Annotated in this window: 414 protein-coding genes, 8 tRNA genes, 3 pseudogenes and 3 riboswitches (1 of these 428 only partly in view); of the genes and pseudogenes, 190 read left to right on the top strand and 235 right to left on the bottom strand. The window is 63.6% G+C overall.

Annotated elements, in window-relative coordinates:
• The 10 genes from MGMSRV2_RS02200 to MGMSRV2_RS02155 form a co-directional block, all read left to right on the top strand.
• Positions 1-645, top strand: partial view of an ABC transporter substrate-binding protein gene (locus tag MGMSRV2_RS02200; protein ID WP_024078683.1) — the 3' portion only. The gene continues 480 nt to the left of window position 1, outside the view; 645 of the gene's 1,125 nt are visible here — the last part of the coding sequence; the start codon falls outside the window, past its left edge; its stop codon occupies positions 643-645.
• Complete coding sequence (locus tag MGMSRV2_RS02195) at positions 642-1,670, top strand: FecCD family ABC transporter permease (protein WP_024078682.1); 1,029 nt, start codon at positions 642-644, stop codon at positions 1,668-1,670. Before MGMSRV2_RS02200 ends, MGMSRV2_RS02195 begins: the two co-directional genes overlap by 4 nt.
• Entirely contained in the window at positions 1,667-2,452 is a 786-nt protein-coding gene (locus MGMSRV2_RS02190) for an ABC transporter ATP-binding protein (RefSeq protein WP_024078681.1), read from the top strand. Before MGMSRV2_RS02195 ends, MGMSRV2_RS02190 begins: the two co-directional genes overlap by 4 nt.
• Positions 2,449-2,739 (top strand): DUF2218 domain-containing protein, encoded by a 291-nt coding sequence (locus tag MGMSRV2_RS02185; RefSeq protein ID WP_024078680.1) that lies wholly within the window; start codon positions 2,449-2,451, stop codon positions 2,737-2,739. Before MGMSRV2_RS02190 ends, MGMSRV2_RS02185 begins: the two co-directional genes overlap by 4 nt.
• Positions 2,739-3,428, top strand: a complete 690-nt coding sequence (exbB, locus tag MGMSRV2_RS02180) for a tonB-system energizer ExbB (protein WP_024078679.1) — start codon at positions 2,739-2,741, stop codon at positions 3,426-3,428. The genes MGMSRV2_RS02185 and exbB overlap by 1 nt, the downstream gene beginning before the upstream one ends.
• Positions 3,425-3,841: a TonB system transport protein ExbD gene (gene exbD, locus MGMSRV2_RS02175; protein WP_024078678.1), complete on the top strand. Its 417-nt coding sequence runs from the start codon at positions 3,425-3,427 to the stop codon at positions 3,839-3,841. The genes exbB and exbD overlap by 4 nt, the downstream gene beginning before the upstream one ends.
• Positions 3,838-4,494 (top strand): energy transducer TonB, encoded by a 657-nt coding sequence (locus tag MGMSRV2_RS02170; RefSeq protein ID WP_024078677.1) that lies wholly within the window; start codon positions 3,838-3,840, stop codon positions 4,492-4,494. The genes exbD and MGMSRV2_RS02170 overlap by 4 nt, the downstream gene beginning before the upstream one ends.
• Positions 4,495-4,579: 85 nt before the next feature.
• Complete coding sequence (locus tag MGMSRV2_RS02165; protein WP_024078676.1) at positions 4,580-4,960, top strand: MarR family winged helix-turn-helix transcriptional regulator; 381 nt, start codon at positions 4,580-4,582, stop codon at positions 4,958-4,960.
• A 139-nt stretch (positions 4,961-5,099) separates the two neighbouring features.
• A complete protein-coding gene (locus MGMSRV2_RS02160) occupies positions 5,100-5,636 on the top strand; it encodes a VOC family protein (protein ID WP_024078675.1) in 537 nt (178 codons plus the stop codon).
• A 158-nt stretch (positions 5,637-5,794) separates the two neighbouring features.
• Positions 5,795-7,018, top strand: coding sequence for an ABC transporter substrate-binding protein (locus MGMSRV2_RS02155; protein ID WP_024078674.1), 1,224 nt, complete (start codon positions 5,795-5,797; stop codon positions 7,016-7,018).
• Here MGMSRV2_RS02155 and MGMSRV2_RS02150 read toward each other — a convergent pair whose 3' ends face one another.
• Positions 7,019-7,951 (bottom strand): LysR family transcriptional regulator, encoded by a 933-nt coding sequence (locus MGMSRV2_RS02150; protein WP_024078673.1) that lies wholly within the window; start codon positions 7,949-7,951, stop codon positions 7,019-7,021. It abuts the gene before it with no gap.
• Between the two features lie 186 nt (positions 7,952-8,137).
• Here MGMSRV2_RS02150 and MGMSRV2_RS02145 point away from each other — a divergent pair, with 186 nt between their 5' ends.
• The gene (locus MGMSRV2_RS02145; RefSeq protein ID WP_041633393.1) at positions 8,138-8,827 is read left to right on the top strand and encodes a porin family protein; all 690 of its coding nucleotides are present in this window, start codon (positions 8,138-8,140) and stop codon (positions 8,825-8,827) included.
• Here MGMSRV2_RS02145 and MGMSRV2_RS02140 read toward each other — a convergent pair.
• Positions 8,824-10,830, bottom strand: a complete 2,007-nt coding sequence (locus MGMSRV2_RS02140) for a YgiQ family radical SAM protein (protein ID WP_024078671.1) — start codon at positions 10,828-10,830, stop codon at positions 8,824-8,826. The genes MGMSRV2_RS02145 and MGMSRV2_RS02140 overlap by 4 nt on opposite strands.
• Positions 10,831-10,879: 49 nt before the next feature.
• The gene (locus MGMSRV2_RS02135; protein WP_024078670.1) at positions 10,880-12,058 is read right to left on the bottom strand and encodes a GGDEF domain-containing protein; all 1,179 of its coding nucleotides are present in this window, start codon (positions 12,056-12,058) and stop codon (positions 10,880-10,882) included.
• A gap of 163 nt (positions 12,059-12,221) precedes the next feature.
• Here MGMSRV2_RS02135 and MGMSRV2_RS02130 point away from each other — a divergent pair, with 163 nt between their 5' ends.
• From MGMSRV2_RS02130 to MGMSRV2_RS02095, 8 genes are all read left to right on the top strand, one after another.
• Complete coding sequence (locus MGMSRV2_RS02130; protein WP_024078669.1) at positions 12,222-12,851, top strand: TetR/AcrR family transcriptional regulator; 630 nt, start codon at positions 12,222-12,224, stop codon at positions 12,849-12,851.
• A gap of 93 nt (positions 12,852-12,944) precedes the next feature.
• On the top strand, positions 12,945-15,032 hold the full coding sequence (locus MGMSRV2_RS02125) for an adenylate/guanylate cyclase domain-containing protein (RefSeq protein WP_024078668.1): 2,088 nt from the start codon (positions 12,945-12,947) through the stop codon (positions 15,030-15,032).
• A 10-nt stretch (positions 15,033-15,042) separates the two neighbouring features.
• Positions 15,043-16,062, top strand: coding sequence for a TRAP transporter substrate-binding protein (locus MGMSRV2_RS02120; RefSeq protein WP_158497718.1), 1,020 nt, complete (start codon positions 15,043-15,045; stop codon positions 16,060-16,062).
• A 97-nt stretch (positions 16,063-16,159) separates the two neighbouring features.
• Positions 16,160-17,323, top strand: coding sequence for an isovaleryl-CoA dehydrogenase (locus tag MGMSRV2_RS02115; RefSeq protein ID WP_024078666.1), 1,164 nt, complete (start codon positions 16,160-16,162; stop codon positions 17,321-17,323).
• Positions 17,323-18,930: a carboxyl transferase domain-containing protein gene (locus tag MGMSRV2_RS02110; protein WP_024078665.1), complete on the top strand. Its 1,608-nt coding sequence runs from the start codon at positions 17,323-17,325 to the stop codon at positions 18,928-18,930. Before MGMSRV2_RS02115 ends, MGMSRV2_RS02110 begins: the two co-directional genes overlap by 1 nt.
• A gap of 4 nt (positions 18,931-18,934) precedes the next feature.
• Entirely contained in the window at positions 18,935-19,720 is a 786-nt protein-coding gene (locus MGMSRV2_RS02105) for an enoyl-CoA hydratase/isomerase family protein (protein ID WP_024078664.1), read from the top strand.
• A 3-nt stretch (positions 19,721-19,723) separates the two neighbouring features.
• Positions 19,724-21,718, top strand: coding sequence for an acetyl-CoA carboxylase biotin carboxylase subunit (locus MGMSRV2_RS02100; protein ID WP_024078663.1), 1,995 nt, complete (start codon positions 19,724-19,726; stop codon positions 21,716-21,718).
• Positions 21,715-22,608, top strand: a complete 894-nt coding sequence (locus tag MGMSRV2_RS02095) for a hydroxymethylglutaryl-CoA lyase (RefSeq protein WP_024078662.1) — start codon at positions 21,715-21,717, stop codon at positions 22,606-22,608. The genes MGMSRV2_RS02100 and MGMSRV2_RS02095 overlap by 4 nt, the downstream gene beginning before the upstream one ends.
• 116 nt (positions 22,609-22,724) lie before the next feature.
• Here MGMSRV2_RS02095 and MGMSRV2_RS02090 read toward each other — a convergent pair whose 3' ends face one another.
• The 3 genes from MGMSRV2_RS02090 to MGMSRV2_RS02080 all read right to left on the bottom strand — a co-directional run bounded on the left by MGMSRV2_RS02090 (position 22,725) and on the right by MGMSRV2_RS02080 (position 27,793).
• On the bottom strand, positions 22,725-24,803 hold the full coding sequence (locus MGMSRV2_RS02090) for a bacteriohemerythrin (protein WP_144084361.1): 2,079 nt from the start codon (positions 24,801-24,803) through the stop codon (positions 22,725-22,727).
• 262 nt (positions 24,804-25,065) lie between these two features.
• Positions 25,066-26,853, bottom strand: a complete 1,788-nt coding sequence (gene aspS / locus MGMSRV2_RS02085; RefSeq protein WP_041633392.1) for an aspartate--tRNA ligase — start codon at positions 26,851-26,853, stop codon at positions 25,066-25,068.
• Positions 26,854-26,935: 82 nt separating this feature from the next.
• Positions 26,936-27,793, bottom strand: a complete 858-nt coding sequence (locus MGMSRV2_RS02080; RefSeq protein WP_144084259.1) for a hypothetical protein — start codon at positions 27,791-27,793, stop codon at positions 26,936-26,938.
• A 225-nt stretch (positions 27,794-28,018) separates the two neighbouring features.
• Between MGMSRV2_RS02080 and rnd the strand changes: the two genes are divergently transcribed.
• Positions 28,019-29,218, top strand: a complete 1,200-nt coding sequence (rnd, locus tag MGMSRV2_RS02075) for a ribonuclease D (RefSeq protein WP_024078657.1) — start codon at positions 28,019-28,021, stop codon at positions 29,216-29,218.
• Between the two features lie 29 nt (positions 29,219-29,247).
• The gene (locus MGMSRV2_RS02070) at positions 29,248-30,885 is read left to right on the top strand and encodes a sensor histidine kinase (protein ID WP_024078656.1); all 1,638 of its coding nucleotides are present in this window, start codon (positions 29,248-29,250) and stop codon (positions 30,883-30,885) included.
• Here MGMSRV2_RS02070 and MGMSRV2_RS02065 read toward each other — a convergent pair whose 3' ends face one another.
• Both MGMSRV2_RS02065 and MGMSRV2_RS02060 read right to left on the bottom strand, forming a co-directional pair.
• The gene (locus MGMSRV2_RS02065; protein ID WP_024078655.1) at positions 30,886-32,367 is read right to left on the bottom strand and encodes a Ppx/GppA family phosphatase; all 1,482 of its coding nucleotides are present in this window, start codon (positions 32,365-32,367) and stop codon (positions 30,886-30,888) included.
• Between the two features lie 3 nt (positions 32,368-32,370).
• Positions 32,371-34,467 (bottom strand): RNA degradosome polyphosphate kinase, encoded by a 2,097-nt coding sequence (locus tag MGMSRV2_RS02060; protein WP_052589073.1) that lies wholly within the window; start codon positions 34,465-34,467, stop codon positions 32,371-32,373.
• 191 nt (positions 34,468-34,658) lie between these two features.
• On the opposite strand from MGMSRV2_RS02060, the gene MGMSRV2_RS02055 reads away from it, so the two are divergent.
• Entirely contained in the window at positions 34,659-35,189 is a 531-nt protein-coding gene (locus MGMSRV2_RS02055) for a SixA phosphatase family protein (protein WP_024078653.1), read from the top strand.
• Positions 35,190-35,352: 163 nt separating this feature from the next.
• Here the strand turns inward: MGMSRV2_RS02055 and MGMSRV2_RS02050 are convergent, their stop codons facing one another.
• Both MGMSRV2_RS02050 and MGMSRV2_RS02045 read right to left on the bottom strand, forming a co-directional pair.
• Positions 35,353-36,630: a hypothetical protein gene (locus MGMSRV2_RS02050; protein WP_024078652.1), complete on the bottom strand. Its 1,278-nt coding sequence runs from the start codon at positions 36,628-36,630 to the stop codon at positions 35,353-35,355.
• 4 nt (positions 36,631-36,634) lie between these two features.
• Complete coding sequence (locus MGMSRV2_RS02045; RefSeq protein ID WP_024078651.1) at positions 36,635-38,485, bottom strand: ABC transporter ATP-binding protein/permease; 1,851 nt, start codon at positions 38,483-38,485, stop codon at positions 36,635-36,637.
• A 152-nt stretch (positions 38,486-38,637) separates the two neighbouring features.
• Between MGMSRV2_RS02045 and MGMSRV2_RS02040 the strand changes: the two genes are divergently transcribed.
• Positions 38,638-40,437 carry an O-acetylhomoserine aminocarboxypropyltransferase gene (locus tag MGMSRV2_RS02040; RefSeq protein WP_024078650.1) on the top strand — a complete coding sequence of 600 codons (1,800 nt, stop codon included), beginning with the start codon at positions 38,638-38,640 and terminating at the stop codon, positions 40,435-40,437.
• 22 nt (positions 40,438-40,459) lie between these two features.
• Positions 40,460-41,443, top strand: a complete 984-nt coding sequence (locus MGMSRV2_RS02035; RefSeq protein WP_024078649.1) for an MBL fold metallo-hydrolase — start codon at positions 40,460-40,462, stop codon at positions 41,441-41,443.
• 52 nt (positions 41,444-41,495) lie between these two features.
• On the opposite strand, the gene MGMSRV2_RS02030 is transcribed toward MGMSRV2_RS02035, so the two are convergent.
• The 3 genes from MGMSRV2_RS02030 to purM all read right to left on the bottom strand — a co-directional run bounded on the left by MGMSRV2_RS02030 (position 41,496) and on the right by purM (position 45,067).
• On the bottom strand, positions 41,496-43,115 hold the full coding sequence (locus MGMSRV2_RS02030; protein ID WP_024078648.1) for a methyl-accepting chemotaxis protein: 1,620 nt from the start codon (positions 43,113-43,115) through the stop codon (positions 41,496-41,498).
• A gap of 72 nt (positions 43,116-43,187) precedes the next feature.
• Complete coding sequence (gene purN / locus MGMSRV2_RS02025; RefSeq protein ID WP_024078647.1) at positions 43,188-43,835, bottom strand: phosphoribosylglycinamide formyltransferase; 648 nt, start codon at positions 43,833-43,835, stop codon at positions 43,188-43,190.
• Positions 43,835-45,067 (bottom strand): phosphoribosylformylglycinamidine cyclo-ligase, encoded by a 1,233-nt coding sequence (purM, locus tag MGMSRV2_RS02020; RefSeq protein WP_024078646.1) that lies wholly within the window; start codon positions 45,065-45,067, stop codon positions 43,835-43,837. The genes purN and purM overlap by 1 nt, the downstream gene beginning before the upstream one ends.
• Between purM and MGMSRV2_RS02015 the strand changes: the two genes are divergently transcribed.
• From MGMSRV2_RS02015 to MGMSRV2_RS02000, 4 genes are read left to right on the top strand one after another with little or no spacing between them, the layout of a single operon-like run.
• Positions 45,018-46,097: a DUF2066 domain-containing protein gene (locus tag MGMSRV2_RS02015; RefSeq protein WP_024078645.1), complete on the top strand. Its 1,080-nt coding sequence runs from the start codon at positions 45,018-45,020 to the stop codon at positions 46,095-46,097. The two genes, purM and MGMSRV2_RS02015, sit on opposite strands and share 50 nt — an antisense overlap.
• Positions 46,098-46,099: 2 nt before the next feature.
• Positions 46,100-47,161 (top strand): AI-2E family transporter, encoded by a 1,062-nt coding sequence (locus MGMSRV2_RS02010; protein ID WP_024078644.1) that lies wholly within the window; start codon positions 46,100-46,102, stop codon positions 47,159-47,161.
• Entirely contained in the window at positions 47,158-47,856 is a 699-nt protein-coding gene (locus tag MGMSRV2_RS02005; protein WP_024078643.1) for an HdaA/DnaA family protein, read from the top strand. The genes MGMSRV2_RS02010 and MGMSRV2_RS02005 overlap by 4 nt, the downstream gene beginning before the upstream one ends.
• Entirely contained in the window at positions 47,847-48,626 is a 780-nt protein-coding gene (locus tag MGMSRV2_RS02000) for an SDR family oxidoreductase (RefSeq protein WP_024078642.1), read from the top strand. Before MGMSRV2_RS02005 ends, MGMSRV2_RS02000 begins: the two co-directional genes overlap by 10 nt.
• Here MGMSRV2_RS02000 and MGMSRV2_RS01995 read toward each other — a convergent pair.
• From MGMSRV2_RS01995 to MGMSRV2_RS01925, 15 genes are all read right to left on the bottom strand, one after another.
• On the bottom strand, positions 48,555-48,908 hold the full coding sequence (locus MGMSRV2_RS01995; protein WP_242410708.1) for a GIY-YIG nuclease family protein: 354 nt from the start codon (positions 48,906-48,908) through the stop codon (positions 48,555-48,557). The genes MGMSRV2_RS02000 and MGMSRV2_RS01995 overlap by 72 nt on opposite strands.
• A complete protein-coding gene (locus MGMSRV2_RS01990) occupies positions 48,895-49,365 on the bottom strand; it encodes a GNAT family N-acetyltransferase (protein WP_024078641.1) in 471 nt (156 codons plus the stop codon). Before MGMSRV2_RS01990 ends, MGMSRV2_RS01995 begins: the two co-directional genes overlap by 14 nt.
• A gap of 60 nt (positions 49,366-49,425) precedes the next feature.
• Positions 49,426-49,501 (bottom strand) — tRNA-Phe (locus tag MGMSRV2_RS01985).
• Between the two features lie 97 nt (positions 49,502-49,598).
• Complete coding sequence (locus MGMSRV2_RS01980; RefSeq protein ID WP_024078640.1) at positions 49,599-49,940, bottom strand: AzlD domain-containing protein; 342 nt, start codon at positions 49,938-49,940, stop codon at positions 49,599-49,601.
• Entirely contained in the window at positions 49,937-50,656 is a 720-nt protein-coding gene (locus tag MGMSRV2_RS01975; protein ID WP_024078639.1) for an AzlC family ABC transporter permease, read from the bottom strand. The genes MGMSRV2_RS01980 and MGMSRV2_RS01975 overlap by 4 nt, the downstream gene beginning before the upstream one ends.
• A complete protein-coding gene (gene yacG / locus MGMSRV2_RS01970) occupies positions 50,628-50,813 on the bottom strand; it encodes a DNA gyrase inhibitor YacG (protein WP_024078638.1) in 186 nt (61 codons plus the stop codon). Before yacG ends, MGMSRV2_RS01975 begins: the two co-directional genes overlap by 29 nt.
• Before the next feature lie 4 nt (positions 50,814-50,817).
• Positions 50,818-52,125 (bottom strand): ribonuclease E/G, encoded by a 1,308-nt coding sequence (locus tag MGMSRV2_RS01965; protein ID WP_024078637.1) that lies wholly within the window; start codon positions 52,123-52,125, stop codon positions 50,818-50,820.
• Entirely contained in the window at positions 52,115-52,708 is a 594-nt protein-coding gene (locus MGMSRV2_RS01960; protein ID WP_024078636.1) for a Maf family protein, read from the bottom strand. The genes MGMSRV2_RS01965 and MGMSRV2_RS01960 overlap by 11 nt, the downstream gene beginning before the upstream one ends.
• Positions 52,709-52,719: 11 nt before the next feature.
• Complete coding sequence (infA, locus tag MGMSRV2_RS01955; protein WP_024078635.1) at positions 52,720-52,938, bottom strand: translation initiation factor IF-1; 219 nt, start codon at positions 52,936-52,938, stop codon at positions 52,720-52,722.
• Between the two features lie 94 nt (positions 52,939-53,032).
• Positions 53,033-53,476: an arsenate reductase ArsC gene (locus MGMSRV2_RS01950; RefSeq protein WP_024078634.1), complete on the bottom strand. Its 444-nt coding sequence runs from the start codon at positions 53,474-53,476 to the stop codon at positions 53,033-53,035.
• A 3-nt stretch (positions 53,477-53,479) separates the two neighbouring features.
• Positions 53,480-53,956: a UPF0262 family protein gene (locus MGMSRV2_RS01945; RefSeq protein ID WP_024078633.1), complete on the bottom strand. Its 477-nt coding sequence runs from the start codon at positions 53,954-53,956 to the stop codon at positions 53,480-53,482.
• On the bottom strand, positions 53,956-55,257 hold the full coding sequence (hisD, locus tag MGMSRV2_RS01940; protein WP_024078632.1) for a histidinol dehydrogenase: 1,302 nt from the start codon (positions 55,255-55,257) through the stop codon (positions 53,956-53,958). The genes MGMSRV2_RS01945 and hisD overlap by 1 nt, the downstream gene beginning before the upstream one ends.
• The gene (gene hisG / locus MGMSRV2_RS01935; protein WP_024078631.1) at positions 55,244-55,912 is read right to left on the bottom strand and encodes an ATP phosphoribosyltransferase; all 669 of its coding nucleotides are present in this window, start codon (positions 55,910-55,912) and stop codon (positions 55,244-55,246) included. The genes hisD and hisG overlap by 14 nt, the downstream gene beginning before the upstream one ends.
• 58 nt (positions 55,913-55,970) lie before the next feature.
• The gene (locus MGMSRV2_RS01930) at positions 55,971-57,002 is read right to left on the bottom strand and encodes an SGNH/GDSL hydrolase family protein (RefSeq protein WP_024078630.1); all 1,032 of its coding nucleotides are present in this window, start codon (positions 57,000-57,002) and stop codon (positions 55,971-55,973) included.
• A gap of 72 nt (positions 57,003-57,074) precedes the next feature.
• Positions 57,075-57,428 (bottom strand): hypothetical protein, encoded by a 354-nt coding sequence (locus MGMSRV2_RS01925; protein WP_024078629.1) that lies wholly within the window; start codon positions 57,426-57,428, stop codon positions 57,075-57,077.
• A gap of 169 nt (positions 57,429-57,597) precedes the next feature.
• On the opposite strand from MGMSRV2_RS01925, the gene MGMSRV2_RS01920 reads away from it, so the two are divergent.
• The 6 genes from MGMSRV2_RS01920 (at position 57,598) to MGMSRV2_RS01905 (ending at position 61,218) form a co-directional block, all read left to right on the top strand.
• Positions 57,598-58,329 (top strand): response regulator, encoded by a 732-nt coding sequence (locus MGMSRV2_RS01920; RefSeq protein WP_041633388.1) that lies wholly within the window; start codon positions 57,598-57,600, stop codon positions 58,327-58,329.
• Positions 58,326-59,705, top strand: coding sequence for an ATP-binding protein (locus MGMSRV2_RS01915; protein WP_024078627.1), 1,380 nt, complete (start codon positions 58,326-58,328; stop codon positions 59,703-59,705). The genes MGMSRV2_RS01920 and MGMSRV2_RS01915 overlap by 4 nt, the downstream gene beginning before the upstream one ends.
• Positions 59,706-59,745: 40 nt before the next feature.
• A complete protein-coding gene (locus tag MGMSRV2_RS01910; protein WP_024078626.1) occupies positions 59,746-60,297 on the top strand; it encodes a hypothetical protein in 552 nt (183 codons plus the stop codon).
• A 166-nt stretch (positions 60,298-60,463) separates the two neighbouring features.
• On the top strand, positions 60,464-60,634 hold the full coding sequence (locus MGMSRV2_RS21320) for a hypothetical protein (RefSeq protein ID WP_024078625.1): 171 nt from the start codon (positions 60,464-60,466) through the stop codon (positions 60,632-60,634).
• A gap of 18 nt (positions 60,635-60,652) precedes the next feature.
• Complete coding sequence (locus tag MGMSRV2_RS21315; protein ID WP_024078624.1) at positions 60,653-60,823, top strand: hypothetical protein; 171 nt, start codon at positions 60,653-60,655, stop codon at positions 60,821-60,823.
• A 77-nt stretch (positions 60,824-60,900) separates the two neighbouring features.
• A complete protein-coding gene (locus tag MGMSRV2_RS01905) occupies positions 60,901-61,218 on the top strand; it encodes a hypothetical protein (RefSeq protein ID WP_024078623.1) in 318 nt (105 codons plus the stop codon).
• A gap of 57 nt (positions 61,219-61,275) precedes the next feature.
• On the opposite strand, the gene MGMSRV2_RS01900 is transcribed toward MGMSRV2_RS01905, so the two are convergent.
• Together MGMSRV2_RS01900 and MGMSRV2_RS01895 are read right to left on the bottom strand one after the other, a co-directional pair.
• Positions 61,276-62,592, bottom strand: a complete 1,317-nt coding sequence (locus MGMSRV2_RS01900; protein WP_024078622.1) for an ammonium transporter — start codon at positions 62,590-62,592, stop codon at positions 61,276-61,278.
• Positions 62,593-62,617: 25 nt separating this feature from the next.
• On the bottom strand, positions 62,618-62,956 hold the full coding sequence (locus MGMSRV2_RS01895; protein ID WP_024078621.1) for a P-II family nitrogen regulator: 339 nt from the start codon (positions 62,954-62,956) through the stop codon (positions 62,618-62,620).
• A gap of 288 nt (positions 62,957-63,244) precedes the next feature.
• Between MGMSRV2_RS01895 and nifW the strand changes: the two genes are divergently transcribed.
• The 16 genes from nifW to MGMSRV2_RS01815 all read left to right on the top strand — a co-directional run bounded on the left by nifW (position 63,245) and on the right by MGMSRV2_RS01815 (position 76,929).
• On the top strand, positions 63,245-63,571 hold the full coding sequence (nifW, locus tag MGMSRV2_RS01890) for a nitrogenase stabilizing/protective protein NifW (protein ID WP_024078620.1): 327 nt from the start codon (positions 63,245-63,247) through the stop codon (positions 63,569-63,571).
• A 126-nt stretch (positions 63,572-63,697) separates the two neighbouring features.
• A complete protein-coding gene (locus tag MGMSRV2_RS01885; RefSeq protein ID WP_024078619.1) occupies positions 63,698-64,552 on the top strand; it encodes an electron transfer flavoprotein subunit beta/FixA family protein in 855 nt (284 codons plus the stop codon).
• A gap of 13 nt (positions 64,553-64,565) precedes the next feature.
• Entirely contained in the window at positions 64,566-65,672 is a 1,107-nt protein-coding gene (locus tag MGMSRV2_RS01880; RefSeq protein WP_024078618.1) for an electron transfer flavoprotein subunit alpha/FixB family protein, read from the top strand.
• A 14-nt stretch (positions 65,673-65,686) separates the two neighbouring features.
• A complete protein-coding gene (locus MGMSRV2_RS01875; protein ID WP_024078617.1) occupies positions 65,687-66,988 on the top strand; it encodes an FAD-dependent monooxygenase in 1,302 nt (433 codons plus the stop codon).
• Between the two features lie 54 nt (positions 66,989-67,042).
• Positions 67,043-67,336, top strand: coding sequence for a ferredoxin family protein (locus MGMSRV2_RS01870; RefSeq protein WP_024078616.1), 294 nt, complete (start codon positions 67,043-67,045; stop codon positions 67,334-67,336).
• Between the two features lie 8 nt (positions 67,337-67,344).
• Positions 67,345-67,803, top strand: coding sequence for a ferritin-like domain-containing protein (locus MGMSRV2_RS01865; protein ID WP_024078615.1), 459 nt, complete (start codon positions 67,345-67,347; stop codon positions 67,801-67,803).
• A 259-nt stretch (positions 67,804-68,062) separates the two neighbouring features.
• A complete protein-coding gene (nifA, locus tag MGMSRV2_RS01860) occupies positions 68,063-69,754 on the top strand; it encodes a nif-specific transcriptional activator NifA (RefSeq protein ID WP_024078614.1) in 1,692 nt (563 codons plus the stop codon).
• 235 nt (positions 69,755-69,989) lie between these two features.
• On the top strand, positions 69,990-71,462 hold the full coding sequence (gene nifB / locus MGMSRV2_RS01855) for a nitrogenase cofactor biosynthesis protein NifB (protein WP_024078613.1): 1,473 nt from the start codon (positions 69,990-69,992) through the stop codon (positions 71,460-71,462).
• 24 nt (positions 71,463-71,486) lie between these two features.
• Positions 71,487-71,675, top strand: coding sequence for a 4Fe-4S dicluster domain-containing protein (locus MGMSRV2_RS01850; RefSeq protein WP_024078612.1), 189 nt, complete (start codon positions 71,487-71,489; stop codon positions 71,673-71,675).
• 44 nt (positions 71,676-71,719) lie between these two features.
• Positions 71,720-71,989, top strand: coding sequence for a nitrogen fixation protein NifZ (locus MGMSRV2_RS01845; RefSeq protein ID WP_024078611.1), 270 nt, complete (start codon positions 71,720-71,722; stop codon positions 71,987-71,989).
• Positions 71,986-72,201 (top strand): putative nitrogen fixation protein NifT, encoded by a 216-nt coding sequence (gene nifT / locus MGMSRV2_RS01840; protein WP_024078610.1) that lies wholly within the window; start codon positions 71,986-71,988, stop codon positions 72,199-72,201. The genes MGMSRV2_RS01845 and nifT overlap by 4 nt, the downstream gene beginning before the upstream one ends.
• Positions 72,202-72,205: 4 nt before the next feature.
• Positions 72,206-73,072: an SIR2 family protein gene (locus tag MGMSRV2_RS01835; protein ID WP_024078609.1), complete on the top strand. Its 867-nt coding sequence runs from the start codon at positions 72,206-72,208 to the stop codon at positions 73,070-73,072.
• A gap of 31 nt (positions 73,073-73,103) precedes the next feature.
• Positions 73,104-73,487, top strand: coding sequence for a 2Fe-2S iron-sulfur cluster-binding protein (locus MGMSRV2_RS01830; RefSeq protein ID WP_024078608.1), 384 nt, complete (start codon positions 73,104-73,106; stop codon positions 73,485-73,487).
• Between the two features lie 144 nt (positions 73,488-73,631).
• Positions 73,632-75,893, top strand: a complete 2,262-nt coding sequence (locus MGMSRV2_RS01825) for an ATP-binding protein (RefSeq protein ID WP_024078607.1) — start codon at positions 73,632-73,634, stop codon at positions 75,891-75,893.
• Positions 75,890-76,483 (top strand): biliverdin-producing heme oxygenase, encoded by a 594-nt coding sequence (locus MGMSRV2_RS01820; protein WP_024078606.1) that lies wholly within the window; start codon positions 75,890-75,892, stop codon positions 76,481-76,483. Before MGMSRV2_RS01825 ends, MGMSRV2_RS01820 begins: the two co-directional genes overlap by 4 nt.
• Before the next feature lie 23 nt (positions 76,484-76,506).
• Positions 76,507-76,929 (top strand): thioredoxin domain-containing protein, encoded by a 423-nt coding sequence (locus tag MGMSRV2_RS01815; RefSeq protein WP_024078605.1) that lies wholly within the window; start codon positions 76,507-76,509, stop codon positions 76,927-76,929.
• Between the two features lie 2 nt (positions 76,930-76,931).
• Here MGMSRV2_RS01815 and draG read toward each other — a convergent pair whose 3' ends face one another.
• Together draG and MGMSRV2_RS01805 are read right to left on the bottom strand one after the other, a co-directional pair.
• Complete coding sequence (draG, locus tag MGMSRV2_RS01810; protein WP_024078604.1) at positions 76,932-77,813, bottom strand: ADP-ribosyl-[dinitrogen reductase] hydrolase; 882 nt, start codon at positions 77,811-77,813, stop codon at positions 76,932-76,934.
• Positions 77,814-77,827: 14 nt separating this feature from the next.
• Positions 77,828-78,655, bottom strand: a complete 828-nt coding sequence (locus MGMSRV2_RS01805) for an NAD(+)--dinitrogen-reductase ADP-D-ribosyltransferase (RefSeq protein WP_024078603.1) — start codon at positions 78,653-78,655, stop codon at positions 77,828-77,830.
• A gap of 266 nt (positions 78,656-78,921) precedes the next feature.
• Between MGMSRV2_RS01805 and nifH the strand changes: the two genes are divergently transcribed.
• From nifH to nifK, 3 genes are all read left to right on the top strand, one after another.
• On the top strand, positions 78,922-79,809 hold the full coding sequence (gene nifH, locus MGMSRV2_RS01800; RefSeq protein WP_041633387.1) for a nitrogenase iron protein: 888 nt from the start codon (positions 78,922-78,924) through the stop codon (positions 79,807-79,809).
• Positions 79,810-79,898: 89 nt separating this feature from the next.
• Complete coding sequence (gene nifD / locus MGMSRV2_RS01795; protein WP_024078601.1) at positions 79,899-81,353, top strand: nitrogenase molybdenum-iron protein alpha chain; 1,455 nt, start codon at positions 79,899-79,901, stop codon at positions 81,351-81,353.
• A 100-nt stretch (positions 81,354-81,453) separates the two neighbouring features.
• Positions 81,454-82,980, top strand: a complete 1,527-nt coding sequence (gene nifK / locus MGMSRV2_RS01790) for a nitrogenase molybdenum-iron protein subunit beta (RefSeq protein ID WP_024078600.1) — start codon at positions 81,454-81,456, stop codon at positions 82,978-82,980.
• A gap of 117 nt (positions 82,981-83,097) precedes the next feature.
• Here nifK and MGMSRV2_RS01785 read toward each other — a convergent pair whose 3' ends face one another.
• From MGMSRV2_RS01785 to MGMSRV2_RS01770, 4 genes are all read right to left on the bottom strand, one after another.
• On the bottom strand, positions 83,098-83,943 hold the full coding sequence (locus MGMSRV2_RS01785) for an ABC transporter permease (RefSeq protein ID WP_024078599.1): 846 nt from the start codon (positions 83,941-83,943) through the stop codon (positions 83,098-83,100).
• Positions 83,940-84,899, bottom strand: coding sequence for an ABC transporter permease (locus MGMSRV2_RS01780; RefSeq protein WP_024078598.1), 960 nt, complete (start codon positions 84,897-84,899; stop codon positions 83,940-83,942). Before MGMSRV2_RS01780 ends, MGMSRV2_RS01785 begins: the two co-directional genes overlap by 4 nt.
• Positions 84,896-86,551 (bottom strand): peptide ABC transporter substrate-binding protein, encoded by a 1,656-nt coding sequence (locus tag MGMSRV2_RS01775; RefSeq protein ID WP_024078597.1) that lies wholly within the window; start codon positions 86,549-86,551, stop codon positions 84,896-84,898. The genes MGMSRV2_RS01780 and MGMSRV2_RS01775 overlap by 4 nt, the downstream gene beginning before the upstream one ends.
• A gap of 98 nt (positions 86,552-86,649) precedes the next feature.
• Positions 86,650-86,964, bottom strand: coding sequence for a hypothetical protein (locus MGMSRV2_RS01770; RefSeq protein WP_024078596.1), 315 nt, complete (start codon positions 86,962-86,964; stop codon positions 86,650-86,652).
• Positions 86,965-87,070: 106 nt separating this feature from the next.
• Between MGMSRV2_RS01770 and MGMSRV2_RS01765 the strand changes: the two genes are divergently transcribed.
• Positions 87,071-87,802: a formylglycine-generating enzyme family protein gene (locus MGMSRV2_RS01765; RefSeq protein WP_024078595.1), complete on the top strand. Its 732-nt coding sequence runs from the start codon at positions 87,071-87,073 to the stop codon at positions 87,800-87,802.
• 57 nt (positions 87,803-87,859) lie between these two features.
• Here MGMSRV2_RS01765 and murA read toward each other — a convergent pair whose 3' ends face one another.
• The 3 genes from murA to MGMSRV2_RS20920 form a co-directional block, all read right to left on the bottom strand.
• Positions 87,860-89,158: a UDP-N-acetylglucosamine 1-carboxyvinyltransferase gene (gene murA / locus MGMSRV2_RS01760; protein ID WP_024078594.1), complete on the bottom strand. Its 1,299-nt coding sequence runs from the start codon at positions 89,156-89,158 to the stop codon at positions 87,860-87,862.
• 71 nt (positions 89,159-89,229) lie between these two features.
• Positions 89,230-89,784 carry a dCTP deaminase gene (gene dcd / locus MGMSRV2_RS01755; RefSeq protein WP_024078593.1) on the bottom strand — a complete coding sequence of 185 codons (555 nt, stop codon included), beginning with the start codon at positions 89,782-89,784 and terminating at the stop codon, positions 89,230-89,232.
• Between the two features lie 19 nt (positions 89,785-89,803).
• Positions 89,804-90,016 (bottom strand): hypothetical protein, encoded by a 213-nt coding sequence (locus tag MGMSRV2_RS20920; RefSeq protein ID WP_144084258.1) that lies wholly within the window; start codon positions 90,014-90,016, stop codon positions 89,804-89,806.
• A gap of 121 nt (positions 90,017-90,137) precedes the next feature.
• On the opposite strand from MGMSRV2_RS20920, the gene MGMSRV2_RS01745 reads away from it, so the two are divergent.
• Positions 90,138-90,213, top strand: a tRNA-Thr gene (locus MGMSRV2_RS01745).
• Positions 90,214-90,887: 674 nt separating this feature from the next.
• On the top strand, positions 90,888-92,492 hold the full coding sequence (locus MGMSRV2_RS01740) for a hypothetical protein (RefSeq protein ID WP_024078591.1): 1,605 nt from the start codon (positions 90,888-90,890) through the stop codon (positions 92,490-92,492).
• A 274-nt stretch (positions 92,493-92,766) separates the two neighbouring features.
• Here the strand turns inward: MGMSRV2_RS01740 and MGMSRV2_RS01735 are convergent, their stop codons facing one another.
• Complete coding sequence (locus MGMSRV2_RS01735) at positions 92,767-93,840, bottom strand: IS5 family transposase (protein ID WP_024078589.1); 1,074 nt, start codon at positions 93,838-93,840, stop codon at positions 92,767-92,769.
• 192 nt (positions 93,841-94,032) lie between these two features.
• On the opposite strand from MGMSRV2_RS01735, the pseudogene MGMSRV2_RS01730 reads away from it, so the two are divergent.
• Both MGMSRV2_RS01730 and MGMSRV2_RS01725 read left to right on the top strand, forming a co-directional pair.
• A pseudogene (locus tag MGMSRV2_RS01730) lies at positions 94,033-94,182 on the top strand (electron transfer flavoprotein subunit beta/FixA family protein); the annotation flags it as partial.
• 63 nt (positions 94,183-94,245) lie between these two features.
• On the top strand, positions 94,246-94,731 hold the full coding sequence (locus MGMSRV2_RS01725) for a hypothetical protein (RefSeq protein WP_024078587.1): 486 nt from the start codon (positions 94,246-94,248) through the stop codon (positions 94,729-94,731).
• Positions 94,732-95,072: 341 nt separating this feature from the next.
• On the opposite strand, the pseudogene MGMSRV2_RS01720 reads toward MGMSRV2_RS01725, so the two are convergent.
• The 6 genes and pseudogenes from MGMSRV2_RS01720 to tnpA (MGMSRV2_RS22350) form a co-directional block, all read right to left on the bottom strand.
• A pseudogene (locus MGMSRV2_RS01720) lies at positions 95,073-95,723 on the bottom strand (transposase); the annotation flags it as partial.
• 230 nt (positions 95,724-95,953) lie between these two features.
• Positions 95,954-96,460: a hypothetical protein gene (locus tag MGMSRV2_RS01715; protein WP_144084257.1), complete on the bottom strand. Its 507-nt coding sequence runs from the start codon at positions 96,458-96,460 to the stop codon at positions 95,954-95,956.
• A gap of 280 nt (positions 96,461-96,740) precedes the next feature.
• Positions 96,741-97,702, bottom strand: a protein-coding gene (locus MGMSRV2_RS01710) for an IS630 family transposase (protein ID WP_144084247.1) whose coding sequence is annotated in 2 segments (ribosomal slippage) — positions 96,741-97,354 and positions 97,354-97,702 — 963 coding nt in all. Because the reading frame shifts where the segments join, the coding sequence is not laid out codon by codon here.
• Between the two features lie 260 nt (positions 97,703-97,962).
• Positions 97,963-99,570 carry an IS66 family transposase gene (gene tnpC, locus MGMSRV2_RS01705; RefSeq protein ID WP_024078583.1) on the bottom strand — a complete coding sequence of 536 codons (1,608 nt, stop codon included), beginning with the start codon at positions 99,568-99,570 and terminating at the stop codon, positions 97,963-97,965.
• Between the two features lie 57 nt (positions 99,571-99,627).
• On the bottom strand, positions 99,628-99,975 hold the full coding sequence (gene tnpB / locus MGMSRV2_RS01700) for an IS66 family insertion sequence element accessory protein TnpB (protein ID WP_024078582.1): 348 nt from the start codon (positions 99,973-99,975) through the stop codon (positions 99,628-99,630).
• Positions 99,972-100,337 (bottom strand): IS66-like element accessory protein TnpA, encoded by a 366-nt coding sequence (gene tnpA, locus MGMSRV2_RS22350; RefSeq protein WP_024079338.1) that lies wholly within the window; start codon positions 100,335-100,337, stop codon positions 99,972-99,974. Before tnpA (MGMSRV2_RS22350) ends, tnpB begins: the two co-directional genes overlap by 4 nt.
• A 187-nt stretch (positions 100,338-100,524) precedes the next feature.
• Between tnpA (MGMSRV2_RS22350) and MGMSRV2_RS01690 the strand changes: the two genes are divergently transcribed.
• A complete protein-coding gene (locus MGMSRV2_RS01690; protein WP_024078580.1) occupies positions 100,525-100,788 on the top strand; it encodes a helix-turn-helix domain-containing protein in 264 nt (87 codons plus the stop codon).
• Positions 100,789-100,810: 22 nt separating this feature from the next.
• Here the strand turns inward: MGMSRV2_RS01690 and MGMSRV2_RS01685 are convergent, their stop codons facing one another.
• The 18 genes from MGMSRV2_RS01685 to MGMSRV2_RS01600 form a co-directional block, all read right to left on the bottom strand.
• Positions 100,811-101,803, bottom strand: coding sequence for a tyrosine-type recombinase/integrase (locus tag MGMSRV2_RS01685; protein WP_024078579.1), 993 nt, complete (start codon positions 101,801-101,803; stop codon positions 100,811-100,813).
• A gap of 117 nt (positions 101,804-101,920) precedes the next feature.
• Positions 101,921-102,322 (bottom strand): membrane protein of unknown function, encoded by a 402-nt coding sequence (locus MGMSRV2_RS01680; protein ID WP_024078578.1) that lies wholly within the window; start codon positions 102,320-102,322, stop codon positions 101,921-101,923.
• Positions 102,323-102,423: 101 nt separating this feature from the next.
• A complete protein-coding gene (locus MGMSRV2_RS01675) occupies positions 102,424-103,101 on the bottom strand; it encodes an HAD-IA family hydrolase (RefSeq protein WP_024078577.1) in 678 nt (225 codons plus the stop codon).
• Positions 103,102-103,164: 63 nt separating this feature from the next.
• Entirely contained in the window at positions 103,165-103,587 is a 423-nt protein-coding gene (locus tag MGMSRV2_RS01670; RefSeq protein WP_024078576.1) for a cupin domain-containing protein, read from the bottom strand.
• A 46-nt stretch (positions 103,588-103,633) separates the two neighbouring features.
• Positions 103,634-103,873, bottom strand: a complete 240-nt coding sequence (locus tag MGMSRV2_RS01665) for a FeoC-like transcriptional regulator (protein ID WP_024078575.1) — start codon at positions 103,871-103,873, stop codon at positions 103,634-103,636.
• 9 nt (positions 103,874-103,882) lie between these two features.
• Entirely contained in the window at positions 103,883-106,243 is a 2,361-nt protein-coding gene (feoB, locus tag MGMSRV2_RS01660; protein WP_041633382.1) for a Fe(2+) transporter permease subunit FeoB, read from the bottom strand.
• Positions 106,244-106,245: 2 nt separating this feature from the next.
• Positions 106,246-106,482: a FeoA family protein gene (locus tag MGMSRV2_RS01655; RefSeq protein ID WP_024078573.1), complete on the bottom strand. Its 237-nt coding sequence runs from the start codon at positions 106,480-106,482 to the stop codon at positions 106,246-106,248.
• 126 nt (positions 106,483-106,608) lie between these two features.
• Positions 106,609-107,742 carry a homocitrate synthase gene (gene nifV, locus MGMSRV2_RS01650; RefSeq protein ID WP_041633913.1) on the bottom strand — a complete coding sequence of 378 codons (1,134 nt, stop codon included), beginning with the start codon at positions 107,740-107,742 and terminating at the stop codon, positions 106,609-106,611.
• A 5-nt stretch (positions 107,743-107,747) separates the two neighbouring features.
• Positions 107,748-108,059, bottom strand: coding sequence for a HesB/IscA family protein (locus MGMSRV2_RS01645; protein WP_024078571.1), 312 nt, complete (start codon positions 108,057-108,059; stop codon positions 107,748-107,750).
• A gap of 294 nt (positions 108,060-108,353) precedes the next feature.
• Positions 108,354-108,962 carry a nitrogen fixation protein NifQ gene (locus MGMSRV2_RS01640; RefSeq protein ID WP_024078570.1) on the bottom strand — a complete coding sequence of 203 codons (609 nt, stop codon included), beginning with the start codon at positions 108,960-108,962 and terminating at the stop codon, positions 108,354-108,356.
• Between the two features lie 2 nt (positions 108,963-108,964).
• The gene (fdxB, locus tag MGMSRV2_RS01635) at positions 108,965-109,255 is read right to left on the bottom strand and encodes a ferredoxin III, nif-specific (RefSeq protein WP_024078569.1); all 291 of its coding nucleotides are present in this window, start codon (positions 109,253-109,255) and stop codon (positions 108,965-108,967) included.
• Between the two features lie 80 nt (positions 109,256-109,335).
• On the bottom strand, positions 109,336-109,782 hold the full coding sequence (locus tag MGMSRV2_RS01630; protein WP_024078568.1) for a NifX-associated nitrogen fixation protein: 447 nt from the start codon (positions 109,780-109,782) through the stop codon (positions 109,336-109,338).
• A 5-nt stretch (positions 109,783-109,787) separates the two neighbouring features.
• Positions 109,788-110,204: a nitrogen fixation protein NifX gene (nifX, locus tag MGMSRV2_RS01625; protein ID WP_052589071.1), complete on the bottom strand. Its 417-nt coding sequence runs from the start codon at positions 110,202-110,204 to the stop codon at positions 109,788-109,790.
• A gap of 34 nt (positions 110,205-110,238) precedes the next feature.
• Positions 110,239-111,618 (bottom strand): nitrogenase iron-molybdenum cofactor biosynthesis protein NifN, encoded by a 1,380-nt coding sequence (gene nifN, locus MGMSRV2_RS01620; protein WP_024078566.1) that lies wholly within the window; start codon positions 111,616-111,618, stop codon positions 110,239-110,241.
• Between the two features lie 5 nt (positions 111,619-111,623).
• A complete protein-coding gene (gene nifE / locus MGMSRV2_RS01615) occupies positions 111,624-113,012 on the bottom strand; it encodes a nitrogenase iron-molybdenum cofactor biosynthesis protein NifE (protein ID WP_024078565.1) in 1,389 nt (462 codons plus the stop codon).
• An 82-nt stretch (positions 113,013-113,094) separates the two neighbouring features.
• The gene (locus MGMSRV2_RS01610; protein WP_024078564.1) at positions 113,095-113,700 is read right to left on the bottom strand and encodes a LysE family translocator; all 606 of its coding nucleotides are present in this window, start codon (positions 113,698-113,700) and stop codon (positions 113,095-113,097) included.
• Between the two features lie 128 nt (positions 113,701-113,828).
• Positions 113,829-114,656 carry a universal stress protein gene (locus MGMSRV2_RS01605; RefSeq protein ID WP_024078563.1) on the bottom strand — a complete coding sequence of 276 codons (828 nt, stop codon included), beginning with the start codon at positions 114,654-114,656 and terminating at the stop codon, positions 113,829-113,831.
• Positions 114,657-114,725: 69 nt separating this feature from the next.
• Positions 114,726-117,044 carry a sensor histidine kinase gene (locus MGMSRV2_RS01600; protein ID WP_144084256.1) on the bottom strand — a complete coding sequence of 773 codons (2,319 nt, stop codon included), beginning with the start codon at positions 117,042-117,044 and terminating at the stop codon, positions 114,726-114,728.
• Positions 117,045-117,208: 164 nt separating this feature from the next.
• Here MGMSRV2_RS01600 and MGMSRV2_RS01595 point away from each other — a divergent pair, with 164 nt between their 5' ends.
• The 5 genes from MGMSRV2_RS01595 to MGMSRV2_RS01575 all read left to right on the top strand — a co-directional run bounded on the left by MGMSRV2_RS01595 (position 117,209) and on the right by MGMSRV2_RS01575 (position 122,217).
• The gene (locus MGMSRV2_RS01595; protein ID WP_024078561.1) at positions 117,209-118,636 is read left to right on the top strand and encodes a thioredoxin-like domain-containing protein; all 1,428 of its coding nucleotides are present in this window, start codon (positions 117,209-117,211) and stop codon (positions 118,634-118,636) included.
• 69 nt (positions 118,637-118,705) lie between these two features.
• Positions 118,706-119,011 (top strand): hypothetical protein, encoded by a 306-nt coding sequence (locus MGMSRV2_RS01590; RefSeq protein WP_024078560.1) that lies wholly within the window; start codon positions 118,706-118,708, stop codon positions 119,009-119,011.
• A 56-nt stretch (positions 119,012-119,067) separates the two neighbouring features.
• Positions 119,068-120,438: an aspartate aminotransferase family protein gene (locus tag MGMSRV2_RS01585; protein ID WP_024078559.1), complete on the top strand. Its 1,371-nt coding sequence runs from the start codon at positions 119,068-119,070 to the stop codon at positions 120,436-120,438.
• A gap of 139 nt (positions 120,439-120,577) precedes the next feature.
• The gene (gene hemA, locus MGMSRV2_RS01580; protein ID WP_024078558.1) at positions 120,578-121,813 is read left to right on the top strand and encodes a 5-aminolevulinate synthase; all 1,236 of its coding nucleotides are present in this window, start codon (positions 120,578-120,580) and stop codon (positions 121,811-121,813) included.
• A gap of 26 nt (positions 121,814-121,839) precedes the next feature.
• A complete protein-coding gene (locus MGMSRV2_RS01575) occupies positions 121,840-122,217 on the top strand; it encodes a hypothetical protein (RefSeq protein WP_144084255.1) in 378 nt (125 codons plus the stop codon).
• Positions 122,218-122,244: 27 nt separating this feature from the next.
• Here MGMSRV2_RS01575 and MGMSRV2_RS01570 read toward each other — a convergent pair whose 3' ends face one another.
• Both MGMSRV2_RS01570 and MGMSRV2_RS01565 read right to left on the bottom strand, forming a co-directional pair.
• The gene (locus MGMSRV2_RS01570; protein ID WP_024078556.1) at positions 122,245-123,267 is read right to left on the bottom strand and encodes an HD domain-containing phosphohydrolase; all 1,023 of its coding nucleotides are present in this window, start codon (positions 123,265-123,267) and stop codon (positions 122,245-122,247) included.
• Positions 123,268-123,355: 88 nt separating this feature from the next.
• Positions 123,356-124,216: a LysR family transcriptional regulator gene (locus MGMSRV2_RS01565; RefSeq protein ID WP_024078555.1), complete on the bottom strand. Its 861-nt coding sequence runs from the start codon at positions 124,214-124,216 to the stop codon at positions 123,356-123,358.
• Between the two features lie 98 nt (positions 124,217-124,314).
• On the opposite strand from MGMSRV2_RS01565, the gene MGMSRV2_RS01560 reads away from it, so the two are divergent.
• Complete coding sequence (locus MGMSRV2_RS01560; protein WP_024078554.1) at positions 124,315-125,463, top strand: YbfB/YjiJ family MFS transporter; 1,149 nt, start codon at positions 124,315-124,317, stop codon at positions 125,461-125,463.
• On the opposite strand, the gene plsY is transcribed toward MGMSRV2_RS01560, so the two are convergent.
• From plsY to MGMSRV2_RS01545, 3 genes are read right to left on the bottom strand one after another with little or no spacing between them, the layout of a single operon-like run.
• Positions 125,429-126,046: a glycerol-3-phosphate 1-O-acyltransferase PlsY gene (gene plsY / locus MGMSRV2_RS01555; RefSeq protein ID WP_024078553.1), complete on the bottom strand. Its 618-nt coding sequence runs from the start codon at positions 126,044-126,046 to the stop codon at positions 125,429-125,431. The genes MGMSRV2_RS01560 and plsY overlap by 35 nt on opposite strands.
• Entirely contained in the window at positions 126,021-127,325 is a 1,305-nt protein-coding gene (gene pyrC, locus MGMSRV2_RS01550) for a dihydroorotase (protein ID WP_024078552.1), read from the bottom strand. Before pyrC ends, plsY begins: the two co-directional genes overlap by 26 nt.
• Positions 127,325-128,275 (bottom strand): aspartate carbamoyltransferase catalytic subunit, encoded by a 951-nt coding sequence (locus MGMSRV2_RS01545; protein WP_024078551.1) that lies wholly within the window; start codon positions 128,273-128,275, stop codon positions 127,325-127,327. Before MGMSRV2_RS01545 ends, pyrC begins: the two co-directional genes overlap by 1 nt.
• A 163-nt stretch (positions 128,276-128,438) precedes the next feature.
• Here MGMSRV2_RS01545 and MGMSRV2_RS01540 point away from each other — a divergent pair, with 163 nt between their 5' ends.
• A complete protein-coding gene (locus tag MGMSRV2_RS01540; protein WP_024078550.1) occupies positions 128,439-129,347 on the top strand; it encodes an ANTAR domain-containing protein in 909 nt (302 codons plus the stop codon).
• A 279-nt stretch (positions 129,348-129,626) separates the two neighbouring features.
• Here MGMSRV2_RS01540 and topA read toward each other — a convergent pair whose 3' ends face one another.
• The 3 genes from topA to MGMSRV2_RS01525 are packed head-to-tail and all read right to left on the bottom strand — an operon-like array spanning position 129,627 to position 134,611.
• Complete coding sequence (topA, locus tag MGMSRV2_RS01535) at positions 129,627-132,287, bottom strand: type I DNA topoisomerase (protein ID WP_024078549.1); 2,661 nt, start codon at positions 132,285-132,287, stop codon at positions 129,627-129,629.
• Between the two features lie 44 nt (positions 132,288-132,331).
• Entirely contained in the window at positions 132,332-133,465 is a 1,134-nt protein-coding gene (gene dprA / locus MGMSRV2_RS01530; RefSeq protein WP_024078548.1) for a DNA-processing protein DprA, read from the bottom strand.
• 42 nt (positions 133,466-133,507) lie between these two features.
• The gene (locus tag MGMSRV2_RS01525; protein ID WP_024078547.1) at positions 133,508-134,611 is read right to left on the bottom strand and encodes a patatin-like phospholipase family protein; all 1,104 of its coding nucleotides are present in this window, start codon (positions 134,609-134,611) and stop codon (positions 133,508-133,510) included.
• Positions 134,612-134,743: 132 nt separating this feature from the next.
• On the opposite strand from MGMSRV2_RS01525, the gene MGMSRV2_RS01520 reads away from it, so the two are divergent.
• The 7 genes from MGMSRV2_RS01520 (at position 134,744) to rpmG (ending at position 141,967) form a co-directional block, all read left to right on the top strand.
• Positions 134,744-135,130 carry a Crp/Fnr family transcriptional regulator gene (locus MGMSRV2_RS01520; protein ID WP_024078546.1) on the top strand — a complete coding sequence of 129 codons (387 nt, stop codon included), beginning with the start codon at positions 134,744-134,746 and terminating at the stop codon, positions 135,128-135,130.
• 86 nt (positions 135,131-135,216) lie between these two features.
• Positions 135,217-135,732 carry an HPP family protein gene (locus MGMSRV2_RS01515; protein WP_024078545.1) on the top strand — a complete coding sequence of 172 codons (516 nt, stop codon included), beginning with the start codon at positions 135,217-135,219 and terminating at the stop codon, positions 135,730-135,732.
• A 49-nt stretch (positions 135,733-135,781) separates the two neighbouring features.
• Complete coding sequence (locus MGMSRV2_RS01510; RefSeq protein WP_024078544.1) at positions 135,782-136,720, top strand: AEC family transporter; 939 nt, start codon at positions 135,782-135,784, stop codon at positions 136,718-136,720.
• A gap of 25 nt (positions 136,721-136,745) precedes the next feature.
• A complete protein-coding gene (gene rnr / locus MGMSRV2_RS01505) occupies positions 136,746-138,962 on the top strand; it encodes a ribonuclease R (protein ID WP_024078543.1) in 2,217 nt (738 codons plus the stop codon).
• A 116-nt stretch (positions 138,963-139,078) separates the two neighbouring features.
• Complete coding sequence (locus tag MGMSRV2_RS01500) at positions 139,079-140,644, top strand: S41 family peptidase (protein ID WP_242410738.1); 1,566 nt, start codon at positions 139,079-139,081, stop codon at positions 140,642-140,644.
• A complete protein-coding gene (locus tag MGMSRV2_RS01495; protein WP_024078541.1) occupies positions 140,641-141,702 on the top strand; it encodes a diguanylate cyclase in 1,062 nt (353 codons plus the stop codon). Before MGMSRV2_RS01500 ends, MGMSRV2_RS01495 begins: the two co-directional genes overlap by 4 nt.
• 97 nt (positions 141,703-141,799) lie before the next feature.
• Entirely contained in the window at positions 141,800-141,967 is a 168-nt protein-coding gene (gene rpmG / locus MGMSRV2_RS01490; protein ID WP_024078540.1) for a 50S ribosomal protein L33, read from the top strand.
• 139 nt (positions 141,968-142,106) lie between these two features.
• On the opposite strand, the gene MGMSRV2_RS01485 is transcribed toward rpmG, so the two are convergent.
• The gene (locus MGMSRV2_RS01485) at positions 142,107-142,472 is read right to left on the bottom strand and encodes a response regulator (protein ID WP_024078539.1); all 366 of its coding nucleotides are present in this window, start codon (positions 142,470-142,472) and stop codon (positions 142,107-142,109) included.
• A gap of 132 nt (positions 142,473-142,604) precedes the next feature.
• Positions 142,605-142,976 (bottom strand): DUF423 domain-containing protein, encoded by a 372-nt coding sequence (locus MGMSRV2_RS01480; RefSeq protein WP_024078538.1) that lies wholly within the window; start codon positions 142,974-142,976, stop codon positions 142,605-142,607.
• Positions 142,977-143,038: 62 nt separating this feature from the next.
• On the opposite strand from MGMSRV2_RS01480, the gene MGMSRV2_RS01475 reads away from it, so the two are divergent.
• Positions 143,039-143,647: a FecR family protein gene (locus MGMSRV2_RS01475; RefSeq protein ID WP_024078537.1), complete on the top strand. Its 609-nt coding sequence runs from the start codon at positions 143,039-143,041 to the stop codon at positions 143,645-143,647.
• Here MGMSRV2_RS01475 and MGMSRV2_RS01470 read toward each other — a convergent pair whose 3' ends face one another.
• Positions 143,648-144,208, bottom strand: coding sequence for a hypothetical protein (locus MGMSRV2_RS01470; RefSeq protein ID WP_024078536.1), 561 nt, complete (start codon positions 144,206-144,208; stop codon positions 143,648-143,650).
• Between the two features lie 23 nt (positions 144,209-144,231).
• Positions 144,232-145,092 carry a formyltetrahydrofolate deformylase gene (purU, locus tag MGMSRV2_RS01465; RefSeq protein WP_024078535.1) on the bottom strand — a complete coding sequence of 287 codons (861 nt, stop codon included), beginning with the start codon at positions 145,090-145,092 and terminating at the stop codon, positions 144,232-144,234.
• Between the two features lie 142 nt (positions 145,093-145,234).
• Between purU and MGMSRV2_RS01460 the strand changes: the two genes are divergently transcribed.
• On the top strand, positions 145,235-145,585 hold the full coding sequence (locus MGMSRV2_RS01460; RefSeq protein WP_024078534.1) for a hypothetical protein: 351 nt from the start codon (positions 145,235-145,237) through the stop codon (positions 145,583-145,585).
• A 3-nt stretch (positions 145,586-145,588) separates the two neighbouring features.
• Here MGMSRV2_RS01460 and MGMSRV2_RS01455 read toward each other — a convergent pair whose 3' ends face one another.
• The 5 genes from MGMSRV2_RS01455 to MGMSRV2_RS01435 form a co-directional block, all read right to left on the bottom strand.
• Positions 145,589-146,086, bottom strand: a complete 498-nt coding sequence (locus tag MGMSRV2_RS01455; RefSeq protein WP_024078533.1) for a hemerythrin domain-containing protein — start codon at positions 146,084-146,086, stop codon at positions 145,589-145,591.
• A 16-nt stretch (positions 146,087-146,102) separates the two neighbouring features.
• Positions 146,103-147,377, bottom strand: a complete 1,275-nt coding sequence (locus tag MGMSRV2_RS01450; protein ID WP_024078532.1) for a hypothetical protein — start codon at positions 147,375-147,377, stop codon at positions 146,103-146,105.
• Positions 147,377-147,952: a DUF2249 domain-containing protein gene (locus tag MGMSRV2_RS01445; RefSeq protein ID WP_024078531.1), complete on the bottom strand. Its 576-nt coding sequence runs from the start codon at positions 147,950-147,952 to the stop codon at positions 147,377-147,379. Before MGMSRV2_RS01445 ends, MGMSRV2_RS01450 begins: the two co-directional genes overlap by 1 nt.
• Before the next feature lie 82 nt (positions 147,953-148,034).
• Positions 148,035-148,730, bottom strand: coding sequence for a Crp/Fnr family transcriptional regulator (locus MGMSRV2_RS01440; RefSeq protein ID WP_024078530.1), 696 nt, complete (start codon positions 148,728-148,730; stop codon positions 148,035-148,037).
• 5 nt (positions 148,731-148,735) lie between these two features.
• Complete coding sequence (locus MGMSRV2_RS01435; RefSeq protein ID WP_024078529.1) at positions 148,736-149,446, bottom strand: Crp/Fnr family transcriptional regulator; 711 nt, start codon at positions 149,444-149,446, stop codon at positions 148,736-148,738.
• A 106-nt stretch (positions 149,447-149,552) separates the two neighbouring features.
• Between MGMSRV2_RS01435 and murI the strand changes: the two genes are divergently transcribed.
• Entirely contained in the window at positions 149,553-150,389 is an 837-nt protein-coding gene (murI, locus tag MGMSRV2_RS01430) for a glutamate racemase (protein ID WP_024078528.1), read from the top strand.
• Between the two features lie 14 nt (positions 150,390-150,403).
• Here the strand turns inward: murI and MGMSRV2_RS01425 are convergent, their stop codons facing one another.
• The 3 genes from MGMSRV2_RS01425 to MGMSRV2_RS01415 are packed head-to-tail and all read right to left on the bottom strand — an operon-like array spanning position 150,404 to position 156,480.
• The gene (locus MGMSRV2_RS01425; protein ID WP_024078527.1) at positions 150,404-151,123 is read right to left on the bottom strand and encodes an efflux RND transporter periplasmic adaptor subunit; all 720 of its coding nucleotides are present in this window, start codon (positions 151,121-151,123) and stop codon (positions 150,404-150,406) included.
• Positions 151,120-152,721 (bottom strand): TolC family protein, encoded by a 1,602-nt coding sequence (locus tag MGMSRV2_RS01420; RefSeq protein ID WP_024078526.1) that lies wholly within the window; start codon positions 152,719-152,721, stop codon positions 151,120-151,122. Before MGMSRV2_RS01420 ends, MGMSRV2_RS01425 begins: the two co-directional genes overlap by 4 nt.
• Positions 152,722-152,745: 24 nt before the next feature.
• A complete protein-coding gene (locus tag MGMSRV2_RS01415; protein WP_024078525.1) occupies positions 152,746-156,480 on the bottom strand; it encodes a DUF4347 domain-containing protein in 3,735 nt (1,244 codons plus the stop codon).
• 508 nt (positions 156,481-156,988) lie between these two features.
• On the opposite strand from MGMSRV2_RS01415, the gene MGMSRV2_RS01410 reads away from it, so the two are divergent.
• The 3 genes from MGMSRV2_RS01410 to MGMSRV2_RS01400 are packed head-to-tail and all read left to right on the top strand — an operon-like array spanning position 156,989 to position 158,705.
• Positions 156,989-157,243: a helix-turn-helix transcriptional regulator gene (locus MGMSRV2_RS01410; RefSeq protein ID WP_084027869.1), complete on the top strand. Its 255-nt coding sequence runs from the start codon at positions 156,989-156,991 to the stop codon at positions 157,241-157,243.
• A gap of 59 nt (positions 157,244-157,302) precedes the next feature.
• On the top strand, positions 157,303-158,139 hold the full coding sequence (locus MGMSRV2_RS01405) for a DMT family transporter (RefSeq protein ID WP_041633378.1): 837 nt from the start codon (positions 157,303-157,305) through the stop codon (positions 158,137-158,139).
• Complete coding sequence (locus MGMSRV2_RS01400; protein WP_024078523.1) at positions 158,136-158,705, top strand: helix-turn-helix domain-containing protein; 570 nt, start codon at positions 158,136-158,138, stop codon at positions 158,703-158,705. The genes MGMSRV2_RS01405 and MGMSRV2_RS01400 overlap by 4 nt, the downstream gene beginning before the upstream one ends.
• Before the next feature lie 63 nt (positions 158,706-158,768).
• Here the strand turns inward: MGMSRV2_RS01400 and MGMSRV2_RS01395 are convergent, their stop codons facing one another.
• The 21 genes from MGMSRV2_RS01395 to MGMSRV2_RS01295 all read right to left on the bottom strand — a co-directional run bounded on the left by MGMSRV2_RS01395 (position 158,769) and on the right by MGMSRV2_RS01295 (position 174,554).
• A complete protein-coding gene (locus tag MGMSRV2_RS01395; protein WP_024078522.1) occupies positions 158,769-159,596 on the bottom strand; it encodes an alpha/beta hydrolase family protein in 828 nt (275 codons plus the stop codon).
• Positions 159,597-159,830: 234 nt separating this feature from the next.
• The gene (locus tag MGMSRV2_RS01390) at positions 159,831-160,538 is read right to left on the bottom strand and encodes an energy transducer TonB (RefSeq protein WP_024078521.1); all 708 of its coding nucleotides are present in this window, start codon (positions 160,536-160,538) and stop codon (positions 159,831-159,833) included.
• Complete coding sequence (locus MGMSRV2_RS01385; RefSeq protein ID WP_024078520.1) at positions 160,528-161,583, bottom strand: hypothetical protein; 1,056 nt, start codon at positions 161,581-161,583, stop codon at positions 160,528-160,530. Before MGMSRV2_RS01385 ends, MGMSRV2_RS01390 begins: the two co-directional genes overlap by 11 nt.
• On the bottom strand, positions 161,580-162,074 hold the full coding sequence (locus MGMSRV2_RS01380; RefSeq protein ID WP_024078519.1) for a nitrous oxide reductase accessory protein NosL: 495 nt from the start codon (positions 162,072-162,074) through the stop codon (positions 161,580-161,582). The genes MGMSRV2_RS01385 and MGMSRV2_RS01380 overlap by 4 nt, the downstream gene beginning before the upstream one ends.
• Before the next feature lie 2 nt (positions 162,075-162,076).
• Entirely contained in the window at positions 162,077-162,688 is a 612-nt protein-coding gene (locus MGMSRV2_RS01375; RefSeq protein WP_024078518.1) for a nitrous oxide reductase accessory protein NosL, read from the bottom strand.
• 15 nt (positions 162,689-162,703) lie between these two features.
• On the bottom strand, positions 162,704-163,393 hold the full coding sequence (locus tag MGMSRV2_RS01370) for a sulfite exporter TauE/SafE family protein (protein WP_024078517.1): 690 nt from the start codon (positions 163,391-163,393) through the stop codon (positions 162,704-162,706).
• On the bottom strand, positions 163,393-165,804 hold the full coding sequence (locus MGMSRV2_RS01365; RefSeq protein ID WP_024078516.1) for a heavy metal translocating P-type ATPase: 2,412 nt from the start codon (positions 165,802-165,804) through the stop codon (positions 163,393-163,395). The genes MGMSRV2_RS01370 and MGMSRV2_RS01365 overlap by 1 nt, the downstream gene beginning before the upstream one ends.
• Positions 165,801-166,445, bottom strand: a complete 645-nt coding sequence (locus MGMSRV2_RS01360) for a hypothetical protein (protein WP_024078515.1) — start codon at positions 166,443-166,445, stop codon at positions 165,801-165,803. Before MGMSRV2_RS01360 ends, MGMSRV2_RS01365 begins: the two co-directional genes overlap by 4 nt.
• Positions 166,446-166,461: 16 nt before the next feature.
• Complete coding sequence (locus MGMSRV2_RS01355; protein ID WP_024078514.1) at positions 166,462-166,791, bottom strand: hypothetical protein; 330 nt, start codon at positions 166,789-166,791, stop codon at positions 166,462-166,464.
• Complete coding sequence (locus MGMSRV2_RS01350; RefSeq protein ID WP_024078513.1) at positions 166,763-166,948, bottom strand: hypothetical protein; 186 nt, start codon at positions 166,946-166,948, stop codon at positions 166,763-166,765. Before MGMSRV2_RS01350 ends, MGMSRV2_RS01355 begins: the two co-directional genes overlap by 29 nt.
• Complete coding sequence (locus tag MGMSRV2_RS01345) at positions 166,945-167,436, bottom strand: TlpA disulfide reductase family protein (protein WP_024078512.1); 492 nt, start codon at positions 167,434-167,436, stop codon at positions 166,945-166,947. The genes MGMSRV2_RS01350 and MGMSRV2_RS01345 overlap by 4 nt, the downstream gene beginning before the upstream one ends.
• A complete protein-coding gene (locus MGMSRV2_RS01340) occupies positions 167,427-168,443 on the bottom strand; it encodes a hypothetical protein (protein ID WP_024078511.1) in 1,017 nt (338 codons plus the stop codon). Before MGMSRV2_RS01340 ends, MGMSRV2_RS01345 begins: the two co-directional genes overlap by 10 nt.
• Complete coding sequence (locus tag MGMSRV2_RS01335) at positions 168,443-169,120, bottom strand: ABC transporter ATP-binding protein (protein WP_024078510.1); 678 nt, start codon at positions 169,118-169,120, stop codon at positions 168,443-168,445. Before MGMSRV2_RS01335 ends, MGMSRV2_RS01340 begins: the two co-directional genes overlap by 1 nt.
• Positions 169,117-170,250, bottom strand: coding sequence for an ABC transporter permease (locus MGMSRV2_RS01330; RefSeq protein WP_024078509.1), 1,134 nt, complete (start codon positions 170,248-170,250; stop codon positions 169,117-169,119). The genes MGMSRV2_RS01335 and MGMSRV2_RS01330 overlap by 4 nt, the downstream gene beginning before the upstream one ends.
• Positions 170,247-170,531: a hypothetical protein gene (locus MGMSRV2_RS01325; protein WP_197538548.1), complete on the bottom strand. Its 285-nt coding sequence runs from the start codon at positions 170,529-170,531 to the stop codon at positions 170,247-170,249. Before MGMSRV2_RS01325 ends, MGMSRV2_RS01330 begins: the two co-directional genes overlap by 4 nt.
• Positions 170,532-170,533: 2 nt before the next feature.
• Positions 170,534-170,716 (bottom strand): hypothetical protein, encoded by a 183-nt coding sequence (locus MGMSRV2_RS01320; protein ID WP_024078507.1) that lies wholly within the window; start codon positions 170,714-170,716, stop codon positions 170,534-170,536.
• A gap of 53 nt (positions 170,717-170,769) precedes the next feature.
• A complete protein-coding gene (locus tag MGMSRV2_RS01315; protein WP_024078506.1) occupies positions 170,770-171,168 on the bottom strand; it encodes a DUF2946 family protein in 399 nt (132 codons plus the stop codon).
• Positions 171,169-171,270: 102 nt separating this feature from the next.
• Positions 171,271-171,714, bottom strand: a complete 444-nt coding sequence (locus MGMSRV2_RS01310; RefSeq protein ID WP_024078505.1) for a copper chaperone PCu(A)C — start codon at positions 171,712-171,714, stop codon at positions 171,271-171,273.
• A 107-nt stretch (positions 171,715-171,821) separates the two neighbouring features.
• Positions 171,822-172,781 carry a peptidoglycan -binding protein gene (locus tag MGMSRV2_RS01305; protein WP_024078504.1) on the bottom strand — a complete coding sequence of 320 codons (960 nt, stop codon included), beginning with the start codon at positions 172,779-172,781 and terminating at the stop codon, positions 171,822-171,824.
• 2 nt (positions 172,782-172,783) lie between these two features.
• The gene (locus MGMSRV2_RS01300; RefSeq protein WP_041633375.1) at positions 172,784-173,938 is read right to left on the bottom strand and encodes a hypothetical protein; all 1,155 of its coding nucleotides are present in this window, start codon (positions 173,936-173,938) and stop codon (positions 172,784-172,786) included.
• Between the two features lie 91 nt (positions 173,939-174,029).
• On the bottom strand, positions 174,030-174,554 hold the full coding sequence (locus MGMSRV2_RS01295; RefSeq protein ID WP_242410706.1) for an OmpA family protein: 525 nt from the start codon (positions 174,552-174,554) through the stop codon (positions 174,030-174,032).
• A gap of 58 nt (positions 174,555-174,612) precedes the next feature.
• Between MGMSRV2_RS01295 and MGMSRV2_RS01290 the strand changes: the two genes are divergently transcribed.
• Positions 174,613-175,376 (top strand): IS5 family transposase gene (locus MGMSRV2_RS01290; RefSeq protein WP_106001305.1). Its coding sequence is split into 2 segments (ribosomal slippage): positions 174,613-174,940 and positions 174,940-175,376, totalling 765 coding nucleotides; the frame shifts between segments, so codons are not numbered across the junction.
• A gap of 11 nt (positions 175,377-175,387) precedes the next feature.
• Here MGMSRV2_RS01290 and MGMSRV2_RS01285 read toward each other — a convergent pair.
• The 5 genes from MGMSRV2_RS01285 to MGMSRV2_RS01265 form a co-directional block, all read right to left on the bottom strand.
• Complete coding sequence (locus MGMSRV2_RS01285; RefSeq protein ID WP_024078499.1) at positions 175,388-176,002, bottom strand: hypothetical protein; 615 nt, start codon at positions 176,000-176,002, stop codon at positions 175,388-175,390.
• A 151-nt stretch (positions 176,003-176,153) separates the two neighbouring features.
• On the bottom strand, positions 176,154-176,951 hold the full coding sequence (locus MGMSRV2_RS01280; RefSeq protein WP_024078498.1) for an inositol monophosphatase family protein: 798 nt from the start codon (positions 176,949-176,951) through the stop codon (positions 176,154-176,156).
• Positions 176,952-177,030: 79 nt separating this feature from the next.
• The gene (gene efp, locus MGMSRV2_RS01275) at positions 177,031-177,594 is read right to left on the bottom strand and encodes an elongation factor P (protein WP_024078497.1); all 564 of its coding nucleotides are present in this window, start codon (positions 177,592-177,594) and stop codon (positions 177,031-177,033) included.
• Between the two features lie 93 nt (positions 177,595-177,687).
• Positions 177,688-179,376, bottom strand: coding sequence for a methyl-accepting chemotaxis protein (locus MGMSRV2_RS01270; protein WP_024078496.1), 1,689 nt, complete (start codon positions 179,374-179,376; stop codon positions 177,688-177,690).
• Positions 179,351-179,872: a PAS domain-containing protein gene (locus tag MGMSRV2_RS01265; protein WP_024078495.1), complete on the bottom strand. Its 522-nt coding sequence runs from the start codon at positions 179,870-179,872 to the stop codon at positions 179,351-179,353. Before MGMSRV2_RS01265 ends, MGMSRV2_RS01270 begins: the two co-directional genes overlap by 26 nt.
• A 241-nt stretch (positions 179,873-180,113) precedes the next feature.
• On the opposite strand from MGMSRV2_RS01265, the gene MGMSRV2_RS01260 reads away from it, so the two are divergent.
• Positions 180,114-180,578 carry a hypothetical protein gene (locus tag MGMSRV2_RS01260; RefSeq protein WP_106002324.1) on the top strand — a complete coding sequence of 155 codons (465 nt, stop codon included), beginning with the start codon at positions 180,114-180,116 and terminating at the stop codon, positions 180,576-180,578.
• A gap of 7 nt (positions 180,579-180,585) precedes the next feature.
• Here the strand turns inward: MGMSRV2_RS01260 and MGMSRV2_RS01255 are convergent, their stop codons facing one another.
• Positions 180,586-181,647 carry a lysine-2,3-aminomutase-like protein gene (locus tag MGMSRV2_RS01255; protein WP_024078493.1) on the bottom strand — a complete coding sequence of 354 codons (1,062 nt, stop codon included), beginning with the start codon at positions 181,645-181,647 and terminating at the stop codon, positions 180,586-180,588.
• Between the two features lie 57 nt (positions 181,648-181,704).
• On the opposite strand from MGMSRV2_RS01255, the gene epmA reads away from it, so the two are divergent.
• A complete protein-coding gene (gene epmA, locus MGMSRV2_RS01250) occupies positions 181,705-182,751 on the top strand; it encodes an EF-P lysine aminoacylase EpmA (protein WP_024078492.1) in 1,047 nt (348 codons plus the stop codon).
• On the opposite strand, the gene MGMSRV2_RS01245 is transcribed toward epmA, so the two are convergent.
• The 5 genes from MGMSRV2_RS01245 to MGMSRV2_RS01225 all read right to left on the bottom strand — a co-directional run bounded on the left by MGMSRV2_RS01245 (position 182,731) and on the right by MGMSRV2_RS01225 (position 190,213).
• The gene (locus MGMSRV2_RS01245; RefSeq protein WP_024078491.1) at positions 182,731-183,153 is read right to left on the bottom strand and encodes an RrF2 family transcriptional regulator; all 423 of its coding nucleotides are present in this window, start codon (positions 183,151-183,153) and stop codon (positions 182,731-182,733) included. The genes epmA and MGMSRV2_RS01245 overlap by 21 nt on opposite strands.
• Positions 183,154-183,172: 19 nt before the next feature.
• The gene (locus tag MGMSRV2_RS01240; RefSeq protein WP_041633373.1) at positions 183,173-185,767 is read right to left on the bottom strand and encodes a response regulator; all 2,595 of its coding nucleotides are present in this window, start codon (positions 185,765-185,767) and stop codon (positions 183,173-183,175) included.
• A 76-nt stretch (positions 185,768-185,843) separates the two neighbouring features.
• Complete coding sequence (locus MGMSRV2_RS01235; RefSeq protein ID WP_024078489.1) at positions 185,844-187,559, bottom strand: putative bifunctional diguanylate cyclase/phosphodiesterase; 1,716 nt, start codon at positions 187,557-187,559, stop codon at positions 185,844-185,846.
• 297 nt (positions 187,560-187,856) lie between these two features.
• Positions 187,857-189,503 carry a putative transporter gene (locus MGMSRV2_RS01230; protein ID WP_052588816.1) on the bottom strand — a complete coding sequence of 549 codons (1,647 nt, stop codon included), beginning with the start codon at positions 189,501-189,503 and terminating at the stop codon, positions 187,857-187,859.
• A 71-nt stretch (positions 189,504-189,574) separates the two neighbouring features.
• Complete coding sequence (locus MGMSRV2_RS01225) at positions 189,575-190,213, bottom strand: ribonuclease T2 family protein (protein ID WP_024078487.1); 639 nt, start codon at positions 190,211-190,213, stop codon at positions 189,575-189,577.
• Between the two features lie 104 nt (positions 190,214-190,317).
• Between MGMSRV2_RS01225 and MGMSRV2_RS01220 the strand changes: the two genes are divergently transcribed.
• The gene (locus MGMSRV2_RS01220; protein ID WP_024078486.1) at positions 190,318-191,517 is read left to right on the top strand and encodes a pyridoxal-phosphate-dependent aminotransferase family protein; all 1,200 of its coding nucleotides are present in this window, start codon (positions 190,318-190,320) and stop codon (positions 191,515-191,517) included.
• A 4-nt stretch (positions 191,518-191,521) separates the two neighbouring features.
• On the opposite strand, the gene MGMSRV2_RS01215 is transcribed toward MGMSRV2_RS01220, so the two are convergent.
• The 4 genes from MGMSRV2_RS01215 to MGMSRV2_RS01200 form a co-directional block, all read right to left on the bottom strand.
• Positions 191,522-192,607 carry a GGDEF domain-containing protein gene (locus MGMSRV2_RS01215; protein ID WP_024078485.1) on the bottom strand — a complete coding sequence of 362 codons (1,086 nt, stop codon included), beginning with the start codon at positions 192,605-192,607 and terminating at the stop codon, positions 191,522-191,524.
• 87 nt (positions 192,608-192,694) lie between these two features.
• A complete protein-coding gene (locus tag MGMSRV2_RS01210) occupies positions 192,695-193,240 on the bottom strand; it encodes a septation protein A (RefSeq protein WP_024078484.1) in 546 nt (181 codons plus the stop codon).
• Positions 193,241-193,260: 20 nt separating this feature from the next.
• On the bottom strand, positions 193,261-194,367 hold the full coding sequence (locus MGMSRV2_RS01205; RefSeq protein ID WP_024078483.1) for a hypothetical protein: 1,107 nt from the start codon (positions 194,365-194,367) through the stop codon (positions 193,261-193,263).
• A gap of 75 nt (positions 194,368-194,442) precedes the next feature.
• Positions 194,443-195,210, bottom strand: a complete 768-nt coding sequence (locus MGMSRV2_RS01200; protein ID WP_024078482.1) for a sulfite exporter TauE/SafE family protein — start codon at positions 195,208-195,210, stop codon at positions 194,443-194,445.
• A gap of 97 nt (positions 195,211-195,307) precedes the next feature.
• Between MGMSRV2_RS01200 and MGMSRV2_RS01195 the strand changes: the two genes are divergently transcribed.
• From MGMSRV2_RS01195 to MGMSRV2_RS01135, 13 genes are all read left to right on the top strand, one after another.
• Entirely contained in the window at positions 195,308-196,216 is a 909-nt protein-coding gene (locus tag MGMSRV2_RS01195; protein WP_024078481.1) for a LysR family transcriptional regulator, read from the top strand.
• Positions 196,217-196,570: 354 nt separating this feature from the next.
• A complete protein-coding gene (locus tag MGMSRV2_RS01190) occupies positions 196,571-198,025 on the top strand; it encodes a vWA domain-containing protein (protein ID WP_024078480.1) in 1,455 nt (484 codons plus the stop codon).
• Positions 198,026-198,059: 34 nt separating this feature from the next.
• Positions 198,060-199,412, top strand: a complete 1,353-nt coding sequence (locus tag MGMSRV2_RS01185) for an SrfA family protein (RefSeq protein WP_024078479.1) — start codon at positions 198,060-198,062, stop codon at positions 199,410-199,412.
• A 31-nt stretch (positions 199,413-199,443) separates the two neighbouring features.
• On the top strand, positions 199,444-202,416 hold the full coding sequence (locus tag MGMSRV2_RS01180) for a virulence factor SrfB (protein WP_024078478.1): 2,973 nt from the start codon (positions 199,444-199,446) through the stop codon (positions 202,414-202,416).
• Between the two features lie 11 nt (positions 202,417-202,427).
• On the top strand, positions 202,428-205,121 hold the full coding sequence (locus tag MGMSRV2_RS01175) for a putative virulence factor (protein ID WP_024078477.1): 2,694 nt from the start codon (positions 202,428-202,430) through the stop codon (positions 205,119-205,121).
• Position 205,122: 1 nt separating this feature from the next.
• Complete coding sequence (locus tag MGMSRV2_RS01170) at positions 205,123-206,172, top strand: SEL1-like repeat protein (protein ID WP_024078476.1); 1,050 nt, start codon at positions 205,123-205,125, stop codon at positions 206,170-206,172.
• A complete protein-coding gene (locus MGMSRV2_RS01165) occupies positions 206,169-208,160 on the top strand; it encodes a vWA domain-containing protein (RefSeq protein WP_024078475.1) in 1,992 nt (663 codons plus the stop codon). Before MGMSRV2_RS01170 ends, MGMSRV2_RS01165 begins: the two co-directional genes overlap by 4 nt.
• Before the next feature lie 4 nt (positions 208,161-208,164).
• A complete protein-coding gene (locus MGMSRV2_RS01160) occupies positions 208,165-208,860 on the top strand; it encodes an ABC transporter ATP-binding protein (RefSeq protein WP_024078474.1) in 696 nt (231 codons plus the stop codon).
• 19 nt (positions 208,861-208,879) lie between these two features.
• The gene (locus MGMSRV2_RS01155; protein WP_024078473.1) at positions 208,880-210,076 is read left to right on the top strand and encodes an ABC transporter permease; all 1,197 of its coding nucleotides are present in this window, start codon (positions 208,880-208,882) and stop codon (positions 210,074-210,076) included.
• Positions 210,069-211,628, top strand: coding sequence for a formylglycine-generating enzyme family protein (locus MGMSRV2_RS01150; RefSeq protein ID WP_041633370.1), 1,560 nt, complete (start codon positions 210,069-210,071; stop codon positions 211,626-211,628). The genes MGMSRV2_RS01155 and MGMSRV2_RS01150 overlap by 8 nt, the downstream gene beginning before the upstream one ends.
• A gap of 17 nt (positions 211,629-211,645) precedes the next feature.
• Entirely contained in the window at positions 211,646-212,374 is a 729-nt protein-coding gene (locus MGMSRV2_RS01145) for a hypothetical protein (protein ID WP_024078471.1), read from the top strand.
• A gap of 14 nt (positions 212,375-212,388) precedes the next feature.
• Entirely contained in the window at positions 212,389-212,895 is a 507-nt protein-coding gene (locus tag MGMSRV2_RS01140) for a hypothetical protein (RefSeq protein ID WP_024078470.1), read from the top strand.
• Between the two features lie 35 nt (positions 212,896-212,930).
• Entirely contained in the window at positions 212,931-213,884 is a 954-nt protein-coding gene (locus MGMSRV2_RS01135) for a S1 family peptidase (RefSeq protein WP_024078469.1), read from the top strand.
• Positions 213,885-213,890: 6 nt separating this feature from the next.
• On the opposite strand, the gene MGMSRV2_RS01130 is transcribed toward MGMSRV2_RS01135, so the two are convergent.
• The 5 genes from MGMSRV2_RS01130 to MGMSRV2_RS01110 form a co-directional block, all read right to left on the bottom strand.
• On the bottom strand, positions 213,891-214,670 hold the full coding sequence (locus MGMSRV2_RS01130) for an enoyl-CoA hydratase (protein ID WP_024078468.1): 780 nt from the start codon (positions 214,668-214,670) through the stop codon (positions 213,891-213,893).
• A 112-nt stretch (positions 214,671-214,782) separates the two neighbouring features.
• Positions 214,783-215,544 carry an SDR family NAD(P)-dependent oxidoreductase gene (locus MGMSRV2_RS01125; RefSeq protein WP_024078467.1) on the bottom strand — a complete coding sequence of 254 codons (762 nt, stop codon included), beginning with the start codon at positions 215,542-215,544 and terminating at the stop codon, positions 214,783-214,785.
• 26 nt (positions 215,545-215,570) lie between these two features.
• On the bottom strand, positions 215,571-216,599 hold the full coding sequence (locus MGMSRV2_RS01120) for an enoyl-CoA hydratase/isomerase family protein (RefSeq protein ID WP_024078466.1): 1,029 nt from the start codon (positions 216,597-216,599) through the stop codon (positions 215,571-215,573).
• Positions 216,596-218,134: a malonate--CoA ligase gene (locus MGMSRV2_RS01115; protein ID WP_024078465.1), complete on the bottom strand. Its 1,539-nt coding sequence runs from the start codon at positions 218,132-218,134 to the stop codon at positions 216,596-216,598. The genes MGMSRV2_RS01120 and MGMSRV2_RS01115 overlap by 4 nt, the downstream gene beginning before the upstream one ends.
• Positions 218,135-218,261: 127 nt before the next feature.
• Positions 218,262-218,927, bottom strand: coding sequence for a GntR family transcriptional regulator (locus MGMSRV2_RS01110; RefSeq protein WP_024078464.1), 666 nt, complete (start codon positions 218,925-218,927; stop codon positions 218,262-218,264).
• A 272-nt stretch (positions 218,928-219,199) separates the two neighbouring features.
• Here MGMSRV2_RS01110 and MGMSRV2_RS01105 point away from each other — a divergent pair, with 272 nt between their 5' ends.
• From MGMSRV2_RS01105 to MGMSRV2_RS01040, 14 genes are all read left to right on the top strand, one after another.
• Positions 219,200-220,339 carry an acyl-CoA dehydrogenase family protein gene (locus tag MGMSRV2_RS01105; RefSeq protein ID WP_024078463.1) on the top strand — a complete coding sequence of 380 codons (1,140 nt, stop codon included), beginning with the start codon at positions 219,200-219,202 and terminating at the stop codon, positions 220,337-220,339.
• Between the two features lie 36 nt (positions 220,340-220,375).
• Positions 220,376-221,266, top strand: coding sequence for a 3-hydroxyisobutyrate dehydrogenase (gene mmsB, locus MGMSRV2_RS01100; protein WP_024078462.1), 891 nt, complete (start codon positions 220,376-220,378; stop codon positions 221,264-221,266).
• The gene (locus MGMSRV2_RS01095; RefSeq protein WP_024078461.1) at positions 221,263-222,069 is read left to right on the top strand and encodes an ABC transporter ATP-binding protein; all 807 of its coding nucleotides are present in this window, start codon (positions 221,263-221,265) and stop codon (positions 222,067-222,069) included. Before mmsB ends, MGMSRV2_RS01095 begins: the two co-directional genes overlap by 4 nt.
• A gap of 13 nt (positions 222,070-222,082) precedes the next feature.
• On the top strand, positions 222,083-224,017 hold the full coding sequence (locus MGMSRV2_RS01090; RefSeq protein ID WP_024078460.1) for a long-chain fatty acid--CoA ligase: 1,935 nt from the start codon (positions 222,083-222,085) through the stop codon (positions 224,015-224,017).
• A gap of 11 nt (positions 224,018-224,028) precedes the next feature.
• A complete protein-coding gene (locus MGMSRV2_RS01085) occupies positions 224,029-224,922 on the top strand; it encodes a branched-chain amino acid ABC transporter permease (protein ID WP_024078459.1) in 894 nt (297 codons plus the stop codon).
• A 4-nt stretch (positions 224,923-224,926) separates the two neighbouring features.
• Positions 224,927-226,000 carry a branched-chain amino acid ABC transporter permease gene (locus tag MGMSRV2_RS01080; protein ID WP_024078458.1) on the top strand — a complete coding sequence of 358 codons (1,074 nt, stop codon included), beginning with the start codon at positions 224,927-224,929 and terminating at the stop codon, positions 225,998-226,000.
• Between the two features lie 57 nt (positions 226,001-226,057).
• Positions 226,058-227,290, top strand: a complete 1,233-nt coding sequence (locus MGMSRV2_RS01075; protein WP_024078457.1) for an ABC transporter substrate-binding protein — start codon at positions 226,058-226,060, stop codon at positions 227,288-227,290.
• A gap of 71 nt (positions 227,291-227,361) precedes the next feature.
• Positions 227,362-228,186 carry an ABC transporter ATP-binding protein gene (locus MGMSRV2_RS01070; RefSeq protein ID WP_024078456.1) on the top strand — a complete coding sequence of 275 codons (825 nt, stop codon included), beginning with the start codon at positions 227,362-227,364 and terminating at the stop codon, positions 228,184-228,186.
• 13 nt (positions 228,187-228,199) lie between these two features.
• A complete protein-coding gene (locus tag MGMSRV2_RS01065; protein WP_024078455.1) occupies positions 228,200-229,426 on the top strand; it encodes a phenylacetate--CoA ligase family protein in 1,227 nt (408 codons plus the stop codon).
• 17 nt (positions 229,427-229,443) lie between these two features.
• Entirely contained in the window at positions 229,444-230,940 is a 1,497-nt protein-coding gene (locus MGMSRV2_RS01060) for an aldehyde dehydrogenase family protein (RefSeq protein ID WP_024078454.1), read from the top strand.
• A 13-nt stretch (positions 230,941-230,953) separates the two neighbouring features.
• Positions 230,954-232,132 carry an acetyl-CoA C-acyltransferase gene (locus tag MGMSRV2_RS01055; protein WP_024078453.1) on the top strand — a complete coding sequence of 393 codons (1,179 nt, stop codon included), beginning with the start codon at positions 230,954-230,956 and terminating at the stop codon, positions 232,130-232,132.
• The gene (locus MGMSRV2_RS01050; RefSeq protein ID WP_024078452.1) at positions 232,129-233,271 is read left to right on the top strand and encodes an acyl-CoA dehydrogenase family protein; all 1,143 of its coding nucleotides are present in this window, start codon (positions 232,129-232,131) and stop codon (positions 233,269-233,271) included. Before MGMSRV2_RS01055 ends, MGMSRV2_RS01050 begins: the two co-directional genes overlap by 4 nt.
• Positions 233,272-233,284: 13 nt before the next feature.
• The gene (locus MGMSRV2_RS01045; RefSeq protein ID WP_024078451.1) at positions 233,285-234,088 is read left to right on the top strand and encodes a universal stress protein; all 804 of its coding nucleotides are present in this window, start codon (positions 233,285-233,287) and stop codon (positions 234,086-234,088) included.
• 134 nt (positions 234,089-234,222) lie between these two features.
• Entirely contained in the window at positions 234,223-234,678 is a 456-nt protein-coding gene (locus MGMSRV2_RS01040) for a PaaI family thioesterase (RefSeq protein WP_024078450.1), read from the top strand.
• On the opposite strand, the gene MGMSRV2_RS01035 is transcribed toward MGMSRV2_RS01040, so the two are convergent.
• Positions 234,660-237,140 carry a hybrid sensor histidine kinase/response regulator gene (locus tag MGMSRV2_RS01035; RefSeq protein WP_024078449.1) on the bottom strand — a complete coding sequence of 827 codons (2,481 nt, stop codon included), beginning with the start codon at positions 237,138-237,140 and terminating at the stop codon, positions 234,660-234,662. The genes MGMSRV2_RS01040 and MGMSRV2_RS01035 overlap by 19 nt on opposite strands.
• 154 nt (positions 237,141-237,294) lie before the next feature.
• On the opposite strand from MGMSRV2_RS01035, the gene MGMSRV2_RS01030 reads away from it, so the two are divergent.
• A complete protein-coding gene (locus MGMSRV2_RS01030; RefSeq protein ID WP_024078448.1) occupies positions 237,295-239,763 on the top strand; it encodes an ATP-binding protein in 2,469 nt (822 codons plus the stop codon).
• On the opposite strand, the gene MGMSRV2_RS01025 is transcribed toward MGMSRV2_RS01030, so the two are convergent.
• Complete coding sequence (locus tag MGMSRV2_RS01025) at positions 239,760-240,377, bottom strand: STAS domain-containing protein (protein WP_024078447.1); 618 nt, start codon at positions 240,375-240,377, stop codon at positions 239,760-239,762. The genes MGMSRV2_RS01030 and MGMSRV2_RS01025 overlap by 4 nt on opposite strands.
• Positions 240,378-240,509: 132 nt before the next feature.
• On the opposite strand from MGMSRV2_RS01025, the gene MGMSRV2_RS01020 reads away from it, so the two are divergent.
• From MGMSRV2_RS01020 to modD, 10 genes are all read left to right on the top strand, one after another.
• A complete protein-coding gene (locus MGMSRV2_RS01020; RefSeq protein ID WP_024078446.1) occupies positions 240,510-240,998 on the top strand; it encodes a YajQ family cyclic di-GMP-binding protein in 489 nt (162 codons plus the stop codon).
• A 118-nt stretch (positions 240,999-241,116) separates the two neighbouring features.
• The gene (locus MGMSRV2_RS01015) at positions 241,117-241,695 is read left to right on the top strand and encodes an ANTAR domain-containing response regulator (protein ID WP_024078445.1); all 579 of its coding nucleotides are present in this window, start codon (positions 241,117-241,119) and stop codon (positions 241,693-241,695) included.
• Positions 241,696-242,028: 333 nt separating this feature from the next.
• A complete protein-coding gene (locus MGMSRV2_RS01010) occupies positions 242,029-243,309 on the top strand; it encodes a CmpA/NrtA family ABC transporter substrate-binding protein (RefSeq protein WP_024078444.1) in 1,281 nt (426 codons plus the stop codon).
• 12 nt (positions 243,310-243,321) lie between these two features.
• The gene (gene ntrB / locus MGMSRV2_RS01005; protein WP_024078443.1) at positions 243,322-244,179 is read left to right on the top strand and encodes a nitrate ABC transporter permease; all 858 of its coding nucleotides are present in this window, start codon (positions 243,322-243,324) and stop codon (positions 244,177-244,179) included.
• Between the two features lie 28 nt (positions 244,180-244,207).
• A complete protein-coding gene (locus MGMSRV2_RS01000) occupies positions 244,208-245,380 on the top strand; it encodes a CmpA/NrtA family ABC transporter substrate-binding protein (protein ID WP_084027861.1) in 1,173 nt (390 codons plus the stop codon).
• Positions 245,377-246,171 carry an ABC transporter ATP-binding protein gene (locus MGMSRV2_RS00995; RefSeq protein WP_024078441.1) on the top strand — a complete coding sequence of 265 codons (795 nt, stop codon included), beginning with the start codon at positions 245,377-245,379 and terminating at the stop codon, positions 246,169-246,171. The genes MGMSRV2_RS01000 and MGMSRV2_RS00995 overlap by 4 nt, the downstream gene beginning before the upstream one ends.
• 17 nt (positions 246,172-246,188) lie before the next feature.
• Positions 246,189-248,642, top strand: coding sequence for a nitrite reductase large subunit NirB (nirB, locus tag MGMSRV2_RS00990; RefSeq protein ID WP_041633369.1), 2,454 nt, complete (start codon positions 246,189-246,191; stop codon positions 248,640-248,642).
• Position 248,643: 1 nt separating this feature from the next.
• On the top strand, positions 248,644-248,979 hold the full coding sequence (gene nirD, locus MGMSRV2_RS00985; protein WP_024078439.1) for a nitrite reductase small subunit NirD: 336 nt from the start codon (positions 248,644-248,646) through the stop codon (positions 248,977-248,979).
• Positions 248,972-251,569 (top strand): nitrate reductase, encoded by a 2,598-nt coding sequence (locus tag MGMSRV2_RS00980; protein ID WP_024078438.1) that lies wholly within the window; start codon positions 248,972-248,974, stop codon positions 251,567-251,569. Before nirD ends, MGMSRV2_RS00980 begins: the two co-directional genes overlap by 8 nt.
• A 62-nt stretch (positions 251,570-251,631) precedes the next feature.
• Positions 251,632-252,462: a ModD protein gene (gene modD / locus MGMSRV2_RS00975; protein ID WP_024078437.1), complete on the top strand. Its 831-nt coding sequence runs from the start codon at positions 251,632-251,634 to the stop codon at positions 252,460-252,462.
• A 49-nt stretch (positions 252,463-252,511) separates the two neighbouring features.
• Here the strand turns inward: modD and MGMSRV2_RS00970 are convergent, their stop codons facing one another.
• Complete coding sequence (locus tag MGMSRV2_RS00970) at positions 252,512-253,153, bottom strand: 3-oxoacid CoA-transferase subunit B (protein WP_024078436.1); 642 nt, start codon at positions 253,151-253,153, stop codon at positions 252,512-252,514.
• 13 nt (positions 253,154-253,166) lie between these two features.
• Positions 253,167-253,868, bottom strand: a complete 702-nt coding sequence (locus MGMSRV2_RS00965) for a CoA transferase subunit A (RefSeq protein ID WP_041633368.1) — start codon at positions 253,866-253,868, stop codon at positions 253,167-253,169.
• A gap of 209 nt (positions 253,869-254,077) precedes the next feature.
• On the opposite strand from MGMSRV2_RS00965, the gene MGMSRV2_RS00955 reads away from it, so the two are divergent.
• Positions 254,078-254,365 carry an FmdB family zinc ribbon protein gene (locus MGMSRV2_RS00955; RefSeq protein WP_024078434.1) on the top strand — a complete coding sequence of 96 codons (288 nt, stop codon included), beginning with the start codon at positions 254,078-254,080 and terminating at the stop codon, positions 254,363-254,365.
• On the opposite strand, the gene MGMSRV2_RS00950 is transcribed toward MGMSRV2_RS00955, so the two are convergent.
• Complete coding sequence (locus MGMSRV2_RS00950; protein WP_158497715.1) at positions 254,355-257,009, bottom strand: EAL domain-containing protein; 2,655 nt, start codon at positions 257,007-257,009, stop codon at positions 254,355-254,357. The two genes, MGMSRV2_RS00955 and MGMSRV2_RS00950, sit on opposite strands and share 11 nt — an antisense overlap.
• A 132-nt stretch (positions 257,010-257,141) precedes the next feature.
• Here MGMSRV2_RS00950 and MGMSRV2_RS00945 point away from each other — a divergent pair, with 132 nt between their 5' ends.
• Genes MGMSRV2_RS00945 through MGMSRV2_RS00935 form a run of 3 tightly spaced genes read left to right on the top strand, consistent with a single transcriptional unit; the run spans position 257,142 to position 263,910 of the window.
• A complete protein-coding gene (locus tag MGMSRV2_RS00945) occupies positions 257,142-260,483 on the top strand; it encodes a transglutaminase family protein (protein ID WP_024078432.1) in 3,342 nt (1,113 codons plus the stop codon).
• Between the two features lie 56 nt (positions 260,484-260,539).
• Positions 260,540-263,038, top strand: a complete 2,499-nt coding sequence (locus MGMSRV2_RS00940) for a circularly permuted type 2 ATP-grasp protein (protein WP_024078431.1) — start codon at positions 260,540-260,542, stop codon at positions 263,036-263,038.
• Positions 263,035-263,910, top strand: a complete 876-nt coding sequence (locus MGMSRV2_RS00935) for a transglutaminase family protein (protein ID WP_024078430.1) — start codon at positions 263,035-263,037, stop codon at positions 263,908-263,910. The genes MGMSRV2_RS00940 and MGMSRV2_RS00935 overlap by 4 nt, the downstream gene beginning before the upstream one ends.
• Positions 263,911-264,102: 192 nt before the next feature.
• Here the strand turns inward: MGMSRV2_RS00935 and MGMSRV2_RS00930 are convergent, their stop codons facing one another.
• Positions 264,103-267,132, bottom strand: coding sequence for an HD domain-containing phosphohydrolase (locus MGMSRV2_RS00930; protein ID WP_024078429.1), 3,030 nt, complete (start codon positions 267,130-267,132; stop codon positions 264,103-264,105).
• 238 nt (positions 267,133-267,370) lie between these two features.
• Between MGMSRV2_RS00930 and MGMSRV2_RS00925 the strand changes: the two genes are divergently transcribed.
• Positions 267,371-269,230, top strand: coding sequence for a diguanylate cyclase (locus tag MGMSRV2_RS00925; RefSeq protein WP_024078427.1), 1,860 nt, complete (start codon positions 267,371-267,373; stop codon positions 269,228-269,230).
• Between the two features lie 52 nt (positions 269,231-269,282).
• Here MGMSRV2_RS00925 and MGMSRV2_RS00920 read toward each other — a convergent pair whose 3' ends face one another.
• The 3 genes from MGMSRV2_RS00920 to MGMSRV2_RS00910 all read right to left on the bottom strand — a co-directional run bounded on the left by MGMSRV2_RS00920 (position 269,283) and on the right by MGMSRV2_RS00910 (position 271,002).
• The gene (locus tag MGMSRV2_RS00920; protein WP_024078426.1) at positions 269,283-269,945 is read right to left on the bottom strand and encodes a flagellin; all 663 of its coding nucleotides are present in this window, start codon (positions 269,943-269,945) and stop codon (positions 269,283-269,285) included.
• Positions 269,946-269,952: 7 nt separating this feature from the next.
• Positions 269,953-270,513, bottom strand: coding sequence for a flagellin (locus MGMSRV2_RS00915; RefSeq protein ID WP_024078425.1), 561 nt, complete (start codon positions 270,511-270,513; stop codon positions 269,953-269,955).
• A 225-nt stretch (positions 270,514-270,738) separates the two neighbouring features.
• Positions 270,739-271,002 carry a hypothetical protein gene (locus tag MGMSRV2_RS00910; RefSeq protein ID WP_024078424.1) on the bottom strand — a complete coding sequence of 88 codons (264 nt, stop codon included), beginning with the start codon at positions 271,000-271,002 and terminating at the stop codon, positions 270,739-270,741.
• A gap of 281 nt (positions 271,003-271,283) precedes the next feature.
• On the opposite strand from MGMSRV2_RS00910, the gene arfB reads away from it, so the two are divergent.
• From arfB to ybaK, 3 genes are all read left to right on the top strand, one after another.
• Positions 271,284-271,709, top strand: coding sequence for an alternative ribosome rescue aminoacyl-tRNA hydrolase ArfB (gene arfB, locus MGMSRV2_RS00905; protein WP_024078423.1), 426 nt, complete (start codon positions 271,284-271,286; stop codon positions 271,707-271,709).
• A gap of 131 nt (positions 271,710-271,840) precedes the next feature.
• Positions 271,841-272,344 (top strand): DUF1842 domain-containing protein, encoded by a 504-nt coding sequence (locus tag MGMSRV2_RS00900; protein WP_024078422.1) that lies wholly within the window; start codon positions 271,841-271,843, stop codon positions 272,342-272,344.
• A 72-nt stretch (positions 272,345-272,416) separates the two neighbouring features.
• Positions 272,417-272,896 carry a Cys-tRNA(Pro) deacylase gene (gene ybaK, locus MGMSRV2_RS00895; RefSeq protein WP_024078421.1) on the top strand — a complete coding sequence of 160 codons (480 nt, stop codon included), beginning with the start codon at positions 272,417-272,419 and terminating at the stop codon, positions 272,894-272,896.
• Here ybaK and MGMSRV2_RS00890 read toward each other — a convergent pair.
• Together MGMSRV2_RS00890 and MGMSRV2_RS00885 are read right to left on the bottom strand one after the other, a co-directional pair.
• Positions 272,893-274,401, bottom strand: coding sequence for a helicase HerA domain-containing protein (locus MGMSRV2_RS00890; RefSeq protein ID WP_024078420.1), 1,509 nt, complete (start codon positions 274,399-274,401; stop codon positions 272,893-272,895). The genes ybaK and MGMSRV2_RS00890 overlap by 4 nt on opposite strands.
• A 38-nt stretch (positions 274,402-274,439) precedes the next feature.
• Complete coding sequence (locus tag MGMSRV2_RS00885) at positions 274,440-275,627, bottom strand: class I SAM-dependent methyltransferase (RefSeq protein ID WP_024078419.1); 1,188 nt, start codon at positions 275,625-275,627, stop codon at positions 274,440-274,442.
• Positions 275,628-275,730: 103 nt separating this feature from the next.
• On the opposite strand from MGMSRV2_RS00885, the gene MGMSRV2_RS00880 reads away from it, so the two are divergent.
• From MGMSRV2_RS00880 to MGMSRV2_RS00870, 3 genes are all read left to right on the top strand, one after another.
• Positions 275,731-276,855, top strand: a complete 1,125-nt coding sequence (locus tag MGMSRV2_RS00880) for a hypothetical protein (protein WP_024078418.1) — start codon at positions 275,731-275,733, stop codon at positions 276,853-276,855.
• Positions 276,852-277,544 (top strand): RluA family pseudouridine synthase, encoded by a 693-nt coding sequence (locus MGMSRV2_RS00875; RefSeq protein WP_024078417.1) that lies wholly within the window; start codon positions 276,852-276,854, stop codon positions 277,542-277,544. The genes MGMSRV2_RS00880 and MGMSRV2_RS00875 overlap by 4 nt, the downstream gene beginning before the upstream one ends.
• A 76-nt stretch (positions 277,545-277,620) precedes the next feature.
• Positions 277,621-278,070: a helix-turn-helix domain-containing protein gene (locus MGMSRV2_RS00870; protein WP_024078416.1), complete on the top strand. Its 450-nt coding sequence runs from the start codon at positions 277,621-277,623 to the stop codon at positions 278,068-278,070.
• Between the two features lie 35 nt (positions 278,071-278,105).
• Here the strand turns inward: MGMSRV2_RS00870 and MGMSRV2_RS00865 are convergent, their stop codons facing one another.
• The 4 genes from MGMSRV2_RS00865 to MGMSRV2_RS00850 all read right to left on the bottom strand — a co-directional run bounded on the left by MGMSRV2_RS00865 (position 278,106) and on the right by MGMSRV2_RS00850 (position 284,110).
• Entirely contained in the window at positions 278,106-279,074 is a 969-nt protein-coding gene (locus MGMSRV2_RS00865; protein WP_024078415.1) for a dimethyl sulfoxide reductase anchor subunit family protein, read from the bottom strand.
• 17 nt (positions 279,075-279,091) lie between these two features.
• Complete coding sequence (locus MGMSRV2_RS00860; protein ID WP_024078414.1) at positions 279,092-279,826, bottom strand: 4Fe-4S dicluster domain-containing protein; 735 nt, start codon at positions 279,824-279,826, stop codon at positions 279,092-279,094.
• Between the two features lie 15 nt (positions 279,827-279,841).
• Positions 279,842-282,736 carry a molybdopterin oxidoreductase family protein gene (locus MGMSRV2_RS00855; protein ID WP_024078413.1) on the bottom strand — a complete coding sequence of 965 codons (2,895 nt, stop codon included), beginning with the start codon at positions 282,734-282,736 and terminating at the stop codon, positions 279,842-279,844.
• Positions 282,737-282,910: 174 nt separating this feature from the next.
• Complete coding sequence (locus MGMSRV2_RS00850; RefSeq protein WP_242410704.1) at positions 282,911-284,110, bottom strand: MFS transporter; 1,200 nt, start codon at positions 284,108-284,110, stop codon at positions 282,911-282,913.
• Positions 284,111-284,200: 90 nt separating this feature from the next.
• Here MGMSRV2_RS00850 and MGMSRV2_RS00845 point away from each other — a divergent pair, with 90 nt between their 5' ends.
• The 4 genes from MGMSRV2_RS00845 (at position 284,201) to MGMSRV2_RS20915 (ending at position 318,210) form a co-directional block, all read left to right on the top strand.
• Positions 284,201-286,522 (top strand): methyl-accepting chemotaxis protein, encoded by a 2,322-nt coding sequence (locus MGMSRV2_RS00845; protein ID WP_041633363.1) that lies wholly within the window; start codon positions 284,201-284,203, stop codon positions 286,520-286,522.
• 66 nt (positions 286,523-286,588) lie between these two features.
• Complete coding sequence (locus MGMSRV2_RS22120; RefSeq protein WP_024078410.1) at positions 286,589-286,720, top strand: DUF411 domain-containing protein; 132 nt, start codon at positions 286,589-286,591, stop codon at positions 286,718-286,720.
• A 66-nt stretch (positions 286,721-286,786) separates the two neighbouring features.
• Positions 286,787-287,002: a DUF411 domain-containing protein gene (locus tag MGMSRV2_RS00840; protein ID WP_024078409.1), complete on the top strand. Its 216-nt coding sequence runs from the start codon at positions 286,787-286,789 to the stop codon at positions 287,000-287,002.
• A gap of 254 nt (positions 287,003-287,256) precedes the next feature.
• Positions 287,257-318,210 (top strand): LamG-like jellyroll fold domain-containing protein, encoded by a 30,954-nt coding sequence (locus MGMSRV2_RS20915; RefSeq protein WP_144084250.1) that lies wholly within the window; start codon positions 287,257-287,259, stop codon positions 318,208-318,210.
• 57 nt (positions 318,211-318,267) lie between these two features.
• Here the strand turns inward: MGMSRV2_RS20915 and ppc are convergent, their stop codons facing one another.
• The 5 genes from ppc to MGMSRV2_RS00730 form a co-directional block, all read right to left on the bottom strand.
• The gene (ppc, locus tag MGMSRV2_RS00750; protein WP_024078407.1) at positions 318,268-321,069 is read right to left on the bottom strand and encodes a phosphoenolpyruvate carboxylase; all 2,802 of its coding nucleotides are present in this window, start codon (positions 321,067-321,069) and stop codon (positions 318,268-318,270) included.
• A 100-nt stretch (positions 321,070-321,169) separates the two neighbouring features.
• Positions 321,170-321,246, bottom strand: a tRNA-Pro gene (locus MGMSRV2_RS00745).
• Between the two features lie 77 nt (positions 321,247-321,323).
• Positions 321,324-321,902 (bottom strand): TMEM165/GDT1 family protein, encoded by a 579-nt coding sequence (locus tag MGMSRV2_RS00740; protein WP_024078406.1) that lies wholly within the window; start codon positions 321,900-321,902, stop codon positions 321,324-321,326.
• A 2-nt stretch (positions 321,903-321,904) separates the two neighbouring features.
• Positions 321,905-322,078: riboswitch (yybP-ykoY riboswitch) on the bottom strand.
• 103 nt (positions 322,079-322,181) lie between these two features.
• Positions 322,182-323,594, bottom strand: a complete 1,413-nt coding sequence (glnA, locus tag MGMSRV2_RS00735) for a type I glutamate--ammonia ligase (RefSeq protein ID WP_024078405.1) — start codon at positions 323,592-323,594, stop codon at positions 322,182-322,184.
• 72 nt (positions 323,595-323,666) lie between these two features.
• The gene (locus tag MGMSRV2_RS00730; protein WP_024078404.1) at positions 323,667-324,005 is read right to left on the bottom strand and encodes a P-II family nitrogen regulator; all 339 of its coding nucleotides are present in this window, start codon (positions 324,003-324,005) and stop codon (positions 323,667-323,669) included.
• A 221-nt stretch (positions 324,006-324,226) separates the two neighbouring features.
• Here MGMSRV2_RS00730 and MGMSRV2_RS00725 point away from each other — a divergent pair, with 221 nt between their 5' ends.
• Positions 324,227-325,381: an aminotransferase gene (locus MGMSRV2_RS00725; protein WP_024078403.1), complete on the top strand. Its 1,155-nt coding sequence runs from the start codon at positions 324,227-324,229 to the stop codon at positions 325,379-325,381.
• On the opposite strand, the gene MGMSRV2_RS00720 is transcribed toward MGMSRV2_RS00725, so the two are convergent.
• Positions 325,362-326,153 carry an alpha/beta hydrolase gene (locus tag MGMSRV2_RS00720; protein ID WP_024078402.1) on the bottom strand — a complete coding sequence of 264 codons (792 nt, stop codon included), beginning with the start codon at positions 326,151-326,153 and terminating at the stop codon, positions 325,362-325,364. The genes MGMSRV2_RS00725 and MGMSRV2_RS00720 overlap by 20 nt on opposite strands.
• Before the next feature lie 48 nt (positions 326,154-326,201).
• On the bottom strand, positions 326,202-328,106 hold the full coding sequence (locus MGMSRV2_RS00715) for a PhoX family protein (protein ID WP_024078401.1): 1,905 nt from the start codon (positions 328,104-328,106) through the stop codon (positions 326,202-326,204).
• Positions 328,107-328,251: 145 nt separating this feature from the next.
• Between MGMSRV2_RS00715 and MGMSRV2_RS00710 the strand changes: the two genes are divergently transcribed.
• Together MGMSRV2_RS00710 and MGMSRV2_RS00705 are read left to right on the top strand one after the other, a co-directional pair.
• Positions 328,252-328,328: transfer RNA gene (locus MGMSRV2_RS00710), tRNA-His, on the top strand.
• A gap of 187 nt (positions 328,329-328,515) precedes the next feature.
• Positions 328,516-328,716, top strand: coding sequence for a hypothetical protein (locus MGMSRV2_RS00705; protein ID WP_024078400.1), 201 nt, complete (start codon positions 328,516-328,518; stop codon positions 328,714-328,716).
• Here MGMSRV2_RS00705 and MGMSRV2_RS00700 read toward each other — a convergent pair.
• The 7 genes from MGMSRV2_RS00700 to MGMSRV2_RS00670 form a co-directional block, all read right to left on the bottom strand.
• Positions 328,705-329,397, bottom strand: a complete 693-nt coding sequence (locus MGMSRV2_RS00700) for an HAD family hydrolase (RefSeq protein ID WP_024078399.1) — start codon at positions 329,395-329,397, stop codon at positions 328,705-328,707. The two genes, MGMSRV2_RS00705 and MGMSRV2_RS00700, sit on opposite strands and share 12 nt — an antisense overlap.
• Positions 329,394-330,368 carry a threonine-phosphate decarboxylase CobD gene (gene cobD, locus MGMSRV2_RS00695; RefSeq protein ID WP_024078398.1) on the bottom strand — a complete coding sequence of 325 codons (975 nt, stop codon included), beginning with the start codon at positions 330,366-330,368 and terminating at the stop codon, positions 329,394-329,396. The genes MGMSRV2_RS00700 and cobD overlap by 4 nt, the downstream gene beginning before the upstream one ends.
• Positions 330,359-331,471 (bottom strand): CoA transferase, encoded by a 1,113-nt coding sequence (locus MGMSRV2_RS00690; protein ID WP_024078397.1) that lies wholly within the window; start codon positions 331,469-331,471, stop codon positions 330,359-330,361. Before MGMSRV2_RS00690 ends, cobD begins: the two co-directional genes overlap by 10 nt.
• Positions 331,472-331,522: 51 nt before the next feature.
• Positions 331,523-332,305 carry an enoyl-CoA hydratase-related protein gene (locus MGMSRV2_RS00685; protein ID WP_024078396.1) on the bottom strand — a complete coding sequence of 261 codons (783 nt, stop codon included), beginning with the start codon at positions 332,303-332,305 and terminating at the stop codon, positions 331,523-331,525.
• A 59-nt stretch (positions 332,306-332,364) separates the two neighbouring features.
• On the bottom strand, positions 332,365-333,141 hold the full coding sequence (locus MGMSRV2_RS00680; protein WP_024078395.1) for a DUF2189 domain-containing protein: 777 nt from the start codon (positions 333,139-333,141) through the stop codon (positions 332,365-332,367).
• Positions 333,142-333,216: 75 nt separating this feature from the next.
• Positions 333,217-333,501, bottom strand: coding sequence for a hypothetical protein (locus MGMSRV2_RS00675; RefSeq protein ID WP_024078394.1), 285 nt, complete (start codon positions 333,499-333,501; stop codon positions 333,217-333,219).
• A gap of 51 nt (positions 333,502-333,552) precedes the next feature.
• On the bottom strand, positions 333,553-334,284 hold the full coding sequence (locus MGMSRV2_RS00670) for a hypothetical protein (RefSeq protein WP_024078393.1): 732 nt from the start codon (positions 334,282-334,284) through the stop codon (positions 333,553-333,555).
• 240 nt (positions 334,285-334,524) lie between these two features.
• Here MGMSRV2_RS00670 and MGMSRV2_RS00665 point away from each other — a divergent pair, with 240 nt between their 5' ends.
• From MGMSRV2_RS00665 to MGMSRV2_RS00650, 4 genes are all read left to right on the top strand, one after another.
• Positions 334,525-335,565, top strand: coding sequence for a hypothetical protein (locus MGMSRV2_RS00665; protein WP_024078392.1), 1,041 nt, complete (start codon positions 334,525-334,527; stop codon positions 335,563-335,565).
• 76 nt (positions 335,566-335,641) lie between these two features.
• Complete coding sequence (gene pseB, locus MGMSRV2_RS00660; protein WP_024078391.1) at positions 335,642-336,679, top strand: UDP-N-acetylglucosamine 4,6-dehydratase (inverting); 1,038 nt, start codon at positions 335,642-335,644, stop codon at positions 336,677-336,679.
• Positions 336,680-336,689: 10 nt separating this feature from the next.
• On the top strand, positions 336,690-337,646 hold the full coding sequence (locus MGMSRV2_RS00655) for a Gfo/Idh/MocA family protein (RefSeq protein WP_024078390.1): 957 nt from the start codon (positions 336,690-336,692) through the stop codon (positions 337,644-337,646).
• Positions 337,643-339,688 carry an aminotransferase class III-fold pyridoxal phosphate-dependent enzyme gene (locus MGMSRV2_RS00650; protein ID WP_024078389.1) on the top strand — a complete coding sequence of 682 codons (2,046 nt, stop codon included), beginning with the start codon at positions 337,643-337,645 and terminating at the stop codon, positions 339,686-339,688. Before MGMSRV2_RS00655 ends, MGMSRV2_RS00650 begins: the two co-directional genes overlap by 4 nt.
• Before the next feature lie 77 nt (positions 339,689-339,765).
• Here MGMSRV2_RS00650 and MGMSRV2_RS00645 read toward each other — a convergent pair whose 3' ends face one another.
• The 7 genes from MGMSRV2_RS00645 to MGMSRV2_RS00615 all read right to left on the bottom strand — a co-directional run bounded on the left by MGMSRV2_RS00645 (position 339,766) and on the right by MGMSRV2_RS00615 (position 346,144).
• On the bottom strand, positions 339,766-340,638 hold the full coding sequence (locus MGMSRV2_RS00645; RefSeq protein ID WP_024078388.1) for a lysophospholipid acyltransferase family protein: 873 nt from the start codon (positions 340,636-340,638) through the stop codon (positions 339,766-339,768).
• Positions 340,635-341,603, bottom strand: a complete 969-nt coding sequence (gene lpxK, locus MGMSRV2_RS00640; RefSeq protein WP_024078387.1) for a tetraacyldisaccharide 4'-kinase — start codon at positions 341,601-341,603, stop codon at positions 340,635-340,637. Before lpxK ends, MGMSRV2_RS00645 begins: the two co-directional genes overlap by 4 nt.
• Complete coding sequence (locus MGMSRV2_RS00635; RefSeq protein WP_024078386.1) at positions 341,590-342,855, bottom strand: 3-deoxy-D-manno-octulosonic acid transferase; 1,266 nt, start codon at positions 342,853-342,855, stop codon at positions 341,590-341,592. The genes lpxK and MGMSRV2_RS00635 overlap by 14 nt, the downstream gene beginning before the upstream one ends.
• The gene (locus MGMSRV2_RS00630) at positions 342,852-343,544 is read right to left on the bottom strand and encodes a lysophospholipid acyltransferase family protein (RefSeq protein ID WP_024078385.1); all 693 of its coding nucleotides are present in this window, start codon (positions 343,542-343,544) and stop codon (positions 342,852-342,854) included. Before MGMSRV2_RS00630 ends, MGMSRV2_RS00635 begins: the two co-directional genes overlap by 4 nt.
• 16 nt (positions 343,545-343,560) lie before the next feature.
• Positions 343,561-345,366, bottom strand: coding sequence for an ABC transporter ATP-binding protein (locus tag MGMSRV2_RS00625; protein ID WP_024078384.1), 1,806 nt, complete (start codon positions 345,364-345,366; stop codon positions 343,561-343,563).
• A 71-nt stretch (positions 345,367-345,437) separates the two neighbouring features.
• On the bottom strand, positions 345,438-345,986 hold the full coding sequence (locus MGMSRV2_RS00620) for a DUF924 family protein (protein WP_024078383.1): 549 nt from the start codon (positions 345,984-345,986) through the stop codon (positions 345,438-345,440).
• Entirely contained in the window at positions 345,983-346,144 is a 162-nt protein-coding gene (locus MGMSRV2_RS00615; protein ID WP_234016403.1) for a DUF1289 domain-containing protein, read from the bottom strand. The genes MGMSRV2_RS00620 and MGMSRV2_RS00615 overlap by 4 nt, the downstream gene beginning before the upstream one ends.
• A gap of 148 nt (positions 346,145-346,292) precedes the next feature.
• On the opposite strand from MGMSRV2_RS00615, the gene MGMSRV2_RS00610 reads away from it, so the two are divergent.
• Positions 346,293-347,507: a 6-phosphofructokinase gene (locus MGMSRV2_RS00610; protein ID WP_024078381.1), complete on the top strand. Its 1,215-nt coding sequence runs from the start codon at positions 346,293-346,295 to the stop codon at positions 347,505-347,507.
• 51 nt (positions 347,508-347,558) lie between these two features.
• On the opposite strand, the gene MGMSRV2_RS00605 is transcribed toward MGMSRV2_RS00610, so the two are convergent.
• Positions 347,559-350,024 carry an ATP-binding protein gene (locus MGMSRV2_RS00605; RefSeq protein ID WP_024078380.1) on the bottom strand — a complete coding sequence of 822 codons (2,466 nt, stop codon included), beginning with the start codon at positions 350,022-350,024 and terminating at the stop codon, positions 347,559-347,561.
• Between the two features lie 117 nt (positions 350,025-350,141).
• On the opposite strand from MGMSRV2_RS00605, the gene MGMSRV2_RS00600 reads away from it, so the two are divergent.
• Entirely contained in the window at positions 350,142-350,720 is a 579-nt protein-coding gene (locus MGMSRV2_RS00600; protein WP_024078379.1) for a YqaA family protein, read from the top strand.
• Here the strand turns inward: MGMSRV2_RS00600 and MGMSRV2_RS00595 are convergent.
• Genes MGMSRV2_RS00595 through MGMSRV2_RS00580 form a run of 4 tightly spaced genes read right to left on the bottom strand, consistent with a single transcriptional unit; the run spans position 350,717 to position 354,284 of the window.
• On the bottom strand, positions 350,717-351,964 hold the full coding sequence (locus tag MGMSRV2_RS00595; RefSeq protein WP_024078378.1) for a sodium ion-translocating decarboxylase subunit beta: 1,248 nt from the start codon (positions 351,962-351,964) through the stop codon (positions 350,717-350,719). The two genes, MGMSRV2_RS00600 and MGMSRV2_RS00595, sit on opposite strands and share 4 nt — an antisense overlap.
• Before the next feature lie 10 nt (positions 351,965-351,974).
• Positions 351,975-352,376, bottom strand: coding sequence for a biotin/lipoyl-containing protein (locus MGMSRV2_RS00590; RefSeq protein ID WP_024078377.1), 402 nt, complete (start codon positions 352,374-352,376; stop codon positions 351,975-351,977).
• 13 nt (positions 352,377-352,389) lie between these two features.
• Positions 352,390-352,719 (bottom strand): hypothetical protein, encoded by a 330-nt coding sequence (locus tag MGMSRV2_RS00585; RefSeq protein WP_024078376.1) that lies wholly within the window; start codon positions 352,717-352,719, stop codon positions 352,390-352,392.
• Between the two features lie 11 nt (positions 352,720-352,730).
• Positions 352,731-354,284 carry an acyl-CoA carboxylase subunit beta gene (locus tag MGMSRV2_RS00580; protein ID WP_024078375.1) on the bottom strand — a complete coding sequence of 518 codons (1,554 nt, stop codon included), beginning with the start codon at positions 354,282-354,284 and terminating at the stop codon, positions 352,731-352,733.
• 186 nt (positions 354,285-354,470) lie between these two features.
• Positions 354,471-354,580, top strand: a riboswitch (guanidine-I (ykkC/yxkD leader).
• 127 nt (positions 354,581-354,707) lie between these two features.
• Here MGMSRV2_RS00580 and MGMSRV2_RS00575 point away from each other — a divergent pair.
• The 7 genes from MGMSRV2_RS00575 (at position 354,708) to atzF (ending at position 364,167) form a co-directional block, all read left to right on the top strand.
• Complete coding sequence (locus MGMSRV2_RS00575) at positions 354,708-355,778, top strand: putative urea ABC transporter substrate-binding protein (protein ID WP_024078374.1); 1,071 nt, start codon at positions 354,708-354,710, stop codon at positions 355,776-355,778.
• A 2-nt stretch (positions 355,779-355,780) separates the two neighbouring features.
• On the top strand, positions 355,781-356,602 hold the full coding sequence (locus MGMSRV2_RS00570; RefSeq protein ID WP_024078373.1) for an ABC transporter permease: 822 nt from the start codon (positions 355,781-355,783) through the stop codon (positions 356,600-356,602).
• Entirely contained in the window at positions 356,599-357,348 is a 750-nt protein-coding gene (locus tag MGMSRV2_RS00565; protein WP_024078372.1) for an ABC transporter ATP-binding protein, read from the top strand. The genes MGMSRV2_RS00570 and MGMSRV2_RS00565 overlap by 4 nt, the downstream gene beginning before the upstream one ends.
• A gap of 73 nt (positions 357,349-357,421) precedes the next feature.
• Positions 357,422-358,138: an urea amidolyase associated protein UAAP1 gene (locus MGMSRV2_RS00560; RefSeq protein WP_024078371.1), complete on the top strand. Its 717-nt coding sequence runs from the start codon at positions 357,422-357,424 to the stop codon at positions 358,136-358,138.
• Positions 358,139-358,148: 10 nt separating this feature from the next.
• The gene (locus MGMSRV2_RS00555) at positions 358,149-358,793 is read left to right on the top strand and encodes an urea amidolyase associated protein UAAP2 (RefSeq protein WP_024078370.1); all 645 of its coding nucleotides are present in this window, start codon (positions 358,149-358,151) and stop codon (positions 358,791-358,793) included.
• Positions 358,793-362,404, top strand: a complete 3,612-nt coding sequence (uca, locus tag MGMSRV2_RS00550; RefSeq protein ID WP_024078369.1) for an urea carboxylase — start codon at positions 358,793-358,795, stop codon at positions 362,402-362,404. The genes MGMSRV2_RS00555 and uca overlap by 1 nt, the downstream gene beginning before the upstream one ends.
• Positions 362,404-364,167, top strand: coding sequence for an allophanate hydrolase (gene atzF, locus MGMSRV2_RS00545; RefSeq protein ID WP_024078368.1), 1,764 nt, complete (start codon positions 362,404-362,406; stop codon positions 364,165-364,167). Before uca ends, atzF begins: the two co-directional genes overlap by 1 nt.
• Here the strand turns inward: atzF and MGMSRV2_RS00540 are convergent.
• Positions 364,127-364,492: a hypothetical protein gene (locus MGMSRV2_RS00540; RefSeq protein WP_024078367.1), complete on the bottom strand. Its 366-nt coding sequence runs from the start codon at positions 364,490-364,492 to the stop codon at positions 364,127-364,129. The two genes, atzF and MGMSRV2_RS00540, sit on opposite strands and share 41 nt — an antisense overlap.
• A gap of 188 nt (positions 364,493-364,680) precedes the next feature.
• Here MGMSRV2_RS00540 and MGMSRV2_RS00535 point away from each other — a divergent pair, with 188 nt between their 5' ends.
• The 15 genes from MGMSRV2_RS00535 to MGMSRV2_RS00460 all read left to right on the top strand — a co-directional run bounded on the left by MGMSRV2_RS00535 (position 364,681) and on the right by MGMSRV2_RS00460 (position 377,464).
• A complete protein-coding gene (locus MGMSRV2_RS00535; RefSeq protein WP_041633875.1) occupies positions 364,681-365,250 on the top strand; it encodes an RNA polymerase sigma factor in 570 nt (189 codons plus the stop codon).
• Complete coding sequence (locus MGMSRV2_RS00530) at positions 365,247-365,567, top strand: hypothetical protein (protein ID WP_024078365.1); 321 nt, start codon at positions 365,247-365,249, stop codon at positions 365,565-365,567. The genes MGMSRV2_RS00535 and MGMSRV2_RS00530 overlap by 4 nt, the downstream gene beginning before the upstream one ends.
• A 2-nt stretch (positions 365,568-365,569) precedes the next feature.
• Positions 365,570-366,001 carry a periplasmic heavy metal sensor gene (locus MGMSRV2_RS00525; RefSeq protein ID WP_024078364.1) on the top strand — a complete coding sequence of 144 codons (432 nt, stop codon included), beginning with the start codon at positions 365,570-365,572 and terminating at the stop codon, positions 365,999-366,001.
• Positions 366,002-366,134: 133 nt separating this feature from the next.
• Positions 366,135-366,746 (top strand): sigma-70 family RNA polymerase sigma factor, encoded by a 612-nt coding sequence (locus MGMSRV2_RS00520; protein WP_024078363.1) that lies wholly within the window; start codon positions 366,135-366,137, stop codon positions 366,744-366,746.
• A 91-nt stretch (positions 366,747-366,837) separates the two neighbouring features.
• Positions 366,838-368,055, top strand: coding sequence for a flagellin N-terminal helical domain-containing protein (locus MGMSRV2_RS21775; protein ID WP_024078362.1), 1,218 nt, complete (start codon positions 366,838-366,840; stop codon positions 368,053-368,055).
• A gap of 133 nt (positions 368,056-368,188) precedes the next feature.
• On the top strand, positions 368,189-369,850 hold the full coding sequence (gene fliD / locus MGMSRV2_RS00505) for a flagellar filament capping protein FliD (RefSeq protein ID WP_024078361.1): 1,662 nt from the start codon (positions 368,189-368,191) through the stop codon (positions 369,848-369,850).
• A 1-nt stretch (position 369,851) separates the two neighbouring features.
• Positions 369,852-370,232: a flagellar export chaperone FliS gene (gene fliS / locus MGMSRV2_RS00500; protein ID WP_024078360.1), complete on the top strand. Its 381-nt coding sequence runs from the start codon at positions 369,852-369,854 to the stop codon at positions 370,230-370,232.
• A 90-nt stretch (positions 370,233-370,322) separates the two neighbouring features.
• Positions 370,323-370,574, top strand: a complete 252-nt coding sequence (locus MGMSRV2_RS00495; RefSeq protein ID WP_024078359.1) for a hypothetical protein — start codon at positions 370,323-370,325, stop codon at positions 370,572-370,574.
• Between the two features lie 241 nt (positions 370,575-370,815).
• Positions 370,816-371,667, top strand: a complete 852-nt coding sequence (locus tag MGMSRV2_RS00490; protein WP_024078358.1) for a YoaK family protein — start codon at positions 370,816-370,818, stop codon at positions 371,665-371,667.
• Positions 371,668-372,065: 398 nt separating this feature from the next.
• Positions 372,066-372,728, top strand: a complete 663-nt coding sequence (locus MGMSRV2_RS00485) for a flagellar hook assembly protein FlgD (RefSeq protein WP_024078355.1) — start codon at positions 372,066-372,068, stop codon at positions 372,726-372,728.
• A 14-nt stretch (positions 372,729-372,742) separates the two neighbouring features.
• Positions 372,743-374,035 (top strand): flagellar hook protein FlgE, encoded by a 1,293-nt coding sequence (gene flgE, locus MGMSRV2_RS00480; RefSeq protein ID WP_024078354.1) that lies wholly within the window; start codon positions 372,743-372,745, stop codon positions 374,033-374,035.
• 20 nt (positions 374,036-374,055) lie between these two features.
• The gene (locus tag MGMSRV2_RS00475) at positions 374,056-374,388 is read left to right on the top strand and encodes a hypothetical protein (RefSeq protein ID WP_024078353.1); all 333 of its coding nucleotides are present in this window, start codon (positions 374,056-374,058) and stop codon (positions 374,386-374,388) included.
• Between the two features lie 17 nt (positions 374,389-374,405).
• The gene (locus tag MGMSRV2_RS00470) at positions 374,406-374,873 is read left to right on the top strand and encodes a flagellar protein FlgN (protein WP_024078352.1); all 468 of its coding nucleotides are present in this window, start codon (positions 374,406-374,408) and stop codon (positions 374,871-374,873) included.
• A gap of 21 nt (positions 374,874-374,894) precedes the next feature.
• Positions 374,895-376,559 carry a flagellar hook-associated protein FlgK gene (flgK, locus tag MGMSRV2_RS00465; protein ID WP_024078351.1) on the top strand — a complete coding sequence of 555 codons (1,665 nt, stop codon included), beginning with the start codon at positions 374,895-374,897 and terminating at the stop codon, positions 376,557-376,559.
• 2 nt (positions 376,560-376,561) lie between these two features.
• A complete protein-coding gene (locus MGMSRV2_RS00460) occupies positions 376,562-377,464 on the top strand; it encodes a flagellin (protein WP_024078350.1) in 903 nt (300 codons plus the stop codon).
• On the opposite strand, the gene MGMSRV2_RS00455 is transcribed toward MGMSRV2_RS00460, so the two are convergent.
• Positions 377,459-378,151 (bottom strand): pseudouridine synthase, encoded by a 693-nt coding sequence (locus MGMSRV2_RS00455; protein WP_024078349.1) that lies wholly within the window; start codon positions 378,149-378,151, stop codon positions 377,459-377,461. The two genes, MGMSRV2_RS00460 and MGMSRV2_RS00455, sit on opposite strands and share 6 nt — an antisense overlap.
• Positions 378,152-378,159: 8 nt before the next feature.
• A complete protein-coding gene (locus MGMSRV2_RS00450; protein ID WP_024078348.1) occupies positions 378,160-379,170 on the bottom strand; it encodes a class I SAM-dependent methyltransferase in 1,011 nt (336 codons plus the stop codon).
• A gap of 139 nt (positions 379,171-379,309) precedes the next feature.
• Between MGMSRV2_RS00450 and MGMSRV2_RS00445 the strand changes: the two genes are divergently transcribed.
• From MGMSRV2_RS00445 to MGMSRV2_RS00420, 6 genes are all read left to right on the top strand, one after another.
• Positions 379,310-379,921 carry a DapH/DapD/GlmU-related protein gene (locus MGMSRV2_RS00445; protein ID WP_024078347.1) on the top strand — a complete coding sequence of 204 codons (612 nt, stop codon included), beginning with the start codon at positions 379,310-379,312 and terminating at the stop codon, positions 379,919-379,921.
• Positions 379,922-380,066: 145 nt separating this feature from the next.
• Complete coding sequence (gene phnC, locus MGMSRV2_RS00440; RefSeq protein ID WP_024078346.1) at positions 380,067-380,930, top strand: phosphonate ABC transporter ATP-binding protein; 864 nt, start codon at positions 380,067-380,069, stop codon at positions 380,928-380,930.
• Between the two features lie 43 nt (positions 380,931-380,973).
• Positions 380,974-381,975 carry a phosphonate ABC transporter substrate-binding protein gene (gene phnD, locus MGMSRV2_RS00435; protein WP_024078345.1) on the top strand — a complete coding sequence of 334 codons (1,002 nt, stop codon included), beginning with the start codon at positions 380,974-380,976 and terminating at the stop codon, positions 381,973-381,975.
• Between the two features lie 73 nt (positions 381,976-382,048).
• On the top strand, positions 382,049-382,843 hold the full coding sequence (gene phnE / locus MGMSRV2_RS00430) for a phosphonate ABC transporter, permease protein PhnE (protein ID WP_024078344.1): 795 nt from the start codon (positions 382,049-382,051) through the stop codon (positions 382,841-382,843).
• Between the two features lie 105 nt (positions 382,844-382,948).
• A complete protein-coding gene (locus tag MGMSRV2_RS00425) occupies positions 382,949-383,689 on the top strand; it encodes a hypothetical protein (protein WP_024078343.1) in 741 nt (246 codons plus the stop codon).
• Positions 383,690-383,801: 112 nt separating this feature from the next.
• Positions 383,802-384,227, top strand: a complete 426-nt coding sequence (locus MGMSRV2_RS00420) for a hypothetical protein (RefSeq protein WP_024078342.1) — start codon at positions 383,802-383,804, stop codon at positions 384,225-384,227.
• Between the two features lie 77 nt (positions 384,228-384,304).
• On the opposite strand, the gene MGMSRV2_RS00415 is transcribed toward MGMSRV2_RS00420, so the two are convergent.
• The 9 genes from MGMSRV2_RS00415 to phnG all read right to left on the bottom strand — a co-directional run bounded on the left by MGMSRV2_RS00415 (position 384,305) and on the right by phnG (position 392,755).
• The gene (locus MGMSRV2_RS00415) at positions 384,305-385,369 is read right to left on the bottom strand and encodes a helix-turn-helix transcriptional regulator (RefSeq protein ID WP_024078341.1); all 1,065 of its coding nucleotides are present in this window, start codon (positions 385,367-385,369) and stop codon (positions 384,305-384,307) included.
• Positions 385,370-385,493: 124 nt separating this feature from the next.
• On the bottom strand, positions 385,494-386,984 hold the full coding sequence (locus MGMSRV2_RS00410) for a GGDEF domain-containing protein (RefSeq protein ID WP_052588810.1): 1,491 nt from the start codon (positions 386,982-386,984) through the stop codon (positions 385,494-385,496).
• A gap of 192 nt (positions 386,985-387,176) precedes the next feature.
• Positions 387,177-388,322 (bottom strand): alpha-D-ribose 1-methylphosphonate 5-triphosphate diphosphatase, encoded by a 1,146-nt coding sequence (locus tag MGMSRV2_RS00405; protein ID WP_024078339.1) that lies wholly within the window; start codon positions 388,320-388,322, stop codon positions 387,177-387,179.
• A complete protein-coding gene (gene phnL, locus MGMSRV2_RS00400) occupies positions 388,319-389,005 on the bottom strand; it encodes a phosphonate C-P lyase system protein PhnL (RefSeq protein WP_024078338.1) in 687 nt (228 codons plus the stop codon). Before phnL ends, MGMSRV2_RS00405 begins: the two co-directional genes overlap by 4 nt.
• Positions 389,002-389,778, bottom strand: a complete 777-nt coding sequence (gene phnK, locus MGMSRV2_RS00395; RefSeq protein WP_024078337.1) for a phosphonate C-P lyase system protein PhnK — start codon at positions 389,776-389,778, stop codon at positions 389,002-389,004. Before phnK ends, phnL begins: the two co-directional genes overlap by 4 nt.
• A complete protein-coding gene (locus MGMSRV2_RS00390; protein ID WP_024078336.1) occupies positions 389,775-390,614 on the bottom strand; it encodes an alpha-D-ribose 1-methylphosphonate 5-phosphate C-P-lyase PhnJ in 840 nt (279 codons plus the stop codon). The genes phnK and MGMSRV2_RS00390 overlap by 4 nt, the downstream gene beginning before the upstream one ends.
• Positions 390,598-391,683, bottom strand: coding sequence for a carbon-phosphorus lyase complex subunit (locus MGMSRV2_RS00385; protein WP_024078335.1), 1,086 nt, complete (start codon positions 391,681-391,683; stop codon positions 390,598-390,600). Before MGMSRV2_RS00385 ends, MGMSRV2_RS00390 begins: the two co-directional genes overlap by 17 nt.
• A 3-nt stretch (positions 391,684-391,686) precedes the next feature.
• The gene (gene phnH, locus MGMSRV2_RS00380; RefSeq protein WP_024078334.1) at positions 391,687-392,292 is read right to left on the bottom strand and encodes a phosphonate C-P lyase system protein PhnH; all 606 of its coding nucleotides are present in this window, start codon (positions 392,290-392,292) and stop codon (positions 391,687-391,689) included.
• 4 nt (positions 392,293-392,296) lie between these two features.
• Positions 392,297-392,755: a phosphonate C-P lyase system protein PhnG gene (phnG, locus tag MGMSRV2_RS00375; RefSeq protein WP_024078333.1), complete on the bottom strand. Its 459-nt coding sequence runs from the start codon at positions 392,753-392,755 to the stop codon at positions 392,297-392,299.
• Between the two features lie 95 nt (positions 392,756-392,850).
• Here phnG and phnF point away from each other — a divergent pair, with 95 nt between their 5' ends.
• The 3 genes from phnF to MGMSRV2_RS00360 all read left to right on the top strand — a co-directional run bounded on the left by phnF (position 392,851) and on the right by MGMSRV2_RS00360 (position 395,070).
• Complete coding sequence (gene phnF, locus MGMSRV2_RS00370; protein WP_024078332.1) at positions 392,851-393,588, top strand: phosphonate metabolism transcriptional regulator PhnF; 738 nt, start codon at positions 392,851-392,853, stop codon at positions 393,586-393,588.
• Between the two features lie 121 nt (positions 393,589-393,709).
• Positions 393,710-394,360 carry a DUF1045 domain-containing protein gene (locus tag MGMSRV2_RS00365; protein ID WP_024078331.1) on the top strand — a complete coding sequence of 217 codons (651 nt, stop codon included), beginning with the start codon at positions 393,710-393,712 and terminating at the stop codon, positions 394,358-394,360.
• Positions 394,342-395,070 carry an endonuclease/exonuclease/phosphatase family protein gene (locus MGMSRV2_RS00360; RefSeq protein WP_024078330.1) on the top strand — a complete coding sequence of 243 codons (729 nt, stop codon included), beginning with the start codon at positions 394,342-394,344 and terminating at the stop codon, positions 395,068-395,070. The genes MGMSRV2_RS00365 and MGMSRV2_RS00360 overlap by 19 nt, the downstream gene beginning before the upstream one ends.
• Here the strand turns inward: MGMSRV2_RS00360 and MGMSRV2_RS00355 are convergent.
• Genes MGMSRV2_RS00355 through acuR form a run of 3 tightly spaced genes read right to left on the bottom strand, consistent with a single transcriptional unit; the run spans position 395,067 to position 397,283 of the window.
• Positions 395,067-395,651, bottom strand: coding sequence for a peroxidase-related enzyme (locus tag MGMSRV2_RS00355; RefSeq protein WP_024078329.1), 585 nt, complete (start codon positions 395,649-395,651; stop codon positions 395,067-395,069). The genes MGMSRV2_RS00360 and MGMSRV2_RS00355 overlap by 4 nt on opposite strands.
• Before the next feature lie 14 nt (positions 395,652-395,665).
• A complete protein-coding gene (gene acuI / locus MGMSRV2_RS00350) occupies positions 395,666-396,649 on the bottom strand; it encodes an acrylyl-CoA reductase (NADPH) (protein WP_024078328.1) in 984 nt (327 codons plus the stop codon).
• Positions 396,650-396,653: 4 nt separating this feature from the next.
• The gene (gene acuR, locus MGMSRV2_RS00345; protein ID WP_024078327.1) at positions 396,654-397,283 is read right to left on the bottom strand and encodes an acrylate utilization transcriptional regulator AcuR; all 630 of its coding nucleotides are present in this window, start codon (positions 397,281-397,283) and stop codon (positions 396,654-396,656) included.
• A gap of 180 nt (positions 397,284-397,463) precedes the next feature.
• On the opposite strand from acuR, the gene MGMSRV2_RS00340 reads away from it, so the two are divergent.
• Together MGMSRV2_RS00340 and MGMSRV2_RS00335 are read left to right on the top strand one after the other, a co-directional pair.
• The gene (locus MGMSRV2_RS00340) at positions 397,464-399,095 is read left to right on the top strand and encodes a diguanylate cyclase domain-containing protein (RefSeq protein WP_024078326.1); all 1,632 of its coding nucleotides are present in this window, start codon (positions 397,464-397,466) and stop codon (positions 399,093-399,095) included.
• A gap of 48 nt (positions 399,096-399,143) precedes the next feature.
• Positions 399,144-399,626, top strand: a complete 483-nt coding sequence (locus tag MGMSRV2_RS00335) for a hypothetical protein (protein ID WP_024078325.1) — start codon at positions 399,144-399,146, stop codon at positions 399,624-399,626.
• Positions 399,627-399,632: 6 nt separating this feature from the next.
• Here the strand turns inward: MGMSRV2_RS00335 and thiC are convergent, their stop codons facing one another.
• The gene (gene thiC, locus MGMSRV2_RS00330) at positions 399,633-401,450 is read right to left on the bottom strand and encodes a phosphomethylpyrimidine synthase ThiC (RefSeq protein WP_024078324.1); all 1,818 of its coding nucleotides are present in this window, start codon (positions 401,448-401,450) and stop codon (positions 399,633-399,635) included.
• 41 nt (positions 401,451-401,491) lie between these two features.
• Positions 401,492-401,604: riboswitch (TPP riboswitch) on the bottom strand.
• A gap of 176 nt (positions 401,605-401,780) precedes the next feature.
• Between thiC and MGMSRV2_RS00325 the strand changes: the two genes are divergently transcribed.
• Complete coding sequence (locus tag MGMSRV2_RS00325; RefSeq protein WP_052588808.1) at positions 401,781-402,818, top strand: hypothetical protein; 1,038 nt, start codon at positions 401,781-401,783, stop codon at positions 402,816-402,818.
• An 81-nt stretch (positions 402,819-402,899) separates the two neighbouring features.
• On the opposite strand, the gene rplQ is transcribed toward MGMSRV2_RS00325, so the two are convergent.
• From rplQ to rpsL, 31 genes are all read right to left on the bottom strand, one after another.
• Positions 402,900-403,319, bottom strand: coding sequence for a 50S ribosomal protein L17 (rplQ, locus tag MGMSRV2_RS00320; protein ID WP_024078322.1), 420 nt, complete (start codon positions 403,317-403,319; stop codon positions 402,900-402,902).
• Positions 403,320-403,473: 154 nt separating this feature from the next.
• Complete coding sequence (locus MGMSRV2_RS00315; protein WP_024078321.1) at positions 403,474-404,490, bottom strand: DNA-directed RNA polymerase subunit alpha; 1,017 nt, start codon at positions 404,488-404,490, stop codon at positions 403,474-403,476.
• Positions 404,491-404,592: 102 nt separating this feature from the next.
• Positions 404,593-404,985 carry a 30S ribosomal protein S11 gene (gene rpsK / locus MGMSRV2_RS00310; RefSeq protein ID WP_024078320.1) on the bottom strand — a complete coding sequence of 131 codons (393 nt, stop codon included), beginning with the start codon at positions 404,983-404,985 and terminating at the stop codon, positions 404,593-404,595.
• A 32-nt stretch (positions 404,986-405,017) separates the two neighbouring features.
• A complete protein-coding gene (gene rpsM, locus MGMSRV2_RS00305) occupies positions 405,018-405,395 on the bottom strand; it encodes a 30S ribosomal protein S13 (RefSeq protein ID WP_024078319.1) in 378 nt (125 codons plus the stop codon).
• A gap of 209 nt (positions 405,396-405,604) precedes the next feature.
• On the bottom strand, positions 405,605-406,258 hold the full coding sequence (locus MGMSRV2_RS00300; protein ID WP_024078318.1) for an adenylate kinase: 654 nt from the start codon (positions 406,256-406,258) through the stop codon (positions 405,605-405,607).
• A gap of 31 nt (positions 406,259-406,289) precedes the next feature.
• Positions 406,290-407,639, bottom strand: a complete 1,350-nt coding sequence (gene secY, locus MGMSRV2_RS00295; RefSeq protein WP_024078317.1) for a preprotein translocase subunit SecY — start codon at positions 407,637-407,639, stop codon at positions 406,290-406,292.
• A gap of 166 nt (positions 407,640-407,805) precedes the next feature.
• Positions 407,806-408,285 (bottom strand): 50S ribosomal protein L15, encoded by a 480-nt coding sequence (gene rplO, locus MGMSRV2_RS00290; RefSeq protein WP_024078316.1) that lies wholly within the window; start codon positions 408,283-408,285, stop codon positions 407,806-407,808.
• 51 nt (positions 408,286-408,336) lie between these two features.
• Positions 408,337-408,522 (bottom strand): 50S ribosomal protein L30, encoded by a 186-nt coding sequence (gene rpmD, locus MGMSRV2_RS00285; protein ID WP_024078315.1) that lies wholly within the window; start codon positions 408,520-408,522, stop codon positions 408,337-408,339.
• Between the two features lie 11 nt (positions 408,523-408,533).
• A complete protein-coding gene (gene rpsE, locus MGMSRV2_RS00280; protein ID WP_024078314.1) occupies positions 408,534-409,178 on the bottom strand; it encodes a 30S ribosomal protein S5 in 645 nt (214 codons plus the stop codon).
• Between the two features lie 12 nt (positions 409,179-409,190).
• Positions 409,191-409,553 (bottom strand): 50S ribosomal protein L18, encoded by a 363-nt coding sequence (gene rplR / locus MGMSRV2_RS00275; RefSeq protein ID WP_024078313.1) that lies wholly within the window; start codon positions 409,551-409,553, stop codon positions 409,191-409,193.
• Positions 409,554-409,564: 11 nt separating this feature from the next.
• Positions 409,565-410,098, bottom strand: a complete 534-nt coding sequence (gene rplF / locus MGMSRV2_RS00270; protein ID WP_024078312.1) for a 50S ribosomal protein L6 — start codon at positions 410,096-410,098, stop codon at positions 409,565-409,567.
• 14 nt (positions 410,099-410,112) lie between these two features.
• Positions 410,113-410,511, bottom strand: coding sequence for a 30S ribosomal protein S8 (gene rpsH / locus MGMSRV2_RS00265; protein WP_024078311.1), 399 nt, complete (start codon positions 410,509-410,511; stop codon positions 410,113-410,115).
• A gap of 13 nt (positions 410,512-410,524) precedes the next feature.
• On the bottom strand, positions 410,525-410,830 hold the full coding sequence (gene rpsN, locus MGMSRV2_RS00260) for a 30S ribosomal protein S14 (RefSeq protein WP_024078310.1): 306 nt from the start codon (positions 410,828-410,830) through the stop codon (positions 410,525-410,527).
• 15 nt (positions 410,831-410,845) lie between these two features.
• Positions 410,846-411,388, bottom strand: coding sequence for a 50S ribosomal protein L5 (gene rplE / locus MGMSRV2_RS00255; RefSeq protein WP_197538547.1), 543 nt, complete (start codon positions 411,386-411,388; stop codon positions 410,846-410,848).
• Between the two features lie 17 nt (positions 411,389-411,405).
• On the bottom strand, positions 411,406-411,726 hold the full coding sequence (gene rplX, locus MGMSRV2_RS00250) for a 50S ribosomal protein L24 (protein WP_024078308.1): 321 nt from the start codon (positions 411,724-411,726) through the stop codon (positions 411,406-411,408).
• The gene (gene rplN / locus MGMSRV2_RS00245) at positions 411,726-412,094 is read right to left on the bottom strand and encodes a 50S ribosomal protein L14 (protein ID WP_024078307.1); all 369 of its coding nucleotides are present in this window, start codon (positions 412,092-412,094) and stop codon (positions 411,726-411,728) included. The genes rplX and rplN overlap by 1 nt, the downstream gene beginning before the upstream one ends.
• A gap of 45 nt (positions 412,095-412,139) precedes the next feature.
• Positions 412,140-412,376 (bottom strand): 30S ribosomal protein S17, encoded by a 237-nt coding sequence (gene rpsQ / locus MGMSRV2_RS00240; protein WP_024078306.1) that lies wholly within the window; start codon positions 412,374-412,376, stop codon positions 412,140-412,142.
• Positions 412,377-412,388: 12 nt separating this feature from the next.
• Positions 412,389-412,598, bottom strand: a complete 210-nt coding sequence (rpmC, locus tag MGMSRV2_RS00235) for a 50S ribosomal protein L29 (RefSeq protein WP_024078305.1) — start codon at positions 412,596-412,598, stop codon at positions 412,389-412,391.
• Between the two features lie 4 nt (positions 412,599-412,602).
• Entirely contained in the window at positions 412,603-413,016 is a 414-nt protein-coding gene (gene rplP / locus MGMSRV2_RS00230; RefSeq protein WP_024078304.1) for a 50S ribosomal protein L16, read from the bottom strand.
• 17 nt (positions 413,017-413,033) lie between these two features.
• On the bottom strand, positions 413,034-413,720 hold the full coding sequence (gene rpsC, locus MGMSRV2_RS00225) for a 30S ribosomal protein S3 (protein WP_024078303.1): 687 nt from the start codon (positions 413,718-413,720) through the stop codon (positions 413,034-413,036).
• A 4-nt stretch (positions 413,721-413,724) separates the two neighbouring features.
• Positions 413,725-414,111 carry a 50S ribosomal protein L22 gene (rplV, locus tag MGMSRV2_RS00220; RefSeq protein ID WP_024078302.1) on the bottom strand — a complete coding sequence of 129 codons (387 nt, stop codon included), beginning with the start codon at positions 414,109-414,111 and terminating at the stop codon, positions 413,725-413,727.
• 3 nt (positions 414,112-414,114) lie between these two features.
• Positions 414,115-414,393, bottom strand: a complete 279-nt coding sequence (rpsS, locus tag MGMSRV2_RS00215) for a 30S ribosomal protein S19 (protein ID WP_024078301.1) — start codon at positions 414,391-414,393, stop codon at positions 414,115-414,117.
• Between the two features lie 12 nt (positions 414,394-414,405).
• The gene (rplB, locus tag MGMSRV2_RS00210; protein WP_024078300.1) at positions 414,406-415,233 is read right to left on the bottom strand and encodes a 50S ribosomal protein L2; all 828 of its coding nucleotides are present in this window, start codon (positions 415,231-415,233) and stop codon (positions 414,406-414,408) included.
• A gap of 4 nt (positions 415,234-415,237) precedes the next feature.
• Positions 415,238-415,546: a 50S ribosomal protein L23 gene (locus tag MGMSRV2_RS00205; RefSeq protein WP_024078299.1), complete on the bottom strand. Its 309-nt coding sequence runs from the start codon at positions 415,544-415,546 to the stop codon at positions 415,238-415,240.
• A complete protein-coding gene (rplD, locus tag MGMSRV2_RS00200; RefSeq protein ID WP_024078298.1) occupies positions 415,543-416,160 on the bottom strand; it encodes a 50S ribosomal protein L4 in 618 nt (205 codons plus the stop codon). Before rplD ends, MGMSRV2_RS00205 begins: the two co-directional genes overlap by 4 nt.
• 12 nt (positions 416,161-416,172) lie before the next feature.
• Positions 416,173-416,865 (bottom strand): 50S ribosomal protein L3, encoded by a 693-nt coding sequence (gene rplC / locus MGMSRV2_RS00195; RefSeq protein ID WP_041633864.1) that lies wholly within the window; start codon positions 416,863-416,865, stop codon positions 416,173-416,175.
• Positions 416,866-416,875: 10 nt separating this feature from the next.
• The gene (gene rpsJ, locus MGMSRV2_RS00190) at positions 416,876-417,184 is read right to left on the bottom strand and encodes a 30S ribosomal protein S10 (RefSeq protein ID WP_002725423.1); all 309 of its coding nucleotides are present in this window, start codon (positions 417,182-417,184) and stop codon (positions 416,876-416,878) included.
• Positions 417,185-417,431: 247 nt separating this feature from the next.
• Positions 417,432-418,622, bottom strand: coding sequence for an elongation factor Tu (tuf, locus tag MGMSRV2_RS00185; RefSeq protein WP_024078283.1), 1,191 nt, complete (start codon positions 418,620-418,622; stop codon positions 417,432-417,434).
• A 152-nt stretch (positions 418,623-418,774) separates the two neighbouring features.
• The gene (gene fusA / locus MGMSRV2_RS00180) at positions 418,775-420,859 is read right to left on the bottom strand and encodes an elongation factor G (RefSeq protein WP_024078296.1); all 2,085 of its coding nucleotides are present in this window, start codon (positions 420,857-420,859) and stop codon (positions 418,775-418,777) included.
• 13 nt (positions 420,860-420,872) lie between these two features.
• The gene (rpsG, locus tag MGMSRV2_RS00175) at positions 420,873-421,343 is read right to left on the bottom strand and encodes a 30S ribosomal protein S7 (protein ID WP_024078295.1); all 471 of its coding nucleotides are present in this window, start codon (positions 421,341-421,343) and stop codon (positions 420,873-420,875) included.
• A 12-nt stretch (positions 421,344-421,355) separates the two neighbouring features.
• Positions 421,356-421,727, bottom strand: a complete 372-nt coding sequence (rpsL, locus tag MGMSRV2_RS00170) for a 30S ribosomal protein S12 (protein WP_024078294.1) — start codon at positions 421,725-421,727, stop codon at positions 421,356-421,358.
• A 320-nt stretch (positions 421,728-422,047) separates the two neighbouring features.
• On the opposite strand from rpsL, the gene MGMSRV2_RS00160 reads away from it, so the two are divergent.
• Positions 422,048-423,004: a transglycosylase SLT domain-containing protein gene (locus tag MGMSRV2_RS00160; RefSeq protein WP_024078293.1), complete on the top strand. Its 957-nt coding sequence runs from the start codon at positions 422,048-422,050 to the stop codon at positions 423,002-423,004.
• 4 nt (positions 423,005-423,008) lie between these two features.
• Here MGMSRV2_RS00160 and MGMSRV2_RS00155 read toward each other — a convergent pair whose 3' ends face one another.
• From MGMSRV2_RS00155 to MGMSRV2_RS00095, 13 genes are all read right to left on the bottom strand, one after another.
• Positions 423,009-424,682, bottom strand: coding sequence for a sensor histidine kinase (locus MGMSRV2_RS00155; RefSeq protein WP_106001169.1), 1,674 nt, complete (start codon positions 424,680-424,682; stop codon positions 423,009-423,011).
• A 131-nt stretch (positions 424,683-424,813) separates the two neighbouring features.
• Positions 424,814-429,301, bottom strand: coding sequence for a DNA-directed RNA polymerase subunit beta' (gene rpoC, locus MGMSRV2_RS00150; RefSeq protein WP_024078291.1), 4,488 nt, complete (start codon positions 429,299-429,301; stop codon positions 424,814-424,816).
• Between the two features lie 63 nt (positions 429,302-429,364).
• Complete coding sequence (gene rpoB / locus MGMSRV2_RS00145) at positions 429,365-433,546, bottom strand: DNA-directed RNA polymerase subunit beta (RefSeq protein ID WP_024078290.1); 4,182 nt, start codon at positions 433,544-433,546, stop codon at positions 429,365-429,367.
• 266 nt (positions 433,547-433,812) lie between these two features.
• Positions 433,813-434,187, bottom strand: coding sequence for a 50S ribosomal protein L7/L12 (gene rplL / locus MGMSRV2_RS00140; protein WP_024078289.1), 375 nt, complete (start codon positions 434,185-434,187; stop codon positions 433,813-433,815).
• A gap of 51 nt (positions 434,188-434,238) precedes the next feature.
• Positions 434,239-434,754, bottom strand: a complete 516-nt coding sequence (rplJ, locus tag MGMSRV2_RS00135) for a 50S ribosomal protein L10 (RefSeq protein ID WP_024078288.1) — start codon at positions 434,752-434,754, stop codon at positions 434,239-434,241.
• A 297-nt stretch (positions 434,755-435,051) separates the two neighbouring features.
• On the bottom strand, positions 435,052-435,747 hold the full coding sequence (rplA, locus tag MGMSRV2_RS00130; RefSeq protein ID WP_024078287.1) for a 50S ribosomal protein L1: 696 nt from the start codon (positions 435,745-435,747) through the stop codon (positions 435,052-435,054).
• A 4-nt stretch (positions 435,748-435,751) separates the two neighbouring features.
• On the bottom strand, positions 435,752-436,180 hold the full coding sequence (gene rplK, locus MGMSRV2_RS00125) for a 50S ribosomal protein L11 (protein WP_024078286.1): 429 nt from the start codon (positions 436,178-436,180) through the stop codon (positions 435,752-435,754).
• Between the two features lie 152 nt (positions 436,181-436,332).
• Complete coding sequence (gene nusG, locus MGMSRV2_RS00120; protein WP_024078285.1) at positions 436,333-436,866, bottom strand: transcription termination/antitermination protein NusG; 534 nt, start codon at positions 436,864-436,866, stop codon at positions 436,333-436,335.
• A gap of 2 nt (positions 436,867-436,868) precedes the next feature.
• Positions 436,869-437,066, bottom strand: a complete 198-nt coding sequence (secE, locus tag MGMSRV2_RS00115) for a preprotein translocase subunit SecE (protein WP_041633861.1) — start codon at positions 437,064-437,066, stop codon at positions 436,869-436,871.
• Positions 437,067-437,118: 52 nt separating this feature from the next.
• A tRNA-Trp gene (locus tag MGMSRV2_RS00110) sits at positions 437,119-437,194 on the bottom strand.
• A gap of 119 nt (positions 437,195-437,313) precedes the next feature.
• On the bottom strand, positions 437,314-438,504 hold the full coding sequence (tuf, locus tag MGMSRV2_RS00105) for an elongation factor Tu (RefSeq protein WP_024078283.1): 1,191 nt from the start codon (positions 438,502-438,504) through the stop codon (positions 437,314-437,316).
• Positions 438,505-438,577: 73 nt separating this feature from the next.
• Positions 438,578-438,651: transfer RNA gene (locus MGMSRV2_RS00100), tRNA-Gly, on the bottom strand.
• Positions 438,652-438,712: 61 nt separating this feature from the next.
• Positions 438,713-438,798 (bottom strand) — tRNA-Tyr (locus tag MGMSRV2_RS00095).
• A gap of 112 nt (positions 438,799-438,910) precedes the next feature.
• Here MGMSRV2_RS00095 and rlmB point away from each other — a divergent pair.
• The 7 genes from rlmB to MGMSRV2_RS00060 all read left to right on the top strand — a co-directional run bounded on the left by rlmB (position 438,911) and on the right by MGMSRV2_RS00060 (position 445,461).
• Positions 438,911-439,756: a 23S rRNA (guanosine(2251)-2'-O)-methyltransferase RlmB gene (rlmB, locus tag MGMSRV2_RS00090; protein ID WP_024078282.1), complete on the top strand. Its 846-nt coding sequence runs from the start codon at positions 438,911-438,913 to the stop codon at positions 439,754-439,756.
• A 34-nt stretch (positions 439,757-439,790) separates the two neighbouring features.
• A tRNA-Thr gene (locus tag MGMSRV2_RS00085) sits at positions 439,791-439,866 on the top strand.
• A 418-nt stretch (positions 439,867-440,284) separates the two neighbouring features.
• Positions 440,285-440,890 (top strand): biliverdin-producing heme oxygenase, encoded by a 606-nt coding sequence (locus MGMSRV2_RS00080; protein ID WP_024078281.1) that lies wholly within the window; start codon positions 440,285-440,287, stop codon positions 440,888-440,890.
• Positions 440,887-444,033: an ATP-binding protein gene (locus MGMSRV2_RS00075; RefSeq protein WP_024078280.1), complete on the top strand. Its 3,147-nt coding sequence runs from the start codon at positions 440,887-440,889 to the stop codon at positions 444,031-444,033. The genes MGMSRV2_RS00080 and MGMSRV2_RS00075 overlap by 4 nt, the downstream gene beginning before the upstream one ends.
• A 14-nt stretch (positions 444,034-444,047) precedes the next feature.
• Positions 444,048-444,440 carry a response regulator gene (locus MGMSRV2_RS00070; RefSeq protein WP_144084248.1) on the top strand — a complete coding sequence of 131 codons (393 nt, stop codon included), beginning with the start codon at positions 444,048-444,050 and terminating at the stop codon, positions 444,438-444,440.
• Between the two features lie 2 nt (positions 444,441-444,442).
• Positions 444,443-444,844 carry a response regulator gene (locus tag MGMSRV2_RS00065; protein ID WP_041633353.1) on the top strand — a complete coding sequence of 134 codons (402 nt, stop codon included), beginning with the start codon at positions 444,443-444,445 and terminating at the stop codon, positions 444,842-444,844.
• A 173-nt stretch (positions 444,845-445,017) separates the two neighbouring features.
• Positions 445,018-445,461 carry a hypothetical protein gene (locus MGMSRV2_RS00060; protein ID WP_041633351.1) on the top strand — a complete coding sequence of 148 codons (444 nt, stop codon included), beginning with the start codon at positions 445,018-445,020 and terminating at the stop codon, positions 445,459-445,461.
• A 122-nt stretch (positions 445,462-445,583) separates the two neighbouring features.
• Here MGMSRV2_RS00060 and MGMSRV2_RS00055 read toward each other — a convergent pair.
• The 5 genes and pseudogenes from MGMSRV2_RS00055 to MGMSRV2_RS22110 form a co-directional block, all read right to left on the bottom strand.
• Positions 445,584-446,545, bottom strand: a protein-coding gene (locus MGMSRV2_RS00055; RefSeq protein WP_144084247.1) for an IS630 family transposase whose coding sequence is annotated in 2 segments (ribosomal slippage) — positions 445,584-446,197 and positions 446,197-446,545 — 963 coding nt in all. Because the reading frame shifts where the segments join, the coding sequence is not laid out codon by codon here.
• Between the two features lie 281 nt (positions 446,546-446,826).
• Positions 446,827-448,626 (bottom strand): DUF927 domain-containing protein, encoded by a 1,800-nt coding sequence (locus MGMSRV2_RS00050; protein WP_024078274.1) that lies wholly within the window; start codon positions 448,624-448,626, stop codon positions 446,827-446,829.
• Between the two features lie 622 nt (positions 448,627-449,248).
• Entirely contained in the window at positions 449,249-449,629 is a 381-nt protein-coding gene (gene tnpA / locus MGMSRV2_RS22115) for an IS66-like element accessory protein TnpA (RefSeq protein ID WP_277911722.1), read from the bottom strand.
• 102 nt (positions 449,630-449,731) lie between these two features.
• Positions 449,732-450,031 (bottom strand): annotated as a pseudogene (locus MGMSRV2_RS00040) (transposase); the annotation flags it as partial.
• 117 nt (positions 450,032-450,148) lie between these two features.
• Positions 450,149-450,283: a hypothetical protein gene (locus MGMSRV2_RS22110; RefSeq protein WP_277911489.1), complete on the bottom strand. Its 135-nt coding sequence runs from the start codon at positions 450,281-450,283 to the stop codon at positions 450,149-450,151.
• A 494-nt stretch (positions 450,284-450,777) separates the two neighbouring features.
• Here MGMSRV2_RS22110 and fusA (MGMSRV2_RS00035) point away from each other — a divergent pair, with 494 nt between their 5' ends.
• The 3 genes from fusA (MGMSRV2_RS00035) (at position 450,778) to MGMSRV2_RS00025 (ending at position 455,135) form a co-directional block, all read left to right on the top strand.
• Positions 450,778-452,925, top strand: a complete 2,148-nt coding sequence (gene fusA, locus MGMSRV2_RS00035) for an elongation factor G (RefSeq protein WP_024078269.1) — start codon at positions 450,778-450,780, stop codon at positions 452,923-452,925.
• 375 nt (positions 452,926-453,300) lie between these two features.
• Positions 453,301-453,582: a hypothetical protein gene (locus tag MGMSRV2_RS00030; protein WP_024078267.1), complete on the top strand. Its 282-nt coding sequence runs from the start codon at positions 453,301-453,303 to the stop codon at positions 453,580-453,582.
• 212 nt (positions 453,583-453,794) lie between these two features.
• Positions 453,795-455,135 (top strand): ferredoxin reductase family protein, encoded by a 1,341-nt coding sequence (locus tag MGMSRV2_RS00025; RefSeq protein WP_024078266.1) that lies wholly within the window; start codon positions 453,795-453,797, stop codon positions 455,133-455,135.
• A 53-nt stretch (positions 455,136-455,188) separates the two neighbouring features.
• Here the strand turns inward: MGMSRV2_RS00025 and gyrB are convergent, their stop codons facing one another.
• The 4 genes from gyrB to dnaA form a co-directional block, all read right to left on the bottom strand.
• Positions 455,189-457,618: a DNA topoisomerase (ATP-hydrolyzing) subunit B gene (gene gyrB / locus MGMSRV2_RS00020; protein WP_024078265.1), complete on the bottom strand. Its 2,430-nt coding sequence runs from the start codon at positions 457,616-457,618 to the stop codon at positions 455,189-455,191.
• 9 nt (positions 457,619-457,627) lie between these two features.
• Complete coding sequence (recF, locus tag MGMSRV2_RS00015) at positions 457,628-458,764, bottom strand: DNA replication/repair protein RecF (protein WP_041633857.1); 1,137 nt, start codon at positions 458,762-458,764, stop codon at positions 457,628-457,630.
• Positions 458,765-458,775: 11 nt separating this feature from the next.
• A complete protein-coding gene (dnaN, locus tag MGMSRV2_RS00010) occupies positions 458,776-459,894 on the bottom strand; it encodes a DNA polymerase III subunit beta (RefSeq protein ID WP_024078263.1) in 1,119 nt (372 codons plus the stop codon).
• Between the two features lie 67 nt (positions 459,895-459,961).
• Positions 459,962-461,344 carry a chromosomal replication initiator protein DnaA gene (gene dnaA / locus MGMSRV2_RS00005; RefSeq protein ID WP_024078262.1) on the bottom strand — a complete coding sequence of 461 codons (1,383 nt, stop codon included), beginning with the start codon at positions 461,342-461,344 and terminating at the stop codon, positions 459,962-459,964.
• Positions 461,345-461,373 lie beyond the last annotated feature (29 nt).

The raw sequence follows: 461,373 nt of genomic DNA, 5'->3' as shown, positions 1-461,373 counted from the left end.
CCGAAAAGCATGGAACTGCTGGGCACTTTGCTGGGCCGTCAGGCCGAGGCGGCGGAGTTCAACGCGGTCTATGGCCGCGAACTGGCCAAGGTCACCGACCGGGTGGCGGCCCTCAAGGATCGCCCGCTGGTGTTCATCGAAAACCGTGTCGGTTTGCAGGCGGAATGCTGCGCCAGCATCGGCAACGGCATCTTGGGCACCATGGTCGCCGCCGCCGGCGGGCGCAATCTGGCGTCTGGCCTGATCCCCGGCTATGCCGGCACCATCAGCCTGGAATATCTGATGACCCATCAGCCCGATATCTACCTGGGCACGGCGGTGGGCAATATCGACAGTGCCGCCAAGGCGCCGGAACGCATCGTCCTGGGCCACGACACCCCGGTCGAACTGGCCAAATCCAGCTTCGCCCGTGCCCTCGCCCGCCCCGGCATCGGTCAGTTGCAGGCGGTGCGCCAGGGCCGCGCCTATGCCCTGTGGCACCATTTCGTCCATTCCCCCTTCAACGTCGTCGCCGTCCAGGTGCTGGCCCAGTGGATTCACCCCGAGCATTTCGCCGATCTCGACCCCGCCGCCACCTTGCGGGAACTCACCACCCGTTTTCAGCCGCTGCCGCTGGACGGCGTGTTCTGGACCCAATATCCATGACCGCGCTCAGTCTGGCCTGCGGCTATCGCCGCTTCATCATCGGGCGGCTGGCGACCATGGCCGCCCTGGCCCTGGCCTTGGTCGCCGCCTTTGTCTTCGACGTCGCCACCGGCCCGTCCGGGCTGCGTCTGGCCGATCTGCTGGCGGCTGAACAGGATTCCACCCTGGCGGTGATCTTGTGGGACATCCGCCTGCCGCAAGCGGTAACGGCAGTGCTGGTGGGCGCCGCCCTGGCCCTGGCCGGGGCGGAAATGCAGACCACCCTCAACAATGCCCTGGCCAGTCCGTTCACCCTGGGGGTAACCAACGCCGCCACCTTGGGCGCCGCCTCGGCCATCGTCTTCGACCTGTCGGTGCCGGGGCTGGCCGCCATGCACATTGTGCCGCTGTTCGCCTTCGCCGCCGCCTTGGCCGCCACCCTTCTAGTCAATTTCCTCGCCCGCAGCCAAGGGGCCGGGGCCGATACGGTGGTGCTGTTCGGCATCGCCATGGTCTTCGTCATGAACGCGCTGTTGTGGCTGGTGCAATATGTCGCCAGCGCCGACGCCGTGCAGCAGATCGTGTTTTGGACCATGGGCAGCCTGACCCGGTCGAGCTGGGATAAGGCCGCCATCATCGCCACCGCCCTGGCCCTGTGCCTGCCGCTATCACTGCGTCAGGTATGGGCCATGACCACCTTGCGCGGCGGCGAGGATCACGCCCGCTCCTTCGGCATCCAGGTCGAGCGGTTGCGTCTGGTGGTGCTGGTCCGGGTCAGCCTGTTGGCGGCGGTGGCGGTGGCGTTCGTCGGCACCATCGGCTTCATCGGTCTGGTCGGTCCGCATCTGGCCCGCCTGACCTTGGGCGAGGATCACCGTTTCTATCTGCCCGGCGCCGCCCTGGCCGGCGCCCTGGTGATGTCGCTGGCCTCGACGGCCAGCAAGGCCATCGTGCCCGGATTGGTGCTGCCGGTGGGCATCGTCACCGCCTTGGTCGGCATCCCGCTGTTCATGGCCCTGTTGCTGGGTCAGCGGAGGCGGCCATGAGCCTGTCCCTGGCAGATATTTCCGTCGCCTATGGCCGCAAGCCGGTACTGGACGGCATCGATCTGGCCCCTGTGGCGCCGGGCAGCGTCGTCGGCCTGCTGGGCGCCAACGGTGCCGGCAAATCGACGCTGCTGCGCGCCCTGGCCGGGTTGCTGCCCGCCAGCGGACGAGCCGAACTGGACGGTCTCGACCTGCTGCGCGCCCCGGCACTGCATCGCTTGCGCCAGGTGGGCTATCTGCCGCAGACCTTGCCGCAAGCCTCGCCCTTGCTGGCCTACGAAGCGGTTTTGGGCGCCTTACGCGCCACCCGCCCCGATCTGGGCGCCGCCGCCGCCGAAGCGGCGATCGAGACGGTCTTCGCCGAACTGGGCTTGCACGGGCTGGCGCTGTCGCGCATGAGCCAATTGTCCGGCGGCCAGCGGCAAATGGTCGGGCTGGCCCAGGTGCTGGTGCGCCAACCCCGCCTGCTGTTGCTGGACGAGCCGACCAGCGCCCTGGACCTGCGCTGGCAATTGGCGGTGCTGGGCAATGTGGTGCATCTGGCCCGGCGCCAGGGGGCCATCGCCTTGATCGCCATCCACGACATCAATCTGGCCGCCCGCTTCTGCACCCGGCTGGTCATCCTGGGCGAAGGCAGCATCATCGCCGACGGCAGTCCCAACAAGGCTCTCAGTCCCGACATCCTGCACCGCGCCTATGGCATCCAGGGCCGGGTCGAGACCTGCTCGCTCGGCTTTCCCATGGTTCTCGCCGACCGCGCCGCCGAAAGGAGGTTCATGTGAACCGTCTCATCACCCGCGGAGCCGTGACCACCCCCACGGCCAGCCGCTATCTGACCCAATTGTGCAAGCATTTCGCTCACAAAATTCCGGTGGAATACGGCGCCAACAGCGGTCGGGCCGACTTTCCCGGCGGCTCGTGCCATTTCGACGCCGACGACGCGACCTTGTCGTTGCGGCTGGAAGCCGACAGCGAGCAATCGCTGCAACACATCAAGGCGGTGGTCGAGGACCATCTGGTCCGCTTCGGCTGGCGCGAATCACTCAACATCACCTGGGAGTCCCGCTGATGGACCACGATCTTTCCCCCTGGGGCATGTTCCTGGCCGCCGATCTGGTGGTCCGGCTGGTGATGATCGGCCTAGCCCTGGCCTCGGTCGCCACCTGGACGGTTTTGGTGGCCAAATCCTGGGAATTGCGCCAGACCAAGCGCCGCATCGCCGTCGGTCAGGCCATTCTCGCCCGGGCCACCAGCCTGTACGAAGCCAAGCGCGATCTGAGCCACCCCCAACACGCCCCGGTCAGCACCATGCTGGAGGCGGCGGCGACGGAACTGCGCCTGTCCACCGGCTTGGGCCCCGACGGCATCAAGGACCGCGTTGCCAGCCGCCTGGAGGGCGAATTGGCGCAATTGGGCCGCCGCCTCAGCGCCGGCACCGGTATTTTGGCCACCATCGGCTCCACCGGTCCGTTCATCGGCCTGTTCGGCACGGTGTGGGGGATCATGAACAGCTTCATCGGCATCGCCCACAGCCAGACCACCAATCTGGCGGTGGTGGCGCCGGGCATCGCCGAGGCTCTGCTCGCCACCGGCATGGGGTTGGTGGCGGCCATACCGGCGGTGGTGGTCTATAACGCCTTCGCCCGCGCCATCGCCGGCCAGCGCGCCCAGGCCGGACTGGCGGCGGCAGAAATCCTGCGGCTGGCCGGGCGCGAGTTGGACCGCGACGCCAATTCCTTTCGCCGGGCCGCCGAATGAGCGCCCGGCTGTCTGACGGCGGCGGCGATATCGCCGAAACCCACGAGATCAACGTCACCCCGTTCATCGACGTGATCCTGGTGCTGCTGATCATCTTCATGGTCGCCGCCCCCCTGGCCACCGTCGACGTCCCCGTCGATCTGCCCGATTCGTCGGCGCAGCCCCTGCCCAAGCCGGACCAGCCGGTCTTCGTCACCATCCGCGCCGATCAATCGCTGGCGGTGGGGGAAAACAGCGTCGCCCAGGATCAGTTGCCGGCGGCGCTCGACATTGCCGCCCATGCCGACAAGGAAACCCGCGTTTTCCTGCGTGCCGACAAGGCCATCGCCTATGGCCGGCTTATGGAGGTGATGGATGCGCTGCGCCACGCCGGCTATCTGAAAGTGGCGCTGGTGGGGCTGGAGGCGGGATGATCACGCGTCCCTGGAGCATCGGTCTGGCCATCGCCATCGCCGCCCACGGGGTGATTGCCGCCGCCTTGATCGTCACCCATACCCTGGTGCCGCCACCCAAGCCCGCCGGGGCGGCCATCTTGCTGGACTTGCCGCCGGCGGCGCCCCCGCCCTCGGCCAAGGCGCCGGAACCGGAACCGCAGCCAAGGCCGCAACCGGTGACGAAAAAGCCCAGGCCCGCCGTTCCCAAACCGGCACCACGTCAGGCGGTGGCCCTGCCCCAGGCCGCCCCTGAACCGCCTGCCGCCGAAAGCGCCGCCGCCGTCCCGGCGGAACCGGCCCCGGCCAGCACGCACCAGACGGCGCCCCCGCCCCCTGACCCGCATGCCGTATCGTCGTGGCAAAGCCGGCTGCTGGCTCATCTGGAGCGGCATAAACGTTTCCCGTCCCAGGCGCAGGCACGCCGCCTGCGCGGCACCGTGCTGGTGGCCTTCAGCCTGGACCGCTCGGGTCGGGTTTTGACGCAAGCAATCAACACCTCGTCCGGCCATGCATCTTTGGATGCCGCCGCCCTCGACATGCTGGTCCGCGCCCAGCCCCTGCCACCGCCGCCACCGGAAACTCACGGCGCCGTGCTGCAATTGACCGTGCCGGTACGATTCTTCCTCAACTGATAGGCACGGCTCGGCTATGATCGGTCGGTAACCCGGAGGTGCGGCCATTTTCAAGCTGGAACAATTCTTCCCCTATCGCCTGTCGGTGCTGAACGAACAGGTCAGCCGCTCGCTGGCCGCGCTTTATTCCGACCGTTTCGGCCTGACGCCGCCGGAATGGCGGGCCATGGCGGTGCTGGCCGGCTTCCAGCCGCTGTCCGCCAACGGCATCTGCCAACGCACCAATATGGACAAGGTGCGCGTCACCCGCGCCATCGCCCGCATGATCGAGGCCGGTCTGGTGTCGCGGCAAGAGGACGAGACCGACCGCCGCTATGTCAGCCTGCGCCTGACCGCCAAGGGCGCCGAGGTCTACGGCCAGATCCTGCCGCTGGTGCAGGCGCGCGAGGCGGAAATCCTGTCCACTCTCTCCGCCGACGAAATCACCGCCCTGGATACCATCCTGCGCAAACTGACCAACGACTGATTCCTGCAAATCGGCAAGGGCATGCGTCTTTTCTTGACAACGGTTACAAATGAAACTAATTTCATCCCATCAACGCTGCCCAAGCGGCGACGCCAGATAAAACGTCGCCGTCAAGCGGCGACAGGGAGTAAGAAACGTCATGAAGATCGAGCAGATTCACCACGTGGCCTATCGCTGCAACGACGCCAAGGAAACCGTGGAATTTTACCGCCGGGTGCTGAAAATGGATTTCCTGGTGGCCATTTCCGAAGACAAGGTGCCGTCGACCAAGGAACCCGACCCGTACATGCACCTGTTCCTCGATGCCGGCAACGGCAACATCCTGGCGTTTTTCGAGATCCCCAACTCGCCGCCCATGGGCTTCGACCCCAATACCCCGCGCTGGGTCCAGCACATCGCCTTCCGGGTCGCCGACGAAGCGGCGCTGCTGGAGGCCAAGGCGGAAGTCGAGGCGCAAGGCCTGGAAGTGGTCGGCCCCACCGATCACGGCATCATTAAATCCATCTATTTCTTCGACCCCAACGGCCACCGGCTGGAACTGACCTGCGTCACCGGCACTGCTGCGCAGATGCAGGAGTTGAAGGAACTGGCCCCGGTGATGCTGGAGGAATGGTCCAAGCACAAGAAGGTGGTCACCCACGCCTCGTGGCTGCACGAAAAAGAATTCAACGGCTGATCATGCCAACAATGCCCCCCGGTTCGCCGGGGGGCATTGTTTTAGCCACGACATTGCATTTTTGCAAACCAACACCGACTTTCGCGCCATTGCTAAGGCAGTTTCGTTTCCTCCATTATCGACGGACAAATAAAAGTCAATTCGGGAGGAATGACACCATGAGCAAACGGACGCTCGTTTCCCTGGGCGTGGCCGCCACCACGGCCATGCTGGCGGCCTTACCGGCCCAGGCGCAATTTGCCGATGGCGGCGTCAAGATCGGCGTGCTGACCGACATGTCCGGCCCCTATTCCGGCATGGGCGGCCCCGGCTCGGTGGTTGCCGCGCAGATGGCCATCGACGATTGCCTGGCCGCCGAATGCAAGGGCATGAAGATCGAGCTGATCCAGGCCGACCACCAGAACAAAGCCGATATCGGCGCCGCCACCGCGCGGCAATGGCTGGAACAGGACAAGGTCGACGCCATGGTCGACCTGACCAATTCGTCGGTGTCGCTGGCGGTGCAGAAGCTGATCAAGGAAAAGGGCGGCATCGCCATGTATTCCGGCCCGGCCACCACCCGGCTGACCAACGACGATTGCGCCGCCAACGGCTTCCACTGGATGTTCGACACCTATTCGCAGGCGGCGGTGGGGGCGGCGGCCCTGACCAAGCTGGGGCTGAAGAACTGGTATTTCATCACCGTCGATTACGCCTTCGGCCATTCCCTGGAAAAGGACGCCGGCGATCAGGTCACCGCCAATGGCGGCACCGTTCTGGGCGCGGTGCGCCACCCCTTGAACAACAGCGACTTCTCGTCCTTCCTGTTGCAGGCCCAGGGCTCCAAGGCCCAGGTCATCGGTCTGGCCAATGGCGGCCAGGACACCGTCAACGCCATCAAGCAGGCCAAGGAATTCGGCATCGGCGGCAAGGACCAGAAGCTGGCGGCGCTGTTGGTCTTCCTGTCCGACGTCCATGCCTTGGGCCTGCCCACCGCCCAAGGCCTGTCTTACGCCGACGGCTTTTATTGGGATGCCGATGACGACACCCGCGCCCTGGCCACCCGTTTCGAGGCCAAGGTCAAGGGCGCCAAGCCGACCATGGTGCAGGCCGGCGTCTATTCCAGCACGCTGCATTATCTGCGCTCGGTCGCGGCCAGCGGTACCGACGATTGGCAGAAGGTATCGGCGACCATGCGCAAGCTGCCGATCAAGGATGCGGTGATGAAGAATGCGTCCATCCGTCCCGATGGCCGCGTCATCCACGACATGTATGTGTATGAAGTGAAGGCGCCGCAGGAGTCCAAATATCCGTGGGATTACCTGAAGAAGGTCGGCACCGTGCCGGCGGCCGAGGCCTTCCAGCCGCTGGCCAAGTCCACCTGTCCCTTGGTCAAGGGCTGATTATTGTGGTGACGCCGGCCTATCCGGCGTCACCATTTCCCGGCTTTCACCCAGCAGGAAAGCGCGGTTACGCTCGGCCACGTCCTTGACGAACTGGCGCAGGGCCTTGATGCGGGCCAGATTGTGCCGCTCTTCCGGCGTCACCAGCCAGAACGAGCGTTTGAACAACACCTGATCCTCCAGCACCGGCACCAGATCGGCATGGGGCGAGGCCAGAAAGCACGGCAGCACCGCCAGCCCCGTCCCCTGGCGCACCGCCGAGCATTGGGCGACGACGTTGGTGGAGCGATAGCTGACCCGGTCCGCCGGTACGATCTGCTCCAGGTAGCGCAGTTCCTCCGAGAACACCAGATCGTCCACATAGCCGATGAAATTGTGATTTTGCAAATCACTGGCCGCTATGATCGGGCCATGTGCCGCCAGATAGGCCGGGCTGGCATAAAGCTTGAGGTGATAATCACATAGCTTGGCGATGGCGTAATTGCCGCTCTCGGGCCGTTCAATGGAAATGGCCATGTCGGCCTCGCGCTTGGGCAGGTTGACGAAGCGCGACAACGGCAGGAAATCCAGGGTGATATGCGGGTGACGGGCGCAGAAATGGGCCAGTTGCGCCGCCAGGAAATGGGTGCCGAAGCCTTCGGTGCAGGCCAGCCTGATCTGCCCCGACAGGGCCGAATTGTGCCCGGTCAGTTTTTCCTGGGCCAGATGCACAATGGCTTCCACCTTTTCGGCGTATTCCACCAAGTGCAGGCCCTGGGCGGTCAGGGTGTAGCCCTGGTTGTTACGGTCGAACAACTGGGTACCCAGTTCCTGCTCGAACCGGCGGATGCGCCGCGACACGGTGGAATAATCGATGCCCAGGCGCTCGGCGGCATCCATCAAACGCCGCCCGCGCGCCAGTTCCAGAAAGATGCGCAGATTATCCCAATCCATGGCCTCTCCATCCTCCGGTGACGACCGTTCCTACCATGATTTCCATCCATCCCGATCGTTCTTCTTCCGGCTCGACGACAATGGCGAAATCGGAAAACATCCGTTAAATGATCAACTTGTAATTATTTGTTAAACCATTGAGGGCAGAACCGCATGAGCAATGGTTGTCCTGAATGGAGAGAAAACATGCATAAACTGCTGTCCGGCCTCGCCGTCCTCGCCGTTCTGGGGGCAAATGCGGCCATGGCCCAGGATGCGGGTAGCGCCAGCAAGGGCAAGTTCTACCTGGGCGCTCAGGCCGGAATAGTCCTGCCCGAAGACGTCAGCTTTTCCGGTACGTCCAGCAGCGGCGGCATTACCACCACCGCCGCCGGCACCTACCAGTTCAAGGACGGTTATTCGGTGTCGGGCTTGGCCGGCTATCACCTCAACGATTATGTGCGGGGCGAGGCGGAACTGGGATACAGCCGCTTTGAATACGACAACATCAGCCTGAACGGCAATGTCACCAGCAACGGCACTACCACTGCCGTCAACGGCAGCGCCAGCATGGAAGGCACGGTTTCTTCGGCCATCGGCATGGTGCATGGCATCGTTTCGCCCTTGGGCAAGACCAAGGTGTCGCCGCTGCTGGGGGCCGGCATCGGCTTCGCCGCCACCGAGGAAAAGATCACCCGCATCGGCACCTTGGCCACCAATTTTGAATCCACCCATACCGATCTGGCCGTGGCCGGCATGGTCGGGGCGGAAACCAATCTGACCGATCAGATGAGCATGGGCCTGCGTTATCGCTATATGTGGATCGACAGCGGTACCGAGGGACGCGACGATTTCACCGCCCATAACTTCGTCGCCAATGCCGCCTGGAAGTTCTAGCGCATTTTCGGCGGTCGCGGGCCTCGCGCATTTCCCTTGAATTCGACCCGGCTGTGCTGGGTGCGAAACGGTGTGCCGACAGCCTTGCCCACCGGAGCATAATTACCCGACGGCACCAATTGATGCTGGCCCGGCCCGATCAGGTCGGCGCGGCCCATGCGCTTCAGCGCCTCGCGCAGGACCGGCCAGTTTTCCGGGTCGTGATAGCGCAGGAAGGCCTTGTGCAGGCGGCGCTGCTTCAGCCCCTTGGCCGAGACCACGTCCTCGGTGCCGGTGTGACGCACCGGGGCCAGCGGGTTCTTGCCCGAATGGTACATGGCGGTGGCCAACGACATGGGCGACGGCAGGAAGGTTTGCACCTGATCGGCCTTGAAGCCGTTCTTCTTCAGCCACAGGGCCAAATTCATCATGTCTTCGTCGCTGGTGCCGGGATGGGCGGCGATGAAATAGGGGATGAGATAGTATTTCTTACCCGCTGCCTGCGCCGCCTTGTCGAACATCTGCTTGAAGCGGTCGTAGGCGCCCATGCCCGGCTTCATCATCTTGGACAACGGCCCGGTTTCGGTGTGTTCGGGAGCGATCTTCAGATAGCCGCCCACATGGTGGGTGACCAGCTCCTTGACGTATTCCGGGCTTTTCACCGCCAGATCGTAACGCAGGCCCGAGCCGATGGTGATGCGCTTGACCCCCTTGATGGCACGGGCCTTGCGGTAAATCTGGATCAGCGGCCCGTGATCGGTGCCCAGATTCTTGCAGATATCCGGGTAGACGCAGGACAGCCGCCGGCACACCGCCTGGATCTTGTCGTCGTTGCAGGCGAGGCGATACATGTTGGCGGTGGGGCCGCCCAAATCGGAAATGGTGCCGGTGAAGCCCTTGGTCTTGTCGCGGATGGCCTCGATCTCGCGCAGGATCGAGCCTTCCGAGCGGCTTTGGATCACCCGGCCCTCGTGTTCGGTGATGGAACAGAACGAACAGCCGCCGAAGCAGCCGCGCATGATGTTGACGGAAAAACGGATCATCTCCCACGCTGGCAGCTTGGCATCGCCGTAGGACGGATGCGGCGCCCGCGCATAGGTCAGGTCGTAGACCGCGTCCATTTCCATCATGGACAGCGGAATGGGCGGCGGGTTGATCCACACCTCGCGCTCGCCGTGGCGCTGAACCAGGGCATGGGCGTTGGAGGCGTTGCTTTCCAGATGCAGCGCGCGCGAGGCATGGGCGTAAAGCGGCGGGTCGGCGGCCACCGCTTCATAGGAGGGCAGCCGCACCACCACCTTGTCGCCCTTGGGCACGCGTGGCGTATCGTCCATGTCCGACCAATCGGCCACCACCCAGCCCTCGGGCACAGCGGGCAGCATGATGGCGGTCCCGCGGATGTCGGTCATGCTTTTGACCGCCTCGCCCTGATCGGCGCGGCGGGCGATGTCGATGATGGCGCGCTCGGCGTTGCCATAGACCAGGATGTCGGCCTTGGCATCCAGCAGCAGCGAGCGACGGACCTTGTCGGACCAGTAATCGTAATGGGCGATGCGGCGCAGACTGGCCTCGATGCCGCCGAGGACGACGGGCACATCCTTGAATGCCTCGCGGCAGCGTTGGGCATAGACCAGGGCGGCGCGGTCGGGCCGCTTGCCGCCCTCGCCGCCCGGCGTATAGGCATCGTCGGAGCGGATGCGCCGGTCCGAGGTATAGCGGTTGACCATGGAATCCATGTTGCCGGCGGTCACGCCGAAGAACAGCCGCGGCTTGCCCAGCACCTTGAACGGCTCGGCCGAATTCCAGTCGGGCTGGGCGATGATGCCGACGCGCCAGCCCTGAGCCTCCAGCAGCCGGCCGATGATGGCGGCACCGAAGCTGGGGTGATCCACATAGGCGTCACCGGAAACGACGATGATGTCGCACTGGTCCCAGCCCAGCCGGTCCATCTCGGCGCGCGACATGGGCAGGAAGGGAACGGCGTGGCGCCGGGCCGGGGCGGAAACGGGAAGGAGTGCAGTCATGCCCCCTTACATAGTCGTTGCCGCCGCCTCTGACGAGGGGCTAAGTCGTTTAAGCTGCCTGTTCGACCATGACCACCCGATTGCGCCCCTGATCCTTGGCCTGATAAAGGGCGGCATCCGCCCGTTTCATCAAATCATCCAAAGAGGTGGCGCCATCGCCCAGAGCCAGGCCGATGCTGACCGTCAACCGCACGCGGAAGCCGTCATCGGACAGCACCTCCACCGCTTCGCTGGCGGCGCGGATGCGTTCGGCGACTTCCAGGGCTTGCGCCGTCGCCACGCCGGGCAGGATGATGGCGAATTCCTCGCCGCCCATACGGCCCAAAAGATCGTCGTGGCGCATGGCGTCACGCAGCAGGCGGGCAAAGGCGACGATCACCCGGTCGCCGGTGGGGTGGCCGTGGCGATCATTGATGGCCTTGAAGCGGTCCAAATCCAGCATCAGCACCGAAAACGGGCGCCCGTCGCTTTGATGCGACTGCCACAATCCTTGGGCTTTGGCAAAGAACGAGCGGCGGTTCAGTACCTCGGTCAGCGGGTCGACCGAGGCCAGATGCTCAAGCGTGCGTTCACTGCGGGTGAATTCCTGCAAGGGCAGGCCGTAAATCTGCGCCGACAGGCAAAACAGCGCGATCATCAGCGTATAGGACAGCCACACCGCCACCGCCGGCGCCGCCTGCGGGTTCTCGTACATCACCCACGCCACCCCGGCGCGCCCGAACAAAACCACCGCCAACAGCAGGTTGGACACCAGGGTCATGCGCATGCTGGGCTCGTTCAGCGGCAAGCGGCGGGCAACGAAAGCGGCGATGAACAGATAGAACGCCCCGTTGATGGCGGAAGCGACGACCACCACCAAAAGATTGTCGCGCAGATAAAGCACGGCCACCACCAACAGCACGATGATGCCGGGCAGCCCCCACCACAGCGCCCGGATCGGTCGGGCGATGCCATGGCACTGCATCAAGGTGGCCAGCAGGAAAACCGGATAGGCCAGGATCAGCAGATTGGCGACCACCACGGTCAACCAGTTGAGGCCAAGATAGGGGCGCAGGAAATAACCGACGAAGCCAGCCGAAAACACCGCGCAGCCGCAGGCCAGCAGGGCGAAGGCCGGGCGGCGCTTGATGCGGTAAAGCTGCCACAGAAAAAAGCCCTGGATGGCGAAAACGAAGATCGTCATCACCAGGATGGTACGCAAATCCGGGATAAAAAACGGTTCGGCCATCGTAATCCTCGGCGGGCTTGCCGCACCCTAGCGCCACACCTAAAGGCTGGTCAACATATGGCTTTCCGCCACCCCTTATACGCACAAGCCAATATGGCGCTTGCGCTGTTGCCCTCATCGGCGGATATACGAGGGCTTGTTTGTTTGATCGGACCTTGAAAGCATGGCGCGCACCGTCGGTTCCCATGGCCCCAAGACCATGGAGGCCATCCGCAAGGCTGGCCTGAAGCTTATTCATGAACACGGCTACGAGGCCATGACCCTGCGCCAGCTGGCCGCCGAGGTGGGCGTGCAGGTAGGGTCGCTTTACAACCACATCAGCACCAAGCAGGATTTGCTTTACGACCTGATCAAGACCCACATGGACGCTTTGTTCGCCGAATTGGCCAAGGTCGAGGCCAAGACCGCCGGACAAGGCCCGGTGGAACGCCTGAAGGCGTTCATCTTCTTCCACGTCACCTATCACATCCTGAGAAAGCGCGAGGTGTTCATCGGCGCCTCGGAGCTGCGCAGCCTGGACCCCAATCATTACGAAGACATCGTCGGTCTGCGCCGCCAGTACGAAAAACGGCTGATGGCCATCCTGGACGACGGTCGCGCGCAAGGTCTGTTCCAGATTCCCGACATCGCCGTCGCCGCCTATGGCATCCTGGCCATGCTGACCGGCGTATGCACGTGGTTCCGCCCATCGGGCCGCCTGAGCCGCGAGGACGTGGCCCAGGTCTATTGCGACATGGTTCTGCGCGGTTTGGTTCCAGACAGCCAGCTATCGGACACCTGTAGCTTGCGTTGATGCGCAAAAGTTTATTTTGCCAACACCTTTGGATTACCCCATTCTGCATAGGGTCTTCCGCCTGACAGGGAGACGATAGGGCGGAAGGTAACCATGGATCGTGTTCGCATTCGTCTGCGCGTGGGCATCACGGTGATGTTCCTGCTGATCGTCGTGCCGCTGTCGGCGGCAATGATCGGCTTCATTTACCGCAGCAACACCACCTTGGCCCGACAAGTGGCCGAGCAATCCATGGAACTGGCCACCAATCAGGTCACCTTCAAGGTCAGCAATGTCATGGACGGCATGGCCCGTGCCCTGGACATGGCGGTGGCCTTCGGCAAAAGCCAGCAAAGCGAACTGCGCCGCCCCGAGGCGCTGCGCCCCATGCTGGAACAGTTGCAACAGATGCCCGGCGTCCTCAGCCTGTATTTCGGCATGCACGAGGATGGCGCCTTCTATCAGGTGGTGCACCTGCCCCAGGATGGCAGCTACACCACCACCACCGGCGGCAAGCTGCCCAAGGACGCCAATTGGCTGATCCGGATCATCGACAACAGTTCCGGCCAATGGCGCGACAGCGTGCTGTATCTGTCATCGTGGGGCAAGGTTGTCGGGCTGGAACGCGCCCCCACTGAGTACGACCCGCGCGAACGGCCCTGGTATCGGGCCGCCCTGCCCTTCGACGACATCGCCGGCTCACCGGTCTACATGTTCGCCGGTCCGGTGCAGCCCGGCCTGACCTTGTCGCGTCGCCTGACCACCTCGGACGGGGCACGGCTGGCGGTATTCGGCGCCGACATGACCATCGCCGCCCTGTCCGCCTTCCTGCGCGAACAGAAGGTGGGGGTGACCGGCAGGGTGTTCATCCTGGACAGTGCCGGACGCATGATCGGCCATCCCGATGAAACCAAGGTCAGCCGTTCGGATGGCACCAACCTGCACTTGGTCGACGGCGCCCAGGTGGATGATTCGGTGGTGGCCGAGGCCGTGCGCGGCTGGCGCGCCGGCAAGGGCGACAATTTCGTCGTGCAATCAGCCGAGGACGGCACCGACTGGATGGTCCGCTTCAGCCCCTTCACCAATAAATTCGGCAGTACCTGGACCATCGGCGTGGTCGTCGCCGAAGATGAGTTCGTCGGCCCGATCAAGAAGGCCAGCCTGCTGATCCTGCTGGCCGGCGGCCTGTTCCTGGGCATCGCCGCCCTGGCCATCCAGCGCGCTGCCCGCATGCTGGTCAAGCCCATGGAAACCCTGATCGCCGAAACCGACCGCATCAGCCGCCTGGAATTGGGCCAGCCGGTCAAGGTGATCTCGCCGGTGGTGGAAATCGACAAGCTGGCCAAGGCCATCGCCTCGATGAAGACCGGGCTTGCCAGTTTTGGCACCTATGTGCCGAAAAGCCTGGTGCACAACATCATCCAATCGGGCATCGGCACCTCGGTCGGCGGACAGCGCCGACCGCTGACGGTGATGTTCACCGATCTGCAAGGTTTTACCGCCGCCACCGAGGCCATGCCGCCGGAACAGGTGCTGCCCTGGCTGTCCGCCTATTTCGATGCCATGTCCACCGCCATTCACCGCCATCACGGCACCATCGACAAGTATATCGGTGATGCCATCATGGCCCTGTGGAACGCGCCTTTGGACGATGACGATCATGTGGCCCACGCCTGCCGCGCCATGTTGGCCTGCCGAGACGCGGCGACCTTGGGCGGAGCGGATGGCGGGCAGTTGAAGACCCGCATGGGCTTGCACACCGGCATGGCGGTGGTCGGCAATGTGGGGGCCAGCGACCGCATGCAATACACCGCCCTGGGCGCCATGGTCAATTTGGCCTCGCGGGTGGAAAGCCTGAACAAGCAATTGGACACCCAATTGCTGGTCACCGGCGACGTCGCCCAGGCGGTGGCCGGGCGCTTCACCCTGCGGCCCATGGGCCGGGTGTTGGCGGTGGGGACCAGCCTGCCCATCGACGTGCACGAATTGCTGGGCGAAGGCAGCGACCCGGCCACCGACGTATTGCTGTGGGGGGAAGCCATGGCCCTGATCGAACGTCGTCAATGGCGCGACGCCGCCCGCGCCTTCACCGATTTCACCGAGATGCGCCCGCACGACAAGGCCGCCGCCTTGTACCTGAAGGCGTTGGCACAAGCAGAAACCGCCGATTGGGACGGTATCTTGCGTTTCGACAGCAAATAGGGCGATGGACATGCTCAAGCGCAGCCTTCTCGGTCTAGCCTTCATGGTGTTGGCCGCCTTGCCCGTCCGGGCCGAACCGGTCCAGATCTTCCTGGCCCATGCCCAACCGCAAGTGTCGGCCTCGGACCCGGTGGCGGCGGTGGCGGCGGAATTCCGCCGCCTGCTGGCGGAACGAAGCCAGGGCCGGCTGGCGGTGGAAATCTTCCCCGACGGCGTACTGGGCGGCAACCGCGACATGGCCAGCCTGACCAGCAAAGGGGTCATCCAATCCGCCCTGGTCACCGTCGGCGGCGTCACCGCGCTTTATCCGCCGCTGATGGCGACACAACTGCCTTTCGCCTTCGACACCATCGCCCAAGCCCGTGAGGTGATGGCCGGCCCCTTCGTCCGCGACATGGCCACCGACATGGCGGCACGGACCAAGCTGACCTTGCTGGGCTTCGCCGATCCCGGCGGCTTTCACGTCCTCACCAACCTGGACCGCCCGATCACCGACCCCGACGACATGTGGGGATTGCGCCTGCGCGCCATTCCCGGTTTCGCCCCCCTGGATGCCATGATCACCGCCGTCAACGCTCGCCCGGTCCAGGTATCGTCGCGCGACGAATTGTCCATGCTGGCCATGGGCGCCATCGATGGTCAGATGAGTCCCCCCGCCGTGATCATGGCCCGCAATTTCGACACGGTGCAGCGCTACGCCACCTTCATCGACGCCATTTATTCGCCCTATGTCTGGCTGTTCAACACCGCCGCCCTGAACGCCATGACCGCCGAGGATGCCGCCTTGGTGCGCCAAGCGGCCAGCGATGCCCTGGCCTTTGGCCGCCACACGGTGGATGCCGTCGACAAGACCGAACGCGGCCGCGTCGGTCTGGCCAAACGCTTGACGGTGCTGACCCCGTCGCCGCAGGAACGTCAGCAATTCAAGGAAACCATGCAGCCGCCGGTCGAGGAAGCCATCGTCGAAGCCCTGGGCAAGGATGCGGCGTGGCTGGAAAAATTCCGGACCGCGATTTCCACCAGTCACTGATATCCGCACTTGGGGACACAAATCCCTCTTGCGCGCCGATTAAAAAAACGTATGTTCGTTTTTAGACAATAAGACCCTGACACCGGGAGCCGTCCGAATGTTCAACGCCACCATGAATTTCGACCTGGGTGAAACCGCCGACATGATGCGCGATCAGGTCGCCGCCTTCGCCGCCGCCGAGATCGCGCCCCTGGCCGCCGAGATCGATCACAGCAACGAATTTCCCAACCAGTTGTGGAAGAAGTTCGGCGACATGGGCCTGCTGGGCCTGACGGTCGAGGAAGAATACGGCGGCGCCGGCATGTCGTATCTGGAACACGTCATCGCCATGGAGGAGATCAGCCGCGCCTCGGCTTCCGTCGGCCTGTCCTATGGGGCGCATTCCAATCTGTGCGTCAACCAAATCCGTCGTAACGGCACCGAGGCGCAAAAGCGCAAATACCTGCCCAAGCTGATTTCCGGCGACCATATCGGCGCGCTGGCCATGAGCGAGCCCAATGCCGGCTCGGACGTGGTGTCGATGAAGTTGCGGGCCGAGAAAAAGGGCGACCGCTACATCCTGAACGGCACCAAGATGTGGATCACCAACGGCCCCGACGCCGACACCCTGGTGGTCTATGCCAAGACCGACGTCAATGCCGGCTCCAAGGGCATCACCACCTTCATCATCGAAAAGGATTTCAAGGGCTTTTCGGTAGCGCAGAAGCTGGACAAGCTGGGCATGCGCGGCTCCAACACCGGTGAGCTGGTGTTCCAGGATTGCGAAGTGCCGGAAGAAAACGTACTGGGCAACGTCGGCAAGGGCGTCAACGTGCTGATGAGCGGCCTGGATTACGAACGCGCGGTCCTCGCCGGCGGTCCCCTGGGCATCATGCGTGCCTGCATGGACGTGGTGGTCCCCTATATCCACGAACGCACCCAGTTCGGTCAGGCCATCGGCACCTTCCAGCTGATGCAGGGCAAGATCGCCGACATGTACACCACCATGAACGCCTGCCGCGCCTATGCCTATGCGGTGGCCAAGGCCTGCACGCGCGGCGAAACCACCCGCAAGGACGCCGCCGGCGTCATCCTTTACACCGCCGAAAAGGCCACCTGGATGGCGCTGGAGGCGATCCAGACCCTGGGCGGCAACGGCTACATCAACGAATATTCCACCGGGCGGCTGCTGCGCGACGCCAAGCTTTATGAAATCGGCGCCGGTACCTCGGAAATCCGCCGCATGCTGATCGGTCGTGAACTGTTCGAAGAGACCAAGTGATGTCCGTCATCAAAAGCGCCATCAACCCCCGCTCGGACGAGTTCCGTGCCAATGCCGAAGCCACCGGGCGCGTCATCGATGACATGCGCAAGGTGGTGGCGGAAATCAAGCAAGGCGGCGGCAAGGTGGCCAGCGACCGCCACGAATCGCGCGGCAAGCTGCTGGCGCGCGAACGCATCCGCCGTCTGCTCGACGTCGGCTCGCCCTTCCTTGAGCTGTCGCAACTGGCCGCTTACGGCATGTATTCCGGCGACATCGCCGCTGCCGGCATCATCACCGGCATCGGCGCCATCCAGGGCCAGGAATGCATGATCGTCGCCAACGATCCCACCGTGAAGGGTGGATCGTATTATCCGGTGACGGTGAAAAAGCATCTGCGGGCCCAGGAAATCGCCCGCGAAAACAACCTGCCTTGCGTCTATCTGGTGGAATCGGGCGGCGCCAACCTGCCGCAGCAGGACGAGGTTTTTCCCGACAAAGAGCATTTCGGCCGCATTTTCTATAACCAGGCGCAGATGTCGGCGGACGGCATCCCGCAAATCTCGGTGGTGCACGGCTCGTGCACGGCGGGCGGCGCCTACATCCCGGCCATGAGCGACGAATCCATCATCGTCAAGAACCAGGGCACCATCTTCCTGGGCGGACCGCCCTTGGTCAAGGCCGCCACCGGCGAGATCGTCACCGCCGAGGATTTGGGCGGCGCCGACGTGCATTGCCGGGTGTCGGGCGTCACCGACCATTACGCGCTGGACGACGGCCACGCTTTGGCCATCGCCCGGCGCGTCATCGGCAACCTCAACCGCACCAAGCCGGTCAGCCTCGACATCGCCACGCCGGAAGAGCCGCGTTACGACCCCAAGGAAATCTACGGCATCATCCCCGCCGACCCGCGCAAGCCCTATGACGTGCGCGAAATCATCGCCCGCATCGTCGACGGTTCGCGCTTCGACGAGTTCAAGCAATTCTACGGCCAGACCCTGGTCTGCGGCTTCGCCCGCATCTGGGGCTATCCGGTGGGCATCGTCGCCAATAACGGCATTTTGTTCTCGGAATCCGCCGTCAAGGGCGCCCATTTCGTCGAATTGTGCGCCCAGCGCGGTATTCCTTTGGTGTTCTTGCAGAACATCACCGGCTTCATGGTCGGCAAGAAGTACGAATCGGGCGGCATCGCCAAGGATGGCGCCAAGATGGTCACCGCCGTGGCCTGCGCCAACGTGCCCAAATTCACCGTCCTCATCGGCGGCTCGTTCGGCGCCGGCAATTACGGCATGTGCGGGCGCGCCTTCCAACCGCGCATGCTGTGGATGTGGCCCACGGGCCGCATCTCGGTGATGGGCGGCGAACAGGCGGCGGGCGTCCTGGCCCAGATCAAGAAGGATTCCATGGCGGCCAAGGGCGAGGATTGGGCCAGTGCGGACATGGAGGCGTTCAAGGCCCCCATCCGCGCCCAGTACGAAACCCAGGGCCACCCCTATTATGCCGGGGCACGGCTGTGGGATGACGGCCTGATCGACCCCGCCGACACCCGCATGGTGCTGGGACTGGGGATTTCCGCTTCGCTCAACGCCCCCATCAAACCGACCAAGTTCGGCGTGTTCAGGATGTAAGGAAATGAGCGAGTCCCTGATCATCGTCCAACGGGGCCCGACCCGCTTCATCACCATGAACCGGGCCGACCGCCACAACGCCTTCGACGACCTGCTGATCGCCGAGTTGACCGAGGCCTTCCAGGCAGCCATCGATGACGCCGACAGTCGCATCATCGTGCTGGACGCCACCGGCAAAAGCTTTTCCGCCGGCGCCGACCTTAACTGGATGAAGCGCATGGCCGAATACGACCACGCGCAGAATCTGGCCGATTCGCGGGCCTTGGCCAAGTTGATGCAAACCATCGACAGCGCGCCCAAGCCGGTCATCGGCGTCGTCCAGGGCTCGGCCTATGGCGGCGGTGTCGGCCTCGCCGCCTGCTGCGACATGGTGGTGTGCGCCGACAGCGCCAGTTTCTGCCTGTCGGAAGTCAAGCTGGGCCTGATCCCCGCCGTCATCTCGCCTTACGTGGTCCGCGCCATCGGTGGCCGCGCGGCAAGGCGCTATTTCCAGACCGCCGAGACCTTCAGCGCCGCCAAGGCGGCGGAACTGGGTCTGGTGTCGGAAGTGGTGCCCCTGGACCAGTTGACAGAGGTGCGCGACCGCTGGATCAAGGCACTGTCGGCCAACGGCCCCAAGGCCATGGAAGCGGCCAAGGAACTGGCCGTGCGCGCCGCCGAGCAGGAATTGAACGACGATTTACGCGACTGGACCGCCGGACGCATCGCCACCATCCGCGCCTCGGACGAGGGGCGCGAGGGGGTGCGGGCCTTTCTGGAAAAGCGCAAAGCCGGCTGGATCGGGGGATAACCCATGTTTGACAAAATTCTGATCGCCAATCGCGGCGAAATCGCCTGCCGGGTCATGCGCACCGCCAAGCGCTTAGGCATTCGCACCGTCGCCGTCTATTCCGAGGCTGACGCCAATGCCATGCATGTGGCCATGGCCGACGAAGCGGTGTTGATCGGCCCGGCCCCGGCCAGCGAAAGCTACCTGAAGGCCGACCGCATCATCGACGCGGCGAAACGCACCGGTGCCCAGGCCATTCACCCCGGCTACGGCTTTTTGTCGGAAAACGCGGGCTTCGCCGAAGCCTGCGCCGACAACGGCATCGTCTTCATGGGGCCGCCGGCCTCGGCCATCCGCGCCATGGGCTCGAAAGCCGAATCCAAGCGACTGATGGAAGACGCCGGGGTGCCGCTGGTCCCCGGTTATCACGGCCAGGGCCAGGAACAGGCCGAACTGGTCGCCGCCGCCAACAAGATGGGCTATCCGGTGCTGGTCAAGGCATCGGCGGGCGGCGGTGGCAAGGGCATGCGGGTGGTGCGCCAGGAAAGCGAACTGGTCGACGCCATCAACGGCGCCAAGCGCGAGGCCAAGGCGGCATTCGGCGACGATTCCCTGCTGCTAGAACGTTACCTCGACCATCCCCGCCACGTGGAAATCCAGATTTTCTGCGATTCCCTTGGCAACGGCATCTATCTGTTCGAGCGTGATTGCTCGGTCCAGCGCCGTCACCAGAAGGTGATCGAGGAAGCCCCCGCCCCGCTGCTGGCCGAGGAAGTGCGCCAAGCCATGGGCGAGGCGGCGGTGGCCGCCGCCAAGGCGGTCAATTATGTCGGCGCCGGCACGGTGGAGTTCCTCTATCAGGACGGCCAATTCTTCTTCATCGAGATGAACACCCGCTTGCAGGTGGAGCATCCGGTGACCGAGATGATCACCGGTCAGGATCTGGTGGAATGGCAATTGCTGGTGGCCTCGGGCCGTCCGCTGCCTTTGGGCCAGCATGAACTGGTGCGCAGGGGCCACGCCTTCGAGGCCCGCATCTACGCCGAGGACACCGACCGCGACTTCCTGCCGGCCACCGGCACCTTGGTGCATCTGGCGCCGCCGGCCACCAACGCCCATGTGCGCGTCGATACCGGCGTACGCCAGGGCGATGCCGTCACCGCCTTCTACGACCCGATGATCGCCAAGCTGATCGTCTGGGACGAGGACCGCGACCGCGCCCTGCGCCGGTTGCGCCGGGCCTTGGCCGATTATGAAATCGCCGGCATGACCACCAATGTGGGCTTTCTGGCGGCCATCGCCGGCCATCCCGCCTTCGCTGCCTTCCAGGTCGATACCGGCTTCATCAACCGCCATCGCGACGATCTGCTGAAAAGCGCCCAGGCCGTGCCCAGCACCGCCCTGGCCTTCGCCGCCGCCGCCATGCTGATGGAACGCGAAGCCGCGCCCACCCGCCGCGACGACCCGCATTCGCCCTGGCGGCTGACCAATGGCTGGCGCATGAATGACGACAATCATCATGATTTCCGCCTGATCGACAACGAGACGGCGCGTCTCGTCACCGTCCATTTCCGCAGCCTTGGCTGGGACATGGACATGCCCGAGGGCAAGTGCGTGGTCAGGGGCGCCAGTCGCCAGGGCCGCACCGTCACCGCCGAAATCAACGGCGAGCGCAAATCGGCCACCGTGGTCATCCAAGGCTTCGACATCACCGTGCTGGAAGCCGGCAATGCCTGGAAGCTGAAGTTGGACGACCCCTCGGCCAAGGCCGCCGACCAGGACGCCGATGCCGGCGGCAGCTTGACCGCGCCGATGACCGGCACCGTGGTGCAGGCCTTGGTCAAGGCCGGCGAGGTGGTGGAAAAGGGTCAGGTCTTGATGGTGGTCGAGGCCATGAAGATGGAACATACCATCAAGGCCCCCACCGACGGCACGGTGAAGGAAGTGCTGTACGGCGCCGGTGATCAGGTTGCCGACGGTGCCCAATTGGTGACCTTCGAGGTGACGGAGGCGAAATGACCATCCCGCCCGCCGTAAAAATCGTCGAGGTCGGCCCCCGCGACGGCTTGCAGAACGAGGCCAGCCCGGTATCGGTGCAAACCAAGATCGGCCTGATCGACCGCCTGACGGCGGCGGGGCTGCCGGTGATCGAATCGGGCAGCTTCGTCAGCCCCAAATGGGTGCCGCAAATGGCCGCCAGCGCCGAGGTCCTGGCCGGCATCGGCCAAAAACCCGGCGTGGTCTATCCGGTGCTGACCCCCAACATGCAGGGACTGGAAGCGGCCTTGGCGGCGGGGGCGCTTGAGGTGGCGGTGTTCGGCGCCGCCTCGGAAAGCTTTTCGCAAAAAAACATCAATTGCTCCATTGACGAAAGCCTGGACCGTTTCGCCCCCGTCATCACCCGTGCGCGGGACCAGGGCGTCAAGGTGCGCGGTTATGTCTCTTGCGTGCTGGGCTGCCCCTATGAAGGCGACATCACCCCCGCCGCCGTCGCCGGGGTGGCGCGCAAGCTGGCGGCGATGGGCTGTTATGAAATCTCGTTGGGCGACACCGTCGGTGTCGGCACGCCGTTGAAGGCGCAAGCCATGATCGACGCCGTCACCGCCCATCTGCCGGTAACCATGCTGGCGGCGCATTTCCACGACACTTACGGCCAAGCCTTGGCCAATATCCTGGCGGTGCTGGAACGTGGCGTGGCGGTGGTCGATTCCTCGGTCGCCGGCCTGGGCGGCTGCCCCTATGCCAAGGGCGCCGCCGGCAACGTCGCCAGCGAGGATGTGGTCTACATGCTGCACGGCATGGGCATCCACACCGGCGTCGACCTGGGAAAATTGATCGAGGCCGGCACCTTCATTTGCGATCGCCTGGGGCGGCCCAACGGATCGAAGGTGGCCCGCGCGCTGAACTGACCCCGTGGCAAAGTGGTTCGTTGCAGCGGGCTTTTCCCTGGGAACGGGGAAGGATGTCTCCCAAGAACCGTAAACTGAAAGGGCCGGACGAGTGATCGTCCGGCCCCTTTTTTCGTTTACGCCGCCTGGGTTTTAAGGGCGGTGAACAGGGCCTTGTCTTCCTTGCCGATATGTTCGGCCAACCAGGTCGAGACATAATCGAAGAAATTGGCCATGGCATTGGGCTTTTGCCCCTCGATGTCCTGACGCATCAACGCCACCTTGGCCAGGAAGTCGCGATGGTGGCCGCGATGGGTATCGGCGGCGCCATAGCGGTGTTTGGTCATCAGCGCTTCTTCCTCGGCGAAATGGGTGGACATGCTGCGTTCAATGGCCGCCAACATGGTCAACGCCCCCTTGCCGCTGTCGCCGGCCATCATCTCGCCGTAGAAGGCATTCAACTGGGCGAACATTTCCTGATGATGAGCGTCGATGCTGGCGACGCCACTGGCCAGATTGTCGGTCCAGGTCAACAGAACCATTTTCGTCTTGTCGGCCCGCACCTGGGACAGGAACTGCCCGACTTCATGCCGCAGATATTCCGCCTGCTTCGACAGATCGGTGGCGGAAATGCTGATCTGTTCCGCCGCCGATCCGGTTTCCCGCGCCGCCTGCTCGACCGAGACGATATTTTCCGTCACCTGCTGGGTGCCGTCGGCGGCCTGCTCGACATTGCGGGCGATTTCGTTGGTGGCGCCGCTTTGCTGTTCGACGGCGGCGGCGACCGCCGCACTGATGGCGGCCATTTCCGCGATGACCGAAGATACGTCGCCGATGGCATGGACGGCGGCGGCGGTCCCTTGCTGCACCGCCTGGATCTGAGTGGCGATCTCGCTGGTGGCCTTGGCGGTCTGGTTGGCCAGCCCCTTGACCTCGTTGGCCACCACGGCGAAGCCTTTACCGGCATCACCGGCGCGAGCCGCCTCAATCGTCGCATTCAGCGCCAGCAAATTGGTCTGGCTGGCGATATGATCGATCAGACTGACGATTTCGCCGATCTTGCCGACATTTTCCGACAGGGCTTCCACCTGAAGAGTGGCCTTGTCCATCTCGGTCCCGGCCCGACCGGATACCGTCTGCGCCCGTTCCACCTGATGGGTGATTTCCTCGATGGAGGCGGCCAGTTCATCGGTGGCCGAGGCCACCGTCTGCACATTGGCCGAGGCCTGTTGCGCCGAAGACGCCACCGTGGTCGCCTGAGCGCTGGTTTCGGTGGCGGTGCCGGCCATCTGGCTGGACGCCGCCTGCAACTCGGTCGCCGCCGAGGTCACGGTATTGATCACCGCACCGACGCTGCCTTCAAAAGTGTCGGCCATCTTGCGCATGGCCGTCATACGATCGACCTCGGCCCGGCGCTTCTGCTCTTCCTGCTCTTGTTCAAGCTGGTGCACCCGCACCAACTGATCCTTGAAGTGGCGCACCGACTTGGCCATGCGACCGATTTCGTCGCCACGGCCAGCATAGGGGACGTCAACTTGCAGCTTGTTCTGCGACAGTTGATCCATCACACCGGTCATGGCGTTGATGGGCCGGCTGATGCCGCGGGTGATCCACCAAGCTACGGTCACGCCCAAAATCAGAGCGCCGCCCAAACACAGGCGGGTGATCATGGTCATACGGTCCTTGGTCGCCTGGGCATTGACCATGAAGGCCTCGGCCTTGTCGAAGGCAAAGACCATCACCTTGTCCAAGGTGGCATTGATGGAGGCGACCTGAACCGCCCCCTTGGTCTTGGTGATTTCAGCGGCGTCCTCGCGCCGATTGTCGCGGATGGCGACGATCACCTGATCGCGGATTGGCTTCCAATCGGCGAAGGCCTTGGCCGCCGCCTCGACGTCGGATTTGTCGCCCAGGAAGCGTTCGCGCACCAGATTGAACTTGTCGTAGACCCGCTTTTCCCGCGCATCCACGTCGGCCACAGCCTTGGCTAGGTCCTCGGGTGTCTGCGACAGCGCCACGTCTTTCATCGACCGATGCATGGCGATGATGTTGGCATTGGCGTCGGACAGCGCATTGGTGACGGCAAAGGGATGCCGATACAGCTTGGCCGTCAATTCCGACAATTGCGCCGAAGAAATTTCGGCGATGATGCCAATAGCCAAGGTCAAAACCAGGACGAGGAAAAACCCAAGGGACATGCGCGCCCCAATGTTCATGTTAGAAAACATGACAGCCTCACATTCGCGCAGATTATTGAAGAAGCATACAAAATAAAATAAGAATACCGTAATATATTAATATCAATAGCACGTAACCATAACGGTCAATTCATTACTGACAATAAAGGCATACGCACAATAAGTTAATTCCTTCATTTAGCATGGACGCCTCATCCTTAAGACGCAGAAACAAAAAGCCGGACGATCTCTCGTCCGGCTTTTTTGATTTTGCACCTCGTTGCAGGAAAAGCTGGGCTGATCAGCCTTCCTTTTTCGGCTTGGGCAGATCCGGCTTGATGTGCAGTTCCTTCCAGCGCATGGCATCGACCTCGGCCGGCGCCCCCATCAGCAGATCCTGGGCCTGCTGGTTCATGGGGAACAAGATGACCTCGCGGATGTTGGGCTGATCAGCCAGCAACATGACGATGCGATCGACGCCCGGGGCCGAGCCACCGTGCGGCGGCGCGCCATAGCGGAACGCGTTCAACATGCCGCCGAACTTTTCCTCGACCACTTCCGGACCATAGCCGGCGATGCCGAAGGCCTTGATCATGATGTCGGCACGGTGGTTGCGGATGGCCCCCGACGACAATTCGACGCCGTTACAGACGATGTCGTACTGATAGGCGTTGATGGTCAGCGGGTCCTGGTTTTCCAGCGCGTCCATGCCGCCCTGGGGCATGGAGAACGGGTTGTGGCTGAAATCGATCTGGCCGGTTTCCTCGTTCAACTCGTACATGGGGAAGTCCACGGTCCAGCAGAACTTGAACACGTCCTTTTCCAACAGGTCCAGATCGTTGCCGATCTTGGTGCGGACCAGTCCCGCGAACTTGGCCGCCGGCAATTCCTTGTCGCAGGCGAAGAACACGGCATCGCCGTCGTTCAACTTGGCGGCTTGCTTGATGGCGTTGATGCGTTCCGGTTCCAGGTTCTTGGCGATGGGGCCCTTGGCGCCATCGGCGGCGAATTGGATATAGCCCAGACCGCCGGCACCGTTTTCACGCGCCCATTCATTCAACTTATCGAACCACGAGCGCGGCTGGTTGGCGGCGCCGGGGGCGGGAATGGCACGGACCACCGCGCCCTTGTCCACCAGCTTGGCGAACAGGCCGAAACCGGAGCCGCGGAACGGCTCGGTGACGTCGGCGATCTCGATGGGGTTACGCAGATCGGGCTTGTCCGAGCCGTATTTCAGCATGGATTCAGCGTAAGGGATGCGCGGGAACGGCGCCGGGGTGACCTTGCGGCCCTTGCCGAACTGCTTGAACACGCCTTCCAGCACCGGCTCGATGGCGGCGAAGACGTCGTCTTGCGTCACGTAGCTCATCTCGAAATCGAGCTGGTAGAACTCGCCCGGGGAACGGTCGGCACGACCGGCCTCGTCACGGAAGCACGGCGCGATCTGGAAATACTTGTCGAAGCCAGCCACCATCAGCAATTGCTTGAACTGCTGCGGCGCCTGCGGCAGCGCATAGAACTTGCCGGGATGCAGACGGGCGGGGACCAGATAATCGCGCGCGCCTTCCGGGCTGCTGGCGGTCAGGATCGGGGTCTGGAACTCGGTGAAGCCCTGGTCCAGCATGGCCTTGCGCAAATAGGCGATGACCTCTGAGCGCAGCATCATGTTGGCGTGCACGTCTTCACGGCGCAGATCGAGGAAGCGGTACTTGAGCCGCATGTCCTCGGGATATTCCTGGTCGCCGGCCACCTGGATGGGGAGCACGTCGGCGATGGACTGAATCTCGATCTCGGCCACCTGCAATTCGATCTCGCCGGTGGGCAGGCGCGGATTGATGGTGTCGCTGGTGCGGCTGACCACCTTGCCGGTGACGGTGATGACGCTTTCCGGCCGGGCCTTTTCCAAGGTGGCGAAAACGGCGCTGGAAATATCCAAGACGCACTGGGTCAGACCGTAATGGTCGCGCAAATCGACGAACAGAAGGTTGCCATGGTCACGCTTGCGGTGGACCCAACCGGACAGGCGGGCAATGGTGCCGGCATCGCTGGCGCGAAGCTGGCCGCAGGTGTGCGTGCGATATTGATGCATGGTCAAAACGATCCCCGGTGGGTGCGCGAGAAACGGGAAAAGACACACGCCACCGGGGGATTGTCAAGATGGAAAGGAATTATCATTGGCTGGTGGCGGGCGCCGCACCAAGACCGGAGCCGGCCCGGGTTTCCAGCACCCCCAACTGGGTGGTGAGGAAATTAAGGGTGTTGACCCTGGTCGCCAACAGGCGCTGCAACGCCGCCAAGGCTTTGGGATCGGTGGTGGTGGCGATCTGCTGCTCCAGGGCGGCAACGTCCTTTTGTGCCATCTCCACTCGCCCGCGCACGCTTTCCACGGTGTCGGGCAGCGCCGCATTCTGGGTCATGCTGCTCAGCGCCGAATAGAACGAGCAGGCCTCGTGGAAGCGATAAATCCCGGCCAACATGGCCTCGGTGGTGAACACCTTGCCGCTGTTGGGCTCGGACGCGCTTTCCCGGGCGGTGCGTAGTTCGTTCAAGATGGCGGCCCGGTTGGCATCAATGCGGGCAACGATGGCCGTGGCCACCTTGTTCATGTAGACGCTTTCGTTCCAGTCGGCATGCACGCCGCTGACCATGCCGGCACTGCCCGCCAGAACCCGGGCAGTGGTGGCGCCGGTGGCGATGGCGCCAACCCCGCCCAGCACGGTGGTCACCGAGGAAAAGCCGAAATCGCTGACCGCCGCGCTGCTTTCAATCCTGGCCTTGTGATCGGAGCAACGTTGCTCCGACAGGCCGATCAGGAAATCCATCAGACGCCAACGGCAGGCCATGTCGTCGACGGCTTGCTTGTAACCACAGCCGCCGACCAGACTGTCATTGTCCAGGTCGAATACCTTGAAGGTACCATCGGGCTTGCCGCTCGCCGTGACGCCGGGACCGGCCAAGCGGGTCTTGGATACCGGATCGACCTGATAGGAATCGGCAAGCCGAGTACATGCACTTGCAACGGTTGCCATCAGCATGACACACGAAATTTGGATGAGTGAATGCATGCGCATAATGCACTCCATATGAAGTATGGATGCTATTTTTTACTACCTATGAGGTACTTAATAAACCCAAATATCGCGTTTGATTGATGATTGTTGCGCGATAACCACGGTCGCAATTAAACTCGCCGGATCAGACTTCTCCATGCCCGCCCTTGCCGACAAAGGCCGATGGGTGTATCACTTGACCCCATGCCCATGATCGCCGATACCGCCGAACTCGCCGCTTTTTGCCAGCGTCTTTCTTCGGCCCCCTACATCACCGTCGACACCGAATTCATGCGGGAAAAGACCTATTACCCGCAGCTGTGTCTGGTGCAACTGGCCGGACCGGACGAGGCGCGCGCCGTCGATCCGCTGGCGCCCGGCATGGACCTGGCGCCGTTGTTCGAACTGATGGCCAATCCCAATGTCCTGAAGGTGTTCCACGCCGCCCGCCAGGACGTGGAAATCTTCCTGCACCTCTCAGGCGCGGTGCCGGCGCCCTTGTTCGACACCCAGGTCGCCGCCATGGTCTGTGGCTTCGGCGATTCGGTCGGCTACGAGACCCTGGCCAGCCAATTGGCCAAGGCCCGCATCGACAAATCCCAGCGCTTCACCGATTGGGCGCTGCGTCCCTTGACGGAAAAGCAGATTCAATACGCCCTGGCCGACGTCACCCATCTGCGGGTGGCCTATGAAAAGCTGGTGCGCAAGCTGGAACGTAACGGTCGCCTTGACTGGCTGGTGGACGAAATGGCCGAGTTGGCCAGCCCCGACACCTATCGCACCGATCCGGAAAATGCCTGGAAGCGGTTGAAGCCCCGGTCCAGCAGCCCGAAATTCCTGGCGGTGCTGAAGGAACTGGCGGCTTGGCGCGAGCGCGAGGCGCAGGAACGCGACATTCCGCGCCAGCGCATGCTGCGCGACGAAACGCTGATGGAGATCGCCGCCCACCACCCCGCCAACGTGGATGAACTGGCCCGTACCCGCGGCATGGGCAAGGGCATGGTCGAAGGCCGCATGGGTACCGCCCTTCTGGAGGCGGTCAAACGCGGACTGGCCCTGCCGGAAGACCAGATTCCCAAGCCGCCGGAACGGGTGGAACTGCCACGCGGCCTGGGGCCGGTGGTCGATCTGTTGAAGGTTCTGCTGAAGATGAAATGCGACGCCCACGGCGTCGCCAGCAAGCTGGTGGCCAATTCCGCCGATATCGAAGCCATCGCCGCCGACGACCATGCCGAAATCCCGGCCCTGCACGGCTGGCGCCGCGACCTGTTCGGCGAAGACGCCCTGGCGCTGAAGCATGGCCGTCTAGCCCTGGGCTTTTGCACCGACGGACGCAAGCTGCGGCTGGTGCCCATGGACCCGGTCGAGCCCCAATGCGCCCCCGCCCTGGTGGAAGTGGACTGAGTCACCCCAAGCACAAGGGGAAACACCCCATGCGTCTTGTCACCTCGGCTCCGGTGGCCGGCTTCCTGCTGATGGGGCTCTATATCCTGTTGGCTGTCGGTGCCGCCAGTCTGGCCAGACTGCCGCCCGGCAACCTGACCGTCTTCTGGCTGCCCGCCGGCATCGGCGTCGCCCTGGTTGCCCGGCTGGGGCCGCGCCTGGGTGTGCCTGCGGTTTTCGCCGCCAGCCTTGTCGCCAATTTTCTGTCCATGAACCCGAGCAATTCGCTAGCGGCCATGGTCGGCGCCACCGCTCTGTCGGCCCTGGTCGACAGCTGTCAATCCTGGCTGGCCTGGTGGCTCTGGCGACGGACCGAGGACAAGCACCACCTGCCCTTGCTTCAGGGGCCGCGCCACCTGACCTGCCTGTGGCGCCTGCTGCGCATATCGGTGCTGCCCCCGGTGTTGACCGTGTGGATTTTGCCACTGATCCATTTCGCCCTGGGCACCGCCGAACTGAATCTGGCCAGTTATGTCAGCCGGGTGGCCATGCTGGTCAGCGCCGACACCTGCGGCCTGTTCCTGATCTTGCCTTTGGTCATGGCCATTCGCGACCACACCTCGTCGGCGGACACCACCGCGCTGGTGATGACGACTCTGATTCTGGGCGCCGCCCAGGCGATCTTGTCGGCCATCGATCCATTGCTGGCGCCCTTGTCGTTGTTCGGGCTGACGCTTCTCGCCTTTCGCTTTCATCTGGCCGGGGCCGCCTTGGGCAATCTGGTCTGTGCCACGATCATGGTCGCCCAGGCGTCCCTGGGCATCGGCCCCCTGGGCCATGGGGCGGCGGCGCACACGGTCTTCACCCTCAACCTGACCATCCTGGGGGTGGGGGTCACCGTCTTGTACATGGGCATGTTGCAGGCGCAGCAACGGCGCATGCAGGAAAATCTGGAAGCCGAAGTGTTGCGCCGCACCGAGCAATTGGAGGAACACAGTCGCGCCCTGGCGGTTTCCAACACCGATCTGGAAAACTTCGCCTATGTGGCCAGCCATGACTTGCGCGAGCCCTTGCGCATGATCAGCAGTTATCTAAGCTTGCTGGAGCGGCGGCTGACCGCATCGCTGGACGACGAAACCCGGACCTTCCTGGGCTTCGCCCGCGACGGCGCCAAGCGCATGGACCGGTTGATCCTGGATTTGCTGGATTACTCGCGCCTGGGTCGCGGCGACACCAAGGCGCAACCGGTGGATTTGAATGAAATCCTGGCCCAGGTCCAGGCTGATCTGGCCCTGGTGGTGCAGCGAACCGGCGCAATCATCCAGGCAGGCCCCTTGCCGGTGGTCGCCGGCAATCACAGCGAGATCACCCGCCTGTTCCAGAACCTGATCGGCAATGCGTTGAAATTCGCCGCCGCCGACCGCCCCCCCTCTATCCGCATCGACGCCCAGCCCCATGGGCCGCTATGGCGCATCACCATCGCCGATAATGGCATCGGCATCCCCGACGACCAGCGTGAACGGGTGTTCGGCATTTTCCAACGCCTGCACGGCATCAGCCAATACGAAGGCACCGGCATCGGTCTGGCCGCCTGCAAGCGTATCGTCGAACTGCATGGCGGCCTGATCCAAGTGCAGTCCCCCTCGGGTGAGGGCTGCACCATCAGCTTCACCTTGCCGGCAGCGTGATCACACCTTTCTGAACACCAGATTGACGCAGCCCAAGGCCTTGGCCAGCTTGTCGAAGGTGCGGTCGTTCTCGATGGCGAAAGCCGGGTTGCCGCCCGGCACTTCGATGATGACGTCGCCACCGTCGAACAAAAGCCGGGTCTGCTTCAACAGATTGGGGGCGCCACCCGATAGGGTGTGGGCAAGACGCAGGGCGGTACCAGTGACCCGGCAGCGCTTAAGATCGAACTCGTCCAGCAATTGGATGGCCATCTGGGCATGGGCGGTATCGTCGTCGCCCTGGTAGCGTTGATAGACCGTATAGGCGATGGCGGCACGGTCGCGGTGCGGCACCCCCATGAACGGCAGCCGCAGCAAGCGGTGAAACGCCTGTTCGGCCCGATAATCGGGGTGTTCGTTCCAGAAGATATCCGACACCAGACAGGCGGCGTGACGCAAGCGGGCATCATGGGCGGTTTCGCCCGGAAACAGGGGCGCCATCCACGCCATCAATTCATCGCCATGCTCGGGAAAGCGCGAATTCATCTGCGCCATCTGCCGGCACACCGACAACAACGGATCCTGCTGGCGCAGCCGTTCCGGCAGACGGCGATAGAACTGGCCCTCGCGCATGCCGTAAATGGAAAACACCAGATTGGACGGATTGGTGGCGCGGATCACCCGGTCCAGCAACAGCGCCGCCAACGGCAGATTGCCCACCCGCTTTTTTGACACGCCCGGCACTTTTTCCAGCGACTTCTTACTTTGGCCGGCGATCAGGTCGATGATGCGCAAAGCCTCTTTCGGGTCGATGGCGAAATTGTCCAACACGGTGAGCGGATGATGGGTCTGGCTGATGCAGATCCGCGCGATGGCGCGCCAGGCGCCCCCCACCGCATAAAGCGCGCGGCCCTGGCCCTGTTCCAGGAACGGCACCTTCTTCAGGTATTTGGTGATGACTTCGTCGGCCTTGGCACGATCATCGCCGGCGGCCTCGGCCAGCCGCAACACCCCCAGCGGCATGGTCACGTGATCGCCGAAATCGCCGTTTTGCACGGTGACCAGTTCCAGTGAGCCGCCGCCCAGATCGGCGACGATGCCGTCGGCATCGGGGGTGCCGCACAGCACGCCCATGGCCGCTGCCTTGGCTTCCTGGCCGCCGGACAAGACCTTGACCTCGACGGCGTAACGGTGTTCCAGCTGGCTGACGAAATCCGGGCCATCGGTCGCATCGCGCACGGCGGCGGTGGCCAGGATATCGAGACGCTCCACCTCCATGGCCCGCGACAGGGCGACGAAACGCCCCACCGCCGCCATGGCCTGTTCCATGCCCTCGGGGTTCAACATCCCGCTTTTGCCCATGCCCAGGCCCAAGGCGCACACCGCCTTTTCGTTGAACAGGGGCACCGGCACGCGGGCAGCGCCGTCATAGACGCACAGACGGATGGAATTGGAACCGATATCGATGATACCGACCGGTTCTTGCCGGCGCTTGATCTTCATGGCCTAGTCCAGCACCAGCTTGGGGGTGCGGGCCTTGTCGCCGGCACTGCCGCGCCCCGACAGGCTGGGATTGGTCATGAAATAAGTGTGGGCGGAAAAACCCGAGCCATCGGGCGACACCCGGCGATAGACGCCATCGGCACCCAGCACCCAGCTTTGCGCCATGTCCTTGAGGTTGGCGACCATGATCTGTTCCAAAATCTGGCGATGCACGGTGGGGTTTTCGATGGGAACCAGGGTTTCCACCCGCCAATCCATGTTGCGCTGCATCCAGTCGGCGGAAGAAATGTAAATCTTGGCCTGCCGACTGGGCAGACGACTACCGTTGCCGAACACCATCACCCGGGTGTGTTCGAGGAAACGACCGACGATGGACTTGACCCGGATGTTATCGGACAGGCCGGGCACGCTGGGACGCAGGCAGCAGATGCCGCGGATGACCAGATCGATCTGCACCCCGGCCTGACTGGCGCGATAAAGCGCGTCGATCAGCTTGGGATCGACCAGAGAATTCATCTTGGCCCAAATGGCCGCCGGCTTGCCGGTCTTGGCGAATTCGATTTCCTTGTCGATCAGGTTAAGCAGCGACTTCTTCAGCGACAACGGCGCGATGGCCAGCTTTTCCATCTTTTCCGGCACCGCATAGCCGGTCATGTAATTGAAGGCCTTGCTGGCGTCGCGGGTCAGATCCTCGTCGCAGGTGAAGAACGACAGGTCGGTGTAAACCTTGGCGGTGATCGGGTGGTAATTGCCGGTGCCGAAGTGCACATAGGACACCAGCCCACCGCCTTCACGCCGCACCACCAGCGAAATCTTGGCGTGGGTCTTCAGTTCCATGAAGCCGAACACCACGTTGGCCCCTGCCGCTTCCAGATCGCGGGCCCAACGGATATTGGCTTCCTCGTCGAAACGGGCCTTCAACTCGACCATGCAGGTGACCGACTTGCCGGCCTCGGCCGCCTCGATCAGCGCCTTGACGATGGGGCTGTCTTTCGAGGTGCGGTACAGCGTCTGCTTGATCGCCACCACATTGGGGTCACGCGCCGCCTGACGCAGGAACTGCACCACCACGTCGAAGCTTTCAAACGGATGGTGGACGACAATGTCCTTTTTGCGGATGGCGGCGAAGCAATCACCGCCGAAATCGCGCACCCGCTCGGGGAAGCGGGCGTTGTAGGGAGGGAACAACAGATCGGGACGTTCATCGACGATGATCTGCTTGGTGTCGACCAGCCCGATCATTTCGTCGAATTCGTAGACGTCGCCTTCCACCGCGTGCATTTCGGCGACCACCAGCGACTTCAACTCCTCGGGGATGCCGGAGGAGAAGGTCAGACGGATGACAAGGCCGCGACGGCGGCGCTTGAGCGCGCTTTCGAACACGCGCACCAAATCCTCGGCCTCTTCATCGATCTCCATTTCCGAATCACGGATGACCCGGAACAGGCCGCTGGCCTCCATGCGGAAACCGGGGAACAGGCGGTCCAGGAACAGCAGCACCAAGCGTTCCAGCGGCAGGAAGCGGATGGCCTCGCCCGGCAGACGGATGAAGCGTTCCAATTGCGGCGGCAGCGGCACCAAAGCGCGCAGCACCTCGCCGTCATCCAGGCGGAACAGGTGCAGCACCAGGGCGATGCCGGCATTGGGCAGGAACGGGAACGGATGCGCCGGGTCAATGGCCAGGGGCGTCAGCACCGGGAAGACGTGTTCCATGAAACGGCTGTCCAGCCACTTCATTTCCGCCTTGGTCAGTTCGCTCTGGTCGACGACGCTGATGCCGGCGGCACGCAGTTCCACTTGCAGACTGCGCCAGCAATCCTTTTGCGCCCGCAGCAGATCGGACGCCATGCCGTTGATGGCGTTCAATTGCTGCGCCGGGGTCAGACCGTCTTCCGAGGTGGTCATCACACCGGCTTCCACCTGGCCCTTCAGGCCGGCGACGCGCACCATGTAGAATTCGTCCAGGTTGGAGGCGGAAATGGACAAAAAGCGCAGGCGCTCCAAGAGCGGGTGATGGTGGTTCACCGCTTCTTCGATGACACGCAGGTTGAACGCCAGCCACGAAAGCTCGCGGTTGATGAAGCGGTCCTTGGAATCCATGGCGATCGCCGGAAGTTCGGTGGCCTGCTGGGTGGTCAAAGGGCTCTCCTGCCTGCGGGAATGACGTAACCTTTATATATCCTCAACCGCCCCCTGTCATGATGCCTGGGCGCGCTGTCACAGATGCTTCATGCTGGAAAACGCCGCATGAGGACATATTTGCTGGACCACACGGTAACAGGGTCACGGAAATGAAACGGATTTATCTGCTGCGCCACGCCAAATCCAGTTGGGACGAGGCCGGATTGGACGATTTCCAACGCCCGCTCAACCCGCGTGGCCGCAAGGCGGCCAAGGCCATGGGCAAGTACCTGAAACAGCACGGCATCCGCCCCAATCTGATCTTGTGCTCGGCCGCCGCCCGCACCCGGGCCACCTATGACATCCTGGAACCACGCCTGGAAGGGGTGCCGGTCAGTTTCGAGGACCGGCTGTACGAAGCCACGCGCGGCGATTTGCTGCACCGGCTGCAAGCCCTGGACGGGCATCTGCACTCGGTGCTGCTGATCGGCCACAATCCCGGCCTGGAAAAGCTGGCCCTGGGCTTGAGCGCCGGTAACGGCGATGCCGAGGCGGTGAAGCGGCTGGAACAGAAATACCCCACCGGCACCTTGGCGGTGCTGGAAACCAATGTGCCCCATTGGCCGGAACTGGATGCCGGCACCTGCCGCCTGTTGGACTTCATCCGCCCGCGCGACCTCGACGCCGACGACGAGGATTAAAGCCGGGAACTTTTAATGGGAAATATTTCCATCGCGACACCCGTCACTCCCGCGAAGGCGGGAGTCCAGAAAAGGTGCACCAACATCATCCCCACGACTCCTGGATACCCGCTTTCGCGGGTATGACGGCGTGGGTGGAGGGCAGGTGGTATTTAGCTCGATATTATTCCCCCTGCCCGGCCTGACGAATCAGCGCGGCCTTGTCGTCCTCATCGCCGCGACATTCCAGCCAAGGGGTGAAGGACTGTCCCAACAGGCTGTTCATCTCGGCCAGGGCCGCCTGGGGATGATGACGGCGCAGCCAGCGCCGCGCCGTCATCAGCGCCGCCTGATCCAGCATCCAATTATGCGGCCAAGGGATATCCAGCTTGGACAAAATGCTGTGTGACAAGACCCGCAGCATGGCTTGCCCATGGTCACCGGCAAACCACGTCCACACCGCCGGCAGCCGCGAGGCCGGCCCCACCCCGTCGTGGACAAACGAGGCGAAGGCGTAAGGCCCGGCCGCTTCGGCCAATTCCGCCGGCGGGCGCAAAAAGCGCACATCGATGTCGGTGATCATCACCGGCCTGCCGCAATGGCGTTCCACCACCCAGGGGGCGGCAAGGAAACGGGCGGAGGCGAAATAGGCGCCGCCGCGCCACGCGCTGGCTGGTTCGCAGGTGATGGTCACCGGCATGGCGGCGGCGGCGGCCAGGGCGGCTACAGGGGCCAGCCCCTCCGCCACCGGCTCAATCACGTGCAGATGCAGCATCGCGCCTTGGCCCAAGGGCATCAGTGACTTCAGGTAATCGGCGCCGAAGCGGTTCAGATACTGGCCGTCGCAAGCGGCGAGGAGCACGAAATCACCGCCCGCCTCCTGGTTCCACTGCCCGTACGTTTCCACCGCCGGCAACGCTGCCGCCAGGGCGGACAGGCGGTTATCGTCCAATCGGTCGGGATAGTCGCCGTCCTCGACCAGACTGGCCTGACGATAGGCGATATTGAAACGGTCACCCGGGCCGATGGGCAGATGGTCGCGGCGTTCGGCCAATAACGGCTTCAGGCGGGCCAGCAGGGCGAAGGCCGCATCCTCGTCACCGGCCAGCAGGCGGGCACAGACCGCATAATAAAGCGACGACGGCGCATAAGTCGACGTGTCGGGCAGATGGGTGGCCATGGCCTCGAGCAGTTCATAAAAGCCATAGCCCGAGATTACCGTCAGCACGTCATGGAAATAGGCGAAGCCGTCGCCGCCCAATTGCTGGCGACGGTCGGCCACCTGCACCAGCAATTCCCAATTGCGTTGCAACAGCGCCGTCATCCCCAGCCCCAGCCAAGCCTGGGCATTGCCGGGCTCGGCCTGGATCGCCGCCAGATAGAGGTTCCAGGCGCTACCCAGATCGCCGGCATTGACCTGGGCCGCCGCCGCCTGCATCAGGGACTCGACGGAAGCGGCCATGGCCCTAGTCCCGCGGCTTTTCGCCGGCGCGGCGCAACGGGTGGATCAGCCAGTGGCGCAAATCCAACGGCGTCATGCGACGGCGGCGATCTTCCGGCTTCAGACTGGTTTCCCGCAGGAAGGCGGGGCCGTTGGCGCTGGTTTCCAAGGTCAGCTTGCGCTGATGGAAGGCATCCAGCGACGGGTTGTGCCCGATGGTCATGACGGTGGCGTGGGGCAGTTCCAGCTCCACCAGATGCATCATTTCCTCTTCCGCCTGGGGCGACAACGACGAGGTGGCGTGCTCCAGGAAAATCCAGTCGGGACGACGCAGCAACAGGCGGGCAAAGCCCATCACCTGCTGCTCGGCGGCGGTCAAAATCTGTTCCCACGCCGTTTGCTGGCGCAGCCTTGCCTCCAGATGGCCCAAGCCTACCCGGCGCAGCACGGCGCCATATTCCTCGACCGTATAGGTTTCAGGGTCGGAGGGATAGCTGAGCACGCCGCGCAGCGAACCGATGGGGATATAGGGCCGTTCCGGCAGGAAGGCGATGGCGCCGTCGCCGGGCAGATCGATGCGTCCCGCCCCCCACGGCCATAGCCCGGAGACCACCTTGAACAACTTGACCGAGCCGCCGGGATCGCCGGCAATCAGCACCTTTTCCCCTTGAACGATCTCGGCCTCGAGTCCGCTGACCACCACGGTACCGTCAGGATTGGCGATACACAGATTGCGGAAGGCCAGCACGGGCAAATCGGTCTTGGACAGACAGATACGCCCATCCTCCATGCAGGTCAGATCCTGGTCCAGATCTTCCAGGGCGTTTTGCAGGGACAGCACGCGTTCCACCGACGCCTTCCATTCCGCTGCCCTGGACAGATTGTCCACCGGCCACGACAGGGCGGCGGTCATCTGCTGGAAGGCCTGGGCGATCTGCATCAATTCGCCCAGGGTGATGGAGCCGGTGATATAGCGCGGCGCCGTGATCAGGATGGGAAAGCCGGTGGCCAGCACCGAATAGCCGCTGGAGAACAGAAACACCCGGGCCAGGGCCGAGGTCTGGCGGTCCCAGGCGGTGATCACCCCGGTGAACAGATTGCGCAGGCGGCGGCGCTCGTCGGTTTCGCCATGCATCAGGGCGATGGATTCCGAATTCTCGCGCACCCGGACCAGACCGAAGCGGAAATTGGCTTCATTGGTCTGGCGCTTGTTGGCGGCCTTGACCAGCGGACGCCCGATCAGCAAGGCGGCGGTGGTCCCCGCCCCGGCATAGACGAAGGAGATGAACACCATATGGCCGGGAACGTCCCATTGGTCGCCCAGCACGGTGACTTGCAACACCCCCGACAGCGTCCACAAAATCTGGGTGAAACTGGCCAGCAGCAAAAAGCTGTAGAGCAGAGAATGGGCCAGATCGATGGCCGCTTCGGTGGCCAGACGGATGTCTTCGGCAATGCGGCCATCGGGGTTGTCGTGCTCGCCCGGCAGATAGGCCAACTGATAATGGCGGCCCTCGCTCATCCAATTATCCAACAGACGCTTGGTCAGCCATTGCCGCCAGCCCACCTGGATGCGCCGCTTGACCACCATATGGGTGGCGGTCACCGCCATGGCGAAGGAGAGAATGCCGGCCAGGGCCAGGATCATGGCCAGGAACTGGTCGAGATTGCGCTGCTCCAGCGCATTGAACAGCTGCTTGCTCCACAGATTGATCAGAATGGGCGACGCCACCTGGGCCACGGTCAAAACCACCAGCAGCACGGTCATCCCGCGCACTTTCAGCTTTTCTTCCGAATTCCAATAAGGTGACGACAGTTCGATGAACTGACGGAAGAAATTCCCCCCCGACGGGGATGATGGCGGGACCGCATTCATGGAAACAGCAAAAACCCGAACAGCCGTAATGCCAATCACTTAAGCATGCTTTCGCATGGGGTTCCAGTGACCTTATGCGCAGGGCTTTCGCTTGACCGCGCTGTCCTCTGCCGCCACCATTCCCCCCCACGCGACCAGCAGGAGTTAGCCCCGTGTCCGCCGCCAGCCTCGACTATACCGACGACTTCCTGCGCCAGATCTTGCGCTCCGTGCGCACCATCGCCGTGGTCGGCGCCAGTTCCAACTGGAACCGGCCCAGCTATTTCGTCACCAAGTATCTGCAAGAAAAGGGTTATCGGGTCATTCCGGTCAATCCTGGCCTGGCTGGCCAGCAATTGCTGGGGGAAACCGTCTATGCCGATCTGGCCTCGATCCCCGAGCCGGTGGACATGGTCGACATCTTCCGCAATTCCGCCGCCGCCGGGCCGATCGCCGATCAGGCCGTCGCCATCGGCGCCAAGGTGGTGTGGATGCAGCTTTCCGTCCGCAACGACGAGGCCGCCGCCCGCGCCCAGGCCGCCGGCCTCAAGGTGGTGATGGATCGTTGCCCCAAGATCGAATTCGGTCGCCTGGGCGGCGAGTTGGGCTGGTACGGCGTCAATTCCGGCATCATCACCAACAAGGCCAAGGAAGCGCCGCGCCCCAAGCGCGACAAGGGAACCGGCGAGGAGAACCAGGAAAAGCAGGAATTCGGCTTCGCCACCAAGGCGGTGCACGCGGGCGCCGCCCCCGACGCGGCGACGGGCGCGCGCACCACCCCCATCTACCAGACCGCGTCCTACGTGTTCGAGGACACCGACCACGCCGCCAGCCTGTTCAACCTGCACAGCTTCGGCTACATCTATTCGCGCCTGACCAACCCCACCGTCAGCGTCTTGGAGGAACGCGTCGCCAGCCTGGAAGGCGGGCGCGCGGCGGTCGCCGCCGCCTCCGGCCACGCCGCCCAGTTCCTCACCTTCTTCACCCTGCTGGAGCCGGGCGACCATTTCGTCGCCTCGCGCAATCTCTATGGCGGTTCGTTGACCCAGTTCGGCCTGTCGTTCAAGAAGCTGGGCTGGCACTGCACCTTCGTCGATCCGCACGACGCGGACAATTTCAAGGCGGCCATCGGCGACACTACCAAGGCCATCTTCATCGAAAGCCTGGCCAATCCCGGCGGCATCGTCGTCGACATCGAGGCGGTGGCCAAGGTCGCCCACGATGCCGGTATCCCGCTTATCGTCGACAACACCTTGGCGACGCCCTTCCTCTGCCGTCCGTTCGAATGGGGGGCGGACATCATCGTCCATTCCACCACCAAATTCCTGGCCGGGCACGGCAATTCCCTGGGCGGCTGCGTCATCGAATCGGGCAAGTTCGACTGGTCGGCCAACGGCAAGTTCCCCAGCCTGTCGGCGCCGGAACCGGCCTATCACGGCCTGACCTTCCACGAAACCTTCGGCGATTTCGCCTTCACCACCAAGGCCCGCGCCGTGGCGTTGCGCGATTTCGGCCCGGCCATGGCGCCCATGAACGCCTTTTTCACCATCACCGGCATCGAGACCCTGCATGTGCGCATGGAACGCCACTGCGCCAATGCCATGAAAGTGGCCGAGTTCCTGGTCGCCCATCCGGCGGTGGAGTGGGTGTCCTATGCTGGCTTGCCGGGCAGCAAATATGCGGCCTTGCGCGACAAATACCTGCCCTTGGGCGCCGGGGCGGTGTTCACCTTCGGCCTCAAGGGCGGCTTCGAGGCCGGCAAGAAGCTGGTGGAAAAGGTCCGCCTGTTCAGTCATCTGGCCAATATCGGCGATACCCGCTCGCTGATCCTGCACCCGGCCAGCACCACCCACCGGCAATTGACCGAGGAACAGCAGATCACCGCCGGCGCCGGCCCCGAGGTCATCCGCCTGTCGGTGGGCCTCGAGGACGCAGCCGACCTGATCCGCGATCTCGACCGGGCCTTGTCCTGATCCCACCCCCTGGAGACACACCATGTTCGGACGCAACCGCCTTTCCGCCTGCCTGCTGGCCGCCACCGTCACCTTGGCCGGGATTCACGCCGGCCCGGCCCTGGCTGCGCCAGCCCAGGTGACCACTCAGGTGCCCGGTTTTTATCGCCAGGCCTTGGGCGATTATGAGGTCACCGCCCTTTACGACGGCTATGTCGATCTGCACCTGCAATTGATGAAGGGGATGACCGAGGACAAGCTGCAAAAGCTGGTCGCCCGCATGTTCCTGGACCACAGCAAGGGCGTGCAGACGGCGGTCAACGCCTATCTGGTCCATACCGGCGACAGCCTGATCCTGGTCGATGCCGGCTCCGCCGCCTGCTTCGGCCCGACCCTGGGCAACATCGTCACCAACATCAAGGCCGCCGGCTATCGCCCGGAAGACGTGGACACCGTGCTGCTGACCCACATGCATGCCGACCATCTGTGCGGCCTGCTGGACGGCCAGGGCAAGCCCGCCTTCGCCAAGGCCCAGGTGCTGGCGGCCCAGCAAGACGCCGATTTCTGGTTGAGTGAACAGATCGCCGCCGCCGCCCCCAAGGAGGCCCAAGGCTTCTTCAAGATGGCCCGCGATTCCGTCGCCCCCTATCAGGCCGAAGGCCGCTTCAGCACCTTCAAGACCGGGGAAAGCGTGGTCAGCGGCGCCCAGATCGTCGAGACCCACGGCCACACGCCCGGCCACACCTCTTTCCTGTTCCAATCCAAGGGGAAAAAGCTGTTGGTGTGGGGCGACATCGTCCACAACCACGCCGTCCAGTTCAGCCACCCGGAAGTGTCGTTTGAATTCGACGTCGATCAGAAGCAGGCGATCAAGACCCGCAAGACGGTGATCGAACAGGCGGTGAAGAACGATTGGGCCATCGCCGGCGCCCACCTGCCCTTCCCCGGCCTGGGTCATATCCGCAAGGAAAAATCCGGCTATGCCTGGGTGCCGGTGGAATTCGGCCCCATCCGCAAGGATCGCTGACAGGGCACAAAGCCCCCGTCCCGCACCTGGGACGGGGGCTTTCGTTTTACCCCTAAGCCGCCTTCACATCGGCCAGGAAGCGATCCACCGTCTGGCGCAAGGCTTCGGCCTGGGCCGACAATTGACGGGCAGAGTCCAGCACCGTGCCGGCGGCTTGGCCGGTATCGGCGGCGGCTTGCTGCACCCCGCTGATGGTGGCGTTGACCTCGGCGGTGCCGGCGGCGGCCTGTTCGACGTTGCGGGCGATTTCGGCGGTGGCCGCCGCCTGCTGCTCGACCGCGGCGGCGATGGAGCCGGCGATCTGGCTGACTTCCTCGATCACCTGACCGATGGACTTGATGGCACTGACCACGGCGCGGGTCTGGTCCTGCACCGCCGTGATCTGGGTACCGATTTCCTCGGTCGCCCGCGTGGTCTGGTTGGCCAGGCTTTTCACCTCGCCCGCCACCACGGCGAACCCCTTGCCGGCGTCGCCCGCCCGCGCCGCCTCGATGGTGGCGTTGAGCGCCAAAAGATTGGTCTGACTGGCGATATCGTTGATCAGGCTGACCACCTCGCTGATGCGCGACGCCGCCTCCGACAATTGCCGCACTTCGCCATCGGTGCGCTGGGCTTCTTCCGCCGCCCGGCGTGAGATGGCGTTGGAATGGGCCACCTGCCGGGAAATCTCGGTGATCGACGCCGCCAGTTCCTCGGCCGCCGCCGCCACCGTCTCGACATTGGTCGCCGCCTGGGTCGAAGCGGCAGCCACGGCGGTGGCCTGACCCGAGGTCTGATTCGCCGCCGCCGACATACCCGAGGCGGTATCCGACAAGATGCCCGAGGCCCCGGCCACGGCACGCACCAGTTCCGCCGCCTTGGCGTCGAAGCCGGCGGTCAGTTCCTCGACCCGGCGCTGACGGGCCAGGCGCTGCTCGGTCTCGGCCTTGGCCTGCTGCTCAAGGCGCTGGCGCTCCTGCCCATTACTTTTGAACACCGCCAAGGCCTGGGCCATGGCCGCGATCTCGTCACGGCCATCGGCGGCGGGGATAATGGTTTGCAGATCGCCATGGGCCAATTTGTCCATGGCCGCAGTCATGGCGGTCAGCGGGCGGGCGATACCGGTCGCGATGACCAGCGCGGCGGTGATGCCGACCAGCAAGGCCACGGCGGACAAGATGGCGTCCTCCCATTGATGCAATTGGGCATCGTCCTTGGCTTTTTGTTCAAGCTTGCGCAAGGCGCTGATCTGGTGATCTCCCATCACCTGTAAATGGCGGGTGACCTTGTCGCCCACCTCGGCCAATTGCTCGCGGCTGGTGGTCTGGGTCAGATAGGCCCGCGCCACCTGATCGTATTGACCGAACAACACGGTCAACTGATCCATGTCGGCCTTGACCTCGGCATCCGCCGACCCGGTACGGGCCTTGTCGAGGATGGTCTTGATGTCGCCCAACACGCGGCTGATATTTTCGCTTTCGCCGACGGTGACGTGCCGGCGCAAAGCTTCAAAGCGGGAATCGGCCTGCTGGATCAGGATGGCGCTTTCCGCCTGATCCGAATAGACGTCCATGGAGGTGCGCCCCGAGCCGATGCCGACAAAACCGGTGACGGCGACGGCCAGCAGCAACACCAGGACCAGGGCGAAACCGCCGCCGATCCGGGTGGGAATGGACAGATTGTTCAGCTTCATCTGGGGCTCCGCTATGCCAGGACATTCCGTCTTAAGTATGAGACGTAATGCTGCGGAGCAAAAACGACAAGATTAAGGCACAGGATTCACCAATGCGCCAAAGCCGGGCGCTTCTACCTTGGCGCGATTACCATCCACCGCCACCTTACCTTCGGCGATCAGACGCAGAGCCAGGGGATAGGCCTTGTGCTCCTGCTCCAGCACGCGGGCGGCCAGACTTTCCTCGCTGTCGTCGGCCAGTACCGGCACGGCGGCCTGGACGAGGATGGGGCCGTCATCCAGGTCTGGAGTGACCAGATGGACGGTACAGCCGTGCAGCTTGACCCCGGCGGCCAGGGCCTGGGCATGGGTATGCAGCCCCTTGAAGCTGGGCAGCAACGACGGGTGGATATTGATCATCCGCCCGGCCCAGGACTGGACGAAGCCCGGCGACAGCAGACGCATGAACCCGGCCAGACAGACGATGTCCACCCCGGCTTTCCTGAGTTCGACGTCCATGGCCGCGTCAAAGGCCTCGCGCCCGCCGGGAAAACCCTTGTGCGAAATGGTGACGGTCGCCACCTTGGCCCGCTCCGCCCGCTCCAGGGCATAAGCCCCAGGGACGTTGCTGAGCACCAGCACGATTTCAGCCGGAAAAGCCGGGTCGGCGCAGGCATCAAGCAGGGCCTGAAGATTGGACCCCCGGCCCGACACCAAAACACCAACCCGCTTTTTCACCATCAGAGCCAGCCTTCGTTACCGACAACCTGGCTTTGCTCCTCGTCACCCTGGCGGGCCCGCAAGCTGCCGATGGTGTACACGGTCTCGCCGTTCTCGCGCAGGATGCGGGCGGCTTCGTCCGCCTTGTCGGCAGCGACCACCACCACCATGCCGATGCCGCAATTGAAGGTACGGGCCATTTCGCGGGCGGCGACGCCGCCTTCCTTGGCCAACCACTGGAACACCGGCGGCAAGGTCCAGGTTTTGGCATCGATATGGGCGACGACACCGTCGGGCAGCACCCGCGGCACGTTCTCGATCAGACCGCCGCCGGTGATGTGGGCCATGGCCTTGACGGTGCCGGCCTTGACCGCCGCCATGCACGACTTGACATAGATGCGGGTGGGGGTCAGCAAGGCGTCGCCCAGGGATTGCGACGGATCGAACGGCGCCGGGGCGTCATAGCTGACATTGCCCTTGGCGACGATGCGGCGCACCAGCGAATAGCCGTTGGAATGCACGCCGGTGGACGCCAGACCCAGCAATACGTCGCCGGGGCCGACATCCGATGCCGGCAACAGGCTGCCGCGTTCGGCGGCGCCGACCGAGAAACCGGCCAGATCGTAATCGCCATGGCTGTACATGCCGGGCATCTCGGCGGTTTCACCGCCGATCAGGGCGCAACCGGCCTGTCGGCAACCCTCGGCGATGCCGGAAATGATCGCCGTGCCGGCGGCCACGTCCAGCTTGCCGGTGGCGAAATAATCCAGGAAGAACAAGGGCTCGGCCCCTTGCACCACCAGATCGTTGACGCACATGGCAACCAGATCGATGCCGACACCGTCGTGACGGCCGGAATCGATGGCCACCTTCAACTTGGTGCCGACGCCGTCGGTGGTGGCGACCAGAATGGGGTCCTTGAACCCGGCAGCCTTGGGGTCGAACAACGCGCCAAACCCGCCCAATCCGGCAGTGGTGCCGGAGCGCACGGTGGATTTAGCCAGCGGCTTGATGGCCTCGACCAAAGCTTCGCCGGCATCGATATCGACGCCCGCGTCGCGGTAGGTCAGGCCCTGCTTTTCATCATGAGCGGGAATGGTCTTCCTCGTCGGCTTGCCTGTGGTATGTTTGCGGCGCTTGGGAACGGCTTTCCCGTGGCTGCCGCCATGCGGGCCGAAGATACTCCAACCCGGACGGTTTGCAATGCCTTCTCTTCGCCTTGCCGGCGCCGTGGCCGTACTGGTGGCGGTCATCGGACTTTTCACCCCCACCGCCGCCCACGCCCAGACGGTTTTCGACCCCTTCACCGTGCAGGGCGTCGATGTCGACGTCAGCGCTGTCAATGCCCAGGCGGCCAAGGATCAGGCGGTAACCGAGGCCCAGCGCCAGGGTTTCGCCACCTTGCTCGAGCGGCTGGCCGGGACCGAGGACCGCGCCCGCCTGCCCAAGGCCGATGGCCTGGAATACGTGCGCGACTTCACCGTCGATCAGGAACGCAGCACCGGCAACCGTTATATCGCCACGCTGACCGTCCGTTATAACGGCGCGGCGGTCAAACGGCTGCTACAAGGCGCCGGTATCGCCGTGACCGAGGCCCGGGCCCGCCCGCTGGTGCTGGTGCCGGTCTTCACCGGCGGCGATGGCCGCACCGTGTTGTGGGACGACCCCAATCCCTGGCGCACCGCCTGGGGCAATCTGCATGGCGGCGGCTTGGTGCCGCTGGTGCTACCCTTGGGCGATCTGGGCGACGTCCAGGCCATCACCGCCGCCCAAGCCGTGGCCGGCGACCCGCTGGCCATGCAAAACCTGGGGGCACGCTGGCGCAGCCCCGACGTGCTGGTGCTGGCCGGCGCGTTGCGCGGCAAGGTTCTGGACATCACCTTGCATGCCGGGCCAACCACGCCCAAGCCGTTCGACGCCCTGTCCTATAAGCAAAACGACGGCGAAAGCGTCGATGCCCTGATGGCCCGCGCCGCCAAGGATATCGCCCGCGCCATCGACACCGCCCATCGCCAAGCCGGCGCCCAAGGCGGTGAAGCCGGCACGGTATCCGCCCTGGTGCCGTTGTCGGGACTGCCCCAGTGGCTGGCCGTGCGCGAACGGCTGGGCCGGGTGCCGGCGGTCAAGCGCTGGGAACTGGTGTCGCTGTCACGGGCCGAGGCGGCGGTGATCCTGCACGTGGCCGGCGATTCCCAGCAGGTGACCGAAGCCCTGGCCAAGGGCGGCCTAAGCCTGACCTGGGCCGAATCGTTCTGGCGCCTTGCTCCGGTGGGAGTGAACTGAGCATGACCCAGGGGCAACGTTACAAGGTATGGCTGGCCGGGCTGGCGGTGACGCTGGTCCTACTCTACTTGCTGCGCGGCGTCATGCTGCCCTTCGTCGCCGGCATGGCCCTGGCCTTCTTTCTCGATCCCCTGGCCGATCGGCTGGAAAAAGCCGGGCTGTCGCGCACCACTGCCACCGCCACCATTACCGGCATCTTCTTTCTGCTGGTGGTAACGCTGGCGGTGCTGCTGTTGCCGATCATTCAAGAACAGGTGGTCGCCTTCGCCGAGCGCATCCCCAGCTATGTGGAGACCCTGAACGACCGCCTGCATCCGCTGATCGTCGAGTTGAAACGCAAGCTGTCCAAAGGCGACATGGACAAGCTGCGCACCTCGGTGGGCGAACATGCCGGCGAGGCGGTGACCTGGGCACTGGGGGTGGTCAAGCAGGTGCTGACCGGCGGTCTGGCCATCATCAACGTGCTGTCGCTGCTGTTCATCACCCCCATCGTCACCTTTTACATGCTGCGCGACTGGGACCTGATGGTCGCCAAGGTGGATTCCTGGCTGCCGCGCGAGCACGCCGACACCATCCGCGAGCAGGTGGCCGAGATCAACCGCACCCTAGCCGGCTTTATTCGCGGCCAGGCATCGGTCTGCCTGGCCCTGGGCGCGTTCTACGGCGTCGGCCTGTCCCTGGTCGGCCTCGATCTGGGGTTGGTCATCGGCTTGGGGTCGGGCCTGATTTCCTTCGTCCCGTACTTGGGCACCATTGCCGGCTTCATTACCGGTATCGGTCTGGCCCTGGCGCAAACTCAAAGCTGGGAATTGCCCGCCATGGTCGCCGGCATCTTCGTCGCCGGCCAAATGCTGGAAGGCAATGTGCTGACCCCCAAACTGGTCGGCGACAAGGTCGGCCTGCACCCGGTGTGGATCATGTTCGCCCTACTGGCCGGCGGTGGTCTGTTCGGCTTTGTCGGCCTGCTGCTGGCGGTGCCGGTGGCGGCAGTCATCGGTGTGTTGTCGCGCTCGGCCCTGCGCCGCTACCTGCGCTCGTCGCTGTATCACGGACCGATCCCGTGACCGAGGGCCAGTTGACCCTGGATCTCGGCCACCGGCCGGCTTTGGGACGCGACGACTTTCTGGTGGCACCATGCAATGCCGAGGCGGTGGCCTGGCTGGAACGCTGGCCCCACTGGCCTCACCACGCCTTGGCCCTGTTCGGCCCACAAGGCTGCGGCAAGACCCATTTGCTGGCGGTTTTCGCCCAACATCACGATCTGGCAACGATTATCATTCCGGCATCGCAACTGACTGCCGACGACTCTCTGCACATGCAGTTACCGCCGGTGACCATGATCGACAACCTTGATGATCTGGTCGATGAGACCGCCTTGTTTCATCTGTGGAACCGGACCAAGGAAGCCGGCACTCATCTGCTGCTGGCCGGGCGGACGGCGCCGGCGCGGCTGCCGGTGCACCTGCCCGATCTGCGCTCGCGCCTGGCCAGCCTGCACGCGGTGGGGATCGGCGCCCCGGATGAAAGCCTGCTGGCCGCCGTGTTGATCAAGCTTTTTTCCGACCGCCAATTGCGGGTGGGCGAGGATGTGGTCACCTATATCCTGGGCCGGGCCGAGCGTAGTTTCGCCGCCATGGGCGAACTGGTGGCGCGGCTGGACCGCGAATCGCTGTCGCGCCACAAGGCGGTCAGCATCCGCATGGTGCGCGACGCCTTGGCCGGCCCCGACGACAGACAGGGAGAACTGACATGGATCTAGGCATTTCCGGCAAGAAGGCATTGGTCTGCGCCGCCAGCCGCGGCCTTGGCCTGGCCTGCGCCACCGCCCTGGCCCAGGCCGGCTGCCAAGTGGTGATGGTGGCCCGACGCCCCGACGTGCTGGCCCAGGCCGCCGATGACGTGCGACTGGCCAGCGGCGCCCGGGTGATCACCGTCGCCGCCGACATTACGACACCCGAGGGCCGCGCCGCCGCCCTGGCCGCCCTGCCGGAACCGGATATCCTGGTCAACAATGCCGGCGGCCCGCCGCCCGGCGATTTCCGCGACTGGGACCGGGAAGCGTGGATCAAGGCCCTGGACGCCAACATGCTGACCCCCATCGAGCTGATCAAGGCGACCATCGACCCGATGATCGGGCGGCGCTGGGGACGCATCGTCAACATCACCTCGGGCGCGGTCAAGGCGCCTATCGACGTGCTGGGCCTATCCAACGGGGCACGGTCGGGGCTGACCGGGTTCGTCGCCGGACTGGCCCGCAACGTCGCCCGCCACGGGGTAACCCTCAACAACCTGCTGCCCGGCCTGTTCGACACCGATCGCATTGCTCAGGTGGTCGGCGCCCAAGCCAAGAACCAGGGCATCAGCTTCGACGAGGCCAAGGCCCTGCGGGAAAAATCCATTCCCGCCGGACGCCTGGGCAACCCCGCCGAATTCGGCGCCATGTGCGCGTTTCTGTGCTCAAACCACGCCGGCTATATCACCGGCCAGAACATCCTGCTCGATGGCGGCGCCTTCCCCGGCACGTTCTGACGACGATATGGCGGGAGGTGACTCGGCCTTCAGGCGCCGCTTGAAGGCCGCATCGCCCTTGATAGCCAATTCCCGTCGCAAGGCGTCACCATGCTCCATCGGCCCCTCTTGATGGATAAGGCGCCATGGCCCGCGACCACGGGTGAAACGCGCCCCCTTGCCGGTATTGTGTTGCCGCAGACGAGCATCGACATCCTTGGCGATGCCGGTATAGGCGAGATCGGCTGGGCTGATCAGGACATAGACGAACCATTCCATCCCGCCGCCCTTACAGATCAACATGCATCAGGGCAGCATCCCGCATGGCGCCTGGACCGTCTATACGTTCGAAGGTCCGCCACCCCTGGGCCGCATAAACCGCCTCCGAGTGCTGGGTCATCAGGTACAGGCGTGCGATCCCCAGGCGGCGGGCCTCATGGTGAATACGGATGAAAAGCCGTGACCCCACGCCACGTCCCCGCCAGTCGGGAGGCACATAGAGCGACGCCGCCCACGGTGTCAAATCTGGCCGCAGCGGACAATCGCTGTCCCACAGGCTCACCATGCCCACGACCTCGTCGGCGGGCGTACAGGCGACCAAGGTCAAGGGCAGAGCGTGCCGGTTGCTGTGGGCATAACAGGCAACGGCCTGTTCCAGGGTCTTGCCGCCATGTCGGCCCCATTCCTGATGCTCCCAAAGGGCGCAAGTGTGAATGTGGGCGGGTTTATCCGCCAGATAATGGATGCTGGTGTCGGTCATCGGCGGATCATAGGGCAAAATGGAAAGCCCCCGAAACCGTTAGGTTCCAGGGGCTTAGAATGGTGCCCAGGGGCGGAATCGAACCACCGACACTGCGATTTTCAGTCGCATGCTCTACCAACTGAGCTACCTGGGCACTGACCGGCGGGCTTGGTGTTCACCGCCATCCTCGTGAAGAGGAGGCGCTTATAACGGGTTTCATCGGACCTGTCAAAGGGGGGAATGCGTTTTTTTTACATCCCCGCCAAAGCCGCTGCCAAGCCATAGGCAAGGGTTCCGACAAGGGTCGCCCAGGCTGCGTTTCCGCTCCACCAATGGATCAGCCAGACAGCAGCCAACCCCGCCACCACTGGCGGCAGCGTCGTCAGCAGATGATCCGTCGGCAACAGCTCCATCACCGACAAAGCCAGCATGGCGGCAATCGCCGTCGGCCCCAGTGCCTGCAGAAAGCGCCGTAGCCGGGACGGCAAGGGTCTGTCTTGCAGACGGTCCGACACCAGCATCGGCAGCAGGCGGATGGCAAAGGTGGCCATGCCGCCGGCCAATGTCACCCAAGCCAAGGTGGTGGCGTTCATGCCGCCTCCTCACCGGCGGGAAGCACCGCCGCCAGGGCCGCCCCCACGATCATCGCCGCCAGCAAGGCGGCATGACCGGGGATGAAGCGCGACAAAACCACCGCCGCTCCGGCGGCAACCATCAGCGGAGCCAGGGCGTTTCGGCGCAGCAGCGGCAGCAATAGAGCCAGGAACAAGGCGGGCAGGACGAAGGCCAAGGCCGCCTGCCCCTGCGGCCAGCCGGAACCGGCGATACGGGCGGCGACAGCGCCGGTGACCGTGCCCGCCAACCAGGCGCCATAGGCGCCCATCTGCACCCCAAACAGCCAGGTTTCACCGTGACGCGGGGTGATGCTGGCCGAGGCCAGGGCGAACACCTCGTCGGTCAGGCCAAAAGCCAAAAGCGGGCGCGGCAGCCGCCGCCCATGCCGGGACAATTGCGCCAGCAGCACCGGACCATAGAACAGATGACGCAAATTCATGGCCGCCACGGCGCCGATCACCGACAGGGGCGATGCCCCCGCCGCCACCAGCGATACCAGGGTGAACTGGCTGGCCCCGGCATAGACCACCGCCGACACCAGCAGGGCTTGCCAGGGCGACAGCCCCTGCCCCACCGCCAGCAGGCCGAAGGAAACAGCGATGGGAAAATAACCCAGCATCAGCGACACGCTGTCGCCAAGCCCCCGACCGAAGCCGAAGGGGCGGTCAGAAGCGGTCGTCGCCGTCTGGCTCATGCTGGTGTTCGGTTTCGTTGGTTTCCACCCGATAGACCCCGCCCAGCCAGCGGTTCAAATCCACATCGGCGCAGCGGCTGCAACAGAACGGCAGAAATTTCGGCTGCGGCGGCTTGCCGCAGACCGGACACGGCTTGTTGGAATTGGCCGGCTTCATGCGATCACGCCTCGGTCACGGCGATGTCGTCGCGGGCGCGGCCCTCTTCCGCCCGGATCAGCGGCTTACGGCCCAACCGGGCTTCGATCTCGGCCAACGCTCCGGTTTGGCCATGCAAGATGGCGGCGACATCGGGGGCAACGGTCAGGGTCAGGGCACGACCCGGATGATGGGCGGCCTCGGCCAACACCAGACGTAAAGCCCGCAAGGCGGCGGCCTGGGGCGACAACAGGGCGACGTTTTCCACCATCAGATCGGACAGGGACGGCCCGCGCCGTTCGCGGGTCATTTCCACCAACCCCAGAGCGGTGGCGCCGATGACATGGGTGGCGGTGGGATCGCTGGAAATGGATTGCTTCAAGGCGGCGATCAGCTTGATCAGCGCCCCCTTGCCGCCGGCCGAGACAAAATCGACGATGATCTGGCCGGCAATGTTGCGCAGGCGCAATTGGCGGGCGATGACCGACACCGCCTGCTGGTTGGCCTCGATGGGCTGGGCCGGGCCGGAATCCACATCAATGGCGGTCAATGCCGCCGTCCCCTGAAAGGTGACGCGTCCGCCGCAGGGCAAGGGCACCACCGGGGCCAGACAGGCGGCCACCGCGTCCTCGGTGTCGTAAAGGTCGAAGACCGGGCCGCCGCGATGGCGTTCCACCAAGCCGCCGAAACGGGCCTGTGCCTGGGCGAAGGCCAGATCGTCGTCCACCAGCACCCGCGACACGCCGGGATGATCCGACAGCATGCGATCCAACGGATCGGGCCGCCACAAAACGGCGGGGGCGCGGGCATCGCGCTGGCCTTGCTGCATCTGTTGCCATTGGCCGCGCAAGGCGGTGAGATCGGCTTCCAGGGCCGGTTCGTCGGCATTGACCGCATGCAGGCGGGCGACGATGCCTTCGTCGTCGTGCATCATGCAGGCAAGGCGCTCTTGCAGAATGGCGCGGCGGTCATCGGACAATTTGCGCGGCACCGACAGGCCGGGGCGCATGGGGGTATAGGCGATGAAGCGGCCCGACAGCACCACCTCGGTGGTGAGGACGGCGCCTTTCAGGCCCTGGGCATCGGCCTTGACCTGAACCAGCACCGAAGCGCCCTGGTTCAGCTTGACCCCTTGCAGGAAGCCAGGCTTGTCCTGGCCGATATCGACAAAGACGGCGCCCATCTTGGGGGCCAGTTCCACCACCCGGCCCAGCACCACGGCACCGGCCAGCAAGGAGGGACGGATCACCGCCAGATCGACCAGACGACCGTCGCGGACCAGGGCCAAGCGGCTTTCGCCCGGCCCCCAGGAATACAGGATTTCAGAAGCCATGGAGTCCGACGCCCTTCAGCAATTGGGCGGTTTCATGCAAGGGCAGGCCCACCACGTTGGAATAAGAGCCGCCCAGATAGCGCACGTAAGCCGCCGCCAAACCCTGGATGGCATAGCCGCCGGCCTTGCCGTGCCACTCGCCCGAGGCGAGGTAGCCGGCTTCCTCGGCCTTGTCCAGGCACTTGAAGGTGACGATGGTGGTGACCAGCCGGGTATGGGCGGTGCCGTCGGGGGTCAACAAGGCGACACCGCCATGCACGCGATGACGGCGTCCGGACAGCAGCGACAGGCATTTGCGGGCGGTGCGTTCGTCTTCGGCCTTGGGCAGAATACGGCGACCACAGCCGACCACCGTATCGGCGGCCAGGATGAAGCAGCCGGGATGGCGCTGGGCGACCATGCGCGCCTTGGCTTCCGCCAGACGTGCCGCATGAGGGGCAGGAAGCTCACCCTTCAGCGGCGATTCGTCCATGTCGGCGGGGTCGATCTTGGCCGGGATGATGCCGATCTGGCGTAACAAATCCAGCCGACGCGGCGACGCGGAAGCCAGAACCAGACCGGAAATCTCGACAGGTTCGCCCACGCGCGCGGAACTTACTTGAAGCGGAATGTGATGCGACCCTTGGTCAGGTCGTAGGGGGTCATTTCCACGTTGACGCGATCGCCGGCCAGTACGCGGATACGGTTTTTACGCATCTTGCCCGAGGTGTGGGCAAGAATTTCGTGTTCATTATCCAGCTTCACCCGAAACATTGCGTTAGGCAGCAATTCGGTCACGTTACCGGAAAATTCGATGACATCCTCTTTCGCCATATGTCCTTCCAGGCGTTTGGGTCTTGGGCAGATGGAATAAGTGAGCGTTTGCACAGTCAAGGTCAAGCTGTTTTAAGCACGCCCCCCCATAAGCCTATTCCCGCGCCAGACCGGAGACGGGGAAACGCTTGCGGATTCGCCGTTCCAATTCGTCGCGCACCTGGCGATAAGCGTCTAGGCGGGCCTCGCGGCTGCCTTCCACCAAGGTGGGGTCGAAGGTGTTCCAGAACTCGACCTCGCAGGCATTGGTGCGGGTCAGGTCCACCGCCTTGTGCTGGGCCTCGGGACTGAGACTGATGATGACGTCGAAGCTGTCGTCTTCCAACTCGTCGAAGGTGCGAGGCTTATGGCGCGAGATGTCGATGCCGATCTCGTCCATGACGGCGACGGCGAAGGGGTCAAGCTCGTCGGTCTTGATACCGACCGAAGCCACATAGGCCCGCGTGCCATACATGCGGCGAAACAGCCCCTCAGCCATGGGCGAACGAATGGCGTTGAACGTACAGCAGAACAGAACGGCCGACGGCAACTCCCCCACGCCCTACCCCCTTATGTGCAGGACGCAAACCAGGGTGAACAGGCGCCGCGCGGTGTCGAAATCGATGTCCACCTTGCCGGCCAGACGTTCGCGCAGCAGTTCCGAGCCCTCGTTGTGCAGGCCGCGCCGGCCCATGTCGATGGCCTCGATCTGCGACGGCGTCGACTTCTTGATGGCGGAATAATAGCTTTCGCACAGGATGAAATAATCTTTGACGATAGCCTGGAACGGCTTCAACGGCAGCGGCACCTGCACCAGTTCATCACCGGCCTCGGCGCGGACGTCGAAGATCAGGCGATTGTCTTCCAGCCGCAGATGCAGATTGTAGGGGCCGACGAAATCGCCGCCTTGCAGGGCGAAATAGTTTTCTTCCAGCAGGTCGTAGATGGCGATGTTGCGCTCGTGCTCGACCTCCGGCTTGCGCCGGACCATGGTCTTTTCATCAAGCTGCACATGGATGATGCGTTGACGATGCGGCATCAGGGCGCCGCCATGTTCAGGCGCAGCGCCACCGACAATCCATGGGCGCCCAGGCCCTCGGCCCCGGCCAGGGCCACCGCCGCCGGGCCGATGGCGCGCAAGGCGTTGGCGTCGCAGCCCAGAAGCGTGGTCCGCTTCATGAAGTCGTGCACCCCCAGGCCCGAGGAGAAACGGGCCGAGCGCGCCGTCGGCAACACGTGGTTGGGGCCGCCGATATAATCGCCCACCGCTTCCGGGGTATAGCGGCCCAGGAAGATGGCGCCGGCATTGCGGACCTTGGCGGCCAGGGCATCGGGATTTTCCACCGCCAGTTCCAGGTGCTCGGGGGCGATGCGATCGACCAGGGCGACGCAATCGTCCAGATGGGGGACGACGACGATGGCGCCATGGGCTTCCCAGCTTTGGCGGGCGATTTCGCCCCGCGGCAGGACTTTCAGGTGGCTTTCCACCGCCAGGGCGACGCGACGGCCGAAATCGGCATCGTCGGTGATCAGAATGGATTGGGCGGCAGTGTCGTGCTCGGCCTGGCTCAACAGGTCGGCGGCGATCCAGGCCGGATCGTTGGCGCCATCGGCCACCACCAGGATTTCCGACGGGCCGGCGATCATGTCGATGCCGACGGTGCCGAACACCTGACGCTTGGCGGCGGCGACAAAGGCATTGCCGGGGCCGACGATCTTGTCGACCGGACGGATGGTCTCGGTGCCGTGGGCCAAAGCGGCCACCGCCTGGGCGCCACCGACACGGTAGATTTCATCAATACCGGCCAGGCGGGCGGCGGCCAGCACCAGCGGGTTCAGCACGCCGCCGGGGGTGGGCACCACCATGACCAGACGCTCGACCCCGGCGACCTTGGCCGGAATGGCGTTCATCAGCACGCTCGACGGATAGGCGGCGGTACCGCCGGGCACATAGAGGCCGGCGGCCTGCACGGCGGTCCAGCGCTGACCCAGCCGCACGCCGGCGGCATCGGTGTAAGCATAGCCCTGGGGCACCTGCCGGCGATGGAAATCGGTGATGCGCTCGGCCGCCAGTTCCAGGGCGGCCATCAGCTCGGGCGACACCTGGGCCAAAGCGGCGTCCACCTCATCAGCGGTGATGGCCAATCCCGCCGGGGTCAGATGCGGCAGCCGGTCGAACTTGGCGGTGTATTCCACCAAGGCCAGATCGCCGCGATGACGCACATCGTTGATGATGGCGGCAACGGTGGCGTTCACGTCCTCGTCGGTTTCGCGCTTCATGTGCAGAAGCGATTCGAAGGCATCGGCGAAATCGGCGGCGCGGGCGTCAAGCAGCAGCATTGGTGGCCTCACAGGCGGCACGGAAGGCATCGATCCAGCCGGTCATCTCGACCGGACGGGTTTTGAGGGCAGCCCGGTTGACGATCAGGCGCGAGGTCACCTGGGCGATCACCTCGACCTCCTTCAGGCCGTTGGCCTTCAAGGTCGAGCCGGTGGACACCAGATCGACGATGCGCGAACACAGGCCCAGGCTGGGGGCCAGTTCCATGGCGCCGTTCAGCTTGACGCATTCGGCCTGGACCCCGCGCTCGGCGAAGAAGCGCCGGGTCACTTCCGGGTATTTGGTGGCGATGCGGACATGGCTCCAGCGGCGGGGGTCGTCGTGTTCGGCCAAGCCCACCGGCTCGGCCACCGACAGGCGGCAGCCGCCGATGCCCAGATCCAGCGGCGCATAGAGTTCCGGGTAGTCGAATTCCATCAACACGTCGTTACCGGCGATGCCTAAGTGGGCGGCGCCGAAAGCGACGAAAGTGGCGACGTCGAAGGAACGCACGCGGATGATGTCGATATGCGGATGATTGGTGGAAAAGCGCAGGGCCCGGGTCTTGGGATTGTCGAAATCCGCCTCGGGCTCGATCCCGGCGGCACGCACCAGGGGCATGGCCTCGTCGAGGATGCGTCCCTTGGGCAGCGCGATCACCAGCTTGTCATCCATCACCACGTCCGAAAACTCCGCGAAAAAAGGGCGATAATCTTTACAGGTTTTCCCCTGGTCACACCAGTCCCGCCAGTTTGCTGTACAGCCAGCGCCCGATCTTTTCGGCGCCCTGGGGGCTGTTGTGCAGGTAATCATAAAAGTCGCCATCGCCAAACTGTAGATCGCGGGCCAGATCCAGACACAACAGCCCGTGTTCGCGGCAGACCTCGCGGGTGGCGGCGTTATAGGGGGTGAGCGCGTTGTACTGATCGACACCGTTGGGGCCGGTTTCAGTGACCATGCCCATCAGTTTGCCGCCCACCTTCTTGAAATCGCCGCGGGTCTGGGTGACGAAGACCGGCACCGCGCCCATGCCATGGATTTCATCGGCCATCAGCTTCAGCCGCTGGCGGTATTGCTCGACATTGGAATCGCCTGACGGCACCGGCTGGGCACCGGTTTCCGTCCATTTGGCGGCAGTATAATCCACCGCGTCGTGGCGCAGACGGGCACGGCTGGCCACCACCATGCCGGTAATCTGCCGGCTGAGGCGGAACAGCGCGCTTTTCTGTTTGACGATGCGATTGAAGGAATGATGACGCAGCGTATCGACCCAGGTGCCGCTGACCTGGGTGTCGTTGATGCCCACATAGGCGAGGACGAAACGCGGCTTCAGCCCCGGCACATGCGGAAACCAGTCGCGCAACGCCTGTAAATGGCCGACGGTGCTCTGGCCGTCGATTCCGGCATTGGCCACCACCACGTCGGTGCGGCCAGCATCGCGGAACTGACGCTCCAGCACCTGTTGCCAAGTCTGATCCTCGGGCAAATACAATTGGTTGGTGGTACTGCCGCCGATGGTCAGGATGGAGACCTTGGCCGGGTCGACATCACCGCGAAAACCCCATTGGTCGCGGCGATAGACGAAATCGCCGCCGCCGGCATAAAGCGGCGCAGCGGAAACTATGGTGCGGGTCGAGCGCGGCAGGCCCAATTGATCCAACGGATCCTTGCTGAACCAAGTGCCGAACAGCAATTCCGCCGCCGCCGCCAAGACCAGCAGCAGGGCAAGATTGATGGCGGCGACCTTTAGTATGCGCTTTATCATCCGGGCCTTATAACGCCTAAGCCCCCTTCGGCGCAACGCACTGAAGGGGGCTTAGATGTGTTTGACTTATTTCTATTTGGCCGGACGGACCGGGCGACCGCTCTTGGCGTCGAAGGTCATGGTGCGCAGCACCTTACCGTCGGTGCCGATGATCTCGCCGCTGATCTTGCCGTCCTCGGCGGTCTTGACGGTGCCAACCTTGGCGTCGTCGCCGCGCCAGGCGATCATGCCTTCCAGGATGTCCTTGACCTGGGTCTCGGTCAGCGGCTTTTCACGGTCGGCGCACCGACCGGGGCCACCGGGACCGCCCATCATTTCCCACGGGCCGTCGCCACCATGGGGGCCACGGGCCTGAGCCTGGGAGATACCGCCCAAGGCGGCCAGGGCGACGATGGCGGCGATAACGATACGGGACTTGGTCTTCATGGAAAACTCCATCGGTTTGGTGAAGGGCTGATGGGGCTTAGATGACCAGAAGCCTGTAACGCCGGTATGTCGCCAGCCTTGGCATTTGGCAACAAAGGGTATCGGGCTGTTACCTTCTGTTGCGAAACACCAACGGACGCCGCCCGTGGCCCGCGCTATATTAGGGGCCATGAACACCACGCCGCACATCCTGGTGGTCGACGACGACCACGAAATTCGTGACTTGCTGGCCCGTTTCCTGGCCAAGCACGGCCTGCACGTCTCCACCGCCCGCGACGGCGCCGAGATGACCAAGCTGCTTGATGCCCACGGCATCGATCTGGTGGTCCTTGATCTGATGATGCCGGGCGAGGACGGCCTGAGCCTGACCCGGCGGCTACGAGCCCAGGGCTGCACCCTGCCCATCATCATGCTGACCGCCATGGCCGAGGACACCGACCGCATCGTCGGCCTGGAAGTGGGCGCCGACGATTACCTGCCCAAGCCGTTCAACCCGCGGGAATTGCTGGCCCGCATCAAGGCGGTGCTGCGTCGCGCCCCGGCGGAAAGCGACACCGCCGCCCCGACCTCGGGCGGCGGCGGCCACCGCCTGCGCTTCGACGGCTGGGTGCTGGACATGGCCACCCGCGATCTCACCGACCCCGATGGCGTGGTGCTGACCTTGTCGGCGGGCGAATTCGACCTGCTGCGCGCCTTTGTCGAGCACCCGCGCCGGGTATTGTCGCGCGACCAGTTGCTGGACTTGGCGCGCGGTCGCCAGGCCATTCCCTTCGACCGTTCCATCGACATCCAGGTCAGCCGCCTGCGCCGCAAGCTCAACGACGACCCCAAGGAACCGCAATTGATCAAGACCGTGCGCGGCGGCGGCTATCTGTTCACCCCGGACGTGGTGCGGTCATGAAAATCCTGCCGCCCTCGCTGATGGGCCGCACCGCCTTGGTGCTGGTTCTGGCTGTTCTGGTCGCCCTGGGGGTTGCCCTGGCCCTGTTCGCCGGCAATCGCGGCGAGGCGCTGTCCGCCCTGGGCGGGCGCTATGCCGCCGAGCGGGTGGCCACCTTGGTCAACCTGCTGGAAGAAACCCCGCCGGAAAACCGCCGCCATGTGCTGCGCCGCCTGGATGCACCGGGCCTGCGGGCCGGCTGGGGCATCAACCCGCTGGTGGCCGACGACGAACGCCCCCAGGGCATGGCCAAAGGGGTGGTGCGGCTGCTATCGCGGGAAATGGACGGGCGCGAGGTGCGCGCCAGCATCGGCCCGCTGCCGCCGCCACCGCCGCCCGAGGCCGGAATGGACCGGCCCGGTATGGACCGCCCCAAGGCTGGGCCCGGTTATTTCGGCATGGGTCATGGCCTGATGGGGCCGGCGTTGCGGGTGGCGGTACGTCTCAACGACGGGTCGTGGCTGAACGTCTTCGCCCCCATCGAACACGGTGATTCCCTGTGGCAGGCCCGCTTCGTCCTGCCGTTGTTGGCCGCCCTGGTGGCGGTGACGGTGGCGGCACTGTGGGCGGTGCGCCGGGCCACCCGTCCGCTGGCCGGTCTGGCCGCCGCCGCCGAGCGCCTGGGCATGGACGTCAACGCGCCGCCCCTGCCCGAGCGCGGCCCGCGCGAGGTGCGCGCCGCCGCCCAGGCCTTCAACGTCATGCAGGACCGCATCCGCCGCTTCGTCGATGACCGTACCCAGATGCTGGCGGCCATCAGCCACGATTTGCGCACCCCCATCACCCGCATGCGCCTGCGGGCCGAATTCGTCGAGGACGACGAGCAGCGGGCCAAGATGCTGGCCGATCTGGAAGAGATGGAACACATGATCGCCGCCACCTTGGCTTTTGCCCGCGATGACGCCACGCGGGAAGAGCGCAAACCGGTCGACGTCGCCGATCTGGTGCGCGATCTGGCCGAGGATGTGGGCATCGCCTATGACGGCCCCCAGTCTCTGGTTGCCCCTGCCCGCCCGTTGGCACTGAAACGGGCGGTGGCCAACATTTTGGACAATGCCCGCAAATATGGCGGCACCGCCCGCGTCAACCTCAGCTGCGACAGCGGCCTTTTGACCATTTGCGTCGATGATAGCGGTCCCGGTATCGCCGAAGCCGACCAGGAAAAGGTGTTCGCTCCCTTCATCCGCCTGGAAACCAGCCGTAACCGCGATACCGGCGGGACCGGCCTGGGGCTGGCGGTAGCCCGCGCCGCCATCCGTGCCCATGGCGGCGATATCATCCTTAAAAACCGACCCGAGGGTGGTTTGCGGGTGATTTTGTCCTTTCCGGTGGGCTGACCCCATGCCACCTTGCTCCCCACTCGCCGAAGGATCTCGCATGTGCCGCCTGCTTGCCCTGCTTGCCCTGTCCATGCTGCTGGCCATAAACCCGGCCCAGGCTGCGGGTGGCGGCGACGACAAGGCTGCGGCCCCACCGCCGACGGCGGTCAGCAAGGGCGTCCGCGACCTGAAATTATCGCCAAGCCCGACCTTATCCGAACCGATCAAGGGCGTGCGCCTGAACATCACTCAGTTCAGCTATCCCGGCGTACCGGAACGCGCGTCCTGCCGCACGGTGATCCGGGTGGAAAACGCCAGTGACCACACCATCGCCTTCTACTCCCTGATTCGCACCTTCGATACCCAACAGGTTCCCTTGGGCACCTGGATGACGCCATCGGGTGAGTTACCGCCGGGAAAATCGGGGGAACGGCTTTATTCGTGCAAGCTCGCCCGTTACATGGTGCTGGATCGCGGCAGCGCCGGCGGTTGGCCCAACACCTGTCTGGTGGACGGCGAGGAACGCTCGCCCTGCCCGCTGGAACTGACCTTCGACGCCAATATGGACTTCCTGCCCGAACCGACGGCCAAAGACGGCAAGAAACACTGACCCCCATCATTTGGCCTATATCCGCCATCTTGCTACCAAAGTGTGGTAGTTGCGCCCCGAAGGAGTAGGCTGCTGGTTCCTCTGGCGCGTATACCTCCGTGCCGTGGAATCCCTGCGCCGTGTGTGGTGTTCTGATCTCGCCACAACGCAACCACGGAGCGCAGCCATGAACACCCACGACGACATGATCCAGTTGGCCCAAATGCTGGAATCCGAGTGGAACGGCGGCAAGATCGACCGTAAGTTCGTGCGCGACTTGGCCGAACGCCTGCTGCCCCACCACCCCGAACTGCGCCACACCCTGTCCAGCGTGCACAACCGCATGAGCCGAGGCTGATATACCACGGAGGGCGCCATGCGCGATCAAGCCGACATGCAGCGGCTGGCGCGGCTGCTGCGACAGGAATGGGAAGGACACAGCATCGATCGGCGCGAATTGCGCGATCTGGCCCGCCGTTTGCTTTCCCTCAATCCGGATATGCGCTGCACCTTGACCAGCATCGACAACCGCCTGAGCCAAGTTTGACCACTTGTCCCTAGGCGGTTGCCCCGCTGGCCAAAGCCGGTCACACTGGCCGCCTGCGGCACGGACGGAAGGGCAAGATGCAGGCACCTGTGGTTAATTTCGCGGCGGAAAACATGGTCAGGCGAACCCCTGAGCATATCGTCGCCATGGACCAGAGCGACCTGGACTATATCCGCGATAGCCTGACCGATATCGGCCAGAGCTTCGGTGTCGCCGCCCTGCCCGACATCCCCCTGCACCTGTTGCCAGCCCGCGCCCTGATGCGGCGCCTGGTCGACCTGCGCACCACCTTGAAGCCGCAAACCCAGGAACAGGGCGTGACCCTGGGCCGGCTGGCCGGCGCCATCCTGCGCCTGGACACAGCGGTGGCCTTCGACAAGGCGCGGCGGAAGTAATCCAAAAAAAGGGGCGCGGCCAAAGCCGCGCCCCAAGAAAGCGAAGGGTCAATCCGCTTAGTGGATCGATTCGCCGTGCAGCGACAGGTCGAGACCTTCGCGTTCCTCGTCGGGGGTAACGCGCAGGCCGATGACCAGATCGATCACCTTCAACAGGATGAAGGAAGCGACCGCCGACCAGACGATGGTGGCGACGATGCCGTAGAGCTGGGTCAGCACCTGACCTGCATTGCCTTCCAGCAGGCCGGGGGTACCGCCGATGGCTTCGACGGCGAAGACGCCGGTCAGGATGGCGCCGACGATGCCGCCGATGCCGTGCACGCCGAAGGCGTCCAGGCTGTCGTCATACTTGAGCGCATGCTTGAGGCCAGTGGCGCCCCAGAAGCAGACCACACCGGCGACGGCGCCGATGATCAAGGCCCCACCGACACCGACGAAGCCGGACGCCGGGGTGATGGCGACCAGACCGGCCACCGCGCCCGAGATGGCGCCCAGAACGGACGGCTTCTTGCGCAGAATCCATTCGGCGAAGATCCAGCCCAAGGTGGCGGCGGCGGCGGCGACCTGGGTCACCAGCATGGCCATGCCGGCACGACCGTCGGCGGCGGCGGCGGAACCGGCGTTGAAGCCGAACCAACCCACCCACAGCAGCGAGGCGCCGATGATGGCCAGCGACAGATTGGCCGGAGCCAGGTTGTCGGTGCCGAAGCCCTTGCGCGGGCCGAGAACCACGGCCGCCACCAGACCGGCGATGCCGGCATTGATGTGGACCACGGTGCCGCCAGCGTAATCAAGCACGCCGTCCTTGCCCAGGAAACCACCGCCCCAGACCCAATGGCACACCGGGGCGTAAACCACCAGAACCCACAGGCCCATGAACACCAGCATGGACGAGAACTTCATGCGGTCGGCGAAAGCGCCGGTGATCAGCGCCGGGGTGATGATGGCGAAGGTCATCTGGAAGACGATGAACACGGTTTCCGGGATGACGCCGGTCAGCGAAGCGACCTCGACCCCGGCCAGCAAAGCCTTGCCCAGGCCGCCCACATAGGGGGTGCCTTCGGCGAAAGCCAGGCTGTAACCGACCAGAACCCACAGCACCGACACCAAGGCGGTGATGGCGAAGCTCTGCATCATGGTCGCCAGGATGTTCTTCTTGCGCACCATGCCGCCGTAAAACAGCGCCAGGCCGGGGATGGTCATCATCAGCACCAGCACCGTCGAGGTCAGCATCCAGGCGGTGCTGCCCGAATCCAACACCGGAACCGGAGCGGCAGCCGCCGCCGCTTCCTCGGCCAGCGCCGCGCCGGCCACAAACATCGAGGCAAACGCCATTCCGGCGCCGGCCATTACCTTTTTGAGTTGATCGCTCATGATATTGTCCTTGGGTCGGAAGGGATCACAGGGCTTCGGTATCGGCTTCGCCGGTACGGATGCGCAGCGCGTGGGCCACGTCCATGACGAAAATCTTGCCGTCGCCGATCTTGTCGGTGCGGGCGGCTGCCTGGATGGCCTCGACGGCGCGGTCGACCACGTCGTCGTTGACCACCAGCTCGATCTTGATCTTGGGCACGAAGCTCACGACATATTCGGCAGCGCGATAAATCTCGGTCTGGCCCTTTTGCCGGCCAAAGCCCTTGACCTCGGTGGCGGTCAGGCCCTGGATACCCAACTGGGTCAGCGCCTCGCGCACTTCGTCCAGCTTGAACGGCTTGATGATGGCAATGATCAGTTTCACGGTCTTCCCCTTTAATCTTTAAGGGTCACAGCGCCGGCAAGGGCGCCGGCCAACTGACCGTACATATTCAAAAGCCGTGCCGTTTTTACGGTTGATAGCCGTTTTGGCGGATTTCCGCGCTTTTAGTGACTGATCCGACAAATCCCGACACGCCTGTCGCATATGCGACACACGGTTTTTGCCCAAAATCGAGGCACCGCCTCAGTCTTGGGCTGGCACGCGCCTTGCTGCGTTTCCAAGCACCAGGACGGCACGCGCCGCCCGCCACCAGGAACAAGGGGCCTCACCATGAGCGGAATTCTCGAGCAGTTGCGCGGCCTGTCGGCAGCGGAAGAGTTCTTCACCCTGCTGGACGTGCCCTACGACCCGCGCATCATCAATGTCAGCCGCCTGCACATCCTGAAGCGGTTCCAGCAATACCTGAAGCAGGACGGTGTCGAGGCCCTGGCCGAGGACAGCCGCAAAGCCGCCTGCGCCGCCAGCCTGAAGAAGGCGCACGACGATTTCGCCGCCACCAGCGGCGTCGATGAAAAGCTGTTCAAGGTGTTCAAGGACCAGCAGGCGCCGGCGCCCGGATTCATCTCGCTTGACGCATTGAAGACGCGACAAGGCTGAGTTGTCGCAAGAGCGACAATCGCATACCTATAAACAACAGCACAAGCCATTGATTTTTATGTTTTTGCTGCAATGGCACGCGGATTGCGAAAAGCCCAGTCAGATTTTCCGCCAAGGAGCCCGGCCATGAATATCGTTGTTTGCATCAAGCAGGTTCCGGACAGCGCCCAAATTCGCGTCCATCCCGTCACCAACACCATCATGCGCCAGGGCGTGCCGACCATCATCAATCCGTACGACCTGTTTTCGCTGGAAGCGGCGCTTCAATTGCGCGACCAGACCGGCGGCAAGGTGATCGTGCTGACCATGGGCCCGCCCATGGCCGAGGACGCCCTGCGCAAGGCCATGGGCATCGGTGCCGACAAGGCGGTGTTGCTGACCGACCGTTTCTTCGCCGGCTCCGACACCCTGGCCACCTCGTTCTCGCTGTCCATGGCGATTGCCAAGATCGCCGAGAAGGAAGGCCCCATCGATCTGGTGTTCTGCGGCAAGCAGACCATCGACGGCGACACCGCCCAGGTCGGCCCCGGCATCGCCTGCCGCCTGGGTCTGAACCAGCTGACCTATATCACCTCGATCGAGGCGCTGGACGCCAAGGCGCGCGAAATCACCGTGCAGCGCCGGGCCGAAGGCGGCGTGCAGGTGCTGAAGACCAAGCTGCCGTGCATGATCACCATGCTGGAAGGCTCGAACATCGTTCGCCGCGGTTCCATGCCCAACGTGCTGCGCGCCGCGCGTGAGCCGATCCTGACCCTGAACGCCGCCGCCGCCGGCATCGAGGACGTCACCCGTTGCGGCCTGCGCGGTTCTCCCACCGTGGTGAAGAAGGTGTTCGCCCCCAAGCCGCGCGCCGATAAGGCCAAGCTGATCGACACCACCAACCGCAGCCATACCGACATCGCCAACGACGCGGTCGAGGCCCTCTTCGCCGCCGCCCCCAAACTGCAGTCCGATCTGGTCGGTCGTGCGGCCCAGGCTTGAAGGAGACAGTGATATGACCGAGAAAGCCGCCCCCGCCCCCGCCGCCGCTGCCGGTGGTTCCCGCGCCGGGATGAAGAAGGAACTGCCCGAGCGGTTCCGCGATTACAAGCACGTCTGGGTGCTGATCGAGATGGAACGCGGGCAAGTCCACCCGGTGTCATGGGAATTGCTGGGCGAAGGCCGCAAGCTGGCCGACAAGCTGGGCGTCGAACTGGCCGGCGCCCTGTTGGCCGGCCCCGGCGAAGCCACCCAGAAGGCCGTCGATGAGGCCTTTTCCTACGGCGCCGATCTGGTCTATCTGATGGAAGACCCGCTGCTGGCCGATTACCGCAACCAGCCCTATGCGGCGGCGATGACCGATCTGGTCAACACCTACAAGCCGGAAATCCTGCTGATGGGCGCCACCAATCTGGGCCGCGATCTGGCCGGCACCGTCGCCACCACCTTGGCCACCGGCCTGACCGCCGACTGCACCGAGCTGGCCATCGACCATGAAGGCTCGCTCGCCGCCACCCGCCCGACCTTCGGCGGCACGCTGCTGTGCACCATCCACACGCTGAACTTCCGCCCGCAGATGGCCACCATCCGCCCCCGCGTCATGGCCATGCCGGAAGCGCAGGAAGGCCGGAGCGGTCGGGTCATCCGCCACGCGCTGGTGATGGAAGAATCGTCCATCATCACCAAGATCCTGGACTTCATCGCCGACGCCAACATGGAAAAGGCCCAACTGGCCTATGCCGACATCGTCGTCGCCGGCGGCATGGGTCTGGGTCGCCCGGAAAACTTCAAGCTGGTCACCGATCTGGCCGCCGTGCTGGGGGCCGAATACGGCTGTTCGCGCCCGGTGGTGCAAAAGGGCTGGATGCCGGCGGAACGTCAGATCGGCCAGACCGGCAAGACCATCCGTCCGCGTCTGTACATCGCCGCCGGTATTTCGGGGGCCATTCAGCATCGCGTCGGCGTCGAGGGCTCGGACATCATCCTGGCCATCAACACCGACCCCAACGCCACCATTTTCGAGTTCGCCCATATGGGCATCGTCGGCGACGCCTTGCAGATCCTGCCGGCGCTGACCGAGGCATTTCGCCGCCGTCTGGCGGTCAACCGGCTTGCCGGCTGAAGGAGGCTTTGACCATGAGTGAGACTTTCGACGCCATCGTGATCGGAGCCGGCCCGTCCGGCAATGCCTGCGCCTATGTCATGGCCAAGGCCGGCTTGAACGTGCTGCAAATCGAACGCGGCGAATATTCCGGGTCGAAGAACGTGCAGGGCGCCATCCTGTACGCCGATGCCCTGGAACGCATCATCCCCGATTTCCGCGAGGATGCGCCCTTGGAACGCCACATCGTCGAACAGCGCATGTGGATTTTGGACGACAAGGCCCATGTGGGCGGTCACTACCGCTCGGATGCCTTCAACGAAGAGCGTCCCAACCGCTACACCATCATCCGCGCCCAGTTCGACAAATGGTTCAGCCGCAAGGTGCGCGAAGCCGGCGCCCTGGTGGTATGCGAAACCACCGTCACCGAGTTGATCAAGGACGGCAAGGGCAAGGTCATCGGCGTGCGCACCGACCGTGAAGACGGCGACGTCTATGCCGACGTGGTGGTGATGGCCGACGGCGTCAACGCCCTGGTGGCCAGCCGCTCGGGCATCAAGAAGGAAGTCACCCCCGACGCCGTCGCCCTGGCGGTCAAGGAAATGCACTTCCTGCCGCAAGACGTCATCGAAAGCCGCTTCAACATCGGCGAGGAAGAAGGCGTGGTCATCGAAGTGGCCGGCTCGGTCACCGTCGGCATGGTCGGCACCGCTTTCCTCTACACCAACAAGGAAAGCATCGCGGTCGGCATCGGCTGTCTGGTGTCGGACTTCACCGAAGCCCAGGTGCGCCCGGCCTTCCTGTTGGAGAAGTTCAAGAATCATCCGTCGATCAAGCCGCTGCTGGCCGGGTCGGAAGTCAAGGAATACGCCGCCCACCTGATCCCCGAAGGTGGCTTGAACGCGGTGCCACAGCTTTTCGGCGACGGCTGGATGATCGTCGGTGACGCCGCCCAGTTCGTCAACGCCGTCCACCGCGAAGGCTCGAACATGGCCATGACCTCGGGCCGTCTGGCGGCCGAGACGGTGATTGCCGCCAAGAAGACCGGCAAGCCCATGGTGTCGTCGGTGCTGGTCGCCTACAAGAAGGCGCTGGAAGACAGCTTCGTCTTGAAGGACCTGCACAAGTACCGCCGCCTGCCCAAGGTGCTGCACAACAACAAGCACTTCTTCACCGATTATCCGCGCCTGCTGTCGCAAGCCGCCGAGACCATGCTGCGCGTGGACGGCGAGGACAAGCGGTCCAAGGAAAAGAAGATCACCAAGGCCTTCCGTTCGACCCGTCGTCTGGGCGGTCTGCTGGGCGACGTCTTCAACCTGGCCCGCGCCTTCCGGTAATCGCCCCGGCCTGGGCGCCTGCTCGCCCAGGTCCGAGCTTTCAGGAGAACTCTCATGCAAGAGATCCACATCAAGGTAGAAGAAAAGCTCTACCAGAACCGCTACATGGTCGATGAAGGCCGCCCGCATATCAGCGTCAAGCCGCACACCCAGCCGACCGAGGCCTTGGCGTCGCTGGTCAAGATCTGCCCCGCCGGCTGCTATAGCCGCACCGAAACCGGTCAGGTGGAAATCGCCCCCGACGGCTGCCTGGAATGCGGCACCTGCCGCATCGTCTGCGCCGCCACCGGCGACATCGAGTGGAATTATCCGCGCGGCGGCTACGGCATCCTGTTCAAGTTCGGCTGAGGATCATCATGATGGAATCAGTTGACGAATTCCTGGCCTATGCGGCCCGGTTGGAACAGGAAGCGGTGCTGCGTTTCAAGGAATTGGCCGAAGCCGCCAAGACCCACGGCAACAAGGAAGTGCACGAATTCTTCGCCCAGATGGCGCATTATTCGCAGATGCACTACCAGCAGGCCAAGGAACGCTGCGGCTATCACGACCTGCCGGTCATGAGCCATGACGACTTCAAGTGGCCGGAAATGGAAAGCCCGGAAGCCGCCGCCATCTGGGGCGCCGATCCGCTGATGGGCGTGCAGGAAGCCATGCGTCTGGCGCTTGAAGCCGAACTGCGCGGCTATGAGTTCTATAAGAACGTGCTGGACACCACCACCGACCCGGAAATCCGTGCCATGGCGCAGGAATTCACCGACGAGGAAGCCGAGCACGTGGAAGCCATCCAACGCTGGATTCAGCGTCTGGCCGCTTAAGCTCCCCCTCTCCCCGCGTGCGCATTGCCCATACGACGCGCGGGGAGAGGATCAGGACTTCAAATTATCCCATTCCCCCCCTTGCCCCGCCCAAAGGTGGAGCCCATGTGCATTTAATGCATGGGCGCCCTTCGCATTTGCAGCAATTGTCGGATTAGCGACACTGGACGAAACCGTTCAGACATGGCTAAAGTCTAAAAAATAGACACACGGCCATGCCGCCCATTTTAAAGGCACGGTCGAAAATGGGGTTCGGGACATGGGCAGCTTGAACAAAAGCCGCAACGAAGACAGCGAAGCACAGCTGATCGGTATCTACGAAATCGGCAAGGTGCTGGGATCGACCTTCGACCTCGACCGGGCGCTGCACGACGTCTTGAACATCCTGTCGTCCTACCTGGAAATGCGCCACGGCGTCGTCACCTTGGATGACGGTACCGGCGAGCAGGTGCTGGCCGCCGTCACCGGCATGTCCTTGCGTGAGGCCCGCGACGGCGCCTTGAAATACCCCATGCAGGCCATCCGCCCGGTGCTGGAGGGCTCGATGCCCATGGTGGTGCCCAGTGCCGTCGGCGACCCGGCCCTGGCCGATTACATCGCCGAGTTCCTTGATCCCGATGACGATTCCCTGGCCTTTCTGTGCGTACCGGTGAAGACCAACGAAAAGCCCTTCGGCACCCTTTCCGTGGTGCGCGGGCGTGAAAGCGGCGCCCATCGCGGCTTTCAGCACGACATCCGCTTCCTGACCATGGTCGGCACCCTGATCGGCCAAACGGTGGGGCTGTACCGCAAGGTGCTGGCCGACCGCGAACAGCTGATGGAAGACAATGCGCGACTGCAAAAGCAGGTGATCAAGATCAAGCCGGCGGCGGCGCGCAGCGCCGGGCTGGAAGAGATTGTCGGCTCGTCCGAGGCCATGGCCCGGGTGTTCGCTCAGGTGCAGCAGGCGGCACCAACCAAGGCCACCGTGCTGTTGCGCGGCGAAAGCGGCACCGGCAAGGAAATGATCGCCCACGCCGTGCACATGCTGTCCAAGCGCACCGACAAGCCGTTCGTCAAGGTCAACTGCGCCGCATTGTCGGAAAGCGTGCTGGAATCTGAATTGTTCGGCCACGAAAAGGGCGCCTTCACCGGCGCCGTCGCCGACCGCAAGGGCCGTTTCGAGTTGGCCAATGGCGGCACCTTGTTCCTGGACGAGATCGGCGAGATTTCCGCCAATTTCCAGTCCAAGCTGCTGCGCGTGCTGCAAGAAGGCGAATTCGAGCGGGTCGGCGGCGCCAAGACCATCAAGGTTGATGTCCGTCTGGTCGCCGCCACCAACCGCAACCTGGAAATGGCGGTGACCAAGGGCGAGTTCCGCGCCGACCTCTATTTCCGCTTGAACGTGGTGCCCATCTTCCTGCCGCCCTTGCGCGAACGTCATGGCGACGTGGCGCTGCTGGCCGACCACTTCCTCAAGCAGTTCAACCAGGAAAACGGTCGCAAGGTCGGCATCACCGCCAAGGCTTTGCAGACCCTGCAACGCTGCAACTTCCCCGGCAATGTGCGCGAACTGGAAAACTGCATCTACCGCACCGCCACCATGGCCCAGGGCGACGTCATCGACGAGATCGACCTGTCGTGCCGGCGCGATCTGTGTCTGTCCTCGACCCTATGGGACGGCAAGGTGGGCCAAGGGCAGGCGGCCAGCCATCTGGTGCCGGTCCCCACCGCCCCCGTGCGTGAACCGGTTACCGCCGTCGCTGCACCGCCGCCGATCACCGCACCGACGGCGTCCACCGAAGTCATGGCGGAGGTGGATTTGGACAGCCTGGACGAACGGTCCCGTCTGGTCCAGGCCATGGAACGCTGCGGCTGGGTCCAGGCCAAGGCCGCCCGCCTGCTGGGGCTGACCCCGCGCCAGATCGGCTATGCCCTGAAGAAATACGACATCGAGATCAGGCAGCTGTAGCCACGGGCACGTTGCCTGACGGTCCGACGCCCTGGCGGAGTGGTCGCATCGCGGCGACACCACCCCTTATGACGCCAATTCCGACCTTTTGCTCCCCGTCTGTCGCATCCCTGACGCCGCTGTCGGGGATACGACAACCGACAAAAGCGGCGAAACCCTATATTTTCCGCCACTTCTCAATTGGCATCGCAGTTGCAATACCATAATTCAGAGACCCCTGAATTGGAGGCTGCCGGTGTCCAACATCGTTTCCCTGCAAAGCATCACCAAGCGTGGTGAAGCCCAGCCCCAAGCCAGCGGCTGTTCCACCAAGTCATCGTGCGGCAGCAGCGCCGGTCAAGGCGAGATGCCCGAGCATGTGTGGAACAAGATCAAGGACCATCCCTGCTATTCGGAAGAGGCCCACCACTATTTCGCCCGCATGCATGTGGCGGTGGCACCGGCCTGCAACATCCAGTGCAATTATTGCAATCGCAAATACGACTGTTCCAACGAATCCCGCCCCGGCGTGACGTCGGAGCGGATGACGCCCGAACAGGCGGCGTTGAAGGTCGTCGCCGTCGCCAACAAGGTGCCGCAATTGTCGGTGCTGGGCATCGCCGGCCCCGGTGATTCCATGTTCGACTGGCGCAAGACCTTCGAGACCTTCCGTCAGGTGGAAAAGCGCCTGCCCGACCTGAAGTTCTGCGTCTCCACCAACGGCCTGGCCCTGCCCGACCATATCGACGCCCTGGCCGACCACAACATCGACCACGTCACCGTCACCATCAACATGGTCGACCCCGAGATCGGTACCCTGATCTATCCGTGGATCTATCATAACGGCAAGCGTTACACCGGCCTGGATGCGTCCAAGATTCTGCACGAGCGGCAGATGGAAAGCCTGGAGGCTCTGGCCAGCAAGAACATCCTGGTCAAGGTCAACTCGGTGATGATCCCGGGTGTCAACGACCAGCACCTGCTGGAGGTCAACGCCGCCATCAAGGCCCGCGGCGCCTTCCTGCACAATGTCATGCCGCTGATCTCCGACGCTGCCCACGGCACCCATTTCGGCCTGACCGGCCAGCGCGGCCCCAGCGCAGCGGAGTTGAAGGATTTGCAGGACAAGCTGGCCGGCGGCGCCAATCTAATGCGCCATTGCCGCCAGTGCCGCGCCGACGCCGTGGGCATGCTGGGAGAAGACCTGTCGCAGGACTTCACCATGGACAAGATCGATGCCGAGGTCGAGTACGACCCCGAGGCCCGCCGCCTCTACCGCGAAGTGGTCGAGCGTGAACGGGCCGACCGTCAGGCCGCCGTCGCCGTGGCCGAGGACACCTTGGCCGCCACCGCCGCTCCGGCTCGTCTGGTCGCCGTCGCCACCAAGGGTGGCGGACGCGTCAACCAGCATTTCGGCCACGCCAGCGAGTTCCAGGTCTACGAAGTCGACCACGACGGCGTGCGTTTCGTCGGTCACCGCAAGGTGGACAATTACTGCCAAGGCGGTTGGGGCGACGACGACGTGCTGGAAGACAATCTGGTCCCGACCCTGGCCGGCATCGAAGCGGTGTTCGTGTCCAAGATCGGATCGTGCCCGAAAAAGGATCTGGCTGCCGCCGGCATCACCGCCATCGACGCCTACCCGTTTGAATACATCGAAACCGCCATCGCCCGCTGGTACGCCGAAATCAACGGCCAAGCCGACGTCGCGCTGGGATCCATTGCCTGACTTTTTTAACCAAGGAGAACCGCCATGGCTCTGAAGATCACCACCTCCACCTGCTCCGCCTGCGGCGCTTGCGAATTCGAGTGCCCCAATGCCGCCATCGCCATGAAGGGCGAGACCTATGTCATCAAGGCCAGCGCCTGCAGCGAATGCGACGGCGACGACCCCAAGTGCATTGCCGTCTGCCCGGTCGAAAACTGCATCGTCAAGGCGTGAACGCCTAATCGTCAAGGCGTAATCGCCTGCACAGAGAGGCTCCCATGGTCGAAGCCGAAGCCAGCGAATTGTACGGGCCACCGGCCTTTGAGCCGGGGGAAAAAGTGCATTCCATCCGCGAAATTCGCAATGACGGCACCTATCCCGGCCTCGCCATGGGAGAGTTTCTGATCCACCGCGGTGACGTGGGCTATGTGAAATCGGTGGGGACTTATCTCAACCGCTTCTACGTCTACGCCATCGACTTCGTCGATCGCGGCATGCTGGTCGGCATGCGCACGCATGAAATCGAAAGCCTGGAGCAACCGCAATGAAGGTCACCCTGCGCAAGGTTGCCGATTACTACGAGATCTATGTCCCGAAAAAGGACCTGGAAGAAAAAGTGATCGAAACCGAAAAGCCCGGCATTTGGGGCGGTGTCATCAAGATCGGCAACGGCTGGTCGTTCCAGATGCCCGACATGCCCGCCGACACGCCGCTGCCGATCACCGTCGAAGCCCGCAAGCTCGCCGACGACGAGGATTGACACCATGAACGCCACTGCCCAACCGCATGACATCGTTGCCGATCTTGGCCGGAGAATCGCGGCGGGGCAGCTTGTGCCCTTCCTGGGACCGGACGTGCTGACGCTCACCGCCGAGCCCTGGCCGGTGCCCACCGGCGCCCGCGAACTGTCGCAACGCCTGTCCAAGCGCGTCGCCGTTCCCGGTCGTATCCGCAACAATATGTGGCACACCGCCCAGTATATCGAGACGTTCCGGCATCGCATGACGCTGGACAAGCTGATGCTGGAAATCTTCAAGCCGGTGCCCGAACCCAGCCTGCTGCACCGCTGGTTGGCCGGACGCACCCAATTGCCCCTGATCATCGACACCTGGTATGACGGCACCATGGCCCAGGCCCTGGGCGACATCCGCTCGGATTGGGCGCTGATGCAAGGCACGTCGAAGGCGCGCCGTACCGGCGATGCACCGTGGTATCGGGCCTATGCCCCCGACGGCACCGAGCTTGCCTATGACGAGGCGGCCAAGGCCAGCACCATTCTTTACAAGCCGCATGGCGCGGCGCAGCCGGCCGGCGACGTTCTAGCCTCGGATGCCGATTACGTCGAAGTGCTGACCGATATCGACATCCAGACCCCGATCCCGGACACGGTGAAGCTTCGGCGCGCCGACATGGGCTTCGTCTTCATCGGCTGCCGCTTCTACGACCAGATTCTGCGCACCTTTGCCCGCTGTCTGACCAAGCACTCCAAAGGGCCGCGCTATGCCATCGTCCCCATGGACGAGCTGTCGCCCAACGAAAAGAAGTTCATGGAGAACGAGAACATCACGCCCATCTCCATGCCCTTGGCCCAGGCGGCCGAGGTACTGGCGGCAACCGCCCCAGTCTTGTGAACCCCAAGATATCCCCAAGGAGCATCCCAAGATGGCCAATGTAACCTTCAGCGGTCCGACCCTGGAAAAGAACGTCACCGTTTACGCCGTCGCCGGCGCCAATGGCACCCTTTTGGCCGTGGCCAAGGCCAACAACATCAAGATCCCGTTCGAGTGCCAGGACGGCGAGTGCGGCTCCTGCCTGATCAAGGTGACCCATCTGGGCGACAACGCCCCCAAGGCGATCCACCTGACCGACAAGGAAAAGCTGACCCTGTCGGTGAACGGCAAACTGACCAAGGAATTGCTGGCCAAGACCGAGGTCGAGGACATGCCCCCGCCCTATCGTCTGGCTTGCCAGTACATCGTGCGGGATGAAGACATCCTGGTGGAATTCTCCGGCGAAGCCGGTGTCGAGATCGATCTGCGGCGTTGATGGCGGAAGCACGCAGATCGGTACGGGGGGCGTCCTTAGGGACGCCCCCTTTTTTACTGCGGTCTGACCACTTCCCTATTGAAACGCGCACGCACCCCCACCATACTCTCGACCATTATACTATAGGATAGCAAACGGTGAGCAATGGATGAGAGCCGTCCGACCCTAGCCTGCGATCAAGAGGCCATCCACGCCCCTGGCTGCGTCCAGCCCCATGCGCTGCTGTTGTGCATCGACCCGGCCAATCTGGTCATTGAAAGTATTTCGGCGAATGTCACGGACCTTGCCCCCCCGGGCCATCCGGTGAGCCTGGGCATGCGCCTGGATCAGGTTTTACCCGCAAGGGTCGCCGCCAGGGTGGCCGAAGACTCGAAGCGGGCCGACGGGGCCTTCCTCGCTTTGGACGAGGCTTCTTGGCCGCCCTTTGGCGCCGAAATTTACACTCATCGTTCCGCCGACACCCTGTTTTGTGAAATCGAACCGCGCCAGCCCGGTGACCAGGGACAGCCCGACCAGCTCACTTTGGTGCAAAGCACCATCTCCGGCATGCGCGAGGCGGAAAGCCTTGAGAAGCTGGCTGGTCATGTTGCAATGTGCATCCGCCAGATTACCGGTATGGAGCGGATCATGGTCTACCGCTTTGACCGCGATGGCCATGGCGAAGTGATCGGTGAAAGCCTGGACGAGAATTTCTCCGAATCCTTCATGGATTTCCACTTCCCCGCCGACGATATTCCGCCCCAGGCGCGCGCCCTTTATCTGAAAAGCCCCACCCGTTTCACTCCCAGTCGGGATTACACGCCAGCCATGCTGAAGCCGGCCCTAAAGCCGTCCACGGGGCTGCCATACGATATGGGGCGTTGCCGGTGCCGCTCGGTATCGCCGGTCCACCAGATCTATCAGCGCAATCTTGGCGTGGATGGTTCGTTTTCCTCTTCGGTCATCAGCCAAGGACGCTTGTGGGGGCTGATCGTCGGCCATCACCGTCAGCCCCATCGGGTGGGGCAAGACGCCCGCCATCAGGTGATGGTCCTGACCGATGCCTTCGCCTTGGCGCTGCACGCCACCGAAACAGCGGAAGAGCGCGACGCCCGCGCCTTGCACGTACACCTGCATGCGCGGTTGCTGGAACAAATCGCCGGTGCCGATGACTTCGTCTCGCCCCTGGTCGAGGGCGAGGTCAAGCTGACCGATATTTTCTTTGCCTCCTCCGGGGCGGCGGTGGTGTACGACGAAGGCGCCGGCGACGAACCGCTGGTCCGTATGGTCGGTCAAGCCCCTGACCGCGAGGCGGTGCTACTATTGACGAATTTCTGTCGAGCACACCTTGAGGACGGCGTTTATTTCAGCGAATGCCTCTCCGCGCATTTGCCGGAATTCCGGCAATACACCGCAACGGCCAGTGGTGTTCTGGGGATTACCGTCGGCGACACGGCTCAGCACATGATCTTGTGGTTTCGCCCGGAAAGCGTCTGCACCACGATCTGGGGTGGAAAAAGCCCGCAACAGGTCGCCCATGACAAAGACCAGGGCGACTTTCTGCCGCGCCAATCGTTTGCCCGCTGGGTCGAAGTAAGACGTGGCCACTCCCGCCCCTGGCCCCGCTGGAAGGTGGAAATTGCCCGTTCGTTGCGCACCGCCCTCAACGACGTCATCTTGCGTCAGTTGCGCACCATCCGATTGCTGAACCTGCAATTGGCCGAAAGCGACCGGGCCAAGTCCCGCTTTCTCGCCCATATGAGCCATGAATTGCGAACGCCGTTGAACGCGGTTCTCGGCTTTTCCGAAATGTTGGGCATGGGTATTTACGGCCAGGTCGTGCAACGCCAAAGCGAAGCCATCGGCCACGTGCGCGATGCCGCGCGCCATTTGCTGAACATGATCAATGACGTGCTGGATCTGTCCAAGATCGAAGCCGGCGGCTTTGACATCGAAGATGAGGAATTGGAAATCTCGGCGCTGGCCACCTATGCCCAGCAACTGCTTTCATCCCTCACACGCGAGGCCGAGGTCACCATACGGGTCGAAGTGCCCTCTGCCTTGCCCCGTCTGCGCGCGGACCGCCGCATGCTGTTGCAGATCCTGATCAACCTTTTGTCCAACGCCATCAAATTCACCCCGCCACAGGGCTCGGTTCATGTGGGCTGCCGAGAGGATGCCTCGGGGCTGTGCCTGACCGTGCACGATACCGGCATCGGTATCGCCGCCGATCAGTTGGCACGGGTGCTGGAACCGTTCCGTCAGACCGAAGACAACATGGAAATCGCCCGCAAGGGCACCGGGCTGGGCCTGCCCATCGTCAAATCCCTGGTCGAACTGCATGGCGGCACCATCCATCTGTCCAGCACCTTGGGCCAGGGCACCTGCGTGACCCTGACCTTCCCGCCTTCGCGGATCGTTCCATGACAAAGGATGGATTGCGCCAGTACCTACGGGCCGCCACCCGCCAGGGGCACCACAACGTCGATCATCATCCGCTGATGCGTCCCCTGACCGCCCCAGGCCTGACCGTCAAGGCCTATGGCCGCGTGCTGCACGCCCTGCTGGGCCTGCACCAGCCGCTGGAGACAGCCTTTCACCAAGCCCATGCCGGCCTGCCCGATCTGGCCCCGTTCAGACAGCTTGCCCTGGACCGCACCGCCTTGTTGACGCGCGACTTGAGCGAACTGGCAATATTGGATCCGACGGTGCCGTGCTGGAACGGCACCGCCCCCACCTCCGTGGCCGAATATGTGGGTTGGCGCTATGTGGTCGAGGGCTCGGTCATGGGCATCGCCATGCTGGGCCCGCGCATCCGCGCGCAATTAGGCCACCACTGCCCGCTGCACTTTTTTGGCCGCACCGATGCCGCCGGCTGGCATCATTTTTGCGGGTTGGCCGAGACGCTATGCCCGCCCCAACAATACCCGGCGGCAGGACAGGCGGCTTGCCGGCTATTCGCCGATATCGCCGATCTGTTCACCCGTCACCTGACCCGGCATGGCGCAATGAATTGACCGCCGAAGCGAGGTAAACGGCCATGGCCCACGTCATATTCTACGAAAAGCCCGGTTGCGGCGGCAACGCCCGGCAAAAGAAGACATTGTCGGATTCGGGACATGAATTGGTGGTGCGCGATCTATTGTCGCATCCGTGGTCGGGCGCCGAGCTGCTGGCCTTCCTCGCCCCCTTGCCCCCTGCCGATTGGTTCAACCGCGCCGCCCCCAAGATCAAGTCCGGCGAGATCGTCCCGGAAAATCTGGGTCCGGGCAAGGCCCTGGCCCTGCTGATGGAAGACCACCTGCTGATCCGCCGCCCGCTGATGCAGGTCGGCGACCAACGCATGGTCGGTTGGGATGAAGCCAAGGTCGCCGCCTGGATCGGCCTTGATGGCGCCGCCGGCATCGGCGAAGGCTGCCCCAAGCACGACCACGCGCCGAAGTGCGAACCGCCGGCGGCTTGACCCTACGCCCCGATGGCCAATAATTTGGGCACCTGGGCGCGGATTTCCTCGGCCACCGCCTTGTCCAATTTGTTCAACCAGGATTTGGGGATGGCCGACAGGCCGTAACAGGCGCCGGCCAACATGCCGACCATGGCGCCGGTGGTATCAGCGTCGCCCCCTTGGTTGACGGTCTGAATCAGACAATCCTGAAATGAATCGGTGACGAAATAAAAGTGCAGCACCGTTTGCATGGTGTCGACGATGTAGGCCGTGCTTTGGCCCTTGAACACCTCGAAACGGAAGCATTTGTGCTTGTCCACCAAGGCGGTGGCGATGGCCCGGGCACCTTTCATACCCTCGCCCTTCAGCAGCGCCTGAACCATGCGCACCATGGTCAACGAGGCGTGATCCGACAAAGGATGATTGTGGGTGATGTGACATTGCGCCAAGGTCCACGGCTCGACCCGGTCGGGTTGGCTCAAGGTCGCCAGAGCCATGGGTAACACCCGCATGGCGGCACCATTGCCGGCGTCGCCGTCGCAATAGGGGCCGTCCACGCTGCCATGGATCATATAGCGGCGGATGCCACGCCGACAGGTGTTGCCGATATCCACCGGACCGGTCTTCAGCCAGGCGGCAAATTCCTCGCACGCTTCGACGGCGTCGAAACGGCCCATGCGCGCCAGCGAGCGGCCCAGGGCCAGCGACATCTCGGTGTCGTCGGTGATCTGACCGGGGGCCAGATGCAGCCAGCCGCCGCCGACCATCTTGCGGTGGACGCCATATTGGCTTTGGATTTCACCGCGGGTCAGGAACTCGACGGTGGCCCCCAGGGCATCGCCCACGGCCAAGCCGAAATAGGCGCCCAAGGCCCGGTCCAGCAAAGGAATGTTTTGTTCCATGCGAACACTCTTTCCTAAAGATAGCTGGCATCGGCAAGGTATTCACCGCCGATGACCAGATATTCGCCTTCGCCCTTCAACGGATGGATGGGCAACAGCGTGTTGAAAAAAAGCATTTTCACCACCGGGACGTGGGCGGTGACGATGATGTCGCCGAAACAGCTGGCGACATCGCGATGTTCGGAAAACGACGCCAGATTGTTGATGCGCATCACCACCCGGCGGCGGTCGAGACGTTCGACGATCTGATGCTCGTCGAAGGAATTGGTGCCCCGATACAGGGTCAGATGGGTCTTGCCCGGCGCGACGAAGGTGGCCAGCGCCCATTGGCAGAACTCATACAACATATCCAATTGGGTATGGATGGAATTGTTGTGGAAGCGCGACGACATCTTTTCTTCCACATAAGCCGTCCATACCGGCCCGGTCAGGCGGTCGATGACCTGCTTATGGAAGGTGGGAAACAGGCCGAAGCGGCTTTGCACCCAACCTTTCAGTACCGCGCCTTCGGGGCCGTTGCTGTCATACCCCCAGCCCTTGAGCAGACGCAGGAACGAAGCGCGGAAACGCCGGGCCCGGTCGCCACCCTCGCGCTGTTCCGGATCAATGCCGAACATGGCGTTCATATAAGAGTGAAACGCCAAGCCGGCATCGGCCAGATCAGGGGCGTGCGAAAGCATCTCGAACAGATTCTTGTTCATCTCGCGTGCACCGGAAATGTGCAACTCCACCGGATGCGCATTGAATTCGCGGCAGCCCAGCAACTCGGTGGGCACCCCCACAAGATTGGTCGACTGACCGAAACTGCGCTTTTCCCTGGATGACACGCCCACCACTCCCATCCTGTCGGCGAAATCCTTGCAATAAATGTGCCCTTACCACCCACAGCCCTCCTTCCGACCGACACAGCAACGCCGAATGTGAGGCTTACGACAGCGTGTAGACTTCCCGACAGCCCCACAAAAACCCCCAACACACATGTTATGTATCTGTTTTTTAATGTTTTTTCGTTGTTTCGAAAAGTTGGCACGCCCATTGCCTCTATGGGAGCAGAGGCGGCGGCCGATGCCCCCGCCGACCCATTGAAGGCTAGACCAGCGAAAGGAACATCAATATGCCTCGTCAGATCGCTTTCTACGGTAAGGGCGGTATCGGCAAGTCGACCACCTCCCAGAACACCCTGGCCGCTCTGGTCGAGATGGATCAAAAGATCCTGATCGTCGGCTGCGACCCCAAGGCCGACTCGACCCGCCTGATCCTCAACACCAAGCTGCAGGACACCGTGCTGCACCTGGCCGCCAAGGCCGGTTCGGTCGAAGACCTGGAACTCGAAGACGTGATGAAGATCGGCTACAAGGGCATCAAGTGCACCGAAGCCGGTGGCCCCGAGCCGGGCGTCGGCTGCGCCGGTCGTGGCGTCATCACCGCCATCAACTTCCTGGAAGAAAACGGCGCCTATGACGACGTCGATTACGTCTCCTACGACGTGCTGGGCGACGTGGTGTGTGGCGGCTTCGCCATGCCCATCCGCGAGAACAAGGCCCAGGAAATTTACATCGTCATGTCCGGCGAAATGATGGCGCTGTTCGCCGCCAACAACATCGCCAAGGGCATCTTGAAGTATGCCGGTTCCGGCGGCGTCCGTCTGGGCGGCCTGATCTGCAACGAACGTCAGACCGACCGTGAAATCGATCTGTCCGAGAGCCTGGCTTCCAAGCTGAACACCCAGCTGATCCACTTCGTCCCGCGTGACAATGGTGTGCAGCACGCCGAGCTGCGTCGCCAGACCGTCATCCAGTACGCGCCCGACTCGAAGCAGGCCGGTGAATACCGCCAGCTCGCCACCAAGATCCATGCCAATGCCGGCAAGGGCACCATCCCGACCCCGATCACCATGGAAGAGCTTGAAGACATGCTGCTGGAATTCGGCATCATGAAGTCCGACGAAGCTGCCCTGGCCGAGCTCGAGGCCAAGGAAAAGAGCCTGTGCAGCTAATCACTGGCGACTGACCAGCCTTTATCGTTACCCCCGCCGCTCGTATGGCGGCGGCGGGGGATGCGAAAACCAGGATAAGGAGATGGGGCATGAGCCTCGACAACGCACCCGACGCTGCTTTCAATGAGGCCCTGATCAAGGAAGTCCTCGAGCAGTATCCCGAGAAGGCCGCCAAGAAGCGTGGCCGTCACCTCAACATCAAGAAGACCGACGACGCCGGTGCCTCCAGCTGTGGCGTCAAGTCCAACGTCAAATCCGTTCCCGGTGTCATGACCATCCGTGGTTGCGCCTATGCCGGTTCCAAGGGTGTGGTGTGGGGTCCGGTCAAGGACATGCTCCACATCTCCCACGGTCCGGTCGGCTGCGGTCACTATTCCTGGTCCCAGCGTCGCAACTACTTCAATGGCACGGTCGGCATCGACTCGTTCGTGACCATGCAGATCACCTCGGACTTCCAGGAACGCGACATCGTTTTCGGTGGCGACAAGAACCTGGACAAGATGATCGACGAGCTGAACGACCTGTTCCCGCTCAACAAGGGTATCTCGATCCAGTCCGAATGCCCGATCGGTCTGATCGGTGACGACATCGAAGCCGTCGCCAAGAAGAAGCACAAGGAAACCGGCAAGACCATCGTTCCGGTGCGTTGCGAAGGCTTCCGCGGCGTGTCCCAGTCGCTGGGCCACCACATCGCCAACGACGCCATCCGGGATTGGGTGTTCGAGAAGTCGAAGCCCGAGTGGGAAACCGGCCCCTATGACGTCAACCTGATCGCCGACTACAACATCGGCGGCGACGCCTGGCCTTCCCGCCGTCTGCTGGAAGAAATGGGCCTGCGCGTGGTCGGCATGTGGTCGGGCGACGCCACCTTGGCGGAAATGGAACGCGCTCCCAAGGCCAAGCTGAACCTGATCCACTGCTATCGGTCGATGAACTACATCTGCCGTCACATGGAAGAGAAGTACAACATTCCGTGGGTGGAATATAACTTCTTCGGCCCCAGCCAGATCGCCAAGAGCCTGCGCAAGATCGCTTCGCAGTTCGACGAGACCATCCAGGCCAATGCCGAGAAGGTCATCGCCAAGTACGAAGGTCTGGTCGCCGACGTCCTGGCCAAGTACAAGCCCCGCCTGGAAGGCAAGAAGGTCATGCTGTACGTGGGTGGTCTGCGCCCCCGTCACGTTGCCAACGCCTATGACGACCTGGGCATGACCATCGTCGGCACCGGCTATGAATTCGGCCACAACGACGACTATCAGCGCACCACCGATTACGTCAAGGAAGGCACGCTGATCTATGACGACGTCTCGGGCTACGAGCTTGAGAAGTTCATCGAAAAGATCCGCCCCGACCTGGTCGGTTCCGGCATCAAGGAAAAGTACGCCACCCAAAAGATGGGCGTGCCCTTCCGCCAGATGCACTCGTGGGACTATTCCGGCCCGTATCACGGTTATGACGGCTTCGCCATTTTCGCTCGCGATATGGACCTGGCCATCAACAGCCCGATCTGGTCGAAGTTCAAGGCTCCGTGGAAGGCCGCGTAAGCGCCAACCAACTGTAAAGCCTTACATTTTCTGATGTCACAACACCTCCTCGCGTGACGCCCACAAAACGGGGGCGCGAGGAGGCTGAAGGAGAACTGCCATGCCGCAGAGCGCTGACAAGGTCAAAGACCACATTTCCTTGTTCAAGGAACCGGAATACCTGGAACTGTTCGCCTCCAAGAAGGCTCAGTTCGAGTGCCGGCCCACCGACGAAGCCGTGGCCGCCCAGGCCGAATACACCAAGACCTGGGAATACCGCGAAAAGAACTTCGCCCGTGAAATCGCCACCATCAATCCGGCCAAGGCCTGCCAGCCGCTGGGCGCGGTGTTCGTGGCCGCCGGTTTCGAAGGTACCCTGCCCTACGTGCATGGTTCGCAAGGCTGCGTCGCTTATTTCCGTTCGCATCTGGCCCGTCACTTCAAGGAAGCCGTGCCGATCGTTGCCGACTCGATGACCGAAGATGCCGCCGTGTTCGGTGGTCTCGCCAACATCGTTGAAGGCCTGCAGAACGCCTACACGCTCTATAAGCCGAAGATGATCGTGGTTTCGACCACCTGCATGGCCGAAGTCATCGGCGACGATCTGTCGGCGTTCATCGCCACCGCCAAGGAAAAGGAATCGGTTCCGGCTGATTTCCCGGTTCCCTTCGCTCACACCCCGTCTTTCGTCGGCAGCCACACCACCGGCTACGACAACCAGATGAAGGGCATTCTCAGCTACTTCTGGGATCGTGAAGCGCAGTTGACCGCCGCTGCCGGCGACAAGATCAACATCATCCCCGGTTTCGACGGCTATGCGGTCGCCAACAACCGCGAGATCAAGCGTTACCTCGACACCATGGGCGTCGACTACACCTTCATCGGCGACGTTTCCGACGTCTACGATACGCCCTCCGACGGCGAATACCGCATGTATGACGGCGGCACCACGCTGGACGAGACCCGCGCCGCCATCAACGCCAAGGCCACCATCGGCCTGCAGGAATTCTGCAGCCTGAAGACCCTGGAATACGTGGCGACCAAGGGTCAGCAGACCGCCGCCTTCAACTATCCCATGGGCATCGGCGCCACCGACGCTTTCCTGATGAAGGTTTCGGAACTGACCGGCAAGGCCATTCCCGCCTCCATCGAAAAGGAACGCGGTCGTCTGGTCGATGCCATCACCGACAGCCAGGCTTGGCTGCATGGCAAGAAGTTCGCCGTGTTCGGCGATCCCGACTTCACCTTGGCCATGTCCGCCTTCCTGATGGAAATGGGCGCCGAGCCGACCCACGTCCTCGCCACCAACGGCGCCAAGGAATGGGAAGCCAAGGCCAAGGCCCTGCTCGCTTCCTCGCCCTTCGGTGCGTCGGGTCAGGTGTGGGCCGGTAAGGATCTGTGGCACCTGCGTTCGCTGCTGTTCACCGAGCCGACCGACTTCATCATCGGTTCGTCCTACGGCAAGTATCTGGAAAAGGACACCGGCATTCCGCTGATCCGTCTGACCTTCCCGATCTTCGACCGTCACCACCACCACCGCTTCCCCACCTTCGGCTACCAAGGTGCGCTGCGGGTTCTGGTCGAAATCCTCGACCGCGTGTTCGAAGTCGCCGACGAATCGGACATCTCCTTCGATCTGACCCGGTAACCTGCTGTCCCGGTTTAGATCGTACAAGCCCCGGAGCACCCCACTCCGGGGTTTTTTATGGTTCATCCCCCCATGTCCCGCTGATCGGGACGACGCCTCATATCCCGCTGATCGGGACTACGCCTTTCTCGGGTCCAGCCTGCGTTGCAGACCGTCGCCGGCCAGATTGAAGGCCAGCACGGTGACGAAGATGGCCAACCCCGGCCATAGCGCCTGAAGCGGGGCGCTCCAGATCACGTTCATGGCCCCGGTCAGCATGTTGCCCCAACTGGCCATGGGCGGTTGCACGCCCAGGCCCAGGAAGGACAAGGCGCTTTCCACCAGGATGATGTTGCCCACCGACAGGGTCGCCGCCACCACCATGGGCGAGGCGACGTTGGGCAGGATGTGACGGAGCATGATCCGCGTGGGCGTCGCCCCCAAGGCGGTGGCGGCGCGGACGTAATCGCGCGCCTTCACCGTCATGGTCTGGGCGCGGACCAGCCGCGCCGCTCCGGTCCAGCCGACCAGGGCGATGATCACCACCATGCGACCGATGGTGAAGGCCTCGGTCGATTGAGCTTCCGGGGCGATGCCCAGCTTGGTCGGGTCCAGCGCCGCCAGCACGATCAGCAACGGCAACAGCGGCAGCGCCATCACCCCGTCGGTCAGCCGCATCAGCAGGGCATCCAGCCGTCCGCCGTGATAGCCGGCCAGCAGGCCGATGGCGGTGCCCAAGAATGCGGCCAGCACGGCTGTCGCCAGGGCCACCGCCAATGACACCCGCCCGCCATGCAGCAGGCGCGAGGCGACGTCGCGGCCCAATTCATCGGTGCCCAGGGGATGGAACAGCGATGGCGGGGCATGGATGGTTGCCAGATTCATGGCTTCCGGGTCGGCGGCGACGAAGGGCGCCGCCACGGTCGCCGCCAGCAGCAGGGCCAGGACGATGGTGCCGATCAGCGCGGGCAGGTCGCGCTTCATCGCAGCGAAATCCGGGGGTCCAGCCGGGCCATGGCCATGTCGGCCAGCAGCGATCCGGCCAGGGTCATGGCAGTGGCCAGCATCAGCGCCGTCAGCGCCAGATTGAAATCATTACCCATCACCGCGTCATTGATCAGCTTGCCCATGCCGGGCCAGCCGAACACGGTTTCGGTGATCAGGGCACCGGAAAACAGACTGCCGAATTCCAGCCCCAGCAGGGTGACCAGCGGCAGCAAGGCGTTGCGCCACTGGTGCTTCAGGGCGATGCGGGCGGGGCCGCACCCCTTGGCCCTGGCGGTACGGATATAATCCTGCCCGGCCTCGGCCAACATGGCGGCGCGGGTGTGGCGGGCATACTGACCCAGACCGGCGATGGCCAGGGTGGCCACCGGCAGGGCCATGTGGCGCAAGCCGTCGATCACCCCCCCGCCATCGCCGCCCAGCGATTGCATGCCGCCGGCGGGCAGCCAGCCCAGGCTGACGGCGAAGACCAGCATCAGCATCAATCCCAGCCAGAAGGTGGGCAGCGAGGCCGAGGCGAAGGCGAAGGCGTTGATGGCATGATCGACCGCGCTGCCGGGACGCAGTGCCGCCACCATCCCCAAGGGCACCGCCAGCAGCAGCGACAGCGCCAAAGCCGACAGCATCAGGGTAAGGGAATTGACCAAGGCCGGTCCGATCACCGCCAGCACCGGCTGGGCGAACAGGCGGGAATAGCCCAATTCCCCCTGCACCACCTGACCGGCCCAGGCCAGATAACGCTGACCCCAGGGCTGATCCAGGCCGTACAGCGCCTTCAACCGCATTGCGTCAGCGGCGGTCAGGTTGGGGTCGGACGCGATCATCAGGTCGATGGGATCGCCGGGCATCAGCCCCATCAGCCCGTGCACCACCACGCTCATCACCGCCAGCACCATGGCGGCCTGGGCCAGCCGTCCCAGCAGCCACAGGCTCATGGCCGCCACCGCCAGTGTTCGATCCACAGGGTACTGGGGTCCTGGTGACCGGTGGGCTCTACCCCGATCAGGGGGCGCGGCAACACATAGGCTTCGGCGCGGAAGAACAAGGGTAGCGCCGGCAGGTCTTGAGCATACAAGTGCTGCAATTGCCGCCACAATTCGACCCGCTTGGGCTTGTCCAGCTCCACCTCGATGGCGTCGAGCAGGGTATCCATGCGCGGATCGGCGTAACCGGTATAATTCTGGCCGGTCCAGTTGTTGGCGGCACTAGGGACTTGGCTGGAATGCAAGGTGGTGCGCGGCACGTTTTCCGGCGCCGACACCCAGGCGAACAGGGCCAGATGGGCAAAGCGCCGCTTGGTCACGGTTTCGGCGAAGAACACCCGGGGCGGCTCGGCCTTCAGCCTGACATCAATGCCCAAGGCCCGCCATTGCCCCTGGATCACCTGCGATACCAACTCGCGTGAGCGGTTGCCGGCGGTGGTGATCAGCTCCACCGTCAACGCCTCGCCCTTGGCGTTGCGGCGGCTGGCGCCTTTCAGCCCCCAACCGGCCTCGTCCAGCAGCTTGGCCGCCTTGGCCGGGTCGTGGCCATAGGTGGGAACGTCCCCCGCGTGCACGCCGTCCAGCGGGTTGACCTGGGTATGGGCCACCGGTTGGCGCCCGTCGAACAATTGCCGGCTCATGCCCTGGCGGTCCAGGCCGTACATCAGCGCCTGACGCACCCGGCGGTCGGCCAGGGCCGGATTGTCCAGGTTGACGTCCATGTGTTCATAGACCAGCCCGGATTTGAAAATCACCTGAAAGCGTGGATCGTCGCGCTTGGCCAGGGCCAGCCCCTGTTCCAGCGGCAATCCCAATTCGCCGGCGATCATGTCGACGCCGCCCGACAGCAATTGCGCTTCCAAGGCAGCGGTGTTTTCCACCGCCCGCACCACCACCCGGTCGAAATCGGGCTTGGTCCCGCGCCAATGGCTGTTGCGTTCCAGCACCAGATGGCTGCCGGCGACTACCTGGGTGATGCGATAGGGGCCGTTATACAGGCCGGGCCGGGTGCTATCGTGGTCGTACAGGCTGCGATTGCGATAGGTGGCCGGGTCGGGGCTGAAGCGGTCGCGCTCCAGATGCGCCGGCAGCGGCTGGAAATCGTTGAGCGCGTTGTAGTCGAAGGTCAGGCGGTCGAGATGCACGGTGAAGGTCTTGGCGTCCTTGGCCTCGATCTTCAGGATACGGCGGTACATCTCGGCATTGCCCACCCCCGATTGCGGATGGCGGCCCACCTCCCAGGTGAACAGCACATCCTCGGTGGTCACCGGTGTGCCGTCGCCCCAAAAGGCATCGGCGGGCAGGGTGTAAGTCAGCGCCACTCGGGCCTTGCCGTCTGCACCGGTTTCGCGCTTGGCCAGCCCGTTGTCGAAGGTGGGCAGGCGTTCGCACAGCATGCAGACCAATTGCCATTTGGCGTCGAAAGCGGTCATGGGCCGGTTGGTCATACCCAGCACATAGGCCTTGGCCATCATCGATTCCATGTTGGGGTGCAGGCTGGCGGGAAATTGCGACAGGCCGATGGCCAGTTGGTCCTTGGCGCCGGCGGCCATGGGGACGGCCAGCACGATGATGGTCAGCAGCAGGCGAAACAAAGACGGCATCGGCCCCCCGAACGGCGATCGGCGGTCATGGTAGCATTGCCAAGGCCGTGGGGCAAAGCGCCACCCCCGCCGGTGGGGCGGGGGCGGCTGAAACCTCGTTATTTGGTGGTGGTGGCCGGCTTGTCGGCATAGGGACACCACGCCGGCAGCTTGCTGGTGTCGATCTTGCCGTTTTCGTCCACCGGCGGGCCGAAGCCGCGTTGGCCGGGACCGAAACCGGGGCCGCGTGCCATCATCATCGGGCCGGGGGGCACGTCACCATTGAGGCGGGCCTGCATCATCTGTTCATGACGCCAGCCGGGGCCGTAACCGGGGGCATTGGCCTTGGTCGTCGTGTCGTCGGCATTGGCGGCACAGCCGGCCAGGAGCAGCAGACCGGTGAAAACGGCGATGGTCTTCAATGTGGTCTTCATGGCTTCCTCCTGTACAAATCCTGTCCTTCCATGCATTGATTCAACCATCGGCGGGTAACCCAGGGATGACCGCCCGCATGGTTTTTGGCAACAAAGTGTAACAGGCATGATCCGCTGGTTTGTTCTGCTGCTGTGCATGATGGCGACGCTGCCCACGCAGGCCGCCGATTGCCCCCAATGCCCAGAGATGATCGCCTTGCCCGGCGGACTGGGGCGTCTGGGCGATGATAGCGCGCCCTATACGGTCCGGGTCGATGCCTTTGCCCTGGCCCGGACCGAGACCAGTGTGGGCCAGTGGAAAGCCTGTGTCGCCGGCGGCGGCTGTGCCGCCAAGGCCTCGTTGCGTTGGCCGGAAGATCATATGCCCATGACCAATGTCAGCTTCGCCGATGCCCAAGCCTATGCGACGTGGCTGGCGCGGATGAGCGGCAAGCCCTATCGCCTGCCGACCGAGGCGGAATGGGAATATGCCGTCCGTGCCGGCAGCCAAACCATCTTCCCGTGGGGGACGGGCATGGAAGAGGGCATGGCGGTGTGCCAGCACTGCGATCCCCGCTTCGACCGCCGCCCGGCCCCGGTGGCCAGCATGGCCGCCAATGGCTGGGGCTTCCACGATCTCAACGGCAATGTGTGGGAATGGACGGCCGATTGCTGGTATCCCAGCCATCAAGGCCGCCCGCGCGACGGCATCGCCCGCACCGAGGCCAACTGCCCCAAGCGGGTGGTCAAGGGCGGCAGCTGGTACTATGTGCCGCACCAGTCGCGCTCGGCCTCACGCGTGGGCGAGGACGCCCGTACTTACGGCTATGACATCGGCTTTAGGGTGGCACGGGATTGACGGTACCCGGGGATAAAGTCCCTCGGCTTCGCCTCGGTGTACTTTCCCCCGAGTATTTTATTCCGCCGGATCGCCCTTGATGCGCTCGATATTGGCGCCGCAGGCGGCCAGCTTTTCCTCGACCCGTTCATAGCCGCGATCCAGGTGATAGACGCGGTTGATGATGGTTTCGCCCTGGGCGGCCAGACCGGCCAGGATCAAGGACGACGACGCCCGCAGATCGGTGGCCATGACCTGGGCCCCGGATAGCGCCTTGACGCCACGGACGATGGCGGAAGAACCATGCACGTTGACGCGGGCGCCCATGCGCAGCAGTTCGGGGACGTGCATGTAGCGGTTTTCAAAAATGGTCTCGGTGATCATCGACGCACCGTTGGCGGTGGCGGCCAGGGCCATCAACTGCGCCTGCATATCGGTGGGAAAGCCGGGATAGGGCTCGGTCATGATGTCGGTGCCGACGATGTCGTGAACGTCGCCGCGTACCCGCATGCCGCGCGCGGTTTCCTCGATCACCACGCCGCAATCACGCAACACCTTGTTGACCGATTCCATCAGGTCGTAGCGAGCACCCACCAGTTCGACATCGCCCCGGGTGATGGCGGCGGCCACCGCATAGGTGCCGGTCTCGATGCGGTCGGGCACCACCGAATATTCGGCCCCATGCAGACGGTCCTGGCCCTGCACCCGCAAGGTGCCGGTGCCGATACCCTCGATCTTGGCGCCCATGGCCACCAGGCATTGGGCCAGATCGGTGACTTCCGGCTCGCGCGCGGCGTTGGCGATGACGGTTTCGCCCTCGGCCAGGGTGGCGGCCATCAGGATGTTCTCGGTGCCGCCCACGGTCACCTGCGGGAAGATGATGTGGGCGCCCTTCAGCCGGCCATCGACCTTGGCGTGGATGTAGCCCTCGGTCAGTTCGATGACCGCGCCCATCTGCTCCAGCGCCTTCAGGTGCAGATCGACCGGGCGGGTGCCGATGGCGCAGCCGCCGGGCAGCGATACCTTGGCCTGACCGCAGCGGGCCAGCAGCGGCCCCAGCACCAGCACCGAGGCGCGCATCTTGCGCACCAGATCATAGGGCGCGGTGGTGTTGACGATCTCGGCCGCCGTCAGGTCCAGCACCCGGCCGGTGTGGCCGCCCTGGGCCGAGGCGCCGTTCAAGGCCATGCCGACACCGTGCTGGGCCAGCAGATTGGCCATGGTGGTGATGTCGACCAGATGCGGCAGGTTGGACAGCGACAGGGTCTGATCGGTCAGCAGGCAGGCCGGCATCAGGGTAAGGGCAGCGTTCTTGGCGCCGCCGATGGCGATAATACCCTTGAGCGGGGTGCCGCCGATGATGCGGATCCTGTCCATGCTTGGTCCTTTGGAAATCGGAAAAAACAAAGGGCAGGGTTTACCCCCTGCCCGTAGCGCCTTTCAAGCTTTTACAGCTTGGGCAGGGTGACGCCCTGCTGGCCTTGGTACTTGCCGGAACGGTCGCGGTACGACGTCTCGCAAACGCCCGCACCCTTGAGGAAGATGAACTGGCAGGCGCCCTCGTTGGCGTAAATCTTGGCCGGCAGCGGCGTGGTGTTGGAAAACTCCAAGGTCACGTGGCCTTCCCATTCCGGTTCCAGGGGGGTCACGTTGACGATGATGCCGCAGCGGGCATAGGTGGACTTGCCCAGACAGATGACCAAGGTGTCACGCGGAATGCGGAAATATTCCACCGTGCGGGCCAGGGCAAAGGAATTGGGGGGGATGACGCAGATGTCGGTTTCGCGGTCGACGAAGCTTTTGTCGGAAAACTGCTTGGGATCGACCACCGCCGAATCGACGTTGGTGAAAATCTTGAATTCGGGAGCGACGCGGGCGTCGTAGCCATAGGAGGACAGCCCGTAGGAAATCACGCCTTCACGCTGCAATTTCTCGGTGAACGGTTCGATCATGCCATGTTTGGTGGCCATTTCACGAATCCAGGTGTCGGGCATGACGGACATTACGGACGCTCCACTGACTTTAGCCGCCCGTTTTACCGTCAGTTTCCGCGCCATGCAAGCCGCAGCCGGTACTATCGTCGACAGCGGCGTCATCGCTGTCGGCGCGCCCACGATCCTGCTGTTTGCGACGGCTGAGATTGGCGCGCAAGGCCTCGGCCTGACGACGGCGACGCAGCTCGGCCTGACTGCCCGGTTTGGGCTTGCCATCGGGGGGGATTGGGGTGTCGGTCATGCCCCGTATTTTGGCGGCTTTCCGCCTGGGGTCAAGATCGGAAAGAAAGCCCTTGACCGAGGGGAAAAGCTTTGGCATAAAGCGCCCCTCTTCACGGGGCAGCCGCCCTGGCACTGAAGACGCTGCCGTAGCTCAGTCGGTAGAGCATACCCTTGGTAAGGGTAAGGTCGAAGGTTCGATTCCTTTCGGCAGCACCATGAAAGGCCCTTGGGAAACCTAGGGCCTTTCGCCGTTTCAGGCACCAAGCCAGCTAGAAGCGGTTGTGATCATTCCCACGATATTCCCACTGGATTCCCATGGCAATGGGAATGAGGGGGGGGCTGTCTGGAAGGTTAGCCCTTACCAGGGTCGGGGATACGCTGGCGCGTTCCCCTGAGTGCTCTACCGACTGAGCTACGGCAGGAGTCGTTTTAACGCCCCTGTGGGGCGATCAAGCCCCTTGCGGGCAGATTCCCATCAGGAAAGTGAGAACGAGTCCGCTAACCCCTTGAAAACGCATCAGAGACGCCTCTCTCAACTAGAGTGAGGCCGTGCCCGAGGGTAAGCCGCGCACTCGGTTCGGGGATGCCCGTGCCCAAAAGCGAACAGGGGGGGGACGGGGGGCAGGGGGACTTACAATATGCTGGAACGCCCCTCCATAATTTCTCGACGAAATTCGGGCTTCCGACCATACAATGCGGGGGTGCGACGGCCCCTACCCAGGGGGTGATGCACAGGGCAATATGTGGCCGTAGTCTCCAGACTTGCGAGAACGCAGAATTGCGGAATTCTGAGACTTGGCGAGCGGTCAAGCTGAAAAGGGCTGTGATTTCTCTGGGAGCGAGTCTTTCTCCCCCAGAAATGTGCATGAGCTTGAGAAGGCCGGCGTCCGATGAATGAACGAAAAGACATCCCCGTCGATTTGGAATTGGAGCCTGTTGTCCTGCTTTGGCCGGATGAGCTTGAGGCCCAAGCTATCCGGGAAAAGCGCGAGGCCCTCGAAAATTTCAAATTTCTCGACGTTCACACTTGGTCAGATCACCCCGAGGTCAATCAGTTCGTTGATTTCATCTATGCAGAACATTTTAAGGCTCGAAAAAAGGTGGTCCAGAAACGCCATCTCAAGGTGGTGCTTCTCGACATTTATGTGACGTGGTGTGAGGTGCCTAACAGGGTCATAGCCTTCTCTAGGAACAATAACGATTACAAGGCTGGCTCTCGCTACAACGAATTGTTCATTTCCCATTTAACCATCGACATTGTGGATCGGCTTGTTGAGGTCGGGCTAATCGAACAGGCGAAGGGGTTTCTAGATCGGAACACGGGCATTGGACGGCTAGCACGCATATGGGCGACCGAAAAGCTGGTAGAGGAATTTCGTAGGGCGCGGTTCGGTCCATTGGACATCGGAAGCCATCCAGATCGTCTCACGGTCATCCTCCGCAACAGTCAGGGGGAGGATGAGGAGGACGAGGATGGTCGGAAGCGCGATATCGAATACGAGCCTGACGATAACACGCGACGCATGTCAGCGGTGCTGGCCGACTATAACGCTTTACTCCGCCGCACGTTCATTGACATCCCTACGCTTGATGAGCGTTGGATCAGTATCCAGAAGGGAAATGAGGCCAACACGCTCGCAGTGAGCCAACGAGACAAATTCGTGAGGCGTATCTTCAACAGGGGTTCATTTGCCTGCGGAGGTCGCTTCTACGGGGGCTGGTGGCAACGCTGCCCGAAGGAGTGGCGAGGCCACATCTTCATCGACGATAGGCCGACGAACGAGATCGACTTCTCAGGGCTCCACGTCGTCATGCTCTACGCTGAGCTCGGAATTCCATATTGGGCAGTGATTGGGGGGGATCCTTATGATGTGCCTGCGCTCGACTTCCTGGAGAACAGCGCAGAACGTCGTACTGCAGCCAAGAACCTGATGCTGGTGCTCCTCAACGCCAGGACCACGAATGAGGCTTATTCGGCCTTTCGGAATAAGGCTGCGGCAGGGACAAGTGCGAAAGCGTTCACGAATGATCAACTCGCGCGGCTACATGGGGCATTGGCTGATAAGCATCCAAGAATTGCTGACCAGTTCGGAGCCGATGTGGGCATTCGTCTGATGAACCTCGATTCCATGATTTCGGAACGCGTCCTGACGAGCTTCCTTGTTCGAGGGGTCCCCGCCCTATCCTTGCACGACAGCTATATCGTCCCCACGGGATACGAGAGCCTCCTCAAGGAGGAAATGCGTAAAGCCTTTGAGGGAGTTATGGGGGGTCCTCTCTTAGGAAGGGAAGCTCAAGCCCTCAGGGAAAACCAAGTTCAAGTCGAGGTTCTTTTAGAAAAACTGATGGGATGGATGCCCTATGATGACGTGCCAGGACAAAAGAAAGACGAAGAGAATTATTTGGCGAGAGCACACCCAATCAGAACAGATCGTTATCTCCATGAGTGGCAGAATTTCAAGATATGGAGAGATACTAACAGAGACAATCTATGAATATAAGATACCATATAAGAATATCATTACTAAGACCTATTCGCGCCATGAGATGCAGTGTTTCAATGTGGCCCCGCCTATTGATTTTGATATTCCCCGACCTTCCTTGCAGAACCGTTCCCAGCCGAACGGGCCCAACTGGACACCTCATAAAAACCTGGGCGTTGGCCTGATTTTGGCCTGACGGGAGCGGCATTGCTGCCGGTCAGCCCCTATCGGCGCCAATTTCCGCAGTCCATTGGTGGTTTCGGACGGGGGTTCCCTGGTTTTGCCCTCAAGCGGGCACACGTTTCCTCTCAAGCCACATGAAACGCCGCATGTTGTAGGCGAGGTTGATCATGCCGATCTTGGTTTCCGCCCTGGCCTTGCCGATGGTGCGGACGATGGCGGCCATTGGCCCCTTCTGGTGGGCGAAGATGTGCTCGATCTTGGAGCGCACCATGGATTTGAGCGCATTGGCCTTGCGGGTTCTGTCCGGCATCGGCTTGCCCTTGGGCTTCTTGCGATGGACCTGGGAGACGAAACCGTTCTTCACCATGAACGTCTCGTTCTTTTCCGAACGATAGGCCGTGTCGGCCCAGACGCCGCTCGCCGTATTGGTCTTGTCGAGCAGATCAGGCAGCCGGGCACCATCATGAGCAGCCGCATCCGTCACCAGCCATTTGCGGATCAGACCATGCGCCCGGTCCGCCGAAACGTGGTTCTTGTAGCCGAAGGATGGGACGGCCAGGTCGACCTGGGGCTGGCCATCCTCACGGGGCTTGGCCTTGGAATACTTCACCGTCCAGCGAGCATCGCGGTCTTTTTGGCGCAATTTGGCGGGCTTGTCCTGCCAGCCGTCGGGAATGGTTCCGGCCTTGATCGCCGCCTTTTCGCCATCTGTATTGCGCTGCTTGGGTGCGGCGACAATGGTGGCATCCAGCAATTGCCCCGACATCGCCAGATAGCCTGCCTCCCGCAGAGCCGCATCAAACCGCTCGAACAGACCCTTGATGGCGCTGGCCTTGGTCAGGTGCTGGCGGAACGTCCAGATCGTGTTGGCGTCGGGAACCGGATCGGCAATCCCCAACCCCAGGAACCGCTTCCAGGTCAGGCGGTCGCGCATGAAATATTCTGCGGCCTCGTCGCCCAGGCCATTCATCGCCTGCAGGATCAGCACCTTGAACATCAGCACATGATCGAACGGCGGACGACCGCCTTTGGCGCCATTCGAGCGCGGAACCGCTCGTTCAAGGTCAGCACGGAACAGCTCGAAATCAATCGTACGGCTCAAGTGTTCCAGCACGTCGCCTTTCTTCGACAGACCCGCCAGACATTCTTCAATGTCGAAAAATCCCGGTGCCTTCATCGCCCCACCTCACAGCCGCGATCCCGTCTGTGAATCAAACGCCCGCCCAAATCGCCAGGGTTTTTGGAGGTGTCCAGGTGTCGTTGACAAGCATACCCACACGTCTTACAGAGCAATGCAATACTGAAATACGCAAAGCAATGCCCATTTCACTTTGGGCCGCGTGCGTCTGATCAAGGGATCAGGAAGACCATGAAAGTTCTTGTTGCGGTCAAGCGCGTCATTGATTACAACGCGAATATCCGGGTGAAGCCAGCCCAAACGGGCGTCGAGACCGCCAACGTTAAGTGTTCCATGAACCCGTTCGACGAGATCGCGGTGGAAGAGGCCGTTCGCCTGAAGTGAACGGGCAAGGCGAGTGAGATAAATAGGTCCATTATCCCCCCCCTACGATGGAGGTGTGATATGTTTAGTTCTTTCCAATTTGGCCTAGATATTGCCACAGCTCTTTCAGTAATTGGTGCGAGCGTGGCATTTATAATTAACCAAGCACGCATCCGCAGGGAAGATAAGGAGGAATTGCGGGCTGAAAAAATAAACAATCACACCATTAGAGTTATTGAAAAGCTATCAGATCTCATCGATAACTACAATAGTTCTTATGCAAGCTTCGTTTATAGCGTTCACAAAAGAGATGGATCATCTGACGTAAATCTTTTGAACCGTGATGCCCAGAAGATTATTGAATACTGTAGGAACATTGCTATGCCTCTGTATGCCTTGCTTTACGCATCGAGGGAACTGAAAGTTATAGAAAAAATACTTAGCGAAATGAAAAACTGGAATTCTGATTTGGTAGCTGGTTTTGAGAATAACGATTTAACTATGATCCGGCTCACCGATCCTGGGCGAATTGTCGGGGAGGGGATAGCGGCTCTTTCAACTTTCTAGGTGTTTAGTCCCGGCATTTGGTGGTGCATTCTTGTCCACGGAGTGGAAGGAGGCACTATGGGCTAGGTTCTACACGGCAGCGCCACGACGACAGAGGCAGTCCGTCGAGCAATACAAGATAGTCAAGAGAGCTTGAGGTAATTGCTCACGGGGGTGGCGAAGGGCTTGCGCTGCGGCCCGGAATATGAGTCAACCTATGTATGAAGCTGGACACCTCTAAAAACCTCGGCGCTGGCCTGATTTTGGCCTGATCGGATCGGCCGTGGTGCTGGTCAGGCCCTATCGGCGCCGATTTCCGCAGTCCATTGGTGGTTTCGGACGGGAGTTCCCTGGTTTTGCCCTCAAGCGGGCACACGTTTCCTCTCAAGCCGCATGAAACGCCACATGTTGTAGGCGAGGTTGATCATGCCGATCTTGGTTTCCGCCCTGGCCTTGCCGATGGTGCGGACGATGGCGGCCATTGGCCCCTTCTGGTGGGCGAAGATGTGCTCGATCTTGGAGCGCACCATGGATTTGAGCGCATTGGCCTTGCGGGTTCTGTCCGGCATCGGCTTGCCCTTGGGCTTCTTGCGATGGACCTGGGAGACGAAACCGTTCTTCACCATGAACGTCTCGTTCTTTTCCGAACGATAGGCCGTGTCGGCCCAGACGCCGCTCGCCGTATTGGTCTTGTCGAGCAGATCAGGCAGCCGGGCACCATCATGAGCAGCCGCATCCGTCACCAGCCATTTGCGGATCAGACCATGCGCCCGGTCCGCCGAAACGTGGTTCTTGTAGCCGAAGGATGGGACGGCCAGGTCGACCTGGGGCTGGCCATCCTCACGGGGCTTGGCCTTGGAATACTTCACCGTCCAGCGAGCATCGCGGTCTTTTTGGCGCAATTTGGCGGGCTTGTCCTGCCAGCCGTCGGGAATGGTTCCGGCCTTGATCGCCGCCTTTTCGCCATCTGTATTGCGCTGCTTGGGTGCGGCGACAATGGTGGTGACCTGCCCTGGAACTTTCATCCAGCCGTAAGTATCAACTTCTGATCGAAAACGACATCGTGACGATTCGCGTCCCCATAACTTACCCAAGGCATTCATTTGTTCCCCTTATATTCTTTGGATCGCTTGGCACATTGGGGATTGAAGAGGGATTATTTTGGCTGCTCGTTAAGGAAGGGTAGCTCGGAACTGGATTCGTGGCTTGGACGGAAATGCCCGTAAATCAACAGCACTATAATTTAATTCATGATGATTTTAGACGTCACTTGATCGACGAGCAAAACTGAAACACCACCCATCTTTTTGACTAGAGCGATAGCTTCAAGTTCCTCTAGATCGTCACTATGCATTCCATAAGTAGCGGTCCGATGTTTTCCCCGCAACATTTCACCCGTTGGAACTTCGTATGAGAGCTTGTATCTCCCGCCAGGACATTCATCGCTTGATATGTCCTCCCTCATAGGCACTTCTTTGATTTTTAATCTATAATTAACAATAGCCTGCTCGGCTTCCAAAATAAGGCTTTGAGAACCAAAGCGGGATTTCATCGACACTAGCCCCTGCTCAAAACTTGGCAGAATCGCATTCAATGCTTCACCCGCAGAAATGTCGGCTCTTTTTAGCGCTTTGAAGTGTGCCCATGTGAAACCCACTTCAAGCATGACGCTCCCCAGAAACCCACTATCCACCCCAAGCAAGCGGGCAATCTCTCCACAAAATTTGCGGCCTGTGAAAAAACTAAACACGTTCTTCTCCGTGCTTTGAAAGCAGCTTCGAAGCGGTTTCCTCAAAGCTTTCAGAGAGATGACCAAAGAACATGATGTGTCTATGGTAAAACATTGGATTTGCTCTAGCTTTTTCCAGGCGCCCGCCTAACAAATGGGTGCACATGCATCGCGTTGGATAGTCCAGCGTTTCATCAATCATTCCTTGTTCAAGGATGTGGCACGCGGCCAGAAACGGAGCGGCTGAATCCTCCTTGTAATACGCAAGGGTTCGTAACTGCTCAAGATCGTTAGAGCATTTTCACATCGAGCGTCCATATCCGTCGTGGGCGAAGAAATTGGCGCATTCCTCGGGCGGAAACAGGTCGATGAGTTTTCCGATCACGTCCCATAAGGTGTTGATGGTGCGAGCTTGCGCCTTTCGCAGCAGGCTCTTGAGCTTGGCGAAGGCGAGCTCGATGGGATTGAGGTCTGGGGAGTAGGGCGGCAGATACCGCAGGGTGGCCCCTCGGGCTTCGATGAGTTGCTTGACCCCTGCCACCTTGTGGGCGGGCAGATTGTCCATTACGACGATGTCGCCGGGCCGCAAGGTCGGAGCCAGGACCTGCTCGACATAGGCCAGGAAGATCGCGCCATTCATCGCCTTGTCGATGACGAAGGGGGCGGAGATTCCGTCATGCCGGAGCGCCCCGACGAAGGTGGTCATTTTCCAATGACCGTGCGGCACCGCAGCCAGCAGCCGCTGACCGCGCGGCGCCCGTCCGTAGCGCCGGGTCATGTTGGTCGATGCCCCGGTTTCATCAAGGAAGACCAAGCGGGTTGGGTCCAGCGCCGGCTGCTCGGCTCGCCAGGCGATGCGTCCTTCGGCTACGTCGGGACGTTCCTGCTCGGCAGCATGCGCACTCTTTTTTTCAGACTGAGGTCGAGCCGCTCAAGCGTGTTCCACAGGCCGCCGACGCTGATCGACACGCCCAATTCGGCCAGAACCCAGGCGCGCAACTCAGCCAGCGTGGCATCGGGCTCGACCTTGATCTGCGCCTGCAACGCCTCAAGGTGAGCCGCCAGCTTCTGTCCTGGCCGCCCAGGCCGTGGCTTCACCGTCGTCTCGCCGGTGGCCCGGCGGCGGCCTTGGGCCTTGTAGATGTACGAAACGCTCACCCGGAACAGCGGCGCCACCTCGTAGGCGCTCATGCCGCTGTCCACAGCCGCCAAAACTCTATCGCGCAAGTCCTGAGAATAGGACTGCCCTGAGCGCCACGTCATCGCATCATCCTCGGGAGCGTTGTTACCGAAGATGTTGAATCACAAAATGACCTCAGGGGGAATCCTCTACCGATTCCGCTCGGCGTGAAACCGCTCTAGCAATCCAATCCGTGCTAAACAAACGAATTACGAAAGATTGATCCTCGCATTGCGCCTTGATTTCCGCCATCAATTTAGCGGCATAGAGACGTCGCATAAATCTGCCGAACATTCGCACCTCTTGGTATCCATCCGGTGAAGGACGCAGGGGGGGGGCGGCGTCAGGCGGCGACGGCGGAGGCCGGGTTGGCGTTCCGCCAGTTCCAGGGCAGGAGTTCGTCGATGCGGCTGGCGGGGTGACCCGCGATCCGTGCAAGGACATCGGCCAGCCAGGCTTGCGGATCGATGTCGTTCATCTTGGCTGTGACGATGAGGCTGTACATGGAGGCGGCACGCTGTCCACCGCGGTCGGACCCGGCGAAGAGCCAGGACTTCCGGCCGAGCGCGATGCCACGAAGGGCGCGTTCGGCGGAATTGTTGGTCATGCAGACGCGGCCGTCGTCGAGGAAGCGGGTGAAGGCGGGCCAGCGTTTCAGCATGTAGTCCATGGCCTTGGCAAGATCGTTGCCTCGCGACAGACCGGCGCGCTTCTCCGTCAGCCATCGTTCCAGGTCGGCGACCAGGGGGGCGCTGAGCTCCTGGCGGATCGCCCGCCGCCGGTCGGCGTCCTGGCCGCTGATGGCGCGCTCGATCTCGAACAGGGCGTCGATGCGCCGGACCGCCTCCAGCGCCAGGGGCGAGATCACCGAGGCAGCCCGGCCCTCGGCCTTGCGGCGGGCATTGGCCGCCAGGTCGGCTAGGGCGAAGAACGGACGCCTCGCATGCGCCCAGCAGGCGGCCTCCAGGATTGGCCCGGGTTTTCGGTCGGGCAGGTAGAGTGCGCCATAGCCCCCATAGGCGTCCGCCTGGAGCAGCCCGGCATACCCAGCGAGATGGGCCTGGGGGTGTTCACCTCTCCGGTCGCGCGAATAGTAGAACATGGCCGCCGGTGGTGCCGGTCCGCCGAAGGGGCGGTCGTCGCGGACATAGACCCAACATCGGCCGGTGTCGGTCTTGCCCTTCGCCAGGACGGGCACCGTGGTGTCGTCGCCATGCAGACGCGCGGCGGCAAACACATGGGCCTCGATGCGCCGGATCAACGGCTCCAGGGCGGCGCAGCCGGCGCCCACCTGGTCGGCCAGCGTGGACAGGCTGAGCGGCACACCCTCCTTGGCATAGCGCTCGGCCTGGCGGTTCAGCGGCTGGTGCTGCCCGAACTTCTCGAACAGGATCATGGCCAGCAGGCTGGGGCCGGCCCAGCCGCGCGGGGTCACATGGAAGGGCGCCGGCGCCTGGCTGATCTTCTCGCAGTCCCGGCAGCTGAACTTCTCGCGGACCCGCTGGATGACCTTCCACTGGCGCGGGATCACCTCCAGGGTCTCGGTGACGTCCTCGCCGATCTTGCGCAGACGGTCACCGCCGCAGCAGGAGCAGGCCGACGGAGCCGGCTCGACCACCCGCTCGCGCGGCAAATGCTCGGGAAACGGCTTGCGGGCAGGCCGGTTGCGGGTGAAGGCCGCCACGTTGGTGGTGCGCGCCGCGGCCTTCTCGGCGGTGATCTCGTCCTCGGTGGCCGCCGCCGCCAGTTCCTCGAACGCCAGCTCCATCTGGTCGATCAGGCGGGCCGAGCGTTCCGCCCGGGGGCCGTAGAGTTCGCGCTTCAGTTTCTCGATCTGCAGCTTCTGGTGCGCGATCAGCGCCTGGTCCTCGGCGGCCCTGGCGCGCGCGACCGCCAGCTCCGCCCTCAGGGCGTCGATGTCGTCTGTCGGGGTCTCGCGGCCGATTTCCATGCCCCAATGGAATCATAAAACCCGGCCGCTGACTCGCTAAAAATGTGGGTTTCCGCCCTATCCGGCACTTCGCGGGCGGAAGGTGTGGCGCGGGTTGCGCCAGTCGATCCCGTCGAGCATGTAGGCCAGTTGGGCCGACGAGATCGCCACCACGCCGTCAGCCGGAGAGGGCCAGATGAACCGCCCCTTCTCCAGGCGCTTGGCGTACAGCGACATGCCCAGGCCGTCGTGCCAAAGGACCTTGATCAGATCCCCCCGAGCACCCCGGAAAACGAACAGGTCACCGGCGTGGGGATCGCGGCCGAGCGCCTCCTGCACCTGCAGCGCCAAGCCGTTCATGCCGCGCCGCATGTCCGTCCGCCCGACCGCCAGCCAGACCCGGACGCCCGTCGGAACCGGGATCATCGCCGCTCCAGCACGTCCAAGACCCGGCACAGCAGCTGGGCACCGACACCATCGCCGACACGGACACGGTAGCCACCAGCCAGATCGATCTCCACCACGCCGGCAGAAGAAGAGGCTTCCTTCCGCCCGGAGGCCGCCATGTCCTCGGCCACCACCACCGGCACCATATGGGCCGGCACCGTCTCGCCCTGTTGTCCCCCGAAACGCTTGCGCCAAGTGAAAACCTGATTGTCGTTGACCCCGTACCGCCGCGCCACCCCGGCCACAGAGGCCCCGGGCTCGTAGGTCGCCGCGACGATCTCCCGCTTCAGATCCTCAGGCCAAGAACGGTTCCGCCGCCGCCCGGTCGAGTTTCTGTCCATAAATGAATCCGTGGACACTTCCGCCAACTTCAACGCCAATCAGGCGATCAGCTTCGCCGAAGCTCACCCGGCCGGGAAGGCGGTCCACGCCGGAGGGATACACCTCTTGTCCGTTAAGGCCCTTTGATTAGCATAATGAGGACCATACTCCGTGGTTTAACCGTCTTCAAGATGCTCGCCTGTTCATATGGATGCGCAGGCCTTAGTAAAATGGAATTTAAGGAAATTGAGAGTACTGCGGGGCCTTTCGCAGGAGGCTTTAGCCGTGGATGCCGAAATTGATCGAACCTACGTCTCCCGCCTTGAGAGAGGCTTGGAAAATCCGACGATCGCAGTCCTCGCACGAATTGCTAAAGCTCTCGAAGTCGATATCAGAGAATTCTTTGAACTCCCCGCCGAGGGTGCCCCTCCTCCACAGCCTTTGCGAAAAGGACGAAAACCCCCACAGTAACCATCTAGGGAATCAGACCACATCAATCTAATAAGTGTATAACATCTTTTACGTTTAAATGCGTATACCGCTGAACACTTCTTACGTCACGATGCCCACTCACCATCATGATCTGAGCTTGATTGAAACCACGCTTGGCAACCTCGGTGATGCGGGTATGGCGTAGCTGGTGGAGGCGCACATCATCGGGTAATCCCGCCACCCGACGAGCCCGGCGAACGGCTTGGGTGACGCTGAGAGGGGCGACTGGGAACAGCCTTTGGTTGGGCTTGCAATCCTTGGCGCTTTCGGCAAGCAGTTCCACCGCTCGTAGGGTAAGAGGAACGAGCCTATCGCCCGTCTTACCGTCAATGACAGCAACCGTCCGTTCCGCGATATTGAGTTGGCGAGGTGTCAGCTTGAGTATTTCGGACCGTCGCATGGCTGTTTCATAGGCCAGTTCCACCACCGTCCGCATGACGGGGGTAAGGGCTTCAATCAGCGTTTGAAGCTCTGCACGGCTGACCACCTTGTTCCGAGGCTTGGAATTAGCGGGAAGCTGAATGTCCTTTACAGGGTTGGTCAGGGCGACGAGGTATTCCCGTCGTGCCCAATTGAATATCCGGCCGATGAAAATGAGATCGTGACGGCATGTTGCGGATGCCACTTGGCCGAGGCGATAGAGCCTGTAGGCGTTGACATGTACGGGCTTGATATCTGCGACACAGAACGGCAGGCCGTTGGCGAGAAACGCCTTCGTGATGTGGCGAAGCTGGAAGCGGGCATATTCCTGAGTAGGTTTTCCAGCCATGGCTATATCGCAATATCGCTTGCCCAGTTCGGCCAAGGTAAGGCTTAGAATCGGATCATTGTGGGCGGAAGACGCTTGGGCGGTTTGCTCTATTCCGGCTTCATAGGCCTCTGCCCAACACTGGGCGTCCTCAAGGCTATCGAAGCTTTTGGAGGCGGGCTTATGGCCTTTGCGACGGATTTGAACGTTGTGCTTTCCTGAAGGTAGCACTTTGAAAGTAGCCAATTTTCATACCCTTTATGCTCCTTCTAGCCAGTGATTTGGTAAGGGTAAGGTCGAAGGTTCGATTCCTTTCGGCAGCACCATGAAAGGCCCTTGGGAAACCAAGGGCCTTTCGCCGTTTCAGGCTGCGGACATCTCCTTGCGGTAACGACGGATCAGCCACAGGCCGCCGGCACATAGGGCAAGGGCGGTGGCGGTCATCACCACGCCGAACAGGGCGAAGACGGCGATAAAGACGTCGATGCTGCGATCGGTGTTGGAAAGGTATTGCTGCACCATGGGGACGGTGATGAGCACGCTACCGATCAGGCTGGGCACGCCGACGGCCAGAAAAACTCCCCCCAAGATCAGTTTAAGCCGCGATGGCCGTGCCTTGACCGGCAGAGGATAGGGCGCTTCCTGCCGATGACGGCGAGGATGCAGGCTTTTCCGAATGAGCACGAACAGCAAAAGGGCGAGAATAATTCCCGGTACGGCCCAAAGTAAAAACGTACGGAATGTGGAAAAAAATAATTCGTCCATGCTCATATCCTGTTGTGCCGGCCCTGCTGCCCGACATCTCCCAGGATAACCTTGCCGCACGATGTGCCGCAAGGCGGCGGCCAAGGGTGTACGCCGCTATCTCACCCTTCGCCGGTCAGCATGGCCAGGCTGACCGCGCCCAGGTCGGGCCACACCGCCTTGGCCGCGCTCACATCGTCGCCGGCGGTGTACAGACTGGGGGTGATGATCGCCGCCAAGCCGGCGGCTTGGGCGGCGCGCAGGCCGTTGGCGGAATCCTCGATGGCCAGGCATTGCTCTGGTGGCAGGTTCAGCCGCGACAGCACGGTTTCATAGACCTGGGGATGGGGTTTCTTCAAAGGGGCATCGTCGCTGCACGCCATGGTCTCGAACCAGCCGGGCTCGATCCCGGTGCCGGCCATCAAAGCGATGACATTGGCCCGGGTGGTGGTGGTGGCGATGGCCAGACGCAGGCCGGCTTGGCGCGCTTCCCCCAGCAGGCGGGCGATGCCCGGGCGCAAGGGCACGGCGCCGGTGGCGACCTGGGCGGTATAAATTTCGGTCTTGCGCCGATGCAGGGCCAGGACCAAGACGTCGGTCACCGGATGTTGGCGGCTTTCGGCGAAAGCGCGCAGGCGCTCCTTGCCGCCCGACACCTTCAGCAGTGATCGGTAAAGCCCCGGATCCCAATGCCAGTCCAGCCCGGTTTCACCGAAGGCCCGGTTGAAGGCGTTGCGGTGGGCTTCCTCGGTTTCCGCCAAGGTACCGTCGACATCGAAGATGAGGGCCTTGATCTTCATGCTCGTAGTCTAAGGCGTGGCGGTTGGTGCCGCCACGCCCCTATCGGGTGGGGTGAAACTGCCCTATTTGACCGGAACGACATTGTCGCTGCCCTGCGCCCCCATGTAGACGGCCAGGATTTCCACCGGCTCGGGGCCTGGATTGGTGCCGCGATGGGTGACCGCCATGGCTTCGACCATGCCTTGGCCGGCGGTGAAGGTCTTTTTGCCCTGGGCGCCGTAATCGACCACCACCGTCCCTTTCAGGATGTAGGCGAACATGGGGACGCCGTGGCGGTGGAACACGGTTTCGGCGCCGGGGGCGATGGTGACGATGTCAGCCTTGACCTCGGCCGGACCGCTGGTCGGATAGGCGATGGTTTCGCCCGCCACTGTGGTGGCGGTCTTCAGCACCGGACGGGTGGGATAGGCATCGGCGGCCTGGGCAGCGGCGAGCGGACAGGACAGCAACACCGCCAGCAGGGCGGATTGAAAAGACAGGCGCATGATCTTCCCCGAATCAATCCATCAAGGGGAAGATCATGCATGTTTTTCACCCCTGGGGCGAGGGTCTCCATTCATAGATGTCCACCGGGGCTTCCTTGCATGAACAGCCCGAGCCGACCTTGCCGCAACCGCCTTGCATATCCAGCTTGCACAGACGGCCTTTGGCCATCCATTGCTCGAGCATGGGCAGGATGGCGCTGGCCGGACTGTCGAAGTGCAGGCTGATTTCCGCCACCGACGCCCGCTTGCGTTCGACCATGAAGGCTTTCAGTTCCGACAGGGTCATGACGCCCCCCTATTCCGCCGCTTCGGTGGCGAGACGGCGGGCCTGGGCCCGACCGATCAGCCACATGGCGGTCACCGCCATGGCCAGAACGCCGGCGCACAGCGACAGCCACAGACCGGCGGTGGCCGGATTATCGGCGAAATGGGCGACCTGATAGACGCTGACCGAGGCCATATAGCCCAGCACCGTGGTCCAGGCGGCACCAAAGGCGGTCCAGCCCAGGCTGGTTTCGTGGCGGATGGCACCCAAGGCGGCAACACAGGGGGTGTAGAGCAGGATCAGCACCATATAGGCCAAAGCGCCGGCGACACCGTCGAAGCGAGCAACCATGGCGCCGAAGGTGCCGCCGCCCACTTCCAGCTTTTCCGCCGCCGAACCGGCATCGGTGACATAGCTGACGTCGAGGCCCAGCGGATCGCCCAACGAATCGACGACACCAGCCAGATTTTCCGGGATGGTGGCCAAAGCCGCCATCAGCTTGGCTGACAGGGTTTCAGGCTTTTCCACCTTTTCCGGGGCGGCGGTTTCGCCTGCCGCCGGCGCGGCGGCAGCCTCGGCGGCATCCTGCTCGGCGGCTTGGGTGTAGAGGGTGTTGAGCGTGCCGACCACCGCTTCCTTGGCGAAGATGCCGGTGAACAGGCCCACCGCCGCCGGCCAATTTTCCTCGGTCAGGCCCATGGGCTTGAAAATGGGGACGATGCTTTGGCTGGCTGCCGACAGCACCGAATCACGGCTGTCTTCCTTGCCGAAGCTGCCATCGGTGCCCAGCGCGTTGAAGAACGACAGGATCATGACGATGGGAACGATGATCTGACCGGCGCGGAAGATGAATTCCCGCAGGCGCTGCCACGCCTGCAACACCACGGTGCGGATGGTCGGCAGGTGATAGGGCGGCAATTCCATGACGAAATGCGACACCTCGCCCTGCAACAGGGTGTTCTTCAGGATCAGGCCGGTGAGCACGGCGAAGGCCAGACCGACCAGATAAAGGCCGAAGACGATGTTCTGGCCGTTGACCGGGAAGAAGGCGGCGGCGAACAGGGCGAATACCGGCAGCCGTGCCCCGCACGACATGAACGGCGCCATCAGCGCGGTCAGGATGCGGTCGCGGGAGTTTTCCAAGGTGCGGGTGGCCATGATCGCCGGCACGTTGCAGCCGAAACCGACGATCAAGGGCACGAACGACTTGCCCGGCAGGCCGATGGCGCGCATGGCCCGGTCCATGACGAAGGCGGCGCGCGCCATATAGCCGGAATCTTCCAGAAACGACAGAAACAGGAACAGGCAGGCGATGATGGGGATGAAGGTGGACACCGTCTGCACGCCCGAGCCGAAGCCCTTGGCCACCACCACCAGACCTTCGGGCAGGCCCAGCCCGGTCAGCAAGTCGCCCAAGCCATCGACCATGATGGCGCCCACCGCCTGGTCGAAGAAATCGATGAAGGCGCCGCCGATATTGATGGTGAATAAGAACATCAGATACATGGCCAGCAGGAACACCGGCACGCCCAAAAAGCGGTTGAGCACCACCTTGTCGATGCGCCGGGTCAGGGCCAGCGATATCTTACGCGGCTGGTGGAAGCAGGCGGCCATGGCGGTGCCGACAAAACCATAACGCCCGTCGGCGATGATGATGTCGGGTTCCTCGCCGCATTGGGCCTCGATGGCTTCGGCGTGCACTTGCAGGTCACAGCCCAGCTTGCCGGCGGCCAGGGTCTCGACGAAGGAATCGCCCTCCAGCAGGCGCAGCGCCGCCCAGCGCGGGTCGATTTTGGCGGCACCGGCGGCTTCGGCCAGCTTGGGCGCCAAGGCATCGATGGCGGCGTTGACGGCGGCGGCGTGCTCGGGATGGGCGTTAGGCACCTTGGGGGCGGCGGCGGCGGCGGCAATGGCCTGCTTCAGCCCGTCCAGGCCGGTGGAACGGCTGGCTACCAGCGGCACCACCGGGCAGTCGAGAACCTTGGACAGGGCGTCGCAATCGATCTCGATGCCGGTCTTTTTCGCCAGATCCATCATGTTGAGGGCGACGACCACCGGCACCCGCATTTCCAGCAACTGGCAGGTCAGGTACAGGTTGCGTTCCAGGTTGAAGGCATCAAGGATGTTGACGACCACCTTGGGCTCGCCCGAGAGGATGTAGTCGCGGGCGACGCGCTCGTCCTGGGAGCCGGCGCTGTAGCCGCCGATCATGTAGATGCCGGGCAGATCAACCAGATCATAGGCCTCGCCCGCATGGCGGAACTGGCCGACCTTCTTTTCGACGGTGACGCCGGGCCAGTTGCCGACCTTCTGCGCCGCCCCGGTCAGGGCGTTGAACAAGGTGGTCTTGCCGCAATTGGGGTTGCCCACCACCGCGATGACATGTGCCATGGTCAAACCCTCTCGATTTCCAGGATGTCGGCTTCGGTCTTGCGCAAGGTCAGGGTGAAGTTGCGGACCGAGATTTCGATGGGGTCGCCGAAGGGCGCCACCCGGGTCACCGAAAACACCACGCCGGGGGTCACCCCCATGGCCAGCAGACGCTGGCGATAGCCACGGTCACCCTTGGCGAGGCCGACGACGCGGGCGGCATCTCCGGGCTTAAGATCCTGTACACGGGGGGATGGCATGGCGGCGCCTCCGATGGGGTGAGAATGCAGGTGATAACCAATCGCGATTGAGGATCGTATTCGCTATTATTTTTGTGGTCAAATCTTTGATTGTGATCAATCGCGCATGGCAGGCGGGCGGGAAAGTCAGTTCAGGGTGGCAGCCGACTGATGATGGAAATGGCGCAATTCGTCCAAAGTGGGCGGGCGCTTGGTTTCACCGGCATGGCGGCGGACCAGATCGAGGACGGCGCGGCCCTGTTGCGGACTGAGCTCGACGCCCATTTCGCCGAAAGCATGCAAGATGGCGGTCAGGCCGGAATGCTTGCCTAAGACCACCCGGTGGTTACGGCCCAACTCACGCGGGTCCAGCGCCTCATAGGTGCGGCGGTCGCGCAGCAGGCCGCTGACATGGATGCCCGATTCGTGGGTGAAGATGGCGTCGCCGACGATGCTTTTGTTGACCGGCACCGGGCGGCCCGAGGCTTCGGCCACCAGCCGCGACACCAGGGCCAGATCGGTTTTGATCACCCCCGAGGACAGGCCGTACAGATGTTCCGCCGCCACCACCACTTCTTCCAAGGGCGCGTTGCCGGCGCGTTCGCCCAAGCCGTTGACGGTGGTGCTGACGTGCCGGGCGCCGCCCTTGATGGCGGCCAGGGAATTGGCGGTGGCCAAGCCCAGATCGTCATGGGCATGGATTTCCAGCTCGATGTCGCAGCCGGCGCGCAGACGGGTGAAGATGGCGTGGGTGGCGAAGGGGTCCATGATCCCCAGCGTGTCGGCGAAGCGAAAGCGTTGGGCACCGGCATGCTGGCAGGTTTCCACCACACGCAGCAGGAAGTCGGGATCGGCGCGCGACGAATCTTCGCCGCCGATCAAAACGTCGAAGCCGAGGTCGCGGGCCTTGGCCACCATCACCGGGATATGGGCCAAGGCCCAGGCGCGGTCACGGCCCAGCTTGGCCGCCAGTTGCAGGTCGGAGACCGGAATGGACAGGTTGACGGTGCCGACCCGGCAGCGCTTCAACGCCGCCAGATCGTCGTCATGCATGCGGCACCAGGCGATCAGGCGCGAGGCCAGCCCCAAGCCGGCCACCGCATTGATGCTGTCGATTTCCTCGGCCCCCATGGCCGGGATACCGGCCTCGATCTCGGGCACGCCGGCATGGTCGAGCGCACGGGCGATGGCCAGTTTTTCATCCAGGCGAAACGCCACCCCGGCGGTCTGTTCGCCATCGCGCAAGGTGGTGTCGTTGATGACCAGCGCCGGCGCGGTCATGGCGGTCAACCGCACTTGCCCGAGCAGGAACACTTGCCGGCGGCGGCGGGATTGTCGAACTGGAAGCCCGCGCCTTCCTCGCCCTCGACGTAATCGACGCTGACGCCGGTCAGCCACATGGCCGAGGGCGGATCGATGAACACCTTGAGATCGTCGAAGGTCAGCACCTCATCGCCCTGCCCCGGCTGTTCTTCCAGCGACATGCCGTATTGGATGCCGGAACAGCCGCTGTTGTTGACGGTGATGCGCAGGCCCAAGGCCTCTTCGGCGCAGATGGACTTGAGGACGGAAACGGCACGGTCGGTCAAGGTCAGCATGGCAGGTCTCCTGGGACGGAAACGAATGATCTGACCTGATTGCTGCAAGCCAGGTGCCAAAGCCAGGAATGGCGGAAAAGCTGGTGGCGCGCTTTTAGGCAATGTCGCGATTGTCGGACTTTGTCGGAATGCCGACAAATTGGTCAGGCCACGAGAAAATGCCCACGTTCCTTCGTCATACCCGCGCAGGCGGGTATCCAGAAGTCACGGAAAAGGCAGAGGTGCACCCCCAGAACTGCCGCCTGCGCGGGAGTGACGGCTTAACGGGAGGCGGATGGCGTTTTCCGGCCCCTGTCAGACGCTGGCCTGCCGGGCCATCTGGGCCAGCAGGCTGTGGCCGTCCTCGGCGCCGAAGCAGATGGCGAAGTCGGTGCAGGCATCGCAGACCGGGCTTTTGCAGATATTCATGCCCTCTTGCTGGCAGAGCTCGCGGTAGAAGAATTTCTTCCACTTCATGTCACGGGCGTTGGCCGCCGCCAGCGGGGCGAACGTGTCGCGCATCAGCCGCGACAGATCAGTGCGGTCGATAAAGCCCAGATCCTGCCACAGATGGTTGGATTGCAACGAGCGCCGCGCGACGATATGGGCCAGCCATATGGCTTCGGGGCCGGGCTGACTGCGATTGTCGATCAGCATTTGGCGCAGATCGGGTTCTTCCAGGCTGGCCGGGCTGTCACCGTCACCGTGGAAATCCAGCCGTTCGGCGAAGAAAGCCGAGGCATGGGGAAAGTGGGTCAGCAACAAGGCGGTGAGGTCGTTGGCCGACAAGCCCAAGGCCTGATCCAGGGGCCGGTGGGATTCGGCGTAAGCCAAGGCCAGGGGGCAGGCCAGGACGTGGCGCATAAAATCGCCGTCCCGGTCGCCCCCTGCCATCAGCAGGCGATAAAGCTCGCCGGCCCGCATGATCAGGCCGCCGCCGAATGCTTTTGCGCGTTGGTGCCGCACACGGTCTCGCACGACGAACAGCCGATGCAGGCGCCCGACTTGTCGACGACCATGACCTTGCGTTCCACTTCCACGTCGTCGTCGAAGGGGTCGCAGAACTCGCCCTCGTCGTCGATGCCCATCAGCTTCAGCACGCCCTGGGTGCAGACCTTGAAGCAGCGGCCACAGCCGATGCACAATTCCGCGTCGATGCTGTCCAGATACTTGGGCTCCCACGGGGTACCATCACGGGTGGCGTAGATAACGGCCATTGTCTTGCTCCTTGGGGTTTGTCTTTAGATACGTGAAATGTGAACTTTGCGTCCGCGGTGGTCCTTCGGTTCGGTTTGGATCAGACGTCGGCCACTTCGGGGAATTTCTCGATGCTGGCCACACCTTCATCGGCCAGCTTGCCGGCCTTCTCGATCAAGGTGGCCAGATCCTCGAAGCCGAAGCGGTGCAGTTCGCGCACATGCGAATTGACCGCCACCAGCCGACCGCAAATCAGCAGGGCCTTGCCCCAGCCCTCATGGTGAATGTTCATCAGGGGGGCCACCGGCTTGCCGGTGCGGCGCTCCACTTCCCAGGCGACGGCGGCATAGAACTGGCCGACGCGCATCAGGATATCGGGATCGGGATCGTCGAACATGGGCAGGTCGCGCTTTTGCGCCTTGGTGACGATGAAGGGGGCGATCAGGTCTTCGTCGGTTTCCATGTCATAGGCGCCCGAACGGTCCTCGGCCCGGATCAGCTGCAACAATCCCTGGACGATCGGATGTTTGATGTTCTCGGTATCCATGGATTTCAACCCTCGTCGTCAATGAAACGTTCGTCGCCGCCTTCCGAATCCTTGAGCGCGCGGCGCAGCCACGGCGGCGGATTGGTCTTCAGCATGGTGCGCACCCGTTCGATCACCTGGGCGATGGGCTCGTCGTTGGGCAGCTTGATCGGGTGGACCTTGGCGCGGACCACGCGGGCCGCCGCCGGGCCACCGATGGCGCGCACGAACAGCAGGGCCGACCCGCCGAGTGCGTCGATCTTGGCGGCCAGACGGTCTTCGCCGTCGTCATGCTGGCCGTCTTCCTGGGTCACCGTGCCGAACTGCACCGCCTCGATGAAGGCATGGCTGTCGGGACCGACGTCATAGAACAGGAAGGTCTTGGCGCTGGCGAAATGGGCGTCGACGTTGGTCTTGTCGTGGGTGGCGAAGGCAATGCGCATATGTGCTCCTTTCACGGGGGCGGGGGCGGTATCGTCAACCAAGCGCAGGCGCCGCAACATGGTCGTGCTCCGTCGTCTGCGGGGGATGGGTGACCGGCCCATGGTCGTGGCCCGGATGTTCGATCAGGACATTGGCGAGTTGGAAAATCAGGTCGCGGGTACCGCGATAGCCCACATGCACCCGATGCGCTCCGCCCAGACGGTCATAGACCGGGAAGCCGGCGCGGAAATGCGGGATGCCCAGCGACTGGCACGACAGCCGGGCATTGGTGTTGGAAATCACCAGATCGGCGCCGCCGGCTTCCAGTATCTGGTCTTCCATGTCCTGGAAGTCGCCGATGATCACCTGCTGGCAGGGCAATTGGGTCAGATGGGCCGCATGCACCGAGGTGATGGCGGCGGCCAGTTCGCCGCCCATGTCGGCAATCAGCTTGGCCCAGCTCCACAGGAAATCGGGCTCGCCGGCGATGGCAAACTTGCGACCGCCGAAATAAAAGTGGCCGTCCAGCATGGCGTCGATCAATTGCGACCGCGCCCGGCGGATCTTCGCCGGCACCGGCTTGCCGGCGGCGGTGGACAGGCAGACCATCAGCCGGTCCGACGCTTCCAGCCCGGTCAGACGGTCGAACAGCACATAAGGTACGCCGGTCTTTTCCTGCAAGGTTTCGGCGGAAATGCGCATGTGTTCGCCGATGGCGATGGTCAGCTTGGCCCGGCCCAGAGCGCGGGCGTTTTCCACCGTCGCCCCGCCCAAGGTGGTGGGGATGAAGTGGTCGGGCACGTGGCCGTCGACGGAACCGGACAGATCGGGCAGCACGTTGGCCTTCAGGCCGAATTCCTCGACCAGTTCGACCAGATGCTCGATGTCGCCGGGGCTTTGGTGGACGCCGGGCAGGATGTTGACGCGGTTGCATTCCTGCGCCCGGGCCGAAGCGGGCTCGGCCAGGGCATTGATAATGGCGGTCACCGCCTTGCCCCAGCCGGTTTCCAGGGAACCGGTGAAATCGGGGGCGGAAACCGGGATGACCTTGATATCGGCCAGCTCGGGGTTACGGGCCAGGATCAGCTTGAGATCGCCCTTCATGTCCTCGCCGCGAGTCTCGGTCAGCGCGGTGGAGATCAGGCCGATGATCTTGGGCTTGGTCCGCTTGGCGATGTTCAACAGCGCCGCTTCCACCTGATCCATGCCGCCCAGGATGGTGGACACTTCGTTCATGGCGGTGGTTTGCAGCGGGATGGCCTCGCGGAAGTGGCGCACCAGCATGACCAGGGCGAAGGCGGTGCAGCCCTGGCTGCCGTGCAGCAGGGGCATGGTGCCGTCCATGCCCATGAAGGCCATGGAGGCGCCCAAGGGGGCGGACAGCTTGAGCGGATTACTGGTCACGGAATGACCGTGGCTGACGATCAGGGCCATGGGGCTTACTCCTCGACTTCCCAGGGCGCCGGCCGGCGCACTTGTTCCCAGATGGGATTGGACAGGGCCAGGTCCATTTGCTGGACCAAGGTGACCATGCCGTCATAGCCGGCATATTGATGGTGGCGCTCCTGGTTGATGTCCAACCACGGCGTCTTGGCCTTCAGGGCGACGAATTGCGAACGCCCCCCCGACAGCATGATGTCGGCGCGGCCTTCCTTGAACATGGCGTACATGTCCTTGGGCGCGATGGCGTCGACCAGCTTGTCCTCGTCGCCGCCCAGGCGTTCCAGGGCTTTTTGCTTGTCGGCCTCGGTGGATTTGCGCACCGACGATCCGACCACTTCCATGCCCATTTCCTGAAGCGCGTGGATCACCGACCAGCTTTTGACACCGCCGGTGTAAAGCAGCACGCGCTTGCCGGCCAGACGCGCCCGGTACGGCTCCATCCGTGCCCAGGTCTTGGCCTCCTCTTCGGCGATCAGCGCCTCGGTGCGGTCCATCAGGGCTGGGTCGGCACCGCGTTCGATCAGCATGGAAGCGATGGCGCGCAAGGCTTCCGAGGTGTCGGAAATGCCGTAGAACGAGCCCTCGAAATAGGGGATACCCCAACGTTCCTTCATCTTGCGGGCCAAGGTGACCAGCGCTTGGCTGCACACCACCATATTGGCCCGCGCCGTATGGGCGGCGGCGACGTCGTTATAGCGGGCATCGCCGGTGATGGCGGTGCGCAGGCGGATGCCCAGGCGCTCCAGCAGGGCGCGAACGATGTCCATTTCGCCGGCGACGTTGTATTCGCCCAGGATGTTGATGTCGGTCGGGCCGGCATCGTCGGGCTCGCGCATGCCGATGACGTAATCGATCAGCGCCTCGCCGGCCAGCCGGTTGCCCAAATTCTTCGAGCCGACGAAACCGGGGGCTTCCACCGGAATCACCGGCACGCCCATGCGCTCGGTCGCGGCGCGACACACCGCGACGATGTCGTCGCCGATCAGGGCGGTGACGCAGGTCTGATAGACGAACACCGCCGGTGGATTGTGCTTGTTGATGGCCTGACGGATGGCCTTGTACAGCTTCTTTTCACCGCCCGAGACGATGTCCAGATTGGTCATGTCGGTGGTGAAGCCGCGGCGGTACAGTTCCGGCCCGCTCGAGCCGGTGTTGCGGGTGTCCCAGGAATTGCCCTCGCAGGCGATGGGGCCGTGAACCAGATGGACGACGTCGGTGATCGGCTGCAGCGCGATCTTGGCACCGTCGAAAGCGCAACCGCCGGCGGCGGCACCGGGCACCAGCTGTTTGCCGCAGCCTTTCTTGCGCTCCTTCTCCGACTTCGCCTGATTGGTGGCGCAGCCGGGTTCGGTCATCAGGTCTTGGATTTTCTTACGGTTGAGCATGGGTGGCGGCCCTCCTCATGGAACAAGTCCAAGAGATGCAAGCGGCGGGCCATGCGTAAAAATGGCGGAAAAGCTTGGTTGTTCAGCGGGGCATGTCGGATATTGTCGGGGTTGCGACAAGACTTGTCGCCGCCTGGGCGCCCAAAGTGACGGCAAACAGGCCGAGCGCGAGAGCGGCCATGGCCTGCACCCGCCGGGGCGCCACCGCCCGAGCCAGCAACGCGCCCAGCATGATCCAACTGGCACCGACGACGATGGTGATCAGGCTGAACAGGGCCAAGGTTGGGCCTTGCTGGGCCAGTGGTATGGGCGGGAACACCGCCAGAGCGAAGATCACCGCCTTGGGGTTGGTCAAAGTGGTGAGAAAAACCTGACGAAAGCCCACCGGCACCGCCAGCACGGCCAGGGTCTGGGCGCTTTGCCGCCACATCCGCCAGCCGCACCAGGCGATCCAGCCGCCGGCGGCCAACTTCAGCCCGGCGCACAAGACCGGCTGCGCCGCGATGATCGGCCCCAGTACCGCCATCAGCAGGGAAATGGACAGGATGTAGCCGCTGATCTCAGCCAGCAGCAGCGGTAAAGACCGCCGCCAGCCCAAAGCAGCACCCGACGCCGCCAACAAGGTGTTGGTGGGGCCGGGCACCGCCAGCAAGGTCAGTACGGCAAGGGAAAAAGACAGTGCCTCCATGCGGCCAAGATGGCAGGGGCGACTGTTTCCGTCAAATTTGACGTCATTAAATTTTATATAACTTTTTTACAGTGTTGATACCCACCATACCCGCCGCCGCGGGTAGGCGTCGTATTAAGGCTTGCGCCCTAATGACTCATCAACACCGGCACGGTCATATGGCGCAGCATGTGGCGAGTAGCGCCGCCCAGGACCAGTTCGCGCAGGCGCGAGCGGCCATAGGCGCCCATGACGATCAGATCGACATCTTCATCCGCCGCCCGCGACAACAGCATCTGGCCGACATTCAAATCCTCGGCGCGAACGTGTTCGCATACGGCGTTGACGCCATGACGGGTCAGATGCAGGCAGATATCGGCGCCCGGCACGTCGCCATGGCCGGCCATGCCGCCTTGCGGATTGACGGCGATGACGTGAACGCGCTTGGCCTGTTCCAGAATGGGCAAGGCATCGTGCACCGCCCGCGTCGCCTCGCGCGAGCCGTTCCAGGCCACCAGAACCCGTTCGCCGATGGAGGGGAAACGCCCGGCATCAGGGACCATCAGCACCGGGCGCCCCACGTCCAGAATCAGGCTATCGGCCAGCGGACGGTCGCCTTCATCCAGATTGGCGCCCTGACCGATGATGGTCAGATCGGCATAACGGGCGTGCAAGGCAACGGTATCGACCAGATCGCCGTCCACATCGCGCCATTCGGTGGTCGCCCCGGCGGCGGGCCGGATGGTGTCGAACAAGGCGCGGGCTTCCCGCGCGGCTTCGGCGTTGAAGGCTTCCCGCACGCGGTCGATCTCGGGGCCGTATTGAGCGGCGATGAATTGCGGCAACAGCGGGCGGGTCCGCACGTTCAGCGCGATCAGGTGCCCCTGTTGGGCCTGAGCCAGAATACCGGCCAGCTCAAGGCGGGCCTTGCATTGGGGGCTGTTGTCCACGTGAACCAGGATATCCTTGAACGCCATCGTCTTTCTTCTCCAGACGGTTTCCATCCGCCTTGATCATAGACCGGGTTTAGGTGGTAACACCAGTCCTCACGCAACAGGCAAGGTGATGACGAAACAGGCGCCGCCGCCAGGGGCGTCCTCGATGTGGATGGTCCCACCCAAACGGGTGACGATACGCTTGCAAATGGCCAACCCCATGCCCAACCCGTCGATACATTCATGGGTGCCGCCCCGGGTGAACAGCCCGAACAAAGTCTCGCGCTGGTCGGCGGCGATGCCGGGACCGTTGTCGCTGACGGTGATCACCGCCCACTCACCCCGCAGGTCGCCCGCCACCCGCACTTGCGCCGGATGATCTGCGGTACCGCCATATTTCAAGCCGTTGCCGATCAGGTTTTGCAAGACACTGGCCAGTTGCGCGGGATCGGCCATCACCCGGGGCAGATCATCGTCAACAACCACCGTCCCGCCGGTATCGGCGATAAGGGCAGCCAGATCGACCAGAACGTTGCCGATCACCTCGCCCACCGCCACCGGTCGGGGCGGATCGCCGTGGATGCCGAAACGAGCATAATCCAGCAAAGCGGCGACCATGGCGGCCATGCGCTTGGCGCCTTGCTCGGCGAATTGCATGAATTCGTCCACATTGTCATCCACCTTGCCCTGCACCGCACGGTGCGCCAGCGTCACGTAGCCGCCGATAGTGCGCAACGGCGCTTGCAGATCGTGGGAAATGGCATAGGCGAAGCTTTCCAATTCGGTGTTGGACCGTTGCAACTCGTCCAGCAATTGCCGGTTACGCTCCTGCACCATTTTGCGCTGGGTGATGTCGCGAAAGGCGACGACGACGCCGCGGCGATCGCCGTCCATCCATGGGCTGACGCTCAGTTCCACCGGAAGACAAGTACCGTCCTTGCACCAGAAAACATCCTCATCGACCCGGCGACTGATGCCGTCATGAAGTGTTTGATGGACGGGACAATCGATCACCGCATATGGGCTGCCATCCGCATGGGAATGATGCACCAGATCGTGATGCGGGCGCCCTTCCAGGTCGGCCAAGGTCCACCCGCTCAGGCGCTGCACCGCCGGATTGGCGAAAATCGTCCGCCCCTGTTCGTCCAGGGCGACGATGCCATCGGCGGCGTGTTCCAGGATCAGGCGATTTTGCCGCGATACTTCGGCCAACTCGCTTTCCAGCCGAAACCGCTCCAGCAGACTGAGACGCAGGGCATGGGCGGTACGCGACAAATCCACCAATTCGCGCCCAGTCAAAGGAGTCGCGGGTGGCGGATCAAGCTTGCCGGCGGCGAGGTCGCCCAAGTGGAGACGTAGTGCCTGGGCCGAGCCCATCACCCGCCCGACCACCGCCATGGCCGCCAAGGCCAACACCAGCGACACCAACAGCAGCGCGGCATAAGCGGTCATTTCCATCCGCGCCTGTTTTTCTCCCATTTCGGCCCGAAACACCCCCTCCTGTGCCGCCACGGACATGATGGCGGCCACCGCATCCAGGGCGGGAACAGAAGCGCTGGTGTAATGGGGCACGGTTTCCTGAGGCAGGCGGCCATTGGCAAAGGCATGCAGCACCGCATCCTGAACCGGGCGGAAGCCGCGCAGCAATTCGCTGTCCACCCGCGCCAGCGCCTCATTCAAGGCGGCAGCGTCAAGCAAGATGACCTCGCGGCGCAGATTGGCCAGGGCGGCGTCGCCCTGACCGCGCAGCCGGGCGAGATCGTGCATTTGCACTTGGTCGGGCACACGGCCTACCGCCAAGGCCGAGGCGATGCGCGACGATTCAACCCCCAGGGCGTTGCGCAGATCAAAAGCCTGCAGGCTGACACGGGCCAAGGGCGGCATGGTCTGCGCCGCCCCCAGCATGTAAACGCTTTCGGGGATGCTGCCCAGCATGGCCGACACCGCGTCGAACCAATAATCGGCGAACAGCTTGTCGCGCTGATCCTGGGGCAGCGCCATCAACGCGTCGGCACGGCGGCGCAGTTCCGCCAAGGACTGGGTCTGCCGCGACAGCTTGCGGGCCAGGGGCACGTTGGCGTCGTCCAGCATGTGGATGGCGGCGCGGAACTCGGCATCGACCAAGGTCCGCCGCTCGTCCAGGAATTTACGGTTGGCGGCCTCGACGGGGCCGACCGCGCGCAGCACCACGCTGGTGCGGCCACGCTCGAACGCCAGATGCTGGGCGCCCAACATCAGATGACCGATGATCCTTTCGTCCCGGCGCATGGCCTGAGCCTGATGGTACTGACGCATATGGGTGCGGAAATCGATGCCGACCTCCATCGCAACCACGCCCAGCAAGCCGGCGATCAATGTGATGATCAACATCCGCACCGACACGCGCTGACCGATACCGTCGCCGGAATGCCGTGCCTTGCCGTCTTGCATGGCGAAAAACACCAATCCAAAGTTATTCCGTACAAGACGAAAGTTTGCCACAGTTTGACCACAGGGAAAACCACGACGCGTCCCCCTTACAAAAGTCTTGCGGCCTTACCATCTGTGCAATCAGGACAAGCTGACTTTTTCTTCGGCTTTTCAAGGAATTGCGCATGTTTGGATTGACGCGGGCGCCTGAGCTGGCCGCAACCGGACTGACTTGGTTCAACGTCGACCAGCCGCTCTCCCTGGCCCAGTTACGGGGCAAGCTGGTGATCTTGGATTTCTGGACGTTCTGCTGCGTCAACTGCTTCCACACCCTGCCGGTGCTGAAGGATCTGGAAAACCGCTTCGCCAATGAATTGGTGGTGATCGGCGTGCATAGCCCCAAATTCGACCACGAACGTGATCCGGCCATGGTGGCCTGCGCCATTGCCCGTTACGACATCACCCACCCGGTGGTGCATGATCCCGACCTGTATCTGTGGGAGAATTATTGCGTTCGCGCCTGGCCGACACTGGTGCTGATCTCGCCTGACGGTCGCGTCATCGGCCAATTGGCGGGCGAACCCCACCCCGACCTGCTGCCCCAGGGCGTCGAGGACATGATCGAACGCTTCTTCGCCATGGGCAAGATGCGTCCGGCGCCGACGCCGTGCCAGCCGGTCTCCGACCCCGGCGGCAGACTGCGCTTTCCCGGCAAGATCAAGCGCGGCGCCGACGGTGTGTGGGCCTTGGCCGATAGCGGCCACCATCAGGTGGTGCTGTTGGACGATCATGGCGGCGAGATCGCCCGTTTCGGCAGCGGTCTGGCCGGTCGCGACGATGGAATTGACGCCAGCTTCAATGGCCCCGAGGGCGTGGCCATCGACCGCGCGTTCATCTATGTGGCCGACACCCGCAACCATCTGATCCGCCGCATCGACCGCCAAAGCGGGGTGACCGCCACCATCGCCGGCCAAGGCTGGCGCGGCGGCACCCTGGGCCGGGCGGCGCCGGGGCTGGAAACCGCCCTCGCCTCGCCCTGGGATATGGAAGTGCACGACGGCAGCTTGTATTTCGCCAATGCCGGCAGTCATCAATTGGGCGCCCTTGATCTCGACACCGGCATGATCCGTATGCTGGCCGGAAGCGGTGGTGAAAACCTGGGCGACGGCGAGGCCGGGCAATCCTTGCTGGCCCAGCCATCGGGACTAGCCCTGTCCGACGATGGCGGCAGCCTGTATTTCGCCGATGCCGAAACCTCGGCCCTGCGCCGGGTGTGCCTGAGCACCGGACGGGTGGATACCCTGGTCGGCCAAGGCCTGTTCGATTTCGGCCACAAGAACGGCCCGTTGGCCCAAGCCCGGCTGCAGCACCCGCTGGGGGTCAGCTGCGCCAACGGCCGTCTGTTCATCGCCGACAGCTACAACCACGCCATCCGTGTCGTCGATCCGGTCTCGGGCCAAGTCAGCGATCTGGGGCACCTGCCCCTGGATATCAGCGAACCGGCGGGTATTGCCACCGACGGCGCCAACCGCCTGTTGGTGTCGGACACCAACAACCACCGCATCATCGAGGTCGATTTGCAGGCCAATACCGTGCGCGCCTGGGCGGCCTGAGGTCTTGGCCCGATTGCCGCTCTGAAACACAAACTTTAATATAGCCCCCGGTTCGGGGGAGAAACAGTCATGACAGCGAAATCGCGCTCGCAGATCATCGGCGAGATCGAGGATTACATCGATAAGAACGGCGGCAACTTCGGCCAATGGTTCGTCGGTTGTACCGGAGCGCCCAAGGCCATGCTGTTCAGTCAGCACGGGGTCAAGCAAAGCGGCGACGCCTGGATCGCCCGCCAAGCCAAGGACGATCTGGACGCCCACGACGTGGTGGAATATTTCGTCGCCACCAAGCGCACCAAGGGGCGGGCCAAGGAGCGGCGCGACACCGACCTCTATGTCTATGCCTTCAAGGTGAAAAGCCACACCCGCATCTGACTTGGCAGCCGGGCAAGCTTGGGCCTAAGCTGGCGCCCCGCAGTGCCGGAGGCAGCATGAGCACCACGTCCGAAGCCGATATCGCCCACCTGTTCCATCCCTATACCAACCTTGTCCGCCACCCGGAAACCGGCCCCATGGTCATCGTCCGCGGCCAAGGGGTGCGGGTGTTCGACGAAGCCGGCAAGGATTACATCGAGGGGCTGGCCGGACTGTGGTGCACCGCCCTGGGCTGGGGCGAGGAACGTCTGGTCGAGGCGGCGGCCAAGCAGATGCGGCAATTGCCGTTCTATCACCTGTTCAGTTCGAAGACGCACGAGCCGGCGACGCGGCTGGCCGAACGGCTGGCTTCCATGGCGCCCATTCCCGACGCCCGTGTCCTGTTCGCCTGTTCGGGCTCGGAATCCAACGACACCGCCATCAAGCTGATCTGGTACCGCAACAACGCCCTGGGAAAGCCGGAAAAGAAGAAAATCATCGCCCGCGAGCGCGCCTATCACGGCGTCACCGTGGCCACCGCATCCTTGACCGGACTGCCGGTCAACCAACGGGGCTTCGATGTGCCCATCGACCGCATCCTGCACACCGGCAATCCCCATTACTGGCGTTGCGCCAATCCGGGCGAAACCGAGGAAAACTTCGCCAGCCGCCGGGCCGAGGAGTTGGAGAAGCTGATCCTGGCCGAGGGCCCCGACACGGTGGCCGCCTTCTTCGCCGAGCCGGTCATGGGTGCCGGCGGTGTCATCGTCCCGCCCGCCACCTATTTCGACAAAATCCAGGCGGTGCTGAAGAAATACGACGTGCTGCTGGTCGCCGACGAGGTCATCACCGGCTTCGGTCGCACCGGCCAGATGTTCGGGTCGCAGACCTTCGGCCTCAAGCCCGACATGATGACCGTGGCCAAGGGGCTGTCATCGGGCTATCTGCCCATTTCGGCGCTGATCGTCGCCGGTCATGTCTATGACGACGTCAAGGCCCAGTCCGGCGAAATCGGCGTGTTCGGCCATGGCTTCACCTATGGCGGCCATCCGGTATCGGCGGCGGTGGCGCTGGAAACCCTGGATATCTATGCCGAGCGCGACATCCTGGGCCATGTGGCCCGTATCGCCCCGGTGTTGCAGCAGGGCTTGCGGGCGTTGCAGCAGCATCCGCTGGTGGGCGAGGCCCGCGGCATTGGCCTGATCGGCGCCCTGGAACTGGTGGCCGACAAAGAGGGTCGTAAAGCCTTCGATCCCAAGCTGGCGGTGGGGGCTCGGGTGGTGGCCAAGGCGCAAGAACACGGCGTCATCCTGCGGGCCATGGGCGACGCGGTGGCCTTCGCCCCGCCCCTGATCATCTCCGAGGACGAAATCGGCCAATTGCTGGGCCGCTTCCGCGCAGCCCTTGACGAAGCTCATGGAGAGCTGGTGTCAGCGGGTATTGTCTGAAACAGGCTTATGAGCGCTGTGGACATTACGGTGATGTTAGTTGCGTGGGGTCTTCCCATTCTTTTAGGATCGCCTCAAGTAACGTGAAGCTGTACCGCACGATCAGGATTGCCGACGGCGCGGAGGGAGGCTAACCCCAATGGATTACCAACACTATTTCACCAAGCGTATCGCGGATCTGAAGACCGAAGGCCGCTATCGCGTCTTCGCCGATCTGGAACGCCGGTGCGGCCAGTTCCCGGTGGCCCGGAACTACCGCGACGGTCAGATCCACGAGGTGGTGGTGTGGTGCTCCAACGACTATCTGGGCATGGGCCAACACCCGGAGGTTCTGGCCGCCGCCAAGGAAGCCGTCGACCGCTGCGGCGCCGGTGCCGGCGGCACCCGCAACATTTCCGGCACCAATCATTACCATGTGCTGCTGGAGCAGGAGCTGGCCGCCTGGAACGCCAAGGAATCGGCGCTGTTGTTCACCTCGGGCTATGTGGCCAACCAGACCACCTTGTCCACCTTGGGCGCCACCATCCCAGGTCTGGTGGTGTTTTCCGACGAACTCAACCACAATTCCATGATCGAAGGCATCCGCCATGGCCGTTCGGCCAAGCATGTCTTCCGCCACAACGACCCGGAACATCTGGAACAGCTTTTGTCGGCCTATCCGCGGGAAACCCCAAAGCTGGTGGCCTTCGAATCGGTCTATTCCATGGATGGCGACATCGCCCCCATCGCCGAGATCTGCGACGTGGCCGAGGCCCACAACGCCATGACCTTCCTCGATGAAGTCCATGCCGCCGGCATGTACGGGGCCGAGGGCTCGGGCGTGGCCGAACGCGACGGCGTGCGCGAGCGCATCACCATCATCCAGGCCACCTTAGCCAAAGCGATCGGTGTGGTCGGCGGCTATATCGCCGGCTCCGATGCCATGGTCGATTACGTGCGCAGCTTCGGCCCCGGCTTCATCTTCTCGTCCTCCATGCCGCCCATGGTCGCCGCCGCCGCCCTGGCCTCGGTCAAGGTGCTGCGGCGCAGCCCGGAAATCCGCCAGCGCCACCAGGAACGCGCCGCCACCATGAAGGCCAAGCTGGCGGCACAGGGCATTCCGGTGTTGCCGTCGGTCAGCCATATCGTCCCGGTGATGGTCGGCAACGCTGCGCTCTGCAAGCAGGCCTCGGACCTGCTGCTCAACAAGCACGGCATCTATGTGCAGCCCATCAACTATCCCACCGTGCCGGTGGGCACCGAGCGGCTGCGCATCACGCCGACGCCCTTGCACACCGACGAGATGATGGACCATCTGGTCAAATCCTTCGTATCCGTTTGGGATGAGTTGGAATTGCACAAGGAACATCCTAAAAAGGTGGCCGCCGCCGAATAGGCGGTCCCACCATTGAAAGTCCCCCCTTGATGCAAAAGTTCCTGGCCCTGGCCGCCTTGGTATTGCTGGCCGCCTGTGGCGACGGTGAAATGCGCGAGATTTCCCGCCACCCCGCCCCCGACGGCAGTCGCGACGTGGTGGTCGGCTCGATGAAGGCCGGCGAAACCGAGCCGTTCCTGGTGGTGATGACGGCCAAGCCGGGTGACAACATCAACAAGGGCGCGCGGCTGTTCCTGGCCGACCGCGGCGACGCCCCCAAGGTCACCTGGGACAGCCCGACCCAGGTGACGATTTCGTGCGACAAGGCCCGCGTGTGGTCCTATCGCAGCTTCTGGACCAATCCCAACAGTGGCGCCACCATCGCGGTGGGGCTCAAATGCGGTACCGACGGCTGGCGGGAATAAGAGCAGTAATCTCTGAGGCAGGCGACTTTAATGGCCCAAGGCCGCCTCGCCGAACACCGCCTCACCCTCGGTGCGGATCACGGCCAGGCAGGCCTCCACCACCTCGGGATCATAGCGGGTGACGGTATGATCGCGGATTTCCGACAAGGCCGCTTCCATGCCCAAGGCCGGGCGATAGGGGCGATGACTGCTGATCGCCTCGACCACATCGGCCACCGCCAGAATACGGGCCTCGGGGATGATCTGGCTGCCGACCAACCCCAACGGATAGCCCGAGCCGTCCAAGCGCTCATGATGTTGGCGGATCATCGCCGCCACCGGCCAGGGGAAGTCGATGCCCTCGACGATTTCCGCCCCCACGGCGGCATGCGAGCGCACCACGCCGAAGGCGGCATCCGACAGCTTGCCCGGACGGCTGAGAAAATCGGAAGGCACGTTGATCTTGCCCAGATCGTGGATCAGGGCGCCGGTCTGCAAGCCTTCCAGCGTATGTTCGCTCCAGCCCATGTGCCGCCCGATGGCCACCGCCAATTGCGCCACCCGGCGCTGATGGCCGGCGGTATAGGGATCGCGCATTTCCAGGGTCAGCGACATGGCGCGGACCGTCTGCAACAGCACCTTCTTCATGCGTTCCGCCGATTGCTGGCGCTCGACCTCCAGGGTCTTGCGCTCGATGGCGTAAAGCACGGTGCGCGAAATCATGTGGCCGTCGCCCACGCCCTTGACCAGATAATCCTGGCAACCGCGCTTGACGGCGGCGACGCCGGTATCCTCGTCGGCCAAGCCGGTGAAGACGATGATGGGCATCAACGGCGCCAACCGCCGCATCCGATCGATGGTTTCCAGCCCATGACTGTCGGGTAGCGACAAATCCAGCAGCACCGCCTCGGCGCCGTTGCCGTCCAGCCAAGCCTTGGCGGCGGCCATGGTTTCCACGTGATTGAACTCGAAGCCGCCGGCCTCGGCCAGCAGCAGCCGCACCAACCGGGCATCGCCGGGATTGTCTTCCACCAGCAGCAAACGGATCGGCGGGGCGTTGGGATCGCGCATGACGACATAACCCTTGGGCTTATCCGGCCATTGTAGCGCAGCTGTGCGCATAAACCCGAGTCAATATGGCAAGGGAGATGCGCGAAAATCAGGCGGCTTGCGCCGGGGGCCGCAGATAGTCCATGAACGCGTTCATCGCCCGGCTGGGAACGCAGTCGCGATGGCGTATCACCCAGGTCTCGACCCGGCTATCGGCGATGGTCAAGGCGCTGATCTGGCCGGCCAGATGCGGGCGCTCGACCACGATGCGTGGCAGCAGGCTGACCCCCATGCCGGCGGCGATGCAGCCGAGCAAGCCGTCCAGGGTGCCGAATTCCATGATAGTGCGTGGCGGCTCGCCCCGGCGGCGCAGCCAGTTTTCCGTCCGCGCCCGATAGGCGCAGCCGCTGCGGAACACCAGCATGGCCCGGGTATTGGCCTGCTCCACCGAGGTCACGCTGTGCGGTACCGCCAACACCAGTTCCTCGGTGAACACCGCCTCGCCGACGATGCGGTCGTGACGCACCGGACCACCGGCAAACCCCAGATCGGCGCGGCGTTCCAGCACCGCCTGCAACACGCTTTCGCTGGTGCCGGTGGTCAACGACAGGCCAATGCGGGGATGGCCGGCGGCAAATCCGGCCAGGATGGGCGGCAGCCGCACGGCGGCGGTACTTTCCATGGAGGCCAAGCGCAACGCCCCTCCCCCGCCCACCACTTCCGCCACCGCCGCCTTGGCTTCCGCCCCCAGGGCCAAGATGCGCTCGGCGTAATCGGCCAGCACCTCTCCCGCCGCGGTCAGCCGCATGCCGCGCGGCTCGCGCACGAACAATTGGGCCCCCAACTCGTCTTCCAGCTTGCGGATGCGGGCGGAGATATTGGACGGCACCGAATGGACGCTGTCGGCGGCAGCCGCCACCGACCCCGATTGGGCGACGGCGCGAAACAGACGAAGGCCATTGCTGTCCATGGCTGCATTCTCCAAATACGAACGGTTAAAGCATAATTATTCGCTGGTAATGAAGCAAGGGCGCCGCCACCTTAACCGTGTCAGCAATGGAGGCCTGGATGTTCCCCACCCGGATTCTGATCGGCGGTTTCGCCGCCTGCGCCGTGTCGCTGGGCCTGGGGCGCTTTGCCTATACCCCGATCCTGCCGTTGATGGGCATCGACACCGAAAGCGCCGGCTGGCTGGCGGCCAGCAACAATCTGGGTTATCTGATCGGCGCCATCTGGGCCAGTTGGGCCGCCAGCGAACGGGAACGCCACCGATTGCTGAATTTCGGCCTCGCTTTGGTGGCGTTGTCGCTGGCGGCCATGGCCCTGACCCATGATGAACTGGTCTGGAACCTGATCCGGTTGGCCGCCGGGGTGGGCTCGGCCCTGGTTTTCGTCCTCGGCTCGGCCCTGGTGGTACCACGCTTGGCCGAATTGGGCCGGGCCAAGCTGTCGGGCCTGCATTTCGGCGGCGTCGGCCTGGGTATTTTCGCCTCGGGCTCGGCCATCGCCTGGATCGGCGCCAAGGGGGGCGATGACAGCGCCTGGTGGGCGGCGGCGGGGATCTGCGCCGCCTTGTCGGCCACCTCATTCTTTTGCCTGCGCCATCTCAGCCAGCCGCGCCCCGCCGGCACCACCGCCCCGGCCCCGCCGGTGCCGTTCCCGCTGCCGCTGCTGGCGGCGGCCTATTTCTGCGCCGGCTTCGGCTATATCATCACTGGCACCTTTCTGGTGGTGGTGGTCAAATCCACTCCCGGCCTGGAAAGCTGGGCCAATCTGGCCTGGGTGGTGGTGGGGCTGGCGGCCATGCCGTCGGCGGCGGCCTGGGGCTGGGTGGCCGAGCACAAGGGCTATGCCCCCGCCTTGGGCGCCGCCCATATCCTGATGGCGGCGGGCACCGCCTTGCTGGGCCTGTTCGGCCATCCGGCGACGGTGTTCCTGGCGGCACTTCTCTATGGCGGGACGTTTCTGGGCATCGCCGGCATGGCGGTGGCCTTCGGCCGCGCCATCACCCCAACCCATCCGGCGCGGACCATGGGGATATTGACCGCCTTGTTCAGCGTCGGTCAGATCATCGGCCCGGTGGTGGCGGCGAAGCTGGCCGATAGCGGCGGCTGGATGCCGGCCCTGCTGTGCGCGGCGGCGGTGACCATGGCCGGCGTGCCGCTGCTGACCTGGGGGGAACTCAGACGGCGCCGGTCTTCTTCTTGCCGATCCTAGGCTCTTCGCCCTTCAGCAGCCGTTTGATGTTGGCGTGATGGCGGATGAAGCCCAGCACCGCCAAGCCCGCCGCCATCACCGCCGTTTCCGGCCCGGCGAAATACCAAGCATAAAGCGGCGACGCGGCCAGGGCGACCAGGGCCGACAGCGACGAGATACGGAACAGGCCGGCGACCACCAGCCAAGTGACGCAGCAGGCCACGCCTGCCGGCCACGAACAGGCCATCAACGTGCCCAAGGTGGTGGCCACCCCCTTGCCGCCCTTGAAGCCCAGCCAAACCGGGAAATTATGGCCCAAAACAGCAGCGAAACCGGCCACCAGCATGGCGTCGGGCCCCAGCAGCAACAGGGCGGCGATAGCGGCGATGGCGCCCTTGCCGCCGTCCAGCAGCAGCGTCGCCAAGGCAAGTCCCTTGCGCCCGGTGCGCAACACGTTGGTGGCGCCGATATTGCCGGAGCCGATAGCGCGGATGTCACCCAGGCCGGCGGCGCGGGTCAGCACCAGACCGAAGGGGATCGAGCCCAGCCCATAGCCGCCGATAGCGGCAAAGATCAGCTCAAACACGATGCACCGTGCGTCCATCCACCACGGTGCGCAGCACCACGCCTTGCATGGGCCTGCCGTCGAAGGGAGAGTTCTTGGACTTGCTCTTGAACTTGGCCGGGTCCACCTGCCAGCCGCGATCTGGGTCGAACACCACCAGATCGGCGGCGGCCCCCATCTTCAGCCGCCCGGCGGGCAAGGCCAAAATATCGGCAGGACCGCAGGTCAACAGCCCCAGCGCCGGCAGCAGGGCCAGCGCCCCCGTCTGCACCAGGCCGATGGTAGCGGCCAGCAGGGTTTCCAGCCCGATACCGCCGAATTCGGCGGCGGCGAAGGTCTGGCGCTTGGCGTCCTCGTCCTGCGGCGCATGATCGGAAGCGATGGCGTCGATGGTGCCGTCGGCCAAGCCGGCAATCACCGCCTGACGGTCGGCCTCGGACCGCAGAGGCGGCGACAGCTTGGCGAAGGTGCGGTAATTGTGCACCTCAAGCTCGTTCAAGGCAAAATAAGGCGGTGCGGTGTCGCAGGTGACCGGCAACCCCTTGGCCTTGGCCCGACGGATGACGTCGATGCCTTCGGCGGTGGAGACATGGGCGGCGTGATAACGCCCGCCGGTCATGGCCACCAGACGCATGTCGCGTTCCAGCATGATGATCTCGGCTTCCACCGGAATGCCCGACAGCCCCATGCGGGTGGCCCGCTCGCCGGCATTCATCACCCCCGACCCGGCCAGGGACGGGTCTTCCGGGTGCTGGACGATCAAGGCGTCGAAGGTGGCGGCATAAGACAGCGCCCGACGCATGGTCTGGGCATCGGCGATGGCCTTGATGCCGTCGGTGAAGGCCAAGGCCCCGGCTTCCTTGAGGAAGCCCATTTCCGACAATTCGCGGCCTTCCAGCTTCTTGGTGGCGGCGGCATAGGGATAAATCTTGGCCAGACCGTTCTTGCGGGCACGGCGCGCCACGAATTCCACCGTCGCCACTTCGTCCATGATCGGATCGGTATTGGGCAGGCAGACCATGGAGGTGACGCCGCCGGCCACCGCCGCCTCGCCCGCCGATTTCAGCGTTTCCTTGTGCTCCTCGCCCGGCTCGCGCACCTGCACCCGCATGTCCACCAGACCGGGGGCGAGACAAAGGCCCTGACAATCCACCACCTCGATTCCCGACGGCACCCCACCTTGGAACAGGCCGGGGCCGACATCGGCGATGGTTTCGCCCTGGATCAACAGCGCGCCTTTGGCATCCAGGCCGGTGGCGGGGTCGAGCAGGCGGGCGTTGACATAGGCAACCAGGCCCGAAGTCACAGGCTTGGACATTATTTCACTCCCGCATTGGGAAGGTTGCGGGTCAACAGGTCCAGGCAGGCCATGCGCACCGCCACGCCCATTTCCACCTGCTCGCGGATCAACGAGCGTTCAACATCGTCGGCGACGTCGGAATCGATCTCGACGCCGCGATTCATCGGGCCGGGATGCATGATCACCGCATCGGGCTTGGCCAAGGCCAACTTGTCGTAATCCAGGCCGAAGAAATGGAAGTATTCCGGGATCGAGGGGATGAAGCTGCCCTTCATCCGTTCGTTCTGGATGCGCAGCATCATCACCACGTCCACGTCCTTGATGCCGGCGCGCATGTCGTGGAACACCTGCACCCCCATGCGCTCCACCTGCGACGGCATCAGCGTGCGCGGACCGACCAGACGCACCTCGGCCCCCATGGTGTTGAGCAAATGGATGTTGGAGCGGGCCACGCGGGAATGCAGCACGTCGCCGCAGATGGCCACGCGCAGGCCGGCGATGGTCCCCTTGCGGCGGCGAATGGTCAGCGCGTCCAACAGCGCTTGGGTCGGATGCTCGTGGGCACCGTCACCGGCGTTGATGACCGAGCAATTGACCTTTTCCGACAACAGCTTGGCCGCGCCCGATTCAGCGTGGCGGACCACCAGGACATCCAGATGCATGGCGTTCAGGGTCATGGCGGTGTCGATCAGGCTTTCGCCCTTGGCCACCGAGGACGCCTGGGTCTGCATGTTGATGACATCGGCCCCCAGCCGCTTGCCGGCCAACTCGAAGCTGGTCAGCGTGCGGGTCGAGTTCTCGAAGAACAAATTGACCAGCGTCCGCCCCCCCAACAGGTTGCGGCGTTTGTCGTGGGACCGGTTCTGCGCCGCGTAACCGTCGGCCAGATCCAGAATGGTGGTGATCTCGTGTTGCTCCAGACCCTGGATGCCCAAGAGATGGCGATGCGGATAGCGCGGCTCAGTCATGATGGCGGAACTATATGGCGGCGCGGACCCGCCCGCAAGCGACTGTGGCATGGGTCATAACCGGAATCGGTAGATGACCTGATTGAACGTTGTGCTTATCATACCCAAGTCGGAGGGGAGCCATATGCCCCCACCCTAAGTCGCAAACTGGTACGGCCATCGCATGCAGGCTTCGCTTGAAAATATCCGGCTGGTGATCGCCGACCCCAACCAGGTGGTGCGGACCGGGTTGAAGGGCGCGCTGTTCGCCATGGGCTTTCGCGCCATCTCCGACACCGCCAGTTACATCAAGCTGCATGACCTGATCGAACAGGATTCCATCGACCTGCTGATCGCCTCGACCGAGTTGGAAGGTAACGACGTCGGTTTTCTGATCAAGGAGATGCGGGATCAGCGCCTGGGCAACAACCCGTTTCCGGTCATCATCTCGCTGTTGAGCCGACCCGAGCCCGATTACGTCAAGCGCATCATCGATGCCGGCTGCGACGATCTTCTGCTGATGCCGGTGTCGCCGGAACAGTTGATCCTGCGCATCGAGAAGCTGTGCCGTACGCGCAAGCCTTTCGTCGTCACCCACGACTATACCGGCCCCGACCGCCGGGCCAAGCAGCGCTCCTTCGACAACCATTCCGCCCCCATGCTGGAAGTCCCCAACCCGCTGAAGATCAGGGCCGAGAACGGCGTCGACGGCACCCGCCTGCAACGCATGGTCGCCGAGGCCTCAAGCACCTTGAACCGCATGAAGATCGAACGCTACGCCGTACAGATCGATTGGCTGTCCAACCACATCCACGGCTGCATCCGCGACGGCAGGGACGGAACCGACCTGGCGCTGATGCCGCACACCAACCGCTTGGTTCAGGTGGCCGAAGACATGATCCGCCGGATGAAGCGCAGCCCCAGCGAAGTGTTGAGCGGCCCGGTATCCGATCTGCTGGAAATCGCTCACAAACTGGACGATGCCAACACCGCCGTCGGCTATTCCGATTTGGACAAGCTCAACAGCTTGGCCAAGGGTCTGCTGCGTTCCTTGGGCACGCCCCGGACCTTCATGGCGGTGAAGACGGCATGAAAAGCCGTCGGACACTTTTGCCAATAAGGCCGGAAATGCATTTCTCTCGGCTGTGCCGTCTTATCCAAATCCTCAGCAACCAGCCGCAACGCGGATAAACACGGATTGGCACGGATGGACGCGGATGAAAAACATCCGTGCGAATCCGTGCTGCCGCGAAGCGGCATCCGCGTTTATCCGTGTTGCGGCTGGATTTGTCCGCGAGCACGAGCATGCCGCAAATGACATTCGGCGCTTTGCCTGATGGAGGATCAGCATCTGGGCGGAAAAACGCCCCCGTCAGCCCGCCGCCTTCTTCTTGGCCGGCGCTTTCTTCGCCGCCGGCTTCTTGGCGGCGGCCTTCTTGGCCGGAGCCTTCTTCGTCACCGTCGCCTCGCCATCTTCCGCCGCAGCCTTCTTCGGCGCCGCAGCCTTGCGAGCCGGCTTTTTCGCCGGTGCCTTGGCCGCCTTGGCAGCGATCAGCGGCAAGGCCTGTTCCAGCGTCACCGTCAACGGATCGGTGCCCTTGGGCAGGGTGGCGTGAACGCCGTCACGCGACACATAGGGGCCATAGCGGCCCTCATGCACGGTCACCGGCTTGCCGTCATGCTCGCCCAGGGTCTTCAGCGGCCCGGCGGCCTTGCCTTTGGCCTGCGACAGCAATTCCACCGCCCGGTTCATACCCACCGTCAGCACATCGTCATCCTTGGCCAACGACTTGTAAACGCCGTCATGCAAAAGATAGGGGCCGAAACGACCGACGCCGGCCTTGATCATCTTACGGGTTTCCGGGTGCTCGCCGACGTCGCGCGGCAGGGCCAGCAGCTTCAGGCCGATCTCCAGGTCGATGGCGCCGGGTTCCAGCCCCTTGTATAGCGACACCCGCTTGGGCTTGGCCCCCTCGCCCAATTGCACGTACCAGCCATAGGGGCCTTTGCGCAGGGTAACCGGCTCGCCCGAGCCGGGCTCGATCCCTAGTTCCTTGGGGCCATCGGGCAATGGCTCGCCACCACCTTCGCCGCCTTCGCCGGCCACCGCCAGCGGACGGGTATAGCGGCATTCCGGGTAATTGGCGCAGCCGATGAAGGCGCCGAACTTGCCCAGCTTCAACGACAGCCGCCCGGCATTGCAGAGCGGGCACAGGCGCGGATCGTGACCGGTGCCGTCATCGGGGAAGAAATGCGCCCCCAGTTCAGCGTCCAGTTTTTCGATGACTTCCGACACCCTTAATTCCTTGGTGCCCTCGACGGCGCCCTGGAACTGGCGCCAGAAGTCTTCCAGAACCTTTTTCCAGTTGATCTTGCCGTCGGAAACTTCATCCAACTGGTTTTCCAGATCGGCGGTGAAATTGTATTCGACGTAGCGACCGAAATAGCTTTCCAGGAAGGCGGTAACCAGACGCCCGCGATCCTCGGGGATGAAGCGGCGTTGGTCCAGACGCACGTAATTGCGGTCCTGCAACACCGACAGGATCGAGGCATAGGTGGACGGGCGACCGATGCCCAGTTCTTCCATGCGCTTGACCAGCGATGCTTCCGAGAACCGCGGCGGCGGCTGGGTGAAGTGCTGGTCGGCGCGCACGTCCTGGCGGGCCATGGCCTCGCCCTCGGTGACGTCGGGCAACAGGCGTTCAGATTCGTCGTCCTCGGCCCCGGGCGCCGGACTGTCGTCGCGGTCCTCGCGATAGACCTTCAGGAAGCCCTCGAACACCACCACCGAACCGGTGGCGCGCATGACGATGTCCTTGCCAGAGCTGGTCACATCGACGGCCACCTGATCCAATTCGGCGGCGGCCATCTGGCTGGCGACGGTACGCTTCCAGATCAGTTCATAAAGGCGCAGCTGGTCGCGGTCGAGATAACGGGCGACCTGATCCGGGCGGCGGAACAGATCGGTGGGACGGATGCATTCATGCGCTTCCTGGGCGTTCTTGGCCTTGGTCTTATAAAGACGCGGGGCGGAGGGCACGTAATCCTTGCCGAAATCCTTGGCGATCAGGTCGCGGGTGGCGGCGATGGCCTCGGCGGCCATCTGCACGCCGTCGGTACGCATATAGGTGATCAGACCCACCGTCTCGCCGCCGATATCGACGCCTTCATACAGGCGCTGGGCCAGTTGCATGGTCTTCTGCGCGCCGTAATGCAGCTTGCGGCTGGCTTCCTGTTGCAGGGTCGAGGTGGTGAAGGGGGCGTAGGGGTTGCGCTTGGCCTTCTTGCGCTCGACGCTGGCGACGGTGAAGCTGGCGGCTTCGATGGCCGCCTTGGCCGCCAAAGCGGAGGTCTCGTTGCCCAGGGCGAACTTGTCCAGCTTGCCCCCGTTCAGATGGGTCAGGCCGGCGGTGATCATGGCGCCCTTGGCGGTCAGGAAATCGGCGGCCAGGGTCCAGTATTCCTGGCTTTTGAAACTCTCGATCTCGGTTTCGCGTTCGCAGATCAGCCTGAGCGCCACCGATTGCACGCGCCCGGCCGAGCGCGAGCCCGGCAGCTTGCGCCACAGCACTGGCGACAAGGTGAAGCCGACCAGATAATCGAGCGCACGCCGGGCCAGATAGGCGTCGACCAGATCCTGGTGCACCTCGCGCGGGTTGCGCATGGCCTCAGTGACGGCGGATTTGGTGATCTCGTTGAAGACCACCCGCTTGACTTCCTTGCCCTTCAGCACGCCCTTGGCTTCCAGCACCGCCTGGACGTGCCACGAGATGGCTTCCCCCTCGCGATCCGGGTCAGTGGCCAGGAACAGTTTGTCGGCCTTCTTGACGGCGTTGGCGATTTCCTTGATCTGGCGCTCGCTCTTGGCGTCGGCCTCCCAGTCCATGGCAAAGCCCTCGTCCGGGCGGACCGAGCCATCCTTGGCCGGCAAATCACGGATATGGCCATACGAGGCCAGCACCTGGAAGTCCGAGCCAAGATACTTGTTGATGGTCTTGGCTTTGGCGGGAGATTCGACGACGACGACCTTCATCCGGACCCAATTGTGCGAGAAACAGGGACGGGCGGCATGGTCCTTTAATAACCCGCCGCCAGCAACGCCACCTGTTGACCAGGGTGACGCTCCAGACGACCGGCCAGCTCTAACTCAAGCAGGACCATGGACACCACGGAAGCAGACAATTGGCATTCGCGGATCAGCAAGTCAACCGCAACCGGCATGGGGCCGAGGCTTTCCAGCACCAAGGCGCGCGCGTGCGCGAGGGCACTTTCGTCCGGCGGGGCGGTTATCGCCGCTTCAAACGGCCCGCGCCGGTCCTCGGCCAAGGGACGGCGCAGCAGGTCCAGAACCACGGCGGTGACGTCATCCGCCCCCTCGGTCAGGGTGGCGCCGTGGCGGATCAGGTCGTTGGGGCCTTGGGCGCGCGGGTCCATGGGGTGACCGGGCACGGCGAACACCTCGCGCCCCTGTTCAGCCGCCATGCGCGCGGTGATCAGCGAACCCGATTTCAGGCTGGCCTCGACCACCACCACCCCCACGGCCATGCCGGAAACGATGCGGTTGCGACGGGGAAAGTGGCTGGCCTGGGGCTGGGTGCCCGGCGGCATTTCGGAAACGGCGCAGCCCATGGCGACGATGTCATCGTAAAGCCGCTGGTTTTCCGGCGGATAGACCACATCGATACCGCCGGCCAGCACCGCCACCGTGCCCGCCGACAGCGACCCTTCGTGGGCAGCGGTGTCGACACCGCGGGCCAGACCGGAAACCACCACCAAACCGGCGCGACCGAGATCGGCGGCCATCCGCCGGGTCAGATTGCGGCCATTGACCGAGGCGTTGCGGGCGCCGACCATGGCGATGATGGATTTGGTCAGAAGCGACGGATTGCCCAAGGCGTAAAGAATGGGCGGCGGATCGTCGATGGCGGCCAGCAGGCGGGGATAGAAGGGCTCGCACGCCGCCAGCACGGTGCAACCCAGGCGGTCGGCGGCATCGAGCTCGCGCAGGGCGGCGTCCTTGGGGCAGACGACGATGGGCCGGGCGCGACCGCCGCGCTTGGCCAGGTCCGGCAGTTCGGCCAAGGCCCGGCCAGCACTGCCGAAGCGTTCCAGCAGACGGATGAAGGTGCGCGGGCCGACGTTCTCGCTACGGATCAGCCGCAGCCAGTCCAGTCTTTCCGTGGCAGAAAGGGTGCGGGTGTCGCCGAACATGACGGCACCTTCCCTTATTGCATGCAAACGGTCAAGGGCGCTCTACCGCAACGCCCGGCGCGCTACCACATGGTCACAGATGTCGGCGGTGTCCCACGACGATTTCTTGCCCAGGGCCGCCTGGATATCCGGCCAGGAACGGTCGAAGGCATCGCGGCCCAGGTCACGCAGATGGAGCAGGAAATCCCAGGCCGGCGCGTCCTTGGAATAGATGCCCAGCCGCGACAATTCCACATCGGCATGGATGCGGTGCAGGTTGACCCGCTGCAAACCCGCCGCCTTGGTCACATGGCCGGCATCCACCAGCCGGTTCAGGGTTTCGATGGCGTTGACCTCGTGCACCATGGAGGCGGAAAAGGTGATTTCGTTCAAGCGGTCCAAAATCTGCCGGGCCGAACGCGGCACCCCGTCGCGGTGCAGCGGGTTGACGGTGATCAGCACCACATCGTCGCAGCCCGCCTCGCGCACCTGATCCAGCAGGGGCGACAGCGGCGGATTGCCCATATAGCCACCATCCCAGTAATGGCCCTGACCGATCTCGACGCTGGTGAGCGCCGTCGGCACGCACAAGGATGCCTTCAGCGCGGCGGGCGACACGGCGCCGTCGACGAAAATCTGGCGACGGCATTCCTGCACGTCGGTGGCCGCCACCAGCACGGTGGGCACCTGGGCCACCGGCGCCGCCAGAATGGCCGGCAATTGCGGGAAGACGTCCCGCAACACGCTGTTGAGATAGGTCCCGATGCTGGCATCCGCGGGCGATACCCCGGCCGAGGTCATGTCGGCCCACCGCGCCGCCGGGCTGTCGTCGATGTTCCAGCCCAAAGACAGGCCGATGGCGGCGACAAAGGGATTGCCGCCCCAAAAGGCGGCCCGCGCGATGGTCGACCACAATTCCTCGATCTTGCCTTGGGCGGCCTTGGCCATGCGCTTGTTCCGCGCCGTGGCTGGACCAGGCAAATCCGCCCCCTCCCGCAGGCCATAAGCCAAGGCGGTGGCATTCAACGCCCCCGACGACGCCCCCGACACCGCCGAAATTTCGATCTTGCCCGCCGCCGCCTGATCAAGCAGACGATCGAGAACCCCCCAGGAAAAAGCGGCATGCGCCCCGCCGCCTTGCAATGCCAGCGCGATTTTGGCAGCCATGATCGGCCTCCCCATTTTTTTGGTTATAAAAAAGCCTACGCTCAACCTCCGCCCCCGGCAATCGCGGGAATAGACAAACGGCTGAGGCCGTTTATTCTTTATCCAAGACTGCAATCGCCTGGGGGAAAATCCATGAGCGTGCCGGAACGCAAGACCTTCACCAAGGGCAGCGTCATTTTCAAAGAGGGCGAGAGCGGGCGCGAGGCCTATCTGCTGCAAAAAGGCAAGGTCCGCATCTTCAAGACGGTGTCCGGCAAGCGCATCACCATCGGTATCGTCCAGCCCGGCCAAGTGTTCGGCGAACTGGCGCTGTTGGACAATGGCGGTCGCATGGGGGCGGCGGTGGTGGAAGAAGATGCCCTGTGTCTGGTCATGTCCAAGGCCAGCATCGATCACATGATGAACGAGGCCCCCGCCGGCTTGGCCACCTTGGTTCATTCGCTGTTGGGCACCATGCGGGTCATGGGCGACGAACTGGCGCAAAGCAAAGCCGAGTTGGAAGAGTTGCGGAAAAACTAAGTGATACAAACTTAGGCAGGGTTGCCTTTTTTCGCGCCACTATATATGTATTTGACATACATTATATACGAGCGAGGGCTCCCGCTTTGCGCCATTTCTTCCGCCGCCATCAGCCCGTCGCCTGCCGCTTGACCCCGTGGAAGGCCGGATTGGGCGGAATCGCCGTCATCGCCGCCTGTGCCCTGTTGGCGCAATGGCTGGGCAACCCGTTGCAAATCGCCCCGCTGGCGGCTTCCGCCGTGCTGGTCTTCGCTGCCCCCGACAGCCCCATGGCCCAGCCGGCCAACGTCATCGGCGGTCATCTGCTGGCCACCATCATCGCCCTGCTGACGGCGGAATTCCTGCCGCAGACATGGTGGGCCATGGCCCTGGCGGTGGGCCTGTCCATCGCCCTGATGGCGGCGGCACGATTGACCCATCCGCCCGCCGGCGCCGATGCCCTGGTGGTCGCCGTCCTGCATCCGGGCTGGTCCTATCTGCTGTTTCCCATTCTTTTCGGCAGCATCCTGGTGGTCGCCGCCGCCGTCCTGTTGCATCGGGTGCTGCCGCCGCGCCGGCTGTATCCGCTGCCGCCGCCGGTCGAGGATGGCGCCGGGGCCTGAGGATTTCCCCAGCTTGATAGGCCAGCGTTGTTAAGGCGTAATCGCCGTCATGCTGACCATTCTTGCCGCCATCGCCCCCAATTTCCTGCTGATCCTGCTGGGTTGGCTGTTGCGTGCCCGCCATGTGCTCGACGGGCCTTTCTGGCTGCAAACGGAAAAGCTGACCTATTTCGTCCTGTTTCCGGCGCTGTTGGTCACCAATCTGGCCGAAGCCCGCCTGGACGGATTGCCGGTGGCCGCCATTCTCGGCGCCCATGGTCTGGGCATCACCCTGGTGCTGGGCCTGCTGGTATTGCCGCTGCGGTTCTTGTCGCCGCGCCTGCGCGCCGATGGCCCAGCCTTCACCTCGGTGTTGCAAGGCGCGGTGCGGCCCAACACCTATGTGGGTTTCGCCATCGCCGCCGCCATCTGGGGACCGCACGGGGTGACGGTGACCGCCCTGGCCTCGTCCCTGGTTATTCCGCTGGTCAATCTTTATTGCGTCACCGCCCTGATCCGCTGGGGTTCGGGCGGCGGCAAGCGCGGTCTGGGCGCCACCGTGCTGGCCATCGCCAAGAACCCGCTGATCCTGGCCTGCGTCATCGGCGCCGCTCTCAATGTATCAGGCATCGGCCTGCCGCCGATCGTCGGGCCGTTGCTGAAAATCCTGGCCCAGGCGTCGCTGGCCCTGGGGTTGCTGTGCGTCGGCGCCGGATTGGAGTTTTCCGCCCTGCGCGGCGCCCATGGTCCGGTGGCCGCCGTGCTGGGGCTGAAGCTGGCGGTGATGCCCTTGGCGGTCGGCGCCCTGGCCTGGAGCTTCGGCCTGACCGGCACCACCTTGGCGGTCACCGTCACCTATGCTGCGCTGCCGGTGGCGGCCAACGCCTATATCCTGGCCCGCCAATTGGGCGGCGACCACGCCCTGACGGCGGCCATCATCACCGCCTCGACCATGGCCGCCGCCGTCAGCCTGCCGGTGGTGACGCTGTTGATCGGTTACTTGCCCTGAACGGACAGCAGAGGTACGGTCAAGCATGACCCAGCCGAAACGCCCCAAGATCAAGCCGGTCCCCTCTAAACAAGAGGTGCTGGAATTCATCCGCTCGCAGCCCGGCCATGTGGGCAAGCGCGAACTGGCCCGCGCCTTCAACCTGAAGGGCGCCGACAAGATCATGCTGAAGGCGGTGCTGAAGGAACTGGAAGGCGAAGGCAGTGTCCAACGCGGCGCCAAACGCAGCTTCGCCCAGCCCGGCGCCCTGCCCGACGTGTCGGTGGTGGAAATCACCGGCGCCGATACCGATGGCGAATTGCTGGCCCGGCTGGTGGCGTGGGACCAGGACGGCCGTCCGCCGCGCATCTACATGGCGCCCTGGCGCAAGGGCGAACTGACCGTGGGGGTGGGCGACAAGGTGCTGGCCAAATTGCGCCGCATCCGCGCCGACGCCTACGAGGCCAAGCCCATCCGCATCGTCGGTGAAGCCCGCGCCCGCGTGCTGGGGGTTTACGAGACCATGCCCGACGGCTCGGGCCGTATCCACCCGACCTCGCGCAAGGAACGCTCTGATTACATCGTCCCCAAGGGCGAGAATGGCGGGGCCGAACCGGGCGAACTGGTCATGGGCGACCTTCTGCCCGGACGCCTGTACGGCCTGCGCCAAGTGGTGGTCAAGGAACGCCTGGGCCGCATGGGCGCGCCCAAATCGGTGTCGCTGGTGGCCATCCACACCAACGACATCCCGTTCGAGTTTCCCGCCGACGCCCTGACCCAGGCGAAGAAGGCCGGCGCCGCCACCTTGGAGCACCGCGTCGATCTGCGCGACGTGCCCCTGGTCACCATCGACGGCGAGGACGCCCGCGATTTCGACGACGCGGTATGGGCCGAGCCCGATCCTGACCCCAACAATGCCGGCGGCTGGCACTGCATGGTGGCCATCGCCGATGTGTCGTGGTACGTGCGTCCCGGCGACGCCCTGGACAAAGAGGCGTTCAAGCGCGGCAATTCCGTCTATTTCCCCGACCGCGTCGTCCCCATGCTGCCCGAGGAACTGTCCAACGGCTGGTGCAGCTTGCGCCCCAACGAGGATCGCGGCTGTCTGGCCGTGCGTTTCTGGCTGGACAAGGACGGCAACAAGCTTCGGCATAAATTCATCCGCGCCATGATGCGCTCGGCCGCCCGGCTGACCTATCATCAGGTACAAAAGGCCCGCGACGGCTTGATCGACGACTTGACCGGCCCACTGGCCGGACCGGTGATCGCGCCGCTTTACGGTGCCTGGGCGGCGCTGCTGGACGCGCGCAAGCGCCGTGGCGTGCTGGAACTGGACATCCCCGAGCGCAAGGTGGACATCGACGAAAACGGCCGCGTCCTGGGGATCAAGGTGCGCGACCGTTTCGACAGCCATCGGCTGATCGAGGATTTCATGATCCAGGCCAATGTCTGCGCCGCCGAGGAACTGGAACGCGTGCACAAGCCGTGCATGTACCGCATCCACGACCAGCCCAGCTTGGAAAAGCTGGACGGCCTGCGCGAGTTCCTGCGCTCCATGGATCTGTCCCTGCCCAAGGGCCAGGCCTTGCGCCCGGCGCAATTGAACCAGATCCTGGAGAAGGTCAAGGACGGCCCCAACGAGGTGCTGGTCAACGAAGTCATGCTGCGCAGTCAGGCCCAGGCGGTGTATTCGCCGGAAAATATCGGCCATTTCGGCCTGGGGCTGGCCCGCTATGCCCATTTCACCTCGCCCATCCGCCGCTATGCCGATTTGCTGGTCCATCGCGCCCTGGTATCGGGGCTAAAGCTGGGCGAAGGCGGTCTGCCGCCCGATTGCGTCGGGCAATTCCCCGAATGGGGCGAGCATATCTCCATCACCGAACGCCGGGCGGCGGTGGCCGAGCGCGAGGCGGTCGACCGCTACGTCACCGCCTTCCTGTCCGACCGGGTCGGCGCCAGCTTCCGCGCCAAGGTCTCGGGGGTGACCCGCTTCGGCCTGTTCGTCACCCTGGTCGATACCGGCGCCGACGGTCTGATCCCCATCGGCACCCTGCCCGAGGACTTTTATGTCCATGACGAGGTGCATCATTGCCTGGTCGGCAAGCGCACCCGCAAAACCTTCCAACTGGGGCAATTGCTGGATGTGGTGCTGCACGAAGCCAATGCGCTGACCGGGTCCATGGTCTTTCAACTGGAGGGATCGACGCCACGGGCCGCCACCGGGCCGCGCCGACCACCGCCACGTAATCGTGGGCGACGATAAAAACCCTGTACCAAAGGCGGATGAAAACGCATATTGGCGTCATCTTTCGTCGGAGGTTCACTCTGGTACGTCGCCCTCCCATTATTGGTTGGATCGTCACGGCCTCCGTGCTGCTGATGGGGGCAAGCGCGCCGGTCATTCCCGGTATCGGCGGCATGGGTGCCCCCTATGACACCGTCGAGGCCGAGCGCACTTTCGATTTCGGCTATCGCGCCATTCTTGACCGCACCTTGGAAAACACCCTGGCCGGCACCCTGGCCCTGGAGGGGCTGCGGGGCCTGAGCAGCATCGACCCCAACATCGCCCTGACCAGCCTGGACGGCAAATTGCTGCTAAGCTCGGCCCGCAACGTGGTGGCTGAATATCCGCTGCCCGATGCCACCGATGTGCGCGGCTGGTCGAGGCTGACCGTCACCGTGGCGCTGGACGCGCGCGGCCTGTCGGAAAGCCTGCGCGATGCCGACCCGGAACGCATCTATGAGGCGGTGTTCGACGCCATCCTGTCGCGGCTGGATGTGTATTCGCGTTATTCCGGTGCCCGCGAAGCACGGGAGCTGCGCGCCAACCGCAACGGCTTCGGCGGCATCGGCATCCGCTTCGAGCTGGTGGACGGCGATATCCGCATCACCGAGGTGATGGCCGATTCGCCCGCCGGCAAGGCCGGCCTGCTGGTCGGCGATCTGCTGACCCATGTGGACGGCCAGCCGGTTTCCGGCCTGTCGCGCGACGAATTGTCCAAACGCCTGCGCGGCCCCGTGGACAGCCGTATCAACGTCGGCATCCGCCGCGGCTACAAGCCCATGGATCTGGCGCTCAGGCGCGACCTGATCGTCCCTGAGACCGTGCATACGGGCTTTGCCGACGGTATCGGCGTGTTCCGCCTGACCGGCTTCAATAAATCCACCGCCGACACCCTGCGCCGCGATCTGCTGACCCTGCGCCAGACCCATGGAGATGCCTTGACCGGGGTGGTGATCGATATGCGCGGCAATCCCGGCGGCTTCCTGGATCAGGCGGTCGAGGTGGCCGATCTGTTCATCGGCGATGGCCCGATCATTTCGACCCGTGGCCGCCATCCGCTGTCCAATCAATCCTACGACGCCCGCTCCGGCGATATCGGCGAAGACTTGCCGGTGGCGGTGATCATGGATGGCAAGGCTGCCTCGGCGGCCGAGATCGTCGCCGCCGCCTTGCAGGATTCCGGACACGGTGTGGTGGTCGGCACCTCGTCCTATGGCAAAGGCACGGTGCAAAGCCTGATCGAACTGCCCAACCAGGGCGAACTGCACCTGACCTGGTCGCGTTTCCACGCGCCGTCCGGCTATGCCCTGCATGGCCTGGGGGTACGCCCCAATATCTGCACCTCAGGTCAGGACAGCGGCAGCTTTTCCCTTTCGCAATCCGTCAACAATCCCGGCAATGCCAATGCGGTCGGGGCGCAATTGGCGCAATGGCGACAATCGGGCATCGACGACCATGCCCTGCGTGCCGCCTTGCGCGACCGTTGCCCGGCCCAAGCCCATGTGGATGGCGAGCGCGATCTGGTGGTTGCCCGCCAGCTGATCGCCGATCCGGTGCTGTATGGCTCGGCCCTGGCCATGTCCGCCCCCACCGGCCTCTCCGCCGCCCAGATCATCCCCCCCGGTGACCGCCCCGCCGCCACAGGAGCACGAGGAAATTGATCCGCACACCACAGGCCGCCAGCCCACAAGGCAATCGGATCGACCTGCAAAGCGTGATGGAATCGGTGGTCCGCATCACCGAGCAACGCAGCCGCGAAAATCTTGAACATTGTCTGGTCACCACCTTGCTGGAACTGACCAGTCTGCACCGGGTGGCCATCTCGCGACCGCTGATGCGCCCCGACGGCCTGCATGTGGAAACCGTGGCCGTCGCCGAACTCGGCAAGGGATTGGTGAACAGCAACGAGGTCACGCCCCTGGACCAGGACCATCTGGTGGCCCAGGCCTGGGCCTTGGGCGAGGAAGCCCGCATGGCCGGTGCCGACGGCCTGGTACGGCTGTGCCTGCCCATTTCCGGCCAGGGCGAGGAGGTCTCCGCCTTCCTGTCCATCGAGACCAGCACCAACCCCGACACGGTCCTTGATCTGGTGCGCGGCTTCGCCGCCATCTACCGCAACTTCCTGGCCATCCTGCGCGAGGCCGAACGTGACACCCTGACCGGACTGAAGAACCGCAAGACCTTCGACGAGAAGATCGGGCGCATCATCGCCCAGTCGCAAACCCTGGCCCAGATCGTCCCCGTCGAGCGCCGCCAGCACGAGGACGGCGAACAGCATTGGCTGGGCATGCTGGACATCGATCACTTCAAGCGCGTCAACGACACTTTCGGCCACGTCTTCGGCGACGAGGTGCTGTTGCTGTTCTCGGCGCTGATGCGCAAGGTGTTCCGCTCGGACGATCTGCTGTTCCGCTTCGGCGGCGAGGAATTCGTCGTCGTCCTCGCCCCTACCAGCGCCCTGCACGCCCAACAGGCCTTCGAGCGCTTCCGCACCGCGGTCGAAGGCTTCGCCTTCCCCCAGGTGGGCCGGGTGACCGTCAGCATCGGCTTTGTCGCCATCAAGCACGGCGACATCGCCTCGGCGGTGATCGGTCAGGCGGACGAGGCGCTTTATTGGGCCAAGCGCAATGGCCGCAATCAGGTCTGCCTGTATGAAGATCTGGTGCGTGCCGGCCATCTGAAGGCGCCCACCGAAGAGGGGGAAATGGAACTGTTTTAGGCCAAACCACAAGAAGGCCTTGACACCCCCGCTGGGATCAGTATCTTCCGCCGCCTACAGTTTCGTACAAAGCACCAACGATTCGGGATTTTTTGCCATGGCCAAGCCTGCCACCATCCTTATCAAGCTGGTTAGCTCCGCCGGTACCGGCTTTTTCTACGTGGCGAAGAAGAACCCGCGTAAGACCACGGAAAAGCTGAAGTTCCGCAAGTATGACCCCGTCGTGCGCAAGCACGTCGAGTTCAACGAAGCCAAGATCAAGTAGGCTTCGAGCTAACTCGCTTTCCAATGGATAAGCGCCCGCCTGACCCTGGTCTGGCGGGCGTTTTCCTTTGCGCCATCACCAACGGCAAACAGAAAAAGGCCGGACAATGCCCGGCCTTTTTCTGTTTGCAAACGCCCGCCTATTTCAGGAAGGCGCCGATGGTTTCCAAGAAATTGACGACGGAGATGGGCTTGGCGATGTAGCCTTCGCACCCACCCTCACGGATCTTTTCCTCGTCGCCCTTCATAGCGAAGGCGGTCACCGCGATCACCGGAATGACCTTCAACTCGGCGTCATTCTTTAGCATGCGGGTGATTTCCAGCCCCGACACCTCGGGAAGTTGAATATCCATCAAGATCAGATCGGGCCGATGAGTACGGGCCAAATCCATGGCCTCACGCCCATCCTTGGTCTGCAAAGTGGCGTAACCGTTGGCCTGCAACAGGTCATTGAACAACTTCATATTAAGATCGTTGTCTTCAACGATCAGCACGGTCTTTGCCATTGAATCCTCAGCCACGTGGCCCCCCACACTTTCCCCGCGCCCTATTCTACCGGCACGGTAATACCCCCATATACGACGAGCCCATCATGGGCAATTCCCAATGCCAAGTCAAACCAGGACCATAAATTCCGATCACTTACGAAACCCGGCCAAAGCCAGCACCAGCCAGCCGGCCATCAGGGTCATGCCGCCCGCTGGCGTCACCATGGGAACGGCCAGCGGAGCACCGGTCAGCGCCTTCACATACAAAGAGCCGCAAAACAGTGCCATGCCCAGCGCGAACAGCAAAGCCGCGCCGTGGGCCAACATGCCACCGCCGCGACGCGTATCAACGGTGATGCGGTCTGCCCCCAGCAAGGCCAGGGCGTGAATGATCTGGTAATTGGCGGCCTGGGCGACCAAGGCCTGCGCATCGGCCTCGCCGGCCAGGCCGTGAGCGCCGTAAGCCCCCATTCCCACCGCCATCAAACCGCTCAGGCCTGCCAGCACGATCCACGGACGCATGGCCTCTCCTTGACATCAAAATGAGACTGGTGACCAATCTATACGCTTCGCGGAGAATAGCCATGCGTCATGCCGTCATAGCCCTTTTGCTGGCCCTGCTGCCCGCCTTGCCCGCCGCAGCCCAGGAGCGGGCGGTGGGCACCGTCACTCGCCTGCAAGGCAGCGCCAGCACCGCGCAGGGTACAGTTGGTCCTGGCAGCCCGTTGACCACCGGCATGGTGCTGACCACCGGGGCGGGGGCACGGGCCGAGTTGAGCTTCAGCGACGGCACCTTGGTGGTGATCGGCGAGCACAGCCACTTCGCCGTCGAGAGCTTTGCCTATGACGCGCCGTCGCAATCCGGTCAGGCTCGTTTTCGCGTCGATCAGGGAGTCTTTTTGGTGACCAGCGGCGCGGTGGCCAAATTGCCTGGACGCCCGCTCAGTGTCACCACTCCGGTGGCCAGCATCGGCGTACGCGGCACCAAGTTCTGGGGCGGCAGCCTTGACCACCCGCTGGACGTGCTGCTACTGGAAGGCGCCATCACCGTGCGCAGTCCGGGCGGCAGCGCCAACCTGGACAATCCGCTGGAGGGCACCGACGTGCCCAAGCCAGGGGCCGCCCCCTCGCCGGTGGGACTCTGGAAGCCGGAACGGGTGGACAAGGCGCTTCGGTCGATCAGCTTCGACTGATCAGTCCACCATCAACCGACGACCATACAGACCGGCGGGGCCACCCAGCCTGATGGCCTGATCCACCGTGGCGGTGGCGGCGATATGGCTTTTCAGCGGTTCCGGCGGCGGCAAGTTGACCACCGGCGGGGCAGCGCGGACCACCTCGACGGGGCGGGCACGCGGCGGCGGCGGGACGATCGCGGCCTTAGGTTCGGGCACGACCATCTTTGCCTGCTCAACCTTGACCGGCTTGGCGGGGGCATGAACGACGGGGGTCGGAACATATTCGGGCTCGGCGGCAGGCAGCGGCTGAGCGGGCTGGACGGCGCTCACCGACACCGGCTCGGCCTTGGCTGCCGCCGCCTCGTCCTGGGCCTTTTCCGCCTGCGCCTTGGCGGCGGCGGCCTGCCGCTCCTCGCGCTGAACGTCTTCCATGGTCCGCGCCGGCCCAAGGCCGTCAAGGACGAACTTGCCGAGCGACCGGAACAGGTCGGGTTCATTTTCCGACGCCAGGGCCGGCGGCGCCAACAGGGCCAGCGGCAGAGCGATCAGGGCGGCGCGTGAAATGCGTTTTGTCATGGCGGCTAAAATACCCCAGAGCGTTATTTGAACACCACAGTTTTCGAGCCGTTCAGCAACACGCGATGCTCCACATGCCAACGAACGGCACGGCCAAGCACCAGATTTTCGATATCGCGGCCCATGGCCACCAGATCGTCCGGGGTGTGGGTGTGATCGACGCGCTCCACCGATTGCTCGATAATCGGCCCTTCGTCCAGATCGGCGGTGACGTAATGGGCGGTGGCGCCGATGATCTTGACCCCGCGCGAATGGGCCTGATGATAGGGCTTGGCCCCCTTGAAGCTGGGCAGGAACGAGTGGTGGATGTTGATGGCGCGCCCCTGCAAGGTCTGGCACAGAGTGGTGGACAGGATCTGCATGTAGCGGGCCAGCACCACCAATTCGGCACCGGAGCGGTCGATGACCTCCATCACCCGGCCTTCCTGGGCTTCCTTGTCGTGTTTGTCCACCGCCAAGTAATGATAAGGAATGCCGTGCCACTCGACGATGGAGCGCATATCGGGATGGTTGGAAATCACTGCCGGAATCTCGATGTTCAACTGCCCGGTGTGGTAGCGGTGCAGCAAATCGACCAGGCAATGGCCGAACTTGGACACCATGATGACCACGCGCGGCTTGCGCGTCAGATCATGCAATTGCCAGATCATCTGGAAGCGGTCGGCGATGGCGGCGAACAGCTTCCTGAACTCCGCCGCCGCCGGGGTCAGGGCGCCGCCGGCGAAGACGATGCGCATGAAGAACCGGCGCGACACCGGATCGCCGTACTGGGCCGCCTCGGTGATGAAGCAATCGTGCTGGGTCAGAAAGCCGGAAACGGCGGCAACGATGCCCACGGTATCGGGGCAGGTGATGGTCAGCACAAAGGTCTGGCGCTCGGACATACCCAGGGAAACTCCTGCTTCTAGATGGGACTTGTGATAGCGCAAGGCACCCCCGACGCCAAGACACGAAACGCCATCTTGCCTTTTTTTGCCGAATCGCCCATGGTCCGCCGCAACGCAGTCGAGCCAAGGAACTTCCGCCATGATCACCGTCTACTACAAGTCCGGCAATGCTCAGTGGAAGTACGAGCTTGAGCAGACCGAATACGAATACATCATCAAGAACGTCCTTGAAGACGAGCCTGATCTGCAGGAAATGTTCGACGATTCGCTGGAGATCCTGCGTGACGTCTCGGCCATGGACGAAGATGAAATGGACGAGGACGACCAGATCGACCAGACTATCGCCATCGCCTATATCTGGCATTACTTCAACGTCATTGCCGAAGGCGACGACCGTATCCAGGGTGATCTGGTCCTGGTCGAGGACGAGGATGGCACCGGCGTCACCATCCTGCCCGCCGATTCCCTGGGCGAAGAAGACGAGGAATAAGCCCTATTTGACCGTGCGGCGGTAGATTGCCGCCAGCCCGGCATCCTCGGCTTCATCCAGCAAGGCGGAAATGGCGGCCAACAGGCCCATTTCCTCCTTCTGGATGTGGAAAATCTCCCGCTCCACCAGTTCTGCTCCGGTATCGCGAAAATCACGCCAGCTCTGGTCGTCAAAGCCGGATTCCGCCGCCTGCCCGGCCAGTTCCGCCACCCGAAGCGCCATGGGCAGGATCGAGCGGTGCTCATGCGTCAGCATCATGACGATGCCGCTTTCCCCCTTGCTCACGAACAGCGGGAACAGGTGGCCCTCCTCGAAGGCGAAATGGCTTTCCACCTCGGCCCGCAAGGTCGCCGCCAAGGCCCGCAGACGCTCGCCCAGGGCCTCATCCACCGCCGGCGGCTGACGATGGCGCGACAGCAGCTCTTCCAGCCCTTGCAGGGTTTCGATGGTGGTCATGTGGTCCTGATGCAGCAGGGAACCGGTTTCAGACTGCAACAGCATGGTGCTTTCCTTTGATTTATTGGCTTCGGTGGTGAGCGCGATAACGAACCATCATGATGATGGCGAAAACGGCGAAGGCCAGTGCGCCGGCCAAACCGCAAAGCGCGCCCAGGCGGGCGATCAACGGTGAGTCCAACCCGATTGCGGCCAGCAGCAGAGCCAAAGCGCCGGCATGGGCGGCGGCATGAACCATTAGAACCGGCTGCGCGGTCAAATGTGACAACAGCACAGGCTTGCCGCCTCGGGCGGCGGAATGCATGGAGGCCAGGAACGGCATGATCCGTTGCAGGATGCCGGTGGCGAAGGACAGCAGCCATCCCACCACCAGCAACAGCCCCCACACGGGTCCGCTGACGTGCGGCCACGGCCCCAGGGCCAGGATTGCAGCGGCCAGCAGCGACAGCGGCAACATGACCCAGCCGCCTTTCAACAGACGGAAGAACGGCTCCAGCCGCTTGCGCATGCGCGCGGCCAGGACACGGCGTTGCAGCCTTAGATACAATAATGCGGCAACCAGTCCCACCAGGGCGGCCAAACCGGCCAGCCACGCCCAACCCAGCACGGCACCGCCGGCGCCTGCGGCCAAAGCCATTGCGGCGACCATGACCACCGGCTTGGCCTGGGCGTCGGGAATGGCCGGAGCCAACACGAACATGGGCACCAGGACAGCGGAAAACCCCATCACCAACATGCCCATGAAACCATAGCCGGCCAGCACGCCATGGGCGGCGGCCAGGGATGCCCGATCAGGCAGAAAGCCTTGCCCCACATCGACGATCAGCAGCCCGGCCAGAACCAGCACGGCCAGCAGTGACGCCAAGGCCACCCATACCGGCCCGGTCACCGCCGGCAAATCGCTGACCCGCATCAGGTTGCGGGCCACCAGCCCACCGAACAGCGCCAAACCGCCAATGGCCAAACTGGCGCCGCCATGCAAGGCCCACAGCACCCCGTCGGCCAGACCGAACGACAGCACGGCGACCCCGGGGGCGAACAGCCACCAACTGAGCGAACAGGCCCAAGCCGGCCCTAATTGCCGCCGCGTGGCCACCGGCAGCATCTGATAGGCGGCGCCCATGGCGGTCATGGCCAACACGCCCAGGGTGATCAGGTGCAAGGCCGCCAGCACCGGCCCCAGACCGCCCCGATAGCCGGGCAGGCCGTCGGCGGCCCACAGCAGCACCGCCCAGGCGGCCAGGTGATAAACGATGGCGGTGGCGAAAAAGCGGAACGGTATCGCCGGCGGCAACAGCCGATCCTTGGCCCCCATCATGAACGCGCCGCCGAACATCAGCTTTTCCGCTCAAGCCACAGGCGCACGTCCTGGAATTCCTCGCTCACCCGCGCCACCGACCAGCCGCGCTCGGCCAGTTCGGGCAACAGATACTGGGGGTGGCGTTCGTGGTGGACCACCAAGGCCTGCAAGGCGGCGTCGCCGTCGATCAGGCGCAGAATGGCCAACATGGGTTGGGGCGGGCGCAGCTTGCGCACGTCGATGTGCAGGCCGTCTTCCTCGCGCCAGAGCATGGCGCCCTCGTCCATGACCGCGACGTCGGAATCATGTTCCCAATCGGCGGCACCGTTTTGATGAAAATAGATGCGCCAATGACTGCCGCCAAGGCGCCGTCCATACGACGAAAACCCGCGCGCCGCTAAAATACGCCGCAACGGTGACGGGTTGAACGGAGCATCCACCACCAGAAAGCCACCAAAGGACACGCCATCGGCGGCTTCCATCAGCGCCCCCAGCGGATCGCTGCCGGCGGCCAGCAGGCCGCGCACATCCAGCACCGCCTGTTCCAAGGCGGCGGCCAGCCACACGGGGGGGCCATGCTGTGGTGTGGGAAAATCCAGGGCTTGGGCCATCACACGCTCCGGCAATCATGCTGGCAGCGTGCGGGATTGCCATTGCGGCAACATTGACCTTCGTTAAGAACAGGGCCCTTCGTTAAGACGGGTCGCCGTCGCGCACCAGCCGGCGCAGGGCGGCCAGATCGGTCAGCACCACCTCGCGCCCGTGGCTTTCCACCCCGGCGGCCTTCAACCGGGCCAAGGCCCGCGACAGCGATTCCGGGGCGATGCCGATCCGGCTGGCCAAAGCCGCCTTGGTGATGGGCAGGCGCACCTGTACGCCATCTTGGGCATCGCGGGCCAAGGCCAGCAGGAACGAGGCCAGACGCTGCCCCGGCGATTTGCTTTTCAGCTCGGTGATTTCATGGATCATGTGCATCTGCCAACGCGACAGGCCGGACAGCAGATGAAAGCCCAGGCGCGGCGTGTCGGCCAGCCGTTTCAGGAACGGCGCCGCCGGAATGTGCACCAGCCGCGACCCCGCCACCACCTCGCAATTGAGCGGATATTTGCCGGACGAGAACATGGCCGCCTCGGCGAAGGTGGAAATACCCTCGAACACCTCGATGATCGACTGATCGCCGGTCTCGGTCAGGGCGAAGATGTTGACCCGACCCTCAAGCACGACGAAAAAATGATCGGCGTCGTCGCCCTGGCTGAACAGCAGGCTGTTTTCCGGATGGCTGACCGCCACCGCCTGGTCCAGCAATTGCCCCAGTTCCTCGGGTTTCAGCGCCGCGAACAGCGGTGCGGCGGCGGCGGCCTGTAAATCGGTGGCGGACAATCCGGCCATATTCGTTACCCCAAATCGTCTTCGACGCAGAATTCGCGCAAACCATCCAGGTCATTGATGACCACCAGATTGTCGGCCTTGGACGACACCCCCAGCTTGGCCAGCTTGGCCAGGGCGCGCGACAGGCTTTCCGGCTTCATGCCCAATTCGTCGGCCACCAGCTTCTTGTCATAGGGGAAACGTACCTCGGCCCGGCCTTCATCGGCATCGGCCAGGGACAGCAGGAACGAGCCCAGGCGCTGGGCGGTGGTCTTCAGCTTCAACTCGGCGATCTGACGCACCAGCATGCGCAGGCGGAACGACATGGTCGACAGCATGTGCAAGACGATGTCCTTGCGCCCGGCCAGCTTGGTCAGGAACGACTCCGCTGGCACCGCCAGCAAGGTGGCCGCAGTCAACACCCGCGCGTTCATGAAGAAATGGCCGTCGCCGAACATGGCGGCGTCGCCCAGAACGGTGCCGCGCCGCGCCACCTCGACCACGCTACGCTTGCCGTCGCTGTCGATGGACAATTCCACGTGGCCGTCCATGACCACATAGAAATCCACCACCTTGTCGCCGGCCTGATAAATTTGCTGTTCATGCCCAAAGGTGACCATGCGCGCCCCTTCGGTCAGGCTGCGCACATCGGCCTCGGCCAGGCCGGCAAAAAGCGGCGTGAACTGCAATTGCAGCAACACGTCCTTGGCGCCCGGCGCGCCCGCATCCTTGCTCATGGGCTCTCCCGTCCTGTACAAGCCCAGAAGCTAGACCAATCATCGGATCAGGCCAACCCGCTATATGTATGCGGGATGCCTTTTACCGTACATTAGGATGACGACAATGACCGCCAACCGCGACCTTCCCATCGGCGTTTTCGACTCGGGTGTCGGCGGCTTGACCGTGTTGAAGGCGTTGCGCGAACGCCTGCCGGCGGAATCGCTGATCTATCTGGGCGACACCGCGCGGCTGCCCTATGGCACCAAAAGCGCGGCCGCCGTCAGCCATTACGCCCTGCAGGCAGCCCATGCCCTGGTGCGCATGGGCATCAAGGCGCTGGTGGTGGCCGACAACACCTCGTCGGCGCACGCGCTGGAAGCGCTGCGGGCGGAATTTCCCGGCCTGCCGGTCACCGGCGTGGTCGAGCCCGGCGCCGCCGCCGCCGCCCTGGCCAGCGCGCAGGGACGCATCGTCGTCATCGCCACCGACAGCACCGTGCAGGCCGGCACCTATCCGCGCGCCATCCACAATTCGCGCCCCGGCGCCCGGGTGATCTCCAAGGCCTGCCCGCTGTTCGTCTCCATGGTAGAGGAAGGCATGACCGACGGCCCCATCGCCGAGCAACTGGCCCGTCATTACCTGGACCCGCTTTTCGCCAATGCCGACGATGGTCAAAAGGGTGATTGCCTGTTGCTGGGCTGCACCCACTTTCCGGCGCTCGCCGACCTGCTGCGCCGGGTGGTGGGACCGGAAACCGCCATGGTCGATTCCGCCACCACCACGGCGCGGGCGGTGGAAGACCTGCTTGAGCATCGCGGCCTAGCGACCGGGCGTGCCCCGGAACGGGCGCGGGTGCGCTACCTCGCCACCGACGCCCCCGACCGCTTCGCCCGTGTCGCCCGTATTTTCGTACCCTGGACCATTGCCACCGACGAAGTCGAGGTGGTGGATCTGGCCTGAGCCGCCGGCCATCGTCACGGCGGCGGCGATAGCAGCACTTTACCCGACATTCCGGCGGCAAGCTCGGGGAAATGACCGCCGATGGCGCCGGTGACCTTGACCGACTGGCTGACCGGATCGATACGGGCGCCGATGCGGGTGAGCTTGACCGGATAGGTCTTGGCGGTCTCGTCCATGGCCACCTGGAACAGGTGGCCCGGCTTCAGCCACACCAGCCATTTGGACGGCACGATGAAATCCAGCTCGAGTACGCTGTCGTCGAGGATGTCCAGCAGCGCCTGACCGGGCTGGACGTATTGCTGGGCGCGGACCTTCTGTTCCACCACCCGACCGTCGAAGGGGGCGGGCACCGTGCATTTGCCCAACACCGCGCCGCTGGCATCGACCTTGGCCCGTGCCTTGTCGCGCTCGGCCTGGGCCACGTCGCTTTCCAGTTTGCCGATGGTCTGCAATTCCAGCAGCCGGGAATTCACCGCCACCGTCTTTTCGGTGGCGCCCAAGGCCGCCCGCGCCTCGGCCATCTGCGCCCGCTGGATGGAACAGTCAAAGGCGATCAGGGTGTCGCCCTTCTTGAACCGCTCGCCCTCGCGCGCGCCCACCTTTTCCACCTTGGCGCCGATTTCGGCGGCCAAGGTGGTGAAGTCGCGCGGAGAGAGCTGGGCCCGCAACTCCTGTGCCGCCGCCGGGGCGGCCAGCACAACAAGCAGCGGCAGAATCCGCCACCAGCCTGTCATCGGGTGCCGTCGCTGCCCGCCGCGAACCAGCGGCCCAGGCTGCCCAGCGGCCCGGGCTCGTCCGGCAGGGACGGCGTGGTGTCGGGCAAGGCGGCGATGCTGGCTTGCCGGGCCTGCTGGCCCCATTCCTCCAGGCGGGCGGCGATCACCGCCGACAGGCTGGACAGATCGTGGCTGGCGACGCTGTCGGGCATCAGATCGTGGCCGATGCTGGCCTGCATCTTGGCATAGGATTGCTCGACCTGGGCGTAGGTCTGGAAGCGGCGCAACGCCGAGGCGATGGCCGAGGCGCTGCCCGCCACCCGTTCCAGCATGCCCTGGGCGTCGTTGGCGGTCTTGGCCGCCGACAATTCGTAAAGCCGCCGATCGACCCGCCACAATTCGTCCGATTGCTGGTATTGGCTGACGGCGTTGCGGTATTGCCGTTCCGACACATGCACCTGGGCCAGCACCGCCATGCGCAGGGCCAGCCGCTTGGACTTGACCACCTCTTCATTGGTTTCGGCATAGCTGATGGCGTCGGGACCGCTGATCAGGTTCATCAGGTTCCAGCTTAGCTTGGCCCCGGCCTCGTACCAGTGATTGCTCATCAGGAACGAATTGTGGTCGTAATTGCGGCTGGCGGAAAAGGTGATGCCGGGAAACAGCCGGGTGATCGCCTTGCGGGTGTCGTTGACGCTGATCCGGGCCAGATAGCCCTGTTCGCGCAGGTCGGCGTTGTTGGCGAAAGCCAGCTCCTCCATGCGCTCCAGTTCCAGCTCCCAGGCCGGAACCTGCAGATCGCCCGGCACGCTCAGCACCAGTTTGGTCCCCGGCGGGGCATTGATCAGGGCGGCCAGCTCGATCTCGGCGGTGGACAATTCCTGCTGGATGGCGGTCAGCTGACGCAAGGTTTCCAGCAGGGATTTCTGATAGCGCAAGCTTTCCGCCGGCGCCTTCAGGTTCTCGCGCTCGACAATCTTGGCCCGTTCCAGCGCCACCTTGGCCTCGGCCACCGCCTTTTCCACCTCCCCCTTCAATTCCTGGTGGGCGGCGGCGCGCCAGAAGGCGAAGCGCACTTCCTGCACCAGATTGTGCACGGTCTTGCGCTTGCGCTCTTGCGCGATCAGGGCGCGGTCGGCGTTCTGCTTGGCGGTGAAATAGCTGAGGCCGAAATCCAGCACGTTCCACGACAGGCCCAGATCAGCCGTGTAATTGTCGCGGTCGGCGGAATAGCTGGGGCTGGTGCCGGTGGTCTGGGTCTTGACGTCGCGCGATACCGTGGCGTTGGGTTCCGAGCGCGAGGTGAAGCCGGCATTGGCGGCCAGCTTGGGCAGCATGTCCCAGCGGTCGACCTGGGTCTGGCCCAGGGCCAAGCCTTCCTCCATCACCTTGGCCCGGCGGTCGAGATTGTATTTGAGCGCCCGGGCGATGGCGTCGGACACGGTCAGCGGACCGGAAAGCGGCGCACCGCCCTTGAACATGTCGGCGCGGTCGTCGCGGGCCGCTTGTGCCAGCTGCTCGGGGCTGAACGGCTCGGGCGTCATGGCACAGGCGGCCAACAGGGCGACCAGGGACGCGGAGGCCAGCAGACGCGTGGCACGGGAAAAACCGATCATTGCAAACACCCCCTTTGATGATCCCTACGCGGCCTTGCCGCTGGTCTTCAATGCGTTGAACAAAACCGCCTGCTTGGTCGCTTGGCCATCCTGGCCCAGCGCCCGCAATTGCGCCGTCAGGCCGGGACGGCCAACCGGGGACGCGTCGCCGCTGCGACCGGGAGCGGCATTGCCTTGGCCTTCACCCGGCGTGACGTTGCCCTGGCCCTGGCCGACGACGATCTTGAAGGTCTGCACCGCCTCACGCCCCTCCTTGTCCTTGGCCACCACCTTGACCACCACTTCCCCCTTGAAGCCGGGCGGCGGCGTCCCCTCGAAGGTGCCGGTGGCGGGATTGAACACCATCCAGCCCGGCAACGCGTCGCCGTTATCGCGCGTCGCCGTCAGTGTCACCGTGGCATCGGCCTTGGTATGGGCGAAGGCTTCCGACGGAATGGTCACCGAGATGCGGGCGCCCTCGGCGATCACTGTGTCACGCATGGGGGCGTTGACCACCAGGGCGTCACCGCTCCCGGCGGGCCTGACCGCCACTGCCACTTGAAAGGCATTGGCCGCCGGCACCGTCAACGCCGCCGGTATCACCGCGACCTGGGCCGGGCCAGTGGGAGCAACAATCGCCCCCCCCGGAGCCGGAGTTTGGTCCTGTTGCGCCTGTGTCGACCCGGCCACGAATGTCGGCGTTTGGAACGCCGGTTGCTGCGGCGTCGTTTCACGCACCACGGTGACCAGGGCCGCGGCAGGATCGGCGGTATTGGACGGCCCCACCGCCGGCACCGGTGGCCCGGACGCCGGCGCATTGGACGGCGCCGGACCACCATCCACCTTGAGGGTAAAGGTGATGGTCGTACTCACGCCCGCCGCATCGGTGGCGGTAATCGTCACCACATGGGAGCCGGCGGCTGTTGGCGTCCCGCTGATGGCGCCGGTGGTCGAACTGATGCCAAGGCCGGGCGGCAGGCCGCTGGCGCTGTAGGTCAGGGTATCGCCGCTATCGGGATCGGTGAAGGTCCCGGTCGGCAAAGCAAAGGAATATGACCGCGTCACCTGCCCATCGGGGGGCATCACCGGGTCGGTTGTCGCGGTGGCAGCACGGTCGATGACGATCACCGTATCGCTGCCCTCGATGGTGACGCGCAAGGCGGCGGCGGTCACCCCGGCCCACCCGGTCAGCCTGATGGTCTTGTCGACACCCGTGCTGTCGGTATCGATACTGAGCACCGCATCCCCCCCATCGGTCGCCAGCGACATGCGCCCGACAGGAATGGTCTTACCCCGAACCACCATTTTATCGTGGGGGGAATAATCGGCGATGGTGTCGGCGGCACTGAGGACGAAGGTATCGCGCCCGCCGCCGCCGGTCAGGATGTCGGCACCCTCACCGCCGGTCAGTTCATCGGCGCCCGAGCCGGTGGTCAGGGTATCGTTGCCCGCGCCGCCATCCACATGGGTTGCCGCGGCGCCGGTATCGGTGAAGACATCCACGCCATCGAACAGATCGTAGCTGAGAAAACTGCGACCATTGTTGATGGTTGCGCTGCTGTTGACGGTGATGGTTTCGGCATTGGCGACCAAAGCCCCGTAATCGAGGCTGTGGCTGTCGATAAAAGTGTTGTAGGCGGAATTGCCGTTATTGCCGGCAAAGGTATGGGAACCGGCATAGAGCGTGCCCCACGGCGATTCCACCAAAATGCCCTGACAGACATTGCCCAGATCGTTGTCATGCACGTTCATGCTGGCCGACGTCTCGAACAGAGCGATGGCGCTGGTGGCGCCACCGAAGACCGGCGTGCCCGAGGATCGGAACGTATTGTTGGCGATCTCGGAAATTCCGGCCTGCCGGACGATGATGCCGGTGGCGGAATACTCGCTGTCGTTGGACCCCAGATTGGTGATTGTGTTGCCGGTTATGGTGGCCAAGGTGCCCGAGCGGGTGCCCGCCGAACCGACCTGGATACCGTTCTGGTTGGAAATACCCAAGACGCCGCCGGCGGTGATGGTGTTGTTTTGGATCAGGGCCGTCAGCCCGTTGCCCCAGGCGATAATGCCGGTTTTCTGGTAGGTGTTGATGACCGAGTTCTTGATCGTCACCGTTACCGGGGTGGCGGCTCCGCCTTCGGCCATGATGCCGTAATTCTCGCTGTTGCCGGAATATTCGCCGGTCACCGGGTTAAGCGCCGAGGCAATCCGCTTCACCGTCACCCCATCGATCACGGCGTTGGTGTTGTAGGTGGCGATGCCCAGCATGTCCTCGTTGCCGTTGCCGCCGGTATCCGGGGCCTGGTAGCGGCCATCGATGGTCAGATTGCGCACCGTCACAGTTCCCGATGCCGGCGTCGCCGTGCGTAGATCAAGGATGGCGTAACGGACCCGGCTGGTGACAAAGCCGTTTTGTTCCGAGGCGACGATATCGGCGGTATTGGGCGCCTCCAAGGTGACCGTGCCGGTACCGGCATCCTCGATGGTCACCGCCGTGCTGGCCCGGAACTGGCCGCGATAGGTTCCAGCTTGAATTTTGATGGTGTCGCCATCAACGGCCTTGCTCAAAGCCTCGGCCAGATTGAAGCCATCGGCGCCGTCGCCATCGGTATCATAGGTGGTCTGATCCACGTAAATGGTCGAGCTGGTGACGCTGACATCGGCATTGGTCACCGCGTCGCCATCATTGACGGCAAAGCGCACCTTGGCCGTGCCATAGGGTGTGGCGTTGGCATAGGTGATCGACCGCATCACCGTCTGCACATGGGCATTATGGGCACTGGCATTGAAGGTGATGGTCAACCGCCCGGTGGCGCTGGCATAGGTCCAGGAGGCGATCTGGGTTCCGCTGATGCTCAGGGTTCCGTCGCTGACGTCGGCGCCTCGGCTGATGGTGCGGTTGGCCGATACAGCCGCGGTAAAGCCGAAAATATCGTTCAGATTGCCATCAACGGCCCCGCCCGCCGTCACCCGCTGGACGGTCAGACTGCCGCCATTCCAAGCGTCGTCAGGATCGCTGAGGGTGGCCGTCGACGCGGCCAATCCCGCTCCGGCATCAGCCAGGGTCACGCTGTTGTCGGTGCCCGCCCCGGCGCCATTCAGGTCCAGGGTGGCGGCGGTGCCCAGCACCAAATCATAGGTGGCGACCTGGAGCGCCGCCGTTTCCACGCTTCCCGCGCTCTGTTCCAGTACCCAATCACCGTTTTGGCCGGCGGCACCGGTGCTGTCGTTCGAAGCCGCCACGTCGGCACCGATCAGGACCGCCAAGTCGCGGATGAAGGCTGTCCCGGCGTCGCCGGCGGCGACATCACAGCCGTAAATCAACACATCGCCGTCTTGGCTCAGAGCCCGTCCCAAGGCGGACAGATCGCCGGCGAACGCGGCCAAGGACTGGCCGCTGATGGTATCACTCCCCAGGCGCAAACTTTGTTGGGCGCCATGGCTGAGGATATGGATGGCGTCGTAATCCTGCTTGCCCTCGGCCCAGGCCAGCATTTGCGGCACCCCACCCTGGCCGGCTTGGATCACCACCACGTCGATGCCGGGACCGATCGCTTCGATCAAGGACTGATAGCCGGACAGCCCGGCATCGACAAAAGCCACTTCCTTGCGGCCCTGATCCTGTGGCGGCGCCACCACCAGATTATCCGCCGCCCCATCCGCCACGGCCTCGGCCATATCCGCCACGGCCGCACCATCGAACATCAGGCGCGGCTCCAATGCCAAAATGGCGACAGAAGACTTGGGATGGCGGTTTTTCGGCGGCTTGGGCGTGGCGGTCATGGTGCGGTTCCAGCTCTGGCAATGGCAGCGAAACGGCACAAGGAGTGGAGGCCACAAGCCTCTGTCCGGCACCGTCCTCAGCCGGCGCCACCCCCTTTTCATGCCGCATCCCCACGATGCGTCGTTGCCCCGGCCGCCGGCGACATAACGTCAGACCGAACCGGGATCACAGTGAAACCAACAATAGCGATAGATTATATGACCCGCCCTCCTAATATTTAAGGAGAAGATGGATCAAAGCTTCACCACACGGCGAGTTGTGGCAATATGTGACGAAATCATCTGCTGCACATGACACAAAATGACTTAACAGACATTCACACATCATGTGAGTTATACAATTCACTACCACAAGCACTCTTGTGCATATAAAATAACGAATACCATCATCAACGCCCACCCTTATATCCCGTTTAAAGGGTGCAAACGCATAACGGCGTCAAGTCCCATCCGGTTTTTCCCTGCGTACCATGATCTGGCCAGAGTCAGCTTATGACTGGATTGGATTATGGAACCGGGCCTGACACCACGTGAGAAAGAATGCATGACCTGGATTGCCAACGGCAAAACAGCCATAGAAATATCGATAATACTTGGCATATCAAAGACAACAGTAACAACCCACCTTGAGTGCTCAAAAAGAAAACTTGGGGCATCAAACATTTCGCACGCCGTAGCCATCGCAATGAAAGGAGGAATTATAGATATTCACACGCCAGCCTTTATGCTTAAGCACACCAATGAGCATAAATTACCCTATTGACCACCCATGCAAATAAGACATATTAGTAATGTTTTATTGCGGCGTGTGACAGCAAACTCATGACCAAGCAAAGTCAAGGTGCACTTTTGATGCTGGCTTCAGCATTTCTGTTTTCTGCACACTTGCTCATCCTCAAGCATGCCAGCCTGTCGTTGCATCCGTTCCAGATTGCGTTTTTACGCAACACCATGGCCTCGGTTGTCCTTGGGGGCATGCTGCTGTGGGTCGGCCCATCCATGATCAGGAATGGTCGAACCTTTGCCTTGCGTTGCGTTCTGGGAACCGGCGCCGGACTGGCCTTGTACTACGCCAACGCCAATGCGCCACTGGCCGCCGTGACCCTGATCTTCCACGCCCGCATCTTTCTCTTGCTGGCACTCGCCAGCCTTGTCCTGAAGGAACAGATAAGTCCCCCGCGCTGGTTGGCGATCATCATGGGCTTTACCGGCATCATCATCGTCATCATGCCCGATCGTACAGGGGGATGGTCCATGGGCTTGCTTGCCGCCACGGCGGCGGCGGCCCTGTCGTCGGGATCGCAGATCGCGGTCAAGGCCCTGACCCGCGACAATGCCCCCCTGACCATTGCCGCCTTCAGCCAGTTGGCGATTACCGCCCTCTCCGCCCCCATGGCCATACCGGTATGGCTGGCACCGCCCCTTCCCGCCATGGCCTTGATCGGGACGGCGGCAGCCTTCAGCGCCATGGCCGCACTGGCTGCGGCAAAAGCGTTTTCCTTGACACAAGCCAGCGTGGTCAGTCCCATGGACAATACTGGCATCGTGTTGTCCGCGGCGCTGGGATTCGTATTTTTTGGTGAAGTCCCAGGACCGGGTATCGTTATTGGGGCGATACTCGTCCTCGGCGGCGCTTTTTACGTGGCACAGAAGACATGAACCATTGGCAAACTCAATTGCGCGTATTGCGCCGCTATCACGGCCTGAAACAGGCGGTGCTGGCGGAAATGATCGGCGTGGACCAAGCAACCGTATCACGCTGGGAAAATGGGCACCAAGAGCCCGACTTGGCCGGAAAAAAGCGCATGCGCGATCTTTTGCGGAAATTCAGCGCCCGCCTGGAAGTCGATATCTCGACCCTGATGTCTTCGCCTATCGTCGACCGATCCCTGGTCGATGCAAATTTTATCCTCAGGGACGTTTCAAACGCATCCATACAAATATATAAATTCGACAAACCAGATGTACTTGGAAAAAATATCAACTCTCTCCGCAATGACACTAAATATGAAAAGCTGTTTAACGACTACAAGAGAGTGATGATCAAAGGGGAGTTTACAAGCTTAAGCGGCACTTTCTTCAGCAGCACCCATAAAAAATGGATTAGATCATACACAGTCCCGGTCATCATATCCGGCGAAGTTCATTTTTTAAGCGACCGGATCGGAATAATCCCAAGCCAAGATCAAAAGCCAGAATTTCAAATAAACTTGCTGGATATATAATAAAGCTTCATGTCGTGACATCGTCCCCCTTCACCTGCATCATGGACACGTCCTGGTGCGGCATCAGTCGCAGTTGGGCACCACGTCCAACGCTTCGCGCCACAATCCGGTCCAACCGTTTTCATGATCGGCACCGGGCATCGTCATCCATCGCACACAGGCCGAAGCACTGGCCTGGGTGAAACGTTGGGCGATGGCGGGAGGAACGATAGGGTCGTCGGTGCCGCTGTAATGGATCTGCGGAATTTTCGCCACCTGACCCGCGACATCGATGGCGTTAAGTGAGCCGGACAACTGCGACACCTTGGCCAACCGATTGACCTCGGCGTGATCGAGATTGCCGGCCACCGTGCGGATAGAGGCGACATCCTGACGCCGCGCCGCCACCAGCACGGCGACGGCGCCACCGCCCGAATAGCCGACCAGATTGAGCTTCTGCCCCGGCACCTGCGCCGCCACCTGATCCACCGCTTGGTTCATGGCGGCAATCACCTCGGGGGAGAAACGCTTGGCCGTCCAATACGTTAAATTGCAGACGGAGCTCCTGGCCTGCTCGGTGAACTGACAGGGACGGGCCAGATAGACCACGTTAGCCGCTGGATCAACCGCTGCCAGCGCCAAGCCAAGGGCATTCTTGGGGGTGGGATCGCGCGACACCTCGGTGCGCGACAGCCAAGCCAATCCATCACCTTCAATGTAAATGGTCACAGGCTGTGAATGGTCACTGATGCGGACAAAACTGGTCAGGACGAAGGGATCGGTATTCATCTGCATGCGACTCATCCGCGCCGGCTTGGCCAGAAGATCGGCATGGGCATCGCGGTCGATAGTGGCGCAGCCACCTGTTAGACATAAGGAAACGCCGGCCAAAGTGATGCGGATCGCTCTCATGTTTCCCCTTGTCTAAACAGCACGGGAGCTCAGGTGTGCGCGTTCGGCGCCCCCCCCTATAAGTACCACGCGCGGGTCTATGCGGCTGGTGAAGATATGGTATTTGCCGAACACAATGACGCCGGAAGTGGCCCGCATCATGGCCGAAGCCGGCACCGAGGCCACGTCCGAGGTCAGAAAACGCCTGATAGCGCTGATTCGAGCCGACCAGTAGAGTCCGAAACGGGAGAAAGCCTATTCCAGCCGGAAGCGTACCGGTACCTCGACCCGACCGGGCACCGGACGATTGTTTTCGGTGGCCGGTCGCAGGCGCCAGCGGCCCAAGGTGGTCATGGCCGCCTCGTCCAAGGTGCTGTCGCCGCTGCTTTCCAGCAACACCACCCGGTCGACCCGGCCATCGGCGCCCACATCCAGTTGCACCAGCACCAGACCTTGGCGCCGACGTTTGCGGGCGGCAAAGGGATAATCGGGCGCCGGGGTCTCCACCGCCCCCAAATGATAGCCGGGCGCGGCGGAGGGGATGGCGGTCTGCGCCGTCACTGTCTCTGCCACGCCGTCGCCAGCCGTCGTCGCCGCCACGGTTTGCGGGGCCGCCTCCGCCACCGGGCTGGTGGGGACCGCAACGCTCACCTGGGGCGGCGGGGCGACCGCGCGGCGGGCTGGGACGGCGGCGGGTTTGGCCACCGGCGTCACCTGCGGCGGCACTACCGGTGCCTCTGGTGGGAGCGGCGGCACCGGCGACGGCGGTTCCGGCGCCGCGTCCTGCACCAATTGGACTTCATTGACCAGCAATTGCGGCGGTTCGCGCGTCACCAATTGGCCCAAGTGCAACAGCGCCAGCACCACCAGGGCATGCCAGAGCAGCGATCCCAGAAACGAACCACCGCCGCCGTGGCAAACCGCCCGGCTCAGCGGCGGCAGGGATCGGGTTTCAGCCTGCATGATGGCAAAACACCGAGGCCAATCCACCGCCATCGGAGCGGAAATTTGTCATCTGGCCGCGATACAGCCGGGCGCCGAAGGCCAAGACCTGTCCGCGCACGGCATAAGCGCGGATATCGACCTTGAAGCCGCTATCGACCACCGGCGGCGGCACCAGTTGCTGCACCACCATCCGGGCCGGGTCCAGCCCCTCCCAGGTGGCGCGGCTGATCTTGTCACCGCGATAGGCGCCCTTGCCGCCATACCCCAAGGTCGGCTTGAAGAACAGATGACGGCGCTCGGCCCAGGTCGATTGCCAGTCCTCGTCGCCCATGCGGGTCGGCGGTACCCAGGCCGCGCAGGCCGGCTGCCGCGACAACGTCACCAGATGCCGCTTGTCGGCATAGGCGGCATGGGCGGAAATGTCCGGCACCAGCACCACCCGCCCACCCGCGCGATCTTGGGCCAAGGCGGCGTGGGACGGATCGCTCAGAGCGAAATCGGTCAGGCGGTTATAAGCGCCGTCAAAGCCGCCTTGCCAATGGCGGGCGTCGATCACGTCGCCGCCCAGGCCCAGGCGGGCGAATAACTGACGATACAGCAGGAATTCCGGATACAGAAATTGATCAGCGGGGACGTCATCGACGATGGCGACCTTGGCGGCGGCACCGGCGAAGGCCTTGGCCACCGCCATTTCCACCTGATCGAGCGCCATGTCCTGGGCCGGCGCATGCGGCCACAGGCCGGCACAAGCGCGTTGATGCGCCAGCACCAGCAGCAACCCGCCGGGATTGGTGTTGACCTCGATCAATCGCGGTCCGTCCGCGCTCAGATGAAAATCGAACCCCAGGAGTCCGGGATCGGCGATGCCCGGGGCAGCACGGCGCAGATGATCATCGAGAACGGCCACCGCCCGCTTCATTTCCGCCACTTGGCCGTCATCGACCAGGATTGCCGACGACGCCAGCAAACCAGGACGCCACAGCCGCGAAAACGGCGCCATTCCATCGCCGCAGGGCAAGGCCCGGACGCGTGAATTCATGGGGATGGCGGCCAGGGCATTCATTTCACCTGACCGCGATCAAGTTTGTCCAGCAGGCCGGGGGTGACCTGTTCGAAACGCAGGATGGTCTTGCCCTGATGGTCGCGCAGAAAATCCTTGGCTTCGGCCTCGCTGGCCAGCGGCACCAATTCGTGTCCCATCGGCCCCAGGATATCCGAGCCGATCACATACCAGGCGGCGCGGGCCGCCATGGGCTCGACCGTGTAATAATCGGTCACCGCCACCATGCGCACGTCTTCCGGCTTGTGGCCGGGGACATAGCGTTTGGGATCGGCCAGGAACTTGAACATGTCCTTGGCGCCGTCGAAATAATGGGCGTGGCCGTCGGCATAGACCACAGTGGCGATCCATTCCGGGTATTTGGCCACGAACATGCCGCACACCGGACAGACGGAATCCGGTTTGGGCGGTGGCACCACCACCTCGCCCGCCCAGGCCGTGGGCAGGAACAACACCGATAGGGCAAGGGCCAGGGCGAGGCGGCGGCGGATCATGATCAGTGCTTCATGCCGTCATGACCGGCGGGAGCAGCGGCGGCGGCCTTGCGCTTTTCCTCGCGCCGCATCCGGATCATCTTGGTGTCCTCGGCCATGCTCATATAGCTCAGCATCAAGGCACGATCGAAATCGACGATCTCGCCCGCGCCCTTGGCCGCTTCAGCCGCGATCTTGGAGGCGAAAGCGGTCTTCGGCATCTTGCTCATCACCGGCTTGTGATCGCCGCCGATGACGTAGAAAGCGGTTTCGGCGTTGGTCAGCGGCTTGATCTCGGCGCCCGAACCGTTATCGGGGGCATAGATGACCTTGGGCACCCGGTCCAGGTTCAGGGACAGGGAAATGGCGGCGCAGTGGATGGAACAGGTGCCGTCGACCAGATCATCGGAATAATGAATGAGATGGCGGCTGTAATGGTATTGCTTGCGGTCCATGCCGCAATAGGGACACTTCGGGTACTTGTCGAATTCGTTGTCCAAGGGCTTGGCATCCTTGGCCTTTTTCGGCATGAACTGCATGGGCGTGCCGTCGCCCTCGGCGGCCTGGGCCGGGGCGATGGTGGCGGCAGCGGCGGCAACGGCAGAGCCGGCCAACAGGAAATGACGACGATTCATTTTATTTCCCCTCTCTCACCAATTGGGCAGAAGCAGCATCACCTGAAAAAAGCGTGCGCCCTGCAAGATGGTGGCCACGCCCATGGCGATGACCACTAAAGCAGCCGCCTTCAGCAGTAGCCCGCGCAAGCGGGCGCCGAGACGGCCGAAAACCACACTGACGAAAACCATCGACGGCAAGGTGCCGAGGCCGAAGGCCAGCAACAACCCGGCCCCGGCCAAAGGATCGGGGGCGGCACTGGCCTTGACCGCCATGGCCAGGGTCAGGGCGCAGGGCATCAGCCCGTTCATCACCCCGCCGGTCATCGCCCCCCATACGGGTCCGCGCCCGCCGGCACTGGTGAAAATCCGCCGGGCGGTGGCGGCGGGCAGACCGATGGCCGGCAGCCGCACCGGCAGCCAGCCCAGGATATCGAGCCCGAGAGCAATGACGACGATGCCGGCCAGGATCTGCAACACCGCCTGGGCCTTGCCGATGATGCCGGTGGACACCAGGGCCAGCCCTAACAGGGCGGCGATCAGCCCGACCAGGGTGTAGATGAAGATGCGGGTGCCGTGATAGGCGACCACCGGTCGCCAGCCCTTGCCGGCATCGCCCAAACGGACGAAAAAGGCCGAGACCAGCGACCCGCACATGCCGACGCAATGACCGCTGCCCAGCAGGCCGGCGACGAAGGCGAGGCCGTAATCCAACTGCCCATCCATCAGCGGCCATCCTTTTGCAGCCGCAGCGAATTGGCCACCACCGATACCGACGACAGCGCCATGGCGGTGGAGGCGACCATGGGATTCAATCGTCCCAGGGCGGCGCCGGGGATGGCGACGGTGTTGTAGCCCATGGCCCACACCAGATTCTGGCGGATGACGGTCATGGTCCGCCGCGACAGCGCGATCATCTCGGCCACCTTGGCGATGTCGCCGCCGACCAGGGTGATGGCGGCGCAATCCATGGCGATATGGGTGCCGGTGCCGATGGCGAAGCCCACATGGGCGGCGGCCAAGGCGGGGGCGTCGTTGATGCCGTCGCCGACCATGCCGACCACTTCCCCCTGGGCGGTCAGATGCTCGACCATCTTCATCTTGTCGGCGGGGCTGGCCCCGGCTACCAGATCAGCAATGCCCACCTGATCGGCGATGGCGCGGGCGGCGGGCTCCACATCGCCGGTGGCCATGATGGTGCGCACGCCCATGGCATGCAGGGCGGCGATGGCCGCTGGCGCGCCGGGACGGGCCGGATCGGCGATGGCGAAGGCTGCGACCAGTTTACCATCGACGCACATGCCCACCGGGGTTTGGCCGTGCTCGGCGATCTCGGCCAGCACAGCTTCGGCCTGCGGATCATCGAGCAGGCGGGCATTGCCGATGACCACCCGGTGGCCATCCACCTCCGCCGTCACCCCCGATCCCGGCACGGCGCGCACGCCCTCGGCCATGTCGGCCCTCACCCCACGGGCGCGGGCGAAAGCCACCAAGGCGCGGCCCAGATGATGTTCCGATCCGCCCTCGACCGCCGCCAGCAACGCCAGGACACGGCTTTCGTCCATCCCGCCCAGGGGGATGAAGCGCACCACCTGGGGCTGGCCCTGGGTGATGGTGCCGGTCTTGTCGAAGATCAGCACCGACAACCGACCGGCGCTTTCCAGGGCGGTGCCGTCCTTGATGAACAGACCGCGCCGCGCCGCCTGGCCGGTGGCGGCCATGATGGCGGTGGGCGTGGCCAGCCCCAGGGCGCAGGGACAGGCGATCAGCAGCACCGAGACGGCGGCATCCAGCGCCGGGGCGAGGCCGCGCCCGGCCAGCAGCCACGAGGCGAAGGTGAAAACGGCGAAGCCGACAACGGCGGGGACGAACACCGCCGACACCCGGTCGGCCAGACGCTGCACCGGCAGCTTGGCCGCCTGGGCGTGATCGACCATGCGGACGATGCCGGCCAGCACGGTATCGGCGCCGATGGCGCTGGCCCGCATGACCAGCAGGCCCGCGCCGTTGACGCAGCCGCCGGCCAGCATGTCGCCTTCTTGCTTGACCACCGGCATGCTTTCACCGGTCAGCATGGCCTCGTCGACGCTGGACAGGCCGGACAGCACCACGCCGTCGACGGCGATGCGTTCGCCCGGACGGATGACCACCACGTCGCCCACCGCCACCTCATCCACCGATACCACCACCTCGACACCGTCGCGGCGGATGGTGGCAGTGGCCGGTTGCAGGTCGATCAGCCGGCGAATGGCGTCGCCGGCCTTGCCCTTGGCCCGTTCCTCCAACCAACGGCCCAGCAGCACGAAGGCGACGATGCCGGCGGCGGCCTCGAAATACAGATGATGACGCCGCCCCAACAGCGAGGCGACGGAATGACCGAAGGCGGCGCCGGCGCCGATGGCGATCAGGGTATCCATGTTGGCGGCGCGGTGGCGGGCCAGTTTCAGCGCCCGGTCGAAGAACGGACGCCCCGCCCCCAGCACCACCGGCGCGGTCAGGGCCAGTTCCACCAGCTTCCACGGCCAGGATCGCGGCATGGCCATGCCGATGACCATCACCGGTAATGTCAGGGCGCCGGCCCACAGGGCACGGCGCCGGGATTCACCCAGCCGCGCCCGTTCGCGTTCAATCACCTGACGGCGCTGGGCCAGGCTGTCCATGGGCCGCGCCACATAGCCCAGCGACGCCACCAGCTTTTCCACCTCTGATCGGTCCAGACCGCCGGTGATGGTGGCGGTTTCCGAGGCATAATTGACGCTGGCCGCTTGGACCCGAGGGTCACGGCCCACCGCCAGTTGGATCAGCGCCGCGCACGAGGCGCAAGTCATGCCCTCGATGGCGACGCTGATCTCCCGCGTTTCCCCCGGCACCGCCGTTTGCGCTTTGGGCAAGGGGGCGCGTCCCAGATTGCCGATCACATTGTCGAGCAAGGTCAGCACATGGGCGACGGGCATCCGCACAGGGTCGAAATGCACCGCCACCGAGCCCAGTTCGGCCACCACCCGCACGGCGCGGATGGCCGGGTGCTTGCGCAGCAGGATATCCAGCAGCAAGGTCCGTTCCGGGTCGCGCCTAAGCGCCGGAGCGATGACCCGGATTCGGCGGCGCAACTGGTGGACGATGGCGATTTCGGTCATTTCTTCGCCTTGCGGAACCGCACCAGCAGGAACACCAGATAGACCACCGTCATCCACTGATAGCGGAAGGCCCAGGGATTCGGCAGCCATTGGCCGATGATGCGGTTCCAGTGCAGGCGGATCAGGTAGAACACCACCAGATCGTTGGCGAAATGGATGAACCAGTCCTTGGCGTCGAACGGCAGCGCCGCCTTGCCGCCGCTTTTCATCGCCACCAGCTTGGTCAATATCTCGCCCTTGGCCCGCAGATCGTCATAGCGGGCGCGCAGGCGCACCACCAGCGGCGCCTGGGTCACCCGCTGCATCAGGCCGGGCCGCGGGCGGGCGGTGGTGGCACCCCCACCTTCGGCGATGCGCCCGACCAGATCGGCGAGGGCGCGGGCGACATCGGCGATGGTGCACACCTCCTCGGCCCAGCGGATGGACAATTTGCCCTGGCCGGGCAGCACGAACACCCGGTAAACCCCGTCGATATGCCGCAGCCCGCTTTCCAGCAGGGCGACGGCATCCGTGGTCAATAATGGCGCCGGCAGGTCGAAACGGACATGGCCGGGGCCGCGGTGGCGCACCACCACGGCCTGCCATAACGCCCGCCGCGCTTGCTCTGCCTGGGCGTCCTTGGTCTTGCGTCGGACGATCATGGCCGCCCTCCCCGTCCTAATCCTGGACCTTGCCGGCTGTGTCCTCGGCCTCGCGCGTTTCCTCGACCAGATCGGCCAGATTCTCGCGCGCGGTCAGCACCAGGTCCTTGCCCATGTCGGTGCCCTTGGCCACGGCGGCGGCGATTTCCTTGCGGTATTTGTAGCCGTAATAGCCCACGGCCGCGCCGGCGGCCAACAGCACCAACGGGTTGGTCAACAGCCGTCCCAGGACCGAACGCCCCGCTACCATTCCTGCACTCATCATGGCTCCTTTCGCCAGTTGCGGCCCCAGGGCACTGCCCTCGGCCATCATGGTTTCACACACTTCCGTCATGGCTTGGTTCATGGCTTTCCCCCTTTTCGATGTCGGGATGCAGCATCAGCCAGATGCCCTTGCACCCATCGCAGCAAAACTGCATGGGCCGCTCGGGCGTCTCGATCCGGTACGCCCGCACCGGCAGCGGCAGACCGCAAAGATCACAGCCCTGATCCGCCCGGCTCACAGCAAGTCCTCCAGCTTGCGGCGAAACGCGGCTTCGTCCGCCTCGCCCAGGATGCGACCGCGCACGACGCCGCTGCGGTCGATGAAGAAGGTCATGGGCAGGCCGGTGACGCCATAGGCCCGGGCGATCTTGGCGCCGGGGTCCAGCAGCACCGGATAGCTCACCCCCAGATCGGCGATGAACTTGGTGATGTCCGCCGCCTCCTGCCCGGCATTGACCGCCAGCACCAGCAAGCCGTCGCCCTGACGGGCTTGCCAGACCGGCTCGATGGCCTTCATCTCGTCCTTGCAGAAGGCGCACCAGGTGGCCCAGAAACGCAGCACCACCACCTTGCCGGCTGAACCTGCCGGCAGCTCGAAACGCTGGCCGCCCAGGCTTTGCGCGGTAAAAGGCAGCATGGTATCGCCCAGCTTGGGCGCCTTGGCGCCGTCATCACCGCAGCCGCCCAGCAGCAGGGTCACCATCAGGAACAGACGCTTCACTGCCATGGCGCGCCCTCGAACAGGATCAGATGGGATCGCCAGATCAGCCCCAGGCAGACACCGCCGAAAGCGGCGAAGCACAGCATGGAGACCAAGGCCAGCCGGCGCGCGATCAGCGGCCCCACCACTCGCAGGCTGGCAAGGCGGCTGGCGGCGGCGGCGATGCCGGTACCCACACCCAGGGCGGTGCCCAGGAACAGCGGCACATAAAGGGCATAGCCCAGGTGATGGTATTCCCGCTTCAGGATGCAGAACGGGCAATGATGGTGCGGCAATTCATAGACATAGACGGAGATGGTGGAAATGATCGCCGCCAATCCCACCCCCAGCAGGACCAGCGACAACACCGCATGGATCACCCCGCCCTGGCCCCAGCGCAGGTAGACCGCGCCCGAGGCCAGCACGGCGGTCACAGTACCGGCCAGCAGCGACAAGGCCCAGGCATGGGGCAGCGCCGCCACCGAATTGCTGGTCACGGTGATGCCGTTGCCGGAAAACAAGGTGGAACAGCACGAAGTGATGACGTCGGCGCGCAGCCCGAGGAAATAGGCCAGTTGCACTAAGCCAGCAGCCAGCAGCACCGGGGCCAGGGCGATCAGCGCCGCGTATTTGACCCGGATCAGCGGGTAATCCCAGCCCCGGTTGTCCACATGGTTCAACACCAGCCAGAACGCCGCCAGGAAGAACACCGCCAGTTTCAGGTACAAGGCGGGAAAGCCGAACGGGTCGACCTTCAGCGTCCCCACCGCGCACATGGCCCCGGTGAACAACCCGGCCATGCGGTCGGCGTTGAAGACGAACAGGACCAGGGCCGCCGCCTCGGCCACCAGCACGATCTTGACCAAGGTGGCGACCAGATAGGTACGCTTTTCCAACCGCACCTGACTTTCCGCCCCGCTGGACAGATCCCAACGGCGCAGCACGGCGACGGCGAAGGGCAGCGACGCCACCAGCATCAGCGCCGACAGGGCCGAGGCAAGCACCAAAGCGATGATGGCGGGTTGGAACAGCATCAGCCGTCCCCATCGATCAGGCCGTCGCGTAAACCAACCACGCGATCAACCACCGGGGCGTCCGCCACCAGCGGGTCATGACTGGTCATCAGCACGGTCTTGCCGTCACGCTTGAGACCGCTGACGATATCCAGGAACTGGGCGGAGCGTTCGCTGTCCAAATTGGCGGTGGGCTCGTCGGCGATGACCACCTGGGGGTCGTTGATCAGGGCGCGGGCGATGGCCACCCGCTGGGCCTCGCCGCCCGACAGCCATTCGGCCTGGGATTGGGCTTTGTCGGCCATTTCCAACCGCTCCAGCAAGGCCAGCGCCCGGCGCTTCAATGCCCCGTGGTCGCCGCCCAGCGGATAGGCCGGGATCATAACGTTTTCCAGGGCGGTGATGCCCTTCAACAGATTGAAGCTTTGGAAGACGAAGCCGAAGGTGGAGCGGCGGATGTCGGTGAGGAAGCGTTCCGGCAAGGCGGAAATGTCGCGCCCGCCCAGGCTGATCCGCCCCGAACTGGGCCGGGCCAGACAGCCGACCATGGTCAGAAGCGTGGTCTTGCCCGAACCGCTGGGGCCGCGAAACACCGTCACGCCGCCCAGTTCCAGATGCAGATCGACACCGCGCAGGGCCCAGAATTCGTTGTGACGCCCCTGGTTGAAGGCCTTTTTCACCTGACTGAGGCGGATCATCGCATCACCTGATCGGGATCGACGGTGGCGGCGCGCCAGATCGGCACCACATTGGCCAGGGTGTAGGGAAAGACGGTGAAGAAGAACAAGGTGGCCACCTGCAATTCGTCCACATGCGGGATCAGGCGGAAATCCGGGTACAGTACCGACCAGCCCTTCAGCACCGGCTCGAACAGCGGCGCACCCCACTGGAACACATGCAGCCAGGCCAGCAGATAGCCCAGCAGGAAGGCAGCCAGCGACACCACCAGCCCTTCCAGGCTTTTCAGGGCGATGACGTCGGCGGTTTCCCAACCCACCGCCTTCAAGATACCGATTTCGCGCCTTTCTTCCGCCGACAGGCCCGAGGCCTTTTCCCAGGCGAAGATGAAAAAGGCGAGGACGGCACCGGACAGCAGCAGCAGCACCATGCCCTCGCGCCAATCGAACACCGATTCGTAGGTGCGCCTGATCTCGTCGCGCAGGATGATGCGGGTGTCGGGCAGCGCCGCGTCGATCTTTTCCGCCACCGTGCGCACCTCGCGCGGGTTGCGCACGGTGACGACGATGTCGGTGAAACGACCATCGGGGATGCCGAACAGGCGGCGGTAATCGGCCTCCGCCACCAAAAACAGATCGGCGCTGACCAAAGCGGATTCGGGCTCGATGATCGCCTGGATGGTGAACGACACCAAGGCTCCGTCATGGGCGCGGAAACTCATGACGTCGCCGATGGCGGCATCGCGGACGGCGGCGACACCGGCGCCGATCACCGCTTGGCCGGCAGCGGGCGCATCCACGGGCGGCACCATCAAGGTGTAATTGGCCGCCGCCGCCGGATCGAACAGATATCCCCACAGCCGGCCTTGGGCCGATTTCACCCCGCGAATGGCGCGGATAGTGACCAGATGGGTGTCGGGGATCAGATCATGGCGCCCGGCGATCAGGCGCTGCACCAGCACTTCCGGGGTGCCGGCCAGGACTTGTTTGGCCTCGTGCCGAAGCGCATGGGAAAACAGCATGGCCGAGGCCAACACGAAGACGATCAGCCCGTAGACCGCCAGCAAGCCCAAGGTCTTGCCCTTGCGTCGGGCCAGCGACGACACGGCGAAATCCAGCAAGGACCGCTGACGGCTGAACCACCCGCTCATGGCTGCCGCCTGGGCGGCAGCACCGAGCCCGAGGGAAAATGTTCGAGGGCGAAGGGGTGATCCTGAAAGGCGGCATGGCGGTCGGACTGGCTGGGATGGCGGGTGTAACGCGCCTCGGTGAACAGAGCCAGATCGGTCAGGCCCAATTGTTCGACCAGAGCGGCACGACGCTGCACCTCCGGCTGCTCCGCCCGCACCCGCCAGGCGGAGGCCACCCAGGTGGCGCCCACGGCCACACTGGCCGCCAGCATAGCCGCCAACACCATATCCGACGACCGCATGGTCATACCCGCGCCGCAGCCTTCATCAGCACCACGCGCACGGCGCTGGTCAGGCTCGGCCCCAGGCCCACCGCCTGCGAAAGCGCCGGCACCAGGATCAACGAGGCCAGGGTCAGGCCGGTGCCCAGCACCAGCGAGCCCACATCACCGCCATCCTTGGCGGCGTTCTTGACGGAATTTTGCATGAAAGTCCTCCGGTCACGCGTTGGCGAACGGATGCGCCAAGCGCATCCGGGGCTTACGCGACGGAGGGAGGGCCTCGGGAGGGTAAGGGCGGCACCGATGCCGCCCGCAGGGGGGCACCATCCGCCGGTTCGGGCCAGCCGGGGCCGATGACCGGGGCAGAGAAGGCGGGCACCGCCAGCCGCACCGGCAAAATCAGGCGATCAAACGCCTGAACCTGACATAACGGGCAATGCTGCCCAGCGACGGCATCACCGCCGCCGGTAGCGGAATCGGCATCATGAAAACCGCAAACCGCTGGAAACAATCCATCGGCATTCAACTCGGCTCGTGCCGGAGCAAGGGGGATGAGCAGTTGGAACAGCAGGGCCAAGGCCGCCAGCCACACGCCGAGAGCCGCGGAAAACCGCTGGCCCTGGGTCTGATCCGGTGACTTGATCTTATCGCGGCCCATGGCCGTTACGCCCCTGCTGGCATCAAGAGAGGGTACAATGCCCCGACCACAGGTTTAACACATTGATCTCTGTCAAACCACCGCCGAGTCTACTCGGCGGTCTCAGCCGCCACCACGCGCTCCGGCGGCGACCACCGGAATTTCCGCCTCGATCCGCCCGGCGCGCTCGAAAGTCAGGGACAGCGGAAAACGGCGGCCTTCCTTCAAGGGCGCCTTCAGGCCGATCAGCATGATGTGCAGACCGCCCGGCTTCAGTTCGACCCTGCCGCCGGCCGGAACGGCGATGGACTCAACCGGCCGCATGCGCATGATGCCGTCTTCTTCCAGGTGGGTGTGCAATTCCACCGTCTCGGCCACCGGCGACGCGGCGGACAGCAGACGATCACCGCTTTCCTGGCCAACCAGGGTCAGATAGGCGGCCCCGTTGGCGGCTTGTCCGGCGGTGGCCCGCGCCCACGGTTTTTCCACCGCGATCACAGAATCGCCGGCCCAAACCGGCCACGCCAACACCAGCAAAGCTGCGATCAGAAATGCCGCACGCCCCATACTTGTTCTCCTCGGCATCACCTTGACTTGGGGGCCTGGCCAAAATCGCCACCGCTTCCGCCGCCGGACGTCCACGGCAAGATACTTCAGCTTGAACCAAACGGACTCTATCGCTGGTCGAAGCGGATTTCGATGCGGCGATTTTTCGCCAGCGCCGCTTCACTGTCGGAATTGTCCAGCGGCAGGAATTCGCCAAAGCCTGCGGCGGCCAGACGGTCGGCGGGGACGCCTGCATCGATCAGGGTGCGGATGACCGAGATGGCCCGTGCCGTCGACAATTCCCAATTGGATGGGAAACGACCGGATTTGATCGGGCGTTTGTCCGTATGGCCATCGACGCGCAGCACCCAATTCACCTCTTTCGGGATCTGCTTGGACAGGTCAATCAGGGTCTTGGCCAATTGCCGTACCTGCTGCTCGCCGCTGACACCCAGATCGGCGGAAGCTGAATCGAACAGCAATTCCGACTGGAAGACGAAGCGGTCACCCTCGATGCGAATGCCCTGGCGCTCGCCCAGCACCTTGCGCAGCTTGCCGAAGAACTCCGAGCGATAGCGCTGCAATTCCTCGACCTTGCCGGCCAAGGCCACGTTCAGCCGCTTGCCCAGATCAGCGATCTGGGCCTTTTGCTCGACCGACAGCTTCTCCGTGGCGTCCAGGGCCGCGGCCAGCTTTTCCAATTGGTCGCGCATGGCGGTCATCTGCTGGTTCAGCAAATCGGCTTGGCTGCGTGCGGTTTCCGACAGATGGCGCTCTTCGTCCAGGCTGGACAACAGATTGTCGCGTTCGGCCAGGGAGGCTTGCAACTTTTCCTGCAAACGGGTCAGATCGGCCTTCACATCCGCCGATTTGGCCCGTTCCAGCGATAATTGCTCGACCATGCTGGCCATTTCCGCCTGCAGCCGCGACAGCGCCTGATCGCGCCCGGTCAAGGCGTTGCCCATGAAGAATTGGGCCAGGACAAAGACCAGCAGGACAAAAATCAACACCATCAGCAGCGTCGCCATGGCATCGACGAAGCCGGGCCAAATGTCGACGTTCTGACGCAGACGGCGACCGCGCGGCATGGTTATTTCTCCGTTTGATCCTCGGCCAGGGCGGCGATGGTGCGGGCCAGCAGCTTGAACTGCGCCCGCAATTCGCCGACCAACTCGTCATGGCTGCGGCTGTTGATTTCCACTAATCGGTTCATGGCCACATCCAAATTGCGCAGATGCGCCCGGCTGACATCATCCATGCCGCCGCCGGGCGTGACCGAACCGACGCCGCTTTGTTCGGCGATGCGCGCCAACAGCGGGCGCATCTCCAACTGCGACTCGCCCAGTTTCAGCATCAGCGACTGCTCAACCTTCATCTGGTCGGCCAGGGTGGACAGCCGGTCGTTGAGCGACTGGATATTGGAATTGGCGGAAATGCGGCTTTCCTCGCCGCGCGCGATGGTGCGTTGCAGTCCGTCCAGCGAATCGGCGGTCTGCTCCAACAGCGCACGGATATAGGCGGGCACCGATTGGTCGCCATCGGCGATGGCGCTGGAACTGCCGAGCCGGGTTTGCCCGGCCAGCCACTCTTCCAACTCGTTATAGAAGGCGTTCTGCGCCTGTCCGGCTTGCAGGTCGAGAAAGCCCAACACCAGCGATCCGGCCAGACCGAACAACGAAGTGGAAAAGGCGGTGCCCATGCCGGCCAGGGGCGCTTCCAATCCGGCCTTCATGCGGTCGAAGGCAGCGCCGGCGGCATCAGACCCCACCGACAGGCTGGCGATCACCTCGCCCACCGAGCCCACCGTGTGCGACAACCCCCAAAAAGTACCCAGCAGACCGAGGAAAATCAGCAGACCGACGAAATACCGGGCCAGTTCGCGGCTTTCATCCAGGCGCGAGCCGATGGAATCCAGCACCGAGCGCAGGCCCATGGCCGATAGCGACATGCGGCCCTGGCGCTCGCCCAACATGCCGGCCATGGGGCCAAGCAGGCGCAAGCGACCACCCGAGGGTGCCGGCTGACCGCGCATCCAGCTTTCCAGCCAGTCAACTTCCGGCTTAAGTAACAGAACCTGGCGGAAATTAAGGCCGATCCCCAGCAGGAAGACGCCCAAAATCAGACCGTTCAAGGCCGGATTGGCCATGAAGGCCGATTGCAGACCGGGTGCCAGCACCGCACCGACGGCGGCCACCGCCGCCAGGAACAAAATCATGCGGACCAGATAACGACTGGGTCGGGTCATGCGCGCACCTTCAGCATGGGAAACCATGGGGCCGATCCAACATCGACGTCAAACATGGCGATTTCGCGGCGCGCCACCACGACACATAAGATCAACGGCCGACCAGGACAGCGTCAACACGATCAGGGGAGCCCCGGCCATCCAGCTTGTTGCCCAGGGCGCGCACCTCGATGCGGGTAGAGCGGATGCCCTTGTCCATCAGGTATTTGCGCACTTCCAGCGCCCGCGACAACGACAGCCGGCGGGCCTTCGAGGCCGAGGCCTCGTCACCCGAAGCATAGGCCAGCAATTGCAGATTAAGGTCTTCGTCCTTCTGCATACGCTTGACCAAGGTGACCAAGTCATTGCGGGCACGGTCGCTGACCTTGGCGTCTTCGGCATCGAAGGCCAGGGAAATGGTGTCGCTGCCACCCGACATGGCCGGCGGCTCCGACGACGGCAAGGCTGCCACCTGCGGCGGCACCACCGGTTGGGGCGGCATCGACACGGCGGGGGGAACCGGAGACAACAGCGGCTGGGGTGCGGCAGCAACCATCGGAGCGGGTTTGGGCAGCTCAACCGGCTTGACGACTTCCACCGGCTTGGGTTGCTCGAGCGGTTTAGGTTGTAGTGACAATTTAGGGGATTCCCCTTTGGCCTAATTTCTGATTCAACACTGGCTTTTGGAGGCTGGTGTGGACGGCGAAATTCTCCGGGACGATCAGTGGGACCGCTTGCGTGAGTTTGTGCCCGGTGGGCGCAAGGGTAAGCGCGGTCCGCGCAGTGATGCGCGGCGGTTTCTCGATGCAATTTTGTGGCTGGCGCGATCAGGGGCGCGTTGGCGCGATTTGCCCGAGGATCGTTTTGGCCCGTACCAGACCGTCAAGCGGCGCTATTACCGCTGGATCGAGCAAGGGGTGTTCGATCGGATCTTCGCGGCGGTGTCGAGTGATCCCGACATGGAATGGATCGCCATCGACGCGACCGTCATCCGCGCTCAGGTCCAAGCTGCCGGGGCGCGACAAAAAAGGGGGGGCAGGAAGCCCAGGCTCTCGGACGTTCACGCGGCGGCTTCGGAACCAAAATCCACGCTGTAGTCGATGCATTGGGGCTGCCGGTGCGCTTCGAACTGGGACCGGGCCAGCAGAACGACATGGCTCCGGCACACGAACTGATTGACGGCCTCAAGGCGGAACAGGTGCTTGCCGACAAGGCCTATGACGCGGATAGCTTTTGCGAGAAAATCGAAGATCAGGGCGCTCGTGTCGTCATCCCGCCGCGCCGCCACCGCAAGCTGCCTCGTGACTATGATTGCATCGCCTATAAGAACCGTTGGGGCATCGAAGGCTTCTTTGCCAAGCTCAAGCAATGGCGCCGAATCGCTACGCGTTATGACAAACTTGCTGTCAACTTTCTGGGCTTCATCAAACTCGCAAGCATCATGCTCTGGCTGAAGTGATTAAATTGTCACTACAACCTAGGCACTTCCACCGGCTTGGCGATTTCCACCGGCTTGGGCGGCTCGGCCTTCACCTCGGGCGGGGAAACCGGCGGTACCTTGGCGGGAGCGACGGGGGTGGGGGCGACATCGGCAATCTGCGGCTTGGCCGGCACCGCCGGCTTGCCGGTGGCGGCAGGCGGCTTGGCTGCGGGCTTGGATGCCTCGACGATGGGAACCGAGCGGCGCTCGCCATCGGCGGCGACGACCGGAGCCGGTGCCGGGGCGGCGGGCGCAGCCGCGGCCTGGACCGGCTTAAGAACAGGCTTGGCGGTATCCACGGCCCTGGTCGGCGTGGCGGCATTGGGCTTGAAGGGCTTGTAGACCGCGCCCTGGGGCGGGCCAGCCTGACGCGCCGCCCTGGGGGCCACTGCCTGAGGCTTGCGACCGGGCAACTCGCCCTTGATCATGTCGGCCAAACTGGGTTGTTGGCCCAATTCGTCCAAAACCGACCAATTGACCACCACGTCGGATTCGCCCGCACCACCGATGATCACCTGGGCCGAGGCCGCCGGGATCAGCGCCACGGGAGCGGCGGCACCCAACAGCGCGCCGAACGCGAGAACCCGCCAAGTCGCCTTTGCCATGGAATCCAAACCCCTGCCTGTGCCCAAGATAGATGCGGCACAGACTAACCCATGCGGAGTCGCGGTACAATACCATGTTGCCGTATGGGCAACACAGGGCATCCTGGGGCTGGCTTAAGAATTATTTGAATAATTGGTTAACTTCCAAGTATCAACCGCGCGCCTGACGCAGCATGGACAGCAACTTGGCGTGCAACTTGTCATTGCCGGCAACCACATCGCCGGTTTCCAGCATGGACGAGCGACCGGTGAAGTCGCTGACATAACCGCCCGCTTCCTTGACCAGGACGATGCCGGCGGCAATGTCCCAGGGCTTCAGGCCGCTTTCCCAGAAGCCTTCGCAGCGACCGGCGGCCACATAGGCCAGATCCAGCGCGGCCGAGCCGAAGCGGCGGATACCGGCGGTCTGCTCCATGGCGGCGGTCAGTTCCTTGATGAAGGTCTGGTGACCGGGCCGACCGCGATGGGGAATACCGGTGGCCAGCACCGATTCGTTCAGATCGCGACGGGCGGAAACACGCAGGCGCCATTCATTCAAGAAGGTGCCGCCGCCCTTTTCCGCGTGGAACATGGAATCGGAAATCGGCTCGTAGACGACACCGACGATCATTTCGCCGTCGCGTTCCAGGCCGATGGACACGGCGAAATGGGGGATGCCGTGGATGAAATTGGTGGTGCCGTCGATGGGATCGATGATCCAGCGATGGCTTTTGTCGTCGCCAGCGATCTCGCCGCCTTCTTCCAGCAGGAAGCCGAAGCCGGGACGGGCCTTGGACAGCTCCTGCCGGAGCGACTTTTCCGCCTTGATGTCGGCGGACGAGACGAAATCGGAGGTCCCTTTTTTCGACACCTGCAACTTCTCGACTTCGCCGAAATCGCGCACCATTCCGCGCCCCGCCTTGCGGGCGGCGGCCATCATGACATTGAGAATGGGGGAACGAACGATCACGGCGAAAACTCCTGATACTTAAAAACGCGAAACCGCTCCCCGGTATAAACCAGGGAGCGGCCCTAAAACCAGCGCGGCCTTACTTGGCGCGTTCGACATACGAGCAATCGCCCGTATTGACGATGATCTTCTCGCCTTCGGCGATGAACGGCGGCACCAAAATCTTCAAGCCGTTTTCCAGCTTGGCCGGCTTGTACGACGACGACGCGGTCTGGCCCTTGACCACCGGGTCGGCCTCGACCACGGTCATGGTCACCTTTTCCGGCAGGCTGACCGAAACCGGCGAACCTTCGATGAAATCGACGGCCACCTGCATGCCGTCCTGCAAGAAGGCGGCGGCATCACCCAACACTTCGCGGGTCAGGTTGAACTGCTCGAAGTTCTCCTGGTCCATGAAAGTCAGCGCATCGCCATCGACGAACAGGAAGGTGCAGTCCTTTTCCTCGACATTGCACTTTTCCACGGTGTCGGCGGTGCGCCACCGTTCGTTGGTCTTGGTGCCGGTGCGGATGTCGCGCATTTCGACGGTGATGAAGGCGCCGCCCTTGCCGGGCTGAACGATCTGCGTCTTCAGCACGGCCCATTGCTTGCCGTTGTTCTCGATGATGTTGCCGACGCGGATCAGGTTGGCGTTGATTTTCATGGAAGTAATCCAAACGGGCTGATGGAAAATTGGCGCGGAACCTAGCAGGTTGCCCCGCCAATGGCAACCATGGTGCCTAATCTTTAGCGCAGGTCAGAATGCCCCCCGCGTCAACGCCGTGCCGATCGGTTCGTTGATCAGGCGATCCAGGTTGGCCAAAACATCGCGGGACGCCCGATCCACCTGGGTGATGCATTCCATCGCCCGTTCGCGCTGCCCGGCATTGAAGGCGCGGGCCGCCTCGATACCGTTGCTGTGCACGTCGCGGTGCGGCGCCTCCAGCGCGATGAAGGCCGGATGCTGGCGATAGGGCAGCGAGGCCGGACCGTAATACCACTTGCCCAGACGGCAATGCTGTTCGCTCGACAATTCGTTTGGATTGAGCGCGACCCGACCGACCATCATGTCGGCCAAGCGCTTTTTCCAAATGATATGGTCCGCCTTGGCCAGATGGATGATTTTATTGGGAATGTCCTGTTCGGCCAGCAGCGCCAGCAACGAGGAAATCTCGCCCTCGACTCCGGTCAGGGCACCTGAACTTTTCTCGATGGAAATGGCGTTTTCACCGGCCAGCGCGGCCATGTTCTGTACACCGCCAGATATCTGGTTGGCGGCGGCGGCCTGCTCGGCCAGAATGCGCGAAACCTCGCCCATGCGGGTACTGGCGTCGGCGACGGTGCCGCTGACCGCCCCCATGCGCTCTCCCATGGATTGCATGGCCAGACGCCCCTTGGCGATGGCCTCGGAACCGCGGGTCATGGTGGTGACGATGGTCGTCATCTCCTGTCGCAACAGGGCGACGCGGTTGGCGATGTCCTCGGTCGCCCGCGCCGTCTGATTGGACAAGGCCTTCACTTCGCCCGCCACCACGGCGAAGCCCTTGCCGGCTTCGCCGGCGCGCGCCGCCTCGATGGTGGCGTTGAGCGCCAGCAGATTGGTTTGGCTGGCGATGTGGTCAATGGATGAAACGATTTCGCCGATGGCATCCGAGGCTTGGGCCAGGGAATCGACCTGCCCGGCGGCGTCGGCCACCGCCCGTTCGATTGCCGCGAATTCGTCGACGGCTGTCTCAACCACACCGCGCGCTTCGTCGCTGAAGTTTTGGGCACGCACCGACAAAGCCGCAGCATCATCGCTTCGTTCACTGATTTCCTGAATGCCCGCGACCATTTCCTCGGTGGCGGCGGCCATGCCCTGGGCCTCGTTGCTGGCGGCACGAATGCCGCCGACAATCTCGGCGTTGGCGACCGCCCCCTCGTTGACGGTGATCGAGATGGTAACCGCGTCGCGCAGCATACGGCTGGTGAACATCCCCAGCTTGCCCGCCTGCCCGTCCATCAGTTCCAACGTGTGATTGATGTCGCCGCTATAACGGGCAAAATCGCCGCGCAGGCCACGCGGCAGGATCTTGCGGTAATATCGCCCCTCGGCAGCCGCTTTCATGGCGGCGTCGGCTTCCTTGGCGAAGGCTTCGGTCTGATCGAGGGCGCGATTGATGTTGCGCAACAACTGGCCGACATTGCCGTGCCCCTTGATGCTCATTACGCGGGCGCGCAGATTGCCGACCGCCACCCGTTCCATCACCTTGCTCGCCTTGTCGATGCTGGCATTGGCACGGGTCAGGTAGTAATAACCGACGCCATTGGCCAAGCCGGCAGCCGCGGACAAGAGCGCAAGAGCCGTCAGGCCATCGATCGCCGCCCAGATCACCGCGATAGCGGAGATCAGCAAGGATACGGCGCAAACAACCAGTGTCTTAGAGATCGAGGACAAATTGGTCATAGTCCACCCCCTTTTGCGCCAGAATGTCCTGCAACTGCGCCGAACTGGCCTCTAGTCCGGCCTTGCGGTCGGCGGTGCCGTTTTCAATGGCGCGCAAGCTGGCGTAAAGCGGTTCGATGACCGCCAGCGCCTTGCGGTCGACGGTGCGGCGATTGGAGTGGAACCCGATGATGGCGCCATCTTGGCCAAGATCCGGGGTGACATGGGCGAGAACCCAATAATGGTCGCCGTTTCCACTGCGATTGATGACGTAGGCGAAAACCTCATTGCCGGATTCGATGCGCGACCACAGCAACTTGAAGACACAGCGCGGCATATGGGGATGCCGGATCATGCTATGCGGTTGGCCGATCAGTTCGGATTCCGAGTAGCCGGCCAGACGGATGAAAATATCATTGCAATAGGTCATCCGCCCCTTGGGATCGGTCTTGCTGACGATGATCTCATCGTCGGCGAACGTCCTTTCGACCCCCGTCAAATGCACCGCTGCCGCCATCCCACCCCCCAAACCATAGGCAATAAGAACCGGCGGGGAACCTAAACTAAAGTAGTGAGTTGCGTCAATTTTATTACACCATCGGCTATTGAAGCCAAACCGGGATACCTCGTTTCGCCGTGTTTACTTGAAATCACAAATATTGCAACGGCAGCGCAAGCCCACAACTTCCATGGGGACAAAGGTCGCCGACAAGCGTAAACTGGCGCAAAAATATGTCTTCTCGGGGGAGGAGAGCACCATGCGCCTTTATCTGGACGTGGATGGCACTTTGTTGCGGCGCTCGGGCCATGCCCGCCTGCGTGGCGACTTGGCGCCGGCCAACAATCTGCTGCGTTTCCTGGAATGGGCCGCTGCCGGCTTCGACTGCGTGTGGGTGACCTCGCGCACCCGCCACGGTGCCGCCGACACCTTGCTGCCGGTCCTGCGTCAGGCCGTAGGCCCCGGCGATGAATGGGACCAGATATCCCGGGTCATCGCCAATTTCGCCACCCCGACATGGTCCGAGTTCAAGGCCGAGGCCATGGACCTGAACGAGGATTTCATCTGGATCGATGACGCCCCCGAACCGGAATCATTAGAGGCCCTGGATCAGGCCGGTCGCCGCGCCTGCTGGCTGTCGGTCGCCGTCGACCAACGCCCCGACGACCTGCGCCGGGTGATGGAACTGATGGAAGGTCGCGGCATGCGGCTGGCGGCGGAATAGGTCGCAATCACCCCGGATAGGGATGGCGCCGCCCGCGCCAATCGGTGACCTGCAAGCGCTCGCCGTCCCACCAATCCGGTCCCACCGGCACCTTGCCGGCACCACCGGGGATATCCAGCACGTAAGTGGGCTGGGCGATGCCCGACAGCCGCCCGCGCAAGGCCCGCATGATCGCCTGCCCCTCGGCCAGACTGGGACGGAAATGGCTGGTGCCGCGGGTCAGATCGGGATGATGCAGATAATAAGGCCGCACCCGATTGCGGATCAGGGCACGGAACAATTCCTCCAGCACCGCCGGATCATCGTTGACGCCCTTCAACAACACGCTTTGCGAAACCAGCGGCACCCCGGCATCAGCCAGCCGCCGCAGCGCCTTGCCCGCAATTGCCGACAATTCGCGCGGATGGTTGACATGCACCGACACCCATACCGCCAGCGTCTCGGTTGATTTCAATGCTGACGCCATGGCCGCGCTCACCCGCTCCGGGTCAGCCACCGGCACCCGGCTATGGAAGCGCAAGACCTCGATATGCGGCAGTTGGGCGATGCGGGCGACCAGATCGGCCAAGCGGGTGGCATTCAGCATCAGCGGATCGCCGCCGGTGACGATGATCTCACGCAGATCCGTCTGCCCGGCCAGATAGGCCAGCGCCTCGTCCAGTTCGGCGGCGGACAAGGTGCCGTCGGCATCACCCACCGCTTCACGCCGGAAACAGAAGCGGCAATAGACCGGACAGACCAGGATGGGCTTCAACAGTGCTCGATCGGGATAACGATGCACCACCCCCTTGACCGGGGAAAAGGCGTCGTCGCCGACGGGATCGGCCCGTTCCTCGGCGGCGACGTGCAATTCAGCGGCATTGGGCACGTATTGGCGGGCGATGGGGTCGGCGGCATCGCCCGCATCGATCAGATCGGCCACCGCCGGGGTGATGGCGATGACGCTGGAGCGCGCCACCGCATCCAGGGCAGCGCGCTGGCTTTCATCGACCAATCCGGCGCCGATCAGGTCGTCCACCCGGCGCAACGAGCGCGAGAGACGGGCGGCGGCGCCATTATCCGTGTTCATCCGTGTCCATCCGTGTCATGAAGCAATGCGGATCGATGGGCGTTCATAGAGGTTTTCATGTCCCGAGGCAAAGAGTCCTGGCACCCCCAATCCCTGGCCGAACGTCTGCCCTATTTGCAGTGCCGCCGCCAGGTATTGCGGGCGGTGCGCGCTTTCTTCGATGCCGGCGATTTCACCGAGGTGGAAACCCCCTGCCTGCAAATCTCGCCCGGGCTCGAGCCACACCTGAAAGCCTTCGCCACCCGATTGGAAGACCCGTGGGGCGGCCCGGCCCAGCCGCTTTACCTGCACACCAGCCCCGAATTCGCCATGAAAAAGCTGCTGGTGGCGGGGATGGAGCGCATTTTCCAAATCGCCCATGTCTTTCGCAATGGCGAACGTTCCGACACCCACAGCCCGGAATTCACCATGCTGGAATGGTACCGGGCCGGCGGCAGCATCGGCCAGATGATGGACGACACCGAAGCCCTGGTGCGCGCCTGCGTCACCGCTGCCGGAGGCACCCACCTGCACCGGGCCGATATGGCCTGCGACCCGCTGGCCCCCTGGCAACGCTTGTCCATCGCCCAGGCCTTCGACCACTATTGCGGCATCGACGTGCTGGCCACCGCCCCCGACCCCTGGCGGCCCGACCGCACCGCCCTGGCCGCCGAGGCTGTCCGTATCGGTATTTCAGTCTCGCATTCGGATGCCTGGGACGACATCTTCTTCAAGATTCTGCTCGACCGCATCGAGCCGCATCTGGGCATGACCGTGCCGACCATCCTGCATTCCTACCCGGTGTCCATGGCCGCCCTGGCCCGGCCCGATCCCGACGACCCAAGGGTGGCGGAACGGTTCGAGGCCTATGCCTGCGGCGTCGAATTGTGCAACGCCTTCGGCGAACTCACCGATGCCGACGAGCAGGAGCGCCGGTTCCAGGCCGACATGGATCTGAAGGAAAAGCTTTATGGCGAACGCTATCCGATCGATCCCGGCTTCATCGACGCCCTGCGCCACGGCATGCCGCAATCCGCCGGCAACGCCCTGGGGCTGGACCGGCTGATCATGCTGATCGCGGGCGCCCAGCGCATCGATCAGGTGTTATGGCTGCCGGTGGACTGAGGGCGGCAGAGTGTCGGGCTGGATATCGGCCAAAGTCTTGCCGTCGAACGCCGCCAGAAAGGCGTCGCGGGCATCCTCGATCACCGAGCGCAGCTTGCAGCCGAAGATGGGGCAGGTATCGCCGCTATCGTGACACGGCACCAGATTAAGATTTTCCGATTGCCGCAGCAATTCGCCCAGATTGATCTGGTCGGGCTCGCGCGCCAGCATCAATCCGCCATGCTTGCCGCGCACGGTGCGGATATGCCCCAGTTCGGACAGGCGGCGGACGATCTTTTTCAGGTGTTCCGAGGAAATGGAATAAAACTCGGAAATCTCGCGCACAGTGGACACCCCCTCGCGCCGCATTGATAAATATATCAGCAACCGCAGAGAGTAATCGGTGAATTGAGTTATTTTCATGATCAGCCAAAGTCAGGTTTCACTGATATTGGCGCAGTTGCCTGACCCGTTCAACCGCATCACTCACCTGAGTGGAAATTTCTTGCTGCGTCGCGGCAACGGCTTCGCTCTCCAGCTTGGTCAAAATCTCGAACAGTCGGTTTTCCCCAAACATGCCGCACTTGCCGCGCATGGCATGGACATGTTCGGCCAAGACAAGGCGATCCCCCGCCTGCATGTCCTGAAGCAGAGCTGCATCCTTGTCCATTTCCGCCAGAAAGGCCGGCATCAGCCCTTCCAGCCCCGCCGGCGGCAACGGCGGTGGCGGCAGAATATTGTCGGGCAGCAAGGCCGATAGATTGGCCACCAGGGCGTCAGGACCGATGGGCTTGGCCAGGAAGATGGTGAAACCGGCCAATTCGGCCTGACGACGGTCGGCGGCGGCGGCCCCCGCCGACAGCGCCACCAGCGGAATGGGCGGCGCGCCGGTATCGCGCTCGTGCTGGCGGATGGCGCGGGCGGCGGCAAAGCCGTCCATCACCGGCATGCGCAGATCCAGCACGATCAGGTCATAGCCGCCATTTTCAGCCTTGGCCAGGGCCTGACGGCCATCGGCGGCTTCATCGACGCTCCAGCCGATGCCGGTCAAAAAGCCGCGCAAGACCAGACGGTTCAGTTCCACGTCATCGGCCAGCAATACCCGGACATGGCTGGGCCGTTCGCGCCGTTTGGGGGCGGGCGGCACCGCCTCGCTCAAGGGCAGGCGAACCGAGGCCTCCAACTGGCCGTCGCGGCGGCGGATGGAGAGGGTCCCGTCCATGGCGGTCAGCAGGTTCTGACACAGGGACTGGCCGATATCGCTGTCGCCGCTGCTTTCCACATCCTGGCGCCCCGGCCCCGACACGGTCACCAGCAGATGGGGTCGTGCCGCGCTTAAGCCCAGCACCATCTCGCCCGGTCCGGTGCCGAAGCGGTCAAGCAAGGTGCGCAGCACCTGCAAGATGGCCGATTCGTCGGCAACCACCCCCACCGGCAAGGCCAAATCCCGGTTAAGGGTAAACCCCTGGCCGCGATCCCCGGCCTGACCGCGCACCAAAGCCGCCATTTCCTCGGCCAGTTCCGCCACCAGAACCGGTTGCGGGCGCAACTCGATGCGGCCGGTTTCCATACCGGCCAGATCCAGGATGTTGCCGATCAGCCGCGACAATTGCTCGGCGGTGCGCCGCAGCAGGCGGACATATTTACGCTGTTGTTCATCCAGTTGCGTCTGTGCCAGCAATTCGGTCAGCCCGGCCCAGCCATGTAGCGGCGTGCGGATCTCGTGGCTCATCACCGCCAGAAATTCCGACTTGGCCCGTGAGGCCTGCTCGGCCACCGTCAAGGCATCGGCCAGCGATGCGGTACGCGCCTCCACCAATCGTTCCAGGTCGCGATTGAGCACCGCCAGCCGTTCCGACGCCAAACGTTCAGCCCGGAACATACGCAGCGCCAAGGCGGCAAAATAACAGGTGGCGAAAGCGGCGAACCCAACCGACACCAGATCGGTCGAGGTGATGATGCGGGCATAATGCAAAATGTCGTTGATCAGGGCGACAGCCAGTATCAACGAGCCGGCCATCAGCCATCTGGCCCCCAGCCGGCGGCGGCGCATGGCCCAACCCACCAGCATGACCCCGACCAGCGGCACCACCAGGTTAAGCAGCATGAAAATATCGCGGAAGCCGGTGTAGAAGGCCGGCTCGGTCAACAGGGTCACCGCCCCCATCAGCGCCGATAGCCCGTATCCGCCCCAAGCCAGCGGACGTGGCGTTTCGTCCGGCAGCAACTCGCGCAAGAAGGCGAAATACAAGCCGGGGAACACGAAAAGCGTCATATAGGCGACCGGCAGATACCAATGATCGGCCCGCATTTCATGACCGATCAGAACATAAAGCTGGGCCGAGGAAAACGTCCGCGCCGCCACCAGCGCCGTGAACAGGGCAAACACCAGAAAAGCCGGGTCACGCTTGCCGCCGGCATAAAAGGCCAGGGCCATGAAACTCACCATCAGCAACGCGCCGAAGGCGGCCAATGGCAGGGCGGTCAGCCGTTCCGCCTCGAGCGCCAGCACCTCGGCCGGACCTAAGCGGACGGCGCGGGTAATCCCGCCTTCAAAATGATTATGGTTGGAAATCTCGAAGACCAGATCGACGAAATGCCGGCCCAACGGCAGCGGCACCAGCACCCGTTCCAGCACCGGCACTTCCGCCCCGGCATCCAGGCCCAATTGGCCCAAGGACCGCACCAGCACGCCATCCACATGCAGGCGCCAGGCGCTGTTGATGTCGGGGATGGCCAGCACCAGGGGCGGGGCACTTTCCGGCAGCAGCACGCGCAAGACCAGGGCCGCGTTGCCAGTGCCGGGATAAAGAGCGTTCCACGGCCCCGGTTGCTGGATGTAGGAATCCACCGTCCAGGCGAAAGCCCGTGACGAATCCGAGCCCTGGACGATACCCCAGGTGCCGGCCAGATCGACCGGCCCCACGCGGGCGAAATCAACGCCGCGTAAATCGATGACGCCATGCTCGGCCCGAGGCTCGGCCTGGGGCGTGGCCGCCCGGGAAAGTCCAGGCACCAAGACAGCAACCAGAACCATCAATCGGAGCAGAATCCCACGCATGATGATTTGTCGCAGGCCTCGCCGCCGCCGTCATCAGGTGAAGACCCGATAGTTACGGTTGCTGGGGCTCGAAGTTACGGACGAAATCGCGGAACCGCTCGGCCGACAGGGGCGGCGAAAAGCGATAGCCCTGGGCCAGATCGCAGCCGCGCTCGACCAGAAAAGCCTGTTGCTGGCGGGTTTCCACCCCCTCGCCCACCACCTTCATGCCCAGCGAATGGCCCAGGGCGATGATGGCCTCGATCAGACGGGCATCATCGGCGTTATTGAGCGCCTCAGAGACGAATGAGCGGTCGATCTTCAAGATATCGACGGGAAAATGCTTCAGATACGACAGCGAGGCATAGCCGGTGCCGAAATCGTCGACGGCGATGCGTGCCCCCAGATCACGCACCCGCTCGAGCTTGCGGATGATTTCCGTGCCGGAATTGAGGATCAGGCTTTCGGTGATCTCCACCGTCACCAATCGTGGCGACAACCCGCTTTCGTCCAAGGCCCGGCGCAAGGTGGTGGCGATATCCGTCTGCTGCACCTGACGCGGTGAAACGTTGATGGCGATGCGCAAATCACCCAGGCCGGCCTGTTGCCAGGCCTTGGCCTCACGGCAGGCGGCCAGGGTCAGCCATTCGCCGATGGGCAGGATCAGCCCCATTTCCTCGGCCAAGGGCACGAACTGGTCGGGATTGACAGCGCCGATATAGCGGTTTTGCCAACGCAGCAAGGCCTCGGCCCCGCCGACGCTGCCATCGGCCAGATTGACCACCGGTTGGAAGACCAGCGAGAATTCGTTGTGTTCGAGCGCCTCGGACAATTCGCCGGCCAGCCGTGACCGCGCCTGAGCCCGGGCATCCATGGTGGGGGTGAAAAAGCGGAACGTGCCGCGCCCCGCCGCCTTGGCGTGCTCCAACGCCGACGACGAATTGCGCATCAGGGTTTCCACATCCTCGCCATCGCCGGGCCACAGGCTGATGCCGATGGAACACGACAGCAAAATCTGGTTGGCCTCGATCAGCAAGGGCTCTTGCAACGATTCCAAGATGGTGCGCACCACCGCCTCGACCTCGTCGATGGTGTCGATATGAGGCAGCACGGCGATGAATTCGTCGCCGCCGAAGCGGCCCAAGGTGTCGCCCTTGCGCAAACAACGGCCAAAGCGCAGGGCGCTTTCGCGCAACACCATATCGCCCACGGTCATGCCCAGGGTGTCGTTGATGGTCTTGAACCCATCCAGACCGATGAACAATAAGGCAGCGCGGCAATTTTCACGCCCCGCCAGAACCAAGGCCTGCAACAGGCGGTCCAGCAGCAGGCCGCGATTGGGCAGCTCGGTCAGGGTGTCGTAATTGCTGTGCCGCCACAGCTTCTCGGCATTGTCCCGGGCTTCGCTGACATCGCGGAACATCAGCACATGGCGGCTGGGACCACCGCGCATATCGTGCTCACAGGCCACCGACAGGCTTTGGCGGTAAGGTTCACCGGTCTTGCGCCGGCTCCACACTTCGCCTTCCCAAGAACTGCCCCGGCGCAGATGCTCGTCCACTTCCACCAAAAAGGTACCGTCGCCCAAGGACGCATACAGCATCTCGGCGTGACGGCCGCACACTTCCTCGGGCAGAAAGCCGGTGATGGCGGTAAAGGCCGGATTGACCACCAGAAGCCGCCAGTCGGGACCGCAGACTGCCACCGCTTCGGCCGCCATGTCGAACGCCGCCCGGAACAAGCGCAATTCGGCATTTTCCCGCTCAAGCTCGGCCAGCCTTTGCTGCACGTCCCCCCCCGTAGATCTATTACAAATCAGGCGACCATTAAGACCCGAGGTTTTTGCACAGGCAAGTGCCGAATGCCGCTCTAAACGGGCATTGTTGGCACAGGTTTGCGTGATTACTTTTTGAGCGCAAATCACCTATGCGCAAAAATAAGGCAGAGCATCTTGCCGACCACGGGATTCGCTGTCATCATGATGGAACGTTGATGGCGGCTCCTCCTCCCGCCGCCTTAGACGAGACCTGAAGAGCTCTTCTCGACGAACAAGCCGCGCGCCCCCCTGGGGCGCGCGGTTTCTTGTTCAGCCCGCCCACAACACCAGGGCGATGATCTGCGGCGCGATCACCCGCAGCACCATGACCAGCGGATAGACGGCGGCATAGGACAGGATGGGCGCTTCCGACGGCGCCAACCCCTGGGCAAAGGCCAAGGCCGGCGGATCGGTCATCGACCCCGACAGCAGGCCACACATGGTCAGGTAATTGACCCGCGTCACCCAGGTGCCGACCACGGCCACCGTCACCAACGGCAGCAAGGTGATCAGCATACCCCAGGCCATCCAGCTCAGGCCGGGGCCGTGCACCAGGGTATCGACGAAGCCGAGCCCGGACTTGATGCCGACAGCGGCCAGGAACAGGGCGATGCCCAGATCGCGCATGACATGATTGGCCGCCGGCGGCATGAACCACACCACCTTGCCCACATGGCCCAGCCGCGACAGCAGGATGGCCACCACCAGCGGCCCGCCGGCCAGCCCCAATTTCACCGCCGATGGCAGACCCGGCAGCATGATCGGCAGCGATCCCAGCACCATGCCCAGGGCGATGCCGATGAAGATCGGAGTCATCTGGGTTTCCTGCAACGCCTTCGAGCGGTTGCCGATGATCCCGGCCACCAGCGGCATGGATTCGGGCGCACCAACCACGGTCAGCATGTCGCCGAATTGCAGTTTCAGGCTGGCGTCGGGCACCAGTTCGTAGCCGGCACGGTTGACCCGGCTGACCACCACGCCGTGGCTGCCGCGCAAATTCAGCTCGCCCAGGCTTTTTCCCAATACCTCGGAACGGGTGACCACCTGGCGTTCCCACTGGACATCGCGGCTGTCCATGGCCTTCAGATCGACCGAGGCCAGCGGCCCCAGCAGGCGGTTGAGGCGCGGCAATTTGTTGGCCGGCCCCACCGCCAGCACCACATCACCCTCGGCCAGGGTGTCGTCGGCATTGACCACGTGCTGGCTGCCGTCATGCAGCACCCGCGACAGCACCACGCCCATTTCCTTCAATTCGTCCAGGTCGCGCAGACGGGCGCCGAACACCGCCGGATTGCGGATTTCCACGTTGACGGTCTGCAACGCGTCGAACTTGGCGGCGCGGTCGGCGTCAAACGCCGCCGCCGCCTTGGCCGGATTCTGCTTGAACACCAGCCGCAGCACCAGCATGGACAGCAAGATACCAAGGATGCCGAAGGGATAGGCCACCGCATAGGCTTGGCCCTGTGCGGTCCCGGTAAAGCCCAATTGCGCCAGCACTTCCTGACCGGCGGCCAGGGACGGCGTATTGGTCACCGCCCCCGACAGCAGCCCCAAGGCGGCGGGCAACGGTACGCCGCCCAGCAGGTGCACGGCCACCGCCACCAGCGAGCCCAAAACAACCACCGCCGCCGCCATCAGGTTGAGCGCCATGCCGTCTTTCTTGAAGGCCTGGAAAAAGCCCGGCCCCACCGTCACGCCGATGGCGTAGACGAACAGCACCAGCCCGAACTCGCGGGCGAAAGCCAGCATGGTGGCATCGACGGCAAAGCCGAAATGGCCCAGGGCGAGGCCGGCGAACAGCACGCCGCCCACCCCCAGCTTGACGCCACCCAGCTTGATCTGGCCCAAGGCCAAGCCGCCCGCCGCCGCCACCGACAGCAGCAGCAGGGCTTGCGCCGGTCCGTGCAGTTCCATCATCCCCACCCATCAACATCGCAGTGCAGCAAGGGTGCGTCAGCACGGGCGGACTGACAAGCGAAATGCGGATTTCACCGCAACGGCGGAAACAGCACCTCTCCGGCGCAGCGGTCGCGCGCGCTTTTGCCGCAATCGGTGAATTTCAGGCTCTTGTCCAGGCACACCCGCACTTCCGCCGCATAGCGCCCCCGGCACACCACCGCCATGCGCTCGCCGCTCAGGCCGGGATTGACCTTGGCGAACAGGGCTTCCACCTGCTCGGGCTCCAGTTGCAACGGCGCCTTGGGGGCGTTGAACTCGCCCGGTATGCGGATGGCGGCGAAGGCCTCGCGGGTCTTGGCGAAATAATCCGCCGGTTTGCCGCCGTCGCAGGTGCCGTGGCGCTTCCATTCGTGCTCGATCAGCTTGCGGCTGGGCATGACCGGCAAGGTCGCGCTGGCAACCTCGTCCGGCACCGGCTTGGTTTCCGCCGCGCATTCGGCCGGATAGCCGCCATCGGCATATTGCGGCCACAGACCGTGGACGACGAAACCGTATTGACGCGGACCGCCACATTGGTCGGCATCCTGACGGCCCGAGCGACCGGCGCAATAGGTGGGCGACCACGACAAGGCCAGGACATAATGGTCGAACTTGCCCGGTGTTCCCGCCTTTTGCGCCCAGGCAGGAACAGAGGCAAGACACAAAAGCGCGATCAGCAAAAGACGCATGGCGCGATCTCCTATTCAACCCATTCAATTTATCCGTGGCGAAACGCTTGACAAGCGGCATCGCGCTGCCCTGAATTGCCATCCCCCGCAAGGAACAGGAAATCATGCGCTATCCGCCGCCGTCCGTTGTCCCGCTCGACCGTATTCTGCCCGACGAACCCTTGTTGATGATGGGCGCCGGCCCGGTGCCGATTCCGGCCAAGGTGGCCCAGGCCAATTCCATCGTCATCAATCACCTGGGCGAGACCATGAACCGGGTGATCGAGCAGGTCAAAGCCATGGCCCGCTACGTCTTCCAGACCCAGTCTGGACAGATCTTGGGCGTCGCCGGCCCGGCCTCGGCGGCCATGGAAATGGCGGTGTGCAATCTGGTCGAGCCCGGCACCAAGGTGCTGGCGGTGTGCAACGGCTATTTCAGCCGCCGCCTGGCCGAGATGGCCGAACGCTGCCAAGCCGACGTCGTCATCCTGGACATCGCCAACGGCGAGCCGGCGCGGCCCGACGAGATCGAAGCGGCCATCCGCCTGCATCGGCCGACGCTGTTGACCATCGTTCAGGGCGAGACCTCCAACACGGTGTGGAACCGCTATTTGCCGGAAATCTGCGCCATCGCCCGCGCCCATGAGTGCCTGATGGTGGTTGATGCGGTGTGCACGCTGTCGACCATGCGGCTCGACATGGACGAATGGGGCGTCGACGCCCTGATCACCGGCGGGCAAAAGGGACTGTCGTCCATTCCCGGCGTGTCGCTGCTGGCGTTCTCGGAAATCGCCTGGAAACGCATCGAGGGCCGCAACGCCCCCATGGCGCAATGGTGCCTGGATGCCCGGCTGGCCGACCGCTTCTGGAACAAGAACTCCTATCATTACACCGCCCCGGTGTCCGGCATCATGGCCATCCACGAGGCGCTGCGGCTGATCTGCGCCGAAACCCTGCCGGCCCGCTTCCACCGCCATGAGCTGTGCTCGCTGGCGCTTCAGCGCGGCATCGAGGCCATGGGCCTGGAATTGCTGGTCAAGGAAGAGGCGCGGCTCAATTCGGTGGTCGGCATCAAGGTGCCCGACGGCGTCTCCGGCGACGACGTCCGCCGCCACATGTCGCAGATCCATCGGGTGGAAATTTCGGGCGCCTTCGGCCTGGACATCCTGCGCATCGGCCAGATGGGCGAGCAATGCCACGCCCACACCATCTTCCGCACCCTGCACGCCTTCGGCTCCAGCCTGAAGGCCCACGGCGCCAAGCTGGACCTGCCCGCCGGCGTCGCCGAACTGGAACGCATCCTGACCGAAGGTCAGGTGGTGTGAAGCGTCAGGCCGCCACCTCCTCAATGCAGGTCACCCGGTTGCGGCCCTGGCGTTTAGCCTCGTACATGGCCTGATCGGCCAAACGCTGCACATCGGCGATGGACTGGGCGGCGCCTTGCCGTCCGGCCACGCCGATGCTGGCGGTGATCCGCAGCCTTTCCGTACCGATATCGGGCATCAGCGCCTCGATATCGCTGCGCAGCTTTTCCGCCAATTGCATGGCGCCGTCACGATCGGTGTCGGGCAACAGCACGGAAAATTCCTCGCCGCCGATGCGCCCGACGATGTCGCTTTGCCGCACGGCCCGGCGCAGGCACTGCGCGACCGCTTTCAAAACGACGTCCCCGGCTTCATGTCCATACTGGTCGTTAATGCGCTTGAAATGATCAAGATCGACGAACAGCATGGCAAACGATCCGCCGCTGCGCTGGGCCTGATGCAGGGCGGAATCGCATAGCCCGTAATAGGCCCGCGCGTTGTAAAGCCCAGTCAACGGATCCTTGGCCGCCATATCGGCAAGCTTGCGATTGGCTTCGACCATGCCATGGTGGAAGGAGATGGAACGCGCCGAGAAGGCGTGGAAAAAACCACTGATATAAACAATGGCCAAAACGCAGGTGGTGATGGCGTTAGCCGAATAAGGTTGCTCGAGATGAGCATTGCCCGTGACGACGAAAGTCACCGATCCGATGGCAACCACCGCTCCGGCCCGCGCCCCCAGGATCAGATAGACTCCCGGCAGGTTCAACGCGAACCAGATGATACGCATTTCATCGACGCCGTTATAGAAAAAGACGATGACGTAAAGGCCAAAGGCCAAGGCCTCGTAGACATAAGCGACGACCAACATGCGCTGGGGATGGCCGCGCAGCAGCAGATAGAAAAGCAGGCTGATGGCGCAAAATGCCCGTTCGGCATGGACGAAACGCAGATCGAAATCGGCGAATCCCATTTCCACCGACAGTAGGAACAGCAGGGAAATCCCCAGCCCGGTCAGCAGGATGGCGCAAGCGAACCGATATTGGAACTTGCGATATTCCTGCCCTTCGGGAAACGCCACATCACCGAACAACAGCGGCATCAGACGCATTATCGCCCCATCACATACAAAAGGCGAACCCACGACCAAGGATATATCACCCGCGGTCGTAAGGGTCCACTCGTATTGACGGGATGATTACTTCTCCGCCTGATGGCGCAGGATCAGCGGTCCTTGCGACAGCATGAAGGCCAAGGTGATGATCAGGCTGCCGGGCATCTTCCACAGCACCCAATGATCGGTGCTGAGGACGTGGCGAACCACCTCGTTGGCCCCGGCCATGGCGATGAAGAACAGCCCGACGCGCCAGGACAACTTGCGCCAGCCGGCCTCGTCCATGCTCACCGCGTGGCCCAGCACCTTCTTCAGCACGCTTTTGCCGAACGCCAAGCCACCCAGGATGAGACCAGCGAACAGGGCATAGATGATGGTCGGCTTCATCTTGATGAAGGCTTCGTCGTTCAGCCACAGGGTCAGACCGCCGAACACCACGACGATGGCCGCCGTCACCATGGGCATCAGCGGCAGTTTGCGTTCCACCGCCCACGACAGGGCCAGACCGATCACGGTGGCGATCATCAGCGCCACCGTGGCCGGCATCAGGCCTTGGGCGAAATAAACGGCGACGAACACCGCCAGGGGGCCGTATTCGACGGCGGGTTTGAGCCAGGGCTTTTCCGACAAAATGCTGTTTCCTATTGCTGTCAGCCGGGATTGGCCGAGCGGGGCGCGAACACGGTTTCGTCACCGGTGACCTTGACCGCGCGCAAGAAATCGGTGGCGAAGCTCTCCGGCTTGGCCGGCAATTGCACCCGCAAGGTATCGCCGCCCTTTTGCCGCACCGACCAGAACGAATTTTCCGGGTTGCGCCAGATCACCCATTCGAAGCTGCCCTGGGGCGGGTCGTTCTCGTTGCCGAAATCCACCTCGACGGCGGTGAACAGCTTGGCGGCGGCGATGAAGCGGGCGATGCGCTTGTCGCGCGACAGCATATAGGCCTTGCGCGCCGCCTCCAGATCGGCCGAGCGCTCGGAAAAGCGCATCTTGTCGCTGGTCATGGTCGGCACGATGACCAGGGCCCGGCCCACCAGCGGCTGGTCGCTGGGCTTGACCAGTTTGACCTGCTCGGCGTTATAGCCGTCGAAGGCGTCGTTCAAGGACGCCAGATCCTTGTATTCCTGGCCACGGAAGAAGATGCCGTTATAGCCGGGACGGCTGAGGACCACGCGCAGGAAATCAAGGTCGCCCTGAACGTCGGCGACCGCATGGGCCAACTGGGTGACGAACCCCGCCAGGGTATCGCCATCCATCACCACGCTTTCCCGATCCTGGGCATCGCGCAGGCGCCAGCCGACGCGATCCTTGAACAAAACGAAATCGCGGCCCTTGGGCACGGCGGTGGTGACGTCGGCATATTCCACTCTGAGCGATTTGAACAGGCCCGCGGCCCGGACCACGTCGATGCGGGCCTGATCGATGCGGCGACTGCCTTCCGACACGCCGTAGGGGCCGGAATAGGTGGCCGGCAGCACCACCCGCAGGGAATTGGCCACCTGCGGCTGCCCCGTCACCTTGGCGCTTTCCTGGGCGAGATGCTGATCGATGGCCTTCAACAGCAAATCCGAGGTGGCGAAAGTCTGGCCGTTCCATTGGTAACTGGTCGGCGCGCCCAAGCGGTCAAGCTGTGCCGTCACCTTGGTCAGCGGGGCACCGACCGGGGCCGATGTCGACACGCTGGCACCATCGCCGCGCCCCGAATTTCCGCAGGCGGCCAACGCCAAGACTATCGCCATCATCGCCGCAACGCGCATGTCTGCCCCCTAGAACTGAACCCGTCGATCCGGTTTCGCGGGCGGATCATACACGCACGGATCGCATGGCGGCAATCATCCGCCGAACACATGCTGGCTGATCACCAGCCACACCGAGGTCGCCGCCATCATCCAGCCGAAGGCGCGGCGCAACACCCGCTCGGGCCAGCGATGGGCCAGGGCCACCCCGGCGGCGACGGTCAGGGTACCGCCCAGGGCCAGCACCAGCCCCACCGGCCAGTCCACCCGCTGGTTCTGGGCATAGGCGCCCAGGGCGAACACCGAGGACGGCGCCACCATGGCCAGGGCGAAGCTTTGCGCCGTCCGCTGTCCCAAACCGAACCAGCCGGTGAGCAGCGGCGACACCACCAGACCGCCGCCCACCCCCAGCAAGCCCATGGACGAGCCGCCGGCCAGCCCGACCACCGGCAGCCAGCGCGGATCACGGCTTTTCTCGGCTGTCCTCTCTGGGCTGGCCACGATCAGACGCAGGGCGACGAACAGCAGGAACAGGGCGAACAAGGTGCGCAGCAAACCCTGATCGAGCAGATGGGCGAAATGCGCCGTGCCCCAGGTGGTCGCCGCCCCCACCGCCGCCACTTGCAAGGCACGCCCCAATGGCACCGGATTGTGGCGGGCATAGCGCCACCAGGCCAACAGCAGATTGGGCACCATCATCACCAGGGCGGTCCCTTGGGCGGTGGCCTGATCGAGGCCGAAGCCCAGCACCAGCACCGGAATGGCGATGATGCCGCCGCCGATGCCGAACAGGCCGCCGAAAAACCCCATGGCCGCCCCCAGCGGCAGGACGATCAACAGGAGATGCAGCATCTGGGCGGACATGGCGGGCCTTGAAACAGGAGGGACCGGGCCAGCATATCCCTTGCCATGGACAGAACAATGATAGACTAATTCATTCACTATTGCGTAGGACGCAACAATGGATACCAGTCTGGACATCGCCTTCTTCTCGATGCTGTGCCAGCATCCGACCCTGGCGGCGGCGGCCCGGCACTTGGGCTTGTCGCCGCCGGCGGTCAGCCGCCGGCTGGCGGGGCTGGAGGCCCGACTGGGCGTACGCCTGCTCAACCGCACCACCAGACGGCAAAGCCTGACCCCCGAGGGCGAACGCTATCTGCTGGAAGGCAGCCGCATTCTCGACGATATCCAACAATTGGAGCAGGCCTTGGCCGCCAGCCGGCAGGTACCGAGCGGCCTGCTGCGCATCAATGCCGGCTTCGGTTTCGGTCGCCGTCATCTGGGGCCGGCCATGGCCGATTTCGTCGCCCTTTACCCCCAGGTCGAGGGACAATTGCACCTGAGCGACCGCCCGCTTGATCTGGCGGCGGAAGGGGTGGACGTGGGCATCCGCTTCGGCCTGGGGCCGGATTCCGGCCTATTGGCGCGCAAGATCGCCAGCAACCGCCGCCTGCTGTGCGCCGCCCCCGACTACCTGTGCCGCCATCCCGCCCCAGCCGCACCGGCGGACCTGACCCGACACCACTGCATCGTCATCCGCGAGAACGACCGCGCTTTCAACACCTGGCGGCTGGTGTCCGACAGCGGGCCGGCAAGCATCAAGGTCAGCGGCCCGTTGAGCGCCAATCACGGCGAGGTGGCGGTGGAATGGGCCTTGAAGGGCCACGGCGTACTGTTGCGATCGGAATGGGACATCGCCCCTTATTTGCGTAGCGGCGAGTTGGTGCGCATCCTGCCGCATTGGTCGGGCGAGGAAGCCGACATCCATGCCGTCTATCTGCAACGGCATCATCTTTCGGCCAAAATTCGAGTGTTCATTGACTTCCTGGCCGAGCGCTTCGCCGGTTATCGCCGCGACGGCGGCTGGTGAGCATGACCCACGTCCCGCCTATGGACGGATGTACACATTTACACCGGTAAACCCAATCGGCGCAGAGGCCTGGGCTATTTCCCTCTCGACCGGAATCTGGTATGAATCAACGCGAAAATGTTGCCTGGGAGAAAGTGGCTTGCAATGGCGCAAAAAGTAAGAATTGCGCGACTGGATGCGACGGCTATACAGCCACCACTCCTGTCCGGGCGGCCTTTATGGGAAGACTATGCGGCAATAAATTCTTTTATTCGCCGCCATCTGCCCGCCGCTTCCGCCGTACTTATTGCTGAACCACAGCGCCCATCCGGGTCGTCGTTTATCGACTGGTACACGGATGCTGCCGGTAAGCCTGTGGCCATCTCGTCGCTGGCACGGACCGAGCGGGAAAAAGCGGAAACGCTGCTGGTTGATCGTCTGCAGGCGCTGCGCGACCTGGCGGCGCGCCATTCCGCCGATCCGGCAGCCGCCTTGCTGGCCGCCGCCATCGTCGACCCACCGATGGAATCCGTTTTTGTCGTCAACGGCCAGCCGGTGATCATCGGCTGGGGGCGTTCCGGCAACGGAATACCGGCCCGCCCAATCCCGGCGCCCGTAACAGCGCCTACCGCCGTGGCGCCTACCCCCGTGACGCCGGTCGCCGCCCCCATGGCCACCGCTGCCGCCCCGGTCGTGGCGGCGACGCGTTCGGGCCTTCCCTGGGGATGCCTGGGGGCTCTGGCCGCGCTGCTGCTGCTGTTGGCCCTGCTCTGGTGGCTGTGGCCATGGCTGTGGGGCCTGCTGAGCCTGAACAGCCCGGACCGCCTGGCCGCATTGGCGGCGGAAGAAGAGGTGTTGAAGGCCGAAATCACCGCCGCCGAGGAGGAACTGCGCCGCCGCCTCGCCGCCTGCCCGCCGGAAAAGCCGATTGCCCCGACCAAGGAAGAGCCGCCGCCAGTGGTGCCGGAAAAGGAAATTCCGGTCCAGCCGGTGATCCCGGAGCCCGAGCCGAAGCCGGAACCCAAGCCGGAACCCAAGCCCGAGCCGAAGCCGGAACCGCCACCGAAAAAGGCCAATGCCGAGCCGCCGCCGACCAAGACCAATCCGCCCCAACCGCCTCAGCAACAGGCCAAGGTCGATACACCACCGTCGAAATGCCCGCCACCGCGCAAGAAATGGGAAGCGCCGGAACTGGTGGTGCTGCTGGATGCCTCGGGCAGCATGCGGCTGAAGGCCGGCGTCTCGCAGGAGGAAATCACCGCGCTGACCCGCCGCGCCCGTGCCGGCGACCGTCAGGCGATGGCTGATCTGGCCGCCATGCAAAGCACCGGCGGCAATGATCGCCTGAGCGCGGCCAAGGCCGCCGTCAACCGCTTAGTGACGACGCTGCCCACCGATATGGATGTAGGGCTGGTGGTATTCGGCAAATGCCAGGGCGCCGACAACCACAAATTCTTCAGCCCGTCCGAACGCCCCCGCCTGACCGCCCTGCTGGAAAGCATCCGTCCCCAGGAAGGCACACCGTTGGCGCGCGGCCTCGAGCGGGCCGGCAACACCGTCGACGGCGTCACCGTGCCGGCCACCTTGGTGGTGGTCACCGACGGCGAGGATTCGTGCGGCGGTGACCCGTGCGCGGCGGCGCGGGCGCTGAAGGCGGCCAAGCCCAAGCTGACCATCAACGTGGTCGACGTCAACGGCCTGGGCGAAGGCCGCTGCATGGCCGACGCCACCGGCGGTCGGGTATTGCCCATGCGTTCCGCCGCCGAATTGCCCGAACTGATCCGCAAGGCCAGCGGCGAAACCCCGGTTCCACCCGGCTGCGGGCCGTAATCACAAAACCACCGGCTAACTGAGGGAATGAACCATGTCTGGCCTGCTTCTGCGTACCGGTCGATTGCGCGAATACAACGCCCTGGGGTCGGTGGGCCGTCCGGTTTATTCCGCCGCCTCGCAATTAAGGGCGCTGATCAAGCGCACCATGGGCCAGGATTGCGCCGACATGCTGGCCATCCCCCAGATCAACGAGGCCGGCGACACCATCGACTGGTACGCCCCCGCCGGCAGCACCGTGGTGCCGTGGGACGCCGCCACCGAGGAGGAACGCGCCCCCGCCCGTCAGGCCATCCAGCAGGCGCAACAGGATTTCCAATCCCGCAGCGCCGAGATGCTGGGGCAAGCCAACGGTGCCAACAAGGACATGGAGGTGTTCGCCCGCCTGCTGCCCTTCGCCACCCAAATCCCCGACGAATCGCACATCCATCTGGTCGACGGTCGCCCGGTCATCACCTTTTGGGGCTTCACCCGGCTGAACGCCGCCCCCGAGGCCGACGTCATCCGCGATCTGGCCCTGCGCCCGGCCATGGCTTCGGCTGTGCCCCCCGCCGCCCCCGCCGCGCCACTGCCGCTGCCGGTGCCGGTGGCCCAGACCTGGCTGCAACGCTGGTGGTGGCTGTTGCCCATGCTGTTCCTGCTGCTGCTGTTGCTGCTGGTCTTCGGCCTACGCGGCTTCACCGCGCTGATGGAACCGGCAGCAATCACCGTGCCGACCGAGGAAATCCCCAAGACCGAAATGCCGCAAGGCACCCTGCCGCCGGTGGGGGTGGTGCCCCAGATCGGCGTCCCCCAGGTTGGCGTTCCCGGCGTGTTGGTGCCGGGGGCGACTCTCCCCGACGGCACCGTGCCACGTTCTGGCGCCGGCATCGTCGTACCCCCGGCCTCGACGCCGGAAAACACGAGCCCGAAGCCCGATGGAATCATCGACAAGCCCGCCACCACCGACCCGACCAAGCCGCCGGCCCTCAATGCCGACAAGACGCAAAGCCCGGCCAAGCCCGATATGCCGCCACCGCCGCCCTTGACCTTGCCGGACAAGGCCATGAAGGACGGCTCGACCGCGTTTCTGGACGGTCGTTGGCGGTCACGGACCAGCCTGATGGACAGTCAGACCGGTCGTCCGCTCGAGGTGGAATATGATTTCAAGAACGGCAAGGGCACGGCTACCATCCTGCGTAGCGACGGCAGCAAATGCCCGGCCCCGGTGGAAGCGGCGGTCCAGGGCGGCAAGCTGACCCTGAACCAGACCGCCGACGCCAAATGCGCCGACGGCCAAGTGTTCGACCGCTCGAAGGTGGAATGCCGCCCGGGCAAGGACGGCAAGGCCGAGTGCCGGGGCGTGCATGCCGATGGCGGCGGCTATTCCGTTGAGATCGTCAAATAGGCAACTCGAGACCAAGGGACTGAACCTGACCATGCTGCCTGAACTGATCCGCTTCGAGGAAGAAGCGACCCTGATCATGCGGACCGGCGTCCAGTTCCTGGATTTCGGCCTCACCCTGGATCTCAAGAAAGAGATGCCCGGCATGTTCTTGAAGAGCGACAGCAACGCATCGTTGCAGCGCGCCGAATATGACGAGCCCAGCGGTCGCTATTTCCACCCCGGCACCCGCACCGCCATTCCCGACCAGAAGCTGCGCGACGTGGCCATGGATGAATCGGTGCGCCTGCTGCAAGACGTCTGGCTGCCCATCCCCTTCCTGCGCCTGCATTCGGGCCGCTTCGCCGAAGGGCCGATGAACTGGGCCCGCGCCCGGCTGGTGGCGTTGCGTCCGGGTGAGGATATCAACGCCTACACCCACCGGCTGGTGCTGGCCTTCGACACCAAGGTGTTCGCCGACGACGAATCGGGTGCCGCCTATCTGGCCCCCACCGAGACCGATGTCAGCAGCGGCGCCAATTTCGCCCTGGCCTGGCGCAGCCACGACATGAGCTGGTTCACCGAGCAGACCTGGTTCGCCGATTGGATCAAGGATCTGTTCACCGACCATGCCACCCCGCGGCTGAAATTCTCGCCCGAGGATATCGAGGAACGGTTGGGGCAGTTGGACCAGCACGCCCATTACCTCAATGTCCTGTGGCTGCTGGGCAACCGCCTGCGCCTGCCCAAGGTGCGCATCCTCAGCAACCAGCGCGACCACATCCATAAGGCCATCCCGGTGGACATGGTCCTCGACGTCGGTAATTCGCGCACCTGCGGCATCCTGATCGAGGATCACCCGCAGGAAAACAACGGCCTGCGCACCCGCTATGAACTGGAATTGCGCGACCTGTCGCGCCCGCACATGGTCTATTCCGAACCGTTCGAGAGCCGCATCGAATTCGCCGAGGCGGTGTTCGGGCGCGTCGATCATTCCTGCCATTCCGGTCGCAACGACGCCTTCGTCTGGCCGACCATCGCCCGTGTCGGCCCCGAGGCCACCCGGCTGGCCTCGCGCCGGCGCGGTACCGAGGGCGCCACCGGCCTGTCCAGCCCCAAACGCTATCTGTGGGACGACGAGCGCTATGAAAACGGCTGGCGCTTCAATCAGGCCTTCAGCAAGGCGGAAACCGAGCCTTTGGCCACCGCCGCCCCCTTCGCCGACCTGATCAACGAACAAGGTGACGCCCTGTTCACCCTGGCCGAGGAGGATCAGTTCCAGGTCCTGATCCCGCATTATTCGCGCTCGTCCCTGATGACCTTCATGCTGGCCGAAGTGCTGACCCAGGCGCTGACCCAGATGAACAGCCCCAGCCAACGCATGAAGCAGAACCACGCCAACGTGGCCCGCCAATTGCGCAGCGTCATCCTGACCGTGCCGCCGTCCATGCCCAAGCCGGAACGCGACCTGTTCCGCGAACGCATGCGCCAGGCCATCGGTCTGGTGTGGAAATCCATGGGCTGGCACCCGACCGAAGCCGACATCGAGAACGAGGGCAAGGAACTGGCCTGGCCGCCCTTGCCCAGCTTCAGCACCCAATGGGACGAAGCCACCTGCGCCCAGGCGGTCTATCTGTTCTCGGAAACCGCCAATCATTTCGGCGGTCGGCCCGAGGAATTCATCCAGGTCATGCGCCGCCGCCGCCCCGGCCCCGACCGTCAGGTGCTGACCGTCGCCTCGGTCGATATCGGCGGCGGCACCACCGATCTGGTCATCAACGATTACGCTTTGGACGACGGGCGCGGCGGCAATGTCTCGATCCTGCCGGACCAGCGCTTCCGCGACGGCTTCAAGGTGGCCGGCGACGACATCATCTTGGAAGTGCTGCAAAAGATGGTGGTCCCGGCCATCGCCAACGCCTTGCGCGCTCACGGCATCACCGACCCCGACCCGCTGTTGTCCAAGCTGATCGGGGCCGAGGCCGGCATCGTCCAGCACATGGTCATGCGCCAGCAATTGGGCTTGCAGATCATGTATCCGCTGGCGCTTCGCATCCTCAAGGATTACGAGGCCTACAATTATCAGGCCGGGGCGGAAACCCACACCCTGACCATCGGCGAAATCCTGGCCGAGCGCGAGCCGCCATCCGCTGCCGTGCTCGACTATTTCACCGCCGGCGTGCGCGGCGTGCTGGGGGCGGGCAGCCCCGCCTTCGACCTGATGGCGGTACCCGTCGCCATCGACCTCAACCGTCTGCACATGCTGTTCATCCAGGACCGCATGGAGATTTGCAACACCATCAAGTCGCTGTGCGAACTGGTCCATCTCTATGATTGCGACGTGCTGCTGCTGAGCGGTCGTCCGTCACGGCTGCCCGGCATCCAGGCGCTGTTCCGCGCCCTGTGCGCGCTGCCGCCCGACCGCATCGTCCCCATGCACAATTACCGCACCGGCAATTGGTATCCGTTCCATCGCCAGGGCCGCATCGACGACCCCAAGACCACCGCCGCCGTCGGCGCCATGATCTGCGTGCTGGGCCAGGGCCGCATCCCCAATTTCTTCTTCCGCGCCAATCAGTTCCGCATCTATTCCACCTTGCGGCACATGGGGCTGCTCGATCACAACAACACCATCAAGGATGCCGACGTCTATTACCGCGACATCGACCTGGATGATCCCGATTACCAATTTCCCGACACTGCCTTCGAGATGCGTGGGCAGATGATGCTGGGCTTCCGCCAGTTGACCGCCGAACGCTGGGTGGCCAGCCCGCTTTACCAGTTGGAATTCGCCCCCGACAACAACAAGGCGGCGGAAAAGCTGTATGGCCGCAACAACGGTGTGTTGGAAGTGACGCTACGGCGCGGCTCGGTCCGCCGGGGCGACGCGCTGGAAATCGCCCGGGTCGCCGAAAAGGGCGGCAGTACGCTCAGTACCAGCGTGCTGCGCATCCGCCTCAACACGCTTAACAATGCCGGCATCGGCGAAAACAGCTACTGGCTCGACACCGGCAGCATCGTCCGCTGAGGAGACAAGACGTGAGCAGGACTCCCGATATTCTTTCCAAGCGGTGCCAGGGTCTGTACCAGGGGGCCGGACAGGCCATCGGCTGGGTCGCCGAGGTGCGCCCCGGCGCCCAACGCCTGGACCGCGACGCCGACGGCCTGATCGAACGGCTGCGCCGCAGCCGCAACTTGGCGCGGCGCCTGGGCCAAGCGGCCAAACGGCCCATGTCGGCGGGCTTTTTCGGCCTGTCGCAGGCCGGCAAGTCCTATCTGATCTCGTCCTTGGCGCGCGGCGACAACGGACGGCTGGAAACCGTGTTGGATGGCGAGCGGCTGGACTTCATCGACCACATCAACCCGCCCGGCGGCGGCAAGGAAGCCACCGGTCTGGTCACCCGCTTCACCCGCAAGCAGCCCATCACCACCCATGGCTATCCGGTGCTGCTGTCGCTGCTGAACGAAGCGGACATGGTGAAGATTCTGGGTAACAGCTTCTTCCTGGATTTCGACCGCGAGCGCGCTAATTTCGACATCCCCCAGGAAACCATCCTGGCAAGGCTGAAGGAATTGCAGGGCCGCCGACAGGCCAAGCCCACCGGCGGCATGGATGAAGACGACGTGGTCGATCTGTCCGATTATTTCGACCGCCGCTTCAAAAAGTCGAACGAACCGCTGGCCGGCTTGTTCTGGCCCACCGCCATCGGTCTGGCCCCCTATCTGCTGCCCGCCGACCGCGCCCGTCTGTTCGCCCTGGTATGGGGCGAATTGCCGGAATTCACCGACGCCTATGCCAAGCTGCGGCAATTTCTGCAAAGCCTGTCCTTCGCCACCGAAGTGCACGCGCCGACCTCGGCCCTGGTGGAACAAACCGGCGGCGTCTATTCCCAAAGCAATTCCATCATGAATGTGGATGCGGTACGGGTGCGCTTCGGCACCGACACCGACGATCTGGTCGGCGTGCTGCCGGTGGTCGACGGCCAGCCCCTGGCCGAAATCAAGCTGCAACGCTCGATCCTGGCGGCACTGACCAAGGAAATGGTCTTCGGTCTGGCCGAAGCGCCGCGCGTCGATCTGCTGGAAGAGCTCGACCTGCTCGACTTCCCCGGCTATCGCGGTCGCATGGGCTTGACGGCGGTGGCCCAGGCGGCGGCGACGGACGAGGGCTCGGACCCGGTCGGCACCTTGCTGCTGCGCGGCAAGGTCGCCTATCTGTTCGAGCGCTACACCGACGACCAGGAAATGAACGTCCTGGTCTTGTGCAACCCGTCCGACCAGCAGATCAATATCACCGCCCTGGGGCCGGTTCTCGACAGTTGGGTCGCCGCCACCCAGGGCACCAGCCCGGCGGAGCGCGCCCGCCGCGCCCCCGGCCTGCTGTGGGCCTTGACCATGTTCGACAAACGCCTGGGCGACAGCCTGAACCAGAGCGACAGCAATCTGGAGATGAAGTGGGACGGCATGCTGACCTTGGCCTTGCTGGAACGCTTCGGAAAGGCTCCTTGGGTGCAGGAATGGTCGGGCGGCAAGGCCTTCGACAATCTGTTCATGGTGCGCAAGCCCGGCATGTCCAAGGGCATCTTCGATCTGGATGACGAGCGGGAATTGGCGGTCAAGGCCGACGTCCAGGCCGATATCGACCGCATGCGCGCCACCTTCAGCAATAACCGTATGGTCCAGCGCCATGTGGCCGAGCCCGGCCCCACCTGGGACGCCATGATCGGCTGCGACGACGGCGGCATGAGCCGGCTGGTCGGCCATCTGCGTAAAGTCGCCCATGTCAGCAACAAGTTGGAACGCATCGGCGAACAGGTGGATCATCTGCAACGCGAGTTGGTGGAGATCCAGTTGGGCGCCTATTATCGCGCCGACGGCGCCGACGAGGTGGAACGCAAGAAACGGCTGGTCGAGGTGGTCCTGGGCGGTCTGCGTCAGCGCCCGACCTCGTTCGCCGAGGTGCTGCGCGCCTTGCAGCCGTCGTCGGAACATCTGCGCTCGCTTTATCTGAAGGCCGAGGACGAGGCGGTGGAAAGCCCCGCCGGCACCATTGCCCCGGCCTTTGGCGGCGGCGGCTTGATCTCGCTCGACATCTTCGCCGCCCCCGTCGCCGACGCGGCGCCGGCCCCCGCCCCCGCCCCCAGCGGACGTGCCGCCCTGTTCGCCAAGGCGGCGATCAGCGACTGGCTGAAGCAATTGCGGCAATTGCCGGAAAGCCAGGAATTGCAGACCTTCCTCGGCCTTACCAGCGACATCCTGCAAGCCCTGGTGGACGAGGTGATCACCGGCGCCATGCGCTTCCGGCTGGAAGAAAAGCTGGTGGATGCCTTGCACAAGGCCAGCAACCGCGCTGCCGCCACCCGCAGCAAACTGGCCGACCAGCAGGTGCTGGTGGTCACCACCATCATCAACGATTATGTGGATTATCTGGGTTTTTCACAGACCGAGATCACGGGCCGTCCGGCCTCGATGATGCCGGGGCGCCCCATCTTCCGTCCGCCGGCAGCGATCCCGACCGGCACCTTGCCGGTGCTCGACGCCAATCCAGTGCCCTATTCCGGCCTCTACATCACCGATTGGTTCGAGGCCTTCCGCGCCACCGCCATCGCCAATGCCGGCCACGCCGCCGGCAGCGAGATCACGCCCGAGCAGAACGAACGCCTGGGCAAAATCCTGAACATCATTGCCGGCGCCAGCCTGGGCGCCCCCCAACTTACCAGCGCGGGAGCGTAAGATGCCCATCAAGGTCGAGATCATCGGTGACACGCCCGGCCAGGCGGGCTTGAAAATCATCGGCCTGGGCGGGACCAATCCGGGCCTGGGCCAGATGCGGCTGACCCGCATCAACGGCAAGACCAGCCTGGGCGCCGACCGCCAATGGCACAACGAGGAACAATGGCTGCCGCTGCCCGAATTGTTCGGCGAAGGCAATGCCCTGGTCGGTCGCGTCGGCCCCGATCTGGTCGATCCGCTGGCCCTGCTGGGGCCATCGGACATCGTCGGATTGACCGTGCGCCTTGATGGCCGGGAGGAAGAAGGCCGGGTCAAGACCGACAAGCTGTTCGGCTCACACCTGCAAGCCAGTATGGCCCCCGCCCCCGAGATCGTGGCACCACCGCCGGAACCCGAGCCGGAGCCGGAACCCATGCCCGCCCCCCAGCCGGTCTTCGCGGGCGAGCCGCCCATTTCGTCGCAACCGGCGGAACGCGACACCTCGAAGCTGCCGCTGATCGCCGCCGGCATCGCCGCTTTGCTGGTGGCCGGCGGTATCGCCGCCTATTTCCTGCTGTTCAGCAAAAAAGATGAAACGCCGGTGGCCCAGGATAATGCGCCGGTGGTGACGCAAACCGCCGAAGCGCCCAGCGAGATCAACACGCGCGAGGATCTGGCCAAGTACATCCAGGCGACGCCCGAGGCCGACAAATCCTATCAGACGGCGTTGAAGCTGGTGGAACGGGGCAAGCTGGATTTCGCCATGCTGCTGTTCCAGCACGCGGCCCGTGGCGGCAGTGCCGAGGCCGGCTTGGCGGTGGCCCGCATGTACGACCCGGAAAGCTGGAGCACCAAGACCAGCCCCATGCCCCAGGCCGATGCCGAAACCGCCGCCTATTGGTATGAACCGGCGGCCCAGGCCGGCAATGTGGAAGCCCAGCGCCAGTTGGGCAAGATCATGGTCGGGTTGACCCCCAGCGGTTTCCAACACGACAAGGGCCGCGACTGGCTGAAGAAGGCCGCCGATGCCGGCGATGCCAAGGCCAAGGAATTGCTGGAAAAGCTGAAATGATCCGCACGATCCCCACTTTGGCCGCCCTGGCCGCCCTCGGCGCCGTTTTCACCGCCCATCTGCCGGCTGCGTTCGCCGCCGAGCGCGCGCCCTTGCTGATGGAAGGCAAGAAGACGCTGTATCAGCGCGTGCTCAGCCGCCCCGGCGCCGTGCTGAAACGTCAGGCCGGCGACGGCCCCGGCGCCCAGCAACCGGCACTGACCCGCTTTTACGTCTATTCCCGCCAAAAGGTCGGCGGCGTGGATTGGCTGGAAGTGGGCCTGACCGCCAAGGGCAAGACCGACGGCTGGCTGCGCGAGGATTTGACCTTGCCGTGGAAGCAGCAACTGACCCTGGCCTTCACCAATCCGGCCGGGCGCGACCGCGCCTTGATGTTCAACGACCGCAAGGACCTGGCCGCCATCGTCGAGGCCGACAAGCCGGGGCAAATGGTGCAGCCGCTGCGTAAGGCCATGGATTCGGGCAAGGGCGATCCCAGGGTGGTATCGCAGGAGCCGGCCACCCATGTGGACATCACCAAGCAATTCTATCTGCTGCCCATCCTGGACGCCGAGGAAACCTTTTCCGGCCAGGGCCACCGGGTGCGGCTGCTGCACATCGCCTCGGTCAGCGCCCAGGCCGACAAGAAAGACAGCAATGCCGGCACCGACAAGAACCACGCCAGCCTGTTGAAGAACTTCCGCGCGGCGGTGGTCTTCGTCATCGATTCCACCATGTCCATGGACCCCTATATCGACCGCACCCGCAACGCCGTGCAGCGCATCACTGAAAAGATCGACAAGGCCGGTCTGGCCGACCGCGTCAAGTTCGGGCTGGTCGCCTTCCGCTCCAACGTGCAGGCGTCGCCGGGGCTGGAATATACGTCACGGCTTTATGCCGACCCGTCCCAGGTCAAGGACGGCCAGGACTTCCAAAAGCGCGTCGCCGGACTGAAGGGCGCCAGCGTCTCCACCGCCCGTTTCAGCGAGGATTCCTATGCTGGCCTGATGACGGCGGTCAATCAGGTGCCGTGGACCGATTTCGGCGGGCGTTACGTGGTGCTGATCACCGATGCCGGGGCATTGCGCGGCGGCGATCCGCTGTCGTCGACCAAGCTGGATGCCGAACAGGTGCGACTGGAAGCACTGCATCGCGGTCTGGCCATCTATACCCTGCACCTGAAGACGCCGGCGGGTAAGGACAACCACGCCGAAGCGGAATCCCAGTACAAGGTGCTGTCCGGCCACCCACTGCTGTCGGCGCCGCTTTATTATCCGGTGGATGCCGGCGCCGTCGATCAGTTCGGCCGAATGGTCGACACCCTGGCCGAAACCATCGTCGCCCAAGTCAACGGCGCCTATCGCGGCGAGGAGACGGCGGGCGCCGCCCGTACCGCCGATCCCAATTACAGCAAGTCGGCGCCCAAGGACGAGGGTAGCCGCATCCGCATGGATGCCACCATGCTGGGCCACGCCATGCAACTGGCCTATCTGGGCCGGGTCGAGGGCACCAGGGCGCCGCCCTTGTTCAGCGCCTGGGTCACCGACCGCGATCTGGTCAAGCCCGACATCGCCACCACCGAGGTGCGGGTGCTGCTGACCAAAAGCCAGTTGTCGGACATGCAGCAGGTGCTGCAAAGCATCGCCAAGGCCGGTCAGGCGGCGCAATTGTCGCCCAACGACTTTTTCGCCCGCATGCGTTCGGCGGCGGCGGTTTTGGGGCGCGACCCCAATGCCATCAACAACCCCAACGCCGTCAAGCTGGCCGACCTCGGGCTGATGGGCGAATATCTCGACGGCCTGCCCTATCGCAGCAAGGTGCTGGATATCGACCAGCAGACGTGGTCGAGCTGGAGCATCAGCCAGCAACAGGCCTTTTTGGACGAGGTGAACCGCAAGCTGCGCCTGTACCAGATTTACCATGACGACGTCGATCGCTGGGTGGCGCTCGACGGCGGCGCCGATCCGGGCGAGGCGGTCTATCCGCTGCCGCTCGACGCCTTGCCCTGACATCATGACCGACCGCCTGCTCGACATCTCTGATCTGGTGTGCCAACGCGGCGGAGCCGAGGGCTTCGCCCTGGCCATCGACGCGCTGTCGGTGCATCGGGGCGAGGCGGTGGGCATCACCGGCCCGTCGGGATCGGGCAAAAGCACATTGCTGGACGTGGTCGGGCTGGTGCTGCGACCAAGCCGTCCGGGCCGCTTCACCCTGGCCGGCAGCGACGTCGCCGCCTTGTGGGCGGGCGGGCGCCAGACCGATCTGGCCCGGCTGCGGGCGCAATCCATCGGCTATGTTTTGCAAACCGGCGGTCTTCTGCCCTTCATCACCGTTTTGGACAACATCCGGCTGTCGCGCGATCTGCTGGGCCTGCCCGCCGACCCGAACGGCGAAAAGCGACTGATCGATGCCCTGGGGCTGGGCGGATTGCTGCACAAGAAACCGGCCATGCTGTCCATCGGCGAACGCCAGCGCGTCGCCATCGCCCGCGCCCTGGCCCACCGCCCGCCCCTGGTCCTGGCCGACGAGCCCACCGCCTCGCTCGACCCCACGCATGCGGCGGCGGTGATGCACTTGCTGCTGGCCCTGGCCGCCGAATTGGGCCTGGGCGTGGTGGTGGTCAGCCATGATTGGGATCTGCTGTCCCGCTTCGGCCTGCGCCGGGTCGAGGCGCAACCGGGCGGCAACCAAACCCGCTTCGCCGGCTGACGGAAGGAGGACCACGATCATGCGCCTGCTTCCCCCCCCCGCCCTCAGCACCTGGCGTCTGGCCGTGGCCGATTTTATCCATGATTGGCGGGTGTCGGCCTGTCTGGTCCTGGCCCTGGCCGCCGTGCTGGCGCCGCTTCTGGTGCTGTTCGGGCTGAAATCGGGCATCGTCACCACCTTGCGCGACCGCCTGCTGGCCGATCCGCGCAATCTGGAGGTGATGATCGTCGGCACCTATCAGTTGGGGCCGAAATGGTTCGCGGAATTGCGCACCCACGGCGACACCGGCTTTATCATCCCGCGCACCCGCTCGCTCGCCGCCACCTTGGATTTGGTGGGGGAAAACGGTCGGTCCCTGGCCGGGGCGGAAATGGTGCCCTCGGCCAGCAATGATCCGTTGCTGCGCGGGCAAGCGCCGCCCCAGGGCCAGGACCGCATCTTGCTGAGCCACAGCGCCGCCCGCCAATTGGGGGTGAGTGCCGGCGGCACCGTCACCGCCCTGATCTCGCGCACATTGGGCGGCGAACGTCAGGCCCGGCGCCTGCCGCTCACCGTCGCCGCCATCCTGCCGGAAGCGGCCTTCGGTCGCGACGCGGCCTTCGTCTCGCTGGATTTGCTGGTCGCCGCCGAGGATTACCGCGATGGCCGCGACACGCCCCTGGCCGTGGGCGAGCGCCCGTTTTCCAGTGCCCGGCTGTTCGCCCGCTCCCTCGACGGGGTGGCGGGGCTGGCCGACCGCCTGCGGGCCGAGGGGCTGGAGGTGCGCACCCGCGCCGACGACATCGAGATGGTCAAAGCGGTGGACCGCACCTTGGGTTTCATCTTCGCCATCGTCGCCGGGTTGGCGGTGGGCGGCTATGTGCTGTCGCTGGCTTCCAGCCTGTGGGCCAATGTGGACCGCAAGCGGCGCGAACTGGCGCTGATGCGGCTGTTGGGCTTTCCGCCCGTGGCCGCCCTGGCCTTTCCCGCCATCCAGGCCGGGCTGATCGCCGTGGCCGGGGCCGTGCTGTCGGTGATGCTGGCCTATGGCGTCGCCCACTTGGTCAACGTGTCGCTGGCCAGCAACCTCAACCGCGAGGAATTCGTCTGCCTGCTGCGCCCCATGGATGTGGCGGTGGCGGTGGCGGCGACCTTCATCCTTGCCCTGATCGCTTCAACCTTGGGGGGATATCGTGCCCTGCGCATCGATCCGGCGGAAAGCCTGCGTGATGTTTGACCTTCGCCCCCTTGCCCTGGCGGCCCTGTTCGCCCTAGCGCCGGGGATCGCCGTCGCGGCGGAGACCTGGGACGACAAGCTGTTCAACCCCAAGCCCGCCGATGGCGACGTGGTGCTGCCCTTGCCCTGCGGCGGCGCCATGGCCTTTCGCAAGCTGTCGGTGCCCGGTGATTCCGTCTATGCCGATTATGCGGTCACCATCGGCATCCAGGACGAAGCGCGCGGCTTCGCCGAAGGGGCGCGCACCGCCCATGTGGCCGGCAGTTTCAGCGACGGCAAGACCCAGCGTTATGTGCTGATGGCCAAATACGAAGTGACCGAGGCCCAGTACGAGGCGGTGATGGCCGGCGGCGACTGCCCGGCCAAGCCCAGCATGGCCAAGCGCCTGCCCAAGACGGAACTCAGTTGGATCGATTCCGTCAATTTCGCCGACCGCTACAGCCAGTGGCTGCGCAAGAACGCTGCCGCCAAGCTGCCCAAGGAAGACGGCGAGATGGGCTATGCCCGTCTGCCCACCGAGGTGGAATGGGAATTCGCCGCCCGGGGCGGCATCAAGGCGTCGCCGGCGGAATTCAACGAACGCCTGTTCCCCATGCCCGAGGGCATGGCCCGCTATGTGTGGTTCGCCGGCAGCCAATCGGCCAACGGCAAGCCGCAACTGACCGGGCTGTTGCAGCCCAACCCGTTGGGCCTGCACGACATCTTGGGCAACGTCGACGAAATCGCCCTCGAACCGTTCCGCCTCAGCCGGTTGGATCGTCTGCACGGTCAGGTCGGCGCCTTCGTCGTCCGGGGCGGCAATTACCTGACCGCCGAAGCCGACATGCGCGCCAGCTATCGCCAGGAAGTGCCGTTCTATGACGGCGACGCGCCGCGCCGCAGCAAGACCACCGGCCTGCGCATCGTGGTGGCGGCACCGGTGCTGACCTCGGCGGACCGGCTGCGCGCCGCCCAAGCGGGCTGGAGCAAGCTGGGCGCGGTCTCCGCCCCCGACAACAAACCGACCGAGGCCAAGGCCAGCGACGACCCGCTGGAGGAATTGGCCTTGCTGGCCAAGTCCTCACCCGACACAGCGACCAAGACCCGGTTGCAGAACCTGCAAACCAGCCTGCGCGCCAACATCGCCGCCCGCGACGAACAGCGCGACCGCGCCGCCAAGGCATCGTTGCGCCTGGGCGCCTTCTTGGGCCGCAAGCTGGCCGATGACAGCCGCGCCGTCGATGCCCTGGCCAAGCTTTATAAGGCCCGCGTCGATGGCGGCAATGCCGACGACCCGCGCACCAAGGCGTTCAAGGACCAATTGGACCGCGAACAGGCGGTGATGGATGGAAACTTGCGCTATTATGCCGATTCATTGATCCGCACCGCCGAGGATTATGGCCCCGAGGTGCTGAAACGGCAGATGCAGATTTTGCTGGTCGAACTGCAAGGCATGGGACTGGGCGAACTGAAGCCATATTTGGACCGTAATTTCGCCCATGTTTCGGCATATCAGAAGGACCGGAAAGTGGCGCGCAGCCAGTGGCTGGCGGACTGGAACAAGATGCAATGAGGACCGAGGGGAAAAAGATGATGAACAAGTCCGCCAAGGCCGTGGCGCTGTCGCTTTCGGTCAGCCTGCTGCTGTCCGCCTGCCAGACCACCGGCGCCAACAACCGTCCGCTCACCCCGGCCGAACAACGCATGCGCGAGCAGGCCGACACCTATAACCAGACCATCTTCGAAGGCGCCGCCGCTGGCTGCGCCGCCGGCATCCTGGCCGGCATCCTGATCGGTGCCGCCGGTGGCGGCAAAAAGAACACCATGCTGGCCGACGGCGCCATCGGCTGCGTCGCCGGTGCCGCCATCGGCGGCGGTGTCGGCGCCTATGTGGCCGACAAGCAGGAAAAATACGCCACCAAGGAAGAACAGCTGGATTCCATGATCGCCGACGTCAAGGCCGAGAACCAGCGGCTGGCCGGTCTGGTCACCGCCACCCAGCAGGTGATCGTCGCCGACAAGGCCCGCCTGGACCAGATCGACAAGGATCTGGCGGCGGGCAAGATCACCATGGCCCAGGCCAAGGAAAAGATCGCGGCGGTGGACGACAACAAAGCCTATCTCGACAACACCATCGCTGAATTACGCAAGCGCCAGACCAATTATGCCGACGCCGCCAGCCAGACCACGCGCGGCGCCCCGAAAAGCAAGGTCCGCGCCATGAACGAGGAAATCAGCACCCTGGAAAAGCAGATCGCCCAGCTTGAGGCGGAACGGGATTCGCTGGCCCAGCGCCGCACCGTCTCCCGCGTCGGCTGAGAAAGGAAAGCCCCATGACCATCCTGCGCCTGTTGGCCGTTCTCGGCCTGACCACCACCTTGGCCGCCTGCGCCACCAATGACGACCCGGCCAAGGGCGGCTTCTTCTCGGGCATGAAGAACCTGTCCGACGGCACCTATGACAAGCGGGTGAACGAGCGGCAGAAGACGCTGGAAAACGAGCAAGACGTCAATTTGCAGCAAACCCGCTCGCTCGAACGCGCCAACGCCCAAAGCGCCGACGTCAAGGCCGAGCGCGACGCTGCCGAAGCCCGCTATGCCAGCTTCCAGCGCGAACTCACCACCATGCGCAGCCGTCTGGCGGCGGCGGAAAAGGCCAATGCCAAGAAAAAGGCCGAGGTCGCCGCCCTCAACCAGCAGATCGACGGCTTGCAGGCCAAGACCAACATGGTCGAGCAAGACAGCGTCACCAATGAGGCGGAAAAGCAAAAGCGGCTGGAAGCCTTGCGCCGCGAACGCGAGGCGCTGAACCGTGAAGTGGATTTGCTGATCCGCCGTTAGACCGTAAACCATTCGAAGAAGATGGAGCAAAGAGCATGGGGTTTTGGCCACGTTTGCTGATGACCGCCGCCTTGCTGGCCTCGGCAGGGAATGCCTTTGCCCAGACCCCTGATCCGGTGGCGGAGAAAGAGGCGCAGGTCCAGTCGCTGCGGCAACGGGCGGAAGCCTTGAAAGCCGCCTTGGCTGGCGATGTCTGCGCCGACCCGGCCGCCGCCGCCTTGTTGAAGGCTGGCCCCACCGCCCTCGGGGACGGTAAAGCCGACACGATCGCTAAAATCGACACGCCCGCCGCCGAAGTGAAGGGCGACGTCCAGCCCCTCTCGCGCAAGGATCTTGTCGACCGTCTGCACAAGGCGGTAGTGCTGGTGATCGCCGACAACGACACTGGGTCGGGCTTTTTCATCACCCCCGACATCGTCGTCACCAACAACCATGTGATCAGCAGCGCCAAATCGGGCCAGGTGATGGTGATCGGGCGCGGCCTTGCCGCCCCCATGCCGGCACAGATCATCGCCCGCACCAACAGCCAGGGCCAGAACGAACGCGACTATGCCATCTTGCGGGTGAATGGAGTCAAGGCCGGCACCACCTTGCCGCTGGTGCTGGATGCGGGCGAATTGTCCAACGTGGTCGCCGCCGGCTTCCCCGGCCTGCTGCTGGACACCGACATGAATTTCCGCGCCCTGATCAAGGGCGACATGAAGGCCATGCCCGAACTGGCCATGAGCCAGGGCGCCATCATGGCGGTGCAGAACCGCGACCGCGGCCTGCCGGTGATCGCCCATTCCGCCCCCATCTCGGGCGGCAATAGCGGCGGCCCGCTGGTGGACATGTGCGGGCGGGTGCTGGGGATCAACACCTTCATCAATGTGGCCATAAAGCAAGGGACCAGCGCCGGTTTCGCGCTGGCCGCCAATGATCTGACCAATTATCTGCGTGCCAACGGCGTCAGCCCCACCATCGCCTCGGGTGGGTGCACCGGGAAATGACCCTCGTCAGCGATTGATGAAATTGGCCGGTCGCTTTTCGGCGAAAGCGGCCATGCCTTCCTTGCGGTCAAGGATGGCGAAGGTGGAATGGAACAAACGGCGCTCGAAGCGCACGCCTTCGGCCAGAGTGGTTTCAAAGGCGGCGTTGACCGCCTCTTTGACCATCATGGTCACCGGCAGCGACAACGACGCGATCTTTTCCGCCGCCTTCAGGGCTTCCGCCTCCAGATCGGCCAGGGGCACGATACGGCTGACCAGACCGGCGCGCTCGGCCTCGGCGGCATCCATCTGCCGACCGGTCAGGCACATCTCCATGGCCTTGGCCTTGCCGACGGCGCGGGTCAGGCGCTGCGAGCCGCCGGCACCGGGCATGGTGCCCAGATTGATTTCCGGCTGACCGAATTTGGCGTTGTCGGCGGCGATGATGAAATCGCACATCATCGCCAGTTCGCAACCGCCACCCAGGGCATAGCCGGCCACCGCCGCGATCACCGGCTTCCTGATAGTGGTCACGTGGGTCCAGCCGGTGTTGCAGAAATCCTGGAAATAGACGTCCATGAAGGACAGATCCTTCATTTCCTTGATGTCGGCGCCGGCGGCGAAGGCCTTGGGCGAGCCGGTCAGGACGATGCAGCCGATGCCGTCGTCAGCCTGGAACGCATCCAGGGCCTGGGCCAGATCAATGAACAGCGGGGTGGACAGGGCGTTCAGCGCCTGCGGGCGGTTCAGCCGGACCAGGCCGACTTTTCCATGGGTTTCCACCAGGATGTTTTCGTAAGCGGTCATGAAAAATCTCCCTGTTTCTTTTCATGACACGGATGGACACGGATAAACACGGATAGACGAAGAAGATTAATTCATCCGTGTTTATCCGTGTCCATCCGTGTCACTTGATGAATTACTGCGCCGGCATGCGCACGGCGCCATCCAGGCGGATGGTGCTGCCGTTGAGCATGGGGTTATCGATGATGGACAAAACCATGCGGGCGTATTCTTCCGGCAGGCCCAGACGATGGGGGAACAAGGTGGACGCCACCAGCGAATCCAACACTTCTTGCGGCATTCCGTTCACCATGGGGGTGCCGAAATAACCCGGAGCGATAGCCATGACACGGATACCGGCGGGGGCGAATTCACGCGCTGCCGGCAACGACAGGCTGGCGACGCCGCCCTTGGACGCGGCATAGGCGACCTGCCCGATCTGACCGTCGAAGGCGGCGATGGAGGCGGTGTTGACCACCACGCCGCGTTCGCCGGTGTCCAAGGGCTCCAGTCCCAGCATGTCGGCGGCGGCCAGCCGCATGACGTTGAAGGTGCCGATCAGGTTGATCTGGATCACCTTGGCGAAAGCGTCAAGCGCCAGCGGCCCCTTGCGTCCGACCACCTTGCCCGGCGTCGCCACCCCGGCGCAATTGACGGCGATGCGGGCGATGCCGTGAGCTTCGCGGGCGGCGGCCAGGGCTGCTTCCACCGATTCGGCGCTGGTGACGTCGCAGACCAGGCCGATGCCGCCGATTTCGGCGGCGACAGCCTGGACATTGGCCTCATTCAGATCGAGCACGGCGACCTTGGCGCCCTGCTTGGCCAAGGCGCGGGCGGTTTCGGCGCCCAGGCCCGAGCCGCCGCCGGTGACGATGGCGGCCACGTTACGGATGTCCATGAAAGTCCCTCCCTGGGATTTTGTTTTTAAAACGTCAGATCGCCGCAGGCCGGTATGGTGGCGAAAGCCCGGGTCACCGCCTCGTCGCTGGCGGCTTCAGTCCAGACCGGCTTACCATCCTTGTCGATGATCACCGCGCGGATGCCTTCGATGAAATCCGCCGCCGGGGCATAAACCTGCGACAGGCGGAATTCCATGCCCATGCAGGCATCGAAATCCAAGGCGCCGCCCCGATTGATCTGCATGAACGCAACCTTGCCAGCGGTGGGCGACTTGGCCAGGATGGCGGCCAGGGTGTCGGCTGCGAACCCCTCTCCTTCCGCCGCCAGGGCTGCCAGCACACCATTGAAGCTGGAGGCCGCGAAGCAACGGTCGATGACCGCACCATGCGCCGCCAGGGGGGCCGGTCCCGGATCGCGATGGAACTCGTCCAGCACCGCCTTGACGTCGTCCGCCTGGGCCAAGGCCGCGCGCAATTCTCCCAGCCGGGCCGAGTCGACGTAATGGGTGGCGATGCCGGCATGCAGGCAATCGGCGGCCTTCAATCGTGCGCCGGTCAGGCCCAGATACAGACCGATCTTGCCGGGGCAGCGCGGCAGGAAATAGGCGCCGCCCACATCGGGAAAAAAGCCGATGCCGGTTTCCGGCATGGCGAACAGCGTGCGTTCGGTGGCGACGCGATAGCGCCCATGCACCGAAACACCGACGCCGCCGCCCATGACGATACCATCCATCAGGGCGATATAGGGCTTGCCATAGGTCTTGATCTTGCGGTTAAGGCGGTATTCGTCGCGATAGAAGGACGCGACGTACTCCATCTGCCCGGCCTTGCAGGCCTCATACAACGCCCGAATGTCGCCGCCGGCGCAAAACGCCTTTTCCCCCGCCCCTTCGATGATCACCGCACCGACGCTGTCATCATTGGCCCATACATCCAGTTGCGGATGCATGGCATGGACCTGATCCAGGGTCAGGGCATTCAACGCCTTGGGCCGGTTGAGGATGATACGCCCCAGATTGCCCACCCGCTCGAAGATGATTTCCGCCGCGCTCACGACGCCTTCTCCAGGCTGGCTTTCCACATCTCGGCGTAAGACTCGCGCAGTACGTTCTTTTGCACCTTGCCCATGGCGTTGCGCGGCAATTCGGGCACGAAGACCATTTGCTTGGGCACCTTGTAATTGGCCAGCCGGCCCTTGAGATCGGCCAGCATGGCACCCGCCGACAAGTCCCGGCCCTTCTCGGCGACGATGACGGCCAGACCCGCCTCGCCGAAATCCGGGTGCGGCATGCCAATGACGGCGGATTCGACCACCCCGTCCATGCGGTCGATGGCGTCTTCCACTTCCTTGGGATAGACGTTGTAGCCGCCCGAGATGATCAGATCCTTGGCCCGTCCGACGATGGCGACATAGCCGTCGCTGTCGATAACGCCCACATCGCCGGTCTTGAAGAAACCGTCAGCGGTGAATTCCGCCTTGGTCTTTTCCGGCATGTTCCAATAGCCGATGAAGACGTTGGGGCCTTTGACCTCGATGCCGCCGACCTCGCCCTGGGGCAGAGTATTGCCGGCCTCATCGGTGATGCGGACCTGCATGTCAGGCAAGGCCGGGCCGACGGTACCGGCCTTGCGCGCCCCCACCAGCGGGTTCGAGGTGAACATGCCGCCCTCGGTCATGCCATAACGTTCCAGGATGGTATGGCCGGTGCGGGCGGCGAAGTCGTTGAAGGTCTCGCTCAACAGCGGCGCCGAACCGGAAATGAACAGCCGCATATGGCGGCAGGTGTCCGGGTTCAGCCGCGGGCTGGTCAGCAGGCGGGTATAGAAGGTGGGCACGCCCATGAACACACTCGCCTGCGGTAACAAATCCAACACCTGCTCGGCGTCGAATTTGGCGCAGAAGATCATCGGGCTGCCGTTCAACAACACGCAATTGGTGGCGACGAACAGGCCATGGGTGTGGAAGATGGGCAGCGCGTGCAGCAATACGTCGTCGGGCTGCCAGCCCCACAATTTGTGCAGGGTCTGGGCATTGGCGGCCAGATTGTCATGGCTCATCATCGCGCCCTTGGGCCGTCCGGTGGTCCCCGACGAATAGAGGATCGAGGCCACCTCGCCGCCGGTGCGCTCGATGGTGGTGAAATCCGTCGACTGACCGGCGGCCTCATCGACCAGGGTGCCGCTGTTGTCGGCCCCCAGGGTCAGCAACCGCGCCTTGATGCCGGTCTTGTCGACGATGGCTTGCAATTGCGCCGCCCGTGCCGGCTGGCAGATCACCGCCGCCGGCGCCGCGTCGGACAGGAAGAATTCCAATTCCTCGGGCTGGTAGGCGGTGTTGAGGGGCAGCAGCACGGCGCCGGTGCGCAAGCAGGCCATGTAGACGAAAATCGCCTCGGGCGACTTTTCCACCTGCACCGCCACCCGGTCGCCCGGGGTGACGCCCGACGCCACCAGCACATGGGCGAACTGGGCCGAGCGGGCCTCGAGGTCAGCATAGGAATAGGTGACGGCATCGGGAACGATGATGAAGGGGCGCGAACGGTCGGCGGGAAAGCGCGACTGGAACAGCGCGAACAGATTGCCGGGCATGGGTGAACATCCTCCCTGGAACGGTCGGCTCTGACGGCCGACGCGAAATTCAGCGTCCAAGGACTAGCACAGGGATGTTCGTCAGACCAGAGCTTTGTATCCAGAAAATTACATTCTTGGATACAGACTATCGCATGATGGATACGAATTCCGAGAAAATATCCGCCTGAATGGTCACATGCTTGCGCATGGCCGCCTGGGCACGGTCGGGATCGGCGGCGATGATGGCATCCAGAACCTCGCCATGCTCGGCACAGGATTCGTCAATGCGCTTGGGGTGATTGAGCTGGTAGCGGCGATAGGGGGCGAGACGCGAGAACAGCGAGCGGGCCATGTCCTGCAACACCACATTGTGGCTGCCCTTGTAGATGGCCTCGTGGAAGGCATGGTTGACGGCGTAATATTCGTCCAGTTCGCGCGCCTGACACAGCACCCCGGAACGGGCATGCATGGCCTCCAACGCCGCCTTTTCCTCGACCGACATCCGCCGCGCGGCGTAGCGGGCGCAAAGCCCCTCAATGTCGCTCATTACCTCGAACATCTGCACCATGCGGTGCAGATCAAGGGGGGCCACCTCGGCCCCTTGACGCGGCTGTTTGACCACCAGACCGGAATAGACCAGTTGCAAGATGGCCTCGCGTACCGGGGTGCGCGACAGACCGAAGCGCGCCGCCAGACTTTCCTCGTCCAGCCGGGTGCCGGGCCGCAGCGTGCCCGAGAAAATCTCGGCCTCGATCACCTGACGGATCTCGTCGGCCCGTGTCGATGACTTATCATTCTTCTTGGCTGCCATATCCCCTCGCCTCCCGTTCGCTGCGGGACTTTATATACCTTTCGCCCAAGGTACCCAAGTTGCGCATTTTTCGCACACAAAAAAATACACTTGCGTATACAGACACTGGACTGCCGATTTGCGTTGTGTTACCCCTGAGCCATCGTCCAACAGGAAACCGACAGAGTTTCCGAGGACGAGAGGCAACGTACGGGAGGTGGGTCAATCATCCCTCTTGCGTCGCCATTAAAAAAACGTATGTTCGTTTTTGAACACGCAGGGATGAAACCGAGATGCAGTTCAGCCTGACCGAAGATCAGGAAGCCTTCCAGAATGCCGCCCGCGATTTCGCCGCCGGCGAGATGGCGCCCCATGCCGCCCATTGGGACGAAGAGGAAATCTTCCCCGTTGATGCGTTGCGCAAGGCGGCTGAACTGGGTTTCGCCGGCATCTACGTCAAGGAAGACGTGGGCGGATCGGCGCTGACGCGGCTGGATGCGGCGCTGATCTTCGAGGAACTGGCCGCCGCCTGCCCGTCCACCGCCGCCTATATCTCCATCCACAACATGGCGGCGTGGATGATCGACAGCTTCGGCAGCGACGACCAGCGCGCCCGCTGGCTGCCCGACCTCACCCGCATGAGCAAGTTCGCCAGCTATTGCCTGACCGAGCCCGGTGCCGGGTCGGATGCCGCAAGCTTGCGCACCAAGGCCGAACGCGACGGCGAATATTATGTGCTGAACGGGTCCAAGGCCTTCATTTCCGGCGGCGCCTCGTCCGACGTCTATGTGGTGATGGTCCGCACCGGCGGCCCCGGCCCCAAGGGCATTTCCTGTCTGGTGGTGGAAAAGGGCACACCCGGCCTGTCCTTCGGTAAGCCGGAAAAGAAGCTGGGCTGGAAAAGCCAGCCCACCTGTGCCGTCATCTTCGAGGATTGCCGGGTGCCGGTGGCCAACCGCATCGGCGCCGAGGGCGAAGGCTTCAAGATCGCCATGAAGGGGCTGGACGGCGGGCGGCTGAATATCGGCGCCTGTTCCTTGGGCGGCGCGCGCGAATGCATCCGGCTGGCGGTGGACTACACCAACCAGCGCCAGCAATTCGGCCAAGCCGTCAGCGCCTTCCAGAACACCCAGTTCCAATTGGCCGACATGGCCACCGAGTTGGAGGCGGCGCGCCTGTTGCTGCACCGGGCCGCTGCCGCCCTGGATGCCAAGGAGGCCAACGCCACCACCTTGTGCGCCATGGCCAAGCGTCTGGCCACCGATACCGGTTTTTCCGTCGTCGACCGGGCGCTGCAATTGTTCGGCGGCTACGGCTACATCAAGGAATACCCGATCGAGCGGTATCTGCGTGATCTGCGCGTGCACCGCATCCTGGAAGGGTCCAACGAAATCATGCGCGTCATCATCGGCCGGGCTTTGACCCAGGTCTAAAAACAAAACGGCGCGAACAGGGAAGGAGACGAGGATATGGCTATGATTGGCTTCATCGGCCTGGGCAACATGGGCGGCCCCATGATGCGCAACCTGCTGAAGGCGGGACACAAGGTCCGCGCCTTCGACCTGTCGGAGACGGCGAAAAAGGCCGCCACCGAGGCCGGCGCCACCGTGGTGGACAAGGCCGCCGACACGGCGGAGGGTGCCGACGTGGTGGTCTCCATGCTGCCCGCGGGCGAGCATGTGAAGTCGGTCTATCTGGGCGAAGCCGGCGTGATGGCCCGCGCGCCCAAGGGCTGCCTGTTCATCGACAGTTCGACCATCGACGTGGCCAGCGCCCGCGAGGTGGCGGCGGCTGCCCTAGCCAACGGCCAATTGATGGTCGATGCCCCGGTCTCGGGTGGCGTCGGCGGGGCCGAGGCCGGCACGCTCACCTTCATGGTCGGCGGCTCGGACGACTCCTTCGCCAAGGCCCTGCCCATCCTGGAAGCCATGGGCAAGAATATCGTCCATGCCGGCGGCGCCGGTAACGGTCAGGCCGCCAAGATCTGCAACAACATGCTGTTGGGCATTTCCATGATCGGCACCTGCGAGGCGTTTGCCCTGGCGGAAAAGCTGGGCCTGGACGCGCAGAAGCTGTTCGACATCTCGTCCAAGTCGTCGGGGCAAAACTGGTCGATGACCAGCTATTGCCCGGTGCCCGGCCCGGTGCCGACCAGCCCGGCCAACCGCGACTATCAGCCCGGCTTCGCCGCCGCCATGATGCTGAAGGATCTGAAGCTGGCGGTGGAAGCGGCCAGCAAGGCCGGCGCCTCAGTGCCCCTGGGCAGCCAGGCCAGCCAGCTTTATGCCCTGTTCGCCGGCGCCGGCCATGCCGGCACCGACTTTTCCGGCATCATCAACATGTTGCGGGGGGCGAAATGAGCACCACCTCGCCGCTGCTGGAGGTCCGCGACGTCTCGCTTGGCTTCGGCGGCGTCCGCGCCCTGACGGAAGTGAACTTCCACGTCAACAAGGGCGAATTGTTCTCGATCATCGGCCCCAACGGCGCCGGCAAGACCTCCATGCTCAATTGCGTGTCGGGCCGCTATAAGCCCACCGCCGGGCGGGTGTTCTTCGAGGGCCGCGACGTCACCGGCATGACGCCCAACCAGCGCGCCACCATCGGCATCGGCCGCACCTTCCAGAATCTGGCGCTGTTCGGCCATATGAGCGTGCTCGACAACATCATGGTCGGGCGCCACCACCTGTTGAAGAACAACTTCCTCACCGGCGGCCTGTACTGGGCCGGCGCGCAAAAGGAAGAGTTGGCGCATCGCCGCAAGGTGGAAGACATCATCGACTTCCTGGAAATCGCCCATATCCGCAAAGCCACCGCCGGCACCCTGTCTTACGGCTTGCGCAAGCGGGTGGAACTGGCCCGGGCCATGGCGGTCGAGCCCAAGATCATCCTGCTGGATGAACCCATGGCCGGCATGAACCTGGAAGAAAAGGAGGACATGGCCCGTTACATCGTCGATCTGAACGAGGAATGGGGCATGACCGTGGTGATGATCGAACACGACATGGGCGTGGTCATGGACATCTCGCATCGGGTCATCGTGCTGGAATTCGGCCGCAAGATCGCCGATGGCCTGCCCGACGACATCATGAGCAATGAACGCGTGAAGGTGGCCTATCTCGGCGTCGACGAAGACGAAGAGAAAGCCGCCGAAGCCGTGGCCTGACAGGGGAATGACGATGAGCCACGACTATAACGATACCGCCAAGTTCGACACTTTTCCCAAGCTGTTGTGCGAAAACGCGCGCCGCTGGCCCAACGACGTGGCCATGCGGGAAAAGGAATTCGGCATCTGGAATCTGTTCACCTGGACCGATTACCTGAACGAAGTCCGCCGCCTCGCCCTGGGCCTGGCCGCCACCGGAGTGAAGCGCGGCGATGTGGTCGCCATCTTGGGCAAGAACCGCCCGGAATGGGTGTGGGGCGAATTGGCCGCGCATTCCATCGGCGCGCTGTCCATGGGCGTCTACCAGGACAGCATGAACGCCGAAGTGGCCTATCTGCTCAATTACACTGCTGCCACCGTGGTGCTGGCCGAGGATGAGGAGCAGGTCGACAAGCTCCTGGAAATCGCTCCCGAGGTACCCAGCCTTCGCCACATCGTCTATTTCGACCCGCGCGGCATGCGCAAGTATCAGGACGACAAGCTGATCTTCGCCGGCGATTTGCGGGCCAAGGGTGACGAACTGGCCGCACGCGAACCGGGCCGTTTCGAGGCCGAAGTCAATGAAGGCAAGGGTGATGACGTCTCGGTGCTGGTGACCACCTCGGGGACCACGTCGAACCCCAAGCTGGCCATGCTGCAATCGGGGCCGTTCCTGCGCCATTGCACCGCCTATTTGCGCGCCGATGAAAAGAGCGCCGGCGAGAATTACGTCTCCATGCTGCCGCTGCCGTGGATCATGGAGCAGATTTACGCCGTCGGTCAGCCGCTGGTCTGCCGCAACATCGTCAATTTCGTCGAGGAACCGGAAACCCAGATGCCCGACATGCGGGAAATCGGCCCGCATTTCGTCCTGCTGGCGCCCCGGACCTGGGAAGCCATCGCCGCCGAGGTCCGCTCGCGCATGATGGATTCGACCCGCTTCAAGCGTTTCATGTTCGACCTGGGCATGAAGCTGGGCATGCAGGCGCTGGACCAGGGCAAGCGCTCGTGGCTGGCCGACCGCATCCTGTTCAAGGCGCTCAGGGACCGCATCGGTTTCAGCTATCTGAAGTCGGCGGCCACCGGCGGCGCCGCCCTTGGTCCCGATACCTTCCGCTTCTTCCTGGCCATGGGCGTGCCGCTGCGGCAAATCTACGGCCAGACCGAACTGGCCGGCGCCTATACGGTGCACCGCGGCCACGACATCGACTTCGACAGCGTCGGCATTCCGTTCGACGACGCGCAATTGCGCATCGACAATCCCGACCATAACGGCGTCGGTGAAATCGTCGCCCACACCGACGGCATGTTCACCGGCTATTACAAGAACCCGGAAGCGTCGAAGGCCGACATCGTCGACGGTAATTGGCTGAAGACCGGCGATGCCGGCTATATCAAGAAGGAAAACGGCCATCTGGTGGTCATCGACCGCATCAAGGATCTGGCCACCACCACCCATGGCGTCCGTTTCTCGCCCCAGTTCATCGAGAACAAGCTGAAATTCTCGCCGTTCATCGCCGAGGCGGTGATCCTGGGGGCGGAAAAGCCCTATCTGTCGGCGCTGGTCTGCATCCGCTATTCCATCGTGTCGAAATGGGCCGAGCAAAAGGGCATCGCTTTCACCAACTACACCAATCTTTCGGCGCAAGAGCAGGTCTATGAATTGCTGCGCTCGGAAGTGGAGAAGGTCAACGCCACCCTGCCCGAGCCCCAGCGCATCCGCAAATTCCTGCTGCTGTACAAGGAACTCGACGCCGATGACGGCGAGTTGACCCGCACCCGCAAGGTCCGCCGCGGCGTCATCAACGACAAGTACGGCGACATCATCGATGCCATGTACGCGAACCGCCCGATGGTGCCGGTGGATGCGGTCATCACCTTCCAGGACGGCTCGACCACCAGGGTCAAGACCGAGCTCAAGGTGATCACCCTGCTGCCGCCCCCCACCGTCGCGCAAGCCGCCGAATAGGAGTTGCCCCCATGTCCGGCAATCTGCTTTTCCAATTGCTTTTGAACGGGCTCATCGTCGGTACGCTGTACGGCGTGGTCGCCATGTGCTTCGTGCTGATCTACAAATCCACCCAGGTGGTCAATTTCGCCCAGGGCGAGTTCCTGCTGATCGGCGCCTGGACCTGCTGGTGGCTGGTGGTCGACGCCGGCCTGCCGTTCTGGTTCTCGTTCCCGCTCACCTTCCTGTTCATGATGGTGTTCGGCATCGCCCTGCAAATGGTGGTGCTGCGACCCTTGATCGGCGAGCCGATCATCTCGGTGATCATGGTCACCATCGGCCTGTCCATCTTCTTCCAGTCGGTGACTAAGTGGATTTTCGGCGCCGACGTCCAACCCTTCCCGGAAATCTTCCCGGTCAAATCGGTGGACGTGCTGGGGTTGCAGGTGCAGCCGGCCTATCTGATGAGTCTGGTGGTTTCCGTCCTGGTCATGGCCGGCTTCGCCTGGTTCTTCAAGTATTCGCGCATGGGTCTGGCCATGCGGGCCACCGCCTTCAACCAGCAGGTGGCGCAATCCTTGGGCATCTCGGTCAAGAACGTCTTCGCCATGGCCTGGGCCATTTCCGCCATGGTCTCGGCCCTGGCCGGCGTCGTCGTCGGCATGGTCAACGGCGTGTCGGGCGCACTGTCGTTCTTCGGCATCAAGGTGTTCCCGGCGGTGATCGTCGGCGGGCTTGATTCCATCATCGGCGCCATCGTCGGCGGCCTGATCATCGGCTTGCTCGAAAACTTCGCCGAATACGTCGACGGCCAATGGCTGCATCTGGGCAACCTCTACACCGTGGCGCCGTTCTACGTGCTCATCATCATCCTGATGATCAAGCCCTACGGCCTGTTCGGCACTCACAAGATCGAAAGGGTCTAGGCCGATGATCTCCTCCAGCCTTATCCCCTGCGGTCAGTTCAAGACCTCGTACGCCAAGGACACCACCATTTTCGACACGCCGGTCATGCGGGCGTGGGCAGTGGCCGGCGTATTGTTCCTGATCGCCGCCCCCAGCTTCCTCAACAATTATCACCTGAGCATCCTGATCCAGATCGGCTTCATGGGCATCGCCGCCCTGGGCCTCAACATCCTGGTCGGCTATACCGGGCAGATCTCGCTGGGCCATGCCGGGTTCTTCGGCTTCGGCGCCTTCGCTTCCGCCTGGCTCAACAATTCCTTCGGCGTCCCCGTGGTGCTGGCCATGCCGCTGGCCGCCGTCATGACCACCGTGCTGGGGCTGCTGTTCGGCATTCCCGCCGGGCGGTTGAAGGGGCTGTATCTGGCCATCGCCACCTTCGCCTCGCAATTCATCCTGGAAGACTTCTTCGCCCGTGCCGATTGGTTCTCGGGTGGGTCGTCGGGCGCCGCCGCCGCCCCGGTCAATCTGTTCGGCTATGAATTGTCGGGCGACAAGGGCTTCTTCTACGTGGTGCTGTTCTGGGTGGTGGTGATGTTCCTGATCGGGAGCAACCTGCTGCGCACCCGCGACGGCCGCGCCTTCATCGCCGTGCGCGACCATTATCTGTCGGCCGAGGTCATGGGCATCAACCTGACCAAGTACCGCATCCTGTCGTTTGGCCTGTCGTCGTTCTATGCCGGGCTGGGCGGGGCGCTGTACGGCCATTACCTGGGCTTCGTCTCGGCCGAGGGCTTCACCATCCTGATGTCCATCGAATTCCTGGGCATGATCATCATCGGTGGCCTGGGCTCGGTCGCCGGCACGCTGATGGGCACCACCTTCATGGTGCTGCTGCCGGAAGTGATGGAAGGCGGCGTAAGCATCGCCAAAAGCCTGATCGGCGGCGATGTCAGCTGGCTGAACGAGGGTCTGGCCTATATCAAGCAGGCCTCCATCGGTCTGGCCATCATCTTGTTCCTGATCTTCGAACCCGACGGGTTGATCCACCGCTGGCGGTTGGGCCGCTCGTACTGGAAGCTTTATCCGTTCTCGTACTAACCAACAACGAGCCCCCCAAGGGGCCTGTCAAATCCAACACATTGGGAGGAAACACGAATGCGTAATCTTCTTCTGGCCTCTGCCGCTGTGACCCTGGTCTGCACCGGTACGGCCCAGGCCGCCGACATCGCTATCGGCCATCTGGCCGATCTCACCGGCGCCACCGCCTCGGTGTCCAAGCCGTTCGCCGCCGGCGTCGCCGACGCGCTCAACTACATCAATGCCAATGGCGGGGTGAAGGGCGACAAGATCGCCTTTGAAACCGTCGACTATTCCTATCAGGTGCCGCGCGCCATGGCGCAGTACAAGAAGTGGACGTCGGAATCCAAGCTGGCCGCCATCCAGGGCTGGGGCACCGGCGACACCGAAGCGCTGGTTTCCTCGGTGGCCAAGGATGAAATCCCCTATTTCTCCGCCTCCTATTCGGGTCACCTGACCGATCCGCAGGGCAAGACCTCGGCCAAGGCGGCGCCTTACAACTTCTTCTACGGTCCCAGCTACACCGACGGCTGTCGCGGTCTGGTGGAATGGGCCGCCGCCGATTGGAAGAAGAAGGGTGGCAAGGGCCAGGCCAAGTTCGTCCACATGGGCGACAACCACCCCTATCCCAACGCCCCCAAGGATGCCTGCGGCGCCTATGCCAAGGAAAAGGGCTTCGAGATCCTGAACCCGATCCAGTATTCTCTGAAGCCGGGTGACTTCAAGGCGCAGTGCCTGAGCCTCAAAGAATCGGGCGCCGATTACGCTTATCTGGCCAACACCTCGGGTTCGACCATCTCGCTGCTGAAGAGCTGCGAGACGGTGGGCACCAAGGCCCAGTTCATGGGCAATATCTGGGGCATGGACGAAGCCGGCCTCAAGGCCTCGGGCGAAGCCGCCAACGGCATGACCTGGGTCGTCGCCGCCACCACCTGGGCCGACACCACCCCGGGCATGACCTTGGTGCGTGAAATCTCCAAGCTGTCCGACCCGTCGGGCAAGGAAGAGCGCCCCAGCCACTACATGCGCGGCATCTGCTCGGCCTTCTACATGAAGGAAGCCATGGACATGGCCACCACCATGCCCGGCGGCGTCACCGGCGCCAACATCAAGGCGGCCATGTACAAGAAGTCCAATTGGGTCCCCGCTGGTCTGGAAGGCGTCTGCCTGCCGTCCACCTGGAAGGCCGACGATCATCGCGGCACCACCCAGGTGATGGTCTATCAGGCCGCCATCAAGGGCGAGGACGTGAAGATGACCAAGGTCTACGCCGCCGAACTGCCCCGCCGCCCCGAGTGGCTGGGCTGGTAATCAGCGTCTGAAACCGGGTGGTCCGGTCCGCCGGACCACCCCTTTTCCCTTCTGTACCAAGGTGCCCGATCATGGCTGAACCCGCCATCAAGCTCGCCCCGGAAGAATCCCTGCTGTCGGTCAACAACATCGAAGTCGTCTATGACGACGTCATCCTGGTCTTGCGCGGCGTCAGCCTGGAAGTGCCCAAGGGCAAGGTGGTCACCCTGCTTGGTCCCAACGGCGCCGGCAAATCGACCACGCTCAAGGCCATTTCCGGCCTGCTGGCCACCGAGGACGGCGAGGTCACCCGCGGCTCGATCACCTTCGAGGGCGAGGAAATCGCCAACAAGAACCCGGAAGACATCGTCCGGCGCGGCATTTTCCAGGTGATGGAAGGCCGTCGCATCGTCGAGGACATGACCTGTCTGGAAAACCTGCGCCTGGGCGCCTTTACCCGCCGCGACGGCGGTGCCGCCATCCGCAACGACATCGACATGGTCTACAATTATTTCCCCCGCCTGAAGGAACGTACCGGCATGGCCGGCTATCTGTCGGGCGGCGAACAGCAGATGCTGGCCATCGGCCGCGCCCTGATGGCGCGCCCCAAGATGATCTTGCTGGACGAGCCGTCCATGGGCCTGTCGCCTTTGCTGGTCAAGGAAGTGTTCGGCATCATCGAGCAGCTTTGCCACGATCTGGGCATCACCATCTTGCTGGTGGAACAAAACGCCCGCATGGCGCTGAAGGTGGCCGATTTCGGTTACATCATGGAATCCGGCAAGATCATGCTGGACGGCGCCAAGGAAGACCTGATCAACAACGAAGACGTCAAAGAGTTCTATTTGGGCGGCGACAAGGAACGCAAGTCGTTCAAGAACCTGAAATCCTACAAGCGCCGCAAGCGCTGGCTGTGAAGGCGCCCGTCCAATGACCGAATTTTTCGACGCCAAGGAAACCCGTTCCGCCGACGAACGCGAATCCGCCCTGTTCGCCGCCCTGCCCGGCCACATCAATCATGCCAAGGCCAACGCGCCTTATTTCGGCACCTTGCTGGCTGATGTCGACGCGGGCGCCGTCACTGACCGTGCGGCCCTGGCCCGCCTGCCGGTGACGCGCAAATCCGACCTGATCGATCTGCAACAGGCCAACACCCCGTTCGGTGGCCTGAACGCCACCGCCAAGGGCAAGCTGTACCGCGTCTTCGCCTCGCCCGGTCCCATTTATGATCCGGAAGGCTGGGGCAAGGATTGGTGGCGCATCGCCCGCGCCCTTTACGCCGCCGGCTTCCGCGGCGGCGATCTGGTGCATAATTGCTTTTCCTACCACTTCACCCCCGGCGGCATCATGTTCGAGACCGCCGCCCATGCCCTGGGCTGCCCGGTCTTCCCGGCGGGTGTCGGCAACACCGAGCAGCAGGCCCGTGCCGTCGCCGATCTGAAGCCCGCCGGCTATGCCGGCACGCCGTCCTTCCTGAAGATCATCCTGGAAAAAGCGGTGGAGATGGGCCTCGACCATTCGTCGCTGACCAAGGCCTGCGTCTCGGGCGAGGCGTTGTTGCCGCCCCTGCGGCAATCCTTGAACGATCTGGGCGTCGACGTGGTGCAGGCCTATGCCACCGCCGATCTCGGCCTGATCGCCTATGAAACCATGGCCAAGCAAGGTCTGGTGGTGGACGAGGACATTATCGTCGAAATCGTCCGCCCCGGCACCAATGATCCGGTCACCCCCGGTGAAGTCGGCGAAGTGGTGGTGACCAGCTTCAACCCCGATTACCCGCTGATCCGCTTCGGCACCGGCGATCTGTCGGCGGTACTGGCAGGCCTTAGCCCATGCGGGCGCACCAATATGCGCTTGAAGGGCTGGATGGGCCGCGCCGACCAGACCACCAAGATCAAGGGCATGTTCGTCCATCCGCGCCAAGTGAACGACGTGGCCAAGCGCTTCGACGCCGTGACCCGGGCCAAGCTGGTGGTGGAAAAGGTGGGTGATGGCGATGTCATGACCCTGCACGTGGAAAGCAACGATCACAATGATGCCCTGGCCGCCGCCCTGCGCGAGGCCCTGCAATCGGTGTGCAAGCTCAAAGGCGATATCGCCTTCCATATTCCCGGCGCCTTGCCCAATGACGGCAAGGTCATCGAAGACAAGCGTTAACGCAGAAGGAACAGCCCATGTCCGTTTCGACCTCCATCGAGCTTGACCCCTTCAAGCTGGCCCAGGCCCTGTCGGGGCTGAACTTTGTCGCTGGCGCGTTCCATCCCGCCGCCTCGGGCAAGACCTTTGCCGTCAACAACCCGGCCACCGGCCAGGAAGTGGCGCGGGCACCGTTCTCGGAAAAGGCCGATGTGGATGTGGCCGTGGCCGCCGCCAAGAAGGCGCAGAAGGAATGGGCCAAGCTGCCGGCGCGCAATCGCGGCAAGCTGGTGGCCGAATGTGGTCGGGTGCTGTCCGAACACGTCGAGGAACTGGGCCGCCTGATCGCGCTCGAAACCGGCAAGGCACTTCGGACCGAAAGCCGGATCGAAGCCAGCGTGCTGGCCGACATGTTCGTGTTCTTCGGCGGTCTGGCCAGCGAGTTGAAGGGCGAGACCGTGCCCTTCCACCCGGACATGATGACCATGACCGTGCGCGAGCCGGTGGGCGTGGTCGGCGCCATCATCCCATGGAACGTGCCCTTGCTGCTGATGGCCATGAAGGCCGCCGCCGCCCTGGTCGCCGGCAATGCCGTGGTGGTCAAGTCGGCGGAAGAGGCGCCGTTGACCGTGCTGCGCGTCACCCAGATCATGAACACCGTGCTGCCGTCGGGCCTGTTTTCCATCCTGGCCGGCTTCGGCCCGGAATGCGGCGCCCCCCTGGTCGAACACCCCGATGTCAAGAAGGTCACCTTCACCGGCTCGGTCGAGACCGGCAAGATCGTCTACAAGGCCGCCGCCGAAAAGCTGATCCCGGTGACCCTGGAACTGGGCGGCAAGAGCCCGATGATCATCTGCGCCGACGCCGACATGGACAAGGCGGTGGCGGGCGCCATCGCCGGCATGCGCTTCACCCGCCAGGGCCAAAGCTGCACCGCCAGCTCGCGCATTTTCGTCCATGAAAGCATCCACGACGAGTTCGTCGCCCGCGTGCGGGAAAAGGTCGATGCCATGGTCATGGGCGACCCGCTGGATGAAAAGACCGATATCGGCACCATCATTTCCGACGGTCAGTTCGACCGGGTGAAGTCCTATATCGCGCTGGGCCGCGAGACCAAGGGCGCCACCGAGATCGTATTGTCGGCCATGCCCACCGATGCCAAGCTGGACAAGGGTTTCTTCGTCCAGCCGCGCATCTTCACCGGCATCACCAACAACGACCGCATCGCGCGGGAAGAAATCTTCGGCCCGGTCTGCTGCGTCATCAAGTGGTCGGATTTCGACGAGGTGATCGCCGCCGCCAATGACAGTGATTACGGTCTGGCCGCCACCATCTGGACCACCAATCTGAAGATGGCCATGGACGCCACCCGCCGTCTCGAAGCCGGTTTCGTCCAGGTGAACCAGAATCTGGTGGTGCAGCCCAACCTGTCCTATGGCGGTGTCAAGGCCTCGGGCCTGGGCAAGGAAGCGTCGCTGGAATCCATGCTGGAACACTTCACCCACAAGAAGACCATCATCATCAACATGCAGTAAAAGAGGGCAGTCCATGACCACCGATCCTATCGTCATCGTCGGTTCCGCCCGCACCCCCATGGGCGGTTTTCAGGGTGAATTGTCGGGCCTGACCGCCAGCCAATTGGGCGCCCACGCCATCAAGGCGGCGCTCACCCGCGCCAATGTCGCCGCCGATCAGGTGGAAGAGGTGATCATGGGCTGCGTCCTGCCCGCCGGCCAGGGCCAGGCCCCGGCCCGGCAGGCGTCGCGCGGCGCCGGCATTCCCGATGCGGCAGGGGCGACCACCATCAACAAGATGTGCGGGTCGGGCATGAAGGCGGCCATGTTCGCCCACGACATGCTGATCGCCGGCACCAACCGTGTGATGGTGGCCGGCGGCATGGAAAGCATGACCAACGCCCCTTACCTGCTGGACAAGGCCCGCGGCGGCTATCGCATGGGCCATGGCCGGGTGATGGACCACATGTTCCTCGACGGGCTGGAAGACGCCTATGACAAGGGCCGGCTGATGGGCACCTTCGCCGAGGAATGCGCCCAAAGCTATCAGTTCACCCGCGAGGCCCAGGACAATTTCGCCCTCGCCTCGCTGGAACGCGCCTGCAAAGCGGAAAATCTGGCGGCCGAGATCGCGCCCTTGACCATCAAGACCCGCAAGGGCGAAACCGTGCTGGCCGAGGACGAGCAGCCGCGCAAGGCCCAGCCCGACAAGATCCCCGGCCTCAAACCCGCTTTCCGCGAAGGCGGCACGGTGACGGCGGCCAATTCGTCGTCCATTTCCGATGGCGGCGCCGCCCTGGTGATGATGCGGCTGTCGGAGGCGGAAAAGCGCGGCCTGACGCCCTTGGCCGCCATTCGCGGCCATGCCACCTATGCCCACGCCCCCAATCTTTTCACCACCGCCCCGGTCTTCGCCATGCGCAACCTGCTGGACAAGCTGGCGTGGAAGACCGGCGACGTCGATCTGTACGAAGTCAACGAAGCCTTCGCCGTGGTCACCATGGCGGCCATGCGCGATCTGGATTTGCCGCACGACAAGGTCAATATCCATGGCGGCGCCTGCGCACTGGGTCACCCCATCGGCGCCTCGGGGGCCAGGATCATCGTCACCTTGCTGGCGGCGTTGCAGAAATACGACCTGAAGCGCGGTGTCGCCAGCTTGTGCATCGGCGGCGGTGAAGCCACCGCCCTGGCGGTGGAGCGGCTGGCATGATCCTGACCGAGGAACAGAGCCTGATCCGCGATACCGCGCGGGCCTTCGCCCGCGAGCGGCTGGCGCCCGGCGCCGAGAGGCGTGACCGCGAGCACGCCTTCCCGGCGGCGGAACTGGCCGAGATGGGGGAATTGGGCTTTATGGGCATGGTGGTGCCGACCGAATATGACGGCGCCGGCACCGATTATGTCTCTTATGCCCTGGCCTTGATGGAAATCGCCGCCGGCGAAGGGGCGACGTCGACCATCATGAGCGTGCATAATTCGGTCGGCTGCATGCCCATCCTGAAATTCGGCACCGAGGCGCAAAAAGACACCTATCTGCGCCCCATGGCGCGGGGCGAATGGATCGGCTGCTTCTGCCTGACCGAACCCGAGGCCGGGTCGGACGCTGGCTCCATCAAGACCCGCGCCGTGCGCGACGGTGATTTCTATGTGCTGAACGGCACCAAGCAGTTCATCACCTCGGGCCGTAACGCCCGTGTCGCCATCGTCTTCGCCGTCACCGATTCCAGCGCCGGCAAGAAAGGCCTGTCCGCCTTCATCGTCCCCACCGACAGCCCCGGCTGGGTGGTGGCCCGGGTCGAGGACAAGCTGGGCCAGCATGCTTCCGATACCTGCCAGATCATCCTGGAAGACCTGCGCATCCCCGCCGAAAACCGGCTGGGGGCGGAAGGCGAAGGGTTGAAGATCGCGCTGGCCAACCTGGAAGGCGGGCGTCTGGGCATCGCCGCCCAATCGGTGGGCATGGCAAGCGCCGCCCTCGACCACGCCATCCGCTATGCCCAGGAACGCCGGCAATTCGGCAAGGCGATCATCGAACATCAGGCGGTGGCCTTCCGTCTGGCCGACATGGCCACCCGGCTGGAAGCGGCGCGGCACTTGGTGCTGCACGTGGCGACCTTACGCGACGCCGGCCTGCCTTGCCTGAAGGAAGCGTCCATGGCCAAATTGCTGGCCAGCGAAACGGCGGAAAAAGTGTGTTCGGACGCCATCCAGATTCACGGCGGATACGGCTATCTGGCCGATTTTCCGGTGGAAAGGATTTACCGCGACGTCCGGGTTTGTCAGATTTACGAAGGGACCAGCGACATCCAACGTCTGGTGATCGCTCGGGCGCTTACGGCGGAAGCGGGCTAACGGAGAAAAGAACATGAAGGACATTCTGGTTCACGTGGATTCCGGCGAACGCGCCCGCATGCGCATCGAAGTCGCCGTCGATCTGGCCAAACGTTACGGCGCCCGCCTGACCGGCCTGTTCGCGCAAGTGGACAGCCACCGCACCGCCGCGGTGGCCCGCATGGCCAGCGAATCGCTGAAAAAGGCGCAAGCCGAGGGTGAAATCCTGTTCAATACCCTGACCAAGGGGGTGGAAACCCGGTTCTGGGCCTTGCCCCATGGCGAATCGAACTTCGTTTCCGCCGAAATCATGTTCTGTTCGCGCTATTTCGATCTGGTGGTGCTGGGCCAGAACGATTCCAAGGACGCCACCACCCCCGACGACATGGTCGAACAGACGGTGCTCAATTGCGGTCGCCCGGTGCTGGTGCTGCCCTATCTGGGCACTTACAGCTCGGTCGCCCATCGCATCGTCATCGCCTGGAACGCCGGGCGCGAGGCCACCCGTGCCGTGCACGATTCGCTCGATTTGCTGAAGCAGGCCAAGACGGTATCGGTGCTGTCCATGCGCGCCCACGACGACAGCGGTGCCGCCCAATCCATGCCGCCGGTCAACATCCTCGACCACCTGACCAAGCAGGGCATCGCCTGCGACGGCGAGTTCCTGCCCGACGAGGAAATCGGCAAGATGGACATGCTGTTGTCACGCAGCTTCGATCTGGGCGCCGATCTGTTGGTCATGGGCGCCCATGGTCAATACGGTCTGTCGCGCCTGCGCGGCTCCGGCACCCGCTATGTACTCAAGCACATGACCTTGCCGGTGCTGATGAGTCATTAGGCTGCGGAAAACCCCCTTTTTTCCTTCGTCACTCCAGCGCAGGCGGGAGTCCAGGGGCGCACCGCCGATATTTCCGCGACTCCTGGATACCCGCCTGCGCGGGTATGACGGGGAGGTGGGCTGGAGACAATGCCATGACCGCTTTCACCCCAAAAGACCCCGATTTCCACAGCCGGGTCACCGCCGATTTCGCCAAGCAGGCGCTGATGCGCACCATCGGCGCCCGGCTGACGCTGATCGAGGCGGGACAGTGTGAGATCAGCATGAACAAGCGCGACGATCTGTGCCAGCAGCACGGCTTCGTCCATGCCGGCATCACCACCACCTTGGCCGATACCGCCGCCGGCTATGCGGCGCTATCGCTGATGCCGCCGGGGGCCGAGGTGTTGTCCACCGAGTTCAAGATCAACCTGATGAACCCCGCCGCCGGTCAGTTCTTCACCGCCCGGGCCGAGGTGCTGAAGCCCGGTCGCACCCTGACCGTGGTGCGATCCGATGTGTGGGCCGATAATGACGGCAAACGCACGCTGATCGCCTCCATGCTGGCGACGATGATTTGTTTGGCCGGAAATCAGGATGTCCGGCAATAGCGCCGGATCAGGGCGCTGATCTCGGCCATATCCGCCCGCGCCCCGAATGAGGCGTCAAAACCCAAGGCGGTCAGACGATTGGCTTCCCCCTCACTCTCCTCGTCGCTGAAAGCGATGACCGGAATAAAACGGGTTGCCGGATTGCCGCGCAGGATTTGGCACAATTGCGCCGCCTCGCCGATGGCGGCGGCGACATCGACAACGATCAGGCCGAAACCCGGATCAGCCAAAGCCAATTGTCCGGCCTGCTCGGGGCTGGTAACGGTCTGAACGGTCAAACCCGGATGAGCCGCGCTCAGTTGCGTCATCAACGCCTGATGGCGGTGCGATGAATGCACGTACAATATGCGACCGATCACCAAAGGCGCATCCATTTCCCCCTGGGCGGCGGCCAGTTCCACCCAAAAGGTGCTGCCCTGCCCCACCGTGCTGCTAAAGCCGATGGTTCCGCCCATCTGCTGGATCAGGGCGCGGCAGATGGTCAGGCCGATGCCGGTTCCTTCCACCGCCGCCCCTTCGCCGCCCAACCGGTTGAACGGCTGAAACACCTGGTCATGCAGGTCCGGCGGTATACCGTTGCCGCTGTCGCGCACCGTCAACCGCACCTTGCCCGCCATCTTGCCGATGGACAGATCGATGCTGCCGCCGGGGCGGTTGTATTTGATGGCGTTGGACAGCAGATGGCCCGTGATTTCGGCCATGCGCTGTGCATCGCCATGGGCTCCCACCGGGCTGTCACACCCGGTCTGCCGCAATTCCAGCGGGCCCTCTTGCAAGCGATCCTTCAGACGAGAACAGGCGTCCAGGGCCACCGCCGCCAGATCGAAATCCGTCAGGTGCAGATGCACATTGCCGCTTTCCAGATCAGCCAGTTCCAGCACCTGCTGAACCAGTTCGTCCAGCAATTTGCCGGCCCGCAGGACATGTCCGACCGAACGCCGCTGCGACGGCCCGAACGAGCCATCGGGCGTACCCTCCAGCAATTGGGCGAAACCGACGATGGCATTGAGCGGGGTTCGCAGTTCATGGCTCATGGACGACAGAAAGACGTTCTTGCTGCGATTGGCCGCCTCGGCCTGCTCGAGGGCGCGGCGCAGATGGTCGCGGCTGGCGTTGAGGGTGGTGACGTCGACCAGCACGCTCACCCGCCCACCTTCGGGGGTGCGACGGTCGGTGGCCCGCAAAATGTGACCGTCCCGCAGGCGCAATTCGCACTGGCCCTGGCCGGCACGGAACTGGGCCAGCCGCAGATTGGTGTATTGCTCGGCCCCCAATTCGCTGTCCACCAATCCCAGTTTCCAGCTATGCACGATCAGGCTGGCGAAGGAGGTGCCGGGCACCAGCCACGGCTCCAACTGCGGCAACAGGGCAATGTATTTGCGGTTGCACAGAACCAGCCGTTCCTCGGCATCGTAGAGGGCGAAGCCGTCATCCACCGCCTCGATGGCGGCGGCAAGACGTTCCCGCGCTTGGCGCAGCTTGGCCTCGGCCTCGCGCCGGGCGGTGGCGTCGAAGAAGATGACCAGATAACCGCCTTCCGACGCGGCGGCGGTCACCACCATTTCCGCCCAGATCATTACCCCGGTCCGCCGCACGATGCGGACGTCGCCGCGCCAGGTGGTGCGGGCGGCGGTTTCCAGAATGATATCGGCGGTATCGTCGCCATAAGCGGAAAACAGCAGACGCCCCAGATCCAGACCGGTGAGGCCGCCCTCGCCGTACTCGGTCAGGCTTTCCGCGTAAGCATTGGCAAAGCCGATGGTTCCCTGGTCGTCCAACAGCAAGACGCCATGGCCGCTTTGCACGATGGCCTCGCCCAAGGCGGACTGGCGGCTGATCTGCTGCCGGACCATGGCGATGGCGGGACGCAGCACCAGCACGAACAGCAGAAGCAATCCACCCAGCAAGATGGTGAAGCTGCCGCCCAAGACCAATTTCAGCTGGCGGACCTCGTCAGCGACGTGCTGACGATAACGACTGGCGACCTCTTCGTTGAACAGCATGGCCTCGCGGTGATTGAGCGCATCGACGCCGCCACGCCCGGTCAAAACCGCCTGAACGGCGGAATGGAACCGCGCCATCACCCCGGCTTCCGCGTCCCAGGCGGTGGCATACAAGATGACCACCTCCGGCGGCACGTCGGGATGCTCGATCACCTTGCGCGCCTCGTCACGCAAGCGCTCGGCCACGTGCTCCAATTCGTTGCGATAGCGTTGCCGCGATAGCGCCGTTTCCCCTGGTCGCTCCAGCTTTTCCGCCAGCAAGGCGGCGCGCTGCGCCATCATTCGCTGACCGCCGACCAGTTCCAGCACCTCTGCTTCTTCGTCCAGGGTCGACACGCTGGCGAGCAAGGTGGCCAACGCCAACGCCAGCAGAACCGCCAGCCCCAAAGCCAAAGCCGTCGCACGCCCGCTTAACGCGCGGACGGTGGCAACGGATTGGGATGGCAAGTTATCTGACATGGCGGAAGCAAAACACGGTGAAATGAGTGTGGCGCATAGTCCGAACCAAAAATCGGACATTGTAAAGATGAAGTGGGAAGGTTAAGCACTATGTAACAGATACCTCCGCCTTTGGTCGGAGAGCGATCGTCTGAGCTGTGTTAAGGTCTCCGCTATGCTGCTGTCCCTGCGCAACGCCCGGCTTCAGGCCATTGTTCCAGTGATCGCCATGAACTTGGCGGTGCTGCTGGGCGGCTTGGTCTGGCTGGTATGGGAATACGACAACAAACAAAGCTCGGCCCAGGCATCGCTGGGGGCGCTGGCGCGGGCTTCGTCCATGTCGGTCAGCAAGATTTATGAATTCGCCGCTTCCGGCATGCGTCAGGACAATCTGGCCGGCGCCGCCCGCATCGCTCAGGTCATCGACAGCAAAATGCAGCAGGTCCAGCCGGGCCTCAACCAGGGCGCCGATGTCTCGGACCGCGACTATGCTCGTGTGCTCGCCCAGTTGGAGGAAGGCGGACTCTTTCCCGGCACCCCGATCATCAGCAGCCTGACCGGCGCGCCGCAATGGCCGCTGTCGCTACGCCGCGCCAACCCTGCTGATAGCACTCAGGTCGGATTGGTGCGCATGCTGTCGGTCGATGAAGTGCAGCGACCGCTGGAACAGGCCCGGGTCAAACCCGATGGCATGGCCTGGATCATCCGCGACGATGGCACCATCATCACCGTGGCACCGTGGCGGGCCGACCAGATCGGCCAGAACGTCGCCGGACAATTGCCGGCCAAGGTCTTGCGCGGCGGCGCCGAACGGCTGGTTGCCGCCACCTTCGACGGCGTTGATTATCTGGTGACCTCGGCCCCGGTGCAAGGATTGCCGCTGCGGGTGGCGGTGGCCGGCCCCATGTCCGACTACTTCATCGATTGGTGGCGCGAGGCCGGGATGCTGGGCGTGCTGATGCTGGTGATGACCGCCACGTCATTGTATTCCGGCCACCGCCAATGGACCTTGCTGGGGCAATTGGACGACGCCAACGCATCGTTGCAGCAAGAAGTGCGCAGCCAGAGCGCCGTCCTCAACGCTGAAATCCGCGAACGCCAGGAACACGAGAAACTGGCCAGGGTGCTGCGCAACGCCTTGGAATATTCCGGCTCCATGGTGCTGATCACCGATGCCCACGGATTGATGGAATACGTCAACCCGGCTTTCGTCAAAGCCACCGGCTACGATCTCGACGACATCATCGGCAAGCGCCCGTCCATGCTGCGCCACCCAGAATTGTCGCCACCAGCCACCGGTCTGTGGTCGACCATCCTGGCCTGCCGGAGCTGGACCGGCATGTTCTGCAACCAGCGTAAGGACGGCACGCCGCTTTGGGTATCGGCGACCATTTCACCGGTGACCGACGACAGCGGCGTCATCACCCATTTCGTCGCCGTCGAGGAAGACGCCACCAGTCGCCGCGACGGCGAGGAGGAATTGCGCGAAGCCAAGCGCATGGCCGAAGCCGCCAGCCTGGCCAAATCCGAATTCCTGTCGTCCATGAGCCACGAATTGCGCACGCCCATGAACGCCATCTTGGGCTTCGCCCAATTGCTCACCAACGCCGACAATGATTCCTTGGGTGAACGGCAACGCTTTTATGCCGACAGCATCCTGAAAAGCGGCAACCATCTGCTGAGTCTGGTCAACGACATCTTGGACATGGCCCGCATCGAGGCCGGTCGCCTGTCGCTGTCGTTCGAGCGGGTCGAGCCCGATCAGGTGATGGCCGAGATCCTTCCGATGATCGCCGCCACCGCCGAACGGCGCAAGGTAACCCTAATCGACGAGATTTCCGGGCGCGGCGCCCCGGCGGTGGAAGCCGACTTCACCCGCCTGAAGCAGGCCTTGATCAATCTGGCCAGCAACGCAGTCAAATACAACCGCACCGGCGGCACCGTCCGCTTTTCCATCAGCCACGGCGAAACCGGGCCGGTGCGTATCGCCGTCAGCGACACCGGCATCGGCATTCCGGAAAAACGCCGGACCGAGGTGTTCCAGCCCTTCGCCCGCTTAGGCGCCGAGGCCTCGACGGTGGAGGGCACCGGTATCGGGCTGACCATCACCAAGATGCTGGTCGAAGCCATGGGCGGACAAATCGGCTTTTTCACCCAGGAAAACCTGGGCACCACCTTCTGGCTGGAAATCCCGCGCGCCGCCAGCCAACCCGTCGTCCCCCCGCCTGCCGTCACCAACATCACCACCACCAGCATTCCCTGCCGCATGACCGTGTTGTACATCGAAGACAACCCGTCCAACGTCGAGTTGATGCAAGAGGTGATCGCCCAGGATCATTGCTGCGCCTGCACCTTGCTGACCGCCAGCAATGCCGAGGAAGGGCTGGAACTGGCCCACACCCACCTGCCCGGACTGGTGATCATGGACATCAACCTGCCCGGCATGAACGGTATCGAGGCGGTGGCGCGCATGAAGGCCGATGCCGCGTTGCGGCACATCCCGGTCATCGCCTTGTCCGCCGACGTCATGCCCGACACCATCCGCACCGGCATGAAGGCGGGGTTCCTGCGCTATCTGCGCAAGCCGCTGGATATCGGCGAATTCCGCAAGATCCTGCATCAACTGGGCGAAATCAGAAGCTAAACCACCTGCACCACGGTATCCACCGCCGTCAGCCGCAACAGGTCACGCACACTGCCTTGCGGGTTGCCCAGCATCACTTCCTTGCCGACTTTACGCGCTTCGTCGGCGGCGGTCATGATCAGGGAAATGCCGATGGAATCGATGAAGGTCAACTGTCCGAGATCGATGATCAGCCGGCTGAAATCATCGGATATGGCCGATTGTATAATCGGCAAGAAGCGTTCCTGGTCGGTCACCCGGAAATTGCCGGCCAAGGCCACCCGCGCCTCGGCGCCAGTCCGGCGCATGGTCGAAATACGCAGATCGCCGATTTGCGGCGTGGAAACGATGCAGTCAAAGGAAATCCGGTACAGCACATCAGCCACCGGCCCTTTTACATTGACCAGTTCCAGACGGGCGCCGGCCTGTTCAGCCGCATCGCGCGCCAGGGCAAAGAGACCGATACCGTAGGAATCCAGGTATTCCAGCCCGGACAGATCAAACCGTATCCACGGCACCGAACTGGCGGCGATCTCGCCGGTCACCGCCTCGAAAGCGGCGGAATCGCGGAAGGTCAGCCGGCCATTGAAACGAAAAGTCAGACACGAAACATCCTGCTGGCGAACGTAATCCATGCACCACCCCTCTATACATTAGTATAGGTTACTATATTTTTTAATAAAATTGAAGGCATTTGACGGGGCTAGCCACGAACGGCGCCTTGGGCTAAACCAAGACATTGCGCGATTCACAGTTTTGGGGTTCCCATGCCTTCCTTCGACATCGTTTCCAAGACCGACATGGCCGAAGTGGACAACGCCATCGCCGGGATCGAACGGGAAGTGGCCACCCGCTTCGATTTCAAGGGTGCCAAGTGCAGCCTGGAGCGCAAGGATCAGGTCATCACCATCCTGGCCGACGACGCGTCGAAGCTGACGCAGATGCATGACTTCCTCAAGGTCTACTTCACCCGCCGCAAGGTCGATCCCAAGGCACTGGACTTCAGCAAGGCGCCGGAAAAGGCCTCGGGTGATTCTTTGCGCCACGAAGTCACCGTCAAGCAGGGCATCACCCAGGAATTGGCCAAGACCCTGGTCAAGCTGATCAAGGACAGCAAGATCAAGGTCCAGGCGTCGATCCAGGGCGACGAATTGCGCATCTCGGGCAAGAAGCGCGACGATTTGCAGGAAGCCATGGCCCTGGTGCGCGGCCACGATGCCGACCAACCGCTGCAATTCGTCAACTTCCGCGACTGACCCGCCTAAACTTTGTGCACGGCAGCATCATAGATCGCCTGCAAACCATTGAGGTATCCTAGAAACCTTATTGGCATGGGCTTTGCGTGAGACTCTGGGCAATTGACGGAGTCCAGGCATGAGCCTGCGTGTGATCGTGGTCGATGACGAAGCCGACCGCGCCCAATCGGTGCGCCAGGCACTGGAGGGCGCGGGTTTTGTCGTCGTCGCCACCTTCGGCACCGGCGCCGATTTGCCGCGCAAGCTGGCTGAACTGGCCGCCGACGTGGTCATCGTCGATATCGACAGCCCCGACCGCGATACCTTGGAAGACATGCGCCGCGTCACCATGGAGCAACGCCGCCCGGTGGTGATGTTCGCCCAGGACGGCAAGCCGGAGACCATCAAGGCGGCCATCGAGGCTGGCGTCGCCGCCTATGTGGTCGATGGTCTGAAGCCCGACCGGGTGCGCCCGGTGGTCGACGTGGCCATCGCCCGCTTCGCCCAGTTCCAGGAATTGCGCGGCGAGTTGGACAAGGCCCGCACCACCTTGGCCGAACGCAAGCTGATCGAGAAGGCCAAGGGCATCTTGATGAAGCGCCGCAAGGTGGACGAGGACGAGGCCTATGGATTGATGCGCCGCATGTCCATGGACCAGAAATCCCGCCTGATCGACGTCGCCAACAAGATCATCGAAGCCGCCGAATTGCTGGGCTGAATCCCGAGGTCATTGCCTGTTTTTTAAACTTGCCTGAATTTGCAGCATAAATTTTGTGCACTTGCAAAATATCACCTGCGGCAAAATGGCCAAAATCCCGCATTGCACAATTGGCACGGCGATTGCTTTTAGGATTGGTGCAACGCAACGGCCTCAATGGCGAGGCCACCCGCGTACAGAAATAGACGATCTCCCGGGGCGACGACGTCCCACGGAAATCAGGAACAACGGCGTTCCACGGATTGCACCTCTGTTTTCAGAGGTCACGCAAGCCCCGTGGAACGCCGTTTTTGTTTTGGCCTGCCGCTTTGGCACACACCAGGGGTACCGACCATGACCGATACGCTGACCCGCCGTTCCCTGCTGAAAGTTTCCGGCACCGCCGCCGTGCTGGCCGCCGCCCGCACCGCCCTGCCCGGCGGCGCCTGGGCCGCCACCGGCGATGCCCCCGAAGTCAAGGGAGCCACGTTTGGCTTCATCGCGCTGACCGATTCCTCGCCTTTGATCATCGCCAAGGAAAAGGGCTTCTTCGCCAAGTACGGCCTGCCGGACGTGCAGGTGGTCAAGCAGGCCAGTTGGGGCACCACCCGCGACAATCTGGAACTGGGCAGTGCCGGCGGCGGCATCGACGGTGCCCATATCCTGACCCCCATGCCCTATCTGATGGCCAGTGGCCGAGTGACCAAGAACAGCACCAAGGTGCCCATGAACATCCTGGCCCGGCTCAACACCAACGGCCAGTCCATCTCGGTATCCAATACCTATAAGACCCTTCATGTGGGCACCGCCGCCAAGGCGCTGGGCGAGGCTTTCGCCAAGGCCCGCGCCACCGGCAAGGAAGTCAAGGTGGCCATGACCTTCCCCGGCGGCACCCACGATCTGTGGCTGCGCTATTGGCTGGCCGCCAACGGTGTCGATCCCGACAAGGATGTCAGCACCATCGTCGTGCCGCCGCCGCAGATGGTCGCCAACATGAAGGTCGACACCATGGAGGCCTTCTGCGTCGGCGAGCCGTGGAACGCCCAGCTCATCAACCAGGGCATCGGCTATACCGCGCTGACCACGGGTGAATTGTGGAAGGACCACCCGGAAAAGTCCCTGGCCATGCGCGGCGACTGGGTGGAAAAGAACCCCAAGGCGGCCAAGGCGGTGACCATGGCGGTGCTGGAGGCCCAGGCTTGGTGCGAGGCCAATATCGAGGAGATGTGCAAGATCGTCTCCGGCCGTGAATGGTTCAAGGTGCCTTATGAAGACATCGTCGCCCGCTCCAAGGGGCGTTACGATTACGGCACCGGCAAGGTGGTGGAAAACAGCCCCTACGTGATGAAGTTCTGGAAGGATTTCGCCTCGTATCCGTTCCAAAGCCACGATCTGTGGTTCCTGACCGAAAACATCCGCTGGGGCTATCAGCCCGCCGATGTGGACACCAAGGCGCTGATCAAGGCGGTCAACCGCGAGGACATCTGGCGCGATGCCGCCAAGGCCTTAGGCGTCGCGGCGGCGGACATCCCCGCCACCACCTCACGCGGCATCGAAACCTTCTTCGACGGCAAGACCTTCGACCCCGCCAACCCGCAGGCCTATCTGAAGAGCCTGACGATCAAGCGCGTCTAAGGAGGACGGAACATGACCATGGTCACCACCCCCACCCAAGTCAAGGAGGCGGCTGTCGCCGCCCCCCTGTCGCGCCCCGCCGCCCCCAGCGAGTTGAAGAAGAAGCTGCGCCACGTGGCCGCCGTGACCTTGCCGCCCTTGGTCGGTCTGGTCGTCCTGCTCGGCCTGTGGGAACTGGCCTGCCGGCAGGCGGGCGCCATGCTGCCGCCGCCGTCCAAGGTGCTGACCGACACCAAGGAACTGATCCTCGATCCGTTCTTCGACAATGGCGGCACCGACAAGGGCCTGTTCTGGCATCTGGCCGCAAGCCTCAAGCGCGTGGCCATGGGCTTCTCGTTGTCGGCGATCATCGGCATCACGCTCGGCATGATCATCGGCCAGAGCAAGCTGGCCATGCGGGCGCTCGACCCCATCTTCCAGGTGCTGCGCACGGTGCCGCCCTTGGCCTGGCTGCCCATTTCCCTGGCCGCCTTCAAGGCCGCCGATCCCTCGGCCATCTTCGTCATCTTCATCACCTCGGTGTGGCCGATCATCCTCAACACCGCCGTCGGCGTCCGCAACATCCCCCAAGATTACCGCAACGTCGCCGCCGTGCTGCGGCTGTCGCCGTTGGAATTCTTCGCCAAGATCGCCATGCCGGCCTCGGTCCCCTACATCTTCACCGGCCTGAAAATCGGCATCGGCCTGTCGTGGCTGGCCATCGTCGCCGCCGAGATGCTGATCGGTGGCGTCGGTATCGGCTTCTTCATCTGGGACGCCTGGAACTCGTCGCTGATGAGCGAAATCATCCTCGCCCTGGTCTATGTCGGCCTGGTCGGCTTCGCCCTCGACCGCCTGATCACCCTGATCGGCAAGAAGGTCGCGGGCTGAAACAAGCACGCGGGAGGAAACGATGAGCATGGAAAAGACCCGCCTGAAGCTGGGTATCGCCCCCCTGGTCGATTGTGCTGCCATCGTGGTGGCCAAGGAACGCGGCTTCTTCGCCGAGCAGGGCCTGGATGTGCAGATCAGCCGCGAGCCCAGTTGGGCCAACATCCGCGACAAGCTGGCGCTGGGCAGCCTGGATGCGGCCCAGATGCTGGCGCCCCAGCCCATTTCCATGAGCCTGGGCCTGGGCGCCATCCGCGAGCCGGTGATCGCCGCCATGGGCCTGGGCCAAGGCGGCAACACCATCACCATCGGCGCGGGCCTGTGCCACCGCATGGAACAGATGGGCGGCCTGACCAATCATGTGCTGAAGGCCGTGATCGATGACGACAAGGCCAAGGGCCGACCGGTCCTGACCCTGGCCATGACCTATCCGTTTTCCACCCATCATTATGAACTGCGCTATTGGCTGGCCGCCGCTGGCATCGACCCCGACCGTGACGTCCGCCTGAGCGTGGTGCCGCCGCCCCAGATGGTCGGCCATCTGTCGGCGGGCAACATCGCCGGCTTCTGCGTCGGCGAGCCCTGGGGCTCGTTGGCCGCCAGCATGGAACTGGGGCGAGTGGTCGCCACCAGTGACGACATCTTCGCCGGTCGGCTGGAGAAAGTGCTGGGCGTCACCCGGTCGTGGGCGGAAAGCCACCCCGAAACCCTGAAGGCGATGCTGAAGGCCCTGATCAACGCTGGCCTCTGGTGCGATGCCAACCGAGCCGAACTGGCCGAGATCGTCGCCCAGCCGGCCTATGTCAACGTCCCGGTCGAGGCGGTCCGCCACGCGCTCACCAAACCCGGCGCCCCGGTGTTTTCCGCCCAGGCCGCCAACTTTCCCTGGCGCAGCCAAGCCATGTGGTACATGCGCGAGATGCAGCGCTGGGGTCATCTGCCCGCCGACATCAACACCCGCCGGCTGGCCGAGGACATCTACCGCCCCGATCTGTACCGCATGGCCGCCCTGGAACTGGGCCGCCCGGTGCCCTTGACCGATTACAAAAGCGAAGGCGAGCACGCTGGCCCCTGGGTTCTGACCCAGGCCACCACCCCCATCGCCATGGGCCCCGATCTGCTGCTGGACGGCGCCCGCTTCGACCCCAATGCCACTGCCGCCGCTGCCCCCGCCCCGGCGCACAAGGAGAGCACGCCATGAACGCCTATCTGTCCATCGACGATGTCGGCATCACCTTCCAGACCGAAAAGGGCAGCTTCCGCGCCCTCGACCACGTCAATCTGAAGGTGGAAAAAGGTGAGTTCATCTCGATCATCGGCCATTCCGGCTGCGGCAAGTCGACCATCTTGAACATCGTCGCCGGCCTGTTGCAGGCCACCGAAGGCGGCGTGCTTCTGGAAAACCGCGAAGTGGACAGCCCCGGCCCCGACCGCGCCGTGGTGTTCCAGAACCATTCGCTGCTGCCCTGGCTCAGTGTCTACGACAACATCAAGCTGGCGGTGGACAAGGTCCATGGCAAGACCAAGAGCAAGGAAGAACGCCATGCCTGGATCATGCACAACCTGCAACTGGTGCGCATGGACCACGCCAAGGACAAGACCCCCAATGAAATCTCGGGCGGCATGAAGCAGCGCGTCGGCATCGCCCGCGCCCTGGCCATGGAACCCAAGGTCCTGCTGCTGGACGAGCCCTTCGGCGCCCTCGACGCCCTGACCCGCGCCCACCTTCAGGACTCGTTGCTGGAAATCCAGCGCCGCCTGGGCAACACGGTGATGATGATCACCCACGACGTGGACGAAGCGGTGCTGCTGTCCGACCGCATCGTCATGATGAGCAACGGCCCCGCCGCCTCCATCGCCCAGATCCTCAAGGTGGATCTGCCCCATCCGCGCCGCCGGGTCGAGCTGGCCGACGACGCCCAATACAACCACTACCGGGCCGAGGTGCTGCGCTTCCTGCACGGCCACGCCCCGGCCAGCGCCGCCGCTTGAGCGAAAGGACCAAATCCATGAACGCAGTCTCCCGCCAAAGACTGGTGGTCATCGGCAACGGCATGGCCGGCATGCGCACGGTCGAGGAAGTGCTGGCCCGCGCCCCGGTCCGTTACGACATCACCGTGTTCGGAGCCGAGCCCCACCCCAATTACAACCGCATCATGCTGTCCTCGGTCCTGGCCGGGGAAAAGCAGATCGACGACATCGTCATCAACCATTTGTCGTGGTACGCGGAAAACGGCATCACGCTCCACACCGGTGATCCGGTGGTGGCCATCGACGCTGCGGCCAAGACGGTCACCGCCGCCAGCGGTCTGTGCGTGGCCTATGACAAGCTGCTGCTGGCCACTGGCTCCAAGCCGCTGATGCCGCCGCTGCCCGGCCTGGACCTGCCCGGCGTGGTCGCCTTCCGCGACATCGCCGATACCGACAAGATGCTGAAAGCGGCCGAGGCCAAGCAGCGCGCGGTGGTCATCGGCGGCGGTCTGTTGGGCTTGGAAGCGGCCTGGGGCCTGAAGCGGCGCGGCATGCCCGTCGCCCTGGTGCATCTGATGCCGACCTTGATGGAACGCCAGCTCGACGTCGAGGCCGGCACCATGCTGCAACGCGACCTGACCGAACGCGGCCTGCATTTCTTCACCCACGCCCAGACCGAGCGGGTGATGGGCGAGACCAAGGCGGAAGGTCTGGTCCTGGCCGATGGCCGCACCATCCCCGCCGATCTGGTGGTCGTCGCCATCGGCATCCGCCCCAATATCGACATGGGCAAGGCGGCGGGCCTGGACATCAATCGCGGCATCCTGGTCGGCGACGACATGGCCACCAGCAACCCGGACATCTACGCCGTCGGCGAATGCGTCGAACATAACGGTCAGGTCTTCGGCCTGGTGGCGCCGATCTGGGAACAGGCCAAGGTCTGCGCCGCCCGGCTGGCCGGCGACCAGATCGCCGCCTATGCGACGCCGGCCTTGTCCACTCGCCTGAAGATCACCGGCATCGACGTGTTTTCCGCCGGCAAACTGGCGGCGGAAGACGATGCCGACGAGGAAGTGGTGTTCCGCGACGCCGCCAAGGGCGTCTATCGCAAGCTGGTCGTGCGCGAGGGCAAACTGGTCGGGGCCGTCATGTATGGCGATGTCGCCGATGGCGGCTGGTATTTCGACCTGATCAAGGGCGACAAGACCATCGCCGACATGCGCGACCATTTGATCTTCGGCCAAAGCTTCGCCGACCAGGGCTGTTGCGGCGGCGCCAAACCCGGTCTGGACGTGGCCGCCATGGCCGACGATGCCCAGGTGTGCGGCTGCAACGGCGTTTCCAAGGGCGCCATCGTCAAGGCCATCAACGAAAAGGGCCTGACCTCCCTGGACGAGGTGCGCGCCCACACCAAGGCCTCGGCCAGTTGCGGCATGTGCACCCCCGCCGTCCAGGCCATCTTGTCCTTCGTCACCGGCGCCGATGCCAGCGCGCCCGAGGCCATGTGCAAGTGCACCGATCACGGTCACGAATATGTGCGCCACGCCATCTTGGACCAGCGCCTGAAAACCCAGGACGCGGTGCGCAAGGCACTGGGCTGGAAGAATGCCGACGGTTGCGCCAAGTGCCGCCCGGCCTTGAACTATTACCTGCTCTGCGCCTGGCCGGGCGAATACGTGGATGATTACCAGTCCCGCTTCATCAATGAGCGCGCCCACGCCAACATCCAGAAGGACGGCACCTATTCGGTTATTCCGCGCATGTGGGGCGGCGTCACCACCCCGGACGAATTGCGCGCCATCGCCGACGTCGCCGACAAGTTCAACATCCCCAGCGTCAAGGTCACCGGCGGTCAGCGCATCGACCTGCTGGGGGTGAAGAAAGAAGACCTGCCGGCGGTCTGGGGCGATCTCAACAAGGCGGGGCTGGTGTCGGGCCACGGCTATGCCAAGGGCCTGCGCACGGTGAAGACCTGCGTGGGCTCGGAATGGTGCCGCTTCGGCACCCAGGATTCCACCGGCCTGGGCATCAAGCTGGAAAAGCTGATGTGGGGGTCGTGGACACCACACAAGGTCAAGCTGGCGGTGTCGGGCTGCCCCAGGAACTGCGCCGAGGCCACCATCAAGGATATCGGCATCATCTGCACCGAGGCCGGCTACGACATGGTCATCGGCGGCAATGGCGGCATCGAGGTCCGGGTCACCGACGAGTTGACCCGCCTGTCCACCGAGGCCGAGGTGTTGGAATATGCCGGCGCCTTCATGCAGCTCTACCGGGAAGAGGGCCATTATCTGGAACGCACCGCGCCCTACGTCGAGCGGGTCGGCATGGCCCATATCAAGGCCCATATCCTCGACGACGATGCCGGGCGCAAGGCGCTTTATGCCCGCTTCCTGTTCTCGCAAAGCTTCGCCCAGGACGACCCGTGGGCGGAACGGGCGACCGGCGGCATCGATACCCATGAATTCCAACCCCTGGCCGTGGTGAGCTGAGATGATGGACTGGATCGATATCGGCACCCTGGCCGACATTCCCCGCCTGGGGGCGCGCACGGTGGAAACCCATATGGGACAGGTGGCGGTGTTCCGCACCGGCGACGACGAGGTTTTCGCCCTCATCAACAAATGCCCGCACAAGAACGGGCCGTTGTCGGAAGGCATCGTCATGGGCCGCAAGGTCGCCTGCCCGCTGCATAATTGGGTCATCGACCTCAACAGCGGCGAGGCCCAGGCCCCGGACGAAGGCTGCACCACCCCCCTGCCCCTGCGCGACGAGGGCGGGCGGCTGTTGCTGGGCTTGACCACGGCAAAAAAGGTGGCCCATGGCTGACCGCATCCGCACCACCTGTCCCTATTGCGGCGTCGGCTGCGGCGTCATCGCCGAAAAGTCCGCCGACGGCTGGGTGGTGCGGGGCGACCCGGAACACCCGGCCAATTACGGGCGATTGTGTTCCAAGGGCACGGCGCTGGGCGACACCTTGGGCCTGGAAACCCGACTTTTATATCCCGTGGTCGATGGCAGGCGCACCGATTGGGACAGCGCCATCACCGAAGCGGCGGGGCGCATCCGCGCCGTCACCGATCTGCACGGCCCCGATTCCTTCGCCTTCTACCTGTCCGGTCAATTGCTGACCGAGGATTATTACGCCGCCAACAAGCTGGCCAAGGGCTATTTGGGCACCGCCAACGTCGACACCAATTCGCGCCTGTGCATGGCCTCGACCGTGGCCGGGCATCGCCGCGCCTTCGGCGCCGACACCGTGCCGGGATGCTATGACGACCTGGAACAGGCCGATCTGGTGGTGCTGGTGGGCTCGAACCTGGCGTGGTGCCATCCGGTGCTGTTCCAGCGGCTGAAAAAAGCGCGCGAGCAGCGTGCTACCCAAGTGGTAGTCATCGACCCCCGCCGCACCGATAGCTGCGACATCGCCGATCTGCATCTGGCCCTGGCGCCGGGCAGCGACGTCGCCTTGTTCAACGGATTGCTCGCCCATTGCGAAGCGGCGGGCGTGCTGGATTTCGCCTTCATCGACGCCCATACCAACGGCTTCACCGAAACCCTGGCGGCGGCGCGCGCCGACAGCGTCAGCGCCACCGGCCTCGACCGCACCCTGTTGACCCGCTTTTTCGATCTGTTCGCCACCACGCAAAAGGTGGTCACCGTATTCAGCCAGGGCGTCAACCAGTCGTCGGCGGGCACCGACAAGGTCAACGCCATCATCAACGTCCATCTGGCCACCGGACGCATCGGCCATGCCGGCATGGGGCCGTTCTCGGTCACCGGCCAGCCCAACGCCATGGGCGGGCGCGAAGTGGGCGGACTGGCCAACCAACTGGCCGCCCATATGGGCTTCGACCCCACCAGCATCGACCGCGTCCGCCGCTTCTGGGACGCCCCCAAGATGGCGAAGAAGGAAGGGCTGAAGGCGGTCGACCTGTTCCGCGCCATGGATGCCGGCAAGATCAAGGCGGTGTGGATCATGGCCACCAACCCCGCCGTCAGCCTGCCCGAGACCGATCTGGTCCGCCGCGCCTTGGCCAAATGCCCGGTGGTCATCGTCTCGGATTGCGTCATCGATTCCGACACCTTGCGTTTCGCCCATATCAAGCTGCCGGCCCATGGCTGGGGCGAGAAAAGCGGCACGGTGACCAATTCGGAACGCACGATTTCACGGCAATTGCCATTCTTGCCCCCTGCGGGCGAGGCCAAGCCCGATTGGTGGGCCTTGGCCCGCGTCGCCCAGGCGCTGGGCCATGGCGATGCCTTCGGCTGGCGCGGCCCGGAAGCCATCTTCCGCGAATATGCCGCCCTCACCGGATTCGAGAATGGCGGCAGCCGCGACCTTGACCTGTCGATCAGCCAGATCAACGATTACGACCGTTTCAGCCCGTTCCAATGGGGGGCCAAGCGCTTCTTCGGCGATGGCCGCTTCTTCACCGCCGACAGTCGCGCCGTGCTGGTGCCGGTCAACCACCGTCCGCCCAAGGAAAGCCCGACCGTCACCTATCCACTGCGCCTGAACACCGGACGCTATCGCGACCATTGGCACACCCTGACCCGCACCGCCCTGGCGCCCCGGCTGTCGGGGCACCGCGATCAGGCTTTAGCCGACATCCACCCCGCTGACGCTGAAAAACTGGGCATCATCGATGGTGCCCTGGTCACGGTGAAAAGCCGCCTGGGCCGCATGGTCGTCCGCGCCCGCCTGACGGCGGAGCAGGCGCCCGGCCATGTCTTCGTCCCCATGCACTGGAACGACTGCCATGCCGCCCAAGGATTGGTCGGGCGGCTGCTGCCCGGCCACACCGACCCGCAATCGGGACAGCCGGAATCAAAGCATGCGGCGGTTTCCGTCACCCCCTACGCCACCGCTTGGGCCGGTCTGCTGATCGCTGCCGACGCCCCCGCCCCGCAAGCGCCATGGTGGAGCCGCCATCGCCTGGACGGCGCCCAGGCCACCGAACTGGCCGGCAGCGACAATACCCAGCTCGATGGTCTGATCGAGCAGTTGAACAGCCATTTCGACGGTCAGGTGCTGGAGGTGCGGGACCGGGCCAAGGGAATCATCCGCCACGCCTGGGTCAAGGACGGAAAATTGCAGGCGGCCCTGTTCATCGCCCCCGATCGCCCCGACATGGCACGGGGCTGGATCGCCGGGCTGATCGGCAAGGCTTTGTCCGACGGCAGCGACCGCGCCGCCATCCTGGCCGGCAAGGCGCCGGGCCGTCATGTCGACCAAGGCCCGATCATCTGCGCCTGTTTCTCGGTCGGCCTGCACACCATCACCCATTTGATCGCCAGCGGCCAGGCGGCGGATGTGGCCCAGATCGGCGCGGCACTGAAGGCCGGCACCGGCTGCGGCTCGTGCATCCCCGAACTGAAGGCGCTGTTGGGCCAGCGTGAAGTGGCGGTGGCCTGACGGCTGGACAAGGCCAAAGCGGCGGGGTCTACTGAAAGCCCCCGTCGCCCAAGGATTTTTTCATGCGCCTTGCCGATTCCGTCCTGCAATCCTGGCTGTCCGAGGATGCCCCCTTCGGCGACCTCACCACCCAATCCCTGGGTATCGGCACGGCACCGGGTCACATGAGCTTTGCCGCCCGCAATGCCATGGTGCTGGCCCTGGCCCCGGAAGCCGCCCGCCTGCTGGAACTGGCCGGGGCCAAGGTGGAGATGCTGGCCGGCGACGGCTCGCATCTGGCTGCCGGTGACATCATCCTGACCGCCACGGGCCGCGCCCAGGCGCTGTTGCTGGGCTGGAAAGTGGCGCAGACCCTGCTGGAAATGGCCTCGGGCATGGCCAGTTCCGCCGCTGCCATCGTCGCCGCCGCCCACGCGGTGGACAGCCGCATCACCGTCGCCTGCACCCGCAAATCCTTTCCCGGTACCCGCGCGGTGGCGGTCAAGGCGATCATCGCCGGCGGCGCCGTGCCGCATCGTCTGGGCCTGTCGGAAACCGTGCTGGTCTTCGCCGAGCATCTCACCTTCACCGGCCATCGCCCGCTTTCCGGCGTGGTGGCAGAGTTGAAGCAACGCTGCCCGGAAAAGAAGATCGTCATGGAAGTGGCCGATCTGGACACGGCCCTCAGCGCCGCTCAGGCCGGGGTGGACGTGTTGCAACTGGAGAAATTCACCCCGCCTCAGGTGGCGGAAGCCGCCCATGCCTTGGCCGATTGGCCGGGCACCCTTGCCGCCGCCGGTGGCGTCAACGCGGCCAATGCTGCGGATTACGCCCGCGCGGGCGCGCGAGTGTTGGTGACCTCGGCCCCCTATTGGGCACCGCCCAAGGATGTGGCCGTGAAAATCGGGGTATAAAGAAAAAAGCCGGGCACGAGGCCCGGCTTTTCCGTGATGCGACAAAGCCTCAGGCGACCTTGAAATCGGCCTCGGTCTTGCTGCGCAGTTCCTCGACGGTGACGCCGTCGGCCATTTCCAGCAAGGTCATGCCGCCTTGGCCGTGCTTGTCAATGGCGAACACCGCCAGATCGGTGATGACGATGTCGACGACACCGGCCCCGGTCAGCGGCAGGTTACAGGCCTTCAGCAGCTTCTTTTCGCCGTCCTTGGCGGTGTGTTCCATCACCACCACCACCTTCTTGACGCCGGCGACCAGATCCATGGCGCCGCCCATGCCCTTGACCATCTTGCCCGGAATCATCCAGTTGGCCAGATCGCCGTTTTCGGCCACCTGCATGGCGCCCAGAATGGACAGGTCGATGTGACCGCCGCGGATCATGGCGAAGCTGTCGGCGGAGGAGAAAAACGACGAGGTCGGCAATTCGGTAATGGTCTGCTTGCCGGCATTGATCAGATCGGGGTCTTCGTCACCGTCAAACGGGAACGGGCCCATGCCGAGCATGCCGTTTTCCGACTGCAACGTCACTTCCATGCCGTCGGGGATGAAATTGGCAACCAGGGTGGGGATGCCGATGCCCAGGTTGACGTAAAAGCCATCCTGAAGTTCGCGGGCGGCACGGGCCGCCATTTCGTCACGAGTCCAAGCCATCGTTTTTTCCCCTTCAGACCCGCTTGCGGGTGGTGCGCTGCTCGATGCGCTTTTCGTAGTTCTTGCCCAGGATGATGCGCTTCACATAGATGCCGGGCGTGTGGATGTGGTCGGGGTCGATTTCGCCCGGCTTCACCAGATGCTCCACTTCCGCCACGGTGATCTTGCCGGCGGTGGCCATCATCGGGTTGAAGTTGCGCGCCGTCTTGCGATAGACCAGATTGCCCTCGGTGTCGCCGGTCCAGGCCTTGACGATGGACAGATCGGCGACCAGACCGGTTTCCATCACATACTTCTCGCCATTGAATTCGCGCACTTCCTTGCCGTCGGCGACGATGGTGCCGACGCCGGTCTTGGTGAAGAAGGCGGGAATGCCGGCGCCGCCGGCGCGGATGCGTTCGGCCAGGGTGCCTTGCGGGTTGAATTCCAGCTCAAGCTGGCCCGACAGGTATTGCTGGGCGAACAGCTTGTTCTCGCCCACATAGGACGACACCATCTTCCGGATCTGGCCCGCGTCCAGCAGGCGGCCCAGGCCCCAGCCGTCGACGCCGCAATTGTTGGAGATGACAGTCAGATCCTTGACCCCGGATTCCTTGATCGCTTCGATCAGGTTCTCGGGGATGCCGCACAGGCCAAAGCCGCCGGCCATGATGGTCATGCCGTCGCGCAGCAGCCCGGCAAGGGCGCTCGTAGCGTCTGAATGGACTTTTCGCATGGTATCCTTTGCCCGTTTCATGGCGGCCGTGGGCCGGCCTGCCTCCCTTGAGCCCGACGGCTCACCCGTCCGGCTGTGGCCCCGACCTTACCCCGAAGCGATGGGGCGGAAAAGAGCCTTGGGCATAAATTGGCAAGTCCAGGCCGATTTCAAGCCCGTCGCATCCGTGCGGCAAATGCTGTGACGACACTTGCCTTCGCGCCTGCACAATGATCTATACTGGCGGTACCGCCATCGCCACCCGCAACCCCCGAGGAATCATGCCGCTGTATTCCTTTCAGTGCTCGGACTGCCAGGCCGAATTTGAAACCCTGGTGCGATCGTCGGATACGCCCACCTGCCCGCAATGCGGCAGCGCCAAGCTGGAACGGACGATCGGATCGCTGGCCCCCGCCGGCAAGAGCGCGGGTTTGATTTCCGCCGGTCGAGCCCAGGCCGCGCGGGAAGGCCACTTCAGCAATTATTCCAAATCGGAACTGAAGGGCCTCAGGAAATAGGGCCGTCCAGCACGGTCTTTTCAAAGCGCTGCGCCGTCATCGGTCGCCCGTACAGGAATCCCTGCGCCAGATCACAGCCGTGATGGCGCAGGAATTCCACCACCTCGGTTACCTCGACCCCCTCGGCGATGACCTCCAGCTTCAGGCTGTGGGCCATCTGGATGATGGCCTGGGTGATGGCGGCGTTGTCGGTATCGGTATGGACGTCACGGACGAAGGATTGATCGATCTTCAGCTTGTCGACGGCAAAACGCTTCAGATAAGCCATGCTGGAATAGCCGGTACCGAAATCGTCGATAGACAGTTGCACCCCCAAGGCGCCCAACCGCCGGGTCATGTCCATCACTGCTTCGTGGTCCTGGATCATGATGGATTCGGTCAGTTCCAGCTCCAGCGAATGCGGCGCCAGACCGCTTTCCTCCAGCGCCTCGCGCACCGCCCGTTCCAGATCGCCGCGGCGGAATTGCAGGGCCGACAGGTTGACCGCCATGGTCAGGGCGTGCCCCCCCGCCTGCCACAACGCCGCCTGACGGCACGCCTGACGCAACACCCAATCGCCCATGGGCACGATCAGCCCGCTATCCTCGGCCACCGGGATGAATTCCGCCGGTGACACCAGCCCGCGTTCCGGGTGGTTCCAGCGGATCAGCGCCTCGGCCCCCACCACGGCACCGCCGGCCAGGGATACTTGCGGCTGAAAATACAATTGGAACTCGCCCCGTTCCAGCGCCCGATGCAGGCCGCTGCGCAGGGCCAGATGGGCCACCGCGTCGGCATTCATGCGGGCGGCGAAGAAGCGATAAGTGGACCGCCCGCTTTCCTTGGCGTGGTACATGGCCGCGTCGGCTTTTTTCATCAACGTGTCGAAATCGTGCCCATCCTCGGGGAACATGGCGATGCCCATGGACAGGGTCGAGGTGACTTCCTGACCCTCGATGGTGATGGGCGGGGCCACGCTTTTATGGATTTTCTCGGCCACCTCGACCACGCCGTCGGCGTCGCGCACGGCATTGAGGACGATGACGAATTCGTCACCGCCCAGCCGGGCGATGGTATCGCTTTCGCGCACGCATTGACGCAGGCGCCATGCCACGTCCTTCAACAGCCGATCCCCCGCCGCATGGCCCAGTGAATCGTTGACGGTCTTGAACTGATCCAGATCCAGGAACATCAAGGCGACGCGGCGCCCTTCCCGTTCGGCCAGAGCGATGGCACGGTCCACCCGGTCTTGCAGCAACAAACGGTTGGGCAATTCGGTCAAGGGATCGTGATGGGCCATAAACTCCAGCCGGTCCTGGGCGTTCTTGCGCTCGGTGATGTCGCGGACCACCACCAGCAAACGATTTTGGCCATCGCTGAAGCGGGCCAACCGCATGGACACCTCGACCCAAAACAGGCTGCCGTCCAGGCGCCTTGCATGCCAGTCGAATTGCTGCGGCTGGCCGGCGGCGGCGGCCCTCAACCATACCTGAGCCTCGGCTGCGCCATAGGGCGACACCCCCGCGCTGCACATTCCGACGTCGATCCGGTCCACCGGCAGATCGCCCATGCCGTACATGTCGCGCATGCGCTGATTGACCATCAACAGCCGCCCGGTATCGGCGCGATGGATGAAGATGGCGTCGTTGACGTGATCGAAAATGGTGCGGAACCGGCCTTCGCTTTCCGCCAATTCGTCCAAGGCCAGGGTAAGACTCTGGGTCTTGTGCGCAACCTGACGGCGCAACAGCCAGTTCCAGATCAGCAGCAAAAGGGCGACGGCCAGCACCGCCAGCACGTATTTCCCCATCTCCCGCCAGACCTCGGCCTGGACCCGATCGTTGAGGGAAAAGCCGAACCAACGCTCCTCGATGGCCTGACGTTCACGCGGGGAAATCAGGTCGAAGCCCTGACGCAAGACATGCATCAGTTCCGGGCGATCCTTGGCCACCGCCCAATGGAACTGGCCGGAATAAAGCGGCTGGGTATGGCGCAAGACATCCTGCATGCCCTTTTTGTACATCAGGTACAAAGCCGGCGGCTTATCGATGCAGGCCACCAGGGTTTCCCGCGCGGCCATGGCGTCGATGATGGCCTCGTAGCTGGGATAGGGGCGGATACTGGCGATACCGCGGGCCTTCAGCCAGTCGACGCAGGCGTCACCGTCCTTGGCGCCGATGGTGAAGCCCTTGAGCGAGGTGACATCGACGATGCCCGACAGGTCGGAATGAAAGAAGATGGGCACGTCCAAGGTGGCATAGGGGGCGGAGAAGGCCAGAACCCGCTCCCGCGCCTCGGTGCGGAAGACGGTGTCGATGGCGTCGGCCTGACCGGCGGCCATGCGGCGTTGCGCCTCGGCCCAATCCAGCCCTTGCAGATCAACGGCGATGCCGGTGCGTTCCGACCACAGGGACCAAAGGTCGCGCAAAATACCCTGCAACCGCCCGTCCTGGTCACGAAAGATATAAGGCGGATAATTGTCGTCGGTGACCACGATGATGGATTGCGGCGGGGCGACCTCCTCGGCTCGGGCCACGGGCGCCAGCATGACGACAAGACACAGCGCCACCACGCAAGTGCGGGTGCGATCCAGCAACGCAACCCCCCAGCGTCCGGCATCCACTCTCATGCCGCCATGGTGCCGGATCGGGCCGGGGGTTGACAAGCGGCAACACCCGGATGCGCACAGCACATAAAATAGGCATGTGCACATGCGCCTATTTTTCAGCCAAATCATCCCTGGCTGTGCTAGGGTGCCCGGAACGATTCCAGTCTTCGCGCATCTTTCCGAGGAACCATGGGCATTCACGTCAAACTGCGTCACACCACCCGCTACAGCTATGACCGCCCGGTCACCCTTTCCCCCCAGATCGTCCGCCTGCGCCCGGCGCCGCATAGCCGTACCCCGGTGCTGTCCTATTCGCTGGACATCCGGCCCAAGGGTCACTTCATCAACTGGCAACAGGATCCGCAGGGCAATTGGCTGGCCCGGCTGGTGTTCCCCGAGAAGGTCAGCGAATTCGTCGTCGACGTCGATCTGGTCGCCGACATGTCCATCGTCAATCCGTTCGACTTCTTCCTCGAGGAATCGGCGGAAAACTTCCCCTTCGCCTATGCGCCCGAACTGGACCACGAATTACGGCCCTTTCAGCTGACGGAAGAGGCCGGACCGCTGCTTCGGGCCTATGTGGACTCCATTTCCCGCGAGCCCATGCAGACCACCAATTTCCTGGTGGCGCTGAACCAGCGCCTGCAACAGGATATCAGTTACACCATCCGCATGGAGCCGGGCGTGCAGACGCCCGAACAGACCCTATCCTTGCGCACCGGATCGTGCCGCGATTCCGCTTGGCTGCTGGTGCAGATCTTGCGGCATCTGGGGCTGGCGGCGCGCTTCGTCTCCGGCTACCTGATCCAGTTGGTCCCCGACGTCAAGGCGCTGGAGGGCCCGGTCGGGGCCGACCACGACTTCACCGACCTGCACGCCTGGACCGAGGTCTATTTGCCCGGTGCCGGCTGGATCGGCCTGGACCCCACCTCGGGCCTGCTGACCGGTGAAGGTCATATTCCGCTGGCGGCATCGCCCGACCCCTCCTCGGCCGCGCCCATCACCGGGGCGGTGGAAGCGTGCACGGTCGGCTTCGACCATCGCATGGAAGTGATCCGGGTGCTGGAAACGCCCCGCGTCACCAAGCCCTATAGCGACGAACAATGGCAGGCGGTGCTGGCCCTGGGCCAACAGGTGGACCAGCGCCTGCACGCCGGCGACGTGCGCCTGACCCAAGGCGGCGAGCCCACCTTCGTCTCGGCGCTGGACATGGAAGCGGATGAGTGGAACACCGACGCCGTCGGTCCGACCAAACGCGCCTATGCCGACCAATTGATCCGCCGCCTGCGCGACCGCTTCGCCCCCGGCGCCATGATCACCCACGGCCAGGGCAAGTGGTATCCGGGGGAAAGCCTGCCGCGCTGGGCCTATGCCCTGACCTGGCGCGACGACGAAGAACTGGTCTGGCGCAACCCGGCCCTAATCGGCCAGGAAGGTCAGGCCGACAATCCCAGCGTCGCCATGTCGGAAACCTTCGCCGTGCAACTGGCGGAAAAGCTGGGGGTGGACGACCAGTTCATCCACCCGGCCTATGAGGACGCCGCCTATTATCTGATGCGCGAACAGGATCTGCCGATCAACGTCACCCCCGACGACGCCCGTCTGGCCGATTCCGAGGAACGCGCCCGTCTGGCCCGCGTCTTCCGCCACGGCCTGGGCAACCCGGTCGGCCATGTGCTGCCGTTGCAGCCCTGGCAGGCCAAGGACGGCAACCGCTGGATATCGGGGGCCTGGCCGACCCGCGACGGTCGCATCGTCACCATCCCCGGCGATTCGCCCTTGGGCTTCCGCCTGCCGCTGGATTCCCTGCCCCATATCGAGCCGGAAGATTATCCGTTCCACGCCGAGCGCGACCCCTTCGAGCCGCGCGGCAACTTGCCGCCGCGCCAGCGCGCGCCCCAGCCGGCGCGCCAGCACAGCATGACCAGTCGCGCCGCGGCGGAACCGTCGGATGCCCGCGTCATCGGGCAAAATGTCGGCAAGCCGCAAGCCTTGCGCCAGACCGACAAGGGCATGGTCTCGGACAATGTGCGCACCGCCCTGTGCATCCAGCCGCGCGAAGGCCATCTGTGCGTGTTCCTGCCGCCGGTGGAAACCGCCGAGCAATATCTCGACCTGATCGAGGCCATCGAGGACACCGCCACCCAATTGAACCAGCCGGTACGGCTGGAAGGCTATCCCGCCCCCAACGACCCGCGGCTGAAGACCATCAAGGTCACCCCCGATCCCGGCGTCATCGAGGTCAACGTCTCGCCCGTCACCTCGTGGCTCGAATTGGTGCGCGACACCGAGGCCTTGTACGAGGAAGCCCATCTGACCCGGTTGGGCACGGAAAAATTCATGATCGACGGCCGCCACGTCGGCACCGGCGGCGGCAATCACATGGTGTTGGGCGGGGCCACCCCCGCCGACAGCCCGTTCCTGCGCCGTCCCGACCTGCTGGGCAGCCTGATCCGCTTCTGGCAGAACCATCCCAGCCTGTCCTATCTGTTCTCGGGCCTGTTCATCGGCCCGACCAGCCAGCACCCGCGCGTGGACGAAGCCCGCGACGACACCTTGTACGAGTTGGAAATCGCCCTGGCGCAATTGCCGCCGGCAGGCACCGATTGCCCGCCCTGGCTGGTGGACCGCATTTTGCGCAACGTGCTGGTGGATTCCACCGGCAACACCCACCGCACCGAAATCTGCATCGACAAACTTTATTCCCCCGACGGCCCGACCGGGCGGTTGGGCCTGGTCGAGTTCCGCGCCTTCGAGATGCCGCCCCATGCGCGCATGAGCCTGGTGCAGCAATTGCTGCTGCGGTCGCTGATCGCCGCCTTCTGGGATCGGCCTTACACGGCGCCGCTGGTGCGCTGGGGCAGCGCCTTGCGCGACCGCTTCATGCTGCCGCACTGGATCGAGCGTGATCTGGCCGAGGTGGTGGAGTATCTGCGCAGCCAGGACATCGCCTTCGACCCGGCATGGTTCGCCCCCCATCTGGAATTCCGCTTCCCGGTGGTCGGCGAGATCAGCCACCAGGGCATCCGCCTGGAGATCAGGAACGCCCTGGAACCCTGGCATGTGATGGGCGAGGAACCCGGCGCCGGCGGTACCGTGCGCTATGTGGATTCGTCGGTGGAACGCCTGCAGGTCAAGGCCGACAACCTGCTGGGCGAACGCTATCGCATCGCCTGCAACGGCGTGCTGATGCCGCTGGCGGCCACCGGCACCAATGGCCAATGGGTGGCGGGGGTGCGCTATCGGGCCTGGGCGCCGGCCTCGTGCCTGCACCCGACCATCGGTATCCATTCACCCTTGGTGTTCGACCTGATCGACACCTTGAACGGAGTGTCGGTGGCCGGCTGCACCCATCACGTCGTCCATGAGGGCGGGCGCAGTTATTCCACTTTCCCGGTCAATTCCTATGAGGCCGAGGCGCGACGGCGCGCACGCTTCTTCCCCTTTGGTCATTCCCATGGCAGGGTGCAGACCAATCCTGGGCGCATCCATCCCGATTATCCGGGGACACTGGACCTCAGGCTGCAATAGGGGAGGCAAAGATCAGGCGCCGACAAACCGACTGGCAGAACGCCCAGCCGATCCTGGTGGAACATATCTACGTTCCCCCCACCGGCGTGCATGACGAGATGGTCGGGGCCGATGGCCAGCCCCGGCCCCATTGGCGTGCCTTCCTCGATTCCTTCGCCGGCCTGTCGGCGGAAGATCTGGTGCAGCGCTGGGAGTTGGGCCAGAACCTGCTGCGCGACAACGGTGTCACCTATAACGTCCATGGCGACCCCGAGGGGCTGGAACGGCCCTGGACGCTGGACCCGCTGCCGCTGCTGCTGCCCGCCGCCGAATGGGACTGGATCGCCCGCGCCGTCGCCCAGCGCGCCGGCCTGCTGAACGAGGTCATGGCCGATCTCTACGGCAAGCGGGCCCTGATCGGGCTGGGCCTGATTCCGCCGGCCTTGTTGCACGCCAATCCGGCTTTCCTGCGCCCCTGCCATGGCTGGATGCCGGCGGGCGGCCACCATCTGCACGTCTATGCCGCCGATCTGGTGCGCGGCGCCGATGGCGGCTGGCGGGTGCTGGCCGACCGGACCGAAAGCCCGGCGGGCGCCGGCTATGCCCTGGAAAACCGCACCATCGTCAACCGCGTGCTGCCCGAGCAGTTCCGCGCCAGCCATATCGAGCGGCTGGCGCCGTTCTTCGAAGCCCTGCGCCGCTCGCTGCACGCCATGGCGCCCAGGCGCACCGACACCCCACGCGTGGTGCTGCTGACCCCCGGCCCCTATAACGAAACCTATTTCGAGCACGCCTTCCTGGCCCGCCATCTGGGCCTGACCCTGGTCCAGGGCGAAGACCTGACCGTGCGCGACGGCAACGTCTATATGAAGACGCTGACCGGGTTGCAGCAGGTGGATGTGATCTGGCGCCGCACCAACGGCGAATGGTGCGACCCGCTGGAACTCAGGGGCGATTCCACCTTGGGCGTGGCCGGGCTGGTACAATCGGCCCGCGCCGGCAACGTTGCCATCGTCAACGCCCTGGGCTCGGGTCTGCTGGACGGCGGCGCCATCCAAAGCTTTCTGCCGGCCATTTCCCGCCATCTGCTGGGCGAAAGCCTGATGATGGGCTCGGTGCCGTGCTGGTGGTGCGGCAATGACCAGGACCGTGCCTTCGTCGCCGACAATTTGGACCGGCTGGTGCTGCGCCCGGCCTTCCACAACCGCATCAGCCCGCGCCTGGGGTCCAACCTGTCGGGGCTGGAACGTCAGGCCGCGCTGGCCGACATCCAGTCCAGGCCCACCGATTGGGTGGCCCAGCAGGTGGACAATCTGTCCACCGTGCCGGTGTGGGGCGATGGCGGCTTCCTGCCCCGCTCCATGGTGTTGCGGGTGTTCGCCGCCTTCGGCGAGAACGGCTGGCAGGTGATGCCCGGTGGCCTCGCCCGCGTCTCCAGCCAGGCCGACCTGCTGACCGCGCGGCTGCAAACCGGCGGCGGCGGCAGCAAGGATCTGTGGATCATCGCCGACCAGACCTCGTCCGCCGCCTTGCAACCCCGGGGCCGTGCCGCCCCGGTCAAGCTGGTGCGCGGCAACCGCGACCTGCCCTCACGCGTCGCCGACAACATGTTCTGGCTGGGCCGCTATGTGGAACGCTGCGAGGGCTCGACCCGCTTGCTGCGCGCGGCCATCGCCCGTATCGAGGAAGCGCTGGACCAGAACGATCCGGCCCGCGCCATCTATACCGCCCGGGTGATGGCGCGGCTGGGCCTGTTCATCCCGCCCGAGGCGCTGGAAGCGCCGGAGACCCTGCCCCGCGCCCTGATGGCCCACCATCTGGGCGGCGGTGAAGGCGGCCTGAGCGAACAGGTCGACCGCCTGCTGCGCGTGGTGCTGAACCTGCGCGACCGCCTGTCGGTGGATACCTGGCGCGCGTTGCAGCGCCTGCGCGACGACGTCCGCCGCCTGCACCTGGACAACCAGCGCGGCGACACCTTGTCGCGGCTGAACGATCTGATCCTGACCGTCGAGGCGGTCAACGGCCTGTCCATGGAAAACATGACGCGCGGACCGTTGTGGCTGTTCATGGATTCGGGCCGACGGATCGAACGCGCCGTCACCATCGTCGACACCCTGGGCGGCGCCCTGGCCGATGCCGACAATGAAGACGCGGTGCCCATGGAGGTGCTGCTGGATTTGTGGGACAGCGCCATGACCTATCGCTCGCGCTATCTGGCGGCACCGCGTCTGGCCGCCGTGCTCGACCTGCTGCTGTGCGACGAGAACAACCCGCGCTCGCTCGGCTTCCAACTGGCGGCCTTGTCCGACCACATGGACAGTCTGGCCCAGATCGCCGGCAGCAATGGTTTCCTGCGGGCGGAACAACGGCTGATGACGGTCTTGTGCGGCACCGTGCGCACCACCGACGCCCTGGTCCTGGCCCGCTATGACCGCGATGGCGGCTATCATGACGCCGAACGGTTACTGGAAAACCTGCGTTCGCGCCTGTGGGAAGTGTCGGAAGTGCTGTCGCGCGAATATTTCAGCCACGCACAATGGCGTTTGCCGGTGCGACCGCCGGAGTTGCTGGCATGAAATACCGGGTCCGCCATCTGACCGTCTATGAATATGGCGAGGCGGTGCTGCTGTCGCACCATGCCGCCCATTTGCGCCCGCGTCAGGTCTACAACCAAAATTACGACAAGGTGCGGCTGACCATTCGCCCCAATCCAGCGGTACTGCGCGACGGTCAATTGGATTATTTCGGCAATCCCACCACCTTCTTCACCATCCAGGATTCCCATTCCAAGCTGGAGATCGAGGCCAGTTTCGAGGTGGAAACCAGCCCGTCCTTCGGTCTTTACAACCTGGATGGCCCGTCCTGGGATCAGGTGCGCGCCGATCTGGCCGCCGCCACCGCGCCGCATCTGGAAGAGGCCATGGACTTCCTGTTTCCGTCGCCGCAAGTCCCGCTGCTGGACGCCGCCGCCCATTACGCCGCCCCCAGCTTCCCCCCCGGTCGTCCCCTGGCCCAGGCGGTGCTGGATCTGAACAGCCGCATCTTCCGCGATTTCACCTTCGATCCGGTGGCCACCAGCATCGGTACGCCGCTTTCCACCGTGTTCGCGCAACGGCGCGGGGTGTGCCAGGACTTCGCCCATGCCGCCATCGCCTGCCTGCGGGCCATGGGACTGGCGGCGCGCTACGTCAGCGGCTATATCCGCACCATCGCCCCGCCGGGCGGGCAAAAGCTGGTGGGCGCCGACGCCTCGCACGCCTGGGCCTCGGTGTTCATTCCCGGTTGGGGCTGGCTGGATATCGACCCCACCAACAACAAGCCCGCCGGCGAAGACCATGTGGTGGTGGCCTGGGGCCGCGACTACGACGACGTCAGCCCGATCAAGGGCGTGGTGTTGGGCGGCGGCGAACACAGCATCCACGTGGCGGTGGACGTGGTTGAAATATAGCGGTTACTCGGGGGGAAATAGGCCCAGGACAGTCCTGCGCCTTTTTTCACTTTTGCCGTTTACCGCCTTTGCTCGGCAAAGGCGGGAGAAAGGGCGAAGCCCGCGCGGAAAGCTTGCTTGAGCACGGGCTTTCCTGACCAATATCGGGGAAAAGTACACTGAGGCGAAGCCGAGGGACGTTTCCCCGGGCGGCTATTCCGCCGCCTTGGTCAGGTATTGCTCGACCGGCACCTCGTCGATCTGCTCGGGCAGCAAGAAGCGTTCGGCATAGGTCTTGTAGACCCCCGACGACAGGAACAGGTCGAACAGATCGGGGTCGATGTGCTTGTCCTTTTTGAAGAAGGACAGGATCTTGATGGATTCCGACAGCGTCTTGGCCTTTTTGTACGGGCGATCCGACGCGGTCAGCGCCTCGAAGATATCGGCGATGGCCATGATGCGCGACGGCACCGACAGCCCGTCGGCCCCGATCTTGCGTGGATAACCGGTGCCGATCATGGTTTCGTGGTGGGTGCCGGCATATTCGGGCACGCGCTTCATGTGCTTGGGGAACGGCAGGCCTTCCAGCATGGCGATGGTCTGCATGATGTGTTCGTTGATCTTGAAGCGCTCTTCTTCCGACAGCGTGCCGCGGCTGACCGACAGGTTGTAGACCTCGCCGAAATTGTAGAGATTGTCGGGGATGTTGACGTTGAAGCCGAAGCCGGCATAACGCTCTTTGCCGCCGGGACGCGGGATGATGTGCCAGGACTTGTCGTCCAGCAACTTTTCCAGGGTCGGCAATTGCGGTTCCTCGGCGGGGAAACGCTTCAGTTCCTCGTGCGACAGGCCCAGGCGGTCGTTGAAGGTGCGCACCCAGGTGTGCTGGGCGATCTGCTTCAACCGCTCGACCTTGTCGGGGGCCATGAACTCGCCGCCCACATTGCATTCGGCGACAAAGGCGAAATCGTCCAGCAACTGGGTACGGCGGCTTTCCATGCGCTGGCGCAATTCGGCCTCGTCGTGGTCGCCGGAAACCACGCCTTGCATGTATTCGATCACCGCGTCGCGCAGCAGCACTTCAAAGCGCATGCGCACTTCGTGGATACGGTTGTAGATGGTCTCCAGCTTGGTCGCCTTGTCGACCACGTATTCCGGCGTCACCACCTTGCCGCAATCGTGCAGCCAAGCCCCGATCTTGAATTCACGCCATTCCTCTTCGGTCGTGAAGGCGAAATCGGCCAGCGGACCGTTGTCCACCTTGCCGGCTTCCTCGGCCAGCATCAGCGCCAGTTCGGGCACGCGTTCGCAATGGCCGCCGGTATAGGGGCTTTTGGCGTCGATGGCGCCGGCGATGATCTTGATCATCGAGTCCATCAACTCTTCCTGGGCGTCCAGCAATTGGCGATTATAAAGCGCGGTGGCCGCCTGGGCCGACAGGGCCTCGACGAAGCTTTGGATGCCGGGGTCGAAGGGAATGATGTCGTTGGTGCCCGGCACACGGGCGTTGATCAATTGCAGCGCGCCGATGACGTCGCCGCCGCGCGGCTTCAACGGCACGGTCAGGAAGGATTGCGAGCGATAGCCGTTGCGTTCGTCGAAAATCTTGGTGCCCGAGAAGTCGAACTGGCTGGCATCGTAAGCATCGACGATGTTGACGGTAACCTCGGAATTGACGCAATGGCTGACCACGTTGCGGTGATTGGGCTTGCCCTCGGCATCCTTCATGGCCACGGCGGGGATGTTGGGCAACTCGCCCGAGGCACCGCCCACCGCCACCCCCAGGGTGTCGTTGCGCAAAATCTGGAAGCGCAAAGTGTCTTCCTCGGTGCGCATGTAAAGGGTGCCACCATCGGCGTTGGTCAGATCCTTGGCCCCCATCAGGATCATTTCCATCAGCTTGTTGGAATCGCGTTCCGACGACATGGCGATGCCCAGGCCGACCAGTCGCTCCAGCTTCACCTGGGCGATTTCCAGCGCCTTGGCCTTCTGTGCCAGCGATTCCTTCATCGAGCCGAAAGCCTGGGCCAGGGAATCGAATTCCTGGATCACCGAATCGCCGGGCGCCTGACCGGAAAAATCGAAATGCCGCACCCGCTCGGCTTCCGCCGCCAGCGTGCGCACGGTGGCCGAAAGCCGCCCGGAAAACATCAGGGCCGCCGGCAGGATGATCAGCATGACCAATCCGGCCAGTACCACCATCTGGCCCTGCATGTTGCGGATGTGACTGGTGAAATCGTTGAACGGCGCCAGCACGGCGATGGTGATGGGCAGGCTGTTGTCCACATGCCAGTCGGACAGGCGGACCATCATGGTGCCGCCTTCGCCCTCGACGAAGGTGGCTTCGTCCCGCCTGCCGGCGCCAAGCATGCCGATCAGCACCCGGGCCAACGGCGCATCGATTTCGGCCAAGGGGGCCAGCGGCGCCGTCGCTTCACCCAGCAGGGACCGGCCCGCCGCCAGCACCCGTGCCTTGTCGTCCAAAAGCACGATGCCGCCATTGGCCGACACCCGCTGGCCGCCGACGAACCCATTGAGATCGGCCAAGGTGATGTCGACGCCGAAGACACCGACCTGCCCCGGCAGCCGGCGCGATGCGGTGATGCCCGGCTGTTGCAGCGAGTTGAACAGATAAGGCGCCGAAAGAACCGGCTTATCGACACTGTCCTGGGCCGGCTTGTACCAGCCGCGCGCCCGCGGATCGTAACCGGGCTTGGCGTCGGTCTGGGTCCCCAGCACCGCCCCCGACGGATCGAGGAAGGTCCAATATTGCGTGCGATCCTCGCCCTGGCCGGAAATGGCACGAACGATCATCCCGGTGTTTTCCGGCGCCTTGTGCGCCGCCAGCACGCGGGCATCCTGGCGGGCGGCGATGACTTGCAGGAAGTCGCCGGTCTCGTAGCCGAAATACAGGGAATATAACGACTGGTCCTGGGCCAGGGTGTCGATCAGGAACGGCACCACCGGATGAGCCAGGCCATCGCCGACCACCGGCTCCACCCCGGCGGGCAGACGACCGCCCAAGGCCGCCAAGGTCAGGGTATCGCCCATCTGACGATCCACCTGATCGAGCACGCGCGACGAAATTTCCGAGAACAAGGTGGCGGCCGATTGCTGCGCCGCCTTGGTGCTGGAGTAATAGACGTTGCCGATGGCCGCCAACGTCACCACCACGATCACCGCCAGAATGGCGCTGGTGATACTGACGTGAAAGCGCAGACGCAAACGCTTCGACCCACCCATGGCACCGTTCCTCATCCACCCGTTTCATGCCTTAGATAGCAAAATCCACCAGCGCACACTAGAAACAATATTAACCCTTGGTATTACGCACACATCTGAACAAAGCCGGGAATATCTGGATTATTCATAATTTTGCCATTGCCGCCATTGCCCCCGCCGAGCTTGCCCATTATCCTTTCGCGCGTTTCGATCCGCCCACCGGCATCAGGCGGATCAGTCTTGGGGGGACCAAGGGGTTATGAATCTCAATATCAAGATCAGCGTCCTGTTCGCTGCCATCGCTGCTATGCTGATCGCCTTGCTGATGGTCATCAGCCTGTTCGCGTTCCGCAGCTTTTCCATCGCCTCGTCGTCGGAACATATCCGTACGGCGGCGGAAATCGTGCGCGTGCACCTGACCGAATCCATGATCAACGGCGTCATCGACAAGCGTGAAAGCTTCCTCAAGCGTTTGATGGAAGTCCAGGGCCTGGCCTCGGCCCGGGTGGTGCGCTCGCCCGCCGTGGTCAAGCAATTCGGCTCGGGCCTGCACGAGGAAGCGCCCAGCGACGACTTGGAAAATCAGGTTCTGCGCGAAGGCAAGGCGGTCTACGACATCATCGAGACCGAAAACGACACGCTGATCCGCGGCACCATCCCCTTCATCGCCACCAATCGCGGCGAGCCCAACTGCCTGCAATGCCACGACGTGCAGGAAGGCATGGTGCTGGGTGCCGTCACCATGAAGGTGTCCATCGGCAATCTGAAGACCCAGGCCATGCTGACCGTGGCGGCCCTGATCAGCATCGTCGCCCTGTTCATGGGCATCGCCTTTGTCCTGATCCGCCGCATGATCAACCCGGTCTCGGCCACCGCCATCGATGTGGAAAATGCGGTGCAGCGGGCGCTGCGCGGCGACTTCAAGGCCAAGGTCGACCAGATCACCAAGGATGAGATCGGCCAGATCGCCACCGACATGAACCGGCTGCTGGCCTTCCTCGACCAGGGCCTGACCCGCATCGGCGCCAATGTGGCGCGGCTGACCAGCCGCACGCCGTCGCCCGACGAAAACCAGTTGTCGGCCACCATCGACATGGTCGAGGGACTGACCCGCGCCGCTCATTTCAAGCAGGCCATCGAGGAAGACGAAACCAAGGCGGAAATCCATACCCGTCTGGTCCGCGCCCTGGAAGGCGAATTCGGCATCCGCGAATTTTCCATCTACGAAATGCAGGCCAACAAGAACCACATGACCCCGCTTTACGTGGACGGCCAGCCGCAGGCATCGTGCCGCTGGTGCGACCCACAGATCCTGGTGCGGTCCGAAGGCTGCCGGGCGCGACGCACCGGCCACTTGGTCGATGGCGTCCTCAACCCCGGCATCTGCTATTCGTTCATGCCGCCGGAAGAAGCCATGGACCGCAAGCATATCTGCCTGCCGATCATCCAGTCGGGTGCCGTGGGCAATGTGCTGCAACTGGTCGTCAAGCCTGACGAGGAAGCCGCCATGCAGGAGCAGCTGCCTTACGTCAGCGTCTACCTGCGCGAAGCGGCGCCGGTGCTGGAAACCAAGAAGCTGATGGAAACCCTGCGCGAATCGGCGTTGCGCGATCCCATGACCGGGCTCAACAACCGCCGCTTCCTGGAAGAGTACGTGGACACCCTGGTGGCCAACGTCCAGCGCCGTCAATCCCAGGTCGGCATCATGATGCTGGACCTGGACTTCTTCAAAATGGTCAACGACACCTATGGCCACGATGCCGGCGACGCCGTCATCAAGGCCATGGCCAAGGTGCTGCGCCAGGCGGTCCGCGCTTCCGACATGGTCATCCGCTACGGCGGCGAGGAATTCCTGATCGTGTTGCTAGACGCCTCGCCCGAACAGGCCGACCAGATCGCCGAGAAGATCCGTTCCACCGTCGAGGCCCTGGACATCCAGGCCGGTACCACCGTGCTGCGCAAGACCATCTCCATCGGCGTCGCCGACTTCCCCAGCGACAGCGACACCTTCTGGCAGGCGGTCAAGTTCGCCGACGTGGCGCTGTATCAGGCCAAGGACACCGGTCGCAACAAGGTGGTCCGCTTCAATACCGACATGTGGAAAGACAAGAGTTATTGATCAATCGGGGGGCTTCGGACATCCGCCGAAGCCCCCCGGCTTTTCCCCCGGATCAGAACAGGTCAAGCACCGCCTGATCCGCCTTGCCGGCAAAGGATAAGGCCTGCAGCCCCAATTGCGACCGGGTTTGCAAGGCGACCATATTGGCCCCCTCCTCGTTCAGATCGGCATTGACCAGCTTGCCCGCCCCTTCGCGGGCGATGTCGGCCAAATTCTGGGCGAAACTATCCCGTACCTGCAATAAGGCGATATTGCCGCCCATCTCGGCCATGGTGCTGCGCACCGTGGTCAGCGCCACATCCAGGGCGCTGATGTGAAAGTCGATGTTGTCGAGATAATGGTCTTGGCTTTCCCATGGATATTCATGCAGCGACACCATCACCCCGGGGTAATTCCCGGTGGTGAAGGCGCCGTCGGACAGACCGCTCCCAAGATCATGAACCTCGTCGCCAGGATTGCCGCCGCTGGCCATATAGCCCTGCAAGGCCACCACGGCACGGTATTGCGCGTCGGCGCTCACCGGATTGACGGCATCTTCTCCATCCATGCTCATCACGCCATCGGCATCGGAAACCAAGGCCACGCTGCCGCCCGGGCTTAAGGCCTTCAACGCCCCGATGCCGGTGACCACGGTCTCGGTGGCAACCGCCGACCCGGCACCGGAATTGGTCATGCTGATCATGCTGGCCGCCCAGGCATCGAACCGGGCCTTCACCGCGGCGTCACCGCCATGAGGCCGCGCTGATATCGACGGTCTGCGGCGCCAGTCCCAGACTGGCGGCGTTGATGGTGACTCCCATGATCTCCAGCTTCGACACCGGTTCGGCCCCCAATGGGCTGAGCCGCACCTGCACATTTGCGGCCGGATTGCCGATCAGGTTCATGCCGTTGAAATGGGCATCGTTGGCCACCGCGTCCAGTTGCTCGCGCAACTCGCCATATTGCCGATACAACTGGTGGCGGGTGATCTGGCTTGCTTCCGATTTGGCGGCCAGGGCCAAGCCCTTCATCTGGACGATGATGTCCTCGATACCGGACAAACCCTCCATGGCCGCCTTGATCGAGCCGATGCCGCCGGCAATCCCATCCTTGGTTTCCAGCAATCCCATGGCCCGGTCGCCCAAGGCCCGACCTTGGAAATAGGCAATGGCGTCATCAATAACCGACGCCACCTTCAGACCGGTGGCGAGCCGGCTCTGGGTTCGGCCCCGCAGCGCCTCTGTCGATTGGATGGAGCCAAGGTTCTGCCGCGTTGTCGCGGTCAGGGTCACGTCTGCTGGCATGGTATTCTTCCACTAACCTGCAACATATATCGCCACCCATAATCCTATGGGATGCACACAATAGGCAACAAACATCAAACCGATTATACAAATATCATAAATATTTTATTACGGGAAACGTCGACAGAGATTTACATAAAATAAAAATCCGCCCAATACACAATAAAAAACGGGAGTAGATACACTGTATCCACTCCCGTTTTATGGATTCATTTTAATATAAAGTTACTTCCAACCAGATTCTTTCTCACAGGCCTTCGTCTCGGCTTGATGGGTCTTTTCCCACTGCGTGATGGACTGGGTTTCGTTGTCGTCCATCTTGTTGTTCATGCAGGTACAGTATTTAGTGACAACTTCAACAGAAACCTTGGCATCGGAATTGTCGCTGACGCACTTGGCGACCCACTTGGTATCATCAGCGCCAGCGTTGGCGGCACCAGAGGCGAACAGGGAAGCGGATAAGAACGCGGCAGCCAGCAAATACTTCATGGCAAGTCTCCCATTTTGATTGAACACAGCTCGTATATTCCAGATGGGGAAATTGCAGCCCGGACCTGACGATCTTCATGAGACAGGCCATCGCCCCCCAGACGTCCGTATAGATTGGCACCACTCCCCCGACATTGAAAGGCGTTAGAGGCCACCGCGCGTTGCGAAGTTGTTTTTCACGCCTGCACACGGTAGGAGATAGTCATATCGGTGGCCGGGGCCAGCCCGGACATAGCGAAAAACCGTCGCACCGAATGCGCCGTTCCGGGAACCTTGACAGCATGATCCCCATCACCCGCCGCATCGCCATCGACGAGCGCGAGATCAGCGAAAGTTTTTGCCGATCCTCGGGGCCGGGTGGGCAAAACGTCAACAAGGTCGAAACAGCGGTGGAACTGCGCTTCGACGTGCGCAACTCCCCCAGCCTGCCCGACGACGTCAAGACCCGGCTGGAGCGTCTGGCGGGGCGGCGGCTGACCCTGGAGGGCGTGTTGATCGTCACCGCCCAGGAACATCGCAGCCAGGAACGCAACCGGGCCGAGGCCTTGGGCAAGCTGGTCGAGCTGATCCGTGAGGCGGCCAAGCCACCGCCGCCCAAGCGCCGCCCGACAAAACCGACCAAAGGCAGCCAGCAGCGCCGCATGGACAGCAAGGGCAAGCGGGGCGCCATCAAGGCCCTGCGCCAGGGCAAGCCCAGCCACGACTAACCGACATACAACTAAAAATACAAATTATATATGCGCACATCCTCTTATTGTGATTGTGTATGCTAGTTTTTGGTGCATCATACTCACACGCAACTACCTTGGATTGCTAAGATCAAGATAGGAGGATATTCATGACGTTCAAATCCATCCTGGCCGCCACAATGCTGACCGCCGCCGCCTTCACCGCTCCGGCGGCCATGGCCGACAATGGCGCCGTCGGCCTGTTCCAGGCCTGTTATCAGGTGGGCGGGGCCATGCCCGGCGCCCCCGCCGTCAATCTGCACCTAGCCGTCAACACCCCGGCCCAGGCGGTCAACGGCATGGGTCAGATCACCCAGGCCACCAATCCGCCCTTGAACGAAGCCAGCACTGTCAGCGGCAATTACTCGGTGATGACGGTGATGCCCAACAACACCCACATCCAGGTGCGTCTGACCGGTTATCCGCCGGTGAACTGGCCGCCGCAGGCCGGCATCGGCCCGGTCATTCCGGCTAATCTGGACATGATCATGGTGCTGTCCAAGGACTGGAAGTCGGGTGACGCCCAGTATCAGTACCGCACCGGCCTGGCCAGCGACTGGATCAAGATCGCCAGCGCCCCGGTCAAGCAGGTTGCCTGCAACCAGCCCAAGTAACCGCACATTCCTCCCTGGGGGAAGGCGCCGTGACGCCTTCCCCATTTTTTCCGCTTTGGTTATGCTGGGGCCATGGCGAAGAAGACACCGGCCACCATGGCCATGGAAAAATCCGGCAAGCCCTTTGCCTTGCTGGAGTACGACTACGACCCCGATGCCCAGTCCATCGGCCTGCACGCGGCCCAGGCCCTGGGCTTGCCGGCGTTTCAGGTGTTCAAGACATTGATGGTCCAAGCCGGCGACGAAGCGGTGGTGGCCATCGTCCCTTCCGACCGCGAACTGAATTTGAAGGCTTTGGCGGCGGCGGCGGGCAAGAAAGCGGCGGCGATGATGAAGGGGCCGGACGCCGAACGCATCACCGGCTACAAGATCGGCGGTATCAGCCCGCTGGGGCAGAAAAAGCGTCTGCGCGCCTTTGTCGACGACAGCGCCCTTACCTTGGATTTCATCGTCGTCAACGGCGGCCAGCGCGGGCTTCAGATCAAGGCGATTGCGGCTGACCTGATGGCGGCAACCGGGGCGGTGGCGGCCAAGATCGCCACCAGCGACTAAGCCACATCCTCCACATCATCCGCATCCGGGTTGCCGGGCTGGGTTTGCCAGCCCAAGGCTGGCACGGCGATGGTGCGGTTGCCATAGGCGTCCACGTCCGAGGTGATCAGCCCCTGGCCTTCCATGTGTTCCAGCAGGCCCAAGGCCCGACGCGGAGAGCGCGAGCCGCGCGCCCGGGCGATCTGGGCATTGGACGGGCACGGCACCTGATCATGGGCGGCGCGGGCCAGCAGCAGGAACACCGGCTGGATGTCCTCGGCCAGGGCGGCGGAAACGGTCAGCGCCTGATCCCATTCCGGCGTGTCGGCGGTTTCGGCGTCGACACCGGCGCGGACCGAGGCCATCTTGCGGCGAAACGCGCTCATGTCCAGGCTACGGCCATGGATGCCGTGCTGGCGGCAACGCACCAGAAAATCCTGATAGACCTGGGCCGGCGAGCGATAAACCGCCTCGGGGTCGGCCAGCACCTCGCGCAGCACGTCGTCGATGCTGGCCTTGGGGCCGTCCGGCGGGCGCGGCGGCGGCGCCGTCACCTCGCGCGCCAGCACCTCGCCCGGCGGCGGCGGCGGCGGGCGGGTGGCGGCCAATTGCGCCAGCAATTGCGCCGTATCCATGGGGGCCGGACGGTTGGCCGGGCGCAGCACTTCGTTTTCGCCCGCCTTGAAGATCAGATCATGGGCGTCTTCCGGCGGCTTTTCCGGCAAGGGCAGCAGCCGGGCGTTGCCGGTGCGGCCATCGGTGGCGACGGCGCCGATGCGGATGGACAGCGGGCGGCGCGACAAAGCCGGCCCCAGGGCGATGAACTGGCCGCGATTGAGATCGCGGAACATTTCCGCCTGGCGCCGTTCCATGCCCAGCAGGTCGGCGGCGCGGCTCATGTCGATATCCAGGAAGGTCCGGCCCATCAGGAAGTTGGAAGCCTCCGCCGCCACGTTCTTGGCCAGCTTGGCCAGACGCTGGGTGGCGATGATGCCGGCCAGACCGCGTTTGCGGCCCCGGCACATCAGATTGGTCATGGCCCCCAGACTGGCCTTGCGCGCTTCGTCCGACACCTCGCCGGCAGCGGCCGGGGCGAACAATTGCGCTTCGTCCACCACCACCAGCATGGGGAACCAATAGTCGCGGTCGACATCGAACAGACCGCCCAAAAAGGCGGCGGCATGGCGCATCTGCCGTTCGGTTTCCAGATTTTCCAGGTTCAGCACCACCGACACCCGATGCAGGCGCACGCGGGCGGCGATCTGCTGCAACGCCGCCTCGGTATGGGCGGCGGCATCGACCACCACATGGCCGAATTGCTCGGCCAGGGTGACGAAATCGCCTTCGGGGTCGATCAAGGCCTGCTGCACCCATTGGGCGCTTTGCTCCACCAGCCGGCGCAACAGATGCGACTTGCCCGAGCCGGAATTGCCCTGCACCAGCAGACGGGTGGCCAGCAATTCCTCGAGATCGAGCGTCGCGGCGATGCCCGCCTGCGTCGTTCCCATCTCGATGGCTACGGTCATGGATTCGTCCTCTCGCTATAAACGCCCGACTCTGACCATCAGCGGCGCAGAGTCAAGACTCGCATGACCACTTGCTTGGAAAACGGCGCCACCGCCAGAATTTCCACTTCTGTATCAAAGGCCTGGATGAATTCCAGCAAAGCCTTGAACTCGTCCTCGGCCCAGGTGCGGTTGCCGATCAACTCGTCGAAAACAATGATGCTGCCGGCTTTCAGGCGCGGCGCCAAAGCGAACAACACCTGTCGGGCCGAGGCATAGATGTCGCTGTCGATATTGACCAGTCGTACATCACCGGCATGGTCAGCCAGGAAAGGCGCCAAGGTGTCGTCGAACCAGCCGGCATGCAGCGTGACGTTATCGGCTACTTTCGGCATTTGCGCCCCGGTGGTCAGCACCCCTGCCGGTTCCGCCCCCCAGGATTGCGGCAAGCCTTCAAAGGAATCGAAGCCGTGCACCCCCTGCCCGGCCCGCGCCGCCAACCGATTGAGCGAGGTGCCGCGACGGACACCGAATTCCAGCACCAATCCCGGCACGGTGGCCTGATCGAGGGCGAAATCCAAGGTGCTGGCCGACAGCCCGAACAGGCGGGGCGGGCGCGGCAGCAACGGCGCCAGCGCCCGCACCCCGTCCACCAGCGGACGGCGGGCGGGAAAGCCGGCGATATGCTCTGCTTCCATCGCCGCCACATCGGCCCCGGTCAGCAGGCCATAGGCGACGGCAAAGGCCCGATAGCGGCCATTGGCGCCTTGGCAAGCGCAGGCCCGGTCCAGGCGGGCCAACGCGTCGCCCAGTCCATTCAACTCCAAGGCGGCGGCATGGCTGGCGAACCACGACACCGCATGGTCGGGATCGGCGGCCAGGATGGCGTCGAAACAGGCCAGCGCCTCGCCCCCCTGGCCCAAGGCCAGATGGGCCATGCCGCATTCGTACCGGATCTGCCGGGTTTGCGCACCAGCGCCCGCCAGGGCAATGGCGTCATCATAACGGGCGTCGCGGCGATAGGCGCTGACCAGAGCATCACGCAAGGCGGGGAAGTCCGGGTCCAGCGTCATCACCGCTTCAAAGCCAGCGACGGCGGCAAAGGCATCGTTGCGCTTCAACGCCAGGGCGCCACGACGAAAGGCGACCAGGGCGGCATCGTCACCGTCAAGGCCCACCAGCAGGCGTAGAGCCGCGTCGAAACGCCCGTTTGCGGCCAAGGTAGCCGCGTGTTGTTTGGAATTCATGGCGCGGTTGTGCCAAAGCCTGCGGCCAAACGCAAGGTTAAGGGTTGCAAAGGCTGGGTAACCGGCCAAAATGGCTGCCGACACAAGTGTTTACGAGAATGGAATGCGGCGCGCCCTGCCTCTGTTGCTGTTATTGCCCCTGCTGCCCGCCTGTTCGGCGGTGGAATCCCATGTGCTGTCCACCGTTACCAAGTTGGAACAAGGCATGGACAGCAACAAGCCGCGCCCAGGGCTGGAGCCCTTGTACCAGCCGGCCAATCCCCCCCCCAATCCGGCCTTTATCCCGCCGCCGGTGGCGCCAGACGCCCAGGATCTGCCGTTCCTGCCCCGGCTGTTGACTCAGGCCGAAGCCGAAGCCCTGCTGGCCGGTGATCCGGCGGCGTTGCGTTTCCTCGCCATCCGCCGGCTGGCCGAGACCGGGCTGATCCCGCCGACCGACGCGGGCGAACGCATTCAGGCCAACCTGGCGGCGCTGCTGCCGCTGACCACCGCCCAGCCGCCAGCCGCCGGCCTGTTCGCCCCGGCCATGGCACCGTCCGAGATGGAAGGCATCATCCGCGACCTGTGGAACCAACCCCACACCCAGGCCCAGCGTGAATTCCTGATCGACAACATGCTGCCCAAGGATCCGAAGCAGCGCCAGCCGCTGTTCATTCCCGACAAGGAATCCGGGCGGCGCGCCTTGGCCCGGCTGGACCGTCTGTATCAAAGCGGCCTGATCAGCCGCAGCCAGAAGGACGAGGAACTGGCCGCGCTCAACGCCCTGCTGGACGGCAACACCCTGCCGGACTCCCTGCTGGCCCAGGCGCCGCCCGAACCGGTCAAACCGGTGACGCCGAAAAAGCCCGGTCGCGGCAGCGGCACCGGCACCGGCTCGGCCAAGCCGATGGAGCGGCTGCAAGGCGGCGTCACCGGCGAGCTCAAGGTCATCCCCTCGCCCATGGAAATCAACGCACCCGCGCTGCCCGCCGGCTTTACCGGTCAGGCCGGCATCCACCTATTGTCCATGGGCAGCGCCAGCCATGCCGAACAGGCGTGGAAGTCGCTGACCACCGAACATCCGCAACTGGCCGCCTTGACCTATAAGGTGGTGCGCGTCGATCTGGGCGAATTGGGGGTCACCCATCGGCTGATCGCCGGCCCCCTGAGCCCGGCCAATGCCGCCGAAATCTGCGCCGCTCTCAAGCCCAAGGGCCAGACCTGCCAGCCCACCCCGTTCCCGCCATGAGCCCGGACGAATTGCTGGCGCGGGTGCTGTACCGCGACGCCATGGTGTTGATTATCGACAAGCCTGCCGGCCTCGCCGTGCATGCCGGTGCCCGCGATGGCAGCCACCACCTGATGGACCTGTTGGAACCCTTGCGCTTCGGCCTGCCGCGCAACCCGGAACTGGCTCACCGGCTGGACCGCGACACCTCGGGCTGTCTGGTGTTGGGGCGCCATCGCAAGGCCCTGGCCCGCCTGGGCGAAATCTTCGCCGGCAGCGAAGCGCAGAAAACCTATTGGGCGGTGGTGGTGGGCAAGCCGCCCGCCGAAAGCGGCATCATCGACAAACGCCTGAAAAAACTGGAACGCCGCCACGGCTGGCGCATGGTGGTCGACGACAAGGGCCAGGACGCGGTGACCGAATACCGGGTCCTGGGCGGCAACGGGCGGCTGTCGTGGATCGAGGCCAAGCCCCGAACCGGACGCACCCACCAGATCCGCGTGCATCTGGCCGCCATCGGCTGCCCCATCGTCGGCGATTCTACCTATGGTCGCGGCACCGCCGATCTGGTGTCGCCGCATCTGCACCTGCATGCGCGGTCCATCACCCTGCCCTACAACCCGAAAAAATCGCCGATCACCGCCCAGGCGCCAGTCCCGGCGCACATGATCGACGCCCTGATTCAATGCGGTTGGCATAACCAGGACTAGGGTGGAGAGGGATTGTTGCATACAATTACCAGTGCGGGTATTGTATGCAACCCCATCCATTCAACGACGATTCGATATGGCCACCGAAACGAACAGCAAGAGAATTTATCGTGCCCGCACCGAATCTGGCGACCCCGACCCCATCGATACCCATGTCGGCGCGCGGTTGCGCCTGCGCCGCACGTTGATGGGATTGAGCCAGACCGAGCTGGCCAAATCGGTGGGACTGACCTTTCAGCAGGTGCAGAAATACGAAAGCGGCGCCAACCGCATCAGCGCCAGCCGGCTTTATCATATTTCCGAGGCGCTGGACGTGCCGGTCAGCTTTTTCTTCGACGACATGAGCCGGTCATCCGGGAAATACGGCCTGCACGAGGACGCCGTCGCCTTCTCCGCGCCGGAAAGCAGCCGCGAGGGGCTGGAGATGATGCGCAATTACCACCGCATCACCGACGAGGCCATCCGCCGCAGCGTCTATGATCTGACCAAATCCCTGGCCGCCAAGCTGAACGGCGAGGAAGAATAAAAAGGCCCGGTGGTGACACCGGGCCTTTCGCTTTCTCACGCCTTACGCTGGTAATACAGGTTCTGCACGTGGTTGCCATGGGCGAAGAACACCCAGCGCTCGGCCAGCAGCCCCACATATTGGACGACAAACGCCAGCCACAGCATCACCCCCGCCCCCAGCGCCAACAGCACCATGGGGGCAAGGAAAGCGGCGACGAGGAAGAAAAACACCAGGGCCCGCACCTTCTCTGGGCTGACGCCGTGGAAGAACTCCTTGGTGTTGAACGAGCCGCCGCCAAAGCCCTGCGACACTTGCCGGATGTGCTGGTGCGGCGCGCCGATGGCGCCTTTCAGCGTCGTCAGTGGGCGCAGCCGGGCATTGCGCCACAGGCTGTAGACGCGCCCGGCCAGGGCGGCGATGGTCAGGATCAGGGCGAAGACAGCGAACAGACCGGTCAGCACCGATGCCCAACTGGCGGCATAGGCAGCGGCCAGGGTAAAGCCCGAGGCCAGCCCCATCAGGGTGTAATTGATCACCGTCCATACGCTGGCCCATTCGCGGATGAACTTGACGCAGGCATAGATCATGCCGGTGCAGATGAACAAAGCCACACAGGCGGCGATGGTGATGAAACCCACCGCCATGGTCAGGTCCAGGCTTTTGCCATTGGCAAAATGCAACAGCGGCATATCCAGGCCCAGCCAATGCAGTCCGCCATAAAGCACCGCCATACCCATTACCGCCGGCAGGGCGATGACTTCACGCGACAGCCACGAGGTGCGCCATTGGCTGGCGGCACGCCAGGCCCGGGCCGGATTGGCCAGATGGAAGAACGAGGCCAGCAGGCCCAGGGCCAGCAGCACCAGGGCGATGAACGCCCCCAGGGCATAAAAGCCCCCCGGTACGGTCTGTTGGCCGGTACCGACCACCAGGAACAATTGGCCGACCACCAGGGCGATCAGCAGGCCTTGGGCGGCGCCGATCAAGGTGGTGAGGAAGAGAACGGAAAAAGCGGGACGCATGATTTATCTCCCCTCCCTTACCACTGGGACGCGTCGTCGATGGTCGGGCCGCCGAATTTCGGCGGCTCGGCTTCCCGCGACAACGGATTGTCGGCGCGCTGCAACTGGTCGTCATGCACCTGGGCATTGGTCTTGCGCCGGGGCAGATAATGGTTGGCCGGGTTGGTGCCGGCTTCCGGCATCAACTGATAGCCGCCATTGTCGCGGATGGCCCGCGACGCCTCGGATTCGGGATCCTTGATGTCGCCGAAGATACGGGCACTGGCCGGGCAGGCCAGCACACAGGCCGGCTTGCGCCGTTCCGGCTCCAGGGTCTGGTCATAGATGCGATCGACGCACAGGGTGCATTTCTTCATCACCCCGGTGACTTCGTCGAATTCGCGGGCGCCATAAGGGCAGTTCCACGAACAATATTTGCAGCCGATGCACTTGTCGTAATCGACCAGGACGATGCCATCGCTTTCACGCTTGTAGGACGCGCCGGTGGGGCAGACCGGCACGCAGGGCGGGTCTTCGCAATGCAGGCAGGATTTGGGGAAGTGCACGGTTTCCGTATTGGGGAAGGTGCCGCATTCGAAGGTCTGCACCCGATTGAAAAAGACGCCGTCGGGGTCCTTGCCGTAAGGCTGCTGGTCGGGCATGGGACCGGCCCAGCCCGAGGTGTTCCATTCCTTGCAACTGGTCACGCAGGCATGGCAGCCGACGCAGACGTTCAAGTCGATGACCAGGGCCAGTTGTTTTTCATTCGCCATCGTCATGTCCCCCGATCAACGCTTCTTGCCGGCGAAGAAGGCGCGCATCTTGGCGCCAAAGCCGGTCTGGCCCGGCAATTGCCCCAAAGTGGGGAATTGCGGCCAGCTTTCCTGGGGTTCGTCGGCGGCAGCCGGGGTGATGCGCACGCGCACGTCGTACCACGCCGCCTGCCCGGTGACCGGATCGGAGTTGGAGACATGCCGCCCGCCCACCATGTTGGGCAGTTCCTCGGAAATCAGGTGGTTGAGCAGGAAACCGTTCTTGGCTTCGTTGGCATCGCCGTCCAGACCCCAAGCGCCCGAGGCCTTGCCGATGGCGTTCCAGGTCCACACCGTGCCCGGCTCCACCGCCTCGGTGAAGCGCGCCATGCACCGCACCTTGCCCCACGGGCTTTCCACCCACACCCAGCCACCATCGTCGAAGCCATTGCCAGCACCGACGCTGGGATGGACCATGATGTAGTTCTGGGTATGGATTTGCCGCAGCCAGGCGTTTTGCGAATCCCACGAATGGTACATGGCCATGGGCCGCTGGGTCAGCGCCGACAGCGGATAGCGAGCGGTGTCGGTCTTGGCCCATTCCAGCGGCGCATAATGGAACGGCAATGGGTCGAAGAACTGTTCGACCCGGGGCCGCAATTCGTCCGGCGGCTGCTTGCCCTTCCACTTACCCTGGGCGGCAAGACGGAATTTTTGCAGCACTTCCGAATAGATATGGATGTTGATGGGGTCGTGATAGCGCACCAGCCGGTTGCCCTGGGCCCAGGTCAGGTAGCCCTTGTTCCAGTTGCGCATGTACTGGAAGCTTTTGGGCAGATGGTGGTGGTAGTGGTTGTTGTTGCGGGCATACATGTCCCATTGGTTGGGATTGGGCTCGCCGACCATGGACTTTTCGCCCGATTTGCCGCGCCAGCCGGCCAGGAAGCCAATGCCCGAGCCCGGCTCGGTCTCGAAATTGGTGATGAAATCGGGATAGTCGCGGTACTTGCGCGTGCCTTCCTTGGTCATGAAGGCGGGCAGCTTAAGCCGCGTCGCCAGTTCGATGATGACGTCCTGGAACGGGCGCGAATCGCCCAGGGGCGGCATGATCGGCACGCGCACCGAATCGACCGGCCCGTCGAATTCCGAGATGGGCCGATCCAGCATGGACATGACGTCGTGGCGTTCCAGATAGGTGGTATCGGGCAGCACCAGATCGGCGAAGGCCACGGTTTCCGACTGGAAGGCGTCGCCGACCACCACGAACGGGATCTTGTATTCGCCGTTTTCGTGCTTGTCGGTCAGCATCTTCCTGACTTCCGACGTGTTCATGGACGAATTCCACGCCATGTTGGCCATGAACAGGAACAGCGTGTCGATGGGGTAAGGGTCGCCGCGCCAGGCATTGGTGATGACATTGTGCATCAAACCGTGCACCGACAGCGGGTATTCCCAGGAAAAGCCCTTGTCCAGACGCATGGGGGCGCCGTTCTCGTCCACCGACAGATCATCGGGATCGGCGGGCCAGCCCAGCGGCATGCCGTCCAAGGGCGTCGACGGCTTGACCGCGTGCGGCCCCTTGGGCGGCTTCGGACACGGCGGGATCGGACGCGGGAACGGGGCGCGGTGCCTGAAGCCGCCGGGACGGTCGATGGTACCCAACAGGCTCATCAGAATGGCCAGGGCGCGGATGGTGTGGAAGCCGTTGGAATGGGCGGCCAGACCGCGCATGGAATGGAAGGCGACCGGATTGCCGGTCACCGTCTGGTGTTCGTTGCCCCACGAATCAGTCCAGGCGATGGGCAATTCGATCTTCTGGTCGCGCGCGGTGATGCCCATCTCATGGGCGAGGCGGCGGATGGTGTCGGCGGGGATACCGGTGATGCCCTCGGCCCATTCCGGCGTGTAATCCTTGACCCGCTCCTTCAGCAACTGGAAGGCCGGCTTGACCGGGGTGCCGTCGGGCAGGGTGTATTCGCCCATCAACCGGCCCTCGGTGCCCTTGCTGCGCGACAGCACCGGCTGGTCGGTGGCTTTGTCCCACCAGAAGCGGTCGGGGGTATCGAAGGTGTCGGGGCGCACGCCGACATTGGGGTCACGGGCGAACAGGCCGTGATCGTCGCGCTTGATGTCCTGGATGACCAATTCAGCGGAATTGGAATATTGCATCAGGAACTCGCGGTCGAACAGGCCGGTTTCGATGATCTCGCGGATCAGCGCCAGCAGCAGGGCACCATCGGTGCCGGTACGGATGGGGATCCATTCATCGGCGATGGCGGCATAGCCGGTGCGCACCGGGTTGATGGCGATGAACCGCCCGCCGCCGCGCTTGAACTTGGCCAGCTCGATCTTCATGGGATTGGAATGGTGATCCTCGGCGGTGCCGATCATCACGAACAGCTTGGCCCGCTCCAGATCAGGCCCGCCGAATTCCCAGAACGAGCCGCCGATGGTGTAGATCATGCCGGCGGCCATGTTGACCGAGCAGAAACCACCATGGGCGGCATAATTGGGGGTGCCGAACTGCTTGGCGAACATGCCGGTCAAGGCCTGCATCTGGTCGCGCCCGGTGAACAGGGCCAGTTGCTTGGGGTCGGTCTTCCTGATGTGGTCCAACCGGTCGCCCAGCATGGACAGCGCCTCTTCCCACTCGATCGGCTCGAACTGGTTGGAACCGCGCTCGGCTCCTTGCTTGCGCTTCAACGGCTTGGTCAGGCGGGCGGGGGAATATTGCTTCATGATCCCCGACGCGCCCTTGGCGCAGATCACGCCGTGGTTCAGGGGATGTTCGGGGTTGCCCTCGATATAGCGCACTTCACCATCGCGTAAGTGCACGCGAATGCCGCAGCGGCAGGCGCACATGTAGCAGGTGGTGGTCTTGACCTCGGCCCGGCCAAGCTGGGAATCGCAAGAAGTGACGGGGTCTCGCATGAACTGGCTCCCTGGGGTCGACCGCTTGCCGCCAAAGGCTCAGGCAAACGGACACGGCCCCCTTCGCGCGCAAGGCGAAGGCCGTTCTCTCCTGTCCGTGTCCCTGTCCCCTGGCCATTTGCGGCCTTATTTGTCGGGAATACAGTAATTAAGAACGACCTAATAAAGCAAACATTACTTCGACCGCGCCCGTCCCAGCCCGATCAGGGCCAGCGGCCCCAAGGCCGCCACCGCACCCAGGCTGGCAAAAGCCAGCGCCCAGGCCAGGGCCGATTGGGCGCCGCCGGCACTTTCCAAAATCCAGCCAAAGGCCAGCGGCCCCAGGAAAGCGCCGGCAAAACCGATCAGCGAATGCACGGCGATGGAGGCGCCGCGGCGTTCGGGTTCGGCGGCCAGCACCGCCCCGGTGGTCAGCGCGGCGGAATCCAACTGCACCACGCCGTTATAGACCAGCATCAGTACCACCACCGCCGCCATCCCCCAGCCCGACGACAGCCCGACCAGCACGGCACAGGTGCCAGAGGCCACGGCGAACAGTGAACATGTGCGAATGCGGTCGTATTTCAGCGCCAGGGCGGCACCGCCGATGCTGGCGGTCATGGCCACCACCGACGACAGCGCCGCCACCAATGTGGGGGTGAGAAAGGCCGGACCGGCGGCGGCAAAGGCCAGAAAAGCCACCATCCACGACCTGAGGCCGAACAATTCCCACATATGGGCGAAGTATCCCAGCACATAGGCCATCACCCGGCGATTGGCCAGAACCGGACGCAGGTCCAACAGCTTGCCGATAGGCTTGGCGGCGGGGATGCGGTTGTCCAGGGCCAGCACCAGGGCAGCCGCCACCAAGGCCCCCGCCCCCAGCAGGGCAAAGGCGCCACGCCAGCCCAGGATTTCGGCGAACAGCCCGGCGGTCAAAAACGAAATGCCGGTACCGAGCGAGAAGCTGGCGGTGTACCAACTCATCCATTTCGGCTGATCGGGCCCGTCGGTGCGGTCGACCAAAGCCTTCAGCCCCGGCATATAGGTACCGGCCAAACCGATGCCGGCCAGGGCGCGGAACACCAAGGCTGTCCAAAATCCTTCCGCCAACACCGCGAACAGCAGCGCCGACAGCCCGGCCACCACCGCCCCGGCCACATAGACCCGGCGGGCGTCCAGACGATCGGTCAATGCGCTTAAGGTCGGCACCGCCGCCGCGTAACCGGCAAAGGTGATCCCCGACAGCCAACCGGCCTCGGTACTGGAAAAGTCGAATAGGGAAATAAAATCAGGCAAAAGCGCGGGAAAGGCGAATACAGGCCCCATGGTCAGCACTTCCGCCAAGCACAGAAGACGCACCGCCCCCACACCGCGCCCGAGATATTTGAACATATGTATATTCTTATAAGGTTTTGTCATATGATCCGCCCGCAGTGGGGGGGCTACCACTCGGTTGTCTATCGCGGGAAGGGTGTATCGAACATGCACATTGGGATTGCCGTTCGTTTCGGCTTGGCTTTGGTTGGCGTCTCATTGGCTTCGGCCCTGGTCATCGGCTTTGCCGTCAACGGCTATTTCACCAGTATGATCGCGAGCGCGGAAAAGGTCGAGTTGCACAGCCGTTTCGACCAATTGGTGGAAACCATCGACGCCAGTTCCCGTCAGGCCGAGGCCATGGCGTCGCTGGTCGCTGCCCTGCCCGGCGTGCCCGAACTGGTGCAAGCCGGCGAGCGCGACCGGCTGGCGGTGCAGATGACCCCCGTCTTCAAGCAATTGACCAAACCCTATGCGGTCGAGCAGTTCCAGTTCCACCTGCCGCCGGCGACGTCGTTTTTGCGGGCGCATCAGCCGGCCAAGTTCGGCGACGACCTGTCGAAAATCCGCGAAACCGTCATCCGCACCAATGCCGCCAAAAAACCCACCCGTGGCCTGGAAATCGGTCGCGCCGGCCTGGGCGTGCGCGGCGTGGTGCCCCTGTTTGCCGGCGAAACCCATGTGGGCTCGGTGGAATTCGGCCTGTCCTTCGGCAAGCCGTTCTTCGACGAGTTCAAGGCCGCCCACAAGCTGGATGCCGGCCTGCTGGTGCCTGACGAAAACGGCTTCAAGCTGTTCGCCGCCAGCTTTGAAAGCTCGCGCCTGAGCACGGATGAAATCCGTCAGGCCCTGGCCGGCACCCCGGTGGTGCGCACCTTCACTGATGGCGGCCAACGCATTTCCGTCCTTGGCCAAGCAGCGCTGGATTATTCCGGCAAGCCGTTCGGAATCATCGAAATCGCCATGGATGGCCAGGCCTATGCCGACCAACTGGCCGAGGTCCATCGCACCATCGCCATCCTGGTCATCGGTACCTTGCTGGTCACCATCGTCGTCAGCGTCTTGCTGGCCCGCAGCATCACCAACCCCATCCGCCATCTGACCACGGCCATGGACCGCATCAGCCAGCACGATTTCAACGTCGTGCTGACCGGCACCGAGCGCCCCGACGAAATCGGCCACATGGCCCGCGCCGTCGAAGTCGTCCGCGACGAGGCGAAGAAACTGGCCTGGATGGAATCCGAGCAAAAGCGTCTGGTCGAGGAAATGCAGGCCAACCAGGACACTTTGCACAAATCCATGCGTTCGCAATTGGAGGGCGTAGTCCAGGCGGCCATCCAAAGCAACGAAGCCGGCGTCGTGCTGGCCAAGATGATGGGCGACGTGCGCAAGGCGGCGCAGGAAAGCCAGGCCATCGCCGCCGCCATCGAGGAGATGGTGGCGTCCGTCAACACCATCGCCCAGAACTCGGAAGTGGCGGCAGCGGAAGCCGGCGACGCCGAGGCGGCGGCCCGCAACGGCGTCCGCGATGCCGGCACCGCCCGTCAGGCCACCGAGACCCTGACCAGTGCGGTCGAGGATGTGGGCGGCAAGATCCGCAATCTGGCCAATGCGTCGCAACAGATCGGCGCCATGGTCGACCAGATCGAGGCCATCGCCAGCCAAACCAACCTTTTGGCCCTCAACGCCACCATCGAAGCGGCCCGCGCCGGTGAAGCCGGCAAGGGCTTCGCCGTGGTCGCCGCCGAGGTCAAGGGGTTGGCCAACCAGACCGGACGCGCCACCGAGGATATCCGCAACCGCATCGCCGCCCTGACCCAGGAAATGGCCGCGGCGCTGAAATCCATGCATGACAGCACCGCCGCCGCCGCCGAAGGGCAACAGGCGGTGGATCAGGTCACCAACGGCCTGGGCGCCATCGCCGAACGGGTCGACGGCGTCACCGGCCACATGCGCGACATCGCCGGCATCCTGACCCAGCAATCAGCAGCGGCGGCAGAGATTTCCGGCGGTTCCTTGCGCATCGCCGAATTGTCCAACCGCAATCTGGATGAAATCTCGGAAGTGCTGGAAGCCATGCAAAAGGCCGCCACCGTGCTGGATCAGCGGGTCGAGGAATTCTCCAGCCTGAGCAACGCCGAAAGCATCATCCAGATCGCCAAGAACGACCATGTCCGCTTCAAGCGCAGCATCATCGACCGCCTGCTGGAACGCAACGACCTGACCGCCGACCGGGTGTCGACCCACCATTCCTGCCGTCTGGGCAAATGGTACGATGCTGTGGACAACCCGATCATCAAGGCGCACCCGGCCTTTGTCCGTCTGGCCGATCCGCATCAGCGCGTGCACGCCCATGGCAAGCGCGCCCTGGAACTGCACGCCCAAGGCGACATGGACAACGCCAATCTCGAGGTGGATCTGATGAACACCGCCTCGCACGAGGTGCTGGACCTGCTGGACGAATTGGGCCGGGCGCTGACCCAGGATTGACCTGGATCATGGCGGCACCGGTGGCGGACGGGCCAGGATGGCCCATCCTTCGCCATAGGTGCCGCCATGCGTATCGCCATCACTCTTGCCCTTGCCCTGATCACCACGCCGGCCCTGGCGGCCGAGCTGACCATGTACAAAAATCCCAGTTGCGGCTGTTGCCAGGGCTGGGCCGAGTACATGCAAGGCCAAGGCTAGAAAACCAAGATCATCGACATCGATGAGATCGAGCAGATCAAACGCCGCTACAATGTGCCGGCGCGCATGGAATCGTGCCACACCGCCCTTATCGACGGCTATGTGGTCGAAGGCCACGTGCCGGTGGCGGCCATCGACAAATTGCTGAAGGAACGCCCCCGGGCTACCGGCCTGGCGGCACCGGGCATGCCGCAGGGGTCGCCCGGCATGTCGGGCACGCCGGAACCCTTTGTCGTCTACCTGTTCGGCCCCGACGGAGCCACGCCGTTCATGCGGTTCTGACCCCGCCCATTTGTCGACAGCCATTCATCACCCCATACCGCACAGCTCTTTCAGAATTGCTCGAAAAACTATACCTTAGGTGTGGGATGGGTGGATTACCGGCATAGCTAACGTGTAGGCTGTGCATATCGATTGACCAATCACCCCTAGAGCGTAAATTCACGGCGGGCGGCATAGAATTGGCGAACATCGATAACGGCCAGAATGGCGGCGTTTCCCGAACCCCTTCGACGGGGCGCGGTGCGGGTGTGCCCTTGTCCCAAACCATCGACGCCACCGGCGCCGGTCGCGTGCATGTGCCCGGCGGCGACCTGATCCTGACGGCCGAATACGTCCGCTCGGGCAGCGATCTGATCCTGGTGGGCGAAGACGGCAGCCGCGTCGTCATCCGTGGCTATTTCGCCAGTGAAACCCCGCCCGATCTGGTCGGCGCCGCCGGTCTGGTCATCGACCCGGCCCTGGCCGCCAAGCTGGTCGGCCCGCTGGCCCCGGCGCAATACGCCCAGGCCGGCGGCAATACTGGGCAAGTGGCCATCGGCACGGTGGAAGTGGCCGGCGGCACCGTCCAGGTCCGCCACGCCGACGGCAGCAAAGGCACCCTGAAAAAAGGCGACACCGTCTATCAGGGCGACCAGGTGCAGACCGGCGACGGCGGCAACGTCGCCATCGTCTTCGCCGACAAATCCACCTTCTCGCTCGGTGCCAAGGGCCGTCTGGTGCTGGACGAACTGGTCTATGACCCGTCGGCTCATAGCGGAAACTCGCAGATTTCTGTGGTCGGCGGCTCGTTCACCTTCGTTTCCGGCGACATCGCCAAGCTGGCCCCCGACGCAGCCATCGTCAAAACCCCGGGCATGACCATCGGCATCCGCGGCACCGCCGCCGGCGGACGGGTCAGCGGTGAAGGCGTGCAGGTGGTGCTGGCGCCGGAAAAGGGCGGCGCCACCGGCCAGTTGAACATCACCACCCAATCGGGCCAAAGCTTCACCATCAACACCCCCGGCCTGGGCCTGAACCTCAGCCCGCAGGGCATCGCCCAGGTGCAGCAGTTCAGCCCCGGCGACGTCAACAAGATGCTGGGTAACGCCTCGGTCGGTTCGTTCTCGGACAAGATCGAAAAGGGCTTCGACAGCAACAACACCAACAAGCCCGACGATGCGCCGCCGCCGCCCAACCTGCTGCAAGACCGTACCGGCCAGGACGACCCCACCGATTTCAACGGCCTGAGCGAACGTGCCCGTGCCATGGTCACCCAGGCCATGGGCGAAATGCGCGGTCAGGTGCTTGATATCCTGGCCGGCGTCAAGGTCGAACTGCCGCCACCGCCGCCGCTGCTGCCCACCCCCATTAACCGTGACGGCGAAGTGCTGGCCGCCCTGACGGAAGTGGGCAAGCTGGCCGGACAGGTGACCGGCATCAGCGGAGTGCTGTCGCACATCTCCCCCAACGCCCTGGTCCAGGCCGAATTCGGCGTCGGCACCGACGCCCCCACCGGCACCGGCGGCACCGCCGAGCGCATGTTGGCCATCCTGGAATTGCTGTCGGGACAGAAATGGACCGGCATCAATGCCGATGGCAGCACCGTCATCACCTATTCCTTCCCCGACAACGTGCCGGTGGACTATGCCGGCCAGATCGAGGCCGGCGGTTTCTCGTCGTTCTCGGACCCGCAAAAGGACGCGGCACGCGCTGCCCTGGCCCAATGGGCGGCGGCGGCCAACATCACCTTCGTCGAGGTCACCGGTGACGGCGGCGAAATCCGTTTCGCCAACACCACGCTGGGCCCCGACGTCGCCTGGACCTATTTGCCCGGTGACGGTCAGGGCGGCGATGTGTGGATCGCCGCCGATTATGCCGACAACGGCCAGTTGGACCCGGGCGAGTACGGCTATTTCACCCTGCTGCATGAAATCGGCCACGCCTTGGGCCTGGAACATGCCGGCGACTATAATGGCGGCGGCAGCCCGACCAACGCCTATGATTCGCGCCTTTACTCGATCATGTCGTATTTCGGCGGCTCGGCGCTGGAATACCCGCTATCGCTGCAGGAAAACGATATCGCTGCCATCCAGGCCCTGTACGGGGCCAAGGGCGTCGATCTGGCGTCCTATTTCCTCGGCGGGCTGTCGGTCACCTTGCAAGGCGGCAATGCCGGCGCCGCCTGGATGGTGTCGGACATCGATTATGACGGCGATGGTGTCGTCGGCGATGCCGACGACAACGCCATCGACGACGCCGTCGACGCCTTCCTCGCCGCCGGCGACCTGGACGGCGACGGCGACACCGATGACGACGACGCGACCGTCCTGGCCGAAATCAATGCGGTCCTCACCGCCGGTACCGATGAGGATGGCGACGGCGACATCGACGCCGACGACAAGATCGCCGCCCTGACCGAATTGCTGGACAGCAAGACCACCGAGATCAACCAGATCCTGACCGAGACCGCGGGAGCGGGGGCGACCAGCGGGCTGTTCTCGTCGCTGCAGGTGGCGGTGGCCGAGGCCAAGGTCACCGTTCTTGCCGCCAAGATGGAAATCGTCGCCGAGCGGCAGGAAGCCATTCAGACCAAGATCATCGCCCTGCAAAGCAGTGGTGATCTGTCCCAGGTGACCTTGCTGCAAAGCAAGCTGGAAAAATATCAGACCGAAGCCGCCACCTATAAATCCGAGGCGGAAACCACCGCATCAAGCTTTTCCAGCACGGCCATCCTCAACAAGATCAACACGCTTCAGACTCAGTTCACCCGTGGCGAAACCGCCGCCGGCGTCGTCAACGCCGCCCTGCCGGTACTGAAATCGTCGCAGAAATCCGAAGTCATCGACGCCTGGACCAGCGGCACCGCCGAAGCGCGCGAAGCCCAGCTGCTGCAAGCCCGCAACGGCACCACCACGGCGCTGGACACCGCAAAAACCAGCAACCAGACGGTCATCACCGATCTGGACGACGCCCGCAAGGTCGAGCAGCCGCTTTATCTGGACTGGCAGAAGAAGCTGGCCACCGCCACGGTCAAGCGCGACTACGCCGATGGCAGCGTCAAGCCCATCCTTGACGATGCCGGCGAGGCCGTCACCGCCCTGGATGCCGGCAGCGCCACCGGCACCGATCTGGCCCTGGCCGCCACCAAGACGGTGAACGCCTATGCCGCCGCCGGCAGCACCCGCGCATCCTTGCTGACCGAGGCGCTGACCGCCGCCCAATCGGCCAAGGACAGCGCCGATGCCGGCTATCAGGCCGCCTTGGCCGAGTACAAGGCCGAGAACCCCGCCGCCACCACCGCCGAAGCCGACAAATATATCGAAGTGGCGGCGTGGAAGACCGCGCAACTCATTGCCGCCGACGCCCACACCCGCATCACCAACGCCATCGCCGCCTTGGGCTCGAGCGATGAAAGCGTGGTGATGGAAGCCACCACCGTGCTGGTGGCGCAAAGCAACGCGTCGTTGTTGGAAGTGCAGGCCTATTTCACCGATCTGCAAACCCAGTGGCAGACCGCCTATACCGCCCTTGACACCGAAGCCGACACGGCGGAAGCCCTGGCCGCCGCCGCCAACACTGCCTATAGCGCCAAGCACAATATCGTCACCAGCCTGGAAACCCAGGCGACGGCCAAGATGACTGCGTTGCTGGCCGCCTATGATGCCAACACCAAGGCCCAATCCGAATGGGCGGCGGCGGAGTGGTATACCGATTACGCCCAAGGCACCGCCACCAACGCGGTGCGGGCGGAAATCATCGATGCCGTCAATCTGGCGGTGACCGCCACCAAACAGGCCGAGGATCTGGCCCAGACCGCCAAACAAGAGGCCACCGAGGCGGAAGCCCATGTGGGCAACCTGACCGACGCCACCAGCGACGCCACCACCGCCCGCGAGGCGGCTAATCTGGCCATCGTCAAGTATCAGGCGGCGGAAGACGCCCGCGCCGCCGCCGAGGCCGCCCTGACCAAGTCCGAGACTTGGCGGGTCAATACCGACGAGATGGACACCATCTATCAGGCGGCGGTCAAGGCGGTGGCCTCCGCCGCCGCCGCCCGCGACGCCGCCGACGCCGCCGCCGACGCCGCCGAGGCCTATCGCGACGTCGCCGCCAACACCCTGTCCCTGGCCGATGCCAACGCGCTGAAGGCGACGGCGGATGCCGCCGGGATCGATGCCGCCCGCGACAAGGCGGAAGCCGCTGTCGAAGACGCCACCCAGTTGAAGCAACAGGCCGATCAGGCCCTGGTCGACGCCGCCGCCGCCAAGGCCGCCTTCAGCAACGCCACCACCACCAGCGCCCACGCCGCCGCCCAAACTGCCGCCGATACCGCCGCCAGCAAACTGGCCGCCGCCCAGGCGCAATTGGCCCTGGCCAACGCCGCCGTCACCCGCACGGTCGCCGAAGCCGCCGCCGATGCCGCCCGAATCGCCGCCACCGAGGCCGGCACCGCCGCCGCCACCGCCCGCACCCAGGCCGATGCCGCCCTGGTCGAGGCTGCGGCCAAGGGGCTGGCGGCCATTCAGCAATATCTGAGCACCGCCCAGACCAACGCCACCAGCGCCGCCTCGTTCGCCACCGCCGCCAAGGCCGCCCTGGTCGCCGCCAAGGCGCGGTCGGCGGAAATGACCGCCGACAACCACGATGCCAAGGAAGCGGCGGTTCTGGCGCAAAGCACCAGCGCCGCCAGCGCCAACACCGACGCGGCCACCAAGGCTGCCGCCGCCAATGCGGCGCTCGGTGCCGCCAAGACCCAGTTCGATGCCCTGCTGGCGCTGCGCCCGGCCAGCAATTCCACCCAGGCCGATAGCCAGAACGGCAATATCGGCTTGGCCAAAGACGCCATCGCCAGCCTGGAATTGCAGGCGGTCAAGGCGACCAAGGCCCAGGATGATGCCACCGCCGCCAAAAGTCAGGCGGCCCAGATCGCCGAAGCCGCAAGCGCCCGTAGCGATGCCTTTGCCGCCGCCGCCGCCGCCCAGGCCGAGGCCGAGGCCGCCGCCGCCAAGGCCGCTGCCGATCAAGCCCTGGCCATCAAAAACGCCGAGGATGCCAAGGCCCAATCCGATGCCCTGGCCGAGGATCAGGCGGAAACCTATGCCGCCCAGGCCGCCGCCCACAAGGTCACCGCCCTGGCGGAAAAGGCCAGCGCCCAGACCGCCTATGACGATGGCGACATCGCCGGTGCCCAGGCCGCCGCCACCCGCAGCCAGGCCGCCGCCCTGGCGGCCAAGGCTGCCTTCAACGCCGCCGCCAGCGCCGCCGAAGGCCACCCCAGCGCCACCCAATATCTGGCCGACGCCGCCGATCAGAACCGGCTGGCGCAATCCCATGCCGCCGCCGCCAAGGCTATCGCCGCCGCCGCCGCCAACCTGGAAGCGGCGGCGGAAAGCTGGCGCACCGGCTTGGCCGTCACCAGCCGCTATGGCGCCAAGGAAGCCTATGCCCAGGCGGAAACCTCGCTGGCCGCGGCCAAGACCGGCTACGAGGAAGCCGCCGCCGATTCCAGCGCCGCCAGCACCGCCAGCCGCGATCCGCTGATCAAGGCCGCCGCCGCCGACGCCGCCCGCGATTCGCAGATGGCCGCCAAGAACGCCGCCCAGGCCACCTATGATGCAGCCCTGACCGAGGCCAGCAACGATGCCAGCGATCCGCTGGTGCTGGCCTACAAGGATGCGCTGGACAGCGCCATCGCCGCCTATGACAACGCCGTTGACGCTGCGATCAACGCCCGCGCCGCCGCCGATGCCGCCGTTGATCGCGCCACCTTGGCGGAAACCAACTCGACCAACGCCGCCATCGCCTATGTGGCGGCGCAATCGGCCCTGGCCGACGCCGCCGCCGGCCTGTCCAATGCCGAAGCGGCGGAAACCATCGCCCAGTACACGGCCCAGCGTCAGGTCGATACCGCCATGTCCAGCGCCCTGGACAGCGCCCAGGACGCGCTCGACAAGCTGACCAGCGCCAGCGGCGACAGTGACGGCATTGATTACGTCAGCACGGCCCGGACCCAGTCGCAGACCGCCGGCGCCGCCGTTGCCGCCGTCGATGCCAACAATGATGAAAGCGTCAGCAGCGCCGAGGCCCTGGCCGCCTTCACCGCCGCCCAAACCGCCTATAACGCCGCCAAGGCCGCTTCGGACGCGGCGCAGACGCTGATCGCCAATGCGGATGCCGCCGTGATCGCCGCCCAGGCGGCACGCGATCTGGCCGCCGACCTGCCCGATCAGATGGGAATCGACCTCGACAACGACGGCGATTTCGACAACGACAGTAACGACCCGCAGGCCGCCGCCGCCGAGGCCGCCCGCGCCTCGCTGGCCAAGGCCGAGGCCGATCTTGCCCAGGCCGTCGGCATTCAGGCGGAAGTGGCCAAGCAGGCCGCCCTGGCTCAATCCTATGCCGGCCAGGCGTTTGAATCCCTGAATCTGGCCAAGTCCCTGCAAGCCCAGGCTGCCGCCGCCGACGCCCAGACCATCGTCGCCGCCCAGGCCGCCGCCGCCGATGCCGCCGCCGCTGCACAGAGCGCGGCACAAAAGGCCGCTGCCGCCGCCACCGCCACCTTGGATGCCCGCAACCTGATCGACGGCAATGGTGTCGGCGATCTGCGCACCACCTTGAACGGTGAAATCACCGGATCGACCACCCGTCTGGCCGACTTTTCCAGCCGCGACACCCTGTTGGCTACCAAGATCGCCGCCTTGCAGGCGCGCGGCATCGATGTCTCGGCCTTGCAGGCGGCCAAGAACAGCGCCGCCGCCGCCATCACCACCGCCAGCACCACCACTGCCAGCGCCACCACCACCGCCAATGCCGCCTTGCTGGCGGCGCAGAACGCCTATGACGACGGCACCGCCAGCGATGCCGCATCACTGGCGGCGACCGCTCAAAACAGCTACAGCGATGGTGTCGACGGCACCGACGACGCCCTGGCCAAGGTCGCCGAGGCCGATGCCGCGCTGGACGTGACCGCCGCCAAGGCCGCCGCTGCCGACGCCGGCAGCTTCGCCAAGGCCGCCGCCACCGCGTCGGAAGCCGCCGCCGCCAAGGCCGCCATCGCCCAGACCCAGGTCAAGATCGTCGCCAATCTTCAGGCCGAAGTGGCGGGCAAGACCGCCGCCGCCGGCCAGTCCCTGGCCAGCGCCGAAGCCCTGGTGACCATCGCCACCGCCCGAGCCGACGCCGCCGACGACAAAGCCGCCGCCATCGCCGCCATCGGTGCCGCCGGCGGCACGGTCGATGCCGTCGACAATAATGCCGCCGCCGCCGCCGCCAAAACCGCCGCCGCCGCCGATGTCAGCGCCATCAACGGCATCTACGCCACCCGCGTCAGCGGCCAAAGCGCCGCCGCGTCTTCCGACCGCGAAGCCCGCGCCTTGATCGACGCCGCCCATGACAAGGCCGCCATCGCCAAGGCTGCCCTGGACTCGGCCCAGGCGCAATCAGCCACCGCTCTGGGCCTGTCCAGCGACGCCGCCACGGTGAAATCCGCCTATGGCCAATTATCGCTGCTGAATCAGTTGACGACCAAGCTGGCCGGCGCATCGGTAACCGCCGGCCAAGCCACCGAACTGGCCAAGTCCATCGACGACGCCCGCGCGGAAATCGCCCGCCTGTCCACCATCGTCACCACCTCGAAAGCCGCCGCCCTGGCCGAGCAGGTCAAGGTCGCCGACGAATTGCTGGTGGTCAACGCCGCCAAGGTGCTGCTGGACAACGCCGACATCGCCAAGGCCGGCTATGATACCGCCGCCGCTCAGGCGACCATCGCCAAGACCAAGGCAGTGGAGGCCGCAGGCCTGGCCGCCGATGCCAAGACCTATGCCGCCAACGCCGCCCAAGCGGCGGTGAACGCCGCCACCGCCGGCGATGCCGATTTGGCCTATCTGGGCAAGACCACTGCCCAATGGGGGCAAATGGCCAGCGATGCCCACGCCGCCGCCCAGACCGCCCGCGACCTGGCCCAGGCGGCCAAGCTGGCCGCAGTCAACGCCTATAGTGACGGTGACGCCACCACCGCCGATGCCCTGTCGGCGGCTAATGCCGCCAGTGCCGCCAAGACGGTGACCCTGTCCACCGGCAGCTTCACCTTGTCGGCCAGTCCCGCCGCCCAAGGTTGGGCGACCAAGGCGCAAAGCGCCGGGACCGAGGCCAGCGGCTTCGCCAGCGACGCCGACCGCGCCCTGGCCACCGCCCTGGCGGCCAAGAGCGCCGCCCAGAACTCGGCGCTGTCCATCACCAACGGCACCGCCTTCGAGGCCGCCATCGATTCCGCCTTGGCCAATGCCGAGCAATCGGCCCTGGCTTCGGAAGCGGCCAAGACCGATGCCAACAGCGCCAAGACCAATGCGGATTCCGTGCTGGGCAGTATCGGCGCGTCCGGTACCGTGCTCGACCGCCTGACCGCCATCATCGACACCATCGATACCTGGAAGGCGGCCAATAGCGGCGCCGACGCCACCATCGCCAACGCCATCCGGGCCAAGGCGGTGGCGCTGCAAACCACGGCGGTCACCATCAAGACTGCCGCCGCCACCGCCGCCACCAATGCCGCCAGCCGTGACGGCGAGGCCGATGCCGGCGTCGCCGCCATCCGCGCCATCGACGACGATCCGGCCACCTTGGACGACGACATCAATGACGCCCAGGACGTCACCGATGCCAACACCCAGGTCGCCGCCGCCAAAACCGCCGCCGATGCCGCCCGCAAGCAGGCGACCATCGCCCAGGCCCAGGCCAATGCTGCCAGCCAGGTCAGCGCCGATGCCACCGCCCTGGCCACCGCCTTCGCCGGCTGGAAAAGCCAGGTCGATGAACAGGCCGCCCTGGCCGCCCGCCAGGCCATCGAGCAAGCCGCCGCCAATGCCGCCGCCGACGCCAAGAACGACAGCGGCAGCGGCAACGAAGACAATGCCATCACCGTCAGCGTGCTGGGCAACGACACCCGCGTCGATGGCGCAGGCCTTAATCAGGGCCGCATCGTCGCCTTGGGAGCCGCCACCAACGGTCAGGTCAAGCTGGCCGCCAACGGCACCGACGTCATCTATACCCCCAATGCCAATTTCAACGGCACCGACAGCTTCACCTACACCATCACCAACACGGTGGTGGTCAACGGCCAGACCCGCGTCACCAGCGACACCGCCACCGTCACCGTCACCGTGGCGGCGGTCAACGACGCCCCCACCCTGACCAACGACGTCGGCACCGCCATCAACGCCAAAACCAGCGTCACCATCGATGCCCTGGCCAATGATGCCGACGTGGACGGCAACACCCTGACCATCACCGCCGCCAGCAATGGCGCCAAGGGGACGGTTGCCATCGTTTCCGGCAAGCTGGTCTACACGCCGACGGAAAATCAGTACCTGTCGCTGAAGGCGGGTGAAACCGGCACCGACACCTTCACCTACACCGTCTCCGACGGCCAGGGCGCCAGCCAGACCGCTTCGGTGACGGTGACGGTGACCGGCACCAACGATCTGCCGGTGGTCAATGCCGTCAGCCAGACCACCGCGGAAGGTGCCTCGCTGCTGTTGCAGGCCTCCGATTTCAGCGCCGGTTTCAGCGACGTGGACGGCGATGCGCTCGGCAAGATCCGTCTGGCCTCGGTGCCGACGGCAAGTGAAGGCAAGTTGCAGATATTGGTGAACGGCACTTGGTCCGACGTCACCAGCACCAGTCTGGCCGCCAATCCGGTCGATCTGACCGTCGCTCAGTTGAACGCGGGGGAACTGCGCTTCGTCCCCGCCGACAATTTCGCCGGCAATGCCAGCTTTGCCTGGAAGGGCTTCGACGGCACCGCCTTCTCCACCGCCAGCGCCACCTTCACGCTGACCGTCAGCAACGTCAACGACACCCCCACCGCCACCGGCAACGCGGTCCTCAGCCAGACCGAGGACGTGGCCGCCACCGGCAGCACGGTGTCGTCCTTGTTCGCCTCCACCTTCAGCGACCCCGATCCCGGCGCCAGCCTGTCGGGCATCGTGGTGATCGGCAATACCGCCAACGCCACCACCCAAGGGGTGTGGCAATATTCCACCGATTCCGGCGGCAATTGGAACGCGGTGGGCAGCGTCGGCGACAATGCCAACGCCCTGGCCCTGTCGGCGGCAACCCAATTGCGCTTCGTCGCCGTCGCCAATTACAACGGCACGCCGCCGTCGCTGGGCGTGCGGGCCATGGATGACAGCTATGGCGGCCTGTTTACCAACGGCGCCATCCGGGTCACCCTCGCGCCCTCCTCCAGCACCGCCATCGCCCTGGCCAGCGGCTCGCTGACCACCACCATCGCCGCCGTCAACGACGCCCCGGTCATGACCGCCAGCGCCACCTTGTCCAGCGTCGTCGAAGACAACACCGCACCGGGCGGGGCCAGCGTGCTGGCCCTGTTCAACGGCAGTTTCAGCGATGTGGACAGCGGCGCCAGCCTGGCCGGCGTGGCCGTCATCGGCAACCCGATCACCGCATCCGGTGTCTGGCAATATTCCAGCAACAACGGCACCACCTGGGCCGATGTGGACGGCGTCAACGACAGCTCTGCCGCCCTGGCCTTGTCAGCGGCGACCAAGCTGCGCTTCGTCCCTGCCGCCGATTTCAATGGCGCCGCGCCGGCGCTGACCGTGCGCGGCATCGACAACAGTTATGCCGGCGGCTGGTCGGACAGCGCCGGCAGCCGCGCCTTGATCAATACCGCTTCTCCCGGCGGTACCTCGGCCATCGCCGCCAGCGCCACCGCGCTTTCCACCACCGTCACCGCAATCAACGACGCCCCCATCCTGAGCGCCGCGCGCACCGGTCTCGGCTTCACCGACGGCGCCATCGCCCTGCCCAGCACGCCGGCCACCCGCTTCGCCGGCAGCGACGATTTCACCATCGTCATGGACGTCAAGCCCGCCGCCGCCGGCACCATGCTGAAACAGGCGTCCTATAACGGCGAATTGGGGATTTTGACCGCCGTCAACGCCGACGGCTCGCTGGTGTTCGGCCTGGACAAGCAATCCACCGGTTGGCAATGGGGCCAGACCGCCCCCGGCGTGATCACCTTTGACCAGTGGTCGCAGATCACCATGGTGAAAAGCGGCAGCAACCGCGACATCTATGTGAATGGCGTCAAGGTTCTGTCGGATATTGTCGACGCCACCCATATGGGCGCGGCTGAGACCACCAACACCAACGGCCTGACCTTCGGCGTCCCCGAAGCCAATGGCGGCTTCGACGGCGCCTTGGACAGCCTGCGCCTGTACAGCACCGGCCTGGCCGAAGCCGATGTGATCAAGCTGACCCTGGGCCAACCGGTAACCACCGGACTGCTGGCCGATTGGCGCTTCAACGAAGGCAGCGGCAACACCATCGTCGATCTGAGCGGACAGACCGGCAATATCAGCTTGCCCGCCGCCTATGGTACCGTCGGCTGGACCAATACGCCGGTGACCGCCATCACCGTGACCGAGGATCACCCGGTCCTGGTCCCCGGCCTGTCGGTCAGCGATGTGGACAGCGCCGCGGGCGATGCCATGCAGGTCACCATCGGTGCCACCAGCGGCACCCTGACCATCGCCCAGACCGCTGGCCTCAGCGTGGTTGCCGGCAGCTTCACCGATGCCGGCGCGGTCACCTTCACCGGCACCAAGGCGGCCATCAATGCAGCCCTGTCCAGCCTGACCTATCGCGGCAACGCCAATTACAACGGCGCCGACCAGATCACCGTCACCGTCAATGATCTGGGCATGAGCGGTGCCGGCGGCGCCAAGACCGCCAGCAAGACCATCAATGTCACCGTCGCCCCGGTCAACGACGCCCCCAGCATGGCCAGTTCGGCCAGTCTGGCGGCGGTGAACGAAGACGCCACCACCCCTGCCGGTGCCACCGTCACCAGCCTGTTCTCCGCCGGCTTCACCGACGTGGACGGCGGCAGCATCGCCGGCGTGGCCGTCATCGGCAACCCGATCACGGCTTACGGCACGTGGCAATTTTCCAGCAATAACGGCACCAATTGGGCCGATGTCGGCGGCGTCAACGACGGCGCCAGCGCCCTGGCCCTGTCCGCCGCCACCAAACTGCGCTTCGTCCCCGCCGCCGATTTCAACGGCGCCGCGCCGACACTGACCGTGCGCGGCCTGGATTCCAGTTATGCCGGGTCGTTCTCCGACAGCACCGGCGCGCCGGTGCTGATCGACACCTCGGTCACCGGCGGTAACAGCGCCATCGCCGCCACCGCCACGGCGCTTTCCACCAGCATCACCACAATCAACGACGCCCCCACCCGGCTGGCCGTGACCGGCGCCGCCCAGTTCAATTTCGAAGGATTGGACACCACCCCCGGCAATACCCTGGACCAGCAGGGCGGCTGGCGCTCCAGCAGCCCCATGCATTCCGACCTGGGGGCATCGACCACGGTTGGCGGCTATACCGGCGGTGTCGCCTATACACCGGAAAGCCCGCAGGGCTGGCCCCTGGTCATCTCGCGCAAGAACGACGGCAACTTCGCCATTCCATCCATCCCGACCGGCGGCAAGCTGGTGATCGAATACGACACCACCCCCAATTACTGGGGCGCGCGTTTCGGCCTGGGCTACGACGCCAACAATGACGGCGACATCTTCACTGCCGCCGGTGCCGGCACCACCCTTGACACCAATGAAGCCAGCATCGGCGTCGCCTTCCGCCAGGAAGGCGGCGAACGGGTGGCGCTGTTCCTGGCCGATGGCAGCCAGACCGGCTGGATCAACCTGAACCTGACCAACGATTCCTCCGCCAATGGCTGGGTCCGTTTCCGCCTGGTGGTCGATACCGCCGCCAATGGCGGTCAAGGCGCCCTGAGTCTGGAATACAGAGAAATCAACCAGCCCGGCGGCGGCACCTGGACCAAGGTGTCCGGGCTGACCGACATCAACGCCCAATTGGGCGCCAACGCCGCCGATCCGGCCAACTGGAACACCATGTTCCTGAAGGGGGACAACGGTGAATCGCGGCTGGACAACATCACCCTCACCGCCATCGACGACGATGCCGCCACCATCCCCCTGGCCATCACCGGCGAGAACACCACCAGTCTGCTGATCAACAAGGCTTCGCTTCTGGCCAATATGGCCGACATCGACGGCGACACCTTGTCCATCGCCAGCGTCAGCAGCAGTGTCGGCACCGCCACCATCGACGCCTCGGGCAACGTGGTGTTCAATTCCGGCGGCAGCACCGCCGTCGAGGTGGCGCTGACCTATACGGTCAGCGACGGCCAGGGTGGCACGGTGGCGGGCAACGCCAACCTGCTGCGCGTTCCCTCCGGTTTCACCCTGAGCCAATTGCCCCAGGGCGAACAGCGTCTCAACACCACCACGCAATACGACCAGAGCGCCCCCGCCCTCACCACCCTGGCCGACGGCAGCGTCGTGGCGATCTGGGCCGGCACGCCGGATACGGGAACCGGCTACCGCATCATCGGCCAGCGTTTCGACCTGAGCGGGCAGAAGCTGGGCGACGAGTTCGTCGTCAACACCCATACCACCCCCGATCAATATTGGCCGGCCATCGATTCCCTGGGCGACGGTTTTGTCGCCACCTGGCAATCCTACGCCCAGGGCAGCGATCCCAATGCCGGCATCTATGGCCAGCGCTTCAGCCAGGACGGCACCAAGATCGGCGCGGAATTCCACGTCAACACCTACGTCACCAGCGACCAGCAGCGGCCCAAGGTGGCCGAGTTGAGCAATGGCGGCTTCGTCGTCACCTGGAGTTCCACCAACCAGGACGCCAGCACCTATGGCGTCTTTGCCCAGCGCTACGACGCCGCCGGCACCGCGGCGGGGGTTGAATTCCGCGTCAATATCACCGTTTCCGGCGACCAGTCCGTGCGTAGCGTCACCGGCTTGGCCGATGGCGGTTTCATGGTCGTCTGGCACGATGCTGGCTTGGACACCAATGGCTACGGCATCTATGCCCGCCGCTACAACGCCGCCGGCACTGCCGTTACGAACGAAATACGGCTGAACGACACCATCGCCTTGGCGCAGAAAGAACCGGCCATCGACGTGCTGGCCAATGGCGGCTTGGTCGTCGCTTGGCAGACCATGACCGGTGACGGCGACGGCAACGGTATCGCGGTGCGGCGCTTCGACGCCGCCGGCACGGCGCTGGGGACCGAGACCATCGTCAACACCACGGTGGCGGGTGAACAGACCCAGCCCCAGGTCGTCGCCTTGGCCAATGGCGGCTACGTCGTCGGCTGGGCATCCGCCAACAAGGACGGCGCCGGCATGGCGGCGGTGGTACGGGTGTTCGACGCCCAGGGCAATGCGGTCAGCGGCGAGATCCAGGCCAACACCTATACCAGCGGCGACCAAAGCGCGCTGATGCTGACCGCGCTGGCCGGTGGCGGCTTCCAGGCCACCTGGGTCTCCGCTGGTCAGGACGGGGCGGCGGGCGGCGTCTACGCCCAGCGTTTCAACGCCGACGGCACTCTGGCCGGTGGCCGGGTGTTGACCGGCGGCAGCGGCAACGACAGCGCCACCATCACCAGCCATTTCAATCTGGTGGATGGCGGGGCCGGCAACGATTCCTTCACCACCACTGCCGCCCTGGCCACTGGCGGCGCCACCTTCATCGGCGGCACCGGCACCGACCAGATCACCATCACCGACGCGGTTTCGGATACCACCGGGGCCATCAACGCCCTGCACGGCATCGAGAAAGTGGTGCTGGGCCATAGCGGCAGCGGCGGCCAGACCATCACCTTGAACGCCGAAACGGTCATCGGCGCCATCGACGCCTCGGCCTCCACCGCCGGAGTAACCCTGAACGCCGCCGCCCGCACCAATGCCACCACCCTGACCGGCGGCAGCGGCAGCGACACCCTGACCGGCGGCAGCGGCGGCGCCGACGTAGCCGGCTTTACCGGCAATGCCGGCGACTACCGCATCACCAACGCAGCCGGTACCCTGAGCGTCGCCGCCTTGGCCAGCGGCAATACCGACACCGTCAGCGGTTTCGAGACTTTACGCTTCAACGATGGCGACCTGACCGTGACCAGCACCGCCCTGTTGGGCAGTGCCGGCGCCAACACCTTGAATGTGGGCAGCGGTTTCGATTACATCGCCCTGGCCGACGGCGACGACCGCTTGACCGCCACCAACGCCACCGTGACCGGGTCGACGACCATCAATGGCGGGTTGGGGACCGACACCCTGGCCATCAGCGATACCGCCACCATCACCGACACCCATCTGGCGCGGGTGAATCAGGTGGAAACGCTGACCCTGCTGTCCACCGCCGCCAGCGCCCAAAGCGTCACCTTGGGCAATTCGTCGCAGAATGCCGGTATCACCAGCGTCGACGCTATAGCGGCCACCGCTTCCGTCACCCTGGACGCGTCCGCCCGCACCACCGGCATCACCTTGACCGGCGGCCATGGCGCCGACACCCTGATCGGCGGTGGTGGGGCCGATGTCTTCCACAGCCAGGGCAGCGGCACCTCGACCCTTACCGCCACCGACACCATTACCGGCCTGGGCAATGGCGACGTCATCCGCTTCAGCGGCATGGCCGGCATCGGTTACGACCCCAGCCAGCCCTTCGCCTTGAATCCCGGCGGCATCGCCGCCACCATCGCCGATATCACCGCCAGCGCCATCACCAACAAGATGGTGTTCTTCAGCAATGGCAGCGATGGCTGGGTTTACGTCAAGGGCGCCGGTACCGGCGCCACCAGCCATGACGGCACCCTGATCAGGCTGGCTGGCTTCGCCACCGCCCCCGCCGCCCTCCATTTCGACGGCATCACCGATGCCAGCCCGTCCGCCGCCATCGTGTTGCAAGCGCCCAGCGGCCTGGGGGCGCTGTTCAGCGGCGGCACCGAGAGCTATCTGAAGGCGGATTCCGTCTCCGGCCTGGGAGCCGGGACCGGCCTGACGGTGGAGGCCTGGGCCAAGTTCGACACCATCCCCGCCGGCAACAGTTCCACCTTGTTGTCCTATGTCGCTCCCGATGGCGGCAAGCTGACCTTGGGGGCGGATTCCGCCGGTCTGGTCACCGTCACCATCGACGGAATCAGCGCCACCATCACGCCCATGGTGATGGTGGATGCCAACTGGCACCATCTGGCGGTGACTTGGCAGTCCTCTACCGGCCAGATCAGCCTCTACAAGGATGGCGTCGCCGTGGGCAGCGCCAGCGGAATCAATACCGGTGGCACCATCGCCAGCGGCGGCACCTTGGTCATCGGCCAGGATCAGGCCTTCGCCGGCGGCGGCTTCAACCCCAACACCGCCTTGCGCGGCGCCGTCGATGACGTCCGGCTGTGGAACACGGTCCGCAGCGTCTTCCAGATTCGCGACGACCTGGACGGGGTGTCCAGTTCCACCACCGGATTGGTGGCCGGCTATGGCTTTGCCGACCTCTCCGGCAACACCCTGACCGACCTCAGCGGCAATACCAACACGCTGCAACGTTTCGGCGATCTGGCCCCGGCGGCGCTGTTCGAGATCAGCGAAGACATGCCGCTGGCCAACCTGCCGCTGCCCTTCGTCGATCCCGACGACATGTCGCCGACGGCGACCAGCTTCGCCGTCACCTCGACCACCGCCAACGGCAGTTTGACCGTCAGCCCCAGCGGTCAGGTCAGCTATGTTCCCAATGCCAATTTCAACGGCATCGACAGCTTCACCATCAGCATCACCGACGACCAAGGTGCCGTCAGCACCCGGGTGGTGGCCATCAAGGTCACTGCCGTCAACGACCTGCCGACCCTGACCGGGGCCACCATCGGCGGGGCCGCCGCCCTCAATCTGGGGCCGCAATCCCACGCCGAGACCACCTCCGTGGTCAGCACCGCCACCAGCGCCGTCACCATGGAAGTGTTGATCAAGGGCGCCCCCATGATCGGCACCGAACGGATCATCGCCTATAACGGCACCATCGGCACCAATGGCTATGGCCTGGTCGTCACCGATGACGGCCACCTGGGTATCCGTGTCGGCACCACCGTGCTGGAAGCCGCCGGCACCAGCACCTCGATGATGGCTTGGCAGCATGTGGCCGCCAGCTATAACGGCACCGCCTGGACCCTTTACGTGGACGGCGTGGCGCAAACCCTGTCGGCCACCAGCGCCGCCATCGTCACCCCCACCGGCGTGACCCAGATCGGCTCGGCCTCCATCATCGGCGACACCATCACCGGCTTCGAGGGCATGATCGACGATTTGCGGGTGTGGAACACCGCCCGCAGCGCCGCTTCCATCCAGACCGACATGACCCGGCAGTTGACCGGCGGCGAAAGCGGCTTGGCCGGCTATTGGCGCATGGATCACGGCAGCGGCAATGCCAGCGATCAGGCACCGGGCAACCATCCGCTGCTGATGTCGGCCGAGCCTCCGACCTGGATAACCTCGCCCGGCATGATGGCCGATAGCAGCCAGCGCCTGACCCAGGAAGAACGCGCCATCAGCGGTCACGTTACCGCCGCCGACGCCGATGGCGGCGCGCTGACCCTGTCGATCATGTCCGGCCCGGCCATGGGGTCGGTGATCATCACCCAGGACGGCGACTGGACCTATACCCCACCAGTCGATTGGCCGACCATCACCGGGTCGAGCGAGACCTTCACCATCGAGGCCACCGACACCCAGGGCGGCAAGGCCAGCAAGACCATCACCGTCACCGTCAATTCGGTCAACGACGTCCCGGTGTTGCTGAACAACGTCACTCTTGCCCCCATCGAAGAGGACTGGACCCCGACCATCGCCGTGGATGGCGCCCAAACCGTGTCGTCCATCTTGCCGCACCATGCCGCCTTCGATGCCGATTTGCCGGCCATGTCCCTGGGCATGGCAGTGGTGACGGCAGACAACAGCCACGGCACCTGGCAATACAGCCTTGACGGCGGCGGCACCTGGGACGATTTCCCGCCGGTCAGCACCAGCGAGGCCCTGTTGCTGTCCAGTTCCAGCGCGGTCCGCTTTGTCCCCGATACCGAATATAGCGGCACCGCCAGCTTCGGTTTCCGCGCCTGGGGCAATGGCTCGGGCATGGCCGGCGACACCGTCGATGTGGCTGCCGACACCGCCTCGTTCAGTGCCGCCACCAAGATGGCGACCATCACCGTCAGCGCCGTCAACGATGCCCCCACGGTGGCCGGCTCCGCCCCCATCCTCGACACCTTCGACGATCCCAGCCTGGGTCCGCAATGGCGCGTGGTCGACGGCACCGAGAACAGCGACGACAGCGTCGTCGTCATCGACGGCGTGGTCGAGCTGACCAACCGCGAGCTGTTGAACACCAGCGGCCAGTATCGCGGTACCGCCGCCAATCCGCTGACCTTCACCGGCAAGTTCGAGGCCAGCGCCGATGATCTGCTGTCCATCGTCCTGCGCAGCAGCGGCCAGCCCGATGCCGGTTTCTACGGATCTCCGACCCACGGCATCACGCTCAATGTGGTGTCGACCAACAACAACATCACCATCGACGGCCTGGGCGGCGCCGCGGTCACGGGTATCGCCGGCGACGGCAGCCTGACCTGGGTCGATGGCCACATCTACACGTTCAAGGTCATCGATGACGGCAGCGATATCACCTTTACCGTCATCGACACCACCGATCCGGCCAATACCGCCAGCCTGACCGCCAGCAGCGATTTCGCCCCCGCCACCAGCTATGTGACCATCCATAACCGCGAATGGACGGAAACCGGCGGCGACCACAGCATCGTCTTGGATGATCTTTCCATCCAGAACGTTCTGCCGACCATCACGGTGACCGAGGATATCGCCTTCACCGGCACGCTGACCGCCAGCGACGAGGGCGCGGTCACCTTCGCCCTGATCGGCCAAGCCGCCAACGGTACGGTCAGCCTGAACGCCAATGGCAGCTATACCTATAGTCCCGACCGCAATTATACCGGCGCCGATTCCTTCCTCTATTCCATCACCGATTCGCAAGGCTTGGTCTCGACCGCCAGCGCCAGCATCAACGTCACCGCGGTGGATGATGCCTTCACGGTCATGGGCGCCGGCACCCGCAATTCCCATCTGACTCTGAGCGGCATCGACGCCCATGCCGACGCCGGCGACGTCTTCACCGTCGGCACCGGCGACTTCACCATCGAAGCCTGGATCAACCCGGATGCGATGATGGCCAGCGGCAATCCGGTCATCCTGGCCAAGGAATACGGCGACAGCGACCAGCGCTTCCGCCTGTTCCTGGACAACGGCAGGCTGACCTTCATGGCCGGCGATGATGCCGATGGCCTGGGCATGAACGGCGTCTATGAAGTGCAGGCCGATACCGACATCGCCCTGACCGAATGGTCGCATGTGGCGGTGAGCCGCAGCGGCAACACCTTCAGCCTCTATATCGACGGCCAGATGGTCGATTCCGCCGTCAGCACCGCGACCATCAACATCAACACCGACGCGCCGTTGCTGATCGGCGCCACCGCCGGCATGCCCATGGAAGGCTACCCCGCCGGTGTCACCGACACCTTCAGCGGCGCCTTGGACGACATCCGCCTGTGGACCACGGCGCGCAGCCCGCTCCAGATCGCCCAAGGGCTGCACAGCACCTTGGCCGGCAACGAAGCCGGACTTTACGCCAACTGGACCTTCGAGGGGGTCGATTACAACGACATCTCGGTCGCCGACCGCGCCGGCGGCAATCAAAAGCTGGAACTGAACGACGCCCATGTGCTGGCCCCGCCGGCCAATGCCATGACCTTCATGGGCGGCGACGGCCTGCACGCCAATCAGGTGGTCACCGCCACCACCGGCAGCCTGACCATGGAAGCCTGGGTGAAGTGGGATGGAAGCGCAGGCGGGCAGTACATCGTCTATCAGGGCGATTCGTCCTTCAACGGTTTCGGCCTGCTGATCGACGATACCGGAAAATTCGCCGGTCTGGCCGGCGGCAATGGCTGGGTCAATACCGACACCAGCGCCAAGGTCGGGGCGTGGCAGCACGTGGCCGCCACCCATGAAAACAACCAATGGCGTTTCTACGTGGATGGCGAAGCGGTGGACATCACCGCTGGCCGCAACACCGCCTTCGCCCCGGCCCAGGGGCACACGGCCATCGGCTCCACCGCCGCCGGCACCGAGGGCTTCCACGGCCAGATCGGCGAGGTCCGCATCTGGGATGGTTCGCTGACCCAGGCGGATATCCAGGCCAACATGAACGGCCCGCTCTCGGGCAATGAAATGGATCTGGTGGGCTATTGGCCTCTGGCCGGTGGCAATCCCGATAACGTGGCCGGCGCCGGCATGGTCGACGGCGCTACCTGGACCGCCCCCACCGGCACCGGCCTGGGGATCGAGAACGTCACCCAGGTTATGGATTTCGACGGCAGCAACGACAAGGTGATGCTGGGCGACACGCCCTCCATGTTCAACACCGCCACGGTGGAAGCCTGGGTCAAGCTGGACAGCCTGACCGGCACCCGTACCATCGTCTCGCATGGGGGCGAATTCGACCTCACCGTCACCGCCGACGGCAAGCTGCACGTGGACGCCACGGGCGCCAACGGCATCACCTATTCCATCGCCTCCAGTGCCACCCTGGTGACCGGCCAGTGGTATCACGTGGCCGCCGCCTATAACGGCCCCGTCAACAACATGGTGCTTTACGTCAACGGCAACTCGGTCGGCGTCACCGCGGTCAGCGGTCCGTTGATGGACGGCGAAGGCGTGCGCTGGGTGGCCGGAGCCAGCGTCAATGACGGCGTCGCCAGCAATTTCCTTGACGGCCAGATCACCGATGTGCGGGTCTGGGACGAGGTTCTGACCCTGGGCACCATCCAGGGCCAGATGAACATGCGGCTGTCGGGGACCGAACTGGGTCTGGCCGGCTATTGGCCGCTCAACGACGCCCGTGCGGTCGTCGACAATCTGGTCGGCGATATCGGCGAGGCCGGCCAAGCCACCTTGCTGGACGGCGTGTCGTGGGCCACCCCCAGCGGTCTTGCCCTGACCGACAGCGCCAAGGTCGCCAGCTTCAGCGGCGACGGCGACCGGGTGATCACCAACAGCAGCGTCGCCTTTGCCAGCACCACCATGGAAATGTGGTTCCGGGCCACCGATAACGGTCAACAGCGCGGGCTGATGAGTACCTATCGGATCGACGATGAAAACCGCATCTCCGTCCGTCTCAACGACAACGGCAGCATCACCGCCGTGGTCGCCGACGCCGCCGGCAACGCCATCGCGCTGACCTCGGACAATATCGACCTGGACCATGATGCCTGGCACCATGTGGCGGTCAGCTTCGACCCGACCAGCAACACGCTGAAGATCTACACCGACGGCGTCTTGCACGGCGACACCACCGCCGGATCGGTCATCGGTACGGTGACCCCCACCGGCACCTTAAGCGGCGATATGCATTTCAACGGCCCGCTGGTGGTCGGCACCAGTGCCGCCGGCATGAACAACTTCACCGGTGAAATCACCGACGTGCGGGTGTGGGATTCCGTCCGCACGTTAACTCAGATCAACGATTACAGCGGCCAGCGCCTGTCCGGCAACGAAGGCGGCCTGCTGACCTATCTGAAGCTGAATGACGGCAGCGGCAGCGTCGTCACCGATTTCGCCAATTCGGGCGACAACCTTGTCGCCATGGGCGGCACCGTCTTCGGCGCCCCCACCGGCACCTTGCCGTTGGCCAATGCTGCTACCGTCGCCAAGTTCGACGGCGACAACGATTTGCTGCGCAGCAGCAGCGTGATCCAGATGTCGTCGCACACGGTGGAAACCTGGCTGCGCACCCCGATCGGCTATGCCGAGGACTGGGCCGGACTGATCTCGCTGACCGATCCGGCCAATGCCGGGCCGGCCAACTGGATGCAGATGACCATCAACGGCAGCGGCGGCATCTCCGTCGAACTGGCCGATGACCAGTCGATCTCGACCGCCAGCGCCAGTGCCATCAATGACGGTGCCTGGCACCACGTGGCCTATACCTACGATGCCGCCGCCAAGACCGTCTCCATTTATGTGGACGGCACCTTCAACGGCGCCGTCACCAACGCTGCCATGCCTGCCGCTGCCAGCTTCAACGGGTTGGTGCTGATCGGCACCAATCGCGGCGGCAATGGTTTCGCCAACGTGGAAATGGCCGATGTGCGGGTGTGGGATCAGGCCCGCAGCGCCCAGGACATCGCCGGCAATTGGGATTCGCGCCTGACCGGCGACGAAACCGGGTTGGTCGGCTATTGGCCGCTCAACGACGCCGCCGGCACCTCGCTGGTCATCAACCAGGCCGATCTGTCCGACAGCGTCGGCATCCCGGTCACCACCACCAGCCTGATCACCGACGAAGACACGGCGCTGACCGGCGTGGTCATGCCCCATGACCCGGACAGCGACGGCAGCTACACCTTCACCGCCACCACCGCGCCGACCAATGGCAGCCTCAGCCTGCATGCCGACGGCACCTTCGTCTATGTGCCGAAATACGGCTATGTGGGCGCCGACAGCTTCACCGTGCAGGTGGCCAACGGCGTCAACAGCCCGGTCAGCAAGACCTTCAGCGTCACCGTCGCCGACACCACCGAAATCATCGGCACCACCCAGGCCGGCGGCTTCGCCAGCTTCGACGGCATCGACGACGTGGCCACCGCCCAGATCAATCTGGGCAATAAATCCTTCACCTGGGAATTCTGGGCCAACCGCACCACCACCGATGCCGACATCATCCTGAGCCAGGAAGGCGGCAGCGCCTTGCATGTCGGCTATGGCTCAGGCCAGACCTTCGTCTACAATTTCTGGGGCAGCGATCTGTCCTATACGGACAGCACCAACAATGTGGGTGAATGGGTCCACTGGGCCGGTAGCTACGACACCGGCACCGACGAACGCATCTTGTACAAGAACGGCATCGAGGTGGCCCGGACCAGCATCCCCACCAGCTTCACCGGCAGCACGACGCTGAGCCTCGGCGCCTTCAACGGCGGTTATTATAATGGCCAGTTGGACGATGTCCGCATCTGGCAGGGCGTGCGCAGCGCCAGCGAGATCGCCGGCAATTTCGACCGCCCGCTGGCCGGCGATGAAGACGGCCTGATCGCCAACTGGACCTTCGACGGCGCCGAGCCGGGCGACGACCATGCCGGCGGTGACACCTTGCTGGCGGCCAACGGCGCCACCGCGCCGACCATCATGGCGCCGCCGGCCCAGGCGGTGGAATTCACCAGCACCGGCGCCCTTCTCAATGTCGGCAGCCTGGCCACCACCCAGACCAGCAATATCACCCTCGAGGCCTGGGCCAAGCTCGACACCGCCAATCCGTCGGCGTCGCAGGTCATCGTCTATAACGGTAACGCCGCCGCCGGCAACGGCTTCGGCATCAGCGTCTATCAGGGCGTGCCGGCCATCTGGGCCAGCGGCAGCGCCAACCTGACCGCCACCTCGGTCACCGTGGATACGGGCGAGTGGCATCATTATGCCGCCGTGCGCAACGGCAGCACCTGGTCTCTGCTGATCGACGGCGTCCCCGTCGCCCTGAGCGGCACCACCACCGCCACCCCGGTCACCGCCACCGGCACCACCACCATCGGCGGCGTCATCGGTGCTGAGCATACTTTCCTGGGCGACGTGGCCGATGTGCGGGTGTGGAACACGGCCCGCAGCGCCAGCCAGATCAATGATTTCATGAACGAACGGCTGGACCCGGTGTCCACGGCCAATCTGGCCGGGTATTGGCGCCTGGACGACATGGTCAATGGCGCGGCCCCCGATTCGTCCACGGGCAACCATGACGCCACCGTCGTCGGCAGCGCCCACAGTGTCGATGTTCTGGCCCCCATCACCGCCGATTCGTTCCACGTCGAGGTCAACGAGAGCTACAGCGGTCGACTGGCCGTCTGGGATGAGGACCAGGGCAGCGCCGAAATGGTCTGGGTCACCCAGACCAACGCCACCACCGCCCATGGCGGCACGGTGACGGTGTTGGCCGATGGCCGCTTCCTCTATAACCCGGCGGTCAATTATGCCGGCAACGACAGCTTCACCGTCCAGATCAACGACGGCGGCGCCATCACCAGCAAGACCATCACCGTCATCGGTGAAAGCGACCTGACCATCCTGGGCACCCGCCAGGAAAGCGGCGTGCTGCGTCTGGACGGTACCAACGACCATGCCACCGCCGGCGGCACCATCGATCTGGCCAACAAGTCGTTCAGTTGGGAATTCTGGGCCAACCGCGCCTCGTCCAACACCAACGACTTCGTCCTCGGCCAGGGCAGCATCGGGACCGGGACCGGCTTGCAGGTCGGCTACAGCGCCGGCAACATTTTCACCTATTCGTTCTACGACATCGACATGAACTATGTCGACAGCACCAGCAATGTGGGCGAATGGGCGCATTGGGCCGGAACCTACGACGCCGCCACCAACACCCGCATTCTTTACAAGAACGGGGTCGAGGTGACGCGGGATGTCACCAGCGGCGATTATACCGGGTCGGGCAGCCTGCTGGTCGGCACCACCAATTGGGCCGACAATTGTTTCAACGGCCAAGTGGACAATATCCGCATCTGGTCCGACGTGCGCACCGCCAACGAGATCGCCGACAACTACACCCGCACCATGGAAAGCAGCGAGCCGGGGCTGGTGGCAAACTGGACCTTCGATTGGGTCAATGCCGCCGGCACCAGGGTCGAGGACCGCGCCAATTATGACAACCCGTTGACCCTGAATAACGGCGCCACCGTCTTCGAGGCGCCGGAACGCGCCCTGGTCTTCTCGACCGATGGCCAGAACGTGGCCACCGGCAGCGTCGTCACCACCCAGACCAACAATTTCACCCTCGAGGCCTGGACCCGCATCGATGCCACCGATGGCGGCCAGCAGATCATCGCCTATAACGGCGCGCCGGGCGGCAACGGCTTTGGTCTGGTGGTGCAATCCAGCGGCGAGATCGCCGTCTTGATGGGTGGGGTCAGCTATCTGTCCAGCTCGCTCAATGCCAGTTCGCTGCTGGGGCAATGGCACCATCTGGCCGCCGTGCGCGACAACGGTATCACCACGCTGTACGTGGACGGCACCGCCTATGGCCTGACCAACAACACCACAACGCCGAACACTCCCAGCGGCGTCTTCAAAATGGGCGGCGACGCCGCCGATGCGGCCCACACCCTGAAGGGCGCCCTGGCCAATGTCATCGTCTGGAATCAGGCGCTGACCCCGGCCCAGGTGCAAGGCGCCGTAGCCGGTGACTTCCCACTGGCCGAAAGCAGTCTGGCCGGTGCCTGGCGCCTGGACGGCGCCACCAGTGCGGGCCTGATCGACGATTATGCCGTGGGCGGGCACAACGCCAGCATCAGCGGCACCCCCAGCTTTGTCGCCGTCGCCGCCCCCACCTTGGCGGAAACCGTGTTCGAGGCCGAGGAATCGCACACCGTCGCCGGCAATCTGGTGGCCACCGATGACGGCCACCCGATCACCTGGACCACCCAAACCAATGCGGTAACGGCGGGTGGCCACGGTCGGGTCACGGTCAGCGCCGACGGCAGCTTCGTCTATACCCCCGATACCGGCTTCGCCGGTGACGACAGCTTCACCGTCACCGCCAGCAGCCGTGGCGTCACCACCACCCACACGGTCATGGTCGACGTCCTCGACAGCACCTTCATGCTGGGCGCCAATGCCGCCGGCCCGGCCCTGCAATTCGACGGCAACGACCGCCTCCAGGCCACTCTCAGCACTCTGCAGGTGGGCTCCGGCTTCACCGTCGAGGCCATGATCAACCCGTCGGTCACCACCGGCGCCCGTCACGACATCTGGGGCCTGAGCCAGGGTGTCTATCGGCTGGCCGCCTATGTCAGCGCCAGCGGCACCCTGACCCTGGGCTGGAGCACCGACGACGGCACCACCTTCGGCGGCAGCGTCGCCGGGCCGCAGATCAGCGCCGAGGCCTGGACCCATGTGGCGGTCAGCTTCGACAGCGGCACTGCCAATGTCTATGTCAACGGCAGCCAAGTCGCCAGCGTCGCCGTGCCGTTCACCCAGTTCGAGTATTCCGGCCAAAGCTTCATGGTCGGTTCGACCGGCGGCAGCACCGACTGGATCGGCCAGATGGATAATGTGCGGCTGTGGCAATATGCCCGCGACGCCGAGGACATCGCCGACAATTGGCGCCTGAAGGTGCCCGAGAATTCCGATCACATGATCGGCAACTGGACCATGGAGGATATCACCGATGGTCTGGTGTTCTCGTCCACCACCTATGGCCAAAGCCTGACCCTGGGGACCAGCGGCACCAATGATGCCGCCGATCCCACCCGCATCAACCCGCCGGGCACGGTGTTGGACCTGAACGGCAGCGGCCAATACGTCACCACCAACATCACCAATGCCATGACCAGCGACTTCACCTTGGAAGCCTGGATCAACCATGACGGCGACAGTGCCTATCGCCCCATCCTGTCCAAGGGCAGCGGGTCCAATTACGCCGCCGAACTCAACCTGCAAGTCAACAGCGCCGGCAATCTCAACTTCTTCATGGGCAACGGCGGCGATTACGGCGTCTTGGTCGATGGGCCGGCGGTTTCCGCCAATGCTTGGCACCATGTGGCGGTAACGGTCAGCGGCACCACCGTGACCTTGTTCCTGGACGGCAATCAGGTGGGCACCGGCACCTTCGCCGGCACCCGGCAGGCCACCGCCGCCGCCCTGGAAATCGGCCATTACTTTAACGGCGACGACCAAAGCTGGAATGGCCTGATCGGCGATGTGCGCCTGTGGAACACCGCCCGCAGCCAAAGCGACATCCGCCAGACCATGAACGCCCGCCTGGGTGCGGACGAGCCCGGCTTGCAGGGCAATTGGCTGTTCGACGACATCTCCGGCACCACTGCCCCCAACTTTGCCGACAACGCTTTGCCCAACGGCACCTTGGTCGGCGGCCCGACCACCGTCACCGCCAAGCCGGCTTCCTTCGACGACCTGATCACCTTGCGCGAGGATGCCAGCTATCACGGCAAGATTCTGGCGCTCGACGACCAGGGCCAAGCCCTGACCTATTCCCTGCCCGGCGGCACCACCACCGCCCATGGCGGCACCATCACCCTGGCCGCCAACGGCACCTTGACCTATACCCCCGCCGCCGACTGGTCGGGCACCGACAGCTTCGTCGTCGCCGCGGTGGAAACCGGGGTGACCGGGGCAACGCCCACCACCCGCACCATCACCGTGGTGGTCAGCCCGGAAAACGGCCCCCCCACCGCCAACTTCCTGGGTGGCGACCAATATTGGGACGAGTCCACGAACTGGAGCGCCAATGCGGCGCCCGGCAGTGAAACCGCGGTCACCATCACCGGTACAAGCGCCTACGTCACCAGTGCCGCCAACGCCGGTTCGGTGGTCATCGGCAATGCCGGCGACCTGAACCTTTATTCCGGCACCCTCACCGTCCGTAACGGCATCGTCGTCCAAAGCGGCGCCACCGTGGCGCTGAGCGGCGGGACTGGCATCACCGGCAGCGGCACCATGGCCAATGCCGGCAGCATTGTCGGCAGCGGTGCCACGATCAATCTGGCGGTTGCCAACACGGGCAGCATCGCCGTCGGCCTGATGCCGTCGGCCTCCACCTTGTCGTTTGCCGGTCATATCAGCAATACTGGCACCATCACCGTGGACAGCGTCGGCTACAACAACACCTTGCAGATGCTGGCCGGTGCCGTCTTGACCAACCAAAGCGGCGGCGTCATCACCTCCAGCCACTGGGGGGCGGCCAGCGTCAACACCATCACCGGCTCGCTGATCAATGCCGGCGGCACCTTGAACATCGATTACGACTTGTCGCTGACCGGGGCCGGCGTAACCCTGAGCAGCGGTACCATTGATGTCGCCAGCGGCCAAACCCTGTTCATCAGCGCGCCGCTGACCTTGTCGGGCAACAGCCTGAGCTTTACCGGCAGCGGCGAAATCAGCCTGACCGGCACCCAGACGGTGACCATCAGCGGGGCCGGCTTCACCTTGCTGGCCACCAACACGGCGCAAATGTATCTGGATGGCGCCATCACCATCCAAGGCGGCACCTTCACCAATGCTGGTGCCCTGACCATCGCCGATGCCAACGACACCTTCAATTCCGTCTTCGTCAATGCCGCCGGCGCCACCTTGCGGCTGGAGCAAAGCGCGATTTCCGCCGGACTGGTGTTCAACGACGATTTCGCCAATTACGGCCAGTTGCGCCTGACCGCCGCGTCCGGGGCCACCGGCGGCGGCAGTGCCGGCATCAGCATGACCGGCAGCAAGGTCTTCACCAACTATGCCGGCGGCGAGATCTATTCCAGCACCGGCAGCGATTCCATGGGCCAGCGCGTCATCAACGGCAACGTCACCAATGCCGGCGGCCTTATCAACGTCAATTACGACCTGACCATCAACAACGGCCAGAACAACACCTTCGCCATCAATTCGGGCACCATCGATATCGCCCAAAACACCCACCTGTTCGTCTCCGGCGGCGCCACCCCCCATTCCGCCACCACCCGTCTGACCGGCACCAACATCACCTGGGCCGGTACCGGCGTGATGGATTTGCAAGGCCAGCACGATCTGGTCATCGGCAGCGGCGGCTATACCCACACCGCCACCGCCGACCAACTGTTCATGTCGGGCGCGGTGGATGTCAGCGGCGCCGATTTCACCAATGCCGGCACCTTGGTTCTGTCCACCAACAACGACGTCTTCCACGCCAATCTGATCAATGCCGCCACCGGTACCCTTCGCGTCGACCAGAGCGAAACCGACCAATCCACCAACGTCACCTTCGACGGCGCCAGTTCCGACATCACCAATGCCGGCAGCTTCATCATCAGCGACGACGTGAACGACGCCTATAATTCCGGCCTCACCATGACCGCCGGGGCGGTCCTGACCAACCAGGCCGCCGGCACGCTGTCGGTGGAGGGCAGCGACAACGATTCGTTCATCAGCGGCGGCGGCGTGGTCAACCAGGGCAATATGAAGCTGCACTCCAGCTTGGCCCTTAACGGCGGCGCCACCTTGACCAACAGCGGCACCTTGTGGATGGGCCTGAGCCGATCGCTGTCCATCGCCGGCACCGCCTTGACCAATAGCGGCACCATCACCGGCCTGGGCACTCTCAACCTGATGGGCGCCGCCTTCGCCAATACCGGCACCCTTGACGCCGGCGTAACCGAATCCGGTATCCCGCAGATGAACGGCACCATGACCGTCATCGGCACCATGACACTGGCCGCCGGTTCCACCGTGGCGGTGGATGTGGGCTACAATTCCGGCCTCAGCGCCGACCGCGTCCATGTCATCGGCGACGCCACGTTGGGCGGCACCGTCGCCTTCGATTTCTACGGCTATGTGCCGGAAAACGGCCAAACCATCACCGTTTTCACCAGCACCGGGACCATCGGCGGCACCTTCGCCACCATCACCCACGACCTCGGGGCCGACTGGAATGCGGCGGTGAATTACACGGCCAGCAGCGTCACCGTCACCTTCACCCTGGCCGCCGGCACCAGCAGCATCTGGACCGAGGGCGCCACCCCCGCCAACGGCGACGTGGCCATCATCACCACCGGCGACATCGCCATCATGACGGCGGGCAGCCTGACCCTGGACGGCTTGCGCAGTGCCGGCACGCTGGACCTGAACGGCGGCACCTTGACCGTCAACGGCGCCACCACCTTTACCAACAACAGCTCTCTGGCGTTGTCGGGGACCGGAATATGGGCCGGCAGCGGCGACATCCACAACCACGGCATCCTGACCCTGAACGGCGGCACCTTGGGCGGCACCGGTACCGCCTATGTGGCCATGGACGGCCAGATCGCCATCACCGGCAGTTCGGTACTGAACCGTCGCCTGGAAATCGACAGCGCCATGGCGCAACTGAATGGCGGCACGTTGTCGGGCACCGGCACCTTGGCAGTGACGGAAGACGGCATGTTGACCGTGCGCGGCAACAGTACCCTTTCCACCACCCTAAGTCTGGCTGCCACCCCGGATTACGCCGGCACCATTGAAATCCTGGCCGAGAGTGCGGCGTCGCGCCTGACCCTGACCAAGTCGTTCACCAACGATGGTCAGGTGTTGCTGACCTCCAGCGGCGTGGCCGGCCATTCGGCCAGTCTGGCGCTGAGTGCCGGCACCTTCACCAACGCTCATTCGTTCACCAGCACCTCCAACTCGGTGCTGAACGTGTTGAGCGCCACCACCATCAACACCGGCACCATGCAGATCAACGGCATGGGGCTGGATTTCGCCGGAATCAGCCTGACCAACGCCATCGGCGGCGTCATTTCCGTCGCCGATATCAGTACCTTGGACATCAACCGGGCCGGGGCCAGCTTCATCAACAACGGCACGTTGGAAGGCTTCGGTACCATCGACGTCACCGGTGCCAGTTTTACCAATAACGGCCTGCTGCGCGGCGGCGATGACCAGGTTGTCGGCTCGCTTGACATCGACGGCACCGTCACCTTGGGCGCCAATTCCACCGTCGAGGCCTATGTGGGCAGCAATAACGGCATGGATTTCAGCACTTTGGTCAATATCGACGGTCAGCTGAACCTGAACGGTATCCTGCATATCACCGGCACCGGCAGCGACCTGGACGGCAATACCCAGGTGCTGAGTTGGGACAACGCTTCCGGCAGTTTCAGCGATATCGTCGGCTTGGATGCGCCGCTGGCCGGGGGCTGGGCCTATGACATCCGCTTTGACGGCAACGGGATCCACGTCGGCACCCTGCATCAGTCGCAATACGAAACCACGGGCGATGATTTCATCCAAGGCAGCATGGGCGCCGAAGCCCTGGCCGGCGGGGCCGGCAACGACACCTTGTTCAGCGGTGGCGGCGGCGACGTCATCTTCGGCCAGGACGGCAACGACACCATCGTCTTGAGCGACACTGACGTCCACTTCGTCGATGGCGGTGCCGGCATCGACACGCTGTCGTGGTACAGCCCCGGCCCGCTGGACCTGACCGCCCTCCGCGACGAGTTGATCCAGCGCGTCGAAATCCTGGATATCGGCCATGCCTCGGTCACCCTGACCGCCGCCGACGTGCAGGCCATGACCGAAGGAACCAACGGCTTCACCAACACCGCCAACACCCTGGTCATCAACGGCAATGGCGGCAACGTCGATTTCGACGATGGCGCCTGGACCAGCGGCACCAACCAGACCATCAACGGCGACAGCTATGCCGTCTATTCCAAGGACGGCGTCTCGGTCTATGTGGAGGGAACGGTCAGCGTTTGATCAGACTTCGGGGGAAATTACACTGAGCGAAGCGAAGGACTTTTCCCCGGGGCATCATCACCCGGTATTGCGCATCCCCGCCGCCAGGGCGTTGATGGAGCGCAGCAACGGCAATTGCCAGCGCAGGCGTTCCGCTTGATCGCTTTCCGGCGCATCACGATAATGCCGCAACGCGATGATCTGGATGTGGTTGATGGGGTCCAGATAGGGGTTGCGCCGGGCCAGCGACATGGCCAGTTGCCGGTTGTCGCCCAGCAATTCGTCAGCCTCGAACACCTCCAGCATCTGGGTGTTGGACTCGTTGAACTCGGCCTGGATGCGGTCAAAAACGCTGCCCCCGGCCTCACCGCACAAATCCGCGTATTCACGGGCGATGGACATTTCCGACTTGGACAGCGACATGGCGCTATTGGACAACAGCGCGCGGAAGAACGGCCATTCACGCACCATGGCCCGCAAGGTTTGCAGCCGCTCGGCATCGTCGCCGCGCCAGCCCTTCAACGCACTGCCGATGCCATACCAGGCGGGGATGGTCTGACGCGATTGCGCCCAGGCGAACACCCAGGGAATGGCGCGCACCGAATATTTCGACCGATCGCCCTTGGACCGGTGCGACGGGCGCGAACCGATGTTCAACAGGCCGATTTCCGCCACCGGGGTGCCTTCATAGAAATAATCGATAAAGCCGGGGGTGCGATCGGTGAGGTCGCGATAGCTGGCCTCGCCGCGCTGGGCCAGATCGTCCATGATCTCGATGAAATCGGCACGGTCGGGGGTACAGGCGACGCTCATGCAGCGGCTGGCCTTGATCAGCCCCGACACCCCCATGGTCAGTTCATAGGTGGCGGTGTCGGCATTGGAATACTTGGCCGACAGCACCTCGCCCTGCTCGGTGAACTTGATATCGCCGTTCACCGTACCCGGCGGCTGCGCCAGGATAGCGTCATGGGTGGGACCACCGCCCCTGCCCACCGAACCGCCGCGGCCATGAAACACCCGGCAGGCGAGCCCTCGGGTTTCCGTGCTGCGGCTGATCAGGCGCTGGGCCTTGTACAGGCTCCAGCTCGACGCCAGGATGCCGCCGTCCTTGCACGAATCCGAATAGCCCAGCATCACTTCCTGGATATTGCCCGATTGCTTGAGCAGCGCCCGATAGGTGCCGACATCCAGCAATTGCTCCAAGGTCGGCTCGATCTTGGCCAGATCATCGATGGTCTCGAACAACGGCGCCACCCGGATGTCGCAATGCCACGACCCGTCCTGATGGCGTCCGCACAGGCCGGCGAAGCTGGCCAGAAACAGCACCTCCAGCACATGGCTGGCCTGATGGGTCATGGAAATCACATAGGCGCCGAAGGCGCGCGGGCTGATCTCGCGCCGCAGATCAGCCATGGTCCGCATCACCCGCAGGATTTCGCGGGTGCCGTCGGACAAATCCTGGGCATAGAGCAAAGGGGTGCCGGCATGGGACAGCAGATCGGCCAGCACGCCGACACGGGCGCTTTCGTTCAACTCGTTGTAATCGGGCAGATTGGGCGCCTTGGCGAACAATTCCGCCACCGCCTGGGTATGGCGCGACGATTCCTGCCGAATATCCAACTCGGCCAGGAAAAAGCCGAAGGTGCGGACCAGGGCGATCATGTCCTGCAACTCGGCGGCGGCGACATTGGAATCGCCGTGGCTGATCAGCGAATCGCTGATGGCCAGCAGATCGGCCAGCAGATCGTCTTCCGACCCATAGCCGGCGCCGCGTCCGGGGTCGCTGCCGCCGTCCAACAGCGTCTCGATACGGGCGATCTGGCGGCCCAGACGATAATGCATCAGATGCAGCTTGCGCCGGTAGGGCTCGAAGGCATAGCGCCCCGGCTTGGCGCCGAAGGCTTCGGCGACGATGTCCTCGTCGGCGGTCATGCGCGCCTCGAAGACCGGCGACGGCCTGACCAGCGAGGCGGAATGAGTCAACTGCACCTGCAATTCCTCGATGCGGCGGCGATAATGCTTCAGCACCTCGCGCGATTGCAGCCGCACCGCCATCTTGGTGACGTCGTGGGTGACGAAGGGATTGCCGTCGCGGTCACCGCCGATCCACGAGCCGAAGCGCAAAAAGGCCGGAACGCGGAAGGCCTTGGCCCCGCCCTCGTCGGCATAGACGTTATCGAGCGCGCGTTCCAGGTTGCGATAGACCCGGGGCACGGTGTCGAACAAAGTCTCGCGGAAATAGAACAGGCCGTTCTTGATCTCGTCTTCCACCACCGGCTTTTGGATGCGGACCTCGTCGGTCTTCCACAACACCTGGACCTGATTGAGGATCTGCTGATCCAGCGACCGGCGTTGATGCTCGGCCAGATTGGGGTCGTTGAGACGCCGGGCCAGCACGTAAAGCCGGCGCTGGGCTTCCAACACGGCGCGGCGCTTGGCCTCGGTCGGGTGGGCGGTGAACACCGGCTGAAAGCGTAGCGCGTCCAGCATCTGCTGCAATTGGCCGGCGCTCACCCCTTCGGCCTTCAATTGGCGCAAGGTGTCGTCGAACGAGCCGTACCACAGCCGCTCGCCGCTTTGCACGTGGCGGCGGCGCTGCTGGTTGGCGAAATCCTCCTCGGCGATATTGGCGAGGAGGAAATAGGTGGCAAAGGCGCGCACCACATGGGACAGGGTGTGCGGATCAAGCGCGCCGATCAGCCGCATCAACGCCCGGCGCTTGGCCGGGTCTTCGTGCTGGCGCAGGTCGATGAAACCCTTGCGCAGGGCTTCCACCGTCTCCAGAACCTGCGGGCGTTCCTGTTCGGCCAGGACTGTACCCAGGATATTGCCGAACAGCTTGACCCTGGCCCGCAAATTCTTGTCATCGACACGCTGCATGGCATTTCCCCGTCAGGTAACGCCATTCACTGTAGCCGCCGGGGGCGCGGGCGCCAAACAAAGAAAAACCCCAGCCGGACAAGTCCAACTGGGGTTTTATTGGTCGGAGTGAGAGGATTCGAACCTCCGGCCCCTGCCTCCCGAAGACAGTGCTCTACCAGGCTGAGCTACACTCCGGTCGCCTGCGAGGCCGTTCTTATAGCGCCATCCCCCGCCCCCTGCAAACGGTTTCTTGCCCTCTTTGGACTGAAAAATCAGCCCACAAGCTGCGGGAACGAATCCAGGGCCAACAGAACCGCCAGAACGAAAAAGGCCAGGGCGGCCACCACCCGCACCACCGGCAGCGGCAAGGTGGTGGCGGCGGCCTGGCCGATCAGCACGGCAGGCACATTGGCGATCATCATCCCCAAGGTGGTACCCATGGTCACCACCCACCATTCGCTGTAACGCGCCGCCAGGGCGATGGTGGCGATCTGGGTCTTGTCCCCCATCTCCAACAAGAAGAAGGCGATGACAGTGGCACCGAAAACGCCGAAACGCGGCGCTTTCGGCGCCTCGTCGTCGTCGACCTTGTCGGGCACCAAGACCCAGATACCCATGGCGGCAAAGCCCGCCGCCAGCAGCCAGCGCATGGTATCGGGGCCGATCAGGGCGGAGATGGCCGCGCCAAGGGCCGCCGCCCCCGCATGGTTGGCGATGGTGGCGACGAAAATACCCAGAATGATGGGCACGGGGCGGCGGAACTTGGCGGCCAGCAGCAGGGCCAGCAATTGGGTCTTGTCGCCGATTTCAGCGATGGCGACGATACCGGTCGAAACGAGAAAGGCTTCCACGGGAACAATCCAAGGCCGGGCAAGACGCACGAGGCTGCAAAGGTCCCCGCCCGGCCGGACGGAACCCGCAACCCATGGTCTTGCCAAACCCGATGGCCGGACGCGCCACGGCCCCAAAAGGCCAAGTCTGTTGACGCGCCCCTCTCTGCTAGGCGAGAGCGGCTACTCCCCAAAGGAGAAGGGCAAAATAGCCGCCGGACGCTGCGACCGCAAGCAAAGAAAAACCCCGCCGGTTCGCACCGGCGGGGCTGTTCGTAACCTTTAACCCGTCTACCCGGATCAGACCGAGTAGTACATGGAGAATTCCACCGGGTGCGGGGTGTGTTCGAACTTGTAGACTTCCTCGAACTTGAGGTCGATGTAGGCCTCGATGAATTCCTTCGAGAACACGTCGCCCTTGCACAGGAAGTCGTTGTCGGCCCGCAGGTTGTCCAGGGCTTCACGCAACGAGCCGCACACGGTCGGGACCTGCTTGAGCTCTTCCGGGGGAAGGTCGTACAGGTTCTTGTCCATGGCTTCGCCGGGATGGATCTTGTTGGCGATACCGTCCAGGCCGGCCATCAGCATGGCGGAGAAGGCCAGATACGGGTTCGCGCCCGGATCGGGGAAGCGGATTTCGACGCGCTTGGCCTTCGGGCTGGTCGCGTACGGAATACGGCACGAGGCCGAACGGTTGCGGGCCGAGTAGGCCAGCAGCACCGGGGCTTCGAAGCCGGGGATCAGGCGCTTGTACGAGTTGGTCAGCGGGTTGGTGAAGGCGTTCAGCGCCTTGGCATGCTTGATGATGCCGCCGATGTAGTAGAGCGCGGTGTCCGACAGGTCGGCATAGCCCGAACCGGCGAACAGCGGCTTGCCGTCCTTCCAGATGGACTGGTGCACGTGCATGCCCGAGCCGTTATCGCCATAGATCGGCTTCGGCATGAAGGTGGCCGACTTGCCATAGGACGCGGCGACGTTGTGGACCACGTACTTGTAGATCTGCATCCAGTCGGCGGCCTGAACCATGGTGCCGAACTTGCAGCCCAACTCGTGCTGCGACGACGCAACTTCGTGGTGATGCTTTTCGATGGGCAGACCCATTTCACCCATGATGGTGAGCATTTCGGCGCGCATGTCGACCGAAGCGTCCACCGGCGGAACCGGGAAGTAGCCGCCCTTGACGCCCGGACGGTGGCCCAGGTTACCTTCCTGGAATTCCTTGCCCGAGGCTTCGGCGCCGTCTTCCGACGACAGTTCGTAATAGCCGACATTCATGCCGGTCTTGAACTTTACGTCGTCGAACACGAAGAATTCGGCTTCCGGGCCGAAGAAGGCGGTGTCGCCGGCGCCCGATTCGACCACATAGCGCTCGGCGCGCTTGGCGATGGCGCGGGGATCGCGGTCATACAGCTGGCCGGTGGCCGGCTCGATGATGTCACAGAAGATGATCATCTGCGACTGGGCGGCGAAGGGGTCCATGACGGCGGTCGAGCTGTCGGGCATCAGCACCATGTCGGACTGATCAATCGCCTTCCAACCAGCGATGGAGGAGCCGTCGAACATCAGACCTTCGGTCAGCATGTCTTCGTCCACGGTGGAGACGTGCTGGGCAGTGTGCTGCCACTTGCCGCGCGGATCGGTGAAACGGAAATCGACGTACTTCACGTCGTTTTCCTTGATCATTTCAAGGACCTTCTTGACGTTGTCGGCCATGGTCACAATTCCTGTTTATTGTGGAAAACGCGAAAATTTATAAGTCAAAGGCTTGCCGAGAAGCGGAAAGCATCAGATGGCGTCGTTGCCCTTTTCTCCGGTGCGGATGCGGATGGCTTCCTCGACCGGGGAAATGAAAATCTTGCCGTCGCCGATGCGGCCCGTGTGGGCGGCCTGTTGGATGGCTTCGACAGCCCGTTCGACCAGCCCGTCATCAATGACCAGCTCGATCTTCACCTTGGGCAGGAAGTCCACCACGTACTCGGCGCCACGGTACAATTCGGTATGGCCCTTTTGCCGACCGAAACCCTTGGCTTCGGTGACGGTCAGACCCTGAAGCCCAACTTCGTGCAGGGCTTCCTTAACCTCATCCAGCTTGAAGGGCTTGATGATCGCTTCGATCTTTTTCATGAAACCGCGTCTCTCGAAAAGCGTGGAACCAGCGGCAAAGCGCGGGTCATCATTTAGCACGCATCGTGCCAGTTCCGCCATCAAGAAAACTGTGGCCTTTGTCGCAAATCCGCCACTGAAACTGCTGATTATTCGGGCACTTAAGCACACTTATTAGGCATCGACCCGCGCACGCTTGATGTTAAAGTACCGCCGCCCGTGCAACAGCCAAGGTTCCCGCCATGCCCAGCGCCAATTCGGTCTTCTCCGCCTGCGGCACCACCATCTTTGAAACCATGTCGCGCCTGGCGCAGCACCATGGCGCCATCAATCTGGGGCAAGGTTTTCCCGAGGGGCTGGAGCCGCCGCCGGTGATCGAGCGCCTGGCCCAGGCGGTGATCGACGGGCCGCATCAATATCCGTCGATGATGGGTATCGTCCCGCTGCGTCAGGCGGTGGCGGCGCATGAAAACCGCTTTTGGGCCACCGGGGTGGACGAAACCGAGGTGATGGTGACCTCGGGCGCCACCGAGGCGTTGGCCGCCTGTCTGTTCGGCCTGATCGAGCCCGGCGACGAGGTGGTGGTGATCGAGCCGCTTTACGATTCCTATCTGCCGATCATCCGCCGGGCCGGCGGCGTGCCGCGCATCGTCCGCCTGCAGGCGCCGGATTGGTCGCTGCCGCGCCAAGCCCTGGCCGATGCCTTCGGCCCCAAGACCAAGGTGCTGATGCTGAACAGCCCGGCCAATCCGTGCGGCAAGGTGTTCGACGCCGACGAACTGGCCTTCATCGCCCAATTGCTGGAACACCACGACGCCTATGCCGTCTGCGACGAGGTCTATGAACACCTGACCTATGATGACCGCCCCCATATCCCGCTGATGAGCCTGCCGGGTATGCGCGGGCGCTGCGCCAAGGTGGGCTCGGCGGGCAAGATCTTCTCCCTGACCGGCTGGAAGGTGGGCTGGGTGGTGGCCGCCCCAACCCTGCTGGCCCCCATCGCCAAGGCCCACCAATTCCTGACCTTCACCACCGCACCGGCCCTGCAAGCGGCGGTGGCCTGGGGGTTGGAGCATGCCGGCGCCTATATGGCCAATTTGCCGGCCACCTTGGCGGCGCGGCGCGACCGGCTGGCGCAAGGTCTGGCCGAGATCGGCCTTGCCCCCCTGCCCTGCCACGGCTCTTATTTTCTGTCGGCGGATTTCCGCCCCTTGGGCTTCAAGGGTGACGACCGCGATTTCTGCACCCACATCACCGAGCGGGCCGGGGTCACCGCCATCCCCGTCAGCGCCTTCTTCGAGACCGACGCCCCCAAACATTATGCCCGCTTCTGCTTCGCCAAGACCGATCAGGCCATCGACGAGGCGCTGGGCCGGCTCAGACGGTATTTCGCCTGAGCCAATCCAGCAGCAAATCCGCCGTCGGCCGCCAATAATGGCTGTCGGCCATCAGCCCGTGCGGCGCCCCGGCCAAAACGTGCAATTCGCCCTGCCAATGCTTGGCGGTTTCATTGAAAGCCGATACCGGCAGGAATTTGTCGGCATCGCCGCCCACCACCAGCACCGGCACGGGCGCGCCGCCCGGCGGCCACGGGCGGGCGGGCAGCAGCAATTCAGCGGTGATGCGGGTGGATTCCTTTTGCAGATGGTTCATCATCCACACCACGTGATTGGGGTCGGTGTGATCGGAAAACAACGCCCGATGCATGACGTTGGGCGACACCATGTGCGGCCCCAGACTTTGCAGCAGCCCCAGTTGAAACAGCACGTCGGGGGCATGGGCCATCATGTGCAGGCTGGAGGCCCCCAGGCCCGATGGCGGCGTCGAGGCCAACAGCGCCATGCCGCAGGCCGGATGGCCATCGGCGACCACGTGCTGGGCGACCAGACCGCCCATGGAATGGCCGATCAGCACCGGCGGACGATCCAGCGATGCCGCCACCTGGGCGACATCGGCGACATAATCGGCCAACGACGCCCATTCCACCGTCCCATCCGAGCCGCCATGGCCGCGCAAGGACAGCGCATGGCAGTCAAAGCCGAGGCTGGCGAAAAACGGCAGAAAATGGGTTTCCCATATCCAAGCGGCACAATACGAGCCATGGATGAACAGCAAGGGCGGCCCGGCGGCGGCACCGGTCGGCGGCACATGTAGGACTTCCAGGGTCAATGAAACTCTCCGACTATGCCCGCACCCTACGCCCCCCGACCATCATGCCTATGACCCGATCACCCCGCCATCCTTTTTGGTGATGGCGACCACCGACGGACGCGGCGGCATGCCCGGCTGAAAATCGGGAAAGCGGGTGGACGGCGCGTCGAAGGTCGAGCCTTTGTTCTCGCCCGGATGCTGAACGGCGACGAACAGCGTCTTGCCGTCGGGCGTGAACATGGGGCCGCACATTTCCGCCCCACGCGGACAGGCGTAGAAGAACTTGGACAGGGCGCGGAACGGCCCTTCGGTTTCCATGGCATACATGCCATCGGGAATGTTGTTGGTCGCCTGGGCCGAGCCCTGGTCGGTGGAAATCCACAACCGTCCCGCCGGATCGAAAGCCAAATTGTCGGGTGCCGACATCCAGCCGGATTCCGAGGTTTCCGGGTGATAGCGCCCCTGACCCTTGGGACCGGCCAACAGGAACACCGACCACGTGTAGTCCAAGGCGGTATGGTCGGGCTGACCGTCGACCATGGCCGGCACCATCTCGATCACGTGACCGTGAACGTTGTTGGCGCGCGGATTGGCGGCATCGGTCTGTTCGGCCTTACGGTTGGTGTTGTTGGTACACATCATATAGACCTTGCCGGTGACCGGGTTGGTCTCGACGTCCTCGGGCCGGTCCATGGGGGTGGCGCCCATCAGATCGGCGGCACGGCGCGCCTCGATCACCACGTCGGCCTGGGAGTGGAAGCCGTTGCCAGGGTTGAGCGGGCCATTGCCGAAAATCAAGGGCAGCCAGGTCAGCCGCCCGTCGGCGTGGAACTTGGCCACATAGAGGATGCCGTCATCGAGCAGGCGGCGGTTGTTGGCGCGATTGAGCAGATCGACCCGATCGCGCGACACGAAACGGTAGAGGTATTCGAACCGTTCGTCGTCGCCGGAATAGACGCTGACCCGGCCATTGGCATTGACCACCACATTGGCAGCCTCGTGCTTGAAACGACCGAGCGCGGTGCGCTTGACCGGCTGCGCCTTGGGGTCATAGGGGTCCACTTCCACCAGCCAGCCGAAACGGTTGGGTTCGTTCGGCTCGCGCGTCACGTCGAAGCGGTCGAAATACTGTCCCCAGGAATATTCCGGCTTGCCGACAAGCCCCAAGCGCTTGTGTGCCGCCGCCTCCGGCCCTTGCGGCACGCCTGCGAAATACTGATGGAAATTCTCTTCCGCCGTCAGGATGGTGCCCCAAGGGGTCAGGCCGCCGGCGCAATTGTTCAACGTCCCCAGCACCAAGCGCCCAGACGGGTCATCCTTGGTCTTCAACCGGTCATGGCCGGCGGCGGGACCGGATACCGCCATGGCGGTATCCAAGGTGATGCGGCGGGCATAGGCCGAATCCTCGACCACCCGCCAATGGCCGTTCAACTTGCGGATCTCGATCACCGACAGGCCATGGGCGGCCAGTTCGATCTGCGCCTGTTCCCGCGTCACCTTGGTGGCGCCGTCCTTTTCCGTCAGACCGGGGAACATCAGCCAGGAATCGGTGTATTCGTGGTTGACCACCAGCAGGCCGTGATCCGACGCCCCCGACCCCGCCGGCAGCGGGCAATAACCCAAGAAGTCGTTGTTGTAGCCGAATTGGCGAGCCTGGGCGGCGGCGCTCTGGCCCAACGGATCGAAACTGGGCGCATCGGCCAGCACCTTGTCGCCCCAGCGGATCAGCACGCTGGCATCATAGCCCGGCGCCACCTGATGGCTTTCGCCGATGCTGTGCGGCGCCTCGGCGAAGGTCAGGCTGGGACCGGCCATGCCGGCGGCGCGGGCGGGGGTGGAGAAATCCACCTGCCGCACCAAGGCGGCGGCGGCGATGCCGCCCAAGACGGTACGCCGCGACAGGGCCATGTCGACCAGCGCCGAAAAGCTGGGTTCGGTCGAGGGATTGACACCGATATCGTCGTTGCTCATGGGGCGAAATCCTTGCGTGCGGGGCATGGCCGACAGTTTAGCCGGACGCCCCAGCAGCGGGGTGAAAGTTGAATGACGGACAAAGTGCAAATTCGCCCCTTGACGGCATACCCCGGCTTTAGGTACACATGCGGCCTTCCCGGTGGCGGGTGTAGCTCAGTCGGTTAGAGCGCCAGGTTGTGGTCCTGGATGTCGTCGGTTCGAATCCGATCACTCGCCCCATTCCCCCTTCTAGATTTCTGCACGGACTTGACCTGTCCTATGGACGTGCTCGCCCCGTTGCCATGCACCCGGTGCATGGAACCATGGCTCCGCCTGGGTCAGCTTTTACGTGCTATTCACATACCCATTATATTGAGTTGGCATCACCATCGTATGATTCTCTCACCGAACAAAGCCGGAGAGAGAGATGCCGCGTACCGTCACCATTGCCCCCAGTCAAAAGCGCAACGGCAAGATCAGCACCAGTGAAAGCTTCTATCTGATCCAGTTCGCCCGCGAAATCGCCGGGTACTGTCCGCATTCCAGCGTCGTCGTGCGTTATGGACATGAGGTGATGGAAGAACTGACCGTCTCGCACGCCCAGGAAGACAACGTTCTATTGTTCTGACAGCCAGCCGGGCAGCCCGCCCATGCCATCCAGCCGCGCATAGCGGGGATGATGCAGCGGCGGCTCGGCCCGTTCATGCGCCCACACCGGGCCGGCATAGGGAATATGAACCGCCCAGCCCCCTGCCGCCAGCACCGGTAGAATATCCGAACGCACCGAATTGCCGACCATGACGCAAGCCTCGCAGCCGCTGCCGTGCTTGGCGAACAGCCGCCGGTACAAGGCCTCGTCCTTTTCGCTGACCACCTCCACCGCCGCGAACAGATCGGCCAGACCGGAGCGGGCCAGCTTGGCTTCCTGATCCATCAGATCGCCCTTGGTGATGAGGATCACCCGGTGACCGCCGGCCTTGACCGTCGCCACCGTCTCGGCCACCTGATCGAGCAGATGGACCGGATGGGCCAGCATGTGCTTGCCGCGCTCGATCAGTTCATGGATCACCGTATTCGGCACTTGGCCGTCCGACACCTGGATGGCGGTTTCGATCATGGACAGGACGAAGCCCTTGATGCCGTAGCCGAACAATCCCAGATTGGCCACCTCGGTGGCCAATAGCCGTTCCGCCAGATGCTCGGGCGGGCAATAGGGTTCCAGCAAGGCCTTGAAACGGTCCTGGGTGGCCCAGAATAACGGCTCGTTGTGCCACAAGGTGTCGTCGCCGTCGAAGGCCACCAGCTTCATGACAGGGCCTGTTCCAGCCGGCGCAAGGCCGCTTCGCCGCCGGGCAGGCCGAAGCGCAGCCAGGTGGGGCGATGGGCGAAGGCGCGGACCAGGATGCCGGCGCGGCCCAGACGATCATAAAGACCGGCGGCATCGGGATGTTCGACCAGCCGGAACAGGCTGGTACCACCCACCGCCCGCAGACCGGCAGCGGCCAACACCGTATCCAGACGGGCGGCGGCATGGGCCAGATGGGCGCGGCTGGCCTCGGCCCAGACCCTGTCGGCCAAGGCGGTGGCGCCGATGGCCAAAGCCGGCCCCGAGACCGGCCACGGCCCCAATTGCGCCGCCAGACCAACCAACAGATCGGGCATTCCCAGGCAAAAACCCAGGCGCAGCCCGGCCAGACCATAGAACTTGCCGAAGGAATGCAGCACCACCAGACCGGGCCGCAAATGTCCGGCCACCGACAGATGCGGCATCACTTCGCCGAAGGCCTCGTCCACCACCACCAGGGCGAAACGCGCCGTCAGGGCCAGGATGTCGGCGGGAGCATGGGTGCGACCGTCGGGATTATTGGGATTGACCAGCACCAGCACGTCGGCGCCGTCCGCGTCGGCGGGCACCGAAACTTCGCTCACCGCGTGGCCGGCCAAGGCCCAGGCGGCGGCGTGTTCGCCATAGGTGGGCGACACCACTGCCACCCGGCGGGGCGATTGACTGCGGGCCAGGGCCTGGATGACGGCGCTGGAACCGGGTGTGGCCAGCACCTGATCGGGACGGCAGCCATAGGCGGCGGCGGCGGCGGCCCGCAAGGCGCCGTCCTCGAGCGCCCCCGGCAACCGGTGCCAGACATCGGCGGACAGGGACCCGACCGGATAGGGCCAGGGATTGATGCCGGTGGACAAGTCCAGCCAGCCGGCGACGGGCTTGCCCCAGCGGGCTTCGGCAGCCATCAGGTCACCGCCATGGATGGGCAGGGTCAACGCCATGTGGCCAGCACCGCCTGGACGTCGTCTTCCTTGAACGGGCGGCGATCATGGGCGCGGGCGCCGTCCAGGAACACCGGCAGCAGCACTTCCGCCACATCGTCCTTGTCCTTGCCCACATGGATCAGATCGCGCTCTTTCCATTGCGGATGATGGGCGGCCTCCGCCGGTTCCAGTACCGGCTCGAAACAGCAATCGGCGGGACACAAAAGCGCCGCCCAGTCATCGCGGGTGCGGGTCAGGAACAGCGCCTCCAATTCGGCGATCAGCTCGTTTTGCGGCATGGGCTCGAATTGGCGGTGAATCCATTCCTCGCGCCCCACCGCCACGCAGAAGCCGCGCCAGAATTTTTCCTCGATGGCGCCCAAGGCGACGAAGCGCCCGTCACCGGTACGATAGATGCGATAGAAGGCAGCGCCGCCGTTGATGATGTCGTGTTCGCGCCGGGCCTCGCCGCCGCGATGGGCCGCGGTCAGCACACCGCCCATCCACGACAGCGCCGCCTCGGACAGGCTGATATCCAACCGCGCGCCCTTGCCGGTACGGCCCCGGCGCAGCAGCGCCGCCAAAACCCCCTGCACCGCCAGCATGGCCCCGGCATGGTCGGCCAGGGGCGGGAAGGTCATCACCGGACGCCCGGCGATGCCCGAGGCGAACAGCCCGCCGGTCAGCGCCACATAAGTGAGGTCATGGCCGGCCACCGGAGCATGGGGGCCGGTCTGGCCATAGCCGGACAGCGAACAATGGATCAGCCGTGGATTGATGCGGGCCAGTTCATCGGCGGAAAAACCCAGGCGGTCGAGCACGCCGGGGCGATAGGCTTCCACCAGCACGTCGGCGGCGGCCAGCAGCTTGGTCAGGCCAGCCTTGCCCGGTTCGGTCTTCAGATCCAGCCGAACCACCACCTTGTTGCGGTTGGCCAGCTTGTAAAAGGAAGTGGTGCCGTCGGCATCCACCGGCCCCATTGTCCGCATGGGGTCACCGGCGGGAGGTTCGACCTTGACCACCTCGGCCCCCAGATCGGCCAGCCATTGAGTGGCGAAGGGACCGGGGATGTATTGGGTCAGGTCAAGAACCCGGGTTCCGGCAAGACATTCGGCAAGCATAGGCAGACCTCCGCTGATGGGCGTTCAGGGAAGCAGCACCGTCAGCCCTGGTCAAGTGCTCCAGCCGGGTTTGCGCTTTTCGACAAAGGCGGCCAAGCCTTCGCGTCCCTCGTCGCCCACCCGTTGCTCGGCGAAGCGATGGGCGATCAGCCGCATCAGATCGGGGCCGCTTTCCGCCTCGTCGATGACGCGGATGGCTTCCTTGGCGCCGGCCTGGGCCTTGGGCGCCCCTTTCAGACAGCTTTCGACCATGCGATCGCGGGCCTCGGCCAATTTGTCGGCGGGGAACACCGCATGGACCAGACCCAGCCGAAACGCCTCGCGCGCATCGAAACGTTCCGCCGTCAGCCAATAGCGCCGGCACGCCCGCGCCCCCATGGCGGCCACCAGTTGCGGGCCGATGATGGTGGGTTCCAGCCCCAACCGGACCTCGGTCAGGGCGAAGCCCACCTCTTCCGAGGCCAGGACGATGTCGGCGGCGGCGACCAGACCGACACCGCCGCCCAAGGCGCTACCGGCGACCACCGCGATCACCGGCTTGGGACAACGGTCGATGGCATCCATCAACACCGCCAGCATCATGGCGTCGCGCTGATTGTGGTCCTTGCCGCCATCCATGGAACGGCGCACCCAAGCCACGTCAAGACCGGCGCAGAAGGTTGTGCCCTCGGCCTCGAGCACGATGACCCGCACCGCCTCGGCCACCCCCAATTTCTGGAACGCCTGGGTCAGGTTGACCACCAGCGCCTCGTCCAGGGCGTTGTGCACCTGGGGCCGGCTCAGCGTTACCACCGCCACCGCGCCCTCCACCTTCACCCGCAATCCGTTTTCCATGAATTCGGCCCCCGGCGCCTGTCAAACCGGCGACAGCATGCGCCCGGACCGGATAAAAGTCACTCCACCAGATCACGATAGGCATGCCAACTGGCATGGCCGATCAACGGCAAGGTGACGATCAGGCCGACAAAAAACAGGGCCATGCCAAACAAGGTGAAAAACGAGATCAGCCCGGCCCACAGCATCATTGGCCGCCAGTTGCGGCGTACCGCGTCGACACTGGTGAGCATGGCGGTCATGGCGTCGCAATCGGTGCGATGCAGCAGCATGGGTACGGCGATGGCGGTCATGGCGAAAACGCCCAAGGCCAGAACGCCGCCGCTGACCAGCCCCACCAGCAGGAAGGCCAGGCTTTGCGGCGACAGCAAGATAGTATCGACCAATCGGTCCAGCGACGGCGGGGCCGAGCCGAAAAACAGCATGAATTCCAGCATGGCCAACCGCACCCAGGCGAGGAAGGCGATCAGCAGAAAGGCCCCGACCAGAGCGATCTGGGTGGGGTTGCGGCGAATGGCGACCAAGGCGTCGCCCAGATTGGTGCCGCAATCGTCCTGATGGCGACGACTGGTTTCATAAAGGCCGACGGCGGCGACCGGGCCGATCAGGGCGAAGCCGAAGGCCAAAGGCAAAATCAGATAGCTCATCCCCACCGCGTCCAGACCGTAGAACAGGCCGAAACCGATGGCGGTGAACAGACCGCCATACAAATAGCTGACAGCGGGATTGGCACACATGTCCGCCCACCCCGCCGACAGCCAATGCCATGGGTGGTTCAGGGTGATGGAACGGATATGGGGGTTGTGATGGACGCTGGTATGGGTCGCGGTTTGCATCTCCGGTACTCCCCTTGCAAGCGAATCGCTTTACCAAGAGCACATGGGGACGCCAAAAGCTGACTTAAAGGGGCATCAATGCCCACAGGTACAGCCCCCGCCGCCACAATCCTCGTCGTCATCGGCGGCGAGATCGGCACCGTCGTCATCTTCGCGGAAGATGGCTCCCTGATAGACGCGGACCGAGCGTTCGTCCAGGCTGGCCTGGATGAAGTTGCGCCCCTCGTCGTCCACCATCATTTCCATGCCCAGACGGCCCTGTTCGATGGCGGTGACGACATCGGCCTCGCTGGTGTCGAACGCCTTGGCGACGGCGCCGATCAGAGCGTTGATCTCGTCATACATTTCACGGTTTTCCATGGAACCTCCCAAGATGCGCCGGCGCCTTATAGCGAAAGCCGGGCATGGCTGTCACGCTCTGAGATTGACCAAGGAACCGCGACGCAAGGCCGCGGAGGAAGAGGAGGTGGCCGTGGCGGAGGCGGAGTAAGAGGTCGCCCCGTCGCCGCGACCGAAGCTGGACAAGGCCCCCACCAACCCCGAATTGATGCCGTCGTCGTACCGGAGCCCCTGCACGGCGTTGGACAAGGCCTCGTACCGGGTCGATACCTGCCGAATGGCCCGATCGACGGCGATGCGGGCCGCTTCGGTGGCGCTTTGGTCGATGACGCTCAGTCCCGACAGCCCCAGGCTGCGACTGTCCAAAGGCTGGCTGGTCACCGTGGAGACCCCGCCCAGGTCGGTGGTCTGGATGCGGATGGCGGTGCTGGGCTGCGACACCAGATTGAGGCCGGACACCGAGGCCCGCGCCACCCTTTGGTCGATACCGCCCAACAAGGTGGTGATGTCGGTCTGTACCGAGAAACGGCTGGCATCACCGCGCTGGCTGGGGACGCTCAAACCATCGGCGATGCCCAGTTTGTCACGGATGACATAGAGCGAATCGAGCACGTCGGCGGCGGCGTCGACCGCCGCCTGACTGGCCAAACGGCCCTCGGCCAAGGTATAGGTGCGCTGGCTGGTCGACGTCTGCGCGTCGAGGTTGCTGACCACTTGGCCGAAACGACGGAACGGCGCCCCGGTGACTTGCGTCAGGGCGTAGAGGTCGTCCAACCGACCGACGGATCTGCTAACCGCTTCCATGACCGTGCGCTTTCCGTCACGATGGCCGCGAATCCGCAGCCATATGCACTTCTGCTAGGTTTATCCTACCACCGAAGTGGGGGCGGCGGCAATCGGTACAAAAATATTGACGACTTTCACACCCGCCGATGCTACAGTATCAGTCGGAGAGAACCAACCGTGCCGGGCCAAGCCCAGCGCTGACAGCCCGGAAAAGAGCCGGGCGCAGGCGATAGAACGTCGACCTTAGGCAGGTGATCCATGGCGGACATATCCTCGCTACTGCAAACGCAGCATAGCCTTTACACCTACAACTCCGACAACGCGCTGTTGCGCGTGAAGGTGGCGCAGGCTGACCGCCTGAAAAGGGAATACGAACGCATCGAGGACAAGTACGACGGCTCTGCCCAGGCCGATTACGAAGCCAAGCTGGAAGCCGCCGTCAACGCCAAGGCCGAGATCGCCGCTCCCTATCAGCGGGTGCAGACCGCGCTGGGCAAGATGGACGACCTCCGCAACAAGCTGATCGAGATGCGCAACGCCGCCAATCTGGGCTCGGCCGAGGCCTTCGATTACGCCTATTCGACCCTGACCACCATGGTCGGCTCGTCGTGGCTGGACAATAGCCTGCTCACCTCCAACAACCGCACCAATTCCAACACTTGGCCCGACAGGCCGGAACTGTTCTCGGCCGGCAGCTATCAGATCGAGCTCAAGCACTATTTCCTCGGCAACGACTATTCCATCGAGTTGGATGATGGCAGCGGCACCGTGCGCCCCGACCTCGCCGAAAACACTCTGTCGGGCGGCGCGGTGGGCGGGACCAAGTTCGAGGACATCAGCAACGTCACCATCACCGGCGACCAGATCAGTTTCGATGTCGGCGGCACCACCCATACCGGCACCCTGCACAAGGGTGGCGGCGGCGTGCTCAGTGCCTGGGGCTACAATAACTTCGCCACCGCCACCGACCAGGACAACGCCAAGGCGGCCATCGACGACGCCATCGAGCGGGTGCGCATGGCCGAAACCCAGTGGGGCATCGCCGAGGCGCAGCTCAGTGGCGCGCTCAGCAAGCTGGGCTTGACCCAGGAACAGGCCCAAAGCGACTTTGAATCCAAGTCGATCGAAATCATCGAGGCCAAGACCGCCGAGAAAAAGGCGGCCAAGGCCCGTTTCGACCTGTCGGTGAACTCGCTGGCGCTGACCTCGAACCAGGCCACCAACTACATCCAGCAGATGTTCATGGCCCAGCCCATCGGCCAGAGCAAGGGGATCTTCGACATCATCGGCGGCTACTGACGCCGCTGCCAGGAAATCTTAACCTTTGTGCCGTCATGCTTGAACCACGGATAGAACGTCCGCAAAGCATGCGAGGTTGACCTTGGCCATTCTCAATTCCTTCCGCCACGACATCGGCAACAAGCTGGACGGCAAGTCCGTCCTGGTCACCGGCGGTACCGGGTCGTTCGGGCGGCAATTCATCCGCACCATCCTTGACAATTATGCCGTCGAGCGGCTGATCGTGTTTTCCCGCGATGAGCAAAAGCATTTCGAGATGCAGCGGGACTTCCCTGAACACAAGTTCAAGGCCATCCGCTATTTCCTCGGCGACGTGCGCGATCTCGACCGGTTGAACCGGGCGTTCAAGGGCGTCGACGTGGTCATCCATGCCGCCGCGCAAAAGCATGTGCCGCTGGCCGAATACAACCCGACCGAATGCCTGCACACCAATGTCTGGGGCGCCGAAAACGTCGTGCGCGCCGCACTCGACAACAATGTCCAGGCGGTGGTGGCGCTGTCCACCGACAAGGCGGTGAACCCGGTCAACCTGTACGGTGCCAGCAAGCTGGCGGCGGAAAAGGTGTTCGTCGCCGCCAACAACATCGCCGGTCGGGCCCAGACCCGCTTTTCCGTCGTCCGCTACGGCAACGTGGTGGGGTCCAAGGGCTCGGTGGTGCCGTTCTATCAGCAGATGCTGAACCAGGGCACCGACCATCTGCCGATCACCGATCCACGCATGACCCGGTTCTGGATCACCCTTCAACAGGGTGTCGATTTCGTCCTGTCCAGCTATGCCATGATGCGGGGCGGCGAGATTTTCATCCCCAAGATTCCGTCCATGCGCATCACCGATCTGGCGTCGTGTCTGGCCCCCAACCTGCCGCACAAGGTGATCGGCATCCGTCCGGGGGAAAAGCTGCACGAGGTGATGGTGTCGGAAGAAGAGGCCCGCACCACCCGCGAACTGACCGACCGCTACCTGGTCTATCCGGCCCTGTCGTTCTGGACCCAGGCCGACATGCCCGCCGACGCCAAGGAAGTCCCCGAGGATTTCCGCTATGCCAGCGACAGCAATGATTGGTGGCTGAGCGACGCCGAACTGCTCAGCATGATCAGCCGCACGCAGCTTTAAGGGGGCGCCGATGATCGCCGTTCTCGGCCTTGGCAGTATCGGCCTGCGTCATGCGGGCAATGCCCTGGCCCTGGGGCAACAGGTGATCGGCTTCGATCCCCTGCCCGAACGGCGAGATTTGCTGGCGGCCAAGGGCGGCATGGTCACCGCCGACCGTGACGCGGCCATCCAGGCGGCCCGTGCGGTGGTGATCGCCAGCCCGTCGGAAAGGCATCTGGACGATCTGACCGCCTGTATCCAAGCCCGCCGCCATGTCATGGTGGAAAAGCCGCTGGCCCACGGCAATCATGGTCTATCTCAAGTGCTGGATCAGGCCGAAGCCGCTGGCCTGACGGTGATGGTGGCGATGATGCTGCGCCTCAACCCGGTCACCTTGCGCGCCCGCGCCATCTTGGACCAACACTTGCTGGGCCAAGTGTTGTGGGGCCGCTTCATCGCCGCGCTTTACCTGCCCGACTGGCGCCCCGGCCAGGACTGGACCCAGGGCTACGCCAATGATCCCAAGACCGGCGGCGCCCTGTTCGACTACATCCACGAAATCGATCTGGCCGCCCATCTGCTGGGACCGGCGCGGGTCCTGGCCTGTGTCGCCGGCCACAGCCACAGCATCGGCATGGAGGCCGAGGACATGGCCGATGTGGTGCTGGGCCATGCGGGCCACGTCCACTCGTCCATCCACGTGGATTACATCACCCGCCCGCGCCAGCGTTTCGGCGAAATCGCCGGCACCAAAGGCCTGCTGCGCCTGGACCTGGACAATCGGCGACTGGAATGGCGGGGCACCGACGGCCAGATCATCGAGGACACCACCTTCCCCGGCACCTATGCCGACGATTACCTGACCGAGATGGCCACCTTTGTTGCCGCCACCGACGGCACCGCCCCGCCGCCCTGTTCGGGCCGCGACGCCCTGGCGGTGCTGGACTGCCTGATTTCCGCCCGCACCCAAGCCGGATTGCCCGCATGACAACCATCGCCATCATCCAGGCCCGCCTGTCCTCCACCCGCCTGCCCGGCAAGGTGCTGCTGCCCCTGGGCGACCGCCCGGCACTGGCTTGGGTCATCCATGCCGCCCAGGCCATTCCCGGCATCGACAAGGTGGTGCTGGCCACCAGCGATCAGGCCGACGATGACCGCTTGGCGGCCTGGGCGGCGGATCACGGCGTCACCTGCCATCGCGGCCCGCTCGACGACGTGCTGGCCCGCTTCGCCCTGGCGGCCAAGGCCGAAAACGCCGATATCATCATGCGCCTGACCGGCGATTGCCCGTTTCTCGACCCGCAGGTCTGCGGGCAGGTTCTGGCCCTGCTCAAGCGCCAGAAGCTGGATTACGCCAGCAACGTCACCCCCCAGACCTGGCCCGACGGCCTGGATTGCGAGGTGTTCACCCGCCCAGCCCTGGACGCGGCCATGGCCGAGGCCAGCACCGGGCCGGAACGCGAGCACGTCACCCCGTTCCTGCGGGAACGGCGCGACCGCTTCCGCATCGGCGGCATCCCCTGCCCGCTACCGGGTCTGGAGAGCGAACGCTGGACCCTGGACGAAGCCCGCGACCTGGATTTCCTGCAAGCGGTGGCGGCGCAATTGCCGGCCCCGGGCCGCGCCCCCTCCTATCTCGAGGTGCTGGCAGTGCTGGATGCCGATCCGGCGCTGCGCCGATTGAATACCGGCATCATCCGCAATGCCGGCGGGGCCAAATCCTGGCGCGAAGCGCCATCGCCGCCGTTTTTTGGCACCGAACGGTCGCAATATTGGCTGGAGCGGGCGGAAAAGGTCATCCCCCTGGCCAGCCAGACCTTTTCCAAAAGCCGCATCCAGTACCCGGAAGGCGCGCCCCTGTTCGTGACCCACGGCCAGGGCGGGCGGGTGTGGGACGTGGACGGCAACCGCTATGTGGACATGGTTTGCGGCCTGCTGCCGGTGGTGCTGGGCTATCAGGATGCGGACGTGGATCAGGCCATCCGTGACCAATTAGGCCGCGGCATTTCCTTCAGCCTGCCCACCACCTTGGAAACCGAACTGGCCGAGCGCCTGACCCGGTTGATCCCGTGTGCCGAAAAGGTCCGCTACGGCAAGAACGGCACCGACGCCACCAGCGCCGCCATCCGTCTGGCCCGCGCCTTCACCGGGCGCGACCGCATTGCCGTCTGCGGCTATCACGGCTGGCAGGATTGGTATATCGGCGCCACCTCGCGCCATAAGGGCATCCCCGAGGCGGTGCGGGCGCTCACCCATACCGTGCCCTATAACGACCTGGATGCGGTGGACCGGCTGCTGAGCGAACACAAGGGCCAGTTCGCCGCCCTGATCATGGAACCCATGAACGCCGTCGATCCCGCCCCCGGCTACCTGCAAGGGCTGAAGGATCTGCTGCACGCCCACGGCGCGTTGTTGGTGTTCGACGAGGTCATCACCGGTTTCCGCTATGCCCTGGGCGGGGCGCAATCGCTGTTCGGCATCACCCCCGATCTGGCCTCGTTCGGCAAGGCCATGGGCAACGGCATGCCCATTTCCGCCATCACCGGTCGCGCCGACGTGATGCGGGAAATGGAGGACGTGTTCATTTCCGGCACCTTTGGCGGCGAGGCCCTGTCCCTGGCCGCGGCCATCGCCACCATCGACAAGATGGAGCGCGAGCCGGTGATCGAAAAGCTGTGGAGCCTGGGCACCACCCTGGCCGACGGCGTCGCCGAACTGACCATGCGCCACGGCCTGTCCGACATCATCGGTCTGGTCGGACGCGCACCTTGGAAGATCATCAGCGTCAAGGATCATCCGACCGCGCGCAAGGAAGCGATCAAGACCCTGTTCGCCCACGAGATGCTGCATGACGGCGTGCTGTTCCTGGCCAGCCACAACGTCTGCTACGCCCATGACGATGACGACGTGAACATTGTGCTGTCGGCCTGGGACCGCGCTTTGGCCAAGGTCGCCGCCGAACTGGCCACCGGCCAGTTGGAAGCCCGCCTGCCCTACCCGGTGGTCATGCCGGTGTTTCAGGTGCGGTAAAGGGCGCGCTTCGCGCCCCAAGCCCGCGCCGCGCCTGAGCGAGCCCGGCACGGGCCGCGCCGCGCGCCAACCTTATTTTAATTCTCGGGCCAGCGTTTATGCAGCCACAGCCATTGGCCGGGTCGCTCGCGGATCCAGGCGCCGATCTGATCGTTGATGACGGTCATCAGGTTCAGCGTGTCCTGATGGGCATCACCGCATAGGGTGTGATCCAATGGCGGACAGATGGTGACACGGAAATGGGCGCCCTTCAGCCGCTCGACCCGGGCCGGCACCACCGGGCACTTGAAGCGCACGGCGAAACGCCCCACCGCCGGAGCGGTCATCGCCTCGCGCCCCAGAAACGGGACCGTGATGCCGTCATTCATCTTCTGATCGACCAGCATGCCCACATGGCCACCTGATTTCAGCGCCTGCATGATCTCACGCGCGCCTTCCGGCCCCTTGGCGATCTGCCCGCCCGGCGCCGCATGGGCGCGATAGCGACGGTACAGCTTTTCCACCCACGGGTTATTGGCCTCGCGATAGACCAGGATGATGGGAATGCCCTGCATCACCGCCGTGGTGGCGGCCAATTCCCAATTGCCCAAATGGGCGGCGACGAACAGGCCGGGCTGACCGTCGTCGCGCAGCAATTCCAGATTTTCCCGACCAACCAATTCCACCCGATTGTGCATCAACCAGTCGATATGGGGAAACTCGCCCGCCACCCGGCCCAGATTATCCCAGACCTCGGTAACGATGGTCTCGATTTCCGCCGCCGACTTTTCCGGAAAAGTCCGGGCCAGATTGCGGCGGGCGACGTTGGAGACCTTGAGATAAGGCCCGACACTGCGCGTCAAGAAGCCTCCCAGACCGGAAGCCCAATCCACCGGCAAGGCGGCGAAAAAGCCGAGAACGGCATAAGCGAGCACGGCTTCCAACCGGCGGCGGATCATCACGGCAGTCACGGCCAAACTATCCCTGCAAGCAAAGCATTGATCGCGGCGGAATCATCCCAAGCCAAGGTCACGGTCAACACCCGGACGTCCGCCCGCACCCAGGCCGGCAGCCTAACCGCATCCTTGGCGGTGGTCCAGAGCTGCGCGTTCAGGCTGGCGGCATGCTGACGCAAACGCTCCACGTCAGCACGGCCATAGGGGTGATGATCGGCGAAAGCATGGGTCGCCACCACATCGGCTCCGGCCTGCCGCAAAGTGGCGAAAAACTTTTCCGGCCGCCCGATACCGGCAAAGGCCACCACCCGCGCCCCCGCCAGATCGGCGGCCTCGGGGCCTGGGCACAGCCGCGCGCGCAGCACAGTCTTGCCGCCGGCCATGGTCGCCGCCCCGGTCAGATCATCACCGATCAGCACCATGGCCGTGGCGCGGGCCATACCCTCTTCCACACTTTCGCGGCAGGGGCCGGCAGGGATGACCCGGCCATTGCCGAAACCATAGCCGCCATCCACCACCACCAGCGCCAGATCCTGACGCAGTGAACCGTTCTGAAAACCGTCATCCATGATCAGCACCTGAGCGCCCATCTCCGCCGCCGCCGTCGCGCCGTCGGGGCGGTGGCGGGCCACCCAAGTGGGCGCCTGGGCCGCCAGCAACAATGCTTCATCGCCGACGCGCGATGCCGGATGACGCAACGGGTCGACCAGACGCGGCCCGGCCTCGGTGCCGCCATAGCCACGGGTGAGGAAATGCGGTTGCCGCCCGCGTTCCTGCAAATGCCGGGCGACGGCAAGGCAGACCGGGGTCTTGCCGGCACCGCCGGCGACGATATTGCCGACGCAGATCACCGGCATGGCGGCGGCGAAGCCTTCACCGCCCAGACGGCGGCGGCGACCGGCACGGGCGTAAAGCCCCCCCAGCGGCGCCAGCAGGCGCGGCCATAATCCGTCATGGCGCCAGAAATCAGGGGCGCGCATCCAAACTCTCCAACCAGGGCGACAACGCCTGCATCACCGCGTCCAGGGCGCCGGCCTCGGCCTCGCTCCAGGCTTGGGCGGCGGCACGACGACGGGCCAGCAGGGCCGGATCGGCCAGCAAGGCTGCCACCGCGCGGACCAGATCACCTTCATCCACCACCATTTCACCAGCGCCGCTTTCCAGCATGGACGGCACCATGTCGGGAAAATTGCTCATGCGCGGGCCGAACAGCACCGCCGCCCCCAGCCGCGCCGGCTCGAACGGATTCTGACCGCCCTCGACGCTCAGGCTTTTGCCCATGAAGACGATGGGCGCCAACCGATAGAACAGCCCCAATTCGCCCATGGTGTCGGCCACATAAATGCCATCGGCGGGGACCTCGCCGGCCGAGCGCAGATGGCAGGTCATACCCATGGCCTTCAATTCGTTCTGCACCTCGACGCCGCGATGGGGATGGCGCGGCACCATCACCGTCAACAGAGCAGGGAACCGCTGGACCAGATGAGCATGGACGCGGGCGACGATGCGTTCCTCACCCGCATGGGTGCTGGCGGCCAGCCACAGCGGGCGCTCCCCCACCACGCAGCGCAAGGAATCCAGTTCCGCCGTCTCGCACGGCAAAGGCGGCACCGATTGCTTGAGATTGCCCAGGCAACGGCAATCACGCCCGCCCAACTGGCGCAGACGTTCGGCATCGTCCGGGGTTTGTCCCAGGCACAGATCGAAATGGCCCAAGATGGTGGCGATGAAGCCCCTGGCCTTTTGCCAACCGGCCAGGGATTTGGCCGAAATTCGGCCCTGAACCAGGATCAGCGGCACCCCGCGCGTCTTGACCTGGGCCAGGATGTTGGGCCAGAAATCGGATTCGCTCCACAGCACCAGATCGGGGCGCCAATGATCAAGGAAACGGCGCACCCAGGCGGGTCGGTCCACCGGCACGAACTGGTGAATGGCCGAGGCAGGCAGCCGTTCCGCCATCAGCTTGGCCGAGGTCACCGTACCGGTGGTCATCAGCACCCGCAGGTCGCGGGCCAGCAGACAATCGACCAAGGGCAGCAGTGACAGCGATTCGCCGACGCTGGCGGCATGCAGCCACACCAGCCGCCCCGGCGGGCGGGCCATGCCGGCCACCCCCATCCGTTCGGAAAAGCGGAGCGGGTCTTCCTTGCCGCGCGCCATGCGCCGGTTCAGGTAAACCGAAAGGACCGGCCCCAACAAATGCGAGGCGATGCGGTACAGCCCATGGATCATGCCGGCGGCACCATCGGCTCGCCGACGTTCCGGTCAGCCTGATCGGTCAGACCGTTGAGGGCGTTTTCCAGATGCAGGCGCCAGTGTTCCATCTGCGCCTCGTCGGCGTCGCGGGCGACGTGGATGGGCTCGCCCCAGATGAACACGCCCTGGCCGAACAGACCGGGCACCAAAAAACGGTCCCACGATTTCAGCAGCCAGCGCGGCGAGGCCGAATAGGTCAGGGGGATGATCGGCACCCCCGACAGCTTGGCCAAGGTGATGATGCCGTCGGTGGCGCGCATGCGCGGCCCCTTGGGGCCATCGGGAGTGATGCCGACATAGGCGCCGGCTTTCAGCGCCTTCAGCAACGCCCGCAAGCCGCCGGCACCGCCCCGTGTGGACGATCCGGTAATGGTGCCGATGCCGAAGGGAGCCGCCGTGCGGGCGATCAGTTGGCCGTCCCGATGCTCGCTGGTCAGCATGGAAATGGGCAAGCCGCGCCGCCAGCTTTTCATCATCATTAACAGCCGGCCATGCCAGAAGCTCAGGATGAAAGGCTGGCCCCGATCCCAATAGCTGGCGGGAATGTGGCCGTTTTCCACCCGCCAGCGCCCGGTCAGCCAGATCAGCCGGATGTATTGGCCGGCCAGCCAGCACAGAAAGCCGCGAATGGTTTCACTCTTGCCGATGCGCTTGGCCAGGCCCAATTGGGTGCCTCCCAGGTCAGATGCCGCGACCGGAACCGCTGACGACGGTTTCCTCGGCGAATTGCATGGCGTAGAGGCGGGCATAGATGCCGCCATGGTCCAACAACGCGTTGTGGTCGCCCGATTCCACCACCCGCCCGCGATCCAGCACGTGGATCAAATCGGCGTTGACCACCGTGGACAGACGATGGGCGATGACGATGGTGGTGCGCCCCTTCATCAGATGTTCCAGCGCCGTCTGCACATTGCGTTCCGATTCGGTATCAAGCGCGCTGGTGGCTTCGTCCAGTAGCAAGATGGGGGCGTTCTTCAGCATGGCCCGGGCGATGGCCAGACGCTGGCGCTGACCGCCCGACAGGTTGAGCCCGCGTTCGCCCACCATGGTGTCATAGCCTTCCGGCAACGACAGGATGAAGTCATGGGCCGCCGCCGCCCGCGCCGCCGCCTCGATTTCCTCATCGGTGGCACCAAAACGACCATAGGCGATGTTGGCGCGGATGGTGTCGTCGAACAACACGATTTCCTGGCTGACCAGGGAAATGCGCGCCCGCAAACTGTCCATGGTCACGTCGCGCACATCGGCGCCGTCGATGCTGATATGGCCGTCGGTGACGTCGTAGAAACGCGGCAGCAAATTCAAGATGGTGCTTTTGCCGGCGCCCGACGGCCCGACCAGGGCCACCGTCTTGCCGCCGGGAATGTCCATGTCGACCCCGTCCAACGCCGCCTTGACGCCGTCATAGGTGAAGAACACGCCGTGGAACCGCACATTGCCTTCACGAAGCACCAGATCCTGGGCGCCGGGGCGGTCCTTGATGGTGCTGTCGGTATCGAGGACGGCGAAGCAGCGCGAGGCGGCTGCCAGACCTTCCTGCAGATTGGTGTTGAGGTTGGCCAAATTCTTGAGCGGGCGATAGGCCAGCATCAGCGCGGTGATGAAGGACAGAAAGGCGCCCGGCGTGGTCGGCCCCTCGATAACGCGCGAGCCGCCATAGACGATGACCACGGTGATGGCGAAACCGCCCAGGAATTCCATGATCGGCGACGAGGCCGAGCGGACGCGGGCGGCCTTGAAGGTGAGATCGCGCAGCGTGCCGACCAGACCGCCGACCTTGCGGTTTTCGTATTCCTCCATGCCGTAGGCCTTGACCACGCGGATGCCTTGGATGGCCTGCTCCAGATAGATGGTCAGTTGCGCCTGCTGTTCCTGGGTATTGGCGCTGACCTTGCGCATGCGCTTGCCCAACCGCGCGATGGGCAGCACGGCGATGGGGAAGAAAAGGAAACTGAAGGCGGCCAATTGCCAGTCCTTGTAGAACATGGCGGCGATCAGGAAACTGGCCTCGGCGGCATCCTTGCAAAGACCGGTCAGCGCGTTGGAAACGGCGAAACGCATGGCGGCGACATCGTTGGTCAGCCGCGACAGGATGCGCCCGGTCTGGGTGTCGTGGAAAAACTGCACGTCCAGGCGCATCAGATGGCGGAACAGACGGTTCTGCATGTCGGCGATGACCTGAAGCCCGACCTTCGACAACAACACCGCCTCGCCATAGCCGGCGAAGGACTTGGCGACGAACGTCCCCAATACCGCCAAGGCCAGGGGCCACAACAGATCGGCGCGCTTGTTGACGAAAATGTCGTTGATCACCGGGTCCATCAACAGGGCGTAGCCGGCGGTGGCACCGGCGGAAATGCCCATGCACAGGGCAGCCAGGACCACTTTACCCAAATAGGGACGCATGCCCTCCTTGATCAGGCGGCGCATCAGCGATCGGGACGACAGGTCCAGGGAAATCTTGTTCTTGCTCAATTGGTTGCCCATCTGCGGCGGAATGGCGCCCGGACCATAGCATGGGGTCTGGGCACAGCAAAGCCGGCTTTGGTCGGCAGTGGTTAAAACCCGCCACCCTGGGCCAGATATTCCTCTTCTTCCGGCGTATTTTCCCGCTCCAATGCCGCATTGCGGTGGGGGAAGCGGCCAAAGCGTTCGATCACCGCCAGATGCTCACGGGCATATTCCAGCCCTTCCGGGTCGTCGCCATCGGCTTCGAACAGCGACACGCAATATTTCTGGTCGGCCAGGGATTCGGAATGTTCGAACGGCAGATAGAGAAAGCGGCGGCGCAGGGGCGGCAGGCCACGGGCATGACCGCGCAGCAAGGCCCCCTCGGCCACTGCCAAGGCCTTGGAATCGAAGGCGAAGGCCTGGTACTTGCCGCGAAAGACGTTGCGCGGCATCTGGTCGAGCAAGATCACCAGGGCCAGGGCGCCCTGGGCGTCGTCCAGCCAGTGATCCAGTTGGCCTTGCGCGGCTTGGGCCAGATCCTGGCCGAAACGTTCGGCCAATTGGCGGTCGAGATCGGTATCGGCAGCGAACCAACGCCGCTCCATGCCGGGGGTGAACCAGAAATCCAGCACCTGAGCCGCGCGTGGATCGGTCACGCCGATTGTCCCTGACGCTCGGCTACCCGGCTCAACACTTCGGTCTTTTCATCGTCCGACGACCGCTTCCAGCCGCGGATTTCATCGATGGTGCGACCGCAACCAATGCAATAGCCGTCTTCATCCATCTGACAGACGGAAATACAAGGGGAATCCACGCTCAACTTTCATTCTCCGGTTTAACTACCCGTTCGGGCTGATGCCCCCCCAAGATGGGACCGACCCATTGGTCGGACAAGCCCCCTTGGCCCTGGCGGTGGTCGGTTTTTTAAGCTTATGCTGATCAAAACAGCAGGAGGACGTCCCATGTTGCACGGTAAGGTTCTGGTGGCGCAAGGGGGCGGCCCCACCGCCGTCATCAATCAATCCATGACCGGCGTGGTGCTGGAAGCCAGGAAGTTCCGCAACGTCGATCTGGTTTACGGCGCCTATCACGGCGTGCGCGGCATCATCAATGAGGACTTCCTCGACCTCACCCAAGAGACCAGCCACAATCTGGAAATGGTCGCCGACACCCCGTCCTCGGCCCTGGGCTCGACCCGCGACAAGCCGGATCTGAAGTACTGTCAGGAAGTCTTCAAGGTTCTCCAGGCCCACGGCATCGCCTATTTCTTCTATATCGGCGGCAATGATTCGTCGGACACCGTGCGCATCGTCTCGGAAGAGGCCAGGAAGGCCGGCTATCCGCTCCGGTGCATCCACATCCCCAAGACCATCGACAACGATCTGGTCCATAACGACCACACGCCGGGCTTCCCCTCCGCCGCCCGATTTGTCGCCCAATCTTTCATGGGCGCCAATCTGGACAACGCGGCCCTGCCCGGCGTCTATCTGGCCGTGGTCATGGGCCGGCACGCCGGCTTTTTGACCGCCGCTTCGGCGCTGGGCAAGAAGTTTCCCGATGACGGCCCGCATCTGATCTATGTGCCGGAACGCACCTTCAAGGTCGATGGCTTCCTGGGCGACGTCAAGGCGACCATGGACAAGTACGGTCGCTGCGTCGTCGCCGTGTCGGAAGGCATCCACGACGAATCGGGCAACCCGATCATCACCCAATTGGCCAAGGAAATCGAAAAGGACGCCCACGGCAACATCCAGCTTTCCGGCACCGGCGCCCTGGCCGATCTGCTGTGCCAGGAAATCAAGGACCAGTTGGGCATCAAACGGGTGCGCGGCGACACTTTCGGCTATCTGCAACGATCCTTTGTCGGCTGCGTCTCCGACGTCGACCAGCGCGAGGCGCGCGAGGTGGGGGAAAAGGCGGTGCAATTCGCCATGTGGGGCCAGCAGGACGGGTCCGTCACCATCCAGCGCACCGGCTTTTATTCGGTGGATTACAAGCTGCTGCCGTTGGAAGCGGTGGCCGGCAAGACCAGGGTGATGGAGGACGAGTTCATCTCTGCCTCCGGCACCGACGTCACCGACGCCTTTCGTCTGTATCTGCGCCCGCTATTGGGCAAGGGCATGCCCGACGCCTTCAGATTGCGCAGCAATCGGGTGCCCAAGGTGCTGGGGCGGTAGGGGCTCGGGGGAAAGTACACTGAGCGCAGCGAAGGACTTTCCCCCGAGCATTTATTCCCCCGCCCCCGAGGGCAGGCGCACGGTCACCGTGGTGCCCTGACCGGGGACGGAGTCCAACTCCACCGTGCCGCCGTGCAACTCGACGAAGCGGCGCACCAGGGCCAGCCCCAACCCCGCCCCATCCTGGCCGTCATGAATGGTGCGGACGAAGCTTTTGAACACCCGCTCCATGTCCTCGGGCGGGATGCCGGGGCCGGTATCGGCGACGATCAGCGCCACCTCGCCGTCACGGCGTTCGGCCCTGACCGCGATGGCACCGCCATTGGGGGTGTATTTCACCGCGTTGCCGATCAGGTTGAACATCACCTGACGCAGGCGGCGCTGGTCGGCGACGATCCAGCCCATGTCCAACGGACAATCGAAATCAAGCTGAAGCTTCTTTTCCCGCACCCGTTCGCGCACCAGCCCCAGCACCGAGGACAGCATGGGGTGGATATCCACCGTATCCAGTTCCAAGGTCAGGTGGCCGGCCTCGATGGCGGCCAGATCGAGGATGTCGGCGATCAGGGATTTCAGCGCATTGCCGGCCTCGACGATGCCTTTCATGTAATCGTGCTGGCGCTTGCTGAGCTTGCCGAAATAATCGGAATCCAGCATCTCGGCGAAACCGATGATGGTGGTCAGCGGCTTGGCCACCTCGGCCGAGACATTGGACATGAACTCGCTTTTCAAGGTGTCGGCAGCGGCCAGGGCTTCGTTGCGTTCGATCAGGGCGCGTTCCACCCGCGCCGTGTCGGTGACGTCGAGGAAGGCCAGCAGGCTGGCGCCGTCGGGCAACGGCACCGAGGCGCAATCCAGGATCATGCCGTCCTGGCGCTCCAGCCGCCATTCACCACCCCGGCGCTCGCCCACCAGGGCCAGCAGGCGTTCCCGCGCCGGCGCCCAGGTCGAGGCGCGATCGGGCCGCCCCTCGAAATAAGGCCGCAGCCGTTCCACCAATTCGTTCAGATGCGGCTCGCCGGCCAGATCGTCCACCGACAGCCCCCACATGCGGGCAAAGGCCGGGTTGGACAGTTTCAGCCGGCGGTCGTCGCCGAACACCGCCAGGCCTTCATGCAGATGGTCCAAGGTCGCCCGCTGCACCGCCATGGCGGTGTTGAACGAGCGTTCCATGGCCAGGGTGTCGGTGAAATCCTCGTAGGTGAAGATCAGCCCGCCATAGGGATGAGGGGAAACCACCCGGCGCAAGGTGCGGCCATCGGGCAGGTGCATCAGCGTCTCGATGGGGTCGATCAACGAGATGAAGCGGCGCAGTTCCTCTTCCTTCAGCGCCCGGTAATCGGCGGCCTCCGGCAACAAGCGGCGGTCGCGCAGGGCATCCATCACCGCGCCGTAGGTCGGCTGGTTTTCCAGCCAGTCGCGCTCCAGCCGCCACAGCCGCGAAAAGGCGGTGTTGAAGAAAGCCAGTCTGGTATCGGTGGTGAAGATGGCGATGGCGGTGGACAGCCGTTCCAGCACCTCGACCTGGGCGCTGACATGGTGGGACAGCTGTTCTTGCAATTCCTCGACGCGGGTATGGTCCTCGATGAAGCCGGCGGTCAGCAGGGTGTCGCCCACTTCCAGCGGCATTTCGGTGATATGAGCCAGCCGTCTTTCACCGGCCAACACCAGATGGAAACTGGCCGAGCGCGGCTCGCCGGCGGCCCGCGCCCGGGCAGCCAAGGCGCGGGCTTCACGCACATGGTCGTCGGACGCCAGTTCCACCTGGGCCTGCACGGCGGCTTCGGCGCTGGTCGCTTCGACCGCCGCCGCATAGGCCTTGTTGACCATCAGCACCGACAAATCCTCGTCGCGCAGCCAGACCGGCATGGGCAGGGTGTCGATCAAGGCTTTCAGATAGGTGGCGTCAGCGGCCAAGGCCTGGAGCGAGCGGGCCAGATCATCGACGGCGACGGCGCTGTCGCTGACATCGCGGAACCACACCAGATCGGCCAGCATGTCACCGGCGGGCGAGGCGGCCCGTACCCCCATGGCACGGATGCGCCGGCTGCCGGCGCTCAGGGTCAAATCCACTTCAAAGGCCTGACCTTCATCGCGCAACACGCCGATGGCGGTCTCGAGCCGCAAGCCGTCATGGGGATCGAAACAGGCGAGCACGTCCTCCAGCGACGAATCCAGGCCGCGCGGTAAGGTCAGCAGCACCGCCAAGCGGCGTGAACAACCGAATTCGTCCTCGATCCAGCACAGATAGCCGTCGGGGCTGGCGCCCAGGCATTCGCGCAACGATTCGATGCGGGTTTCGGCCAAGGAGACGGCCTGAAGCGACCGGTTCAACCGCAGACGTAGCCAAGCGATGGCCGGCAGCAACACCGAGGCCAGCACCCCCGCCCCCAGGGCCATGGCCACCGGATCGGCCCAGGCGGCCATGGCTTGGGCGGCGTTCATCTCTTGCGCCCAGGCGCCGCCCGTCGCCGTCATCAGCGCGGTCAACGACACCGAAGCCAGAACCTTGCGCATATGTCCCCCTTGTCCACGTTCCGGCAGAGTGACGCTGAAACGGCGCGGATACAAGGGCTTGGGCAAAGCCACCGGTCATGCTAAACCCCAGGGCACCGCGAAACCGGAGCCGATGGCATGCTGCAAAAGACTTATGACTGGATGATGGACAAGGCGGCGCACCGCCATGCCATCTGGTGGATGGCGCTGATTTCGTTCATCGAAAGCTCGTTCTTTCCCATCCCGCCCGATCTGATGCTGATCCCGCTGGTGCTGGCGGCGCCCTCGCGCTGGTGGCGCATCGCCCTGGTCTGCACCTTGGCCTCGGTCGCTGGCGGCTATCTGGGCTATGCCATCGGCTATTTCTTCATGGACACAATCGGCGTGGCCATCTTGAACCTGTTCCACCTGAATGAAAAGTTCGAGGCCTTCCGTCCGCTGGTCGACCAGTACGGTGCCTGGGTGATCATCGTCAAGGGCGCCACCCCCATCCCCTATAAGCTGATCACCATCGCCGCCGGCGCCTTCCATTTCGATCTGGCCCAGTTCACCTTCGCCAGCATCGTCGCCCGCGCCATGCGCTTTTTCCTGGTCGCCGCCCTGTTGTGGAAGTTCGGCCCGCCCATCCGCGATTTCGTCGAAAAGCGCCTGACCCTGGTGATGACCGTCACCGTGGTGCTGATCGTGGCCGGGTTCCTCTTGGTGAAACTGCTCTAATAAACCGCCTGGATCACCGTCACATAGATGGCGGCCAGGATGGCGGTGGTGATGACGCCGCTGATACTGGCGCCCAAGGCGTGGGGCATGACCACCACGCCGGGATTGGCCGCCGTCACTTCCTTTTGCGCCACCTTGGCGGTGGTCGGCACGCAGGAGACGGCGGCGATGCCGATGACCGGGTTGAACTTGCGGCCACTGGCGAAATAAAGCACATAGCCGCCGATGATGCCGCCGATGCCGGAAATCAGCAGCGCCAGCATGCCCAGCAGCAAAAGTACCAACACCTGCGGATCGAGGATCAGCCGCGCCTCGCACAGCACCCCCAGCAGCAGGCCGAGAAAGAAGGTGCCGCCGTACAGGAACACCCCGCCCAGCAGATCCATGTACGGCACCAGATTGCTTTCGCGGATGATGACACCCAGGAACAGGCACAGGATCAACGGCGACGCCACCGGGAACAACAGCGACAGCAAGATGCACAAGGTCACCGAAAAGGCGATCTTCTGCCCCGAGGTGATGGGCTTGCGCGGTTTTTCCATCGGCATGGGCAAGGCGCGCAGCCGCGCCGGGATCAGCAGGCGGATCAGATAGGGATAGCCGCCATAGGTCAGCCCCAGATACAGATAGGCGACCACGGTGATGGGCACGAACAATTCCCGCGCCAAGGAAAGCGAGGTGAACAGCACCATCGGCCCGTCGGCGCCGCCGATGATGGCCACCGAGGCCGCCTGACCGGGGGTCAGGCCCAGGGCGATGGCGATGGGATAGACGGCGATGGTGCCCAATTCGCCGAACAAGGCCAGGATCATGCTTTGAAACGGCCGCGCCATCACGTAGCCCACATCCAGCAGCACGCCGATGCCCAAAAACACCACGCAGGCGATCAGGCCGTTGCTGAAGGTGAAGGTGTAGATGGGCTGCAACCAATTGATCTGCAAAATATTCATCAAAGCCGTGGTCTGCGCCGCGTTGTCGGCGACAGCCAGGGCATCGACGAAAATCTGGTTGGGGCCGGCACGCAGCCAGCCGCCTTCGGGCACGAACAAGACGGCGGCGTTGATGGTGGCCATGCCCAAGCCCATGGGGATCATCAGCAGGGCTTCCAGCACGCCTTTCTTGCCCAGATAGATCAACAAGACGCCCAGGGCGATCAGCACCAGCCGCATGACCAGAATGCTGGGTTCCGCCGCCGCCAGGGTGGCAAGGCCTTGGAACAGATCCAGGACGTTCAAGCGATCCATGGGAATATCCTTAACCGATGGTCATCAGGACGTGACCGGCCTCGACCGCCTGGCCGGCGGTGACGGCGATATTGGTGACGGTGCCGGAATGCCGGGCCATGATCGGGGTCTTCATCTTCATCGCCTCGATAACGGCGATCTTGTCGCCCTCGGCCACCTTTTGCCCGACGCTGACCGCCAGGCTTTCGACCATGCCGGCCAACGGGCTGATCTCGTCGCCAGCCCCGGCGACGGCGGGCGCGGCGGCAGCCGGCGGCGGTGCGGCCATGGGGGCGGCGGCGACGAAGGACGGCACCCCGGTGCCGGCGATGGACGGATAGGCGGCGGGCAAGCCAAGACCGTTGTCGGACAGATCCTCGACCAGCACGTCATAGACCTTGCCTTCGACGGTGATGCGCAACTTCTTCTGCATGGTGTTTCAGACCCTAGTGATGAGTGGCCGGGTGGTGCGAACCGTGATGGGCGAAGCGGCCTTCCGCCGACCAGCCGGCGGTGCCGGCGGCAGCACCGATATGGAGGATGCGATTGGCCCCGACCATGGCATGGGCGGCGGCGGCGATAACCACCAGATGATGGGGCGGAATGTCCGCCGATGACGGTGCCGCCGGAGCGACAGTGGCGATAGCGGGCGCGGCGGCCTTGCGGTCGCCCCAGGCCAGGGCGACGACGATGAATTTGATGAGCAAAGCCGCCGCCAGGGCGATGACCATGCCCAGACCATAGACCACCAGCGCCAATTGCACCGCTTCGTTCATGTCAGATCCCCTTAAAGCGGAATGTTGCCGTGCTTCTTCGGCGGCCTGATCTCGCGCTTGGCCAGCGACTTCCTCAGCGCCAGGGCGATGATGCCACGGGTTTCCGCCGGCATGATGACATCGGTGATATAGCCCTGGCTCGCCGACAGATAGGGCGAGGCGAATTCGTCGCGGTATTGGGCCGCCAGTTCCTTGGCCTTGGCCTTGCGGTCGGGAGCCTCGGCCAGTTCCTTACGGTAAAGGATGTTGATGGCGCCTTCCGCCCCCATCACCGCGATCTCGGCGCTGGGCCAGGCCAGCACCCAATCGGCGCCCATTTCCTGGCTGCACATGGCCAGATACGAGCCGCCATAGGCCTTACGCAGGATGATGGTGACCTTGGGCACGGTGGCAGAGCCATAGGCGAACAACAGCTTGGCGCCGTGGCGGATGATTCCGCCCCGCTCTTGCTCGATGCCGGGCAGGAAGCCGGGCACATCTACCAGGGTGACGACGGGAATGTTGAAGACGTTGCAGAAACGGACGAAGCGCGCCCCCTTGTCGGAGGCATTGATATCCAGGGCACCGGCCATTTCCGTGGGCTGGTTGGCGACGATGCCGGTGACCATGCCGCCGATGCGGGCCAGACCGACGATCAGGTTGCGGGCCCAGCCGGCATGCACTTCGAGAAAGCTGCCGTCGTCGACGATGCGGGCGATGACCTGACGCACATCCATGGGTTCCGACGGGTCGTCGGGGACCAGGGCGTCCAGCACCGGATCGGCGCCCACCGGAATATCGGCCCAGGGCTGGTGCGGCGGGTCTTCGGTGTTGTTGGCTGGCAGATAGGACAGCAGCGCCTTGGCGATCTCCACCGCATGGGCGTCGTTTTCGGCGACGAAATGGGCATTGCCGCTGATTGTCGCATGCATCTCGGCGCTGCCCACCTGATCCATGCTATAGGCCTGACCGGTGACCGCCTTGATCACCTCGGGGCCGGTGATGAACATGTGGGCGTTGTGCCGGGTCATGATGACGAAATCCATCAGGGCCGGCGAATAGGCGGCACCGCCGGCGCACGGCCCCAACACCAGGGCGATCTGCGGCACCACGCCGGACAGCAGAACGTTTTGATAGAACACCTGGCCATAGCCGGACAGGGCGTCGACGCCTTCCTGGATGCGGGCGCCGCCGGAATCCTTGCACGCCACCAAAGGCACGCCCATCTTCAGCGCGTATTGCATGGCGGTGACCAGCTTTTGCGCATGCATCTTGCCCAGCGTGCCGGCGGCAACGGTAAAGTCCTGGCTGAACGCCGACACCTGCCGCCCGCCGACGAAGCCGTTGCCGGCGATCACGCCGTCAGCGGGCATCTCCTTGCCGGCCAGACCGAAAGCGGTGGCGTGGTGATGCACATGCAGGCCGGTTTCCTGGAAGGTGCCGGGATCGAACAACACTCCCAGCCGTTCGCGCGCGGTCAGCAGCCCCTTGTCGTGGCGTTCCTGCGCCTTGGCGGCACCGCCGCCGGCCATGGCCTTGGCCCGCAATTGTTCCAGTTTGTCGGCCAGACGATCAGCAAGCGGCATGGATCTTTCCCCCATTGGCACCGGAGGGGATGGTAGAACCATTTCCCGCACTGCACAAACGAAGATGTGGCAACGCTCTTCTGCCTGATATTTAAGCAAGCTTATGCCTAAAAATCGGCCCCTTTGCCGCGGCGCACACGCCAACCCCTGGCTTTGGTGCTGGCACGGGCTTTGCGTATACAACAGCCATAACGCGTCTAGGGTTCCGACCGCTCGCGGTGTCTGGTCCAAGAGATGCACTCCCGTCCGCCGGTCAACGGCGAACGGAGCCACGGCGGGATAAAAGCCCGGGAGAGCTGTGCCGCGAGAGCCTTCGGATTCTCAGGGACGGTCTCTGCCCACCCGGCCCAGGCCCCCACCCTGAAACCCGATCGTCCCCCGCGGTGCCTTGTGAAGCTTCTTAAGCAACCGAGGGGGTTTTTCATGCGTTCGTCCCTGAAACGAGTTTTGGGTCTGGCCGTCGGCGCCGCCGCCATGGTCGCCGCCACCTGTTCGCCCGGCTTTGCCGCCGAGAAAAAGGATTTCAAAGTCGCCTGGTCCATCTATGCCGGCTGGATGCCGTGGGGCTATGCCGCCGATTCCGGCCTGATGAAGAAATGGGCCGACAAATACGGCATCAAGGTCGAGATCGTGCAGATCAACGACTACGTGGAATCCATCAACCAATATACCGCCGGCGGTTTCGACGGCTGCGTCATGACCAATATGGACGCACTGACCATTCCGGCGGCGGGCGGGGTCGATTCGACCGCGCTGATCTCCGGCGACTTCTCCAACGGCAATGACGGCATCGTCCTGAAAAAGGGCAAAAGCGTCGCCGATCTCAAGGGCCAGAAGATCAATCTGGTCGAGCTTTCGGTCTCCCATTACCTGCTGGCCCGGGCGCTGGACAGCGTCAAGCTGAAGGAGAAAGACGTCAGCGTCGTCAACACCTCGGATGCCGACATCGTTTCCGTCTTCACCTCGTCCAAGGATTCCACCGCCGTCGTCACCTGGAACCCGCAACTGGCCGAAGTCGCTGCGGTCAAGGGCGCCACCAAGGTGTTCGACAGCGCCAAGATTCCGGGCGAGATCATCGACCTGATGGTGGTCAACTCGGCCACGCTCAAGGACAACCCGGCCTTGGGCAAGGCGCTCACCGGCGTGTGGTACGAGATGATGGCCAAGATGGAAGCCGGCGACACCGCCATGCTGGAACACATGGCCAAGGCCTCGGGCACCGATCTGGCCGGCTACAAGGCCCAGCTCGCCACCACCAAGATGTTCTACAAGCCCGCCGACGCGGTGGCCTTCGCCACCTCGGCGCAATTGCCCAAGACCATGGACATGGTCCGCACCTTCTCGTTCGAGCACGGCTTGCTGGGCGAGGGCGCCAAGACCAAGGACGCGGTCGGCATTGCCTTCCCCGGCGGCAAGACCATCGGCGACGCCAAGAACGTGAAGTTGCGCTTCGATGCCGAGTTCATGAAGCTGGCCGCCGACGGGAAGCTGTAAGCATGGGCCGCCGGATCATCAACCGGCGCCCCGGCAAAGGGAGCGCCCTGTTCTGGGGGGCGCTCCCCTTCCTGGCGGTGTTGGTGCTTTATGTCGTCTTCTCGGCCCTGCGTCTGGCCGAGAATCCCGGTGACAAGCTGTTGCCGGCCCTGTCCACCATCGCCGACACCATCCACCGCCTGGCCTTCACCGCCGATGCCCGCAGCGGCAACGTGCTTTTATGGGCCGACACCGCTTCCAGCCTGACCCGGCTGGGCCTGGGGCTGTTGCTGTCCACCGCCCTGGGGCTGATCTTGGGCATCGGCACCGGCCTGATCCCCTATGTCCGCGCCGGCCTATCGCCCTTTATCGCCGTGCTGTCGCTGATCCCGCCCATGGCCATCCTGCCCATCTTGTTCATCGTCTTCGGTCTGGACGAATTGTCCAAGGTTGTCTTGATCGTCATCGGCATCGCGCCTTTCCTGATCCGCGATCTGGCGCTCAGGGTCGAGGCCATCCCGGCGGAACTGGTGATCAAGGCCCAGACCCTGGGGGCCAGCACCTGGCAGATCATCACCCGGCTGGTGCTGCCCAATGTGTGGCCCAAGCTTTTGGACGCGGTCCGGCTGTCCCTGGGGCCGGCGTGGCTGTTCCTGATCTCGGCGGAAGCCATCGCCGCCCAGGACGGCTTGGGCTATCGCATCTTCCTGGTGCGGCGCTATCTGGCCATGGACGTCATCCTGCCCTATGTGGCCTGGATCACCCTGCTGGCCTTTTGCATGGATTGGGCCTTGCGTACCATGAACCGCCGTCTGTGCCCGTGGCTGGCAAGGGGGGCGTCATGAGCCGGGTCAGCATCGACAATCTGTGGATGGAATACGGCGATCAGGTGGTGCTGGAACGCATCTGCCTGGATATCCCGTCGGGTGAATTCTGCGCCATGGTCGGGCCGTCGGGCTGCGGCAAGACCACGCTGTTGCGCCTGTTGCTGTCCATGGAACAACCGACCCGGGGCAGCATCCGCATCGACGGCCAGCCCTTGGCCGCCGAACCCGGTCCCGATCGCGGCGTGGTGTTCCAGCGTTATTCCGCCTATGCCCATCTGACCGTGCAGGAAAACGTGGTGTTGGGGCTGGAATTCGCCCGCGCGCCCCTGTTCGGCAAGCTGTGGGGGGCGAAAAAGCGCCAGGCCCTGGACGAGGTGCGCCACGTCATCGACGCCGTCGGCCTGGATCAGGCCCGCGACAAATATCCGGGTGAATTGTCGGGCGGCATGCAGCAACGCCTGTCCATCGCCCAGGCGCTGGTCAGAAAGCCGCGTATCTTGCTGATGGACGAACCCTTCGGCGCGCTCGACCCCGGCACCAAGGCGCAGATGCACGATCTGGTCCGCGCCCTGTGGCGGGCGGAACGGATGACGGTGTTCATGGTCACCCACGACATCAAGGAGGGCTTTGGCCTGTCCACCCGGGTGCTGGCCTTCGACAAGGTGCGCCACGACCCCGACGCACCCCAGGCCTATGGCGCCACCATCACCTTGAACCTGCCGTTGGACGACAAGCCCGAACGGGCCGAGATCGTCCGACCTTAACCCCTTGCCTCCGGGGACGACCCCGGAGGGTTCGCGCCAAGCCGGGACGGCCCGGCACGACGGAGAAATCCGCATGAGCGAGCTTTTGTACCAAGACACCCTGCCCGGCGGCAAACACTGGTCCTTCACCGCCAAGCGCGGCACCAGCCTGCGCCTGATCGATGCCGAGGGCGGCGCCAATACGGGCATGCTGTTCTACAACCCGGCCAATCTTCTGGAGCGCTACAACGCCCCCGACACGCTGAAATGCCAGCACACCTTCAAGCTGACCCGTGGGCATTGCCTGTATTCGGACATGGGCCGCATCTTCGCCTCGATCACCGAGGACAGCGTCGGCTGGCACGACACCATCGGCGGCAATACCACCAAGGACATGGTGGCCAAACGCTGGGGGGTGAAGACCTATCAGGCCTGCCGCAACGACTGGTTCCTGAACGGTCATGACAGCTTTTTGGTGGAGGGCGGCAAATACGGCCTGGGGCGGCGCGATCTGGCCGCCAACCTCAACCTATTCTCGAAAGTCGCGGTGACCGAGGACGGCACCATGGTATTCGACCCCGCCAATTCGCCCGCCGGCTCGGTGGTCACGCTGCGTTTCGAGATGGATACGCTGGTGTTGCTGCACACCTGCCCGCACCCGATGAATCCCAGCCCCGATTATCCGAAAAAACCGGTGACCTATCAGCTTTTGCGGACCCCCCCGGTCGCCCAGGACGATTACTGCCTGAACCACTCGCCGGCCAACCGCCGCGGATTCGAGAACAATCGTCTTTACACCCTGATCGGCTAGGAGAGCGTTCATGCTGAAGGAAAGCGAACTGGCCGCCGCCACGGCCATCTACAGCGCCACCGTGCCCGCCGGGGATTACTGGCTGCACGAGGTGAAGAAGGGCCAGACCCTGCGCATCGTCGATGTCGACGGCAATCAGGCCGCCGATACCTTGTTCTATAACGCCCGTGACCCGCACGAACGCTATTGCGCCACCAGCACCATCGGCGACCAGGGCAAGGTCTATCTGGGGGTGGGCTCGCGCCTGATCAGCCAGGACGGCAACGTCATGGCGGTGATCACCGCCGATCTCGTCGGCCGCCACGACACGCTAGGCGGCGCCTGCGCCACCGAAAGCAACACCGTGCGCTATGCGTTGGAAAAAAAGACCATGCATGCCTGCCGCGATTCCTATGTGCTCGCCCTGGCCGAGCATGATCATTGGGGCCTCTCCAAGCGCGACATCGGCCACAACATCAACTTCTTCATGAACGTGCCCATCACCCCCGAGGGCGGCCTGAGCTTCGCCGACGGCGTGTCGGGGCCGGGCAAGTATGTGGAGATGGTGGCCGAAATGGATTTGCTGGTGCTGATCTCCAACTGTCCGCAGCTCAACAACCCGTGCAACGCCTATAACCCGACCCCCATCGACGTGCTGATCTGGGAGGCTCAGTGATGTTCACCAAGGTCCTGATCGCCAATCGCGGCGCCATCGCGTGCCGCATCATCCGCACGCTCAACAAGATGGGCATTGCCAGCGTCGCCGTTTATTCCGAGGCCGACCGCCACTCGCTACACGTTTCCATGGCCGACGAGGCTTATTGCATCGGCCCGGCCCCGGCAGCGCAAAGCTATCTGCGGGCTGATTCCATCTTGGACGTCGCCCGCCGATCGGGCGCCCAGGCCATCCATCCCGGCTACGGCTTCTTGTCGGAAAACCCTGATTTCGCCGAAGAATGCGCCCGTGCCGGCATCGTCTTCATCGGCCCGTGGCCCGAGCACATGCGCGCCTTCGGCTTGAAGCACACCGCCCGCGATCTGGCGAAAAAGGCCAAAGTGCCGCTGGCCCCCGGATCGGGATTGCTGAACGATGTCGCTCACGCCAAGGCCGAGGCCAAGCGCATCGGCTATCCGGTGATGCTGAAAAGCACTGCCGGCGGCGGCGGCATCGGTCTGTCGCTGTGCCGCGGCGAAGCCGAGCTCGAGCCGTTGTTCGAGCGGGTGCAGCGGCTGGCCCGCAACAATTTCAAGGATCCCGGCCTGTTCCTGGAAAAATACGTGGAACGCGGTCGCCACATCGAGGTGCAAATTTTCGGCGACGGCAAGGGCAACGTGGTGGCCCTGGGCGAACGCGATTGTTCGGCCCAGCGCCGTAATCAGAAGGTGGTCGAGGAAACCCCGGCGCCGGGCATCAGCCCGCACTTGCGGCACCAATTATGTGAAACCGCCGTCAAACTGGGCCAAGCGGTGGGCTACGCCAATGCCGGCACGGTGGAGTTCCTTTACGACACCGATGCGGACGAATTCCACTTCCTCGAGGTCAACACCCGCCTGCAAGTGGAACACGGGGTGACCGAGCAGGTCACCGGCATCGATCTGGTGGAATGGATGGTGCGCCAGGCGGCGGGCGAGCCCCTGCCCCTGGCCGATCACGCCGAGCGGGCGCGCGGTGCCTCGATCCAGGTGCGTCTTTATGCCGAAGACCCGGCCCGCGACTTCCGTCCCTCTTCCGGCCTGCTGACCCAGGTGCATTGGTCCGCTGACGCCCGCGTCGAAACCTGGGTGGAAGCGGGGCTTGAAATCTCGCCCTATTACGATCCGATGATCGCCAAGATCATCGTCACCGGCACCGACCGCGCCGACGCCTTGGGCAAGATGCAGGCAGTGCTGGCCCAAACCCGCATCAATGGCATCGAGACCAATCTGGATTATTTGCGCGCCCTGGTGGCCAGCCCGGCTTTCGTCGAGGGCAGCGTGACCACCCGCACGCTGGAAAGCTTCATCCACCACGCCCGCTCGGTCGAGGTACTGGCGGTGGGCACCCAGGCGAGCATCCAGGATTATCCCGGCCGCACCGGCTATTGGGACGTGGGGGTGCCGCCATCGGGGCCGATGGATCACCTGTCCATGCGTCTGGCCAACCATGCTCTTGGCAATTCCGCCGGCACCGCCGCGCTGGAACTGACCATGTCGGGCCCGACGCTCAAATTCAACACCGACACCAAAATCTGCCTGATGGGGGCGGAAATGGCCGCCGCCTTGGATGGCCAGCCGGTTGTCTACGGCACCCCGGTCACCGTCGCCGCCGGTCAGGTGCTGCGCCTGGGCACGGTCAGCGGCGCCGGTTGCCGCGCCTATCTGGCGGTGGAGGGCGGCTTCGACGTGCCCGATTACCTGGGCAGCAAATCCACCTTCACCTTGGGCAAGTTCGGCGGCCATGGCGGACGCGCCCTGATGACGGGCGACGTGCTGCATCTGGGTCAGCCCCACGCCGCCGCCCAGCCCCGCCCCGTGCCCGATGCGCTGATGCCGGTGCTGGGTCACGAGTGGGAAATCGGCGTGCTGTATGGCCCGCACGGGGCGCCGGATTTCTTGACCGATGACGACATCGAGCAGTTTTTCGCCGCCCCTTGGGAGGTGCATTACAATTCCAACCGCACCGGCGTGCGCCTGATCGGCCCCAAGCCCAAATGGGCGCGCAAAGATGGCGGCGAGGCCGGCCTGCATCCCAGCAACATCCATGACAACGCCTATGCCATCGGCGCCATCGACTTCACCGGCGACATGCCGGTGATCCTGGGTCCCGACGGCCCATCCTTGGGCGGTTTCGTCTGCCCGGCCACCATCGTGCAGGCCGAATTGTGGAAGCTGGGGCAAGTGCGCCCCGGCGATCGCGTGCGCTTCATCCGCCTGACCCCGGCCCAGGCCGCCTTGCTGGAAGCCAAGCAGGAAGCGGAAATCGAAACCTTCGCCCCGGTGGACACGGACAGTCTGGCCCAGCCCGGCGGCAGCGGCCCCGACGATGCGGTGGTGGGCGACATCCCGGCCCAGGGCGAGCGCCCGCGCGTGGTCTATCGCCGCGCCGGCGACAAATACCTGTTGGTGGAATACGGCCCGCTGGTGCTGGACCTGGAACTCAGGTTCCGCGTCCATGCGCTGATGGCGGCGTTGCGGGCCTTGGCCCCCGCCGGCATCATCGACATGACCCCGGGTATCCGCTCGCTGCAACTGCATTACGACAGCCGGGTACTGTGCCTGCATGAATTGCTGGCCTTGCTGATGAAGGCGGAAGACAGCCTGCCCAACAACGATGCCATGGAGGTGCCGGCCCGCATCGTCCATCTGCCGTTGTCGTGGGACGACGAAGCCACCCAAGAGGCCATCCGCAAATACATGCAATCGGTGCGCGCCGACGCGCCGTGGTGCCCCAGTAATATCGAGTTCATCCGCCGCATCAACGGCCTGGACAGTATCGATGCGGTCAAGCGCATCGTCTTCGATGCCTCCTATCTGGTGTTGGGCCTGGGCGACGTTTATCTGGGCGCGCCGGTCGCCACCCCCATGGACCCGCGCCACCGTCTGGTCACCACCAAATACAATCCGGCGCGGACCTGGACGCCGGAAAACGCCGTGGGCATCGGCGGCGCCTATATGTGCGTCTATGGCATGGAGGGGCCGGGCGGCTATCAGTTCGTCGGGCGCACCTGTCAGGTGTGGAACACCCACAAGGAAACGGCGGAATTCCAGCCGGGCAAGCCGTGGCTGTTGCGCTTCTTCGACCAGATCCGCTTCGTCGAGGTCTCGGCCCAGGAGTTATTGGAATTCCGCGACGCCTTCCCGCGCGGCAAGGCCCGTCTGAAGATCGAGGAAACCACCTTTAAACTGGCAGATTACCGCAAGTTCCTGGCCGATAACGACGCCTCGATCAAATCCTTCAAATCCCGCCAACAGCACTCCTTCGACGAGGAGCGCGCCCGCTGGGAGGCCTCGGGCCAGATCGGCTATGGCGCCGATATGCCGGAAGCCGTCGACGACGACAGCGATCAGGCGGTGCCGGCGGGCAGCGTCGCCGCCTGTGCCCCGGTGCCGGGCAGCGTGTGGAAAATCGCCGTCCAACCGGGCCAACGGGTCGAGGCCGGCGACACCTTGATCGTGGTGGAAAGCATGAAAATGGAAATCCCCCTGCTCGCCCCCGCTGCCGGCATCGTGGCGGAATTGCGTTGCGCCGAGGGCCGCGCCGTCGCCCTGGGACAAATCCTGGCCGTCATCACCGAGGAGGCCGCCTGATGTTCTCGCTCGACATCGACCATCTGAAAAACGCCTATGCCAGCGGCAGCCTTACCCCGGCCCAGGTACTGGATCAGGTCTATGACCGCATCGCCTCCATGGGCGAGCGCCCGGTGTGGATCAGCCTGATCCCCAAGGATCAGGCCCTGGCACAGTTGCAACAAGCCCCCAAGGGCCGGCTGTGGGGTATCCCCTTCGCCGTCAAGGACAACATCGATGTGGCCGGCATGCCCACCACCGCCGGCTGCCCCGATTTCGCCTATACTCCCAGCCGCTCGGCCTTCGTCGTCGAACGCTTGCAGGCCGAGGGCGCCATCTTGATCGGCAAGACCAATCTGGACCAGTTCGCCACCGGTCTGGTCGGCACCCGCTCGCCCTACGGCATCTGTTCGTCGGTGTTTTCGCCCGATCATGTGTCGGGGGGCTCGTCGTCGGGATCGGCGGTGGCCGTCGCCGCCGGGCTGGTGTCGTTTTCACTGGGCACCGACACCGCCGGCTCGGGCCGGGTGCCGGTGGCCTTCAACAACATCGTCGGACTGAAACCCAGCAAGGGGTTGATCAGCAATCGCGGGTTGGTACCGGCCTGCCGCAGCCTGGATTGCATTTCCATCTTCGCGGGAACCTGCGCCGATGCCCTGGCGGTGCTGGAGGTGGCCGGCGTCTATGACCCGGAAGATGCTTTTTCGCGCAATGCCGCGCAAGCCGGCCCTTGGCCCGACGGTTTCCGCTTCGGCTTGCCCATGGGCAAGCTGGAATTCTTCGGCGATACCCAGGCCGAAGCCCTGTTCGCGCAAGCGGTGGAGCGGCTGCACGCCTTGGGTGGGCAACAGGTCTATATCGACTTCACCCCCTTTGCCCAATGCGCCCAGTTGCTGTATTCGGGGCCGTGGGTGGCGGAACGTCTGGCCGCCATCGACGATTTCGCCAACACCAAACCCGAGTCCCTGCACGAGGTGGTGCGCGGCATCATCCTGGGGGCGAAAGACATCTCTGCCGCCGACGGCTTCAAAGGCTTTTACCGGTTGGCCGAGCTGATCCGCCAAGCGGAAACCCAATGGGCCAGGATGGACGTCATGCTGCTGCCCACCACCGGCACCACCTATCGCATCGACGAGGTGCTGGCCGATCCGATCCGGCTCAACAGCAATCTCGGTGCCTATACCAATTTCGTCAATCTGATGGATTTGTCGGCCATCGCCATCCCTGCCGGCTTTCGTCCCAACGGCCTGCCCTTCGGCATCACCATCATGGGCCGGGCCTTTCAGGATGACGCCATCGCCGCCCTGGCCGACCGCCTGCACCGCGCCCTGCCCAGTGCCAGCCTGGGCGGCACCGGCATCGCCCTGGACAGCACGCCGCCGGTTGTCGCCGCCGCCAATGAAAAAATCGCCCTGGCGGTGGTCGGCGCCCATCTGGCCGGCCAGCCCTTGCATCATCAATTGGTCGAACGCAAGGCGCGGCTGCGAGCGGTCACCCGCACCGCCGCCGGCTACAGCCTTTATGCCCTGGCCGACACCCAGCCGGCCAAGCCCGGTCTGGTGTTCGACGGCCTGGGGGCGGGCGCCATCGAGGTGGAAATCTACGAGATGGACGCCGCAGCCTTCGGCAGCTTCGTCGCCCAAATCCCCGCCCCCTTGGGCATCGGCACCCTGACCCTGGCCGACGGCACCTTGGTCAAGGGCTTCCTCTGCGAAGGCCACGCCACAAGGGGCGCCACCGACATCACGGCGTTTGGCGGCTGGCGGGGGTGGTTGGCGCGTTAGGTTTTTCGCACAACTGACAGACCTGACCGGCCTGGGCGACAATGGCGGCGGCGGCATCGCCGCCACCTAGATCACGGGCGATGCGCCCGGCTTCCCAGGCGATGCCGCGCAAGCCAGTGGCATCGCCCCGGGCCAAGGCCAGTTGGGCGGCATAAAGCAATGCCTCGATCTGCGATTGCGCCCGCGCCAGCCGGGTGGTTTCCACGTCGCGGACCAGCAAGCGAGCCAGATCGTCCAATTCCGCCGCCGCCTCGACGGCAATTGCACGCGATTGCGGCTCGGGACTGGGCGCGGGCGGAGCCGGACCGATGCGGGTGTCACTCATGAAAAACGACCTGGACCAGGACTGATCGAAGTTACACGCACCGCCCGTCGATTTCCGTGCGCAGGAAAGGGGGCGCGATCATATCCCACACCGCCCCCCTTGACCGCCCCGGATAAAAGCGCACCAAGGCCGTGACTTTTTGCGCAGGGCCGAGGACGCTTGGCCCGTGTAAGCGGCATATGAATGAAATGACCGCCCCGCCCTCGGACCAGGATTTGTTGCAGGCCACGGCCCAGGGCGACCGCTGGGCCTTTGCCGCCTTGATGGAGCGTCACACCCCGTTCGCCCTGGCCCTGGCCATGCGCATGCTGGGCAATGCCGACGATGCCGAGGAGGTGGCGCAGGAAGCCTTTTTGCGGGTATGGCGCAAGGCCCCCGACTGGGATGGCGACGGCGGCGCCCGCTTCACCACCTGGCTTTACCGGGTGGTGATCAATCTGTGCACCGACCGCAAACGGCGCAAGCCGATTGTGGCCATGGACGACATCGACGAACCGCCCGATCCCGGCCCCGACGGCCTGGAGCGATTGGCCCAGGGACAGATGCAAAAGCTGGTGTCCCAGGCCCTGAACCACCTGCCCGAGCGCCAGCGCGCCGCCATCGCGCTGTGTCATCTGGGCGAGACCACCAATGCCCAGGCCGCCGAAACCCTGGGAATCAGTGTTTCGGCGCTGGAATCGCTGCTGGTGCGGGGGCGCCGCGGCTTGCGGGATTATCTGTCGCGGCAAGGATTCGCCGCATCGGGAGATTTGCTATGACCACCGACCGTTTCCACGACGATCTGGACGCCTTGCTGAAGCGCCACGACCCGGCGCGGCAGATCGACCCGCAAAGCGTCGCCCGCATCAGCCGCACCGTGCTGACCCGCATCGCCGCCGAACCGCCGCCCCCCTGGTGGCTGCATTTGCTGCCAGCCAGATCCTGGCGCGCCCTGCCGCGCTATGCTGTGTCGCTGGTCCTGGGCCTGGCCCTAGGTCTGGCGGCGGGGCTGTCCGGCTTGGGTCAGGCCCAGGCGGTGACCACGCCCCTGGACCTTTACGCCTATGCCCAGCCCCTGTCGCCGGTGGGATTGTGATCATGGATTTTCGCCGTCTCCGCCCGTGGATCCTGACCGCGTCGCTGCTGGCCAACGGCTTTTTGGCCGGCGTGCTGGTGGTCGATCGCCCACCGCCACCCGGCCCACCCAAACCCGGCGACATCGTCGAGAAGATGGCCGCCACCCTACCCGCCGCCGACGCCCGCATCCTGCGTCAGGCCGCCGGTGACCAGGGCCTGCTTGATGTCGACCGCGACCAGTCAGAGCAGCACCGGCGCATCGGCATGCTGATGCAAGCCGAGCCTTTCGACGCCGAGGCCTTCCGTCAGGCGGTCACCGATTTGTCCAGCCGGCGCGAACAGGCCGGCGACCGCATCGGCAAGGCCCTGATTCAAGCTATTCCACAGATGTCTACCGCCGGTCGTCAGGCCTTGTCGCGCCTGGGGCCGCCGCCGCCCAAACAGCCAGACTAGGCAATTATTGCCTAAAGCCCGGCAGAACTTGCCGACTAACCATTTGAATTATCTTGATTTTTCTGCGCCTGGATTAGCATTGGACGGCGTGTAACTCAGTAACGATGCCCATTTCCATGCCGGGATTCAGACCATGATGATCCAGCGCCTGACCACTTCCGCCAGTTCCGCCGCCGCCTTGGCCGGCCTGGATGACGAAACCTTGCTGGCGCGGATGAAGGACGACGACGCGGCGGCCTATCGGCTGTTGGTGGAACGCCACGTGGACCGCGCTTATGCCATCGCGCTCCGGGTCTTGGGCAATGTGGCCGATGCCGAGGACGTGGCGCAGGAATGTCTGGTCAAGGTGTGGACCCACCGCCAATCCTGGCAGGACGGCAAGGCCAAGTTTTCCACTTGGCTCTATCGGGTGGTGGTCAACCGCTGCATCGATCTGCGCCGCCGCCCGGCGACCGAGTGCCTGGACGACGTTCCCGAACCCATGGACGACGAAACCGATTCGGTCACCCGCATCCACCGCACCCAGGTGTTCGGGCGGCTGGAACAGGCCATGGGCAAGCTGCCCGACCAGCAGCGTCTGGCCCTGACCCTGTCCTATTTCGACGATTTGGGCAACGCCGAGATCGCCGAGATTCTGGACACCACCGTCAGCGCGGTGGAAAGCCTGCTGAAGCGGGGCCGGCAAACGCTGCGCGATCGTCTGCGCCGGTCGGAACACGACTGCCTCCAGGCCTTGGCCGAATAAAGATTCTCCGCCTGACCGGGCCGGCTGGCCCGTTTCATCCAAGAGACCCCGGTAAACCGGGTCGTATGTTGGATCAGAAGGAGACAGTATCATGGCCGTCATCGCCACCAACACCGCCGCCAATTCGGCGCTGCGCTACCTGAACCTGAATTCCGAAGCGCAATCCTCCAGCCTGTCCAAGCTGGCTTCGGGCTCGCGCATCACCAAGGCGTCCGACGATGCCGCCGGTCTGGCCATCGGCACCCGCATCCAGTCCGACGTCACCGTGTTGAGCCAGGCGGCCACCAATGCCAGCCAAGCCACCGCCATCCTGCAAACCGCCGATGGCGGCCTAGCCCGTATCTCCGACATCCTGCAGCGCATGAAGTCACTGGCCACCCAGTCGGATTCCGGCTCGGTCACCGACAGCGAACGCACCTATATCGACGCCGAATACCAGGAATTGCTGGACGAAGTCGACGGTATCGCCGAATCGACCCGCTATAACGGCGTGTCGCTGTTGGACGGCACCGGTCAGTACGCCTCGGCCTCGACCAATGCCACCGTCTCGTCCAACTGGATGACCGATTCCCAGTACGCCGACATCACCACCGTCGCTGCTGCGGACGTCTTCCGCATCACCACCTCGGACGGCAATTTCGTCGATTACACCATCGCGGATGACTACGACGGCACCGCCGGTTCGGTGTCCTTGGAAGATGTCGCCGCCTCGATCAATGCCGGCGACACCACCACACCGGAAGCCGCCAACGTCACCGCCACCATCGAGACCGACAATGACGGCCGCAAACGGCTGGTCCTGACCGGAATCGACGGCACCACCATCACCGCCATGGACGACACCACCGGCACCGCCCTGGAAGGTCTGGGCATGTTGGCCGCCGACGGCTCCACCATCGTCGGCGGTTCCAAGACGGGCGTCGACTTCATGGTCGGCACCTCGTCCACCGACACCATCAACCTGTCCATCGACAATGTCGGGACCACGGCACTGGGCCTGGCCAGCAGTTCGGTCAGCACCCAGGCCAACGCCCAAACCGCCCTGACCGCGCTGGATAGCGCCATCGACGCGGTGATCCAGGCCCGCGCCGAAGTGGGTGCGACCATGTCGCGCTTCGAGTTCCGTTCCGAAACCATCGACACCACCTCGGAAAACCTGCAATCGGCGCAATCGGCGATCATGGACGCCGACGTGGCGGCGGAAAAGTCGACCCTGTCTTCGGCCGACGTCAAGACCCAGGCGGCCATCGCCGCCCTGTCCCAGGCCAACCAGATGCCGCAAAACCTGTTGAGCCTGCTCAAAAGCTAAACCGGCTTCCCATGCCCCCAAGCCGGTTTAGGCCGGAGGGGCGGGATTTTCACCGATCCCGCCCCCCTTTCCCTAAGCCCGAGCGGCGTTTGAGCCGCCCGTCACGGGCGACTTTTATAACGAGGTCGTTGCCATGACCACTTCCGTCAGTTCGAGCACCACGACCACCGCCACGTCGTCGGTCAGCTATTCGCAGAACCGCAACGAATTCGACACCGATGCCCTGGTCGAAGCCGCCGTCTCGGCCAAGCTGGCCCGCGCCGATACCTTGGAAACCAAGGTCACCGCCAACGAAACCAAGATCGCCGCCTATGAGGAAATGCAGACCCTGCTGCTGGCCATGCAAGACAGCCTGCAGGCCTTGCGCGCCGACCCGTCATCGTCGGGCCAGGAAGACGATGTCTTCCTCAACCGCACCGGCTATCTGACCTCGGGGACCAGCACCTCAGCCGACACCTTGCTGTCGGTGACGGTCGAGGACGGTACCGAACTGGGCAGCCACGAAATCGAAATCATCCAGGTGGCCAAGGCCGAGCGCCTGGGCGGCTCCAGCCAAAGCTGCCGCAGCGATGCCGCCAATATGGCGGGCGACTTCACCCTCGGCGGCACCGCCTTCACCGTCACCGCCGACATGTCGCTGGACGACATCGTCGACACCATCAATACCGAAACCACCAATACCGGGGTCAAGGCCTCGGTGATCAAGGTATCCGACGACGAATACATGATGGTGCTGACTGCCAGCCAGACCAATGCCGAGATCACCCTGGCCGATACCAGCGGCACGGTATTGCAGGATCTGGGACTGATCGACGAAAACGGCGACAAGGCCGACATCCTGCAAGCCGCCCAACCGGCCCGGGTCAAGATCGACGGCGTCACCATCGAACGCGACGACAACGAAATCGACGACGCCATCGACGGCATCACCCTGACGCTCTACAAGGCGGAAAGCAGCAACACCCTGACGCTTGAGGTCGACAATTCGCTGTCCGACATCAAGGAACAGGTGGAAAGCCTGGTCGAGACCTATAACGCGCTGCGCGACTTCGTCTTGCTCAACCAGACCACCGCCAGCGACGGCAGCGCCGATGAAAGCGCGGTGTTGTTCGGCGATTCCATCCTGCGCACCGTTTCCACCCAATTGCAGGAGGCGCTGACCGCCGCCATCGATGAAGCCTCGCTGGCCAGCCTGGGACTGAGCTTCGACGAACAGAACTATCTGGAAATCGATGAAGACGCCCTGGACGACGCCCTGCTCAACGATCTGGACACCATCCAAAGCCTGTTCAGCTTCCAGGCCGCAACCTCCAGCGGCAATCTTTCCCTGCTGCGCCATGGCGACGGGCCGGAAAGCGCCGATTTCACCTTGGATATCACCGTGACCGACGGCGCCATCAGCGCCGTTTCGGTGGGCGGCGACACCTCACTGTTCACCGTGTCGGGGTCGCGCATCATCGGCGCCGAGGGCAGCATCTATGAAGGCCTGACCTTCGTCTTCACCGGCAGCGCCAGCCAATCCATCGACGTCGCCGTCAGCCAGGGCATCGCCGACCGCATGTGGCAGGCGGTCGAGGAGGTGGCCGACGAATATGACGGCCAGTTGGCCGAACAGATCACCACGTTGGAAGACAGCAACACCGACCTGGAAGACCGCATCACCACCATCGAAGCCAATGCCGAGACCTATCGCAGCTATCTGTTGGACAAGTACGCCCGCATCGAGGCCAAGCTGGCCGAGGCGCAATCGGTCCTGGATCTGCTGGAGGCTCTCACCAACAGCGAGGATAACTGACATGAACCTTTCCAAGCACGCCATCGCCGCCTATCAGACCGCCGTCATGACCACGCCGCCCCTGCAAGCGGTGGTGCTGCTGTACGACGGCATCCTGGTACGCATCCACAACGCTGGCATCGCCGCAGCCCAAGGCGACTACACCCGGCAATATCAGGAAGTCAGCCGCGCCATCGAAATCCTGCGCGGCCTGCTGGCCGCCTTGGATTTGCAAGCGGGCGGCAAGGTCGCCGCCAATCTGGCGGAAACCTATCGCGTCAGCATGCGCGCCCTGCTGGCCACCGTTGGCCGCAAGGACGCCGAAACCGCGTGCCGGCGCATCGGCGAAGGTCTTCGGACCCTGCGCAACGCCTGGGCCGAGATCGCCGGTATGCCCGTCTAGACCTTGTTGCCAGCGGTCTGAATCGTATAAGCTTATGTGGCTGTCCAAAGGACGGCATTTCCGTAACGCCATCGAAGAAACCGAGGCGACATGAGCAAGACCAGCCTTTCCATCGGCGTGTTCGCCGATTTGCTTGACCAATGGGGCCCCGATTTGGCCCGCTGGCCGCAACAGCGGCGTACCGACGCCGAAGCCCTGCTGGGCACCTCCCCCGAAGCCGCCACCCTGCTGGCCGAAGCCCTGGCCCTGGACGTTTCCCTGCGCGACAGCCAGCCCAAGGCCCCCGCCGGCCTGGCCGACCGCATCGTCGCCGCGTCAGGGGCGGATAAGCCCAAGGGTTAAGACAAATAGCCCAATGGGCTTGGGTATGGGGCCTCAATGGAATCAACCCCTGCGGATACACCGTCCGCCCAAAATACGGATTTGGGTACGATCATACCATTGAGGCATCCTTAGAAGGTCGCAGCTATGGCCGTCAATGACATTGCTGTGTCGCAACAAAAGCGTTGGGACGGCGCTTGTGTGGTCGATTAGCCTGACCGATGCGGCCTATTAAATAGCCGAATCCGGTAGCGGACCGACAATGCCAATTTTCTATTTGCGTCGCCTGACCGGCAAACACCGGTCGGCTCAAGCCAACCGGCACCTTGGAAGGGTCCTCGCCTTCGTTGCCGGTGCCACCAACGCAGGTGGATTTCTGGCGGTCAATCAATACACCTCGCATATGACCGGCATTTTGTCAGGAATGGCGGACAATTTAGCCATCAACAACCTTGGCTTGGCGATTATTGGGGGGGCCGCCCTGGTATCATTCGTCGCCGGTTCCGCCTACTCGGCGATTCTGATTAACTGGGGGCGACATCATCGCACCCAGAGCGAGTTCGCCTATCCATTGTTGTGGGAAGCTCTGCTTCTACTGTGTTTCGGGTTGATGGGCGGCTACCTGGATGGGCGTCAGACTGGATTGGGCGTGCCGATTACGGTGATGCTTCTGTGTTTCATAATGGGGCTACAGAACGCAATCATCACCAAGATTTCCCATGCGGAAATCCGGACCACCCACATGACGGGCATCATTACCGATATCGGCATCGAGATCGGCAAGATTGTTTACATCAACTCATCGACCGAAACCGAACGCTACAAGCCGGTCCGCGCCAATTGGCGGAAAATCCGGCTAATGGGCTCGCTGTTGGCCTCCTTCACCGTTGGCGGTCTGCTCGGGGCTCTGGGTTTTAAGCACATCGGCTATGCTTCCACCCTGCCATTGGCCCTGTTTCTGGTCTTGTTGGTGAGCGTTCCCCTGGCTGACGATATCCGGGTGCGTAGCCGGCTGACCCTTAGCAGGTTCCGAACCCGGCGACGGGAAGCCGGCAGCCCTGGTGAACCGGATTCGTTACCACAGAAAGCAAGCGATGACCCGCCGTCTTACTGATGTAGCGACCCTCGCCGAGCGGGACGACATCAGCATGCTGGACGCCTTGGAATACATCGGCAAAATCTGAACAACCGAACCAAAGCGTCTCAATCTCGATCCGATCCATCCAATGCCGGGACTAAACATCCGGGATAGAAAAACCACAGAGGCACGGAGATGACTTTCCCGTGGTAAGGCCGGTGCGCCCGATCCCAGGAAACCTCTCTGTGTCTCTGTGGTTTTAAATTTTGTCCGCCTGAAATGAACTCCCCACGCGTATAAGCAGTGATGCAGCTCTTACGCCGAGCACACACCCATCAATAAAAATAAAACCGCCTGATCCATCCGGGCGCATTCGTAGAAGAAGGCAAGAGCGGCCCAGACGCCGCACATGAATTCTTCAGGAGTGCGCCCGGATGGTCACCTCTATTACTTCAGCCAGCACGACGACGACAAGTTCGTCCACCAGTACATCGACGCTATCCGCCGATTACGACATGTTCATCCAGTTGCTGTGCGCGCAGTTGGAGAACCAGGATCCGCTGGACCCCACCGACGCCACCGAGTTCACCAATCAGTTGGTCCAGTATTCCAATCTGGAACAGCAGATGGCCACCAACGACAAGTTGGATGAGGTGCTGTCGTCCATCGACCTGATGTCCATGAGTTCGGGCGTCGGCTACATGGGCCACACCGTCGAGGCCGAGGGCGACACCATCAGCGTCCAGGACGACGGCACCGTCGATGCCGCCTGGGTCTACGCCCTGGATTCCGCCGCCACCGACGTCACCCTGACCGTCACCGACGAAGACGGCAACGTGGTGTGGGAAGGCACCGGCGATGCCGCCAAGGGCCGCAACGACTTCACCTGGGACGGCAAGGACAGCGACGGCAACACCGTCGACGGCGGCGCCTACACCCTGAGCGTGGAAGCCACCAATGCCGACGGCGCCGCCATCGGCAGCACCACTTACGTCAGCGGCAAGGTGACCGGGGTCACCTCGAGCGACGGCACCACCATCCTGGAACTGGGCGAGATGGGCATCACCCTTGATGCCATCACCCGCCTGGCGTCCTGACGGGGAGAACGATCATGAGCCTCATGGGAGCCATGAATTCCGCCGTCACCGCGCTTAAGGCGCAAAGCACGGCGTTGTCGATCATCTCGGACAATCTGTCCAATTCATCCACCACCGGCTACAAGGCCAACACCACCAGCTTCAAGACCTTGGTCACCCAATCCTACAGTTCGACCTCCTATGCCTCGGGCGGCGTCACCGCCTCGGTGCGGCAGAACGTGGCGGCTCAGGGCGTGATCAGCGGCACCGCCAATTCAACCGATCTGGCCCTGGATGGCGACGGCTTCTTCGTCGTCAGCTACGGCGCCACCGGCGAGGAAACCTTCTTCACCCGCGATGGCGAGTTCGAGATCGATTCCGCCGGTTTCATGTGCCTGGGCAATTACTATCTGCAAGGCTGGGAAACCGATTCCGCCGGCAACGTCATCGCCGGCTCGACCAATTCGTCGTCGACGCTGTCGGCCGTCAACGTCAACCGCTTCACCGGCACCGCCGAGGCCACCTCGGCCGAGACCATCCAGGCCAATCTCCCCGCCGACGCGGCGGTGGGCGATGTGGTCACCGCCACCATGGAAGTGTTCGACGCGCTGGGCGTGTCGCACACGGTGACCATGAGTTACGAAAAGACCGCCGCCAACGAGTGGGAATTGTCGCTTTCCGACCCGGTCCTGAGTAGCGATACCGCGACCGATTCGGGTGACATCACCGGCGGCCCCTTTACGCTGACTTTCGCCGATGGCGCGCTGACCTCCATCACCGATTCCGCTGGTGTCGCCACCGAGCTGGAATTCAGCATCACCGGCTTCACCACCGGCGCCTCGGACATCACCGCCATCACCATCGATGTGGGCCAAGGTACCAGCGGCACCGGGTCGTTGACCCAGTTTTCCTCCAACAACGACGACCCGGACATTTCCATCAAGTCGATCACCGGCAACGGCGTCGAATACGGTGCCCTGTCCTCGGTCGAAGTGGATAAGAAGGGGGTGATCTGGGCCCATTTCGACAACGGCCAGGATATCGCCATCTACAAGATCGCGGTGGCCGATTTCACCAATGCCAACGGCCTGGAGAACCAGGGTTACGGCGTCTATCAGCAGACTTCGGCCTCGGGCGATTTCACCTTGCACGAAGCCGGCGAGGACGGTGTCGCCACCATCACCCCCAGCGCCCTGGAAAGCTCGACCGTCGATACCTCGGACGAATTCACCCGCATGATCGTGGCGCAGCAGGCCTATTCCGCCGCGTCCCAGGTGATCAGCACCGCCTCCGACATGTTCGACGACCTGATAGCCGCCGTCCGCTGACCGCATCAAGGGGAAAAACCATGCACACCAAGATCACCAAGACCTCGCAGGCGGAAGCCGCCGCCAGCCGCGCCATCGGCCAGATCCGCCAAAGCCTGGATTTGGGCGACGCCACCGATGCCGCCGCCTTGTCGGAACGGCTGGCGGCGCGGCTGGCCGGCCTGCCCGCCGATGACCGCCGCCTGCTGCGCCGTGACATGGCCGTGGCCGCCCATGACCTGGAAGCCCTGGTCGAAGCCCTGGAAAACGAGCTGGGCCTGCTGGCCGCAGACTTGAAGGCGCTCAACCACCGCACCGGTGCCGCCCGTGCCTATGGCCAGGCCGCCACCGTCATCCCGCTGCGCCGCGCCTGACCCAAAGGAGAACCGTCATGCTGCCCTTCGCCCACCAGCCCCTGCCCATGGATGACGCTCCCGCCCGCCAGATGGCCCGGACCCTGCTGGAAACCGTGACCGAACTGGCGGAAATCATCGCTGGCGAAAACATGGCCCTGGCCCAGGGCTATCCCGCCGGACTGGCCGCCAGCAGCGAGCGCAAGACCGAACTGGCCGCCGAATATGCCGAATTGTGGGAAGATTTCGGCCCCGGCGGGGCCGCCGCCCTGGCCGCCGACCCGGAATTCGGCCATGCCCTGATGGAGGCGGTGCGCCAGTTGCGCCACGGCGCCCAGGAAAATATCACCCGGCTGGAAGCGGCGATGACCGCCTCGCGCCGGCGGGTCGAGGCGGTGCTGGAAGCCCTGCGCCAGGACGCCCGCACCAGCGGCACCTATGGCGCCAAGGGCAACATCCCGCTGGAACTGCGCCTGCCGCCGGTGGGCGCCAATTTCCACGCCTGACCCCATCCCCGGGAGGCCGCCATGTCCCTGACCCTTGCCCTCGGCTCCGCCACCGCCTCGCTGCGCACCATCCAAAGCGAGCTGGCTCTGGCCGCCAACAACATCGCCAACGCCGATACCGAAGGCTATAGCGTCAAATCGGCGACCAAGGTCAACACCACCACCGGCGGCAGCGGTATCGGCACCGGGGTCGATATCATCGGCATCTCGTCCAAGGTCGATGCCAACCTGCTGAAATCCATCATCACCGCCACCTCGGCCAATGCCGAGGCCGCCACTGATGCCGATTATCTGGACCGGCTGGCGGAAATCCTCGGGCAACTGACCTCCAGCGACAGCGGCGGCGGCACCTTGTCGGCCTCGCTCACCGAACTGGCCGCCACCTTGGAAGAGCTGGCGGCGACGCCGGAAAGCGACACGCTGAAGACCCAGGCGGTGCTGCAACTGACCGACGCCGCCGCATCCTTGCGCGATACCTCGGCCCAGGTGCAGGATCTGCGGGCCGAGGCCGACGACGGCATCGAAAGTGCCGTCGCCTCCGTCAACGAATCGCTGCACGCCATCGATTCCCTTAACGATTCCATCGTCCTGGCGCAATCCCGCGGCGAGTCCACCGCCGATCTGGAAGACCAGCGCATGGTGCTGGTGGCCCAATTGTCGACCCAAATGGACATCAGCTATTACACCGGCGAAGACGGGGCGATGACCATCTATACCGGCGGCCAGCCCTTGCTGAATTCGTCGGTGCACGAACTGTCCTATCAGGCCAGCAACACGGTGACGTCGGAAACCGTCTACCCCGGCGGCTTCGACGCCATCACCCTGAACGGCCAGGACATCACCACTTCCGTCAAATCCGGCACCATCGCCGCTTTGGTGGAACTGCGCGACGACACCCTGCCCGCCGTGCAGGATCAGCTGGACGCCATCGCCACCGATCTGCGCGACCAGATGAACGCCCTGTCCAACCAGGGCAGCGCCAGCCCGGCACCGCAAAGCCTGACCGGAACGGTGGCGGGACTGGCCGGCACCGATGCCATCGCCGGCACCGGCACCTTGCGGGTGGGCCTGGTCGACAGCGATGGCAGCGCCCAAACCCTGACCGACATCGACATGAGCACCATCACCAGCGTCGATGATCTGCTGGGCGCCTTGAACGCCATTGCCGGCGTGTCCGCCTCGCTCGATGCCGACGGGCAATTGGTGGTGGAAAGCACCGATGCCTCGCTGGGCATCGCCCTGTCCGGCGGCGATGTGGGCGGCAAGAGTGTGTCGGGGTATTTCGGCTTGAACGACATGTTGACCGGCGACGGCGCCGAGGATCTGTTCGTCAACGCCAGTCTGGCCGCCGACCCCACCTTGCTGGCGGTGGGAAGCTTGGGTGACAACGGCATCGGCCTGGACGGCGGCGCCCTGGCGCAAGCCATGGCCGATGCCATCGACACCAGCGCCGCCACCGATCTGGTCGCCGACATCGGCGCCAAGTCCAAGGCCGCCGACAGCATCGCCACCTCGCGCGAAACCACGCTGACGGCGCTGACCGATTCGTTCTCGTCGCGCTACGGCGTCAATATCGACGAGGAAACCGCCCACATCTCGGAACTGGAAAACGCCTATTCCGCCTCGGCCCAGGTGCTGTCGGCGATCCAGGAGATGTTCGATTCTCTTCTCAACGCGGTGAGCTGATCATGGAACGGGTATCAAGCGCAGGATTGGGTCAGGCGCTGTTGCGCTCGGCCATGACTGTCCAGGCCAAGCTGGCGGAAAAGCAAAGCGCCAACGCCTCGGGACTGAAAAGTGAAACCTATGCCGGTCTGGGCGCCGATGCCGCCCGGCTGATGACCATGGAAAACGCCCTGGCCGGCTTGCAGGCCCGGTCCAGCACCACCCAGAGTGCGCTGGACCGCACCGAGACCATGCATCAGGCGGTGGGCGACATGACCGACCTGCTGAGCAGCATGCGCACCACGCTGTCGCAACTGAGCAGCCAATCCACCGATCAGGTGGATTACAACCAGATCGGCGCCGACATGCTGACCGATCTGGCGGCGCTGATGAACACCCAGGCCGATGGGCGCTATCTGTTCGCCGGCGGCGCCACCACCACCCAGCCGGTGGACACCACGCTTCTGGCCGCCCCGACCAATCCCTCGGTGGCCGATGACAGCTATTACCTGGGCGACGACGTTACCCAATCGGTCAAGGTGTCGGACCAAAGCAGTATCGAATACGGCGTCACCGCCGGTGAAACCGGCTTCGAGAAGGCGCTGCGCGCCGCCAACATCCTGGCCAATCTCGACCCCGCCACCCCGGACGAGGATTCCATCAACGAGGCCTATGATCTGGCCACCGAGGCCATGGATCAGTTGCTGGCGGTGCAAGGCCGGCTGTCGGTCAATGCCGGGCGGCTGGAAAACGCGCTGAGCCAGCAAGACACCGGCATCTCGCTGCTGTCGGAACGGATCGGCGACGCCAAGGGCGTCGATGTGGCCCAGGTGACGGTGGAAATCTCGCAATACCAGACCACCTTGGAGGCGTCTTACGCCGCCCTGGGCAAACTGAACAGCCTGAAGCTGACCGATTTCCTATAGGCCGGTCAGTTCTTCCGCCGCCATCACCCGCCATTGGCCTTCCGGCAGATCGCCCAAGGTCAGCGGTCCCAGGCCGGCACGGTGCAGGCTGACCACATGGTTGCCAACAGCGGCGAACATGCGCTTGACCTGATGGTAGCGGCCCTCGTGCAAGGTCAACCGCGCCTGATTGGGACCCAGCACCTGCAATTGCGCCGGCGCCAGCGGCGTCTTCTCCGACCGCAGCATCAGCGTGCCGCTGGCGAAGATTTCGGCCTCGGTCCCTTCCAGCGGACGGTCCAGGGTGACGTCATAGGTCTTGGGCACGTGATGACGGGGCGACGTCAACCGGTGCAGCAACTTGCCGTCATCGGTCAACAGCAACAGGCCAGTGGTGTCGCGGTCCAGTCGCCCCACCGGGGCCAGCACCGGATTGCGGTGCATGAACCGGGGCGGCAGCAATTCATAGACGATGCGACCGGGATCGCTGCTCGAACAGGTATAGCCTGCCGGCTTGTGCAACATGATCACCAGCCCGGCGGGCGGGTCCAACGGCTCGCCATCGACGCGGATGTCGTCGTGCTCGACCTTGTCGCTTTCCACCAACTCCCGCCCGTCGGCATGGCGGACCCGGCCATCACGCAACAAAAAACGGATGTCCCTTTGGCTGCCATAGCCCAGATTGGCGATCAGACGGACCAGACGCATTGTATTTCCTAGCGGTCGTGACGATTGGTGGACAGGTAGATCTTGAAGCCGTCGGCGACGGTGACCAGTTCCACCTCGCGGAAGCGGCGGCGCAACTCGGCTTCGTAGGGCAAATGCTGATTGGCCACCAGCAGGAACTTGCCGCGCCGGCGGATGGCTTTCCAGGCGGCGGTGATGAAGGCCTGACCGATGGCCGGATCGGCCTTGGCCCCTTCATGGAAGGGCGGATTGCTGACGATCCAGTCATAGGGCGCCACCTCGGGCAATCCAGCGCAGACATCAATCCAGTGATAGCTGGCCCGCTCACCGAACGCGGCCAGATTGGTCCGCGCATCGTCCAGGGCCATGGCTTCGGCCTCGTACAGATCCACCCCGGTGACGGCGTCGAAGCGCGACAGGATTTCCGCGCTCAGATAGCCCCAGCCGGCGCCCAGATCGGCCACCCGGCCACTTAGACCCGCCGGCAGATGCGCCGCCAGCAACCGCGAGCCCCGATCCACATGGTCGGGACTGAAACAACCGGCACGGGCCACCAGCGCCGTCTCCGCCACCGGACGCGGCGCCCCCTCGGCCAGCCAATCGGCGGCCTCGGCTTTTTCCAGCCAGAACACCCGGCATTGATGCTTGGACAGCGTCCCCAGCAGGCCGAAGCGCTTGGCCGCTTCCTTTTCCAGGCTGGCGGCACCGCTGGCGTTGGCACCGCAACACACCAACACGCCACCCGGGGCCAGTTGATCCAGTCCTTGGGCGATCAGGGCCCGGCTTTCGCCCTTGTGCTTGGTCAAGAGACACAGGCCCAAAGGATAGCCGCCCGCCAGCCGCTCGACGGCCTTGAAGCCCGCCGCCTGCAAACGGTCGAAGGCCGGGCGGAAGCCTTGCTGGCATTCCAGTTGCCCGCTCCAGCCAGTGAAATGAGGGGAGGCCTCGGCCCGCAGCCAGAAGGCCCGCGCCGGCATCTCCAGGAATCCCTTGTCGAAGGGCAGCGCCAAGGCGCGCAATTGGTCGTCGATCTTATCCATGGCCGATGCATTAGCACGCCGGCGCGCAAGAATCGACGTTCTCGCCACTTGTCTAGACAATTAAGCCAATTTCACCATCCGGTCACACAAAGCCGCCGCCAGCGGCTTTATCACGGACACAACCGTGATGGAGACGACGATGAGCCTGAGTGAAAATCCGTGGATCGATCCCGAGGCCGAGGTCAGCACTTGCACCTTGGGCGCCTATACCGCCGTGCACGCCCGCACCCAGATGCGTGAAACCAGTTTCGGCGATTACAGCTACATGATGGAGGATGGCGACTGCATTTACGCTGATATCGGCAAATTCGTCTCCATCGCCCGCATGGTCCGCATCAATCCGGGCAATCATCCGCTGGAACGGGCCTCGATCCACCATTTCACCTATCGCGCCAGTTCCTACGGCCTGGGTGACGACGATCTGGCCTTTTTCGACTGGCGCCGCGACCACCGGGTCAGCATCGGCCACGACGTGTGGATCGGCCACGGCGCCATCATCATGGCCGGCATCACCATCGGCACCGGCGCGGTGGTCGGCGCCGGATCGGTGGTCACCCACGACGTCGCCCCCTATACCATCGTCGCCGGCGTACCGGCCAAACCCATCCGCCGACGGGTTACTGTTGAAACCGAAGCGCAATTGTTAAGTTTGTCTTGGTGGGACTGGCCGCACGACAAATTGAAGCAGGCGCTGCCCGACTTCCGCACACTCAATGCCGAGCAATTCATTGACAAGTATCAGCCTGGATGACCGGGCGATGTTGTCTAAGACCAGCACTATACATATCCACAATTGGTAACAACTTTATTTTCATAAAACGGAAACCAAGCCTCAATAAAACTGACGCGGTTGATCGTTATGCTCCGTCGGAACGTATTCAATCCGAGGTGAGGGTATGACCAAAGCCGCCAAGGTGATGGTTCCGGCGATCAAGGTGACCAGACTCCATAAGACTTTCAATTGCTGTAAAGCCTTGGATGGCGTCAGCCTGGATATCAATCCGGGCGAGATGGTCGCCCTGATCGGCGCCTCGGGGTCGGGCAAGTCGACGCTTCTGCGCCATGTGGCCGGGCTGGCGGTCAGCGATGCCGGCCCCCAGGGCGGCAGCATCGAGGTGTTGGGCCGCCCGGTCCAGGCCTGCGGGCGTCTGGCCGCCGACATTCGCGCCACCCGCGCCCGCGTCGGCTTCGTCTTCCAGCAATTCAATCTGGTCGGCCGCCTGCCGGTGATGACCAATGTGCTGACCGGTTCGCTTGGTCGGTTGCCGTTGTGGCGGTCGCTGTCGGGCCTGTTCCCGCTGGAAGACCGCGAACGCGCCTTCGACGCCTTGACCCGCGTCGGCATCCCGGAAACCGCGTGGCAGCGGGCCTCGACCCTGTCGGGCGGCCAGCAGCAGCGCGCCGCCATCGCCCGCACCTTGGTGCAGCGGGCGCAAATCATCCTGGCCGACGAACCCATCGCCAGCCTGGACCCGGAATCGTCGCGCCGGGTGATGGAAACCCTGGCCACCATCAACGCCGAAGACAAGACCACCGTGGTGGTCTGCCTGCATCAGGTGGATTTCGCCATCCGCTATTGCCCGCGCACCATCGCCCTGAAAAAGGGCGTGGTGGTCTATGACGGCCCCTCGGCGGCACTGACACCGGCCTTGCTGCGCGATCTTTACGGTGCCCAGGCCGAGGAATTGGGGGCCGGCATCCAGGGCTCGGCCAGTTTCGTCACCGGCACAACCGCGGCCCTGGCCGCCGCCGCCGGCTGATTTTCATTCTTTTCCCGCTTACCGCAACCGAAGGAACCGACCCATGAAGATTTCCGCGACCATCTTGGCCGCCGCCACCCTGGGCAGCCTGTTCGCCGCCCCGGCCCTGGCCCAGGAAACCTTGAATTTCGGCATCATCTCGACCGAATCGAGCCAGAACCTGAAGCAGGAATGGGTGCCGTTCCTGGCCGAGATGGAGAAGCAGACCGGCTTCAAGATCAAGGCGTTCTTCGCCCCCGATTACGCCGGCATCATCGAAGGCATGCGCTTCAACAAGGTGCAGGTGGCCTGGTTCGGCAACAAGTCGGCCATGGAAGCGGTGGACCGCGCCGAAGGCGAAATCTTCGTCCAGTCGGTGGATGCCGAAGGCAATCCCGGCTATTGGTCGCACCTGTTGGTGCACAAGGACAGCACCCTGAACAGCGTCCAGGACGTGCTGAAGAACGCGGCCGAACTGACCTTCAGCAACGGCGATCCCAATTCCACCTCGGGCTTCCTGGTGCCGGGCTATTACGTCTTCGCCCAGAACGGTGTCGACGACCCCAAGAAGATTTTCAAGCGGGTGATCAACGCCAACCACGAAACCAACGCCATGGCGGTGGCCAACAAGCAGGTGGACGTGTCCACCAACAATTCGGAAAACCTGCGCCTGGTCCAGGCCCGTCAGCCGGAAAAGTTCGCCAATATCAAGGTGATCTGGACCTCGCCCCTGATCCCCGCCGACCCCATCGTCTGGCGCAAGGATATGCCCAAGGATGCCAAGGACAAGATCAAGACCTTCTTCCTGACCTACGGCGTCGCCGCTCCGGGCAAGAGCCAGGACCAGGTGAAGAAGGAAGTCGAGACCCTGGCCGGCCTGCAATGGGCGCCGTTCAAGCCGTCGTCCAACGACCAGTTGCTGCCCATCCGTCAGCTTGAGCTGTTCAAGAACCGCAACAAGATCGCCGGCGACGCCAACATGAGCGAAACCGACAAGAAGGCCAAGCTGGCCGAAATCGACGCCAAGCTGGCCGATCTGACCAAGCGTATGGCCGCTTTGAAGTAGATTCTCTGCCTTATCGGGCGGCCCCCATGCCGGGGCCGCCCGTTTCCATGTCCATCTGTCAGGAACCCCTCTCATGTCCACCGCCCTTGATACCGCCCGCCTTTCACCGCCGCCGCGCCAGTCCCTGGCCAAGCTGCTGGTGTGGGGGCTGATTTTCGCCGTGCTGGCGGCATCGTGGTCGGGGGCGGAAATCCGGCCCTGGGCCCTGATCACCGACGGTGCCAACATGGGCACCTTCATGGCCGATTTCTTCCCGCCCAATTTCGCCGACTGGCGCTATTACCTGGAAGAAATGCTGGTCACCTTGCAGATCGCCATCTGGGGCACCGCCCTGGCGGTGGTCTGCGCCGTGCCCTTCGGCCTGTTATGCGCCGAAAACGTGGCGCCGGCCTGGGTCAACCAGCCGGTGCGCCGGTTGATGGATTCCTTTCGCGCCATCAACGAAATGGTCTTCGCCATGCTGTTCGTGGTCGCCGTCGGCCTGGGGCCGTTCGCCGGCGTGCTGGCCCTGTTCGTCCATACCACCGGCATCCTGGCCAAGCTGTTTTCCGAAGCGGTGGAAGCCATCGACCCCCGCCCGGTGGAAGGCATCCGCGCCACCGGCGCCAATGCCCTGGAAGAAATCGTCTTCGGCATCATCCCCCAGGTGATGCCGCTGTGGATCAGCTATTCGCTCTATCGCTTCGAATCCAACGTCCGCTCGGCCACCGTGGTCGGCATGGTCGGCGCCGGCGGCATCGGCGTGGTGTTGTGGGAAATCATCCGCGGCTTCTATTTCGCCGAGACCTGCGCCGTCATGCTGATCATCATCGTCACCGTGTCGCTGATCGACATCGCCTCGTCGCGCCTGCGCAAGCTGTTCATCTGAGACATCTGCGACAATCTGCGGAGACGCAGGAACAACCGCCATCCGCAGCGATTTTGTAGACTCCCTCGACGCAGAACGCGTTATTGGATGGGGGAGTCCGGCAGAATGGCCACCGATTACTTCACCGCCGAACCCGCCCCCGCCGAGTTGGGGGTGGTCCAGGCGGCCCTGAATGGCATGGATGCCATTGAGAACCTGCTGTGCCGCATGCGCAGCCTGGCCCTGATCGCCCAGGGCACGCCCCAGGCGGGCGAGCGGCGCGCCCTGGCCCGCGGCTTCGACCAGTTGCGCCGCGACCTGGACTTCATCGCCGCCGGCACCTTGGACATCGCCAAGGCCTGCGGCGAAGGTCAGATTTCTCCGGCCGAATATCAGCAATCCTCTCACGCGGTCATCGCCGTCTGCGAAGCCGACGGCAACAATGCCTGGCTGCGTCTTTCCGGCCTACCGCCCCACTGCCGCTTTCCCGCCGGCGACCGCCGGTTCGTCGATGCCGATGCCGATGGCAATCTGGAACTGACCCGCCTGGACGGGCCGACCTGCAAGAACACCGTCTTCGACGCCATCTACGATCTGTTGCACGGCGAGACGGTGGTGGTGCGCTCGGCCATCGACATGGCGGTGGCCGTCAACGGCATCAGCCATCCCGATCTGTGCCTGCATATCCACCGCATCGATCACGGCTGGGGCAGCATCTTCGGCCATGCCCAGGCCATCGAAAGATCGCTGGTTCAAACCAGCATGGCCCTGGACGGCCTGCATTGCATCGCCAGCAGCTTCGGCGCCTATGTCTACCGCCTCTATCAACGCTACGGCTTCGGCGAAATTCCTGCCAACGACATCTAATACATTGAGACGAATGCGACATCATCCGTGGACGCACAGACAATCAGCACTGTTTCCGGCGGCGTAGAGTGGGTGGCATGGAATGGGGTTCCATGGGGATGGAGGGAAAATCATGGCCACCGACGTCAAGCTGACGCCGTCGACACGGGATACATTGCTGTCGATGCAAAATACCAATGCCAAGACAGTCGTGGACGAACGGGCTGGGGAAAAACCGGTCGCCGCCGACCGCGCGGAGGATATCATCCAAATCGCCGGCAACAGCCTGACCCAGGCGGAAAAGACCTTTGCCCAGATGAAGGGCGCGACCTTGCTGGCACAATCGGCACCGTCGATCCCCGAACGACAGGAACTGGTCGAACGCCTGGGCGATTTGCGCCGGTCGTTGAACGCCCTGGGGCTTCCGGCTCACGGACCAGATGACGACCTTAACGTCGACGACGCCTATCTGATCACCCGGGCGGCACGCTGGGCGTTGGTCGAAACGCCGGTCAATCTGGCCGGGCGAAGCGAACGGAGCCTGCTTGGCCTGTTCTGATCCGCCGTCGGCAGTCAGGCGGCACCCTGGCTGCGGCGGATAAGGCTCCCGCCCCCGCCCCGGCGGCGGGAGCCTTTTTATCGCCAGGCGGCGCTGGCGGTCAGCGACTTGGCCCAGCGCCACATGCATTCGGCATCCTCGACGGCGCTGCCGCCACTGGGCATTGCCAAATCCAGACCTTTCCCGCACCGCTGCGCCCCCATGTCCCGGGCCTCGCTCGGGCTCATGCCGAAATGGCTGCGAAACAGATGGCTGAAATGGCTGGGCGAGATAAAGCCGAAATCCAAGGCGATATCGAAAATACCGCGATGCGTGTGCCTTGCCCCGGTAATAGCCTTGAAACAGGCCATCAGCCGGCGGCGCTGAATGTGTTCGCGCACGCCGCCATGGGGCTTGAACAACCGGTAAAGGGTGGCGCGCGAACAGCGGAACTTGGCGCAGATGGAATCGACCCCAAGGTCCGAATCGTTCAACTGGCTGTCGATATGGCGACAGATAGAGGCGAACATGGCCGTCTGCACCTGGGCGGCGCCAGTGTCGCCGTGCCCCATCAAGGCGTCGAGCAACCCCAACAGCGACTGGGTCAAAGCCGGAATGCTGTCCATGCTGGCGGAAGGCAACAAGCGCCTGAGCGACAGCATGTGATCGCGCAGCAGGTGATTGCACACCGAATTGTCGGCGAAGACCTGGCCGCGCAAATCGGCCAGATGCGGCACTTCGTCCAACACCAGCTGGCGCGGCAACACCATCACCACCGCGTCGGAATCCTCGGCCACCGCCTCGACCGAATAGGCCAGATTGACGCCGTAAACCTTGCCGGGAACGATGGTGTAATCGATGCCGCCATTGGCAACCTGGTTGCGACCATCAATGAAGAGCTGCAGGCTCAGATGATCGGCATCGTCGTGTTGGGCCATCAGGCCACGGTCACGGCGGAAGGTTCGGCGGCTGAAGATGGTGTCGATATAGAGAAAACGACCCAGATGATATTGATGAATCTCCGGCGCCTTGCCGGCTTGATCCGGCTGGCGGCACGAGCGGGATTCCAGCATGGGGGCGATACTCTGGCACCACAAATCCTCCTGCTGCTCGGCAGGCAGGCTTCCGGTCACCAACGACGCCCTGGGTATGAGCGTGCTCATCCTTTGTCCCTTCACCGGATTTCTTCCGGTCGCGTGACACCACATGCCCCCGCTTTGCAGGTGGCATCCTTGGACTATGAACAGACACCCATAACAAAAAGTTAAAGATAAACTTTAAGTAATATCAAATAAAATACGACCCGTTCCGACCTAAGGTCTTTGCCTGATAAAGTGCCCGGTCAGCGCGATCCAACACCGTCAGCATATCACCATCGTCATCAGCCAATGTGGCCACACCTATACTGATAGTTATAGTGATGCGCCGACCATCTTCGCTGCGGGTGACCACCTCCCCCAGACAGCGGCGCAACCTTTCCGCCGTCATTTGGGCTGCCACCTTGTCCAGACCGGGCAGCACGGCGGCGAATTCCTCGCCGCCCATCCGCGCCAGCAAATCCTCACCCCCCAGGGCGTCGCGGCAGGCCCTGGCCACCGTCACCAACACCTGATCGCCGAGACCGTGGCCATACTTGTCGTTGATGATCTTGAAATGGTCGACATCCAGGTAAAGCACGGCCAGCGGCGCACCAGTGCGGCGGGCACGGTGCAATTCCTCGTTGGCGCGCAAGATGAAGTGGCGGCGATTGCACAAACCGGTCAGCGGGTCGGTCATGGCCTGATGTGTCAAAATCTGCTCCAGCCGCCGCCGTTCCTCGATCTCGCGCCGAAGTCGCCGGTTCAGCCGCACCACTTGCACCGCCACCGTCGCCACCACCAGGACAAAAACCCCTCCCACCGCCAGAACGGTGTAAACCCAGCCCAAATCGGGCTCGGTTTCGGCGTCGAACAGGAAAGCCGCCAGATCCACCGGCGTGGCGATCAGGCCGGCGCGCTGGAAAGCGGCGGCGATGCCGTCCCAGCGCTTGACGTTCATGTAACCGATGCCGACCACGTCGGCATCCATCAGCCGGCGGATTTCCTCGGCCTCGTAGCGCAGTTTCAGCGGATCGATGTCGGGGGCATATTTGTCGTTGATCAGGCGCATGGCCTGGTTGGGGTGTTCAAGTGCGTGATACCAGCCCTTGATCACCGCCTCACGCACAGCGCGCACCAGATCCGGGTTCTCCGCCGCCAGACGGGCGGAAGTGAACAAGGTATCACCATAGAAATCCATGCCGATGGAACGCGGATTGAATATCTGGTGCCCGATCTTGTCGGTCAGCAGCGTATAGGTTTCGTCCGAGCTATAGGCGGAAGCCGCATCCACCTTGTGCCCGAGATCGCGGATATCGCCGCTATGGGGCATCAACCGCACCTGGGTCATGTCCACCCCGGCCAGATGCAGATAGGCCTGCAATTCGGCGGAATGGGCCTCCAGCATCAGCCGCCGACCGGCCAAGGCCTTGGGCTCGTCCAGGCTGGGAATGGCGGCCAGGACAAAGGGCGAATGCTGCAAGATCGCCGCCACCGCCACCACCGGAGCACCCCAGGCGTGATTGATCAGCAGCGATGAATTGCCGATGCCGAACTCGGCGCCGCCGCCCACCACCACCTGGGCCGGATCGATATGGGGGCCGCCGGGCAACAACCGCACATCCAGCCCGGCCTCACGAAAATAGCCCTGCTCAAGTGCGGCATAAAAGCCAGCAAACTGGAATTGATGCGTCCACTTCAACTGAATACGCACAATTCGTGCAGAAGAAGCAGGGGTTTGGGTGGTCTGCGCCGCCACAGAGGCAATAGGCACAGAAACGAAAACCATCAAACAAACAATGAATAGATGAAAAACATTGAATTGACGCATGACCAAAAACCATTTCCCCGACTACGGCGATTTTACCCTTTCGCCGCAGCCGGGGAAAATGATTTATGACACGCGCACACCTTGGCGCCACACGACCCGGACTACCGGCATGTCGCCGGTATCGGCGACGCGGACCAGATCGGCGCGCTTGCCCACATCGATGCTGCCGCGATCGGCAAGGCCGGCCACATCCGCCGGGTTCTTGGCCACCAGGGCCAAGGCAGCGGGCAAATCCCAGCCAAGTTCCCCGTGATGCAGCATGAAGGCGGCATGGATCAGGCTGGACGGCACGTAATCCGACGACAGCACGTCCAGGCACTCCTTTTGCGCCAGTTCCAAGGCCGAGACATTGCCGGAATGCGAGCCGCCGCGCACCAGATTGGGGGCGCCCATCAGCACCTTCATGCCGCGCTGGTGCGATTCCTTCGCCGCCGCCACCGTGGTCGGGAATTCGGAAAAGTGGATGCCCAAACCGGCGGCTTCCTCCACATGGTCGCTGGTGGCGTCGTCATGGGTGGCCAGGATCAACTCGCGGCCCTGGCAGGCGGCGGCGATGGCGCGGCGATGCGGGTCGGAATATTGGGCGCTGGCCGCCTGCTGCTTGGCGGTGAAGGCTTCCATCTGTTCGGCGTTGAAGCCGTATTTGCCCATGTAATATTCGCGGTACTTGTCTTCGTGCACGAACTGGCGTTGGCCCGGCGTGTGGTCCATCAGCGAGACAATGCCGACCCGCTTGTCGGTGACGAAGCCGTTGAACGAGTCGAGGATGTTCGGCGACGACACCTCGCAGCGCAGGTGCAGGCGGTGTTCGGCCCTGAACCAGCCTTCATCCGCCACTTCGCCCAGGGTGTGGATCATGGCCTCCAGATTGGCTTGGCGGGCCGAGCCCTCGATCATGTCGCCCAGCGACACCGCGTCGTAGACGGTGGTGATGCCGGCGGCGGCCATCTGGGCGTCGTGCGACAGACAGGCCGAGCGGGAATGCCAGCGCACGCCGGGGCGCGGGGTGAAGTGCTTTTCCAGATTGTCGGTGTGCAGTTCGACCAGACCGGGGATGACGTAATCGCCGGCGCAATCCACCGCGCCGGGCACATTACTCGGCCCCTTGGCCAGGGCAACGATGCGTCCGCCCATGGCGTGCAGCGAACCGGTGAACACCTCGGTTTCGGTGACGATGCGGGCATTGGTCAGGATCAGTTCTTCGTTCATGCCGAAACCTCGGGCTGCATGGTGACGATACGCGAAGACACCGCCTCGCGCACCTCGTCGTCGTGGAAAACACCGACCAGGGCGACGCCCCTGGCCTTGGCCTCTTCAATCAATTGCACCACCACGGCGCGGTTGGCGGCATCCAGCGACGCGGTGGGCTCGTCCAGCAACAAGATGGGGTGGTCGCTGGCGAAGCCGCGCGCGATGTTGACGCGCTGCTGCTCGCCGCCGGAAAACGTCGCCGGGGCCAGATGCCACAGCCGTTCGGGGATGCGCAGCCGGGCCAGCAGGTCCGCCGCCCTGGCCCGCGCCAGTTCCATCCCCACCCCCGTGGCCCGCAACGGCTCGGCCACCACGTCCAGGGCGCTGACGCGGGGGATGGCGCGCAGGAACTGGCTGACATAACCCATGCTGCGACGGCGCACGTCGATGATAGCGCGCGGCGGGGCACTGGCCACATCCACATAAGAATCGCCGTGGCGGACCATGATGGCTCCGGCATCGGCCTTGCAATTGCCGTACAGGCAGCGCAGCAAGGTGGATTTGCCCGAGCCCGAGGGGCCGTGCAAGGTGACGCATTCCCCCGCCTCCACCGACAATTGGGCCTCCCGGAACACCGGAATGCTGATACCGCCCTGGGTATGCAGGACATAGGTCTTGGACAGGTCGCTGACGAGGATCATGGCTGCAACACCGAAGAAACGAGAAGCTGGGTATAGGGATGGTGCGGGTCGTCCAGCACCTGATCGGTCAGGCCGTGCTCGACCACCTCGCCGCCCTTCATCACCATCAGCCGGTGGGCCAGCAGGCGGGCCACCGCCAGATCATGGGTGACGACGATGGCCGACAGCCCCAAATCGGTAACCAGACGGCGCAGCAAATCGAGCAGGCGGGCCTGCACCGACACATCCAGGCCGCCGGTGGGTTCGTCCATGAACACCAGACGCGGATGGGTGACCAGATTGCGGGCGATCTGCAAGCGTTGCAGCATGCCGCCGGAAAACGTCGCCGGCTGGTCGTCCATGCGGGTCGGGTCGATCTCCACCTTGTCCAGCCAGGTGCCGGCCTGTTGGCGGATCTGGCCGTAATGGCGAGCCCCCACCGCCATCAACCGCTCGCCCACATTGGCCCCCGCCGACACCCCCATGCGCAGACCGTCGCGCGGGTTCTGGTGGACGATGCCCCAATCGGTGCGCATCAGCATGCGCTGGCGCGGCTCGGACAGACCATAGACATCGACCAGCCCCTGGTCGGTGGTATCGTATTCCACCACACCCGTGGTCGGGCGCTGGCGGGTGGACAGGCACGACAGCAAGGTCGACTTGCCCGATCCCGATTCGCCGACGATGCCGATGACCTCGCCCGGCCACAATTCGAACGACACGTCGCGGCAGCCGATTCGGGCGCCGTACATATGGGTCAGGCCGCTGACCCGCAGCAGGGGGTGATCGTTCATTGTCCCTGCTCCTGTCGCCGTTCGCCGCAATAATCACTGTCGGAACACACATACATGCGCCCGCCCGCATCGTCGGTGACCACCTCGTCCAAAAACGATTCGGTGGCGCCGCACAGGGCACAGGCCTGATCCCAGCGCTGCACCTCGAACGGATGATCCTCGAAATCCAGACTTTTGACCGAGGTATAGGGCGGCACCGCGTAGATGCGCTTTTCCCGCCCGGCGCCGAACAATTGCAGCGCCGGCGACATGTCCATCTTGGGATTATCGAATTTGGGGATAGGCGAGGGCCGCATCAGATAGCGACCACCCACCAGCACCGGATAATCATAGGTGGTGGCGATGTGGCCGAAGCGGGCGATATCCTCGTACAGCTTCACATGCATGGCGCCGTAATCGGCCAGGGCATGCATCTTGCGGGTTTCCGTCTCGCGCGGTTCCAACCAGCGCAACGGCTCGGGGATCGGCACCTGATAGACCATGATCTGGCCGTCGGACAGCGGCATTTCCGGGATGCGGTGACGGGTCTGGATCACCGTCGCCTCGCGGGTTTTCTCGGTGGTCGCCACACCGGCGGTGCGGGCGAAGAAACGGCGGATGGAGACGGCGTTGGTGGTGTCGTCGGCGCCCTGGTCGATGACCTTCAAGCGGTCATCGGCGCCGATCACCGCCGCCGTCACCTGGATGCCGCCGGTGCCCCAGCCATAGGGCAGCGGCATTTCCCGGCTGCCGAACGGCACCTGATAGCCGGGGATGGCCACCGCCTTCAGGATGGCCCGACGCAGCATGCGCTTGGTCTGCTCATCCAGGTAAGCGAAGTTATAGCCGGTACTCATGGGCGGCCTCCGCGTTTTCGCGCCGCAAACGCCGGATCATTTCCAGTTCCGACTGGAAATCGACGTAATGGGGCAGTTTCAGATGCTGGACGAAGCCGGAGGCTTCCACATTGTCCGAGTGATAGAGGACGAATTCCTGGTCCTGGGCCGGATTGGTCGCCTGCTCGCCCAAGTCTTCCGCCCGCAAGGACCGGTCGACCAGGGCCATGGCCATGGCCTTGCGCTCGCCTTGGCCGAAGGTCAGGCCGTAGCCGCGGGTGAATTGCGGCGGGATATCCTTCGAGCCCTTGAACTGGTTGATCATCTGGCACTCGGTCACGGTGATGGTGCCGATGTCGATGGCGAAGCCCAGCTCTTCCGGCACCAGTTCCACCGCCACCTCACCCATGCGGATTTCGCCGACGAAGGGATGGGTGTTGCCGTAGCCGCGCTGGCTGGAATAGGCCAGGGCCAGGATGAAGCCCTCGTCGCCGCGCGCCAGATTCTGCAAACGTAGATCGCGCCCGGCGGGAAAGTTCAAGGGTTGGCGGGTCAGGTCGCCGGGGGTGGCAGCGCCGGCCCCCGACGGCTCGATCAAGCCTTGCTGATGCAGCACATCGGTGACCCGGGGCGCGGGCTCAAGCCCGGTTTCGGCGCTTTCCACCGCTGGGCGCGGCGCCCCTTCGGCGGCCAGGGCGAAATCGAGCAGACGATGGGTGTAATCATAGGTCGGCCCCAGCACCTGACCGCCGGGCAGATCCTTGAAGGCGGCGGAGATGCGCCGGCGGATCGCCATTGCCCCGGTCTCCACCGGCAGGCTGGCGCCGAAGCGCGGCAAGGTGGTGCGATAGGCGCGCAGCAGGAAGATGGCCTCGACCGCATCGCCCTGGGCCTGCTTCAAGGCCAGGGCGGCCAAGTCACGGTCGTAGACCGAGCCCTCGGTCATCACCCGGTCCACCGCCAAGCCCAATTGCTGCTCGATCTGGGCCAGCGTCAGCTCGGGGATGGCTTCATCGCCGCGCCGATCCTCGGCCAGCAGCGCATGGGCATTGTCGATGGCCTTTTCGCCACCTTTCACCGCCACATACATGGCCTAACCCTCCAACAGGGTCGAACGCGGCAGCGCGGCCAACTGGCCGGGGGCGGCGAACAACAGATCGACACCGCGCGGGAACAGCGCATGGTTGTCCTGGACCCAGGCCTTGAACGCCGACGGCAATTGACCGGCGGCCAGAATGGCCTGATCGCGGATGCCCGGCCCTTTCAGCCGCCACGACTCGCCGCCATCCAGATGCGGTACCTGGACGATCACCGTGGTCGAGCGGTCGGGATATTCGTCGCTGCCCAGATGAAAAGCGGACAGCGGCGGCATGGATTTGGCGTCGGTGACCAGGGCGAAGGCCGCCTGAGCGGGCGCCTCGACCAGCGGGCAGCCGCAATGGAAACGCACATACTCGACCAAGCCCGGCTGGCGGGCGGCGGGGTCAAGCCACAGCGGCGTCTCGTAATCGGCCAGGGCCAGGACCAGGGCAGCGGCCACCGGATTGACCGGCTGCGGCGCCACCGGCAATACCGGTGCGGTGACGATGGTGCCGGGACGCGACATGGCTTCCAGCACGGCGCGGAACATCTTTTGCGAATCGGCGACCGGATCGGTGAAACCCGGCAACAGGCCGGTCTGGGGGGCAAGTGCGTTCACGGGTTCAATCCTCTCCGCGGACCATGGTGAAGAAATCGACACGGGTGGCGGCGGCCTTGCGCGCATCCGTGGCGCGGTCGTGATCGAGCCGCGCCTGCAACGGCGCCAACAGCTTTTCATCGACCGTTGCCCGCCAGTCCTCGTCCTGCATCAGGGCGTCGGCGATGGCCGCCATCTCGGCATGGCGGGCCGAGCGCCCGGCCACCCAGGCATGACCGACCACACCGTTTTGTAGCCGCACCGAGCAGCGGGTCACGGTCATTTCGCCCAGATTGAACGGACCGCCATCGCCACCCATGCGCCCACGCACCATCACCAGCCCCACTTCCGGGCGGCGCAGGTAGTCCCAGGCGGGCAGGCTTTGCAGGTCGGCCCAAAAATGGGCGAGGCGGCTTTCATCCGACTTGGCCAACACCCCCATCCATTGGCGGCGGGCATCTGTATCTTTGGTTTGCGAGAGCATGGACAAATCCGAAAAAGGTCTAGACATCTATATGTTCTGACGCCACAATGCCCTTATCGGCCCAGATCTTTCAAGCGCAACAAGGTGAAACTTCCATGACGACGACCGACCTGTCCCGCGGTGCCGGCACCGCGCTTTGGCGGCAAATCGCCGAAACCCTGGAACGCGACATCATCGCCGGCAAGGTGGCGCCCGGCCACAAACTGCCGACCGAGCACGAATTGGCCGGCCAGTTCGACGTCAACCGCCACACCGTGCGCCGGGCCATCGCCGCCCTGGGGGAAAAGGGGTTGGTGCGCATCGAACAGGGGCGCGGCACCTTCGTGCAGGAAAGCGTCATCGAATATCAGGTGCGCCGCCGCACCCGGTTCTCGGAAAACATCGCCGCCAACAAGCGCGAGGCCTCGGGCCGGGTGGTTCGGGTGGTGGAAGTGCCGGCGGAAGGGGCGGTGGCCAAGGCGCTGGAAATCCGCAAGGGCAGCGCCGTGGTGATGATCGAACGTCTGGCCGAGGCCGATGGCCGCCCCATGTCGGTCTCGGCCCATTACTTCCCCAAGGGCCGTTTTCCCGATATCGCCGCCATCTATCAGCAATCGGGCTCGTTCACCCAGGCCCTGGCCCATTACGGCATCGCCGACCCCATCCGCCGCACCACCCGGGTGACGGCGCGCACGGCGCGGGCGGGCGATTCGCATCTGCTGCAACAGCCGCCCAACAAACCGATCCTGATGAGCGAAGGCATCAACATCGACGCCACCGGCAGGCCGGTGGAATACACCGTGGCGCGTTGGGCCTCGGACCGTGTGCAACTGGTGTTCGAGCCGGGCACCTGATCTTTGGACCAATCCCGCATAGGTCTAGTCATCCGGATAGCTGTCACACAACGTTCACTGCCCGATCCGCACAAGGCCAAGTAAGAGAACGCCGCCCGCCGACGCGAAAGACCGAAGCGCCATGACCACACGCTATGCCCTTTACGTCATCCCCGAGGACGGCACCGCCCTGGCCCGCCTGGGTGAAGACTGGCTGAGCACCCTGCCCGCCGATCTGACCGCAGAGGCGCGGGTTTACGGCTTTCACGCCACCTTGAAGGCGCCGTTCCGTCTGGCCCCGGGCCAGACGGAAGAGCAGTTGCGGGCCGCATGCGCGACCCTGGCCAGCCAATCCGCCGCCATTGACGAAGCCCCGCCCGTCCTGGCCCGCCTGCATGGCTTTTACGCCCTGCGACCCGGCCAGGATTCCGCCGCCATTCAGGCCCTGGCGGCCGAGGCGGTGCGCCGTCTCGATTCCTTCCGCGCCGCCTTGAACGCGGGTGAACTGGCCAAGCGGCTGGCCGCGCCCCTGTCGCCGCGCCAGCGGGATTTGCTGGAGCATTGGGGCTATCCCTACGTCTTCGATGAATACCGCTTCCACATGACCCTGACCCGCCGACTGGACGAGGCCGAGGCGCCCATGGCCGAGGCGCTGTTGCGCCCGCTGGTGGCCGAGGCCGAGGCGGAACCCTTGCGCATCGCCTCGATCTGTCTGATGCGCCAGCACGACGGCAGTGTCTTCACCTTGTTGCAGCGCTTCACCCTGGAGGGATCATGCGCGTCATCAGTCTGAACACCTGGAAAGGCGACGGCGCCTATGGCGCCCGTCTGGCCGCCATGACCGAAGCCCTGGTCGAGTTGCGCCCCGACGTGGTGCTGTTGCAGGAAGTCCTCGACGCTCCGGCCCTGGGTCTGCACACCGGCAACACCATCGCTGCCCGCCTGGGCTGCCATGTGGCCAATCTGGCCTTACGGGAAAAGCCGCGTAACATCGAAGGCATCCGCGCCGACAGCCGGTCGGGACTGGCGGTGCTGTCGCGCTTTCCCATCCGCTCGACCTTGTCCATCCCCCTGCCCGACCATGCCGACGACGGCGAACGCGCCGCCCTGGTGGTGGAAATCGACGCCCCTGCCGGGCCGTTGACGGTGACCAACCTGCATCTGACCCATCTGGCGCAAAATGATCTGCGGCAACGGCAATTGGCCGCCGCCCAGCAGGTGACCAAGCGTCCCGGTACCGCCCTGATCGGCGGCGATTTCAATGCCCCCATCGAAAGCTTTGCCTTGAACGCCACCGGCTGGCGCGATTGCCGCAGCGAATTGGGGCAACCGCCGCAATCGACCCTGACCGGCCAGCCCGATGGCCCGTGCATCGACCATCTGTTGTGGGCGGGTCGCGGACGTCCGCCCAAAACCTGGCGCGTCGACCTGGACCGGCTGACCCAGGACGGCCAGCCGGCGATCAGCGATCATTGCGCCGTGGTGGTCGATCTGGCCGATTAGCCCTTGGGCAGCCGCCCCATCAGATAGAATTCATCGTTGGTGCGGATGGACCCCATATTGACCAACCGGTTGGACAGGCCGAAAAAGGCGGAAATCGAGCCGATATCCCAGATATCGTCATCGCTGAAACCATGGCCGCGCAAAACCTCATGATCGGCCTCGCTGATTCCCCAGGCGGCTTGCGACACCTTCATGGCGTAATCCAGCATGGCCTTTTGCCGGGGCGTGATGTCGGCCTTGCGGTAATTAACCGCCACCTGATCGGCCAACAGCGGGTTCTTGGCCCGGATGCGCAGGATGGCGCCATGGGCGATGACGCAATATTGGCACTGATTGGCGGCCGAGGTGGCGACCACGATCATCTCGCGCTCGGCCTTGGACAACCCGCCGTCGCGCTCCATCAAGGCATCGTGGTAGGCGAAAAAGGCGCGGAACTCGTCGGGCCGATGGGCCAGGGCCAAAAAGATGTTGGGGACGAAACCGGCCTTTTCCTGCACCGCCTCGATGGTAGAACGGATATCGGCGGGCAGGTCGGCCAGCTTGGGCACGGCGAAGCGGCTGATGGGTTTACTGTCGGTCACGGAACTTTCCCCCTTTACGAATTGACGTCGACGACGACGCGGCCACGCACCTGACCGGACAGCAATTGGCCGGCGGTTTCGACAACCTGCCCCAGGCCGATGGTGGTGGTTATGGCCTCCAGCTTGGACACGTCCAAATCGCTGGCCAGACGCTGCCATGCCTGAATGCGCTGGTCGCGCGGGCGATAGACGCTGTCCACCCCGGCCAGGGTCACGCCGCGCAGGATGAAGGGGGCGACGGTGGCGGGAAAATCCATGCCCTGGGCCAGACCGCAGGCGGCGACCACGCCGCCGTACCGCATCTGGGCGCAGATATTGGCCAAGGTGTGGCTGCCGACGCTGTCCACCGCCGCCGCCCAGCGTTCCTTAGCCAAGGGCTTGCCCGGCGCCGACAGGGTATTGCGGTCGATCACCTCGGCCGCACCCAGGGATTTCAGATAGTCTGCCTCTTGCGGGCGCCCGGTCGAGGCGGCGACGCAATAGCCCAGCTTAGCCAGCACCGCCACCGCCACCGAGCCGACACCGCCGGCGGCACCGGTGACCAGCACCTCGCCCTTTTCCGGGGTGATGCCGTTCTTTTCCAGGGCCAGCACGCACAGCATGGCGGTATAGCCGGCGGTGCCGATGGCCATGGCCTGGGCAGGCGTGAACGGCGCCTGCAACGGCACCAGCCAATCACCCTTCAGCCGGGCCTTTTGCCCCAGCCCGCCCCAATGGGTTTCGCCCACGCCCCAGCCGTTCAGCACCACTTGATCGCCGGGCTTGTACCCGACATGGGACGAAGTCTCGACCGTGCCAGCCAGATCGATGCCCGGTACCATGGGGAAGCTGCGCACCACCGGCCCCTTGCCGGTGATGGCCAAGCCGTCCTTGTAATTGAGGGTCGAGTACGCGACCCGCACGGTGACGTCACCTTCGGGCAGGCGATCATCGGCCAGTTCGGTCACGCCGGCGCGATACCCGGCATCGTCCTTTTCGATCAGGATGGCTTTGAACATGGAGCTACTCCGTCAGAAGCGTGAAAAATGTTTCGGCGAACACGTCCATGGGCCGGGTCGAGCGGGTCAGCTTGGCCCGCAAAATGGCGCCTTCCCACCCGGTCCAGAAGAACTCGGCCATGCGCTCGCAATCGACGTCGGGCTTGATCTGGCCGGCGGCGCGGGCCTGGCGCAGGCAAGCGGCGACGCGGGCCTGCCAATCCATCATGATGGCTTCGAGGCGACGGCGGAATTCATCGTGGCTTCCGCCCAGTTCCTGGCCCAGATTGCCGACCAGACAGCCTCGGCGAAAATCGAACCGGGCCATGCCAGCCTTGGCGTCGGCGACGAAATCGGCCAGACCTTGCAGCGGCAGTCGGGCCGGATTGGCCAGCCAGCGATCCAGCTTGGCGGCGAAATAGGCGCCATAGGCATGGATGACGGCAAAGCCGAAATCATCCTTGCTGGCGAAGTAGTGATAGAACGAGCCCTTGGGCACCCCCACTTTCTTCAGCACCTGATCGATGCCGGTGGAGACGAATCCCTGCTCGGTCAGCAATTCCACCCCGGCGCGAACCAGGGCTGTGCGTGTATCCGTATTATCGGGCGCCACCTTGGGGGGGCGACCACGCCGGCGGGGGAGAGTGCTGTTCATGATTTTTAAAATAGACCGGTCGTATATTAATTGTCAAGGCGGCCAAAAACCATATCAAACCTAGGGTAAAGGCCCTATCCATCCGCAAAAATACTGCCGTTTTCGGCTAATTATCAGCACACCCCTTTGACAACCCGCCATGGCCTGTGGCCATGTGTGCAGACGCACAAGGGGACCGAAATGGGCTTTGACCGAGTGGCGGCCAGGTTGAAACGCCTAAGCCGCAGCATCATCTTCAAATTGATGACCCTGGCCCTGATCATGGTGGCCATGGGCTTCGTCACCCGCTTCACCATGCTGCGCACTCTGCTGACCGAGGACGTGGTCGCTTTGTCGGCGGCCCATCAATTGTCCATCGCCGAATACGCCGCCCGCGATGTCGAAGACAAAGTGCGGTTGCGGTTGGAGCTATTGACCAATCTGGCCAATGGCCTGCCGATGGCCGGACTGGCCGGGCCGCAACGGCTGAATGCCTGGCTGACCGAGCGCCACGCCGCCCTGCCGTTCTTCTCGCAAGGCCTGCATCTGATCCGGGCGTCCGATGGCGCCATGTTGGCCACCTCGCGCCCCGACCTCCCACTTATTTCCATTGTCGACAGCGACTGGTTCAAGGCGGTTCCCGCCACCGGCGCCGCCCATATCGGCAAGCCCTACCGCCACGGCGAAGACGGCACGGCAGTGCTGACCATGGCGGTGCCGGTCCGCGATCAGGCCGGTGCGGTGACCGCCATCCTGACCGGGACCAGCGCCATCAACTCCCCCAATTTCCTCTATCAGCTGGCGGAAAAGAGGGTGGGGGAAACCGGCGGCTTTCTGCTGGTCGATCCGCGCGATGGCCTGTTCATCACCGCCACCGATTCCGATCGGGCACTGAAGCCGCTGCCGGCACCGGGGCTGAACCCGCTGCATGACCGGGCCATGGCCGGCTTTCGCGGTACCGGCATCACCACCAACCTCAAGGGTGTCGAGGAATTGTCGGCCATCGCCTCGGTGCCGACGCCGGGCTGGTTCCTGGTCGCCCGCCTCCCCACCGTCGAGGCCTTGCAGCCGGTCGAGCACATCATGACCCTGGTCATCCGCGGCAGTATCGTGGTGTCGGTCACCGTCATCACCGTCTTGCTGATCATGCTGCCGCGCCTGTTCCGCCCACTGACCCAGGCGGCGCGGCAATTGCACCGCATGGCTCGTGGCGAGCAGGAAATCCGCTCGCTGCCCATCCACAGCGATGACGAGGTGGGCGAGGTGGCCAAGGGCTTCAACTTCCTGCTCGGCGTCTTGCGGGAAAAGGAAGAAGCCCTGCGCCAAAGCGAAGCCCGCATGAGCCATCTGGCCCATCACGACATGCTGACCGGCCTGCCCAACCGCGCCATGTTCGAGGATCGGCTGGATCAGGCGCTGATGCGGGCGCAACGCCAGGGCCAGGGCTTCGCCCTGCTCTATGTGGATTTGGATGGCTTCAAGCCCATCAACGACAGCAAGGGTCATCAGGCCGGCGATGCCATGCTGCGCCACGTGGCCGATTGCCTGACCAGCCAGTTGCGGCAAACCGACACGGTGGCCCGTATCGGCGGCGACGAATTCGCCATCCTGCTGACCGATCTGGATGAGCCCGCCCCCACTGCCAGCCGCATCGCCGAACAATGCCGCAATGCGGCCCGTCAACCGCTGAACTGGGGCGACACCGAATTACGTGTCGACCTGTCCATCGGCATTGCCTGCTACCCCTTCGACGGGCGCAGCGCCGGCGACTTGCTGCGCCATGCCGACCACGCCATGTACGAGGTCAAGGGCCAGCATAAATCCATCGCCTGACCTGCCGTCATCGTCCGTATCAGCTTCAGGTACCGACGGAGAAAGACCATGGCCCGCCACGACGATGTGGAATACATGTCCCGCCAATTAGTGGCGATCATCCTACGCAATCCGCACTGGCACCACGGCCTGGATGATCTGTGCCGTTCCCTGCACGCCGATGCCGCGCACGCCCAGCCGCGCCGGGTGATGATGGCGGTGGCCGCGCGGGCGGAAACGATCCTGCGCCATATCGCCCAGGGTGATCACGTCAGCATCGGTCGGCTGTATTTCGATGTGCTGCCGGCCCTGCCCCACCCGCTGACCCAGGCGGTGATCACCGCCCTGGAACAGCCCGAGGGCGCCTTGCGGCTGTTGCGGGAGTCCGGCTTCATGCCATCACTGCGCAAGGATGGCAACGGCACCAGTTTCATCGAGATCGAAATTCCCGACACCGACAAAACCATCTGCCCGGCCACCAGCGACGCCATCATCGCCGCCATGGGCGAGATGGGCGAAGCTCCCGTGGGGGAGCTTCGCACCATTCATTGAGGCGGCTTACTCCGCCGCCGGCTTTTCCGCCTTATAGATTTCGCCGCCTTCGCTGCGGAACTTCTCGCTCATCTGCTCCATACCCTGCTCCGCAGCCATGTCTCTTACCTCCTGGCTGATCTTGTAGGCGCAGAATTTGGGTCCGCACATGGAACAGAAATGGGCGACCTTGGCGCCTTCCGCCGGCAAGGTCTGGTCGTGGAATTCCAACGCCTTGTCCGGGTCCAGCGACAGGTTGAACTGGTCGCGCCAGCGGAACTGGAAGCGGGCGCGGGAGAGCGCGTCGTCACGCTCGCGCGAGGCCGGCACCCCCTTGGCCAGATCGGCGGCATGGGCGGCCAGCTTGTAGGTGACCACCCCTTCACGCACGTCCTGGCGATCGGGCAGGCCCAGATGCTCCTTCGGCGTCACGTAGCACAGCATGGCGGTGCCGAACCAACCGATCATCGCCGCACCGATGGCGCTGGTGATGTGGTCGTAGCCGGGCGCGATATCGGTGACCAGCGGCCCCAAGGTGTAGAACGGCGCTTCGCCGCACAGCTTAAGCTGTTTTTCCACATTGACCTTGATCTTGTGCATGGGCACATGGCCCGGCCCCTCGATCATCACCTGGCAATCGTGCTTCCAGGCGATCTTGGTCAATTCGCCCAGGGTTTCCAACTCGGCGAACTGGGCGGCGTCGTTGGCGTCGGCGATGGAGCCGGGACGCAGGCCATCGCCCAACGAGAACGCCACGTCATAGGCCTTGAGGATTTCGCAGATATCCTCGAAATGGGTGTAGAGGAAATTTTCCTTGTGATGGGCCAAGCACCACTTGGCCATGATCGAGCCGCCGCGGCTGACGATGCCGGTGACCCGCTTGGCGGTCAGCGGGATATAGGCCAGACGCAAACCGGCATGGATGGTGAAGTAATCGACGCCCTGCTCGCATTGCTCGATCAAGGTGTCGCGGAACACTTCCCAAGTCAGGTCCTCGGCCTTGCCGTCGACCTTCTCCAGCGCCTGATAGATGGGCACGGTGCCGATGGGCACCGGCGCATTGCGCAAGATCCATTCCCGCGTCGCATGGATATGACGCCCGGTAGACAAATCCATCACCGTGTCGCCGCCCCAGCGGATGGACCACACCATCTTTTCCACTTCTTCCGACACGCTCGACGCCACGGCGGAATTGCCGATATTGGCGTTGATCTTGGTCAGGAAGTTGCGGCCGATGATCATCGGCTCGGTTTCCGGGTGGTTGATATTGGCGGGGATGATGGCGCGGCCGCGGGCGATTTCGTCGCGGACGAATTCAGGCGTCACCTGATCGGGGATATCGGCGCCGAAATCCTCGCCGTCACGTTCCGCCGCCGCGCGCGCCTCGGCGATGCGCAGGTTTTCGCGGATGGCCACATATTCCATCTCGGCGGTGACGATGCCGCGCCGGGCATAGGCCATCTGGGTCACCACCTGGCCGGCCTTGGCCCGCAGCGGACGCAGACCCTGGCGGTCGAATACCGGCACGCCGATGACCTCGCCCGGCTTCAGCCCGTCGTCTTCCGGCTTGTGGGCACGGCCTTCATATTCCTCGACGTCACCGCGCGCCAAAATCCACGGGCGGCGGATTTGCGGCAAGCCCCGGGTGATATCCACCTGTGCCGCCGGATCCGTATAGGGCCCCGAGGTGTCATAGACACGCACCGGCGGTTCTTCCGCCGACGGCTCCAGGTCGATCTCGCGCATGGCCACGCGGATATCGGGGCGCGAGCCTTCCACATGGATCTTGCGTGAACCGGGCAAGGCGCCGGTGGTGACCTTAAGCGACTCGGGATTGTCGAGCATGGTGTTCCGCCTTCAAAATGGACGGGGATGCTGGACGAATGGCGGAGTTGCGGTCCGATCCCTTCGCCGGCATGACCCGGATCAGGTTCAAAGGGTCGCCGGCACTAGCCCCGGCCTCTCAGCCTCGCTCGTCGAGACCCCCCTTCGGTACAGTGTTGTGACCATGGGACCAAGCGCCCCCGGAAGTCAACCCCACGCATTCTGCGGCTTTGTCACATTGTGTCGTTTGCTTTGCCCGAGCTTATCGCTCATTATCATCAATTGCGACTTTAGGAGGGGATGGGGCCGTCCAAGTCGGGGGGGGAGCAGAATTGCTTCCAGAGGTGTGCGTTGAGCGAGATAGACCACAACAGTGCGGTCAAACGCATCACCGAGGCCCTGAAGGGTCCGGTGGCTGATGTCTATCGCGAATTGATTCCCGCCTTCCGCGAGTTCAAGGGCGACGCATTCTATGATGCGGTGCTAGCCAGTCCCGACATGCTGCATGGCTGCCTGCTGATCTTCCGCAAACGGCGCGAGGCTTTCGATCATCTGCTGGTGGACGACAAGGGGCGTCTGGTCAATGACGATTTCGTCCGCCTGCGCTGCGGTCGGTCGGTGCATGACATCATCGCCATGATCGTACGCACCCACGCCAAACGCCAATTTCGTCAAAGCCTGGGCGGCGACCCCAATGATGCGGCCAGCAAGGCGGGCCGGCTCTATGCCGCCATGAACGAATATCTGATCCACGAATGGCAAGTGCCACTGGTCGCCCATTACGCCCCCATGCCGGCGGCGAAGATGCGCGAGTTGGGTCCGGCGCTCTTGGATTTGAAGACCGCTGACGAAGTGGACGCGGCCGTGGTCGCCGCCGGCGGCACCCCCATCACCAACAGCAAGGGCACCAACGGCAAGGCCACGGTCAAGGCGCTCGCGCCCCCAGCCCCCGAGCCGATCCTGGTGGAGAACAATTCGCGCGAGCACGATTTCTGGTGGGAGACCCTCAACGACCCGCAGGTGCGCAATGCCCTGGGTCCCTTGTCCGACAACGACAAGCGCGAATTGACCGCCGCCTTTTGCAGCATCTCGGAAGCCACCCGCACCACCTTGCTGGGCGGCTTCAGCCTGTCCTTGTTCCAAGGCGCGGTGTTGATGACCAAATGCTACCAGGGTCTGGGCCGCGCCAGCTTCGCTCAGGTATTCGGCAAACCGGGCAGCCCCGATACGGTCAAGGCCTTCGCCGAGCGGCTGAAAACCCGCAACGTCACCTCACGCATGGACCTCAACTCTCTGGCCCGTACGGTCGAGGCCAATGTCAGCGCCATGGGCCGCCCCAACACCCGTGCCGCCGCCAATGCCAACGCCGCCCGCATCGCCGCGCAATAACACTCCCTCTTGAGCGCCCAGATCGCCGACAACAAAAAAGGCGCCGTTCGCACGGCGCCTTTATCGTGAAATCCGCGGGGCTTATTCCTCGGATTCGGCATTCTTCTCGGCAGTCGGGCCGGAATCGGTGCCCTTGGCCGCCGGATCGCGGTCAACCAGCTCGATCACCGCCATGGGGGCGCAGTCACCGTAACGGAAACCGGCCTTGAGCACGCGGGTGTAACCACCGTTGCGATCCTTGTAGCGCGGGCCGATGACGGCGAACAGCTTGGCGACCACGGCGTCGTCGCGCAGGATGGCGAAGGCGCGGCGACGGTCGTGCAAGGTGCCCGACTTGCCCAGGGAGATGATCTTTTCGGCGATCGGACGCAGATCCTTGGCCTTGGGCAGGGTGGTCTTGATCTGCTCGTGCTTCAGCAGGGCAGTAACCATGTTGGAAAACATGGCCTTACGATGCGAGCTGGTACGATTCAGCTTACGACCGGACATTCCGTGACGCATGACACTCTCCTTGAGCTTGGCCTCGCCGGGCGAGAACCGATGGCACTCCCGAAGCGCCCTCTGAAAGGAAGCACGCTCGGGGCGGACCGGATTGGTCCTTTAAAACAAACGCGTGACCGTGGGCATCCCACGGTCACGCGATCAATCTCAGAGCTCAGTAGGGCTCTTCCAGCTTCTTAGCCAGATCTTCAATGTTCTCCGGCGGCCAATTGGGAATTTCCATGCCCAAATGCAGACCCATATGCGAGAGCACTTCCTTGATCTCGTTCAGGGACTTGCGGCCGAAGTTCGGGGTGCGCAGCATCTCGGCTTCGGTCTTTTGCACCAGATCGCCGATATAGATGATGTTGTCGTTCTTCAGGCAGTTGGCCGAACGAACCGACAATTCCAGCTCGTCCACCTTGCGCAGCAGGTTCTTGTTGAAGGGCAGTTCGTCCTTCTTCTCTTCCTCGACCACATGGGTCGGTTCGTCGAAGTTGATGAACAGCTGCAACTGGTCCTGCAGGATGCGGGCGGCCAGAGCCACCGCGTCATCGGGAGTGACGGCGCCGTTGGTTTCCAGCACCATGGACAGCTTGTCGTAATCGGTGACTTGGCCGACGCGGGTGTTTTCCACCTTGTAGGCGACCTTCTTCACCGGCGAGAAGATGGCATCGATGGGGATCAGGCCGATGGGCGAATCCTCGGTGCGGTTCTGCGACGCCGGCACATAGCCCTTGCCGGTTTCCACCGTGAATTCGATGTTCAGCTTGGCGCCCTGATCCAAGGTGCACAGCACCAGATCGGGGTCCATGATCTCGATGTCATGACCCGCTTCGATCATGCCGGCCTTGACTTCGCCGGGGCCGGAGGCCCGCAGCTGCATACGCTTCGGCCCTTCGCCATGCATGCGCAGGCCCAAATTCTTGATGTTCAGGATGATGTCGGTGACATCTTCCCGCACACCCGGAACGGACGAAAACTCATGCAGCACACCCTCGATCTGGATGGCGGTAACCGCGGCACCCTGAAGCGAGGACAGCAAAATGCGGCGCAAGCTGTTGCCCAAAGTCATGCCGAAGCCGCGTTCGAGGGGTTCGGCAATCACGGTAGCGACGCGGGCAGCGTCGGCACCGGGCTCGACCTGGAGCTTGGAGGGCTTGATCAATTCCTGCCAGTTCTTCTGAATCACGAGCGTGACCTCATGCTAGGACCAATGGGTCCGGAACGGCGCAACCGCCACCTTCACCCGCATCGCGGGGAAGATGACGGCAACACTGAAACAAATACCCGATCAGACGCGACGACGCTTGCGCGGACGGCAACCGTTGTGCGGGATCGGAGTGACGTCGCGGATCGAGGTGATGGAAAAGCCCACCGCCTGCAGCGCGCGCAAGGCGCTTTCACGACCAGCGCCCGGACCCTTGACTTCCACTTCCAGGGTGCGCATGCCGTGTTCCATGGCCTTGCGGCCAGCGTCTTCGGCAGCCACCTGGGCGGCGTACGGGGTCGACTTGCGCGAGCCCTTGAAGCCCTGCATACCCGAGGACGACCACGAGATGGTGTTGCCCTGGGCGTCGGTGATGGTGATCATGGTGTTGTTGAACGTGGAGTTCACGTGAGCAACACCGGAGGTGATGTTTTTGCGCTCGCGACGACGCGGACGAGCGGCAGCAGGCTTTGCCATGTGAGGTGATCCTTAGCTTACGTCGGTCTAAATTACCGGGTGGCTTTCTTCTTGCCGGCGATCGGCTTGGCCGGACCCTTGCGGGTACGCGCATTGGTATGGGTGCGCTGACCACGGACCGGCAGGCCACGACGATGACGCAGACCGCGATAGCAGCCCAGATCCATCAAACGCTTGATGTTCATGGCAACTTCACGACGCAGATCGCCTTCGACGGTGTAATCGCTGTCGATCATTTCGCGGATCTTCAGGACTTCATCGTCGGTCAGCTGATTGACCCGGCGCTCGGCGGGGATGCTCAGCTTGGTGCAGATCTCGGCAGCCTTGGTCCGGCCGATGCCAGTGATATAGGTCAGCGCGATGACAACGCGCTTGTTGGTCGGGATATTGACGCCAGCGATACGGGCCAAAGCTGGATACTCCTTCACACAGGTGATCTGGGAAGCGGCCAAACGCCCACTGCCCACGCCAAGTCGTTACACGAACCACGGCGGAAATCCGCCACGGCGACACATAAAACCAATCCGGGCCTCGCCCGGATGGGGGAAACCGAAGGTGCGCGATTATAGGGTGAATCGATGAAGAGTCAACGGGACTCTCCATCCATCCATCCGCAATCTCACCCGGCCTTTCCGAGGATGACTTCCAGGTCCGTGGTGACCACGGCGATATCCTGGGTACCATCCACCAGATGATAATTCCCCTTGGCCTGATAATAGGGCAGCAGGGGGGCCGTCTGATCGTGATAGGCGGCAAGGCGCTTGTTCACGGTTTCGGCATTGTCATCGGCGCGCCGAGTGAACTCGGTGCCGCCGCAGGAATCACAGGTTCCGGCGACTTTCGGCTGCTGGAACTTGTCGTGATAGCCGGCGCCGCACTTGGCGCAGGTGTAGCGCCCGGTGATGCGTTCGACGATGGGGGCGTCGGGCACGCGGATTTCAATGGCGAAATCCAGCTGCTTGCCCTTCTTGGCCATCATGGCATCCAGGGCTTCAGCCTGGGCGACGGTCCGGGGGAAGCCGTCGAAGATGACTCCGTTCTTGGTGTCGGGTTGGTCCAGGCGGTCATCGATGATGCCGATGACGATGTCGTCGGACACCAGTTGGCCGGCATCCATCACCGCCTTGGCCTTCTTGCCGATATCCGAGCCCGAGGCGACGGCGGCGCGCAGCATGTCGCCGGTGGACAATTGCACCAGACCGTACTTGTCCATCAGGCGCTTGGCCTGAGTACCCTTGCCGCCGCCCGGCGGCCCCAACAGAACCAGATTCATCTTGTTGTTCTCCCCTTTATTATTAATGGGTTCAGCCGCGACGCCCCCTGAGACGGGACTTCTTGATCAGACCTTCGTACTGATGCGCCAGCAGATGCGATTGAATCTGCGACACCGTGTCCATGGTCACCGTCACCACGATCAAAAGCGAGGTACCGCCGAAATAGAACGGGACCGAGAAGCGCGAGATCAGCAGTTCCGGCAACACCGAAAGGGCGGTCAGGTAGATGGCGCCCAACACGGTCAGACGGGTGAGGACATAATCCAGATAATCCGAGGTATTCTTGCCCGGACGGATACCGGGGATGAAGCCGCCGTTCTTCTTCAGGTTATCGGCCGTATCCACCGGATTGAACACCACGGCGGTATAGAAGAAGGCGAAGAAGACGATCAGCGCGGTATAGATGCCCAGATACAACGGCTGTCCACGGCCCATCAGGGCGGTGAAGGTGGTCAGCCACTCGGGACCGCCGCCGCCGGCATAGAACTGCGCCACGGTCATGGGCATCAGCAACAGCGAGCTGGCGAAGATAGGCGGAATGACGCCCGAGGTGTTGAGCTTCAAGGGCAGATGGCTGGATTCGCCACCAAACATCTTGTTGCCGACCTGGCGCTTTGGATACTGGACGATGATCCGGCGCTGGGCCCGCTCGAAATAGACGATACCGGCGATGATCACCACCGCCATGATCAGCAGGAAGATGATCAGCAGCACCGGCAGGGCGCCGGTCCGACCCAGTTCCAGGGTGCCGGCCAGAGCGCTGGGCAATTCGGCGACGATACCGGCCATGATGATGAGCGAGGTGCCCTGACCGATGCCGCGCGCGGTGATCTGCTCACCCAGCCACATCAGGAACATGGTGCCGCCCACCAGGGTGACGACGGTGGAGAAGCGGAACAGAAGATGATTGTCCATGATCACCGCCGAGCCCATGGAACCGCTCATGCCTTCAAGACCGACGGCGATGCCGTAGGCCTGGAACGTGGCGATGACGACGGTCAGGTAGCGGGTGTACTGGTTGATCTTCTTCTTGCCCGACTCGCCTTCCTTCTTGATCGCTTCCAGGCTGGGGACGATGGTCGTCATCAGCTGGATGATGATGGAGGCCGAGATGTAGGGCATGATCGCCAGGGCGAAAATGGTCATACGCTGCAAGGCGCCGCCGGCCAGCATGTCGAACATGCCGAGCAGACCGCTGCCGCTTTGCTTGAACATTTCCGCCATCACATGCGGATCGACGCCGGGAATGGGAATCCAGGTGCCCAGTCGATAAACGACCAGGGCCAACAGGGTGAACCAGATCCTCTTCTTGAGTTCGGTGGCTTTCGCCAGAACGCCAAAATTCAGGTTCGCGGCAAGCTGCTCGGCAGCAGAGGCCATGCCAAAGGCTCCGGTTATGGTGTTACCCGACGGCACCAGCCGATTGATCCGGCGGCACCAGTTCACAAAGAAAAAAGCGCCCCAGTCCCTTGCCTGGCTTTTGGCATCAGGTCCGGGGGCCCTGGGGCGCTTTATAAAGGATCGCTACGGAAAAACCGAGGGCTAATCAGCCCTGGGCCGCTTCCGCACCGGAAACCTTCACCGAACCGCCAGCCTTTTCCACGGCGGCGACCGCCGCTTCGGAGGCGCCGGCGACTTCGATGGTCACCTTGGCGGTCAGTTCGCCACGGCCCAGCAGGCGGACGCCGTCACCGATCTTACCGACCAGGCCGGCAGCGGCCAAGATGTCGGCAGTGATGGTTTCGGCGGCGTTGAGCTTGCCGGCATCGATAGCGGCCTGGAGCTTGCCGAGATTGATCACGGCAAATTCCTTGGCGTTGATGTTCTTGAAACCGCGCTTGGGCAGGCGGCGGTAGATGGGCATCTGGCCGCCTTCAAAACCTTGCAGGGCGACACCGGTACGGGAACCCTGGCCCTTGACGCCACGGCCCGAGGTCTTGCCCTTGCCCGAACCAATGCCGCGGCCGATGCGCTTGAACTTGTAGCGGGCGCCTTCGTTGTCGCGCAGATCGTTGAGCTTCGTCATCTCTTCATTCCTCGTATCCGGTCCCCGCCGAGGCGGGGACCGAACGAAAGATTAGTCTTCAACCCGAACCAGGTGCTGAACCTTACGGATCATGCCACGGACGGCCGGAGTATCCTCCAGCTCCTTGGTACGATGCATCTTGTTCAGACCCAGGCCGATCAGGGTGGCGCGCTGGTCGCCCTCGCGGCCGATGGGGCTTTGCACCTGGGTGACGCGAACGGTCTTCTTGTCAGCCATTCCAGCCTCCTTTACGCGGCGGTGGCAGCAGCGGCGCCATCACGGCGGCCGATGATGTCACCAACCTTCTTGCCACGCTTGGCAGCCACCGAGCGGGGGCTGTTCAAGGACACCAGGGCGTCGAAGGTCGCCTTGATCATGTTGTGCGGGTTCGAGGTGCCCAGGCACTTGGCGACGACGTCGGCCACGCCCATGGTCTCGAACACGGCGCGCATCGGGCCGCCGGCGATGATGCCGGTACCGGCCGGAGCGGCGCGCAGAACAACACGACCGGCACCGAAGTGACCGGTGACGTCATGATGCAGGGTGCGACCTTCACGCAGGTTCACCTTGATCATGTTGCGCTTGGCCTGTTCGGTCGCCTTGCGGATGGCTTCGGGAACTTCACGGGCCTTGCCCGAGCCGTAACCGACGCGACCCTTGGCGTCGCCAACCACCACCAGGGCAGCGAAGGCGAAGCGACGACCGCCCTTGACCACCTTGGCCACGCGGTTGATGTGGACCAGCTTATCGACGAATTCGTTCTCTTCGCGCTCGGGCCGGGCGGCCTCGGGGCCGCCACGACCGCGACCACGACCGTCACGTTCGCCGCCTTCACCGCCACGGCCACGGCCGCGACGCTGTTCGGTTCCCTCGGAATTGGGAGTACGTGCCATAGTCTTTTTCCCTTAGAACGACAGGCCGCCTTCGCGGGCCGCTTCGGCCAGGGCTTTCACCCGACCGTGATAGATGTAACCGCCGCGATCGAACACCACCTCGGTGATGCCCGCCGCCTTGGCCCGCTCGGCGATCAGCTTGCCGACAGCGGCAGCCGCCGCAGTGTCGGCGCCGGTCTTCAAGGAGCCCTTCAGCTCCTTGTCGAGCGTCGAAGCAGCCGCCAGGGTCTTGCCCTGCACGTCGTCGATAACCTGGACATAGATATTCTTGCCAGAGCGGAAAACCGACAGGCGGATACGTCCACCCGACTTCTTCGCGATGCTGGCCCGGGCGCGCCGCTTGCGGCGCTCGAACAATTCTTTCGGCGTCATCATGGCAGAGCCCCTTACTTCTTCTTGCCTTCCTTGCGCAGGATGGTCTCGGTCGAGTACTTGATGCCCTTGCCCTTGTAGGGCTCGGGACCACGGAACGACCGGATCTCCGCCGCAAGCTGCCCGACGATCTGCTTATCGCGGCCAGTGATGGAAATCGAGGTGGGCTTTTCGCACTTCATGGTGACGTCATCCGGAATCGGATAGTCGATATCATGAGAATAGCCCAAGGCCAGCTTCAAATTCTTCCCTTCGACAGCGGCGCGGTAACCCACGCCGTTGATGTCCAGGTTGACGGTGAAGCCGTCGGACACGCCCTTGACCAAATTATTGATCAGGGCGCGGGTGGTGCCCCACATCATGCGCGCGCGCTTGGAATCCGACTTGGGCTTGACCCAAACTTCGGAGCCTTCGATGGTGGTTTCAACTTCGTCCGACAGGGGCATCCGGGACTCACCCAGCTTGCCCTTGGCGATGAATTCGGTACCGGCGATCTGGACAGTGACTCCAGACGGCACCGGCACGGGATATTTGCCGACTCGCGACATCTGTCAGTCCCTCCTTAGAACACCTGGCAGAGAACTTCACCGCCCACATTGGCGGTGCGGGCTTCGGTATCGCTCATGACGCCGCGAGGAGTCGAGAGGATAGAGATGCCCAAACCATTCGCCACGCGGGTCAGATCGGAAATCTTGGAATAAACGCGACGACCGGGGGTCGAGACGCGAGCGATCTTGGTGATCACCGGCTTACCCTCGTGGTACTTCAGTTCGATGGTCAGCTCGGACACGCCGGCGCGGACTTCGGACTTGGCATAACCACGGATGTAGCCTTCACGCTTCAGGACTTCCAGCACGTTGACGCGCAGATTGGAAGCGGGCGAGGTGATCGACGACTTGTTCGCGCGCTGACCATTGCGGATGCGGGCGAGCATATCGCCGAGCGGATCGGTCATAGACATTGTATGGCCTCCCTTACCAGCTCGACTTCACCAGCCCAGGAATCTGACCCAGATTCCCAAGCTCGCGCAGCTTGTTGCGGCAAATCTTGAACTTACGGTAGTTACCACGCGGACGACCGGTCAGTTCGCACAACAGGCGAACACGATTCTTGGCCGAGTTGCGGGGAACTTCCGCCAGCTTCAAGGCGGCATTGAAACGTTCTTCCGGCGAAGCCTCGCGGTCCATGACCTGAGCCTTCAGGCGGGCGCGCTTGCCTGCCATCTGCTTGGCCAGCTTCGCGCGCTTGTTGTTGCGCTCGACAGAGCTGATCTTAGACATTGCTGCTAACTCCCATCAGCCAGCGAACGGCATGTCGAAGCCCTTGAGAAGCGCCTTGGCTTCCGCATCGGACTTGGCCGTCGTGACGAAAATGATGTCCATGCCCCGGGTCGTATCAACCTTGTCGTAGTTGATTTCCGGGAAAATGAGCTGTTCTTTCAGGCCGAGCGAATAATTGCCGCGGCCGTCAAAGCTCTTGCCGGGAACGCCGCGGAAGTCGCGGACGCGGGGCAGCGCAATGGTGATCAGACGATCGAGGAATTCATACATGCGTTCGGCGCGCAAGGTGACCTTGCAGCCAACAACCTGGCCTTCGCGCAGCTTGAACTGAGCGATGGACTTCTTGGCCTTGGTCACCACCGGCTTCTGACCCGCGATCAGGGTCATTTCGGCGATGGCGGCGTCGATCTTCTTGGCGTCCTGGGCAGCTTCGCCCACGCCCATGTTGATGACGATCTTTTCCAGCTTCGGCACCTGCATGGGATTGGAGTAGTTGAACTCCTCCTGCAGGGCCTGGCGGACCTTGGTGTCGTAGTGATTACGCAAACGCGCGGTCATGGTCTGTTGCTCCCCCATTACCGGTCGATGACTTCGCCGGACCGCTTAGCGACGCGGACCTTGCGACCGTCTTCCAGGACCTTCACGCCGACGCGGGTCGGCTTGCCATCCTTGGGATCGACGTGGGCGACATTGGACACGTGCAGGGCGGCTTCCTGTTCGACGATGCCACCCGCGTTGGCGGCAGAGGGACGAACATGGCGCTTGACCTTGTTCACACCCTGAACGACCACGCGTTCTTCCTTCGGGTAAGCGGCGATGACTTCGCCCTTCTTGCCCTTGTCCTTGCCGGCGATCACGACAACCTGATCGCCCTTCTTGACGTTAAGACCGGCCATTAGAGCACCTCCGGAGCCAGCGAGATGATCTTCATGAACTTCTTACCGCGAAGTTCACGGGTGACCGGGCCAAAAATACGGGTGCCGATCGGTTCGCCCTGCTTGTTGATGAGCACGGCGGCATTGGTATCGAAACGGATCGCGGTACCATCAGCCCGGCGGATTTCCTTGGCGGTGCGGACGATGACGGCGCGATGCACGTCACCCTTCTTCACCTTGCCGCGGGGAATCGCTTCCTTAATGGAGACGACGATAACGTCGCCCACATTGGCGATGGTGCGGTGCGAACCGCCCAAAACCTTGATGCACTGCACCCGGCGGGCACCCGAATTATCGGCGACGTCCAGGTTGGTTTGCATCTGGATCATGTCGAGTTTTCCTTCTTTTCCAGGTTGATATCGTCAGAACCGGCCTTAGGCCTGCTCTACGATCACTTCCCAGGTTTTGGTCTTCGAGATCGGACGGCACTCCAAGATGCGGACAGTGTCGCCGGTCTTGAACTGGTTGTTCTCGTCGTGGGCGTGATACTTCTTCGAACGACGGATGAACTTCTTGTAGATCGGGTGCATGACGCGCCGTTCGACGCTGACCACCACGGTCTTGTCCATCTTGTCGCTGACGACCACGCCCTGGAGAATGCGCTTCGGCATTAGTAACGCTCCTTAGGCGGCTTTGGCGGCGCGGAGGCGCTCGCCGAGAATGGTCTTGATGGCCGCAACTTCGCGGCGCACCGTCAGCACCCGGGCAGTGTTTTCCAGCTGGCCCGAGGCCTTCTGGAAACGCAGATTGAACTGCTCCTTCTTCAGCGCCAGGAGCGATTCCTTGAGCTGATCGTCGGTCTTGGCGCGCAGATCGCTGGACTTGTTCGCCATGACTTTACTCCCCGATACGAACGATGAACTTGGTCTTGATCGGCAGCTTGGCAGCGGCCAGTTCAAAACCACGGCGGGCCAGATCTTCCGGCACGCCATCGACCTCGAACATTACGCGACCGGGCTTGACCCGGGCCACCCAAAATTCGGGGGTACCCTTACCGGAGCCCATGCGGACTTCGGCAGGCTTGGTCGAAACCGGCACGTCCGGGAAAATCCGGATCCACACCCGGCCCTGACGCTTCAGGTGACGGGTGAGGGCGCGACGGGCCGCTTCGATCTGGCGAGCGGTGATACGCTCCGGCTCCATGGCCTTGAGGCCGAAGGCGCCGAAATTCAGCTGGGAACCGCCCTTGGCATCGCCATGGATGCGGCCCTTATGCTGCTTACGGAACTTAGTACGCTTGGGCGAAAGCATCTCTCTCCCCTCTCAAATCAGCGACGGTCGACGGGAGCGGACTCGCCGGCGGCGCGCTTGTCCTGAGCCATGGGATCATGAGCCAGGATCTCGCCCTTGAACACCCACACCTTGATACCGCAGGTACCATAGGTGGTCTTGGCGGTGCCGATACCGTAATCGATGTCGGCGCGCAAGGTGTGCAGGGGCACGCGGCCTTCGCGGTACCATTCCATGCGAGCGATTTCGGCGCCGCCCAAACGGCCCGAGCAGTTGATACGGATGCCCTGGGCGCCCAGACGCATGGCCGACTGCACCGCACGCTTCATGGCGCGGCGGAAGGACACGCGACGTTCCAGCTGCTGGGCGATGGACTCGGCCACCAGCTGAGCGTCCAGTTCCGGCTTCCGGATTTCGACGATGTTCAGATGAACTTCGCCACCGGTCATCTTGCTGAGCGTCTTGCGCAGCACTTCGATGTCGGCACCCTTCTTACCGATCACCACGCCCGGACGGGCGGTGTGAATGGTAATGCGGGCCTTCTTGGCCGGACGCTCGATGATCACCCGCGACACGCCGGCCTGAGCCAGCTTCTTGCGCAGGTAATCACGCAGCTTCAGATCCTCGTGCAGCATCTTGGCGTAGTCGCCGTCGGCGAACCAACGGGAATCCCAGGTGCGGTTGATGCCGAGGCGCAGGCCGATCGGATTGACTTTCTGACCCATAGTCTTACTCCCCGGTCGCTTCTTCGCGTTCGCGCACGATGACGGTCAGGTTCGAGAACGGCTTCTCGATCCGACCGACACGACCGCGAGCACGGGCACGCCAGCGCTTCATCACCATGGCCTTGCCCACATAGGCTTCGGCCACATACAGACGATCAACGTCCAACTGGTGGTTGTTCTCGGCATTGGCGATGGCCGACTGCAACACCACCTTCACCACACCGGCGATGCGGCGCTTGGAGAAGGTGAGCTGGTGCAGGGCGGTCTCCGCCTTCAGGCCGCGAATGGACGCAGCCACCAGGTTGAGCTTGCGCGGGCTGGTGCGGATGGAAGACGAGAACGCCTTCGCTTCGATATCCGCCAGAACGCGCTCAGCAGGCTTCTTGCCCATGGCTTACTTCCTCTTCGCCTTCTTGTCGACGCCGTGACCGTAGTAGGTACGGGTCGGCGAGAATTCACCGAACTTGTGACCAACCATGTTCTCGGTAACGAGAACGGGGATGTACTTCTGGCCGTTATAAACGCCGAAGGTCAAGCCCACGAAGTTCGGCAAAATGGTGGAGCGACGCGACCAGATCTTGATGACCTCGTTGCGGCCGCTGGCACGCGACTTATCCGCCTTCTTGAGCAGGTACCCGTCGACAAACGGACCCTTCCATACGGAACGAGCCATTCCCGTCCCTCCTTACTGAGCCTGACGGCGGCGCATGATGAGCCGATCCGTCTTCTTGTTGGAACGCGTCTTCTTACCCTTGGTCGGCTTGCCCCACGGGGTAACCGGATGACGGCCCCCGGAGGTACGACCTTCACCACCACCATGCGGGTGGTCGATGGGGTTCATGGCAACGCCACGGACGTGCGGACGGAAGCCCAGCCAACGCTTGCGACCAGCCTTGCCCAGCGAAATGTTCTGCTGGTCAGGGTTGGAAACGGCGCCGACAGTGGCCATGCATTCACCGCGGACGACGCGCAGTTCACCCGAAGACAGGCGAAGCTGGGCATAGCCCTGGTCCTTGCCGACCAGCTGGACGAAGGTACCGGCGGAGCGGGCCATCTGGCCACCCTTGCCGACCTTCAGCTCGACATTGTGAACAACGGTGCCGACCGGAATATTCTTCAGCGGCAGGGCGTTGCCCGGCTTGATGTCGACCTTTTCACCGGAGATGACGATATCACCGGCGGCCAGGCGCTGCGGGGCCAGGATGTAGCGCTTTTCGCCATCTTCATACACCACCAGGGCGATGAAGGCGGTCCGGTTGGGATCGTATTCCAACCGTTCCACGGTGGCGGGCATATCGAACTTGTCGCGCTTGAAGTCGACCATACGATAGCGGCGCTTGTGCCCGCCGCCACGGAAGCGGACGGTGATGCGGCCCAGATTGTTACGGCCACCCTTCTTGCGCAGACCTTCGGTCAGCGCCGCTTCGGGCTTGCCCTTCCACAATTCCGAGCGGTCAACCGTCACCAGCTGACGACGGCCCGGAGTCGTGGGCTTGTAGTTCTTCAAAGCCATGGCGTCAGACTCCCGTCGTCACGTCGATGGACTGGCCTTCGGCCAGCGTCACGACCGCCTTCTTGACGTCATTGCGGACGCCGATACGGCCACGGAAGCGCTTGACCTTGCCCTTGGCCACCAGGGTATTCACCGCGGTGACCTTGACCCCGAACACGCCTTCGACGGCGGCCTTGATCTCGGGCTTGGAAGCGTTCAGCGGCACCTTGAAGGTGACCTGATTGTGCTCGGAACCCATGGTCGCCTTTTCGGTGATCACGGGCGCGCGGATGATGTCGAACATCCGTTCCTTCGAGACGATGACCTTGCTCATTTCAGGCGAGCCTCCAGGGCGGCGACAGCGTCCTTGGTCAACACCAGGGTGTCACGACGCAGGATGTCGTACACGTTGGCGCCGACTTCCGGCAGCACGTCCACATGGGGGATATTGCGGGACGCCAGGGCGAAATTGCCGTCAACGGCACCGTCGATGACCAGAACCGAAGCCCAACCCAGCGCCTTGAACTGCGCGGCCAGAGCCTTGGTCTTGGGAGCGGCGGCGGTAGCGTTGTCCAGCACCACCAGCTTGCCTTCGGCGGCCTTGGCCGACAGGGCAACCTTCAGGGCCAGCTTGCGCACCTTCTTCGGCATGTCGAAAGCGTGGGAACGCACGACCGGGCCGAAAATGGTGGCGCCGCCACGGAACTGCGCGGAACGCAGAGAACCCTGACGTGCACGACCGCCACCCTTCTGATTGAAGGGCTTCTTGGTGGTACCGGAGATCTCGCTGATCCCCTTGGTCTTGTGAGTGCCGGACCGACGCTTCGACAGCTGATAGCTGACCATGCGGTGCAGCAAATCGTTGCGAACCGCCAGGCCAAACACGTCGTCGGAGAGATCGATCTCGCCGACGCTCTGATTGTCCAGGCTGATAACCTTAGTCTTCATCGCCGTGATTCCTTACTCGCCGGCTTCGGCGGCGGCCTTGAGGCCGGCCGGGAACGGCACGCCTTCAGGCAGCTTGCGCTTCACCGCGTCCTTGACCAGAACCCAGGAACCCTCGGAACCCGGAACCGAACCCTTAACCAGGATCAGACCGCGCTCGACATCGGTGGAAACCACCTTGAGGTTCTGAGTGGTGACCTGCTCGTCACCCATATGACCGGCCATTTTCTTGCCCTTGAACACCTTGCCGGGGTCCTGGCGCTGACCGGTGGAACCGTGCGAGCGGTGCGAGACCGACACGCCGTGGGTGGCTTCGAGGCCGCGGAAGTTCCAGCGCTTCATGCCGCCGGCAAAACCCTTGCCGATGGTGGTGCCGGTGATATCCACGAACTGGCCGGGGATGAAATGGGCAGCCGACAGCTCCACGCCAACCTCGAGAACGTTCTCGGGGGCAACGCGGAATTCGACGAGCTTCTTCTTCGGCTCGACCTTGGCATTGGCGAAGGTGGTACGCTGCGCCTTGGCAACGTTCTTGACCTTCGCGGTGCCGGCACCGAGCTGAACGGCGGTGTAGCCGTCTTTTTCCACAGAGCGGGTCGAGACCACCTGAACGGTGTCGACCTTCAACACGGTGACGGGCACATGAGTGCCGTCCTCGGTGAAGATCCTCGTCATGCCGACCTTCTGGGCGATGAGACCGGATCGCATCATTAAGTCCTTACAGCTTGATCTCGACGTCGACGCCGGCGGCCAGGTCGAGCTTCATCAGCGCGTCCACGGTCTGCGGGGTCGGGTCAACGATGTCCAACAGACGCTTATGCGTGCGAATTTCGAACTGCTCACGCGACTTCTTATCGATGTGCGGGGAGCGGTTGACGGTGAACTTCTCGATCCGGCTGGGAAGCGGGATCGGTCCGCGCACCTGCGCACCAGTCCTCTTGGCGGTGTTGACGATCTCGCGGGTGGACTGATCCAACACGCGATGGTCGAACGCCTTGAGGCGGATACGGATGTTCTGGCTTTCCATATTCACGTCATCCGTTAAATCGGATCGGCGCCCCGCTGTCGAGACGCCGATCAGTGAAACTCGGTTTGGTTCAAAGAACCTCCCGCAGTCAGCCGTGTACAGCGGCTCTTGCGGGAACGGCGTAGTGCCGAAGGCGGTTTTATACAGAGACTCGGTAGCAGGTGCAAGAAGAGTCTCTGGCCCGCCAAAAAGAAATCGGCGCCCGGTTACCCGGACGCCGAAATCCCAGTCAAGCGATCCCGAAGGACTACTCGATGATCTTGGCGACGACGCCGGCGCCGACGGTACGACCGCCTTCACGGATGGCGAAGCGCAGACCTTCGTCCATGGCGATCGGGGCGATCAGCTGGACGGTCATCGACACGTTATCGCCCGGCATCACCATTTCGGTGCCTTCCGGCAGGTAAACCATGCCGGTGACGTCGGTGGTGCGGAAGTAGAACTGCGGACGATAATTGGTGAAGAACGGGGTGTGACGACCGCCTTCTTCCTTGTTGAGGATGTAGGCCTCGGCGGTGAACTTGGTGTGCGGGGTGATCGAACCCGGAGCGGCCAGAACTTGACCGCGTTCCACGTCTTCACGCTTCACGCCGCGCAGCAGGGCGCCGATGTTGTCGCCGGCCTCACCCTGATCGAGCAGCTTGCGGAACATTTCAACGCCGGTGCAGGTGGTCTTGACGGTCGGCTTGATACCGACGATCTCGACTTCTTCACCCACCTTGACGACGCCGCGCTCGACGCGACCGGTCACCACGGTGCCACGGCCCGAGATCGAGAACACGTCTTCGATCGGCATCAGGAACGGCTTGTCCTTCGGACGTTCCGGCTGCGGGATGTACTTGTCGACTTCGGCCATCAGGGCCAGGATGGCGTCGCGGCCGATTTCCGGCTGCTTGTCTTCCAGGGCGCACAGGGCCGAACCACGGACGATCGGAATATCGTCGCCGGGGAAATCATAGCTGCTCAAGAGCTCGCGCACTTCCAGCTCGACCAGATCCAGCAGTTCCGGATCGTCGACCATGTCGCACTTGTTCATGAACACCACCAGGGCCGGCACGCCGACCTGACGGGCCAGCAGGATGTGCTCGCGGGTCTGGGGCATCGGGCCGTCGGCGGCCGACACCACCAGAATGCCGCCGTCCATCTGCGCCGCACCGGTGATCATGTTCTTCACATAGTCAGCGTGGCCGGGGCAATCGACGTGGGCGTAGTGGCGGTTGGCGGTCTCGTACTCGACGTGAGCGGTCGAGATGGTGATGCCACGGGCCTTCTCTTCCGGCGCCTTGTCGATCTGGTCGTAGGCGGTGAAGGTGGCGCCACCGGTTTCGGCCAACACCTTGGTGATGGCAGCGGTCAGCGAGGTCTTGCCATGGTCGACGTGACCGATGGTGCCGATATTGCAGTGGGGCTTATTGCGTTCAAATTTCGCCTTAGCCATGGGTTCTACTCCGTCCTCGAAATAGGTTTGACCAGTGTGGTGATACCGAAGTGCGCATTGTCTGCGAACTTCGGTATCACCACACGATTCAACGATTTAGTGACCTCCCCTAAACCCGCGAACGGGCCTCGGAGAGAGTGCACCGGAAGGGATCAGCCGTTCAGCTTGGCCCGGATTTCTTCGGCCACATTGTTCGGAACTTCCGAATAGTGGTCGAAGGTCATGGTGTACTGGGCGCGCCCCTGCGACATGGAGCGCAGAGTATTCACGTACCCGAACATATTGGCCAGCGGTACCATGGCGGAAATCACGCGGGCGTTGCCGCGCTGATCCATGCCATTGACCTGGCCGCGACGGCTGTTCAGATCGCCGATGACGTCACCCATGTAATCTTCGGGGGTGACGACTTCGACGCTCATCATCGGTTCCAACAGCTTCGGACCGGCCTTGGCGATACCTTCACGGAAGGCGGCGCGGGCGGCGATTTCGAAGGCGAGAACCGATGAGTCAACGTCGTGGTAGGCGCCGTCGGTCAGGGTGGCCTTGAAGTCGATCAGCGGGAAGCCGGCGATGACGCCGTTATCCATGGCCGACCGGATACCCTTTTCCACACCCGGCACGTATTCCTTGGGAACCGAACCACCGATGACGGTGTTGGAGAAGACGAAGCCTTCGCCCTTCTCCGCCGGTTCGAAGCGGATCTTGACGCGGGCGAACTGGCCCGAGCCACCGGTCTGCTTCTTGTGGGTGTAATCGACGTCGGCGGCCTTCGAGATGGTTTCACGATAGGCCACCTGCGGGGCGCCCACGTTGGCTTCCACCTTGAACTCACGCTTCATGCGATCGACCAGGATTTCCAGGTGCAATTCGCCCATGCCCTTGATCACGGTCTGACCGGATTCGGCATCGGTGGAAACGCGGAACGACGGATCTTCGGCGGCCAGGCGAGCCAGGGCCATGCCCATCTTTTCCTGGTCGGCCTTGGACTTGGGTTCCACCGCCACTTCGATCACCGGCTCGGGGAATTCCATGCGTTCCAAGATCACCAGCGCGCTGGGGGTCGGATCGCACAGGGTATCACCGGTGGTGGTGTCCTTGAGACCGGCGAAAGCGACGATGTCGCCGGCGCGGGCTTCCTTGACTTCCTCACGCGAGTTGGCGTGCATCAGCAGCATACGACCGACGCGCTCGCGCTTTTCCTTGACGGTGTTCTGCACGTAGGAACCGGCCTCGACCACGCCCGAATAGACACGAACGAAGGTCAGCGAGCCGACGAAGGGGTCGTTCATGATCTTGAACGCCAGACCGGCGAAGGGCTCGTCGTCGGTGGAGTGCTTGGCGATCTCGTCTTCGGTGCCGTACTTCACGCCCTTGATGGCGGGAATGTCGACCGGCGCCGGCAGATAATCGACAACGGCGTCGAGCAGGGTCTGCACGCCCTTGTTCTTGAACGCCGAACCACACAGCACGGGGACGAACACGCGGGCCAGGGTGCCCTTGCGGATACAGGCCTTGAGCACGTCCAGGCTGGGTTCTTTACCGCCCAGATACAGCTCCATCGCCCGGTCGTCCATTTCGACGGCGGTTTCGATGAGCTGGGCCCGGTATTCGGCAGCCTTCTCGACCAGATCGTCGGGAATCGGGGCGTCCTCGAAGTGGGCGCCCAGCGATTCGTCCTTCCAGATCACCGCACAATTGCGCAGCAGGTCGACCATGCCCACGAAACCGCTTTCCTCGCCGATGGGCAGATGCATGACCAGCGGGCGAGCACCCAGACGGTCGATGATCATATCCACGCAGCGATAGAAATTGGCGCCAATGCGGTCCATCTTGTTGACGAAACAAATGCGCGGCACGCCGTACTTGTCGGCCTGACGCCACACGGTTTCGGACTGAGGCTCGACGCCGGCGACCGAGTCGAACACCGTAACCGCACCATCGAGCACGCGAAGCGAACGTTCGACTTCGATGGTGAAGTCCACGTGGCCGGGGGTGTCGATGATGTTGATGCGGTGATCATTCCAGAACGCGGTGGTCGCGGCCGAAGTGATGGTAATACCGCGCTCCTGTTCCTGCTCCATCCAGTCCATGGTGGCGGTGCCTTCGTGCACTTCGCCGATCTTATAGGACTTTCCGGTGTAGTAGAGGATACGCTCGGTCGTAGTCGTCTTACCGGCATCGATGTGAGCCATGATGCCGATATTACGATAGCGCTCGAGAGGCGTTGTTCGGGCCATGCTGCCTTCTCTGTTACCAGCGGTAGTGAGAGAACGCCTTGTTGGCGTCTGCCATGCGGTGAGTATCTTCGCGCTTCTTCACGGCGGCGCCGCGATTGTTGGCAGCATCCAGCAGCTCACCCGACAGACGGTCGATCATGGTGGTTTCCGAACGCTTGCGCGAATAATCGATCAGCCAGCGGATGGCCAGAGCCTGACGACGGTCGGTACGCACTTCGACGGGCACCTGATAGGTGGCACCGCCGACGCGGCGGGAACGGACTTCCACGGCCGGCTTGACGTTGTCGAGGGCATCATGGAACACCTGCAGCGGATCCTGGCCGGTCTTGGACTGGATCTTTTCCAGCGCACCATAGACGATGGCCTCGGCCGACGACTTCTTGCCATCGAACATCAGGCAGTTCATGAACTTGGCTACCACCAGATCGCCATACTTGGCGTCGGGGTTGATTTCGCGCTTCTCGGCGGCGTGACGACGGGACATATCTTCTAATCCTTACTTCGGACGCTTCGCGCCGTACTTGGAACGACGCTGCTTACGGTCCTTGACGCCCTGGGTATCCAGAGTGCCGCGGATGATGTGGTAGCGAACACCGGGCAAATCCTTCACACGGCCGCCGCGGATCATCACCACCGAGTGCTCCTGAAGGTTATGGCCTTCACCGGGAATGTAGCTGGTCACTTCGAAGCCATTGGTCAGGCGCACGCGAGCAACCTTACGCAGCGCCGAGTTGGGCTTCTTCGGGGTGGTGGTATAAACACGGGTGCAAACACCACGCTTCTGCGGGCAGGCTTCCAGAGCCGGCACCTTATTGCGCGTCGCCAAGGGCTGGCGCGGCTTACGGATCAATTGGTTGATCGTGGGCATTCTTTACTCATTCCCTGAGGCACAAACATCGGGTTACCGGAAAGACGAAAACCGTCCGATGCGAATGCATCGGGGTCTCCATCGGATGCCGGTCGCCCACCCGTCTGGCGTCACCAAAGTGTTTCAGATAGTCGCGGTGCAACAGGCAACGGACACAATCCCGCAGCCAGTCTTCCGAGAGCGCCGCATCCTATTTATCCGCACCCCCCACGTCAAGAGAAAGAGTCGAACCGCCACCACGCGGACCCTTGCCATCAAACCCCTGGTAACCATTTAATGTTAGACTCTTTTCGGTAAGCGCCTTCCACATCGGAGCCCCCATGACCACCGCCCCCCCGACCGTGCTGATCGAAGCGCCCGAATCGCGCCATCAGCGTGTCGCCCGCCAGATCCGGGCGGCGGCGGAAGTGACCGGTGTTCCCTTCGACTACCTGCTGGCCCAAGCCAATACCGAAAGCCGCATGGACCCCAACGCCGCCAGCCAAAGGTCGTCGGCCATGGGGCTTTACCAGTTCACCGCCGGCACTTGGCTGGAAATGGTGAAGAAGCATGGCGCCGATCACGGTCTGGGTAATTATGCCGATGCCATCACCAAAGGCCGTGACGGCAAGTGGAATGTGGCCGACAAGGAATTGAAGGCGGAAATCCTGAACCTGCGCAAGGACCCGCGTATTTCCTCGCTGATGGCAGGAGAATACGCCTCCGACAACGGCAAGGTGCTGGAGGCCAAGCTGGGCCGCAAGGCATCGACCCACGATTTGTATCTGGCCCACTTTCTGGGGGCCGGCGGCGCCCTCAAGGTATTGCAGGAAATGGGTGGCGATCAGCAGACCTCCGCCGCCGGCATCCTGCCCGAAGCGGCCAAGGCCAACCCGGAAGTGTTCCACCATCAAGACGACGGCGAGGCCAAATCGGTGGACGATTTATACGCCAGCGTCGAAAGCCGCTTTCGCCGTTCCATGGCCAAGGCAGCGCAGGTCGCCAAAAGCCTGAATCGCCCCACCATTGACCTGGCTGAACTGCGCCCCGAAGCGCGCCCGCAGAACGAGACCGCGACCACCACCTTGACCCTGGCCGCCGCCGAACCGCCGCCGCCACAGCCAGCTCCCCCCCGTCTCGACCTCAGTCAGTACGGCACCTTCCCGGTGGCCATCAACCGCTCCGCCGCGCCGGAATCCGGAACCTTCCCCGTGCGTCTGCCGCCAGCGGTCAACGCCACCCGCGCCGATCAGGTCACCTTGCGCGGCATCATCGACGCGCTGGATAGCGAAAGCTGAGCCCTCAGTTTTTCGGTAGGGTGAAGTGGAAGGACGCCCCCTGCCCCGGCACCGATTCCACCCAGATTTCACCGCCATGGCGCTCGATCACCCGCTGACATACCGCCAGACCGATGCCGGTGCCGGTATAACGGTCCCGCGCATGCAGGCGCTTGAACAGCTCGAAAATCTGTCGGTGATATTGCGGGTCGATACCGATGCCATTGTCGATAATGGAAAAGCGCCAGAATTCGCCCTGCTCGGCGACGGCAACCGTCAGTTCCGGGCGAATATCGTCACGCCGGTATTTCAACCCGTTGGAAATAAGATTTTGAAACACGCTGGAAAGCTGGCCGGCATCGCCCACCACCACCGGCAACGGTCCCTTGACCTCGACCACGGCGCCGGCCTCGGCGATCACCGCCTTCAGATTGGCCAAGGCGGTGCTGACCAGTACCCCGGTCTGTACCGCCCCACGTGTCAATGGGCCGGTACCGATGCGTGAATAGACCAGCAATTCGTTGATGATCATCTGCATGCGCCGCACGCCGTCGACGGTATAGCCGATGAAGGCGTCGGCATCCTCGTCCAGCCGGCCCTGATAGCGCCGTTGCAGCAATTGCACATAGCTGGCGATGTTCCTGAGCGGCTCTTTCAGATCATGCGACGCCACATAGGCGAATTGCTCAAGGTCGGCATTGGAGCGGCTGAGATCACGGTTGGCCGCACGCAAGGCTTGGTTGACCATGCGATCACGTCGGATTTCCCGTGCCATGACCCGGCTGAGCGCCGCCAACAGACCAAGCACCAGGACGGCAGTGATCAGGGTCGCCCACGACCGCTGGCGCCACGGCGCCATGGCCTCATCCTGACTGACGCTGGCGCAAACCACCAGATTGCGACCGGGGATAGTGCGATAGGAGACGATGCGCAAATCCCCTTCGCTGGGGCTGGTTGCAAATGTACCGCTGGCGGCTTCGGGCAGGTGGGTGGAAAAAAGCGGCAAGCCCGACATGTTGCGGCCCATATCCGCCGCACTCAGCGGATGCGCGGCGAGCAAGGCGCCATCCATACGATATAAGGCCAGGCTGGGACGGGCCGCTGCCATGTCCTGTTCATCGATCAAGGCGGCAAGGGTCTGAATGTCGACCAGGGCGGCGACGGCACCGAGCAACCGCCCTCTGACGTCACGCAAGGCCAGGGACACCGAGAACACCACCTTGCCGCTGGCCTCATCCAAGCCGGCCTGGGACAAAGACAGGCTGGACGTCTCCCCCCCCAACACCGCCCGCACCCATTCGTGTTGAACCAACGAGGTGGCGGCGGGAAGCTTGGCCAAACCATCGGTGACCACCTGTCCCCGACCATCGACAACCACCAGATTGGCCAGATGCGGCGACGCCGCCAGAGCGGCGCGCAACGCCGCATTTTGCTCGGCATTCAATGACCCGACCGGCGGCGTGGTCAACTGGTCGCCCAGACGGCGCACCATTAATTCGGTGGCATCCAAGGTGCGGGCAACGAATTCCTGCAACAGCCGGGCTTGGTGACGGGTGGCGGCCTCGGCGGCGGCGCGGCTGTCGCGATAATCGGCCATCACCAAGGCCCCGGCAGCGCCCACCCCACCAGCAAAGCACAGGGCGAACAGCAGCAATAGTACAAACTTTGGCCGCAACCGACGGCGCCACGACTTGGCCACCCAATCCCCCCTTCCCCGGAATGCCGGGTTGATAATTAAACGCCGTGCCACGACGACCGTCAAAGAAAAACCCCCTCCACCACAAACGGTGAAGGGGGTGTTTTCTACATCACGATTGTGATGATCGGGATTTACTCAGCCGGAGCCACCGGGGCTGCTGCGCCCCCAGCCGGCAAAGCCGGGTTTTCACCACCTTCGGCCTCGATCTGCATGTCGCGATCACGCTTGGCGGCGATTTCGCGCAGACGGTTCATCACCGCACCGGTACCGGCGGGGATCAGGCGACCGACGATGACGTTTTCCTTCAGGCCATTCAGGGTGTCGACCTTGCCGGAAACCGCCGCCTCGGTGAGAACGCGAGTGGTTTCCTGGAACGACGCCGCCGAGATGAAGGAATGGGTCTGCAAGGACGCCTTGGTGATGCCTTGCAGCACCGGGGTGCCCGAAGCCGGGCGGCCCTGTTCCTTGATCGCCTTACGGTTCTCGTGCTCGAACTCCTGACGGTCGATCTGTTCACCGACCAGGAAGGTGGTGTCGCCAGGATCGGTGATCTCGACCTTTTGCAGCATCTGGCGAACGATCACCTCGATGTGCTTGTCGTTGATCTTCACGCCCTGGAGACGATAGACCTCCTGGATTTCGTTGATCAGATACTGGGCCAGGGCTTCCACGCCCATGACGCGCAGGATGTCGTGCGGAACGGGGTTGCCGTCCATCAGCGAATCGCCGCGACGCACATAGTCGCCTTCCTGCACCGACACGTGCTTGCCCTTGGGGATCAGGTATTCCATCGGATCACCGTCCTCGGGGACCACCAGAATGCGGCGCTTGGACTTGTAGTCCTTGCCGAATTCGACGCGGCCGTCGATGTCGGAGATGATGGCGTGGTCCTTGGGCTTCCTGGCTTCGAACAACTCGGCCACACGCGGCAGACCGCCGGTGATGTCACGGGTCTTCGAGCCTTCACGCGGAATGCGGGCCAACACGTCGCCGGCATGCAGCTTGGACTGGTTTTCCACCGACAAGATGGCGTCCACCGACAGGAAGTAGCGGGCTTCCAGGCCGTTGGGCAGGGTCACCGGCTGGCCCTTGTCGTCACGCAATTCGACGCGCGGGCGCAGTTCGGAACCACGCGGCTGCTGCTTCCAGTCGACCACCACCTTGCTGGCGATGCCGGTGGCTTCGTCGACCACCTCGCGGATGGACAAGCCTTCCACCAGATCGACGAAATGGGCGATACCGTTGGTTTCAGTGATGATCGGCAGGGTATAGGGATCCCACTCGGCCATCTTGGTGCCCTTGGTGACCTTCTGGCCGTCCTCCATCAGCAGCTTGGCGCCATAGGGGACGCGGTGACGGGCACGTTCGCGCCCGCCGGCATCCAGCAGCAACAATTCGCAGTTGCGGCTCATGACGATCTTGGCGCCCGACGAGTTGGTCACCACGTTCTTGTTCAACAGCTGAACCGTGGTGTCGCCGGTGGCTTCGATAGCCGATTGCTCGGCGCCGCGCTGGGCCGCACCACCGATGTGGAAGGTACGCATGGTCAGCTGGGTGCCGGGCTCGCCGATGGACTGGGCGGCGATGACGCCGACCGCTTCACCGACATTGACGCGGGTGCCACGAGCCAGATCGCGGCCATAGCAGCAACCGCAGACGCCTTCCTTGGCCTCGCAGGTCAGCACCGAGCGGATGTTGACCACTTCGATACCGGCTTCGTCGATCTGCTCGACTTCCGACTCGCCGATCAGTTCGCTGGCGGCGACGATGACCCGACCGGTGGCCGGATCGACGATATCGCGGGACGCGGTACGGCCCAGGATACGTTCGGCCAGCGGGCTGATGACTTCACCGCCCTCGACCACCGCCGAGACGGTCAGGCCGTTGATGGTGCCGCAATCTTCCTCGACGATGATGGCGTCCTGGGCGACGTCGACCAGACGACGGGTCAGGTAACCGGAATTCGCCGTCTTCAAGGCGGTATCGGCCAGACCCTTACGGGCGCCGTGGGTGGAGTTGAAGTACTCCAGCACGGTCAGGCCTTCCTTGAAGTTGGAGATGATCGGGGTCTCGATGATTTCGCCCGACGGCTTGGCCATCAGGCCGCGCATGCCGGCCAGCTGCTTCATCTGGGCGGCGGAACCACGGGCACCCGAATGGGCCATCATGTACACCGAGTTGACCATGCGGCCCGGCTCGATGCGGCTGATTTCCTTCATCATGGCGTCGGCGACGTCGTCGGTGCACTTGGACCAGGCGTCGACCACCTTGTTGTACTTTTCGCCCTGGGTGATCAGACCGTCCTGATACTGCTGCTCGTATTCCTTGGCCTTGGCCTCGGTTTCCGAAACCAGCACTTCCTTGGCCGGCGGGATCACCATGTCGTCCTTGCCGAACGAAATACCGGCCTTGAAGGCGTTGGAATAGCCCAGGCCCATGACGCGGTCGGCGAAGATCACCGTCTCTTTCTGGCCGCAATGGCGGTAGACCAGATCGATGACGTTCTGGATGTCCTTCTTGGTCAACAGACGGTTGATGGACGAGAACGGCACGTTGGGGTTACGCGGCAGGATTTCCGACAGCATCATGCGGCCGGCGGTGGTCTCGACGATCTCGACGATCGGCTTGCAATCCTGATCGACGTTGTTGTAGCGGGCCTTGATGTGCTGATGCAGGGTCAGCACCTTGTCGGCCAGGGCGGCGTCGATTTCCTTCATGTCGCGGAACACCGGCACCCGATACAGCACGGCCTTGCCGTCCTTGACCGCCTTCTCGATGGCATCGACATCGGTCGAGGCGAAGGGGGTGCCGGGCTTGTCGATGTTGTAGACGCGAATGTCACGACGGTTGAGGCCGGCTTCCAGCATTTCACGGCTGGTGACGCGGACGGCACGATGGGCGGTGATATCGCGGTTGGCGATCTTGGCCAGCAGGGCGTCGAGATCCTTGGTGTCGACCACGTTGGTCGGCAGCTGACGATCGACGAAGAACAAGGTGCCGGCGGCGATGCCGACCTTCAACTCGTCGATCGAAGTGATCTTGAGCGCCAGACCCGGCTGCTCGTCGCGTTCCATGGTGATGTAATAGATACCGAGAACGATATCCTGGCTGGGCACGATGATCGGCTTGCCGTTGGCCGGCGACAGGATGTTGTTGGTCGACATCATCAACACGCGCGCTTCCAACTGGGCCTCAAGGCTCAGGGGAACGTGCACGGCCATCTGGTCACCGTCGAAATCGGCGTTGAAGGCGGTACAAACCAGCGGATGCAGCTGAATGGCCTTGCCTTCGATCAGCACCGGCTCGAACGCCTGGATGCCCAGACGGTGCAGGGTCGGCGCGCGGTTGAGCATGACCGGATGTTCGCGGATGACTTCTTCCAGGATGTCCCACACCTCGGGACGTTCCTTTTCCACCATGCGCTTGGCCGCCTTGATGGTGGTGGCCATGCCATAGAGTTCCAGCTTGGAATAGACGAACGGCTTGAACAGCTCGAGCGCCATTTTCTTCGGCAGACCGCACTGATGCAGTTTCAGTTCGGGACCGACGACGATGACCGAACGACCGGAATAATCGACGCGCTTACCCAACAGGTTCTGACGGAAGCGGCCCTGCTTGCCCTTGAGCATGTCAGAGAGCGACTTCAGCGGACGCTTGTTGGCGCCGGTGATGGCGCGGCCACGGCGACCGTTGTCGAACAGAGCGTCAACCGCTTCCTGCAACATGCGCTTTTCGTTGCGCACGATGATTTCAGGGGCGCGCAGTTCGATCAAACGCTTCAAGCGGTTGTTGCGGTTGATGACGCGGCGATACAGATCGTTCAGATCCGAGGTGGCGAAACGGCCACCGTCCAGCGGCACCAGCGGACGCAGTTCCGGCGGAATGACCGGAATGACTTCCAGGATCATCCATTCGGGACGCGAGCCCGATTCCATGAAGGCTTCCACCAGCTTCAGACGCTTGACCAGCTTCTTGCGCTTGGCTTCCGAGGTGGTTTCCTTAAGGTCGATCTTGAGCTTGTCCTTTTCGGACTCCAGATCGATGGCGCACAGCATGTCGCGGATGGCTTCAGCGCCGATCTTGGCGGTGAAGCTGTCTTCGCCATACTCGTCGACCGCGCGCATGTACTGCTCTTCGGAGAGCAGCTCGCGAATCTTCAACGGCGTCAGGCCGGGCTCGACCACCACGTAGTTTTCGAAGTACAGGATGCGCTCAAGGTCCTTGAGCGTCATGTCGCACAGCAGGCCGATACGGCTGGGCAGCGACTTCAGGAACCAGATATGGGCGACCGGGCTGGCCAGCTCGATATGGCCCATGCGCTCGCGCCGGACCTTGGCCAGCGTCACTTCGACGCCGCACTTTTCGCAGATGATGCCGCGATACTTCATCCGCTTGTACTTGCCGCACAAGCATTCGTAATCCTTGATCGGGCCAAAGATACGGGCGCAGAACAGACCGTCGCGCTCCGGCTTGAAGGTGCGGTAGTTGATGGTTTCCGGCTTCTTGATCTCGCCATACGACCACGAGCGGATGCGCTCGGGGGAGGCGATGGAAATACGGATCTGGTCGAAGGCCTGGGTACCGCTGGCCTGACCAAAGATCTTCATCAATTCATTCATGACCTACTCCCGCATAAAGCTGGGGTGGGGCGGACGGGAAAATCCCATCCGCCCCGGATATGATTAGAAATCGCGCTGGGTCAGCTCGACATTGAGGCCGAGCGAGCGCAGTTCCTTGACCAGCACGTTGAAGGATTCGGGGATGCCGGCCTCGAAATTGTCGTCGCCGCGGACGATGGCTTCGTAGACCTTGGTGCGACCGGACACATCGTCCGACTTCACCGTCAGCATTTCCTGCAACGTATAGGCCGCGCCGTAAGCTTCCAGCGCCCACACTTCCATTTCACCGAAGCGCTGGCCACCGAACTGCGCCTTACCGCCCAACGGCTGCTGGGTGACCAGCGAGTACGGGCCGATGGAACGGGCGTGGATCTTGTCGTCCACCAAGTGGTGCAGCTTCAGCATATAGATGTAGCCGACGGTGACCTTGCGGTCGAAGGGATCGCCGGTACGGCCATCGAACAAGGTGACCTGACCGGAGCGATGACGTCCCGCCTTGTCCAGCATGTCGCAGATGTCGCTTTCGCGCGCACCGTCGAACACCGGGGTGGCGAAGGGAATGCCGGGACGCAGGTTGTTGCCCAGTTCCAGCACTTCGTCGTCCTTGAGGTCGGCGATTTCGTCACTGTAGATGTCGTCGCCGTAGAAGTTCTTGAGCGTGCCGCGCAAGTCCTCGACGGTGGCGGTGTTGTGGCGATAGCCTTCCAGCACGCGGCCGATCTGTTGGCCCAGCCCGGCCGAAGCCCAGCCCAGATGGGTTTCCAGAATCTGACCGACGTTCATGCGCGACGGCACGCCCAACGGGTTCAAGACGATATCGACCTGCTGGCCGTCTTCCAGATAAGGCATGTCTTCAAGCGGCATGATGCGCGAGATGACGCCCTTGTTGCCGTGACGACCGGCCATCTTGTCGCCCGGTTGCAGCTTGCGCTTCACCGCCACGAACACCTTGACCATCTTCATCACGCCGGGCGGCAATTCGTCGCCGCGCTGCAGCTTTTCCACCTTGTTCTCAAAGCGGTCCTGCAGACGCTCGACCGCCATGTCGAAGGCGCGCTTCAACTGCTCGACGTCGCTCATCACCGCGTCGTCCTCAACGGCGATGTTGCGCCACGCCGACAGATGCAGCTCGGCCAGCATTTCCTCGGTCAGGGCCGCGTTGGCCTTGACGCCCTTGGGGCCGGAAACCACCTTCTGGCCGACCAGCAACTGGCGCAGACGGGCCATGAACGAGCGTTCCAGGATGCCGCGTTCGTCGTCACGGTCCTTGGCCAGACGTTCGATTTCCGACCGTTCGATGGCCAGGGCACGTTCGTCCTTCTCGACGCCACGGCGCGAGAAGACGCGAACTTCGACGATGGTGCCGGCCACGCCCGGAGGCAGACGCAAGGAGGTGTCGCGCACGTCCGAGGCCTTTTCGCCGAAGATGGCGCGCAAGAGCTTTTCTTCCGGGGTCATCGGGCTTTCACCCTTGGGGGTGACCTTACCCACCAGGATATCGCCCGGCTTGACCTCGGCGCCGATATAGACGATGCCCGCCTCGTCCAGGTTCTTCAGGGCTTCTTCACCGACGTTGGGAATATCGCGGGTGATTTCTTCCTGACCCAGCTTGGTATCGCGGGCCATGACCTCGAATTCCTCGATATGGATCGAGGTGAACACGTCGTCGCGGACGATGCGTTCCGAGATCAGGATCGAATCTTCGAAGTTGTAGCCGTTCCAGGGCATGAACGCGACCAGAACGTTGCGGCCCAAGGCCAGCTCGCCCAGCTGAGTCGACGGGCCGTCGGCGATGATGTCACCCTTGCGGATGATGTCGCCCACCTTGACCAGCGGCTTCTGGGTGATGCAGGTGTTCTGGTTGGAACGCTGGAACTTCAACAGATTGTAGATGTCCACGCCCGATTCCGTCGCCGCCATGTCCTCGGTGGCGCGGATAACGACGCGGGTGGCGTCAACCTGATCGACGATGCCGGTACGCTTGGCGGTGATCGCCGCGCCCGAGTCACGCGCCACCGCCTGCTCCATGCCGGTGCCCACCAGGGGCGCCTCGGCGCGGATCAGCGGAACCGCCTGACGCTGCATGTTCGACCCCATCAAGGCGCGGTTGGCGTCATCGTTTTCCAGGAACGGAATGAGCGCAGCGGCAACCGACACCAATTGCTTGGGCGACACGTCGATCATGGTGATTTCGCCAGGCGGAACCATGACGAATTCGCCGGCCTGACGGCACGACACCAGATCGTGGACGAACCGGCCCTCGGCATCCAGGGTCGAGTTGGCCTGGGCGATGGTGTAGCGCCCTTCCTCGTTGGCCGACATGTACTGGACTTCGTCGGTCACCTTGCCGTCGATCACCTTACGGTACGGCGCCTCGATGAAGCCGTACTGGTTGACGCGGGCATAGGTGGCCAACGAGTTGATCAGACCGATATTCGGACCTTCGGGGGTTTCGATCGGGCAGATGCGGCCATAATGGGTGGGGTGCACGTCGCGGACTTCGAAGCCGGCGCGCTCGCGGGTCAAGCCCCCCGGGCCCAAGGCCGACAGGCGGCGCTTATGGGTGATTTCCGACAGCGGGTTGGTCTGATCCATGAACTGCGACAGCTGCGACGAGCCGAAGAATTCACGCACGGCGGCAGCCGCCGGCTTGGCATTGATCAGATCGTGCGGCATCACCGAATCGATGTCCACCGACGACATGCGCTCGCGGATGGCGCGCTCCATACGCAGCAGGCCGACGCGATACTGGTTTTCCATCAATTCGCCGACCGAACGGACACGACGGTTGCCCAGGTGATCGATGTCGTCGATCTCACCCTTGCCGTCCTTCAGTTCGACCAGGATTTTGATGACCGCCAGGATGTCGTCACGCCGCAGCACGCGCACCGTATCGGGCACGTCCTTTTCGGTGAAGTTCAGACGCGAGTTCATCTTGACGCGACCGACCGCCGACAGGTCATAGCGTTCTTCGTCGAAGAACAGACCCTGGAACAACGCCTCGGCGGTTTCCAAGGTCGGCGGCTCGCCCGGACGCATGACGCGGTAGATGTCGATCAGCGCTTCTTCACGCGACGAGTTCTTGTCCACCGACAAGGTGTTGCGGATGTACGGGCCGACATTGATGTGGTCGATGGCCAGACACGGCAACTCGGTGACGCCGAGCTTTTCCAGATCGGCCAGCACGGCGGCGGTCAGCTCGTGACCGGCTTCGATATAGATCTCGCCGGTCTTTTCGTTGATCAGATCCTCGGCGGCATACTGGCCGACCAGATCTTCCGGCAGCACCAGGATATCCTCGACGCCCTGCTCGCGCAGCTTCTTGCCCAAACGCGGGGTCATCTTGGCGCCGGCCTCGGCCACCTTCTCGCCGGTCTTGGCGTCAATCAGGTCATAGACCAGCTTGATGCCCTTCATGCGTTCGGGGGCGAAAGCCGTCTTCCAGCCCTTGGGGCCACGGGTATAGACGGTGGTTTCGTAGAAATAGTTGAGGATGTCCTCGGAGGTCATCCCCTTCAGCTCGGTCAGGTCGACCGGACGGCTGTCGGCCTTGCGCGACGCGCGCAAATCCTGGGTGGCGTTGTTGTCCAGCGCGTAAAGCAGCGTGGTCACCGGCAGCTTACGGCGCCGGTCGATGCGCACATAGACCAGATCCTTGGCGTCGAACTCGAAGTCCAGCCACGACCCGCGATAGGGAATGACGCGGGCGGCGAACAGGTACTTGCCCGACGAATGGGTCTTGCCCTTGTCGTGGTCGAAGAACACGCCGGGGGAACGGTGCATCTGCGAGACGATGACGCGCTCGGTGCCGTTGATGACGAAGGTGCCGTTGGCCGTCATCAGGGGCATGTCGCCCATATAGACGTCCTGCTCCTTGATGTCGCGGATGGACCGCGCACCGGTGTCTTCGTCGATATCCCACACCACCAGGCGCAGGGTCACCTTCAACGGCGCGGCGAAGGTCATGCCGCGCTGCTGACATTCTTCCACGTCGTATTTGGGCTGTTCCAGCTCGTACTTGACGAACTCAAGCGTGCCGCGTTCGGAAAAGTCCTTGATCGGGAAAACCGACTTGAAGACTTCCTGAAGGCCGACATTGGTGCGCTTTTCCGGCAATGTCTCCATTTGCAGGAAGTGATCGTAGGAACTTTTTTGTACCTCGATCAGGTTGGGCATCGGGGCCACGGTGGGAATGCGCCCGAAGCTTTTGCGAACACGCTTCCTTCCTGTGTAGGATTTAGCCATTGCCGCTCCTCGTCCTCATGTCGGTTTCGACCCTGGATTTAGGGCCGAGGGACGGGTCAAATCCCGTCCCCGGGAAAAAAACAAACGAATGACTGCCCACGGAATATGGCGGAAATAATGTCTCCGCCCGGCTGTTGCCAGCGCTTGGGGCATTTAACGTCACTTATTTAAGTGCCCGTAGGCACGTATAAGCGCCATTGGGCCAGGTAGCGGCGACGTTTTCCGTCACCGCTCCCGGCCCTATGACAAGACCTGACTGGCCTCGATTACTTGACGGCAACCTTGGCGCCGGCTTCTTCGAGAACCTTCTTGATCTTTTCGGCTTCGTCCTTGGACACGCCATCCTTGACGGTCTTCGGAGCGCCTTCGACCAGGTCCTTGGCTTCCTTCAGACCCAGGCCGGTGATGGCGCGGACTTCCTTAATCACGTTGATCTTCTTCTCACCGGCTTCGGTCAGAACGACTTCGAATTCGGTCTGCTCTTCAGCGGCCGGAGCGGCAGCGGCACCGGCAACAGCGGCGACGGCAACCGGAGCGGCGGCGGAAACGCCCCACTTCTCTTCCAGCAGCTTGGACAGCTCGGCGGCTTCCAGCACGGTCAGGGCGGACAGCTCGTCAACGAGCTTAGCGAGATCAGCCATTTGATACTCCTAATATTCAGCTTGAGTTCTGGGATGTGTTTACTTAAACGCTCACGCGGCGTCCTTGTCCGCCTTGGCCTTGAGCACCCGGGCCAACTGGCCAGCGGGGGCTTGCAGCACACCGGCGATACGGGTAGCGGGCGTGGAGATCATGCCAAGCAGCTTGCCGCGCAGCTCGTCCAAGGACGGCAGAGTGGCCAGAGCCTGAATGCCGGCAACGTCGAGACGCTGACCGCCCAAGGATCCACCCAGGATCTTCAGCTTGTCGTTGGTCTTGGCGAATTCGGCAGCGATCTTGGCGGCGGCGACCGGGTCCGCCGAGAAGGCGATAGCGGTCGGGCCGGTGAACAGATCGGCGATGTTCTCGTACGCAGTACCCTCAAGGGCGAGCTTGGTGAGACGGTTTTTGGTCACTTTGAAGCTGGCGCCAGCCGCGCGCATCTTGCCCCGCAAAGCGGTGATCTCGGCAACCGTCAGACCCGAATAATGGGTGACGACGACCAGACCGGCCCCTTCCAGAGTTCCATGCAGCGACCCGACCCACTCTTTCTTTTGTGTCCGGTCCACTTTCGTCTCCAAACAGCGATCCGGCGGACATTCCGCCGGAACATTGCCCTGTGGTCTCATCGACGGCGAACCGTCGATAAAACCGGTGGCCTGTCCCAGAAGCTTTCAGCCGAAACATTCCCAAAACGGGCTTGAAACGGGTTCACCTCTGTCTGCGTGGGCGGGGAACTTCCCTTTAAGCGGTGAGCGGCAAGCCGTTCATCGCACCGACGGTCTCGGACAGGTTGGGAGTTTCCGTCACCGGAAACCCCCGTTCCCCCCGCCGAAACGGGGGTAACTTTTGAAAAGCGCTAACTTTTACGCGTTAACGCTGGCGATGTCCAGCTTGACACCGACGCCCATGGTCGAGCTCAACGACACCTTCTTGACGTAGGTGCCCTTGGCGCCGGCCGGCTTGGCCTTGTTGATGGCGTCGATGAAAGCCTTGATGTTTTCCACCAGCTTGGCTTCGTCGAACGAGGCCTTGCCGACACCGGCATGAATGATACCGGCCTTCTCAACGCGGAACTGCACCTGACCGGCCTTGGCGGCGCGGATGGCTTCGGTCACGTTGGGGGTGACGGTGCCCAGCTTGGGGTTGGGCATCAGGTTGCGCGGGCCCAGGACTTTACCCAGACGACCGACGACACCCATCATGTCGGGGGTGGCGATGCAGCGATCGAAATCCATCATGCCGCCCTGGATCTGCTCCGCCAGGTCTTCGGCACCGACGATGTCGGCACCGGCCTTGCGGGCTTCCTCGGCCTTGTCGGCCTTGGCGAACACGGCCACGCGCACGGTCTTGCCGGTGCCGTTGGGCAGTTCGACGACGCCGCGGACCATCTGGTCGGCGTGACGGGGATCAACACCCAGGTTCATGGCCACTTCGATGGTTTCATCGAACTTGGACTTGGCACCGGACTTGATCAGCTTCACCGCTTCTTCAAGGGTGTAGAACTTGTTGGAGTCGACGCCTTCATAGGCGGACTTCAGACGCTTACCGAGCTTGGCCATGGGATTACTCCACCACCTTGAGGCCCATGGACCGGGCCGAACCGACGATCATGCTGGCGGCGCCGTCGATGTCGACTGCGTTCAAATCCACCATCTTCTTTTCGGCGATCTCACGGATCTGAGCCATGGTCACCTGACCCACGGTCGCCTTGCCCGGCGTCGTGGTACCCTTTTGAATGCCGGCGGCCTTCTTCAGGAAGTAGGTGACCGGCGGGGTCTTGGTGACATAGGTGAAGGTGCGGTCGGAAAAGGCGGTGATCACCACCGGAATCGGCATGCCGGCTTCCAGCTGCTGGGTGGCAGCGTTGAAGGACTTGCAGAATTCCATGATGTTCAGGCCGCGCTGACCCAGCGCCGGACCGATCGGCGGCGACGGATTGGCCTTGCCGGCCGGCACCTGAAGCTTGATATAGCCAATGACTTTCTTTGCCATTTTACCCTACCTCTGGTCGACAGAAGCTGGTGGTCCGGCCCATGGCTCGAGCCTCCCACCGCTTTTCACGCCTTGGGGACCATCCCCACGGCGAAAACGGAAGATACCGCCGACCATGACTGGCCGACGGCGCCTTCCGAAACCTTGATGCCTCAGACCTTCTCGACCTGGGCGTATTCCAATTCCACCGGGGTGGAGCGACCGAAGATCGACACCGCCACCTTGAGGCGGGCGCGCTCTTCGTCGACTTCTTCCACCATGCCGTTGAACGAGGTGAACGGGCCATCGCACACGCGAACCTGCTCGCCCACTTCGAAAACCACCGAGGGCTTCGGACGTTCGACGCCCTCTTGCACCTGCTGCATGATCCGCTCGGCCTCACGCTCGGTGATCGGCACCGGGCGGCCCTTGCCGCCGAGGAAGCCGGTGACCTTGGGCGTATTCTTGACCAAGTGCCAGGAATCGTCGGTCAATTCCATCTTCACCAGCACATAGCCGGGGAAGAACTTGCGCTCGGCATTGACCTTGGTGCCACGGCGGACTTCAACCACCTCTTCGGTCGGCACCAGGATCTGCTCGAACATCTCGGCCATGCCTTTTTGCTCGGCCTGTTCGCGGATCGACTGCGAAACCTTCTTCTCAAAACCGGAATAAACGTGAACCACGTACCAGCGGGCGGTCGCCATACTCAGCCTCCCAAACCGAAGACGAACTTGACGGCGGTGGCGAACACCTGATCCACCAGCAGGAAGAAGACAGCGGCTAAAACCACCATGACAAAAACCATCATGGTGGAAACCGTGGTTTCCTTGCGGCTGGGCCAAGTGACCTTGGCGGCTTCCTGCCGCACCTGCTTTACAAATTGGGCTGGCGACGTCTTAGCCATCATACTCTTATTCGGTTGATGCGCCGGGGCGCCTTAAAATGAACGTTCGGCTTGGCAGGAGTGGAGGGGCTCGAACCCCCAACCCCCGGTTTTGGAGACCGGTGCTCTACCAGTTGAGCTACACTCCTGCAACCGATGCGATCCAGGAAAAACCTGGGTTTCGCGCGGTCGGGCTTGGCCGAAGCCACGCCTTATACAGCCAGTCGGTGACCAACGCAACAGCGCTGGCCACCGATTGTTCACATTATTACTCGATGATCTTGGCGACGACGCCGGCGCCGACGGTACGACCGCCTTCACGGATGGCGAAGCGCAGGCCTTCGTCCATGGCGATCGGGGCGATCAACTGGACGGTCATCGACACGTTATCGCCCGGCATCACCATTTCGGTGCCTTCCGGCAGGTAAACCATGCCGGTGACGTCGGTGGTGCGGAAGTAGAACTGCGGGCGATAATTGGTGAAGAACGGGGTGTGACGACCGCCTTCTTCCTTGTTGAGGATGTAGGCCTCGGCGGTGAACTTGGTGTGCGGGGTGATCGAACCCGGAGCGGCCAGAACCTGACCGCGTTCCACGTCTTCACGCTTCACGCCGCGCAGCAGGGCGCCGATGTTGTCGCCGGCCTCACCCTGATCGAGCAGCTTGCGGAACATTTCCACGCCGGTGCAGGTGGTCTTGACGGTCGGCTTGATACCGACGATCTCGACTTCTTCACCCACCTTGACGACGCCGCGCTCGACGCGACCGGTCACCACGGTGCCACGGCCCGAGATCGAGAACACGTCTTCGATCGGCATCAGGAACGGCTTGTCCTTCGGACGTTCCGGCTGCGGGATGTACTTGTCGACTTCGGCCATCAGGGCCAGGATGGCGTCGCGGCCGATTTCCGGCTGCTTGTCTTCCAGGGCGCACAGGGCCGAACCACGGACGATCGGAATATCGTCGCCGGGGAAATCATAGCTGCTCAAGAGCTCGCGCACTTCCAGCTCGACCAGATCCAGCAGTTCCGGATCGTCGACCATGTCGCACTTGTTCATGAACACCACCAGGGCCGGCACGCCGACCTGACGGGCCAGCAGGATGTGCTCGCGGGTCTGGGGCATCGGGCCGTCGGCGGCCGACACCACCAGAATGCCGCCGTCCATCTGCGCCGCACCGGTGATCATGTTCTTCACATAGTCAGCGTGGCCGGGGCAATCGACGTGGGCGTAGTGGCGGTTGGCGGTCTCGTACTCGACGTGAGCGGTCGAGATGGTGATGCCACGGGCCTTCTCTTCCGGCGCCTTGTCGATCTGGTCGTAGGCGGTGAAGGTGGCGCCACCGGTTTCGGCCAACACCTTGGTGATGGCAGCGGTCAGCGAGGTCTTGCCATGGTCGACGTGACCGATGGTGCCGATATTGCAGTGAGGCTTATTACGCTCGAATTTTGCCTTAGCCATTTTAAACCCACCTGATCGGCGGCTGAAGCCGCGCTGGTCGTGCCGAAATTTACCCGAGAAAGGCGCGCCTCAATGGAGCGGGTGAAGGGAATCGAACCCTCGTCGTAAGCTTGGAAGGCTTCTGCTCTACCATTGAGCTACACCCGCTTCGCAAGCGCCCCACACCTCGCGGCAGACCCGAAAGTCCATCGCCCGGCCCGGAAGTGAATGGTGGAGGGGGTTGGATTTGAACCAACGTAGGGTTACCCCGGCAGATTTACAGTCTGCTGCCATTGACCGCTCGGCCACCCCTCCACACCGTCGCTGGCTGTTACACCGCGGCGACGGGAGAGCCGAAATATGGGAATTTTCGCGGCCTTGTCAACACGAAAAAGTAAGGCTACATGATTGTTCCGAAGGAGACACCATGAACCACCGGGAATCCCGCCATAAATCCGCCCCGCGCCGCGACCCGGCCAAAGGCGGCGAACGTCCCGCCAAACTGCCGTCAAACCAGCTTTGGCTGTATGGCGCGCACGCGGTGTTAGCGGCCCTGGCCAATAAAGAGCGAAAAATCCGCCGCATCGTGCTGACGGCGGAGGCGCTGCGCAGCCACGCGGCTTCCATACAGCGCGCGCGCGCCTTGCGTCCGCTGCCGGGTGAGGAAACGACCGAGCGGCAGGAACTGGACCGCCTGCTCCCCCCCGGCGCCGTGCACCAGGGGATCGCCGTTCTGGCCGAGCACCTGGACAGTCCCGGCATCGAGGACATCGGCCGGCTGGCGCAAAATCGTGATCACGCGGTGGTGATGGTGCTGGATCAGGTCACCGACCCGCACAATGTGGGCGCCATCTTGCGTTCCGCCGCCGCCTTCGGCGCCCTGGCGGTGGTGGTCACCGACCGCCACAGCCCCGAGGAAACCGGCACCCTGGCCAAATCGGCCTCGGGCGCGCTGGAAGTGATGCCGCTGGTCCGCGTCACTAACATGGTCCGCGCCCTGGAGCAGTTGAAGGAGGCCGGTTTCTGGACCGCCGGCTTGGCCGGCGAGGCGACGCAAACCCTGGCCCAGGCCAAATTGTCCGGCAAGATCGCCCTGGTCATGGGGGCGGAAGGCGAAGGCCTGCGCCGGCTGACGCGCGAACATTGCGACCATCTGGTCAAACTGCCCATGAGCGATCTGGTGGAAAGCTTGAACGTGTCGAATGCCGCCGCCATCTCGCTTTACGAACTGGCCCGCGATCAAGACCTTGCAGTGCCGCCCGCTTCCCACTAATTTCCCATCGCCTTTAGCGTCGTCTGGACGCCGCGCCGGTTTAGCTCAGCTGGTAGAGCACCTGATTTGTAATCAGGGGGTCGCGGGTTCGAACCCTGCAACCGGCACCATTTCCCCTAATTTTTTCAACGGGTTGCGACAGCGCGGCCGCGCCCTGAAGCGCGTTGCGCCGCCTTGTCCCCCGCCAGTCCCCCTTTATGCCCCGGCGCTGGGGTAGGTGGGCTGGTGGGCGCTTCGCTGCTGCGCGCGAAGGCGCGGTCATGGCAGGCGACCGAACCTGACCCATAGCGGGCATCCAGAGGGCACCGCGCGCCATGGCTTCCGAGACTGTCAAGCAGGGGCATTGCACATTCGCCATCCCAAATGGCGGTGGGTATCTCGCACTAAACACCTTTAGTTCTAGTTTTTGAGAGCAGGACGGCTGACAAAGGTCTATTGCCAGGCCGAGGGCCTCGCCGTATGATCTGCGCTCGTCACTGGGGAGTGGTAGCCTGCAACGCTCCATCAAAACTACTGCCTAGGTTGCACATGGATGCTTGGCTGCAACTTCGCTCTGCCACCCGAAGTGCCCACGAAGCGATGGAGCGTTTGCCGCGGCTCGCCCGCCTGTTCGCCGACGATTACCGCCGTGATGAGCTAGCCGCGCTGTTCCGCAGCCTGCTGGCCGTCCATGAGCCGCTCGAGGCAGCGCTGGCCGGGACCCCCGAGGCCGTTGCAATCGGCTATTGCCCCCGCTCACCATTGTTGGTCTCCGGTCTCGTCCGGCTGAGCGGCGGCGCAGGAATCTTCCCGCCATCCGTTCCGATACCCGCCTACCCATCGTCGGCATCCCGCATCGGGGCCTTCTACGTGATCGAAGGATCGATCCTCGGCGGTCAGGTCATCCGACGGCGGCTGGTGGAGCACTTCGGTGAAGACATCGCCGAGGCGCTCGCCTTCTACAGTCCCTATGGTGACGACGTCGGGGGGCAATGGATCCGGTTTCGCACGGTGCTGGCGCGGATAGTCGACGACAACGTGGCGATCCGCGAAGCCGAGTCGGCCGCCATTGCCACTTTCTCTGCTATTGGCGCACAGCTTGCTGGTCTTGAGGCCGTGGACAAACCGCACTGTATTCACAGGGGTAGTCGATGACTGTTTCCAACGTTGAGCGAACCGATCGCTGCGAGCAGGAAGCCATTCATGCGCCAGGACAGATCCAGCCCCATTGCGCCCTGTTGTGTCTGCGCTCTGCCGATCTGACTATCCTTGCGGCTAGCGCCAATTTCACAGCCCTGACGGGATGGCCCGCCACGGCCGGCATGCCGCTGGATGATTGCCTGCCGGTTGAGATATGCGCCAACATCCGTCGCTGGGGGGGCGAAGGACTCCACGCGGCTGACCTCTCCCTGTCGCTTCCAGGTGGGGCGCTGCCCCCCTTCGGGGCGCGGGTGAGTGTGCATCGCAAAGGGGATCGGGTGTTCTGCGAGATCGAACCCCATCTGGCGGTGGATGTCCTCGCCGAGGGCGCCAAGTTCGAGGAATTTCTCGCCTTTGTCCAGCGGGTTGTCGCGGAGATCCGCGATGCCGCCACGCTAGAAACCTTGGCCAAGCTGGTCGCCGACGGGGTTCGTCGGATAACCGGCTTCGAGCGAATCCTGGTCTACCGCTTCGACCAAGAGGGTCATGGCGAGGTGGTCGGCGAGAGCAAGGTCGCCGATTGGGACGAAGAGTTCCTAGCGTTTCATTTCCCGGCCGCCGACATTCCGCCTCAGGCCCGTGCCCTCTATTTGGAGGCGCCGCCCAGGCTGGCACCGGACCGAGATTATGTTCCGGTCGATATGGTGCCGGCGGTGGATCCCGAAAACGGCCGGCCATTCGACCTCGGCCGGTGCCACTGCCGCAGCCTCTCTCCCATCCACCGCCTCTACCAAAAGAACCTTGGCGTCAACGGATCCATGTCGACCTCGGTCATCGACGGTGGGCACCTCTGGGGCCTGATCGTTGGGCACCACCGCGCCCCGCATCGGGTGGCTATCTGGATTCGGCCGCTAGTCGAGATGCTGACCGACGCCTTTAGCATGCGCCTTCGTGCCACAGAAACCATAGATGAAAAGGAAGCGCGCGCCGTTCATGTGGCGTTGCACGCCCGGCTTTTAGAGCAGATAGCCGGTGCCGAAAATTTCATTACGCCGCTGTTAAACGGGGCGGTTAGGCTCACTGACGTATTCTTCGCCTCCAGCGGTGCTGCGGTGATCTATGAGGAAGACCACAGCGTTCCGACAAAAATACTCGCCGTCGGGGACGCCCCACCGGAGGATGCCATCTCCCGCCTCGCCCGCTATTGCAAGGACAATGCGGTCGATGGGGTCTTCGCCAGCCAGTGCATCTCAATGGAAGTGGAAGAGTTCACCGCCTACACCGCGACCGCCAGCGGCGTCTTGGCCATCGCAGTGGGAGACGCTGGCCAGGACATGATCCTGTGGTTCCGCCCGGAACAAGTTCTGGTCAAAGTGTGGGCCGGCGCCACACCCAGCGACGTCGACCGTCAGAAGCAATCTGGCAACTATTTTCCCCGCGAGTCTTTCGCCCGCTGGGTCACTGAGCAGCGCGGCCATTCCCGGCCCTGGCCGCAATGGAAGATCGATATCGCCCGGTCGCTGCGCACCGCCCTGAACGACGTGGTTTTGCGGCAAATGCGCACTATCCGCGTGCTCAACACCCAACTTGCCGAGAGTTCAGAGGCGAAATCCCGCTTTCTTGCCAATATGAGCCACGAAATCCGCACACCGATGAACGGCATCATCGGCATGACCCATCTGGCCCTTGCAGCCGAACTCCCGCCACGTCAGCGCGAAAACATCGAGACGATCCAGCGCTCGGCGCAGCGCCTAATGGGGATTATCAACGATGTACTCGATTTCTCGAAGATCGAGGCCGGGCAGTTGGTGATCGATCGCGGCGTGTTTGACCTTCAGCGCCTGCTCGACGACACCGTCGCCGTGGTCGCCGACCGGGCTAAGGCGAAGGGCCTGAAGATCTTCTTTCAGATCGAACGGGCGCTGCCTCGCTGCCTCGTCGGCGATGCGTTGCGGCTTGGCCAGATGCTGCTCAACTACGTCAACAACGCAGTCAAGTTCACCGAAGCTGGCCGGATCACCATCAGCGTGGAGATGGAAGAGGAGAACGCCGCAGGCATCATGCTGCGGGTGTCGGTGAGCGACACTGGCATCGGCCTCACAGCGGAGCAGCAGGCAGGGCTGTTCCAGTCGTTCCAGCAGGCCGACAGTTCGACCACCCGCCGTTTCGGGGGCACCGGCCTCGGACTAGCCATCACCAAGCAGCTGGCCATCCTGATGGGCGGCACCGTCGGGGTGAGCAGTGCCCCCGGCCAAGGCAGCACCTTCTGGTTCACGGTGCGAGTGGAAGCCAGCAGCGAGGAAGACTTGGCCGCCGAGCCGGGGGGCCCATCGTCCGGCGTCCTTGGCACTGACTTCGCCATTCTGGGCGGGACCAAAGTGCTGCTGGTCGAAGACGACGCCACCAACCAAATCGTGGCCAAGGGGCTACTGGAGGCGGCGGGTATGGCGGTCGATATCGCAGGCGACGGCGCTACCGCCATTTCCATGGTCGAGGACCACCCCGGCTACGAGATCGTTCTGATGGACATGCATATGCCGGTGATGGACGGCCTGGAGGCGACGTCCCGGCTAAGGGCGCAGCCCCGCTTCGCCGAGCTTCCCATCATTGCCATGACCGCCAACGCCATGGGACAACACCGGAGACAATGCCACGACGCCGGCATGGATGACTTTATCACTAAGCCGTTCGACCCGGACCAGCTCTATGCGATCATTCAGAAATGGGTGACTGGCGTCGGCGATGGGGAGCTCGCCAACACGCCGTCCACCCGGTCACAGGTGGGTGGCGGTCTGCACATCCCATCCTCCATTGCCGGCCTCAACGTCCGGGCCGGATTGCGCCGGGTGGCGGGACTGCGGGCGCTGTACCTTCGTTCCCTGCGCAGTTTTGCCGACCAGCAGGCCGATGTGGTCGAGCGGCTGCGTCGCTCCTTGGGCAAGGGCGACCGGGAGTGGTCCAGCCGCCTAGCCCACTCATTGAAGGGCGCGGCTGCGATGATCGATGCCGGCGAGGTCCAAGTATTAGCCGCAGCGATCGAGGCGGCGATCGATGGCGGCGAAACAGCTGGCGTGGCCGAGCAAGTTGACCGCCTGGAGGCCACTCTGGTGCCCACGCTCGGTGCCATTCGTGCCGCCATAGACAGCAATGAACAGTGAAGGAGGACAGTGATATGGCTTTGAAGCGGGCTGTGATCGTTGAGGACATTCGCCAGATCCGGGATCTGGTCCACATCGCACTGAACAGCTTCGGAATCGACGACATCGCCGAAGCCGGCAACGGCGAGGAGGCATTGGCCGCGCTCAGGGACGGCGGCGCCGACATCGTCATCATGGACTGGAAGATGGAGGTAATGGACGGGCTCGAATGCGCCCGACGCATTCGGGCGGGGATCGACGGGATCAACCCCCGACTGCCGATCGTCCTGCTAACATCCATGGGCGGCAAGGAGTCCGAGGCTGCCGCCTATGCGGCTGGAGTCGACCATTTCATGGAGAAGCCGTTCTCCCTCAGAAGCCTGAATGCCGGCGTGGCCAAGGTTTTGGGGCTCGCGGCCGCGCGGTGACAATGGCTGGAGCGGGCCGCCGCGCCGTCGTCGTCGAGGACGACGAGCAGATGCGGATCATCATCAGGACAGTCCTTGAGATGCTCGAGATCACCGACATCATAGAGGTCGGCGATGGCGACGCGGCGGTTTCGGCCCTGCAGGGCGGCAACGTCGATGTCGTCGTGATGGACTGGATGATGCCCGGTATGAACGGATTTGATTGCACGCGGGTGATCCGCTCAGGAGCGGTCGTCGGGCTCGATCCGAACGTGCCGATCGTCATGCTGACCGCGGTCACAGGTAGCGCAGAAAGGCGTGCGCTCGAAGCCGGTGCCAACATTTTCCTGAACAAGACCGCGTCGGTCAGGCGTCTGTTCGCCGAGATCAAGGGCGTTTTGGCGAGCAGCCCACACTGTCCCTGAAGCGAACTATTGGAGCCGTGGGCGCGCCTGATGGAATTTGGATGACCTGAGCAAAGCGATCACCAAGTTGAGGAACCAGCGGATCACCTGACCGCCGATACCAGCAAAATGGGGTAACGCCCGCCCGCATCAGACCCTTAAGATTCCCATGATCCAGGCGCCAGAACCGCCTGATGACCATTGATCCAATCAGCCCTACCGGTTTCACACCGGTGGGGCTTTTGCTTTTCTGGAGCCAAGCCATGACCACCCCCACACCGGACGGCAGCGATGCCGCCCCGCCCATCGCTATGCTTGCGGCGAAGTGCTGCGACCCCGGCGTCTCCCCCCGCGTCACCGTCATCGACTTCGCCGCCGTCTTGTCCGGCGGACCTGAGGTGCGCCGCGCGGCAACACCGACCGGCCCGGTGGTCGTGGTCAGCCACTTTGTCGCACAGGGCGTCCTGGGTGCGGCGGCGCACCACGGGCATTGCGGGGCTATGGTCGAGCGGGAGTACGTCGAAGAGGCCGTTGCCGCCCTGGGCGGGCTGATGGATGGCGCACCGGTCGAGCGCATCCTGGCCTTGCTGGGCGAGGCCGCCCGGCGAGGTCGGAACCGAGAACGACAAGACGCCTGAAACAGGCCGTTGGCAGTCCCGGGCCCGACCGTCGGCCGACGCGAGAGGCACGCAGGACCAGACCGCCACATCACATGGAGCCCCAGCGCCGACGGGTGCTGGGGCTGCCGTCTAGAGCATTTTCACATCGAGCGTCCATATCCGTCGTGGGCGAAGAAATTGGCGCATTCCTCGGGCGGAAACAGGTCGATGAGTTTTCCGATCACGTCCCATAAGGTGTTGATGGTGCGGGCTTGCGCCTTTCGCAGCAGGCTCTTGAGCTTGGCGAAGGCGAGCTCGATGGGATTGAGGTCTGGGGAGTAGGGCGGCAGATACCGCAGGGTGGCCCCTCGGGCTTCGATGAGTTGCTTGACCCCTGCCACCTTGTGGGCGGGCAGATTGTCCATTACGACGATGTCGCCGGGCCGCAAGGTCGGAGCCAGGACCTGCTCGACATAGGCCAGGAAGATCGCGCCATTCATCGCCTTGTCGATGACGAAGGGGGCGGAGATTCCGTCATGCCGGAGCGCCCCGACGAAGGTGGTCATTTTCCAATGACCGTGCGGCACCGCAGCCAGCAGCCGCTGACCGCGCGGCGCCCGTCCGTAGCGCCGGGTCATGTTGGTCGATGCCCCGGTTTCATCAAGGAAGACCAAGCGGGTTGGGTCCAGCGCCGGCTGCTCGGCTCGCCAGGCGATGCGTCCTTCGGCTACGTCGGGACGTTCCTGCTCGGCAGCATGCGCACTCTTTTTTTCAGACTGAGGTCGAGCCGCTCAAGCGTGTTCCACAGGCCGCCGACGCTGATCGACACGCCCAATTCGGCCAGAACCCAGGCGCGCAACTCAGCCAGCGTGGCATCGGGCTCGACCTTGATCTGCGCCTGCAACGCCTCAAGGTGAGCCGCCAGCTTCTGTCCTGGCCGCCCAGGCCGTGGCTTCACCGTCGTCTCGCCGGTGGCCCGGCGGCGGCCTTGGGCCTTGTAGATGTACGAAACGCTCACCCGGAACAGCGGCGCCACCTCGTAGGCGCTCATGCCGCTGTCCACAGCCGCCAAAACTCTATCGCGCAAGTCCTGAGAATAGGACTGCCCTGAGCGCCACGTCATCGCATCATCCTCGGGAGCGTTGTTACCGAAGATGTTGAATCACAAAATGACCTCAGGGGGAATCCTCTACCGATTCCGCTCGGCGTGAAACCGCTCTAAGACCGTCCGTCCCAGCCACATCGGCTTGGCCAAAGCACGCAACGGCGAGCATCATTCTCTCCGCGGCTAAACGTCTGCTTTCTACATGTCGCTGACGGAGGGGCACCGGCCTCGCCAAAGTTGACGGCATGGCGTAATTGGTGAGGTGGAAGGCCCCGATAGGGCCTTCCGCGCGCCATGATCTACGCAGCCACCTCTGTTTCTGCCTGGTTTGCACCCATCAGGCGGCCATAGTCGATAGCATAGAACCTGCCCTTGGTGATGTTCATGCTTGCGATAGTCACCCGGTAGGTGAGTTTGTCGCGGGCTTCTGTCCTCAACATTCCGTGTGACCGGATGACCTTGGCAGCTTGATTGATGGGGGTGTTTCCGCACGCTTCGCGCATACCAACTTCGTCCAGCAGCAGCAAGCCACGATGCAACAAGCCGCGACGGGGCATGTTAGCACGCCTGGGTTGCCCTGCCGGCGCATCGGTGCTGATGATCTGGCTACGGTACCGAAGAACGAAGTCGCGCAATCCCTCTAATACCGTCTCTTCGTCCGATTCTCGCGGCATATTGGTCAGCCACGCTTCGACGGTATCGGTCAGTGCCATCACGAACTCGTCGTTCGTTAAGGGCAGAATGTCCAGGGCGATGGCGGTAAGGCCAACACCGCAGAGAAAGCCGAAGCGGCGGAGTGCGCGTTTGGTGGCTGGGGTAAGGGTGAACCCTTTTTCAGCCAAATCAGCCAAAAGCAGTTCGTGGTAGTGCTTCACATCATCGGCGAAGTGTTGTTCGAGCGTTTTCTTGGTCTGGAAAGCCGTCAGCATCTCTTGGGCGAAGGCCGGACCGGCACTGCCATAGCACTTCCCCAGATTTTGCTTGAGGGCTTCAGCATGGGTGCGCCGCTCATCTGCTGAGAGATTATCCCTGATGGGAAGCTCCCCCACGGGGACGTCCAGCATACGGATCAGTTCGCCTGTCTTGGCCGTGCGCTGCTCCACCTCCTGGATACGTTCCGCCATGCCGATCTCTCCAGACGACAGCACCAGGGTCGACCACTTGTGTTGTTTCCGTGCTTCCCCGGTTTCGGTCATGCGGAACTTGCCTTGACCGCCCACGCAATTGTAGATGCTGATGGCCGCTTCCACGTTGGAGCCCAGTTCGTCGATGGCCATGCCCATGCCGTTGTAGGCTGCCATCATCGCTTCCATGCCGTTTGCTGTGCTGTTCCATCGCTCGATCAGCCCTGCGCGACCAGCGCCATACTGGGGGTCGGATCCACATCCCCACACCGAAGCGAAGCCTTGCAGGGCAAGGGTTTTGCCGGTGGAGGATGGTCCATACAGGTTGAGGCCGAAGTTATCGATCCCGGCAGCATTGAGAAAGGGAGCGCCGAGAGACGCCACGCACGCCAGGACCAGACCTGTGTTGCCCTTCATACCAGCGATGTGGGCCTTCCACTCTTCGAGAGTGCCTGCCTGTTCGTACGCTTTATGGGCAGGGGTTGTAATCTTCGGCTGGAACAAGATGGGTCCAACCTGTTCGGCCTCACTGGCGTTCGGGTAAAGTGTAATTCCGGGCAGCAGGAAGCCGAGGCGCTCCTCGCCATTGGCGCCAGGATGGCTGAACAAACCCAGACGGTCCATGATCCGCACGATGGGCAGGTCGTCGAGTGCAGCGCATTGCACAAGATAGGAGGCAAAGATTCCTTGAGAGCCCGGGGCGATGATCAAGCCGCCGTTGGCCAACTGGCTCACGTACTCGCGTTGGTTCAGCCAACTGATAAAGGGAATCTGGTGGGTCTTCCAGATGCCGTCCGGGTTCAGGTGCGCGACCAACAGGGTCCAACTCTCGCTGGCGAAGTCTCGCCCCCTTGCCAGAGCGATGGTCGGGGTCGCTGTGATGCGGCTTTTATCGTAGTAAACACCGTCACAGGCGACGGTGAAGCCGGCAGGCGTAATGGCCTGGGTGATGTCGGTGGGGATGAGATTGTGCATGTGTGATCCTTGCCGTCGAGTTCCATCGTCCGCTCGGCATTGCCGGCGGCTAGAAGCTGCACTCGGATCGAAACCTGTGTGATCTCTGGGATCACCGCTGACGATGTTGCTTGGGGGGCGGCAAGGATCTTTTTCGGGTTCGCACCAGCTTTGCCAAAGGCGCCACTGGCGAGATGACAGCCGTCCAATAGAATAGGGTGCCCAACCACGCACACATCTGGTCGCTCAAGCAACGATCTTAATGCTGCGTATTCATTAAAGCACGCACCTCGTAGCTCCGTCAAGATGGATATTGACCGTCACCCCAGGAATTTCCACGGACCTTCCCCCGGGTGGAAGAGGCTGCTGTGCTGGCGCCATTTGAGCTTCCCCGGTTTCCCCGGTTTCCCCGGTTTCCCCGCCCCCGGCCTGCACATGGGCAAGGTATCCGGGCCCACTCAGGAGCAGGCGGCCAGCCTCTCTCTGTACGCGGAAACCGGGGGAACCAGGGATCGCCATGAGGATCAAGGCCTGCCTGTGTATCTTGCTGGGGAAAGGGCCGTGGAACGTTGCGGGATGCAGTTGACGGCACCCACCGTCAAAAGAGGGAAGCGAGCTCTCCGGACCCCGGTCCGCGCGGAGATCACGCCACGCTCCGAACCGCGCCCAGCACGCGGCGCAGCGTTGCCTCATCGGTCAGGGGCGGAACCCGCACTGTCGCCACACCTATGACAATTTCGATCGGCCCACTCGGCGGTGCGGCGACGATCGCCTCCGGCGCCGCCGTCACCGTAATCGGCACGAAAGCGGACAGCGGCTCCGACACCCCCATCGCCGACCGAAATTCTCGCCGCCAGCTGGACAGTTGGTTCGGATGCAGGCCATGCCGCCGCGCCACCGCATTGACCATCGCATTCGGCGTCAGGCTCTCTGCAACGATCCGCGCTTTCTGCTCAGGCGTCCAGCGCCGACGCCGCTCCGGGCCGGTCAGAACCTCGGCACGACGGCAAGTTTGCTCAGTAATTTGCAAATTACTTGGGTAACAATCCACCGTATCCTCCCTCTCTGGGAGGCGATTCAGCCAGATGCCGACAACCCGATCAATGTGCGGTCAGCTTGTCGCTTACGTATCAACGCCGTATCCGGCATCGGCCAGCACCACTCCCGGCGCCACGCCCTCGGCCAGGGCAGCGCGGACCTGCTCCAGGGCGATCTGCGGCTTGGTGCGGAATGTGACGTCGTCGGGCACGCCCGCCCTGTGGCGCCGCGCCGGGTCCGATGCCCAGCCCTCGGGCAGATAGAGGCGGTAGGCGATGGGCAGGCTGGCATGGTCATTGGCTACCGACAGCGTCACCGCCACCTGTCCGAGATGATGACCCGATACGGGGGCCATCCCGTCCTGCTGGACGCCGACCATAGCCCTGCCGTCGCCTCCCTGGTGCCGGAACTGGCCGAAGCCAGCCTGCTGGACCTGACGCCCTTCTTCCCAACCAAGCCCAAACTGCCCTAATCATCCCCTTCCTCCCCCGAAAGCGGTCCACAGCTAGAAACGCACCGTCCCATGGTCCGGGCAGTGTGACGGCGATTTTTCGCTGTGGACCAGCCCGGTGCGCAGCAAACCCTGACCTTTCAGGCCGTTCTCGACCATGGCCATGGTCGCCATGTCGGCTTTCGTCATGGCGGGTCTTTCAGTCCCTAACCGAGTGTGGTCCCCGGCTAGTCCCCGGGGGATGGTGGTGGACGGTAATAGGGTCAGTGTGGTAATGGGGGGCAAGCCGACCGATGCATACATAGGATCGCGGCAGAACACAGCTCGTGGTCATGCCCTTTGGGCATGAGGTGATCGTTCGGTTCCTCGATTTTGTAATCAGGGGGTCGCGGGTTCGAACCCTGCAACCGGCACCAAGCTTTTCAAGGGCTTAGCGTTCATTCGCTAGGTCCTTGAGCATTTCAGAGGTCAATATAGGGTAACAAAACTTAGGTAACTTTGGCGGAAGAGATGGCTCGATCCGCGACGATTTCGGAGCGCGCACCACCCCCATGTCGCCAAAATACCACTTGCACCATCTTTAAATCCGCATTAGCCACCTCGGCTGGGTTGTGGAACGGAAGATATTTCCGTAAGTTTCGCACCAACCGAGTCGTGTTCGACCTTAACGCATTGGAATAATTATGGCCCGTTCCACCCCACTTGAAGACATCCGCAACATCGGGATCATCGCTCACGTCGACGCGGGCAAGACCACGACGACCGAGCGCATTCTCTATTACACCGGTCGCAAGCACACGATCGTCGACATTCACGACACCAAGGACCTGAAGTCGTCGACCACGACCGACTATCTGGAGCAGGAACAAAAGCGCGGCATCACCATCCAGAGCGCCGCCGTCTCTGCATTTTGGCGTGACAAGAAGATCAACGTCATCGACACCCCCGGCCACGTCGACTTCACCATCGAAGTGAACCGTTCGCTTCGCGTCCTCGACGGTGCGGTGGTCGTGTTCGACGGCGTCGCCGGCGTCGAGCCGCAATCCGAAACCAATTGGCGGCTGGCCGACAATTACAACGTGCCGCGCCTTTGCTACGTCAACAAGATGGACCGCTCCGGCGCCAATTTCCGTCGTTGCGTCGATATGATTCGTAACCGCCTGGGCGCCCGCCCGCTGGTTTACCAAGTGCCGCTGGGGTCGGAAGACAATTTCCGCGGCATGGTCGACCTGGTCGAGATGAAGGCCCTGGTTTGGTTCACCGACGACAAGGACGCCCAGTGGGAAGTCTGGCCGGTCACCGACGACCTCGCCCAGAAACTCAACATCACGGTGAAGGAAGACCTCGACAGCCTGGCCGCCATTCCGGCGCTCCGCCAGGAACTGGTCGACACCGCGCTGGAGCAGGACGAAGCCTTGATGGAGGCCTATCTGGAGACCGGCGAAGACCCGACCCCGGATCAACTGCGTGCCTGCATCCGCAAGGGCACCCTCAGCAGCGCCTTCACCCCCGTCCTCTGCGGTTCCTCCTACAAGAACAAGGGCGTTCAGCAGGTTCTCGACGCCGTCGTCGATCTGCTGCCGGCCCCGACCGACGTCGAATCGATCAAGACCGTCGATGTCGACGGTGAACCCAATGGCGAACGCACCTGCTCGGACGACGAGCCCTTCTCCGCCCTGGCCTTCAAGGTCATCAACGACGCCTATGGCGCGCTGACCTTCATCCGCGTCTATTCCGGCGTGCTGACCAAAGGCGCCTCGGTCATGAACTCGACCCGCGGCAAGCGCGAGAAGATCGGCCGCATGGTCGAAATGTTCGCCAAGGAACCCCATCCGATCGAAGAGGCCCGGGCCGGTGACATCGTCGCGCTGGTGTCGTTGTCGGAAACCGAAACCGGCGACACGCTGTGCGATACCTCGAACCAGGTCATCCTGGAACGCATGCGTTTCCCCGAGCCGGTGATCAGCGTCTCGGTCGAGGCGAAGACCAAGAACGACCAAGAGAAGTTCGGCATGGCGCTCGGCAAGATGGTCCGCGCCGATCCCTCGCTGCGCCTGGAAACCGACCGTGAAACCGGTCAGACCATCCTGCGCGGCATGGGCGAATTGCATCTCGAAGTCACCCTCGACCGCATGCGGACCGAGTTCGGCGTCGAAGGCAACATGGGCAAGCCGCAGGTCGCCTATCGCGAAACCATCACCCAGAGCTTCACCCACACCTACACCCACAAGAAGCAGACGGGCGGTTCCGGCCAGTTCGCCGAAGTGAAGATCACCTTCGCGCCGCAAGAACGCGGTGAGGGCTTCAAGTTCATCGACGAAACGGTTGGCGGTTCGGTCCCCAAGGAATACGTGCCGTCGGTGGGTAAGGGCCTGGAGCTCCAGAAGGAAGACGGCGTGCTGGCCGGTTATCCGACCATCGATTTCAGCGCGACCCTGGTCGACGGAAAGTATCACGACGTCGATTCCAACGCGCTGACCTTCGAAATCGCCGCCAAGGCCTGCTTCCGTGAAGGCATCAAGCGTTGTGCGCCGGTGCTGCTCGAACCGATGATGAAGGTCGAAGTGGTTTCGTCCGAAGATTATCTGGGCGATATCATCGGCGACATCAACCGCCGTCGCGGCATGGTGCAGGGCCAGTCGGAGCGCGGCCACAACATCGCCGTCGAAGCGATCGTGCCGCTGTCCGAGATGTTCGGCTATATCGGCCATCTCCGTGGCATGACCTCGGGCCGCGCCTCCTACACCATGGAGTTCGCGCGCTATGAACCGGTGCCGAGGCAGGTAGCCGACGAGATCATCGCCAAGAATACGGGGGCGACCGCCTCCTAATCTCGAGATCTGAAAAGCTGAGGATGGGCCCCGTTCGCGAGAACGGGGCCCAATTCATTGGGGAAGCACCGGAGAGCGGAAGCCCGGCTCAGCTCTGTTGCGGAAATTGGGAAATCACAAATATCCGCCGATCATCACTGAAAAATAAATCACCAAAATCAACATATCAAAAACACACATTTCCAAAAAAATAACCCACACAACAATTGTCCAGTTTCCGACAATTGTGGCAAAGCATACAAATAATTGGCACTATTATATTTAATAGTACTAAGCATATTTACCGTATACTCTGTCATTGACGGCATACAATGATGTTGTGCCTGATCGGTGTGTCTGTCGCAATAAACGACATGACGCGCCATGGAGAATGACATGAGCAAATCCCAAGCCTTTTTCGACCGCCTTATCGTTGCCAGCCAGGGCGTCAGCAGCGCCGAGCGTCAGGCCGAAGCCCGGGTCAGAACCAACGATTTTTTCAATCTGGGCAGCAAGGAACTGAAGGGTGAGGGAGCCTTTGCCGCTGCCAAGGAAGCCGAGGCGGAAATCCAGGGATTGCGCGCCGCCGCCAGCCAGGATGGTAACGCCCCCCTGATCGAGGTCTACGATGCCGCCCTCACGGTTTTCACCACGGTGATCGCCAGCAAGGCCGCCTGAATCTTTCAGGACACGGCGATGAAAGGCCGCCTGACACCGGGCGGCCTTTTTGGTTCAGCCCCGGTTCAGCCTCCCCCCTCTATGCTGACGCTGAAACCTTCCGTTACCGAAGGTAGCGACCACCGACATCGGCGCGTTACAATCGTCGCCTAAGGTGACCGATATCCGGCAGCGCCGGAATATTCGACGTCATCAATCCGGGGAGAGGGAACGTGCAGAACATTCGGTTAGCGCTGTGGGGCCTGCTGCTGCTGCCCAGCACCCTCTGGCTGGCCATCGAGCCGCAAATCTTCAGCGCCGACAGCTATTTCGCCCTGCGCGGCTTTCTGGTGCAGTACAGCGGTATCATCGCCATGGCGGCCATGAGCGTGGCCATGATCCTGGCCCTGCGCCCACGCTGGCCGGAAAAGTGGCTGGGCGGCCTCGACAAGATGTACCGCCTGCACAAATGGCTGGGGATCACCGGTCTGGTCGCCGCCATCATCCACTGGCTGTGGGCGCAGGGAACCAAATGGGCGGTGGGCTGGGGCTGGCTGGAGCGTCCGCAGCGCGGCCCGCGCCCCATCCCCGACACGCTCATCGAGCAGACCTTTAACGCCTGGCGCGGTTTCGCCGAAGGCGTCGGCGAATGGGTGTTTTATGCCGCCGCCTTGCTGATCGTGCTGGCCTTGCTCAAGCGCTTCCCCTATCGCCTGTTCTTCAAGACCCATCGCCTGCTGGCCGTCGCCTATCTGGCCCTGGCCTTCCATGCGGTGGTGCTGACCAAATTCAGCTATTGGACCACCCCCCTGGGCCTGATCATGGCGGCCCTGATCGCTTATGGCAGTTGGGCGGCCGTCATCGTCTTGCTGCGCCGGGTGGCGGTGGACCGGCAGGTCAAGGGTAGCATCGCCGCCTTGCATTACTTCCCCGACATCCGCGTGCTGGAAGCCGAAATCGCCATCCCCCAGGGCTGGCCTGGGCACAAGGCCGGGCAATTCGCCTTCGCCACCTCCGACACAGCGGAAGGCGCCCATCCCTATACCATCGCCTCTGCCTGGAACCCCGCCGCGCCGCGCATCCGCTTCGTCGTCAAGGAGTTGGGCGACCACACCCAACGTCTGCGCCAGACACTAAAGGTGGGGCAAGAGGTCAAGATCGAGGGCCCCTATGGCTGCTTCACCTTCGACGATTCTTGCCCGCGGCAAATCTGGGTGGGCGGCGGCATCGGCATCACCCCGTTCATCGCCCGCATGCAGCATCTGGCGGCCAGCCGCCCGGACCAGCGCCAGGAAATCGACCTGTTCCACACCACCGCCGATTACGATGCCGAGGCCATTGCCCGGCTAAGCCAAGATGCCGAGGCCGCCGGCATCCGCCTGCATGTGCTGGTCGATGGCCGTGATGGCCGCCTGAACGGTGACCGCATCCGCCAGTTGGTGCCCGGCTGGCGCGAGGCCAGCATCTGGTTTTGCGGTCCGGCGGGGTTCGGACAAGCCCTGCGCCAGGATTTCGCGGATCACGGCTTGGCGGTGAAACGGCGCTTCCATCAGGAATTGTTTGCCATGCGGTAAAGAAAAAGGAGGGTGTCGCCACCCTCCTTTTTCATGCGGCGATTATGCCGATATCACACATCCAGATTGGACACCTTGAGCGCATTGGTCTGGATGAAGTCTCGGCGCGGTTCGACCACGTCGCCCATCAGGGTCGAGAACACCTCTTCCGCCTCGTCCACATGGGCGACCTTGACTTGCAGCAAGGTCCGCGCCTGCGGGTCCAAGGTGGTTTCCCACAGCTGTTCCGGGTTCATTTCCCCCAAGCCTTTATAGCGCTGGATGGAAATGCCGCGCTTGCCCTGTTCCATGATCGCCGTGACCAAGGCCACCGGGCCGTCGATGCGGGTTTCGCGTTCCTTCACCAGCAGGCTGGCGGCGATGGAGAAGCTTTCGCGCAGGGTCACCGCCAGTTCGGCCAGTTTGCGTGCCTCTTGCGAGCGCATGATGGCGGCGTCCAGGGTGTGGGTTTCGGTGACGCCGCGCAAGGTGCGGGCAAAGCACAGCCCCTCGCCTTCCGCCCACGTGCCGTGCCAGCCCTGTTCCAACTGGGTTTCCAGGCCGTTCAGACGCGCCGCCAGGGTTTCCGCCATGGCCGCCCCGGCCACCGCGTCGGTCAGCAGCGTCGGCGACAAGGCACCGGCGATAGCCGCCTGTTCCACCAGCTTCAAGGGCGCACGCCGGGTCAAGGGCGTCACCAGATTGCGCACGGTCCGCGCGGTTTCGGCCAAGGCGCGCAGGTCGGCGCCGCCCACCTGGGCGCCGCTGCCCAGGCGCAGCACCGCGTCGTTGAGACCGCCGTCGAGGAGATATTCCTCCATCGCCCGCTCGTCCTTCAGATAGACCTCGGATTGGCCGCGCTTGGCCCGATAAAGCGGCGGCTGGGCGATGTACAGATAACCGCGCTCGATGATTTCCGGCATCTGGCGGAAGAAGAAGGTCAAAAGCAGCGTGCGGATGTGGGAACCGTCGACGTCCGCGTCAGTCATGATGATGATTTTGTGGTAACGGGTCTTGTCGGCGTTGAAATCCTCGCGCCCGATGCCGGTACCCAGGGCGGCGATCAGGGTGCCGATTTCCGCCGAGGACAGCATCTTGTCGAAGCGGGCGCGCTCCACGTTCAGGATCTTGCCCTTCAATGGCAAGATCGCCTGATTGGCGCGGTTGCGCCCCTGCTTGGCCGAGCCACCGGCCGAGTCACCCTCGACGATGAACAATTCGGACAAAGCCGGGTCGCGTTCCTGGCAATCGGCCAGCTTGCCGGGCAGCGTGGCGATGTCCAGCACGCCCTTGCGCCGGGTCAGTTCGCGCGCCTTGCGGGCGGCCTCGCGGGCGGCGGCGGCTTCGACCACCTTGGTCACCACCTTGCGGGCTTCCTGCGGGTGTTCCTCGAACCATTCGGCCAGCTTTTCGCCGACGACGTTCTCCACCACCGGGCGCACTTCCGAGCTGACCAGCTTGTCCTTGGTCTGGCTGCTGAACTTGGGGTCAGGCACCTTGACCGACAGCACGCAGGTCAGCCCCTCGCGCATGTCGTCGCCGTTCAGCGCCACTTTTTCCTTTTTGGCGATGCCCGATTCGTTGGCGTAGGTGTTGATGGTGCGGGTCAGCGCGGCGCGGAAACCGGCCAGATGGGTGCCGCCATCACGCTGCGGGATGTTGTTGGTGAAGCACAACTGGGTCTCGTGGTAGCTGTCGCACCATTCCATCGCCACTTCCACGGTGATGCCGTCCTTTTCGCCCGCCACGGCGATGGGCGGGGCATGCAAGGCGGTCTTCGAGCGGTCGAGATAATGGACGAAGGCCTCGATGCCGCCTTCGTAATGCAGCTCGGTCACCACCTCTTCCGGATGACGTTGGTCGCGCAACCACAGCCGCACGCCGGAATTGAGGAAGGCCAGCTCGCGCAGGCGGTGTTCCAAGGTGGCGAAGTCGAATTCGGTCTTGGTGAAGATGGTGGTGCTGGGCAGGAAGGTTACTTCGGTGCCGCTTTTGTCGGACGGGCCGACCAGCTTCAACGGCGCCACCGCGTCGCCCATGTGGAACCGCATGGTGTGCTCGTGCCCCGAGCGCCAGATGCGCAGATCGAGGAATTCGGACAACGCGTTGACCACCGACACGCCGACGCCGTGCAGACCGCCCGACACCTTATAGGAGTTCTGGTCGAACTTACCGCCGGCATGCAGCTGGGTCATGATGACCTCGGCGGCGGAAACCCCTTCTTCCTTGTGGATGTCGGTGGGGATGCCGCGCCCGTTGTCGCGCACGGTGCACGAGCCGTCGGCGTTCAGCACCACTTCCACCAGATTGGCGTAACCGGCCAAGGCCTCGTCGATGGCGTTGTCGACCACTTCATAGACCATGTGATGCAGGCCCGAGCCGTCGTCAGTGTCGCCGATATACATGCCCGGCCGCTTGCGCACCGCGTCGAGGCCGCGCAATACCTTGATGGAATCGGCGCCATATTCTTCAGCAGTGGGGTTGGGGTTCACGGGCTCGGTCATGATGCTTCCTTAGGTTGCGGGTTGGACCGAGGCATCGGCCACCCGGAAAAACTGTGCTCTGTCACCCAGACCGGCGAACATGGATTCGTCGGTGCCGGTCATCCAGCTTTGGGCATTGAGCCCGGCCAGTTCGTCGAACAAGGCGAGACGGCGCGTCTCGTCCAGATGCGCCACCACCTCGTCCAACAGCAGAAGCGGCGCCAGGCCGCTTAATTCGGTCCTCACACGGGCCTGGGCCAGGACGATGGACACCAGAACCGCCTTTTGTTCCCCGGTCGAGCATTGCCCCGCCGGCATATCCTTGCCGCCATGGCGCACCGCCAGATCGGAACGGTGCGGCCCCAAGGTGGCGCCGCCGGCGGCGGTATCACGCCCACGCAGCCGCGCCAGAGCTTGGCGGAAACGCTCCTCGGCCTCGGCCTCGGGCAGGGTCGCCGCCCAATCCTCGATCTCGCCGCCCAGGCTGAGATGGGCAGCGGGAAAAGCGCCGATGCCCAACCGGCAAGCCGCATCCAGACGCGTCACCGCCGCCACCCGGGCCTTGGCCACCGCCACACCGTGGCGCGCCATGCCCTCTTCCAGCACCGTCAACCATTTGCCATCGGCACCGCCGGCCCGCAACAGCCGCGAGCGTTCGCGCATGGCATGTTCGTAAGCGCCTGACCGCGCCGCGTGACCTTCATCCTGCCCCAACACCAGCCGGTCGAGAAAACGCCTGCGACCGCCGGCACCTTCGATGAACAGCCGATCCATCGCCGGGGTCAGCCACAGGGCTGAAACCAGACCGGCCAGATTACGCGCCTTGGCCGGCTGGCCGTCGATGCGGATGGTCCGGCGCTCGGAAGCGCCTTCGCGCCCGGTACCGATTTCCACCTGCCCGGCCGGACCGTCGAGAACCGCCGCCACCGCCCAGGCCGGCGACAGGCTGCCGTGTCGTCCGACCTCGGCCAAGGCGGCCCGACGCATGCCCCGACCCGGGGCCAGGAAAGACAAAGCCTCCAACACATTGGTCTTGCCCGCCCCGTTGGCGCCGGTCAGCACCACCGGGCGGCTGTCGGTTTCCGTGCGCATGCGGACGTAACAGCGAAAGTCGGTCAAGGTCAGGCGGCGCACCGCCAGACGCGACGACAGTTCAGGTTGGTCCACGCTGTCGCCGGTCACACCCGCATGGGCATCAGGACATAGATGGCTCCGGCGTTGACGCCATCGCGCACCACGGTCGGGCTGGCTGCGTCGGCCATGGAGAAGCAGGCCTTGTCGCCCTCGACCTGCCCCAGGATGTCGAGCAGGTAGCGCGAGTTGAAGCCGATTTCCAACGGCGTCGACTCGTACTGCGCCTCGATTTCCTCGGTGGCGCTGCCGTTTTCCGGGCTCGAGGCCGACAGCGTCACCGTGCCCTTTTCCAAGGACAGCTTGATGGCCCGGCTTTTCTCGGTGGAAATGGCGGAAACGCGGTCCACCGCCTGGGCGAAGGACTTGACGTCCACGTCCAGTTGCTTGTCGTTGTCGGCGGGGATGACCCGTTCGTAATCGGGGAAGGTGCCGTCGATCAGCTTGCTGGTCAGCACCGCGTCGGCGAAGGCGAAACGCAGCTTGGTTTCCGACAGCGACACGGTGACTTCGCCCTCGGTCTCGTCGATCAGCTTGCGCATTTCCTGCACGGTCTTGCGCGGAATGATGACACCGGGCATGCCGGCGGCGCCTTCCGGCAGGGTCACTTCCACTCGGGCCAGACGATGGCCGTCGGTGGCCACCGCGCGCAGCACCTCGCCGCCGGGCGTGGTCGCCGCGTGCAGATAGATGCCGTTCAGATAATAGCGGGTTTCCTCGGTGGAAATAGCGAAGCGGGTGCGGTCCACCAGCGCCTTCAACTCGGCGGCGGTCAGGCAGAAGGTGAACGGCAGTTCGCCGCCCGACAGCACCGGGAAATCCTCGACCGGCAGGCACGACAGCGTGAACTTCGACCGCCCGGACCGCAGGGTCATCAGGCCGGTATCGGCATCGTGCTCGATTTCCACCTGGGATCCGTCGGGCAGCTTGCGGACGATCTCATAGAAGGTGTGGGCAGGCGCGGTGGTCGCCCCCGGACGCGACACGTCGGCGGGCGCCGTCTCGATGATGTCCAGGTCCATGTCGGTGGCGTTCAGGCTCAGGCTGCCGGGGCGGCCTTCCAGCTTGACGTTGGACAGGATCGGAATGGTGTTGCGACGCTCGACGACGCTTTGCACATGGGCCAGAGACTTCAGCAGCTGGGCGCGCTCAATGGTCAGTTTCATGGCGACGGACGGACCCCTCGTAAATGGCCCGGCAGTATATCACAGGGAATGTGGCGGCAAAGCCCTTTTACCCTTGCAGCATGCGCCGCAACAGCTCGACATCCTCGGAAAAGCCCTGATCGGAAGACCGCAGTTCCTCGATCTTCTTGACCGCGTGCATGACCGTGGTGTGATCGCGGCCACCGAACTTGCGCCCGATTTCCGGCAACGACCGGCTGGTCAGTTGCTTGGCCAGATACATGGCCACCTGACGCGGGCGGGCCACCTGACGCGACCGCCGGGCCGAGGACATTTCCGCCAGCTTGATGTTGAAGTGCTCGGCCACCCGCTTCTGAATTTCTTCAATGGTGATGCGGCGGTCCGACGCCTTCAACAGGTCGTGCAGCACGTCCTGGGTGCTTTCCAGGGTGATGGAACGGCCCACCAGCTGCGAATGGGCGATGACGCGATTGAGCGCACCTTCCAGCTCACGCACATTGCTGGTGATCTTGTGGGCGAGGAATTCCATCACCTTCTGCGGCACCACCGCGCCCATCTGCTCGGCCTTGGACTGCAAGATGCCCAGGCGCAGCTCGTAGGTGGTGGCATGCAGATCGGCAACCAGACCGGAATTCAGGCGCGAGCGCAGCCGGTCTTCCATGCCCTCCAGGTCGGACGGGCTTTTATCGGCGGAGATGACGATCTGGCGACCCTGGTCGACCAGGGCGTTGAAGGTGTGGAAGAACTCTTCCTGGGTGGCGTCCTTGCCGGCGATGAACTGCACGTCATCGACCATGAGGACGTCGACCGAGCGGAACTGCTCCTTGAACGACATGGTGTCTTGCGACCTGAGCGCCCGGATGAAGCGGTACATGAACTTTTCCGCCGATAGATACAGCACCCGCCGCGCCGGATTGTGTTCGCGGATGTGATGGGCGATGGCGTGCATCAGGTGGGTCTTGCCCAGGCCGACGCCGCCATAGAGAAACAGCGGGTTGAACGACACCGCGCTGGCCTCGGCCACCCGTATCGCCGCCGCATGGGCGAATTCGTTGGGCTTGCCGACGACGAAATTCTTGAAGGTGAAGCGGGGGTCCAACTGCGCCCCCAGCTCATCCACGTCCGCCGGGGCGCAAGGCGCCGCCGGGCGCGGACGCAACGGCGTCACATTGCTGGCCACCGCCTTGGCGGCGGCAGCGGCGGCGGCCGGCGCCGGTTCCAGCCCAGTCCGGTTGGCGACGACGATCTCGATGGCGTGCAAGGCCGGATTCTCCGCCCCCCACAGCGCCCGGATGCGCTCGCCATAATGGGTGGCGACCCAATCACGCATGAAACGGGTGGGCAACCCCAGGCGGACCATGCCGTCGGCGGCTTGATGCAGGGTGATCGGGCGCAGCCACGACCGATAGGCGGCGTCGCCCACCTCATCGCGCAAGCGCACTTTGATCCGATCCCATTCGGCGTTGATCATCGTATGCCCCCGAACATTGGACTCAAGAC

It is taken from the genome of Magnetospirillum gryphiswaldense MSR-1 v2 (assembly GCF_000513295.1).
GTDB lineage: Bacteria > Pseudomonadota > Alphaproteobacteria > Rhodospirillales > Magnetospirillaceae > Magnetospirillum > Magnetospirillum gryphiswaldense.
The sequence above is the reverse complement of the archived record's forward strand: the minus strand, read 5'-3'. Positions and strand labels throughout refer to the sequence as shown.

Coding starts and splice junctions, on each gene's coding strand:
- MGMSRV2_RS01375 (WP_024078518.1), bottom strand. CDS start 162,688: ATGAATCGTCGTCATTTCCTGTTGGCCGGCTCTGCCGTTGCCGCCGCT.
- MGMSRV2_RS01975 (WP_024078639.1), bottom strand. CDS start 50,656: ATGAGCCAGACGGCGACGACCGCTTCTGACCGCCCCTTCGGCTTCGGT.
- MGMSRV2_RS00860 (WP_024078414.1), bottom strand. CDS start 279,826: ATGGCGAATGAAAAACAACTGGCCCTGGTCATCGACTTGAACGTCTGC.
- rpsQ (WP_024078306.1), bottom strand. CDS start 412,376: ATGCCGAAGCGCATTCTCCAGGGCGTGGTCGTCAGCGACAAGATGGAC.
- MGMSRV2_RS00880 (WP_024078418.1), top strand. CDS start 275,731: ATGCGGCGCGCCCTGCCTCTGTTGCTGTTATTGCCCCTGCTGCCCGCC.
- nifX (WP_052589071.1), bottom strand. CDS start 110,204: ATGCGCATTGCCTTCGCCACCCACGACAAGACCAACGTCGACGCCCAT.
- rplX (WP_024078308.1), bottom strand. CDS start 411,726: ATGGCCGGTCTTAACGTCAAGAAGGGCGATCAGGTTGTCGTGATCGCC.
- MGMSRV2_RS01875 (WP_024078617.1), top strand. CDS start 65,687: ATGAGTGAGACTTTCGACGCCATCGTGATCGGAGCCGGCCCGTCCGGC.
- MGMSRV2_RS00030 (WP_024078267.1), top strand. CDS start 453,301: ATGAGCAAATCCCAAGCCTTTTTCGACCGCCTTATCGTTGCCAGCCAG.
- MGMSRV2_RS01670 (WP_024078576.1), bottom strand. CDS start 103,587: ATGCGCCTGTCTTTTCAATCCGCCCTGCTGGCGGTGTTGCTGTCCTGT.
- MGMSRV2_RS02130 (WP_024078669.1), top strand. CDS start 12,222: ATGGCGCGCACCGTCGGTTCCCATGGCCCCAAGACCATGGAGGCCATC.
- MGMSRV2_RS01080 (WP_024078458.1), top strand. CDS start 224,927: ATGATCTCCTCCAGCCTTATCCCCTGCGGTCAGTTCAAGACCTCGTAC.
- MGMSRV2_RS01510 (WP_024078544.1), top strand. CDS start 135,782: ATGCTGACCATTCTTGCCGCCATCGCCCCCAATTTCCTGCTGATCCTG.
- MGMSRV2_RS00070 (WP_144084248.1), top strand. CDS start 444,048: ATGGCTTTGAAGCGGGCTGTGATCGTTGAGGACATTCGCCAGATCCGG.
- MGMSRV2_RS00700 (WP_024078399.1), bottom strand. CDS start 329,397: ATGAAGCTGGTGGCCTTCGACGGCGACGACACCTTGTGGCACAACGAG.
- plsY (WP_024078553.1), bottom strand. CDS start 126,046: ATGGACGCACGGTGCATCGTGTTTGAGCTGATCTTTGCCGCTATCGGC.
- phnE (WP_024078344.1), top strand. CDS start 382,049: ATGTCCACCGCCCTTGATACCGCCCGCCTTTCACCGCCGCCGCGCCAG.
- tnpB (WP_024078582.1), bottom strand. CDS start 99,975: ATGATCCCGGTTCCGACGGGCGTCCGGGTCTGGCTGGCGGTCGGGCGG.
- MGMSRV2_RS00450 (WP_024078348.1), bottom strand. CDS start 379,170: ATGGATAAGATCGACGACCAATTGCGCGCCTTGGCGCTGCCCTTCGAC.
- MGMSRV2_RS01545 (WP_024078551.1), bottom strand. CDS start 128,275: ATGACTGAGCCGCGCTATCCGCATCGCCATCTCTTGGGCATCCAGGGT.
- dprA (WP_024078548.1), bottom strand. CDS start 133,465: ATGTTCGGCGACACCCGCACCCTTTCTGCCACGGAAAGACTGGACTGG.
- MGMSRV2_RS00585 (WP_024078376.1), bottom strand. CDS start 352,719: ATGAACGAAGCGGTGCAATTGGCGCTGGTGGTCTATGGTCTGGGCATG.
- MGMSRV2_RS01590 (WP_024078560.1), top strand. CDS start 118,706: ATGACAGCGAAATCGCGCTCGCAGATCATCGGCGAGATCGAGGATTAC.
- MGMSRV2_RS00610 (WP_024078381.1), top strand. CDS start 346,293: ATGTTGCACGGTAAGGTTCTGGTGGCGCAAGGGGGCGGCCCCACCGCC.
- MGMSRV2_RS00665 (WP_024078392.1), top strand. CDS start 334,525: ATGGCGGACATATCCTCGCTACTGCAAACGCAGCATAGCCTTTACACC.
- MGMSRV2_RS01665 (WP_024078575.1), bottom strand. CDS start 103,873: ATGACCCTGTCGGAACTGAAAGCCTTCATGGTCGAACGCAAGCGGGCG.
- MGMSRV2_RS00910 (WP_024078424.1), bottom strand. CDS start 271,002: ATGAAGTATTTGCTGGCTGCCGCGTTCTTATCCGCTTCCCTGTTCGCC.
- MGMSRV2_RS00655 (WP_024078390.1), top strand. CDS start 336,690: ATGATCGCCGTTCTCGGCCTTGGCAGTATCGGCCTGCGTCATGCGGGC.
- nirD (WP_024078439.1), top strand. CDS start 248,644: ATGATGGACTGGATCGATATCGGCACCCTGGCCGACATTCCCCGCCTG.
- MGMSRV2_RS00360 (WP_024078330.1), top strand. CDS start 394,342: ATGCGCGTCATCAGTCTGAACACCTGGAAAGGCGACGGCGCCTATGGC.
- MGMSRV2_RS01600 (WP_144084256.1), bottom strand. CDS start 117,044: ATGCAAGACGGCAAGGCACGGCATTCCGGCGACGGTATCGGTCAGCGC.
- MGMSRV2_RS01020 (WP_024078446.1), top strand. CDS start 240,510: ATGCCTTCCTTCGACATCGTTTCCAAGACCGACATGGCCGAAGTGGAC.
- MGMSRV2_RS02135 (WP_024078670.1), bottom strand. CDS start 12,058: ATGGCCGAACCGTTTTTTATCCCGGATTTGCGTACCATCCTGGTGATG.
- MGMSRV2_RS01765 (WP_024078595.1), top strand. CDS start 87,071: ATGATCCGCTGGTTTGTTCTGCTGCTGTGCATGATGGCGACGCTGCCC.
- MGMSRV2_RS01905 (WP_024078623.1), top strand. CDS start 60,901: ATGCAGGCACCTGTGGTTAATTTCGCGGCGGAAAACATGGTCAGGCGA.
- MGMSRV2_RS01345 (WP_024078512.1), bottom strand. CDS start 167,436: ATGGCAGTGAAGCGTCTGTTCCTGATGGTGACCCTGCTGCTGGGCGGC.
- tnpA (WP_024079338.1), bottom strand. CDS start 100,337: ATGGACAGAAACTCGACCGGGCGGCGGCGGAACCGTTCTTGGCCTGAG.
- MGMSRV2_RS00205 (WP_024078299.1), bottom strand. CDS start 415,546: ATGAGCAAGGTCATCGTCTCGAAGGAACGGATGTTCGACATCATCCGC.
- MGMSRV2_RS01125 (WP_024078467.1), bottom strand. CDS start 215,544: ATGGACATCCGTAACGTGGCCGCCATCGTCACCGGCGGCGGCTCGGGC.
- fusA (WP_024078269.1), top strand. CDS start 450,778: ATGGCCCGTTCCACCCCACTTGAAGACATCCGCAACATCGGGATCATC.
- MGMSRV2_RS01035 (WP_024078449.1), bottom strand. CDS start 237,140: ATGTCAGATAACTTGCCATCCCAATCCGTTGCCACCGTCCGCGCGTTA.
- ybaK (WP_024078421.1), top strand. CDS start 272,417: ATGGCGAAGAAGACACCGGCCACCATGGCCATGGAAAAATCCGGCAAG.
- MGMSRV2_RS02050 (WP_024078652.1), bottom strand. CDS start 36,630: ATGGCCGCTTCCGTCGAGTCCCTGATGCAGGCGGCGGCGGCCCAGGTC.
- MGMSRV2_RS02190 (WP_024078681.1), top strand. CDS start 1,667: ATGAGCCTGTCCCTGGCAGATATTTCCGTCGCCTATGGCCGCAAGCCG.
- rnr (WP_024078543.1), top strand. CDS start 136,746: ATGACCCAGCCGAAACGCCCCAAGATCAAGCCGGTCCCCTCTAAACAA.
- MGMSRV2_RS02140 (WP_024078671.1), bottom strand. CDS start 10,830: ATGACTGCACTCCTTCCCGTTTCCGCCCCGGCCCGGCGCCACGCCGTT.
- hisG (WP_024078631.1), bottom strand. CDS start 55,912: ATGGATGACAAGCTGGTGATCGCGCTGCCCAAGGGACGCATCCTCGAC.
- MGMSRV2_RS01140 (WP_024078470.1), top strand. CDS start 212,389: ATGACCATCCTGCGCCTGTTGGCCGTTCTCGGCCTGACCACCACCTTG.
- MGMSRV2_RS02090 (WP_144084361.1), bottom strand. CDS start 24,803: ATGAACATTGGGGCGCGCATGTCCCTTGGGTTTTTCCTCGTCCTGGTT.
- MGMSRV2_RS01740 (WP_024078591.1), top strand. CDS start 90,888: ATGAATGAACGAAAAGACATCCCCGTCGATTTGGAATTGGAGCCTGTT.
- rpsE (WP_024078314.1), bottom strand. CDS start 409,178: ATGGCACGTACTCCCAATTCCGAGGGAACCGAACAGCGTCGCGGCCGT.
- MGMSRV2_RS01090 (WP_024078460.1), top strand. CDS start 222,083: ATGAGCCACGACTATAACGATACCGCCAAGTTCGACACTTTTCCCAAG.
- MGMSRV2_RS01450 (WP_024078532.1), bottom strand. CDS start 147,377: ATGTTCGGCGGCGCGTTCATGATGGGGGCCAAGGATCGGCTGTTGCCG.
- MGMSRV2_RS00725 (WP_024078403.1), top strand. CDS start 324,227: ATGCCCAGCGCCAATTCGGTCTTCTCCGCCTGCGGCACCACCATCTTT.
- MGMSRV2_RS00850 (WP_242410704.1), bottom strand. CDS start 284,110: ATGTTCAAATATCTCGGGCGCGGTGTGGGGGCGGTGCGTCTTCTGTGC.
- MGMSRV2_RS00570 (WP_024078373.1), top strand. CDS start 355,781: ATGGGCCGCCGGATCATCAACCGGCGCCCCGGCAAAGGGAGCGCCCTG.
- MGMSRV2_RS01925 (WP_024078629.1), bottom strand. CDS start 57,428: ATGAAGACCAAGTCCCGTATCGTTATCGCCGCCATCGTCGCCCTGGCC.
- hisD (WP_024078632.1), bottom strand. CDS start 55,257: ATGCTGCTGCTTGACGCCCGCGCCGCCGATTTCGCCGATGCCTTCGAA.
- MGMSRV2_RS00300 (WP_024078318.1), bottom strand. CDS start 406,258: ATGAATCTGGTTCTGTTGGGGCCGCCGGGCGGCGGCAAGGGTACTCAG.
- MGMSRV2_RS01520 (WP_024078546.1), top strand. CDS start 134,744: ATGAGCGTGCCGGAACGCAAGACCTTCACCAAGGGCAGCGTCATTTTC.
- MGMSRV2_RS02195 (WP_024078682.1), top strand. CDS start 642: ATGACCGCGCTCAGTCTGGCCTGCGGCTATCGCCGCTTCATCATCGGG.
- uca (WP_024078369.1), top strand. CDS start 358,793: ATGTTCACCAAGGTCCTGATCGCCAATCGCGGCGCCATCGCGTGCCGC.
- MGMSRV2_RS01915 (WP_024078627.1), top strand. CDS start 58,326: ATGAAAATCCTGCCGCCCTCGCTGATGGGCCGCACCGCCTTGGTGCTG.
- MGMSRV2_RS01305 (WP_024078504.1), bottom strand. CDS start 172,781: ATGCCGCGCGGTCGCCGTCTGCGTCAGAACGTCGACATTTGGCCCGGC.
- MGMSRV2_RS02120 (WP_158497718.1), top strand. CDS start 15,043: ATGCTCAAGCGCAGCCTTCTCGGTCTAGCCTTCATGGTGTTGGCCGCC.
- MGMSRV2_RS00060 (WP_041633351.1), top strand. CDS start 445,018: ATGACCATTGATCCAATCAGCCCTACCGGTTTCACACCGGTGGGGCTT.
- MGMSRV2_RS00995 (WP_024078441.1), top strand. CDS start 245,377: ATGAACGCCTATCTGTCCATCGACGATGTCGGCATCACCTTCCAGACC.
- MGMSRV2_RS01930 (WP_024078630.1), bottom strand. CDS start 57,002: ATGATAAAGCGCATACTAAAGGTCGCCGCCATCAATCTTGCCCTGCTG.
- MGMSRV2_RS01690 (WP_024078580.1), top strand. CDS start 100,525: ATGGATGCGCAGGCCTTAGTAAAATGGAATTTAAGGAAATTGAGAGTA.
- MGMSRV2_RS00845 (WP_041633363.1), top strand. CDS start 284,201: ATGCACATTGGGATTGCCGTTCGTTTCGGCTTGGCTTTGGTTGGCGTC.
- rplE (WP_197538547.1), bottom strand. CDS start 411,388: ATGACCGCGCGTTTGCGTAATCACTACGACACCAAGGTCCGCCAGGCC.
- rpsK (WP_024078320.1), bottom strand. CDS start 404,985: ATGGCAAAGCCTGCTGCCGCTCGTCCGCGTCGTCGCGAGCGCAAAAAC.
- MGMSRV2_RS01225 (WP_024078487.1), bottom strand. CDS start 190,213: ATGCGTCTTTTGCTGATCGCGCTTTTGTGTCTTGCCTCTGTTCCTGCC.
- nirB (WP_041633369.1), top strand. CDS start 246,189: ATGAACGCAGTCTCCCGCCAAAGACTGGTGGTCATCGGCAACGGCATG.
- MGMSRV2_RS01205 (WP_024078483.1), bottom strand. CDS start 194,367: ATGCGCGTTGCGGCGATGATGGCGATAGTCTTGGCGTTGGCCGCCTGC.
- MGMSRV2_RS01900 (WP_024078622.1), bottom strand. CDS start 62,592: ATGAGCGATCAACTCAAAAAGGTAATGGCCGGCGCCGGAATGGCGTTT.
- thiC (WP_024078324.1), bottom strand. CDS start 401,450: ATGCTCGACAATCCCGAGTCGCTTAAGGTCACCACCGGCGCCTTGCCC.
- acuI (WP_024078328.1), bottom strand. CDS start 396,649: ATGTTCAAAGCCATCCTGATCGAAAAGGACGATGCCGGGTATCGCGCC.
- MGMSRV2_RS01320 (WP_024078507.1), bottom strand. CDS start 170,716: ATGCAAAATTCCGTCAAGAACGCCGCCAAGGATGGCGGTGATGTGGGC.
- MGMSRV2_RS21775 (WP_024078362.1), top strand. CDS start 366,838: ATGGCCGTCATCGCCACCAACACCGCCGCCAATTCGGCGCTGCGCTAC.
- MGMSRV2_RS02100 (WP_024078663.1), top strand. CDS start 19,724: ATGTTTGACAAAATTCTGATCGCCAATCGCGGCGAAATCGCCTGCCGG.
- MGMSRV2_RS01300 (WP_041633375.1), bottom strand. CDS start 173,938: ATGACCCGACCCAGTCGTTATCTGGTCCGCATGATTTTGTTCCTGGCG.
- rplQ (WP_024078322.1), bottom strand. CDS start 403,319: ATGCGTCACGGAATGTCCGGTCGTAAGCTGAATCGTACCAGCTCGCAT.
- MGMSRV2_RS00425 (WP_024078343.1), top strand. CDS start 382,949: ATGGCCACCGATTACTTCACCGCCGAACCCGCCCCCGCCGAGTTGGGG.
- MGMSRV2_RS01075 (WP_024078457.1), top strand. CDS start 226,058: ATGCGTAATCTTCTTCTGGCCTCTGCCGCTGTGACCCTGGTCTGCACC.
- MGMSRV2_RS00415 (WP_024078341.1), bottom strand. CDS start 385,369: ATGAGCACGCTCATACCCAGGGCGTCGTTGGTGACCGGAAGCCTGCCT.
- MGMSRV2_RS01165 (WP_024078475.1), top strand. CDS start 206,169: ATGATCCGCACGATCCCCACTTTGGCCGCCCTGGCCGCCCTCGGCGCC.
- rplK (WP_024078286.1), bottom strand. CDS start 436,180: ATGGCAAAGAAAGTCATTGGCTATATCAAGCTTCAGGTGCCGGCCGGC.
- MGMSRV2_RS00445 (WP_024078347.1), top strand. CDS start 379,310: ATGAGCCTGAGTGAAAATCCGTGGATCGATCCCGAGGCCGAGGTCAGC.
- MGMSRV2_RS01480 (WP_024078538.1), bottom strand. CDS start 142,976: ATGCGTCCGTGGATCGTGCTGGCAGGCCTGAGCGGTTTGATGGCGGTG.
- MGMSRV2_RS00490 (WP_024078358.1), top strand. CDS start 370,816: ATGCCAATTTTCTATTTGCGTCGCCTGACCGGCAAACACCGGTCGGCT.
- MGMSRV2_RS01045 (WP_024078451.1), top strand. CDS start 233,285: ATGAAGGACATTCTGGTTCACGTGGATTCCGGCGAACGCGCCCGCATG.
- MGMSRV2_RS00855 (WP_024078413.1), bottom strand. CDS start 282,736: ATGCGAGACCCCGTCACTTCTTGCGATTCCCAGCTTGGCCGGGCCGAG.
- MGMSRV2_RS01095 (WP_024078461.1), top strand. CDS start 221,263: ATGAGCACCACCTCGCCGCTGCTGGAGGTCCGCGACGTCTCGCTTGGC.
- rlmB (WP_024078282.1), top strand. CDS start 438,911: ATGAACCACCGGGAATCCCGCCATAAATCCGCCCCGCGCCGCGACCCG.
- MGMSRV2_RS00935 (WP_024078430.1), top strand. CDS start 263,035: ATGAAATACCGGGTCCGCCATCTGACCGTCTATGAATATGGCGAGGCG.
- MGMSRV2_RS01820 (WP_024078606.1), top strand. CDS start 75,890: ATGACAAAGGATGGATTGCGCCAGTACCTACGGGCCGCCACCCGCCAG.
- MGMSRV2_RS01610 (WP_024078564.1), bottom strand. CDS start 113,700: ATGGAGGCACTGTCTTTTTCCCTTGCCGTACTGACCTTGCTGGCGGTG.
- MGMSRV2_RS01405 (WP_041633378.1), top strand. CDS start 157,303: ATGACCAAGCAAAGTCAAGGTGCACTTTTGATGCTGGCTTCAGCATTT.
- flgK (WP_024078351.1), top strand. CDS start 374,895: ATGTCCCTGACCCTTGCCCTCGGCTCCGCCACCGCCTCGCTGCGCACC.
- MGMSRV2_RS00980 (WP_024078438.1), top strand. CDS start 248,972: ATGGCTGACCGCATCCGCACCACCTGTCCCTATTGCGGCGTCGGCTGC.
- MGMSRV2_RS00050 (WP_024078274.1), bottom strand. CDS start 448,626: ATGCACAATCTCATCCCCACCGACATCACCCAGGCCATTACGCCTGCC.
- MGMSRV2_RS01845 (WP_024078611.1), top strand. CDS start 71,720: ATGGTCGAAGCCGAAGCCAGCGAATTGTACGGGCCACCGGCCTTTGAG.
- MGMSRV2_RS00385 (WP_024078335.1), bottom strand. CDS start 391,683: ATGTATGTGGCGGTGAAAGGTGGCGAAAAGGCCATCGACAATGCCCAT.
- MGMSRV2_RS01185 (WP_024078479.1), top strand. CDS start 198,060: ATGTCTGGCCTGCTTCTGCGTACCGGTCGATTGCGCGAATACAACGCC.
- MGMSRV2_RS01330 (WP_024078509.1), bottom strand. CDS start 170,250: ATGAGCGGGTGGTTCAGCCGTCAGCGGTCCTTGCTGGATTTCGCCGTG.
- MGMSRV2_RS00590 (WP_024078377.1), bottom strand. CDS start 352,376: ATGCAGAAGAAGTTGCGCATCACCGTCGAAGGCAAGGTCTATGACGTG.
- MGMSRV2_RS01370 (WP_024078517.1), bottom strand. CDS start 163,393: ATGGATGGGCAGTTGGATTACGGCCTCGCCTTCGTCGCCGGCCTGCTG.
- cobD (WP_024078398.1), bottom strand. CDS start 330,368: ATGGCGTTGACCCTGCCCATCCATGGCGGTGACCTGATGGCTGCCGAA.
- MGMSRV2_RS00335 (WP_024078325.1), top strand. CDS start 399,144: ATGGCCCGCCACGACGATGTGGAATACATGTCCCGCCAATTAGTGGCG.
- MGMSRV2_RS01835 (WP_024078609.1), top strand. CDS start 72,206: ATGAACGCCACTGCCCAACCGCATGACATCGTTGCCGATCTTGGCCGG.
- MGMSRV2_RS01460 (WP_024078534.1), top strand. CDS start 145,235: ATGATCACCGTCTACTACAAGTCCGGCAATGCTCAGTGGAAGTACGAG.
- MGMSRV2_RS00420 (WP_024078342.1), top strand. CDS start 383,802: ATGGCCACCGACGTCAAGCTGACGCCGTCGACACGGGATACATTGCTG.
- gyrB (WP_024078265.1), bottom strand. CDS start 457,618: ATGACCGAGCCCGTGAACCCCAACCCCACTGCTGAAGAATATGGCGCC.
- MGMSRV2_RS01285 (WP_024078499.1), bottom strand. CDS start 176,002: ATGGCAAAGGCGACTTGGCGGGTTCTCGCGTTCGGCGCGCTGTTGGGT.
- MGMSRV2_RS01785 (WP_024078599.1), bottom strand. CDS start 83,943: ATGAAGCGCGACCTGCCCGCGCTGATCGGCACCATCGTCCTGGCCCTG.
- MGMSRV2_RS01355 (WP_024078514.1), bottom strand. CDS start 166,791: ATGAACCAAGCCATGACGGAAGTGTGTGAAACCATGATGGCCGAGGGC.
- MGMSRV2_RS00080 (WP_024078281.1), top strand. CDS start 440,285: ATGGATGCTTGGCTGCAACTTCGCTCTGCCACCCGAAGTGCCCACGAA.
- phnL (WP_024078338.1), bottom strand. CDS start 389,005: ATGATCCTCGTCAGCGACCTGTCCAAGACCTATGTCCTGCATACCCAG.
- MGMSRV2_RS01200 (WP_024078482.1), bottom strand. CDS start 195,210: ATGTCCGCCCAGATGCTGCATCTCCTGTTGATCGTCCTGCCGCTGGGG.
- rplL (WP_024078289.1), bottom strand. CDS start 434,187: ATGGCTGATCTCGCTAAGCTCGTTGACGAGCTGTCCGCCCTGACCGTG.
- tuf (WP_024078283.1), bottom strand. CDS start 438,504: ATGGCTAAGGCAAAATTCGAGCGTAATAAGCCTCACTGCAATATCGGC.
- MGMSRV2_RS01565 (WP_024078555.1), bottom strand. CDS start 124,216: ATGGACAGCAATGGCCTTCGTCTGTTTCGCGCCGTCGCCCAATCGGGG.
- MGMSRV2_RS02055 (WP_024078653.1), top strand. CDS start 34,659: ATGAAACGGATTTATCTGCTGCGCCACGCCAAATCCAGTTGGGACGAG.
- draG (WP_024078604.1), bottom strand. CDS start 77,813: ATGGAACAAAACATTCCTTTGCTGGACCGGGCCTTGGGCGCCTATTTC.
- MGMSRV2_RS00915 (WP_024078425.1), bottom strand. CDS start 270,513: ATGCCAGCAGACGTGACCCTGACCGCGACAACGCGGCAGAACCTTGGC.
- MGMSRV2_RS00870 (WP_024078416.1), top strand. CDS start 277,621: ATGGCCACCGAAACGAACAGCAAGAGAATTTATCGTGCCCGCACCGAA.
- MGMSRV2_RS01325 (WP_197538548.1), bottom strand. CDS start 170,531: ATGCGGTCGTCGGATATGGTGTTGGCGGCTATGCTGGCGGCCAGTGTG.
- MGMSRV2_RS00390 (WP_024078336.1), bottom strand. CDS start 390,614: ATGAGTACCGGCTATAACTTCGCTTACCTGGATGAGCAGACCAAGCGC.
- nifE (WP_024078565.1), bottom strand. CDS start 113,012: ATGCTCAACCGTAAGAAAATCCAAGACCTGATGACCGAACCCGGCTGC.
- exbB (WP_024078679.1), top strand. CDS start 2,739: ATGGACCACGATCTTTCCCCCTGGGGCATGTTCCTGGCCGCCGATCTG.
- MGMSRV2_RS01880 (WP_024078618.1), top strand. CDS start 64,566: ATGACCGAGAAAGCCGCCCCCGCCCCCGCCGCCGCTGCCGGTGGTTCC.
- MGMSRV2_RS01440 (WP_024078530.1), bottom strand. CDS start 148,730: ATGGCCGGATTGTCCGCCACCGATTTACAGGCCGCCGCCGCCGCACCG.
- rpoC (WP_024078291.1), bottom strand. CDS start 429,301: ATGAATGAATTGATGAAGATCTTTGGTCAGGCCAGCGGTACCCAGGCC.
- MGMSRV2_RS00475 (WP_024078353.1), top strand. CDS start 374,056: ATGCACACCAAGATCACCAAGACCTCGCAGGCGGAAGCCGCCGCCAGC.
- rplA (WP_024078287.1), bottom strand. CDS start 435,747: ATGGCCAAGCTCGGTAAGCGTCTGAAGTCCGCCTATGAAGGCGTCGAC.
- MGMSRV2_RS00405 (WP_024078339.1), bottom strand. CDS start 388,322: ATGAACGAAGAACTGATCCTGACCAATGCCCGCATCGTCACCGAAACC.
- feoB (WP_041633382.1), bottom strand. CDS start 106,243: ATGGCACATGTCATCGCGGTGGTGGGCAACCCCAATTGCGGCAAGACC.
- MGMSRV2_RS02015 (WP_024078645.1), top strand. CDS start 45,018: ATGCCTTCTCTTCGCCTTGCCGGCGCCGTGGCCGTACTGGTGGCGGTC.
- rplR (WP_024078313.1), bottom strand. CDS start 409,553: ATGATGACGCCGAAAGAATTGTTCGAGCGCCGCAAGCGGCGCGCCCGG.
- MGMSRV2_RS00890 (WP_024078420.1), bottom strand. CDS start 274,401: ATGACCGTAGCCATCGAGATGGGAACGACGCAGGCGGGCATCGCCGCG.
- MGMSRV2_RS01725 (WP_024078587.1), top strand. CDS start 94,246: ATGTTTAGTTCTTTCCAATTTGGCCTAGATATTGCCACAGCTCTTTCA.
- purM (WP_024078646.1), bottom strand. CDS start 45,067: ATGACCGCCACCAGTACGGCCACGGCGCCGGCAAGGCGAAGAGAAGGC.
- MGMSRV2_RS01115 (WP_024078465.1), bottom strand. CDS start 218,134: ATGCCCGGCAATCTGTTCGCGCTGTTCCAGTCGCGCTTTCCCGCCGAC.
- MGMSRV2_RS01255 (WP_024078493.1), bottom strand. CDS start 181,647: ATGAACACGGATAATGGCGCCGCCGCCCGTCTCTCGCGCTCGTTGCGC.
- MGMSRV2_RS00525 (WP_024078364.1), top strand. CDS start 365,570: ATGGATTTTCGCCGTCTCCGCCCGTGGATCCTGACCGCGTCGCTGCTG.
- epmA (WP_024078492.1), top strand. CDS start 181,705: ATGTCCCGAGGCAAAGAGTCCTGGCACCCCCAATCCCTGGCCGAACGT.
- rplB (WP_024078300.1), bottom strand. CDS start 415,233: ATGGCTTTGAAGAACTACAAGCCCACGACTCCGGGCCGTCGTCAGCTG.
- MGMSRV2_RS01865 (WP_024078615.1), top strand. CDS start 67,345: ATGATGGAATCAGTTGACGAATTCCTGGCCTATGCGGCCCGGTTGGAA.
- MGMSRV2_RS00625 (WP_024078384.1), bottom strand. CDS start 345,366: ATGGGCAACCAATTGAGCAAGAACAAGATTTCCCTGGACCTGTCGTCC.
- MGMSRV2_RS01220 (WP_024078486.1), top strand. CDS start 190,318: ATGCGCTATCCGCCGCCGTCCGTTGTCCCGCTCGACCGTATTCTGCCC.
- MGMSRV2_RS01130 (WP_024078468.1), bottom strand. CDS start 214,670: ATGACCGCTTACGAAAACATCCTGGTGGAAACCCATGGAAAAGTCGGC.
- MGMSRV2_RS01025 (WP_024078447.1), bottom strand. CDS start 240,377: ATGGATTACGTTCGCCAGCAGGATGTTTCGTGTCTGACTTTTCGTTTC.
- MGMSRV2_RS00650 (WP_024078389.1), top strand. CDS start 337,643: ATGACAACCATCGCCATCATCCAGGCCCGCCTGTCCTCCACCCGCCTG.
- MGMSRV2_RS01365 (WP_024078516.1), bottom strand. CDS start 165,804: ATGACCGAAATCGCCATCGTCCACCAGTTGCGCCGCCGAATCCGGGTC.
- MGMSRV2_RS01870 (WP_024078616.1), top strand. CDS start 67,043: ATGCAAGAGATCCACATCAAGGTAGAAGAAAAGCTCTACCAGAACCGC.
- nifN (WP_024078566.1), bottom strand. CDS start 111,618: ATGGCCCTGATCGTCAGCCACGGTCATTCCGTGACCAGTAATCCGCTC.
- mmsB (WP_024078462.1), top strand. CDS start 220,376: ATGGCTATGATTGGCTTCATCGGCCTGGGCAACATGGGCGGCCCCATG.
- yacG (WP_024078638.1), bottom strand. CDS start 50,813: ATGAAGCCGGCCAATTCCAACAAGCCGTGTCCGGTCTGCGGCAAGCCG.
- MGMSRV2_RS01065 (WP_024078455.1), top strand. CDS start 228,200: ATGACCGAATTTTTCGACGCCAAGGAAACCCGTTCCGCCGACGAACGC.
- rpsN (WP_024078310.1), bottom strand. CDS start 410,830: ATGTCTAAGATCAGCTCTGTCGAGCGCAACAACAAGCGCGCGAAGCTG.
- MGMSRV2_RS01920 (WP_041633388.1), top strand. CDS start 57,598: ATGAACACCACGCCGCACATCCTGGTGGTCGACGACGACCACGAAATT.
- rplC (WP_041633864.1), bottom strand. CDS start 416,865: ATGCGATCCGGTCTCATCGCCCAGAAGGTCGGCATGACGAGGATCTTC.
- MGMSRV2_RS00685 (WP_024078396.1), bottom strand. CDS start 332,305: ATGGAAAACGGATTGCGGGTGAAGGTGGAGGGCGCGGTGGCGGTGGTA.
- MGMSRV2_RS01770 (WP_024078596.1), bottom strand. CDS start 86,964: ATGAAGACCACATTGAAGACCATCGCCGTTTTCACCGGTCTGCTGCTC.
- rpmD (WP_024078315.1), bottom strand. CDS start 408,522: ATGGCTGACAAGAAGACCGTTCGCGTCACCCAGGTGCAAAGCCCCATC.
- nifV (WP_041633913.1), bottom strand. CDS start 107,742: ATGACCGCGCCGGCGCTGGTCATCAACGACACCACCTTGCGCGATGGC.
- MGMSRV2_RS01335 (WP_024078510.1), bottom strand. CDS start 169,120: ATGATCCGCCTCAGTCAGGTGAAAAAGGCCTTCAACCAGGGGCGTCAC.
- MGMSRV2_RS00945 (WP_024078432.1), top strand. CDS start 257,142: ATGGGCATTCACGTCAAACTGCGTCACACCACCCGCTACAGCTATGAC.
- MGMSRV2_RS01455 (WP_024078533.1), bottom strand. CDS start 146,086: ATGCTGTTGCAGTCTGAAACCGGTTCCCTGCTGCATCAGGACCACATG.
- MGMSRV2_RS01560 (WP_024078554.1), top strand. CDS start 124,315: ATGTTCCCCACCCGGATTCTGATCGGCGGTTTCGCCGCCTGCGCCGTG.
- rpsJ (WP_002725423.1), bottom strand. CDS start 417,184: ATGGAAAGCCAGAACATCCGTATCCGCCTCAAGGCGTTCGACCATCGC.
- purU (WP_024078535.1), bottom strand. CDS start 145,092: ATGTCCGAGCGCCAGACCTTTGTGCTGACCATCACCTGCCCCGATACC.
- MGMSRV2_RS00865 (WP_024078415.1), bottom strand. CDS start 279,074: ATGCGTCCCGCTTTTTCCGTTCTCTTCCTCACCACCTTGATCGGCGCC.
- MGMSRV2_RS02060 (WP_052589073.1), bottom strand. CDS start 34,467: ATGGATTCCAAGGACCGCTTCATCAACCGCGAGCTTTCGTGGCTGGCG.
- MGMSRV2_RS01945 (WP_024078633.1), bottom strand. CDS start 53,956: ATGCCGCATCGTCAACGCATCATCCATGTGCAGCTTGATGAAAAGACC.
- nifA (WP_024078614.1), top strand. CDS start 68,063: ATGGGCAGCTTGAACAAAAGCCGCAACGAAGACAGCGAAGCACAGCTG.
- MGMSRV2_RS00075 (WP_024078280.1), top strand. CDS start 440,887: ATGACTGTTTCCAACGTTGAGCGAACCGATCGCTGCGAGCAGGAAGCC.
- infA (WP_024078635.1), bottom strand. CDS start 52,938: ATGGCGAAAGAGGATGTCATCGAATTTTCCGGTAACGTGACCGAATTG.
- MGMSRV2_RS02095 (WP_024078662.1), top strand. CDS start 21,715: ATGACCATCCCGCCCGCCGTAAAAATCGTCGAGGTCGGCCCCCGCGAC.
- MGMSRV2_RS00595 (WP_024078378.1), bottom strand. CDS start 351,964: ATGGATCGCTTGAACGTCCTGGATCTGTTCCAAGGCCTTGCCACCCTG.
- secE (WP_041633861.1), bottom strand. CDS start 437,066: ATGGCTAAGACGTCGCCAGCCCAATTTGTAAAGCAGGTGCGGCAGGAA.
- MGMSRV2_RS01640 (WP_024078570.1), bottom strand. CDS start 108,962: ATGCGGGCCGGCGAGCTTTATCGCCTGCTGATGGCAGGGGGCGACCGG.
- exbD (WP_024078678.1), top strand. CDS start 3,425: ATGAGCGCCCGGCTGTCTGACGGCGGCGGCGATATCGCCGAAACCCAC.
- MGMSRV2_RS20920 (WP_144084258.1), bottom strand. CDS start 90,016: ATGACCGACACCCCAATCCCCCCCGATGGCAAGCCCAAACCGGGCAGT.
- murI (WP_024078528.1), top strand. CDS start 149,553: ATGACCGCCAACCGCGACCTTCCCATCGGCGTTTTCGACTCGGGTGTC.
- rpmG (WP_024078540.1), top strand. CDS start 141,800: ATGGCCAAGCCTGCCACCATCCTTATCAAGCTGGTTAGCTCCGCCGGT.
- MGMSRV2_RS01995 (WP_242410708.1), bottom strand. CDS start 48,908: ATGTTGATCTGTAAGGGCGGCGGGATGGAATGGTTCGTCTATGTCCTG.
- MGMSRV2_RS01645 (WP_024078571.1), bottom strand. CDS start 108,059: ATGCTGACCTTGACCGACCGTGCCGTTTCCGTCCTCAAGTCCATCTGC.
- MGMSRV2_RS01825 (WP_024078607.1), top strand. CDS start 73,632: ATGGATGAGAGCCGTCCGACCCTAGCCTGCGATCAAGAGGCCATCCAC.
- rpsL (WP_024078294.1), bottom strand. CDS start 421,727: ATGCCCACGATCAACCAATTGATCCGTAAGCCGCGCCAGCCCTTGGCG.
- MGMSRV2_RS00840 (WP_024078409.1), top strand. CDS start 286,787: ATGGAATCGTGCCACACCGCCCTTATCGACGGCTATGTGGTCGAAGGC.
- rplO (WP_024078316.1), bottom strand. CDS start 408,285: ATGACGAAGCTCAACGATCTGCGCGACAACGAAGGCGCCCGCTACAAG.
- tnpC (WP_024078583.1), bottom strand. CDS start 99,570: ATGGAAATCGGCCGCGAGACCCCGACAGACGACATCGACGCCCTGAGG.
- MGMSRV2_RS01260 (WP_106002324.1), top strand. CDS start 180,114: ATGCGCCTTTATCTGGACGTGGATGGCACTTTGTTGCGGCGCTCGGGC.
- MGMSRV2_RS01070 (WP_024078456.1), top strand. CDS start 227,362: ATGGCTGAACCCGCCATCAAGCTCGCCCCGGAAGAATCCCTGCTGTCG.
- MGMSRV2_RS00605 (WP_024078380.1), bottom strand. CDS start 350,024: ATGCGCAAGGTTCTGGCTTCGGTGTCGTTGACCGCGCTGATGACGGCG.
- flgE (WP_024078354.1), top strand. CDS start 372,743: ATGAGCCTCATGGGAGCCATGAATTCCGCCGTCACCGCGCTTAAGGCG.
- MGMSRV2_RS00900 (WP_024078422.1), top strand. CDS start 271,841: ATGACGTTCAAATCCATCCTGGCCGCCACAATGCTGACCGCCGCCGCC.
- nusG (WP_024078285.1), bottom strand. CDS start 436,866: ATGGCGACCGCCCGCTGGTACGTGGTTCACGTTTATTCCGGTTTTGAG.
- MGMSRV2_RS01425 (WP_024078527.1), bottom strand. CDS start 151,123: ATGACAGGCTGGTGGCGGATTCTGCCGCTGCTTGTTGTGCTGGCCGCC.
- MGMSRV2_RS02070 (WP_024078656.1), top strand. CDS start 29,248: ATGCGTCTTGTCACCTCGGCTCCGGTGGCCGGCTTCCTGCTGATGGGG.
- topA (WP_024078549.1), bottom strand. CDS start 132,287: ATGAAGGTCGTCGTCGTCGAATCTCCCGCCAAAGCCAAGACCATCAAC.
- MGMSRV2_RS01980 (WP_024078640.1), bottom strand. CDS start 49,940: ATGAACGCCACCACCTTGGCTTGGGTGACATTGGCCGGCGGCATGGCC.
- MGMSRV2_RS01525 (WP_024078547.1), bottom strand. CDS start 134,611: ATGGCTGCCAAAATCGCGCTGGCATTGCAAGGCGGCGGGGCGCATGCC.
- MGMSRV2_RS01195 (WP_024078481.1), top strand. CDS start 195,308: ATGGATACCAGTCTGGACATCGCCTTCTTCTCGATGCTGTGCCAGCAT.
- MGMSRV2_RS00485 (WP_024078355.1), top strand. CDS start 372,066: ATGGTCACCTCTATTACTTCAGCCAGCACGACGACGACAAGTTCGTCC.
- fdxB (WP_024078569.1), bottom strand. CDS start 109,255: ATGGCCGTTATCTACGCCACCCGTGATGGTACCCCGTGGGAGCCCAAG.
- MGMSRV2_RS21320 (WP_024078625.1), top strand. CDS start 60,464: ATGAACACCCACGACGACATGATCCAGTTGGCCCAAATGCTGGAATCC.
- MGMSRV2_RS01780 (WP_024078598.1), bottom strand. CDS start 84,899: ATGAGCCTGTGGCTGCTGGGACGGCTGGCCCAGGCCGCCATGGTGCTG.
- MGMSRV2_RS01475 (WP_024078537.1), top strand. CDS start 143,039: ATGCGTCATGCCGTCATAGCCCTTTTGCTGGCCCTGCTGCCCGCCTTG.
- MGMSRV2_RS01085 (WP_024078459.1), top strand. CDS start 224,029: ATGTCCGGCAATCTGCTTTTCCAATTGCTTTTGAACGGGCTCATCGTC.
- acuR (WP_024078327.1), bottom strand. CDS start 397,283: ATGAACAGCACTCTCCCCCGCCGGCGTGGTCGCCCCCCCAAGGTGGCG.
- MGMSRV2_RS00455 (WP_024078349.1), bottom strand. CDS start 378,151: ATGCGTCTGGTCCGTCTGATCGCCAATCTGGGCTATGGCAGCCAAAGG.
- MGMSRV2_RS00670 (WP_024078393.1), bottom strand. CDS start 334,284: ATGGAAGCGGTTAGCAGATCCGTCGGTCGGTTGGACGACCTCTACGCC.
- pyrC (WP_024078552.1), bottom strand. CDS start 127,325: ATGTCCAAGCCTGTGACTTCGGGCCTGGTTGCCTATGTCAACGCCCGC.
- MGMSRV2_RS00530 (WP_024078365.1), top strand. CDS start 365,247: ATGACCACCGACCGTTTCCACGACGATCTGGACGCCTTGCTGAAGCGC.
- MGMSRV2_RS01240 (WP_041633373.1), bottom strand. CDS start 185,767: ATGGTTCTGGTTGCTGTCTTGGTGCCTGGACTTTCCCGGGCGGCCACG.
- MGMSRV2_RS01150 (WP_041633370.1), top strand. CDS start 210,069: ATGTTTGACCTTCGCCCCCTTGCCCTGGCGGCCCTGTTCGCCCTAGCG.
- MGMSRV2_RS01245 (WP_024078491.1), bottom strand. CDS start 183,153: ATGAAAATAACTCAATTCACCGATTACTCTCTGCGGTTGCTGATATAT.
- MGMSRV2_RS02115 (WP_024078666.1), top strand. CDS start 16,160: ATGTTCAACGCCACCATGAATTTCGACCTGGGTGAAACCGCCGACATG.
- MGMSRV2_RS01435 (WP_024078529.1), bottom strand. CDS start 149,446: ATGAGCAAGGATGCGGGCGCGCCGGGCGCCAAGGACGTGTTGCTGCAA.
- phnG (WP_024078333.1), bottom strand. CDS start 392,755: ATGCTCTCGCAAACCAAAGATACAGATGCCCGCCGCCAATGGATGGGG.
- MGMSRV2_RS01675 (WP_024078577.1), bottom strand. CDS start 103,101: ATGAAGATCAAGGCCCTCATCTTCGATGTCGACGGTACCTTGGCGGAA.
- efp (WP_024078497.1), bottom strand. CDS start 177,594: ATGAAAATCAACGCCAACCTGATCCGCGTCGGCAACATCATCGAGAAC.
- dcd (WP_024078593.1), bottom strand. CDS start 89,784: ATGTCCGTCATGCCCGACACCTGGATTCGTGAAATGGCCACCAAACAT.
- MGMSRV2_RS01815 (WP_024078605.1), top strand. CDS start 76,507: ATGGCCCACGTCATATTCTACGAAAAGCCCGGTTGCGGCGGCAACGCC.
- MGMSRV2_RS01340 (WP_024078511.1), bottom strand. CDS start 168,443: ATGCTGTTCCAACCCGCCATCATCGCTTTGGTGCTTGCCTCGGCCCTG.
- MGMSRV2_RS00930 (WP_024078429.1), bottom strand. CDS start 267,132: ATGGGTGGGTCGAAGCGTTTGCGTCTGCGCTTTCACGTCAGTATCACC.
- MGMSRV2_RS01850 (WP_024078612.1), top strand. CDS start 71,487: ATGGCTCTGAAGATCACCACCTCCACCTGCTCCGCCTGCGGCGCTTGC.
- MGMSRV2_RS01010 (WP_024078444.1), top strand. CDS start 242,029: ATGACCGATACGCTGACCCGCCGTTCCCTGCTGAAAGTTTCCGGCACC.
- MGMSRV2_RS00560 (WP_024078371.1), top strand. CDS start 357,422: ATGAGCGAGCTTTTGTACCAAGACACCCTGCCCGGCGGCAAACACTGG.
- MGMSRV2_RS00965 (WP_041633368.1), bottom strand. CDS start 253,868: ATGCGAAAAGTCCATTCAGACGCTACGAGCGCCCTTGCCGGGCTGCTG.
- MGMSRV2_RS01110 (WP_024078464.1), bottom strand. CDS start 218,927: ATGGCAGCCAAGAAGAATGATAAGTCATCGACACGGGCCGACGAGATC.
- MGMSRV2_RS01170 (WP_024078476.1), top strand. CDS start 205,123: ATGCCCATCAAGGTCGAGATCATCGGTGACACGCCCGGCCAGGCGGGC.
- MGMSRV2_RS01655 (WP_024078573.1), bottom strand. CDS start 106,482: ATGCCATCCCCCCGTGTACAGGATCTTAAGCCCGGAGATGCCGCCCGC.
- MGMSRV2_RS00365 (WP_024078331.1), top strand. CDS start 393,710: ATGACCACACGCTATGCCCTTTACGTCATCCCCGAGGACGGCACCGCC.
- MGMSRV2_RS01145 (WP_024078471.1), top strand. CDS start 211,646: ATGATGAACAAGTCCGCCAAGGCCGTGGCGCTGTCGCTTTCGGTCAGC.
- rpsC (WP_024078303.1), bottom strand. CDS start 413,720: ATGGGTCAGAAAGTCAATCCGATCGGCCTGCGCCTCGGCATCAACCGC.
- modD (WP_024078437.1), top strand. CDS start 251,632: ATGCGCCTTGCCGATTCCGTCCTGCAATCCTGGCTGTCCGAGGATGCC.
- MGMSRV2_RS02065 (WP_024078655.1), bottom strand. CDS start 32,367: ATGAAGATCAAGCGCCGGCAAGAACCGGTCGGTATCATCGATATCGGT.
- MGMSRV2_RS01360 (WP_024078515.1), bottom strand. CDS start 166,445: ATGATCGTCCGACGCAAGACCAAGGACGCCCAGGCAGAGCAAGCGCGG.
- MGMSRV2_RS01055 (WP_024078453.1), top strand. CDS start 230,954: ATGACCACCGATCCTATCGTCATCGTCGGTTCCGCCCGCACCCCCATG.
- MGMSRV2_RS00555 (WP_024078370.1), top strand. CDS start 358,149: ATGCTGAAGGAAAGCGAACTGGCCGCCGCCACGGCCATCTACAGCGCC.
- MGMSRV2_RS01595 (WP_024078561.1), top strand. CDS start 117,209: ATGTTTGGATTGACGCGGGCGCCTGAGCTGGCCGCAACCGGACTGACT.
- MGMSRV2_RS01990 (WP_024078641.1), bottom strand. CDS start 49,365: ATGACCGACACCAGCATCCATTATCTGGCGGATAAACCCGCCCACATT.
- MGMSRV2_RS00730 (WP_024078404.1), bottom strand. CDS start 324,005: ATGAAAAAGATCGAAGCGATCATCAAGCCCTTCAAGCTGGATGAGGTT.
- fliS (WP_024078360.1), top strand. CDS start 369,852: ATGAACCTTTCCAAGCACGCCATCGCCGCCTATCAGACCGCCGTCATG.
- MGMSRV2_RS01050 (WP_024078452.1), top strand. CDS start 232,129: ATGATCCTGACCGAGGAACAGAGCCTGATCCGCGATACCGCGCGGGCC.
- MGMSRV2_RS22110 (WP_277911489.1), bottom strand. CDS start 450,283: ATGACGAAAGCCGACATGGCGACCATGGCCATGGTCGAGAACGGCCTG.
- MGMSRV2_RS01605 (WP_024078563.1), bottom strand. CDS start 114,656: ATGGCGTTCAAGGATATCCTGGTTCACGTGGACAACAGCCCCCAATGC.
- MGMSRV2_RS00885 (WP_024078419.1), bottom strand. CDS start 275,627: ATGAATTCCAAACAACACGCGGCTACCTTGGCCGCAAACGGGCGTTTC.
- MGMSRV2_RS02150 (WP_024078673.1), bottom strand. CDS start 7,951: ATGGATTGGGATAATCTGCGCATCTTTCTGGAACTGGCGCGCGGGCGG.
- rnd (WP_024078657.1), top strand. CDS start 28,019: ATGCCCATGATCGCCGATACCGCCGAACTCGCCGCTTTTTGCCAGCGT.
- MGMSRV2_RS00635 (WP_024078386.1), bottom strand. CDS start 342,855: ATGATCCATGGGCTGTACCGCATCGCCTCGCATTTGTTGGGGCCGGTC.
- MGMSRV2_RS01540 (WP_024078550.1), top strand. CDS start 128,439: ATGCAGGCTTCGCTTGAAAATATCCGGCTGGTGATCGCCGACCCCAAC.
- MGMSRV2_RS02160 (WP_024078675.1), top strand. CDS start 5,100: ATGAAGATCGAGCAGATTCACCACGTGGCCTATCGCTGCAACGACGCC.
- rpsG (WP_024078295.1), bottom strand. CDS start 421,343: ATGTCCCGTCGTCACGCCGCCGAGAAGCGCGAAATCAACCCCGACGCC.
- MGMSRV2_RS01415 (WP_024078525.1), bottom strand. CDS start 156,480: ATGACCGCCACGCCCAAGCCGCCGAAAAACCGCCATCCCAAGTCTTCT.
- nifK (WP_024078600.1), top strand. CDS start 81,454: ATGCCGCAGAGCGCTGACAAGGTCAAAGACCACATTTCCTTGTTCAAG.
- MGMSRV2_RS02045 (WP_024078651.1), bottom strand. CDS start 38,485: ATGAATGCGGTCCCGCCATCATCCCCGTCGGGGGGGAATTTCTTCCGT.
- rplF (WP_024078312.1), bottom strand. CDS start 410,098: ATGTCGCGAGTCGGCAAATATCCCGTGCCGGTGCCGTCTGGAGTCACT.
- rpmC (WP_024078305.1), bottom strand. CDS start 412,598: ATGGCGAACAAGTCCAGCGATCTGCGCGCCAAGACCGACGATCAGCTC.
- MGMSRV2_RS01470 (WP_024078536.1), bottom strand. CDS start 144,208: ATGACAAAACGCATTTCACGCGCCGCCCTGATCGCTCTGCCGCTGGCC.
- MGMSRV2_RS02145 (WP_041633393.1), top strand. CDS start 8,138: ATGCATAAACTGCTGTCCGGCCTCGCCGTCCTCGCCGTTCTGGGGGCA.
- MGMSRV2_RS01135 (WP_024078469.1), top strand. CDS start 212,931: ATGGGGTTTTGGCCACGTTTGCTGATGACCGCCGCCTTGCTGGCCTCG.
- nifT (WP_024078610.1), top strand. CDS start 71,986: ATGAAGGTCACCCTGCGCAAGGTTGCCGATTACTACGAGATCTATGTC.
- MGMSRV2_RS00575 (WP_024078374.1), top strand. CDS start 354,708: ATGCGTTCGTCCCTGAAACGAGTTTTGGGTCTGGCCGTCGGCGCCGCC.
- MGMSRV2_RS01390 (WP_024078521.1), bottom strand. CDS start 160,538: ATGCAGGCTGAAACCCGATCCCTGCCGCCGCTGAGCCGGGCGGTTTGC.
- ppc (WP_024078407.1), bottom strand. CDS start 321,069: ATGCAGCGTGTCGATGACAAGAATTTGCGGGCCAGGGTCAAGCTGTTC.
- MGMSRV2_RS01000 (WP_084027861.1), top strand. CDS start 244,208: ATGGAAAAGACCCGCCTGAAGCTGGGTATCGCCCCCCTGGTCGATTGT.
- MGMSRV2_RS01910 (WP_024078626.1), top strand. CDS start 59,746: ATGTGCCGCCTGCTTGCCCTGCTTGCCCTGTCCATGCTGCTGGCCATA.
- fusA (WP_024078296.1), bottom strand. CDS start 420,859: ATGGCCCGAACAACGCCTCTCGAGCGCTATCGTAATATCGGCATCATG.
- MGMSRV2_RS00675 (WP_024078394.1), bottom strand. CDS start 333,501: ATGGAAAACCGTGAAATGTATGACGAGATCAACGCTCTGATCGGCGCC.
- MGMSRV2_RS00705 (WP_024078400.1), top strand. CDS start 328,516: ATGCCGCGTACCGTCACCATTGCCCCCAGTCAAAAGCGCAACGGCAAG.
- MGMSRV2_RS01485 (WP_024078539.1), bottom strand. CDS start 142,472: ATGGCAAAGACCGTGCTGATCGTTGAAGACAACGATCTTAATATGAAG.
- MGMSRV2_RS01445 (WP_024078531.1), bottom strand. CDS start 147,952: ATGGCCCAAGCCCTGGATTTTCCCACACCACAGCATGGCCCCCCCGTG.
- purN (WP_024078647.1), bottom strand. CDS start 43,835: ATGGTGAAAAAGCGGGTTGGTGTTTTGGTGTCGGGCCGGGGGTCCAAT.
- MGMSRV2_RS01630 (WP_024078568.1), bottom strand. CDS start 109,782: ATGGATACCGAGAACATCAAACATCCGATCGTCCAGGGATTGTTGCAG.
- MGMSRV2_RS00495 (WP_024078359.1), top strand. CDS start 370,323: ATGAGCAAGACCAGCCTTTCCATCGGCGTGTTCGCCGATTTGCTTGAC.
- MGMSRV2_RS01570 (WP_024078556.1), bottom strand. CDS start 123,267: ATGCGCGATCCCAACGCCCCGCCGATCCGTTTGCTGCTGGTGGAAGAC.
- MGMSRV2_RS22120 (WP_024078410.1), top strand. CDS start 286,589: ATGCGTATCGCCATCACTCTTGCCCTTGCCCTGATCACCACGCCGGCC.
- secY (WP_024078317.1), bottom strand. CDS start 407,639: ATGGCCTCTGCTGCCGAGCAGCTTGCCGCGAACCTGAATTTTGGCGTT.
- MGMSRV2_RS02035 (WP_024078649.1), top strand. CDS start 40,460: ATGTTCGGACGCAACCGCCTTTCCGCCTGCCTGCTGGCCGCCACCGTC.
- MGMSRV2_RS01410 (WP_084027869.1), top strand. CDS start 156,989: ATGGAACCGGGCCTGACACCACGTGAGAAAGAATGCATGACCTGGATT.
- MGMSRV2_RS01420 (WP_024078526.1), bottom strand. CDS start 152,721: ATGATCGGTTTTTCCCGTGCCACGCGTCTGCTGGCCTCCGCGTCCCTG.
- MGMSRV2_RS01830 (WP_024078608.1), top strand. CDS start 73,104: ATGGCCAATGTAACCTTCAGCGGTCCGACCCTGGAAAAGAACGTCACC.
- MGMSRV2_RS01965 (WP_024078637.1), bottom strand. CDS start 52,125: ATGGCTTCTGAAATCCTGTATTCCTGGGGGCCGGGCGAAAGCCGCTTG.
- MGMSRV2_RS00460 (WP_024078350.1), top strand. CDS start 376,562: ATGGAACGGGTATCAAGCGCAGGATTGGGTCAGGCGCTGTTGCGCTCG.
- MGMSRV2_RS01230 (WP_052588816.1), bottom strand. CDS start 189,503: ATGATGGAACTGCACGGACCGGCGCAAGCCCTGCTGCTGCTGTCGGTG.
- arfB (WP_024078423.1), top strand. CDS start 271,284: ATGATCCCCATCACCCGCCGCATCGCCATCGACGAGCGCGAGATCAGC.
- MGMSRV2_RS01400 (WP_024078523.1), top strand. CDS start 158,136: ATGAACCATTGGCAAACTCAATTGCGCGTATTGCGCCGCTATCACGGC.
- MGMSRV2_RS01160 (WP_024078474.1), top strand. CDS start 208,165: ATGACCGACCGCCTGCTCGACATCTCTGATCTGGTGTGCCAACGCGGC.
- fliD (WP_024078361.1), top strand. CDS start 368,189: ATGACCACTTCCGTCAGTTCGAGCACCACGACCACCGCCACGTCGTCG.
- MGMSRV2_RS02000 (WP_024078642.1), top strand. CDS start 47,847: ATGGATCTAGGCATTTCCGGCAAGAAGGCATTGGTCTGCGCCGCCAGC.
- MGMSRV2_RS02010 (WP_024078644.1), top strand. CDS start 46,100: ATGACCCAGGGGCAACGTTACAAGGTATGGCTGGCCGGGCTGGCGGTG.
- MGMSRV2_RS02030 (WP_024078648.1), bottom strand. CDS start 43,115: ATGAAGCTGAACAATCTGTCCATTCCCACCCGGATCGGCGGCGGTTTC.
- ntrB (WP_024078443.1), top strand. CDS start 243,322: ATGACCATGGTCACCACCCCCACCCAAGTCAAGGAGGCGGCTGTCGCC.
- dnaN (WP_024078263.1), bottom strand. CDS start 459,894: ATGAAACTGACCATTGAGCGCGCCCAGCTGCTGAAGTCTCTGGCCCAT.
- aspS (WP_041633392.1), bottom strand. CDS start 26,853: ATGCATCAATATCGCACGCACACCTGCGGCCAGCTTCGCGCCAGCGAT.
- nifD (WP_024078601.1), top strand. CDS start 79,899: ATGAGCCTCGACAACGCACCCGACGCTGCTTTCAATGAGGCCCTGATC.
- MGMSRV2_RS00565 (WP_024078372.1), top strand. CDS start 356,599: ATGAGCCGGGTCAGCATCGACAATCTGTGGATGGAATACGGCGATCAG.
- rplP (WP_024078304.1), bottom strand. CDS start 413,016: ATGCTTTCGCCCAAGCGTACTAAGTTCCGTAAGCAGCATAAGGGCCGC.
- MGMSRV2_RS00535 (WP_041633875.1), top strand. CDS start 364,681: ATGACCGCCCCGCCCTCGGACCAGGATTTGTTGCAGGCCACGGCCCAG.
- MGMSRV2_RS02170 (WP_024078677.1), top strand. CDS start 3,838: ATGATCACGCGTCCCTGGAGCATCGGTCTGGCCATCGCCATCGCCGCC.
- MGMSRV2_RS21315 (WP_024078624.1), top strand. CDS start 60,653: ATGCGCGATCAAGCCGACATGCAGCGGCTGGCGCGGCTGCTGCGACAG.
- MGMSRV2_RS02080 (WP_144084259.1), bottom strand. CDS start 27,793: ATGGCAACCGTTGCAAGTGCATGTACTCGGCTTGCCGATTCCTATCAG.
- MGMSRV2_RS01105 (WP_024078463.1), top strand. CDS start 219,200: ATGCAGTTCAGCCTGACCGAAGATCAGGAAGCCTTCCAGAATGCCGCC.
- atzF (WP_024078368.1), top strand. CDS start 362,404: ATGTTCTCGCTCGACATCGACCATCTGAAAAACGCCTATGCCAGCGGC.
- nifW (WP_024078620.1), top strand. CDS start 63,245: ATGAGCGGAATTCTCGAGCAGTTGCGCGGCCTGTCGGCAGCGGAAGAG.
- MGMSRV2_RS01040 (WP_024078450.1), top strand. CDS start 234,223: ATGACCGCTTTCACCCCAAAAGACCCCGATTTCCACAGCCGGGTCACC.
- rpsH (WP_024078311.1), bottom strand. CDS start 410,511: ATGTCTATGACCGATCCGCTCGGCGATATGCTCGCCCGCATCCGCAAT.
- MGMSRV2_RS01735 (WP_024078589.1), bottom strand. CDS start 93,840: ATGAAGGCACCGGGATTTTTCGACATTGAAGAATGTCTGGCGGGTCTG.
- rpsS (WP_024078301.1), bottom strand. CDS start 414,393: ATGGCTCGTTCCGTATGGAAGGGTCCGTTTGTCGACGGGTACCTGCTC.
- MGMSRV2_RS02155 (WP_024078674.1), top strand. CDS start 5,795: ATGAGCAAACGGACGCTCGTTTCCCTGGGCGTGGCCGCCACCACGGCC.
- glnA (WP_024078405.1), bottom strand. CDS start 323,594: ATGGCCGACAACGTCAAGAAGGTCCTTGAAATGATCAAGGAAAACGAC.
- MGMSRV2_RS00690 (WP_024078397.1), bottom strand. CDS start 331,471: ATGCTTGCCGAATGTCTTGCCGGAACCCGGGTTCTTGACCTGACCCAA.
- murA (WP_024078594.1), bottom strand. CDS start 89,158: ATGGACAGGATCCGCATCATCGGCGGCACCCCGCTCAAGGGTATTATC.
- MGMSRV2_RS01030 (WP_024078448.1), top strand. CDS start 237,295: ATGCTGCTGTCCCTGCGCAACGCCCGGCTTCAGGCCATTGTTCCAGTG.
- MGMSRV2_RS02105 (WP_024078664.1), top strand. CDS start 18,935: ATGAGCGAGTCCCTGATCATCGTCCAACGGGGCCCGACCCGCTTCATC.
- MGMSRV2_RS01380 (WP_024078519.1), bottom strand. CDS start 162,074: ATGATCCGCCGCCGCCTCGCCCTGGCCCTTGCCCTATCGGTGTTGTTC.
- MGMSRV2_RS00065 (WP_041633353.1), top strand. CDS start 444,443: ATGGCTGGAGCGGGCCGCCGCGCCGTCGTCGTCGAGGACGACGAGCAG.
- MGMSRV2_RS00955 (WP_024078434.1), top strand. CDS start 254,078: ATGATCTATACTGGCGGTACCGCCATCGCCACCCGCAACCCCCGAGGA.
- phnC (WP_024078346.1), top strand. CDS start 380,067: ATGACCAAAGCCGCCAAGGTGATGGTTCCGGCGATCAAGGTGACCAGA.
- MGMSRV2_RS01215 (WP_024078485.1), bottom strand. CDS start 192,607: ATGCGTCTGATGCCGCTGTTGTTCGGTGATGTGGCGTTTCCCGAAGGG.
- MGMSRV2_RS01270 (WP_024078496.1), bottom strand. CDS start 179,376: ATGACCAATTTGTCCTCGATCTCTAAGACACTGGTTGTTTGCGCCGTA.
- MGMSRV2_RS00970 (WP_024078436.1), bottom strand. CDS start 253,153: ATGGCTTGGACTCGTGACGAAATGGCGGCCCGTGCCGCCCGCGAACTT.
- rplN (WP_024078307.1), bottom strand. CDS start 412,094: ATGATCCAGATGCAAACCAACCTGGACGTCGCCGATAATTCGGGTGCC.
- MGMSRV2_RS00715 (WP_024078401.1), bottom strand. CDS start 328,106: ATGAGCAACGACGATATCGGTGTCAATCCCTCGACCGAACCCAGCTTT.
- dnaA (WP_024078262.1), bottom strand. CDS start 461,344: ATGATCAACGCCGAATGGGATCGGATCAAAGTGCGCTTGCGCGATGAG.
- MGMSRV2_RS00520 (WP_024078363.1), top strand. CDS start 366,135: ATGATGATCCAGCGCCTGACCACTTCCGCCAGTTCCGCCGCCGCCTTG.
- MGMSRV2_RS01385 (WP_024078520.1), bottom strand. CDS start 161,583: ATGAATGCCCTGGCCGCCATCCCCATGAATTCACGCGTCCGGGCCTTG.
- MGMSRV2_RS00680 (WP_024078395.1), bottom strand. CDS start 333,141: ATGCAAACCGCGACCCATACCAGCGTCCATCACAACCCCCATATCCGT.
- MGMSRV2_RS01180 (WP_024078478.1), top strand. CDS start 199,444: ATGCTGCCTGAACTGATCCGCTTCGAGGAAGAAGCGACCCTGATCATG.
- MGMSRV2_RS01155 (WP_024078473.1), top strand. CDS start 208,880: ATGCGCCTGCTTCCCCCCCCCGCCCTCAGCACCTGGCGTCTGGCCGTG.
- MGMSRV2_RS01310 (WP_024078505.1), bottom strand. CDS start 171,714: ATGGGGCGTGCGGCATTTCTGATCGCAGCTTTGCTGGTGTTGGCGTGG.
- phnF (WP_024078332.1), top strand. CDS start 392,851: ATGACGACGACCGACCTGTCCCGCGGTGCCGGCACCGCGCTTTGGCGG.
- MGMSRV2_RS00470 (WP_024078352.1), top strand. CDS start 374,406: ATGCTGCCCTTCGCCCACCAGCCCCTGCCCATGGATGACGCTCCCGCC.
- MGMSRV2_RS01585 (WP_024078559.1), top strand. CDS start 119,068: ATGAGCACCACGTCCGAAGCCGATATCGCCCACCTGTTCCATCCCTAT.
- MGMSRV2_RS02125 (WP_024078668.1), top strand. CDS start 12,945: ATGGATCGTGTTCGCATTCGTCTGCGCGTGGGCATCACGGTGATGTTC.
- MGMSRV2_RS01500 (WP_242410738.1), top strand. CDS start 139,079: ATGGGGGCAAGCGCGCCGGTCATTCCCGGTATCGGCGGCATGGGTGCC.
- MGMSRV2_RS01805 (WP_024078603.1), bottom strand. CDS start 78,655: ATGGGAGTGGTGGGCGTGTCATCCAGGGAAAAGCGCAGTTTCGGTCAG.
- MGMSRV2_RS00875 (WP_024078417.1), top strand. CDS start 276,852: ATGAGCCCGGACGAATTGCTGGCGCGGGTGCTGTACCGCGACGCCATG.
- MGMSRV2_RS01885 (WP_024078619.1), top strand. CDS start 63,698: ATGAATATCGTTGTTTGCATCAAGCAGGTTCCGGACAGCGCCCAAATT.
- MGMSRV2_RS00580 (WP_024078375.1), bottom strand. CDS start 354,284: ATGCCGCTTGCTGATCGTCTGGCCGACAAACTGGAACAATTGCGGGCC.
- rplD (WP_024078298.1), bottom strand. CDS start 416,160: ATGAAGACTAAGGTTATCAGCCTGGACAATCAGAGCGTCGGCGAGATC.
- hemA (WP_024078558.1), top strand. CDS start 120,578: ATGGATTACCAACACTATTTCACCAAGCGTATCGCGGATCTGAAGACC.
- rpoB (WP_024078290.1), bottom strand. CDS start 433,546: ATGGCTAAATCCTACACAGGAAGGAAGCGTGTTCGCAAAAGCTTCGGG.
- MGMSRV2_RS01265 (WP_024078495.1), bottom strand. CDS start 179,872: ATGGCGGCAGCGGTGCATTTGACGGGGGTCGAAAGGACGTTCGCCGAC.
- phnK (WP_024078337.1), bottom strand. CDS start 389,778: ATGAACGATCACCCCCTGCTGCGGGTCAGCGGCCTGACCCATATGTAC.
- rplV (WP_024078302.1), bottom strand. CDS start 414,111: ATGGGCAAGAAGCCTGCTGAGCGCGTTCTGGCGGATATCGAAGCGAAG.
- MGMSRV2_RS00340 (WP_024078326.1), top strand. CDS start 397,464: ATGGGCTTTGACCGAGTGGCGGCCAGGTTGAAACGCCTAAGCCGCAGC.
- MGMSRV2_RS01775 (WP_024078597.1), bottom strand. CDS start 86,551: ATGCCGTCTTTGTTTCGCCTGCTGCTGACCATCATCGTGCTGGCCGTC.
- tuf (WP_024078283.1), bottom strand. CDS start 418,622: ATGGCTAAGGCGAAATTTGAACGCAATAAGCCCCACTGCAATATCGGC.
- MGMSRV2_RS01680 (WP_024078578.1), bottom strand. CDS start 102,322: ATGGACGAATTATTTTTTTCCACATTCCGTACGTTTTTACTTTGGGCC.
- MGMSRV2_RS00540 (WP_024078367.1), bottom strand. CDS start 364,492: ATGAGTGACACCCGCATCGGTCCGGCTCCGCCCGCGCCCAGTCCCGAG.
- MGMSRV2_RS00600 (WP_024078379.1), top strand. CDS start 350,142: ATGCTGCAAAAGACTTATGACTGGATGATGGACAAGGCGGCGCACCGC.
- MGMSRV2_RS00160 (WP_024078293.1), top strand. CDS start 422,048: ATGACCACCGCCCCCCCGACCGTGCTGATCGAAGCGCCCGAATCGCGC.
- MGMSRV2_RS01315 (WP_024078506.1), bottom strand. CDS start 171,168: ATGGGCCGCGATAAGATCAAGTCACCGGATCAGACCCAGGGCCAGCGG.
- lpxK (WP_024078387.1), bottom strand. CDS start 341,603: ATGCGCGCCCCTGATTTCTGGCGCCATGACGGATTATGGCCGCGCCTG.
- MGMSRV2_RS01060 (WP_024078454.1), top strand. CDS start 229,444: ATGTCCGTTTCGACCTCCATCGAGCTTGACCCCTTCAAGCTGGCCCAG.
- MGMSRV2_RS02110 (WP_024078665.1), top strand. CDS start 17,323: ATGTCCGTCATCAAAAGCGCCATCAACCCCCGCTCGGACGAGTTCCGT.
- MGMSRV2_RS01395 (WP_024078522.1), bottom strand. CDS start 159,596: ATGAGAGCGATCCGCATCACTTTGGCCGGCGTTTCCTTATGTCTAACA.
- phnD (WP_024078345.1), top strand. CDS start 380,974: ATGAAGATTTCCGCGACCATCTTGGCCGCCGCCACCCTGGGCAGCCTG.
- MGMSRV2_RS00925 (WP_024078427.1), top strand. CDS start 267,371: ATGAATCTCAATATCAAGATCAGCGTCCTGTTCGCTGCCATCGCTGCT.
- MGMSRV2_RS01015 (WP_024078445.1), top strand. CDS start 241,117: ATGAGCCTGCGTGTGATCGTGGTCGATGACGAAGCCGACCGCGCCCAA.